This window comes from Bradyrhizobium guangzhouense (assembly GCF_004114955.1).
Lineage (GTDB): Bacteria > Pseudomonadota > Alphaproteobacteria > Rhizobiales > Xanthobacteraceae > Bradyrhizobium > Bradyrhizobium guangzhouense.
In genome coordinates, this window is record NZ_CP030053.1 from 679,952 (window position 1) to 1,131,781 (window position 451,830).

Sequence of the window (451,830 nt, forward strand, 5' to 3'; positions counted from 1 at the left end):
TGCGCCCAAGGAAGGTGCGAAGGCCGGCGCGCTGGCGGAGACCCAGAAGCAGGTCGCCGCGCTGGCCGAGATCGCGCCGGCCAAGCCGCAGCCTTCGGTTGCGGACACAGGCCCCCGCTTCGATGTCGCCCGCGTCGACGATCTTGGCGAGGCCGCGGTGATCGCGGGCCAGGCCGCACCGGGTGCCAAGGTCGAGCTGCTGCGCGACGGCCAGCCGCTCGACAGCGTGGTGGCCGATGCGTCCGGCCAGTTCGTGATGACCCCGCCAAAGCTTCCCGCCGGCAGCTATGAGCTGGCGCTGCGCGCTCACGCGCCCGACGGCACCGTCACGCAATCCAGCCGCACCATGCCGGTGACGGTCACCGAGGCCGCACCGCCGCCGGCGCGTGTCGCTCTGGCCGCGAAGCCCGAGGCAAAGCCGCAAGACACGAAACCTCAGGCAAAACCTGATGACAAGCCGGAGGTCGTCGCCTCACTGCCGGCGCCGCATCTGGCTTCGACGCCGGAGCGGTCGGCGGGTCGGCCGCGCATGATGGGCACGGCGAAACCGAAGTCGATGGCGAGGGTGCCGGCCGCATCGGCGATTGTCGCAGCGGTCTCGCCGGCGGACGTGCTCAACACCGTAACGGCGGAGACCGGAGGCAGCCGGGTGATTTCCCGCGGCGACAGCCTCTGGGCCTTGAGCCGTCTCGCCTACGGCGACGGCGCCCGCTATGCGGTGATCTTCAATGCCAACCGCGAAAAGATCCGCAATCCGAACCTGATCTATCCCGGCCAGACCGTCGTGGTGCCGCAAAAGGCGCAGTGAGGCGGTTCTTCGCCTCTCCCGCTTGCGGGAGAGGCCGACACGCCCCGGGCGATGCGAAGCATCGTCCCGCGCGTGGCGGGTGAGGGTTCTTTCCCCTTGGGGATTGTCCCGTTGCGGAGACACCCCCACCCCAGCCTTCCCCCGCAAGCGGGAGAGGGAGCCAAGTGCCGATGCCGCCGCATCTCCATCCGCGACGCTTCGACCGTCTCGCCCCGGAACATTTGGTTCCCCGGCGCGTCTTCTCCCTAAGACGCGATGCGTGCTTGGGAGGTCAACGCAGTGGTCAGCTCGATGGTCATGTCGAGATCGCGCTTGCGACTGGCGCTGGCCGGCGCGGTCTTCGCGTTTCTGACAGTGCTGTTGCCTGATACGGCCAATGCGCAGTTCGGATTGCGCGGCGGTCCGCTCGGCATCGCCCGCTTCGCCGTCGGCCACGTCATCGGCCTGTCGCGGCTGCGCCATTCGCGCATGGCGGTGCGCGGCAGCCGCTATCGCTCGGCTGCGATGAGCGCGCAGGATCCCAGGGGCGGCGAGCGCGGGCAGGCTGCAAATCCTTACGTGATGCGCGCGGCCATCACGGCGCAGGCTGCGCTGTCGGGCTGGCACGGCGGCCGCCGTCCACAGGGTTGGTGGCGTCATCCTGATGGCAGCTATGGCTGGATCGGCCCGGTGTTCTGGCCGTTCGCGCATGACGATCTCACCACGGCAATCATCTTTGGCGATACGACCAGCCTCTCGCTCTATGGCTATGGCGATATCTATGCCGCGATCTTCGCACCCTATGCGGCGCCGGAGCTCGCGGCCTACACCGTGCCGCGAGGCCGCCGCGCGCGACGAGTCCCGACCGTCGAGGCCGTCTGCGACAGCAGCGACACCGGCGGCCTGCCTGTCGAGCGCATCGCGAGCGCCGTACAGCCGAACGAGATGCAGCGCACAGCGCTCGACGATCTCGCAGCCGCCTGGACTGCAGCGCGCGACACCATCCGCGCCGCCTGCCCGGCGCAGCCACCGATCACCGCGGCCGAACGCCTCGGCGTGATGCAGGCCCGGCTGGATGCGATGATCAAGGCCACGGACGCGCTGGCAGCGCCCCTGAATAAATTCGTTGGCCTCCTCGACGACGGCCAGAAGGCAAAGCTCGAATCGCTCGCCGACGAACGCCGTGCTGCGCTTGCATCAAGCCAGCACCGGGATGCGCAGGCGGCCCAGGCGCCGCAGGCATCCAAAGCCTGCGATCCCAATTACGATCCCCGCTATGACGTGCAGGCCCAGCGCCAGTACCAGCAGCTCGTGCAGCAGCAATGGCCCGCCGCCGACATCGTGTCCACCTTGAAGCTCGACGACACCGGCAGCGCCCGGCTCGACGTGCTCCAGGACACCACGCTGCGCACCATGCAGACGCTGAGCGCCTGCCCGATGAAGGCCGAAGCAACACCAGAGGCCCGCCTCGCCGCCGTGAAGCTGCGGCTGCAGACGATGCAGCAGGCGGTGGGAGGCGTCGCCGACGCCCTCGACGATTTCGAATTCGATCTCAGCGACGAGCAGAAGGCGGGGTTCGAGTCGATGGGGCCGAAGCGGGGGATGTGAGCGGGGCGGGCTGCGTGAGAGCCTCGTTGTTGACCACACACTCCGCTGTCATCGCCCGGCCTTGACCGGGCGATCCAGGACTCCGAGACAGCAGTGATTGAATCGAGAAGCCCCGGCGTACTGGATGCCCCGGTCGAGCCGGGGCATGACACATGGGCGCGCGCGAAGGCAAGGCAAACACCACAGGCCATCTCCCATCCGAACTCCGCCTCGTCGTTGAGGCCTGGGTTAGTCACGGTGAGCAGCGATGTGGCTCGTGAAAGAGATGTGGGAATGATGCGACGACCCTCGCCGTCGTCCTGGCGAAAGCCAGGACCCATTACCCCAGGGGGTAGTTTGGCGAAGGTTGGTCGTTCGGGACTAAGACTGCCCGCTTGCGATAGATTCCGCGGTATGGGTCCTGGCTTTCGCCGGGACGACTCGGGGAGAGAGTTTGCTCCCCTCGCGGATTGAAGATGGACTCACATCCTCCTTCGCGCCGCCGACGCATCCACCACATTCGCCACCTCCTCGCGCCACGACAAAATCTCCATCGCCAGCACGGGATGATTGAACCCCTTGAGCTGGAGATCATCGAGCGCGCGCGCCTCGACCCATTGCTCGACCATGCCGTAGACGCGGCGGCTCACCACGATCTGGTTGGGCTTGGCCTCGGCGCACAGGCGGGAGGCGAGGTTGGTGACGCTGCCGATCGCGGCGTATTCCAGCCGCTGCTCGAAGCCGACCTGGCCGAGCGTGGCATAGCCGAGCGCGATGCCGATGCCGAAGCCCAGGCTATGCCCGCGGTTGCGCCAGCGCTCGGTCAAGGGGCCGATGGTGTCGCGCATCTCCACCGCCATCTTCACGGCGCGCGCGGTGTGGTCCTCGAACTGGATCGGCGCGTTGAACAGGATCATCACGCCGTCGCCGGCATATTTGTCCAGCGTGCCCTCGTACTTGAAGATCAGCTTGCCGAGCGCGGCGTGATATTCGCGCAGCACGTTCATCGCCTCTTCCGGCTCGGTCGCTTCCGTGAACGCGGTGAAGCCGCGGAGGTCGCAGAACACCACGGTCACCTCGCGGCGCTGGCTGGTCAGCAGCCCCTCCGGGCTGTCGGACGACGCGATCAGCTGCGCCACCTGAGGCGCCAGGAAACGCTCGAGCTTGCGGATGCGTTCGATCTCGTCGAGCTGGGTCGCGACGCGCTCTTCCAGCGACTTGTTCCAGTTCTTCAGCTGCTCGGTCTGCTCGCGCAGCTTGTCGGCCTGGGCGCGCACGGTCTCGTTGGCGGTCTCCAGCGCGTGGCTCTTGTGGTCCACTTCAGTGAAGAGGCGCGCATTGCGCATCGCCAGCACCGCCTGGTTGGCGAAGGTGCGCATCAGGCCGGTGAGGCTGCCTTCGAATTCGCCGCTTGAACGGCGCAGCACCACCAGCGCGCCGAGCGTGCCTTGCTGGTCGACCAGCGGTACCACCAGAACGGAGTGGAAGCCGGCGGCGACCGCGACGTCGCGCAGCGGCTGCTCGGCAGCATGCGCGAGATCGGCAATCGCGATCGGCTCACAACTCGCGGCGGCATTGCTCAGGATGTTCTCGCCTTCGTCGATGCTGACATGGTCGCCGGTGGCCGATTTGTCGATGCCGTCGGCCTCGACCAGGTTGAAGCGGCGGGCTTCGGCCTCATAGCCGTAGATCAGCACCGCATCGGCATGGCTGATTTCCAGCGCGCGCGCCGCGATCGTCGGCAGCACGGCGTTGAGGTCGAGCGAGGACGAGACCGCGCGCCCGACCTCTTCCAGCACCTTCAGCTCGTTGATCGACTGCGCGAGGTCGCGGGTGCGCGCCTCGACCTTGGTCTCGAGATCCGTGTAGGTCTCCTGCAGCTGGCCGGCCATGCGGTTGAACTGGCCCGCGAGATCTTCCAGCTCGTCGGAGGTGTGCACATCGATGCGGTGGCTGAAATCGCCCTCGCCGAGCTTGTGGGCGCCGTCGCGCAGCGCCGTGATCGGAATGATCATGCGGCGCGCCAGTAGCGTGCCGGCGAGGATCGCGACCAAGAGCCCCATGCCGATCAACAGCGCGATGCGCACGAGCTGGTCGCGGATCGGCATCAAGGCCTGCGTGGTCGGCTGCTCGAACAGCACGCTCCAGCCGAGCTTCGGCACGGTGCTCGCGGCCGTCAGCACCGCACGGCCGTTGAAGTCGGTGCCTGATGTATCGCTCTCGCGGCCGGGCGCGATCGCGGCTGCGACCTGCGGCAGTTTCGACAGATCCGTGCCGACCTCCGGTCCCTTCGACGATGTCGCCAGCACGCGGCCGTGTGCATCGACCACGTAGGCGAAGGCGGCCTTGCCGACCTGGTTGTCCGACAGGTACTCGGAGAGGAAGCCGAGATCGACCTCGGCCACGGTGACGCCGGCATTGAAACCGGAATGCGCCACCGAGATCGACATCATCGGCCTGCCATCGGCGAAACTGGCCGGCGAGTAGCTCACCCCGCGCGCCACCGTGTCGGTGAAGCGCATGTCGCGGGAGAGGTCGGCATTGCCGCCCGTCGTGGTCGACTGGCGCGAGACGCGCAGCACCTCGCGGCCCTCGCCGTTGAGCTGGTAAAGCTGGGTGACGACCGCGACCTGATGCAGCAGCTGGGCATAGCCGGTGCGACGTTTCTCGAGCGTGTCCTGGCTGGCCGCCGTGACCCAGCTGATCTGGCGCTCGAGCTCGGAAATCGACTGTTCCATGCGACGGGCGACGGCCTGCGCCTTGTCCTCGAGCCCGTCCGTCAGCTGTGTCCTGGTGGCGCGATAGGAGATCCAGGTCTCCATCGCGCCGTTGACCGCGAGCACGAACACGACGAGGCCGACGAGGGAGACGACGTACTTGGCGAACAGGCCCTCGCGCAGAACCCAGGTCTTGTCTTTCGCTCCCGCCATCCGGATCCTCTCGCGCCGCGACCGACCCCGGCGCTAAGGGCCGTACGGGCCCCATGGTCCTTCTACCACAATTTGGGTGTTTGGACCGGCAAGGGGCGAGGAACGGTCCCGCGTGGTTACCCATCGGGGAACGCCGGGACGGCCGCCAATCACCGATTGAACAACTGCCGCATCACGTCGTTCATCGGCTGGCTGTCCTGCTCTGCCTGAGGCGGATCCTGGGTCGGCGGGGCGGGCGAAGCCTGTGGCGCCGGTGTGCTCGGGCTGCCTGGCAGGCTGCGGCTTCGGCCGGTGCCGTTTCCGGCGCCACTCGAGAGCCCCTGCTGGATCAGATTGCCGATCGCCTCGCCCAGCTGACCGCCGAGCAGATTGTTCTGCCCCTGTCCTTGCCCCGGCTGCTGTGTTTGCGGGTTGGAATTGCCGGCCGCGTTGCCGCCGCCCGGCACAGTGCCGCCGAGACCAAAGCTGTTCAGGATGTTGCCGAGCCCGGCGCCGTCGGGGCCGAACAGGCCCTTGCCCATCTCGCGCAGCTTGGCATAGGCGGCTTCAGGATTGTCGAGCACACCGGCCATGTCGGGATAGATCTTCGGCTGCGACCACGGGCCCGTGATCATCACGGGAATGCCGAAACCGACCGGTTCGGAGGTGCGGCCCTGACCTTCCGTCGTCATCACCAGCTTCGGCTCGACGCGGAAGCCCATCATCTTGGTGTCGAGCGCGATGGTGCCGGCGCCGGTGACGCGCACCAGGGGGCCGATCAGATTGAGATCGGTCGTCACCGCCTGGCCCTTGTCGATACGGAACGAGGCGGAGAGCTGCGACAGATCCGTGCTCTGCTCCTGGCCGGAGCTTTGGTTGTCTTGCCTGTTGTCTTGCCAGCCCGTCAGCGTGCCCGAGGTCAGCGAGCGGATCATCTGCGCGACATTGATGCCGCGGATGGCGCCGTCCTGGAAATTGACGAAGGCGGTGCCTTGCATGTTCGCCATCATCGCGCGCTGGCTGGTGCCCGCGCTGCGCAGCGCGAGCTTGGCCTGCAGCTTGCCGTCGATCCGGTCGAATTCGGCAAGGCCCTGGAGCAGCGGCAGCGCGCGCACGCCGACGAGGTCGGAATGCATCGCAAAGCTCGGCGCGCCGCTGGTGGCATCGAGGATCACTTCGCCCGAGACCTGGCCGCCATAGGCGCCGAGATTGGCCGTGCCGGCCTTCAGGATGCCGCCGGCGAGCTTTGCATCGAGTGCCAGCGGTGCAAGACGGGCGTCACCGATGACGGCTTCATTGGCCGAGATCCTGATCTGCGCATCGACATAGTTGAGGCCGGATACGTCGATCGGCGCATCGCTCCAGGGCTGTCCGGCCGCGCCGTCAGGCGATTTCGCCAGCGGAATCGCGAGCCGCTGGAAATCGAGATCGAGCTTCACCAGCGGCTTGCTCGCGGTATCGACCGAGGCCCAGCCGTTGAAGGCGCCATCGCCGAGCGTGCCGTTGACGCCGTTGATCATGACCACTGCGCCGCTCAGTCGTAGCTCCGCATGGCCGGCGAGCTGCGACTTCAGCACGTCGGGCATGTCGACGGCGAAATCCACCGGGACGGTCTGCCGCTCGATCGGCGGCGCCGGGGCGACCGCCTTGATGTCGAACTTGGTCGGATGTTCGCCAACGCGCGCGGTGCCGGCGATATTGACCTTGCGGTCCCGGCCGGCGACGACGTCCGCATTGATCGCGCTGATGCGCCCTTCGACGCGATCGCGTGCGCGCGAGAATGCGACTTCGCCATTGGTGATCTTGACGCGGTCGATGGTCGCGCCGCCCATGTCGAGCGCGAGCGGTTTTGGCGACGCGTCCGCATTGGGCAGGCGCTCGCGCAGCAGCGGCTGGTACAGCACCGGGTGGCTGACGCTGATCTCGCTGATCTCAGGATGACCCGACCACACGCTTGCCAGCGACATGTCGGCCTGCACGGTGTCGATCGTCACGCGTGTCACGCCGCTGCGGTCTTTCGGATCGGCAAGCGTGAGGTCGTTCAGCGTGACGTTCAGCGTCGGCCACAGGCTGATCTTCGTGGTTCCGTCGATCGACAGGCGGTATCCGGTCGCCTGCTCGACCCGCGAGGCGATCGTCGCGGTCAAAAAGCCCGAGGGAACCCCGATCACCAGCAGGAGAACGATCACGATGATGATCGCGGCCACCGCCGCGCCGGCGAATTTCACTGCTCTCATGTCGACTTTCCAACGACGGACGGGCGGCGTCGCATCAGGCGGATGACCCGTCCTTTGCGCCTGAGTTTATCCCGGGACGGGAAGCCGCTCCAAGCGACTAAAAATAATCGCGGGGTGCTGCAAAGTTATGTGACTTATGACACACTTCTCCGGCGCGGTTTTACGCGATTCTGACGTTCATGCTTCCAAGCGATTTGCCCCGGACATTGACGAGTAAATTCACAAGGACGTTGAAATGAGCAAGCAGGCCGAATTTGCGGTCATTCTGAAAATGAATGCCATGTTCGCCGATCTCGGCGCGGACGAACTGCAGCGTTTGTCCAACCTCTGCCATACCCAGCACCTGGCGAATGGTGAGGTGCTGTTCCAGAAGGGCGACCCGGGCGACGCATTGTTCGGCGTGCGCCGCGGCCAGGTCCGCATCGAAACCGGTGCTTCCGACGGCAGCCGGTTGACCTTGAATTTCATGGGCCCGGGCGATCTGTTCGGCGAGGTCGCGGTGCTGGACGGCCAGAGCCGCACTGCGGATGCGACCGCGGGCGAGACAAGCGAACTGTTCGTGCTGCGGCGCGAGGATTTCCTTGCCTTCCTCGAGCGCGAGCCGAAGGTCGCGATCAAGATCATCGCCCTCTTGTGCCAGCGGATCCGCTGGCAGAGCGAGCGCATGGAAGAATCGATGCTGCAGCCGTTGCCGGTGCGGCTGGCGCGCCGGCTCTGCGCGCTGGCCGCCGATTTCGGCTCCGAGGTGCACATCTCGCAGGAGCAGCTCGGCGTCTTCGTCGGTGCCGCCCGCGAGAGCGTCAACCGCCAGCTTCAGGCCTGGCGCAAGGAAGCGATCCTGGATCTCCAGCGCGGGCGCATCCTGCTGCGGAACATGACCAAGCTGACGGCGATCGCGCGGAACGAGTAGGGTCGGAGCGACGCCGCTCCTCGCTGGAGTCGCGGCTACTCCGCGGCCGGATGCACAACGCTCTTCGGCATCGGCGGCGCTTCCGCCTCGGCGGCATCGTGATGGTCGCCCGTCTCCGCGTCCGCGCTGTGCACGATCAGCCGCTTGCCGAACCGCCAGATCAGCGCGCCGATATCGTCCATCACCATGAACATCGCGGGCACGAACACCAGCGACAGGATGGTCGAGAAGATCAGGCCGCCGATCACCGCGAGCGCCATCGGCGAGCGGAACTCGCCGCCGGCGCCGACCGCGAGCGCGCTCGGCATCATGCCGGCCGCCATCGCGATCGTGGTCATCACGATCGGGCGGGCGCGCTTCATGCCGGCGTCGATCATCGCCTCGTCGCGCGGCTTGCCGGCGTGAATGGATTCGATGGCGAATTCCACCAGCATGATCGCGTTCTTGGTGACGATACCCATCAGCATCAGGATGCCGATCCAGACCGGCGTCGTGAGCTGCTTGCCGGTGACGAGCAGCGCTGCGATCGCGCCACCGATCGAGAGCGGCAGCGAGAACAGGATGGTGATCGGCTGCAGGAACGTGCCGAACAGCAGCACCAGCACCGCATAGACCATCATCAGACCGGCCGTGATCGCCGTGGCAAAGCCGTCGGAGAGCTCGTTGAGGCTTTCGGCGTCGCCCGAGGGGGAGACCTTCACGCCCTTCGGCAGGCTCTTCATGACGGGCAGTTCGTAGATCTTCTTGGTGGCATCGCCGAGCGCCGCGGAGCCGACGAGATCGGCGGCGACGGTGGCCTGCCGCTCGCGATCGTAACGGTTGATGCTGGTCGGGCCCTGGTCGAGCTTGACATCGGCGATGACGGCGAGCGGCACGCCGCCCTTCTCGCCGTGCTCGCCGAGCGGCACGCGCAGCTGCTCGAGCGTCTTGAGATTGCCGCGGGCGGCATCCTCGAGCTGCACCCGGATCGGCACCAGGCGGTCGCCGACGTCGAACTTGGCGAGAGCAGGACCGACGTCGCCGATGGTCGCGACACGGATGGTCTGCGACAGGCTTTCGGTCGAGACGCCGAGCCGCGCGGCGAGATCGGCACGCGGCTCGATGCGGAGCTCGGGACGTTCCAGCGAAGTTTCGGAGATGACGTCGGAGATGGTCGGAATTCGTTTCATCTGCGTCGCGAGCTCGCTGGCGACGTTGTTGACGATGTTGGGGTCGACCCCGGTCACGACCAGCGAGATCGCGCGCAGGCCGTTCTCGTCCAGGAACCAGAAGCGGATGTCAGGAACGTTCTCCAGCTCCTGGCTGATCGAGAATTCGAGCTCGCGCTGGGTGATCTTGCGGTCGTTCTTGGGCGTGTAATTGATGATCAGCGAGGCGCGCCGGACCTCCTGCGTGCCCGGTGGAACGCGACCGCCGTCGACGAAGATGCTCTTCACCTCGGGCCGCTGGCGCAGGCGCGCGACGATGTCCTCGGTGACCTTTTCGGTATAGGCGAGCTGCGTGCCCGGAGGCAGCTCCAGGGCCAGCAGCGAGCGGGCGCTGTCCTGCGCCGGCAGGAAGCCCTGCGGCAGCAGCGTGATGCTCCAGATCGAGGCCGCGAAGATGCCGAAGCCGATCAGCACGGTGATGAAATAATGCTTCACCGACCACGAGACCAGGCTGTGATAGGTCCGCAGGATGCGGCCCGGCGGCGGCTCTTCATGCGCATGATGCTTGAGGAAGTAGGCGGCCAGCATCGGCGTGACGAAGCGTGCCGCGAGCAGCGAGAAGAACACCTGCACCGAGACGGTGATGCCGAACTGCTTGAAGAACTGCCCGGCGATACCGGACATGAAGCTCGCGGGCGCGAAGATCGCGATGATGGTCAGCGAGATCGCGATCACGGCGAGGCCGATCTCGTCGGCGGCTTCCAGCGCGGCACGATAGGGCGATTTGCCCATGTTCATGTGCCGTACGATGTTCTCGATCTCGACGATTGCGTCGTCGACCAGGATACCCGTCGACAGCGTGATGGCGAGGAAGCTGACGAGGTTGAGCGAGAAGCCGAGGATGTCCATCGCCCAGAACGCCGGGAAGATCGACAGCGGCAGCGAGACCGCCGCAATGATGGTGGCACGTAAATCGCGCAGGAACAGCAGCACGATGACGACGGCGAGGATGGCGCCCTCGAACAGGGTCGAGATCGCCGCTTCGTAATTGCCGTTGGTGTATTCGACCGAGGTGTCGATCAGCTTGAGGTCGACGTCGGGATAGGCGGCCTTGAGCGCATCGATGCGCTTCTGCACGGCCTCGGCGACCTTGACGTCGCTGGCGCCCTTGGAGCGCTTGATGCCGAGCGCGACCACCGGCTCGCCGTTGAAGCGGGCGAAGGTGCGGCGATCCGCGATGGTGTCGGTCACGGTGCCGAGGTCGTCGAGACGGACCTCGCCGCCGCCGAACAGCGGGACCATGGTGCCGGCGAGGTCGCTGAGCGTCTTGGCGCCGGCGAGCGTCCGGATCGCCTGGTCGTTCTTGCCGATCTCGGCGCGGCCGCCGGCGACGTCGACATTGGTGCCGCGCAGGCTCTGGCTGACATTGACGGCCGTCAGGCCCATCGCCTGCAGGCGATCGGGATCGAGCGAGACCAGGATCTCGCGCTCGACACCACCGATGCGCTCGACCTGGGCGACGCCGCGCACGCCTTGCAGCGCGCGCTTGACCACGTCGTCGACGAAATAGGAAAGCTGCTCCGGCGTCTTGCCGGGCGAGATGGCGGCGTAGGTCACGATCGGCAGGCCGATCACGTCGACGCGCTGGATCAGCGGCTCGGTGACGTTCTGCGGCAGGTTCGAGCGCACGCGCGTCACCGCGTCCTTGACGTCGTTGAGTGCGCGATCGGTGTTGGTCTCCAGCGCGAACTGGATGGTGGTGACCGACACGCCGTCGGTGATCGAGGAGGTGATGTGCCTGACACCCTCGACGCCGGAAACGGCGTCTTCAACCGTCTTGGTGACCTGGGATTCGAGCTCCGCAGGTGCGGCGCCGAATTGCGAGACGGCGACCGAGATCACAGGAATGTCGGCCGACGGCAGCCTTGTGATGGCGAGCTTGGTGAAGGAGGTCCAGCCGAGGATCAACAGGATGATCGAGAAGACCACCGACGGCAGCGGATTGCGGATCGACCATGCCGAGATATTGAGAGCCATTAGCGTACCCGCGTGCGATCGAGTTCATCGGCGAACATGGTCTTGATCTGGTCGCCGTCATGCAGCGAGGAGCCGGCGTCGGCGACGACGATCTCGCCGACCTCGACCCCTTCGAGGATTTCCGTCTGGCTGTCGGACGTCAGCCCGACGCGCACCCTTCGCGTTTCGACGACATTGCCTTTGACCACCTGCACGGTGAGATGGTCGATCGCGGTCTTGGGAACCGCAACACCGCAGCTTCGCTTGGCGTCGATGGAGGCGCGGGCAAACACGCCGACCTTCAGGGAGGGATTGTTGGTCACGCTGATGCGGACGCGTCCGAGCTGCGTGGCGCGGTCGATCTCGGGCGAGACCAGGCGGACCCGGCCGATCAGATCGGCGGCGTCGTCCCGGCTGATCCGCACCGTCGCGCCGGGGCTGAGCTTGGGCATGTGCACGGCAGGGACCTGCGCATCCAGCTCGATCTCGTTGTTGACGGCGATGCGGAACATCGGTCCCGCCTGCGGTGAGGCCGGAGCGCCGACGATGGTGCGCACTTCCGTGATCAGACCCGGCGCGGGTGCCTTCAGCGAGATCGGACCCTGAGATCCCGGCCGTTGCGGCTGACCGGGGATCTGCGGCGGCGCCGTCAGCCGCGCCAGCTCCTGATTGTCGGTGACGACGGTACCCTCGGTGACGAAGACGTCGGTGACCTTCGATCCTTCCTGGTCGGCCATGACCACGGCCTCGCGCCGCGGCACGAAGAAGCCGGTCACCCGCACGAGGTCGGAGAAGCAGGCATTGGTCGACTTCGTCACGATGACGAGCGCCTCGCCCGGCGTTTCCTTGGCTTCAGGGCGGTGCCGATGCTCGAACCAGTAATAGCCGACGCCGAGCACGAGGATGAACGCCACGGTTCCCGCAGGCTTGAGATATTCGGAGATGTTCATCGCCGGATCATCCTGGCCAGGCTCGGGGTTATCTGGAACGAATCCCTGAAACGAAGCGGCGTCCCGCAGGGCTGCGGGACGCGCGCTGGGACCAATAGTCTACACCACATCAGGACTTGTCACTTCAACGGATTCACGTCGGGGTCACTTCGATGCGGTGGTCTTGTTTTCCATGTTGACGACCTGCACGCGGCGGTTCACCTCGGCCATCGGCTGGCTCGGATCCTTCAGCTTGCTCTTGCCATAGCCGACGGTGACGAGGTCGGCCGCGGCGATGCTGTACTTCTCGACGAGATAGCGCTTGATCGAATCCGCGCGGCGTTCCGAAAGGTCCTGATTGTAGCTCTCGCCGCCAGCGGCGTCGGTGTGGCCGGCGACCACGAAGGTCGAACCCTTCAGATCGGGGCTGGTCAGCGCGCGGCCGAGCGCCTGCACCGACGGCAGCGACTTGGCGCTGATATCGGCCGAGTTGTAGTCGAAGGTGATTTCGAGATCGATATTCGGCTTGTCCTTGGCGGCGGTCGCGATCTCCTCGCGCTCGGTCGTGGAGAGCGAGCGGGTGGCGCGGCCGCGGACGGATTGGATCAACTTGGTTTCCGCCGCGTTCGGCACCGGATCCGCCTGCGGGCCGATCGAAAGGCCGCGGGTCAGGGGCTTTTTCGGCGGCGGCGCCAGGGCGCGGACGATCTCGTCCTCGGTGACGTTCTTGCTGTTGCCGTCATCGCCGGCAAAGGCGGGCGGGAGTGTCAGCGACAGGGCGGCGCCGACGGCGACGATGGAGAGCAATGCGGTCAGTCCCTTTGCAGCCAATCTCATGGTCAGTCCCTCCTGGGCGAGCCCGCGCGGTTCCAAAATTCTGGCAATAGCCCCATGGCAGGGCCTCCGGCATCTATTCAGTCAGTCTTGCAGTTAGTCTTTGGCCGGGCGCCCCGGGTTCGAGGCGCCGTCGGCCTGAAATCAAAAAAATATCAACGCACTCCGTAACTTGCGAATTCCTGCACGATGTTCGGATCCATCGCCTTGGCATTGGCGATGTCGAGCGAGCCTTCCTGGGCCGAGCCGTTGCGCTGCTTGGCCACGCCGCGGCCGTAGAGCGAGGAAGTCAGGCGCGGGTTGATCCTCAAGGCGGCGTCGAAATCGGCGATGGCGTTCTTCACCGCTCCGGATTTGAGGTTCACCAGCCCGCGGCTATCCAGCGCATCGACGAAATTCGGCCGCAGCCGCAGCGCCTCGTTGCAATCCTTCAGCGCGCCCTGGAGGTCGCCGACCACGGTCCGGGTCCAGCAGCGATTGTTCAGGGCCTCGACGTCCTTCGAATTGATCCGCAGCGTGTCGTCGAAATCCTTGATGGCGAGGGTGTAGGCGCCCTTGCTGGCATAGACCTGGCCGCGCCGGTACAGCGCGTTCACGTCGTCAGGATTGGCGGCGATCTTGGCCGTCAAGCCCTTGATGGTGGGATCCTCAGCCAGCGCGGCCGCGCTTGGCCCGCCATCGGCGTTCGGCGCCGGGGCGGTGTCGACCGGTTTGACCGGCGGGGGCGGCGGAGGCAGCGCGGCCTCGACCTGCGGCTTCGGCGACGGCGGCGGTGACGGAGGTGCGGGCGGCGCCGGCGGATTGTTCGAAGCCACCGGTGCGGGCGGCGGAGCAGGTGGCGCGGGCGGAGCCGGAGGCGGGTTGTTGGCGACAGGAGCCGGCGGCGGTGCGGGGGGGGCCGGCGGCGGTGTCGTTGCCGTCGGGCGCGAGCCGCTCGCGCCCGGAATGAACGAGAAATCCTCCGCAAGCGAGGACGAGATCCACGGCACCTGCTCGCCGCGGGAGGCGCGGGTGACGCCCATCTTGGTGCGGTTCAGCGTTTCCTCCGCCATCAGGTCGGGGACGCGGATTTCCTTGAGCAGCTCCTGGACGAACAGGCTGTGGTCGCCGCCGGCATCCGACACGACAGACGCCAGTGCGGCCGAATACATCACGAGCGTGCCGTTCGGCGCGATGACAGGCGTCAGGCCCGCCGAAAAGCTGCGGAATCGGCGCTCGAACGGATTGCGCCGGGAGGCGTCGATCAGCGCGATCTTGACGCCGGCGCCGCGGGTGTTGAGCTCGCCCAGGATAGCCTCGATGCTGAACCCGTCGCGGCGCACGTCGGACTCGGTCCAGATCTGCGCATCGACCGGGATCATGTAGCTCTGGCGCGCCGACTGGATACCGAACCCGCTATAGAACAACAGCGCCACCGAGCCCGGCTTGATCTTGCCATAGAGCTTGTCGAACGCGCGCCGCATCGCATCGCCGGTCAAGTTCTCGCCGACCTCGACCGTAAAGCCATCGCGCTTGAGTTCGTCGGCGACATCACGGGCGTCGTTGATCGGCTCCTTCAGCGGACTGTCGGCATCGGGATATTTGGCATTGCCGATCACCAGCGCGAAGCGATCGCCGGCCGCATGCGACGGAGCGGTCGGAACGAACAAGACAAGCAAAGGCAGAAGAAAAAGGAAGCGAGTTTTCATAATCAGCGCGGTCCAGCCAAAAAGGCGCCGTTCCAGCTTGCGCCGCGGCGACCTTAACTTACGCAAAGTGCATTATCAAACCGGCGAGAGGGGGCGTCAACCGCTTGGAGATTCGGCACTATCGCGACATTTGACCGCGACGGAGAGGCCGGTTGCGAGGGGAATGGAGGGGCGGTCACGGCTTCACTCGACGAGGGTCTCGTTCAGGGTTCCAGCGGCCATGTTAGGCCGGCACTCGCGACGAAAATGTGATTGGTCTCACATTGCCATCGGGTTCGCTGCGACCCGCGAGGTTTGACCTTTGCGGCCGGCGATGGCTTGGTGCGCCAAGGTCCACTCAAAAAATCAAAAGCCGGCATCAGAGCCATGAGCAAGCCAGAGGGAAACGCCCACGAAATCTACGCCCTGCGCTATGCGACGATGTCGCCGCGCACGCCCAGCATGAATTTTCTTGCGCCCGACCCGCATGACAGCGCGGCGCAGGATCTCGACTATTTCGTTTGGCTGATCCGCGGCCAGGGCCGCGATATCCTGGTCGATACCGGCTTCAATGCCGAGGAGGCCGGTTTGCGCGCGCGAAAACTGACGCTCAATCCGGTGGATGCGCTGGAGCGCTTCGGCGTCGCCGCGTCGAGCATTCGCGACATCATCGTGACACATCTGCACTACGACCACGCCGGCAATCTCGATCGCTTCCCACACGCGCGCTTCCATCTCCAGGAGCGCGAGATGGCCTACGCCACGGGCCGTTGCATGTGCAACGGACTGCTGCGTCATCCGTTCTCGGTCGAGCACGTCACCCAGATGGTGCGCCATGTCTATGGCGAGCGCGTCACCTTCCATTCCGGCGACGGCGAGGTCGCGCCGGGCGTCTCCGTGCACCGCGTCGGCGGCCATTCAGACGGCTTGCAGGTCGTCAAGGTCGAGACCGCGCGCGGGCCTGTCGTGCTGGCCTCCGATGCCGCGCATTACTACGCCAATCTGCAGCGCAGGAGCCCATTCCCGATCGTCTACAATGTCGGCGACATGGCGGTCGGCTGGGAGACGATCGAACGCCTTGCCGGCCATCCCGATCGCTACATTCCCGGCCACGATCCCGTCGTGACGGAGATCTATCCACGTGCGAGCGACAAGGTCGACGCCTGGGCGCTGCATCTGCCACCGTCGCGGTCGTTTGCGAAATAGGACTTGTCATTCCGGGGCGCGCGCAGCGCGAGCCCGGAATCCATTGATCGACGTAACCGGTGGCGCGATGGATTCCGGGCTCGCCGCTTCGCGGCGCCCCGGAATGACAGAGGCGTTAATAAGCCTGCTTCGCATCGGCTTCTTCGCTGGTCTGGATCAGATCGAGGCTCTCCTCGATCTTGCCGAGCAGGGCCGAGAGCTGCTTGCGCTCCTGCGCAGAAAGGCACGCCAAAATCTCGTCTTCTCGCCGCAGCAATTGCGGGAACAGCTCCTCATAAAGCGCGCGGCCCTTCTTTGTCAGCTGCAGGCGGAATTCGCGGCGGTCGGCTTCGTTCTCGACCCGCTCGATGAGGCCGCCTTGTAACAGCGCGGTCACCGCGCGGCTGATCGTCGATTTATGCGTGCGGGTGCATTGCGAGATGAACTGCGCGCTGCAGGCATCGTTCCGGAAGCCAAGCGTTGCGATCACCCGCCAGGCCGGGATGTCGAGGCCGTGACGTTCCTGATATTCCACTGCGAGTGCGGAGCTGACTTCCGCCGCGAGCCGGTTGAGGCGGAACGGCACGAACTTGAACAGATCGAGCCGTGATCTCGGCCGTGGCGAAGCCTCGCCGGCTTCCCTCGTCTTCAGCGCGATGTCGCTTGATGTCCTTGCCAAGGAAACGCTCCGAATTCCAGTTGACGGCCGGCCGGCTCCGGTCCAAAATAGTTGCACGTGAGACTATCTAGCAGATCAGTGCTCTCCTGACCAGAGCCGAGGTTAGTGTATGGCTCCTGCCAATACGCATCAGGCCAAAACCCAGTTCGGCTATCGCCGCAGCCCCGACCAGGATCGTCCCGGCCAAAGTCCGGCCGAGCACCCCGTCGTGGTTGTCGGCGCGGGCCCGGTCGGGTTGTCGCTCGCCATCGATCTGGCCCAGCGCGGCCAGCGCGTCGTTCTGCTTGATGATGCCGACCGCATCGGCGAGGGCTCGCGCGCGATCTGCTTCTCGAAGCGCTCGCTGGAATATTGGGACCGGCTCGGCGTCGCCGACCGCATGGTCGACAAGGGCGTGGTGTGGAGCGTCGGCCGCATCTTTCACGGCGAATCCCAGCTCTATCAGTTCAATCTGCTGCCGGAGGACGGTCACAAGCGGCCGGCCTTCATCAACCTCCAGCAATATTACGCCGAGGCCTATCTGGTCGATCGCATCAGCGATCTGCCCGGGATCGACCTGCGCTGGCGCAACAAGGTGACGGCGCTCGAGCAGCGTAATGATTCCGCGCTGTTGACGATCGAGACCCCCGAGGGGACCTATCGCCTGCACGCGCAATATGTCGTCGCCTGCGACGGCGCGCGCTCCTCGCTGCGACAGATGGTCGGTGCGGAGTTTGGCGGGCAGGTGTTCGAGGACCAGTTCCTGATCGCCGACGTCAAGATGTCAGCGGAATTCCCGACCGAGCGCTGGTTCTGGTTCGATCCGCCGTTCCACGCGGGACGGTCGGCGCTGCTACACAAGCAGCCCGATGATGTCTGGCGCATCGATCTGCAGCTCAATCGCTACGCCGATCCTACAGTCGAGAAGAAGCCCGAGAATGTGCGTCCGCGAATCGCGCGCATGCTCGGCCACGACAAGTTCGAGTTCGAGTGGATCTCGCTCTACAAATTCCAGTGCCGGCGGATGGATCGCTTCATCCATGGTCGCGTGATCTTTGCCGGCGATTCCGCGCATCAGGTTTCACCCTTCGGCGCGCGTGGCGCGAACTCGGGGCTCGAAGATGCCGAGAACCTCTCCTGGAAGCTCGACCGTGTATTGCGCGGGACCTCGCCCGCGAGCCTGCTCGAGAGCTACCATGTCGAGCGCAGCCTGGCGGCCGACGAGAACATCCGCGAATCCACCCGCTCGACCGACTTCATGGCGCCGAACTCGCATCAGGAGGCGCGGTTGCGACAGGCGGTGCTGTCGCTCGCCAAGGAGACCGAGTTCGGCAAGCGCATGGTCAATGGCGGCCGGCTTTCGGTGCCGTGCAGCTATGATTCGCCGCTGTCATCGCGCGATGCTGATGCCTGGCGCGGCGGACCATCGCCGGGCTGTTCCATGCTCGATGCGCCCATGGCGACCCGCGCGGGCGAGCAGGCCTATCTGACGGATGTGTTCCGCACGGGTGGAACGGACTTCACCCTGCTCTCGTTTGGCAATGGCGCAGCGATCGATACGCCAGATGGCCTGAAGCATATCAGGATCAGCGGCGAAGGCGGACTGGCCGATTCCCAGGGCCTTGTTGCGAAGCGCTATGACGCCGAGCCAGGCTCTGCCTATTTGCTCAGGCCGGATGGTTATGTTGCCGCGCGGTTCCGTCATCCGACGCGCGCTGGCGTTGCCGCCGCGCTGTCGCAGGCCGCCGGTCTGAATTGAGGTTTCGCATGGCATTGTCCACCAGCTCGAACTTCGCGCGGCCCGATGACGCCTTTCGCGCCATCGTCGAGGCGCATCGCGGTCTCACCGAGGAGCAGAGCGCGGATTTCGACGCGGCGCTGGTGTTGATCCTCGCCAACCATATCGGCGACATCGACGTGCTGCGGGAGGCGCTCGTGCTGGCGAAACGCCGCATGATCGACGGCCAGCAGCAACAACAGCAACAACAATAGCCGAAAACTTGAAGCAAAAGACGTAAGGATGAATTGATGGCGAAGAATTTCGCATCCACCGGCGATCTCTCCGAGAAGACAATCACCTTCTCCGAGATCGGCTCCGATCTCTATGCCTTCACCGCCGAGGGCGACCCGAACACGGCTGTCATCGTCGGCGACGATGGCTGCCTGGTGTTCGACGCGCAGGCAACGCCGGCGATGGCGAACAAGGTGATCGAACGCGTGCGCAAGGTGACGGACAAGCCGATCAAATATGTCGTGCTGTCGCACTATCACGCCGTCCGCGTGCTGGGCGCCTCCGCCTACAAGGCGCAGGGCATCGTCGCCTCGCAGGAGACTTACCGGCTGATCGAGGAGCGCGGCAAGCAGGATTGGGATTCCGAGTACGGCCGTTTCCCGCGCCTGTTCCAGGATGCGCAAAGCATTCCCGGCCTGACCTGGCCGACGCTGACCTTCGAAGGCGAGATGTCGATCTATCTCGGCAAACGCGAGGTGCGGCTGATGCAGTTAGGGGCCGGCCATACCTCCGGCGACATCGTAGCCTGGGTACCGGACGCCGAGGTGATGTTCTCGGGCGACCTCATCGAATACCACTCGGCCTGCTATTGCGGCGATGCGCATTTGCGCGAATGGCCGCTGACGCTGAACGAGATCCGCAACTTCAATCCCAAGGCGATCGCGCCGGGCCGCGGCGATGCGCTGAAGGGCGCCAGCACCGTGCGCGAAGCCATCGCGATGACGCGCGACTTCGTCACCTCGCTCTACGGCGCCGCCGAAATCTCGGTCGCCAAGGGCCGCACGCTGAAGGAATCGATGGCGGCGACGCGCGAGGTCATGGATCCGAAATTCTCGAGCTTCGCCATCTACGAGCACTGCCTGCCGTTCAACGTCTCGCGCGCCTATGACGAGGCGTCGGGGATCGATGACCCCGTGATCTGGACCGACAAGCGCGACCAGGAGATGTGGGCGGCCTTGCAAGGAGGAGGAGCGTCATGAACATCAATACCTCGCCTGATCAGATCATCCGCAGCTCGGCGCAGGTGACGCCAGGCTACATGTCCGGGTTCGGCAATAGCTTCGAGACCGAGGCACTGCCGGGCGCACTGCCGATTGGGCGCAACTCGCCGCAGCGCTGCGCCTACGGCCTCTATGCCGAGCAGCTCTCGGGCTCTCCCTTCACCGCGCCGCGCGGCACCAATGAGCGCTCCTGGCTCTATCGCATCCGCCCCTCGGTGAAGCATTCCGGTCGCTTCGAGAAGGTCGATGGCGGCCTGTGGCGCTCGGCGCCGTGCCATGAATACGATCTGCCGATTGCACAGTTGCGCTGGGACCCGACGCCGCTGCCGCAGGAGGAGGTCACCTTCCTTCAGGGCGTGCAGACCATGACGACGGCCGGCGACGTCAATACGCAGGCCGGCATGGCCGCTCATGTCTACCTCATCACCAAATCGATGGTGGACCAGCACTTCTATAATGCCGACGGCGAGCTGATGTTCGTGCTGCAGCAGGGGGTCTTGCGCATCGTCACCGAGTTCGGCCGCATCGATGCCGAGCCCGGTGAGATCGTGGTGATCCCGCGCGGCGTCAAATTCCGCGTCGAGATCCCGAACGGGCCGGCGCGCGGCTATCTCTGCGAGAACTACGGCGGCGCCTTCACGCTGCCGGAGCGTGGGCCGATCGGTGCCAATTGTCTCGCCAATGCGCGCGATTTTCTCACGCCGGTCGCGAACTACGAAGATAAGGACACGCCGACCGAGCTTTACGTGAAATGGGGCGGGTCGCTGTTCAAGACCACGCTGCCGCATTCGCCCATCGACGTCGTCGCCTGGCATGGCAATTACGCGCCGTACAAATACGACCTGCGCACCTTCTCTCCCGTAGGCGCCATCGGCTTCGATCATCCCGATCCCTCGATCTTCACGGTGCTGACCTCGCCGTCGGAGACGGCAGGCACCGCGAACATCGACTTCGTGATCTTCCCGGAGCGCTGGATGGTGGCCGACAACACCTTCCGTCCGCCCTGGTATCACATGAACATCATGAGCGAGTTCATGGGCCTGATCTACGGCGTCTACGACGCCAAGCCGCAGGGCTTCGTTCCGGGCGGCATGTCGCTTCACAACTGCATGCTGCCGCATGGCCCCGACCGCGACGCCTTCGAGCACGCCAGCAACGGCGAGCTGAAGCCGGTGAAGCTCACCGGCACCATGGCCTTCATGTTCGAGACCCGCTATCCGCAGCGCGTCACCGCGCATGCCGCGAATGCGTCGACGCTGCAGGACGATTACGCCGATTGCTGGAAGGGATTGGAGAAGCGGTTCGATCCGAACCGGCCGTGACTCTCTTCCCCTCTCCCCTTGTGGGAGAGGGTGGCTCGTCGCGCAGCGACGAGACGGGTGAGGGGTTCTCTCCGCGAGGACTCCTCTTACGATTAAGTGCGCGGATAGAACCCCTCATCCGGCGCTTCGCGCCACCTTCTCCCACAGGGGGAGAAGGGAGAAGGAATCGAGCCGAAAGTGACAATCCACCCCAACGACCCCAGCCTCCGCTCCTTCATCGACGTCGATCCCGCCTCCGACTTCCCGATCCAGAACCTGCCCTATGGTGTGTTCTCGACCGCGGCGAACCCGACGCCGCGGGTGGGCGTCGCGATCGGAAACTACGTCCTCGATCTCTGGGAGCTCGAGCAGGATTCGCGGCTCGGTGTCGGACCGCTGGGCGTATTCTCCGGGCCCTCGCTCAATCCCTTCATGGCCCTGGGACCAAAAGTCTGGACGACGACCCGGGCACGGATCAGCGAGCTGTTGCGATCAGATCATCCGGAGCTGCGCGACAACGAGGAGCTGCGCAGCCAAGCGCTGGTGCCGATGCGCGAGGCGAGGCTGCATCTGCCGTTCGCGGTGTCCGGCTATACCGATTTCTATTCCTCGAAAGAGCACGCCACCAATGTCGGCGTGATGTTCCGGGGCAAGGACAATGCGCTGCAGCCGAACTGGCTGTACATGCCGATCGCCTATAACGGACGCGCATCCACCGTCGTGGTGTCAGGCACCAAGGTGAAGCGGCCGCGCGGGCAGCTGAAGCCGCCGAACGTGGACGTGCCGAGCTTCTCGCCGTGCAAGCGGCTCGATTTCGAGCTGGAGATGGGTGTGGTCATCGGCCAACCCTCAGCTATGAGCGGCATGCTCACCGAAGCCCAGGCCGAAGAGATGATCTTCGGCTTCGTGCTGCTCAACGACTGGAGCGCGCGCGATATCCAGCAATGGGAATACGTGCCGCTCGGGCCGTTCCTGGCCAAGGCGTTCGCGACCTCGATCAGCCCGTGGGTGGTGACGCGCGAGGCGCTGGAGCCGTTCCGCCTGAACGGGCCGGCGCAGGAGCCGGCGCCGCTCGATTATCTCAAGCAGGCCAAGCCTCAAAACTACGATATCGCGCTCGACGTCTCCTTGCGCGCGGGCGGCGCCAACGCGCCCGCCGGCATCAGCCGGACCAATTTCAAATACATGTACTGGTCCTCGGTGCAGCAATTGATGCACCACGCTTCCTCGGGCTGCGCCATGAATGTCGGCGATCTCCTCGGCAGCGGCACCATCTCCGGCCCGGAGAAGAACCAGCGTGGAAGTTTGCTGGAGATCAGCTGGAACGGCACCGAGCCGGTGGAATTACCCGGCGGCGCCAGGCGTACGTTCCTCGAAGACGGCGACAGCCTCGTGATGCGCGGCTGGTGCCAGGGCAACGGCTATCGCATCGGCTTCGGCGAGGTCGAGGGCACGATACTGGCGGCGGAGTGATACAGTTGCTCGCCGAGAGTCGAATAAATCAATGCGCTCCTTAATTTAGGAGCAAGCCTAATCTTCAAAACAGACGACTACCACCGAGGTGGAGGTGCCTTAATACCACAGCGGGCTTTGAGCAACCCGTTGCCCGCGAGTCGATCGCGGCGCAACATAACCCATTAAAACTAATTACTTTTCGCCTAGGACTTGACCGCTAATATCGAGCATGGAACCTTCCAAACAACTTTTAATTGCCGCCGCTCGCGCTGGTTTAACCGCGCGAAGCAGTTCTTAACACAATAATACTCACAAGCGGATTTACAATTGTGCCAAAGCAACACTCTCAGAAAAAAGTTAACAAGCAGAAAAAAGTTAACAGGGCGAAGAATGGTGTTTTAGGCGGCTCTTCACGTGAAGCGAGGAGTTGCATTAGTTGGTTGCACATTTCCGATTGGCATCAAGGCCTTCCTGATTTTGATCGCAGCGTTTTGCTGCAAGGGATGCTGGAAGACATTCGCGCGAGAAGTAGCTTCGACCCTGAACTCTCGGACATCGACCTTGTAGTCTTTAGCGGCGACGTAGCTTTCTCCGGAAAGACCACCGAATACACGGTCGCCAAGACGACCCTGATAGATCCTATTCGAAAGCTTGTTGGCGAGCGAGCAAGATTCGTTTTTGCGCCGGGAAACCATGATCTGGAGCGCGACAAGGTTTCCGAAATTCCGCCCGATTGGGAAAAGCTTTTGTCGTCCAGGGCGCCGGAGCGTCAGAAGCAGCTCGGAGATCTGCTCTACGATAAGAAAAAATCTCCAATGATGCTCTCGCCGTTTCAGAACTTCTACCGCTTCTCCAAGGAGAATGGCTGGCCGTATCCCGATGGTGACTTGGTGCATTCGTTTATTCTGGAGCGGGGGACGAGCAAACTAGGTATCGCGACCGTCAATACGGCGGTTTGCTGCGGACGCCACGCTATTCGTGCTAAGGGCGAAGCTGCCGATCATCCTTACTGGGATTACGGAACGCTTGCCATAACCGAAAGACAACTCCGCGATGCTATCCTTCGACTGAGGCACGCTGACTTCAAGATACTCGTAATGCACCATCCTTTGAGTTGGGTGCACGAAGACGAACAAGCTGTTCTTGAGCAGCTGATCTCATCCAACTTCGATCTGGTTCTTTACGGACATGAGCATTTGCCGAGGTTCAGTTCAGTCTCCGGAAATTTTGGCGATATCAAATTTGTTCCAGCCGGATCAGCGTACGCAGGCAGATCGCCGATCAATCCACGGTACACAAATGCGTTCAATTTCGGTCTCCTGAATTGCGCTACTGGCGAGGGTGCTATCCATCATAGACGGTGGATGGAGGAGCGTGATTGTTGGGCGATGGACGATAGATACTGGCCCGATGGAGTCGCGCGTTTTCTGATTCAAAAGAAGCTGCTATCCCAGAACTCCAAGTACATCTTCCACGCCTTGCGTCGGTTCAAGCCATTTCATTCAAAGCGTGCAGGAAGGAAAGCAGAGATAACACTCAAGCACCGGTCTCTGAGCCTGCCAGAGGGAGATTTTATCGACGCTACCGTACGCTATAAGATTGAGCTTCATCCGGGACCTGCGGAACTTTTCGAATTTAGGACGACCACCAACACGCGGATCGAAAATCATCCTTCAAAGGATATTCGCGACCGGGCGTTCTCGGTTATCAAAATGTCGCCGAAGCCAAAAACGCAGAAACGAGATAAAACCCGAAACAATCGAATTGCGGGGACGTCCCAAATTTCGCCGCTGACCACGGTCGTAGAGTATCAGTATCGGATGTTGGAGATGGACAATGGCGTTTGGTATTTCGCGCTCGGCCGTTTCATAGATCAAGTCAAGATATTTATCGAGAAAGCCGAGGGCTTTGAGTACGAGTTTCAGCCAATTGGCGGTTTTCCCGATTTGCAGCCCGGGCCCGATGGGCTTCTAAGTTTCGAGACCATCGAAAGCGAAGGCGGCCATCTGCCTGGTCAGGGGTATATGGTGCAGTGGTATCCCGCGACGGGGAAGACGAAATAGAAGCAGCAGTTTCTGCAGCCCTGCTCGCTTGGGTCCGCCAAATGGCGCACCTACCGCCTCTCCGGCGGCACGTCGCGCACCCGCGCGCAATGCGCGGCGACATCCTCCAGGCTGTACTTCAGATGCACCCGCTTGTCGGACGGCGCCTGCTTAGCTGTGCACACGCCCGGCCGCCATTCCTGCGTCGGACGGATCGGGCGCGGCGCGAAGCCGCCGCCGCAATTCGGGCAGACGTTGGACAATCTCGTCTCGACGCAATCCGCGCAGAACGTGCATTCATAGGAGCAGATCCGCGCATCCGTCGCATCAGGCGGCAGGTCGCGGTCGCAATATTCGCAGTTCGGTCGAAGCTGGAGGGCCATGGTCGAATCTCCGAAAGCCGGCCGGGATGATCGCAGATCACGCATGCAGCGCGAATGGCGTAGTTCCCTCGATTTCAGCCAGCCTTCAAATCCTTCAGCGGCAGCTTCGAGCTCTCCTTGAGACGGTCGAGTACGATCGAGGAACGCACATGCGCCACGCTCTGGTGCGGCATCAGGACGTCGTTGACGAGATGGGACAAACCTTTGAGGTCGCGCAGCACGGCTTTGAGCACGTAGTCGGCGTCGCCCGTGAGCGAATAAGCCTCCTGGATCTCGTCGATGCGGTTGACCAGCGCGCGGAAGCGCTTTGAGTTGTCCGGCGAGTGGGTCGCAAGCCCGACCTGGATGAAGGCGATCACGCCGAAGCCGAGCGCCTCGCTGGAGAGGTCGGCGTGATAGCCCGCGATCACCTTCTCCTCCTCCAGCCGCATCCGCCGCCGCGAGCATTGCGAGGCCGAGAGACCTGCCAGCTCGGCGAGCTCCTGGTTGGTGAGGCGGCCGTCATCCTGGAGCGCGCCGAGGATCTTGAGGTCGAAGGCATCCACCGCAATCATGCGTCTTTTGTCCATTTCGTGCACAGATCGTGCATAGGATAGCGAAAACACGTCCCGTTTGCACGCCCATTGCGCGCCCCATGAAGGATAGTTCTCCCCAGCAGCAATTTGGGAGAACCGCCAATGGGTCCGTTTCCGCACGATGCACCGCCGGCCACTGTGAGCGCCGACAATCCGATGGGCACCGACGGGTTCGAGTTCGTCGAATATGCGCATCCCGATCCGCAAGAGCTGCACGATCTGTTCAAGCTGATGGGCTATGCGCCGGTCGCGCGCCACAAGACCAAGAGGATCACGGTCTATCGCCAGGGCGACATCAACTATCTCGTCAACGAGGAGCCCGGCACCCACGGCACTGCGTTCGTCGCCGCGCACGGCCCCTGCGCGCCGTCGATGGCGTTCCGCGTGGTCGATGCGAAAGCCGCCTACGACCGCGCGCTCGCGCTGGGCGCCGAGCCGGCCGGCGTGACATCGGCGCAGAAGGCGCTGGATGTGCCTGCGATCAAGGGCATCGGCGGCAGCCTGCTTTATTTCGTCGATCGCTACGGCGCCAAGGGCTCGGCCTATGATGCCGAGTTCGAATGGTCAGGGGCGCGCGATCCGCGGCCGGTCGGCGCCGGCCTGTTCTATCTCGATCACCTCACCCACAACGTCCATCGCGGCCGCATGGATGTCTGGACCGGCTTTTACGAGAAGCTGTTCAACTTCCGCCAGATCCGTTTCTTCGACATCGAAGGCCGTGCTTCCGGCCTGTTTTCGCGCGCGCTGACCAGCCCGGACGGCAAGATCCGGATTCCGATCAACGAGGACGCCGGCGATTCCGGCCAGATCGAAGAATATCTGAAGACCTATCGCGGCGAAGGCATCCAGCACATCGCCTGCGGCTGCCGCGAGATCCACGGCACGATCGAAAGCCTGCGCGCGGCCGGCCTGCCTTTCATGCCGTCGCCGCCCGCGACCTATTTCGAGAAGGTCGATGCGCGCCTGCCCAAGCACGGCGAGGACGTCGCACGGCTGCAGAAGAACGGCATCCTGATCGACGGCGAAGGCGTCGTCGACGGCGGCCAGACCAAGGTGCTGCTGCAGATCTTCTCGGCCAACGCGATCGGCCCGATCTTCTTCGAGTTCATCCAGCGCAAGGGCGACGACGGCTTCGGCGAGGGCAATTTCAAGGCCCTGTTCGAATCGATCGAGGAAGATCAGATCCGCCGCGGCGTGTTGAAGGTGGAGACGGCAGCGTAGGGACGCGGCCGTTCTCGGGTACGCTGCCGCATCAAACACAGTCGTCGTCCTGGCCTTCGCCAGGACGACGACGGAGTGTCATGTGACAGCGGAGGTCTTGCAGCGCCCTTAACGCCCCGCCCACGCCCTCGTCACCGCCCCGATCTCCGCCACCTCCGGCTCGCGCACCGTGGACCGGGTGCGTGAGAACCTTGGCGCCGGCGCCGGCTGCTTCACGCCGTGGCGCTCGATGAAGACGTTGCGGGCGACCATGTGCGGATGCGCGGTCGCTTCCGACATCGTCAGCACGGGCGCGAAGCAGATGTCGGTGCCTTCCATGATTTTGCACCAGTCCTCGCGCGTCTTGCTCTTGAACACGGCCTTCAGCTTCTCTTTCAGCGCGGGCCACGCCTTGGGGTCCATCTGCGCGTCGAAGTCTGCATCGGTCAGGCCCGCATGCTCGCGCAGCAGGGCGTAGAACTGCGGCTCGATCGAGCCGATCGAGACGAAGTGGCCGCAGGCGCATTCATAGACGCCGTAGAAATGGGCGCCGCCATCGAGGAAATTCCGGTTGCGGCCCTCGGTCCAGCGCCCCAGCGTCTTCATGTCGAAGAAGAACGACATCAGCGAGGCCGCGCCATCGCACATCGCGGCATCGACCACCTGGCCCTTGCCGGACTTCGAGGCTTCCAAGAGCGCTGCGAGCACGCCGACGACGAGGTAGAGCGCGCCGCCGCCGAAATCACCGACCAGGTTGAGCGGCGGCACCGGCGCTTCGTTCGTGCCGATCGCGGCGAGCGCGCCGGTGATCGAGATGTAGTTGATGTCGTGGCCGGCGGCGTTCGCCAGCGGGCCTTCCTGGCCCCAGCCGGTCATGCGGCCGTAGACGAGCTTTGGATTGCGCGCGAGCACGACGTCGGGGCCGAGCCCGAGCCGCTCCATCACGCCGGGCCTGAAGCCTTCGACCAGTGCGTCGGCGCCGGCGAGCAGGTCGAGCACCTGCGCGATCGCGGCCTTGTCCTTGAGGTCGAGCTCGATCAGCTTGCGGCCTCGTCCCGCCACCGACTTCATGCTCTTCTTCGCGCCGACACGGTCGAGCGTGACGACTTCGGCGCCCATGTCGGCCAGCAGCATGCAGGCGAACGGGCCGGGTCCGATGCCGGCGAATTCGACGATGCGGAAGCCCGCGAGCGGGCCGGAGGCGCGGACGGAGGAGTCTTCTGATCTTGCTTGGGCCGGTTGATCGAGCACGTTGTTGTTTCCTCGGGTCGCGTGCGCGGGCCTGATGTCAGGCCGTCGCGGTTCGACTTTCCTCTCGGGGGACGAGTTAATTGGCTGATTAACTCTTCTCGCCTTCATGCCGGCGAGGCAAGCGCTTTTCACGCATGGGCGCATCAAAAAAGCGGCGCGCATTGCTGCGCGCCGCGGAAGATTTGCGTTCAGTCGCTAGAACTGGATTGTCAGCCCGCGGCAGTCACCGCGCGCTGCGCCATCACCTTGACGAGGTTGGCGCGGTACTCCGCCGTGCCATGGATGTCGGCCAATAGTCCGCTCGCGGGAATGCTGACGTTGTCCAGCGCCGACGGTGACCAGTTTGCCTTCAGCGCGGCCTCGATCGCACCAACCCGCATCACGCCGCTCTGCGAGGCGCCGGTCGCGGCGACGCGGACCTCGCCCGATTTCGTCTGCGCGACGAAGACGGCGGTGAGAGCGAAGCGCGAGGCCGGGTGCCGCATCTTGGCATAGCCCGCTTTGGCCGGAACCGGGAACGAGACGGCGGTGATGATCTCGCCGTCCTCGAGCGCCGTCGCGAACAGGCCCTTGAAGTAGTCCTCCGCCGCGATCGACCGCTTGTTGGTCTTCACGGTTGCGCCGAGCGCGAGCAGCGCGGCCGGATAGTCGGCGGCGGGATCGTTGTTGGCGATCGAGCCGCCGATCGTGCCGCGATAGCGCACGGCGGGGTCGCCGATCAGCGAGGCCAGATAGGCGAGCGCGGGGATCGCCTTCTTCGCGGCATCGCTGGTCGCCACGTCGTAATGCGGCGTGGCGGCCTTGATGGTCAGGGTGTCGCCGGCGGCCTCGACGCCGATCAATTCCTTGATCTTGGCGACGTCGATGACATCGGAGGGCCCTGCGAGCCGTTGCTTCATCACCGGCAGCAGCGTCTGGCCGCCGGCAAGGAATTTCGCCTCGCTGCTCTTGCCGAACAGGCTGGCGGCCTCGTCCACCGAGGAAGCGCGATGATAGGTTGTCTGGTACATCTTCGTTCCTCCCTCTTAAGCCGCGTGGATCGTGCGCCACACCCGGTCAGGGGTCGCGGGCATTTCCAGATTGTTCTTGCCGATCGCATCCGTGATCGCGTTGATCACGGCCGCGGAGGCGCCGATCGCGCCGGCCTCACCGCAACCCTTGATGCCCAAGGGATTGCCCGGGCACAGCGTCGTGGTGTGGGAGAGGTTGAACGAGGGCACATCGTCGGCGCGCGGCATGGCGTAGTCCATGAACGAGGCCGTGACCGGCTGGCCGTTGGCATCGTAGATGGCATGCTCGAGCAATGCCTGCCCGATGCCTTGAACGAGGCCGCCATGGACCTGGCCCTCGACGATCATCGGATTGATCAGCCGGCCGAAATCGTCGGCCGCGACGAAGTTGACGAAGGAGGTCTTGCCGGTGCCGGCATCGACCTCGAGCTCGCAGATATAGGTGCCGGCCGGGAAGGTGAAGTTGGAGGGGTCGTAGAAGGCGCTTTCCTTCAGGCCCGGCTCCATCCCGTCAGGCAGATTGTGTGCGGTGTAGGCCGCGAGCGCGACCATCGGCAGCGCGATCGCCTTGTCGGTGCCCGTCACCTTGAACTCGCCGTTCTCGATGACGATGTCGGCCTCCGAGGCCTCCAGCGCATGCGCGGCGATCTTCTTGGCCTTCGTCTCGACCTTCTCGACCGCTTTGAGGATGGCGGTGAGACCGACGGCCGCGGAGCGCGAGCCGTAGGTGCCCATGCCGAACTGCACCTTGTCGGTGTCGCCATGGACGATCGAGACCTGGCTGATGGGAATGCCGAGGCGATCCGAAATGAGCTGGGCGAACACCGTCTCATGGCCCTGGCCGTGGCTGTGCGAACCGGTCAAGACCTCGATGGTGCCGACCGGGTTGACGCGCACTTCCGCCGATTCCCACAGGCCGACGCCGGCGCCAAGGCTGCCGACCGCCTTCGACGGCGCGATGCCGCAGGCCTCGATGTAGCAGGACACGCCGATGCCGCGCAGCTTGCCGTTAGCCTTCGCCTGCGCCTTGCGCGCGGGGAAGCCGGCATAGTCGATCGCCTTCATCGCGGCGTCGAGTGAGGCGTTGAAGTCGCCGGTGTCATAGGCCATGATCACGGGCGTCTGGTGCGGGAACTGGGTGATGAAGTTGTTCCGGCGCAGCTGGGCCGGATCGACCTTGAGCTGCCGCGCCGCGGTCTCCATCATCCGCTCGACCAGATAGCTTGCCTCGGGACGGCCCGCGCCGCGATAGGCGTCGACCGGCGTGGTGTTGGTGTAGACGCCGATCACCTCGGCGTGGATCTGCGGGATGTTGTACTGGCCCGACAGCAGCGTCGCGTAGAGATAGGTCGGCACAGCCGACGAGAACAGCGACATGTAGGCGCCGAAATTGGCGTAGGTCTTCACCTTCAAGCCGGTGATCTTGTTGTTGGCGTCGAACGCCATCTCGGCATGGGTGACGTGGTCGCGGCCATGCGCGTCGGTGAGGAAGGCCTCGGTGCGGTCGCTGGTCCATTTCACCGGGCGGCCGGTCTTCTTGGAGGCCCAGAGCGCCACCATCTCTTCCGGGTAGATGTAGATCTTGGAGCCGAAGCCGCCGCCGACGTCGGGCGCGATGACGCGCAGCTTGTGCTCGGGCGCGATGTTGTAGAACGCGGACAGCACGAGCCGGGCGACATGCGGGTTCTGCGACGTCGTGTAGAGCGTGTAATGCTCCTCCGCCGTGTCGTAGCTGGCGACCGCCGAGCGTGGTTCCATCGGGTTCGGCGCCAGCCGGTTGTTGGTGAGATCCATCTTCACCACATTCGCGGCCTTGGCGAAGGCCGCATCCGTCGCGGCCTCGTCGCCGATCACCCAATCATAGACCTGGTTGCCGGGGGCCTCGGGATGAAGCTGCGGTGCGCCGGCCTTGATCGCGGAATGGACATCGGCGACGACAGGGAGTTCCTCATAATCGACGACCACAGCTTCCGCCGCGTCGCGCGCCAGGTTCTTGCTGTCGGCGATCACGACCGCGACGGCCTGACCGACGAAGCGCACCGTCTCCGGCGCCATCGCCGGCCATGCGCCCATCTTCATCGGGCTGCCGTCTTTCGAGGTGATGGCCCAGCCGCAGATGAGGTTGCCGACCTTGTCGTCGACGAGCTCTTGTCCGGTGAGAACGGCAACCACGCCCGGCAGCTTCAGCGCCGCGGATGAATCGATCTTCTTCACCTTGGCGTGTGCATGCGGGCTGCGGATGAAATGGGCATAGGTCATGCCCAGCAATTTGATGTCGTCGACGTACCGGCCTTTGCCGGTGATGAAACGCTTGTCTTCCTTGCGCACGACGCGCGCGCCGATGCCTTCAACACCCATGTCTGGTCCTCCCGACCGGAATTGCTGTGCCTGCGCTTTCCATCGAAAGCTGCAGTGGTGATCGTTCGTTCGAGGCGGGCCTTACTCGGCCGCCTGCGAGACCTTCATGCGTCCGGCCGCATCCAGCACGGCTTTGACGATGTTATGGTAGCCGGTGCAGCGGCAGATATTGCCTTCGAGCTCGTGACGGACCGTGGCCTCGTCGAGCTGGCCGCCATGACGGTGCACGATGTCGATCGCCGACATGATCATGCCCGGCGTGCAATAGCCGCACTGCAGGCCGTGATTGTCGCGGAAGGCGGCCTGCATCGGGTGCAGCTCGTCGCCCTTGGCGATACCTTCGATGGTGGTGACGTTGGCGCCGTCGGCCTGGCCGGCCAGCATGGTGCAGGATTTCACGGCCTTGCCGTCCATGTGCACGACGCAGGCGCCGCACTGGCTGGTGTCGCACCCGACATGGGTCCCGGTGAGGTTGAGGTGATCCCGCAAGAGATGGACCAGCAGCGTGCGGTCCTCGACGTCGACGGCAACGGCCTTGCCGTTCACCGTCAGTTTGACTGTAGACACGTGATACCTCCCGAATGTTTGTCGTTATTCCAATTAGAGACAGCGCGAACGGAACTTTGCAACTGGGATTTTAGTCACTGCGCGTCATCGAAAGGTCATTGTGACCGTCGTCGCAGCCGCGCGATTCGGTCACGATGTTCCGCGCCACCGCCAGGATGTGGCGTGGCCGTGCAAGAAGCTTTCGAGAACGATGGTTGCGTCGTCGGTGGCTGCCGTGCTCACCGCATCGCGCGAAGCACGCCTTGGACATCGGGCTCCTCGCGCGTCGTTTCTCCCTTTGCTGCCTTGTTCGTTGCGCGAATAGGAGCACGCGCCCATGCCGTTGTAACCGCGATCTTGGTAGTAGGCATTCGCGGTCTAAGTCATTGATTTTGTTAGCTGCGATGCAGCGAACCGTCGCCGGCTTGGGGGGCGTGGAACGGCCGTCGGCGTCGCAACGCTCGAACGTCATTCCGGGCCCGAGCGGAGCGAGGGAGCCCGGAATCCATCGAGCGGCAGAGCCGGTGGATGAATGGATTCCGGGTTCGCGACTTTGTCGCGCCCCGGAATGACAGTCTCTCGCGTGAGTGAGACATCAGACGCAGCCCTAGTACTTCCTGGCGATTGATCGCGCACGCGCGCACCCCTAGTCGAGCCGGACAAGCAAACAGCAAAGGGTGGAAGCGATGCAGATGAACGACAGTCAGCGGATCCCGGCGTCGAAAGCCGATGTGTGGGCCGCGCTCAACGATCCCGACATCCTCAGGCGCTGCATTCCCGGCTGCCAATCGCTCGAGATGGCGTCGCCGACGGAGATGGTCGCGACCGTGGTGCTGAAGGTCGGGCCGGTGAAGGCGACGTTCAGCGGCAAGGTGACGCTGACGGATATCGATGCGCCCAACGGCTACCGCATCATCGGCGAAGGCGCCGGCGGTGTCGCGGGCTTTGCCAAGGGCGGCGCGAAGGTCAGGCTGGAAGAAGAATCGCCTGGGGTCACCATCCTTCACTACGAGGCCGAGGCGCAGATCGGCGGCAAGCTCGCGCAGCTCGGCTCACGGCTGATCGATTCGACGTCGCGCAAGCTCGCCGCGAATTTCTTCGAAAGTTTTGCATCCGTGGTAGCGCCATCATCGTGATCGATGTGCGTGGTACCGTCTCACTTGCTCCGCCTCTCCCGCTTGCGGGAGAGGCCGACACGCTCGCAGAGCGTGGCGGGTGAGGGTTCTCTCCTCTTGAGGACTGTCCCGTTGCGGAGACACCCTCTCCCCAACCCTCTCCCGCAAGCGGGAGAGGGAGCGCACTGCCGATGTCGCCGCATCGTGCAATCATATGCGATAGCCCTGAGCGGTTGGGTCCTAGAACTTTCAAAAAACCGAACGTCCATTTCAGGCTTTAAAACAAGGGCAAGACACCAGCTTCGACAACGAGATGCGCGGCGAAACTCGCCAATGATTTGCACTACTACCTTCCGCCCATACTAAGCGCGATCAGGCGATGTTGTAATTCCGGTCGATGGTTCGCAGACGAACTGCGCATCACGAGCGCCCAACGTGGTGCACACAACAACATCGGAGGGAATACATGACCTTTGGAACAAGGGCCTTCTTGGCCGGCATTTCGATGATTGCGATGCTGGCCGCCGCGACACCAGGCGTTCGCGCCAACGACTCCCTGATCAAGGCGCAATCCGATTCCAACCAGTGGGCCGTTGCCGGTCACGATTACGGCAACACGCGCTTCAGTCCACTCAAGCAGATCAACACCGAGAACGCCGGCAAGCTGACTCTCGCCTATTCGTTCTCGCTCGCCTCGCTCCGTTCGAACGAATCCTCGCCGATCGTGATCGGCGACACGCTCTACGTCTCGACCTCCTGGGGTCCGAAATACGTCTACGCACTCGAGGCCGCGACCGGCAAGCGCAAGTGGACCTACGAGCCGGAAATTCCGGATGACGTGCTGCAATATGCGTGCTGCGACGTCAACAATCGCGGCGTGTCCTATGCCGACGGCAAGATCTTCGTCGGCCGTCTCGACGGCAAGCTGACGGCGCTGGATGCGGCGACCGGCAAGGCGCTGTGGACGACGAAGGTCGTCGATTACAAGCAGGGCTCGGTCATCACCTCGCCGCCGCTCGTCGTGCGCGACAAGGTCATCACCGGCTTCGGCGGTGGCGAATATGGCGTGCGTGGTTCGCTGCAGGCTTTCGATATCAATACCGGCAAGCAGCTCTGGCAGACCTTCACCGTTCCCTCGCCGGACGAGCCCGGCGGCGACAGCTGGAAAGGCGACTCCGCCCAGCACGGTGGCGGCGCGGCCTGGCTGGTCGGCTCCTACGATGCGAAGACCGACACCGTCTATTGGGGCACCAGCAATCCGGGTCCGTGGAACACCGGCGTCCGCTCGACCGGCGACGGCAATTTCGGCAAGCTGACCAACCTCTACACCGCCTCGACGCTCGCGCTCGATCCCAACACCGGCAAGATCAAGTGGCACATCCAGACCACACCCGCCGACGCCTGGGACTATGACGGCGTCAACGAAGCCGTTCTTGCCGATCTCAAGATCGGCGGCAACACGGTGCCGGCGCTGATGAAGGCGGATCGCAACGGCTACTTCTTCGTCGCCAATCGCGAGACCGGCAAGGTGCTCTCGGCGGAGAAATACGTGTTCTCCAACTGGGCCAAGAAGTGGGACGTCAACACCATGCGCGCGGACGAGGATCCGGACAAGCGTCCGGGCCCGAACCATCCCGCCAAGGACATCTGCCCGAACCTGATTGGCGGCAAGAACTGGCAGCCGATGTCGTTCAACCCCGAGACCGGCCTCGTCTACATCCCGTCCAACAATGTCTGCATGGACTGGTCGGTCGGCGATGTCTCCTACAAGCGCGGGGTGTTCTATCTCGGCGCCGAATTCCCGACCAAGGAAGGCCCCGGCGGATTCCTCGGCGAACTCATGGCCTGGGATCCGGTCGCTCAGAAGAAGGTCTGGTCGATCAAGGAAGACCTGCCGTTCAATGGCGGCACGCTGACCACCGGCGGCGGCTTGGTGTTCGCAGGCAACCTTCACGGCGATTTCCGCGCCATCGATGCCAAGAACGGCAAGGTGCTCTGGAGCCGGAATCTCGGCTCCGGCATCGGCGCCGGGCCGGTGACCTATGAGGTCGGCGGCAAGCAGTATGTCGCCATCGTCGTCGGTCGTACGGCCTCGATACCTGCGTTCCTGGGCGACATTGGCAAGAAGATGACGGCCGCTGCGCCCGAGGGCGGTTCTCTCTTCGTGTTCTCCGTCCAGTGACCACTGGCGCGCGTATCCTCGAGGTGACGGGATACGCGCGCGCCTTTTCCAGACGATCGTTGCGGCTCGGCTGATGGCGTGTGCCGCAACGACCGGTCCAACAATTCCCAACTGCGGGAGATGAGGATGCGTCCGATACATCTTGGAAGTGGCAAGAAGCGGAACCATAGCATTGCCGGGCTCGCCGCATGGGCCGCCGCGTCCGCGATGATCGCACCTGCTATCATGGCTCACGCCGACGAGGTGCAGCCGCTTCGTCTCTGCGCCGATCCGACCAATCTTCCGTTCTCCAGCGATAGTCCGTCGCAGCCGGGCTTCTATGTCGAGATCGGGCAAGCGCTGGCGCAGGCGCTCGGCCGGCCGGTCGCCTATGATTGGTACAAATCCTATTTCGGCAAGCGCACCGTGCGCGTGACGTTGCTCGGCAAGCAATGCGACGCCATGATCGGGCTGCCGCGGTCCGAGGACTTCATGGGGCCGGCCGTGATCTTCTCCCGTTCGTTCGCGAAGGAAGGCTATGCCCTCGTGGCCGCGAAGGGGCAGGCCCTCGGCGGCATCGACGGCCTCAGGGGCAAGCGGGTCGCGGTGCAGTACGCCAGCACGCCGCAAAACCTGCTCGCGAGCCGCGACGACGTTCAGATGGTGACCGTGCTGTCACCGGAAGAAGGCATGCAGGCGCTGGACCAGGGCAAGGCTGACGTCGCCTTCATTTGGGCGCCGGTTGCCGGCTGGCTGAACAAGACCAGCTACAACGCCCGCTACCAGATCCAGCTCACCGAGGGCGAAGGGCTGTCATGGGACGCAGCCATCGGCTTTGCGAAGACGTCCACCGAGCTTCGTGATCGCGTCGATGCCGTCTTGCCGCAGCTTCAACGGACGATTGGCGAGCTCGCGGTCAAATACGGCTTGCCGGGCGGCGAGCCGGTCCGCTTCGGCGCGAGCCGGGGGGTGCCCGCGGGAACGACGACGGGCATGGGAAGCGGAGCCCAGACCGGAATTCACGTCACCGAGATCGCCAATGTCGCCGCGACCGAGATCAAGGGCGACGCGACGGCGCCCGCCGCCGAGGCCGTCGGTGCGGGCAAGGAAATCTTCAATGGAACTTGCGCGCATTGTCACGGTCCCGACGCGATCCAGAGCGAGCGCAAGATCGACCTGCGGCTACTGCGTCACCGCTACGGCGAGGACATGCGCCAGACATTCTGGACGACCGTGCATGAAGGACGGCCGAGCAAGGGCATGCCGTCCTGGAAAGAGGTCTTCACCGACGACCAGTTCGACAGCATCTATTCCTTCCTGCTGACGGTCCAGACCGAATCCAATGACTGAACGACCTTGACCAAACGCGATCGGGAGGATGTGCTAGCTTCCGTCCGGCATCATCTTGCCGGGCGGGTGCCGCATCGATGTGTCGCTTCCGCTGTCGCGGCGGATGCCTGTGCGGCGCGATCCTGGGAAGGCGCCATGACCAGCTTCCTGATCATCGACGATCATCCGCTGTTTCGCGAAGCGCTCGGCAATGCCGTGCGGCTGGCCTTGCCGGAGGCGCAAATCTTCGAGGCGATGTCGATCGAGGACGCGCTGCATATCCTGCTCGCCGAGCAGGGCATCGACCTCGCTCTGCTCGATCTGTCGCTGCCGGATGCGACCGGCTTCTCCGGCTTCCTGCGTTTGCGCGAGGCCTATCCGCGTCTGCCCGTCGCCATCGTGTCGAGCGAGGAGGATCAGCACATCGTTCGCGAGGCGCTGGCGCTGGGAGCCGCCGGCTATCTGCCGAAGTCGACCTCGAAGCGTGAGCTCGCGCAATCGATCGAGGGTGTACTCAGCGGATCGGTGTCGGTGCCGAAGGATTTCGTCGCGGCGCCGCGGCTGCGCCGGGCCGATGCCAGCAAGGCGCTCGAGGTCAAGCTGCGCGAGCTCACGCCGCAGCAGCTTCGCGTGCTTGATCTCTTGCGTCGCGGCTTCCCGAACCGGCAGATCGCGCAAGAGCTTGCGCTCGCCGAATCCACGGTGAAGGCACATATCACCGAGATCCTGCGCAAGCTCGGCCTGTTCAGCCGCAACAAGGCCGTGATCGAGATCGGCAAGATGGACCTGCCCGATCCCAGGGGGCGCCCTCAGGCGCGGGTCGATCGCGGGAAGCCGCAATGACGGCCGGCCTCGTTTTTGACTTGGGTCAAGCCGGTCCGGCCCGGCTGGGACACTCTGACTTGAAGCAATTCAACATCCATTCCGGTCACATCCCGGGCGAGGTTTCCGGCAAGACCTTCACCAAGACCTTCACGGTGGCTTACGCGCGATGCGATTTCTGATTGTCGAAGATCATCCGTTGTTTCGCGAGGCGCTCGAAGGCGCGCTCCAGATGGTGGCGCCGACGGCCGAGATCCTTCAGGCGATTTCGATCGACGGCGCGATCGAGCAGGCCGGAGCGACATCGGAGCTCGATCTCATCCTGCTCGATCTGTCGATGCCGGGCACGACGGGTCTTTCAGGCATCATCCGCATCCGCAAGTCGTTTCCCAGGATTCCGGTCGTCATCGTATCGGGACATCAGGATCCGCAGATCATTGCCGGCGCCCTGTCGCTCGGCGTGGCCGGCTACATCCTCAAATCGGCGTCCAAGCAGGATCTGGCGCAGTCGATCGGCGAGGTGCTGCGCGGCTCGATCTGCGTGCCCGCCGCCTACCGCGCGCCCGTCCGCCCGCAGCGCAGCTCCGGCCCGGCGCAGGATCTGATCAAGCGCCTGCATGAGCTGACGCCGCAGCAATTGCGCGTGCTCGAAATGCTCAAACGCGGCCTGCAGAACAAGCAGATCGCCTTTGAGCTGAAGATCTCGGAGACCACGGTGAAAGTCCACGTCTCCGACATCCTGCGCAAGCTCAACGTGGTCAGTCGCACCAAGGCCATCGTCGAAATGGCCAGGATCGATTTCGCGACCCTGGCGGCCGAGGCCAGCACGACGCGCGAGCGAGTCCGGTCGGATCAGCCGTGACGCGATCCTCTTCCGTCTCGTCGCGTCGGCCGGGTCTCCATTCGGTCAATGATCTTGATTGGAAGTCAGGGCGCTGGAAGAATGTAATATATTACCGCTACTGTGCATGGGGTTGTTTTTGACATTTGCCCTGGCCGGCACGCCCTAGCTCAGCAGGAACGACAGCAGTGCCCGCATCTCGGCGGGCTTGATCGGCTTCTTCAGCACCTCGAGCCCATGCAGGCTCGCTTCCTTGGCGGCCTTCTCGGAGTAGTCGGCCGTGATGATCATCGCCGGTGTGTCGAGCTTCAGATGCGCCCGGACGTCGGCGATGGCCGACAGGCCGCTCTCGCCGTGGTCGAGGTGGAGATCGGCGATCACTGCGTCCGGCGCGCCGCCGAGCTCGCTGAGGCGCAGCAAGGCGTCCGCGCCGGACCGCGTGGTGGCGACGTCGCAACCCCAGCCTTCGAGCAGGGCAGCCATCGCTTCCGAGCCCGACGGATCGTTTTCGATGAGAAGGATCTTGGCGCCTTCGAGCCCGCCATATTGCCGTTCCGCGAACTTGGTGGCATGGGCCTCGTCGATGACCTCGGTGCGTTCGGCTCCTTCCATCTCGACCGTGAAGGTCGAGCCCTGGCCGATCTGCGATGACAGGCCCACCTCGTGCCCGAGCACGGTTGCGAAACGGCGCACGATGGACAGGCCGAGCCCGAACCCGGCCTGATCGGTCGCGCTGGCATCGCCGCGCTGGAATTCGCGGAAGATCGCCTCCTGCTGCGCCTGCGGAATTCCAGGCCCGGTGTCCGAAACCTCGACATAGACCCTGTTGGCGCAATGCCCGCAGTCCATGGTGACACCGCCAACCCGGGTATAGCGGATCGCGTTCGCGATCAGGTTCTGCAGGATCCGCCGCAGCATCATCGCATCCGAGGCGACCGCGAGGTCCGTCGTGCAGATCTGCAAAGCCAGGCGCTGCCGCGCGGCGATCGGCTCGAATTCGTTGCGCAGCTGCTCGAACAGCGGCGCCAGCGCCAGCGGCCGCACGTCGGGCTTGAGTGCGCCGGCATCGAGCTTGGCGATCTCGAGCAGAGAGCGCAGCAGGTCTTCCAGCGTCAGCAGGGAGCGGTCGACCTGATCGATCAGCAGGCCGGCATCCTGCGATGCCACCATCTCCGTCAGCGCCGACAAGGTCAGGCGCGCCGCGTTCAGCGGCTGCAGCAGATCGTGGGTGACCGAAATCAGCACCGAGGATTTCAGCGAGCTCGCCGCCTCCGCCTGCTGCTTGGCGCGATACAGGCCTTCATTGGCACGTTCGATCGAATGCAATGCCTCACGCAGCTGGTGGGTCCGGTCGCGAACCTTGTGGTCGAGCGCAATGGCGGTTTCGAACAATGAAAAGGCGTTGAGCTGCTGGTCCATCGAGCGCTCGACGCGCGACATCAGCGCGGCATTGATCTTCTTCAGCTTCGCGGTCTCGCGCCGCAGCTGCTCGACCGTCGCGGGATCCTGCCACGCCTCGGTCACGCCTGCCGCCTGCCGATGGCGACGCCCGTGAATGTCTGGTTCACGTGCATCGAGCCGAACTGTTCACCATAGGTGTGGAAACCGACGACCCGGTTCTGTCGATACAGCTCGGACATGTCGCGGGCGAGCTGGTGCTGCTCGGCATCCAGCCGGCGGAGCAGGCACTCGAAGCCGATATAAAGAGACACCTCGCCGATCTGATCCTGCATTTGCGCGAAGACGTCCTGCGTCGAGCCGACGAGACTGCGCGAGGTGGCGGCGGTGAGCACCATGCCCTCGTCGATGGCGCAAAAGAAATGCAGCGAACCGTCGGGCTCGACCCGCTGGATCGACCGCGCGTAATAGGAACCGCCGACACGCACCAGTACCGGGTGGGACGCAAAGGAGAAAGGGTCGAGCTTGGCGTCGGCCATGATGCCGACCATGCGGGAATATTCCTCCGCGGCGGGCTCCGCGTTCAGCTCCTTCACCGTGCGGCTCTCGATGTCGGCTTCAGTGACCACCATCTTCTGCGGCATCGGCTCGAAATTGTCGCACTTGAAGACCTTGAAGGGCAGCGACGTGTTGAGAAGGATCAGGAGGGCGGCGTTCGTATAGGCGTTGCCTTCGAAGAACACCCACGTCCTCTCGAAGCGCAACCCGTCGCCCGCCGACCCTCCGACGATCGGGATGTCGTCGAGCGAGGCGTAGATGGCGGACATCACCGCCTCTTCCCGGCGGCAGAGCCCGTCGATCAGGACCAGGCCGAACGAATTGCCCCGGTCGACCTGTGGGGTCACGCGCAGCAGCTCGTGGCACAGCTCCCCGCCGATCCGCCGTCCGTCCTCGACCCGGAAGCTGTCGAGATTGAGGATCGGCCGGACCACTGCGGTAAAATCAGCCCGGCTGAATGCCAGCGCCACCACGCTGTTCTCGTCCCAGCCGTCGGGTGCGAGTTCACCGGCGGTCGTGCAGCCGCAGACAGGCGTCGTGTCGAAGTGCCGGCTGATCTCGGCGATGAAATGGTGGGGGTCGTAGTGAGGTGAGACGAAGACCAGGATCAGGGCCAAATCGTCCGGCGGCAGCTGCGCCGCAAGCTCGGTGACAGCTCCGTCGACGGTCGCAGCCTTCGATTTCGCAACGGCAACGCCGGATGCGTCGCCAAACCGAAAGTCGGCTTGCCCCACTCCGTTTCTCCCTCGAGGCTCACCTCGGTCTCGCGCCGAATGCCTGACAAGTGTCCAGACAGTAAGGTCTTTTCCGCCCTGCCGCAACTCGGCGACCGGACGCTGCGGGGCATCGGTCGGGCCGAAGGCAATCAGCCTCGCCGCCCCGCCGAATTTACCGCCCTTTATCGTTTCTGCCCTAGTTTTGCGCATCGGGTCTGGGGGCGGGGCGCCTCCGGATCGCGGTTGAATAGACGAAATGGGGGTTGGAATGTCCGGGCGTACCGCGTCGCCGTCGAAGCGCAGCATATTTCCCACCCTCCGGTTCCGCGCCAAGATCATCCTCGGCTTTGCCGCCGTGCTGGTGATCTCTGCCGGAAGCATGGCATTCGCCTATTTCGGCTTCGAGCGGGTTTCGTCCGGCGTCGGCTCCTATCGGAGCAGCGTCTCGGAGGCCGATCTCGCCCGCAACATCGACCGCGAGCTGCTCGGCTACCGCTCGGCCGTCAAATATTTCGTCGTCACCGGCAAGGAGGACGACGCCAAGGCGGCGCTGGACGCCGAAGCCAGCCTGAAGAACGCCATCGACCAGGCCGTCAAGAGCGCCAAGTCGCCGGCACGGCAGGACAGCCTCGACAAGCTCGCCAAGGAATTCTCGAATTTTTCCGCAACCTTCGCCAAGGTCCTGCAGGCCAAGCGCGACAGCGCGCTGCTGGTGCAGAACCAGCTCACGCGCCAGGCCAATCTGCTGAAATACAAGCTTGATGATATCGGCAACAACGCCCCAGATTCCGAGGCGCAGGCGATCGAATTCGGCACCAAGCAGGTCAACGCCCAGTTTCAGACTGCGAGCGCCGCGGCGACCAATTTCGTCCTGACGTCCGACCAGTCGATCGCAAACAGCGCATTGGCGCGGCTGAAATTCGTCGAGAACTCGCTCGGCGCGGTCTATTCCATGGACGATACGGTCGTCGCAGGCCTGAAGGATGCCAAGACCATCCTCGTCGCCTATCGCGAAGCGCTGGCGAAGCTGATCGCCAACGCCAAGCTGGTCGACGATCTCGTCACCGAGATGAGCGGCTCGGCCGGTGCGATCTTGCGTGGCGCCTCGGCGATGAAGGCGGATCTGGTCGCCGAACAGCAGCGGCTGGATTCGGAATCGGAAGCGACCATCGGCAAGACCGAGCAACTGGTGTTGATGCTGGCCGTCGGCGGCACGCTGTTGGGTGCGGTCCTTGCCTTCCTGCTCGGCACCGGCATCTCGCGGCCGATGATCGCGATGTGCAAGGCGATGCGTGAGCTCGCCTCGGGCAATTTCGACGTCGTGTTGCCCGGCCTCGGGCGCAAGGACGAGATCGGCGAGATGGCCAGTGCCGTCGAGGAGTTCAAGGTCCAGGCCGTGGCCAAAGCCGAGCGCGATGCGGCGGCCAGCGAAGCCCAGAACAGGGAGCAGGCGGCAAGCCGCCGCGCCGAGCTGATCCGCTTTGCCGATGATTTCGAGAGCGCCGTGGGCGCAATCGTATCCAATGTTTCGGCCTCTGCCGTGCAGCTTGAATCGTCGGCGTCCACACTGACGCGTACCGCCGAGACCACGCAGACCTTGTCGAGCCAGGTCGCCGGCGTCTCCGAACAGGCCTCGAGCAACATGCAGTCGGTCGCGACCGCGACGGAAGAGCTGTCGGCCTCGGTCGAGGAGATCGGCCGCCAGGTCCGCGATTCCAGCCGCATTGCCGAGGCCGCCGTGGTCCAGGCCAAGGAAACGGATGGCCGGATCGGCAAGCTCTCGCACGCGGCTCAGCAGATCGGCGAGGTGGTCAAGCTGATCACCGCGATTGCCGAGCAGACCAATCTGCTCGCGCTGAATGCCACCATCGAGGCGGCGCGTGCCGGTGAAGCCGGCCGCGGCTTTGCGGTGGTCGCAAGCGAGGTGAAGTCGCTGGCGAGCCAGACCGCCAAGGCGACCGACGAAATTTCGTCGCACATCGCGGGCATGCAGGGCGCGACCGCCGAGTCGGTCGCCGCGATCAAGGAGATCGGTGCGACCATCGGCAAGATCTCGTCGATCTCGACCTCGATCGCCAGCGCGGTGGAAGAGCAGGGCGCCGCGACCCAGGAGATCGCCCGCAGCGTCCAGAACGTCGCGCAGGGCACCCAGACAGCCGCGACCGATATCGGCCAGGTCAACCGCGGCGCGGCGGAAACCGGCTCGGCCTCCGAGGAGGTGCTGAATTCGGCGAAGACGCTGTCGTCCGAAAGCACCCGCCTCCGCGCCGAGCTCGACCGCTTCATGGCGAACATCCGGGCGGCGTAAGGCGCCGCCCCGCGACACCTCACCGCAAGTTGCGGTGTGGCAAATTTACCGCGGCTTATCCTTTGCCATTTACCGTGCACGTGAGTCGGGGAGCGGGCTGCTGCCGGGCTGCGCCTGTTTTTTCCGCGAATGGAATGGGGTGGGGGAATGTCCGTGAAGTCGAAGCCGAGCTCTTTGAGGCTCTTCACCTTGCGTTTTCGTGCAAAAATCATCCTCGGCTTCGTGGCGGTGCTGGCCATCCTCGCCGTCAGCATGGCGTTCGCCTATTTCGGTTTCGAGCGAATTGCGGGGGCCGTCGCGTCCTACCGGACCAGCGTGGCGGAAGCAAACCTGGCACGGACCATCGATCGCGAGTTGATCAGCTATCAGGGGCTGACCAGGGCTTACACGCTGACCGGTGCGGCGGATGACGAAACCGCGGCCAAGGCGGCGGAAGAGAATCTGAAGGCGGCGATCGCCAAGTCGATGTCCGCGACGTCCGGCGCGGCACGCCGCGAGGAGATCGGCAAGCTCGAGGCCGAGTTCCAGCGCTTCACAAAGGTCTTCGGCGAGATCATCACGCTGACCCGCGCCAACAACAAGATCGCTGCCGATGAGCTGAACGCTGTCGGCAACAAGATCCGCTTCAAATTCGACGATCTCGCCGATACCGCAGCGCTTGCCGGGCTCGCGTCGGTGCAGACAACGGCCAAGGACATCACCTCGCAATATCTTGCGGTGTCCACATCGGTCGGCGCCTTCGTTGCCAAGCCGGATCCGAAGACCGCCGACGGGGTCGTCGCCCGCATCAAATTCTTGGAAACACTGCTGGTCTCGATCTACGCCAACGACCAGAAGATTACCGACCGTGTCACCGAGATCGGCAATCTCTTGAAGCAATACCGCGCCTCCTTCGCAAAGCTGTCGGAGAACGTGAAGGTCATCGTCAAGTCGAATGCCGAGATGACCAAAACGGCGGCTTCCATCCTCAAGCTCTCCGGCGAATTGCGGTCGGACCTGTCGGCCGATCAGCAGCGCATCGAGGCGGGCGCGAATACGGCGATCGGGGAAACCGAGCAGCTGATGCTGATGCTGGCGCTAGGCGGTCTCGCCATCGGTGCCGCGCTGGCGCTGATGCTCGGCAATGGCATCTCGCGGCCGATGATCGCGATGTGCAAGGCGATGCGTGAGCTCGCCTCGGGCAATTTCGACGTCGTGTTGCCCGGCCTCGGGCGCAAGGACGAGATCGGCGAGATGGCCAGTGCCGTCGAGGAGTTCAAGGTCCAGGCCGTGGCCAAAGCCGAGCGCGATGCGGCGGCCAGCGAATCCCAGAACAGGGAGCAGGCGGCAAGCCGCCGCGCCGAGCTGATCCGCTTTGCCGATGATTTCGAGAGCGCCGTGGGCGCAATCGTATCCAATGTTTCGGCCTCTGCCGTGCAGCTCGAATCGTCGGCGTCCACACTGACGCGTACCGCCGAGACCACGCAGACCTTGTCGAGCCAGGTCGCCGGCGTCTCCGAACAGGCCTCGAGCAACATGCAGTCGGTCGCGACCGCGACGGAAGAGCTGTCGGCCTCGGTCGAGGAGATCGGCCGCCAGGTCCGCGATTCCAGCCGCATTGCCGAGGCTGCCGTGGTCCAGGCCAAGGAGACCGACGGCCGGATCGGCAAGCTCTCGCACGCGGCTCAGCAGATCGGCGAGGTGGTCAAGCTGATCACCGCGATTGCCGAGCAGACCAATCTTCTGGCGCTGAATGCGACCATTGAGGCGGCGCGTGCCGGTGAAGCCGGCCGCGGCTTTGCGGTGGTCGCAAGCGAGGTGAAGTCGCTGGCGAGCCAGACCGCCAAGGCGACCGACGAAATTTCGTCGCACATCGCGGGCATGCAGGGCGCGACCGCCGAGTCGGTCGCCGCGATCAAGGAGATCGGTGCGACCATCGGCAAGATCTCGTCGATCTCGACCTCGATTGCCAGCGCGGTGGAAGAGCAGGGCGCCGCGACCCAGGAGATCGCCCGCAGCGTCCAGAACGTCGCGCAGGGCACCGAGACAGCCGCAACCGATATCGGCCAGGTCAACCGCGGCGCGGCCGAAACCGGCTCGGCCTCCGAGGAGGTGCTGAATTCGGCGAAGACGCTGTCGTCCGAAAGCACCCGCCTCCGCGCCGAGCTCGACCGCTTCATGGCGAATATCAGGGCGGCGTAACTTCGCTGCATCTGAAGTCCGCGCCGTGACATCACCCTCCGCTGTCGTCCCGGACAAGCGCGCCTCAAGCGCGCGCCGATCCGGGACCCATAACCACCGAACTTCGCTGTTACACGAGCTGGCAACTCCGAGTCTTCGCAAAACGATTGCTGCGGAGTATGGGTCCCCGATCGGCGCTTCACTCCCGACAACGCCGCGCGTCGTCGGAATTTGCGCTTGTCCGGGACGACAGCGAAGTAAGTGGCGCGGCTACAGGCTCATTCCTTCCCGAACGCCCGCTTCAGCTCCACCTTCGCTTTTTCCAATCGCTCACGCTGTGTCCTTGGTAAGGTCTTGCCGGCGCGGTTGATGTAGAACGTCAGCATCGACAGCGCGGAGCGATAGGCGCCGGTCTTGCGGCGCGTGCTGTGTTCGGCCGAGCGCTTCAGCGAGGCTGCGATCTTCTTCGGGCTTGTGAGCTTGAACACACCGCGCTTCAGATCGAGCGCGTCGCTCTCCTTCGTCACGCGCTGCGACCAGCGCTTGGGCGCGGCGTGCTTTGTGCTCTTAAGGGGGCCGCTGCGCCTCGCGCTGGTTTTCTTCCGTGCTGCTGGTTTGCGCGAATGTGTCGTCTTTCTGACATGAGCCATGCATCAACTCCTTGCGGCTGCAGCGGAAACGGCCGGCATTCGCCGACGTTCCTAAGGGAACCGGCAGATGCCGCAGACGTTGTCGCAGGTGGCCGGGCCGAATGCCGCACCCCCAGACCCAGCAATGTCATGGAATTGCAGCAGAGCGCAGCGCTGAATGATGGATCCGTAGTCTCGAGGGCGGCCGCAACCGATCGCATCATCGAGACCAGCATTCCCGCGCGGCTCGATGCCCTACCCTGGAGCAGCTTCCACACCCGCGTGGTGCTGGCGCTGGGCATCACCTGGATTCTCGACGGCCTCGAGGTGACGCTCGCAGGCGCGCTGTCGGGGGCGCTGAAACAGAGCCCGACGCTGCGCTTCTCCAATCTCGATCTCGGAATCGCGAATTCTGCTTATCTTGCCGGCGCCGTGCTCGGCGCGCTCGGGTTTGGCTGGCTGACCGATCGCATCGGCCGCAAGAAGCTGTTCTTCATTACGCTTGCCCTTTATCTCTCCGCGACGGCCGCGACCGCGCTGTCGTGGAATGTCGCAAGCTACGCGCTGTTCCGCTTCCTCACTGGCGCCGGCATCGGCGGCGAATACACTGCGATCAACTCGACCATCCAGGAGCTGGTGCCTGCGCGCTATCGCGGCTGGACGGATCTGGTCATCAACGGCAGCTTCTGGATCGGCGCGGCGATGGGCGCAGTCGCGGCCATCGTGCTGCTCGATCCCGCGGTGATTGGTCCCGATCTCGGCTGGCGTCTTGCCTATCTCATTGGCGCCACCATCGGCCTCGTCGTGCTGTTGATGCGGATGTGGATCCCGGAAAGCCCGCGCTGGCTGATGATCCATGGCCGCCCCGAGCAGGCGCACGAGATCGTCGACGGCATCGAGCGCTCGGTGATCGGTCATGATCAGAAGGCGAGCCGCGAGAGTTTCCCCAAGATGCGGCTGAAGATGCGCGATCACACCCCGATCAGCGAAGTCGCGCAGACCCTGTTCGGCACTTATCGCCAGCGCGCGCTGGTTGGCCTGACGCTGATGGTCGCGCAGGCCTTCTTCTACAATGCGATCTTCTTCACTTTCGCGCTGGTGCTGACGGATTTCTATGGCATCAGCGCCGATCACGTCGGCTGGTACCTGCTGCCGTTCGCGGCCGGCAATTTCCTCGGCCCGCTCTTGCTCGGTCGTCTGTTCGACACGCTCGGCCGCCGCACCATGATCATGTTCACCTATGGTATCTCGGGCGTGCTGCTGGCGGTGTCGGGCTATCTGTTCTCGACCGGCGCGTTGAGTGCGCAGGGGCAGACCATCGCCTGGATGGTGATCTTCTTCTTTGCGTCGCCCGCGGCGAGCGCAGCCTATCTCACCGTCAGCGAGACTTTCCCGCTGGAAGTCCGCGCACTGGCGATTGCGGTGTTCTATGCGGTGGGCACTGGCATCGGCGGTGTGATCGGTCCTGCGCTGTTCGGCGCGCTGATCGATACGGGGTCACGCAACAGCGTGTTCGCCGGCTATTTGCTGGGGGCCGTCCTGATGATCGCGGCTGCGATCGTGGCGTGGCGCTACGCAATCTCGGCGGAGCGCAAATCGCTCGAACAAATCGCGCGGCCGCTCGCTTCCATGGAGTAGACTGATGAAACCGGAACTTGCCGAACTGGACCAGAAGCCTCCCATGCCTGACGAAGAAGCGCCCGACGCCGTGCCCGTGCCGCATGCGCTCGTCCCGCATCTTGACGAGACCGCGATTCTGCTCGACATCGACGGCACGCTGCTCGATCTGATGCCGACACCGCGCGAAGTGTGGGTGCCTCCGGGCCTGTCCGAGACGCTGAATCGCCTGACGGAGCGCACCTCAGGCGCGCTGGCCATGGTCAGCGGCCGCTCGCTCAACGACATCGACCTGATCTTCGCTCCCGACGTGTTTCGCGCCGTTGCCGGTCACGGTGCGGAGATGCGGCTGTCGGTGGACAACGAGGCCGACGACGTGCACGCGCCGCCGATGGACAAGGAGTTGAAGCGGCGGCTGGCCGCGATTGCAAAGCTCAGCCCCGGTATTCTGCTCGAGGACAAGGGCTATTCGCTGGCGCTGCATTATCGCCTCGCGCCGCATGCGGAGAAGGCGATCTATGAAGCCGTCTCGCTGATCCGCGCCGATCTGCCCAATGCGCCGATCGAGGTGTTGCCCGGCAAGTTCGTCTGCGAAATCAAGCATTCCGGTTTCACCAAGGCGACCGGTGTGCGCGAGCTGATGAAGCATGAGCCATTTAGGGGACGCCGCCCGATCTTCATCGGCGACGACGTCACCGATGAAACCGTGTTCGCGATCATGCCCGACATGAACGGGCTTTCCTTCTCGGTCGGCCGCCGCGCCATCGGTGTCAACGGTCACTTCGATGCGCCGAACGAGGTGCGTGCGTTCCTCGCGCGGTTGCTCGACGACACGAGGTTGGAATAAGGCGCGGTCATCGCACGGCCATATTGTCACGCGCGCAGTTCCCCTGCGCGCGCTCGTCCGGCTGCGCGGAATCGGTCTTTCCCGAGTGAAATCTCCGGGTTCCCTCGAAGGAAACAGGTTCCAACGCGCATGCCTGACTTTGGTTTCATTTCGTAGAAATGATGACAGGAACCATATTGATGAACGGCAGTTAAACGGGGTGGAATGAACAGGAGGGGACGACCTGTGAACTTAGTTGTCGTTTCAAATCGAGTTGCGCGCGGCAAGCCCAACGAGCCCATGACGGGCGGCCTCGCAGCGGCACTGCTTCCCGTTGTCGAGCATTCGGGCGCCATCTGGGTCGGCTCCTCCGGCCGCGTGCGTGATGGCCACCAGAAGGAGCCGTTCGCCGAGATCGAGGCGCTGGGGTCAGGCGCGATAGCGACGCTGGACCTGCCGGCCGCGCATTATGGCGGATATTACGAAGGCTTTGCCAACTCGGCATTGTGGCCGGCGCTGCATTCGCGCAGCGATCTGATCCGCGTCTCGCGCGATGACTATCTCAGCTATCGCGAGGTCAACGCCTTCATGGCGCGGGCCCTGATGCGCTTCCGCAAAAACAAGACCGCGTTCTGGGTGCAGGACTATCATTTCCTCGCGCTCGGCGCGGAGCTGCGCGATCTCGGCGTCGATGATCCCGTCGGCTTCTTCCTGCACACGCCGTGGCCGGTCGCTGCGGTGATGCAGGGCGTGCCCAATCATCGTGAGCTGATCACGGCGATGCTGGCCTACGACCTGCTCGGTTTCCAGACCGAGAGTGATTGCCAGAATTTTCTCGGCTATGCCGGCGGCGAGCTCGGCCTCATCATCGAGGACGGCGTCGTGCTCTCGCAGCACGGCCGCACGCGCTGCGAGGTGTTTCCGATCGGCATCGATGCGGAGAAGTTCGCGGCCTACGCCGCGAAGTCGGCTTCGCATCCCGACGTTTCGCGCCTGCGCCGCAGCCTCAACGGCGAGCGGCTGGCGATCGGCGTCGACCGGCTCGACTATTCCAAGGGGCTCGTCAACCGCATCAGCGCGTTCGATCGGCTCTGGACGGAGCAGCCGCAGTTTGCGCGGAGCATCTCGCTGCTGCAGATCGCCAATCCGTCGCGCGGCGGAATCGAGGCCTATGGCAATCTCCAGAGCGAGGTCGCCCGCCTCGTCACCGACGTCAACGGTCGCCACGGCGAGGTCGACTGGACGCCGATCCGCTATCTCAACAAGGGCTTTAGCCAGGCCGTGCTCGCCGGCCTCTACCGCACCGCGCAGGTCGGCGTGGTGACTCCGCTTCATGACGGTATGAACCTCGTCGCCAAGGAATACGTCGCCGCGCAGAACCCGGCCGATCCCGGCGTGCTGGTGCTGTCGAAATTCGCCGGCGCCGCCGACGAGCTCGACACCGCGTTGCTGGTCAACCCGCATGACATCGACGGCATGGCGCGCGCGATCGCAGTCGCCGCTGCGATGCCGCTCACGGAGCGCAAGATGCGCTGGGATGCGATGATGAAGAAATTGCGCGGCCACACCATCCAGCAATGGTCGTCGGATTTCGTTGCCGAGCTGGAGAAGTGCCGCACCGAGAAGGTCGCAGCCGCCCCGCTCGCGGCACAACCGCCACAAGCGCTCCGTTGGCTGAAATCGGCGATCTCAGGTGTGCGGTTGATCTAGGAGAGCTCGATGGATCTCCCCTCTCACGAGGGGAGACCGGGTCTCAATAGCAGTACGACACCCCATCCAGGATCGCACATTGTCGCTTGTTCGGCGCATTCGGATCATCCATCGGCACTACGCCCTTGCCCTGGCCGACGAAAACACCGGGGCCGACATGCACTGAGCTCTTGTTGCCGACGATCACGCTCTGGTGCGGCGTCGAACTGGAGCGGGTCCCGTCCGGCCAGAGGATGGTATCGCCAGAAAGCACACCGCGCCGCCCGTCGTCGCAGGTCACATCGACGCCCTGCCTGCTGCAAGCCTGCGCCTTGGCGGGTACGGTCAAGGCGGCGGCAAGGGCCGAAATCAGGCCGAGTATGGCGATGGTTTTGCGGATGGTCATGGGGTCCCTGGTCGTGTTTGGCGGCTTCAAGTGAATCGTCGCACCAAACCCGCACCTGGTTCAGCCTAACGAAGGTTCCAGCCGATCGTGTGGACGATATATTCTCTTTTAGAAACAATATGTTGCGGAAAATTCGCCCGATTGCCCCGCGATCTCTTGCAAAATCATCGGCGCCCCTTCAAGAGAGGGCGCTCCGGAGAGATGGCCGAGTGGCTTAAGGCGCACGCTTGGAAAGCGTGTGTGCGGGAAACCGTACCGTGGGTTCGAATCCCACTCTCTCCGCCATTTGCGCAATTCGCACGCCGCTTTGCGCCACGCCTTGCACCGCCCTCCAAGTCCGTCTTCGGCTCGCGCGCACTTGCGGCGACAGGCCTCAACGGACTTCGGTTCGAAGGACCTGGTGCAACAAAGGCGGTGTGCGGGGCGATCCCGGCATCGACGAGATTACGCTTCCCGGGACCTTCTACCGCTGCTCGGTGGCGATGCGCAGACCCAAAGCAATCAGGACGACTCCGGTTGCGCCCTCCACAAGGCACCGCATGGCGGGACGTTGAAGTGCATTCCGCACCTTGTGGATGGCTGCGGCATAAAATGCGAGCCAGAGGAAGGTCATGACTGCAAAGACAATTCCAAGAGCGAGCAGTGTCGCAAAGGTCGAGCCGCCCATCGGTGCAAACTGGGGGAGCAGGCTGGTGAAGAAAACAGCCATCTTGGGATTGCCGAGATCGCTGATGAGCCCCTGCCTGAAAGCGATCCAAGGACGTACGCGGCCATGGGGTTCGTTTTCGACCGCAATGCCCGAACCTTGTTCCGGCGGCCAAATGGCTTCGTACAACGCGCAGATGCCCAGATAGATAAGATAAGCGGCCCCCAAATACTTGATCGTGAGAAACAGTGGTGCCGAGGCCACCAGAAGAGTAGCGAGGCCGACGCTGGTCGCCAGGGCCCAGACTGTCTGTCCAATTGCTATGCCGGCCGCCGTGCAAATCCCGCCCATCCGCCCGGCCAAAAGGGTGCTGCGGATCGTCGTGGCCGTATCGGGCCCCGGCGTGACGATGACGATGATCGACGTCCCGATGAATGCGAGAAAAGTTAGCATGCTCCGCTGCTCCTCCACATTGCCGGCGACTATGATACACACTGCTGAGGTTTTCGGTCCGGCTCGGCGATATGTTTTTGCCTGCTATGCCAGACAATCTTCAATCCGGATTGGCAGATTGCGAATGCGCTTGCCGATGGCATCATAGACAGCGTTGGCAATCGCCGCCTGGATCCCTGCCGTGCCCAGCATGCCGATGCCCTTCACGCCACCAGGAAGGTGCGGATCATCCTCCTCGATCATCGCGATGTCGAATTCGGGCATGTCGGCATGGACAGGGACGAGGTAGTCCGCAAAGGACTTGCCCAGGATGCAGCCCGTGGTCCGATCGGTGACCGTCTGCTCGTGCAGCGCCATGCCGATGCCGCCGATAAGTCCGCCGATATATTGGCTCCGGGCGAGCAACGGATTGACGATCCGCCCGGCGGCGAAGGCGGCGCATACGCGCCGCACTCGCACCTCTCCAAGGCCGGTGTCGACGCCCACTTCGACAAATATCGCGCCATATCCCATGCCGGTGGCCGCAAGGTTCTGGTGGTCGGTCGCGGGGCTTTCACCCTCCGCTTCGAGACCGTCCGGCGCCGCTCGTGCAAGCACGTCGACCAGCCTTTCGCCTGCGTTGCTTGAGCGACTGCCGATCATTTCGTCTCTGAATTCGAGATCGTCAGTCGGCTTGCCGCTGAGGGGCGAAGTCGCCTTCGCAACAGCGGCGCGCACCAATGCCGCGCGCAATTTCGATGTGGCCGCCTCGACCGCGGGGAATATGCTTGCCGTAACCTGCGAGCCGCCCGAAAAAGGACCATCGGGCAACGAGGTGTCGCCGAGCTCGACGGTCACTTTTTCCATGGAAATACCGAGCGCATCGGCCGCAATCTGGGCGAGCGCTGTGTAGGTGCCAGACCCCATGTCCTGAGTGCCGCACTGGACCAGAAGCGACCCGTCACGGCTCAGAGACACACGGGCACGGCACGCCTGGCGGATCGCCGGATAGAGCGTCGTTGCCATGCCCAAGCCGATCTTCCAGCGATCGAGCTGAGTTGCCGATTGACGGTGACGATGTGCCCAGCCAAACCGCTCCGCACCGACGCGATAGCATTCGAGAAGGCTGTTACTGCTCCAGGGCCGACCGGACTCCTGATCGTGATCGGCAAAATTGCGTACACGCAGTTCCAGTGGATCGATGCCGGTTAGCTCCGCCGCCTCGTCCATCGCCGATTCCAGCGCAAACGTCCCCGGCGCCGTCCCGGGAGCGCGCATCGGGACCGGCTGGGGTTCGTTGGTGCGGACAAGCCGGTGATGCGTGCTCACATTGGGGCAGGCGTACAGGAATCGGGTGTAGACTGCGGTCGAGTCCGAAAACTCCGCATGGCTGGAGGTTTGGGCGACAACATCATGCTCGATCGCCGTCAGACGGCCATCGACGAAACCGAGGGCGAGATCCTGTGCTGTCTCTTGCCGCCGCCCAACAAGGGTGAACATCTGGGCGCGGGAGAGTTCGAGACGCACCGGACGGCCCGCTTTTCGCGATGCCAGCATGGCCCAGAGCATCCACGGCCACCAGAGTTGCCCTTTGCACCCGAACCCGCCTCCCAGAAAACGCGCCAGCACGCGAATGTCGGCGGCTTGCATGTCAAACGCCTGGGCAATAACCGCCCGTGTGCCGAAGACAGCTTGGGTCGACGTATGAACGACGGCTTTGCCATTCTCCCACCAGCACACCACGGCGTGCGGTTCCAGCGGATGATGGTTGTTGACGGCCGTGACGTAGTGGTTCCGGACGACATGCTCGGCATCGTCCAGCGCTTTGGAGGAATCGCCGCGCCGGCTCGCGGCCGGGAAACGCCCGACGGTCGCAGGCGAATAGGCCGAGCTCAAGGCCTGATCCATCTGCGTCAACGCGGGCTTCGCCGTGATCGAGACCTGAACTGCGCGCGCCGCTTCACGGGCTTGCGCCAATGTGTCGGCCGCGACCAGCGCTACGGGCTGCCCGTGAAAATGGACGGCTGTCTCCCGGATCAAGGCGTTTGCCGCCGACGGCTTGAGGGACGCAGCATCCGTGTGCGTGACGATTGCTGCAAATCCCGGAAGCGCTGCAGCCCGCGACGCGTCGAGGCCCTGCAATTCCCCGCTGGCGACTGACGATTCGATCAGCGCCGCATGCAGCATGCCTTCGGGGATGATCTCGCCTTCATAACGGGCTTGGCCAGTGACTTTGAGCATGCCTTCGTAGCGCTCGAACGATGCAGCATTCACGATTGGCCTCCAACCGTTTGCAGGGTGCGAATGACGGCGTTGCGCAACAAGGGGATTTTGAACGCGTTGTTTTCCAAGGGGCTGGCGCCTTCAATCGCCAGTTCGGCGGCAGCGACGAATGCCTGCTGCGTCGGCACACGACCGACCAGCGCCGCTTCACTCGGGCGCAGTCGCCAGGGCAAGGGCGCAACCCCGCCCGCCGCAAGCCTTACCTCGGCGATGACGCCATCCTCGATCCGCAGAGCGGCGGCGACGGAGACGACCGCGAATTCGAACGAGGCACGATCGCGTATCTTCAGATAGGTTGATCGGGTCGCGAACCGTGACGCGTCACGGACATGTATGGCGGTGATCATATCGCCGGCGGCGAGCGACGAATCGGGCGCGGTGGTCGCGCCCGGAAGCGGATAGAGATCCTCTAGCGCAAGGCGCCGTTCCCCTGTGGCACTCGCGACCACGATTTCCGCATCGAGCGCTGCGAGCGCCACGGCGAGATCGGAGGCATGCGTCGCGACGCATCCTGCACTGCCGCCGAACAGCGCCGCTTGACGGTTCTCGCCGTGCCGGGCGCCACACCCGGAGCCGGGATCGTGCTTGTTGCAGGCCAATCCGCGGTCGCGAAAATAGGGACAGCGTGTCCGCTGCAGCAGGTTGCCGCCGATCGTCGCCTGATTCCTGATCTGTCCGCTCGCGCTGGCAAGGATGGCCGCGCAAATCAGCGGGTGGCGAGCAGTCACGTCCGGATGAGCCGCAACCTCGCTCAGTCGCGCGAGTGCACCCAGAACCAGGGTGCTGTCGTCGACGAAGATATCGGCGAGGGGCAGGCGGGAGATGTCGATCACATCCCGCGGCGCCGCCAGCCCCGCTTTCCAGAGCTGCAGCAGGTCAGTGCCGCCAGCCAGATAGGTTGCGCCGGGCCTCACGCACGCCGCAACGGCATCGCCGATTTCGGTGGCGCGGATGTAATGGAAGGAGGGGCCGCTCATAGTCCTGCGACCTCGGCAATGGCTGCGACGATGTTGGGATACGCTCCGCAGCGGCACAGATTGCCGCTCATTCCCTCACGGATGTCATCAATCGACTGCGGGCTTTCCGACAGCAAGGCAATGCCGGACAGAATTTGACCCGGCGTGCAATAGCCGCACTGAAGTGCATCGTGGCGAATGAAGGCGGCTTGCAGCGGATGCAGGCGATCGGCGGTTCCGACGCCTTCGATCGTCGTCACGACTGCGCCGCCGAAGGACGCGGCGAGCGCGAGGCACGATGCGATGTGGCGACCGGCAACGAGAACCGTGCAGGCGCCGCAGCCGCCCATATCGCATCCCTTCTTGGTGCCGGTCAGTCCCAGCTCATCCCGGATCACATCAAGAAGGCTCGCCGTTGGAGCGATCTCGAGGTCATGACGCATACCGTTGATAGTGATTGAAAGCGCGATGCGCTGTTGGGGGATCGGATCGTTCGCCTGTATTGGGCTGCTCATGAATGGCCCTCTCTGGGATGTCTGCCGGGACTATGGCACACTCACGGAGGCCTGGAAGGCATGGTATTATCCTGGGATTGGGCGATCCCAGCCGCGCTCACGCGACGGATCTACTCGCCGCCTATACGTTGTGGCAGGCGAGTGCTCGATCGTCCACCGACCGAAGTTCGGGAACGTCGACCTGGCAGCGATGGCTGGCCAGCGGGCAACGCGGCGCGTAGGCGCAGCCGCTCGGCCGCTTGAAGAGGCTTGGCGGTTCACCGGTTTCGATCGCGCCGAGAATTCGCTTGGACGGGTCCGGCTTCGGAATGGCCGCCACCAGCGATCGCGTATAGGGGTGGCGCGGATCATCGAGAACTGTCCGCGTTGCGGCCTGCTCCACGATCCGGCCCATATACATCACCGCAACACGATTGCTGATTTGTCCGATGACGCCGAGGTCGTGGGAGATGAACAGCATCGACAGTCCCAGCTGCTCCCGCAGGTCCATCATCAGGTTGAGTACCTGGGCCTGCACGGACACATCGAGGGCCGAGACCGGCTCGTCGGCAATCACGATGGATGGTGAGGGAAGAATTGTTCGTGCGATGCCGGCCCGTTGCCTCTGCCCGCCGCTCAGTTCGTACGGATAGCGGGTGGCAAAAGACGGATCCAAGCCGACAGCCGTCAGCGCGTTGGCGATCGCGGCGCTGCGCTCGGCACGACTGGTGAAGAAACCGTTGATATCGCCAGCCTCCGCGACGGAGTCTCCGATCGCGCGCCGCGGGTTGAGCGATGCATAGGGATCCTGGAAAACCATCCGGATGTTCAGGCGCGTGTCGCGAAGGCCGGCGCCGGTCACGTCCCGTCCCTTGAAGCTGATGCTGCCGCCGTCGGGCCGGACCAGCCCCACGATGGACCGGCCCACCGTGGTCTTGCCACAGCCTGACTCGCCGACGATTCCGAGCACCTCACTCTCCGCCAGCGACAGCGACACGCCATCCACCGCCCGCACCTGATATTTTCGGCCGGCCCGCCTGACCTTGAAGGAGACCTTCAGGTCCTTGATGTCGAGGACAGCGTTTCCGTTCATCGCGGTGCCCCATCGTTCAAGGGGAAAGCGCAGAGCACCTCATGTCCTCGAGAAATCTCCGCGCGCGGTGGGGCCGCCGTGCGGCACGGTTCGCGTACCGCCGCGCATCGCGAGGCAAAGACGCAACCAGCACGGACCGTGCCGGGCGCCGGCGGCTGGCCCGCTATGGTTGGCAGGCGACGCGCGCCGGAATTCCGCGACGGCATGCAGTCCATCAATCCGCGCGTGTAATGGTGACGCGGCCTGCCGAACAACGCCTCGACGCCCGCAGTCTCCACGATCCGGCCCGCATACATGACCGAAACGCGATCTGCGAGCTGCGCGATCACCCCCATGTCGTGGGTGATGAACAACATCGCCATGTCCAAGCGGTTGCACAGCTCGCGCAGCAGACCGAGAACCTGGACCTGGATGGTGACATCCAGTGCCGTGGTCGGCTCATCGGCAATCAGGACCTGAGGCCTGCAGGCCAGCGCGATCGCGATCATGATCCGCTGGCGCTGGCCGCCGGACAGTTGATGCGGGTACGCGGCCAGCTGCATTGCGGGATCCGGCATGCGCACCAGCTCGAGCAGCTCGCGGGCCCGGGCCATCGCCGGCGGGCCGGAAACGCGGTCATGAACCCGCACGGCTTCGGCGATCTGGTCGCCGATCCGACGAACCGGGTTCAGCGAGGTCATCGGCTCCTGAAAGATCATGGCCATACGGCCATGGCCCGCTTCGACGCGCTGCCAGGGCTGCAGCTGCGTCACGTCGCTGCCCTCCAGCAGGACCCGGCCGGCCCGGATCTGCGGGCCGGGCTGCGGCAGCAATCCCATCACCGCAAGCGAGGTCATGCTCTTGCCGCAGCCGGATTCACCGACGAGGCCGAGGATTTCGCCCTTGCCGAGTTCGAAGGACACCCCGGCGACGATGTCGACCGGTGCAGTCGCCGGCCCCAATGACACGGTAAGGTCTCGAACGGACAGCACGATCTAGCCCTTCTCGCCAAGGAGCTGACGGAACCGGGGATCGAGACGATCGCGCAGTGCATCGCCGACCAGGTTGAGCGAAAATGCAGTCGCCACGATCATCATGCCCGGAAAAAACAGCAGCCACGGCGCGCGGGTGATGAAGGTGCGCGATTCCGCCAGCATGTTGCCCCAGCTGGGAATCTCCGGCGGAGCGCCCAGGCCGAGGAAATCGAGCGATGCCGCGCCAAGCTGCGCGAACGCGAAGACGAAGCTGGCCTGCACAAGAAGCGGTGAGACCAGGTTCGGCAAGATATGCTTGCCGATGAGCCAGGCCGTTCCGGCGCCCATGCTGCGGGACGCCTCGACATAGGTCTCCGTGCGCAGGCGCAGCGTCAGACCGTAAACGATCCGCGTCGTCGTTGTCATGTAGCCGAGCCCGATCGCCAGAATGGCATTCACGACGCTCGGACCGAGGACCACGATCAGCCCAAGTGCGAGCAGCAGGCTCGGGAACGCCATGAGCACATCGACCATGCGCATCAGCACGTGACCGAGCCGAGGGAACAGGGCGGACAGCACGCCGATCGGAACGCCTGTCGCGAGCGCGAACATGACCACGCCCGAGCCGATCAGCAGCGCCATGCGCGCCGACTGGATGGCGCGCGACAAGGTGTCCCGGCCAAATTGGTCGGTCCCGAACCAATGAAGCGCGTTTGGAGGTGTCAGACGGATCGACGGATCGATAGCGGAGGGATCGTAAGGTGCGAGCCAGGGCGCGAAAATCGCGGCGAGCAAGGTCCCCAGGAGGATGGCGAGCCCCATCAGTGCGATCGGGCGCGCGATGAACGGCTTCAGCCAAAAGATCGCGCCGGCACGGCTCATTGGAGTTCGACCCTGGGGTCGAGCAGGCGATAACTCAGATCGACGATCAGGTTGATCAGGAGATACACGACGACGATGACCAGAATGACGCCCTGGATCACCGGATAGTCCCGGCGGAGGATCGACTGAACGACGAGTCGTCCGATACCCGGCAGGGCGAACACGGTTTCGGTCACCACGGCTTCGGACAGCAGCGCCGCGAACGTGAAGCCGAATGCCGAGACCACCGTGAGGAGCGCGTTGCGCAGAATGTGCCGGCTCACGACCTGCCAGGGCCGAATGCCCTTGGCGCGTGCCGTGCGCACGTAGTCCTCGCGGGAGACGTCAAGCATGCTGGCACGCGTCAGCCGCAGGATCAACGCCGCATTCGGCGCAGCCAGCGCGAGGCTCGGGAGGACGAGATAGCGGAGATTGACGATGCCGCCTTCGAAGATCGATGGATAGCCGGAACTCGGAAACCAGCCGAGCCAGGCGGCAAAGATCAGGATCAAATAGAGCCCGACCCAGAATGTGGGAATCGAGGCCATCAGCATCGCCGCGCCTGATAGTCCCTGGTCGAGCCAGGTGCCATGCCGGACCGCCGCGATCATGCCGATCGGCACGCCGATGAGCGTAACCCAGACCATCGTCATGGTGGCGAGCAAGACGCTGGTCTCGGCACCATCGGCAATGACCGACAGCACCGGCGCCTGGAAGAAGATCGACCGTCCGAGGTTGCCCTCGGTCACGTGGCCGATCCAGGTCAGATATTGTAGGATGATCGGTTGATCCAGACCGAGCTGGTGCCGCAGAGCGTCAATCTGATCGGGGGTCGCGGTGTCACCGAGCAGAACATAGATGGGATCGCCAGGAATGACGTGGATGAAGGCAAAGATAATGACGGACGCCGCCAGAAGCGTCACCGCCGTCGTTGCCGCCCGCTTGAGTGAGTAAGACCACATGCGATTGCGCGGCCGATCAGCGGCGGTGACGCGCGCCGGCGCTGGACGTTCGTGCTAGTCTCATTGCCCGTCCTTACTTCGTCGACACATTCCAGAACGCGGGACCATTCGGGTTCAGTCCCTTCAGCTTCGGGGAAGCGATGTCATAGGTGTAGGCATCCCCCACCTTCATGACCGGAACCTGGTCGTAGATCAGCGCTTGGATCTTGTCCCATGTCGACTTGCGTGCGGCCGGATCGGTCGACTTGATCAATTCGGCCCGAAGCGAGCTGATCTCGGGGCTGTCCCACCATCCGGGATAGCTCGCATTCAGGAACGTCAGGAGCAGCGGATCGGGCGAGAACGAATGGTGGGTGACAAAGATGTCCCACTGTTCCGGCTGACCCCGCATCTTCAGAAGCGTCGCCCAATCGACGACCATCATCTGAACATTGATCCCGGCGTCGGCCAGTTGGCGTGTGAAGACAGCGGCTTCATCATAGTGCGCCTGATAATTTGTCGAGACCAGGAGGCGGATCGGAGTCCCCGTGTAGTCAGCCTCCTTGGCGAGCTCCTTGGCCTTCTTTGGATCGTGGGGGCTGTAGCTGGACACACCTTCTGCCGAGTACCAGGGCGTGCCCTTGGGAAAGATCGATCCCTCGGCATTCCACAGCTCCTTGGAGCCGAAGGCGACGCGCAGGGCCTGCGGCTTGTCCAACGCGGTCTGGATGGCACGGCGGAGCTTGTAATTGTCCTTCAGGATCCCCTGCTTCGAATTCATGAAGAAGAGGCCGAAGATCGGCGCGTTCGTACGCTGCACCTGGACCGATGGATCCTTGCTCAGGGATTCGTAGAGATCACCGGAGATCATTTCCGCATAGTCGTAGTCTCCGGCCTGCACGCCGCTCACGCGGGTGCCGACATCAGGCACCGGAATGAACCGGATCTTGTCGAAGATGGCGACGCGGGCGCCGGCGAAGCCGTCGCCCTTTTCCTTCACCGGCTTGTAGCCATCGAATTTCTCCACCTCGACATAGCGGTTCGGCCGCCACTCGACGAATTTGTAGGGACCGGTGCCGATATAGTCCTTCTGCTCGATCGGCTTGTTGCCTGCGTTGGCGGCGATCTCTTCCGGATAGATGGCAAGGCCACCGTTGACGTCCGCAATGAGAGTTTTCCAGGCGCCGTTGGGCGCCGATAGTTTCAGCGTGACCTCGTACTTTCCAGTTGCCTCGACCGAATTGGCTGCGGCCATCAGGAGCTTGCCGCGCGCGCCGACATTGCCCCATCGCGTCATCGAAGCGACCACATCCTTGGCGGTCATCTCCTTGCCGTTGTGGAAGAGCACACCCTCGCGGAGCTTGATGACGACGGTCTTGCCGCCGTCTTCCTCGCGATCGCTCTCGGCCAGCAGTGGGCGTGGCGTATAGGTCGAGTCCAGCGCATACAGTGTTTCGAAGATGTGGCGGCCGATGACCGATGCGACGTCGGCTGTCGTCAGCATGACGTCGAGTGGCGGCGGTTCGCCGATGGTGGCTTCGCGAAGCAGGGTGGCCGCACTGGCCTGCGCGTTCAGAAACAAAGCGGTGGCGATCCCAACGGCACCACGCATCAAGACACTGAGGTCGCATCTCATGATCGCCCCTCCCACCGTGTTTCCGCCGCCTGCCTTGACATGCAGGGATACTCTTCCGGTGTTGACCCGGCGGCGCGTTATCGTTGTTTGAAAGTTACATACAGATTATGCTAAGTTTCAAGCAGAAAATTGCCATGGATTGCTCACCTGCCGGGATACGATCCGGTCGAAGCTGAAGGTTTCTTACGAAGATCCCTCGGCCGGGACGCAGGTGGATTTGACCTGAGGAAGGGCGCGCATGCCGCGTGCGAAGCGAATTCAAACGGCAAAAGCCGCCGGGACAGCGGTCTCGACGCCATTGCGGCGCGACGCTTTCGTGGCCGGCGACATCGTCTCAGTCATCAGACAAAGTGCTCCTGGTCTCAGTCCCTCGGAGCAGCGTGTGGCCATGGCGCTGCTGGCCGATGTCGAGTTTGCCATTCACGCGAGCAATGCGGAGCTGGCGCGCAGGGCGCGCGTCAGTGAACCGACGGTGACCAGGTTTAGTCGCTCCGTCGGCTGTCGCGGCGTCCGCGACCTCAAGGTGAGGCTGGCTCAAGCCATGGCGGTTGGGCGGATCTACCTTGAACTGCCCCCGCATGTCGGCACGGATCTGGCGCGCCCGGCGCTCTGGCGGTCGGTGTTCCAGGAAATTCGTCGCGCAATCGCTGCCGCCGAGGAGGGACTCCGGAGGGAGGATATCGAGCGGGCTGCTGAAGCCATCTCACGCTGTTCGAAACTTGCCGCGTTCGGCGTGGGCGGCGGCTCGACCCTTGCGGCGATGGAGGTGCAAAATCGCTTCTTTCGTCTCGGGATCGCCGTCTCGCACACCTCCGACCCGATCTTGATGCGCATGATTGCCGCGACCTTCGGCCGGGGCGATGTCGTGGTCGCCATCTCGACCACCGGTATGGCGAACGAGGTGATCGAGGCCGCCGGTATCGCCAAGCAATATGGCGCCCTGGTTGTTGCGATTACCAGGCCGCAAAGCAGGCTGGCATCGCTCGCCGATATTGCGCTCGGCGTGCACGTGCCCGAAGCGCCCGATGCGCTCAAGCCGACCGCATCGCGCTATGCCCTTCTTGCGGCCATCGATCTGCTCGCCGCGTCGACGGCCTATTGCAAGCCGCTCGAAGCCCAGACACGGATGCGTCGGATCAAATACGAGTTGCTGAAGGGGACCGAGGGGAACTCAAATGGACCGCTCGGCGACTGAACCGTCGGGCATGCGGCATGAGATATGGCAAGCATGTTCCCGCGGCCGGTGAAATTCGCTACTGGCGGCCGTTAAGCGTCGGCAACGGCATCGCGGTGAGCTCTGGTCGAAGCCGTTCCATCGATCACCGGAGGGCTTACGCGCTCCGCCACGCTTCCATGAAGTCCAGCGTCAGTTTCGCTCCCCTGCCGTCCGACCTGATTGAGGGGCCTGTTCGTTCAGAAATGTCTCCAGGATGCGGCTGACGAACTGATTGCCTTCAGGGGTAAAATGCGCGCCGTATTCCGCGCCGTAGGCAGCTGCTCCGTCCAGGGGCACGAATGGAATGCGTCGCTGCTGCAAATAGGCTTCGAGCTGATCGTCCTTGTGCTGCAGGGCGACGAGCAGCCTGCCGCCGTTGCTAGTGACGAAATCGTTGATCGCGCCCATCAGTCTGTCGGTGGGATCGGGGACGAAGAGCTGAGGCGCATGGAGTTCGACATAGGCAAACGAGGCGAGGCGGGCCAGCCACACATGGCGCGGCAGCCATTCATCGCGGATCATCAGTTTTAGCGATTTCGGGACCGGCTGCCCCCTGGCAATCAGCGACCCATCGGTCGCTATCTCGAAATAGGGCTTGCGATAGCCGCCGTATCGGACATTGGTTCCATTATCCAAGCGGTCGTTGTCGGTGCAGAACAGCAGCACGACAATGGCGGGCTTGATTGTCGGCCAGAGCCGCTTCAGCCAGAGCAGCTCTTGATCCGTCCCGTATCCGGAGACGCCTGCGTTGACGATCGAAAAGCGCGGGAGCCGTTCCCTCAGCAGATCCGTGAAGCGTTCATTGGCCTCGGCATCGACACCCCACACGAACGAGTCGCCGAGAAACAGGATGGCGGGCCTGCCGTCGGGGCGGTATTCGATGTCGCGCAGTCCGAGGCTGTTGTGGCTGGCGTGGATCGTTCGTGCGGTCGTGACGACGGCTTCTGAATTGGGGACCGGAATCCAGCCGAGTTCGGCATCGTAGTCGTAGGACAGCGAGCGCTCGCTCGCGTCCTGGCGCAGCACACGAAAGTCGGCAAGCCGTAGCGCGGCTTCCACGGCGAGCAGCGACAAGAGGATGGTGAAGAGCGTCGACCCAAGAGATTTGAGATTCAAGGCGGCTCCGTCGCGTGAAATAAACTCCGAGAATATTGATCACATTGGCGACGATTTGCACCCGTCATGAATTGGCGCTTTGCGCTCGCCGTGCCGCGCCTCCTTTAAACGATGCTCGTCGCCGGAGGTCAAAGCCTGGCGGCTTTCGCATTATTGTGCTGCAACAAAAAGCGAGCCGCAGCTTAAATCCGCTACTCCATTGCCTTGAGTTCTAATGCCTTGAACGGATAAGCTGGCGGCGCCTAATGTCAGGCGAAGGGCTTTGGCCAGACGGTGCGCGGAGGGGGCCGATGCAGTTTCTGGAACCATCCGGCGACGAAATCGTCGTCGGACCGAGCGATCGCAATTTCGGCTTCACGATGGCGTCAGTGTTTGCGCTGATTGGTCTCGTCGGTCTCTACAAGCATTCGTCTCACGCGCCGCTCTGGCTTTGTGCCGCGCTCGCTTTCGCCGGCCTGACGTTCTGGCGGCCGCAAGCATTGGGACCTGCCAACAGGGCCTGGCTGAAGCTCGGTCTCTTGATGTATCGCGTCGTCAACCCGGTCATCATGGCGATCCTGTTCTTCGCCGTCATCCTGCCGATCGGATGGATCATGCGATTGTCCGGCAAGGATTTTCTTCGGCTCGCGCGCGATCGCGCATTGCCGACCTATTGGCTTGCCCGTTCCGACCCAAGAGACATTTCCGAATCGATGCGCCAGCAATTTTAGGCACAGCACATGTCATTCCTGCGGGAGTTGTTCGCGTTCATTCGAGCCCGCCGCAAATTCTGGCTCATTCCGATTTTGGCGGTGATGCTGGTTCTGGGCGGGCTGTTGATCGTCACCAAGGGATCGGCGCTGGCGCCGTTCATCTATACGCTTTTCTGAGTGGCCGAGATGCGCATCCTGGGGATCTCGGCTTTCTACCATGACAGTGCGGCGGCACTTGTGGTCGACGGCAAGATCGTGGCGGCGGCGCAGGAAGAGCGCTTCACGCGCAGGAAGCACGATCCCGGCTTTCCCGCGTCCGCAATCCGTTACTGCCTTGCGGAAGCCGGTATTGGCGCAAGCGCGCTCGATCATGTCGTGTTCTACGAAAAGCCATTTCTCAAATTCGAGCGCCTGCTCGAGACTTATCTCGCCTTTGCGCCGCGTGGCTTTCGGTCGTTCCGGACGGCCATTCCGATCTGGCTCAAGGAAAAGCTTTTCCAGAAGAGCGTGCTCCGCAATCATCTGCGTGCGATCGATGACGCAGTCGATTGGGAGGCAAGGCTTCTGTTCGCCGATCATCATCAAAGCCACGCCGCCTCGGCGTTCTTCGCCTCTCCATTCACGGAATCCGCGATCCTCACGCTCGATGGCGTCGGCGAGTGGACGACGACGTCGGCCGGCTTTGGCCGCGACAACGCGCTCGATTTGCGGCGCGAGATCAACTTCCCGCATTCGATCGGGCTGCTTTATTCCGCTTTCACCTACTACACCGGCTTCAAGGTCAATTCCGGCGAGTACAAGGTGATGGGGCTCGCCCCCTATGGCGAGCCGAAATATGCGAAGCTGATCCTCGAGCATCTCGTCGATCTCAAGGATGACGGCAGCTTCCGGCTCGATCTCGGCTATTTCGACTATTGCACCGGTCTCACCATGACCAATAGCCGTTTCGACGACCTGTTCGGCGGCAAGCCGCGCGATCCATCGGAGCTGCTGGAGCAGCGTCACATGGATCTGGCGGCGTCGGTCCAGCACGTGACCGAGGAGATCGTGCTGCGTCTCACGCGCAGCCTGGCGCGCGAGGGCCTGTCGAAAAACCTTTGTCTTGCCGGTGGCGTCGCGCTGAACTGCGTGGCGAACGGCAAGATCCTGCGTGATGGACAATTCGAGAAGATCTGGGTCCAGCCGGCCGCAGGCGATGCCGGAGGCGCGGTCGGGGCCGCGCTGGCGGCGTACCATCAATTTGCAGGAAAACCCCGGACTCCTACCGCGGGCGACGCCATGGCGGGGAGCTATCTCGGGCCGGCCTTCGCGCCATCGGAGATCGAAAGTCGGCTGCGGGCGGCCGGTGCCGTGTTCACGGCGCTCGATGATGACGCCATCATCAGCCACACCGTCGAGGCCCTGATCGCGGAGAAGGCGGTCGGATGGTTCCAGGGGCGAATGGAGTTCGGTCCACGCGCGTTGGGGGGGCGCTCGATTCTCGGTGACCCCCGGTCCCCCACCATGCAGAGCTCGCTCAATCTGCGCGTCAAGTTTCGCGAAAGCTTCCGCCCGTTCGCGCCGGCGGTGCTCCGAGAGGATGTCGCCGACTGGTTCGCGCTCGATGAGGACAGCCCTTATATGCTGCTTGTCGCGGACGTTTTGGGGAAGCGGCGGTTGCCGGCCGATCCGCGCAAAGAGATGTTGTTCGGCATCGAGCGCCTCAATATCGCGCGATCGGAAATCCCGGCCGTGACCCACGTCGACTATTCGGCGCGCGTCCAGACCGTTCATGCCGACACCAACAAGCGGTTTCATGACCTGCTCACGGCCTTCAAGGCCGCGACGGGGTGTCCGGTGCTGGTCAACACCAGCTTCAACGTGCGCGGCGAGCCGATCGTGTGCACGCCGGAAGACGCCTTCCGCTGCTTCATGGGCAGCGACATCGAGGTCTTGGTGATCGGCAACTGCTTTCTGAGGAAGGAAGACCAGTCGCCCGCGCTGAAGCTCGACTACAAGAACCGCTTCGAGCTCGACTGATGGACAGGGACGACGAAGCCGTTCGTGGGGGCCCAAAGCTTCGCCGCGCGCTCCATTCGCTCGTCGTATTTTTGATCGTGACGGCCGCAACGCTGGCGGTCTTGGAGACCGTGCTCCGGATCGCCGATTTTCGCGAGCTGCGGGACGGCGTCAGCGAGCGTTCGCTGAGTTACGCTTATGATGCCGAGCTCGGATGGGCCCCCGTTCCCGGATCGACCTCCGTCGTGACCAACGCACGCACGATCCACGCCAGCCACAACAGCCTTGGATTGCGCGATGAAGAGTTCATACCAGATGCACGTCCTACCATCATGTTCCTCGGTGATTCCTTCGTCTGGGGTCTCGATGTCGAGGCAGGCGAGCGCTTCAGTGAGCTGTTGAAGCCGCGCATGACGGACTACAAAATACTGGCAGCGGGTGTGTCGGGTTACGGCACCGACCAGGAATTTCTGCTGCTGCAGCGATTGTGGCCGAAGGTGAAGCCGGCGATCGTCGTCCTGATCTTCTGCACCAACAACGATCGCGAGGATAACAGCACCAACATCCGGTACGAGGGCTATCACAAGCCGTACTTCACGACAGCGGCAGACGGAGTGCTGGTGTTGCAGGGACAGCCCGTTCCCACCTCGCGCCTGCAGACCATCAGGGAAAATTGGTGGGTCAATCATGTCTGGCTGCTGCGGCTTGCGAACGCCGTCTACCTGAAGCTCATGTATCCGAAGGTGCAGGTGCCGGACCCGACTGAGCGCTTGATCGACAAGATCAAGGAGTTCGTCGAGACCAACGGCGCCCGGTTCCTGGTTGGCTTGCAAGCCACGGACGAGAGCCTCGTTCGCCATCTGCAGGCCACGCATGTTCCATTCGTGACATTCGACGGTGCCGATGCCTATCCCGGCGCAGCAAGTGGTGCTCACTGGACGCCGGAGGGGCACAAGTTCGTCGCGGAGAAGCTTTACGGCCTGTTGTCGGCGAACGGTGTGGTCGGGTCCGCCTCGCCGACACCGGACGCGCAGCGCAAGTGAGTCCCGGGCCTAGCCGCGTCCAGTCACGCGCCATCTCCCGTCTCCCGCGCGCTTCAGCACGGGATCGCTTACCTGGATCTGCTCCGCCAGGAATTCGATGAAAGCGCCTACGCGCGCGGCTGCCGCCGCCAATGCGCCATGCAGAAACGTCGCTGTACAGGTTCGGCTGCCGTCCGTAACCTCCGCGCCGCACATTTGGGGAGATGCGACGTGGCGAAGAAGACGGTTACCAAGAAGAAAAGTGTTTCGAAGAAGGGTGCGAAGACCGCGAGCAAGAAGGCCACCACCCGCAAGGAGGCTGCCGCAAAGCCGGCAAAGAAGGTGGCCAAGAAGGCTGCGTCCCGTCGCCCCAAGGGGCCGGCTTGGCAATGGTCCGCGGTCGAGACCGCCGCCGCGATCCGCACCGGCGCGATCTCCGCGGTGGAAGCCGTCGAGGCGCATCTGCAGCGGATGCACACGGTCAATCCCAGGCTGAATGCGGTCGTCGTCGATCTTGGAGAGGAGGCGCTGAAGGCGGCGCATGCGGCGGACAAACAGCGCGCCAAAGGTGGCGAGCTCGGTCTTCTGCACGGCGTGCCCGTGACCATCAAGGAGAACGTCGACTACGAGGGCCGGCCCAATTTCAATGGCGTCCCCGCCAACAGGAATCTCGTTGCGCCATCGGATTCGCCTGTTGTCCGCAACTTGAAAAAGGCTGGCGCGATCGTCATCGGGCTCACCAACACGCCGGAATTCTCCTTCCGCGGCTTTACCGATAATCCGTTGCACGGATTGACGCTCAATCCGTGGAATCCCGATATTACCTGCGGTGGCTCCTCGGGCGGCGCGGGATCGGCTGTCGCGGCCGGCATCGGCACCATCGCACATGGCAATGATATCGGCGGCTCACTGCGCTGGCCGGCGCATTGCAATGGCGTCGCCACCATCAAGCCGACGCAGGGGCGCATCCCCGCCTTCAACGCGAGTGCCACCGCAGAGCGGCCGATGCTGGCGCATCTGATGTCGGCGCAGGGGCCGCTCGCACGCCATGTCGCCGACGTCCGTCTTGCACTGGAAGCGATGAGCCAGCGCGATCCGCGCGACCCCTGGTGGGTGCCAGCGCCGCTGGCCGGACCGAAGCCGAAGGGACCGATCAAGGTCGCGTTGGCGAAAATTCCTGACGACATGAAGGTTGATCCGTCGGTCAGCGCGGCGCTGCGGCAGGCTGCCGATCATCTGGAGCGTTCCGGCTACCGCGTCAGCGAGGTCGAGGTGCCCGACATCAACGGCGTCTGGCAGACCTGGTGCGACATCATCACCAACGAGACGGTGGTGATGCAAGAGGCCGGCATGCTGAAAGTCACCTCAGAGGATTTCCACAAGGCCTGGAACGGCATGAAGACGAAGGCCAAAGCGCTCGATCTCCCCGCCTGGATGCGCGCCACCGCCGCGCGCAGCGGCCATATCCGCGCGTGGCAGCTGTTCTTCGAGGAATATCCCGTGGTGCTGGCGCCGACCACGGTGCAGCCGACGCCGGGCCCGCGCGACGACACTATCAGCGCCGAGCGCGTGCAGGAGATCTTCTGGGGCGAGATTCGCTTCATCTCCGCCATCAATGTGCTGGGCCTGCCCGGCGCCGTGGTTCCAGTGACCGTGCATGACGGCAAGCCGATCGGCGTGCAGCTCATCGCCGGCCGCTACCGCGAGGATCTCGCGCTCGACGCCGCCGCCGCGATCGAGAAGCGCGCGGGCGTGCTGACCCACCGGCTCTGGGAAATGATGGCGTAGGGCGATACGACTGGTTCTCCCTCTGCTTGTGCGAGGGAGAACCACAAGTAAGACCGGGTTAATCCAAATTGACTCAAATTTTAGCCAATTCACCAACAACCATTAGGGTTACTTCCTCGATCTCTAAGCGAATTATTGTCCGCTTTACCACCCGCCTCTAACAGAGGGACGGCGGACAACGCACATGCCTCCGACAGGCCAATAAGTGCGGCCCGCGCCACGCGGAGGTGGTACGATGCGCAACGAGACGATCGCTATTCACGCCGGCTATGAGCCCGAAGCCACCACGCACGCGGTCGCCGTGCCGATCTACCAGACCGCGGCTTACGCCTTTGACAGCGCCGATCATGGCGCCGCGCTCTTCAATCTCGAGGCCGAAGGTTTCCGCTACAGCCGCATCGCCAATCCGACCAGCGCCGTGCTGGAGAAGCGCATCGCCCAGCTCGAAGGCGGGGTTGGCGCGCTCGCGGTTGCGACCGGCCAGGCGGCGCTGCATTTCGCTTTCGTCAACGTCGCCGACCACGGCGGCAACATCGTTTCGGTGCCGCAGCTCTACGGCACCACCCACACGCTGCTTTCGCACATCCTGCCGCGGCAGGGCATCACCGGCCGTTTCGCCGAGAGCGACGAGCCCGAGGCGATCGCAAGGCTGATCGACGAGAACACCCGCGCCGTGTTCGCCGAGACCATCGGCAATCCTGCCGGCAATGTCTGCGACATCGAGGCCCTCGCAAAAATCGCGCATGCCCATGGTGTGCCGCTGATCGTCGACAACACCGTCGCAACGCCGATCCTGCTCAAGCCGTTCGACTACGGCGCCGACATCGCCGTGCATTCGCTGACCAAGTTTCTGGGTGGCCACGGCACCACGCTTGGCGGTGCCATTGTCGATTCCGGAAATTTCCCCTGGGCCGAGCATGCCGACCGCTTCCCGGCCTACAACAAGCCGGACGCTTCCTATCACGGCCTCGTCTATGCGGAGCGTTTCGGCAGGACCGCCTATATCGAGCGTGCGCGCAGCGTCTATCAGCGCACCATGGGTTCGGTGCTGTCGCCGTTCAACGCCTTCCTCCTGCTCCAGGGCATCGAGACCGTGGCGCTGCGTATGGAGCGCCATTGCGAGAACGCCCGCAAGGTTGCCGAATTCCTGCGCAACGACCCGCGTGTCGCCTGGGTCAATTACACCGGCTTCCCGGACAGCCCGTATTATCCGCTGGTCCAGAAATATCTCGACGGCAACGCCTCGTCCCTGTTCACCTTCGGCATCAAGGGCGGCATGGAAGCCGGCAAGGCCTTCTATGACGCGCTGAAGCTGATCACGCGTCTCGTCAACATCGGTGATGCCAAGTCGCTGGCCTGCCATCCGGCCTCGACCACGCACCGGCAGATGTCGCCGGAGCAGCAGCGTACAGCCGGCGTCCTGCCGGAAACGATCCGCCTCTCGATCGGCATCGAGCACGCCTCGGACATCATCGATGATATCGATCAGGCGCTGGAAAAGGCCTGTCCGGCCGCGCGTCTTCAGGCCGCGGAGTAGGCAGTCGGACCGATGAGCGTCTTGATCGCCAGGGATCAAGGTATCGCAAGCCCCGCGCTGGTTCCGGCCGAGGGCGACCTCGCACGCGATCATACAGGCCCCGAGCTCACCATCGGGTTGATCAACAACATGCCGGATACGGCGCTGAAGGCGACCGAGCGGCAGTTCATGAACTTGCTCCAGGCCGCCGCTGGACCGCGCCGCATCCGCTTCCATTGCTTCTCATTGCCTTCGGTGAATCGTTCCCCGGAGGCAAAGTGGCATGTCGAGAGCGAATATTCCGACCTGGCGGATCTCAAGCACCAGAAATTCGATGGCCTGATCGTGACAGGCGCCGAGCCGGTCGCGCCCGAGCTCGACCAGGAACCGTACTGGCGTGATCTCACCGAACTGATCGACTGGGCCAAGGTCAATACGCGCTCGACGATCTGGTCGTGCCTGGCTGCGCATGCGGCGGTACTGCATCTTGATCATATCGAACGGCAGCGCCTGTCGGCCAAATGTCATGGCATCTTCGACTGTGAGGCCGTGACCGACGATCCGCTGACGCGCGATGCGCCGGCACCGCTGAAGATCTCGCATTCGCGCCTGAATGAAGTGACCGAGCGGGATCTCGCCCACGCCGGCTATCAGGTGCTGACCCGGTCGGCTCAGGCTGGCGTCGACGTCTTCATCAGGCAGTATGCCAGCCGCTTCGTGTTCTTCCAGGGCCACCCCGAATATGACGCGCTGTCGCTCCAGCGCGAATATCTGCGTGATATCGGTCGTTATCTCGCACGTGAGCGAGAGGCCTATCCCGCGCTCCCGGTGAGCTATTTTGACGCGGCGACCGAAGAGAAACTCGCTCGCTTCGAAAAGCGCGTGAAGCACCAGCGCCATCCCGCGCTGACCAACGAGCTGCCAGCGCTGACCTTGCGCGCCGATATCGCGGCCGGGAGCGCCGCGGCGGCGCTATTTCGCAATTGGCTGCAATATCTCGGTGCGGAGGCGGATGCTCCGCTGTCCGCGCGTTAACCCCTGGGCTTTGGTTCCGCATTAGGATTACCCAAGCGTTAAGCTTGCCTGATACCACGCGCAAATGTTTCAGTACGGAAACACAAACTCACAGGGAATGCTGTCGTGCTGTCGGTCCTCAACGGACGCTTGAGCAATCGGCTGGCCCGGCATTTTCGCGCCGCGCCGCACCGTTTGCCGGCGCATGCGCCGATGGTGAGCTTCACCTTCGATGACGCGCCCGATAGCGCCGCTGGCGAGGGCGCTGCGCTGCTGGAATCGCATGATGGGCGCGGCACGTTCTATATTGCCGGCAGCCTGATCAATCAGCCCGACGATCATTGGCATGGCCTGTCGAACGATGCGATCGTGCGGCTGCACCAGGCTGGTCACGAGATCGGCTGTCATACCTTCTCGCATCTGCGCGCAGTGGATCTTGATGAGAGCGCGATGGCGCGAGAGATCGAGCGGAACCGCAATCATTTTCGCGACATCGATAGCTCGATCCGGCTCGAGAATTTTGCCTATCCGTACGGCCTCGCCTCGGTCTGGCGCAAGCCGCAGCTTGCCAGGGTCTTCCGCTCTGCGCGCGGCATCCTTCCCGGCGTCAACAGCGACGTGATCGATCTGCAGTTCCTGCGCGCTTCTCCGCTGGTCAATTGCGAGATCGATACGAATGGTGTCGATCGCTATTTCGACGAGGCGGTCGCAAGCGGCGGCTGGCTGATTTTCTACAGCCATGACGTTGTCGATGCGCCGAGCCCTTACGGCTGCACACCGGCCCTGCTGCGCCACGCGCTGGAGGCGGCGGAAAGGCGCGGCATGCCGATCGTGACGGTTGCCGAGGCCTTGCGCAGGATCGGGGCGTAAGTGTTCTCTTCCTTCTCCCCTTGTGGGAGAAGGTGGCGCGAAGCGCTGGATGAGGGGTATGTCTCCGCAAGACAATCCCTCATCGATTTCCGCGGACAGAAACCCCTCACCCGTCTCGCCGCTGCGCGGCGATCCACCCTCTTCTCCCACAAGGGGAGAGGGGAAGACAGTGCCTCCGCGCCGCAAACAGTCTTGCCATGCCCACGTGGTCATGCGACTGGCGTTGTGACGAATCTCGCAAAGCCCGACGCGCCCATGTCCGTCCCTTCTACCGCTCCACTGCCAGCGCCGGCCGATGGCCGCGATGCGCTGTCTGTGCTGCATTCCGTGTTCGGCCTGCCGGGTTTTCGCGGGGCGCAGGGCGAGATCGTCAGGCACGTGACTGACGGCGGCAATTGCCTGGTGCTGATGCCGACCGGCGGCGGAAAATCGTTGTGCTATCAATTGCCGTCGCTGTTGCGCGAGGGCTGCGGCATCGTGGTCTCGCCACTGATCGCGCTGATGCGTGACCAGGTCGCCGGCCTGATCGAGGCCGGCGTCAACGCCGCCGCGCTGAACTCGTCGCTGTCGTTCCAGGAGGCCTCCGAGATCGAGCGCCGCCTGATCGCGGGTGACCTTGATCTGCTCTACGTCGCGCCGGAACGGCTGGTGACGCCGCGCTGCCTGGCGATGCTGGCGCAGGCCAAGGTGGCGCTGTTCGCGATCGACGAGGCGCATTGCGTCTCACAATGGGGGCACGATTTCCGGCCCGAATATGTCGGCCTCTCCGTTATCGCCGAGCGCTTTCCAGATGTGCCGCGCATCGCGCTGACTGCGACCGCAGATGAGCTGACGCGGAAGGAAATCGTCCAGCGCCTCCAGCTGACCGACAGCCCGCAGTTCGTCTCCAGCTTCGACCGGCCCAACATCCGCTACGAGATCGTCGACAAGCGCAACGCGGTGTCGCAGCTGAAGGATTTCATCCGGGAACGGCATGCCGGCGACGCGGGCGTGGTCTATTGCCTGTCCCGCAATCGGGTCGAGGAGGTCGCCGCAGCTCTCGACGAGGCCGGCATCGCCGCGCTGCCCTATCACGCCGGTCTCGACAGCAGTGTGCGATCGCGCAACCAGGATCGTTTCCTCAACGAGGACGGCATCGTCATCGTAGCGACCATTGCGTTCGGCATGGGCATCGACAAGCCCGACGTGCGCTTCGTCGCCCATCTCGACCTGCCCAAGAGCATCGAGGCCTATTACCAGGAAACCGGGCGTGCCGGGCGCGACGGCAAGCCGTCGGCGGCCTGGATGGCCTATGGCCTCTCCGACATCGTGCAGCAGCGCCGGATGATCGACGAGTCCAGCGGCTCCGACGATTTCAAGCGCGTGTCGATCGGCAAGCTGGACGCGCTGGTCGGCCTCGCCGAGACCGCGCAGTGCCGGCGCAGACGGCTGCTCGCCTATTTCGGCGAGGAGGTCGGCGCCGAGGTCTGCGGCAATTGCGACAATTGCCTGATGCCGCCGAAGATGCGCGATGGCAAGGTGCTGGCGCAAAAACTTCTGTCCTGCGTCTATCGCACTGGGCAGCGTTTCGGCGCGATGCACCTGATCGACGTGCTGATCGGGCGCCTGACCGACAAGGTGACGCAGTTCGGCCACGACAAGCTGTCGGTGTTCGGCATCGGGCGCGAGCTCAACGAGAAGCAATGGCGTACCGTGTTGCGGCAGCTGGTGGCGATGGGGCATTTGCAGGCCGACAGCGAAGCCTTTGGCGCGATGAAGCTGACGGAGACTGCGCGGGGCGTGCTGCGTGGCGAGACCGAAGTGTGGCTGCGCGAGGAAGCAGCTGGCACGCGCGTCCGCGCCAGCCGTGCCAAGTCGCGCCGCGGCGAACTTGCGCCCGCAGCGAACACGCCGCAGGGCGATGTCGATCCCGAATTGCGCGCGCGACTACGGTCCTGGCGCTCGGATGTGGCGCGCGAGCGCGGCGTGCCCGCCTATGTCGTGCTGCACGATGCCACCATTGACGGCATCGTACGGGCCTGGCCGACGACGCTCGACGAGCTGCGCAATGTCCCAGGGATCGGCGACAAGAAGCTCGAGCATTATGGCGAGGAGCTGTTGCAGATCGTCAGGACGCGGTAGGGGCGCGAAGCCCATCTCCCTCCACACGTCATCCCGGACAAGCGCGCCCAAAGCGCGCGCAGATCCGGGATCCATAACCACAGGGCGACGTTGTTACGGCACGCTGGCAACCACGAGTTTTCGCAAACGATTGCTGCGGCGTATGGGTCCCGGTCTGCGCTACGCTTGCCCGGGACGACACAGGTGTATGAGGCGAGAGCTGGGCTACCCTAGCCGTTCCGGAACGCGTATCCGTAGCCATTCAGCGCAGGCGCGCCGCCGAGATGGGCGTAGAGGACCTTCGCGCCCTTCTCGAAATAGCCTTTCTTGGTCAGGTCGATCAGGCCCTGCATCGATTTGCCTTCGTAGACAGGGTCGGTGATCATCGCTTCGAGCCGTGCGGTGAGACGGATCGCCTCCTTGGTCTCTTCCGACGGCACGCCATAGGCTGGATAGGCATAGTCCTCGATCAGCACGACGTCGTCTGCAACGACGTCCTTGCCGAGCTCGACGAGCTTCGCCGTGTTCTGGGCGATCGAGAGCACCTGCGCCTTGGTCTGATCGGGGGTGAACGACCCATCGATGCCGATCACCTTTCGCGCCCGGCCGTCGTCGGCGAAGCCGACCAGCATGCCGGCATGAGTCGAGCCGGTGACGGTGCAGACGATGATGTAGTCGAACTTGAAGCCGAGCTCTTTTTCCTGCTTACGCACTTCCTCAGCGAAGCCGACATAGCCGAGGCCGCCGAATTTGTGCACGGACGCACCGGCGGGAATCGCGTAGGGCTTGCCGCCCGCAGCCTTGACGTCCTCGACGGCCTGCTCCCAGCTCTTGCGGATGCCGATGTCGAAGCCGTCATCCACCAGGCGCACGTCGGCGCCCATGATGCGCGAGAGCATGATGTTGCCGACGCGGTCATAGACGGCGTCCTCATGCGGCACCCAGGCTTCCTGCACCAGGCGGCACTTCATGCCGATCTTGGCCGCGACGGCGGCGATCATGCGGGTGTGGTTCGACTGCACGCCGCCGATCGAGACCAGCGTATCGGCATTCGAGGCGATCGCATCGGGAATGATGTATTCGAGCTTGCGCAGCTTGTTGCCGCCATAAGCGAGACCGGAATTGCAGTCCTCGCGCTTGGCGTAGATCTCGACATTGCCGCCGAGATGTTTCGACAGCCGCTCCAGCTTCTCGATCGGGGTCGGGCCGAAGGTGAGCGGATAGCGCGCAAATTTGTCCAGGTTCATTTGATCGTCCCTGATGGCGTTGTGTCTGGGATGTGACTAGCACTGCAATGCAAAAAGGTGCTTTCGAATATTGCACTTCTATTGCACCAGACATTGCGTATTTTGCGCTGGTTGCTATGATTTCTTCCAAGTTTCTGTCATTATCCGGAAGTTTCTTCCATGTCGGCCCGGCTTGATCGTATCGACCTCAAGATGTTGAGATTGCTGCAGAATAACGGGCGGCTCAGCAACGCCGAGCTGGCTGAAACAGTCGCGATCAGCCCTGCCACCTGCCATCGCCGGACCCAGCGCCTATTCGAGGATGGGTTTATCGCCACGGTTCGCGCCATGGTGGCGCCGAAGAAGGTGGCGAAGGGCACGCTGGTGATGGTCGGCGTCGTGCTCGACCGCTCGACCCCGGAGAGCTTTGCCAGCTTCGAGCAGGCGATCGCCAAGCTCAAATTCGTGCTCGACTGCCACCTCGTCGCCGGCGATTTCGACTACTTCCTCAAGATCCGCGTCGGCGACATGGAGGATTTCAACCGCATCCATGGCGAGCAACTGATCGCACTGCCCGGTGTCCGCCAGACCCGCACCTTCTTCGTCATGAAGGAAGTGGTCGACAACGCGCCGCTGGAGTTTTGAGCCATCGCGTTTTCAAGCGACGCCTCGGGTTCGCGTCATGAAAACGCGTCAAACAATAATCCAGAGCTATTGATGTGCGATGCGCATCATGAGAGATTCATCTGATGCCTCCGCTTCCCTTTCGCCAGCATGATCCCATGGCGCCGGCCTACCGGCGCGGCTGGGTGGACGAGGCGGTCGCTGCGATCGAGGCCGATCAGTGCCGCACGGCCGACACTCATCTGATCCGTCTGATCGTGCCGGCGCTGTCAGGCATCGACCTCTATCTGAAGGACGAGTCCACGCATCCGACCGGCAGCCTGAAGCACCGGCTGGCGCGCTCGCTGTTCCTCTACGCGCTCTGCAACGGTCATATCCGCGAAGGCACGCCCGTGGTGGAGGCGTCGTCGGGCTCGACTGCGGTGTCGGAAGCCTATTTCGCAGAGATGATCGGCGTACCCTTCTATGCCGTGATGCCTCGCACGACCTCGGCCGAGAAGATCGCTGCGATCGAGCATTATGGCGGCAATTGCCATCTGATCGACGATGGCCGCACGCTCTATGCGGAAGCTGCCGCACTCGCGACCCGGTTGAACGGCCACTACATGGACCAGTTCACCTTCGCCGAGCGCGCCACCGACTGGCGCGGCAACAACAACATCGCTGAATCGATCTTCACGCAGTTGAAGGGCGAGCCGCGCCCGCTGCCCGACTGGATTGTGATGGGGGCAGGCACCGGCGGCACATCGGCCACCATCGGCCGCTATCTGCGCTACCGCCAATATCCGACGCGGCTCTGCGTCGCCGATGTCGAACATTCCGCCTTCTTCGATTGCTTCCGCGCGCAGGATCGCTCGCGTGTCTGCGAACGCCCCTCGCTGATCGAAGGCGTCGGCCGCCCGCGCTGCGAGCCGTCCTTCGTGCCCGGTGTGGTCGATCGCATGATGAAGATCCCGGATGCGGCGAGCATCGCCGCGATGAACGTGCTATCGCGCCGGCTGCGCCGCGCGGTCGGCGGCTCCACGGGTACCAACTTCCTGGCGCTGTGCCGGCTCGCCTCGGAGATGCGTAAGGCAGGCCAGACAGGATCACTGGTGACACTGATCTGTGATTCCGGCGAGCGCTATCGGCAGACCTATTACGAACCTTCCTGGCTCTCCGCGCGCGGTCTCGACCCGGCACCGTTTGAGGCGGCCCTGTCGTCGTTCCTCGAGACCGCGCAGCCACTGGCGCTCGAGGTCGACGACGTCGTCAATCCGCAGAATGCATGACGCCCTAAAGGCGTCTTCCGGTTCGGCGAGCACGGCGCCGCGGAACTGTCCTGTCTTGTCGGGGTCTATTGCATTGTCTCGGTGACGCTGAACACCTTCGACGTGCCGCTGCCGGAGTAGATCGGCTGCGAACGATCACTCCGCGGCCTTGCTTGCAGGCCGCGGAGGCGCGAAGGCGATGCAGCGGTTTCGGCCTTCGTTCTTGGCCTGGTAGAGCGCCTGATCGGCCGCGCCCATCAGCGCGTCGATGCCGGACATGCTGACGGTGGCCTCGGCAATGCCGATGCTGACGGTGACCCCGAACTGCGCCTGATGCGCTTTCAACCGGATCGCCATCGCGCGTTTGCGGATTCGCTCGGCGACGAGCCTGGCGCGTGACAGGCTGGTCTCGGGCAGCAGAACCGCGAACTCCTCGCCGCCGATGCGGCCGACGAGATCGGACTTGCGCTTGCCCTCGTTGCATGCGGCGGCAACGGCCTTGATCGCCTCGTCACCGACCGCATGACCGTAGCGGTCGTTGACCGACTTGAAATGATCGATGTCGAGCATCAGGACCGAGACCGAGCGGTAGTAGCGCTGGAAGCGACTCCACTCCGCATCGAGCGCCCCCAGGAAATGCCGGCGATTGTACAGGCTCGTCAGCGGATCGGTGGTCGCCAGCCGCTCCAGCATGGCGGCTTTGTTGGTGAGATCGGTGATATCGACATAGGTCAGCATCCGGCCGCCATTCGACATCGTGGTGCAATGAGCCCTGATCCGCCGCCCATCGGGCGTTTGAAGGTCGCGCACGTGATCGCCGGCTATGACCTCGGCAACGCGCTTGCCCGGGAATTTAGCCAGCTCGCTCGCCGCCAGGTCGGGTGCGCTCGCGCGCTGCACGCGGCTCACCAGCGCAGCATAGGCCGGGCGTCTGGCGGCCTCCTCTTCGCTCACCTCCCAGAACCGGCGCATGCGCAGATTCATGAAGCTCGCGTTCAAGTCGGAATCGAGCAGGAGCACGCCGTCCTGAACATTCTCCAGGGCATCCCGCAGCAGCTTCAGCTCGTCCGAGGAACGGACGATGTCGGTAACAGGCGTATACGTCAGCATGCGTCCGCCGTCCGGCAAGGGCGTGCATTGGACGCGCACGACATCGCCGTTGGTTCGGCGCACGTCGATCGGCGTCGGATCGCCCGCCTCGATCACGCGGACGCGCTCGATCACGTGGGCCTCGAGGGCGGGGTCCGGCACCTCGTAGGCTCCGATGTCGCGCCCGTGATGAAGCAGCGTGAGAATGGATGGATTGCTGTCGGCAACCTGGTCAGGCAGATGCCACATCTCGCGAAACGACCGGTTGATGAGGCGCGCCCTGAGATCGGCATCGAGCAGCACGATTCCGGTCGGCACGTGATCGAGGGCCGCACGCAGCGCCAGCATTTGGGCGCGCATCAACGCGTCGGACGAGCGATCCCGTTCCTCGCCCGTCGCCTGCTCGCTGCCTGGCTGTTCGAAGGCAACCCCGACCTGACGGTCCGACCGCCAGATCACGCGGCAGGCGAGAGTCTCGCGCCCGGCAAGCCTGAGCTGGAACCGTTCGGGAACGCCGAGACCGCTCTCCATTTCGAGCGTCGCGGCCTCTTCGGACAGCCGGCGCACGACGCAGTCGATCGACGACTGGCCGAAATTGAAGAAGATTTTCCCAGCAAGGAACGTCCGTTCCGTGACCAAGCGGGACATCCGTAGCCTCCAGTGCGAACACGCCAAGCGAAAAGCCGCCTCAGTGTCGCGCAAGGTTACTTGCGGCAATGTAACGCGCTCGACGTTTTTGGATGAGGATTAACGTGGGGTTGACGCGGTGTTTACAAAAAAATCCACCGCGGCCCGCGGTCAGTTGCGCACGGCGTAAAGCGGTGTGCGCAGGGTCACCTGATAGGACGGTTTCGGCATCCACGCGATCTGCGCCGTGATGCCGAACAGGCGGTTGTCATTGTCGTCCATGCGGTCGAGGTCGAGCCGCAGGATCGGCTGGGTGAAGGCATCAGCCAGAGGCCGGCCCGCGAGTTGGGCGCCGCCGAACGACTGCACGCCGAGGCGACCGATGAACTTCCAGTTGCTCGGCCATTGGTAATAGCCGCCGGCATAGAGGATCGTGTTCGGCTTGATGCGGGCGAACTGGCTGGCGATGTCGGTGTTGGTGTATTGCACGCCGGCGAGCCAGCCCCGCGTCTCGTCCTCGTCCAGCGCGTAGTCGAATTCCAGGACATGGTTGAACGAATTCGTCATGCCCTGTTCGTTCGGCACCGACTGCGTGAGGGTGGATTGCAGCGTGATGGTCGGGATCTTGCCGCCGTTCTGCTGGTAGAGATCGGCCTGCACGCCGATATTCCAGCTGGTGATGTCGAAGGACGACCAGCCGCCGCCGATATCGGTCGATGAGCCGGAGACGCCGCCATAGAGGGAAACGCGATCGCTGACATCCACGGTCAGCGGCAGGTCGACGGCGATCGATTTCGCGGCCGGTAAGCCGTTCGGCAGTGTCACGCCACGTAGCGCCGCCAGCGCCTCGAACGCGGCTGAGAGTGAGGTGTTGCCGAAGCCAAGTCCGAGCGTGCCCGCCGGGATCGTCGCATAGGTCGTGCGGAGATCGAGATAGATGTTGGGTATCGCTGGCTTTGCCCGTGCGTCCTCATCCTCCGCGTCGGTGGCACGGGCGGCGCCGGCCGACGTGGCCAGACACAACAATCCGATCGTAGCAGCCCGCAAAGCCCAACGATGCGATGGATCGTGATGTGACACGTGACAATCCGGCGCGTGGTGATCTGAGCAAGAAATTGTCGTTAGATGGAGCCTGATCGCCCGTGTGGTCAAGCGCTATCGCAAGCGATAACCGGTTTGGATGCACGCGGTGACCTTGCCGTGATCGCACTGACACATTCGCCGGCCGGAGTGCAGGCTCGTGCTCGACGCGAGAGCGTGCCCTGCGTGCCTATTTCTCGACCGCGCGCCTGACCTGCTCCCCGATCTGCGACAGCACGAGCTGCGCCTGCGGCAGGATCGCGCCCATGGCGTGGAAATTGTGGACCATGCCGTCGTGGCAGACGTGCTCGACTACGACGCCCGCGGCGAGCAGCTTGCGCGCATAGGCATTGCCCTCGTCGCGCATCGGGTCGAACTCGGCGGTGTGGATGATCGTGGTCGGCAGGCCTGCGAGACGCGTCGCGCGCAGCGGCGAGATGCGGGGATCGGCCGCATCCAGCCCCTCGGGCAGATAATCGGACAGATCGGCCTCGATGGTGGCGCGGTCGATCAGATGACCTTCCGCGAACGCTTCACGCGAGGGGGAAACCGCCTCGAAATCCAGCACCGGGCAGACCAGGCATTGTGCGGCGATGGAGAGGCCGGCGCTCTGTACCGCCTCCTGGCATACGATCGCCGCCAACGTGGCGCCGGCGGAATCGCCGCCGACCACCAGCCGCTCGGCATCGATGCCGAGCGAGGAGGCTTCGCGCGCTACCCATTCGGTAGCCGCGATCGCGTCGTCGACGGCAGCGGGATATTTGTGCTCGGGGGCGAGGCGATAGTCGACCGACACGAGACGGCAGCCGGTCGCATGCGCCAGCGCCGCCGCGATGCGGTCATGCGTCGCAATGCTGCCGGCGACGAGCCCGCCGCCATGAAAGAAGACGAAGCCAGGCGCGGAGGGCCCGGCAGACGCTGGCGAATACAGCCGATAGGGCAGCTCTCCGCCGGGGCCGGGCAGCATGCCGTCGGAGGCGATCACATCGGGCGCGTCGGCCCGCGCAAACTGCATCAGCTTGGCCAGCGATTGTCGCCGCACCTCGACGCTCGGCCGGCTCCGCGCCTGGGGCGCGGCTGCGGCCATCATGGTCAACAAGCGCTTCGCGAGTGGATCGAGCGGCATGGGAAACTCCGTGACATCCAGGCATTATAGCCGGTTTGGTCGCGCTATTGTCTCGATCTCGGTTCGGGGCAAGAGTTGATGCTTCACCGCAGCAAATCGTTTAGAAATTAGGACAATAGTGCCCGGATATTTTCGAGGGGAGGCTTGCCATGGCCGAGATCAAGAAGCCGATCGACTATTCGCCGAGCTGGACCTTCTTCGAAGGCAAATGGCACGAGGGCAATGTGCCGATCATGGGGCCGCGTACGCATGGCGCCTGGCTCGGCTCGGTGGTGTTCGACGGTGCGCGTGCCTTCGAAGGCGTCGCGCCCGATCTCGACCGTCACATGGCCCGTGCCAATCAATCCGCGATCAATTTCGGCCTGAAACCTGTGGTCGATGCCGACACCTGGTTGGCGCTCGCGAGCGAAGGCATCGCGCGCTTCGCACCGAATGCCGAGCTCTATATCCGTCCGATGTACTGGGCGCAGAATGGCGCCGGTGGCGGCGTGCTGTTCGATCCCGAGACCACCAATTGGTGCCTGTGCATCTACGAGGCGCCGATGCCAAAGCCGACGGGCAATGCGATCACGCTGTCGCCGTTCCGCAGGCCTACCGCCGAATGCGCGCCGGTCGACGCAAAGGCCGCCTGCCTCTATCCGAACAATTCGCGCGCCCTTGCCGAAGCCGCCTCGCGCGGCTTCCAGAACGCGCTGATGCTCGACCTGCTCGGCAACGTCGCCGAGTTCGGCAATTCCAACGTGTTCATGGCCAAGGACGGTGTTGTCTTCACGCCGGCGCCGAACGGCACCTTCCTCAATGGGATCACGCGCCAGCGCGTGATCAGCCTGCTCCGCGCCGACGGCGTCACGGTGGTCGAGAAGACGCTGCGCTATCAGGATTTCCTCGCCGCCGACGAGATTTTCTCGACCGGCAATTTTGCCAAGGTCGCGCCCGTGATTCGTATCGACGAGCGCGAGCTGCAGCCGGGTCCGTTCTACACCAAGGCGCGCAAGCTCTACTGGGACTTTGCCCATGCGGTGAAGCTGGCGGCGTAGGCGCGCCCGCCAAGGACTCCGCTGTCATCGTCCGACTTGATCGGACGATCCCGTATTCCAGAGACGGTTGTGATTGAATCGATGGGCCGCGGCGTATTGGATGCCCCGGTCAAGCCAGGTCAGGCCGGGGCATGACACCTGTGTCTAACGGCTTCTTTTGAACCGGCTGAACTGAAACGCCTGTGTCGACTGCCACGGCGTGTGATGCGTCTCGCTCCGCGTCTCGACCAGCTCGAAGTCGGGCCCGAGCTCGCTTGAAAGGCTTGCGCTGTCGTGCCGTTGCACCGGCAGGCCGCTGCATTTCTCCGGGCCGTCAGGCGCGAACGTCGCGATGATCACGTGTCCGCCCGGCACAATCGCCGACCGCAGATGCTCGACATAGGCCGCCCGGTCATGTGGATCGGTCAGGAAGTGAAACGCGGCGCGATCATGCCAGACGTCATAGCCCTTCACCGGCCGCCATGTGGTGGCGTCGGCGACGATCCAGTCGATTTTCGAGGCGGCCGTACCGATTCGCTTCTTGGCCGCATCGAGCGCATTGGCCGACAGATCCAGCACCGCGAGATTGCGATATCCGTCCTGCAGCAGCGCATCGACCAAGCGCGATGCGCCGCCGCCGACGTCGATGATGGCTGCGTTTTGATCGGGACTGGCCGCCCGGACCATCTCGAGCGAGATCGCCGGATTGTCCTGAAACCAGCTGACCTCGGCCTCGTCCTTGGTGGCGTAGACGTTCTGCCAGTGCGCCGTGCGGTCGGACATGGCGGCTCCCTCAGCGTCGTGCCATGCGGCCGCGGCAGAGCGAAGGAGAGACTATTCGTCCTTCTTCGACATCCGCTCGAGGCGCTCCTGCATGTCCTTCATCTGCTGGCGCAGGTCGTCGATGTTGGTGTCCGTCGCCGCCGGGGCGTTGGCATCGGGCTCCGGCTCCGGGGCTGTCGGGCGCCCCGTGGAGGGGGCGAATGGCTTGAACATCGAGAAGGTCTGCTGGAACAGCTCCATGTTGCGGCGGACCTGCTCTTCCAGTGGCGCGAAGGGCGTGCCGGACAGCGTGTTGGCGATCTGCTTGCGGAACTTTTCCTGCTCCTGGGTCAACGTCGCGATCGACTGCTCCAGATATTTCGGCACCACCATTTGCATGCTGTCGCCGTAGAAGCGGATCAGCTGGCGCAGGAAGGTGGTCGGCAGGAGGTTCTGGCCGGCCTTGTTCTCCTGCTCGAAGATGATCTGGGCGAGCACGGAGCGGGTGATGTCGTCGCCAGTTTTGGCGTCGTAGACCAGGAAATCTTCGCCGTCCTTGACCATGGCAGCGAGGTCTTCGAGCGTCACGTAGGTGCTCGTTCCGGTGTTGTAGAGCCGGCGGTTCGCGTATTTCTTGATCGTGGTGGGTTGGTCTGATTTCGCCATGGGCTCTCACTTGCAAGCGCGGAGAACAGGAACCTGCAGGGCTATGCCGCAGGGCGGGAAGAGTACGCAACGCAACAAAATAAGCATTTTCAAAGGGCTCACGCTACCGTTTTGTGCGGCACGGTTAATCGCGGAGCAAAATCTTGCTTGCGAAAGCGCCAAGAACGCTATTTTGAATGCGCTGCGGCATGAATTCGGTCGCCGGCCGATTGACATGCCTCAACGACGTTAACAGGATGGCTCACGAGACTGGCGAACGCTTTTCCAGCCCCGCCGCCCCCTCTACACAGAACCTCAAGCCTCAGGAGATGCCCATGTCAGACGATGTCGTCATCGTCAGCGCCGCCCGCACCCCGGTCGGAAGCTTCAACGGAGCCTTCGCGACCCTTCCCGCACACGACCTCGGCGCCGTCGCCATCAAGGCCGCGCTGGAGCGCGGCGGCATCGAGCCCGGTCGGGTCTCGGAAGTCATCATGGGCCAGATCCTGACCGCTGCCCAAGGCCAGAACCCTGCCCGCCAAGCCTCGATCGGTGCCGGTATTCCGGTGGAGAGCCCGGCCTGGGGTGTGAACCAGCTTTGCGGCTCGGGCCTGCGTACCGTCGCGCTCGGCTATCAGGCGCTGCTCAACGGCGATTCCGAGATCGTGGTCGCCGGCGGCCAGGAGTCCATGAGCATGGCTCCGCACGCCCAGTACCTGCGCGGCGGCGTCAAGATGGGCGCGGTCGAGTTCGTCGATACCATGATCAAGGACGGTTTGTGGGATGCCTTCAACGGCTACCACATGGGCAACACCGCCGAGAACGTCGCGCGGCAGTGGCAGATCACCCGTGCCCAGCAGGACGAGTTCGCGGTCGCCTCGCAGCAGAAGGCCGAAGCTGCGCAGAAGGCCGGCAAGTTCAACGACGAGATCGTCCCTGTCACCATCAAGACCCGCAAGGGCGACGTGGTCGTCAGCGCCGACGAATACCCGCGCCATGGCGCTACGATCGATGCGATGGCCAAGCTCAAGCCCGCCTTCGAGAAGGACGGCACGGTTACCGCAGGCTCGGCCTCCGGCATCAATGACGGCGCCGCCGCCGTGGTGCTGATGACCGCCAAGCAGGCCGCGAAGGAAGGCAAGAAGCCGCTCGCGCGCATCGTGTCCTGGGCGCAGGCCGGCGTCGATCCGAAGATCATGGGCTCTGGCCCGATCCCGGCTTCGCGCGCCGCGCTGAAGAAGGCCGGTTGGAGCGTCGGCGATCTCGATTTGATCGAGGCCAACGAGGCCTTCGCGGCGCAAGCCTGCGCCGTCAACAAGGACCTTGGTTGGGACACCTCCAAGGTCAACGTCAACGGCGGTGCGATCGCGATCGGCCATCCGGTCGGCGCGTCCGGCGCGCGCGTGCTGGTGACGCTGTTGCACGAAATGCAGAAGCGTGATTCGAAGAAGGGTCTTGCCACGCTGTGCATCGGCGGCGGCATGGGTATCGCGATGTGTCTCGCGCGCGACTAAAGCTGACATCTGACTGACGGGTGCGCTGCACACGTCAGTGAGTGCGTTGCACGCGATTAAAAAGGCAGCGGTTGCAAATCAAATATTCTTCGCAACCGCGCAAGCCTCGACTAAATACAAACGCCCGGCTCAACGCCGGGCGTTTTGTTCTTGATGTCCGTCAAACCAACCGCATAATCCATCGTTAAAAAGCGATCACCAGAAACGTCCGAAGAGTCCAAGGGAAGGAATACGATATGGCACGAGTTGCATTGGTGACGGGTGGTACGCGCGGCATCGGAGCTGCGATCAGCAAGGCGCTGAAAGCGGCGGGCTACAAGGTCGCGGCGAGCTACGCCGGCAATGATGCTGCGGCGGAGAAGTTCAAGGCCGAGACCGGTATTGCCGTCTACAAATGGGACGTCAGCAATTTCGATGCCTGCGCCGAAGGCGTGAAGAAGGTCGAGGCCGATCTCGGCCCGGTCGAGGTGCTGGTCAATAATGCCGGTATCACCCGCGATACGGCCTTCCACAAGATGACCCTCGAGCAGTGGAACGCCGTCATCAACACCAATCTCGGCTCGCTGTTCAACATGACGCGGCAGGTGATCGAGGGCATGCGTTCGCGCAAGTTCGGCCGCATCATCTCGATCTCGTCGATCAACGGCCAGAAGGGCCAGTTCGGCCAGGTCAACTATTCCGCGGCGAAGGCCGGCGACATCGGCTTCACCAAGGCGCTCGCGCTCGAGAACGCCAAGGGCGGCATTACCGTCAACGCGATCTGCCCCGGCTACATCAACACCGAAATGGTGCAGGCCGTGCCGAAGGAGGTCCTGGAGAAGAGCGTGATCCCGCAGATTCCGGTCGCTCGCCTCGGCGAGCCCGAGGAGATCGCGCGCGCGGTCGTGTTCCTTGCTGCCGACGAAGCCGGTTTCATCACGGGCTCGACGATGACCATCAATGGCGGTCAGTATCAGGCCTGACGGGACATCAAGCCTGTAGCGCTGAGCGAGACAAGGCGATAGTGAAGACGCAAATGCCCGGCCTCGTGCCGGGCATAAGCGTCCTCAGAGCCTTTTGATCGATGACCCCGCGCGCTGCCACACTGATCGGATTGACCGCCATCCTGATGTGGTCGCTGCTGTCAGTGATGACGGTGGCGACCGGCAAAATCCCGGCGTTCCAGCTCGCCGCCATGACGTTCGCAATTGGTGGCCTCGTCGGGCTGTTCACCTGGATCGGCCGCGGTGACGCCGCGAAGAGCCTGCGTCAGCCGCTGGTCGTGTGGATCGTCGGCGTCGGTGGCCTGTTCGGTTATCACGCGCTGTATTTCCTCGCCCTGCGCTTCGCGCCGCCGGCCGAAGCCGGCCTTCTCAATTACATGTGGCCGCTGCTGATCGTGCTGTTCTCGTCCTTCCTGCCGGGCGAGCGGCTCGCCATGCATCACGTCATCGGCGCGGTGCTCGGCCTCATCGGCACGGTGTTGCTGTTTGCCGGCAATACGTCGGGCTTCGCGCCGGGCGCGGTGCCCGGCTTGATTGCGGCCTTCATCGCCGCCTTCGTCTGGGCGACCTATTCGGTGCTGTCGCGGCGATTGAAGGCAGTGCCGACCGATGCGGTCGCCGGCTTCTGCCTCGCCACATCGCTGCTCGCAGTGCTGATGCATGGTCTGCTCGAAACCACGGTTTGGCCCGAGACCATTTTGCAGTGGTTCGCGGTGATCGGGCTCGGCATCGGCCCGGTTGGTGCGGCTTTCTACGCGTGGGACATCGGTATGAAGCGCGGTGACATCCGCGTGCTCGGCGCCGCGTCTTACGCGACGCCGCTGCTGTCGACCGGATTCCTCATCGCTGCCGGCTTCGCAAAGGCCAGCGCCAACATCGCAGTCGCCGCCATCCTGATCGCCGGCGGTGGCCTAATCGCAGCGAAGGACATGGTGCTTCGGAAGCGGTGATGGCTGGCTAGGGCTCCCAGCCCTTCGGCGCGAGCTCGAACTTTGCGAACTCGAACGCCGGCGCGACGGTGCAACCGACCAGCGTCCATTCGCCTGTGGTCTCCGCCATCTGCCAGGCGTGCGCCGGCACGATCGCCTGCGGCCGCTCGCCCCTCACGAGATCGGTGCCGAGCCGCACCTCATGCTGCGAGCAGCCCTCATGGGCGATGCGAAGCGTCAAGGGGCTGCCGGAATAATAGTGCCAGGTCTCGACCGCATCGATCCGGTGCCAGTGCGAGCGCTCGCCGCGCGCGAGCAGGAAGTAGATCAGGGTCGAGCGCGACCGGCCGTTGGCGTCGGTGGTCTGGTCGCGAAAGGTCTCGCGGTAATGGCCGCCCTCGGGATGCGGGCGGAGTTCGAGGCGCGCGATGATCTCGGCTGCGGTCGGCATCGATCCCCGTCAGGATTTAGTCTTCAGGACGTGTGCTTCGGGACTTGGGCTTCAGGACTTGTTCTTGCGCTCGCGCAGCTCCCCGAACACTGCGGCGGCATCCGCGCCCTTCATGTGTAGCCTGGCTGCGACCGACGGTTCATCGGCTCGCAGGAACACGTTTGCTCGCTTCTCATCACCAAGCAGTGAGGGAATCGTCGGCTTGTTCTCCGCCCGCAGCCTCGCAACCTCCGTCGCCCGCGCCTGGAGCGCCGCATTGTCGGGCTCCACCGTGAGCGCGAATTTGACATTCGACGCCGTGTATTCGTGACCGCAATAGAGCTTGAAATCGTCGGGCAGAGCACGCAGCTTCAACAGCGAGTCCCACATCATCGGATAGTTGCCCTCGAATACGCGGCCGCAGCCGATCGAGAACAGCGTGTCGGCGGCGAACAGCGTCTTCTCGGTGTCGAACACGTAGGAGATGTGGTCGAGCGTATGGCCGGGCGTCTCCAGCACGCGCCCCAGCAGCTTGCCGACCTTGACCACGTCGCCATTGGCGACGCGCAGATCGACGTTTGCGATCTTCGTCGTCTTGTCATGCGGCGCGACGACGCGGCAATTGTATTTCTGCTTGAGCTCGGCCACCCCGCCGACGTGATCGCCATGATGGTGGGTGATCAGGATGTCGGTGAGCTGCCAGCCCTCGCGCTCCAGCGCCTTGATGATGGGGCCGGCTTCGGGGGCGTCGATCGACGCGGTTGCCTTGGTCTCCACATCGTGGATCAGATAACCGAAATTGTCGTTTAAACAGTTGAAAGTACGAATTTCGGCGGCCATGACATCTCCATCGCGCTCAGCCCCGCCAGACAAATATGGCGTTAACGTTGCGCAGGCAATGCAATATTCCGCGCGCAGCGGCCACCTCGTGCATGTTACATTGCCGTCATGACCATCGACGTCGTCGACCTCAGAGAATTCTATTCCCGCCGCCTCGGCATCGTGGCGCGACAGATGATCAATCGCGGCATCAGGGAACGCTGGCCGGGCGCGGAGGGCCAGCGCGTGCTCGGCATCGGCTATCCGACGCCCTATCTCGGGCTGTTCCGCGAGGACGCGGAGCGCTGCATCGCCTTCATGCCGGCAGCACAGGGCGTGTTGAAATGGCCGACGGGGCGGCCCGCGCTGGCCGCACTGGTCGACGAGTTCTCGCTGCCGCTCCCGGACGCCGCGGTGGACCGCATCCTGCTGGTCCATGCGCTGGAGATGTCGGATGATCCGGCCGCGCTGCTGCGCGAGGTCTGGCGCGTGCTGTCGCCCTCCGGACGCGTCATTGCGGTGATTCCGAACCGGCGCGGGGTCTGGACGCGCAGCGACAACACGCCGTTCGGCCACGGCCGTCCTTATTCACGCTCGCAGATCACGGACCTCTTGCGCCAGACCTGGTTCACGCCAACAGGCTGGGGCGAGGCGCTGTTCATGCCGCCTTATGCCGGCCGCTGGGTGCTGAAATCGGCGCAGATGTGGGAGCGCGCCGGAGCGGCGCTGTCGCTGCCGTTCGCCGGCGTCCACATCGTCGAGGCGACCAAGCAGGTCTATCGCGCGATCCCGGCCAAACGCGAACGTGCCAGGCTGATTCCCTCGTTGGCGAAGCCGGTGCTGGTGCCGTCCTCGACCACGATGAGGCGGGGCTAAAAGCAAATCGTCCCGGCGAGGCCGGGACGATCGCAATCCATCAAGGTCGCAGGTCGGGCTTACTCGCCCGGGGCAAGATCGTCGCTGGTTGCGGCCGGAGCTGCCTCGCGCTCGGGACGCGGGCCGTTATGCGGCCGCCGCCGCCGCCGCGGATAACGCTCGCCACCGCCGCCATTGCCACCTTCGAAGCCGCCCGGCGCACCGTTGGTCTGCGGCTGCGCACCGGTGATGAAGGACGGCAGGCGATCGACGCTGCCGGCGTCGGCGACGACAGGCTGCGGCTGGTTCGGAGGCTGCGGCTGCTGATGATATTGCGGCTGCGGACGATGCTCGCGCTCGCGATGTTCGCGCGGCTGCTGATCGCGCTGATAGGGCTGCTGGTTCTCGCGATTGTCGCGCGGCTGGTAGTCACGCTGGTGATCGCGCTGGCCGTCGCGGTCGCGCATGAAGGGCTGCTGCTGCGGCGGCTGCGGAACGAAGCCGGGTTCCTGGCCGAAGGCCGAGAAATTCTCGCCGTCGTCCTCGCCGTCATCGCTGCTGGTGCTGATGGGCTCGTCGCCGCGCGGCTGCTGGTTCTGGCGGAACTGCTCCTGGGCCGCCGCGATCAGGCGGAAATAATGCTCGGCGTGCTGGTAGTAGTTCTCGGCGGCAACCGGGTCGCCCGAGGAACGCGCGTCACGTGCAAGCTGAAGATATTTTTCGGCGATGTGGGAGGCGGTGCCGCGGATCTTGATGTCGGGGCCGTTCGATTCGTAGACCCGGGTCATCGGGTTCTGGCCACGTCGGTTGTTGTTATTGTTGTTATTGTTGCGGTTGCGCATCCGCTGCTTGTTCTGACCGTTTCTCATGTCCTGCCTTTAATTCCAGCCCTAAAGGTTGCACGCATTACTGATTGCTAGGAGTGACCTGCCGACAGCGGTTCACAGGCCTCGCGCGCACCGCGCGCAAGGGCGGCTTGAACCCTGCCAATGTTCGTCGACCGTCGCGTTCAACAAAGACGCGTTCCCCACCCGCCAGCATTCTTTGCCAGCGAACCCATTCATATCGCCTGCCGAAACAAGCCCAGCTTTGTTGCGTAAGTCTTCAAGCGCAATATCAGGCTTTCGTTCACGTTGCGGTCGGAGAGCAGCGCAGCTCCAATGGCCATCGCGCTCAACAGGACCTGCGGCTTGGAACCTATAATCAGTAAAGCTCTCGCCCGAGAGCCCGGCTTTCGCCCGTAGGTCTACGGGGCCGGCACCGATGTGTTGACCGGAACGTAGTCGTTCCCACGGGATATTCCAAGAGGTTTTTTCGAGCCCAATCCGGCTTTTATGGGGGCATTTTTCGGGCCGAGACGGCCCTTGGAATGCCCCCCAGGTCTGCCTTAGGGGGCCTGTCGATCGATAACGCGGCGGCTGCCATCAAGGTTTCAATATTCCCGGCCTGGCCCTGGCCCGCCTCGACGATCAGGGCTCCGCCGGGGATGAGCAGGCCGGCGGCCTGGGGAATCAGGGCGCGGTAGGCATCGTATCCGTCATTGCCGCCATCCAGCGCCAGATGCGGATCGTGCTCGCGGACCTCGATGCCCAATTTCGGAATCTCCCCTGCGGGAATATAGGGCGGGTTCGACACGATCAGATCGAACGGGCCGCGAAGGGCCGCTGCGTAGGAGCAGGCGACGAAGTGGGCGCGATCGGCAAGGCCCAGGGCGGCGGCATTGCCTCTGGCGGTATGAAGCGCGGTCAGGCTGAGATCGGTGCCGACACCGAAGGCATCGGGAATCTCGTGCAGCAGCGCAAGCAGGATCGCGCCGGATCCGGTGCCGATATCGGCAATGCGCGGCGGATGGGAGGCGCCGTGCTCGCGAAAATGCTCGAGGGCACGCTCGACCACCGTCTCGGTATCAGGGCGGGGGACCAGGGTCGCTTCCGACAAACGAAACGGCAGGCCCCAAAATTCCCTGGTGCCGAGAATGCGGGCGACCGGCTCATGTGCGAGCCTTCGCTGCGCGTAGCCCTCGAGCCGCGCAGCCTCCTCTGGCGTGAGCTGTCGGTCCGCCTGCCTGATCAGGCCAGTCAGATCGAGTCCCAGCGCCCCACCGACGAGCAGGCGTGCATCGAGGGACGGCTCCTCGATGCCGGCTGCTTGCAGCAGCATCGAGAGCGCGCGCCGGGCGCTCTCGATGCTCTGTCCGGAATCGAAGCCTGTCGCCAAGGGAACCATCCTGCCTGGCATCGTGGATAGATCGGCTGCCTCGCTTGCGTCAACGGAAAGGAGCGCGTTTGATCGCACCGCGCAGCGAGGGAGGGACATCCATGACCGCCTATGACGATCAGAATGTCTTTGCGAAGGTCCTGCGCGGCGAGATTCCCTGCTTCGAGGTGTTCAGGGACGAGCGCAGCCTCGCCTTCCTGGACATCATGCCGCGCTCGCCCGGGCATGCGCTGGTCATCCCAAGGGCGCCGGCGCGCGGCATTCTCGACATCACCGACGACGATCTCGCCGCGGTTATCAGGACCGCCAGGCGGATCGCCGTTGCCGCGATGAAGGCGTTCGACGCCGAGGGCATCATCCTGCAGCAATTCAGCGAGCCGGCCAGCGGGCAGGTGGTGTTTCACCTGCACATGCACGTGATGCCGGTCAGGGCCGGCGTCGAGCTGCTGCCGGCACAGACCCGCAAGGAAGACATGGCCGTGCTCGCCGATCACGCCAAGCGGTTGATCGCGGCGCTTGCGAGTTAAACGCCGAGATAGCGCTGGAGCAGCTCGGGCTGGGCCTTGAGCTCCTGCGCCGGCCCCTCATGCACGATGTGGCCGTTGTTGATGATGTAGATCCTGCTCGCCAGCGCCAGTGTCGCCGCCAGGTTCTGCTCGACCAGCACGATGGTCTGGCCGGCGGCCGCGAGCTCGCGGCAAGCCTTGACGAGGTCGTGGACGATGACCGGCGCCAGTCCCTCGAACGGCTCGTCCAGCAGCACAATCTTGGGATCGCGCACCAGCGCGCGGGCGATCGCCAGCATCTGCTGTTCGCCGCCGGAGAGCTCGGTGCCGCGGTTGCTGCGCCGCTCCTTCAGCCGCGGAAACATCTCGTAGATGCGGCCGAGCGGCCAGCGCTTTGGCGCCGTGATGCCGGCAAGGAGGATGTTCTCCTCCACCGACAGGCTGCCGAAGATGCGGCGCTCCTCGTGCACGAGCTGCATGCCGGCTTGCGCGATCTTGTGGCTCCGGCGGCCGGCGATGTCGATGCCGTCGAACTTCACGCTGCCGCTGCGCGGGGGCACCACGCCCATCAGGCTCTTCAGTGTCGTGCTCTTGCCGGCGCCGTTGCGGCCGAGCAGCGCCACCACCTCGTGACGTTCGACATGCATGGCGACGTCGAACAGGATGTGCGAGTCCCCGTAATAGCTGTTCAGGCCATGGACCTCGATCAGGCTCATGCGGCGATCTCTCCGTGCACGCCGCCGAGATAGGCTTCCTGCACCGCGGCGTTGGTCTTGATTTCCTCGGGCGTACCGGAGACCAGCACGCGGCCCTCCTGCAGCACCGTCACGCGCTCGACGAGCTCGAACAGCGAATCCATGTCGTGATCGATGATGATCATGGTTCGGCCGCGCGCGATCGATTTGAGCAGCTTGACGGTCTCGATCCGCTCGCGCGGGCTCATGCCGGCGAGCGGCTCGTCAAGCAGCAGGAGGCGCGGGGACGTCGCGAGCGCGAGCCCGATCTCCAGCCGGCGCTTCTCGCCATAGGCAAGCTCGGATACGGGCGTGTCGGCGCGGCGGGTCAGGTTGACGAGCGCGAGCGTGTGCTCCACCTGCTCCGTCAGACCCTTGACGCCGGCAAGCGTACGGAACAGGTCGAGCCGGAATTTCCCGCGCAGCTCCGCGAGGGCTGCGATCGTCAGGTTCTGCCGCACGGTCAGCCCAGTGAAGAGCTGATTGACCTGGTAGCTCTTGGTGAGCCCGAGCTGGCAGACGTCCGTGACCTTCAGTCCCGTGATGTCGCGGCCCTCGAACACGATCTGCCCCGACGTCGGTGCGATCTCGCAGGTCAGCATCTTGAAGAAGGTCGATTTGCCCGCGCCATTGGGACCGATGATGCCGCGCAGTTCTCCCTGGTCGACGCTGAAGTCGATATCGCTGTTGGCGACGAGGCCGCCATAGCGCTTGGTGAGCCCGGTGGCTTTCAGGATCGGGCCGGAATAGGCGGGATGTTCGACCTCCTTGGCCTGCATCGGGGCAGGTGGAGCTTGTAGCGGCGTCTCGACTTCAACCTCCTCCGTCTCCGCGGCTTTCCGGGCGCGCTTGCCGGAGACGAGGCCGTAGAGATCGACCAGGCCGCCGACGATGCCGCCGCGCAGGAAGCAGACCAGCAGCACGAACACGACGCCGAGCACGAGCTTCCAGGCCGCTCCCAAGCCCAGCGCGGACTGCAGGAAATCCTGAAGGAACAGCCAGACGGTTGCGCCGACCAGCGGACCGAACAACGTGCCCCTTCCGCCGATGGCAGTCTGCATCACGAGCTGGCCGGACGTATCGAACGTGAAAGCGTCCGGCGGCATGAAGGCCTGGAGCACGCCGAGCAGGCCGCCGGCGAAGCCTGCGTAAGCGGCTGCGATCACGAAGGCGGTCAGCTTGTAGCCGTGGATGTTGTGACCGACGGCGGTGGCACGCAGCGGATTGTCCCTGATGGCGCTGAAGATGGCGCCGACCGGCGAGCGCACGATTTTGAGCGCGATGACGACGCCGATGAAATAGCACAGCGCGATGAACTGATAGAGCGACCAGCCATTGGTGAAATGGATGGTGGTGAAGCCGAGATTGAAGCTCGGCGTCGGCACGCCCGGCAGGCCGTTCTCGCCGCCGGTGAAATCCGAGAGCGGATTGAACTCGACGAAGAAGAACACTTCCGCGATCGCCACCGTGATCATGGCGAAGTAGATGCCGGTGCGGCGCAGCGCGATCAGGCCGATCAGGTAGCCGGTCGCCGCCGCCGCGATCATGCCGATGATCAGCGCGCCCAGCACGTTGCTGAAGCCGGCGCGGGTCAGCAGGTAAGCAGCGACGAAGCCGCCGGTGCCGTAGAAGGCGGACTGGCCGAACGACAACAGGCCGGTGAAGCCGAACAGGATGTCGAAGCCGAGGCCGAACAGGCCCCAGACCAGGATGCGGTTCACCGTGTTCGGCGCGAAGCCGAGATGAGGCAGCACGAAGGGAGCCACGATCAGGCCGATGGCCGTCAGCGTCTCGATCAGGAACGGGCGTTGCTTGAGCATCAGCGGATCACTTACTCACGGCCCTGCACGCCGAGCAGGCCATGCGGTCGCACCACGAGCACGAGCGTCATCGCCGCAAACAGCATCACATAGGCATAGCCGGGGTTGAACATGGAGGTGACGCTGATGATCTCGCCGGCGATCAGGCCGCCGAGAATCGCGCCGGGGAACGAGCCGACGCCGCCGATCACCACCACCACGAAGGTCTGGACCAGGATGTCGTCGCCGATGCCCGGGGTCAGCGACACCACCGGCGCATTGACGATGCCGGCAAAGCCGGCGGCCATGGCTCCGATGCCGAACACGATCATGAAGACGCGGTAGACGTTGATGCCGAGCGAATCGACCATCACCGAATCCTCGATGCCGGCGCGCACGATCATGCCGAGGCGGGTGCGGTAGAGCACGATGAACAGCGCGCCAAGGGCGACCGCGACGATGCCGACCACGGCGAGGCGGTAGGTCGGATAGAACATGAAGCCGAGATTGGTGATGCCCTGGAACAGCGCCGGCGGCGGTACGATCTGCGACTGGCTCGAAAAGATCAGGCGCACGAGCTCGACGAAGCAGATGCCGAGTCCGAACGTCACCAGCAGCTGATCCTCGTGCGGGCGGTGATAGAAGTGCCTGATAATGACCCGTTCCATCGCCACGCCGAGCAGCATCACGAACAGCGAGCCGGCGATGACGGCGAGGATGAAGGATTCCGTGTACTGGTAGGTAACGAAGCCGGCATAGCCGCCGATCATGAACATCGCGCCATGCGCGAGGTTGAGCACGCCGAGCGTGCCGTAGATGATGGTCAGGCCGGAGCTGATCAGCGCGAGCAGGGCACCGAGCGCCAGTCCGTTGAAAAGCTGCGAAACGAGATTGGGCCAACTGATCATGCAACAATCGCTGTCGTGACGCGCACGGGGCGTGCGTCAAAAAAGGTGACGCCGCAGGTCCAGAGGTTGGCCTGCGGCGTCACAGGGGTTAGCTCGGGATCAGGTGTAGTCGCCGAGATGGCAACCGAAGGCGTCGGGCTTCTGCATCAGGCCTTCGCCCGGGACGATCTCGACGACGTCGTACCAGTCTTCCTTGTTCTTCATGTCTTTCTGCTGCTTGCCCTTGACGATGATGACGGGGCGGACGCACTGGTGATCCTCGGGGCGGTAATGCACGTCGCCAACGAGCGAGGGGATGGTCTCCCCCTTCTCGTAGGTCTTGATCACATCGGGCGGATTGAAGCTGCCGGCTTCCTCGCACATCCGGGCCCAATGCGCGAAGCTGACATAGGCGTTCTCGGCGCCCCATTCCGGCTTGTAGCCGTACTTCTTCTCGAAGGCCTCGTTGAACATCTTGGCCAGCGGGAACTTGTCTTCGATCGTCCACCAATAATCAGTCGCGGCGTAGACGCCCTGCATCAGGCCGCCGGTGTCGCGTGCGATGAACGGCACCTGGTAGGGCACCACCAGCTTCATCTTGTCGAGCACGCCGAATTGCTTGGCCTGCTGGGTCGACAGCACCGCGTCGTGGCCCCAGTTGACGTTGATGAGCACGTCGGCACCGGAATTGGCGACGTTCAGCAGATAGGACGAATAGTCGGGTGCACCGAGCGGGGCAACCTGGTTGGTGACGGTTGTCCAGCCGGCCGTCGCAAGGAAGTCCTGCATCGACTTGGTGACGGTGTGGCCGTAGGTGTAGTCGGGCGTCAGATACGCGGCCTTCTTGCCCTTGCCGAACTCGCGCACCATCACCGGGCCGATCGCGGCCGCGGCGGTCTGGCCGAAGAAGTTCTGGCGGACGCCGTAGCGCACGCAATCCTTGCCGGTGGTGTCGTTCGAGCCGGAGATGCCGCAGACGAACAGCACGTGCTCGCGCTGGGCGAGCTTGTTCAGCGCGACCGCCACGGCGCTCGAGGTGCCCCCGGTGATCATGATCGCCTTGTTCTCGCTGATGAAGCGCTGCTGCGCCTGCACCGCTTCGTTGGGCTTTGCCGCGGAATCCGCGACGCCGAATTTGAGTTCCTTGCCGAGCACGCCCTTGCTGGTCTTCGGCGAGATCTTCTTGATCAGCTCATGGCCTTCATTGATGTGCTCGATCGCGAGCTGGTAGCCCTTGAGCTCGTCCTCGCCCTGCACGGCATAGGTTCCGGTGCGCGGCACCGAGATGCCGATGAAGGCGGTGGAACCCGACACGCCCGCGGGATAGGAGCCGATCGCCGGCTTGTCGTCGGCGAAGGCCGGCATCGTCGGCAGCATCGAGCCGCCGATGAGGCCCGCCGTGGTTTGGAGCAGGCCGCGGCGCGAAAGGTGGCGGCGGATGAGATCGTCAGTCATGGTCGTTTCCTCCGAACATCGTTCTTGTTTGCAGACAAAACACGACTTGTCCGGCAGCAAGCGGGCCCCGAAGGCCTGCTTGCGCCGGGCACGTCACATCCGCGTGTAGCTCTTGCACGTAAGCATTGCTTGTGAAGGCCTTCTGTCAATTTCGCCTTTGGTCGAACGACGAAAATTATGTCGTGAAAACATATCGGATAACGATATATATTAGTCTTTGTGAGTACGGGGCGGTCGGGTTCGGCGAGAACAATGGCGCGGCAGACGACAGTGGCGGATAGCCGGAAACGACAATCCTGGCCTCAGGAGACGGAGCGGCAGGAGGTTGCGTGGCCCTCCAGCGAGGGCGGCGATGCCGCTCGCCTGTCCGAGCCGCGCAATCGCGCGGCCGCCGAGCGAGGGCCGGCGGTCGGCGCCGGTGAGGCGAAGCGCGCGCCGGCGCCGCTGAAGCGACTGAGCGTGCGGGCCCAGAACGTCCTGAAGGAACTCGCGGTCGAGCTCACCGGCGAGCAGCCGCCGAAGGGCAATTGGTCGCCCTCGCGCGAGCTCTTGCGTGCGCTGACGGCGGAGCGCCTTGCGACCGCTCGCAACTGCGGACCGCACACCATACGGGAGATCGTCGATTGGGCGCAGGGCTGCGGCGTCACCATCAAGCCGGTGATCCCGGCAGGCGGCTCGCTGTCGCAGATGTGGGCGGATCTGATTGCCAATGCGTCGGCGGGCGGCCTGACCGCCGCGGAGATCGCGGGCGCGCTGCAGCGCTCGATCCGGCGCAAGAGCGTCCGCATCCCGATCGCATTTCAGGTCATACTGGTCAAAATCCTGCTGTCCAGCTTCGAATAAACCACCGGATAGCTGTGCATCGGTATTACCGCGCGGTTGGTCGGGCGGCGGCCGCTTGCTACTTTAGGCTAAGTCTCCCGCGACGCCGGGCGGCATGGTCGAGGCGGGCATGGTTCCAGCGAGGAAGGCGCAGCGCTCCAAGGTGACGACGTCTGCCCGACGGGGCGGCACGATGCGTGATTCCGATTACGCAGCATTGGCGCATTTTCGCTACCAGATCCGGAGCTTCCTGGCATTCAGCGAGGCGGGCTCCGCCGGACAGGGACTGACGCCGACGCAGCACCAGGCCCTGCTCGGCATCAAGGGCTTTGTCCGCCCAGGCCCGGCAACTGTCGGCGATGTCGCGAAGTTTCTGCTGATCAGACATCACTCGGCCGTCGAGTTGATCAATCGCCTCGAAAAACAGGGGCTGGTCAGCCGCGTCGCTGATCCCGAGGATGCCAGGCGCGTGCATCTCAAGCTGACGAAGAAAGGTGAGCAGAAGCTTCAGGCGCTCTCGCGCCAGAATATCGAGGAGCTCCGCCGCGCCGCGAGCCCGGCGCTGAGCCGTCTGTTGAAATCGTTCGGAGAGCCCGGCGAGGCCTGAGCGCCGCGCGGCCTGTCAGGCCGCCGCGCCCTGTGCGGCGAGCTGCGCGGCCTGGTGCTCGGTGGTCAGCGCATCGGTCAATTCGCCGAGTGCTTCGCCCGCGATCACCTGCGGCAGCTTGTAGAGCGTCAGGTTGATGCGATGGTCGGTGACGCGGCCTTGCGGGAAATTATAGGTGCGGATGCGCTCGGAGCGGTCGCCCGAACCGACCTTTTCCTTGCGCTCGGCCGAGCGCGCGGCGTCGACGCGCTGCCGCTCGGCATCGTAGATGCGCGAGCGCAGGATGTTCATGGCCGAGGCGCGGTTCTTATGCTGCGAGCGGCTGTCCTGCATCATCACCACGATGCCGGTCGGGATGTGGGTGATGCGGATCGCCGATTCGGTCTTGTTGACGTGCTGGCCGCCGGCGCCCTGTGCGCGCATGGTCTCGATGCGCAGATCCTCGTTCTTGATCTCGACGTCGACATCCTCGACCTCGGGCAGCACGGCAACGGTTGCCGCCGAGGTATGGATGCGGCCCTGCGTCTCGGTGTCGGGCACACGCTGCACTCGATGCACGCCGGATTCGAATTTCAGCTTGGAGAACGCGCCGCGGCCCTGCACCTCCGCGATGATTTCTTTGTAGCCGCCGACGGTGCCCTCGCTGGCCGAGATCACCTCGACCTTCCAGCCCTGCAAGCTCGCGAAGCGCTCGTACATCCGGAACAGGTCGCCGGCGAACAGCGAGGCCTCGTCGCCACCCGTGCCGGCACGGATTTCCAGCACCACGTTGCGATCGTCCATGGCGTCCTTGGGCAGCAGGGCGATGCGGATCTTCTGGACCAGATCCTCGATCTTCGGATTGAGCTCGTCGCGCTCGGCTTCCGCCATGCTGCGCATCTCGGCATCGGTTGCGGGGTCGGCAATCAGCGCCTCGGTGTCGGCGAGCTCCTTCACGGCAGACCGATAGGTCTTCACCGCCTCGATCAGCGGCGTGATCTCGGCGAGTTCGCGCGTGACCTGCACATAGCGCTCGGAGGAGAGCTGTCCCAGCGATTCAGCTTCGAGCGATGCGTGATGCGCGAGCAGGACGTCCAGTTTGGCTTCGGGGAGTGACGACATGGGTTCAGTCTCAAATGGCGGAGGGAGGCGAGGCGGCGAGGACGGGCGACAGGCCCGCTACAACGCCAGGCCTTCGGCCTCGGCAAATTCCGTCAGCTTCTGCCGGATCGAGACGCTGCCGGTCGGCGCATCCAGCAGGGGCCCGAGCATCGCTGCGGCCTTCTTGACGTCGAGGTCGATCACCATCGCCTTGACCGGGCCGAGCGCGGTCGCCGACAGCGACAGCGAGCGGTAGCCCATCGCCAGCAGCGCCAGCGCGCCGATCGGCTTCGAGGCCATCTCGCCGCAGAGCGACAGCGATTTCTTCGCGGCCTGCGATTTTTGCGCGATGTCGCGCAGCGCGCGCAGGATCGGCGTCGACATGGTGTCGAACCGCTCGGAGACCTTGGCATTGCCGCGGTCGACCGCGAACAGGAACTGGAACAGATCGTTGGAGCCGACCGAGATGAAGTCGACCTTCCTCAGGAGCTCGTCGAGCTGATAGAGCAGCGCCGGTACCTCGACCATGGTGCCGATGTCGATACGCTCCGGCAAGGTGTGGCCATGCTGGCGTAAGTATGTCAGCTCGCGCTCGACCAGCGCTTTCGCGGCGTCGAACTCGGCGACCTCCGAGATCATCGGGAACATGATGCGCAGCGCGCGGCCGCCACCGGCGCGGAGCAACGCGCGGATCTGGCCGCGCAAGAGGCCCGGACGATCCAGCCCGAGCCGGATCGCGCGCCAGCCGAGCGCGGGATTCTCCTCGATCACCGTCTCCATATACGGCAGCGCCTTGTCGCCGCCGATGTCGAGGGTGCGGAAGGTGACGGGCTTGGAGCCCGCAGCATCCAGCACGGCGCGGTAGAGAGCGAGCTGGTCGCTGGTGCGCGGCAGGCTCTGGCCGACCATGAATTGCAGCTCGGTGCGGAACAGGCCGATGCCGGCGCTGCCGGTGTCGTCGATATGCGGCAGGTCGATGGCGAGACCGGCGTTGATCAGGAGCTCGACCCTCTCACCGTCCTTGGTGACGCAGGGCCGGTCGCGCAGCGCCAGATATTGCGCCTGGCGGCGGGCGCGGAAGCGCACCCGTTCGGCATAGGCTGCTTCGATCTCCTGCGACGGGCGCACATAGATCGCGCCCGAAGTGCCATCGACGATGATGGCATCGCCTGGATCTGCGATGCCGGGCGCGTTCGGCACCTCGCCGACCGCGGGAATACCGAGCGCGCGGGCCACGATCGAGACGTGAGAGTTCGCGGTGCCTTCCTCCAGCACGATCCCGCGCAGGCGTTTGCGGTCGTAGTCGAGCAGCGCCGCCGGTCCCATCGCACGTGCGATGACGATGGCATTGTCGGGCATCTGCTCGCGCGAGGGCGCGTGGTCCTGGCCGACCAGCTGCCGCATCAGGCGGTAGCCGAGATCCTCCAGATCGTGCAGCCGGTCGCGCAAATAGGGATCGGTCACGCGCAGCATGCGGGCGCGGGTGTCGGACTGGACGCGCTCGACGGCGGCTTCCGCGGTGAGGCCGGTGGCGACCGCCTCGTGCAGCTTGTGCGACCAGCCCTGGTCGTTGGCGAACATGCGGTAGGCTTCCAGCACGTCGCGATGCTCGCCGCCCTCGGCGACATCGCCGCGCTCGAGCATGCGGTCGAGATCCGAGCGCAGCTTGGCGAGCGCGGTGTCGAGCCGCTTGATTTCCTTCGGCAGGTCCTCGGCGATGTAGTCCTTGATGACGACGCGCGGCTCGTGCAGCACGACATGGCCGAGCGCGATGCCTTCGGAGAGAATTGCTCCGGCCTTCTGCGTCGAATGGCGTGCGGCCGGCTCCAGGCCGGGCTGGGCCAGCGCGGACAATTCGCCCGAGGCGATCAGTTCCGCCAGCACCATGGCGGTGGTCTGCAGCGCCTCGAGCTCCTCCTCGACATAGGTACGCTTGGCGCGATTCTGCACCACCAGCACGCCGAGCGTGTTGCCGGCGCGCAGGATCGGCACGCCAAGGAAGGAGTGATAGATCTCTTCGCCGGTCTCCGGGCGAAACGAGAAGGCCGGGTGGCTCTGCGCGTCGTTGAGATTGAGCGGCGTCGCCTCGCTGGCGACGAGGCCGACCAGGCCCTCATGGGCGCTGAGCACGGTATGGTGCACGGCCTCGCGGTTGAGGCCCTCGGTAGCATAAAGCTCGAGCGTGTTGTCGATGCGCAGCACATAGACCGAGCACACCTCGGCCACCATGTTGGCGGCGATCAGCACCACGATCTTGTCCAGCCGCTCCTGGGCCGAGACCTGCTCCGCCATGGTTTCGCGGAGCCGTCTCAACAAGACGCGGGGACCTCCCGACGCGCTCCGCATGAACCGTCAATCTCCTTCGTCTGCCCGGCCCGGCGATATTGGCCGGCGGCTGGCCTAAAATTCCAGAAAAACAATCAAATTGTCTGTCCGGCGCAGGCGCAAACGCAAACCTTCCTGAGATTAGTGCTTGCGCCGAATCAGCGCCGCCTGAACTGGGACACAGTTTGCGGCAGCCCACCCTGTTCGCCGTATAGCGAATTGAGGCTTGTTTTGCCAAGCAAAACGCCTGCCAAACGCGAAGGTGTGTACACCTTCGCGTTTGCTGCGACCGCTAAGAGAAAATTAGCCTAAGGCATGGTCCGGAAACGTGCGAAGCGGCTTCCGGAAAGACGTGCTCAAACAGCAATCTGACGCACGACGGGTCGCGTTTCAGGCCTGATCGAGGCCGTAGAGCGTGTGCAGCGTACGCACCGCGAGCTCGGTATAGGCGGCGTCGATCAAAACCGAGAATTTGATCTCGGAGGTTGTAATGGCCCGGATGTTGATATTCCGCCCTGCGAGCGCCGAAAAAGCCTGGGCGGCAACGCCGGCGTGGCTGCGCATACCGCTGCCGATCACCGAGATCTTGGCGACATCGGTCGCGGTATCCAGCCGTGCATACCCGATCGTCGCCTTGGACGCGGTGATCGTGTCCTTGGCCCTGACGTAGTCGGCGGCGGGCACCGTGAAGGTCAGGTCGGTGGTCTTGCCGTCCTCGGACACGTTCTGGACGATCATGTCGACGTTGATATTGGCGTCCGCGAGCGGGCCGAAGATCGAGGCTGCAACGCCGGGCTTGTCCTGGATCTGACGCACCGAGATCTGGGCCTCGTCCTTCGAGAAGGCGATACCGGTAACGACGTGATTTTCCATGATCTCCTCCTCGCCGCAGATCAGCGTGCCGGGCGGCTGGTTGGCGTGCGGATCGATATCCTCGGGCTTGTCGAAGCTCGATCGGACGAAGATCGGCATGTTGTGGACCATGCCGAGTTCCACCGAGCGCACCTGGAGCACCTTCGCGCCCTGGGAAGCCAGTTCCAGCATGTCTTCGAACGCGATCTTGTCGAGCCGCTTGGCCTTCGGCACGATTCGCGGGTCGGTGGTGTAGACGCCATCGACGTCGGTGTAGATGTCGCAGCGGTCGGCCTTGACGGCGGCGGCGACGGCCACCGCCGAGGTGTCGGAGCCGCCGCGGCCAAGGGTGGTGATGCGGTTGGTCTTGGGATCAATGCCCTGGAAGCCGGCGATGACAGCGACCTCCTTGCGTTCCTTGAAACGGGAGATGATCTCGCTGCCGTCGATGTCCTCGATCCGGGCCGAGGCATGGGCGTCGCTGGTCTTGATCGGGATCTGCCAGCCCTGCCAGGAGCGGGCCTGGATCCCCATGCTCTGGAGCACGATGGCCAGCAGGCCCGAAGTGACCTGTTCGCCGGACGCGACGACGGCGTCGTATTCGCGCGCGTCGTGCATCGGCGAGGCCTCGGTGCACCAAGCCACCAGCTCGTTGGTCTTGCCCGACATCGCCGAGACGACCACGGCCACTTCATGGCCGGCGTCGACCTCACGCTTCACATGGCGTGCGACGTTTCGGATACGTTCGATGTTGGCGACGGACGTGCCGCCGAATTTCATCACGAGACGGCTCATGACGACGCGTGCATTCCCTCTTGAGGATCAGTATGGTGACCCGCGCCGGACGGATGCCCTGGGGATACCGACCGCGCGTATACAGAGGGGCGGGGCCGGGGGCAAGCGGGTTCCTCAAGCTGGTTTCTGGGGGCCCAATCCGGGCAATGGGTTGTCGAGGTCATGGCGCGCTATATTGACGAAATCCTGCAACCGGGCGAGCGGGTGCTGTATTCGACCAATGCGCACTGGATCTACTATTTCCCGGCCATCCTGGCCTGGATCGTGGCGATCGTCCTGTTCGCGGTCTCCCGCCGGAGCGATATCTACAGCATCATGATCCTCTGCCTGTTCGGCTCCGGCCTGGTGGCGCTTGCTGCCCTGTACTGGACACTGAGGGGCTGGTTCCACCGCCTCACCACCGAGACCGACGTCACCAACCTCAGGGTTGTGCATAAAGTCGGCTTCATCAAGCGCCGCACCTTTGAAATGGCGCTGGATAAGGTCGAGAGTGTCGACGTGAACCAGACTATCCTTGGCCGAATTCTCAACTATGGCGACGTGACCATCAACGGCGTCGGCGAAGGTCGTGAGACGATCAAGACCATCGCCTCTCCGCTCGCCTTCCGTAGTTCGATCACCACGCGGTAGGACCGCGCGTAATCATGAGCATGCAGCAAGATAGTTCCGCAACTGCCACCGTGCCGCCGGGCTCGACCGTCGACGCCGCCGAGATCGCGAAATTCTCGAAACTCTCGGCCGAGTGGTGGGACCCCAAGGGCAAGATGGCGCCGCTGCACCGGATCAATCCGCTGCGGCTCGGCTATATCCGCGACGCCGCCTGCCGCAAGTTCGAGCGCAACGTACGTAGCCTCAGCTGTCTCGGGGGCTTGCGCGTGCTCGACATCGGCTGCGGCGCCGGCCTCTTGTGCGAGCCGCTGTCGCGGCTCGGCGCACAGGTCATCGGCGTCGATCCGTCGGCCAGCAACATTGCCGCTGCGAAGCTGCATGCCGACAAGAGCCATTTGTCGATCGACTACCGCTGCACCACGGTGGAGGAGATCGACCCGCGCGAGCGCTTCGACATCGTGCTGGCGATGGAGGTGGTCGAGCACGTCGTCGACGTCGGCGTCTTCCTCAAGCGCTGCGCCTCGATGCTGAAGCCGAACGGGCTGATGGTGGTCTCCACCCTCAATCGCAATTGGAAGAGCTTTGCGCTCGCCATCGTCGGCGCCGAATACGTGCTGCGCTGGCTGCCGCGCGGCACCCATGAATGGAACAAGTTCGTCACCCCCGATGAGCTGACCAAGCACCTCCTCGACAACCGCCTCGTCATCACCGAGCAGACCGGCGTCGTCTACTCCCCCTTCGCCGACAAATGGACGCTCTCGTCCGACATGGACGTGAACTACATGGTGGTGGCGGAAGGAATGGTGTGAGGGGGCTGTGAGCTCGTTCAGGGCTCCGCTGCATCGCCACCAAAGGCGTCGTCCTGGCAAAAGCCAGGACCCATTGCCCCAAGACCAAGTTAGGCGAAGACTAGCCCACGGGTCTTCGCAAAACCTCTCCTTGGGGTAATGGGCCCTGGATCTGCGCTTCGCTTGTCCAGGACGACGACGGAGTTTGTCGCGAGAGCATCGCTCCTATGACGGGAGCGTGATTGACCTGTTGCCGTGTCGTCGGCAGGTTGCAGCGACACTCTCCTGGTCGCTGCCACTCACCCCATGTTCACCATCACCAGCCTCTGGATTCCCTTCACGGTCATCGCTGCGCTCGGCCAGGTCGCGCGTAATGCGATGCAGCGGTCGCTGACGAAGCCGCTGGGGACATGGGGCGCGACCAATATCCGCTTCCTGTTCGGCTTCCCGTTCTCGCTGCTGTTTCTCGGCGCGGTGCTGATTACGACCGGCGATCATATCGGCATGCCGCCATCGACGTTCTGGCCGTGGCTGCTGCTCGGCGCGCTCAGCCAGATCGTCGCCACCGGACTGATGCTGCTCGCGATGAACGACCGCTCCTTCGTGGTGACGACGGCCTATCTGAAGACCGAAGCGATCCAGACCGCGATCTTCGGCTTCGTTTTTCTCGGCGATCACCTGACCTGGCTGAAGGTGCTGGCGATCGTGATCGCAACCGTCGGCGTCGTCATCACCGCGCTGCGTCCGGGCGGCGAAAAGAGTTTTGCGGAGATGAAGCCGACCATCACGGGGCTCGTAGCTGCCGCTGCGTTCGCGCTCTCAGCGGTCGGCTTCCGCGGCGCGATCATCACCGTGCCGAACGTCTCGTTCGTGACGGCGTCGTCCTTCACGCTGGTGTTCGGCCTGTTCGTGCAGACGCTGATCCTGACGATCTATCTGCTCTGGCGCGCGCCAAAGATACTCCAGTCGATCCTGGGGCTGTGGCGGCCGTCGCTGCTTGCGGGTTTCATGGGCGCCTTCGCCTCGCAATTCTGGTTCCTGGCGTTCGCGCTGACGGCCGCGGCCAATGTCCGCACGCTCGCCTTGGTCGAAGTGCTGTTCGCGCAAGCCGTTGCGTACTACTCTTTCAAGCAGCCGATCGCGCCACGCGAGATCTTTGGCATCGTGCTGATCGTGATTGGCGTCGCGCTGCTGGTGGGCTTCTGACGCGCTTCGCGCATCAGTTCCGGTCTTCCGGCAATGTCGGCAGCGGCGAGACCTCGATGCCTTCATCGATCAGCGACTTTGCCTCGTCCGGCGACGCCTCGCCGTAGATCGGGCGGTGCTCCTTGTCGCCGTAATGCATCGCGCGGGCTTCGTTCGCAAACCGCTCGCCGACATTGTCGGCATTCTTGACGATGTGGTCGCGCAGCTCTTTCAGCTTGGCGCGCAGCTCGCGCTCCTGCGCCATCATCAGCGAGGTCGGTCCTGACGGCGCAGCCTCGGGTGCGGTGGTCGTAGCAGGTTCCGCCGGCGGCGCCGCGCGGCCTTTCTTGCCGACGATGCGCGGCGCCATGATCGCCTTGTCGACCTTGGCCGAGCCGCAGATCGGACAGGTCACCAGCTTGCGCTTCACCTGCGAATCGTAGGCCGAAGAGCTCTGGAACCAGCTCTCGAACTCATGCTTGCGGTCGCAATGCAGCGCGTAGCGGATCATGCCGATCCCCGCACCAGATGCAGATGATCCGGCCCGGCTTTCGGATCGGAGACGCCGAAGCGTCGGCCGTGCTGGAGTGACGGGATTGCGCGGCGCGCGGTCTCGACCTTGGCCGGGTCGATCTTGGCCATGATGATGCCGGGCTCGACATCGCCTTCGGCGAGGATCTCGCCCCACGGGTCGATGATCAGCGAATGGCCGTAGGTCTCGCGCTTGTTCTCATGGGTGCCTGCCTGAGCTGCCGCGAAGATGAAGCAGCCGGTCTCGATCGCGCGCGCGCGCAGCAGGATATGCCAGTGCGCCTCGCCGGTCTTGCGGGTGAAGGCCGACGGCACGGTGATGAAGGAGGCGCCGCTTTCCGCGAGTGCGCGGTAGAGCGCGGGAAAACGCACGTCGTAGCAGATCGTCAAGCCGACCCGGCCCCAGGGCAGGTCGGAGATCACGGCGGTCTCGCCCGGCTGGTAGTTGGCGGATTCCCGATAGCTCTCGCCGTCCGGCAGCTCGATGTCGAACATGTGGATCTTGTCGTAGCTCGCGAGCACGCTGCCCTCGGGCCCGATCAGGAAGGATCGGTTGACGGCCTTCTCCGGAGAAAAGCGCAGCGCCAGCGAGCCGACATGGATGTGGATCTTCAGCTCTGCCGCGAGCGCGCGATACGCCTTCAACGAGGCGTCCTCCTCCTCGCTCTGCAGATGCTCGAACAGCGCCTTGCGGTTCAGCTGCATCATGTTGCTGACTTCGGGCGTCTGCACGTAGTCGGCGCCGTTGGCCGCCGCCTGCCGGATCAGCCTGGTTGCCTGTGCAAGGCTCGGCTCCGGCATCAATCCGGTGCGCATCTGCACCATGGCGGCGGTAAAGGTCCTGTCCTCACTCATGAGACCGCCTTGACGCTTTCGAGCAGGTCGTCGAGCTTGCCCTCGCGGTCGAGCGCGTAGAGGTCGTCGCAACCGCCGATATGAGTTCCGCCGATCCAGATCTGCGGGAAGGTCGCGCCCTCGCCGGCGCGGTCGTACATCTCTTCGCGCCAGGCCGGATTCTCGGCGACGTCGAATTCCGTGAAGGTCGCCTTCTTGCGGGTCAAAAGCGACCTGGCAGCGGAACAATAGCCGCACCCGGGCCTGGTATAGATCTCGACAGCAGCGGTCATGGTATCAAGCGCTCTCATGTCATGAATTTGTTGAATTATATGGGGGTTTACCTGATCTCGACAACCCGGGCAAAGACCAGCACGTCGACCTGGGCGGCCTTGGCGCGCAGCAAGGCGCGCGCGCAGGCATCCAGGGTCGCGCCCGACGTCAGGACATCGTCGACCAGGATGATGCGCCGGCCCTGGACCTCGGATTGACGGTCGGGGGATACCTGAAATGCGCCCTGCACATTGGTAGCCCGCTGGGTCCGTGACAGGCCGATCTGCTGTTCGGTGGCCCGCACCCGGCGCAGCACCTCCGCTCTCACCTTCACGCCGCTCTGCCGGGCGATGATCTGCGCCAGCGCGCCTGATTGGTTGTAGCGCCGGCGCCATGCCCGCCGCCAATGCAGGGGCACCGGCACCAGCATGTCGGCGCCGTTAAGCAGTTCGCCACCCGCGCGCGCCATCCAGCGACCCATGGCGGGCGCGAGATCGGTGCGATCCTGGTATTTCAGCGCATGCACCAGCGTGCGCGCGACATCGTCATAGCGCACCGCCGCGCGCGCCCGCATGTAAGCCGGGGGGCTCGCGATCGCCTCCATCGACAGCATGTCGGGGCCGGGATCGTAGACGAAGGGAATGCCGAGGCGCGGACAGTAGGGCCGCTCGATGAAGGACAGCCGCGACCAGCATGCCGCGCAGACGCCCTCGCCATCGACCGGTTCCCGGCAGGACACGCACAGCGTCGGCAGTGCAATGTCGAGCGCGAGCTTCGCCACCCGCGACACGACGTGGCGGCCGGCCGTCCACGCGGCACGGAAGGGTGCGGCGATGGAACGGGCAGGGGCGGCGTCAGCTTCCATGAAGGGAGGCTAGCGTTCTGTTTGTCAGGTCTCAAGCCGCCCTCTCGTGCCCCGGACGCAGCGGAGCGTCACTGCGTGCCGCACCGCGTCCGGGACACGAGAGAGTTTGCAATGCCCTGCATGATCGGCGTAACCAGCGGCATGGCTCAGACCCCGCAGACCCCGCCCGCCCTGTTCGATCGCGCCCTGCTGCACGCGCGGCAGCGGCGTGCGCAGGCGCAAGGTGCCGAGAACTTCCTGCTGGACCGGGTCGCCGAGGACATGTTTGACCGGCTCGCCGCAGTGATGCGCGAGTTTCACGCCCCGGTCGATCTCTGGACACCCGGTGAGGGGCTCGCGGCGCTGCGCGCGCGCCTGCCGTCGCTGCAGCGGATCGCGCTTGATGAAACTGGCGCGGAGACATTGCCCTTGGCGCCTGATCGCCTCGATCTGGTCGTGTCCGCGCTGGCGCTCCAATTCGTCAACGATCTCCCGGGCGTGTTCGCGCAGCTTCGCCGTGCGCTGAAGCCGGACGGGCTGCTGCTGGCGGCCATGATCGGCGGCGACAGCCTGACCGAGCTGCGCCAGGCCTTTGCCGCGGCAGAGGCCGAATGCGAAGGTGGCGTGTCGCCGCGCGTCGCGCCGTTCGCTGATTTGCGCGACATCGGCGCGCTGTTGCAGCGGGCGGGCTTTGCGCTGCCGGTCACCGACGTCGATCGCGTCGTGGTGCGCTATGGCAACGCGTTCGCGCTGATGCAGGATCTCCGCCGCATGGGCGCGACCAATGTGCTGATCGAGCGGCGCCGCGCGCCGAGCCGGCGCGCGACGCTGCTACGGATGGCCGAGATCTATGCCGAGCGTTTTGCCGATGCCGACGGCCGCATCCGTGCGACCTTCGACATCATCTGGCTGTCCGGCTGGGCGCCGCATGCGAGCCAGCAGCAGCCGCTGAAGCCGGGTTCGGCGAAAGCAAGCCTGGCGGAAGCGGTGAAGAAGGCTGGGAAAGAATGAGTTTGTCCCGGACGCGCTGCAGCGTTCTTACGCTGCTGCCCAGAGCCGGGACTTCACATCAGCAAATCAATCAAATGCGGGATCAGCGGGATGTCCGCCGGCGGCATCGGATAGTCGCGCAGCTTGTTGGCGCGAACCCAGGCGAGGGTCTGACCTTCGCGCGGCGTGATCACGCCTTCCCAGCGCCGACAGATGTAGAGCGGCATCAACAGATGAAACGTCTCGTAACCGTAGCTGGCAAAGGTCAGCGGGGCCAGGCACGGCTCGGCGACGCTGATGCCAAGCTCCTCATGGAGCTCGCGAATCAGGCTCTGCTCGGGCCGTTCGCCGGGTTCACACTTGCCGCCGGGAAATTCCCACAAGCCGGCCAGTGTCTTGCCCTCCGGGCGCTGCGCGATCAGGACGCGCTTGTCGGCGTCGACGAGCGCGCAGGCCACCACCAGTGTCAGCTTCAGATCGGCCATGTTCCTTAAGACCGGTAATCCCCGTTGATCGCGACATATTCCTTGGTGAGGTCGCAGGTCAGCACCCGGTCGCGGCCCTTGCCGAGGCCAAGCTGCACCTTGATCGCGATCTCCGGCGCCTTCATCGCTTCCGACACCTGCGCCTCGTCGTAGGAGGGATCGCGCGCACCGCTCTTGGCGACGCGGATGCCGTTGAAGGAGATCGACAGCTTATCACGATCGGCCGGCTCGCCGGCCTTGCCGACCGCCATCACCACGCGGCCCCAATTGGCGTCCTCGCCGGCGATCGCGGTCTTCACCAGCGGTGAGTTGGCGATCGACATCGCGATCTTGCGTGCGGACGCCTTGGTCTTGGCGCCCTCGACCGTGATCTCGACCAGCTTGCGGGCGCCCTCGCCGTCGCGGGCGACCTGCTCGGACAGATTGGCGAGGATCTGATTGAAGGCTTTCACGAAGGCCTTCAGGCGCGGATCGCTGGCGCGGCTGATCTTTGGCGCGCCGTGCTCGGCAGCCGCACCGGTCGCGAATGCCAGCAGCGTGTCCGAGGTCGAGGTGTCGCCGTCGATCGTCACCGCGTTGAACGTGTCCTCGACGCCGGCCTTGAGCAGCGCCTGGAGCGCGGCGGGTGCGATCGGGGCGTCGGTGAAGATGAAGGACAGCATCGTCGCCATGTCGGGGGCGATCATGCCGGCGCCCTTGGCCATGCCGTTGATGGTGACCTTGGCCTTGCCGAGCTTCACCGTCGCGGTCGCGACCTTGGGGAAAGTGTCGGTGGTCATGATCGCCTTGGCCGCGGCGAGGTAATCGCCGGGTTCCGCCGACACGGCGAGGCGGCCAAGCACGCCGTCGAACTTGGTCGCGTCCAGCGGCTCGCCGATCACGCCGGTCGAGGCGAGAAAAATCTCGCTCTCGCTGCAGCCGACGGCCTTGGCCGCGATCCTGGCGGTCATCGCGGTGGAGGCGCGGCCGGTCTTGCCGGTGAAGGCGTTGGCGTTGCCGGAATTGACGACCAGCGCGCGCGCCTTGCCGCCCTTCAGCTTGGCGCGGCACCATTCGACCGGCGCGGAGGGGCACTTCGACCTGGTGAAGACGCCGGCGACCGCGGTGCCCTTGTCCATGATGGCGAGCAGCACGTCGGTGCGGTTCTTGTAGCGGATGCCGGCCTCGGCCGTCGCAAGACGGACGCCCGCGATCACGGGCATCTCGGGGACATTCTTGGGGGCGAGGGGAGAGACGGAGGAGGACATCGCAGGGGCGCCTTGGTGAGGTCTGGATATGCAGATGCCCGGCCCCTCTTTGCGGGGCCGGGCATCAGGTAGGCTTAGATACTCTTGGCGTCACCGAAGTGACAGCGAATTCTCACTTCTTGGCGGGGGGCGCCATCTTGCTGTCGGCCGGCTTGGCATCGGCCGGCTTGGCATCCTTGGCCGCATCGGCAGGCTTGGCATCCTTGGAGGCGTCGGCCGCCGGCTGGTCCAGCCGCTCGACCTTGGCTTCGGCGCGGAGCTTGGCCACGTAGTCGGCCTGGGCCTTGCGGGTGACGTACTGCTCGATCTGGGGCTTGACCTGGTCGAACTCCGGCGCCTTGCGGTTGCGCTTTTCCTCGACCTTGATGATGTGCCAGCCGAATTGCGACTTCACGGGGTCGGAGATCTTGCCCGGCTCGAGCGAGAACGCGACGGCCGAGAATTCCGGCACCATCTGTTCCTTGGTGAAGAAGCCGAGGTCGCCGCCGTCGGCCGAGCCCGGATCCTTGGACTTCTTCTTGGCGAGCTCGGCGAAATCGGCGCCCTTGTCGAGCTCGGCCTTCACCGCCTTGGCCTCGTCCTCGGTCTCGACCAGGATGTGGCGGGCGCGCACTTCCTGCTCGCCGGTGATCTGCTTGGAAGCCTCCTCATAGACCTTCTTCATGGCATCGTCAGTGGTCGCCGCCTTGCCTTCCTGGGCCAGCAGGCTGTCCATCAGCAGGCGGTTGCGGGCGAACGCCATCCGCTTCTTGAAGTCGTCGCCGTCGGCGACTTTCTTGTCCTCGGCGGCCTTGGCCACGATCTTCATGTCGATCAGGAACGACAGGACGTTCTCGTCCTTGGTCGCCGGATCCATCTGGGCGAGGCTCGGTCCGAGCTCTTCCTCGGCCATGGTGACGTCGCTCTTCTTGATTTCAGCGCCATTGACCTTTGCCAGGACCGGATCGTCGGCCGCCCGGAGCGGGCCCGCGAACGCCAGGGTCAGCACCAAGCAGGCTGCCAGGCCCAGGCCTCCAGCGAGGGCGGACGCATGGCGGAAACGCAGGCCGGTGGTTACCGGGAACGAGGTGGTCATGGAAAATCCTTTTGTTGAAGCAGGGGGCTGCTCGAGCGGGGCGGACACTCGCCCAATTCAGGGGGGCTTGGCAACGCGAAAAGTCTGTCAAAATGATGAATTAGCTGCAATGCGCCCGCCGTTGACAAGGCCCTGACCGGGCCATATCTCTGCGCGGTCGCGACCATGGCGATACCGTTTATTTTGCTGCGTTTTTGGCCGTTGAACCCAGACTAGCCCAATTCCCACCCATATGGCGGATGAACCCCCCGCAGTCCGGGCTCTGGCGCCAAAAGGCGTCACGGTGAGTTGATAGGCCGGAGGGTGACGACTTCTTGGCTGCAACGCGGTTAATTCGCGAACACAGGAACTAGGCATGATCGGCGCGCTCGCCCGCAAGTTTTTCGGCTCCGCCAACGACCGGCGGGTGAAGGGATATCAGTCCCGCATCAACGCGATCAACGCGCTGGAGCCCGAGCTCGTCAAACTCTCCGACGAGGCGCTCAAGGCCCGCACCGCCGAGTTCAAGCAGCAGCTCGCCGAGGGCAAGACGCTGGACGACCTCCTGGTGCCCGCCTTCGCCACCGTGCGCGAGGCTGCCAAGCGCACGCTCGGCCAGCGCCATTTCGACGTCCAGCTGATCGGCGGCATGGTGCTGCACGAGGGCGACATCGCCGAGATGAAGACCGGTGAAGGCAAGACGCTGGTCGCAACGCTCGCCGTCTACCTCAACGCGCTCGCCGGCAAGGGCGTCCATGTCGTCACCGTCAACGACTACCTCGCCCGCCGCGACTCCGGCTGGATGGGTCAGATCTACGGCTTCCTCGGCATGACCACGGGCGTGATCGTCCATGGCCTGGACGATGCCGAGCGCAAGGCCGCCTATGCCTGCGACATCACCTACGGCACCAACAACGAATACGGCTTCGACTATCTGCGCGACAACATGAAGTACCGGCTCGAGGACATGGTCCAGCGGCCGCACTTCTTCGCCATCGTCGACGAAGTCGACTCCATCCTGATCGACGAAGCGCGCACGCCGCTGATCATCTCCGGCCCGCTCGACGACCGCTCGGACTTCTACAACACCATCGACGGCTTCCTGCCCAAGCTCGACAAGACCGATTACGAGGTTGACGAGAAGCAGCGCACCGTGACGCTGACCGAAGGCGGCATGGAGAAGATCGAGACGCTGCTGCGCGATGCCGGCCAGCTCAAGGGCGAGTCGCTTTACGACGTCGAGAACGTCTCCGTCGTGCACCACATCAACCAGGCGCTGCGCGCCCACACGCTGTTCACCCGCGACAAGGACTACATCGTTCGCGACGACGAGGTCGTCATCATCGACGAGTTCACCGGCCGCATGATGCCGGGCCGGCGCTATTCGGAAGGCCTGCACCAGGCGCTGGAAGCCAAGGAGCATGTCCAGGTTCAGCCCGAGAACCAGACGCTGGCCTCGATCACTTTCCAGAACTACTTCCGCATGTACGAAAAGCTCGCGGGCATGACCGGTACGGCCGCCACCGAAGCGGACGAACTGTTCGACATCTACAAGCTCGAGGTCGTGGAAATCCCGACCAACCTCGCCATCGCGCGCCTCGACGAGGACGACGAGGTCTACCGGACCCAGAAGGAAAAATACCAGGCCATCCTCGCCGAGATCGAGCGGGCCAACTCGCGCCTGCAGCCGGTGCTGGTCGGCACCGCCTCGATCGAGAAATCGGAAGTGCTGGCCGAGTTCCTGAAGCAGAACGGCTACAAGCAGATCGACTTCGGCAAGGAGAACGCGCTCGACAAGCTCTACGCCGCGGCCCGCGCCGGCAAGCCGGCGAAGCTGTTCGCGGTGCTGAACGCGCGCTTCCACGAGCAGGAAGCCTATATCGTCGCGGAAGCCGGCGTGCCCGGTGCGATCACGATCGCAACCAACATGGCCGGCCGCGGCACCGACATCAAGCTCGGCGGCTCGCTCGAGATGCGTCTCAGCCAGGAGACTGCCGGCATCGAGGACGAGGCCGAGAAGGCGAAGAAGGTCGAGCAGATCAAGGCCGACATCGCGCATTTCCGCGACATCGTGCTCAAGGCCGAGGAGACCGTCGAGGTCGAGCCCGCCAAGGGTAGCAAGCCCGCCAAGACCGTGAAGAAGCCGGGCGGCCTCTACATCATCGGCTCCGAGCGGCACGAATCCCGCCGCATCGACAACCAGCTGCGCGGTCGTTCCGGCCGTCAGGGCGACCCGGGCCGGTCGAAATTCTTCCTGTCGCTGGAAGACGATCTGATGCGCATCTTCGGTTCGGACCGGCTCGACAGCATGCTGCAGCGTCTCGGCCTGCAAGAGGGCGAGGCGATCATCCATCCCTGGATCAACAAGGCGCTGGAGAAGGCGCAGCAGAAGGTCGAGGCCCGCAACTTCGACATCCGCAAGAATCTGCTCAAGTTCGACAACGTCCAGAACGACCAGCGCAAGGTGATCTTCGACCAGCGCGTCGACCTCATGAAGGACGACAGCGTCGCGGAGACCGTCTCCGACATGCGCCACGCCTTCATCGAGGATCTCGTCGCCAAGCACGTGCCCGAGCATGCCTATGCCGAGCAATGGGACGTCGCCGGCCTCAAGGACGAATTGAAGCGGGTGCTCGATCTCGACCTGCCGGTCGACGAATGGGCCAAGGAAGAGGGCATCGCCGACGAGGAGCTGCTCAACCGCATCGAGACCAAGGCCGACGAGCATATGGCGGCCAAGGTGGGGCAATGGGGTCCCGACGTGATGCGTTACGTCGAGAAGACCATCCTGCTGCAGACGCTCGACCATCTCTGGCGCGAGCATCTGATCATGCTCGACCATTTGCGCCAGGTCATCGGCCTGCGCGGCTACGGCCAGCGCGATCCGCTGCAGGAGTACAAGACCGAGGCCTTCAACCTCTTCCAGGAGATGAGCTCGCACTTGCGCGAGGCGGTCACCGCGCAGCTGATGCGCGTCGAGATCGTGCCGCCGGAGCAGGAAGCTCCTGTGCTGCCGCAGATGGAAGCGCACAAGCTCAATCCGGATACCGGCGAAGACGAAATGGCCCTCGCCAGCGTCACCCTCGCCCCGCAGGCCACCGACGCCGCGCTGCGCGACCCGAAGAACCCTGCCAGCTGGGGCAAGGTCGGCCGCAACGAGGACTGCCCCTGCGGCTCCGGCAAGAAGTTCAAGCACTGCCACGGCCGGTATGCGTAAGGCTAGGTGATGCTGTCATGCCCCGCGAAGGCGGGGCATCCAGTACGCCGCGGCCTCTCGGCTCAATCACATCAGTCTCTGGAATACTGGATCGCCCGATTAAATCGGGCGATGACAGTTGTGCGTATCGTGTGCAGCTATTTCCGCGTCGTCGCCGGGACGACAGTCTTTGGTTTGGCTGGCTGCATCGCAACCCTCGTGCGAAAGCGCCAGACTCAATTCGAGCTGTCGATCAAGCTCTCCAGCAGTCGCTTCAATTCGCTCGTCGACTTGTCGCCGTAGCTCTCCAGGATGTGCTCCTCCTGGTCCACTGCGAGCGAGTTGAGCTTCTTGCACAGCACCTTGCCGCGGTCGGAGATGAACATCAGCACCTTGCGGCGATCGTTGGGGTCCTGGACGCGATAGACCAGCGTGTCGGAGACCATGCGGTCGATCATCTTGGTCAGCGTCGGATGGTTGAGCAGCACCGCGTCCGCAAGCTCGCCCATCGAATGGCCGTCGCCGTCCGACAGCACTTTCAGGATGCGCCACTGCTCGACGGGAACTCCCTCCTTGCTCAAGCGCAGTTCCAGCTGCCGGTTGATCTCCCGGTTGGCTTGCGCGAGCAGGTAGGCGAGGTGTTCGGTGATGGGAGCGTTCGATTTTGCCACGGCTAAGACTTCGTCTTGACCCAAATGAGTGAATGTCTTGCAATCAATGCTGCATCTATATGCACTTCAATTGTTGAATATTCAATATTTTCAAAATAGGATCATTGCCCAACAAAAGGGCGGATGCCGCGGCCGCCTGCTCAATGTGCTTTCAGGTCTGGTGCCAGACAGGAGTTGGCGTGCGCGCGACGGTAAACTTCCCGGCTCATGGCGGTCCGGCGTTGCCGCCGTCTCTGCTGTTCAGGAATCTGTCGTCATCGGCGGCCGACGGCGCGCTGTCGCCGCGTGATCACACCCTCTTCAAGCGGCGCGGCACGAACAGGCTGCGTGTCGGCGGCTTCATCTGCTGTACCGGATCGCCCGGGGTCTGGGGGCCCTGCGCCACCAACTCCGCGCAGCTCGCCGTTGCCGAGATCAACAAGCGCGGCGGCATCCTCGGCCGCGAGGTCGAGTTTTCCGTCTACGACGCCGGCGGTCCGCTGGACGAGGTGCTGAACCGCGCCGAGCAGGCGATCGCCTTCGACGAGCTCGATCTCATCGTCGGCCTGCACACCAGCGCGGTCCGCGTCGCCCTGCGCGACATCACGACGCGACATCGCATCCCCTACATCTACACGCCGGTCTACGAAGGTGGCGAGCGCACGCCGGGGGTGATGGCGATCGGCGAGACGCCGCGCTGGCAGAGCCGGCCGTCGATCCACTGGCTCGCCGACGTCAAGAAGGCCAAACGCTGGTACCTGATCGGCAGCGATTACGTCTGGCCCTGGCAGTCGCACCGCGCGGTGAAGAACTACATCAAGGAGACCGGTGGTCGCGTCGTCGGCGAGGAATTCGTCCCGCTCGGCGAGGACAATCACGAGCCGCACCTGGCGCGCATCCGCGCTGCGCGGCCCGACGTGGTGCTGATCTCGCTGATCGGCACCGACAGCAGCGCCTTCAACCGCGCCTTCGGCGAATGCGGCCTGGGGGCCACCACGCTGCGGCTGGCCGGCGCCATGGACGACACCGTGCTGCTCGGCATCGGCGCCGACAACAGCGAGAACATGTTTTGCGCCTCCGGCTATTTCACCGGCACCGGCGCGCGCGCCAATGACGATTTCCAGAGCCGCTATCGCGCGATGTTCGGACCGAATGCGCCGCCGATCGGTTCGGTCGGACAGTCGGGTTATGAAGGCATGCGCTTCCTGGAAGCGGTCGCCAACAAGGCCGGCTCATTGGCGATGGGGCCGATGCTCAAAGCCGGCCGCAACATCGTCTACAGCGGCGCACGGGGGACGGTCACCGTTCGCGATGGGCGCGCGCGGATGCCGATGCATCTGGCCGAGGCCGATGGTCTCGATTTCAAGCTGATCAAGCCGATCTGACTCGCGCGCGACAATTCGCGGGGCGCTTCAGCGCAAAATAATACTTGAAAAGGAAAATATTTCCGTTTTGAATGTTTCGGCGGGGCCGATGGTGCGTCGCGCCGGGGCGGCCACGCCCATCTTCGTTTCAAGAAAGTTCAGGAGAGCGCCGTGACAGTTGTCCTTCCCACGCCAGCCCAGCTTCGCAGCGTCGCCGAGCAGTGCGGCCTGTCGCTGACCGACGATGACGTCGCCTCGTTCCGTGGCCTGATGCAGGGCTCGATCGAGGCCTACAATCTCGTCGCCGCGATGCCCGACGAGGTGCCCGAGGTGAAATACCCGCGCACGCCGGGCCACCGGCCTTCGGCGGAGGAGAACCCTCGCAATGCCTGGTATCGCAAATCGACAGTGAAGGGTGCGGCCAGCGGCAAGCTCAAGGGCAAGACCGTTGCCTTGAAGGACAACATCATGCTGGCCGGCGTTCCCATGACCAACGGCTCGTCGACCCTGGAAGGCTATGTGCCCGATTTCGATGCCACCATCGTCACGCGCATGCTGGACGCCGGCGCCGAGATCAAGGGCAAGGTGCATTGCGAGCACTTCTGCCTGTCCGGCGGCAGCCACACCGGCTCCTATGGGCCGGTGCATAACCCGCACAAGATGGGTTACTCGGCCGGCGGCTCGTCGTCGGGGTCGGGCGTCGTGGTTGCGCTCGGCGAGGTCGACATGGCGATCGGCGGCGATCAGGGCGGCTCGATCCGCATGCCGTCCTCGTTCTGCGGCATCTACGGCATGAAGCCGACCTGGGGCCTGGTGCCTTACACCGGCATCATGCCGATCGAGATCTACGTCGATCATACCGGCCCGATGACCGCGACGGTCGCCGACAACGCGCTGCTGCTCGAAGTGCTCGCCGGCGACGACGGCTACGACCCGCGCATCAAGGCGCCGAAGGTCGAGGAATACACCAAGGCGCTCGGCCAGGGCGTCAAGGGCATGAAGATCGGGATCGTCAAGGAAGGCTTCGAGCAGCCGGGCGCGGAGGCTGCGGTGAACGAAAGCGTTCGCGAGGCGGCGAAACGCTTCAAGGATCTCGGCGCCAGCGTGGAGACGGTGTCGATCCCGATGCATCTCCTGGGCGGCGCGATCTGGACTCCCATCGGCACCGAAGGCCTGACCCAGACCATGATGTTCGGTGACGGCTATGGCCTCAGCCGCGGCGACCTCTATTCGACCTCGCTGATGGATTTTCATCGTGGCTGGCGCCGCCAGGCCGATTCGCTGTCCGAGACCACCAAGCTGTTCATGATGCTCGGCACCTACATCAACAACACCTTCGGCCCACGCTTCTACGGCAAGGCGCTCAACATCTCGCGGCGGCTCACCGCGGCCTACGACAAGGCCTTCAGCGATTACGATCTGCTGCTGATGCCGACCACGCCGATGAAGGCAACCAAGCTGCCGGAGCCCAATGCCAGCCGCGAGGACTACGTCGCCCGCGCGCTGGAGATGATCTCCAACACCGCGCCGTTCGACATCACCCACCATCCCGCGATGTCGCTGCCTTGCGGCATGGTCGACGGCTTGCCCGCCGGCCTGATGCTGGTCGGCCGCATGTTCGAGGAATCCACCATCTACCGCGCCGCCCATGCCTTCGAGCAGGTCGGTGACTGGAAGAAGATGTGAGCGGGAAATTCATGCAGACGGACGGGACTGCAAAGCATGGCTAACGCGTTCGTCGCGGCGTTCGAAATCCTGAGCTTCGGCGCGATCATCGTTCTGATCGTGCTGGGCCTCGGGATCATCGCCAGCATGATGGGCATCTTCAACTTCGCGCAGGGCGAGTTCGTCCTGCTCGGGGCCTACATCACCTATCTCGCCTATGCCAAGGGCCTGCCGATCTGGGCCGGCATGGTCGCTGCGCCCTTTCTGGTCGGCGCGCTCGGCTTCGTGCTGGAGGCGCTGATCATCCGCCGCTTCTACGCAGCGCCGATCGTCGCCATGCTCGGCACTTACGCGCTGGGACTGATCATTCGCGAATCCGTCCGCGGCCTGATCGGCGGCTTCTACCTCACCGTGCCCGAGCCGATCGGCGGCTCGATCGACATCGGCACCATGCACATTTCGGCCTGGCGCTTCACCATCATCGTCATCACGCTCCTGGTGATGGCCGGCTGCTATCTCTTGCTGTCGCGCACCAGCTTCGGTCTGCGCATGCGGGCCACGCTGGAGAATCCGTCGCTGGCGCGGGCCTCGGGCATTTCCACGCCACTGATGTACGGGGCCACGTTTGCGTTCGGGTCGGCGCTGGCCGGCCTTGCCGGCGCGCTGATCGTGCCGGTGTTCAGCCTCTATGCCGATCTCGGTATCCGCTTCCTGATCCAGGGCTTCGTCGCCGTCATGGTCGGCGGTGTCGGCTCCTTCATCGGCCCGGTCGCCGGTGCCGGCGTCATCGGCACGCTCAGCGCCGCGCTGCCGTGGATCATGGCGCCCGTGGTCGCCGATGTCCTCGTCTTCGTTCTCGCCATTGCCTTCATCAAATTCCGCCCGCAGGGCCTCATCGCTGGAAAAGGGGTTTAGTCATATGTTCGACCGTCAACTTTCGCGCCGCCGCTTCCTGTCCAATTTCGCTTTCGCCTCCGGCGCGGTCGCGACCGGCGTGGGCAGCTGGGTGATCCCCGCGCCCTGGGCCAACGCGGCGGAAGCCCCGATCAAGGTCGGCATCGCGACCGACCTTACCGGCCCGATCGCCTATGCCGGCAACGCCGATGCCAACGTCGCCAAGATGGTGATCAAGGACATCAACGCCGCAGGCGGCCTGCTCGGCCGTCCGCTCGAGCTCTACATCGAGGACACCGCGTCGAATGAATCCGTCGCGGTCGGCAACGTCCGAAAGCTGATCCAGCGCGACAAGGTCGACATGGTGCTGGGCGGCATCACCTCGTCGATGCGCAATGCGATCAAGGACCCGATCGTGGTGCGCGGCAAGACGCTCTACATCTATCCGCAGCTGTATGAGGGCAAGGAGTGCACGCCCTATCTGTTCTGCACGGGGCCGACGCCGGCCCAGCAATGCGACGAGTTCATCCCCTGGCTGATCAAGAATGGCGGCAAGAAGTTCGCGCTGCCCAGCGCGAACTATGTCTGGCCGCATACGCTCAACGTCTACGCCCGCAAGGTGATCGAATCGAACGGCGGCGAGGTCGTGTTCGAGGAATACTATCCGCTGGACCAGATCGACTTCTCCTCGACCGTCAACCGCATCGTCTCCAACAAGGTCGACGTCGTCTTCAACACCGTCATCCCGCCCGGCGTCGGCCCGTTCTTCAAGCAGCTTTATGAAGCCGGCTTCCTCAAGAACGGCGGTCGTCTTGCTTGCGTCTACTATGATGAGAACACCCTCAACATCAACCAGGCCAACGAGATCGAGGGCCTCGCGAGTTGCCTCGACTATTTCAAGGTGCTGACCAAGGAGGACCCGTTCGACGCCAAGATCCAGGCGGCCTACGAGAAGGATTTTCCGGGCAACTTCCTGTTTGCCGCGGGCAGCGCGGCGACCGGCACCTATCGTGGCCTCAAGCTGTGGGAAGCGGCGGTGAAGGAGGCCGGCAAGATCGATCGCGAATCGGTCGCTGCCGCGCTCGACCACGCCAAGATTGCCGAAGGTCCGGGCGGGCCGGCCGAGATGGTGCCGGGCAAGCGGCACTGCAAGATGAAGATGTACACCGCGGTTGCCAAGGGCGGGAATTACGAGATCGTCGGACGCAGCGACGGCCTCGTCGATCCCAAGGAGTGCTAGACGGTCTTCACCTCTCCCCGACGGGGAGAGGTGCAGTGTCCGCCACAAGGTGCTTTAACTCGAAATGCTGAAATCGATGGGTGCAGTGAAACAGGCGATCCCCGCCGAGATCGGCGGGGAGACGGACGTCGCAATGACTGAACGCGTAGCGACGGCCCAGGCTGTCGCCGGTCGAAAAGTCCTGCCGATCGTGGAGGGCGTGGTGCTGGTCGCCGCGCTGCTCGCGCCGCTGGTGCTCCAGGACTATCTCACGGTGTTTGCAACGCGCGTGATCATCCTTGCGCTGTTCGCGCTGTCGTTCGACCTGGTGTGGGGCTACGCCGGCATCATGAGCTTCGGCCAGGCGCTGTTCTTCGGCTCGGCCGGCTATGGCGTCGCGCTGCTCGCGCGCGACCTCGACATCACCAACATCTTCCTGGTGCTCCCTGCGGGCACATTGATTGGCCTCACCTTCGCGCTGCTGCTCGGTGGCTTCCTGTTGCTGGGCCGGCATCCCTCCAGCGTGATCTTCGTGTCGCTGGGCACGCTCACCGGCTCCTATGCCGCCGATCGTCTCGCGCGCGGCTGGTATTATCTCGGCGGCCAGAACGGCATTCCCTCGATCGCGCCGATGACGCTGGGCGGTTACGAATTCTCGGAAGGGCCGGCGTTCTATTATCTCGTGCTCGGTATCCTCGTCGTCGTCTATCTGCTCTGCCGCTTCCTGGTGCGCTCGCAGTTCGGCCTGGCGCTCGCAGGGCTCCGCGAGAACGAGCAGCGCATCGCCTTCTTCGGCTACAAGGCGCAGCACCTGAAAGCGATCATCTTCGCGATCGGTGGCGCCATCGCAGGCCTCGCCGGCAGCCTCTACGCCTTCCACGAGGGCTTCGTCTGGCCCAACATGGTCGGCGTCGTCGTCTCGACGCAGGTCGTGCTTTACGTGCTGTTCGGCGGCTCCGGCACGCTGATCGGCGCCGTCATCGGCACCGTCATCGTCGAGGGTGTCAGCTTCTGGCTGTCGGACAATTACCGGGACATCTGGCCGATCATTCTCGGATTGTTGCTGCTGCTGGTGATCCTGTTCCGGCCGCTCGGCCTGATCAGCTTCGTCCTCGGCGAGCGCGAGCGGGTCGGCAGCTTCGGCGCCAAATCCGGGGAGAAGCGCAATGCCGCTCCTTGAAGCCGCGGGCATCTCGAAAATATTCGGCAAGCTCACTGCGCTCGACGGCGCCGCGCTCACCGTCGGCGAGAACGAGTTTCACGGCCTGATCGGCCCGAACGGCTCCGGCAAGAGCACGCTGATGAAGTGCATCGCCGGCGCCGAGGTGCCGACGCAGGGCAAGGTGAGCTTCGTCAACACCGACATCACCGCGTTCACGCCGACCGAGCGGGCGCGGGCCGGCATGAGCCTGAAATTCCAGATCACGTCGGTGCTGCCGTCGTTGACGCTGTACGACAACGTCCTGCTCGCGCTGCAGGCGCAATCCTCGCTGCTCGATCTCGTGTTCTCGCGCACGAGGAACGCGCTGCACGATCAGGTCATGACCATGCTGACCCAGTTTCGCTTGGCGGACCGCGCCTTCGATGCGGCGGCCGCGCTGTCGCATGGCCAGCAGCAATGGCTGGAGATCGCGATGGCGCTCGCCGGCAAGCCGAAGCTGTTGCTGCTCGACGAGCCGACCGGCGGCATGAGCCTGGAGGAGCGCCGCGTCACCGGCGAATTGCTGCAGCCGATCAAGCAGCATTGCTCGCTCGTCATCGTCGAGCACGACCTCGATTTCATCCGCGACATCTGTGATCGTCTGACCGTGCTCGACCAGGGCAAGGTGCTGGCATCAGGCACCGTGCCCGAGATCCAGGCCAACACATCCGTCCAGGAGATTTATCTGCGCCGTGCCTGAATTTTTGGACATCAAGCATCTCGACGCCGGCTATGGCCGCAGCCAGGTCCTGTTCGACGTCAACCTCGGCATTCCCTGGCGCGGCGGCGTCGCCGTGCTCGGGCGCAATGGTGCCGGCAAGACCACGCTGATGAAGACCATCGTCGGCGAGCTGCCGGCATGGAAGGGCGAGGTCGGCTTCGACGGCCGCGACATCAGCCGCCGCCGGCCGGAGGAGCGCGTTCGCGCCGGCATCGGCTACGTGCCGCAGGAGCATTCGGTGTTCGCGCGCTTGTCGGTGCGCGACAATCTCGCGGTCGGCTCGCTCTTCAACAAGGATGCCACCGCGGTCGACCGGGTGCTGGCCATCTTCCCGAAGCTCGGCCAGCGCCTGGATCAGCCCGCCGGCACGCTCTCCGGCGGCGAGCGCAAGATGCTCGCGATCGGCCGCGCCATGCTGGGTGACCCCAAACTGCTGCTGCTGGACGAGCCGACCGAAGGCGTCTGGATCGGCGTGATCGAAGAGATCACCGAGCGCCTGATCGAGCTCGCCAAGACCATCGCGGTCATCATCGTCGAGCAGCACCTCGACCTCGCGCTGCGCGTCGCCGACTACGCCTACGTGCTGGATCGCGGAAGAGTCGCGCTGCAAGGCGCGGCCGGCGAGGTGAGGGGCAATCCGGAGCTGATGCGGTACCTGGCGCCGTAGGAAGCGGCGAGGCTTGCCGCTCTTGCCCAGAACTCAACTGTCATGCCCCGGCTTGACCGGGGCGTCCAGTACGTCGCGGCCTATCGGTTCAACAACTGCTGTCTCTGGAATACTGGATCGCCCGATCAAGTCGGGCGATGACAGCGGAGTGCGTTTCGAGAGCGAACGCTCGCCTACTTCAGCGCGCCAAAGCGGCTGTCGAACGAGTTCGCCGACACGACCGGCGCGGCGCCGGCCATTTGGCCGCTGTCGCCGCCGCCATCAGCCACCGACGGCTTCAGTGCGGGACGTGTTGCGGCGACCCTGGTCTCCGCGGGCTTGGCCGGCTCGGCCGGCTTGGCGGCAACGGTCGGCTTGTCCTTCGCGGGTTCGCGATGGACGAAGTGGGTCACCGCGGCCTTCAGCTTGGAGGCCGTGCTCGGCGCTGCGGGCGCGGGAGCCGGCGCCACGGATGCGGTTGCTTGCGGCGGCGTGGTCGCCGTGGTGTCGGCGGCGCTGAAGCCCATCTTGCGGCCGAGATTGGAGAAGAAGCCGCCGGACTTCTCAGGCGCAGCGACTGAAGCGACGCGGGTGCTGGTCGCGGGCGCGCCGACGGCGACGACCGGCTCGTCCTGCGGGGCAGAGGCGACCGGCTCGAGATTCGGCTTCGGCGGGTTGACGGTGCCGGGGATGGTGCCCGGCGCCTTCGACATCGCCAGCATCTGCAGCGTGTTGCCTTCGGCGCCTTCCGACAGGCCGGTCGAGCCTTCCGGAATCTTTGCCGCGAAGATCTTGTTCATGCCGCCATCGATGCCGGTGTTCATGCGCGCGACCGGAATGTTCTTGGCGACGAGCTTGTTGTACTCGGCCTCGTCGCGCTGCTCCTTGTCGCGCACGGCGCTGGCGATGTCCTCGGGGATCACATAGGCCGGGCACTTCGCGGAGGCATCGAACACGGGATCGCGCTTGGCATCGGGCGCCTTGGCCGCGTCGAACACGTACTTCTTCTCGCAGAAGTCGACCTTCGGCTCCTGCCGCGTCACCTCGAAATGATCATAGCCTTCCTTGATCATCCGCCAGAACGGCATGTTCGGGTTGTTGCGGTGCTTGGCCATGTTCACCGGCGTCATCCGGAAAGGATAGGCCTGGAACTGGAACGCCTTCTGGCCGCCGAAGAAAGACTCGCGTCCGAGCGAATAGATCTCGGCGATCTGTTCGTCGGTCATCGCGTAGCAGCCGCGCGAAGAACAATCGCCATGCACCATCAGCTGCGAGCCGGTGCGGCCGAGAGCGCGGTCGAACGCGTTGGGGAAGCCGGTGTTGAACGAGAGGTAATAGGCCGACTGCGGATTCATCTGGCTCGGATTGATCGAGTAGAATCCTTCCGGCGCCTGGCGGTCGCCCTCGCGCACCTTCGGGCCGAGATCGCCCGACCAACGGCAGATCGGATAGGTCTTGAGCAGCGCGAACTGGCCTGATCGGGTCTGCTTCCAGATCTCGAGCTCGGCTTCCTGCTTGAACAGGCGGATCAGGATCGGCGAATTCAGATCCATGTCCTTCTCGCCCATCGCGGCGACGAGCTTTGGCGAGACCGGCTGGTTGGCCTTGGCGTTGGTCGCCAGCGACACCTGATCGGTATCGCAGCCGGCGAGCACAATGCTGGCGGCAAGCGCAACCGAAACCAAGAGCGCGCGAGCAAGCGAACGAGAATTCAAGATGGACCCCACGACGTGCCGGGCGGAAGCGCGAACCCCTGATGTCGGAGCATGGCCTGACCGGACAGCCCGGCAGTTTCAGACCAAGCCCCAGCAGCGCTTATGCCCTGAAGCCATTGATTAAAATTCTAACCTCCGCCCCCTGAGGTCGCAACCCGACCTGACATCACGAGCCCGTTGGCGCGGCGGCGTGGTCAACAGAGACTTAAACTCTGCCGGAACTTGGACTTTGCAGCGAAACCGCTACTGATATCGCTGATTTGGGCAAAAAAAGGGTTAATGCAGGGTTACCGGGCGCTCCGGAGGAGGACTCTCGTGCCCCGGACGCGGCGCAGCGCGGAGCGTCACCGTCGTGCGTCGAAGACGCGCGTAAACGCGCTTATGGCGCCGCACCGCGTCCGGGACACGAGAATCCGTCCGAATCAGCCCAGTTTCCGACCGATATCGAGGAATTTCTGCCGTCGCTGCTTGCGGATGGCCTCGCCGTCCATGCCGCGGAGCTCGTCAAAGGCCTTGGCGATGGCATCCCCGGTCGTGGCAATCATGGCGGCGGGGTCGCGATGGGCGCCGCCGACCGGCTCCTTCAGAATGCTGTCGATCACCCCGAAGCGCAGCATGTCCTGGGCGGTGATCTTCATGTTGTTGGCGGCTTCCTGCGCCTTGGAGCCGTCGCGCCACAGGATGGAGGAGGCGGCCTCCGGCGAGATCACGCTGTAGATCGCGTGCTCCAGCATCAGGACCTTGTTGGCGGTGGTGATGGCGATGGCGCCGCCCGACATGCCCTCGCCGGTGATGATGGCGACGTTCGGCACGGTCAGTGCCATGCAGGCATCGGTCGAGCGTGCGATGGCTTCGGCTTGTCCCCGCTCCTCGGCGCCGATGCCGGGATAGGCGCCGGCGGAATCGGCCAGCGACAGCACCGGCAGGCCGAACCGCTCGGCCATCTCCATCAGCCGCACGCATTTGCGATAGCCCTCGGGTCGCGCCATGCCGAAATTGTGCTTGATGCGGCTCTCGGTGGAATCGCCCTTTTCCTGGCCCATCACGCAGATCGCCTCGCCGCGGAAGCGGCCGAAGCCCGCGACCAGCGCCTCGTCCTCGCCGAACTTGCGGTCGCCGGCGAGCGGGGTGAATTCGGTGATCAGGCCCTTGATGAAGTCGTTGAAATGCGGCCGCTGCGGATGCCGGGCGACCAGCGTCTTCTGCCAGGGCGTCAGGTTTTGATAGAGGTCGGCCAGCGCCTGCGCCGCCTTGTCTTCGATCCGGCCGATCTCCTCGGCAATGTCGGTGCCTGAGGCAGCGAGCGTGCGCAATTCATCGACCTTGGAGTCGAGCTCGGCGACGGGCTTTTCGAAGTCGAGATAGCTGCGCATCTGGTCTGGCATCGTTTCAATATAGGGAGATAGGACGACGAGGCGAAGCGAGGTTGGCCTCAAGTAAAGAAGTGTAGCTTCTTCAAGGGTTTGACCTGTGCCCTGCCTGGAGGGCGCCAAATCAACGACAAGGCCACGGCTCTTTCTGCGGAGATGTGGCCGAAGTCAAGGCGGTTTCGGTTGCAGTCCCGAGCCGGATCTCGTGTCCCGAACGCGCTGCAGCGCTTCTATAGCGCTGCTGCGCAGCAGCATGGGCCCCGGCTCAGCAGCGCACCGTTTCGCGCTACGCCGCGTCCGGGGCACCAGACCCTTCTACTTCTCCGCCAGCGGGTGCAGGTCGCGCACCAGGCTCTTCAGCCGCTCCTCGACCACATGGGTGTAGATCTGGGTGGTCGAGATGTCGGTATGGCCGAGCAGGGTCTGCACGATGCGCAAATCGGCGCCGTTGTGCAGGAGGTGGCTGGCGAAGGCGTGCCGCAGCACGTGCGGGGAGACCAGCCGCGCCTGCAGCCCCGAGGCGACCGCGAGCTCCTTGAGGTCACGGGCAAAATGCTGCCGCGTCAGATGCCCGCTCTCGCCGAACGAGGGAAACAGCCATTTCGAGGCGGCGAGGTTGCCCTTCTTCTCCGTCTTCGCGGCTTCCGTCGCGGCGAGATAATCCGCCATCGCCTGCCGCGAGGCCTCGTTGAGCGGCACCAGCCGTTCCTTGTCGCCCTTGCCGCGCACCACGATCATGCGGGCGTCACGCTTGGCGGCCGAGCGCGGCAGCGACACCAGCTCGGAGACGCGCAGGCCCGTGGCGTAGAGCACCTCGAGCAGGCAATAGAGCCGCAAGGCCCGCAGCCGCTGCGAGGGCGAGGCGTCCGCTGCCTCGCTCAGCTCCTTGGCGCGGCGGAGCATGCGGTCGACGTCCGAGATCGACAGCACCTTCGGCAGGCCGCGGCCGCGCTTGGGGCCGGACAGGATCGCCGCGGGGTCCTCAGTTCGGATGCGCTCGTTCAGCAGGAAGCGGAACAGATGCCGCATCGCCGACAGCCGTCGCGCGACGCTGGACGATTTGAAGCCGCGCGCATCGAGGTCGCCGAGATAATCGCGCAAATTCTGCGTTTCGGCGTCGGTGAAGCTGTGGCCGATTCGGGTCAGAAACTCGGAGAAATCGGTGAGGTCGCGCCTGTAGGCATCAAGCGTGTTCGGCCCCGCGCCCTGTTCCGCCGCGAGCATGTCGAGGAACAGGCCGGTGAGCTTGGCGTCGGAGGGCTTGGCTGATGCTTTGCGCATGCCCTTCAGGCTAGCTCCTATTTCTTGAGAAACTTATCCGGCGGGATCGTCACCGTCATTTCTCGCGGCTTCGGATTGACGAAGTTGGCCAGCGCGAACACCGCGCCATAGACGATGCCGGCGATCACGGCGACGACCGTCAGGAAGCGGAACAGGCTGGGCATCGGGCAAGGTCTCGATACAGGTCTTGAACGGGCAAATTAACCAATGAAATCATCCAACATGTTCGCCGTTTCGTGGCAAGAGTCCTCTGGCGAGGGCCCCGAGGGGGTCGTATAGGTTGGCCAGGATGCCGCCTTTGGCGGCAGTTTGAGCGAGATCCTGTCGAGCGAAAGAATGTCCGACGCCGAGATGCCAGCACAAGCGAGCCCTGAGGCCGACATCCTGTCGGCGCTGGGGACGCGTTCGATCGTGCTGGTCGGCATGATGGGGGTGGGCAAATCGACCATCGGTCGCCGCCTGGCGGCGCGGCTCAAGCTGACTTTTGTCGATGCCGACACCGAGATCGAGGCGGCGGCCGGCATGACCATACCGGAGATTTTCGAGCGCCATGGCGAACCGCATTTCCGCGACGGTGAGACCCGCGTGATCGCGCGCCTGCTCGAGGGCGGTCCGGTGGTGCTGGCGACCGGCGGCGGCGCTTTCATGCGCGAGGAGACCCGCAATCGCATCGCGGCCAAGGCGATCTCGATCTGGCTCAGGGCGGACCCTGACGTCATCATGCGGCGGGTGCGCCGCCGTGCGGATCGCCCGCTGCTGCAGACCGCCGACCCCGAGGGAACCGTGACGCGCCTGCTCACCGAGCGCGAGCCTGTTTATGGCAAGGCCGACCTCACCATCGCCTCGCGCGACGTGCCGCATGACAAGATCGTCGAGGAATGCATCGAGACGCTGCATGCGTATCTCTGTAGTCCACCACCAGCCGATGTCGCGAGTGCCGTTCGATGACTGCCCCTCTGAAACATTCTGATCCCGTGAACGTCGACGTCGCGCTCGGCGACCGCGCCTATGACATCGTCATCGGCCGCGGCGTGCTGTCCTCGCTCGGGATGCGCGTGGCCGCGTTGCGCCCCGGTGTGCGCACCGCTGTTGTCACCGACCGCACCGTTGCAAAATACTGGCTCGAGCCGACCGAAGCCTCACTTGCGGCCGCCGGCATTCCGACCTCGCGCGTCGTCGTCGAGGAAGGCGAAATATCCAAGACCTATGCCGGCCTCGAAAAGGTCAGCGAAGCCTTGATCGCCGCAAAGATCGAGCGCAACGATCTCGTCATCGCGCTCGGCGGCGGCGTGGTCGGCGATCTCGCCGGCTTTGCCGCCGCGATCCTGCGCCGCGGCGTCGATTTCGTGCAGGTGCCGACCTCACTGCTGGCACAAGTCGATTCCTCCGTCGGCGGCAAGACCGGCATCAATTCCCCGCAGGGCAAGAATTTGCTCGGCGCTTTCCACCAGCCGGTGCTTGTCATTGCCGACACCGCCGTGCTCGACACGCTGTCGCCGCGGCAATTCCGCGCCGGCTATGCCGAAGTCGCCAAATACGGCGTGCTCGGGGATGAAGCCTTCTTCACCTGGCTGGAGAAGAACCACGCCGATATCTTCAAGGGCGGCTCCGCCCGCGAGCATGCGATCGCGACCTCCTGCCGGGCCAAGGCCGGCGTCGTCTCGCGTGACGAGCGCGAGACCGGCGAGCGCGCGCTGCTCAATCTCGGCCACACCTTCGGTCACGCGCTGGAAGCCGCGACCGGTTTTTCGGATCGCCTGTTCCACGGCGAGGGTGTTGCCATCGGCATGACGCTGGCGGCGCAGTTTTCCGCGAAGCTCGGCATGATCGGCGAGCTTGAAGCGGCTCGCGTCGAGCGCCACCTGATCGAGGCCGGCCTTCCGACGCGCCTGCAGGACATCGCCGGCTTCGCGCAGGAGGGCCTCGCGGACGCCGACGCGCTGATGGCGCTGATGGCGCAGGACAAGAAGGTCAAGCGCGGCAAGCTCACCTTCATCCTGCTGGAGGCCGTGGGACGCGCCGTCATTGCCAAGGACGTCGAACCGACCCCGGTGCGCGACTTCCTGCGAGAGAAGCTTGCGCAAAAGGCTTGATGCGCGGCTGAACGTCTGTTTGAGAGTCTCATGGATTGGCTCGGCTTCACCATCGTCATCATCTGCCTGCTGGTCTCGGGCTTCTTTGCCGCGAGCGAGACCGCGCTGACCGGTGCCTCGCGCGCCAGCATGCTGCGGCTGTCCAAGCAGGGTAATCGCGACGCCGACGTGGTCTCGCAGCTGCTCGACATGCGCGAGCGCCTGATCGGCGCACTGCTGCTCGGCAACAACATCGCCAATATCACTGCCTCGGCGCTCGCAACCTCCATCTTCACGGCGTGGTTCGGCGATGTCGGCGTGCTCTACGCCACCGGCGTGATGACGGCGCTGGTCGTGATCTTCGCCGAAGTGCTGCCCAAGACCATCGCGATCAACGCGCCCGACCGCATGGCGCTCGCGGTCGCGCGCCCGATGCGGCTGACGATGTATGTGCTCGGGCCGCTGCTGCGCGTGGTGGAAGTCATCGTCCGCATGTTGATGCGCGGCTTCGGCCTTGCCGGCGAGCACCAGGCGATCCTCTCGCCGACCGAGCGCCTGCGCGGCGCGGTCGATCTGCTGCATCACGAGGGCAAGGTCGAGAAGCAGGACCGCGACATGCTGGGCGGCTTGTTGGATTTGCGCGAGCTTCAGGTCTCCGACGTCATGATCCATCGCACCGAGATGATGATGATCAACGCCGATCTGCCGCCGGAGGAGCTGGTGCGCGAGGTGCTGGCTACCGAATACACCCGCATTCCGCTCTGGCGCGAGAAGCCGGAAAACATCATCGGCGTGCTCCACGCCAAGGATCTGCTGCGCGCGATCCGCGCTTCCGACGGCGACACCTCCCGCATCGACGTCTCCACCATCGCGCTGCCGCCCTGGTTCGTGCCGGAGATGCGTCCCGTCTCCGAGCAGTTGAAGGCATTCCGTCGTCGAAAAACCCATTTCGCGCTGGTCGTCGACGAGTATGGCGAAGTTGAAGGCCTGGTGACGCTGGAAGACATTCTGGAAGAGATCGTCGGCGACATCTCGGACGAGCACGACGTCGTCGTCGCCGGCGTGCGCGCCCAGCCTGACGGCTCCGTCGTGGTCGACGGCTCAGTGCCGATCCGTGACCTCAACCGCGCCATGGACTGGCGCCTGCCTGATGAAGAGGCAACCACGGTCGCCGGCCTCGTCATTCACGAGGCGCGATCGATCCCCGATCGCGGCCAGAGCTTTACCTTCCACGGCTTCCGCTTTCGCGTCCTCCGCCGCGAACGCAACCGCATCACCGCGCTCCGTATTTCACCGGTCCCCCGCGAGGCCGAGCTGGAAGAGGCGAAGCCGAGACGGGCGGGGACGTCGTTTTAGCCATGCAATCGGTGTCATCGCCCGCGAAGGCGGGCGATCCAGTATCCCAGAGGCCAACGTTGGAGAGCTTGCTCTCACCGCATCCGCCGCGGAGTACTGGATGCCCCGCCCCCGTGCGCCATTGCGCACTAGGCGGGGCATGACAGCGGAATTCTACGTCCCGCCTTCCCCCGGCGCCTGCGCGTGGATCGCCAGCGCGTGCACGCTGCCGGAAAGTTCCGCGGCCAGCGCCGCATTTATCATGCGGTGACGGTCGACCCGGCTCTTCCCTTTGAAGGCTCCAGACACGATATAGACGCGGAAGTGCGTCTCGCCGCTCGGCCGATGGCCGGCATGGCCCTCATGCAAATGTGACTCGTCGACGACCTGCAGGCTTTCCGGCGTGAAAGCTTCCTGCAACTTGTTGCTGATAGTGTCTTTCATAACCATGAGCGTCATTAAATCGTGCAGTCGCACTCCGTCAATTGCGTAGGCCGCCTTCGGCGGCCGTACTTCAAGAGACGCCGAAGTGAAACTTCGGCTACCGTGAGTATCTAATTGCAATGTCAAGACTTGAAGGTTTTTGCATTGCGTAGTCAAAGTCAGCCATGCCGATCGATTCATCAAAGTTCTTCGACTCCATCCGCGTGAAGCCGCGGGGCAAGCAGGCCGAGGTGAAGCCGCGCGACACCGTGGTCGGTTGCGAATGGGCCGGGTGTCAGAACAAGGGCGCGCACCGCGCGCCGAAGGGCCGTGATAACCAGCGCGAATACTGGCATTTCTGCCTGGACCACGTCCGCGAGTACAACCAGAACTACAATTTCTTCTCCGGCATGAATGCCGACGCGGTCGCGCGCTATCAGAAGGATGCGCTGACCGGCCATCGCCCGACGTGGAAGATGGGCGCCAATGGCGGCAAGAAGGGCGCGGAAGCCGAAATCGATATGGCGTCCGATCCTTTCAGCATGTTCAGTGAAATCAACGGCCGCGCCAGCTGGCGCATGGGTCCGGAGGCCGAGCCCAAGGCCGAAACGCGCAAGGTCATGAACGCCGAGCGCAAGGCGCTGCAGGTGATGGGTCTTGGCCCGAATTCCACGCTCGCGGACGTCAAGAGCAAGTACAAGGCGTTGGTCAAGCAGCACCATCCTGACGCCAATGGTGGCGACCGCTCCACCGAGGATCGCCTGATCGAGATCATCAAGGCGTATAATTATTTAAAGACGGTGGTGCGGGAGGCCTGAGCCTCAGGCCAAACTCTTGGTGTCGTCCCGGACAAGCGAAAGCGCAGATCCGGAACCCATACGCCGCAGCAATAGTTTGGCGAATATAGGCAATGACCATCTCACGCAAAAACTGCGGCTGCGGCGTATGGGTCCCGGCCTTCGCCGGGACGACTGTGGAGTGTGGAGCACTGGCCCGTAGCCCGGATGGAGCGCAAGCGTAATCCGGGTCTTTCTCGCACAACGACGGCTTTCCCGGATTACGCTCCGCTCCATCCGGGCTATTTCATCACGCCTCCGGCATCGCCCCCACATAGGACGAGCTCGGCCGGATCAACCGCCCGGTCCGCTGCTGCTCGCGCGCATGCGCGGTCCAGCCGGCGCTGCGCGCCACTGCGAAGATCGGCGTGAAGGCCTGCCGCGGGATCGCCAGCGCATCGAGCAGGATCGCGGTGAAGAACTCGACATTGGTCTCCAGCGGCCGCTCCGGATTCTTCTTGCGCAGCGCGGCGCGGATATAGGCCTCGACCTCGCCGGCAAACGGCAAATCGGTGCCGTTGGAGGCGAGCGCCTCGACCGCAATCTTGAGCACATCGGCGCGCGGATCGCGCACGCGATAGACGCGGTGACCAAAGCCCATCATCCGCTCGCCGCGCGCGAGCGCCGCATCGACCCAGGGCTGGATTCTCTCGCGCGTGCCGATCGCGTCCAGCATTTCCAGCACCGGCTCCGGCGCGCCGCCATGCAGCGGACCGGTCAGCGCGCAATAACCGGCCGTGACGGCCGCGAACAGATCGGCTTGCGTCGAGGCGACCACGCGCGCGGTAAAGGTCGAGGCGTTCATACCGTGGTCGCTCGCCGTGACGAGATAAGCATCGAGCGCGGTGACCTCGCGAGCGGCGGGCGTGCGTCCATGCAGCATGCGCAGCGTATCGGCGGCGTGGCTCATGGTCGGATCGGGCGCGACCGGGTCGAGCCCCTTCGCGCGCCGGACCAGCGCGCCCGCGATCACCGGGAACGCGCCGACGATGGTCGCCTCGTGCTCGAGCCCGTGCTCGGCGCGCAAGCCGGCGACGGCCGCGCGAAAGCCGTCGATGATGCCCATGCCGCGCGTCGACGGCAGCAGTTCGTCCAGTCGCGCGAAGGCACGCTCGCGGCCCGCACTCAGGCTCGCCCGCACATTGGCTTCCGTGAGGGTGGTCTTGCTGGCGCCGTTCCAGAGCCGGGCGGTGACGCCCTCAAAGCTCGAGACGGCGGCAAGCCGTCCGACATGCTCGCCGGCGATGATCAGCTCGCCGCGCTCGCCGTCGACATGGCTCAGCACGGTTTCAGCCGCGGGGACGCCGTCCAGCCCGATCTGGCTTTTGGTGAGGTGGATGTTCATGGCCCAAAGCTCCCTTTTTGCACTGCACTCGGGAAGAATTGGGCCTCTCGACAGATTGATCAATCTTGATTACATAAATCAACATGAATAATTCCGAAGAGCTCTACCTCTCGGCCCGGGAGGCCGCGGCCGAGCTCGCGATCTCGCCGGCGACCCTCTACGCCTATGTCAGCCGCGGCCTGATCCGCTCCGAGCCGACGCCGGATTCGCGCAAGAACCGCTATCGGGCCGAGGACGTCCGCGCGCTGAAGGAGCGTCGGGTGCCGTCGCCGGAGCCGCGTGGCCTGCGCAGCTTCGATGCCGACCTGCCTGTCATGGACACTGAGATCTCGACCATCACCGAGGAGGGCGCGATCTATCGCGGTGTGAACTGCATCGATCTCGCCGAGAACGATACGCTGGAGCATACCGCAACGCTGCTTTGGGACGTCTCCGACGTCGATCCCTTCGCTCCTGACAATCAGCCAAAGATCTCCGACGAGATGCGCGCGATCGCGGAAGCTGCGCGCCGCGCGGCGCCGATCGACCGCGCCATCGCCGTGCTCGCGCTGGCGACCGGCGCCGATTCCCGTGCCTTCACCCGTGCACCCGATGGTCGCGCGCTGGTCGGTGCGCGCATCGTCCGGCTCCTTGTTGCGACGATGCTCAATGCCGAGCCGTCATCCGAGCCGCTGCATCAGCAGATCGCGCGCGCCTGGGCAGCCGACAACAAGCACGCGCCTGATTTGATCCGCCGCGCGCTGGTGCTGCTCGCCGACCACGAATTGAATGCCTCGACCTTCACCGCGCGCTGCGCGGCTTCGACCGGGCTCAATCTCTATGATGCCGTGATCGCCGGCCTCGCCGCGCTGAAAGGCCCGAAGCACGGCGGCGCCGGCGTGCTGGCCTCGCAGCTCGTCAAGACGCTGGTCGATCGCGACGTCGAGCCGATGGTGCGCGAGCGCGTCGCGCTCGGCGAGCGCTTTCCGGGCTTCGGCCATGGCGTTTACAAGCGCGGCGATCCCCGCGCGCAATCGCTGCTGAATGCCTTGGCGCGCGCCGGCGCCCCACGCAAATTCACGAAAGAGGTGCCGGAGCGGATCGCGGAGGCGACCGGCGAGTTCGTCAACATCGATTACGTGCTCGCCGTGCTCGTCCACGCGCTGCGGCTGCCCGCAGGCAGCGAGCTCGCGCTGTTCGCCATGGCCCGCAGCGTCGGCTGGATCGCCCATGCCAGCGAGCAATTGCAGTTCGGCAAGCTGATCAGGCCGCGGGCGAGATATGTGGGGCCGGCGCCGGGGAGAAGGGCAGGGGCTGCTGGTTAGCACAGCTCTTTCCTCCGTCGTCCTGGCGAAGGCCAGGACCCATACCGCGGAATCTATCGATCGCGGACGGTAGCCGCACCGAACGATGAATCTTCGCTAAACTGATCCCGGGGGTAATGGGTCCTGGCCTTCGCCAGGACGACTCGCGGAGGGAGCTACCCCCGCGGCTTCGCTTCCGCGACCGCGCCGCCGTTGCGCCGGCGATAAATCCACGCCGTCACACCCACCACGATCGCCACCGCCACCACCGTCAAAATCCACATGTGCTTGAACGGATGCCCCTCGTGCGGCGCGCCGAAATATTGGTGAAATGCCGACACCGCCAGCACGCCCGGCAGCACATGGGCGAGCGCCCAGACCAGGATCGCCGGGATGTTGACGGCGTAAAACCGCGCCGGCGGCATATCCAGCGCACCGGCGGTCACGGGCACGAAAGCGCGGATCGGCGGTACGAAGCGGGCGAAGAACACGGCCCAGGTGCCGAAGCGGTGGAAGAAGGTTTCGCTCTCCTCGACCACGCGCGGGTAATTGGTCAGCGGCCAGGTGTTGAGGATCTTGCGCTGCTGCCGGTGCCCGAGCCAGTAGGCCGAGCCGTCACCGATCACGGCGCCGATGGCGGCCGCGAGCAGCACCCATTGCAGCTTCAAATCGCCGCCTGGAACCAGAGCGCTCAGCGCCAGAATGATGGTCGAGCCGGGAATCACCGAGCCCACCACCGGGACCGCTTCGAGCAGCGCTGCCAGGAACAGGGTCAGGTAGGCCAGCCACGCATGGACTGAAACGAACGAGATCAGCGGATCAAGGAAGGACGTCACGAGGTCTCTGTGGCAGGCTGGAGCGATTGGGTTCAGACGCTTACATAAATGGGGCTGGCCGGTGAAAGTGCCATTCGCCTGGCATTCCCTTGCTATTCCCTTGCCGTTCCCTTGCCATTCCTTTGGGCAGGGCACGTGTCCGGCGCGAAATTTGGGCGAGATTTGCAGGGCAGCCTTCCAAAAATCGCGTTCCTTGCCTATCTAAATGAAAAGACAACGGAACTTTGATTGCGGGGCGGGCTTCTGCCGGCACGTTGTCTCTGATAGGTTCGCAGTCGCACCCAGCCGCAGCCAACGTGCAAATAAACTGGTCTCGGGACCGCCCGGGGCCTCGGAGGATTGATGACGACCGCCGCCATGTCCAAAGTTGAGGAAGTTTCCGGTTTGCCCGACATGAAGGTGTCGGTGCGCCAGGTGTTCGGGATCGACAGCGATCTCGAGGTGCCTGCTTATTCCGAAGTCGATCCTCACGTTCCTGAAGTCGATTCCGACTACCGCTTCGACCGCGCCACCACGCTTGCCATTCTCGCCGGCTTCGCTCGCAACCGCCGCGTGATGGTCACCGGCTATCACGGCACCGGCAAATCCACCCATATCGAGCAGGTCGCCGCGCGCCTGAACTGGCCCTGCGTGCGCGTCAACCTCGACAGCCACATCAGCCGCATCGACCTCGTCGGCAAGGATTCCATCGTGGTCCGCGATGGCAAGCAGGTCACCGAATTCCGCGACGGCATTTTGCCCTGGGCGCTGCAGAACAACGTCGCGCTGGTGTTCGACGAATACGACGCCGGCCGCCCGGACGTGATGTTCGTGATCCAGCGCGTGCTGGAAGTCTCCGGCCGCCTGACGCTCCTCGACCAGAACAAGGTGATCAAGCCGCATCCGGCCTTCCGCCTGTTCGCGACCGCCAACACGGTCGGCCTCGGCGACACCTCGGGCCTCTATCACGGCACCCAGCAGATCAACCAGGGCCAGATGGACCGCTGGTCGATCGTCACCACGCTGAACTATCTCAGCCACGACGAGGAAGTGGAGATCGTGCTGGCGAAGGCCAAGCATTATCGCACCCAGGAAGGCCGCGATATCGTCAACAAGATGGTGCGTCTCGCCGATCTCACCCGGAACGCCTTCGCCAATGGCGATCTGTCGACGGTGATGAGCCCGCGCACGGTGATCACCTGGGCCGAGAATGCCGATATTTTCGGCGACATCGGCTTTGCGTTCCGCGTCACCTTCCTCAACAAGTGCGACGAGCTCGAGCGTCCCCTGGTCGCCGAGTTCTATCAGCGCTGCTTCAATGCCGAGCTGCCGGAATCGGCGGTGAACGTGGCGCTCAGCTGAGGTTGAGATGTCGTCCCGGCGAAAGCCGGGACCCATACCGCGAGGTTTCTCGACGAAACGACGCCGATAGTTTTCCTGACCCAACGACGGCCGGTGGTTATGGGTCCCGGCCTTCGCCGGGACGACAGATAGGGTCAAATGACCACCTCCAACTCCAAATTCCGCAATACGAAGGAAGCGCCGACCGAGCCGTTCAAGCGCTCGGTGGCGTCCTGCCTGAAGGCGATCGCGAAGTCGCCCGAGCTCGACGTCTCCTTCGCCGCCGAGCGCCCGGGCCTCGCACCTGGCAAAGCGCGGCTGCCCGAGCCGGCGCGAAAGATGACCAAGCGCGATGCTGCGATCGTGCGCGGTCACGCCGATTCCATTGCGCTCAAGATCGCCTGTCACGACGCAAAGCTGCATCGCAAGCTGATGCCCGGCAATCCGCAGGCGCGCGGTGTGTTCGAGGCGGTGGAGCAGGCCCGCGTCGAGGCGATCGGCGCGCGCCGCATGGCGGGCGTTGCCAAGAATCTCACCGCGATGCTCGACGACCATTTCCATCGCGGCAAGTTCGACGAGATCACCGATCGCGCCGACGCGCCGCTCGCCGACGCGCTGGCGATGCTGGTGCGCGAGCGCCTCACGGGCCTCGCGCCGCCCGCGGCCGCCAAGAAGATGGTCGATCTCTGGCGGCCCATTCTCGAAGACAAGATCGGCAAGCGGCTCGACCGGCTCGACGGCGTGGTCGAGGACCAGACCAAGTTCGGCGATGCCGTGCATGACCTGCTGACCGCGCTGGAACTCGGCGACGAGCGTAGCGCCGACAGCGAGGACAATGACGACAACGACGAGAACCAGGACGGCGACAACGATCAGTCCGGCGCCGAAGGCTCGCCCGATTCCGACGCCGCGCAGGAGATGAGCGCCGACCAGGCGCAGGCTTCATCCGAGGAGATGAGCGAGAGCGCGATGGAAAGCGCGCAGGCCTCGACCTCTGACACGTTTGACGATGGCGAGCTCGGCGACGACGAGACGCCGGGCGAGGCGACGCGTCCCAACCAGCACGGCAAGAACGAGCCGCGCGGGCCGGAATATCACGCCTTCGCGCCGAAATTCGACGAGGTCATCGCCGCCGAGGATCTCTGCGACCATGACGAGCTGGAGCGCCTGCGCGCCTATCTCGACAAGCAGCTCGCGCATCTGCAGGGCATCGTCGCGCGCCTGGCCAACCGGCTGCAGCGCCGATTGATGGCGCAGCAGAACCGCGCCTGGGAGTTCGACCTCGAAGAGGGCATCCTCGATCCCGCGCGCCTGTCGCGCGTCGTCACCGATCCCTATCACCCGCTCTCCTTCATGCACGAGAAGGAGGCGACGTTCCGCGACACCGTGGTGACGCTGCTGCTCGACAATTCCGGCTCGATGCGCGGACGCCCGATCACGGTGGCGGCGACCTGCGCCGACATTCTCGCGCGCACGCTGGAGCGTTGCGGCGTCAAGGTCGAGATTTTGGGCTTCACCACGCGCGCCTGGAAGGGCGGGCAATCGCGTGAGGCGTGGCTGGCCGCCGGCAAGCCGGCCAATCCCGGCCGCCTCAACGATCTCCGCCACATCATCTACAAATCCGCCGACGCCCCCTGGCGCCGGGCGCGAAAAAATCTCGGCCTGATGATGCGCGAGGGGCTGTTGAAGGAGAACATCGATGGCGAGGCGCTCGACTGGGCGCATAAGCGCCTGCTTGGCCGCCCCGAGCAGCGCAAGATCCTGATGATGATCTCGGACGGCGCGCCGGTCGACGATTCCACGCTGTCGGTCAATCCCGGCAACTATCTCGAGCGGCATCTGCGCCACATCATCGAGGAGATCGAAACCCGCTCGCCGGTCGAGCTGATCGCGATCGGCATCGGCCATGACGTGACGCGCTATTACCGCCGCGCGGTGACGATCGTGGATGCCGAGGAGCTCGGCGGCGCCATCACCGAAAAGCTCGCCGAACTCTTCAGCGAGACCAACACCGCGCCGTCACAGCCGGCCGGTCGCCCGCGACGCAAATTGCATTCGTGAGCAGCTATCAATCCCGCCGCAGCTTTCTCGGCCACGCGGCGGCGGGATTTTCCACTCTCGCTTTGCCCCGGCTCGCCCAGGCGCAGGCCGCGCCCAGACCGGCGCAGCCCGAGCACGCCGTCGACGCGCCCGTCAGCATCGAGGTCAACGCGCGGCCGATTCCGTACTTCGAGCCGCGCGACCGCTCGCGCGTGCGGTTCGGGCGGTTGGCTTATCGCAGCGGGCTGGTGCTGACCTCGCCGCATCGCGGTTTCGGCGGCCTGTCCGGATTCCGCTTCCTCGACGACAAGGGCGAGCGCTTCCTCGCGCTGTCGGATCAAGGCACCTGGTTCACCGGCGCCATCCGCTATGAGGGCGGCAGGATGGCCGGGCTCGACGACGTCGAGGCGGCGCCGATGCTCAACGCCGAGGGGCGGCCGATCACGGAGAAGCGGCTCTGGTACGACACCGAGTCGCTCGCGCGCGACGGCTCGCTGGTTTACGTCGGGCTCGAACGCGTCAACCAGATCATGCGCTTCGACTTCGCCAAGGGCGGCACGCGCGCCCACGGCGAGGTGATCGCCTCGCCGGCGGCGATCCGCAAGCTGCCGGTCAACAAGGGGCTGGAGGCGATGGTGTTCGTGCCGAAAGGCCAACCTTTGGCGGGCACGCTTGTAGCGTTCTCCGAGCGCGGGCTGGATGCCGACGGCAATCTGGTCGCCTTCCTGATCGGCGGTCCGTCGCCCGGCCAGTTCGCCGTGCGCCGCACCGAGAAATTCGACATCAGCGACGCCGTGCTGCTGGCCTCCGGCGAGGTCCTGATTCTTGAACGCAAATTCTCCTGGTTCACCGGCATCGACATCCGCATCCGCGCCATCCCCCTGAGATCGATCGCACCTGGCGCGCTGGTCGACGGCGATGAGCTGTTTCGCGCCGATCTCGGCCACGAGGTCGACAACATGGAGGGCATCGATGCCCACGTCACGGCCGAAGGCGAAACCGTGCTGACCATGGTGTCGGACGATAATTTCTCCATGCTCCAGCGCACGCTGCTGCTGCAATTCACGCTGGTGGAGTAGATTGAACGTCGGCTGCCCCTTCGCCGACACACAATCATGCTCCACCGCCGCGCCGTCCTCGCCCTTCTTCTCGCCTTCGCCATATCGCCGGCCTTCGCCACGGCCGAGCATCAATACGGCAAGGGCGAATACGCCATCATCCTCGGCGGCAAGGCGCCGAACGGAAAGCTCTCGGTTGCCGCCCATGGCGGCGGCGAATCCGGCAGCGACGGTTTTCGCGTTTACCTGATGGCGGAGCCGGCGCATCGCAAGCTGACGACGCTCGACGACATCAACGACGACAACATCCTCGACACCGCGCCGGATGCCTTCCACGCGACGTGGTCGGCGGATTCGCGCTTCCTCGCGGTGTCGTTCCGCAGCGAGCGGCATATCGTCACGCTGAACATCTACGCCGTCGATGGCGCCCGCGCGAAGCCGCTCGATGGCCCCGACCTGTTCCGCGACGTCACCGGCCGCAGCGCAGGCGGCGACAACGACCTCGACATGCGCACCTCGGTGCCGGATTTCACCTGGGCGGCCCCGCGCCGCTTCCATCTCACTGACTATCGCGTCTTCGTCGCCGACGACACCGCGCTCGCCGACAAGCTCGGCACCCTCGGCAAGGCGAGCAAGCGCGATGGCGGCGGCAACACGATCCAGTTCTCCGCCGAGGCCGATGGCGAGATCCTGCCCGACGGCAAGATTCGCATGGGCAAGCCGCGGCCGGGGAAGTTCGAGGATTTGCCGTAGGAGGCGAGGGGCCCAGGTCGCCCCCAACCTCTCCTGTCGTCCCGGGGCGCGCAGCGAGCCCGGGACCCATACTCCGCAGCGAGAGTCTTGCGAAGATTCGGAGTGACCAACCTTCGCCAAACCCGGTCCTGTGGTGATGGATCCGGGGCTCACGCTTCGCGTGCCCCCGGGATAACAGCGGGGTTCTCCGGCCCATCCCCCGCAATGCATGGCCCCGCCATTCGCCATGCTGTCCGCGCATCTCGCAATTCGCTGGCCGGCCACTAAACTTCATGCAATCGCTTCCTTCCCTCTGTCCCCGGATCCCCCGCATGAGCGCCCTGTTTTCCCCGATCAAGCTGCGCGGCCTGACCCTGAAGAACCGCGTCGTGGTCTCGCCGATGTGCCAATATTCGGCCGAGGACGGCGTTCCCACCGACTGGCATTTCACCCACATCAACAATCTCGCGCTGTCGGGGGCTGCGATGTTCTGCATCGAGGCCACCCATGTCGAGGCGATCGGCCGCATCACGCCGGGCTGCCTCGGCCTCTACAGCGATGCCTCCGAAGCCGCGCTGAAGCAGATCCTCGCCTCGGTGCGCAAGCATTCGTCGACCGCAATCGCGATGCAGCTCGCCCATGCCGGCCGCAAGGCCTCCAGCGCGAAGCCCTGGGACGGCGGCCAGCTCATCCCGTTGAGTGAAGGCGGCTGGCAGACGGTGGCGCCATCGGCGATCCCGCACAAGGAAGGCGAGGCCGCGCCGCTTGCGCTGGATAGCGCCGGCTTGAAGCGCATCCGCGAGGCCTTCGTCGACAGCGCCAAGCGCGCGGCGCGCATCGGCATCGATGCGATCGAGCTGCACGGCGCACACGGCTATCTCATGCATCAATTCCTGTCGCCGATCTCCAACAAACGCACCGACGACTATGGCGGCAGCCTGGAAAATCGCATGCGCTTCCCGCTCGAAATCTACGACGCCGTGCGCGCCGTGTTCCCGCACGACAAGCCGGTGGGCATGCGGGTGTCGTCGACCGACTGGGTCGAGGGCGGCTGGGACCTGGCGCAGACCATCGAATTCGCGAGAGCGTTGAAGGCGCGCGGCGTCGACTGGATCGATGCCTCCTCCGGCGGCGTCTCGCCCTTGCAGAAGATCACGCTCGGCCCCGGCTATCAGGTGCAGTTTGCAGAGGCCATCAAGCGCGAGACGGGATTGCCCACCATCGCCGTCGGCCTGATCACCGAGCCGAAACACGCCGAGGAGATCGTGGCGAGCGGCAAGGCCGACATGGTCGCGCTCGCCCGCGGCATGCTGTACGACCCCCGCTGGGGCTGGCACGCCGCCGCCGAACTCGGCGGCGAAGTCGAAGCGCCCCCGCAATACTGGCGCTCGCAGCCGTCGACGCAGAAGGCGCTGTTCGGCAAGACCACGTTCGGGGCAAGGTGAGCTTGGGGCGCGCGCAGCGTCACGCTCCCTCACGCATCCGTAACTCCCCTTAGCTTCCACCGCCCGCCAAACTGGCCTAACCTCCCGAGATCATCACGGAGGTCCGCCATGCGGTTTCGTGTTCGCAAGACTGCCCATGTGTTCGAGCGATTGGGTCTCGCGATGGCTGGCGCTGCGTGCGGGCTGTTCGTCGGCGCCTATGTCGGATCGGCGATCCCGGCGCTCACCACGCAGGGCTTCCTGCTGCTGATGATGCTGCTCGGTGTCGTCGGCTTCTATCTCGGCATCGACACGCCGCAGCTGCCCTTCGACGACGCCCACAGCCACATCGACGCCGCCGAGCTCTTGAGCTCCGCCGGCACGCTCTGCGCCACGCTCACCGCGCTCGTCTCCGTCGCCGTCATCGTGCTCCGCCTCGAGCCGCACGCCGCGTTGCACTGGCTCGTGCTGGTGGGGTGGATCGGCGGCGTCGCCATGCAGATCATCGCAGGGGCGAAGGCGCGGATGCGGAAGGTGTGAGGGGGCGGTGAGGGCGGGCAGCGCGCGCCTCAACCTTCGCCAGGACGACGGCTGAATATTTGGTGGCAGCTTCGCCGACCATAACACCCCTCAAAACACCACGCCCACCCGCGTGCCGCGCTTCCAGGCGATGCGGCAGCGCTTCTTGGTGTTGACGTGCAGCAGCTCGAATCTGTCGGGGATCTTCACCTGCCCGCCGAGATCGACGCAGGCCCCTCCCGGCGAATAGTCGATCAGCGTGCACGGAATCACCGGCGCGCGCGGGTCGGTGATGATCTTGGCCTGGCGGGACACCAGGCCTGCGGGCTTCACGCGTGCAAACTTTCGCGGATATTGTGGCACGTGTCCTCCTGCTCCGCTGTTCTTGCGGAGGTCTCGGGACCAATGATGCCGGCGATGTGATGCGATCACGCTAAGGCGCGTCAGAGAATTTTAATGAAAAGTAGCGGCGATTGGAGATGGTGGAGGTAGCGGGGTGCACAACCTCCCTCGCCTGGAGGGCCGGCAATCGCGTATGGCGTGCTTTGATGCTGCGGCATTGACGGTTGGCTCCCTCCCCCGCTTGCGGGGGAGGGTTGGGGAGAGGGTGTCTCCGCGGCGGGACAATCCCCAAGAGGAAAAAGCCCTCACCCGCCGCGCTCTGCGAGCGCGTCGGCCTCTCCCGCAAGCGGGAGAGGCGAAGCAAGATCCACCCCCGGCGGCACCGGCATCGGCACCGTGACATACTGCTTCGGCAAATTCACCGGCCGGTAGTCCGGCTCCACGTCCATCCGCTTCAACACGCTCTCATGCACATGCGCGCCCTCGGGAATCAGGCGCGGCTCGCCGTCGGGGATGTAGAAGCCGAGAAATTCCTTCCGCTCCGGCCACTCCCGGTACTTCGCGCTTTTCGGAATGAACTCCAGCAGCCACCACGCCCCCGTCAGCGAATGGTGCAGCTGGTCCGCCTTGTCGTCGGCGTAGCCGGGCGGCACGTATCGGAACGGCGAGTTCTTGCGCTGGATGCCCCAGGCGAGCTGGTTCACAGTGCGCGGATTGAAGTTCAGCCCCGCCTTCGCCGCCTCCTCGATCATCCAGATCAGCGGATATTTCGATTCGCCGCTCTCGGCTTCCGGATAGCCGCCGCCGACGTCGCTATGCACGCCGGCGAACCACACCTGCAGAATGTCCTGCGGCACCTTCTTCTCGTCTCGCACGTAGCGGTTGCTCCAGAAGTCCTGCGGCTCCTCGTATTTGTTGAGGCGGAACATGCGCCGCCGCTCGTCGATCGCGATCGCCTGGCGGAAGATGGCGACGCTGGGGTTGACCCGCGTGAAGGCGAGCTCCTCCATGCTGAACACGAAGAAGAAATTCTCCCGCCGCGGCACGATCACGCTCGCCACCGTGTCCCACACGCCGATGAAGTGGATCGTCGCCCAGCGCGTCGAGGTGATGCGCGCGAACTGTGCCGCGAGGTCGAACGCGTCCTTCGGCAGCGGCCCCTGCTCGTCGACGGCGACGTCCTTGAGGTCCTCGACGATGTTGCCGCGCCCGGTGTCGGAAAACTGCTTGTAGGCGACCATGCCCGAGCCCGCGAGGTTCTTCTGCTCCGGCGAGATCAGCCCGATCTTGTGGATCAGCCCCGCCAGCACCCGCACCGTGTAGGCCCCGCGCGAAAAGCCGAACAGGAAGATCTTGTCGCCGGCCGCGTAATGCTCGACCAGGAAGCAATAGGCGTTGAGCACGTTGTCATCGAGCCCGTAGCCGGTGGCGAGCCCCAGCACCAGATTGACGTCGGCCTTGATCTGATGCCACGTCGACGGCTCCGTCACCGTGCCGACCCCGGGATCGTAAAACACCACCTGCCGCGGCTGCGTCTTGTCGGTCTTGCGCAGGCAGCGATAGAGCTTCAGGACGTTGGAGATGTTCTCCGAGATCTCGTTGCCGGTGCCGTCACAGCAGATGACGAGGTTTTTCGGCTCGGGTTTGCCTGCGTGATCCACGGGATGCGCCTCCGGGTGATGCTACCGGGGCGAGTATAGCGGAAATGCGCGGCGCCGAGGAGACGGGATCGTCGGATGTGCGCTCGGCCGGGCCACAAACTCCGCCGTCGTCCTGGCGAAGGCCAGGACCCATACAGCGTGATTCATCCGTATCGATTGGTGCGAATCCCGAACGACCGGTCTTCGCCAAATTCGTCCCTGTGGTTATGGGTCCTGGCCTTCGCCAGGACGACGGAAGAGGACTTGCATCGGTCTTCGCTGAAGTCTCACGGGCGAGGCGAAAACCCCTACTTCTTCTTCCCCGGCCCGAAATCCGGCTGCCAGGCGACGTCCTTCCGGCTCGGCGCCGCGGCGATCACCTTGGCTTTTTCCTTCTTCGGCTTCTTGGTTTCGCGGTTGCCGCGTTGCTGTCCCTTGGCCATGGCATCAAGCTCCTTTGCGGGTTTCAGTTCGTCCAGTTCGTCCGATTGCAGCACGCGGCCGCGCGGCGTGCAGACACGCACGTCCATGAAGCCGTCGCGCAGCAGCTTGCGCGCCAGCCGCAGCGCCACGGTGGCGTTGCTGCGGCCGTGATTGGCGCTGCCGTATTCGCCGGTCGCCCAGATCAGATAGGGCACGCGCACGGGCCTAGCCATGAAACAGCGCCGCTATGCCGACGAGAAGCAACAGGAACAAGGGAACGACGACGGGCGGAACGATCCATTCCGAGGCGCGAAAAGGCGGCATCGCATGCTCCTGCGCGGACACGCGGAAGGCGTGCCCTGGCGACTGAATTCCCGGCGGGAGCGCACGTGACCCTCAGTCACCGGTCGATGCCGTAGCGTAAGATGCGGTGATGCATGCAAGCCTACGCCTCCCCACCACCAATAGCGAGGACTAAAACACCACGCGTGCAGCCAGCGCCGGCCGATGGGTGCTTCACCTCTCCCACTCCGTCATTGCGAGCGAAGGGAAGCAATCCAGACTGCCAGCCGCGGAAAGACTCTGGATTGCTTCGCTTCGCTCGCAATGACGCGGAGAGGAGAGAGGTGACACAATGACGATAGCGCTGGCTATTGCCGCGCGACAAGCGCATGGTCGTGGTCACCGGCGTCGGTTTGGGGCCGCTCTCGCAGCAAGGCAGGCGTGCATGACCATCCGTTCGCGGCGGGAAACCGTCACGTTCAAGCATCCGTTCCACATCCGCGGCATCGAGCGCATGCTGCCGGCGGGTGTTTATCAGGTGATCGCCGACGAGGAGACGATCGAGAGCGAGACCTTCTCGGCCTGGCGCCGCGTCGGCACGTCGATCATCGTGCCGGCGGAAAGCCCTGCCGGCACCATGGAGATGCTGTCGATCCGCGCGCTCGATCTTGCCGAGGCGCAACGCGTCGATGCGAGCATCGCCAATGACTGATCATCCGGTCGATCTCGACAAGCATCGCGGCATGGCCGCGCAGAAGGCCACGGACCTCCGCCGCGTGCTGGCCGAGGTCGAGAACAATGTCCGGCAATTGCGCGAGCGCGAGGCCGATCTCGAACACCGCCTGATGACCGTGCCATCAGCCTCCTGGCCCGAGGCCGCCGTGAAGGCGCGCTACCTCCTCAACCTCTATGCCGCCAGCCTCCCAGCCGAGGACACCCGCCACCGCGCTCTGGTCGCCGCGCTGCTCGACGATTTCGTGAGACTGGGCGCGGACGTTTGAGGCGCGCCGCGGGCGCGATGCGGCGATGCTTTGAGCGCTGAAAGCAGGCGTGCCCAAAAATAGTGTGCGCGAAAACAGGTGCGCACTTTTGAAACATCTGCACGAATTGAAGATAGGTGTGCGCCCGGAATACAGGCGTCGTCCTGGCGAAGGCCAGGACCCATAACCACCAAAGCGAGTTGTTATGCAGGCTTGTGCCACAGCGTGCTTGAACAACAGATGACCGGGGTAATGGGTCCTGGCCTTCGCCAGGACGACGGCAAGCAATCATCGCGCCGCAAAGCAACCGCAACAGGAGTCTCCCATGCCCCTCACCAGCGGCCGTTTCATCGGCCACGAGCAGGACCGCGGCATCATCCAGTTCTCCATGCACGACGGCGCGAAGGAAATCCCCTGCGCCATCTCGACCTCCGCCATGGACGATCTCGAACGCGGCCCGAAAGTCGCCACCGAGCACCGCGAAGCCCAGTTCACCCGCCTCCGCGACCGCATCGAAACCCGCGCCGCCAGCAAATACCGCGCCTGCGAATTCGAGGGCACCCCGCCGGGGATCGTGCTGCGGAGCATTGATTTTCGGGGGTAGGGGAGCGCGAGCTTCTTGTCTCGGCGTCCGATCAAACGCGAACTACCGCCGCTCGGTCGTGTCCGGCTTGTGCAGGCAGCGAGAGAGCTTCAGGACGTTGGAGATGTTCTCCGAAATCTCGTTGCCGGTGCCGTCGCAGCAGATGACGAGGTTTTTGGGTCGGGTTTGGGTGCGTGCTTCATGATGGCCCCTCCGGGTGATGCTATCGGGCGACTATAGCTACAGGGACTCGGCATTGTCGTGAGTAGTAGACACTGCGACGCTGGTGATCGGTGGGGTGACCAAAGGCAGGATGGTCTAGATCTTCAACTGCCGAAGTTTCGTGCTCTTTATTGGTAGCTCGTACATCGCGCCACCCTGAACCGTCGCTGGAACTGTCTGGATTACGGGCCAGAGCGCCAGCAGCCGCTCCATCTGTTTAATCACGGGTGCTTTGTAGAGGCCCTGGGAGAGAAACAGGCCGATCAGATTGGAATTGCGGAACGCGTGATACTCTGCGCGATTTCTTGTAATCCGTCGATCGCCTGAGATAACGACCCACAGCCCTTCCTTGCTCAGGTTCGAAATCCAATCGATATCACTAATGTTGCGCGGGAATTTCTCTGCGAGGTAGGTGATTTCGTGCTCGCCTTTGAATAATTCGCGAAGGGCTCGTGCCATCGCCGGAGACATGTTGTGGTCAAAAAACAGCTTCACGCAGCGAGGGATTTTTCAAACCTGACGGCGTCCCGAACCGCGGAAGGAGAGACGTCGTACAGTTTGCTCACACGCTCCACTGAGCCCTCAGCCTTAACGGCATCTGCCAAGGTTATGGTCGGCACGCCATAATTATTTGTAATCGGCTGTCCGAAGGCACGGCTCGGATCGATGACGATGCTCTGCTTGCCTTCGAATGGTCGCCAGCGCGTGACGATGTCTTGAGATATATCGAGGTCTTTAAAGGTGCGGTCTATCACCTTCTTGATTACGTATTGGTGGCTCTTGAGGTCGAGCACCTCGTCTTCGCCGGTCCTGCGCAGACTCTCTAGGAAGATGGTACGGCCGTCAGTTCGGAAGCGGCGAGTTGAAAACGGATGATCGTCTCCAGCCAATCCGCGGGCATACTCTAGGCAGTTGCGAACGGTCAGTATCGATAGGCCTGCGTCAAGAAAGCTTTTGATAACGCGCAATTCGATTAGATCCCGAAAGCCTAGCTCCATGTGATGATCGTAGGGCGGGAGTTGAGGCTTCCAAAGCGGCGGCATGTCTACCGTCTTGTCGCCTTGCGTGAAGCGATATCCGCCCAACCAGCGCCGAATGTTGAGTGGCGCAATTTTAAGCAGCCGCGCGGCTTCGGGGACAGTGTAAAAACCGATCCCCAACAGTGTCTCGTCTTTCCGGGTCGCGCTTTGGAGCATGATTGAACCATAACGCGGACAATGCGTCTCGGCTACATCGAGGTTCAAAGGCGAGCGTAGGCAAGCAATGCGTAGAAAACAGAACGGCCGGATCTTTCGATCCGGCCGCAACGCAAAACTCAACTGGCTAAGCCTACGCCACGCGACGCAACCTAGCCCCCGCCCTATTCCGAAAAGATCTTAGCTGGCCTTCTTGGCCGGCGCGTCGCCGACCTTCTTCTGGATGGCGCGCTTCAGCTCGAGTGCGCGCGGCGACAGGGCGTCGGCGCTGGCCTTGAGCAGGAAGGCGTCGAGGCCGCCATTGTGGTCGACGCTCTTCACCGCGTTGGTGGAGACGCGCAGGCGCACGTTGCGCTCCAGGGCTTCGCTGATGAAGGTCACGTTGACCAGGTTCGGCAGGAAGCGGCGCTTGGTCTTGATGTTGGAGTGGCTGACCTTGTGGCCGACGAGGGGGCCCTTGGCCGTCAGTTCGCAGCGGCGAGACATGGCAAAAATCCTTACGTTCGAACCCCCAATGATTGCGGCCGCCATTCGGGGCGCCACGGGGGCAAATTCTGTGTCCTTGAGGGAGCGGGCGGACGTATAGGGGGTGAGGGGCGGGTAGTCAAGGATTTGGGGGACAGATCGTGCCCCCCAACAGGTGTCATCGCCCGGCTTGACCGGGCGATCCAGTATCCCAGAGGCCGGGGTTTGAGAGTTCGGCCTCACCACATCCGCCGCAGCGTACTGGATACCCCGCCTTCGCGGGGTATGACGGTGGAATGGGCGGGGAGGGTGCCCCACGAAAGGTGTCATCGTCCGCGAAAGGTGTCATCGCCCGGCTTGACCGGGCGATCCAGTATCCCAGAGGCCGGGGTTTGAGAGTTCGCTTTTGCCAGATCCGCCGCAGCGTACTGGATACCCCGCCTTCGCGGGGTATGACAGCGGAATGGGCGGGGAGGGTGCCCCACGAAAGGTGTCATCGTCCGGGAAGGCAGGTGTCATCGCCCGGCTTGACCGGGCGATCCAGTATCCCAGAGGCCGGCGTTTGAGAGCTCGTGCTCACCAGATCCGCCGCGGCGTACTGGATACCCCGCCTTCGCGGGGTATGACAGCGGAATGGGCGGGGAGAGTGCCCCACGAAAGGTGTCATCGCCCGCGAAGGCAGGTGTCATCGCCCGGCTTGACCGGGCGATCCAGTATCCCAGAGGCCTGCGTTTGAGAACTGGCTCTCACCAGACCGGCCGCGGCGTACTGGATGCCCCGGTCAAGCCGGGGCATGACAGCGGAGCGGTTGGGAAAGGTGTTCGAGTGCGGCCCGCGCCACCGGCCAATCACCAAAACGGCAATGTTTAAAACCCCTTACCATCACATAAAGGGCGTAATCGCCGCCGAAGAGTCCAGTGAGTTCCTTAAACTGGCTGCCCGGATGCATTGCCTGGCGCAGTAACTGGCTTAAGTAACAACCACTCGCTGTTCCGATTGGACCCGTTCGTGCACACGCCTTCCCTGATTTCGCCCCGGCGGCGCGCTGCCGGCAGGCTGGCCCTGGCCGCTGGTGCCGGGCTGGTTTTGGCGTGGGCGGTGGATCCCGCGGCGGCGCAGGGCAAGCTCGAGGCGCAATATGAGGCGAGCTTATCGGGCATTCCGGTCGGCCGCGGCGCCTGGAACATCGATATCCAGGACGACGTGTTCTCGGCGGCGGCCTCCGGCGGCACCACCGGCATCCTGAAATCCTTCGCGGGCGGGTCCGGCACCGGCGCCTCGCAGGGGCGCATCGTCAATGGCGCGCTGGTCGCCTCGGCCTACCAGGCCTCCACCACCACCTCGAAGAAGACCGAGGAGATCCACATCACCCTGGACAAGGGTAATGTGAAGGAGTTCGGCATCATTCCGGAGCCGCCGGTCGACCCCGATCGTATCGTCGTCACCGACGCGCATCGCCGCGGCGTGTTCGATCCGATGACGGCCTCGCTGGTGCGGGTGCCAGGCACCGGCGATCCCGTGTCGCCGGAGGCCTGCCACGGATCGGCGCCGATCTTCGACGGCCGCATGCGCTACGAGCTCAAGCTCGATTTCAAGCGCATGGAGACGGTGAAGGCCGAGAAGGGCTATCACGGCCCCGTCGTGGTCTGCGCGCTCTATTTCGTGCCCATCGCCGGCTACATCCCCGACCGCCCGGTGATCAAATATCTCGCCGCCCAGCGCAACATCGAGATCGCGCTCGCGCCCGTCGCGGGCACCAGGGTGCTGGTTCCGTTCTGGCTGAAGGTGCCGACGCCCCTGGGGCCGGCGATGCTGGAAGCCACCAGCTTCATCACCACAGCCCAGCCGCCAAGGGTGGCGAAGACGCAGTAACTCTCTCCGTCATTCCGGGGCGCGCCCCTTGGCGCGAACCCGGAATCCATTGGGCCGCGGCGACTGTCTCACGACGGATTCCGGGCTCGTCGCTTGCGCTCCGCCCCGGAATGACGGGTGGAGACCTGCCTCTCACGATATCAACGACTTACCTACTGTGCATGGGGTTGTTTTGGCGACATGCCTCGGAGGCCCACCATTGTCCGTGAATCCATTTGACTCCTTGCCGATTCTGATTCGACTCCGCGCCATCCCCAACTTAAGGATTTCAGCCATCAAATCGTCGCTTGTGCGGCACCCCAAAACTCCATCTAGTGCACACGCAAAACGAGTCCCACGACACCTTGCGTGAACGTATCGGGACTCCGAGGGGAGTCAGCGATTCGGCCGCGATTCGTTCTAGAGTCGTTCCGAAGCTTAAAGGATGAGGAAAAAGCGTCGCAAAGTGAGACAGTTGCGCGAGGTTTGGGGGAGCTGCTCCTACTCACTCGGTGTCATCGCCCGGCTTGACCGGGCGATCCAGTACGCCGAGGCGGCTATGGTTGAGCGGACGGGCCGCGGCGTACTGGATGCCCCGGTCAAGCCGGGGCATGACAGTCGTATGCCTGGCCACGTGCAGCGTTCGGAGACATAGCCGACACCTCAGCACCCCACCGCCCCATCAAGCCCTGACATTCGCCCCATCAGCCATTACCTAATCAGCTAGACATGGCCTTTCCTCCCTCCTCCTTCGCTTCCGAGCGCGTGGCGTCCGATCGAGTTCCTGGCGCTGGCGTCACTGCGGTGCTCGGGCCGACCAACACCGGCAAGACCCATCTCGCCATCGAACGGATGCTCGCGCATTCCTCGGGGCTGATCGGCCTGCCGCTGCGCCTCTTGGCGCGCGAGGTCTATAACAAGATCGTCGCCCGGGTCGGCCCCGAGGCCGTGGCGCTGGTGACGGGCGAGGAGAAGATCAAGCCGAAATCGCCGCGCTATTGGGTCTCGACCGTCGAGGCGATGCCGCGCGATCTGGACGTCTCCTTCCTCGCCGTCGACGAGATCCAGATCGCCTCCGATCTCGAGCGCGGCCACGTCTTCACCGACCGCATCCTCAACCGCCGCGGCCGCGACGAGACGCTGCTGCTGGGCGCTGCGACCATGCGCCCGATCATCGAGCGGCTGTTGCCCGGCGTCTCCATGATCACGCGGCCGCGCCTGTCGCAGCTGGAATTCGCCGGCGACCGCAAGATCACGCGCCAGCCGCGCCGCACCGCCATCGTCGCCTTCTCCGCCGACGAGGTCTACGCCATCGCCGAGCTGATCAAGCGCCAGCACGGCGGCGCCGCCGTCGTGCTGGGCTCGCTCTCGCCGCGCACGCGCAATGCGCAGGTCGAGATGTTCCAGAACGGCGACGTCGATTATCTCGTCGCCACCGATGCCGTCGGCATGGGCCTCAATCTCGACGTCGACCACGTCGCCTTCGCCTCCGACCGCAAGTTCGACGGCTTTCAGTTCCGAAGGCTCACCCCGGCCGAGTTCGCGCAAGTCGCCGGCCGGGCCGGCCGTGCCACGCGCAACGGCACGTTTGGGACGACGGGGCGCTGCGGCCCGTTCGAGCCCGAGCTGGTGAACGCGCTGCAGAACCACATCGTCGATCCCGTGAAGATGCTGCAATGGCGCAATTCGAAGCTGGATTTCTCCTCGCTCGGCGCGCTGCAGGTTTCGCTGAACCTCGCCCCCGGCCACGAGACGCTGACGCGGGCGCCGATCGCCGAGGACATGCGCGTGCTCGACCACGCCGCCCGCGACGTCGAGGTGCGCGATATCGCGCATGGCAAGGCCGCCGTGGAGCGGCTCTGGGAGGCCTGCCAGGTCCCGGATTACCGGAAACTGTCGCCGGCCGCCCATGCCGAGCTGGTGACGACGCTCTACGGCTTCCTGATGCAGAAGGGCTGCATCCCCGATTCCTGGTTCGCGGCCCAGATCGACCAGGCCGACCGCATCGACGGCGACATCGACACGCTGTCGGCCCGGATCGCACAGATCCGCACCTGGACCTTCGTCGCCAACCGCCCGGACTGGCTGAAAGACCCCGAACGCTGGCAGGGGACCGCGCGGGAGGTCGAAAATAAATTATCGGATGCGCTCCATGAACGCTTGACTGAGCGTTTCGTTGATCGCCGGACCAGTGTATTGATGCGCCGCCTGCGGGAGAACACGAGCTTGAATACGGAAATCGGCAAGACCGGCGAAGTTATCGTCGAAGGCCATGTCATCGGCCGCCTCGATGGCTTCACCTTTGCACCGGATGCGGCGGAAGCCGGCTCCGATGCGAAAGCCTTGCAGGCTGCCGCGCAAGCGGTGCTCGCCGGCGAGATCAATACGCGCGCCGAAAAACTCGGCAACGCGCCGGACGACCAGTTCGTGCTGACCTCCGACGGCACCATCCGCTGGACCGGCGATGCGGTGGCGCGCCTCGTCGCCGCCGAAGAGGCGCTGCATCCGCGCATCCGCATCATCTCCGACGAACGCCTGACCGGTGGCCCTCGCGAAAAGGTGCAGGCGCGGCTCGAGCTCTGGCTCAAGACGCATATCGAAAAGCTGCTCGGGCCGATGTTCGAGCTGTCGAAGGCCGAGGACGTCACCGGCATTGCCCGCGGCATCGCCTACCAGCTCGTCGAGGCGCTTGGCGTGCTCGAGCGTCCCAAGATCGCCAATGAGCTGAAGGATCTCGATCAGCCTTCGCGCGCGACCTTGCGCAAATACGGCGTCCGCTTCGGCGCCTATCACATCTATTTCCCCGGCATTTTGAAGCCCGCCGCGCGTGCGCTCGCTGCGCTGTTGTGGGCGTTGAAGCAGGACAATGTCGATCTGTCGGCGCTGTCGGGCGCGCAGCATCTGGCGTCCTCGGGACGCACCTCGTTCCCGGTCGACAAGAGCTTGCCGCGCGATGCCTATCGCGTGCTCGGCTACAAGCAGGCCGGCGAGCGTGCCGTCCGCGTCGACATCCTGGAGCGCCTTGCGGACCTGATCCGTCCGGCGCTGGCTTGGCGCGAGAATTCGCCGGGCGAAAAGCCTGCCGGCGCGTTCGATGGCCGCAGCTTCGTGGTGACGCAGGCGATGACTTCGCTCACCGGCTCCGCCGGCGAGGATTTCGCCTCGGTGCTGCGCGCGCTTGGCTATCGCATGGAAAAGCGCGCGCCGCTGCCGCCGAAGCCTGCCGCGCCTGTTGCCGCGGAGACGCCGGTTGCCGAGGCCTCCACCGAGGCGCCTGCGACCGAAGAGGCGGCTGCTGCGCCCGCGGATGCCGCGATCGAAGCCGTCACCGTCGAAGACGCCCCCGGCATGGAGCAGCATGACGAGGGAGCGCAGGAAGAGCCCACGCTCGACGCTTCGCCCGAAGCGCCCGTCACACCCGAAGATGCCCCTGGCATCGCCCCGCCGGCGGAAGAGGCTGCAGCACCTGCCGAGGCTGCCGCAGAAGCCGCTCCCGCCGAGACCGCGGCCACGGAAGCTGCCGCATCTCCCGATGCTGCTGCGCCTGTCGAGGCAGCGCCTGCTGAAGCTTCCGCTGCACCGGCCGAGCCCGAGCTCGTCGAAGTCTGGCGTCCCGGCGGTCGTCACGAGGACCGCAAGCCGCGTCACGAGCGTCATCGCCATCAGCGTCACCACAATCAGCGACCGCAGGCTGGTGCTGAAGCTGGTGCCGCGCCCGCTGAGGGCGAGGTCGCGCAGTCGGCCGATGGCGAGAAGCGTAACGAGCGACATCGCCACGGTGGTCATCGTCGCGACGGCGGCAGGGATTTCCGCAAGCCGCGCGAGGGTGGTGCCGATGGCGCGCCGCGCCAGGAAGGGCGCGACGACAGGAACCGCCGCTTCGAAGGCAAGGACCGCGACAACAAGGACCGGGATCGCAATCGCGACAACAAGAAGTTCGGCGGCGATCGTGACAAGGGCCGCGACAACAGGGGCCGCGACCGCGACAAGGGCCGCGACCGCCGCGATCGCGAATCCGGTCCGTCGCTCCGTCCCTACGCCTCGAGCGCCGCCCCGCGTGAGCGCGATCGTCCGGCCGATCCGAACTCGCCTTTCGCCAAGCTCGCCGCGCTGAAGGAGCAGCTCTCGGGGCGCAAGGAGTAATCCCACGACCACCGAGCGGCAGCGCCTCGACAAATGGCTGTGGCACGCGCGGGTGGTGAAGGCGCGGACCTCGGCGGCTGAGCTCGTCGTAACGGGCCACGTCCGCATCAACGGCACGCGCGAGAAATCGCCGGGCCATGCGATCAAGATCGGCGACGTCGTCACCGTCGCGCTCGATCGCACTGTGCGCGTGCTCAAGGTGACCGGCTTCAACGAACGCCGCGGCGACGCCGCCTCGGCGCGCGCGCTTTACGAGGAGCTCGGCGACGCAAAGCGCAATTAATTGCGCTTGGTATTCATTTCTTGGTCGATCAACCACACAAAGCCGTCATGATCGGGCTTTCCCGACCTTGCAGCGCGGAGCCATCCGCGCTACGCAAGCCGCGACTTTTAAGAGAGCTTTTCGGAGCGTTGGATGACTTACGTCGTCACTGAAAACTGCATCAAGTGCAAGTACACCGACTGCGTCGAGGTCTGCCCCGTCGATTGTTTCTACGAGGGCGAGAACATGCTGGTCATCCATCCTGACGAATGCATCGATTGCGGCGTGTGCGAGCCGGAATGTCCGGCGGACGCCATCAAGCCGGACACCGAGCCGGGCCTGGAAAAGTGGCTTGAGGTGAACTCGGAATACGCCAAGAGCTGGCCGAATATCACCCAGAAGAAAGAATCGCCTGCCGACGCCGAGGAGTTCGACGGGCAGGCGGGCAAGTTCGAGAAATATTTTTCTAAGAACCCTGGCTCCGGAGACTAAAATCCGGCGCAAACTTAACCCTAATACCTTCGTCAGCGCCGAAAACCAGCCCTCAAGACCCCTAAATCATTGATTTTTGCGGGAAATGTGCTATATTGGGCACATTAAGCTGAACCCCCGTCAGCCCAGTTGGCCCCGTTGGGTTCCCGTGAAACCAAATGTCGAAACAGGGGCGTGGCAGTTTCCGCGCGCAGGCTGTGTCACAGAAAACGCGTAAAAAGAGTACTTCAGCGAGGGCTTCCCATAAGGAGGCCAAAAAAGTCGCCGCGGCCAGCCGTAGCGCATCAAAGGGTCGGACCGCGACTAAGGCGCCGGCTGCAAAGTCCTCGAAGAAAAGAAGCGCAATGCCTAACAAGACTGCCAAACCGGCCGCGAAAGCGACCGTTGCCAAGCCTGCTGCTGCCAAGGCTCCCGCTGCCAAGGCTCCCGCTGCCAAGCCCGTCGCTCCGAAGGCTCCCGTTGCTGCCGCCCCTGCCAAGGCCCCCGTTGCCGCTGCCAAGCCGGCCGTGAAGGCCGCCGCACCTGCGCCGAAGGTCGAGGAAAAGAAGGTCGTGACCCAGCGTCAGGGCTTCAAGGCCAATGAATTCGTCGTCTATCCCGCTCACGGCGTCGGCCAGATCCTGGCCATCGAGGAGCAGGAGATCGCCGGCGCGAAGCTCGAGCTGTTCGTCATCAACTTCATCAAGGACAAGATGACGCTGCGCGTTCCGACCGCCAAGGTCGCCAATGTCGGCATGCGCAAGCTGTCCGAGCCGGCGCTGGTGAAGAAAGCGCTGGAGACCCTCAAGGGCCGCGCCCGCGTCAAGCGCACCATGTGGTCGCGTCGCGCTCAGGAATACGAAGCGAAGATCAACTCGGGCGACATCGTCGCGATCGCGGAAGTCGTGCGCGACCTCTATCGCTCCGAGTCGCAGCCCGAGCAGTCCTACAGCGAACGCCAGCTCTATGAAGCGGCGCTCGATCGTCTGTCCCGCGAGATCGCGGTGGTGCAGCACTCGACCGAGACCGAAGCGGTCAAGGAAATCGAGGCCCAGCTCGCCAAGAGCCCGCGCCGCACCAATGCCAAGGCGGAAGCCGCCGACGGCGAAGGCGAGACGGATGCCGAGGGCGATACCGACGATACCGATGGCGACGACACCACCGTCGCCGACGAGGCCGCGTAAGCGCTTCGCGGCGTCGTTCGCAAGCAATCAAAAGCCCGGCCGTTTGGCCGGGCTTTTTGTTTGGATACGTGTTCGAACGGCGGCCAAGCCTCGCCTTGGTCAAGCGCGCGGCTGGGTCCAGATCGCGATCGGCCGCTCGAGCCCGCGAATCGCTTGGGGATCGCGGGCGATCAGCGAGCCAAATGTCTCGGCCGTGCCACCGAGCTCCAGCTTGGCGCGACTGACGAGATCATTGCTTGCGACCAGCGCGCAGTCGAGCGTGCGGGTCAGCCCTTCCAGTCGGCTCGCCGCATTGACGGTCGCACCGATCACGGCAAATTCCAGGCAGGTGTGCCCGATATCGCCGAGCACCACCGGTCCGTAATGCAGGCCGAAGCTGACGCGCATCGGCGATTCGCCGGATGCCCTTCGCCGTGCATTCCAGCCGTCCGCTGCCGCAATCATGGCCTGGGCACAGCGCAGCGCGTTGCTGGCGTCGCGCGCGCCCGCGAAGGGCGTGCCGAATGTCGCCATCAATCCATCGCCCAGATATTTGTCCAGCGTGCCGTCGTGACGGAATACCTCCTGCTCCATCAATCCGTGGAATTCGCGAAGCGTCCGCACCACTTCGTCCGGAGAGCGCACATCGGCAAAGGCCGTGAAGCCGACGATGTCCACGAACAGCACCGCGATGTCCTGCGTGCGCACCTGCTTCAATGGCTCGTCGTGCTTCGATAGTTCCGTGACGACATTGGGCGAGAAGTAGCGCGCTAGGTTGCCGCGCTCTCGCTCCACCGCGGCGTGTCGAATCAACAAGTCATTGCTGCGGCGAACCGCGAGCGCCAGTGTTACGGCCACGATCAGGAAGACGACGATTTCCTGGATGCGGAGGCCGAATCCGATCGCAGTGGGCGAGATCAGCGCGAGGAGCCTGTGATCGCTACCCACCGCCTCTGCAATGCGCGCGGTCAGTGCGGGATCGCGATCAGGTTGCCACCATACCCAGGCTACGCCGATCGCCCAGAGCGCTGCCGTCCAGGTTCCGACCGCAATCACGGTTCGCCAGGAATAGGCCAGCGTGGCGCCCGCAAGCAGCACGAAGAAGTAGATGAAGTTGCCGAAATGGTATTGCATCGCCACCGGCCAGCGCGTGGTGCCGAACGGGTTCGGGACGACGATGACGAAAGTGAGAAGCGCCAGGTCGCAGAACAAAAGTGCCAGCTCCGACCGCGACACGCCGACCCGCCCGACCCTGACCTGGGCCCAGCCGATCAGTGCGAACAGGCCAAGCAGCACCACGTAATAGAGCTGGTCCCATGCCGGGTTGATGGCAAGCAGCAGGCAGGCGATGACGGCCAGCGCGACATAGCGCGCCCGCACGGCCAGTTGCAGGCCCTCCTTCTTGCCGGCTTCGAGGGCTGCCTGCGCAAACTGAACGGTTTCGGTATCACGCTGGCTGCGCGTCCGCGACAGCGCGGCAGACGAGCCGAGGCGCTCGACGAGCATTGTCACAGGGCGGTCTCCTCGCTTGGGCCGTTGCAGCACGGCGGCGGCCGTCAGCCGCCGCATCGGGCAGTTTAGTGAGGCATGGTCGCGAGGTCATCAGCTCGGGTGAGTGTTTTCCTCGCCGCGCGGCTCACTTCACCGGCCGCTTCTCGAGCTTCCGTGCCAGGGTGCGTCGGTGCATCCCCAGTCGCCTCGCCGCTTCCGAAATATTGAAATCGGTCTCGATCAGCGTCTGGTGGATGCGTTCCCATTCCAGCGTCTTGATCGAGGTCGGCCGGACATCCAGCGCGACCTCGGCGTTGCCCTCGGCCTTGGTGAAGGCGGCTTCGATGTCGTCGGTGTTGGAGGGCTTTGCGAGATAGTGGCAGGCTCCTAACTTGATGGCCTCGACCGCGGTCGAAATGCTGGCGAAGCCCGTCAGCACCACGATCAGCATCTCCTCATCGTGGGTATGCAGCAGCTCGACGCACGCTAGCCCAGAGGCGCCGCCGAGCTTGAGGTCGACCACGGCGTAGCCGAACGATCGGTCCTCCAGAACCTTCCTGACATCCTCGATGGAAGCAGCGAGCACGACCTCATAGCCACGGCGTTCGAACGAGCGCTTCAGCGTGCGCGCAAAGCCTTCGTCGTCCTCGACGACGATGAGCGAACGGTCAGGCGTCAAAGCTGCCTCCGATCGCGAGCGTGGCGAGCGGCAGCGTCAGGCGGACCGTGGCGCCGCGTTTCCTGTGATTCTCCGCCGTTACGCTGCCCCCTAGCTTGCGCACCACGTTCACCACCAGGAACAGACCGAGCCCGCCTCCGGCGCGGCCCTTGCTCGATTGATAGGGTTTTCCGAGCTGCGCCAGCATTTCCGCTGCGAAGCCCGGGCCGCGGTCGCTGATCGAGAGCACCAGATTGTCACCCTCGCGTTCGGCGACCAACTCCACCCACTCGCGCGAGACTTCGTAGGCATTGTCGAGGACGTTGAAGATCACCTGCTTCAGCGCGATGTCGGAGACGATCGCGACGTCCTCGCCGAATGTGTTGATGAAATAGAGCGTCCGCGCCGAGCGGGCGTCGCGCCATTCCTCGACCAGCGCAGTGACGAAGGCGGTCACGGTCGTCGGCGAGGATCCTTCGCCGCGCGCCTCGCCGGCCGACACCAGAATGCCCGTCACGATGCTTTTGCAGCGCTGCAGCGAAGTCTCCATCTCCGTGAGGTCTTCGGCAAGCTCTTGATCCGCGGCGAGGTCCGGCATGCGGCGCCAGTCGCTGAGGATGACGGAGAGCGAGGCGAGCGGCGTGCCTAGCTCATGTGCGGCGCCGGAGGCCAGCAGGCCCATGCGGACGATGTGGTCCTGCTCGGCCGCATGCTGGCGCAGCGCCGCTAGGTGCGCGTCGCGCTGGCGCAAATTCCTGTTGATGCGGGTGACGAACACGACCAGCAACACGGCATTGAGGACGAAGCCCAGCAACATGCCGGCCACGGTGAGCGTATAGGTCTCGCTCAGCGGGTTTGGCGGCAGGTCCAGCGGCCGGTAGGCCATGGTCAGCCAGACGAAGCTTGCGCAGCTCAGTGCCACCAGCGACCAGGTCGAGCGGGCGTCGAGCAGCACCGCGCCGAGGGTGACCTGGAGCAGAAACAGCGAAGTGAAGGGATTGGTCGCGCCGCCGCTGAGATAGAGCTGTGCAGTCAGCGCCGCGACGTCCAGCATCAGCGCGACCAGCAGCTCATTGTTGGTGATCGCGGCGCGATGGCGTACCCAGACCAGGCTCGAGACGTTGAGCAGCACCAGCGCGCCGATCACCGCGCCCATGCGGGTCAAGGGCAGGGGGATGCCGAGCCAGAAATGCACGCCTCCAATGGTCACGATCTGGCCGACCACAGCGGTCCAGCGCAGCTGGATCAGCAGCGCCATGTTCTTGCGGTTGGTCTCGTCGTCGGTGGGGGCAGCGCCGACCAGCTCGCTGCGCGCGTCCGCCTGCGATTGCAGCGTGACAGCTAGCTCGCCAAAATTAGTCCCGTCGTCAGGTCGGTTCGACGATCGTTCCAGCATCTGATCCCGTCCTGCGGGCGGAGGCGTCTGGGCCGCCGGCCGGTTCGTGGACGAAGCGTTGGCGGCGGAACAGCCCGCCGCGAAATGTGACGAAAAGTCTGCCGGCCAGCATGAAAGCCAGGGCAAACCACGTCAGCGCGTAGATCAGGTGGTTATTGGGAAAGCGGATCACGGTCAATCCGCCGATGGGAGCGCCAGCGGATCGTGATCCGGCGTCGGCATCGATGAAAAAGGGCGCCACGTTCCGGAGATCGCGGGCCGCCGCGATCGCAGCGACATCCCGCGAATACCAGCGGTTGTGCTGGGGCAAATTGTCCCTGAGGAATCCGCCTTTTGGCTCGGTGACGCGCAAAAGTCCGCTGACCGCGACCTCTCCGGTCGGATTGCCGTCTCGGCGTGTCGATGGGTCGCGCCGCTCCGACGGCACGAAGCCGCGATTGATCAGGACAGTCGTGCCGTCGCCGCGCTCAAGCGGCGTCAGCACCCAATAGCCGGGGCCTTCCTCGGTGACCGCCTGAACGAGGGTCTCGCGGTCATGCAGGAACCGGCCGTGGACGCTGACATGCCGGTATTCGTCGCTTGCGGCCGTGATCGCCGGCCACGACGCCCGCGATGGGATGGGCTGCGCCGGGGCATGAACGCGCCGCTCGACCCGGTCGATCAGCGCCAGCTTCCAGGTGCGGCGCTCGACCTGCCAGACGCCGAGAGCCATCAGAGCAACGAAAGCGACAAGCGAGACAACCGTGAGCCACAGGCGCGGACGCGCAGCCCTTGCGGGGCTGCGCGGTTCGTTGTCCATAGGTCTCACGGGATCGCTCACTTCATGCCCGTCATCTCGTGCATCGGCATCATGTTGCTGTTGAGGTGGTTCATCACCCACAGCGAACCGGACAGTGCGATCACCACCATCACGATGGTGAAGATCAGCGCCATCATGCTCCAGCCGTTCTCGGACTTGGGGCTCATGTGCAGGAAGTAGATCATATGCACGACGATCTGCACGACCGCAAAAGCCATGATGACCAGCGCGGTGACCTGCTTGCTCGGCAACGTGCCGCTCATCACCAGCCAGAACGGGATCGCGGTCAGCACCACCGAGAGCACGAAGCCGAGCATGTAGCCCGAGAACGTGCTGTGGGCGTGGCCGTCGTCGTGGTGATGGCCATCCGCGTGGGCGGCGTGGGTATCGGTGCTCATCGCAGAACTCCCAGGAGGTAGACGAAGGTGAAGACGCCGATCCAGACCACGTCGAGGAAGTGCCAGAACATCGACAGGCACATCAGGCGGCGGCGGTTGGCCTCGATCAGGCCGAAGCGCCAGACCTGCACCATCAAGGTCACCAGCCAGATCAGGCCGCAGGAGACGTGCAGCCCGTGGGTGCCGACCAGAGTGAAGAAGGCCGACAGGAAGGCGCTGCGCTGCGGCGTGGCGCCTTCATGGATCATGTGGGCGAACTCGGTGAGCTCGATACCGATGAAGGCGGCGCCGAACAGGCCGGTGATCAGGAGCCACATCTGCGTCTGCGCGATCTTGTTCTGCTGCATCGTCAGCATGGCAAAGCCGTAGGTGATCGACGACAGCAGCAGCATCGAGGTGTTCACCGCGACCAGGTTGAGGTCGAACAGGTCCTTCGGCGCCGGCCCGGCGGCGTAGTTGGCGCCGAGCACGCCGAAGGCGGCGAACAGCATCGCGAAGATGAGACAGTCGCTCATCAGGTAGATCCAGAAGCCGAGCGAGGTGCTGTAGCCTTCCGGATGTGGATGTTCGTCGGCGAGATAGAACACCGGTTCGCCGGTTTGGGCGGGATTGACAGCGACAGTCATTTACTTGGCTCCGGCGAGCAGTTTGGTGCGCGAGTCCTCGGTCCGGATGACGTCGTCAGCCGGAATGTCGAAGTCGCGGTGATAGTTGAAGGTGTGACCGATCCCGACGGCGAGCATCGCTATGAAGCTCGCAGCCGCCAGCCACCAGATGTACCAGATCAGACCAAAACCCATCGCGGTCGCGAAGCCGGCGAGGATGATGCCGGTGCCGGTGCTGCGGGGCATGTGGATCGACTTGAATCCCACGAGCGGACGCTGATAGCCGCGCTTCTTCATGTCCCACCAGGCGTCATTGTCGTGGACGACGGGAGTGAAGGCGAAGTTGTAGTCCGGCGGGGGTGAGGAGGTTGCCCATTCCAGCGTGCGGGCGTCCCAGGGATCGCCGGTGACGTCCTTGAGCTGCTCGCGCTTGAGGAAGGAGACCGCGAACTGCATCAGCATCGAGAGGATGCCGAGGAAGACGAGGACTGCGCCGATCGCGGCGATGACGAACCAGATCTGAAGCGAGGGATCGTCGAACACGCGCAGGCGCCGGGTCACGCCCATCAGGCCGAGCACGTAGAGCGGCATGAAGGCCATGTAGAAGCCGGTGACCCAGAACCAGAACGACATCTTGCCCCAGAACGGATCGAGCCTGAAGCCGAACGCCTTCGGGAACCAGTAGTTGATGCCGGCGAACGCGCCGAACACCACGCCGCCGATGATCACGTTGTGGAAGTGCGCGATCAGGAACAGGCTGTTGTGCAGGACGAAGTCGGCCGGCGGCACCGCGAGCAGCACGCCGGTCATGCCGCCGATCACGAAGGTCAGCATGAAGGCGATCGTCCACATCATCGGCAGCTCGTAGCGGATGCGGCCGCGATACATCGTGAACAGCCAGTTGAACATCTTCGCGCCCGTCGGGATCGAGATGATCATCGTGGTGATGCCGAAGAACGAGTTGACGCTGGCGCCCGAGCCCATCGTGAAGAAGTGGTGCAGCCACACCAGGTACGACAGGATGGTGATGACGACGGTGGCGTAGACCATCGAGGTGTAGCCGAACAGCCGCTTGCCGGAGAAGGTCGAGGTGACTTCCGAGAAGATGCCGAAGGCCGGAAGAACCAGGATGTAGACTTCGGGATGGCCCCAGATCCAGATCAGGTTCACGTACATCATCGGGCTGCCGCCGAAATCGTTCGTGAAGAAATTGGTGCCGACGTAACGGTCGAGCGAGAGCAGCGCGAGCACGACGGTCAGGACCGGGAAGGAGGCGACGATCAGGATGTTGGTGCAGAGCGAGGTCCAGGTGAACACCGGCATCCGCATCATGGTCATGCCAGGGCAGCGCAGCTTGACGATGGTGCAGATCAGGTTGATGCCGGATAGCGTGGTTCCGACGCCCGCGACCTGCAGCGCCCAGATGTAATAGTCGACGCCGACATCAGGACTGTAGCCGATGTTGGACAGCGGCGGATAAGCCAGCCAGCCGGTACGGGCGAATTCGCCGATGAACAGCGAGGCCATCACCAGCACCGCGCCGCCGACCGTCATCCAGAAGCTGAAATTGTTCAGGAACGGGAACGACACGTCGCGGGCGCCGATCTGCAGCGGCACGACATAGTTCATCAGGCCCGTCACCAGCGGCATGGCCACGAAGAAGATCATGATCACGCCGTGGGCGGTGAAGACCTGGTCGTAGTGATGGGCGGGCAGGAAACCTTCCGAGCCGTTGAATGCCATCGCCTGTTGCGCGCGCATCATCAGCGCGTCGGCGAAGCCGCGCAGCAGCATCACGATGCCGAGCATCATGTACATGATGCCGATGCGCTTGTGGTCGACGGTGGTGAACCACTCGCGCCACAGATAGCCCCAGAGGCGGAAATAGGTGACGCCGGCGAACAGCGTGATACCGCCGAGCGCGACCATGATGAAGGTGCCGACGAGGATAGGTTCGTGCAGCGGCAGCGAATCGATGCCGAGACGGCCGAAGATGAGCTTGAGAAGATCAGGAGACATGCTGGCTGGATCTCTTTAGGAGTCGGATTTCGGACGTTGTCCGAGGAAGAAGAACGAGGACTTCAGCGGCGTGAACGTCGGCCGCCTCAGGCCGGCGCCGACCAGCGGCGCGGTATCGAGCGGTGCCTTGATCGCGGCGGTGGTCTGGCCTTGCGGGGCCTCCGGCGTGCAGGTGCCGGCGACGAAGACAGGCTCGGGACCGAGCACGGTGCCGCGGCGGGCGTACTTGTCGTAGGAGAGCGGCAGGGTGTTGTTCAGGCCCTCATGGCCGTTACCGCCCTTGGCGTCGATCGCCATCATCTCGCTCTGGCACATCTTGCCGGTCTCGACGCACATGTTGAGGATCAGGCGGTAGAGATCGGCATCGACGGTGCCCCAGCGGCGCACCGGCTCGTTTTCGCTCGGTTTCTCGAGCTGGAGATATTCGGCGCGGCCGAGTGAGCCGCCGGACGATTTGGCCTGCGCGATCCAGGCGTCAAAACCCTTGTCGTCGAGGCCGTGGAAGTTGAAGTGCATGCCGGAGAAGCCGGCGCCGCTGTAGTTCGCCGAAAAGCCCCTGTAAGTCCCGGCGTGGTTGATCACGGCGTGGAGCGATGTCTCCATGCCCGGCATCGCATAGATCTGTCCGGCGAGCGCGGGAATGTAGAACGAGTTCATCACCGAGGACGCGGTGATGTGGAAGTTGATCGGGCGATCAACCGGCGCAGCGAGCTCGTTGACGGTGGCGATACCGTAGTCGGGATAGATAAAGAGCCACTTCCAGTCGAGTGCGACGACGTCGACGTCGAGCGGTGCCCTGGACTGGTCCACGGCGCGCTCGGCATGGATGCGGCCGATGTTGCGATAGGGGTCGAGCAGATGCGTGCCCATCCAGGTCAGCGCGCCCAGGCAGACGATGATGAGCAGCGGCGCCGACCAGATCACCAGCTCGAGCTTGGTCGAGTGATCCCAATCCGGCTCGTAGCGGGCGGACGTGTTGGACTGGCGGTAGCGCCAGGCGAACAGCACCGTCAGCGCCATCACGGGGACGACGATCAGGAGCATCAGGACGGTGGAGATGATGACGAGGTCGCGCTGCTGCGCCGCGATATCGCCGGCCGGCGCCAGCACGACGTAGTTGCAGCCGCTGAGCGCGGCTGCCAGGGGTAGCAGCGCCAGGATCTTGAAACGGGACACGGGCCGAGCCTTATGAGAATGAGTTTCCTTTGCGGGGCCAATGGGTAGCTGCGGCGCAACAATCCGGACATTGGACAATTTGTCCAATGTTGCACTGCGGGATGTTGGGTCAAACAGGACCAGAGTGCCTGGCGTCCCGCCGGGCGGTCGGCTTTGGTTTTCAGGACGTTAAGGGCGCACGCATGGCGACGGCACAGACCCCCGCAATGGCGGATATCCACTCGGGCGAGCACGGCCACGACCAGGCCAGTCCCGGCGAGATCGCCATCGGCGTCATCATCGGCCGCACCTCGGAATTCTTCGACTTCTTCGTCTACGCTATCGCCTCGGTAATCGTGTTTCCGCGCCTGGTGTTCCCGTTCACGAGCGAGCTGACCGGCACCCTCTATTCCTTCATGATCTTCGCGCTGGCCTTCGTCGCCCGGCCGATCGGGACCGTCATTTTCATGACGGTCGACCGCGAGTACGGCAAGACGGCCAAGCTCGTCTCGGCACTGTTCCTGCTCGGCACCGCCACCGTGGCGCTGGCGTTCCTGCCCGGCTACTCCGAGATCGGCGTTGCCGCGATCTGGCTGCTGGCGCTGGCGCGTCTCGCGCAGGGTCTCGCCTGGGGCGGCGCGTGGGACGGCATGGCCTCGCTGCTGGCGCTGAACGCGCCGGCCTCGCAGCGCGGCTGGTACGCGATGGTGCCGCAGCTCGGTGCGCCGCTCGGGCTGATCGTGGCGAGCGCGCTGTTCGCCTATTTCGCCGGCAACCTCTCGGCCGACGATTTCTTCGACTGGGGCTGGCGCTATCCGTTCTTCGTCGCCTTCGCCATCAACGTCGTGGCGCTGTTCGCGCGCCTTCGCATGGTGACCACGGAGGAATATGCTTCGCTGTTCGAGACCCGCGAATTGCAGCCCTCGCGGATCTCGGACACGGTTGCCCGCGAAGGCCACAACATCATGCTCGGCGCTTTCGCGCCGCTGGCAAGCTTTGCGCTGTTTCACATGGTCACGGTGTTCCCGCTGTCCTGGGTGTTCCTGTTCACCCGCGAAAGCCCGGTGCGCTTTTTGATCATCGAGATCGTCGCCGCCGTGTTCGGCGTCGCCGCGATCGTGGTGTCCGGCATCATCGCCGACCGGGTCGGCCGCAAATCGCTGCTGATGGGATCGGCGATCGCGATCGCGATCTATAGCGGCTTTGCCCCGCAGCTGCTCGATGCCGGTGCGTTCGGCGAGACCATCTACATGGTGATCGGTTTCATCCTGCTCGGCCTTTCCTTCGGCCAGTCCTCGGGCGCGATCGCCTCGAACTTCAAGCAGATGTATCGCTACACGGCCTCCGCCCTGACCTCCGACATGGCCTGGCTGTTCGGCGCCGGCTTCGCGCCGCTGGTCGCGTTGCTGCTCGCCACCAATCTCGGCGTCATCGCCTCGGGTGCCTACCTGCTGTCAGGCGCGTTCTGGACCCTGCTCGCGCTCTGGCTCAGCGGCCAGCGCGAAGCCGGTGACATGGATGCGGGCGAATCGTCGAACTGACGGGAATAAAATTGGGGCCGAACGATCCTGTTTGCTGCCGCAAACAGGAGCTCACATGAACGTTCGATCCATTTCCGTCCTCCCGCGAAACACGACAAGCCTGGTTCTCGCGACAATCGCGATCGCGCTGTGCGCGGCCGGCCCCGCCGGCGCGACCGGCGATGCCGCGCGCGGCCAGACGCTCTACAAGGGCTGCGCAGACTGCCACTCGATCAATGAGAACGGCGTCGGTCCGATGCACAAGGGTGTGGTCGGGCGCAAGGCGGGCAGCGTCGCCGGCTACGATTATTCGCCGGACCTGAAGAACTCCGGGATCGTCTGGACCGAGGAAAATCTCGATAAGTGGCTGACCGGGCCGCAAGCCATGGTGCCGGAAACCAAGATGTTCTTCGACGTGCCGGACGCGCAGGATCGCGCCGATATCATTGCGTATCTGAAGGAGAAGGCGAAGTAGCGCCTCAGTCCGTCACGATCTTCACGCGGTCACGCACCTTCACCTGTGCGGTGCGGTCGAGCCCGTTCAGCACGCGAAAACGTTCGGCGGGATGATCGACGCCCGCCATGCGATGGGACAGCGATTCCACGGTGTCGCCGGGCTGCACGGTGATCACCTTGATGCGCAGCGGACGTGCGGCCTGGATCTCTTCGAGCGTCAGGCGGCGGAATGAATTGACGGTCTCGCGCGCATTGCGCTCGCTCTCGGTCGACTTCTGCCGCGTGGCGAAGATGAAGCGGTAGACGTCGCTGCCGAAGCGCAGCGCGTAGACCTTGAACTGCCACTGGTCGCCCTTGGCGGTGGCGGAGGCGGCCGGGAAACCATTGATGGTGAGGTCCTCGGTAGAGGCCTTCTCGACGCCTTCCATCCAGCCGGAATTCAGATAGTCGCCGAGCGATTGCTCGGCCGGCACGCGCACGACGTCGAAACGCATCGCCTGCGAGCCGCCGTCGCGCACGCCGATCACCGCCTGCGCGGTGTTGTCGAGCGTAAAATTATCGGGCGCCTGGAAGGTGAAGCCGAGCTTCGGGTGCAGGAATCTGCGGCCGCGGACAAAGCCCTCGCTGGGGTCCTCGCCATAGACGAGGTTGTCGATTGCGGCGAGATAGCTCTCGCGGTCGCGCTCGGCGCCTTCGGGCGCTGCATATTGCCGCGCAATGGTCTGCGCATTCTGCACCCGTTCGGGCGTCGCCGGATGCGACGATGTGAAATCCTGCGCGCGCGGATCCAGCGAGCTCTTGCCGGCCTTGAGCTCGGCATTTCGCTCCATTGCCGAGAGGAAGCGGGCGGCCCCGTAGGGATCGAAATGAGCCTTGGCGGAGATGCCGACGCCGATGCCGTCAGCCTCGAATTCCTGGTTGCGCGAAAAGCTCGCCATGGTGAGCTTGGTCTTGGCGAGCGCGAGCGCGGTCAGATCGGGGTCGTTGCTCATGTCCGTGACGACACGGGTGACGATCGCGGCCTGGCGTGCCTGGTCCTCGCGCATCGCGGCGTGCTTGGACAGCACATGCGCCATCTCGTGGCTGAGCACGGAGGACAATTCGGAGGTATCGCTGGCCAGCGCGAGCAGGCCGCGGGTCACATAGAGCTGGCCGTTCGGCAGTGCGAAAGCGTTCACCGCGCCGGAATTGAGGATGGTAACCTTGTAGCCCTGATCAGGGCGATCGGAGGCGGCAACGAGGCGGTCGACAGTCTTGCTGACCAGTGATTCGAGCTTGGGGTCGTCGTAATTGCCGCCATAGCTCGCCAGGATACGCTCGTGTTCCTTTTCGGTGGCGGGGGTCTGCGCCACGGCCGGCTTGGGCTTGGGCATCGCCACGGTTGCCGGGGTCGCTGCAGTCTGGAAACGGCCCATATCGCCGCAACCGGCGAGCCCCGTGCCCAGCAACAGGCAAAGCACCGCCGGCGCAGCCCGAAGGCGGCGCGCTTCGCCCGTTTTGTGCTGTTCTAGCACCCCATTCACGTCGCTTAACCTGTGCCTGGCCCTATTTTAAGGCCTTACCCCTGTCGGCTCGCTTGCGCCCAGCAACTCGACCTGTCCCGCGAGACGCGCGTCGATACGCGGCCCCGTCGTCCCCTCAACCCAGCCCCGGATACGAATACGTCTATTTTCCAGTGACTTAAGGGTCATTCCGGCGCTCTCGAACGCCGGCAGATTGCGCTTTGAAATAGTCACCGCAAAGCCGTGTGTCCAGTTCCGTCCGAAGTTGAGGTAGGTCATTGCCCCAGCTTGACGGACCGACAGGACTTTACCCTCGACCACCATAAAGCGCCCGATCCCGGCCAAAATATCGTCCGGACTTTCCGCGTTTTTTATGGCCGACGGGTCAGCCCAACTGCCCTTTTTTTGGCGTCGCGCTGCGGCCTCCGACGCCATCAGAGCCGCCGCACAATCCTTGTCGGTGATTTCGGCCGAGACGAGGGCGTCGCCCTGGGCGAGGAGCATCGATTGAACCGAGATGTCGCTCTCGCCGATGAATACCAGCGCACCCTGGCGGCCGTAGCGGTCGGGTGTGTCGTCGGTGCCGCGCAGGATGACGTCGCGGCCGACCAGCAGCGATGTCAGCGCCTGCTGCGTCGTCGCTGTCGCCTCGATGCCGGAGAGACGGACTTCGCGGCCGTCATCGAGGCGCACGCTGCGTGCGTCGGTGATGGCGGCGACACGGCCTTCGCCCTGGGACTCGAACTGGCACGGCGTCGCGTTCGCCGTGTGACCTGCGCAGAGAAGAAGTGCGACGATGAGGTGAAGCCGCTGCGTCATATGACCCGGAGAGGTTGCGTTGTGCGTCGACCATAACTCAAATGCGGCTGGCGGCGAATTCGGCGTGTAGTACTCCGTCGTTGCCTCATACTCCGTCATTGCGAGCGCAGCGAAGCAATCCAGCGTCTTTCCGCGGATGCATCTCTGGATTGCTTCGCTGCGCTCGCAATGACGTGGAGATAGTTATCTATATGTCGCCATTCCGCTTTGCGGAAAACATGCGCGGCAATCGTGCTCTCGTGACGCCCCTCACGCTTGCTGCGCTCTCGCGCATGCGGCATGATTGCGGGAATAGCAAGATCAAGCCGCCATTCAGAGCAAGGCGATCAAGGGAGGTTGTTTTCAATGAAGCCTATTTTGTCCGGTATTTTTGCCGCCGCGTTCGCCCTCAGCGCGAGTGCCGCGCAGGCTCAGGACAAGCCTCCCCTCAAGATCGGCGGCATCCTCGACATGTCGAGCCTCTATGCCGACATCACCGGCCCCGGCAGCGAGACCGCGGCCAAGATGGCGGTGGAAGATTTCGGCGGCGAGGTGCTCGGACGCAAGATCGAAGTGCTGGCGGCTGACCATCAGAACAAGGCCGACCTCTCCGCCAACATCGCGCGCGACATGCTCGACAATCAGGGCGTCGAGATGATCTACGACGTCGCGGCCTCCGCGACCGCGCTTGCTGCCGGTGAGATCGCAAAGGCGCGGGGCAAGATCATCATCTTCAACGGACCGGGCTCGATCCGTCTCAGCAACGAGGCTTGCGGCCCGTACACCATCCACTACGTGTTCGACACCTACGGCCAAGCCAACGTCACCGGCCTTGCCGCCGTGAAGTCGGGCCTCGACACCTGGTTCTTCCTCACCGCCGATTACGCCTTCGGCCAGGATCTGGAGAAGGACACCAGCGCCGTCGTCACCAAGACCGGCGGCAAGGTGCTGGGAAGCGTGCGCCACCCGCTCAACACGTCCGATTTCTCCTCGTTCCTGCTTCAGGCGCAGGCCTCGAAGGCGAAGGTGATCGGGCTCGCCAATGCCGGCGGAGACACCGTCAATGCCATCAAGCAGGCGGCCGAGTTCGGCATCATGAAAGGCGGCCAGAAGGTCTCGCCGCTGCTGGCCTTCGTCACGGACATCGACTCGATCGGGCTTGAGACCGCGCAGGGCCTGCTGCTGGCCGAAGCCTTCTACTGGGACATGAACGACGAGACGCGCGCTTTCTCGAAGCGCTTTCAGGAACGCGTCAAGCGGCCGCCGACCTCGGCACAGGCCGGCGTCTATTCCTCCGTCATGCACTATCTGAAGGCGGTGAAGACGGCCGGCACGACAGATGCGGCCGCAGTCATGAAGGTGATGAAGGAGACGCCGATCAACGACTTCTTTGCGAAGAACGGCAAGATTCGCGAGGACGGTCGTATGGTGCACGACATGTACCTGTTCGAGGTCAAGAAGCCGTCGGAATCGAAAGGCCGCTGGGACGATTACAAGCTGCTCGCCACCGTGCCGGGGAGCGAAGCGTTCCAGTCGCTCGAGCAGTCGCGTTGCCCGCTGGTGAAGAAGTGACGCGAAGGGTCATCCCGGGGCTCGCGTAGCGAGAGCCCGGGATCCATCGGGCGGCAGTGACGGTTGATGAATGGATTCCGGGCTCGCGACTTCGTCGCGCCCCGGAATGACAAAACAACCAACAACAAGGGAGACGTCCCATGAACGACATGGTCCTGCAGAAGCTCGAAGGCGGGCTGCTCACCATCACCATGAACCGGCCCGAGCGGAAGAACGCGCTCAACCCCGAGATGGTCGCGGGCCTGGTCGAGGCGGCGCGGCGTGCGGCTGATGATCCGGAGGTGCGCGCGGTGCTGTTCAAGGGCGCTGGCGGCTCCTTCTGCGTCGGCGGCGATGTCAAGTCGATGGCGGCGGGCCGCGCGCCGCTGCCGTTCGAGGTGAAAATGGCAAACCTTCGCCGCGGCATGGAGGTCTCGCGGATCCTGCACCAGATGCCGAAGCCGGTGGTGGCGCAGCTCGACGGTGCCGCGGCCGGCGCCGGTCTGTCGATGGCGCTGTCGTGCGATCTGCGGGTTGCCTCCGAATCCTGCAAGATCACGACCGCCTTCGCCAAGGTCGGCTTCTCCGGCGATTATGGCGGCACGTATTTCCTGACCCAGTTGCTCGGCAGCGCGCGGGCGCGCGAGCTCTATCTGACATCGCCCGTGCTGACCGCCAGGGAAGCGCATGCGATCGGCATGGTGACCAGGGTCGTGCCCGACGCCGAGATCGACGCCGCCGCGCACGAACTCGCGATGTCGCTGGCGCAGGGACCGTCGATCGCGCTCGGCTTCATCAAGCGCAATATCAACAATGCAGAGCATCTGCCGCTGGAAGATTGCTTCGACGGCGAGGCGATCCACCACACCCGCTGCAGCGACACCGAGGATCACAAGGAGGCCGCGAAGGCTTTCGTCGAAAAGCGCAAGCCGGCTTTCAGGGGCGCATGACCATGGCGCCCTATATGCGGCTGCGGCAGATTTGTCTGGTCGCGCCGCAGCTCGCGCCTGTGATCTCGGACATCGCCGAGATCATGGGCCTCTCCGTCTGCTACCGCGACGGCAATGTCGCCAAATACGGCCTGGAGAACGCGCTGCTCCCGGTCGACACGATCATGCTCGAGGTGGTTGCCCCGTTCAAGGACGGCACCACGGCCGGTCGCTTCATCGACAAGACCGGCGGCCGCGGCGGCTACATGGCGATCTTCTGCTGCAACGATCCCGACGAGCGCGGCCGCAACGCCAATGCGATGGGCGTGCGCACCGCCAACGTCATCGACCACGCGCCGTATCACGGCGTCCAGCTCCACCCCCGCGACTGCCGCGCCGCCTTCATCGAGTTCAACCACACCGAGGGCAGCGACGATATCCTTGGCGCGTATCCGCCGGCGGGCCCGGACTGGCAGAAGTTCGTCCGCAAGGATGTGACGCAGGCGTTGACGGCGGTGGAGATGCAGGGCCCGCACCCGCAGGAGCTGGCGGCGCATTGGGGGAAGATCATCGGGGTTGCGGCGAGCGGTGATGCCGAGTTGAAGCTGCCGAATGCGACCTTCCGCTTCGTGAAGGGCGCGAGCGAGATCATGAGCGCGCTGGAGTTTCGGGTGGTTGATGTTGCGAGCGTGTTGCATACGGCGAAGGCGAGGGGCCTTGCGGTTGCCGGGAATGAGTTCCTGCTGGGCGGCGTGACGTTTCGTGTTGGTGCGTGAGCTGTTGCTTAAATCCCGCTGTCGTCCCGGACAAGCGAAGCGCACATCCGGAACCCATACGTCGCAACATTGGTTTTGCGAAGACTTGGAGTTGCCCGTTCGCGCCGCAACTTCTCCTGGGCTTATAGGTCCCGGCCTTCGCCGGGACGACAGTGAGGTTGTGGCGACGCGAGAGTGATACGGCGAAGCGCCGCCGCGTTACCGCCCCCTAAAATTCGCCACGCGCCGCTCTTCCGTGGCTTTCACGCCTTCCTTGAAATCCTCTGTCGCGCGCAGGCGGGTCTGCTCGGCGAGCTCGTGATTGGTTGCGGCCATCACGCGATCGGCGAGGCCTGCGCGCATCGTGGCGCGCGTGGAGAGCAGGCCGAGCGGGGAGCATTCGGCGATCTCGCCGGCGAGCTTCATTGCGGCTGCCTTGACCTGGTCCTGCGGCACCAGCTCGTTGGCGAGGCCCCATTTGTACGCCTCTTCGCCGGTGACGCGGCGGCTGGTGTAGAACATCAGCTCGGCGTTGTTCTTGCCGATGAGCTCAGGCAGCGTTGTCGTCAGGCCGAAGCCGGGATGGAAACCGAGCTTGGTGAAGTTCGCCGAGAAGCGCGCTTCGGGGCAGGTGACGCGGAAGTCCGCCGACACGGCAAGCCCGAGGCCGCCGCCGATGGCCGCGCCCTGCACAGCGGCGACGATCGGCTTCTTGGCGCGGAAGATGCGCACGGCCTGGATATAGAGGTGGTTGATCGGGCCGAGACTGTCGGCCGGATCGCCCTTGGCCTTTTTCTCGGCCTCCTGCGCTTCCTGCGCCTGCCGCGCGGGATCGCCGAAATTGGCGCCGGCGCAGAAGGCCTTGCCTTGCGCGGAGAGAACGGACGCGCGGATCTCGATGTCGCGGTCGAACTCATCGAGCGCATCGGCGATCTGGTTGATCAGGGAGATGTCGAAGAAGTTCAGCGGCGGCCGGCGAATCTCGATGCTGCCGACGTGCCCGACTTTCTCGACGCCGATATCTTTGTAGGTGGTCATGATGTCCTCGAAGGTTTTAGCGCAGGCCCAAGCCGCGCGCGATGATGCCGCGCAGCACTTCGGTGGTGCCGCCCTGGATGGTGAGTTTCGGTGCGGTCTTGATGGCGAAGTCGAGCTGCCGCTCCAGCGTCTCACGATTGGTCGCGGTTTCCTCGACGAAGGCCGCGAGATCGCGCACGCGGTGCGGAAGCTGCTGCTCCCAGACCGTGCCGATGTCCTTGACGATGGAGGCTTCCACCACCGGCTCCTTGCCGGCCTGCAGCATGCCCGCGACCGACACCGACATGCGCCGCATGGTGTGGAGCTGCGCGACCAGACGGCCAATGCCCTCGGCGCTGCGCGTATCCGGATCGGGACCGACCGCGCGGACCAGCTCGGTCAGCACATAATAGGTCTCCAGGAAGCGCTCCGGACCCGAACGCTCATAGGCGAGCTCCGACGTCGCCTGCTTCCAGGCGCCGTCGACTTCGCCGAGCACGTGATCGTCGGGCACGAAGAAGTCGGTGAACACCACCTCGTTGAACTCGTACTGGCCGGTGATCTGGCCGATCGGATTCACCTTGATGCCCGGCTGCTTCATCTTGACCAAAAATTGCGTCAGGCCGTGACGACGGTTTTCCTTGGTCGGCGGCGAGGTGCGGAAGATCGCGATCATGTAGTCGGCGATATGCGCCGATGAGGTCCAGATCTTGGTGCCGTTGATGAGATAGCCGCCGTCGGTCTTGGTCGCGCGCGTCTTCGCCGCGAACAGGTCCGAGCCGGAATTCGGCTCGCTCATGCCGATCGCAAAGCAGATCTCGCCGCGGCAGATGCGCGGCAGGATGTCCATCTTGATATGCTCAGGCGCGTATTTCAGCAGCACCGGCCCGCTCTGGCGATCGGCGACGAAGAAGCGCCGCGTCGGCGCATTGGCGACACGCATTTCTTCCGTCACCACGTAACGCTCGAGGAAGGAGCGCTCCTGGCCGCCATATTTCTTCGGCCAGGTCATGCCGAGCCAACCCCTCGCGCCGACCTTGCGGGAAAATTCCGGCACGTCGGTGTCTTCGCGGTTGGGCTTGTGCGGATCGAAGGTTCCGGCGGCGATTTCTTCGGCGAGGAAGGCGCGTACTTCCTTGCGCAACTGCTCGCATTTCTCGGGCAGGCGGATCGGATCGAAACGAAGAGCTGCGGTCATGTGTTTCGTCTCCCAATCAGCGCGAAGCCACGAGCGGCCACAATTCGTCGGCGCCACGGCTCGCGACCAGCTTGCCGAGCTCGACCGCCCAGTAGCTCTCCGAGCCGAAATCGTCGCGCCAGGCCAGCGCCCGCAGCGAGTAGCGATGCAGGATGTGCTCGATGGTGAAGCCGATCGCGCCGTGAACCTGGTGCGCGATGCCACCGCCCTTTTCCGCAGCCTCTGCGCAGCGGATCTTCGCCGCGGCGGCTTCGAGATAGACCGCGTCGTCGAAGCTCTTCGCGTTGGCGATGGCATCGGCGGCGGATGTCGCGGCGGCAAGTGCCGCGGCGGATTCGCCGGCGAGGCGGGCGAGATTGTGCTGCACCGCCTGGAATTTCGAGATCTTCTTCTCGAAGGCGACGCGCTCGTTGGAATAGCGCACGGAGATGTCGAGCATCGATTCCAGCGCGCCCGCAATCTGCAGGCTGCGTGCGACGCCGCCCATCAGCATCATTGCGGTCTGGTCAAGGCCCTTTGGCGCGGCCTTGATGGTGACAGGCTGGACCTTGTCGAGCGTCACGGTGTCGCTGTGGTCGTAGCCGACATTGAGGCCGGATTCGGTCCGCGCCTTGCTCGCATCGACCAGCGCAATCGAAACGCCGTCCCTGGCGTGCGCCAGCAGTGCAAAATGCTTCGCCGCTTTCGCAAAGGGCACGCCGCGGCAGCGGCCGGAGAGGGCGCCATCGGCATCGACAGTGATGCGATCCCTTGGCGAAGCCGGCAGCACCGTCATCTCGCCTTCGGGCGAGGCGATCCTTGCCTGCGCGAGCAGCCAGCCTGCGAGCATTGTTTCGGCCAGGGGAACCGCGACCGCGAAGCGGCCGGCGGCGTTCAGCAAGGCAAAGCCGTCGGCAAGGCTCGCGCCGGAGCCGCCGAGATCGTCAGGCACCCACGACAAGGGCAAGCCGGCTTCGCTGAGCGCCCGCCACAGCGGCGCCTGCCACGAACCCTTCTTGTCGTTGTTGATGGTTTGCGGATCGGCGAGATCGGCGAAGATTTTTTCCGCGGTCTCGACGACGATATTGTCACTCTCCGCCACAGCGTTCCCCGTGTTTTGCCATTGGCGCGTCCTGCCCAAGGCGGCGGCGCGCCATCTCTTCTTGCGCCCGATGATCTGAAAAAGCCATGGCCCTGACAAGCGTTGATCGCAGGCCCTTCTGCGGCTCCGGCATGGGGCAAGAAACAGCCTGAGCACGGCCTGGACTAATTCCGCTTAGCGGAGTTTGCTCGATTTGCAGGGCGCCGCAAACTCGCTAAACAAGGCGCCACATTCAACATGGGGAAGGAAATCCGGATGGCCAAGGACAGTTTGTGCGCAATCGTGACGGGGTCCGCATCCGGCCTTGGTGCCGCGACCGCGGAAATTCTCGCAGCGACCGGGGCGCGGCTCGTCATCAACTATTCGTCGAGCAAGACCGAGGCCGAGGCCACCGCAGAACTCTGCCGCAAGGCGGGTGCGGCTGAAGTGCTGGTTGCGCAGGGCGACGTCTCGAAGGATGACGATTGCCGCAGGATCGTCGCGGCCGCGAGCGGCTGGGGCAAGCTCGACATCCTGGTCAACAATGCCGGCACCACCAAGCATGTCGCCCACGGCAATCTCGACGGATTGTCGGCGGAGGATTTCCAGCGGCTCTACGGCGTCAACACCATCGGTCCGTTCCAGATGGTGCGCGCGGCGCGCAGCCTGCTCGAAGCCGGCGCGAACGCGTCGGGGCGCCCATCGGCCGTGGTCAACATTTCTTCCGTCGCCGGCATCAGCGGCGTCGGCTCGTCGATTGCGTATGCCGCAAGCAAGGGCGCGCTCAACACCATGACGCTGTCGCTCTCGCGCGCGCTGGCGCCCTTGATCCGCGTCAACACGGTTTGCCCCGGCTACATCGACACGCCCTGGTTCACCAAGGGCCGCGGCGAGGAACAGGCAAAGCAGGTGCGCGACAGCGTGGTCGCGAAGGTGCCGCTGAAGGTCGCCTCTTCAGCCGACGACATCGCGCAGCTCGTCTGCTTCCTGGCAATGCCGGCCTCCAGCAACATGACCGGCGAGGTCGTGCGCATGGACGCGGGGATGCATTTGGTTACGTGAGCTCGTCATTGCGAGCGGAGCGAAGCAATCCAGAAAACGTCCGCGGGGACAGTCTGGATTGCTTCGTCGCAAGGGCTCCTCGCAATGACGGTGGAGGTAGTTGGGCCTCCTCACGCAACGGACTGCGCATCACCCCTTGATCACGCCGCTCGCGACCAGCCGGTGCCAGATGAACAGCACCACCACCGCGCCGATCGTGGCCATGATGAAGCCCGCGCCCTGATCCGGGCCGTAATGGCCGATGGCCTGGCCAATGAAGGTCGCCAGAAACGCGCCGACGATGCCGAGGATGGTGGTGAGGATGAAGCCGCTCGGATTGTTCGGTCCCGGTGCCAGAAAACGCGCGATGAGGCCGGCGATGAAGCCGACGATGATGATCCACAACAGGCCGCCCATGCTCATGTCAGTGCTCCCCTTGCCTCGAAAATGCAGATCAGAGTCGATTAAATTCGTCCCGAGAGCTCGTTCTCGGTCGGCAGCCGTCCGTCCGGCGTCAAATGATCGACCACCTGCGGCAGGTACTGGCTGAGGCCGGAGAGCAGCTCGTCACGCGACAGGCCGCTTTGCGCCGACAGGCTCTGGATCTGGTCAGCACCGAGCGCATTGGCGAGATCGCCGGGTGCGATCGCCTTGTTCTCGCCCTTGCCGACCCAACTATTTGCGGTCTCGCCATGGCCGCCCTGCTGCAGCTGGTTGAGGAGGTCGCCGAGGCCGCCGCTGAGCACGGAGCCCGCCGCGCCGCCCGCGAGCAGGCCGCCGAGGCCGCCCTTGAGGACGTCACCGAGACCGCCACCGCCGCCAAGCGCACCGCCAAGACCACCACCAGGCCCCGCATTCGCGGGCGGCGGCACGGGGGCCGGCGCCGATTGCGGCGCGGCGTTCGGCTGGCCTGCGGTCATATGCTTGAATGCCTTCCAGGCGAGCAGGCCGAGGATCGCCATGGTCATCGGCGACATGCCGCTGGAGGATGATTGGGAGCTCGGCGTGCTCGGGCCGCGGGGACCGTTCTGCATGCCGTTGAGGACGTCGAGTAGACCCATGGTGCTCTCCTTTGGCGTTCTCGTACAGCGAGCTTTCGCCGCTGACAGCGCCCCCGGGGCGAAAACATATGGGGCTCTCATGACGGTTACAAGGCAGATGCGCCATGCCCGCGATGGGCAGCCGGCCTCGCCTGTGCTTGCCGGCTCTGCTATCGAAAACCGGTCATTCAGGGAGCAAGCCGGGTGGTGACGGGTCGACCGATCGTGGTGGCGGGCGCGGGCGCCATCGGCTGTTTTGTCGGCGGGCGGCTGGCGGCCGCCGATCGCCGGGTGGCATTGCTGGTGCGGCCGCGGGTGAAGACCGAGATCGAGCGGTTCGGCCTGAAGCTGACGGATTTCGACGGCGCCGAGACAAAGCTGGGTGCGGGCCAACTGGCGTTGTCGGAGGATCCTGCGATCTTCCACAGCGCCGGCATCGTGCTCGTCACGGTCAAGAGCGCCGACACGGCTGATGTCGCGGACCAGATCGCACAGCACGCGCCGCAGGATGCCGTGATCGTGTCGTTGCAGAATGGCGTCGGCAATGTCTCCGTGTTGCAGCAGCGGCTCGGCGGCCGCCGCGTGCTCGCCGGCATGGTGCCGTTCAATGTGGTCGCGATGGGCGAGGGGCGTTTCCACCGCTCGAGCTCCGGCGACATTCATCTCGGCGAGGACGCGGACAATACGGCCGCGGCGCTCTCGGTGCCCGGCCTCACCATCCGCGCGAGCCGCGACATCACGGGCGTGCAATGGGGCAAGCTGATCATCAATCTGAACAACGCGCTGAGCGCGCTGTCCGACATGCCGCTCGCGGCCCAACTGGCAAGCCGCGACTGGCGCCGGCTGTTCGCCGACCAGATGGCTGAAGGCCTCGCCGTGCTCAAGGCCGCCGGCATCACGCCGGCCTCGGCGACACCGATTCCGCCGAACTGGATGCCGACCCTGCTGCGATTGCCCGACATGATCTTCAACGCGATCCTCGGGCGCACGATGAAGATCGATCCGGAGGCGCGGTCCTCGATGTGGCAGGATCTGAAGCAGGGCCGCAAGACCGAGATCGACTATCTCCAGGGCGCGGTCATCGCGCTCGCCGGGAAAAACAACGTCGATGTGCCGCTGATGCGCCGCATTGCTGCGCTGATCAAGGAGGCGGAAACCTCGGGCGAGGGCCCGCCGCGACTCTCGCCGCAGCAGATTCGCGGTGTGGTTTGACTGCAATGGAGGAACCGATGAGGTGTTGTCTTATGATCGGGCTTGCGCTGGTCGCACTCTGCGGCGCATCGACGCTCGCTTGCGCAAGGCCCCCGACTGTCATGAACTCTCCTGGCTATGACGCGCGCTTGCAGGAGAGCCACAAAGCGCTCGAGAATTCGCAGTCAACGACAACACCCACGAATGCCCCAGCCGCAACACCGAAGCGCAGCAAGAAGAAGCACGGCCATTGAAGCGACGCCCCTCCGTTGTCGTCCCGGACAAGCGTAAGCGCAGATCTACCGTGTTGGGTGTCAAGGGTCGATCGAACGTAGAGGATGCGGCATCGGGTTCGGTCGTCAAGGCGGCTGCGCCCCGCCTTTCGGCGGTGGCCTTCGGCCAGCCTTGACGACCTGCACGCGATGCCGCGAGCGGCTGCCGTGATCGACGCCTCAGCGTGCTGCGGCTGCAGCGGGAGCCTTTGCGATCGCGTCCCGCAACTGAGCGTTCAGCCGCACCAGCATCTTGCGCATCACGGCGACCATAATCACCTTGCCAGGCTTGCCCCGTGCCCGCAGCCGGCTACAGAACTCCTTGATCTGCGGATCGAACCGCATTGCCGTGCGCGCCGGGTTGAACAAGACCACCTTGATTGACGTGCGCCCAGGCGCCAGTCCGCGGCGCTTGCGTATGCTCCCGCTCTCGTGAACGCGGGGAGCCAAGCCGCCAAGCGATGTAATCTCCTTGCAGCCGAGCCCGCCAAGTTCGGGAAGCAGCGCCAGCAGACCGCGTGCGGTCTGTTCGGCAACGCCGATCTGGTGACACAGAACCTCTTCTTTGAAGGCCAGATCCGGGTGTTCGTCCTCGTGCCGGGCAAGCTCGACAGCAATTGCTGCGAGGGCCTTATCCAGATGAACGATCACATCCTCGATCGAGCTGCGGACCGCGTCCAGTGGCGCGGTTGCTAGGCGGCAGGCCTCCGCATGCCGCATGGCCTTGAGCTGCCGCTGTCGCGCCATCAGGCAATCCAGCGTGACATCTTCCCGACGGCCCAGGCGCAGCTCACCCAAGCGATCGCGCCCATAATCTCGCAGCAACCGCGCGTCAATCCGGTCCGTTTTGGCCTTGATGCCCCGTACCTGGCGGAAGGCTTTGACCCGCTGCGAGTGAACGACAGCCCACGGGATCATCTTGTCCGCCAACGCGGCTTCCAGGTTCCGTTCCCAGCCACCGGTGCGCTCGAACACCACAATATCCTCAGCAGGATCGAACTGCTCAATTAGAGCGGCGATCGAGGCTGCATCATTGCCATGCCGCCGCACTCGCTCGCAGCCTTCCACTGCCACGTCCAGCCAGGATTTGCCGACATCAATTCCAATTACATGCTTGCCGCTCATACCGACCTCCCTCATCTTAGTCGGGTCCGGAGCGAGCACTGGATTGCAAACGGGCGATGAGCCCTCTCTACCGTTCGTGCCCGGACCCAGAAACGCCGGCGGGCCTCCAGATCTGCACGATCGTGACGATCTTCCGGGACCACGAGGTCCCGCCGGCGTCTGACCTTCCATCAGGAAGGCGTCAACAACATGCAATCCGGGACCCATAGCCACAGGAAGACGTTTGGCGAAGACTCGTAGTTGGCAGCTCCATCCATAACCACTCCCTGTGGTTATGGATCCTGGATCTGCGCTCCGCTTCGCTCGCTTGTCCGGGATGACGGCGGAGTGTGTGAGCGCTGTCTCAGCCCTTCTTCGCCGGCTTGCTCGGTGTCGGGTTGAACAGCTTCTTCAACTCGCTCAAGCCCTCCGACAGCCGCGGCCATTCGCAGGAGAACGAGCCCCTGGTGCAGGGCGCGCCCTTCTGTCGCAACACTTTCGGCCGTTCGACCGGAACGGGCACGCGCTCGGCCTCGGTTCGCAGCGTGACCTGCTGAAGTTGCTGCGCCTGCTGTTCCTGCTGCTCGCGCTGCTGCCGCGCTATCGCCTGGGCAGCTTCATTGCTACGGCGCTGATCGGCGAGATAGGCGGTGTAGGACTCGTCGATCTTCTTCTGCTCCTCCGGCGTCGGGTTGGGACCTGCGATGTCGAAGCTGCGATCCTGGAGGAAGTCGTAATAGGTGTAGCCGCCGCCCGCCTTGCGTCGGCCCGCGAACTTTGCGTTGCAGTCGGCAAGTGCTGCGGTCTTTTCGGCCTTGTTTGCCGATTTTTCGGCAGCGTCAGCGCATTCCTCGAAATCGACAGGCGCGCGCTTCCACCATTGCGCGTGGGCATGCGGCAACATCAGCAGAAATAATCCTGCTGCGGCAACGACAAACGCCGCCGCGCGACGCGATGCAACTACGTCCGACATTCTACGAGAGCATTCCTTGCAAAACTCAACCCAAACTGAGTCGTGGCCGATTTTTGCCCCTTTCTCGCCGGCTTGTCACCCATGGAACCCGGGAATTTCATGGCCGGGCTGCTGACATTTTTCGCTTGACGTGGCTCGGGAGTGACAGCCGCGCCGCACATGAAGCAATTCGAATTTTATCGGTTTGATACGACAAGGAAATCTCTTCGTCGTGAGAGCGCCGATCCGGGCGTCTGGAAGGCAGATGCTTGAAGGGTTGGCTCCGGCTGTTACACTTTGTTTTGCGACGCGCTTCGTTCTGAGGCGACGCCAAGAACACTGGAAACGCCCGATGCTGCTGCCTCTGTCCGATGTGCCGCGCTGGTATGCGCAACGCAAACCCGAGGGCACGGTCGCCGTCCAGCATGGGCAGGACAGGTTGACATGGGACCAGCTCGAGCGCGGAGCCAACAAGCGCGCGCGGGCGTTTGCGGCCAAGGGCGTCAAGCCTGGCGATTTTGTCGCGATCGGGTTGCCAAACGGCAATTCATTTTTCGAGACCACGTTTGCCGTGTGGAAATGCGGGGCAACGCCGACCTCGCTGTCATGGCGGCTGCCGCGCGGCGAAGCCGCAGCCGTGCTCGACATCCTGAAGCCGGCGCTGGTGGTCGGCGGCGAGACCGACTGGAACGCGGCGAACCGGCTGCCCGCGGATTTCGTGCCGGAAGGTTTTTCCGACGAGCAGATCGACCCGCCCGTGGCGCGCTATTGGAAGGCCATGACTTCAGGCGGCTCGACCGGCCGCCCAAAGGTGATTCTCGATCACCACCCTGCGGTCATCGACATCGCTCTGCCTCTGCCGCTCAATATCCCGTCCAACGCATCCTTGCTCAATCCCGGTCCGCTCTACCACAATGCGCCATTCATCCTGTCGCACTATGCGCTGTTCGGCGGCGGCAAGCTCACGGGCCTCGTCAAGTTCGACGCCGAGGAGACGCTCCGTCTGATCGAACGCGAGCGCGTGCAATGGGTCAATTTCGTGCCGACCATGATGCACCGGATCTGGGCGCTGCCGGAGAGCGTGCGCAATGCCTATGATGTGTCGAGCCTTCAGACCGTGTTTCACATGGCGGCTCCGATGCCGCCCTGGCTGAAGGAGAACTGGATCGCCTGGCTCGGGCCTGACAGGGTCTGGGAGCTCTATGGCGGCACCGAGCGGCAGGGCTCCTGCATCATATCAGGCACCGAGTGGCTGACGCACAAGGGCTCGGTCGGCAAGATCGGCGAGATGGCCAAGCTCCGTATCATCGGCGAGGACGGCAACGACGTCGCGCCGGGCGAGACCGGCGAGATCTACTTCCTCAACAATGACGGCAAGGATGCCACCTATCACTATCTCGGCGCCGAGCCGAAGCGTCGCGCCGACGGCTGGGAGTCGCTCGGCGATATCGGCAGGCTGGACGCTGAAGGCTATCTCTATCTCGGCGACCGTCTCGCCGACATGGTGCTGCGTGGCGGCGCCAACATCTATCCGGCCGAGGTCGAGGCCGCAGTGTCCGAGTGTCCGGGCGTGCGCTCCTGCGTGGTGGTGGGATTGCCCGATGCGGAATTCGGCCAGCGCGTGCACGCCATCATCGAGCTGGAGGCCAATGCCGATGGCCAGGCCGTCGCGGACGGCATGGGTGATTTCCTGAAAGACCGGCTCAGCCGCTACAAGCATCCGGAGAGTTTCGAGATCGTCGGCACGCCGCCGCGCGATGATTCCGGAAAGGTCCGTCGCACCTTGTTGCGCGACGAGCGCGCGGCTTGGATCAAGGAAGGCCGCGCTTTCCGCATCGTGCCGGCGAAGGCGCGCTCGCACGCCGAATAGGATCACGGAAGGACCAAACTCCATGGCGATTACGATCGCAGCGAACGGCGTGCCGAAACCGCCGGCTGATGTCATCGAGGGTTTCAGGAATGCACCGACCTCGATCATTTCCGACAATCTCAGCCGGTTGCCGGGCGCGGTCGGGCTCAAGCCCTATCATCGCAGCGGCAAGCTGGTGGGCGCGGCCTTCACGGTGCGCACCCGGCCCGGCGACAATCGCGCCATCCACCGCGCGCTCGAGCTGGTCGGCCCCGGCGATGTGATCGTGGTCGGCGACGAGGACGGGGTTGTGTCGTTTCCCGCCGCCGGCGCCGTGGCGCTGCTGGAGGCCGTCCGTGTCCAGATCAGGCGCGAGGAGGAGACCCTGACGGCGTCCGCGAGGGCCGCTACCAGGGGGCTTATGGGAAGTCCTGAGCGGCCGCTTGTTGCCCAAGCGAAGGGCTTCCGATATGGCCCTCGCTTTGATATGTACAGCCCCAGGCAACCTGCCTCATCGGCAGGTTCCGCGGTCCCGTAGCTCAGCCGGATAGAGCGGCGGTTTCCTAAACCGTAGGTCGCATGTTCGAGTCATGCCGGGATCGCCATTACGGCTTCAGGACGCCGGTCACAAAGCGTGAAGCTGCCTCGCGAACGTTTCCTCGATTGAGGATGGTGTGCACGGCCGCATCGACGAGCCGTACCAACCGTGCGGGTCGATTTCATAAATCCGATTCATGGTGAGGCACCCGCCATACGCGGCAGCGCCGCCGGTCTGCGGAGCTCTCCGCGCAATTTGCATGCCAGGCGTAAAAATTGCTACAGGCCGTGAGGAGCCTTCCCGGCCGACATGATTGAGCCTGACCGCGAATCCGGAGATGACGATGCCTTTCGATTTGATTCTGCGCGGCGGGCGGGTCGTCGACCCCTCGCAGAAGCTCGATGCCGTGACGGATGTCGCGTTTTCGGGTGGCAAGGTCGCCGCGGTCGGCTCCGCCCTCAAGGCGGATCCGGCAACCCAAGTGCGCGATGTCTCCCAGTTCATCGTGACGCCGGGGCTGATCGATCTCCACACCCATGTCTATTGGGGTGGCACCTCGCTCGGCATCGATGCCGAGGAGTTCTGCCGCAAGTCCGGCGTCACCACCTCGGTCGACACCGGCAGCGCCGGCCCCGGCAATTTCGCCGGCTTCCGCAAGCATGTGATCGAGCCGAGCCAGGTCCGCATTCTCGCCTATCTGCATGTCTCCCACGCCGGCATTTTCGGTTTCTCGCAGCGGATCATGGTCGGCGAGAGCGAGGAATTGCGGCTGATGAACCCGATCGAGGCGGCCAAGGTGGCGGATGCCAACCGCGACGTCATCGTCGGCATCAAGGTACGCGTCGGGCTGCACTCTTCGGGCACCTCGGGCGCCGTGCCGCTCGACATCGCACTCCAGGTTGCCGATGAGGTCGGCATGCCCCTGATGGCCCATATCGACCATCCGCCGCCGACCTATGAAGAGGTGCTCGCCCGCCTTCGCCCCGGCGACGTGCTCACCCATGCCTTCCGGCCCTTCCCGAACTCGCCGGCGACCGCGCAGGGCACGGTGAAGAAGGCGGTGCTGGACGCGCGCGAACGCGGCGTGCTGTTCGACATCGGCCACGGCAAGGGCTCGTTCGCGTTCAAGACCGCGCGCGCCATGCTCGCCAACGGCTTCTATCCCGACACCATCTCCTCGGACATCCATCAGCTCTGCATCGACGGCCCGGCCTTCGATCAGGTGACGACCATGTCGAAATTTTTGTGCATGGGCATGCCGCTGTCGGACGTGATCAAGGCCTCGACCGAAAATGCCGCGATGGCGCTGCGGCGCCCCGAACTCGGCAGCCTCAAGCCCGGCAGTGTCGGCGATGCCACGCTTGTCACGGTGAGGGACGGCCAGTTCGACTATGAGGACGTCGTCGGCGAGCACCTCGTCGGTGCCAAGAAGATCGTCTCCGAAGGCGTCGTCATCGGCGGCCGCTGGTGGCATCCGAACTGAGCGCCAGCGAGTACGTGCCCATGGGACTGGCGCGCGCGCTAGAGTTCCTTAGAGCGACCGCGCGATCAAGAGTTTCATGATCTCGTTGGTACCGCCATAGATCTTCTGGATGCGGGAATCGATGAAGATGCGGGAGATCGGATATTCCTGCATGTAGCCGTAGCCACCGAACAGCTGGAGGCATTCGTCGGCGGTCTGCACCTGTTTGTCCGAACACCAATATTTCGCCATCGACGCGGTGATGGTGTCGAGATCCTTCGCGACCAGGCGCTCGATGCACCAGTCGACGAAGACGCGCGCGATCATCGCCTCGGTCTTGCGCTCGGCCAGCGTGAAGGCGGTGTTCTGGAAATCCATCAACGGCTTGCCGAACGCCGTCCGCTCCTTGGTGTAATCGACGGTGAGCTTGACCGCGCGCTCCATCGCGGCGACGGCGCCGACCGCGAGCGCGAGGCGCTCCTGCGGCAGCTGCTGCATTAGCTGGACAAAGCCCTGGCCTTCCTCCTTGCCGAGCAGGTTCTCCGGCGGCACGGTGACATTGTCGAAGAACAGTTCCGACGTGTCGGAGGCGTGCAGGCCGATCTTGTCGAGGTTGCGTCCGCGCTTGTAGCCATCGGCACCATCGGTCTCGACCACGATCAGTGAGATGCCCTTCGCGCCCGCTTCGCCGGTGCGCGCGACCACGATGACGAGGTCGGCGGCCTGGCCGTTGGTGATAAAAGTCTTCTGGCCGTTGATCACGTAGGAATTGCCCTGCTTCTTCGCGGTGGTCTTGACCGCTTGCAAGTCCGAGCCGGTGCCTGGCTCGGTCATGGCGATGGCGCCGACCATCTCGCCTGACGCCATTTTCGGCAGCCAGCGCTTCTTCTGCTCCTCCGAGCCGTAATTGAGGATGTAATGGGCGACGATGGCGCTGTGCACGGAGACGCCGGTCGTCAGCTCCGGCACCGTGGTTTCGAGATCCTCGAGCACGGCGGCGTCATAGGCGAAGGTCGCGCCCAGCCCGCCATATTCCTCCGGCACGCTCGCCAGCAATGCGCCCATCTCGCCGAGCCCGCGCCAGGCGAAGCGGTCGACCATCTTCTGCTCGCGCCATTTTTCGGCGTGCGGCGCCAGATCCTTGGCGAGATATTTCCGGAACTGGTCGCGGAAGACGTCGAGCTCTTCGGTCATCCAGGAGGAACGGTAGGACATGGTCACCCTCGGTTGATGCGGCTTGCCGGTTTGGTAGGCTAGCGAGCCGCCGCAATTATTGTGTTTTCAGGCTGCGCCGGTGACGCTACCAAGGCGGCCTTAGCAGCGTCTGTCGGGGTGGTTGATTGTGGCTGTCAAAACGCAAGAGCTCAAGCTCGACATCGAACGCATCGGCCCGGTCTCCGCGATCCTGATGCAGCCGGCCAATGCGCGCGCCTGCTACGTGCTGGCGCATGGCGCGGGGACCGACATGCGGCATGCTTCGATGGACAAGATTGCGCTAGGCCTCTCGGAGCGCGGCATCGCGACGTTCCGCTTCAATTTTCCCTACATGGAAAACAAGCAGGGCCGTCCCGATCAGCCGGCGGTCGCGCATGCCACGATCCGTGCCGCGGTCGAGGAGGGTGCGCGGCTCTGTCCGGGATTGAAGCTGATCGCGGGCGGTAAGTCGTTCGGCGGGCGAATGACGTCGCAGGCGGAAGCGAAGGCTCCTCTCCCGAATGTGAAGGGGCTCGCCTTTCTCGGCTTTCCCCTGCACGCAGACAAAAAGCCGTCAATAGAGCGCGCCGAGCATCTTGCCCGCGTCGAGATCCCGATGTTGTTCCTGCAAGGGACGCGAGACGGGCTCGCCGATCTCGGCCTCTTGAAGCCCGTGCTGGCGAAGCTCGGGACGAGGGCGATGCTGCATGAGATCGAAGGCGCCGATCATTCCTTCGCGGTGCTGAAGAAGTCCGGCCGCACCAACGATGAGGCGCTTGCAGAAGTCCTCGACACGCTCGCGACCTGGATTGATCAACTCGCCTGAAGCACGAGCATGATCCGGCGTGCAGCGGTTTTCCGAGAAGATCATGCTCCAGGAGATAACGCGAAACGCACGCGCTTCACGCGGAGTAGAGCCCCTTGTCGCGCGCCTTCTGAATCGCGAGCGCGGCGATCAGATCGAGCGTCGGCGTCGACAGGCCGGCGGTGCGCGCGAAGGCGGCGGGCGCCCTCACCAGCACGTCGATTTCCATGGCGCGGCCGAGCTCGTAATCCTGCAGCAGCGACGGCTTGTGATTGGGGGCGGGCCCACTCCGCGTCGCGCGCTTGACCTCGGGGATGAAGTGCTGCGCGATGTCGTTGGCCTCGTTCAGCATCCGCGGAATGACCTCCGTGAAGGCGGGGTCGTCGCGGACACCGCGCGCCGTCTGGCCCGTCAGCAGGCACAAAACCGAAAGGGACATGTTGGTCAGCAGCTTTGACCAGATCGCCTCGCGAATCTCGGCCACCGGCGGCGATTCCAGCCGCGCATCGTTGAAGACGCCACGGAGCTTTGTGATCCGCTCGCAATTGCGGTCGTCGCATTCGCCGATCAGGAGGCGGTTACGGTCCGGCGTCAGATTCTGCACCACGCCAGGCGCCGTCACCTCGTTGGAGGAGAAGATGACGCCGCCGATGATTCGCTCCTTCGGGATGCAGGCGCGCAGGCGCCCGCCCGGATCGAGGAAGGAAATGTCCGGCGGCGTCGGGTGCCGCGGCGGCAGGCCGATACCGTACCACCAGGGAATGCCGTTCTGCGCGAACACGATGGCGGTGTCGTCCTGGAGCAGCGGCTTGATGCTGGAGACCAGCCCGGTCAATGCGGTGGCCTTCAGCGTCGAGATCACCACATCCTGGGGGCCGAGCTGGGCCGCATCGCCCGAGGCGTTCACCTTGGCCGAAACCTCGGAATCACCGACACGCAACTTCAGGCCATTGGCGCGGACCGCCTCCAGATGCGCGCCCCTCATGACGCACGAGACCTCGTGGCCGGCGCGGGCGAGCCTGACCGCGAGATGGCTGCCGACGGCGCCCGCGCCGAAAATGCAGATGCGCATATGATGTCCCGTCCCTGATATTTGGTCGTCGCCCGGCGCCAGCATGACACAAGCCGCCATGCGATGGGCGCGGCCGGCCTACGCTGGAAAGATATGGATCGGGATGCGTTGCCTCGGCCATAGTGCGCGCCATCAGAATGAGTGGAGGATCGTCGATGACTGCCAGCCCCGTCCTGTGGACCCTCGACGAGCGCGGGGTTGCGACCGTCACGTTGAACCGTCCGGAAGTGAACAACGCCTATGACGGCGCGCTGATATCAGGCGTGCTCGCGGCCATGGACGATCTCGGCAAGAAGACAAATCTTCGGGTCGTCGTGCTCAAGGGCAACGGCAAGCATTTCCAGGCCGGCGCCGATCTCAAATGGATCAACGGCGTGCGGCCGCAATCGCCTGAGGCCAACCAAGCCGCCTCGCGAGCGACGTTCGAGGCCGTGCAGCGACTCAACACGCTGCCGATCCCGACCGTGGCTCTGGTGCAAGGCGGCTGCTTCGGCGGCGGCACCGGCGTGATCGCGGCCTGCGATATCGTGATCGCCGCCGACAACGCCCTGTTCTCCATCACCGAGGTGCGCTGGGGCCTGACCGCCGCGATCATCATTCCCCAGCTCTGCGATGCCGTTGGCGTGCGGCAAGTCCGTCGTTACGCGCTCACTGGCGAACGTTTTGGCGCCGAGGACGCCCGCCGCATTGGCCTCGTTCATGAGGTGGTGCCGCTTGCCGATCTCGAAGCCGCGGGCAGCAAGGTGGTCGAGCAACTGCTTGCCAACGGACCGGAGGCGCTGGCCGAGACCAAGCGCCTGGCGCTGGAAAGCTCGTTCGGTGGAATGGCGGTGGACGATGCCGCCTATGCACGGCTGGTCCAGCTGCATTCGCTCAAGCGCCAGAGCGCGGAGGCGGCGGAGGGGCTGGCCTCGTTCGCCGAAAAGCGGGCGGCGAAGTGGGGAGGCGGAAAAGGCTGAGTTGCGCTCCACGCGGGCTACGGCAGCGCAATTCACAGCGACGGAGCGAGTGAGGTTTTCAGCAACGTCAGCAGCGCCTGCACCGCCGCAGCGTTGCGTCGCCGCTCGGGAATCGCGGCTTTCACCCATAATTCCGGAATCGGAAAGTCACGCAGCACCGGCTTCAGCGTGCCGTCGCGCAAGGCGTCCGCGACGAGATAATGCGACATCAGTGCGATGCCGTTGCCGGCGATCGCGCTGCGCGCCAGCACATGTCCCTCATTGGACGAAAGCAGCGGGCTGACCTGGATGGTGATGCGGCCACGCGGCCCGTCAAAGACCCATTCGGGGCCTGTTGGCATGAAGCTGAGGCAGCGATGCTCGACGAGATCGCGCGGATGCTTGGGCGTGCCGTGCTTCTTCAAATATGCCGGCGAGGCACAGAGCAATCGTTTCAACGGCACCAGCGGCTCGTCGACCACGCCGCCGAAGGAATGCGGGAAGGCGCCGATCGCGATGTCAAAGCCTTCGCTGACCGGATCGACCGGACGGTCGATCAGCACGATCTCGAGCTTCAGTCGCGGGTTCTGGGTCTGGAACGCACTGAAGGCATCGGCGAGCCGCGCTACCGTCATCGAGGTCGGCGCCTTGATGCGGAGGTGATCGACGAGATCGTGGCCCTTCTCGCCCATGCGCGAGAGCAGGTCGGACGCGTCGGCGACGACGCCGCGGGCGCGATGCACGTAGCGCTGGCCGGCTTCGGTCAGCCGCAATTGCCGGGTCGAGCGGTGGAACAGCGGCGTGCCGATCCGCGCCTCGAGCTGCGTGACGCGTTTGGCCACCACTGAGGTCGAGATATTGAGCTTGCGCGCGGCGGCGGAAAATCCGGCTGTATCAGCGGTGGCGAGGAAGGCCTGAAGGTTTACCAGGATGTCCATGTCAACCTTTCGCGATTCGAGAAAGCTGATCGCATATTTTGGTGGATTGTAGCCCTCCGCGCGTTAATTCATAGTCGCCCTCAAGCAAAGGATTTCGGGAAGGACGCGCCATGCGGGCCACGACGATCAATGAACCGGCACGGCAGGTGCCGCTCTACGGCGAATACGAGGTCGTCGTGCTCGGCGGCGGCCCGGCCGGCATCGTCGCTGCGGCCTCTGCCGCGCGCGCCGGGCGCAAGACGCTGCTGATCGAGCGCTACGGCTTTCTCGGCGGCATGGGCACCGCGGCCGGCGTCACCAATTTCTGTGGCCTGCATGGCAATGTCTACGGCGAAGCCGTCCGATTGGTGCAGGGCATGGCGTCCGATCTGCTGGCGCGGATCGACCATCTCAACGGCCTCAACGCACCGCACCTGATCCTCGGCAAGGTCTTTGCCCAGGCCTATGACACCGCAGCCTACAAGATTGCGGCGGACGAGCTGCTCGCGAACCACAAGGTGCACATTCTCTTCCATGCCCTCGGCGCCGGCGTCGTCATGGGCGCCGACCGCCGCATCGACGCGCTGATGGTCGAGACCAAGGCCGGCCGGCAGGCGGTGCGCGCTGAGATCTTCATCGATTGCTCTGGCGACGGGGATCTCGCGGTCTGGGCGGGTGCGCCCTTCGAGATCGGCGACGAGCACGGTCATCCCTTGTATCCATCGATGATGCTTCGCCTCAACGGCATTGACCCCGCAAGGGCGGGCGATGCCTGGCGCACCATCCCGCAGTTGATGGAAGCGGCGACCGCCGCCGGCACCCACAAATTCCCGCGGAAAAGCGCGATCGTGCGGCCGCAGAAATCCGGCATCGAATGGCGGGTGAATTTCACGCAAGTGGCGCGCGAAGACGGCCATGCCATCAACGGCGTCGAGCCCGACGATCTCACCCGCGGCGAGATCGAGGGCCGCAAGCAGGCGCTTGCGGCGTTCGAGTTCCTGCGTACCGTGCCAGGCTTTGAAAAGTCCTACATCGTCGACCTGCCGCCGCAGCTCGGCATCCGCGAGACCCGCCGCATCAAGGGCGGCTACCAGCTCAGCGGCCAGGACGTGCTCGGCTGCGCCTCGTTCGAGGACTCCATCGGCGTCAATGGCTGGCCGATCGAGGCTCATGTGCCGGGTGACGTCGTCTTCACTTTCCCGCCGATCCCGGAATCGCGCGGCTACAACGAATTGCCGTATCGCATGCTGGTGCCTGAGGGCGTAGACAATCTGCTCGTAGCCGGTCGCTGTGCCTCCATGACCCATGAGGGCCAGTCGGCGGCGCGTGTGTCCGGCGCCTGCTTCGTGATGGGCGAGGCCGCCGGTTCCGCGGCCGCGCTGGCACTGTCCGGAAACCGGATCCCGCGTGACATACCGGTTGAAAAATTGCAGGAAACGTTGAAACAACAAGGCGCCTTCATCGGGCGGGATCAACCCGTGCCAAAGGGCCTGTAACGGACTGCAAAAAGAGAATTATTGGAGGAAGCGGATGATCGGGATTGCGCGGATCGCGGCACTTAGCCTTTTGGCTATGATGGCGGTGGGCACGGCCAGGGCCGAGGATGCGCTGAAGGCCAAGGTCGGCGTGCTCCGCCTGTCCTCCTCCGCGCCCGTCTTCATCGCCCAGGACAAGGGCTATTTCCGCGAGGCTGGCCTCGATATCGAGCTGAAATTCTTCGATGCGGCACAGCCGATCGCGGTCGCAACCGCCTCGGGCGACGTCGATTTCGGCGTCACGGCCTTCACGGCGGGCCTCTACAATCTCGCCGGCAAGGGCGTCCTGAAAGTGATCGGCGGCATGAGCCGCGAGAAGGCCGGCTATCCCCTGATCGGCTATTTCGCCAGCAACAACGCCTACGCTGCCGGCCTCAAGACGCCGAAGGACCTCGCGGGCAAGCGCATCGCGATGACCCAGGTCGGCTCATCCTTCCATTATTCGCTCGGCCTGCTCGCCGACAAATACGGCTTCAAGCTGTCTGACGTGAAGATCGTGCCGCTGCAATCGCTGTCGAACGCGGCGGCGGCGCTGAAGGGCGAGACCGTCGACGCGGCGCTGCTGCCGATCTCGACGGCGCGAAAGCTGATGGACGACGGCGGCGCGAAGTTCTTGGGCTGGGTCGGCGACGAGACGCCGTGGCAGCTGGGGGCCGTATTCGCCTCGCCGAAGACGCTGGCCAACAAGGCGCTGGTGACGAAATTTCTCGGTGTCCTCGCCAAAGCCGATCGCGAATATCACGACGTGATCCTGGCTTCGATGAAGGACGGCAAAGCTCCGATCAACGACAAGACCAAGCCGCTGCTGGAAATCATCGCCAAATACACCAATCTGCCGGTCGATCAGGTGGTCGGCAATTGCGCCTATATCGACCCCGACGGCAAGCTCGACGTGAAGAACGTCGACAACCAGATCAAATGGCTCCAGGAGCAGGGCTTTGCCGACAAGGGCTATGATGCGGATACGATCATCGCCAAGGACTATGTGAAGGCGGATTGATCGATGCGGGCTTCCTTCCATCTCCGTCATCCTGAGGTGCTCGACTTGCGGCTTACCGCCGGGACGACACTGAGGACGTAACATGGACCTGATCGCCAACCACATCTCCCACCGCTTCGGCGATCTCGCCGTGCTCGACGATGTCTCCTTCACGGTGAGTTCAGGCGAGGTGGTGGCGATCGTGGGTCCTTCGGGCTGCGGCAAGAGCACGCTGCTCTCGATCCTCGGCGGGCTGCTGCAGCCGACCTCGGGCGCCCCCGAATTGCGCGGCGCGCCACCGGCCAACAGCCTCAATCCGCTCACCTTCGTGTTCCAGGACTTTGCGCTGCTGCCCTGGGCCAATGTGGAGGAGAACGTCGAATTCCCGTTGCTGCATACCCAGCTCTCGGCCGCGCAGCGCCGCGCGCTGGTCGAGGATGCCTTGCGTCGCACGGGGCTCATCGATTTTCGCAAGACCTATCCGAAGCAGCTCTCCGGCGGCATGCGCCAGCGCGTCGGCATTTCGCGCGCGCTCGCGGTGAAGCCGGCCATTCTCCTCATGGACGAGCCATTGTCGGCGCTGGATTCGCAGACGCGCGAACTCTTGATGGAGGATTTCGTCCGCCTGCTCGCCGATGGCGGGATGGGCGCGGTCTACGTCACCCATAATCTCGAAGAGGCCGCGCGGCTTGCCGATCGCATTGTCGTGCTGTCGCGCCGTCCCGGGCGAATTCGCGAGGTGGTGGCGGTGCCGATGACACGCACCGAGCGCGGCGATATCGCTGCGCGTGAACAGCTGCTGGCGCTTCAAAACCGGATCTGGTCGCTGATCCGCAACGAGGCGATCGATGCCGAGCGCGAGGTCCAGCATGCTTGATCGTGCGACGGACACGTCAACCAATGAAACGACGCGGCGCGTGCGCTTCCGCGGTGCGGGTTTCGTGCCTGCTTCCAGCCGGTTTGGCGGCTGGATCGCGCTCGCGCTGGTCATCGCGATCTGGCAGGCAGCCGGCAATGCCAAGCTCGTCAATCCGCTATTCCTGCCGGCACCCTCGGCCATCGTGCGCGCGATCTACGAACTCGCGATATCGGGCGCGCTCTGGCAGCATCTCTCGGCTTCGCTGCTGCGCATCGGTGTCGGCTGGCTGCTGGGAACGGCGGCCGGTGTCGTGGTCGGCTTCGCCATCGGCCTGTCGCGCCTGGCGCGCAGCATCGGCATCACCTTCATCTCGGCGCTGTTCCCGATTCCCAAGATCGCCCTGCTGCCGCTACTCATCCTCTGGCTCGGCATCGGCGAAGAGCCGAAGATCGCGACCATTGCGCTGGGCGTGTTCTTCTCCACCGCGATCTCGGTCTATAGCGGCGTCGACGCCGTGCCGCGCAACCTCATCCGCATGGCGCAGAGCTTCAACGTTCCCTTCGTCACCATCGTGCGCAAGGTGGTCTGGCCGGGTGCATTGCCCGCCATCCTCGCCGGCTTCCGCATCACGGCGTCGGTAGCGCTGCTGCTGGTCGTCAGCGCCGAGATGATCGGCGCGCAATATGGCATCGGCGCCTTCGTGCTCCAGGCCGGCAATCTGATGCAGACGGATCAACTGCTCGCGGGCGTGGTAATCCTGTCGGTGTTCGGGCTTGTGGTGGGGAAGGTGATCAATCTTCTCGAAATCAGGCTGCTGCACTGGCGGTAGCCGCAGTCATCGCTGCGGTAGGGTGGATTAGCGAAGCGTAATCCACCACGTTTGTCTCCGCGGAGATCAAAGAGGGGGTGGATTATGCCTTCGGCTAATCCACCCCAAGAGAACCTCACGCGTTGCCGCGATCTTCCCTGAACAGATCCAGCTTCTGCTGCACCGGCCGGTCCGAGAAGCTGAACAGCACGGCATCCTCATCCGTCTCGTGCGTCACCCATTGCCAGCTCGGCACCACGAACAGATCGCGCGGGCCCCATTCGAACACGGCATCGCCGATGCGGCTGCGACCCTTGCCTTCGATCGGACAGAACACCGTCGCATCCGTCGCGCGATAACGCGCGGTCTTGAAACCCTTCGGCAGCAGCTGGATGAAGGTGCCGATGGTCGGCATCGCGAAATCGCCGGTCTCGGGGTTGCTGAACTTCAGCTTCAGCCCGTGGCACGCGTCCCATTCCTGGCTGGTCCTGGCTTTCTCCAGCGCGTCGCGTGTGTAGGCATAGGGATAGCTGAAGATCGGCGAGGTCTTCGATGACCGCTTCACATCGACCGGCAACAGATTATGGCCGTAGCGCGCAAAGCTGTCGCCGGCGGGTTTTGTGATCTTCTGCTGGTCTTCCTTCGATCCCTCTGCAAAGGAGCAGTCGAAGAATTGCACCAGGGGGATGTCGAGCCCGTCGAGCCAGAACATCGGCTCGTCGGTTTCGTTGGAGTGATCGTGCCAGGTCATCGACGGCGTGATGATGAAATCCCCTCGCTCCATTGCGGTGCGCTCGCCATCGACGGCGGTGTGGGCGCCCTTGCCTTCGAGCACGAAGCGCAGCGCCGACTGGCTGTGCCGGTGGGCGGGCGCGACGTCGCCGGGCACCACCATCTGCACGCCGGCATAAAGCGAGGTCGTGATTTTCGATTGGCCGCGCAGGCCGGGGTTCTCCAGCACCAGCACGCGGCGCTCGGCTTCCTTGGCCGTGATCAGCTTGCCGGCCTCCGTCATGTAGTCGCGGATGACATCGAATTTCCAGAGGTGCGGCCGGCAGGCGCTTTTCGGCTCCGGCGTGATCAGATCGCTCATCACGGTCCACAGCGCGGTGAGATTCTCGCCGTCGATCTTCTTGTAGAACGCCTCGCGTTCCGGCGTCTTGGTCACGGCTTCCATGGCGGGCTCCCGTTCGTTTGTTGATTGACAGTATACTTACAGTCTAGGTAGCGTCAACTTGACGAACGACATGCAAGGTCGTTGTCATTCCGGAGCGCGCCGCAAGGCGCGAGCCCCGGAATGACAAAAGCAGGGAGGGTTTTGATGAAGCTGCATGGCTATTTTCGCTCCAGCGCGGCCTATCGCGTCCGGATCGCGCTGAATCTCAAGGGCCTCGGTGCCGAGCACCTGCCGCATCACCTGCGCAAGGGCGAGCAATGCGCGCCCGCCTATCTCGCCATCAATCCGCAGGGCCTCGTACCTGCGTTGGAGAACGATACCGGCGCGGTACTGACCCAATCGGTCGCAATCATCGAATGGCTCGATGAGACGCATCCCAATCCGCCGCTGCTGCCGAAGGATGCGCTGCAGCGCGCCAAGGTGCGAGCGTTCGCGCTGGCGATCGCCTGCGACACCCATCCGGTGCAAAATTTGAAGGTGCTGGCGCGGTTGCGCGAGTTGGGCCTGGCGGAGGAGAAGGTCCAGGACTGGGCCGCCTGGGTCAATCGCGAGGGGCTGTCGGCCTGCGAAGCGCTGATCAAGGACGAGCCGGGGCCATTTTGCTTTGGCGCGGTCCCGACGCTTGCCGATCTCTGCCTGGTGCCGCAGCTTGCCAACGCGCGCCGCTTCGGCGTCGATGTCTCTGCCTATCCGCGCCTGCTCAAGGCCGAGGCAGCCGCCAGGGGGCTGCCGGCCTTCGCCAACGCCGCACCGGAGAAGCAGCCCGATGCCGAGTAAGCCTTCTCCTCCGATCACGATGGACGCGGTCTATGCCGCGCCGGGCTATCTGTTCCGACGCATGCAGCAGATCGCCGTCTCGATCTTCATGGAGGAGTGCAAGGCGTTCGACCTCACGCCGGTGCAATATGCGGCGCTGATCGCGATCCACACCCATCCCGGCATCGATGCGACGCGGCTGTCGGCGGTGATCGCCTTCGACCGCTCCACGCTCGGCAGCGTGATCGAGCGTCTGCAAGCCAAGGACTTCGTCGAGCGCAAGCCGGCGCCGGAGGACAAGCGCATCAAGCTGCTCTATCTGACCAAGCCGGGCGCCGCGATCCTGCGCGAGATCACCCCCGCGGTCGAACGCGCCCAGGCGCGGATGCTGGAGCCGCTCAAGCCCACCGAGCGCAAGGCGCTGATGGGGCTGATGTCGCAGCTCGTCGATCTCAACAACGAGGCCTCGCGCGTGCCGCTCCGCGCCGAGGATGCGCTGGAGCATCTGGGCAAGGCGGGGTGAAATTCTCCGCCGTCATTCCGCGCGAAAGCGGGGAATCCAGTACGCGGCGGCCTCTCGGCTCAATCACGACTGCCTCTGGAATACTGGATCGCCCGCTTTCGCGGGCGACGACACCGAGAGGTGGCGACGCGATCGGCCTCACATCCTGAGCAACGCCTGCCGATCGATCTTCCCGGTGCCGGTCTTCGGCAGCTCGTCGATGAAGATCACCTCGCGCGGATATTTGTACGGGAGCAGCTTGCCCTTGACGTAATCCTGCAGGCGCCGCGTCGTTGCGCTCTGGTCGGTCGCGCGGTTGTTCATCACCACCACCGCCTTCAGCGTCATGCGGCGATCCGGCAGCTCGGCCGCGAACACGGCGCATTCGCGGATGTCGGGATGGTCGGCGAGGCACAACTCGACCTCGAGCGGGTAAACCCACTGGCCGGAGATCTTGATGAGATCATCGGCGCGGCCGCGGAAGAAGTGGAAGCCGTCGCTGTCGCGGACGAAGCGATCGCCGGTGTAGATCCAGCCACCCTCCCGGATGGTCTCGGCGGATTTGTCCGGCCTGTTCCAGTACAGCGGCGTGTTGGAATCGCCGCGCACCCACAAGATGCCCTCCTCGTTGTCGCCGACGTCGCGCCCCTCCTTGTCGCGCAACGCTACCTCGTAGCCGGGGACGCGCAAGCCGGCCGCGCCGAGCTTTTTCCGTGAGGGGTGGTTGGAGAGATAGATGTGCAGCGCCTCGGTCGAGCCGAGACCTTCCACGATTTCGAGCCCGGTGAGAGACTTCCAGCCGTTGAAAACTTCGGCCGAGAGCACTTCCGCGGCCGAGAGCGACATGCGCAGGGACGAGAAATCTGTCCCGGCTGCGCCCTCGGCCTTGGTCAGCGAGGTGAAGAGCGTCGGCAGGCCGAAGAAGACGGTCGGCTTGTACTGCTCGATCGCCGCAAAGATCGTCGCCGGTCTCGGCTGGCCCGGCAGCAGCAGGGTCACGGCGCCTGAAGAGAACGGGAAAGTGACGGAATTGCCAAAGCCATAGGCGAAGAAGATCTTCGGCACCGAGAAGCAGATGTCGTCAGGCGTCAGCTTCAGGATGTTTTGCGCGAAGGCGCGCTCGCTATAGGCCATGTCGTGCTGAAGATGCACGATGCCCTTGGGCCGGCCGGTGGAGCCGGAGGAGTACATCCAGAACGCCATCTCGTTGCGATGGGTCCGGGCTTCCGCCAGCTCCGGCGGATGTTGCAACAGCCAATCCGCAGCTTCCATCGTCTGCGGCGCAGCGTGATCACCGACCGCGCCATTGACGACGATCAGCGTACGCAGCTTCGTGTCCTTGCAGGCCTCGGCATTGAAGCGTGCGCAGAACTCGGCGTCAGCCACCGCGACAGCCGCGCCGGAATCGGCGAGATAGAATTGCAGGAGGTCCGGCGGCGTCAGCGTGTTGATCAGCAGCGGCACAAAGCCGGCGCGCACGGCGCCGAAAAAGGCGGCCGGATAGGCCGGCGTATCCTCCAGGAATAGCAGCACGCGATCGCCGCGCGTCAGGCCGAGCGAGGCAAAGCCGTTGCCCCAACGGCAAGCCTCCGCGCAAAGCTCGGCATAGGTCCGCGCGCCCGCCGGGCCAATCAGCGCGAGCTTGTCACCGCGGCCCTTGGCGAGATTGTCGAACAGCACGCGGCTGGCATTGTATTGTTGCGGAACGGCGAAGCCGATCTCGCGGGCGCCTGCGCTGTCCGCGGGCACCTGGTCGTGGATCGCGTTGGTCATGCCGTCGCCTCGTCCGCCGCGTCTCCGGCGCTCTTCTCGGCCTCGTAGCGGGCCATGAAGGCCGGCGACATCGCGCGCAGTCGCGAATCGTCGATGCGGCCGGAGCGCGTGATGTAGCTATAGGCGAAGTCCATCAGGCCGAGCTGCATGTGCTGGGCAAAATGCTCGTACCAGAACGCCGAGGTGCGCGCGGCATTGACGAGCTTCTGCACCACGGGTTTTCGCGCAGCCTGGTAGCGATGCAGCGCGGTCGACAGATGCGCGTCCGATTCCAGCGCCTTGACCAGCGCGATGGCGTCCTCGATCGCGAGCCGCGTGCCCGAGCCGATCGAGAAATGCGCCGAGTGCAGCGCGTCCCCAATCAGCACCATGTTCTTGAACGACCAGTGCTCGTTCCAGACCCAGGGGAAATTGCGCCACACCGATTTGTTGGAGACCAGGCAGTGGCCGCCGAGCGTGTCGGCAAACACCTCCTCGCAGACGCCCTTGGACTGCTCGACGTCCTTATAGGCGAAGCCGTAGGCTTGCCAGGTCGCGTGATCGCACTCGACCAGGAAGGTGCTCATATTAGGCGAATAGCGGTAATGGTGCGCGTTGAAAGCGCCGCGGTCGGTCTTCACGAAGGTCTGCGACAGCGTGTCGAAGCGCTTCGAGGTGCCGTACCAGACGAACTTGTTGGAGGAGTAGGACAGCGACGTGCCGAAATCGCCCTCATAGGCGCGGCGCACCAGCGAATTCAGGCCATCGGCCGCGACGATCAGATCGTAACCGCTCAGCTGGTCGATCGCCTGGATCTGGGTGTCGAAGCGCGGGGTAACGCCGGCATCGAGCGCACGTTGCTGCAGGAATTGCAGGAGCTCCAGCCGGCCAATCGAGGAGAAGCCGACGCCGTCGATGGCGACGCTGTCGCCGCTATGGTTCAGCGTGATGTTCTCCCAGCTCTCCATATGCGGCGCGATCGCATCGACCGTTTCGGGGTCGTCGGCGCGCAAGAATTCGAGGGCCTGGTCGGAGAACACGACGCCAAAGCCCCAGGTCGCGTCGGCCGGGTTCTGTTCGAACAGGTCGACTTGATCCTCGGGGTGACGCTTCTTCCAGAGATAGGCGAAGTAGAGCCCGCCGGGCCCCCCGCCAATCACGGCGATCCGCAAATCCTGCCTCCCTAATTGACAGTATACTCACTATCTCAGGGTAGACTAATGGGCTCCGGTCTCCCACGCCAGCGGATTTTTTGGCAAGGCGAGGTGCGCCGCAGCACGGCCATGGGCACCCGCGTCGCGCGTGCCCAAATCCGTCAATTGCGAATCATAGCCAAACCGCGCCGGATTGACCACCCGGGCGTCAGACGCAGCGCTTCACGTAGACCCCGTTCACCAGCACTCTCGTACAGCGAACCACCGGAACCGGGTGGCGAACCACGACCGCACCGTTCGGTCCGGCGCAGCCGGCGCGGTAGACGCCGCGCGCGCACACCACCGCGTTGGCGTCGGAGGACACGAACGTCATCGTCGCCGCGAAGGCGACCAACGCGGCTGCAATCAGCAGAAATGCACGCATGTGGGTTCTCCCGGTCTTGTCGTGATTGAAATCTGATATCGGCAAGGATTGGTCGCGAGAGGCGCGCGGAAATTTACGCGCGCCGCCCAAGATCGATGACGCCGCGAGCCGCGCCGCTTATCGCGCAGCGAATGGTGCAAGCACCTCCTTGCAGGCCGGCGACAGCGACGCCGCATTGCTGGCGATGCATTGCACGATGCGGCCGCCACCCGGCGCGACGCCGGCACAGAGCGAACGGATGTCCGCGCCGCATGCCGAGCGCACGATGAACAGCTCTTCGCGCGGCCGCAGCGGGCGCAGAACGATCACGGCGGGCGCGGCCGCCGGTGCTGCTCCGGCAGCGGGAGCGGCGCCGGTTGCCGGCGCTGACGTCGCCGCTGCGCCGCCGCCACCGGCCGCAGCGGTCACCGCCTTCGCGCAAGCCGCCGAAACCTTGGCCTTGTTCTTCTCGAGGCATTCCAGCGCGGGAGCGCCGCCCGGCGGCACGCTGGCGCAAACCTTGGGATAGTCGGCGCGGCATGCGCTCTTGACCGCAGCGACCTGGGCGCTGCCGGGTTGCTTGGCTGCGGCAGCCTTCGGTGCAGCTTCGGCGGCCGGCTTCGCCGCGGGTTGAGGCGCCGGCGCAGCTTCGGTCTTTGCTGGTTCAGGCTTGGCAGGCTCAGACTTGGCAGGCTCGGATTTGGCAGGCTCGGATTTGGCGGGCTCAGCTTCAGTCTTGGGTGCCGCCGCCGGCTCCACGGCGCGAACAGCCGTCTGGCATCCCGCCGACAGGCTCGACATATGACCCTGCAAACATTGATACGCTTCGACGCCGCCAGGCGTCACGCTCGCGCAATGCGTCATGAAGTCCGAGCGGCATGCGGAACGAATGGCGCTCTTCTGCGCTTCGGTCGGCGCCTGCGCGAATGCGCTTGTTGCGGTTGCGAAGAGTGCTGCGGCGAGCAACGCGTGACGCGTCGATGCATGTTTCAACGTGTTGAACATTTGAGTGAATTCCTGCCCTGTCGGTGACGCCGACGATTTTCTAAATGTAATGCAAATGCAATCGTCGCGAGTGATGCCTCGCGAGCGGTATCTTGGCCGCTTTGGCCACTACCGCAAGTAGATAATGCCCGCGGAATTGCGACGTAACTACGTCATCAGAGCTTGACCATGCGCTTGCCGCGGTTCTCGCCGGCGAGCAGTCCGATCAGCGCCTTCGGCGTGTTCTGCAATCCGTCGATGATGTCTTCCTGCACCTTCAGCCTGCCGGATTTCACCCAGGCCTGGAGATCTGCGAGCGCGCGCTGGCTCTCCTTCATGTAGTCCATCACGATGAAGCCCTGCATCACAAGACGCTTCACCACGATCAGGCCGGGCACGCCGCGCGGGCCGTGTGCCGACGGCGCACCGTCATATTGCGAGATCGCGCCGCAGCAGGCGATGCGGCCGTAATTGTTCATCTGCGGCAGGCAGGCTTCCAGAATGTCGCCGCCGACATTGTCGAAATAGACGTCGATGCCTTTGGGAGCTGCCGCGCGCAGCGCCTTGAACACCGCGCCGTCCTTGTAGTCGACGGCGGCATCGAAGCCGAGCTCTGACGTCAGCCATCGGCACTTGTCGGCGCCGCCGGCGATGCCGACGACGCGGCATCCCTTGATCTTGGCGATCTGTCCGACGATCGAGCCGACCGAGCCCGCGGCCGCGGAGACCACGACCGTCTCGCCCTCCCTGGGCTTGCCGACCTCGAGCAGTCCGAAATAGGCGGTGAGGCCGGCAATGCCGAACACGCTGAGCAGATGCGTCATCGGCTCGAGCTTCGGCATTTTCGTCAATTGCCTTGCAGGCACTGCTGCAAACTCCTGCCATCCGGTGTCGCCGAACACGATGTCGCCGGGCGCAAGCTCGGGCGCTTTCGAACTGACCACCTCGGCGATGCCGCCGCCGGCCATCACGCTGTTGGCTTCGACCGCCGAACGATAAGTCGCGCCATGCATCCAGGCGCGGTTGGCGGCGTCGAGCGAGATGTAACGCACGCGCAGCAGGGCCTCGCCGTCCTTTGGTTCCGGCACTGTGCCATCGACCATCTTGAAGTGCTCGGGGCCGAGCTTTCCGCTCGGCTTTTCCACCAGAAGAATTTGGCGATTGACGCTTCCGGTCATGGCGTTCCCTCTCTGATTGTTTGATGTTTATTGAAGCACTTGCCGCAAACAAAACGTGCAAGCCGCATTCGTTGTGCGCTGCATGAAGGCTAGATCGCCGCGTGCAGTTTCGCAACGGGAACATCCGGCTCGAGCGACCGCACGCAAAGCGTGTTGCGTCGCTGTCATATCTGCGACATCATCAAGCGGCCGGTTGTGTGGGGGTCTTTCAATGTCGAACAGGTTTACACAATACATTCTGGCCGCGATGGTGCTCGGCATCGTCATGGGCTCCGCGATCTACAATTTCCTGCCCGACACGCGGGGCGACTGGGCCTCCTCCATCAACCTCGTCGCCGTGATCTTCCTGCGCCTGATCAAGATGATCATCGCGCCGCTGGTGTTCGCGACCCTGGTCGGCGGCATCGCCCACATGGGGTCGGGCTCGAAGCTCGGGCGCATCTTCGCCAAGACCATGGGCTGGTTCATCAGCGCGTCCTTCGTCTCGCTGATGCTCGGCCTCGTGATGGTCAATCTGCTTCAGCCCGGCTCGAATTTCCCCGGCACGCTGCCAGACAAGGCGCAGTCGACCGGCCTGCCGGTCTCGGCCTTCTCGATCGAGAAGTTCCTGACCCATCTGATCCCGACCTCGATTGCGGACGCGATGGCGCAGAACGAGATCCTCCAGATCGTGATTTTCGCCGTGTTCTTCTCGGTGGCGATGGGCGCATTGCCGGAGCGATCCAAGCAGATCCTGTCGCTGATCGACGATCTCGGCCACATCATGCTGAAGGTGACGAGCTATGTGATGATGTTCGCGCCGTTCGCGGTCTGGGCGGCCATCACCGCCACCGTTGCCAAGAACGGCCTGCTGGTGCTCTGGAAGCTCATCGTGTTCATGGGCGGCTTCTATCTCTCGCTGTTCATCCTCTGGGGCATCCTGGTGATGGTCGGCTTCATCGTCATCGGGCCGCGCTACAGCCATCTGCTGCGGCTGATCCGCGAGCCCTTGATGATCGCGTTCTCCACCGCGAGCTCGGAAGCGGCCTACCCGAAGACGCTCGAAGGGCTCAACCGCTTCGGCGCTTCGTCACGGATATCGAGCTTCGTGCTGCCGCTCGGCTATTCCTTCAACCTCGACGGCACGATGATGTACTGCACTTTCGCGAGCATCTTCATCGCGCAGAGCTACCACATCGACATGCCGCTCGGCACGCAGCTCGCGATGCTGGCGACGTTGATGATCACCTCGAAGGGCGTCGCCGGCGTGCCGCGCGCCTCCCTCGTCGTGATCGCCTCGACGCTGTCGCAGTTCAACATTCCCGAGGCGGGCCTGCTCATGATCATGGGCATCGACACTTTCCTCGACATGGGCCGCAGCGCCACCAACGTGATCGGCAACACGCTGGCGACCTCGGTCGTGGCGAAGTGGGAAGGCGAGCTCGGGCCCGAGCATGCGATGGGGCCGGGCGACGTCGTGCCCGAGGACATGGTGCCGGGCGAAGTGCCCGCGATGGCCGGTCATTGACGGGAGTGCGTCATGCGCCCTTTGACGGCGATTTCGAGCGGCCTGTTGCTGGCAGCGTGTCTGCTGGCAACGGGTGCCTCCGCCCAGAGCAGTGGCGGCGAAGGGCTTAGCCCGACGCTATCGGCCATCAAGAACGCGCACACCGTGCGGCTCGGCTATCGCGAGAGCTCGCCGCCGTTCTCCTTCCTCGACCCGTCGGGCCGGCCGATCGGCTACAGCCTCGAACTGTGCGAGGCCATCGTCGAGGAGATCGGCGTCGAGGTCGACGACCCCGATCTGAAGATCGCCTACGTCAAGGTCACTTCCGACGACCGCATTGACGCCATTCTCCAGAACAAGATCGATCTGGAATGCGGCTCGACCACCGCCAATTCCGAGCGCGGCAGGCGTGTCGCCTTCTCGCCGCTGATGTTCGTTGCCGGCACCAAGCTGATGGTGCCGAAGGCCTCCAGCGTCCAGCAGCTGACGGACCTGAAGGGCAAGACCATCGTGGTGACGAAAGGCACCACCAACGAGCAGGCGATCCAGGCGGCGGACAAGAAGCTTTCGCTGGACCTGAACATCGTCGTCGGCGCCGACCATGAGCAGTCGTACCAGATGCTGGTCGACGGCAAGGCCGACGCGTTCGCGACCGACGACATTCTGCTCTCGGGCCTGATCGTCCGCCACAAGTCGCAGGACAAGTTCCGCGTGACCGGCGATTACCTGTCCTATGATCCCTACGGCATCATGTTCCGCAAGGGCGAGCCGCAACTGGCGGCCGTGGTCGAGCGCACCTTCCGCAAGCTCGGCTCCAACCACGATCTCGTGCCGCTCTACAACAAATGGTTCATCGCGCGCATGCCGACCGGCGAGAAAATGAACGTGCCGATCTCGCTGCAGCTGGAGGAAGCCTTCAAGGCGATGGACGATTCCGCCAGCGCGAACAATTAGCTCTTACTTCCTTCTCCCCTTGTGGGAGAAGGTGGCGCGAAGCGCCGGATGAGGGGTATCTATCCACGCGTTAGATTTACGTTGAGGAGAGAGACCCTCACCCGTCTCACCGCGCCCGCGGCTACTAACTCCGCCCAAACACCCGATCCAGCGCCGCATCATACGTCGCCTGCACCAGCTTCGGATGCAGCTTTGCCAGCGCCTCCATCATCACGCCCGAATTGATTTCCAGCACGCGCCAGGCGCCATCCACGCGCACCACGTCGATCGACGCAAAAGTAATGCCGATGGCGCGCGCCGCATCGACAGCGAGCTTCACGCAAGCCGTGCGCACCCCACCTTCCTCCAGCAACACCGGCTTTGCGCCAGCATCGAGATTGTGTCGCCAATCGTTGCCGCGCTGCTTGCTGTAGACGATGAGGGGCGCATCATCGAGCAGGATGACACGGACCTCCTCCTCGATCGCGACGTAAGGCGAGATCACGAGCCCGGTGCTCATCGAAAAGACCTCGCCCACCGCGTGATCGAGCTCTGCGGCTGTCGTCACCTTGAACACCGAGCGCCCCGATGTCCCTTCATTCGGCTTCAGCACCACGCCCTGCGGATCGGCGCGAAGTAGCTCGAGCATGGCCTCTCGCCAGGCGGGACCGACAACCTTCCCGCCCAGTTTCGGGTTGAGGAAGAGGTGATGGGGAATGCAAGGCACGCCGGCGAGCGACAGCGCTTCTGATGTCGCCGATTTGTCGTTGGCGAGACGATGCGCAATCGCGCTGTTGAGGCCGATGTCGTAGCCGAAGGCGAAGCGACGCATCTCGCCGCGGCGCATCGCGATCAGCCAGCCGCCGGCGCGAACGTCCACGTCGATGCCATGGCGCGCGCCATAGCCTCTGATCGCCTGGACGAAGATTCGCTCGCTGGTCGCCATGTCCTGATCGTTCCGGGCGCCAAAAGCCGCAAAAATGCGGGAAATCGCGCCAAAGCAGGGTGAAAGTCAGAGCTATTCTTAATGAAATTCTCGCGAGCGCGATGGAAATTAAGTGCTGCTTTGGCGCCCGAACGGGAAAAGAAATTGCCGGATGTGCGCGCCGGACAGCAGATCCGTTAATGATGTGACCATTTCCGCCGCAAATGCCGGTTTGACCGGCATCAATTGCATCCGGAACGAGGTTGATTATTGGTCTCAATGGCGTAGATCACACACTCGAAATCCTCCGCCATGGCAATGGTGTCCGCCCCGTTTTCAGGGCCGGGCAACGCTTTTGCCCGAAAACCGCAAGACATTCGGAATATCGAAAATCATGAGCGCGTTTTACCGAGAGAAGGTTCTTTCCGTCCAGCATTGGACCGACACACTGTTCAGCTTCCGCGCCACGCGCGACACCGGCTTCCGCTTCCAGAACGGCCAGTTCGCGATGATCGGCCTCGAAGTCGACGGCCGTCCGCTGCTGCGCGCCTACAGCATGGCCAGCGCCAATCACGAGGAAGAGCTCGAGTTCTTCTCGATCAAGGTGCAGGACGGTCCGCTGACCTCACGTCTGCAGAAGATCAAGGAAGGCGACACCATCCTGGTCGGCCGCAAGGCGACCGGCACGCTGATCACCGACAACCTCATCCCCGGCAAGCGGCTGATGCTGCTCTCGACCGGCACCGGCCTTGCGCCCTTCGCTAGCCTGATCAAGGACCCCGAGGTCTACGAGCAGTTCGAGAGCATCGTGCTGGTGCACGGCTGTCGCCAGGTCTCCGAGCTCGCCTATGGCGAGAAGCTGGTCGCGAATTTGCGCGAGGACGAGCTGTTCGGCGAGCTGCTCGCCGACAAGCTGATCTATTATCCGACCGTGACCCGCGAGCCGTTCAAGAACCGCGGCCGCATCACCGACCTCATCAACTCCGAGCAGATCTTCAACGACATCGGCCAAGGCCCCCTCAACATCGAGACCGACCGCATCATGATGTGCGGCAGCCCGGCGATGCTGGAAGAGCTGAAGGCGATGTTCGAAAGCCGCGACTTCGTCGAGGGAAGCGGCAACAAGCCCGGCCATTTCGTGATCGAGAAGGCCTTCGTCGAGCGCTGAATGGCGCTCGCTCTCGCGGCGCCGTCTCGGTGTCGTCCTGGCGAAAGCCGGGACCCATAGCCACCGAGTCCAATTTGGCGAAGACTGGCCGTTGTCAGTCTTCGCACAACCTCGTTTAGGGGTAATGGGTCCTGGCTTTCGCCAGGACGACGGCGGTGGGCACAGCCTCTTCCGCGGCGAGCGATCCTCATCCCCGCTACTGCTGCAGTGCAGCAGGCCTGACCTCTCGGTGGATTGATTTATCCCAGCCGAATTCGCTAGCCTGAAACAAGCGCTGCGTCATATCCGTATGACAGGTGCGGGCGTATCGTACCGCCTGATGCTGGCGAGAGGGTGGGAATCGTGGCCGACAACAACAAGACGCAGGAATCGCCCAAACGTTTGCCGTTGGCGGAAGAAGGGATCATGGAGACCCTCCTGCTGCCGTTCTCGCCGCGCTTCATCATTCTGACGATCTGCGCGGTCGTCACCGCGCTCCTGATCGGCATCGCCATCGCGGACCGCAGGATCTTCGACATCCTGCTGGTCCCGATCTGCATCTTCGGTGCGCTGACGCTGCTCGGCGTCCGCGATCTCATGCAGAAGAGTCACGCGGTGCTGCGCAACTATCCGATCTCGGCGCATATCCGTTTCCTCCTGGAGGAAATTCGCCCGGAGATGCGGCAGTACTTCTTCGAGAGCGAGAAGGACGGCATGCCGTTCTCGCGCGACACGCGCGCAGTGGTCTATCAGCGCGCCAAGATGCAGCTCGACAAGCGTCCGTTCGGCACCCAGGAGGACGTCTACCGCGAGGGCTATGAGTGGATGCATCACTCGGTGGCGCCGAAGGCGCATGCCGAGGAGAAGTTTCGCGTCACCATCGGCGGGCCGGACTGCGCAAAGCCCTATTCGGCCTCGGTGTTCAACATCTCGGCCATGAGCTTTGGCGCGCTGAGCCCCAATGCCGTGCGCGCGCTCAATGCCGGCGCCAGGAAAGGCGGCTTCGCCCACGACACCGGGGAGGGCGGCTTCAGCCCCTATCACGCCGAGATGGGTGGTGATGTCATCTGGGAGATAGGTTCCGGCTATTTCGGCTGCCGCCATCTCGACGGCACCTTCGATCCGGAGGCATTCGCGCGCGTTGCGAGCCAGGACCAGATCAAGATGGTCGAGCTCAAGATCAGCCAGGGTGCCAAGCCCGGCCATGGCGGCGTGCTGCCGGCGGCGAAAGTCTCGGAAGAAATCTCCAAGATCCGCGGCGTCGCGATGGGCGAGGATTGCATCTCGCCGGCCTCGCATCGCGCTTTCTCGACCCCCACGGGCATGATGCAGTTCATCGCCGAGATGCGACGGCTCTCGGGCGGCAAGCCTGCCGGCTTCAAGCTCTGCATCGGCCATCCCTGGGAATTCCTGGCGATCTGCAAGGCGATGCTGGAGACCGGCATCTACCCTGACTTCATCGTGGTCGACGGCAATGAAGGCGGCACCGGCGCGGCGCCGCTCGAATTCATGGACCATCTGGGCATGCCGATGCGCGAGGGCGTCAATTTCGTTCACAACGCTCTGGTCGGCATCAATGCGCGCGACCGCATCCGGCTCGGCGCCTCCGGCAAGATCGCAACCGCCTTCGACATGGCACGCGCCATGGCGATCGGCGCCGACTGGTGCAATTCGGCGCGCGGCTTCATGTTCTCGCTCGGCTGCATCCAGTCGCTGAGCTGCCACACCGACCGCTGCCCGACCGGCGTCGCCACCCAGGACCCGACCCGGGCGCGCGCGCTCTACGTGCCGCTCAAGATCGACCGCGTACACAATTATCACCACGCCACGCTGCACTCGCTGACCGAGCTGATCGCCGCGGCCGGTCTCGAACATCCGCAGGAGCTGCGCCCGATCCATTTCAGTCAGCGGACCTCGACGACCAAGGTGCAATCCTTCGCGCAGCTCTATCCGGCGCTGCGTCCGGGCGAGTTGCTCGAAGGCACCGAGGATCCCCGGTTCCGCGATGCCTGGCGGATGGCCCAGGCGGCGTCGTTCCAGCCGGTGCTGTGAGGCTCCCGCCTGACGGCACGATAGCGCCACGTCCGCGGCGGCCAAATTGGTCGGCATCAGGGTTGCATTTTAACCCTTGTGTCAGCTTCGGGTGTAAAATGTCGTCATGGACGAAGAGCGCCGCAGCAAGGCCAGGCACCGCGTATTGAAGGCCGGAACCATCGAGTTCGGCGGCGGCGCGATCGACTGCACCGTCCGCAATTTCTCCGACACCGGCGCCGCCCTCGACGTCACCAGCCCGGTCGGCATTCCCGAGCACTTCACCTTGAACATCAAGGCCGAGGGTGTGCACCTGCCCTGCACCGTGGTGTGGCGCAAGGAGAAGCGGATCGGGGTGCGGTTCGGGTGAGGTGGGCGTTTGGTGAGAGCGCGAACCACGAACTCCGCCGTCGTCCCGGACAAGCGAAGCGCAATCCGGGACCCATACGCCGCAGCATGAGTCTGGCGAAGATTGATCGTTACGCGGTACGGCGACCTGCGCACTCTCGATAGATCGCGCGGTATGGGTCCCGGCCTTCGCCGGGACGACGGCGGGGGTTGGCGCGGCGATTTGCGCTCTCACTCACTGCCGGCTGCTACCCCGTCTCCACCTCACCCCGCCGGCTCGCCAGAATTTTGTCGATCCGCCGGCCGTCGAGATCGACCACCTCGATATGCCAGCCGGCGAAGTCGAAGGCGTCGCCGACATTGGGCAGCACGGTGAATTGCTGCAGCACCAGGCCGGCAACGGTGTTGTAGCGGTGGTGCGGCGGCAGCTCGACGCTCAACAGCTCGCCGAACTCGTCGACCGGCATCCAGCCCGAGACGAGCAGCGAGCCATCCGCACGCCTGACATAGGCCGGTTCCGGCGGGCCTTCCTCCGAGTGAAACGCCCCGACGATCGATTCGAGAATGTCGGCCGCGGTCACCACGCCTTCGAACGCGCCGTATTCGTCATGGACGAGGCCGATATGCACGGGCGCGGCCTTCAGGATCGCGAGCACGTCGCGCGCGTCCGCGGACGCCGGAATGATCGGCGTCTCGCGGACCAGCGCGCGCAGATCGGGCGTTCGCTCGCGCATATAGGCGATGAGCAGATCCTTGGCCTGGAGCACGCCGATCGGCTTGTCGCGATCGCCGTCGCAGACCGGAAAGCGCGAATGCGGGCTCTTGGCGATCAGCGCCTGGATCACGTCCTGATCATCGTTCAGGTCGACCTCGTCGACCTCCGTGCGCGGCGTCATCACCGCGCCGACGGGGCGGTCGCCGAGCCGCATCACGCCCGCGATCATTTCCTTCTCGCCGGGCTCGAGTACGCCGGCGCTTTCGGCCTCGTTGACGAGATGATGGATCTCGTCCTCCGACACTTTCTCTTCGGCCTTGCCACCGCGACCGAGCAGCGTGAGGATCAGCTTGCCGGAGACGTCGAGCAGAAACACCAGCGGCAGCGAGACCCGCGCCAGCACATGCATCGCCGGCGCAACCTTGACCGCGATGCTTTCAGGATCGCGCAGCGCCACCTGCTTCGGCACCAGCTCGCCGACGATCAGCGTCGCATAGGTGATGATGGTGACGACGATGCCGACACCGACGATGTCGGCGATGCCCGAGGACAGGCCGAGCTCGACCAGCCATTGCGTCAGCCGCTGCCCCAGCGTCGCGCCCGAGAAGGCGCCGGAGAGCACTCCGACCAGCGTGATGCCGATCTGCACGGTCGAAAGAAACTTTCCGGGATCGGCAGCCAATGTCAGCGCGCGCTCGGCCCCGCGCACGCCCTTGGCCGCCAGCAGCGACAGCCGCGCCGGGCGCGATGAGACCACGGCCAGTTCCGACATGGAGAGCAGGCCGTTGATGACGATCAGGACGACGACGATGATGAGTTCGACGGACAACATTGTGCGCAAGGACGAGGGACGATGAGCCCGGCGGACGCCGGACCAAGCCCCTTATATATGAAAGCGATGCGCGCTTTGCCCGGTTCCGACCAAATTGTCGCAGGTCAAGTTCAGCTGCTTTCGCCGGGGTTTTCGAGGCTGAACGTGTCCGATTGCTCGTCATAGGCGAACAGCTCGGCATAGCGGCCCCACGAGACGATCGTCTTCAACGTGTCCTCGGCGTCTTCCTCGGACATGTAGTCCTCCAATTCATTCCGGAAACGAGCGACGGGCGCGGTGTGGGACGTGCGTTCATCGAGCACACGCTTGATCAGGGCCATCACTGGAACAAAGGTGAGTGCATGCTCGGCAAAAAGTTTCTTGCGGGCGTCGGTTTCAAGATTGGCAAACCGGTTGCCGGCATCCGATAGCACGAGATCGCCTTCACTCAACTGGGCGAACCGCAGCAATTGAAGGGACTCGCCGAAGTGGATGATCTCGCCCGCTTCCAGTTGGAGACTGCCGGCAAGCACAGGCAGGTCGGCGTGGCCGTTGTACGGCGGCCCGGACAACGTCTCGATCAGGCCTGAAAGGACGTTCGATGAAACATGGTGCAGAACCATGCCGATGCCGGTGCCCGGAATGCCCTCGATCGAAGCGGGCCTGGCCTCGGGACGCTGGGTCATGCGGGCATAGATGCTGTCGACCAATTGCCGGAAGACCGGATCCAGCCGATTGCGCGGATGCGGCAGATCGACTTTGATCTCTGCGGCGACCCGTCCCGGGTTCGACGAGAACACCAGAATGCGATCACACATCAGGACCGCTTCCTCGATATTGTGCGTGACCATCAATACCGACTTGATCGGCAATCGACCCTCGATCCAGAGATCGATCAGGTCGGTACGCAGCGTTTCCGCCGTGAGCACGTCGAGCGCCGAAAACGGTTCGTCCATCAGCAGCAGGTCCGGATGCACGACCAGCGCGCGGGCAAAGCCGACGCGCTGGCGCATGCCGCCCGACAATTCCTTGGGAAAGGCCGACTCGAATCCGTCGAGGCCGATCAGGTCGATCGCCGCGAGCGCGCGCTTGCGGCGCTCGGTCGCGTCGACGCCGAGCGCCTCCAGTCCGAGCTCGACGTTTTGCAGCACCGTCAGCCAGGGGAACAGCGCGAACGACTGAAACACCATGGCGACGCCGTTCGGCGGTCCCGCGATGATCTCGCCCCGGCAGGTCGCCTGTCCCGTCGACGGGGCGACGAGACCGGCGATGATCCGCAGCAGCGTCGATTTGCCGGAGCCGGAGCGGCCCAGCAAGCCGACGATCTCGCCGGAGCGGATCGTCAGATCGACCTTCTCCAGCACCAGCAGCTCCTCGCCGCTGCCCTTCGGAAAGGAGCGGCAGACACCACGGATATCGATGAGCGCAGGGGGATGATCGAGCATGATGGTCTCCTCGTCAGCCAAGCCGCAGGCGGCGTTCGCCGAAGGCGTAGAGCGGTCGCCAAACCAGGCGATTGAACAGCGTCACCAGAATGCACATCGTGGCGATCCCGAGAACGACACGCCTGAAATCGCCCGCTTCGGTCGCGGATGCAATATAGGCGCCGAGCCCGGTCGCGTTCAGATGCGTGTCGCCCCAGCTGGCCACTTCGGCGACGATCGACGCATTCCAGGAGCCGCCGGACGCGGTGATCGCGCCGGTGACGTAATAAGGAAAGATGCCGGGCAGGATCACCTTGAACCACCAGCGCCATCCGCCGAGATGAAGGCTGCTCGCGGCCTCGCGCAGATCGCTCGGAAAGGCGCTGGCGCCGGCGATGACGTTGAACAGGATGTACCATTGCGTGCCCAGGATCATCAGCGGGCTCAGCCAGACGTTCGGATTGAGCTTGAAGCTCACGATGGCGACGACGAAGACCGGAAAGGCGAGGTTGGCGGGGAACGCAGCGAGAAACTGCGCCAGCGGCTGGATGCGCTCGGCCAGCTTGGGACGCAAGCCGATCCAGACGCCGATCGGTACCCAGACCAGGGTCGCCAGGCTGATCAGGACGATGACGCGCAGCAGCGTAATCAACCCGTCGCGGATCACGACCAGCGCATCGCTCAAGCCCAGACTTGCCGACAGATAGCGATAGGTCAGCCAGGCGGCGTAGGCCGTGCCGGCGAGGATGACGGCCAGCCAGAGTCCGTCGATCAATCGAGAAGGTTGGCCCTTGCTCTTCGTTGCTTCCCTTAGCCTGGGCAACGAGATGCGCAAATTCGAAACGACGCGATTGATCGCGGAGAAGGGCAGCGTCACCGCACGCAGGGCGCGGGTTCGCCGAAACAGGTCCAGCATCCATGAGGTGGGTGGCTCGCCGGACGCGGTCTGCTCGAAGCGGAATTTGTCGGCCCAGGCAATGATGGGCCGGAACAGCAGTTGATCATAGGCGATGATGACGAGCAGCATGGCGAGGATCGCGTAGAAGATCGCCGGCAAATCGCGCTGCTGGATCGCCAGCGCGACATAGGATCCGACACCCGGCAGGGTCACCGTGGTGTTGCCGACGGTGATCGCTTCCGAGGCGACCACGAAGAACCAGCCGCCCGACATCGACATCATCGCGTTCCAGATCAGTCCCGGCATCGCGAAGGGCACGTCGAGGCGCCAGAAGCGCTGCCACTCCGAGAGATGAAAGCTCTGCGTCGCCTCTTCCAGGTCCTTCGGCACGTTTCGCATCGACTGGTACATGCTGAACGTCATGTTCCAGGCCTGGCTCGTGAAGATCGCGAACACCGAGGCGAGCTCGGCACCGAGCACCTGGCTCGGAAACAGATTCATGAAGAAGACGACCGTGAAGGTCAGAAAGCCCAGGATCGGCACCGACTGGAGGATGTCCAGCACCGGGATCATGACCATCTCTGCACGTCGGCTCTTGGCGGCAATCGCGGCGTAGATGAAGGTGAAGATCGTCGAGCAAACGATCGCGAGCAGCATCCGCAACACGGTGCGCAGCGCATAGAGCGGCAGGTTTGCCGGATCGAGCGAGACCGGGGTGCGCTCCAGCTCGGACAAGGGCGCGACGGTCTGCTCGCCGCCATAGACGATCAGCACCATGGCCCCGATCACGAGGATCAGGGCGACGATATCCCAGACATTGGGGCGTAGCGCCCGGCCGATCGCGGCCGTGCGGATATCTCTTGGCTTCATGGGCCCGCCTTCTGGGCAACAATTCTGGTCTTAGAACTCGGCGTGCAGTCGGCCCGAGAAGATCGAGACCGGTCCACGATCGGCGTTATAGGCCGGGTTTGTGATCAATTGATAGTCGCCGGTCAGCGTCACCCCTTTGATCACCGAATAAGCGTAATACGCTTCGAGGATGCGTTCGGTCCGATAGTTGAGCTGGCCGTCGCCGATCAGGAGGCCCGTGCCGCCAGCTGCGAGGAAGTCGCGATGCGCTGATGACAGGGCGTTGATGGCACCGCCGATGCCGACCGTGTCGTCAGGACGTCCCCAGTGGCTGCCCTTGATCGACAGGCCGCCCGACAGGCTTCGGTCGATGTCGGTGAAGGACAGGATCTGGTTCTGGCCGTCATTCCAGCTCGCCCGCGCGAACAGTCCGACGTCGTTGACGATCTGCTGCTCGAGATTGACATAGAAGCCGTATTTGAGCCGGGTGCGCTGATCGGCTGTGGTGATGGTATTGATATCCAGCGCCGGATTGGCCGCAGCCAGATCCACGACCTCGCGGTAGTTTGCGGTGTTGCCGCTGTTGGCGAACACGCCGATACGCAATTTGCCGGGCTGCTCGAGCAGCGTATGGCGCTCCTCGAACTCGACCACCGAGCCGCCGGTCTTGAAGGTCAGCAAATCGCTGTTCGGCGCCGACGGCACCTGGAACAAGCCGGCGCGGATCGCCCAGTCCTTGCGATTGAGCTCGACCACGCCGCCGCGCGTGTAGCCGGGCAGGTCGGCGGGGAAGTCGTAGGCCGCCGACGACCACATCGCCCAGTTCATGAAGTCGGCGCGCGGGTCTTTTGCGTAGGAGTTGCCGTCGAAGAAATCGCCGACGGCGAAGCGGCCGACGATCAGCGTGACGCGGTCGACATCGTGCTTGCCGGCCAGTTGGTTCGGTCCGTCCTCGACCGCTTCCTGCTCGCCGCCGAGCCCGAAGGTCTGCTTGAGGTAGTAGCGCTGCGCGCGGATCTTCGGGAATGGCGCGCCCGCCTTCTGCGCTTCGCCGTTGGAGAAGCCGGCAAGGCCGAGCGTGCCGTTGAGGCCAAAGCCCTGCGCGAGCTCTGGATCGAAATAGATTTCTCCGCCGTCCCACAGCCGCGCGCCCAGGAACGCCGTCGTGGTCCATGTCGCCTGGAACTGGCCGCGGCCGGGCAGGCTCTGCGGGCTCGCATAGGGCGAATGGATCGGTCCATAGCCTTGCGGCAGCAAAGTCGTCTGCGCGTGGACGTTCCAGTCGTCGGACTCAGGCAGCTTGGGCTTGCCGACCGCCGGCATCCACGGCGTGTCGCCGAACTGGTAGTTCAGGCCAAGCTTGAACAGATGGATACGCGGATCGACGTTGACGCTGCCGAGGCCAAAGCCGCTGAGGTCGTAGCTCTTGCGGGAGAGGTCGACATACTCGTATTCGGCCTTCGCGGTCCAATTGCCGCTGACGGCGTATTCGAGACCGAGGCCCGCCGTCCATCCGGCCTGATAGTGACCGACAGGGAAGAGCGGCGTGACGCCGTCCGTGTCGTTGACGTTGATGTGCGTGTGGCCCCAGGCGACACCACCGGTGACGTAGGGCATGAAGCGGTCGAAGGCATAACCGACGCGGCCGCGCACGGTGCCGACGTAGTCGATTGTGGTGTTGAACGGTGCCGGTGAGCGCGCCAGTGCAGGACCGTCAGTCGGCGCCGTGAAGGTCGAATCGGCCTCGATGCCGAGCACCACGCCATTGGCGAGTTGCCTGTTATAGCCGAGCTGATAGCCGCCGCTGAAACCTGTTGCGCTGTGAGGCAGCAGCGCGCCCTGCTCGGGCAGGGGATTGGTGCCGGGACCGAAGCCCGCATCGCCGTAACCAACGTGGCCGCCGACATAGAAGCCGGTCCAGTCGTAGACGGTCTTCGCGGCGCGCGCCTTCAGCGGCAGGTCGGCGGCAAGGCCGGCAGCCGGCAGCACGAGCACACCCGAGGCGAGCGCCGCGGCTGTCCGCAAATACCGGCAACGATGACTTCTCAACGTCAAAACGCACGCCCCCAAAGACGCGAATGTAACCTCGCCGCCGCGACATCCCTGCCGAATCGCGGCGGTCCTGTCATCAGGGTCTTGGCTGGTCACGCGATCGAACGAGATGAATTCGTTTCGACGCGATTTCATCCCCGCCCCGCATTCGTTCGGACCTTATTGCTAATAATTCGCAATAGCAACTCGGCCAGAATGTCGCAGAGATGGTTCGCATCCTTATGTGACGGTATTGCAACGAATTCCCGGCCCCGAAAAAGGATGACCCGCCCGGGGGGACAACCGGGCGGGTCGGGGCACGACACGGGGTGGATGAGGCGCCCGTGTCGGACGCGGGATCCACTTAGATCGGCCTCAACATTCAGTAGCAGGTGCGAACGCTGCCGACGTACTGCCCGAAGGCGTTGTAGCGGGGGGACCAGCCGCAGCGGTGATAGTCGTAATAATAGGGCTGGTTGCTGGCGGCGATCGCGGTGCCGACGATGGCGGCGGTGGCGATGCCGGCTCCGACGCCCCAGCCCCAGCCGAGCGGCTTGGCCTGAGCAGTCGAGGTCGTGGACGCAATGCCAGCGGTGACGGTGAGGGCTGCGAGAGCGACAGCGGCAATCTTGGTCTTGATCGACATGTGAAACTCCATCCGGGTTGAGGCGGTCCGTTGTGGTCCGCGTGCCCAATTGGACGGAGACTTGCCGGATCAGGTTCGAAGGCGCTTCAGGCAGCTCGCGAATCCCGCTCTTTCCGAAGCAATTCCAACAAGATGTCGGCTACCCAAGAGGGCCCTTGGCGAGCCTGCTCACGTCGAAGTTATCGACTTCAGCCAGCAGCTCGCAAAACGCGCGCGCGCCCTGGTCGAGCAGTTGATCGCCCTTTGCTGCCACCGCCAGCGTCGCGTTACCGACGGCGCCGCTCGCGTTGAGATCCTGTGCCTGCCAGGCAAAGGGTGCGGGCCGCTGTGTCGAGAGCCAGCGATATTGTTGCTCCATCGCGATACTGCTCGCGGGAAAATCCGCGATCGCGTCAGTGCGCACCTGGTCCGGATAGCGCGCCAGCATGATCGAGGTCTCGATTGCGCCACCGTGAATGCCGTGGCGCACTTCGTCTGATGGGAACAGCTTTTCCGCAGCAGACAGCCGCGACCACGACGTCGTCACCACGAACAGTTTCTGATGCGCGCGAAGGTCCTGCGCCACCAGCATCATCGCTGCGCTGTTGCCGCCATGGCTGGTGATGATGACGAGCTTCTTGACGCCGCGTCGCGCGATGTCCTCGCCGATACCTGTCCAGCGCTTCAGCGCCACCTCGGTCGGCAGCGTCTGCGTGCCCGGATAATCGATATGCTCGGTGGAAATGCCGACCGGTTCGACGGGCAGGAACGTCACCGGAAGCGCCGCGGGCATCAGCTCGCGCAGGCGTGCCAGATAGGCCTCGGCGATCAGCACGTCGGTCTCGTATGGCAGATGCGGGCCGTGCTGCTCGGTCGCCGCCAGGGGCAGCACCGCGATCCAGCGCGCGGTGTCCGCGAGAGCAGCATCGGCCCAGCGGATTTCGTTCCATTCGCGGGAAGGCGTCATCAAGGTTTCTTTGCCCGAATTTGTCACGTAGTTTGGGGTTATCAGGGGACGCGGGCCCGACCGGTTCGCGTCCCCTGATATGTTGCGGTTTTATCGCGTTGTTGTCACATCGGCCAGAAGCGATCCACGGAGTGCATTCATGAGCCCCCCTCATCTGCGGCGAGCGTTAACGGCGGGCTTGCTGGCCTCTCTCGTGTCGATCCTGCCGGCGCGCAGCGAGACCCTGGACAAGGTCACCTTCGGCACCAATTGGGTCGCCGAGGCCGAGCATGGCGGCTTCTTCCAGGCCGTTGCCGACGGCACCTACAAGAAGTACGGCCTCGACGTCAGCATCGTGCCGGGCGGGCCGAACGAGAACAACCGGATGCTGCTGATCGCCGGCAAGATCGATTTCTTCATGGCCGCGAACACGCTGATGTCGTTCGACGCGGTCGCCAACAACGTTCCCGTGGTAACGATCGCCGCGATGTTCCAGAAGGACCCGCAGGTGCTGCTGTCGCAGCCCGATGCGAAGGTCACCAAGCTGGAGGACCTCAAGCCGCTGACGCTGTTCGTCTCCAAGGAGGGCATGAGCAGCTATTTCCAGTGGCTCAAGTCCGAATATGGTTTCAGCGAGAAGAACGTCCGGCCCTATAATTTCAACCCGCAGCCCTTCATCGCCAATCCCAAGAGCGCGATGCAGGGCTATGTCACCTCCGAGCCCTTCGCGGTCGAGAAGGCCGCCGGCTTCAAGCCCAACGTCATCCTGCTCGCCGATGCCGGCTTCAACACCTATTCGACGCTGATCGAGACCCGCCGCGACATTGTCGAAAAGAAGCCGGACCTGGTGCAGCGCTTCGTCGATGCCTCGATCGTCGGCTGGTACAATTACATCTACGGCGACAATTCCGCCGGCAATGCCATGATCAAGAAGCTCAATCCTGAAATGACCGACGACCTGCTCGCCTATTCCGTCGCCAAGATGAAGCAATACGGCATCGTCGATTCCGGCGACAGCCTCAAGGCCGGTATCGGCGCGATGAGCGACGAGCGTTACACGTCCTTCTTCAACAAGATGGTGAAGGCGGGCGTCGTGAGGAGCGATCTCGACTTCCGCAAGTCCTACACGTTGCGCTTCGTCAACAAGGGCGTCGGCGTCGAGCTGCGCCCGGCTAAGCCGTAACGCATGCGATCGAATCCGACAATGCCGATGGCGGGGTTCACCTCTCCCGAAGGGAGAGGTCGCATCGCATCCTTGGATGCGATGCGGGTGAGGGCTTACGCTCTCTCGCGGGACCTGCGTCCCCTCACCCGGCGCTACGCGCCGACCTCTCCCCGATGGGGAGAGGTGACGTGCCCCGCAACGATCAGCGAACGATGGTAGAGAGCAAACCTTCGTCCACGGTCGAGGCCAGCCTGACGGCGCTCGCCGTCAGCCTGCGCGGCGTGACGAAGGTTTACGACAACGGCGTCATGGCGCTCGGTCCGCTCGACCTCGCGGTGCGCAGGGGCGAGTTCATCTCGCTGCTCGGCCCCTCCGGTTGCGGCAAGTCGACGGCGCTGCGGCTGATTGCGGGGCTCAGCACGGCGTCATCAGGCACGGTGCGGGTGTCGCGCCACGAAGGTGAGCTGCAGCCGGGTCATGGCATCGGCTTCGTGTTCCAGGAGCCGACCCTGATGCCCTGGACCAGCGTGCGCGAGAACGTGCGGCTGCCGCTGAAGCTTGGCGGCATCGCGAAGGCCGAAGGGCGGGCCCGCGCCGACGCAGCGCTGGCGAGCGTTGGGCTTGCCGACTTCGCCGACGCGTTTCCGCGCGAATTGTCCGGCGGCATGAAGATGCGGGTGTCGCTCGCCCGGGCGCTCGTCACCGATCCGGATATCCTGCTCATGGACGAGCCGTTCGCGGCGCTCGACGAGATCACGCGCTTCCGCCTCAACAACGACCTGCTCGCATTGTGGCGCGGCCTCGGCAAGACCGTCATCTTCGTCACCCATTCGGTGTTCGAATCCGTCTATCTGTCGCAGCGCGTCGTTGTCATGACGGCGCGGCCCGGCCGCATCCAGGCCGATATCCGCATCGAGGCCGTCGAGCCGCGCGGCGAGGAGTTTCGCACCTCGGCGGCGTACTCGGATTATTGCCGGCGCGTCTCGGCCGCGCTCGCGCCGTCCTATTCAGGGCAGTCGACACTATGAACGCGCAAGCCCCGGTCCCCGCAAAGCCATCAGGCGCACAAAGCGCGGTGCGCCTCGTGCTGCCCGTCATCGTGTTGGCGGCCGGCCTCGCCGTCTGGGAGCTCGTGGTCCGCATCCGGGAGATTCCGCCCTATGTGCTGCCGGCGCCGTCGGCGATTGTCCTGACGCTGATCAAGGACCGGGCCGTGTTGTCGCAATCGCTCGCCACCACGCTGCTGACGACGCTTGAGGGGTTCATCGCCGCAAGCATCGGCGGCATCGCGCTGGCGCTGTTGTTCAACCAGTCGAAATGGGTGGAATATTCGCTGTTCCCCTATGCGATCGTGCTGCAGGTGACGCCTGTCATCGCAATCGCACCGCTGCTGCTGATCTATCTGGAGCAGCAGACCGCCGTGGTCGTCTGCGCCTTCATCGTCGCGTTCTTCCCGGTGCTGTCCAACACCACGCTCGGGCTCAATTCGGTCGACCGCAACCTCGCCGGCCTGTTCCAGCTGTATGGCGCTTCGCCGCCACAGACCCTGCGCTTCCTGAAGCTGCCCGCGGCGCTGCCCTATATTCTGGGCGGCCTGCGCATCGCCGGCGGCCTGTCGCTGATCGGCGCCGTCGTGGCCGAGATCGCCGCGGGAACGGCGGGCGCCGGCTCGGGCCTCGCCTATAGGATCGCGGAATCCGGCTATCGCCTGAACATACCCCGCATGTTCGCAGCGCTGTTGTTGTTGTCGCTGGCCGGGATTGTCATCTATGGGGTGCTGGCGCTAATTTCCCACCTCGTTTTACGGCGCTGGCATGAGAGCGCGCTTGGAAAGGAAACCTGATGTCTACCGGTTCGATTTCGTCCGACAAGATCGACCTTCTGATCTATGGGCCGGCGCGGCCGATCCTCGAGAACGGGTTTTCCGATCATTTTGTCGTGCACAAGGCCGAGACACACGGTGACCTCGAGCGATTGACGCCGGCGATCCGCGACAAGATCCGCGGCGTCGCCGTGACCTATCACACCGTCCGCGCCGACCGGGATTCGCTGTCGCAGCTGCCCAAGATCGAGATGGTGGCGAGCTTCGGCGTCGGCTACGACCATATCGACGCCAAATACGCGGCCGAGCACAATATCATCGTCACCAACACGCCCGACGTGCTGACCGAGGAGGTCGCCGACGTCGCGATGGGCCTTCTGATCTCCACCGTCCGCGAATTCATCAAGGCCGATCGCTATGTGCGTTCGGGCCTCTGGCAGACGCAGAACTATCCGCTCAGTGTCGGCTCGCTCCGCGACCGCAAGGTCGGCATCGTCGGCATGGGCCGGATCGGTCAGGCCATTGCGCGCCGGCTCGATGCCTCGCTGGTGCCGGTGGTCTATCACTCGCGCAATCCGTCCAAGGACGTCACCTACAAGCACTATCCTGATCTGATCGAGATGGCGAAAGCCGTGGACACGCTCGTCGTGATCGTGCCCGGCGGCGCCTCGACCAACAAGATGATCAATGCCGAGGTGTTCAAGGCGCTCGGCCCGCGTGGCGTGCTGGTCAACGTCGCGCGGGGTTCCGTCGTCGACGAGCAGGCGCTGGTCCAGGCGCTGAAATCAGGCACCATCCTCGCCGCCGGCCTCGACGTGTTCGCGGCCGAGCCGAACGTGCCAGATGAACTCAAGGCCATGCAGAACGTCGTGCTGCTGCCGCATATCGGTTCGGCCTCGGTGGTGACGCGCAACGCCATGGACCAGCTGGTGGTCGACAACCTCAAGTCATGGTTCTCCGGCAAGCCGCCGCTGACGCCGGTGGCCGAAACCCCGTTCAAGGGACGCTGATGCAAATTCTCAGGGCGGTTGCATTCGCCGTCGCGGCCCTTTTGGCCGCGATCGGCATTGCGCATGCGCAGGATGCGACGACCCTGAAGAAGGAGATGGTCGGGCAGTGGGAGCTCTCGACCACCGAACGCAGCAAGACCTGCGTCGTCACGATGAAGGGCGATGCCGCCGCGCAAGGCTTCAAGCTCGAGCTCGAGCCGGCCTGCAAGAGCGCGCTGCCCTTTACCAAGGACATCGTCGCCTGGAACATCAAGGGCCTCGACATCGTCCGTCTGCAGGACGCATCGGGCGAATCCGTGATCGACTTCACCGAGGTCGAGGCCGGCATCTTCGAGGGCCTCCGGCAAGGTGAGGGCGTCTATATCCTGCAAGACCTCGCGGCCGCCCGCTCGATGGCGAAATCGATGGACCAGATGATCGGCGACTGGGCGATGGTCCGGAGCAATGGCCAGCCGATCTGCGGCTTGACACTGACCAACACCGAGGCCGACCAGGACAATTTCCAGGTCTTCCTCAAGCCGAAATGCGATGCGGCCATTGCGCAGTTCAACCCGACGCAATGGCGGCTCGAGCGCGGCCAGATCATCCTGATGTCGAAATCCGGCGAGGTCTGGCAGTTCGAGGCCGACGACAATGCGCAATGGCGGCGGGTTCCCGATACGGCCGACCCCTTGATCCTGCTGCGCCAATAGGCGCCCGTTCGTTGACTTTTCTGCCCTGCAGTTTGTCCCGTGCCCGATTTTTTCTGAGGTCATGTCGATCCGGCCCCGGCTGGATCGTCATCTGGGTAGCGAGCTGATCGCGCGGCCGAACCGGCCGCGTCTCGCCTTATCAGGAGTGTTGCATGCGGTTCATGTACATCGTCACCTCCAGTCAGCCGATGAAAGGCCCGAGCCCTGCGCTGATGGAGGCCATGCAGAAAATATCCGAGCGGGAAATCAAGGCCGGCCGGATGATCGACAATGGCGGGCTGATGCCACTTGCGACTGGCGCGCGCGTGCGCATCGTCGACGGCGAGCTCAGCGTGATCGACGGTCCCTTCATCGAGGCCAAGGAAGTGGTCGGCGGCTACGCCATTTTCGAGCTGCGCGACAAGGCGGAGGCCCTGGCCATGGCCAAGGAGTTCATGCAGCTACACCTCGATCACATGCCGGGCTGGGACGGGACCTGCGAATTGCGGGCGTTCGCCACCCCGGGCGTGGACGGGGCCTGCGAGGTCGATGCCAGATCGGCCGTAGCCGCTCACGCCTGATGGCCATCTGCGCGCCTCCCGGTCGGCGGCGATGACGGCCGCCGACATCGATCAAGCCGTCCGTGCCACTGTCCACGCCACCTGGCGTGTGGTGCAGCCGCGGCTGATCGCGACGCTGTCGCGGATGCTGCGCGACGTGCCGCTCGCGGAGGAGCTGACCCAGGATGCGCTGGTGGCGGCGCTGGAAGCGTGGCCCGCCACCGGCATCCCTGACAATCCCGGCGCCTGGCTGATGACATCGGCGCGGCGCCGGGCGCTCGATCATCTGCGTCGCGGCAGGTTGCTGAGCGTCAAGCACGACATGCTGGCGCGGGAGATGTTGCAGGAGCAGGAGATCGTGCCCGATTTCGATGCCGCGCTCGACGACGACATCGGCGATGAATTGCTGCGGCTGATCTTCACCGCCTGTCATCCGATCCTGTCGCGCGAGGCGCGCGCGGCGCTGGCGCTGCGCATGATCTGCGGGCTGACCACGTCCGAGATCGCGCGCGCCTATCTCGTGCCCGAAGCCACCATCTCCCAGCGCATCGTTCGCGCCAAGCGGACGCTGTCGAATTCCGGTCTCGCCTACGAGACGCCATCAGGCGAGGCTTTGTCGGAACGCCTCGCTTCGGTGCTCGAAGTCGTCTATTTGATCTTCAACGAGGGCTACCTCGCGGCGCGCGGCGAGGAATGGCTGCGTCCGCAGCTCTGCGACGAGGCGCTGCGCATGGGGCGCGTGCTCGCCGGTCTCGCCCCGGACGAGCCCGAGGTGCACGGCCTCGTCGCCCTGATGGATTTGAATGCCTCGCGGGCCGGTGCGCGCACCGACACGAACGGCGATCCCGTTCTGCTGATGGACCAGGATCGCACGCTCTGGGACTGGTTGCAGATCCGCCGCGGCCTGCGTTCGCTCGCGCGCGCCGGCGAGCTTGGCGGTGCCGATGGATTCTACGCACTCCAGGCGGCGATTGCGGCGTGCCACGCCAGAGCGGAGACTGCTGCAGCGACAAACTGGCGGCACATCGCGCAGCTTTACGCCGAGCTGGCGCAGCTGGTGCGCTCGCCGGTCATCGAGCTCAACCGCGCGGTCGCGGTCGGCATGGCCGAGGGACCGCAAGCCGGCCTCGACGTGCTGGACGCGGTCGCCTGCGCGCCGGCGCTGGCGACCTATCATCATCTGCCGGCGGTTCGCGGCGATCTGCTGCAAAAGCTCGGACGGCTCGCAGAAGCGCGGCAGGCTTTCGAAGCCGCCGCGCATCTTGCGACCAACGGACGCGAGCGTGGGCTGATGCAGCGCCGCGCCGCCGCCCTCGACGCCCGGAAGATCTAGCTCGTCACCTTGGGTGGCGGCGCGGTGCCCTGGGCCCATTTCTCCAGTTTGCCGAGCACGCCCCAGGCGGTGAGCGCGAGTGAGATCGGGAGCGCGAATTGGCTCAGGCCCGGAACCGCACTCGCGATCGTTCCCAATAGCCCGGCAAGACCTCCCGCATTGGGGCTAGCGGTCACCGCGGAGAGCAGCGCGGTGATGAGCGAGCCGCCGATGCCGAGCGCGGTCTTCTTGCCGTCGAGCATCTTGCCGATGGTCTCGCCAAGCGCACCGTTGACCTGGCCGAGCACGGGCTTGCTGTCTTTGCTGAGAAGTGTGCCGAGCAGGTCGACGATCGGCTTCAGCTGATCGGCAGGTCCAAGTCCAGGTCCTGCAACGGGAGCGCCCAATGGGGTTGGTCCAGTCGCTGGTGCCGCGTTGTTGGCGAGAGCCAAAAGCCGCTCGAGCAGGCTGATCGGATCGTTGGCCACTGTCGTTGTCGCTCCGGATATTACGGTTCCTGACGTCGTCCCTCCCTGGCTTGCGGCTCCGCCTTGCAGCAATTGCGCGAGGCTCTCCAGGCGCGACAGGATCTGGGACAGATCGAGGGTGGGCGTCTGCACCGGTTGTATCCCTGCGCGCGTGATGGCTGCGATCGTGGTCCCGTCGAGCACGCCGGTATCCTGCAGGCCGTTCTGCTGCTGAAACTGCGAGACCGCCGCCTTGGTCTTGGGTCCGCTGATGCCGTCTTCGACCAGCGGCGGCCGGGTGCCGAGCTTGTTGAGGGCCTGCTGCATCAGCAGGACCGATGACGCCACGTCCTCGTCGGGTTCGGAACGCGGGACAATGGATGGGCTGCCGTCGAAATCGATCGAGGAATCCTGCGACATCATCGCGTGCAGGATGACCGCGGTGCCCAGCTGGGTATCGACATAGTTCGGATCGAATACATGGTCGGCCACGAATTTGCCGGCCCTCGCCTCGGTCGGCCCGTAAAGGGTCGAGCCGCCATAGAGATAGGGCGAGTTGACGCCCCTGGCGTGATAGCCGAGGCCGTTGAAGCATTCCAGCCGGTACAGGGTGCGCGCGATGCACCAGTCCTGCGCACCGACGAAGTTCTGGATCCTCAGCGCATCCACGGCGCCTTCGACGAACGAGGCGAACGGGCCGCGTCCTTTCGGAACGAGAGATGTCACGCGATGCAGCGCCTCGCCGTTGCCGAGATAGGTGTCGAAATCGAAATTGGATTCGCGATAGTGGCAGAGCGCGACGAAGCACCAGGGCACGCCTGTGAGCCGCTCGACTTGTTGGTAGGTCGCCTTGCCGTTGATGGCCTTGCGGGCCGTTGCGTTGGCCTCCGCCAGGCGTGTGGGCCGGATCTGGAGATTGGCCCAGTTGTTCTCATACCCGCTCTTCAGGCTTTCGTATGACACCATTTCCTGCTCCCGCGAATTGATGAAATATCGGTTCGTTGTGCAAATCAGGCGTGAGCGGCATGCGGCCGTCGGCGGGCAAGCGCTCTGGGCGTGGTTCGGCAAATCTGGCATTCCGTCGCCGGAGTGCGTGTGAAATGGCTTACAGGTGCGGCGCGAAAGATTGCGGTCAAAGGACGCGACATCGGACCGACGCGCTTGCTGACGTCGCGGCGCGTCATCCTGTCGGATGGCCGGCTTGTTGAGCGATTCCGTTTATGCAACCATGCGGAGAGTAAAGCTTCGCCGGGATGCTTCGATGTTCAGAGCCGCAGTCATTGTCGTTCTCGCGCTTGCGTTGTCCGCCTGCGATGTCGTGGCCGTCGTGAAGGACGGCATGCGCCAAGCCGCGGCGGTCGAAGGCGATCTCGAGCAGTCGACCGGCGTCAAGCCGCAGGTCGGCTTCAACTGGCACAATGGCCGCCTCACCTCGGTGACCGTCCTGTTTCCGAAACCGTATGCGGCGAAACCGCTGGGTGACCTCGCGGGCCTGGTGCGCGCGGCGGTGACCAGGGAATTCAAGCAGACGCCGGACGCGATCGTGCTCTCCTTCACCCTGGACAAGGAATCCTCGATCTGAGCCGGAGCAATGGTAACCCGATCTTCGACGATGGGCGTCGCGGCAGGCGGACGCTTTGGCGCAAGGGGCAGGGCGCGCCTGGCTTCAAACAATTAGTCTGGCCCGCGATGGTCCCAGCCGTTATGACTGGCCGCATCAGATGGAGGATTCGGGATGCTTCGACGCCTTGGAATTGCAGCGTGCTTCTCAGTTGCTTTTGTCGTCCCGCTGCATGACGCGGTGGCGCAGGACGCCGTCGGCGGCGCCATCCTCGGCGGCGTGGGCGGAGCGATTGTGGGCGGCGCGCTTGGCGGCGGCCGCGGCGCAGCCATCGGTGCCGTCGTCGGCGCCGGCACGGGAGCTGCCATCGCCGCCGAAGGCGAGCGCCGCCGCTCCGGCTATTATGCCTATCAGCGCGGCTGCTACATGCAGCGCCGGGACGGCCGTTACGTTCCGGTCGATCCGCGTTACTGCTACTGAACCGAACGAGCGCCGGCGTCGTCTCGCACGCGCCGGTGCTGCCTTGTCTGATCGTTGTCTCCAGGCCGCGCTGGCGCGGCTGACGGCGTCGCCGAGCTCGGCATTGGTGCAGGCGTTACCGCCGATGCCCCACAGCCTGTCCATCGCATAGACCATGCTGACGAAAATCCGCTCCCGGCGGATGCGGTTCTTCCGTCGCCTTATGCGGCTTTGGTCGTTTCCTTGCGGTGAGATCACGATCGTTATATAACGATCGTGATCTTAAGATCGCGCCGCCTGCCGCGGGACCGCTCTCCAGGCCTGCTCAGAGACCGATCAATCCAAGCGAGGAGTGCGAGATATGCGCCTGTCGAACTATCTGTTCTTCACGACCCAGTGCGAACCGGCGCTTGCCTTCTACGCGGCCTGCGGTCTCGGCAGCGTCACCGAGATCATGCGCCACGGCGAGTCCGGCATGCCGCTTCGGAATCCGGCGATGCGCGGCAAGATCATGCACGCCAAGTTCGAAGGCCCGGGCGTCTGCTTCTATGCCTCGGACAACGACGACGCCGAACCCATGCGCGGCTCCGCCCATCTCCTCGTCATGGATGACCAGAAGGCAACCACCGACTTGTTCACACGTCTCGCCGACGGCGGCACGGTCACCACGCCGCTCGGTATCCAGCCCTGGGGCGACTATTACGGCAAGCTCACCGATCGCTTCGGCGTGCAATGGATGCTGAATTGCACGTTGACGCGTCTGTAGCGCGAAGGCTCGGCCACCGGCCGGCGCGCAAGATCAGCTACGTCCCGCCGGCGCTTCAGGCATCATCTGGCGCAGCGGCTCCGGCGAGATCGAGCGTCGGCAACATCCGGAAAGACCTATAATTTCACGCGGTCGGAATGGACGAACTACAGAAATGGAGCTTGACGTTCGACAGGCTCGATCTGCGCGGCAAGGATCGCGAAGGCCGCGACGTTTCGGTGGACGGTGAGCCCGGCGGATAGTGAGACCGTCGCGGTCCCGCACCGCGACTCAAATCAACCGCATCCCCTTCAGGCTCGCATGCCCGTTCTTGCCGACGATGATGTGGTCGTGCACCGAAATCCCCAGTGGCTTGGCGATTTCGATGATCGCCTTGGTCATCTGGATGTCGGCCTGCGAGGGCGAGGGATCGCCCGAGGGATGGTTGTGCACCAGGATCAGCGCGGTCGCCGACAGCTCCAGCGCGCGCTTGATCACCTCGCGCGGATAAACAGGGGTGTGGTCGACGGTGCCGGTCTGCTGGACCTCGTCGGCGATGAGCTGGTTGCGCTTGTCGAGGAAGAGCAGGCGAAACTGCTCCTTGTCGGCGAAGGCCATGCTGGTGCGGCAATAGGCGATCACCTCGTTCCAGGATGACAGCGCGTTGCGGCTGTTGACCTCGCCCTTGGCGACCCGGTGCGCCGCTGCCGCGATCAGCTTGAGCTGGTTGATCGCCGCTTCGCCGACGCCGTCGACCTCGCGCAGCCGCGCCATCGGGGCATGCACGACCTCGGCGAACGAGCCGAACGTTTTGATCAAGGTCTTCGCCAGCGGCTTGGTGTCGCGCCGCGGCAGCGCCGGAAACAGCGCCATCTCCAACAGTTCATAGTCGCTGAGCGCATCCGCGCCCACGCTGTAAAAGCGCTCGCGCAGCCGCTCACGATGGCCGAGATAGTGCGGCGTGTCCTCCGGCTTGCTCTTGTCGGTGTCGGTCTTGGCGGGCATTGCCCGCCAGCATTGCCGCGGATGATCGCTTTTGCAACCGTCAATTGCGGCGGTTTCGGTGGCTTGATGTCAATCCCAGCACGCGCTCCGCAAAAAATTCCGCCTTCGCCGTTTCCAGCGACCAGTCCCGTTCGTCTTGATGGCTGTGGGCTCGCCTGACCCGCCATCCCGGCGAGCAGGCCGAGCTCTTGATGGAGACTACCGATGTGGCCGTTTCGAAGTCTTTCACGCCGCACAGTTCTTGCGCGGAGTGCCGTTGCGACCCTTGCCGTGGCCGCGCCGGCCTTGAGCCGGCCTGCGAAATCAGAAGCCGATGAACGCAGAGCCCGTCTCGATCGGGTGATCGATCGCGCCATCGCCGCGCGGCGCATCGTCGGCAGCGTCGTGTTGGTGATGCAGGATGGCGACATCGTCTATCGCCGTGCCGCTGGTTTTGCGGATCGTGAGGCCGCCTCGCCGATGCGCGAGGACGCCATGTTCCGCCTTGCCTCGCTGTCGAAGCCGATCGTCTCGGTCGCCGCGATGGCTCTGGTCGAGCGCGGCGGGCTGGATCCGCAGGACCCCGTCACCAAATGGCTGCCGGATTTCCGGCCGCAGACCGCGGATGGAAAAATCCCCGAAATCACCATCCATCATCTGCTCACTCATACATCAGGGCTTTCCTACGGATTTCTCCAGCCGCCCGACAGTCCCTATCAGCGTGCGGGAATCTCCGACGGCCTCGACCGGTCGGACATCACGCTCGACGAGGAGATCCGCCGTATCGCCGCCGCGCCGCTGCTCTACCAGCCGGGCACGCGATGGGGCTATTCGCTCGCAACCGACGTGCTCGGCGCCGTCATCGCCAAGGCGGCCGGCGAGCCCTTGCCTGACGCTGTTCGCCGTTTCGTCACGACGCCGCTTGCGATGCGCGATACGACCTTCTTCGTCGAGGACGGCGCGCGGCTCGCGGTGCCCTATGTCGACGGCAAGCCGGAGCCGGCGCGGATGGCGGACCCGCAGCTTGTGCCGTTCCGGGGCCCCGGGATCATTCATGCGTCGCCGTCGCGCGCGCTCGATCGTCAGGCCTTTCCGTCCGGCGGCGCCGGCCTCGTCAGCACGGCCGGCGATTACGCCCGCCTTGCCGAGGCGATCCGCCTCGGCGGCGCGGCGGTCCTGAAAGCGTCGACGGTGCAGCGGATGACGACCAGCCAGATCGGCGATCTGACGCCGTCGGGACTTCCCGCCTGGGGTTTTGGCTACGGCGCCTTTGTCCTGAAGGACAGCGCGCTGGCGAAATCGCCACAGGGGGCGGGAACCTGGACCTTCAATTGCGCCTACGGCCAGAGCTTTTTCGTCGATCCCGTCGAGCGGCTGACCGTCGTCGCCTTCACCAATACCGGCCTCGAGGGCGGCTTCGGTGCCTTTCCGATTGAAATTCGTGACGCGGTCTATGGGCGGAGCAGCTGAGCGAAAAAAATTGCCGACCGACCGTTTCCTTTTCACGGCCCCGTTCGTCTCAGCCTTGTGACACCCGCCTCGCGTCCAGCACAGTCTTCGAAGGAAAACCTCGATGCCAGAGATCAAACCCACGCCATCGCGACGAGCCATCGTTGCCACCAGCCTTGGTGCCGGTGCCTTGCTCGCCGCCCGGATCGTCCCGTCCCACAGCCAGACCAGGAGCTCGAACATGGAAGCCACCATCCGCACCGGCAGCGACATCACCACCCTCGTCAACGTCTTCACGGTCGAGCCTGATAAGCAGCAGAAACTGGTCCAGCTCCTGAAAGAGGGCACCGAGAACTTCTTCAGCAAGCAGCCCGGCTTCATCTCGTCCAGCGTCCACGCCGGCAAGGAGGGCGGCCGGGCCATCAACTACTCGCAATGGAAAAGCGCTGGCGACATCGAGAATTTCCGCAAAGATCCGAAATTCATGCCTTACATCCAGCGCCTCGCTGCGATCGCCAAGGCCGAGACGATCCTGTGCGAGGTCGTCGAGGTCAACCATGCCTGACTTCTGGCGTGTGGCGCCTCGCCTCTGTTTGACGTATTTCGCTTGTTTGTGACGGGAGGCTCGGTTTGGCAGACGATGTGACGAGCAATGGCGCGGGGGCGGTCAGACAGACCGCCCTTCAGGCTCTCGAACGCCTCGCGGTGGAGATGCGGCCGCAGCTGCATCGTTACTGTGCGCGCATGACGGGCTCCGTCATCGACGGCGAGGACGTGCTTCAGGACGCGCTGCTCAAGGCTTTCGAGGCCGCACCGCGAACCGGGCCGCTGGACAATCCGGAAGGCTGGCTGTTCCGCATCGCCCACAACGCGACGCTGGATTTCCTGCGCCGGCGCGCCCGCTACAACGCTGCTCACGCCGATGAAGATCTGGACATGATCCCCGCTTTGACCAGCCCCGTGACCGAACGCGAGAGCGTCACCGCGAGCCTCGGCACCTTCATGCGCCTGCCGGTGGCGCAGCGCAGCGCGGTGATCCTGCGCGACGTGCTCGGCTATTCCGTCGACGAGGTCTGCAGCATCATGTGCGGCAGCGTGCCGGCGACCAAGGGCGCGCTGCAACGCGGCCGCGTCCGCCTGCGCGAGCTCGCGGCGGAGCCCGACGACGTCAGGCCTCCCGAACTCGAGACCGCCGAACGCGCCCGCCTGATGCACTATGTCGAGCGCTTCAACGCCCGCGATTTCGAGTCGCTGCGCGACATGCTGGCCGACGACGTGCGGCTGGAGATGGTCAACCGGACGCGCCGGGCCGGCCGCCGCGATGTCAGCGAGTATTTCGGGCGCTATGCCGAGACCAGCCCCTGGCATTGCGTCCCGGGCTTCGTCGACCGGCGCCCCGCGATCATCATGTTCGATCCGCAGGATCCGTCAGGCCCGCCGCGCTACTTCGTCCTGCTCGACTGGGACAATGGCAGCATCGTCAACATCAGGGATTTTCTGTTCGCGCACTACGCGATCGAAGGCGCCGAATTGTTCACGCTGGACTGATGAGTCGGGTGGACGCAGCTCAGCCGATCTGCTTCTCGCCGTGCCGCTCCGACAGCGTGAAGATCTCGACGCCTGACGCGGTGACGCCGACCGAGTGCTCGAACTGCGCCGACAGCGAGCGGTCGCGGGTCACCGCGGTCCAGCCGTCGGACAGGATCTTCACATGCGGCTTGCCGAGATTGATCATCGGCTCGATGGTGAAGAACATGCCGGGCTTGAGCTGCACGCCCTCGCCGGGCCGGCCGATATGGATGATGTTCGGCTCGTCGTGGAACATGCGTCCCAGGCCATGGCCGCAGAAATCGCGCACCACGCTCATGCCCTGCGGCTCGACGAAACTCTGGATGGCGTGGCCGATGTCGCCGGTGGTGGCGCCGGGCTTCACCGCGGCGATGCCGCGCATCATCGCTTCATAGGTTACCTCGATCAGCCGCTCGGCCTTGCGCGCGATCGGGCCGACCGCATACATCCGGCTGGAATCGCCGTACCAGCCGTCGACGATGAAGGTGACGTCGATGTTGACGATGTCGCCCTCCTTCAGCGGCCGGTCGCCGGGCATGCCGTGGCAGACCACGTGGTTGAGCGAGGTGCAGGTCGAATAGCGATAGCCGCGATACATCAGCGTCGCCGGATAGGCGCCGTGGCTGAAGGCGAACTCGCGGACGAACTCGTCGATGCGATCGGTCGGCACGCCCGGGCCGACGATGTCGGTGAGCTCGTCGAGGCACTTCGCCACCAGAGCACCCGCCTTGCGCATGCCGGCAAAGGCGGCCGGACCATGCAGCTTGATCTGTCCGGTCTTGCGCAGGGAGGTATCGGTGGCTTCGACGTAGCTCATGCGGGCGCTATCTTCTGGAATACGGCGGAAGGGCTTGATTTGAGGCCCTAATTTAATGATTGCGGGCTTTCATGCAAGTTGTGCCTAGCCGCCATGCGCCCGAAAGCGGCTCAATTCGGGACTTCTACGGTGGTTTCGACCGGCAGCGCCCCGCCGCGGACGCGGATTTCGCGGACGGGGTAGGGAACCCGGATGCCCTCGCGCTTGAAGGCGTCCCACAGCGCCAGCATCACGTCGCTCTTGACGGCGTCCATGCCGTCGGGGTCCGCAAGCCAGAGCGTCAGCGAGAACTTCATGCCGGCCTCGGCGAACTCGGTCAGCAGGCAGTTCGGCGGCTTGCCCTTTTGCGCGCGAGGATGGGCGGAGGCGGTCTCGATCGCGAGCTTGCAGACCAGCTTGGGGTCGGCGTCGTAATTGGTGCCGAAGGTGATCTTCACCAGCGTGTTCTTGTCGGTATAGGTCCAGTTGACGACCTTCTGCGTCACCAGATCCTCGTTCGGCACCAGGAATTCGCGGCCGTCGCCGGCGGCCACCGAAATATAGCGCGTCTTCATCGCGCTGATGCGGCCGGTATTGTCGCCGATGGTGACGAGGTCGCCCGGCTTCACCGATTTGTCGGCGAGCAGGATGATGCCGGAGATGAAGTTGGCGACGATCTTCTGCAGGCCGATACCGATACCAACGCCGACCGCGCCGGAGAACACCGCAAGCGCCGAGAGGTCGATGCCGACCGTGCCGAGCGCGATCACGATCGCGACCGCAAGCAGCCCGATGCGGATGATCTTGATCAGCAGCACCTGGACCGACGGCGTCAGATCGGTCGTCGAGTTGATCTTGCTCTCGGCGAAATTGCTGGCGATGTTGGTGAGCCAGAGCGCGAGGATCAGCAGCGCGCCGGCCTTGAGCAGCAGCAGCGGCGTCAGCCTGAGACCGCCGAGCACGATGGCGTAGGAATCGAGCAGGTCCACCGTGCTGTCGAGCTGGCCGAGGATGGACAGCGCGGCGACGAACCAGGCCGCGACCGACACCAGCCTGACGAAGAAGGCGTTGCGCAGCACCGAGGTCAGGAGCCGGATCGCGAGCCAGGCGAGCCCGAGCTTGGCGGCGACCATCAGCAGATAGCTGCGGCTCGGCCAGGTCGCGTGATACATCACCACGCGCGAGATGATCACCAGCAGCGTGAAGACCGCCGTCGAGGCGCTCGCGACCATCACGCGGGCGAAGTGCCGGAGCGGCAGCGGCCAGCGATTCGCCACCGAGTTCATGTCGACGCGGTTGTGAACGCCGGCGTCCGCCGCATAGGCGATCCCGGCCGCCGCCAGGATCAGCCCGAATTGCAGGTAGAACCAGGGCGAGGAGATCTCCGCTCCGACGCTGCGCGCAGTCGTCTGCACGAACTCCATGAGGTCTTTGAGGTCCATGTCCATCTGACGGTCTCGGGGAAGCGGTCGGGCGGGTTTGATTCGAAGGCGCCGCAGAATCCCATAAAGGCTGCAGCCGGGCCATCGATACACCGTGAAATGAAGCGCGTTAAGGCCGCAAAATACGGGCAGATTGCCGCGAGTGGGAGAAAATGGGTTGGCGCCGAAGTGTGGCGACGATAAGGATGCAATTCCAGCGATTTGTACCCGGAAGGTGGATGGCTTCCCTCGACTCGTTCAGCATCGCCATTCTGCTCGGCGCCGTCCTCGTCATGGCCGGCATCCTGTCGAGTCTGCTCGCGCTGCGCTTCGGTGCGCCGCTGCTGCTGGTCTTCCTCGCGATCGGCATGCTGGCGGGCGATGCGGGCCCCGGCCAGCTCCAGTTCAACGATGTCGGCACCACCTATCTGGTCGGGTCGGTGGCGCTGGCGCTGATCCTGTTCGACGGCGGGTTGAAGACGCGCTTTGCCAGCATCCGCACGGTGCTCGCACCCTCCGTGGTGCTCGCCACCGTCGGCGTGCTCCTGACCGCGCTGATCACGGCGCCGTTCGCGAAATACGCGCTCGACCTCAACTGGACCGAGTCGCTGCTGGTCGGCGCGGTGGTGGCCTCGACCGACGCGGCCGCGGTGTTCCTCTTGGTGCACACCCAGGGCCTGCGCCTGCGCCCGCGCGTCGGCGCGACGCTGGAAGCGGAATCCGGCACCAACGATCCCTTCGCGATCTTCCTCACCTTGATGCTGGTCGAATACATCTCGCTGGGCTCGAGCACGCCAGGCCATGTGGTGATGGAGTTTGTCCAGGAGGCGTTGCTCGGCGCCGTCGTCGGCGTCATCGGTGGCCGCCTCGTCGTCATCGGGCTCAACAAGGTCGCGCTGCCGCAGGGCCTGCACGCCCCGTTCGTGACCACGGCTGCGCTGGTGATCTTCGGCGGCTCGCAGATCATGCACGCCTCGGGATTCCTGGCGGTCTATCTCGCCGGCATCATCATCGGCAACCGCCCGACGCGCGCGCATAATTCGGTGGTGGCGTTCCTGGATGCCGCGACCTGGCTGGCGCAGATCGTGATGTTCGTGCTGCTGGGCCTGTTGGTGTCGCCGAGCCGCCTCGGCTCCAGCGTGTGGCCTGCGATCGGCGTCGCCTTCGTGCTGATGCTGGTGGCGCGGCCGATCGCGGTGTTCGTGTGCCTGGCGCCCTTCCGCTTCAACTGGCGCGAAAAGATCTTCATCGCCTGGACGGGCCTGCGCGGCGCGGTCGCGATCTTCCTGGCCTCGATCCCGATGCTGGTCGGCCTGTCCAAGGCCTATCTCTATTTCGACGTCGCCTTCGTCGTCGTCATCATCTCGCTGCTGCTGCAGGGCTGGACGCTGGCGCCGGCCGCGCGCAAGCTGCATGTGGCGCTGCCCCGCGCCGAGCGTGGACCCCGCCGCATCGAGCTGGATCTGCCCGGCCAGCTCGAGCAGCAGCTGGTCGGCTATCCGGTGCGGCCGAAGAGCCTGTATTTCCGCCGTGGCCTGATCCCGTCCTGGTCGAAGCCGACGCTGGTGATCCGCAACGAGAACATCCTGACGCCGGTGGAAGCCGAGCCGGTCGCGCCCGGCGACTACATCTACCTGCTGGCGCCGCCGGAGAAAGCCGAGGCGCTCGACCGCTTCTTCGTCGACATGCAGCCGAGCACGGCGCCCGATCCGCATCTGCTCGGCGACTTCATGGTGTCGGGCGAGCACACGCTCGCCGAGCTCGCCGGGATCTACGGCGTCAAGGTCAGCGAGGACGAAGGCAAGCTCACGCTCGCCGATTATTTCGACGTCCATCTCGACCGCGCGCCGAAGGAAGGTGCCGAGCTGCCGCTCGACGAGATCGTGCTGGTCGCACGCAGCATCTCCGGCGGCCGCGTCAACGTCGTCGGCCTCCGCCTGCCGGAAGACGACGAAACGCCGGCGCCGCTGACGCGCTCGCAGGCACTGAGGAACAAGCTCGCGGAGATATGGACGTCGGTGGCGGGGGTTTAGTCTCTCTCCGTCATTCCTGGGCGCGCAGCGCGAACCCGGAATCCATTTCTCCGCCGAACTAGTAGCGCGATGGATTCCGGGCTCGTGACTTTGTCACGCCCCGGAATGACAAGGATCCCGCCACCAAATCGCCGCAACCGCCGATGATTTGCGCGGCTTCGTGACTCCTGGTTCCGGAACGTCTCGTGGCGTCGTCCGTTCTAGCCGCGTAACGGTCAACGCATCTGACAGGAGCAACCCATGCGTAAACTCATCCTGCCCGCCATCGTCGCGATCGGCCTCGGCTCCGCGGCGCCGGCGCTGGCCTATGACAGCGGCGATCAGCTCTCGATGCAGGCCGCGCTCGACGTCGCCGCCGACATCGGCGTCATGACCATTTCGCAAACCGAGTTTGCCGGCGACGAATGGCAGATCGAGGGCCGCGACGGCAGCGGTCGCTGGATGGAAGTCGACGTCGATGCGCGAACGGGAGACGTCCGCAACGTCGATCGCGGCTGGTAGTCTCCTCCCTGTCATTGCCCGCGAAAGCGGGCAATCCAGTATTCCAGAGACGGTTGTGATTCAACTGAGAGGCCGCGGCGTACTGGATGCCCCGCCTTCGCGGGGCATGACGGCGGTGTTGAGGCGGGCTACTAGGTCAGCACCTTGACCCCGCCGAACGACGTCACGCGGCCCTGCCTCAGCATCACGATCTGCGTCGCGAGCTGGCGCAGTTCGGCGGCGTCGTGGCTGACATAGACCATGGGCACATTGGCCTCGTCCCGCAGCCGCACCAGATAGGGCAGGATCTCGAGCTTGCGGGCCTCGTCGAGCGCGCCGAGCGGCTCGTCGAGCAGCAGCAGACGCGGCTTCGACAACAACGCGCGGCCGAGCGCGACGCGCTGGCGCTCGCCGCCCGACAGCTTCCCCGGACGGCGATCGAGCAGTGCGCCGATGTCGAGCAGTTCGACGACGCGCGCGCGCTGGGCGGCATCGGGCGCGAGGCGGTTCATCCGCCTTCCGTAATCGAGATTCTGCGCGACGTCGAGATGCGGAAACAGCCGCGCGTCCTGAAAGACGTAGCCGATGCGGCGGCGCCATGTCGGCACATGAATGCCGGCCGCGATGTCATCGACAACATCGCCGTCGATGACGATGGTGCCGCGGTCGGGCCGCAACAGCCCGGCGATCATGTTGATCAGCGAGCTCTTGCCGGCACCGGACGCGCCGAACAGGCCGGTGACGCGGCCTTCGCTGGTGAAGGTCGCGTGCAGCGAAAACTCGCCAAGCTGCTTTTCGACGTCGACGCGCAGCATGGTCAATTCCCGTGCAGGCGCGCGGTGGCGCGGCGGGCAAACCATTCGGCGCCGATCAGCGCGCCGAGCGCGAGCACGATCGAGACGATGACGAGCCGGCCTGCCGCCGCGTCGCCATCGGGCGTCTGGATCAGCGAATAGATCGCGGACGAGATCGTCTGGGTCTCGCCGGGAATGTTGGAGACGAAGGTGATGGTGGCGCCGAACTCGCCGATCGCCTTGGCAAAGCCGAGCACCATGCCGGCGAGCACGCCGGGCAGCGCCAGCGGCAGCGTCACCGTGAAGAACACCTTGAAAGGCGCGGCGCCAAGCGTCTCGGCAGCCTGCTCGAGCTTGTGGTCGATCGCCTCGATCGACAGCCGCATCGGCCGCACCAGCAGCGGAAACGACATCACGCCACAGGCGAGTGCCGCGCCAGTCCAGCGGAAGGCGAAGACGATGCCGAGATGATCGGCGAGGAAGCCGCCGACGAGGCCGCGGCGGCCGAACGTGAGCAGCAGCAGGTAGCCGGTGACGACAGGCGGCAGTACCAGCGGCAGATGCACGATCGCATCGAGCACCGACTTGCCCCAGAAATCCCTGCGGGCAAGCAGCCACGCCAGCGCAATGCCGAACGGCGTTGCCACCAGCGTCGCGATGATGGCGACCCTGAGCGAAAGCAGGATCGCCGTCCATTCAGCGGGAGAGATGTCGAGCATCAAGTCGTAAGAATCAGGTCGTCGGGCTGATCAGGAATTTGAAACCGTACTTTTCCAGAATGGTCTTGGCCGCCGACGTACGCAGGAAGGCGAGATAGTCGTTGGTCTCGCCCTTCGCCGTCGTGGTCGCCGCCACCGGATAGATGATGGCCGGATGCGAATCCGCCGGGAAGGTGCCGACGATCTTCACGCCGGGCTCGACCTTGGCGTCGGTGGAATAGACGATGCCGAGATTGGCCTCGCCGCGCGCCACCAGCGTCAGCGCGGCGCGCACGCTCTCGGCCATGGCGAATTTCGGCTCGGCGGCCTGCCAGGCCCCCAACTTCTCCAGCGCCGCCTTGGCATATTTGCCCACCGGCACCGACTTGACGTCGCCGGTCGCGATCCTGCCGTCGCCGGCGAGTTTTGCGAGGTCGAAGCCTTGCGCGATGGTGACGTTGTTGATCTCTGAATCCTTCGGCGCGATCAGCACGATGCTGTTGCCGAGCAGGTTGACTCTGGAAGCTTCGTTGATGGTCTTCTTGCTGGAAGCATAGTCCATCCAGTCGGTGTCGGCGGAGACGAACACGTCGGCCGGCGCACCCTGCTCGATCTGCTTTGCCAGCACGGAGCTTGCGGCATAGCTGACGCTGAACTTGATTCCGGTCTTGGCGGTGTAGGCGGCATCGACCTCATCGAGCGCGTTCTTCATCGAGGCGGCGGCGAACACCGTGATGGTCTTGTCCTCGGCGCTGGCAGGCGAGAGGCTCGCGAGCATGAGCAAGGCAGTGAAAAGTCCGGCGATACGATACATGAGTGGCGCTCCGTGCGAGCCCGCGCGCGCAAAAGCACGCGCAGTTCTGGCGTTGGGTGGTTGGATCGCGACGGGCGGAAGCGCTGTTCCACGGGCCCCCGCGACGGCTTACGGCCGGCAGGGAGATCGCAGGCGCGAGGATAGCAGGCCGGCGCCGCAGGTCAAAGCCAGACCCGCTTATTGGGCCGGCAGGATCGAAATCGACAGCGAATTGTCCTTGGCGCCGCTGATCTGGAGCACGAACGGCTTGTCCGACAGCTCGTATTTCATGGTCTTGCGGATGCCGTCGCAATCGGTCGCGCCGCTGAAGGCCACGGGTTTGAGGAAATGCCCGTCCTGGACCAGGTCGACCCAGGCGCCCGAGGACAGGCTGATGGTGTAGAGCCCGGCCTTCGCCGCCTTGATGCTGGTGAAGCCGGCAAAGGTGCCGTCCTTCGGCGCGCGCTCGGGCGGCGAGGGCAATCTTGCCTCCTGCGGCCTGACCAGCCCCAGCGTGATGGCCGAGGACGGGATGGCGGCCTGCTCGGCTCCCGAGGCGAGCCTGGCACGGTCGGGCGCGGTCAGCGCGACGCGGTCGCGCTCGATCGGCCATTTGAACTTGTCGCAGCCGCTGGGCTCCTCCGCGGCAAGAGCGGAGGTCGCGCTGATCGAGAGCACGGCAAGCAGGGTGAGGACGCGCATGTCAAATCTCATCATTGGCACGCCGGGCGCGCGGCTTGCAGTCAGGTTTTGTCAGAGGGCGGGATGCGCATCCCGAAAATGCCGCGGGCTTACGGCCGCGCCGGCAGGGCGGATGTTAGCGCATTTGGGAGGAATCGACCAACCAACGAGTTCGTCATCCCGGGCTCGCTTCGCGCCGCGGGACGACAGCGGTGGGTAAGGCGCCAGCCCGGCCTACCACACGCCCTACGGCTTCGCATCGGCTGCGTGCAGCACGGCTTTGCAGGCCGCCGGCATCTGCGCCAGCGTCATCGGCGGCTTCGGCTTCGGCGGCTCCGGCGGCGGCTTGGGATGCAGCACGCCTTCGCTGAACCAAAAAGCGAAGTCCGAGGGCTTGCAGCCCTCGTCCTCGGATTGCGACGGCTGGCCCTTGCAGTCGCTGGCGCCCGCCGGGCAGCGCATGCGAATGTGGAAGTGATAGTCGTGGCCCCACCACGGCCGGATCTTCGACAGCCAGGAGCGATCGCCCTTGGCCTCGCGGCACAGCGCCTTCTTGATCGCGGGATTGACGAAGATGCGCTGCACCGCCGGCTCCCGCGCCGCATCGCGCAGCACCAGCACGTGGCCAGGGGTGAACACTTTCGGATCGATGTCGAGGCGATCCTCGCGCACCATCATCACCGCGGACATCTCCTCGCGCTCCTCGCGCGAGAGCCGGTGGTCCGGCATCGGCGTCAACCAGATGTCGGCGTCGAGCCCGATCTGATGGCTGGCATGGCCTGATAAGGCCGGTCCACCGCGCGGCTGGCCGATGTCGCCGACCAGAATGCCCGGCCAACCCGCATCCTTGTGAGCCTTGGCAGAAAGGCGCTTGATCAGCGCGATCATGTCGGGATGGCCCCAATTGCGGTTGCGCGACAGCCGCATCACCTGCCAGGTATCGCCGTTGAGCGGCATCTGCTGGGCGCCGCCGATGCAGCCCTTCACATAGGAGCCGATGACATGCGCCGGCCCGGTCGAGGGCAGCAGTTTTCGCGCGAACAGCTCCTTGGCACCGATCTTGGGATCATCAGGATTGGCCAGCGGCGGCAGCGGCTTCGGGTCCACGCTGCCCTTGTCCTGGGCCAGCGCGCCGTTGGCGGCCAGGAATGTCATCACAAGCAGGAGAGGGGCAATGCGGCAGGGACTCATGCTGACACTCTTATATCTCATCGCGGAGCCAATGCCGCACGCGGCGAGGCGTCCAACACGACATTTAATTTTCCAGCCGGATCATCCCAAAGTCGCATGCCGGGCCGTTCTTTAACGGCGCGATAACGCTATCCTGCATTGACCAAAATTCGTGCGCGGAGCGAGATGCGCTTGCGTCCTGCATGCAAGCGGCGTCTGTTCCGGAATTGATTCATGGAGACTGCGCGTTTTTGCGTCTCCTCTCTCGCCGATCGCAACCCGGAAGCAGGTTCGACGCGTCTGACGACGCTTCCCGCGCCTCGCAAACAGGCAAAACGGTCCGGCGCTCGGCCGCGCCGCACGTGCCGCCGCCGGCCAAGATTACTTTTCTTTCAGACACTTGGAGCAAGACTTGCGGCCGCTGGGCGCGGCTAGGACGTGTGAAGTTGAGTTTGGGGTCCAAAAAAACAAAAAAGCGAAAGCAGGGCGTGATCGCGGGGCGACGTCAGCGCAAGCCGCGCTTTGCGCGCGCGCCGCATCCACCCGCCGAACGCGATCAGCTCGTGCAAAGCCGCGCGGAAGCTGAAGCCGCCATCGCGGAAGCCCGCAGGTCGCATGAGCGGCTGCGTCAGGCCGTCGATCTCTTGCCGCAAGGCATCGTCATCCTCGATCCCGAAGGCCGCTACGTTCTCTGGAACAAGCAATACGCCGAGATCTACAGCAAGACCGCCGATCTGTTCAGGGAAGGCGCGCGGCTGGAAGACACGCTGCGCGTCGGCGTGGCCCGCGGCGACTATCCGGAAGCGGCCGGTCACGAGGACGAATGGATCGCCGCGCGGCTGAAGAAGCTCTACGAGCCCGGCAAGCGCCACGAGCAGACACTGTCCGATGGCCGCGTCATCCTGATCGAGGAGCGCCGCACCGATGACGGCGGCGTCGTGGGCCTGCGCGTCGACATCACCGAACTGAAGCAGCGCGAAGCCTCGTTCCGTCTGCTGTTCGACGGCAATCCCGTGCCGATGATCGTCTGCGCGCTGGACGACGAGCGCATCCTCGGCGTCAACGACGCCGCGATCGCCCATTACGGCTACAGCCGCGCTGAGTTCGAGAAGCTGAAGATCCGCTCGCTTCAGGCCTTCGACAGCGAGCCACCCTGGACCATCGATCGGTCCAGCGAGGAGCAGGCCGCGCGCACCTGGAAGCACGTCAAGGCCGACGGCGCGCTGATCGACCTTGCGATCTATTCCCGCGAACTGACCTATGCCGACCGGCCCGCGGTGCTGCTCGCGCTGATGGACATCACCGAGCGCAAGCGCGCCGAGGCGCGGCTCGCCTTCATGGCCCAGCATGACGGTCTGACCGGCCTGCCGAACCGCAATCTGTTGCGCCAGACCATCGACGAGATGCTGCTGCATACCCGCCGCAGCTCGGAGAAGGTCGCGGTGCTGATGCTCGGGCTCGACAATTTCAAGTCGGTCAACGACACGCTGGGGCACGCGGTCGGCGACAAGCTGCTGCGCGGCGTCGCCAAGCGGCTGCGCTCGACCTTGCGCGAGGAAGATGCGCTGGCGCGGCTCAATTCCGACGAGTTCGCGATCGTGCAGAACGGGTTGACGCGGCCCGAGGATGCGGTGGGCCTCGCCAAGCGCCTGCTCGAGGCCATCGCCGATCCCTATCTGCTCGACGGCCATTCCGTGGTGATCGGCGCCTCCATCGGCATCGCGATGGCGCCTGCTGACGGCGATGAGTCCGAAAAGCTGCTCAAGAGTGCCGGCATGGCGCTGTCGCGCGCCAAGCTGGTTGCGCGCGGCAGCTTCGCCTTCTTCGAGGCCGCGTTGGACGCCAAGGCGCAAAGCCGCCGCAAGATCGAGGTCGAGCTGCGCGACGCGATCCAGAACGACGTGCTGCGCCCCTATTATCAGCCGCTGATCGACCTCCAGAGCGGCCGCATCACCGGCTTCGAGGCGCTGGTGCGCTGGCCGCATGCCGAGCGCGGCATGGTCTCGCCAGCCGAGTTCATTCCGGTCGCGGAAGAGACGGGGCTGATCAATCCGCTCGGCGGCCTGATGCTGCGCCGCGCCTGCCTCGATGCCGCGACCTGGCCGGACGACGTCCGCGTCGCCGTCAACCTGTCGCCGCTGCAGTTCCGCAGCGGCAATCTGCTCTCGATGGTGACCGACGCGCTGAAGCATTCCGGCCTGCCGCCGCGCCGGCTCGAGCTCGAGATCACCGAGACGCTGCTGCTGGAGAAGAGCGCGCAGGTGCTGGCGACGCTGCATGCGCTGCGCGCGCTCGGCGTACGCATCTCGATGGACGATTTCGGCACCGGCTATTCCAGCCTCAGCTATTTGCGCAGCTTCCCGTTCGACAAGATCAAGATCGACCAGTCCTTCGTGCGCGGTCTCGCCGCCAACCGCGAGGCGCAGGCGATCATCCGCTCCATCGTCAGCCTCGGCAAAGGCCTGGGGGTCATCATCACCGCCGAGGGTGTCGAGACCGAAGCGGAGCTGAGCTGCCTCCGCGCCGAAGGCTGCGACGAAGGTCAGGGCTTTCTGTTCAGCAAGGCGCGTCCGAATGCCGAGATCATCAGCCTCTTGGCGGCGCAGCGCGGCATCGACGCCGTGGACGACGAGGACTCCGCGCTGGTGGCCTAGCGCTTGAGATTCTGTCCTGGTTGACCGGACACCGTCGTGACATAAGCATCGATGGGATCGTCATAGCCCTTGAGCGTGAGGTTGCGCCGCTCGGCGGACATGTTGGCCGGCGCACCATCCCAGACCGCGGCACTGATGACCGCTTCGCCGCCCTTGGCCGTGGCGACCAGCCGCGCGCAGAAGTTCATGGGATCGCCAAGCGCGGCAAATTGATAATTGCCGTCCTCGACGCCGATGGAGCCGACGAAGGTCCGGCCCGCGTGCACGCCGATGCCGATGGAGAGCCATGGGCCCGCGGGATCGCTATGTCCGGTGGCGCGGAGTAGCGCAAGGGCGGCCTTGATCGCGTGCCGACGATAGTCGCTGCCGGAGAAGCCCGGGAGGTAGATTCCGATCACTTCATCGCCGACCATCTTGTCGACGACGGCATCCGTCCTGGTGAACACACCAGTTGCGATCCGGAAGAAGCGCTGCATCAGCGCGGCGAAGGCGGCCGGGCCGAGGCGCGCGGCAAGCTGGGTCGATCCGCGCACATCGGCATAGAGCATGGCGATGTCGATCTCGGCGCCGCCGCGCTCTTTCGCCAGCACCGCCTCGCATTGCTCGCAAAAGTGCGGATTGCGCCGCCAGGGCCGGAAGCCGGCCAGGCGCAACGCCGGCGCGGTGAATCCGTCGAAACCCACGCAGCAGAGCCGGCAGCGATCGCTGGCGGTGGGTGACAACGCGCGCATCACCTTGCGGCCACGGCGCAGCGCAGGGTGCTGGCCGGACAGCATCTGTTGCCAGAACAGGTTACGATCCTGACCGTCCGCGGGCTCCGACATCTAACTTCCGGATGGCTGGTGTGAAGTTAGTGTTCGCCATCGTAGTGCAGCTATCGCGAGCCAGCAATGCGCCTTGTTTTCCGGCGCAGCCGGGTCGCTGCGCCGGTGGTCTGACGTTCGAGAGGTTCGCTTCTAGTAGCCGGAGTAGGGGCCGGAGGGCGCGCAATAGTCGCCACCGTAGCCATAACCATATCCGCCGCCATAGCCGTAATACGGCTCGGAGCTGTAGGCGGGATAGCCGCCGCCATAGGTCCCGCCGTAGTAGCCACGGTAGCCGCCGTAATAGGCGCTCGCGATTCCAGCCCCGACGACGGCACCTGCGACACCATAGCCGAGGCGACGGTACCCATTACCACGATAGCCGTAGCCACGATAGCCGTAGCCGCGATAGGCGAGGCCACCCCGATAGCCGTAGCCGCCGCGATAGCCCCATCCGACGCCGCGATAGCCATAGCCGCCGCGGTAGCCATAGCCCCAGCGCACGTCTGTGGTGGCAGGATCGACCATCGATTTCATCGCCGCCACGGATGTCGGCATCGGGCCCGCATGGGCCCCGGTGACGAGCAGAGCAGCGGCAGCAGCGAGAACGGCAGTACGCAGAGAACTCGAGGACCTCATGATCATCTCCGTGCTGTGCGGCAGCGCTTCTGCGCGGCCATCGACAGTCTATTCGGAGGAAACCCGGCTGGGGAGGGTTTGATTTAAATCAAGCAGATCATGATCGCGGACGGCCTACGCCGCGCGCAGCCCCGCCAGGAACGTGTCCACGCTCTTCATCAGCGCCGAAGCATGCTGGCCGAGCTCGCCCGAGGCCACCATCACGTCGCCGGCGAGCGCCCGCGACTGATCGGCCGCCTGGCTTGCGCCGGCGACGTTGGCCGAGACTTCCGTCGTGCCGGTGGAGGCCTGCTGCACGCTGCGGGCGATCTCCCGCGTCGCCGAGCCCTGCTCCTCGACCGCGGCGGCGATCGTGGTGGCGATGCCGCTGATCTCGCGGATGGTGCCGCTGATATCGGAGATCGCGGTGACGCAGTTGCCGGTCGCGGCCTGGATCGCGTTGACTTGGGCTGCGATCTCGTCGGTCGCCTTGGCGGTCTGGCTCGCCAGCTCCTTCACTTCGGAGGCGACCACCGCAAAGCCGCGGCCGGCCTCGCCGGCGCGGGCCGCTTCGATGGTGGCATTCAGTGCCAGGAGATTGGTCTGGCTCGCGATCTCGCTGATCAGGCGGAGCACGTCGCCGATGCGCTCGGCGGAGGCCGCAAGGCTCGTGACCATTTCCGTCGTCTCGGTGGCCTTGACCACCGCGCCGCTCGCGACCTGGCTGGAATGGGTGACCTGGCGGCCGATCTCGGTGACGGAGGAGGCAAGCTCCTCGGTCGCAGCCGCGACCGCGTTGACGCTGGTCGAGGCTTCTTCCGACGCCGTCGCTGCGGCCGAGGCGCGCTGCGAGGTGCCGTTGACGCTGGAGGTGATCTCGCCGGCGACATTCTGCATGCCTTCGGTCGCCTTGGCGACGGCGGCAACCACGCCCTTGACGTCGGCCTCGAAGCGCTCGGCCATCTGGCGTTGCAGCGCCTGTTTCTCGATCGCGGCCCTGGCCTTGTCGGCCTCCTGCGCCTCGCGCAGCGAGCCAGCCTCGAGCATGCTCTGGCGGAACATTTCGACCGCCTTGGCCATGGTGCCGAGTTCGTCCGGCCGCTCGCTGCCGGGAATGGTGACGCTGGTGTCGCCGCTCGACAGTCGGTTCATCACGCCCGTGATCGCCGTGAGTGGTCGCGACAGGCCGCGCCCGAGCAGGAATGCCAGCAGGATGGCGACGGCGAGAATCGCGATCGTGCCGAGGATCAGATTGCGCTCGGACGCCGCGAAGGCAGCCTCATACTCGGTCGTGTCCTTGATGATTTCGAGCACGCCGACCGGCTGCCCGGCATAGTTCTTGATCGGCCCGACATAGACCTCGACCGGGTGGCCGTCGAGCTCGGCCTCGCGCAGCAGCGGCGCGCCTGAAATCACGGCCTTCAGCTCGTCCGGCTTGGCGACGGCGTTCTCGCCGAAGGTCGACGACAGCTTGTTCAGCGAGGCGCCATCGACGGAATAGACCGCCAGGTCGATGCCAAAACGCTTCCTGGCGCGGTCGACGAATTCCTTGCCGAAGGCGGCGCCGATATCGACATTGGCGAGGTTCTTGCCGTCGCGCACGATCGGCGTCATGCCGAAGATGCCGAGCGCCTCGCGGCCCGGCTCGACGCCGACGATCTGCCGGCCGGTCTTGAGCGCCTCGACCACCGTAGCGCGGCGCCCGGAGACGTCGTCGCCGAAAGCCTTGGGGGAGTGGACGCGATAGAACGAGACCGCGGGCGGAAGCTGGAAGGTGATCAGCGGAATGCCCTGGGCCTTCAGCGCCTTGTTGGCGTCACCGAGCAGGCCGCCGAGCGCGTCGCGGTCGCCCTTGACGATGGCGTCGCCGACCGGCGGCAGCGCCGCGATCACGGCGGAGACGGCGAGAGCGGAACGTCCCTCATAGTCGATGGCTGCGATCACGCTCTCATATTGCAGCTTGAGCTGCTGATCGAGCGCCATTCGCGTCAGCGCCCGCTGCTGGGTGATCGAGAAGCCGGAAAGGATGGCGCAGGCCACCGCAACGGTCAGGGCGATGGTGAGAATCAGGCGGGCCGCAATCGACTTGAGTTTCAGCATCGAGAATTCCCGGCATTCCAAGACATTGATTGTTGGTTTTGCCGAACGGTCGCAGAAATTGCTTAACAACAAGGGTGTCGTGCCTCCGTCTTTCAACGGAGGCGCTAGCATGCTTTTGCATGACTCGTCGCAATGAGCGCACGAGAGGGCCGGTTGCCGAATCGTGACACGAGACAAAGCGCCGCAGCTTCGCCGTTCGCGCGATCAACGTCCTTCGGCGAGGATCATCTTACCGACATCTTCAAAATGCGTGTCCCGCGCCTGGATCTGCTGGGTGATGGCGTGCATGTCACGAAACCGTCGCTCGAACGGATTGCTGCGGAAGACCGCGGTGGCGCCGGCCATGCGATAGGCAATGTCGACCACGTCGGCCGATTGCTGGATGGTCCAGGTCGCGGCGAGCCTGACGGCGCTGCGATGCGCCGGGGTGAAGACGCCGGATGCCGACAGGTCGCGCCACATCGCATGCGCCGTCCCGTAGAGATAGGCGCGCGCGGCGCGCAAGTCGCCCTCGGTGCGGCCGATCAGGCCCTGGACCGCCTGGTTGTCGCGCATCGCGCTCGCCGCCAATGACTGGTGCTTGGCGCGCGCCAGCGCGATCGCCGCATCCAGCGTCGCGCGCGCGAGGCCGAGCGAGACCGCGGCAAAGCCGAGACTGTAGGTCGAGCCGGTCGGAAGCCGGTAGAGCGGGCCCGGCTCGCGCAAGGCTTCCGGCACATCGCGAAGCGCGGCGAAGCGGTCGGGGATGAAGAGGTCATTCACCTCGTAGGAATTGGTGCCGGTGCCGGCGAGGCCGATCGCCTGCCAGACGTCGTGCATCACGGCACGCGTCAGCGGAAACAGCAGCGTGCGCAGCTCCGGCGACCCATCGGCAGTTTTCCGAGGCGTGCCGTCGGCATTGACGATGCGGACATGCGCGCCGAGCCAGCTCGCCTGCGGCGAGCCCGAGGCAAAGTCCCACCGCCCCGTGACGCGGTAGCCGCCCTCGACCGCGCGCGCCTCATGCGCCACCGCCCCCCAGGCCAGGATGCCCGGCGCGGTGTTGAAGATCTCGTGCGCGCTTTCGTGGTCGAGCGCGGCCGCGATCATCGCACAGACGCTGTTTTGGCCGAGGCACCAGGCCGTGGACGCATCGGCCTTCGCGATCTCCTCCAGCATCTCCATGAAGATCTCGGGCGGCGCTTCCGATCCGCCGAGGCTTTGCGGCAGCAGCGCGCGGTAAAGCCCGTTCCCGATCAGCGCATCCACGACACCAGGCGTCAGCCGCCGCGTGCGCTCGATCTCGTTGGCCGCATCGGCAATCAGCGGCGCGACGGCCCGCGCCCGGGCAACGAGATCAACTCCGGCAGTTCCATCCATATCGGCGTTTCCTCGCCCCTTCTTGTGTGAGCGGTGAAACGCGATGGTGGTCTATTTGGTGGAGACGATCAAGGTCACATCCAAAATCCGCAGCCTCTCGTCGCCCGGATGGATCGTGCGATCCATCGTCGCTTGGCTTGTCGCGCGATCGGGATAAATGCTACGTTTTGTAGCATAGAAGGGTCCCAAGGGCGCGTCATGAAGCAGCCAATCCGCCGCAATGCGGTGCCGCCCGAGCTGGGGCTCGAGGACGCGCCGATGAGCGATATCATCGAGGCCCTGGCCGGCGGGCGCGTCACCGCGACGGCGCTGACAAAAACCTATCTCGCGCGCATCGCGGCCTATGATCGCGGCGGGCCGGCGCTGAATTCCGTCCGTGCGCTCAATCCTGAGGCGCTCGCGATTGCAGGCAAGCTCGACGGCATCAGGCCGTCGGCGAAGCGGCCGCTCGCCGGCGTCCCGATCCTGGTGAAGGACAACATCGCGACATCCGACCGGCAGCCGACGACGGCGGGCTCGCTGGCGCTGGAGGGCGCGCGTGCGAGGCGCGATGCCACGGTCATCAAGCTGCTGCGCAAGGCCGGCGCGGTGATCCTCGGCAAGGCGAACCTGACCGAGTTCGCCAACTTCATCGCGTTCGAGATGCCCTCGGGCTATTCCTCGCTCGGCGGCCAGGTGAAGAACCCTTACGCGCCGGCGCTGATGGCTGATCACGATGTCCCGGTCGTGACTCCCGGGGGCTCGAGCGCGGGGTCGGCGGTCGCCGTGGCGGCAGGATTGTGCGCGGCCTCGATCGGCACCGAAACATCGGGCTCGCTGCTGTATCCCGCCAGCCAAAACGGGCTGGTTACGGTCAAGCCGACCGTCGGCCTGATCAGCCGTGCCGGCATCATCCCGATCGCGCATAGCCAGGATACCGCGGGACCGATGACGCGCACCGTGCGCGATTCGGCGCTGCTCCTGAACGTGCTCGCGGCCAAGGATCCGCGCGATCCCGCCACGGCGCGGCAGCGACGGCCAGCCGATTACACCGCCGGCCTCGCGCGTGATGCGATGAAGGGCGCGCGCATCGGCGTGCCGAGCGACCCGGCCGACCCGCTGAACGACCGCTATTACGGCAAGCTGCAACCCGGATGGGTCAAGGTGATGACCGAGGCGATCAAGGTAATGGAGGATCTCGGTGCCGTCATCGTGCGCGCGAACATGCCGACATCAGGCTGGATCGGCGGGCCGGGCACCGGCATGCCTGTGCTCAATCGCAATCCGCTGAGCAGCAACAGGGGCAATCCGACGGGCGCGCCGATCGTGTTCGTCTACGAGCTGAAGTACGGTCTCAACCGCTATTTGACGGATTGGGCGAGCAATACCGACATCAAGACCATGGCCGACATCATTGCCTTCAACGCGGCTAACCCGAAGAAGGCGATGCGCTTCGGTCAGGACCTGTTTCTTGCTGCCGACCTCACCAAAGGCGATTTAAGCGAGCGCGAGTACAAATCGGCGCGTGCGATGGATTTGCTCTCCGCCAGGACGCGCGGCATGGACGCCTATATGAACCAGCACAAGCTCGACGCTGTGCTGTTCCCCGGCAGCAGCGGCTGCGTGATCTCGGCAAAGGCTGGCTATCCGAGCGTCCTGGTGCCCGCCGGCTTCGTCTCCGGTGCCGACGGCAAGGAGACGCCAGACTATCCGCTCGGCATCAGCTTCGCGGGCCGCGCCTGGAGCGAGCACAAGTTGTTGCGGCTCGCCTACGCCTATGAGCAGGCCTCGCAGATGCGCAAGCCGCCACCCGGATTGCCGGCGCCGATCTCGCCAGCTTCACCGCTGCGCTTCAGGCCGTGAATTGACCGCTCATCAGACCTGCGCCCTCGCTTGCACCTCCGGGCTGCTCTGCCCGAGGCGCGGCTCGGTGCCTGCCAGCAGCCGCTGAATGTTGGCGCGATGGCGAACGATCACGTAGAGGCTGCCTGCAATCACCAACAGCCGATAGGGCAGCGGGTGCGGTAGACTGCAGACGAGGATGATGGCCGTCACCGCTGCGAGCATCGAGCTCAGCGAAACAATCCTGAACATCGCCAGCACGATGCCGAAGACCGCCGCTATCCCCAGTCCCACGGGCCACGACATCGCCAGCGCCACGCCGAGCCCGGTCGCCGCGGATTTGCCGCCGGTGAAATTCAGCCAGATCGAGCGGCCATGGCCCAGCAACGCGGCGATGCCGGCGAGGCTCACCCCCCATGGCGCCCAGGCTTGCAGATCGGCCGCGGTCGGTGCGCTCGGAGACAGCACGCCATATAGCCAGGGACAGAACCAGCGGCCCACAAGGATCGCAGCCACGCCCTTCAGCACATCGATGACGAGCACTGCCAGCGCGGGCCATTTGCCGAGGGTCCGCAGCACATTCGTGGCGCCGGTCGATCTGGAGCCGTGCTCTCTGATATCGATACCCCCAAGCAGTTGTCCGGCCAGATAGCCGGTGGGAATCGAGCCCAGCAGATAGGCGATCACCAATCCGGCAGCGCTCGCGATCCAGAAAGCCATAGAGATGTGTCCAATGTCCGCGAATGCACTCTAGCGCGGACGTCGTGAGATCGCCATCGTCCCTCTGTTCGTGCAGCGTCTGCCTGAAATGAAGGCTCTTCCCGAGCCTGCAACGCCGCAAAACGGTCACACATCGAACGGCATCCTTGCGATGTCGTCGTGGGGAATGGTGGGGCCTGACATGCGGACATGGACCAGCGTCGTTGCAGCCGTGTGTACCGTGATCTTCAGCCCCGTCAGAGCCGAGCCTGCATCCAGCTGCGGCCTTCCGCAGGAAATCCACGACGGATGGACGATGTCTGCGCCGGAGAAGCAGGGGCTGAACGCGGCGCTGCTGTGTGCGATGGATGAGGGCATCCGCGGCGGCAAGCTCGCCAATGTCGACGACATCGTCGTCATCAGGCACGGCGTGCTCGTCTACGAGAGCTACTATGACTATCCGCATCAGCTCAATTACGACGCGACCACGCGGCACAACGGCTATTCCATGACCAAGAGCGTGGTCTCGCTGCTGGTCGGCATCGCCATGGATCGCGGCCTGATCAAGGACCTGGACGCGCCGATCGCGTCGTACCTCCCTGATTATGCGGGCCTGCGCGCATGGGACAAGGATCGCATCACGCTGCGGCATCTGCTGACGATGTCGGCGGGATTAAGCGCCGAGAGGGCTCCCGCCGTGTCCTTCCAGTACAACAATGCCGAAACCGAGCTGATCGGCACCATCCTGAAGAAGCTCACCGGAAAAGGCGTCGACGTGCTCGCTCAGGAGAATATCTTCGCGCCGCTCGGGATCGAGGATGTCGCGTGGTACAAAAACCCGGTGAGCGGTCTTCCGACCTCGTCGAGCGGATTGAGCCTGCGGCCGCGCGACTGGGCGAAGATCGGCCAACTCGTGCTCAACCGCGGGGTCTGGGACGGCAAGCAGATCGTTTCGGCCTCCTGGATCGAGCGATCGACGGCCGAACACATCACGACGGACAAGGCCGCGTTCGGCTATGGCTATCAATGGTGGATAGGGCATTCGCCGGACAAGGACAGCACCATTCAATGGGCCGCTGCGCTCGGCTTCAATTCCCAGAAGACCATCATCATCCCCGCGCTCGACATGGTCGTCGTCTTCAACGCAGGACGGGAATCCAGGAACATGGTCGCGCCCGAGCTGGACCTGCTGGATCGCTATATCCTGCCGGCGACCTCGCGGGATTGATGGGGTCGCGGCGGCCGGAAGGCGAACATCGGAGCGTCTGCCGCCCCGGTAAACTCCGGTCGCCCCATCCGCATTGAACCTGTCCGCCCTCCAGGCGCACCAAAACCACTGAAGCCCCTGATGTCAGTGGTGAGGAACGCGCGATGAAGGCCCTGAAAGCATCGATTTGTGTTGTCGTCACCGCGCTCGCGCTGAGCTTGTCGCCGGGCACGCCGTCTCATGCAAGCGAGGACGAGGCGGGCACGCTCACCCGGCAGATGAAGGAGCTCTATCGGGCCGGCAAATACACCGAAGCGCTGCCGCTCGCCCAGAAGGCGCTGGCCCTTCGCGAGCAGGAATTCGGGCCCGACGACGCCATGGTCGCGATGCCCCTGAATGACCTCGGCACGATCCACTACAATCTCGGCCAATATCCGGTTGCCGAGCTGCTGTACAAGCGCGCATTGGCGATCAGGGAGAGGACGCTCGGCCCGGAGTCGACGGAAGTTGCAACCGTCCTGAACAATCTGGGCGAGCTCTACCGCGTCGAAGCGCATTATGCGGACGCAGAGCCGCTGCTGAAACGGTCGATTGCCATTCGCCAGAAGGCGCTCGGGGCCAACGATCCCTCCATCGTGATGGCCATGAGCAACCTCGCTGCGGTCTACAGCAGCCAGGGGCGCTACGACCGGTCGGAGCCGTTGTTCAAGCGTGGCCTTGCCATTCTCCAGAAGGCGAACGGCCCCGACGATCCCGAGGCCACCGTCCTGATGAGCAATCTCGCCGATGCCTATATCCACGGGCATCGCTACGCCGATGCCGAGCGGCTGCTCAAGCGCGCGATGGCGGTGACCGAGAAGGCGTATGGACCCGATCATCCCGACATCGCCCAGGCGCAGAACAATCTGGCGACGCTCTATGCGCGGCAGGGGCGCAACAATGATGCCGAGCGGCTGTACAAGCAGTCGGTCGCGACGTTCGAGAAGACGCTCGGTCCCGACCATCCTGACCTCGTCGATATCCTGGATAACCTCGCCGCGTTCTACAAGGACCAGGGCCGCTATGCCGATGCCCAGCAGTTGTTCAAACGGTCGGCAGCGATTCGCGCGAAGGCACGGCCGATCTGAACCGGCCGGCGAGGCCAGCCGAGCTGCCTTTCCAGTGAGGCTCATCGCGGATCGCGTTGAAAGATTGCCATGACGACGCCTGCAAGACTGCTCGGACTTGTCGCCCTGCTGCCCTGGCTCGGATTGTCTGCCGCAACGGCGGCCGGGGGTCCGTCAAAGGATATCCTGAGTGGCGCATGGAGGCTCGACATGGACCGCGACGAGCGACCATGGCTTACTTTTTACGACACCAGCCGCAAGACGGTGTTTCGCTTCGGCTGCGGGACGCATTACGAGCTCGATGCGGTCTATCCCGGCGAGGCGCCGAAGCAGGATCACACCGGGGCCACGATCACGATCGGCAACGGCAAGACGCAGATAGATTTTGCCGGCTTCACCTACGCCGCCCCCGAAAATTTTCCGCCTGACACCTCGTGGTTCAACCAGGCGGATCTCGGCCACCCCGAGCTCACTGATGACATCTGGCGCGCGCTGGAAGACCAATTCCTGGATCTTCTGGCCTCCGGGCAGCCGCTGACGGTCTCTGCCGAGGGCAAGAGCTATAGTCTGCCGCCGACCCACGCGTCGCGCTGGCGGGCACGCTTCAAGAAGGTCTGCTGACGCGCCGGCCGCAAGCAGGCTGTCCTTCGTGGCGATATTTATTTCGAACTTTTTTATCGCATTGACGGCTCGGCCGTGTCGGCATGGAGGGGTCTCGACCGTCCTCGGGTGGACATATCGCCGAAGTGCAGTCGACAAATCCTGCGCACGGGCCGCGATGGCGTCGCCACGAGCCGTCAAATATCGAACTGGAGCCATTCCCCCATGAGAATTACCGTCGAAACCAGCGTCGCCGCCCCGATCGATCAGGTCTGGCGTGCCTACACGACGCCTGCCGACATCGTGCAGTGGAACGCCGCGTCGGACGACTGGCATACGACCAAGGCGACGGTCGATTTGCGCGAAGGCGGCGACTTTTCGTCCCGCATGGAGGCCAAGGACGGCAGCATGGGTTTCGACTTCGCCGGCACCTACACGAAGATCCTCGAGCACAAGCGGATCGAATATGCGTTCGGCGATCGCAAGGCCGAAGTGGATTTCGTGCCAGGCCCCAAAGCCGTCATCGTCCGCGTCGCCTTCGATGGCGAAACGACCCATTCGGTCGAGCAGCAGCAAGCCGGCTGGCAGGCGATCCTCGACAGCTTTGCACGATATGTCGAGGCGAAGCAGCAGGCGTCGTAAGGCGCCAAGACAGTTAAGGCCAAGGACAGTCAAGGCCAAGACAGTAAAGACAGGAAAGAGGCTGCCGGGCACGGCTCGGCAGCCTCTTTCGTGTTGGGATCACAAGGTCGGGATCACAAGGCAGACAGGTCAGCGACGGGTGGGATCGTTGCTCCTGCCGGGATGAGGATTCTGGGGTCCGCCGGCACTGCTGCTTGCACCTGCATTGCTGCTGCCACTGGCGCCAGCGCCCATGCCGGTCGTGCCGCTGCTCGATCCGGTGCCTGCCGCGGAGCCGGCTGCGCCGGTCCCTACGCCGGCGCCGCCTGTTCCGGCACCTGCACCTGCACCTGCGCCGGCACCCGCTCCGCCGGCGCCGCCGCCCGCCTGCGCGTGGGCGAAACCGATCGACGCTCCGGCAAGCAACGCACACATGGTCAGCGAGAAAATCGTCTTTCGCATCGTTCAACTCCGTTTGACGTTGTGCGGGTCAACCGAAGCCCCACGTGGACGTTCCTATGCGGACGTTCCTGAACCGATGGTGATCCCAAGTGATAGGTGAGGAACGATGTCGTGCACTTCAGGATTGACGCTTGCCCTTTTCGGGAACAATTCGTAAGCCATGTGCAGCCGACCGGCGACCTTTGGCAGGCTCCAGCATTTTGCGGCGCGGTTGGCTGACATGATGGAGGATCTCATGCGAATCGCCATTCTGGTTGTTGTCATGGTGGCGGGGCTTTCGTCCGCAGCGCGCGCTGAGCGTGACTATCCCTGGTGCGTCATGGGCGGAGAGCTCGGCTATTCCGGCGACTGCATGTACGAGACGCGAGAGCAGTGCCTGGCCTCGGCCTCCGGACGATGGAACCTCTATTGCGATATCAACCCGCGCGTGAGGTACAGGCAACCAGCTCCGCCTCCGCCTCCGCGCCGGACGCAAAGGTCGCAGTAACGCCTGGCTGGCATTCAGCGGCGGCGACATCCGCTGCGGCAAGCAGGATCTGCAAATCCCCGGAGTTTCATGATGCGCGCGCTTCCCTTTCTCCTCCTGGCCCTGATCGCAATGTCTGCGCCCACGCCAGCCTCGGCTCAACGGTTCAACGGCAATTACCCGGTGTGCCTCCAGAGATGGGAGTGGGGCGGCGCCACTTATATTTCCTGCCAGTTTAGTTCGTGGGAGGAGTGCAGGGCGACCGCTGCGGGCCTTCCCGCCATGTGCTTGCTGAACCCTTATGTGCAGCAACGGCCGCCTGAGCCGGTCCGCGCTCCGCGCCGATAGGCGCGATTCCGGCGGCAAGCGCTTCGGTCCCATCAGCACCCGCGACAGATGCCGCTGATCTTGCGATCGATGATCGCATCCTCCTGATCGAGGATGTCCTGCGGTCCCATCGTCGTTGCGGGAACGTCTGATAGGTGCGGTTGGCGGTGGCCGACCGGTGCCGTCCAAGGTCTGGTGGTCGTTTCCTTGCCGATCGCCGACGGGTGGAAGGATTGCGCCGACACGGTGCCCATCGTCGATAGCAGCGCGAGCGCAACCAGCAGCTTCGAGGTGATCATGAACGCCTCCGAATGGCTTACGCGCGGGATGCGCGGTTCTGACATCAGGATTTGCGTCGAGCGGCCGTTATTCCTGACCTAGCGGAGGCGTGATGTCGCGGCCCGGCAAGCGCAACTCCATCTCCGTCATCCCTGCGCGTCGCGATGGCGCACGCCGTCGCCCTCGTCTACGATCCGGATCGTCCATCTCGAAAGGCACTGACATGCAAACCATTGGGTTGATCGGCGGCATGAGCTGGGAGAGCACCGCGCTCTACTACAAGCTCATCAACGAGCGCGTCCGCGATCGCAAGGGCAAGCTGCATTCGGCGCCGCTGCTGATGTATTCCTACGACTTCCAGGGCATCAAGGAGATGCAATATGCCGGCCGCTGGGCGGAGGCGGCGGCGAGCCTGGCGGAGGTGGCCAAGCTGCTCGAAAACGCCGGCGCCCGCGCCATCGTGCTGTGCACGAACACGATGCACAAGCTCGCGCCCGGGATCACGGCGAGCGTGAGCATTCCCTTCATCCACATCGGCGACGCCACCGCGCAGCGCATCCGGGCCAGGGGATATCGCCGGGTCGGGCTGCTCGGCACGAAGTTCACGATGGAGGAGGATTTCTACATCGATCGCCTGAAAGCGCATGATCTCGACGTCCTGATTCCCTCCGCCGACGAGCGCGCGGAGGTGAACCGCATCATCTACGACGAGCTGTGCCTCGGAATCGTCGCCGATGCCTCGCGCCGCCGCTATCAGGACGTGATGGCCGCGCTGGTCGCGCGCGGCGCGGACTGCATCATCCTCGGCTGCACCGAGATCACGATGCTGGTCGGTGCTGCCGATACGTCGGTCGAGACGTTCGACACGACAGCGATTCACGCCGAGACGGCGGCCGATTTCGCAATCGGGTGAGGCAGGCCCCGAGGGGTTTGAGCAGTGCTTCGTGGAGATGGGCCCAGGGGCAGCTTGGCCTGTGATGTCGCCAGTTGGCCCGACCTTCGCTTGGAGAGCCGCAACGTCTGCTTTCGGGAGACGGCCGACCAAGGTGACGCCCCCTGCTATGGGCAGCTTGTGACCCAACTCCGACATTCACGATACTTGTGGCCGGGGGCGCTGTCTGCTTCAGTGGAAGGTACTCAGGGAATGGTTGGCCGGCTTCCCAAATGTCGCTTTTGCCCCGGCGAACATTGCCCCGTAGGGAACTTTGGCTTTAGGCTTGGCGGACAAGCGTCCGAGTGAGGGTGAAGTCATGGGCGGGGAGATAGTCAGCGGCTTCCTGGAGGGAGGCGGCGAGATGGGCGCTTTGACGAGGGAGTTTGACTGGTCAAAGACGTCGCTCGGCCCGCCGGAAACGTGGCCGCAAAGTCTTCGGGTTACCGTGCGGCTCGTCCTCACTTCGCGCCACCCCATGTTCATTTGGTGGGGTACGGAACTCATCCAATTCTATAACGATGCTTACCGCGAGACGATGGGTCCCGAGCGGCATCCAAGCGCTTTAGGCGCGCGGGGCCGCGAGTGTTGGGATGAGATATGGGACATCATCGGTCCTCAGATCGAGTACGTCATGGCAGGTAAGGGGGCGACCTGGCATGAGGACCAACTCGTACCGGTAACGCGTCACGGTCGTCGTGAAGATGTCTGGTGGACTTATAGCTTTGGTCCAATCGATCTCGAAGACAAAATCGGCGGTGTGCTTGTCGTCTGCAGGGATGTCACCTCCGAGCACATGGCAAGGGAAGCGCTGAACCTCATCAACGAAGAGCTGAAGCATCGCGTCAAGAACACTCTTGCAGTGCTTAGTGCCGTGGCCAGCCAGACATTTCGCGACGCCTCGAGCAAAGCCGATCTCGAAAAGTATCAAGAACGACTTGGCGCGTTCGGACGTGCGCACGACCTGCTTACAGCAGCAAATTGGGCTGCCGCGCCCCTTCGAGACGTAGTCGGCGCCGCGCTGAGCCCTTATAGAACGGGCGAAGGACGGATTGCGGTTTCGGGTCCTTCGCTTGTTGTCAAATCGAGACAGGCTCTCGCTCTCTCCTTGGCAATCCACGAGCTTGCGACCAATGCCTTGAAGTACGGCGCGCTGAGTGTCACGAGCGGCCGCGTGTCGGTCACATGGACATCAGAACAGGATTCGGGTGCGCCAAAGTTCGTTTTCGTCTGGCAGGAGTTTGGGGGCCCACCTGTGTCGGAGCCAGCCGGTGTGGGCTTCGGTTCGCGCCTTATTTCCAGGGTATTGAAAGACGATTTCAGAGGCTCGGTTGAAGTGTCGTATGGATCAACCGGACTGATTTGCTGCCTGACTGCCCCCCTCGAAAATCTAGGAAGTTCTTCGGAAGAGCGGTGAAGGCTCTCTTGCTTAGCCATTGTCTCGCCAAAAGTTAAAGGGCGCTCTCGGGTCCACCGATATTGACACCGTACTTCCGGCTCTGGCCCGTAGCCGCCTCGTCATGATTGCCGTTGCGTCTGCTCTTGGTGGTAGACGGGAAAAGGAGCAGGGCTAAGCTCCACAGCAGCTATTGAAACGAACGTTTTCCGGGCGTGAACATTGTTCCTTCTACTTGGAACGATGTCTCTTCAGAGTAGTTTTCGGTCATCACAGCCCGGACCGTGGCTTTTACCTGTGATGAGAACGCTTCGATTGCGCTCCCGCCCCGAGCAGGAAGGAGGCGCGATGCCACGATTTCAATTTAATGTCTATGACGGCAACGACAGCCTCGACACCGAAGGAACCGATTTGCCGGATTTGCGAACCGCGCAAATAGAAGCCATTGCGATGGCAGGTGGCATCTTGCGTGAACGCGCTCGCTTTATACGGCTCGATGATGATTGGCGCATGGAAGTAACGGACGATACCGGCTTGATCCTCTTCCGGCTTGACTTCCAGATCGTCGGCTCAGCGGCAATATCTGGCCAGAAGAAGTAAGGCCGTCTCAGTTGGCGGCCTCTTCATATAATAGCCACGTCGGCTTGTGGCCCACAGCGTCGAACGTGACGCTCACTTTACCGTCGGCTGTTTTGGAAAGACCGGACGTGGCTGCGGGCATATCAAATCGACGCTCATGACCCAGAACGGAAGTGCGATCTCCTGTAACGAGCCGATGCAGTCAGATTGTATTCCGGTCTAACCAGACGCCAACGCTTGGCCTACGGCGTAGAGCGAGCAGTCCTTCCAAGCCGCTACGCACAAGCGCATGGCCTCTGCCTTGGCCCCCTCGGTCGTTCGTTGAGCCGAGGTAACCGATGAACAATGACCCTCACGGTTCCACGCAAATGCCTTTACCTCCGTGCGGGCACCTACGTAGTATTCGAAGTAACTTGAGCACGCCGCATTAAGCGGTGTCGGCGCTGGAATGGGAGCCATTGGAGCGACTTCAGCGACCATCGAGGTCGGCAGGTGCAACCCGTTCAGAAACGTTTCAACGGAAGGCCACCATAATTCGGCGGGCCCCATCACGACCATTGGATGGCCATCGACACCAAAAGGTGGGAGGACTTTCAATTGTCCGGGAGCGCCGGAAGCGACGTAGGCCTCAAACATGCGTCTCCCCAAAGCCGCCGGAATGTAGTGGTCGTTCTCCGAATTGATCCAAAGCGCAGGCACCTTTGCAGAACGGCCAAAAATACCGGCGTCCTCTACAATATTGTTCGGACTACAAACCAAGTCGGGACCGGCCGACCCGTGACCGCCTGCGAAATTCAGGATGCCGACAACGCCGGCGGGATTGGTGGCAGCGGCAGCGGTCACCGCAAAACCTCCCGTCGAATGGCCTACCAGCAAAACCCGATCCGGGTCCGCCCAAACCTCACCACGGAGCGTAGCAACCGCCCCAGTCACGTCCTCGGCCGCTATTTGTCCGACAGCAAGATAATCCCGATTGTTGCACGTTCCTGAAAGAGTTTCGGCGAATTGCCCTTCTGAACGACCAAATCCGCGACGCATGATCGACACTGCGGCGTAGCCATGCTGTGCAAACGCTATGGCGGCATTGATAAGATCAGTCGGCGATTGTTGAGCCATCGCAGATCGAAGCATTTGACCAGTGGCACGCACCGTGCCGTGGACCAACAGGGCAAGTGGAAAACGTCCCGACCGATCAGGACGGATGACCATCGCCTCGAGACGGACCCTGCTTCCATCAGCAAGGGCAACAGGCAGCATTAGGTTTTCATGAACAAAGCCCGGTAGGACACTGTCGGCCTCGGCTGGCGATGCCAAAAGCGCGAGCAGCGCGAGCAGCGCGATCGCGCGAAACGGCCGCCCCATTGCCCTCTCCCAAATTAGAAGCCTTGGTCCGAACGACACGCTGAGATTGTAGGGGGGCCGGATAGATGTGACAAGGATTTGCGTAGCATCACTTCCGCCACTGGCCCATAGCCGACGAAGATCGGTCTCCGTTGCCGTCGCACGAGGTCATGAAGGGAAGTCGGCCGGCTGCACGTCGATGCGATCGGCGTGCAGCGACCAGTCTGCAATCTCACGAAGCTCGCAGAACTGCCGTTGAGCCAGCGACGCCGCCTCGGTTGCATCGCGTGCATCGACATCAACGGTACGCTGGCACACTTCACAGGATTTCCCCTGGTCGCCGATGACGTTCTTGAGGAAACGGACGGTAAAGTGGGCCATCTCTAGCTCGTTTCGTTGTGCTTGCGTGCCGGTCTGCGTCAATAGACGAAGGCGGGAGTTTGCAGCAGGTGGTCATTCACCGCCACCACGCCGGGGATCGCTTCGGCGGCGACGCGAATGGCCGTGCGTTCCGCGAGCGTCGGCGCGAAGCCCCAGATATCGATCACGCCATTCTGCACGGTCGCATTCAGATTGAACGTATGGGCCCAGGGTTGCTTCCTGACCTCCTCGAAGAATCTCTTTCGGATGGCTGAATCGGGCAGCGATATCTCGAGCTTCGGTCTGCCGCTCGCGATCGCCTGGAGCAGGTTGGCCCGGCTGACGATTCCGACGAGCTGGCCTTCCCCGTTGACGATCGGAACGCGCTTGATCTGACGCTCTTCGAGAAGCATGGCGATCTCGTGCAGGGGCGTCTCGGGCGCAGCGGTCGCCACATCCTGCGTCATGATGTCCTGCACCATGGTCGCGTGCGACTTGACGTAATCGGTCGCAAGTTGGGCATCGCCGGTCAACAGGCGCAACCACCAGGAGGACGAGCGTTCGGTTCCGCTCTCGACCCTGTGCAGCAAATCGCCTTCACTGACGATGCCCAAAACCTTGTTGTCGGCATCGACGACCGGGACGGCGCTGATCCGACGCTCCAGCAGCCTTTGTGCGACCTGGCGGACGGTTGCGGTCGGTTCAACCGTAACCACCGGTGATACCATCACGTCTCGCGCTTGCATGGCAGACCTCCCGATCGCCTCTCACCTCGAACAATCCTGCCTGATCGGGAATGGCGCGGTTTGATCGGGATCAAGCAGCGCAGGCCGCCCGGCGATAGAAATTGAACATGTCCCGAAAGGAGGTCGAAAATGACCACGATCCCACATCGTGCAGTCGTGTTCGTTGGCGACGGACGGAAGGCGCTGTTCCTGCGCAATGAGGGCGACGCGCAAGTCCCGAACCTGAAGGTAGAGACGGTGTTCGAGAGGGAGAATCCGCCCGCACATTCCCAAGGCAGCGATCGACCCGGCCGGGTCAGCAAGGGCCCGCATTCGGCTCAGCGGAGCGCGGTCGAAATGACCGATTGGCACGAGCTCGAGGAGGAGCGCTTTGCGAGGCAGGTCGCGGCCGCCGTGGAGCAGCTCCTTCGCAGTGAGCAGGCGACCGCCCTCATTGTCGTGGCGCCACCCCGCACGCTGGCGGAGCTTCGCGCGGCCTTCCATGACGACGTGAGGCGTCGGATCATCGCCGAGCTCGACAAGGACCTCACGAAGCACCCGGTGGGCGACATCGAAAAGCATCTGCGGGACGCGGCATGAGGCTATTTCGTTCGGTTGGCCTCCGAGCTCGGCGCCGACCTCATTGTCACCGGCGGTTATGGACACGGCCGGTTGGGGGAATGGATCTTTGGAGGCATGACACAAACCCTGCTGCAACAGGCTCCGGTCTGCCTGCTGATGTCGCATTGAGAACCGGCACGACAGGAGAAGGCAAGATGGACAAAGACAATCGGGCGGCGCAAGAGAACGCGGCCGAGCGAAAGGCAGAAAAGCCCGCACACAATCGCGATGATCAGGCGATCGCAACCGGGCAGCACGATCGCACGATCAAGCAGGCCCTCGAGGACGACGAGGTGCGTGAAGTGCTGAAGCTACACAAGCGGGGCAAGCGACCGTAGCTGCGGAGCCGTTCAAGCGGGCAGATGGCCGCTGGAGCGAGAGCCCGCGTCCACGCGTGGTCGCCGGCTGCACCGCTGCCATGATGGCACCATACCCCTGTTTTGCCCGACGGAACAAGCAAAATTCGCAAAAATCGAAAAAGCCCAGCGCCGTCAGGGCGCCGGCTACTGTGCATGGGGTTGTTTTCGAGATTTGCGTTCGTCCGGGGTCCGAGAAGCCCGGGCCGGACCGTGAGCGGCCTCAGCTGTCGACCTTCAGCGCGGCAATGAAAGCTTCCTGCGGGATGTCGACCTTGCCGAACTGCCGCATCTTCTTCTTGCCTTCCTTCTGCTTCTCCAGAAGCTTGCGCTTGCGCGTGATGTCGCCGCCGTAGCACTTCGCGGTGACGTCCTTGCGCAGCGCGCGCACCGTCTCGCGCGCGATCACCTTGCCGCCGATCGCCGCCTGGATCGGGATCTGGAACATGTGCGGCGGGATCAGCTCCTTCATCTTCTCGACCATGGCGCGGCCGCGCCCCTCGGCGCGGGTTCGGTGCACCAGCATGGAGAGCGCGTCGACCGGCTCGGCATTGACCAGGATCTGCATCTTGACGAGGTCGGCCGGCTTGTAGTCGGTGAGATGATAGTCGAACGAGGCGTAGCCCTTGGAGACCGACTTCAGGCGGTCGTAGAAGTCGAACACGACCTCGTTGAGCGGCAAATCGTATTTCACCATGGCGCGGGCGCCGACATAGGTCAGCTCCTTCTGCGAGCCGCGGCGGTCCTGGCACAGCTTCAGCACGCTGCCGAGATATTCGTCGGGGGTGAGGATCGTCGCCTCGATCCAGGGCTCCTGGATCTCCTCGATCTTCACGACGTCGGGCATGTCGACGGGATTGTGGATCTCGAGCTCGGTGCCGTCGGTGAGCTTCATCTTGTAGATGACGCTCGGCGCGGTCGCGATCAAATTGAGGTCGAACTCGCGCGACAGCCGCTCCTGGATGATCTCGAGGTGCAGCAGGCCGAGGAAGCCGCAGCGGAAGCCGAAGCCGAGCGCGGCCGAGGTTTCCATCTCGAAGGAGAAGCTGGCGTCGTTCAGCCGCAGCTTCCCCATCGCGGCGCGCAGCGTCTCGAAGTCGTCGGCGTCGACCGGGAACAGGCCGCAGAACACCACGGGGATCGCCGGCTTGAAGCCCGGCAGCATCTCGGTGACGGGCTTGCGGTCGTCGGTGATGGTGTCGCCGACGCGGGTGTCCGCGACTTCCTTGATCGCGGCGGTGATGAAGCCGATCTCGCCGGGGCCGAGCTCGTCGACCTGCTGCATCTTCGGCGTGAAGAAGCCGACGCGCTCGACGTCGTAAGCCGCGCCCGTGCCCATCATGCGAACACGCTGGCCCTTCTTCATGACGCCGTCGACGACGCGGATCAGCACGACGACGCCGAGATAGACATCGTACCAGCTGTCGACCAGCAGCGCCTTGAGCGTCGCATCGCGATCGCCCTTCGGCGGCGGCAGGCGGGTGACGATGGCTTCCAGCACATCGGGAATGCCGAGGCCGGTCTTGGCCGAGATCATCACCGCATCCGACGCATCGATGCCGATGACGTCCTCGATCTGCTGCTTGACCTTCTCGGGCTCGGCCGCAGGCAGGTCGACCTTGTTCAGGACCGGAACGATCTCGTGATTGTTGTCGAGCGCCTGGTAGACGTTGGCGAGCGTCTGCGCTTCGACGCCCTGGCTGGCGTCGACCACCAGCAGGGAACCTTCGCACGCCGCCAGCGAGCGCGACACCTCATAGGCGAAGTCGACATGGCCGGGCGTGTCCATCAGGTTGAACACGTAATCCTTGCCGTCCTTGGCGTGGTAGGCGAGGCGCACCGTCTGCGCCTTGATGGTGATGCCGCGCTCGCGCTCGATGTCCATGGAATCGAGCACCTGCTCCTTGCCCGCCATTTCGCGGTCGGAGAGGCCGCCGGTCATCTGGATCAGGCGGTCGGCCAGCGTCGATTTGCCATGGTCGATATGGGCGACGATGGAGAAATTGCGGATGTTGGAAATGGGGACGGTCGTCATGGGCGCGGGATACCACTCACATCCCCGTGCGGCAACCATATTGCTGTATTTTCAGGGCCTTTCTTCACGCCAAGCTGATTCCACGATGGTCCAAAACGCGCTACGCAACGGCCATGTCCACCACCTCGATCCCCTCCGCCCGAACGCGCGTAAAACCCCGGGTCAGCTTTGACCGTTTCCGGGCCTGGCTGGTTGCCTACGCGACCGACCCCTCGGCCCGGCTCTGGCTTGTGATCCAGCTCGCCATCCTGCATGCGGTGATCTGGACCCTCATCCTGATCAATCTCAAGGCCGCGCAGGACGTTCACATGGACGTCGCAGAAGCCTGGGGCTGGGGCCAGAAATTCCTGTGGGGCTATGGCAAGCATCCGCCGCTGTCGGGCTGGGTCGCGGGGCTCTGGTTCTGGGTTTTTCCAGCGGCGGACTGGGCGACCTATGCGCTGGCGATGGCGACCGTGAGTATCGGCATGGTGATCTGCTGGCTCGTCGCGATGCGCGTGGTCGATCCGCGTCGCGCGTTCCTGGTCGTGGTGATGGTCGCGCTCTATCCGATCTTCAATTTCAAGGGCTTCAAGTACAACCCCGATCTGCTTCAGCTCGTGACCCTGCCGCTCGTCGTGCTCGCTTATCTCAACGCGTTCGAGAAGCGGAGTTGGCTATCCGGCATCTGGCTGGGGCTCGCCGGCGCGTTGGCGCTGATGACCAAATACTGGGTGCTGACCATGATCGGCGCCATCGGCCTTGCCGCGCTGATCCACCCGGAGCGGCTAAAATTCCTGCTGTCGCCGGCGCCCTGGGTCGCAATCGCGACGATGGTGGTGGCGATGATCCCGCACATCGTCTGGCTGGCGGATTCGCATTTCGTGCCGCTGACCTATGCCGGCGATACCTATAGTCTCGAGGATGCCGGCCAGGTGCGGCAGCTCGTGCTCGGTTACGTCCTGCACAATGCCGGGCTGCTGGCTGTTCCCGTCGCGCTTGCCGCGCTCGCGATGGCACTGGTGCCGCCGTGGCGGACCCTGCTGTTGCGCGCACCCTCGCGCATTGTCTCGCGCGCCTGGGCGCGCGGCGGCAATCCCGGCGTCAACCTGTCCCAGGCGCGCAACGTCTGGATCATCCAGATCATCGTCGCGGCCGGACCGCCGCTCGGCGCGCTCGCCTTCAGCATCTATATCAAGACCGATTGGGGCATCTCGCTGTTCTTCCTGGTGCCGCTCGCGCTGGTCGCGATTCCGACGCTGCGGGTGCAGAGCGCCGTGCTGTTCAACATCGTGGCGATCTGGCTCGTGCTCAGTGTTGCGACGCTCTTTGCTTCGCCCTGGATCGCTGCGCACGAGATGGCCGCGAACAAGGACAACGCGGCGACCTATGGCGCGCGCTCCGAGCTCGCGCGCGAGCTGACGCAAGCCTGGCATTCGCGCTTCGCCTCGCGCTGGGCGATCGTCGCCGGCACGATGGAGTCGATCCAGCCGATGGTGTTCTACAGCCCCGACCATCCGGTCGCATTCATCCCGAACGAGGCCTGGAGCTCCGGGCTGACGACGCTCGACGAGGTCAAGAAGGACGGCTTCATCGGCGTGTTCGATCCGACCGACGGCCGCCTGCCGGCGTTCGAGAAATGGGTGTCGGAGATCGCGCCGAATGCCGAGCGGATGGTGATGACCACGCGCCGCTTCACCCATGGCAAGGCGGGTCCGGCGATGACGTGGAACATCTACATCGCGCCGCCGGCGAAGTGACCGAGGGTCTAAACGCCTTCCTCGTTGAACTTGCTTTCAACGAGCTCGGTGATCGCTGCAATCGCGGCTTCGGCATCGGAGCCGGCTGCCGCGACCGTGATGGTCGTCCCGGGTCCGGCCGCGAGCATCATCAGGCCCATGATCGAGGTGCCGCCGACGGTCTCGCCGCCGCGCGTCACCCACACCTGCGCGTTGAAACGCTCGACCGCCTGGACGAATTTCGCCGAGGCGCGGGCATGAAGGCCGCGCTTGTTGATGATCAGGAGCTCTTTGGAGATCGCGCCTGCGGGCACGCCAGCCCCGGCTTGTGGCGCGTCGTCGCTCATTTGCCGGCGAGCACGCGGCTGGCGATGGTGACGTATTTGCGGCCGGCTTCCTGAGCCATCGCGATCGCGTCCGGCAGCGGGCGCTCCTCGCGCACCTTGGCGAGCTTCACCAGCATGGGAAGGTTGATGCCCGCGAGCACTTCGACCTTGGGCCGGCTCATGCAGGAAATCGCGAGATTCGACGGCGTGCCGCCGAACATGTCGGTGAGGATCGCAACACCGTCGCCTGAATCGACGCGGTTAACCGCTTCGATGATGTCACTTCGGCACAGATCGGAATCATCTTCAGCGCCGATCGTAATCGCTTCGATTTGCTTTTGTGGACCCATCACGTGCTCAAGCGCTGCCTTGAATTCGTCGGCAAGGCGCCCGTGGGTCACAAGTACTAGACCAATCATCGGAAAACTCCCGCGGGCGCTTTTGGTGCGCCGCACGAACGCGCCACTTTGACCATCCAGAGCCCCCGCGCAAGAGGGGATGTTGCGTATCTCCCTGAATCTAGACGGATGGATGAGGGGAGCTGCGCCGGTCTACTCGGTCGCGAGTGTGGGGTTCATATGGTTACCATTTCCCTTCAAACAATCGCCTCAGGCGTTAGGCGAAGGTTAACTCTTGGTAGTGGTCAAGGCCGCGACAACCAAAGGGAGGGGCGAATAGCCGCGGCCGACAGGGATTCGCGGTATTTCGACACCGAAAACCCTGGTTTTCAGCGATTCCGGCGGCGGCAGGCGTTCGGCGTCCTCAGCGTCGAGATCGACCACGAGGCCGACCGTCGCACGCTCCACGAAGTCGCAGCTACGAATACCCAACCCCCGAATCTCGATCAGGCCGGCGAGGACAGGGACGGGACGCACCTCAATTTCGTCGCCGACTGTCGCCAGATGGACACGGTCGTCGCCGACCAGGACGGCGCCCTCGACCAGTCCCGTGCGGCCCGCCATGATCAAATCGAAGGCAAGGCGCGATTTGCCGGCGCCCGAGGGCCCGCGGATCAACACCGCCAGGGGCCCGACCTTGACCGCGGAGGCGTGAACGCTCGGCCCGCCTTCGTTCAAGCGGCCTTGGCTCATAGCGCCGGCAGCCTCACCACGAAGCGTGCGCCGGCAACCGTCGGCGTTCCGTCTTCGTCGGCGGGGCCGGCGCGGTTCTCGGCCCAGATCCGTCCGCCATGGGCGTCGACGATCTGCTTGGAGATCGAGAGGCCGAGGCCGGAGTTCTGGCCGAAGCCCTGATGCGGCCGGTCGGTATAGAAGCGCTCGAAGATGCGCTCCAGCGCGTCGTCGCGGATGCCGGGACCGTCGTCGTCGACCACGATCTCGATCTCGCCGCGGATCCGGCGGCAGGTCAGGCGCACCTTGCTGCCGGCTTCCGAGAAGGACTGCGCATTGGAGAGCAGGTTGGAAACCACCTGCCCGAGCCGCGAATCATGGCCGGTCACCGAGAACGTGTCGGTCGGGCTGCGACCCTCGAAGCGGGCCTCGACGGCGACGTCGTGGCCGAGCTTGGTTTCATTGGCGACCGCGACCAGCGTGCCGAGCAGCCGCTTGAGATCGACCGGGACCGCATCCTGCCGCTGCAATTCGGCATCGAGCCGGCTGGCGTCGGAGATGTCGGAGATCAGCCGGTCGAGCCGCTTGACGTCGTGCTCGATCACTTCGAGCAGGCGGGCGCGGCTGTTCTCGTTGCGCGCCAGGGGCATCGTCTCGACCGCGGAGCGCAGCGAGGTCAGCGGGTTCTTCAGCTCATGGGCGACGTCGGCGGCGAACATTTCGATCGCCTCGATCCGCTTGTAGAGCGCGTTGGTCATGTCGCGCAGCGCGCCGGAGAGGTGGCCGATCTCGTCGCGGCGACGCGTGAAGTCGGGAATCTCGACGCGGGTCTTGATGCGGCGGCGGACGCGTTCGGCGCTGTCCGCGAGCCGGCGCACCGGGCCCGCGATCGTGCTCGCCAGCAGCAGCGACAGCATGATCATGACCGCAGCCGCGACGCCGCCGACCTTGAGGATCGCGAGGCGCTCGGCCGTGACCATCTGGTCGATTTCGTCGCCCTGGGTCGACAGCATCAGCGCGCCATGAATAGCGCGCGAGCGCAGCACCGGAACGGCAACCGAGACGATCACCTCGCCGCGCGAGTTGACCCGCACCATCGAGCGCTTCTGGCCCTGGAGCGCATCGGCGACTTCGGCATAGCCGTTGCCGTTTTCGCGCCCGAGTTCGCGATAGAGCGGCAGGTCGCCGCGGTTCAGCCAGGTGCGCACCGCGGCCATGCCGCGTTCGACCAGGCCCGGCTTGTCCGACAGCGGCGGCAGCGGAATGCCCCTCACAATATCGAGATCGCGGCTATCGAGCAGCACGGTCCCATTCGGGTCGAAAATCCGCGCGCGGGTCTTGGTTGGCGAGATCAGCGTGCTTAGCACCGGCGCCACGCGCTCGGGATTGATCGGAAAATCCAGCGAATCATCCACTCCGCCGTAGCTCTCGCCCAGTTTCAGGTCGAGCAGCCGCTCGGGATCGACAGTGATCGCGTTGGTCTGCACCGTTGCGGATGCGCCGATGGCGCCGGCGATGATCTCGGCCTGCACCAGGAGGCTCTGCGCGCGCGCGTCGATCAGGCCGGCACGGAACTGCGACAGATACAGGATGCTTGCGACCAGTGCGACGAGGCCGGCAAGGTTGAGCGAGACGATGCGGCGGGTCAGGCTCGAGAACGACAGTGCAAAGAAGAACTGTCCGGCGCGCTTGAGCCAGTTCAGCGGCCCCCAGCCTTTCGCAACCGGCTTGTCCTCATGGTCCGATGCGCCGCGGGACGCAATGTCCTCGGCGTTCGAACTCGGATCAGGCTGCGTTCGGTCAAGCAATGCTTACGCCCGCGTTAGGACTGCTCGTTTGCGACGGTCCCCGCATCCTAGAGCATGCCCGGTTCTGAGGGAATCAGAACCGGTGCAGCCCTCAATCGTCGTGAAGGCGCCTGGCGCCTCAGGCTTCCTTGAAGCGGTAGCCGACGCCGTAGAGCGTCTCGATCATCTCGAAATCGTTGTCGACCACCTTGAACTTCTTGCGCAGCCGCTTGATGTGGCTGTCGATGGTGCGGTCGTCGACATAGACCTGGTCGTCATAGGCGGCGTCCATCAGCGCGTTGCGGCTCTTGACCACGCCGGGCCGTGTCGCCAGCGCCTGGAGGATCAGGAATTCGGTGACCGTCAGCGTGACCGGCTCGTTCTTCCAGGTGCAGGTATGCCGTTCCGGATCCATACGGAGCAGACCGCGGTCGAGCGCCTTGGCGTCGTTCTCCTTCGGCGCGACGGTCGGATCCTTCGGCGCAGAGCGGCGCAGCACTGCCTTGACGCGTTCGACCAGGAGGCGCTGCGAGAATGGTTTGCGGATGAAATCGTCCGCACCCATCTTGAGGCCGAACAGCTCGTCGATCTCCTCGTCCTTGGAGGTCAGGAAGATCACCGGCAGGTCGGACTTCTGCCGCAGGCGACGCAGCGTCTCCATGCCGTCCATGCGGGGCATCTTGATGTCGAGGATGGCGAGATCAGGCTGGGTGGTGCGAAAACCGTCGAGCGCGGAGGCGCCGTCGGTGTAGGTCATGATGCGATAGCCTTCGGCTTCCAGCGCGATCGAGACGGATGTGAGAATGTTGCGGTCGTCGTCGACCAAAGCGATTGTGGGCATGAGCCTCTGCTTTCTGCTTTCCGTTTGGGTCGTGGCTTAAACGGCGAGCAATCCACTGATGCGCCGCATACATGGGTGCCGAATTGGCATTCGAACCTTGTCACCGAGCAATGCAAGCTGGGCTGAAGTGTGACCAAGTTCCACGAAACACGGCGGAATCGCCGCATATCGACCCATAACCGGGCTCGGGTTTACCCGAAAAAAGGCCCGCCTTGCAACCACCTGAGCGGAGAAAGCCCATGCAACCGACCCCCGATTTTGTTCCCCAAAAGCTCGCCAAATCGCTGCTCAGGCGCTCGCGGCAGGGTGCGCTCGCAACCCTCATGGCTGGCAGCGGCGATCCCTATTGTTCCCTGGTTAATCTGGCCAGCCACCCCGACGGATCGCCGATCCTGCTGATCTCCCGATTGGCGGTCCACACCAAGAATATCCTCAGCGACAACAGGGTGTCCTTGATGCTGGACGAGCGCGCCCCGGGCGATCCGCTGGAGGGCGCCCGGATCATGCTGTCGGGCCGGGCGGAGCATGCCGAGGGGGAGAAGGCTTTGCTCCAGCGGCGGTATCTCAATGCCCATCCGTCGGCGGAAGCCTATGTCTCATTTGAGGATTTTTCGTTCTTCCGGATCATCCCTTCAGGAGCCCATCTGGTCGCCGGTTTCGGCCGGATCGTCGATCTCAAGCCGGAGCAACTCCTTACGGATCTCGCTGGAGCCGAGGACCTGCTGGCGGCGGAGGAGGGCGCTGTCGAGCACATGAATGCCGATCACGGTGAGGCCATGGGCCTTTATGCAACGAAGCTGCTGGGCGCGGCCGCGGGCGACTGGCGGTGCACTGGCTGCGACCCTGAAGGCCTCGACATGCAGAACGGCCAGACAGCGCTGCGGCTCGATTTTCCGGAGCGGGTCACCGATGGTCCGGCGCTGCGCAAGATGCTGGTCCGTCTGGCGGATGAAGCGCGCGCCAAGGTGGACCGAAAAACGGACTAGCTGCGGCACATTGAACGTCGCCTCCCATCGCTGCGACCCAAGATCGTGATCGGTCCGAGGTTGGCAGCGAGGGTTCATGGTAAGTCGTCGTTTGGCATTGGTCGCGGGCCTCGCGCTGGCGATCAGCACTTCCCTTGCCACGTCCAGCCTCGCCCAGACGGGAGGCCTTGCCGCGCAGAGCGCGCGCATCAATGCACTGAGAACCGCCGGCAAATATTCCGAAGCGCTGCCGCTGGCTCAGGCCATGGTGGCCGGGCTCGAGAAGACCAGCAACAACCGTGATCTCGCCGCCGCACTCAACAATCTCGCGCAAATCTACGCCGACCAGGGACACGACGACCAGGCCGAGCCGATCTACAAGCGCGCCATCGCGCTGATGGAGAAGGGGGCCGGTCTCGACAGCGTCGAGATTGCGCCGGTGCTGAACAATCTCGCCGCGCTCGATCAGCGACAGGGCCGCTTCGCGGATGCCGAGCCGCTGTTCAAGCGGGCGCTGGCCATTCGCGAGAAGGCGCTGTCGCGCGAGCATCCCGATGTCGGCCAGTCCCTCAACAATCTCGCCACGCTCTATGTGAAGCAGGACCGCTTTGCGGAGGCCGAGCCACTATTCCAGCGCGCACTCGCGATCTTTCAGAAGGTCGGAGGTCCCGAACACCCCGCGGTCGCGACGCTCCTGAACAACATCGGCCAGCTTGATCGCGACCTCGGCCGAGATGCAGAGGCCGAGGCCCCGATCAAGCGCTCGCTCGCGATCCGCGAAAAGGTGTTGGGAGCGGACCACCCCGACGTCGCGCGCTCGCTCAACAATCTCGCCGGACTCTACGAACATCAGCAGCGCTTTGCGGAAGCCGAGCCGCTGTATCGTCGCGCGCTCGCCATCCGCGAACGTGCGCTCGGGCCCGATCATCCCGATGTCGCGACATCGACCAGCAATCTCGCTTATTTCCTCTATGTATCCGATCGGATTGCGGACGCGCTGCCGCTCGCGGAAAAGACACTTGGCGGTGATCGCGCGCAGCTGCGTGTGGTGCTGCCGATCCTTTTTGCGGCACGCCAGCAATCCCTGCTGCCCGACGACAAGGCGCTGGACGAGGCGCTCGCCGCCATCCAGCGTGGCACGCAATCGTCCGCCGCCTCGGCCGTGAACAAGCTCGCGGTCAGGCTCGCTGCAGGTACCGATCGGCTCGCCGAGCTGGTGCGCAGGGACCAGGATCTCGCGGCTGAATCCGACGCGCTCGACAAGGCGATCATCGCGGCCGTGTCGAAGTCATCGGTGCAACGCGACGTCATCTCCGAGCAGCGCAGTCGTGCGCGGATCGCGGCGATCGCAAGCGAGCGCACGGCGTTGCAGAAGACGCTCGCCGTCGAGTTTCCTGACTACGCCTCGCTCTCCAACCCTCTGCCGCTGACGGTCAAGGACGTGCAGCCGCTGCTGTCGGCCGATGAGGCGATGGTGCTCTATTCCGTCGTCGACAAGCGCAGCTATGTCATCGCCATCACGCACGAGCGCGCGGACTGGAAAGAGATCCCGCTTGGTGCAGACGCGCTGACGCAGAAAGTGACCGCGTTCCGCAGAGGTCTCGATGTCGGCAAGGCCCGCGATGGCTCCGGCAAGTCGGGCTTGTTCGACCTTGCTCTCGCCAACGAGCTCTATGTCACGCTGCTCGGTCCCGTGGAGGGCTTGATCAAGGACAAGCGCAGTCTGCTCACGGTGCCATCGGGCGCCCTGACCGCGCTGCCGTTTCACCTGCTCGTCACGGAGACACCGCAGGCTGCGATTCCGGACACGCTTGAGGGCTATCGCAGCGCCGCTTGGCTGCTGCGGCGACAGGCCGTCTCGGTGCTGCCGTCGGTCGTCAGCTTGAAGTCGCTGCGGGCCTTCGCGCGCAGGGACCAGGGTATCAAGCCGATGACGGGATTCGGTGATCCCGTTTTCAATCCAGCCGAGGGCGGCCCTTCCGACCGGCGCGCGGCAGGCGGGAAAGTCGCCGCGCGCAACATCGCGACATCGGCCTATACCGATTTCTGGCGTGGCGCCGGCGTCGATCGCGCGCGGCTCGCGCAGGCACTGCCGCAGCTTCCCGACACGGCCGACGAATTGAATGCCGTAGCGAAAGACGTCGGCGCGACTGATGCCGACATCCACCTCGGCCGCGATGCCAGCGAGACGACGCTCAAGCGTGCACCGCTTGCCCAATACGGCATCATCTATTTTGCGACCCACGGCCTCGTTGCCGGCGACATCAAAGGTGTGGGCGAACCGTCGCTTGCGCTCTCGATACCCGATCAGCCGTCCGAGCTCGACGACGGTCTGCTCACGGCGAGCGAGGTTGCACAGCTCAAACTCAATGCGGATTGGGTCGTGCTGTCGGCCTGCAACACGATCGCCGGCGACAAGCCCGGTGCCGAGGCGCTGTCCGGGTTGGCGCGCGCCTTCTTCTATGCCGGCGCACGCGCGCTGCTGGTTTCGCATTGGGCCGTGGATTCGGAAGCTGCCACGCGCTTGACCACTTCGACTTTCGATCTGCTCAAAAACGAACCGGGAATCGGCAGAGCCGAAGCCCTTCGGCGCGCGATGTTAACGTATGTCGATGATATCTCGTCGCCCCGCAATGCGTATCCCGCGATGTGGGGGCCGTTCGCGCTGATTGGCGAAGGCGCGGTACGATAAGACGGCGCGCATTGTGCGTCGCAAAATACTGGACAACGTTGAAAGAGGCATTTGGTTGCGCGATCATTGATGATTTTCAATGCGCGCGTTCGGAGCTGACATGCGCGACCTTTGGCGCAGTCCTTGAATAAACCAAATCCTGCGGGATCAGCTTGGCAACGTCAGCGTTCATCAGTATTAGGTCATCCAGCCGAGGCCGACCGGCCTGTAATTCACGGTGACCGCGATGGCGCCAAAGCTTGGTCGCGCCAGATGTCGCGGGTTCTAGGAGGATTTTTCGTGCAAGAGACGGGCGTGCGCAACGGTGCCTTCGGCGCCGACAAATTCGGCTTAAAGAATCTCAAGCAGGTTCACTGGAACCTCGGCGCGCCGCAGCTCTATCAATACTCGCTCTCCGCGGGCGAGGCGGTGCTGTCCGCCGACGGTGCACTCTGCGCAGATACCGGCGAGTTCACCGGTCGCAGCCCAAAGGACAAGTTCACGGTCCGTGACGCCGCCACCGACAAGAAGATGTGGTGGGCCGGCAATCAGTCGATCACTGCGGAGCAGTTCGAGACGCTTTATCAGGATTTCCTCAAGCACGCGGAAGGCAAGAGCCTGTTCGCGCAGGACCTCTATGGCGGCGCCGATCCGTCTTATCGCATCAAGACGCGCGTCTTCACCGAGCTTGCCTGGCACTCGCTGTTCATCCGCACGCTGCTGATCCGCCCAGAGGCGATCGAGCTGTCGACCTTCACGCCCGAGCTGACGATCATCGACATGCCGAGCTTCCGCGCTGATCCCAAGCGCCATGGCTGCAGGTCCGAGAACGTCGTCGCGATCGACTTCGCCCGCAAGATCGTCCTGATCGGCGGCTCTTACTATGCCGGCGAGATGAAGAAGTCGGTCTTCACCACGCTGAACTATTACCTTCCCGAGCGCGGCGTGATGCCGATGCACTGCTCGGCGAACGTTGGCGCCAAGGGCGACACCGCGATCTTCTTCGGGCTGTCGGGGACCGGCAAAACCACGCTCTCGGCCGATCCGAATCGCACGCTGATCGGCGACGACGAGCACGGCTGGGGCCCGAACGGCGTCTTCAATTTCGAAGGCGGTTGCTATGCCAAATGCATCAAGCTCTCGAAGGAGGCCGAGCCCGAGATTCATGCGGCGTCGACCCGCTTCGGCGCGGTGCTGGAGAACTGCGTGCTCGACGAAGACACGCGCGTCGTCGATTTCGACGATGGCTCCAAGACCGAGAATACGCGTTCCGCCTATCCGCTCGACTTCATCCCGAATGCTTCGCGCACCGGCCGTGCGCCGCAGCCGAAAAACGTGGTGATGCTCGCCGCGGACGCTTTCGGCGTGCTGCCGCCGATTGCAAAGCTCTCGCCGGCACAGGCGATGTATCACTTCCTCTCCGGCTACACCGCCAAGGTCGCGGGCACGGAGCGCGGCCTCGGCAACGAGCCGCAGCCGGAATTCTCGACCTGTTTCGGCTCGCCCTTCCTGCCGCTCGATCCCTCCGTCTACGGCAACATGCTGCGTGATCTGATCGCCCAGCACAATGTCGACTGCTGGCTGGTCAACACCGGCTGGACCGGCGGCAAGTACGGCACCGGTTCGCGCATGCCGATCAAGGTGACGCGCGCGCTGCTGACTGCCGCGCTCGACGGCAGCTTGCGCAACGTCGAGTTCCGCACCGACAAATATTTCGGCTTCGCGGTCCCGACCGCGCTGCCGGGCGTGCCCAGCGAGATCCTCAACCCGGTCAACACCTGGAAGGACAAGGACGAGTTCGACAAGACCGCCCGTGCGCTGGTCGGCATGTTCCAGAAGAACTTCGCCAAGTTCGAAGCGCAGGTGGATGCAGAAGTGCGTGCGGCGGCTCCGGATGTGAAGCTGGCTGCGGAGTAAGCGCGCTCTATCTTCAATGCAAAAGGGCGGCCGCGAGGCCGCCCTTTTTGTTCGCTGCGCTCGCAATGACGGAGTCCGCGGAAGCAGCCTACGCCTTGAAATACGCAATCTGCGTCGTGGTCGCGAGCAGCCGTCCGTTCGGCGACCACAGCTCGGCGTTCTGGTCGGCGTAGCTCTTGTGCATGATTTTCGAGTCGGCCGTCGCCAGCACGCGCGTGATGTCCTCCGCCGCGAGCTCTTCACTGTCGGTGTGGAAATACGTCGTCAGCGACACCGTGCCGAACGGCACCAGCTCGCGCCTCGCATGGAAGATACGGCCGAAGAAGGCGTCCGACATCGACATCAGCGACAGCATGTCGAGCTTGCGCGGCTCGCGATCGCCGATCCAGATTTTCGAGAAGGTGCTGGCGAGCTCGGCCTGCGGCGGCCCGAGCCGCATCTCGCCCTCGACGAAGCGGAATTCATACTGGTTGGCCCAGGATGCCTGAATCCTGGGAAATGGCAGCGTCTGCTCGAACGGCTTTGCATCGGGATATTGCGCCACCCTGTGCTCCCAGGACGGCCGGCGCTCGGCGAACACGGCAGTGGCGAGAGTGGCGACCTCGCCGCCGGCCTGCGACAGTTCGACGCTCCAGTGCTGGCTGGAGCGGTTGGCCTTCACCAGGCGGATGTCGAGATCGAACGGACCCTTGGCGATCGGTGCGCAATAATTGACGGTCAGCGCCAGCGGATCGCCTGCGGCTTGCGGATGCTCGATCAGCGCGCGCAGGATGGTCGCGGCCGTTGCGCCGCCGAATGGGCCGACGAAGGCCCAGTAATCGTCGCTGGTGTGCCCCTGCCAACTCGAGTCACCCGCGGTGATGCGGGTGGCGTCGTCGAAGGGGTGCGGGAGCTTGGCGTGCATTGTTGTTTCCATCCGTCGTTCCGGGGCGATGCGAAGCATCGAACCCGGAATCTCGAGATTCCGGGTTCGGCTCTGCGAGCCGCCCCGGAATGACGGTCGTCATACCACAGTCATTGCCCAGCCGTGCAATGACCTCGCAGATAAACCCTGCTTCCACGCTGCGGAAATATCAGCCGGTTGCGTCGCGCCGATCTTCGGCCGCCTGGAATGGCGGCGTGATCGGGTTGACCGGCACGTTCCAGATCTCCTCGGCATATTCGCGGATGGTGCGGTCGGACGAGAACCACGCCATGCGTGCGACGTTGAGGATCGAGGCTCTCGTCCAGGCGGGCGAGACCAGCCAGCGCGCATCGACCGCGCGCTGCGCCTCATAATAGGAATCGAAATCGGCGCTGACCATGTAATGGTCGAGATAGCGCAGCGCATGCGCGATCGATTCGAAGCGGCCGGGATCACCGGGCGAGAACTCGCCGGCGCCGATCGCGTTGATGGCGCGCTGCAGCTTCGGCGAATTGCGAATTACGTCGGAGGCATCGAGGCCCTGCTTGCGGCGGATCATGACATCACCGGCTTCCATGCCGAAGATCGCGATGTTCTCCACGCCGACCTGGTCGCGGATCTCGATATTGGCGCCGTCAAGCGTGCCGATGGTGATGGCGCCGTTGAGCGCCAGCTTCATGTTGCCGGTGCCGGAAGCTTCCATGCCGGCGGTCGAGATCTGCTCGGACAGGTCGGCCGCGGGAATGATCACTTCTGCGAGGCTGACATTGTAGTCCGGCAGGAAGACGACCTTCAGCTTGCCGCCGATGGCGGGATCATTGTTGACGATTTCGGCGACGTCGTTGATCAGCTTGATGATCAGTTTTGCGTAGCGGTAGCTCGCCGCCGCCTTGCCCGCGAAGATCTTGACCCGCGGCACCCAATTGCCGTCGGGATCGTCCTTGATCGACTGGTACAGCGCGACCGTCTCGATGATGTTGAGGAGCTGGCGCTTGTATTCGTGGATGCGCTTGATCTGCACGTCGAACAAAGCGGTCGGGTCCACCTTGATGCCGAGCCGCTCGCCGATCAGGCGGGCCAGCGCCGTCTTGTTGTGCAGCTTGACGCCGCGGAATTTCTTCTGGAATTCGGCGTCGCTGGCGCGCGCCTCGATCAGCGACAGCTGGGTCGGATCGTCGAGAACCGCCTCGCCGCAGGTCTCGCGCAAGAGGTCGGTGAGCTTCGGGTTCGCCAGCATCAGCCAGCGGCGGAAGGTGATGCCGTTGGTCTTGTTGGTGATGCGGCCGGGATAGAGATGGTTGAGATCGTGAAATACGGTCTCGCGCATCAGGTCCGAATGCATCGCCGAGACGCCGTTGATGCGGTGCGAGCCGACGAAGGCGAGCTGGCCCATGCGGACACGGCGGCCGCTCTTCTCGTCGATCAGCGAGACCGAGGCACGGAAATCGATGTCGCCGGGCGCGCGGGCTTCGGCGAGCGCCAGGTGCTGCACGTTGATGCGGTAGATGATCTCGAGATGGCGCGGCAGCAGCCGCTCGAACAGCTCGACCGGCCAGGTCTCCAGCGCTTCGGGCAGCAACGTGTGATTGGTGTAGGACAGCGTCGCGACGGTGATCTTCCAGGCCTCGTCCCAACGGAAATTATGGAGGTCGACGAGGATGCGCATCAGCTCGGTGACGGCAAGGCTCGGATGCGTGTCGTTGAGCTGCACCGCGACCTTGGACGACAGGCTGCGCAGCTGGCCATCCGAGGCGAGGTGCCGCTTGATCAGGTCCTGCAGCGAGGCCGAGACGAAGAAGTATTCCTGGCGCAGCCGCAGCTCGCGGCCCGCCGGGCTTTCGTCGTTCGGATAGAGGAATTTGCAGATCGCTTCGGCGCGCGATTGCTCGGCGCTGGCGCTGACATAGTCGCCCATGTTGAAGGCATCGAGCTTGAGCGGATCGGGCGAACGCGCCGACCATAGCCGCAGCGCGTTGACGTGCTGGCCGCGCCAGCCGACGATCGGCGTGTCATATGCAATGGCTTGCACTGTCTCACCCGGGTGCCAGATCGCGCGATCGCGGCCCTTGTCGTCGACATGCTCGACGCCGCCGCCGAAATTGACGTCGTAGATCACTTCCGGCCGCTGCAGTTCCCAGGGATTGCCGAAGCCGAGCCATTCATCCGGATATTCCTGCTGCCAGCCCTGATTGATGATCTGGCGGAACAGGCCGTAATCGTAGCGGATGCCGTAGCCGATCGCGGGAATCGACAGCGTCGCCATGCTCTCCATGAAGCAGGCGGCGAGACGGCCGAGGCCGCCGTTGCCGAGCGCCGCATCCGGCTCGCATTTGCGCAGCTCGGGCAGCGACACCCCGAGATCGCCGAGCGCGACCTCGAAGATCTTCAAGAGCCCCATGTTGTTGAGCGCGTCGGTGAAGAGGCGGCCGATCAGGAATTCGAGCGAGAGATAATACACGCGCTTGCGGCCCGCATCGTAGCTGCGCTTCTCGGCAGAGAGCCAGCGATGCACGATGCGGTCGCGCAGCGCCAGCGCCGCGGCCTGGTACCAGTCGTGCCTGGTCGCCATGCCCGCGTCCTTGCCGATGGCAAGGCGCAGCTTCGCCAGGATCGCACCCTTGATCTCCGCCAGCGCGAGCTCGTCGATGGGCTGACCGGGGGCGGGGAAATTTGGCTGGAACGATTGATCTTGCAAGGCCGTCACTTCCTGGTCGACAGAAACACCACTAAACCCTACGCAACTTGCCGATTTGCCGGAACCATGACTGGCGCGGCAGTGCACTGCGCTGGCGTAAAATTATGCAAGGAACGGGCCGCTTTGGGAACCCGGTCCAGCACGGAGAAACGCCGATTTGGTGCTAGAGTGGGCGCAGATTCAGCCATCACTGTGGAGGAGACGCCCCATGAGACTGCTGATGCGACTGCTGATCGAAATCGCCGCTGCGGCGCTTCTCGTCATCTGCATCGCCGGTTCGAGCGCCGCCTTTGCCGCCGGCAAGCGTAGCGCCGACGGCCTCAGCTGCGGCTTCTCCCTCCCGCAGAACGCCACGCCAGCGCAGCGCTGCGCCGCCATCAAGCGCCAATGCGGCGGCAAGTTTTACGCAAGCGCGTGCGGGGACAAGTTGATGTCGGCGGCGAATTGAGGCGAGGCGGCGCAACACCGCTCGTGTCGTCCCGGCGAAGGCCGGGACCCATAACCACCGCTGTCACAGAAGATGCGAGAGATCGAGCCAATCCGGATTTTCCTGCTCGATCAGGCGAATCTTCCAATCACGCTGCCATTCCTTCAGCGCTTTCTCGCGAGCGATCGCTTCGGACGGCGATGCGTAAGTCTCGACGTAGACCAGCCGTGTCACGCCGTACTTCTTTACGAACTTCGAACCGCGTCCAGAGCGATGCAAAGTAAGCCGATTGCCAAGGTCGTTGCAGACACCGATGTATAGCGTGCCATAGCGTCGGCTCGCGAGGATGTAGACGTAGTAGGCGGCTGGTGCATTCATTGCTGGGCACTCATTTCCGAAAACGTCCGGCAGCGGTGGTTATGGGTCCCGGCCTTCGCCGGGACGACATTGTGAACCCATCAGAACAAATTAAGAACACTTTAGCAAGTCTTTGATATATCATTGTGATTCGGCGCATTGCCGACACAATATCTAGGGTCTGACTTCAGTCGCGAGGACTACATGTCCACCATTGCCTTCGATCAATTTGCCCTCACCCGGATCGCCGATTTCGCGCGGTCGCTGTCGCGGCTGCATCAGGCGGCGCGGCGCCATGCTGTCGACGACGACCAGTTCGACCGCGAGTTCAACACGGTGTGCCAGTCGATCTGGGGTTACACCATCGACGACATCAGCGATGATCTGTTCGCGCCCGAGGACCATCATTTCCTCGACACCTTGGACGAAGCGCATGCGCGCATCTTCGCGGCCGAGCAGGGCTATGACCTCGTCGGCGAGGCCGGCATGCTGACCGATTGGTGGGGCTTCTGCTGGATGATCCTGGCCGAGAAGCGCGGATTGCTCACCGCCGAAAACCGCGCGGCTGCGCGCGCGGCGATCGAGGAGAAATATCTGGCCGCGCCGAATGTGATCGGGGTGATTATCGGGCGATAGCGCGGCAACCTCCGTCATTGCGAGGAGCTCTTGCGACGAAGCAATCCAGACTGCCTCCGCAGAGGCATTTCTGGATTGCTTCGCTACGCTCGCAATGACGACTTGGCTACACGCCGGGTCTAATCCAAGCCCGCACGCTTTGCGGACTTCGCCGTGGCCTTCGGCACGGCCGTCACGTCAGGCAGCGTCTCGCGCACGATCTCGGCGGCCGGGGCATCGGCCGCCACCGTCTCTGCGCGCACCGGGGCCACCTTCATCTCGCCCAGCCGGGCGCGGACTTGTGCGGTGAGGCCGGGATAGGACGCAACGGGGGTGAACTCCGCGGTCTGCTCCTGGCCGAGGCGGACGCCGGTATAGGCGACGAGCCCGTCGCTGGTGGCGATGACGTCGCCGGCCTTCAGCGAACCATCGAGCGTCAGGTCGACCGGTGCGAGCCCGGCCGGCTCGCGGCCGTTGCAGGTGCAGTCCGCGCGCAGCGCCTTGCGGTAGGCGAACGCATTCTCGCTGTCGGCGTAGCGCTCGCCGGCCTGACTATAGGCGCCGTCGATCGAGGATCCGAAAAACACCTTTGTCGCACTGGCGGGGCAGAAGGCCTGACACATCTGCGCCGGCGAAGCGAGGCCGCGCATCAGCGGAAAATATTTGCCGTCGCAGCTGCGCACGCAGAACGCCGGGCCGGAGCCGCCGGCTGCCGCCGTGCGGGTCGGCGGCACATATTGGGGCTGGCCCTGGTTCTGCTGACTGGCGAAGGGATCGACGAAAGAGCTCGCCTGCGGCGGCACATCGCGCTGGGGGCGCTGCTGCTGCAGACCGCCGAAGAAGAAGTCGAACAGGCCTTCGGCTGAAACCGGGGCCGGGGCCGCAAGCAGCGGGCTTGCGAGAGTGGCGGCCACAAGCATCGCGCGACGCCGCCGGCGCGCATGGGACACGATGGTACGCAACGCTTACTCCACCCGACGCTATTGAACCGGCCGGGACCGTCAGGTCTCAGCACATGATTCACCATAAAGCGGGATGGTAAATGAGCGGTTGAAGGGGGCGCCGCGCGCCCTTACGCCTTCAAGAATTCCGACGCCTTGTACAGCGAGCGGAACGGCAGGCCGGCCGCGCCGAACGTGTCGGTGGCACCTTCCTCGCGGTCGACCATGGTCAGCACCAGCACGACTTCGGCGCCGGTCTCGCGCACGGATTCCACGGCCTTCATGGCCGAGCTGCCCGTCGTGGTGACGTCCTCGACGATGACGACGCGCTTGCCGGCGAGCGTCTCGCCCTTGGGCAAGCCCTCGATCGCGAGCCTGGCGCCATGCTCCTTCGGCTTCTTGCGCACGAAGAAGGCCGCGATCGGATGCCCCTTGATCCAGGAGATCTGCGCCAGCGCACCGGCGAGCGGCACCGCGCCCATCTCGAGTCCGCCGATGAAATCGAGATTGTCGTCCTTCAGCGTCTCGTAAGTCAGTTCGGCGAGCAGCGTCGCGCCCTCGGGATCGAGCATGGTCGGCTTGAGGTTGAAATAGAAATCGCTCTTGCGGCCCGACGCGAGCGTCACCTCGCCGCGCCCGAAGGAGCGGCGGCGGATGATTTCGAACAGGCGGGCGCGGGAGGCAGATTTCGACACGGCGGTCCCTCGAAAGGCGTTTTGAGAGGTGGCGGAATTTATCCGCGACCGCCGCGACATTCCAGTGGGGGTGTCCACCGTCAACAGGGATCGGCCATTCCGCTCCGCCGGTTGTGGGGCTGCAACCTTCTGGAGTAGGTGGATGCCCGAAAGGCCAAGCAAGAAACTGGGCGAGGAAATAGGCAAATGACCATCGAGCTGCACACCTGGAACACGCCGAACGGCCGCAAAATCTCGGTTGCGCTGGAGGAAATGGGACTGCCCTACAAGGTGGTTCCGGTGAACATCACCAAGGGCGAGCAGATGGCGCCCGGGTTCCTCAAACTGTCCCCGAACAACAAGATCCCCGCGATCCTCGACCCCGAGGGGCCCGACGGCAAACCGGTCGGCGTCTTCGAATCCGGCGCCATCCTGCTCTATCTCGGCGAAAAGACCGGCAAATTCCTGCCGAAATCGCTGGGCGAGCGCATTCCGGTCTACGAATGGCTGATGTGGCAGATGGGCGGCTTTGGCCCGATGCCCGGCCAGGTGCACCATTTCATTGCGCTGGAGAACGAGCAGGACCGCGCCTACGGGCTCAAGCGCTACATGGCCGAGACCCGCCGGCTCTACGGCGTGCTCGATCGCCGCCTGGAGGGCCGCGAGTTCGTCGCCGGCGACCTCTCGGTCGCCGATTTCGCCATTCTCGGCTGGGCCTGGCGCCATCCCCGCCACAAGGTGGATCTGGCCGACTTCCCCAACGTCAAGCGCTGGTACGAGGCGCTGATGGCCCGCCCGGCCGTGAAGCGGGGTATGGACGCGAAGCTGGATTGATCGGGGAAGGTGTCATCGCCCGCGAAAGCGGGCGATCCAGTACGCCGCGGCAGCTCGATTCTGGCCGCGCTGCCTCGGATTGCTGGATGCCCCGCCTTCGCGGGGCATGACAGCCTTCCTCACACCTTCTTCGCTTCCACCGCCATCCGCACCGCAAGTCCCGCCAGTACGGTGCCCATCAGCCAGCGCTGCACCAGCATCCAACTCGGCCGGCTGGCCAGGAACAGCGCGATCGATCCGGCCGCGAGCGCGATCATCGCATTGACGCTGACGCTGATTACGATCTGGATCGCGCCCAGAACCACCGACTGCATCAGCACGCTGCCGGCCATGGGATCGATGAACTGCGGCAGCAGTGCGAGATACAGCATCGCGATCTTCGGATTGAGCAGATTGGTGACGAGCCCCATCGTGAACAATTTGGGCGGGCCGTCGATCGCGAGCTTCCTGACCTGGAACGGCGAGCGGCCGCCCGGCTTCACCGCCTGCCAGGCCAGCCAGAGCATGTAGCCGGCGCCGGCAAAGCGCAGCGCGTCGTAGGCGAAGGGAATTGCGAGCAGCAGTGCCGTGATGCCGAACGCCGCACACAGCATGTAGAACACAAAACCCAGCGCGACGCCGCCGAGCGAGACGATGCCGGCCGCCGGCCCCTGCGTGATCGAACGCGAGATCAGATAGATCATGTTCGGCCCCGGCGTAAGCACGAGACCGAGACAGACGAGGGCGAAGCCGAGCAGGGCGGAGGTGTGGGGCATGGGTGAACCGGTGCGGGAGATGCGCTGGTTCTAATAGGCGGGGAACGGCGGGACCATCGCGCAATTGCACGGAGGACAATTCAGTTTGATCTTACGCGCCCGCTTGCACCGTGCGGATAAACGCTGCAAAGCGCTCCATTGCCGAACGTAACGGCTCCGCGAGGGCCGGATCGGCGGCGATGCCATGTTCGTCCCAGGCGCCGCCCAGCAGCGGCAGTGTCACGCAGGCCTCCGTGGCGAGCCGTGCCGACATCGTCTCCAGCGTCAGCGTCAGGGCGGCCAGCGCGTGCGTTGCGCGCGGCGACGTGTTGATCAGCGCGACGGGCTTGTCAGGGAATTCATGGCTCCCCACCAGCCAGTCGAGCGCGTTCTTCAAGACGCCCGCGACGCCACGGGCATATTCGGGGCTCGAGATCAGGAGCCCGTCGACGCCACCGATCAGCTCCCGCATCGCGCGGACAGGCGCGGGTACATCATCGCCATCGAGATCCGGATTGAAGAAAGGCAGGCCGGCGATTCCCTCGAACGGGATGATCTCGACACCGGCAGGTGCGAGCCGTGCCGCTGCGCGCAGGACTGCGGTATTGCTCGAACCGGCGCGCAGGCTTCCGGAGATGGCTGCGATCTTCATCGGAAAGCCGTCAGTGCGCCTCGTCCCAGTTCTTCGCCGCGCGCGCGTCGACATGCAGCGGCACCGACAGCAGCACCGCCGGGAACGGCGCATCCTGCATCACGTGCTGGACGACAGGAAGCGTTTTCTCGACTTCCGCGTCCGGCACCTCGAAGATCAGTTCGTCATGCACCTGGAGCAGCATCTGCGCCGAGAGCTTCTTCGCGGCGAGCGCATCCTCGACGCGCGTCATGGCGCGGCGAATGATGTCGGCGGCGGTACCCTGAAGCCGCGCGTTGATCGCGGCGCGCTCGTTGAAGGCGCGCACCGAGGCATTGGACGCCTTGATGTCGGGGTAGTGGCACTTGCGGCCGAACAGCGTGGTGACATAGCCGTGGCTTCGGCAGAAGTCGCGCGTCTCGTCCATATAGGCGCGAATGCCGGGGAAGCGCTCGAAGTACTTCTTGATGTAGGCGGAGGCTTCCTCGCGGGCGATGCCGAGCTGGTTGGCGAGGCCGAACGCGGAGATGCCGTAGATGATGCCGAAATTGATCGCCTTGGCGCGGCGGCGGATCTCGCTCGGCATGCCCTTGATCGGCACGCCGAACATTTCCGACGCCGTCATCGCGTGAATGTCGAGGCCATCCTTGAAGGCCTGCTTCAGTACGGGAATGTCCGCGATCTCCGCCAGCAGGCGCAATTCGATCTGCGAATAGTCGGCCGAGACCAGCTTGTGGCCCGGCGTCGCGATGAAGGCGCGGCGAATTTTACGGCCGTCCTCGGTACGAACAGGGATGTTCTGAAGATTCGGCTCGTTCGACGACAACCGGCCGGTCGTGGTCGCGGCCAGCGCGTAGGTCGTGTGCACGCGATGGGTCTGCGGATTGACGTATTCAGGCAGCGCGTCGGTGTAAGTCGATTTCAGTTTTGAAACCTGCCTCCATTCCAGAATCTTTCGCGGAAAGTCGTGGCCCTGCTCGGCGAGTTCGTCGAGCACCTGCGCCGTCGTCGACCACGCGCCGGTCTTGGTCTTGGTGCCGCCAGGCAGTCCCATCTTGCCGAACAGGATGTCGCCGATCTGCTTGGGGCTGCCGACATTGACGGGCTCGCCGGCGATCTGCTGGATCTCGGCCTCGACGCGCGCGGCGGTCTGGGCGAAGTCGCCGGAGAGACGCGACAGCACCTGACGGTCGATCGAGATGCCGCGCCGCTCCATGCGCGCGAGCACCGAGACCAGCGGCCGCTCCAGCGTTTCGTAGACCGTGGTCATGTGCTCGGCGACGAGGCGCGGCTTCAGCACGCGCCAGACGCGCAAGGCGATGTCGGCGCCTTCGGCCGACAGCGGCGCGGCCTTGTCGATCGGCACCTGATCGAAGGTGATCTTGCCCTTGCCGCTGCCGAGCAGCTCGCTCTCCTTCAGCATGGCGTGGCCGAACCAGCGCTCCGACAGCGAGTCCAGCTCATGCGAGCCGCGGCCCGCGTCGAGCACGTAAGAGATCAACTTGGCATCGTCGGTATTGCGCAAGGTGATGCCGTGCTGCGCCAGCATCACCGCGGCGAATTTGACGTCGAAGCCGATCTTGAGAATGCCCGATGATTCCAGCACCGGCCGCAGCGCCTCGATGGCGTCGGCGTGCTTGACCTGATCCGGCGCAAGGCCGGCGTCGAACAGGCCGGCGCCGCCGCCGGACTGCTTGTGGGCCAGCGGCACATAGCAGGCCTCGTTCGGTGCCAGCGCCAGCGCGACGCCGCAGAGATCGGCCTGCATCGGATCGATGGAGTTGGCCTTGATCTCGATCGCGACATGGCCGGCATCATGGATGCGTGCGATGAAGCTGTTGAGCTCCCCCAGCGTCTTGATGGTCTGGTACTTGGCCAGGTCGACCGGAAGCTTGCGCAAGGCCTCCTCGCGCGCCGCGGCGAGGGAGATTGGCGCGCCCTTGAGGCTCGCCGATTTGTCGCTCTTGTCGCCACCCCTCGCGACCGCCGCAGGGGCCGCGAACAGATCGCCGGAAGCCTCCGACGATTTCACCTTTGCTCCGTCGCCGCCTCTCGCCCCGCTGCTGTTCGCCGCATCGGCATCGACATTGGAAGGATCGATCTGCGAATAGTCGGCGACGCGGCGGGTCAGCGTGGAAAATTCCATCGCCTTCAGGAACGCGATCAATTTTCGCGCGTCGGGCTCGTGGACGGCCAGATCGTCCAGCGGCACTTCCAGATCGACCTTGTCGTCGAGCAGCACGAGCTGGCGCGAGATGCGCGCCTTCTCGGCATTCTCGATCAGGGCTTCGCGGCGCTTCGGCTGCTTGATCTCGGTGGCGCGGAACAGGAGCTGTTCGAGGTCGCCATATTCGACGATCAGCTGCGCCGCTGTCTTGATGCCGATGCCAGGGACACCGGGCACGTTGTCGGTGGAATCGCCGGCCAGCGCCTGCACCTCGACCACCTTCTCGGGCGGCACGCCGAACTTCTCGATCACTTCAGGAATGCCGATGCGGCGATCCTTCATGGTATCGTACATCGTGATCTTGTCGTTCACGAGCTGCATCAGGTCCTTGTCGGAGGACACGATGGTCGTGGTGGCGCCGCGTTCGCTGGCCTGCCGGGCATAGGTCGCGATGAGGTCGTCGGCCTCGAAGCCGCCCTGTTCCAGGCAGGGCAGGTCGAAGGCGCGCACGGCCTCGCGAATCAGCGCGAATTGCGGAATGAGATCGTCAGGGGCCGGCGGGCGGTGCGCCTTGTACTCGGGATAGATCTTGTTGCGGAAGGTGACTTCCGACTTGTCGAACACGATCGCCAGATGCGTCGGCCGGTTGTCGGCCGGCATGTCACGCAAAAGCTTCCACAGCATGTTGCAGAAGCCGAGCACGGCATTGACCTGCAAGCCGTCGGATTTGCGGTTCAGCGGCGGTAGCGCGTGATAGGCCCGAAAGATGTAGCCGGAACCGTCGACCAGGAAGATGTGATCGCCTTTTCCAGCCGCCTTGGCTGCGACCGGTTTGGCAGCAGCTGTCGCCGCAGCGGGCTTGGCATCGGCTTTGGCGGAGGTCTTCGGGGATGTGTTTTGAGAGCTCTTGGGCATGGCGGCAATGTATGAATATTTGCGGCAAAAGACAGCCTCGGCGGATCGCTATTTTGCCGACTCGCACAGCAAATCATGGCCTCAGGCCAGGCAGTCCTCGATGAAACCTGCAACAGCGCGTATCGTGGGCGTGCGGCGCAGGTCGCGATGGACAACCAGCCAGACCTCGCGCCCGACGGGGCGGCCGCCGATATCGTGACGTTCCAGCAAGGAATCGGCCTCGCCGAGGAATTTCGGCAGGGCGGCCAGCCCCATTCCCGTCCTCGCGGCCGCTGCCTGGTTCTCCAGATCGTTGGTGCGAAGCACGATCTCGCGCGAGGCCGCGAAGCGCATCAGCCATCGCTGCTGAGGCGCTTCGTCCATGCTGGAATCGTAGGCGACGAACGCGAAGGCATGCGGTGGCGTGGTCTTCAAATAGTCCGGCGAGCCATAGAGGGCGAACTCGAAATAGCCGATCTTGCGTGCAATCAGCCCCGGCTCCGTCGGACGCGACAGCCGGAGCGCCAGATCGGCTTCGCGACGGTTGAGCGAGGCCGTGCGCTTCTCGCCGATCAGCTTGATCCTGACGCCGGGATGCTGTTGCCGCAGTCGGATCAGTTTTGGCGCGATCAAAATGTTCGCCAGCGACGGCGGCGCGCTGATCGTGATGTCGCCGCCGATCCCGGATTTCGAGGCTTGCACGGCGCGCTCCACCGCGAAGGCCGTGTCCGTCATCGGAGTTCCGATCTTGGCGATATGCTTGCCGTCCTCGGTGAGCTCATAGCTGCGTGGTCTGCGGTCGACGAGCTTGAGCGACAAGGATGCTTCCAGCGCGGCGACGCGGCGGGCCACGGTGACGTGGTCGACGTCGAGGCTCCTTGCCGCGGCGGACAGGGTGCCCTCGCGCGCCAGCGCCAGGAAATGCTGCAGGTCGGTCCAGTCCATATGTGCGATTTCTCACATCAAGCTATCGATCTTGAGCAGTTTCGCAGATTTCCGCATCATTCCATAGTCCTTCCGTCATCGACAGGAGGATCCGATATGGCCGTGATCGTGAGATTGAAGCGCCCCGGCGGCGTAGAGCAACTCGAGCTGGCGAGCACCGACCTGCCGCCGCCAGGCCGCGGCGAAATCCGGTTGCAGCAGACCGCAATCGGCGTGAATTCCATCGACATCTATCAGCGCATGGGTCTCTACGCGCTTCCGCCGGAGCGGATTCCGGGCGTCGAGGCGGTGGGCGTGATTGCGGCGCTGGGCGCGGAGGTGACCGGCCTCGCGGTGGGCGACCGCATCGCCTATGCGGGAGCACCGGTCGGCGCCTATGCGTCCGAGCGCAATTTGCCTGGATGGCGCTGCGTGAAGCTTCCCGCGGGCATTCCGGACGAGGCGGTCGCAGCAGTGTTCGTCAAGGGCATTACGGCCGACATGTTGCTCAATCGTGTTTTCCCGGTTGGCGGCGGCACGACGATTCTCGTCCATAGCGCTGCAGGAGGGCTCGGACAGCTTCTGACGCGCTGGGCCAGCGTCACAGGAGCGACCGTGATCGGGACCGTCGGATCACCCGATAAGGCCGAGATCGCCCGCGCTGCCGGTGCGGCTCATGTGATCATTGGGCGGGATGCCGATTTTGCCGCGGCCATCGCCGATCTCACCGCCGGGCGCGGCGTCGATGTCGCCTATGACGGCGTCGGCGGGACCACGTTGCAGAAGACGCTCGGCTGCGTGCGGCCCTTCGGCGTCGTGGCCAGCATTGGCCAGTCGGCCGGACCGATCCCGTCGGTCGATGTTCACGATCTCGGGCCACGGCGCAGCCTGATGTTGGCACGGCCGAGCGTGATGGCCCACATGAACGATGCCGATGCTTACCGCCGTTCTGCCGAGCGGGTGCTTGCCGCGATGAGCGATGGCGTGCTGCAGGTCAGCGGCACTGCCTACAGCTTGGGGGACGCGGCGCGGGCTCAGGCCGACCTCGAGGCCGGGCGCACGACGGGCGCTCTGTATCTGCGCCCCTGAAGCGGTCTATTCCGCCGCCTGCAACACCGGCCCGGACTTCTTCGGCGCGATCCAGAATGCGTCGGGCCGTTCGAACAGGAAGTCGGCGTGGATCAGCAAGGCGCCCCGCCAGATCGCCAGCGATCCGAGCACGCCGACGATGGTCACGATCAGCGACATCGCACCGATATCGGAAATGATGCCCGTGTGCAGCAGCAGCGTTCGCGTCGCCGCCATCGGCAGGAAGAAGGCGAGATAGATCATGATCGAATGCTCGCCGCAGAAGCGCAGGAAGTTGCACCATCCGGCGCGCGCCAGCAGCGTGCCTGATGTGATGATCGCGCACGCACCGGTGAAGCCGAGCAGGAGCGAGACGATCTTCCACTCGCTGGCGCCTGAGGCGACGAGGCCGGCATTGACCAGCGCCCAGGTCGCGAGCGCCGCGAGCGCGCGCGTCGGGTGGCTTCGCGCGCGCTCCGACAGCGCGAACACGTAAGGCGCGAACAGATAGCCGGAATAGAAGTAGACGAAGCGCGCGCAGAACTCGTCGATCGCGGTCCAGCCGGTCGTGATGCGGGCCGTCTCCAGCGCGGCCGCGATCAACCAGATCGCGAGCGGCGGCATCCTGCGTGTCAGTTTTGTGACGACGAAGAAGACCGGCAGCAGATAGATGAACCAGAGCGTGCCGAACGGCTCGATGAAGGATTCCAGATACAGCAGGCCGACGTCGCGCCAGCCGGTTTCGGCCGCGAAGGCAGGCGCCTTGAAGCCGAACTGGATTGTCACCCAGACGACATAAAAATAGGCGAAATGCACCACCTTGCGATCGAGATAGGTTCGCCAGTCCCGGTCGATCACCAGGGGCAGGAACAGACCAGATATCAGGAAGAAATCCGGCATTCGGAATGGCTTTGCGAAGGCCACGAGCAGATGCATGAACCCCGGTTCACCGGCGGCGAGCTCGACCCCCAGCACCGAATGCATCATCACGACCATCACGATGCAGATGCCCTTGGCGTAGTCGACCCAGTCGACACGCGCGGCGGCCGGGGTCTTGGGTCCCCCGCTCGCGGCTGATGTGCCTGATGGTGCCATGGTGTCCCTTTTCGAGGCGCGTTCCGCCCTGATCTGTGCGGGCGTGGGGCAGTGTGCCGCCTTGTGGCTTAGGATTTCTTTACCCGTACAATTCGCATGCCGGTTTTCGCGCCCGGACGGTTTCCTTCTGCCGGGAAAATGCTAAACCGCCCCGTATCCGGGGTTTCGTTAACCAAGCCAGAGCAGGGATTTTCATGCGAATCGCGATGATCGGAACGGGCTATGTCGGACTGGTGTCTGGAGCCTGCTTTGCGGATTTCGGTCACGACGTCACCTGTGTCGACAAGGACGAGAAGAAGATCGCGGCGCTGCATCGCGGCGAGATCCCGATTTACGAGCCGGGCCTGGACGAACTGGTCGCCAATAACGTCAGGGCCAAGCGGCTTAGCTTCACCACTGATCTGTCCAAACCGGTTGCGGATGCCGACGCCGTGTTCATCGCGGTCGGTACGCCGTCGCGCCGCGGCGACGGCCACGCCGATCTCTCCTATGTCTACGCTGCCGCGAAGGAGATCGCGCAGTCGCTCTCCGGCTTCACCGTGGTGGTGACGAAGTCGACGGTGCCTGTCGGCACCGGTGACGAGGTCGAGCGCATCATTCGCGAGACCAATCCGTCGGCCGACGTTGTCGTCGCATCGAATCCGGAGTTCCTGCGCGAGGGCGCCGCGATCCGCGATTTCAAATTCCCCGACCGCGTCGTGGTCGGCACCTCCGACGAGCGCGGCCGCAAGGTGATGGGCGACATTTATCGCCCGCTGTCGCTGAACCAGGCGCCGCTGATGTTCACCGCGCGTCGCACCGCCGAGATGATCAAATATGCCGCGAACGCCTTCCTCGCGACCAAGATCACCTTCATCAACGAGATCGCGGATCTCTCCGAAAAGGTTGGCGCCAACGTGCAGGAGGTCGCGCGCGGCATTGGCTTGGACAACCGCATCGGCACCAAATTTCTGCACGCCGGTCCCGGCTTCGGCGGCTCCTGCTTCCCGAAGGACACCAAGGCGCTGATCAAGATCGCGCAGGACTACGACGTCAACCTGCGCATCGTTGAATCCGTGCTCGCGGTCAACGAGAACCGCAAGCGCGCGATGGCACGCAAAGTGAGCCAGGCGCTCGGCGGCTCCTTGCGTGGCAAGACCATCGCGGTGCTCGGCCTGACTTTCAAGCCCGACACCGACGACATGCGCGATGCGCCGTCGATCCCGCTCGTCACGGGTCTGCTCGACATGGGCGCGAAGGTGAAGGCCTTCGATCCTGTCGGCATGGAGCAGGCCAAGGGCGAGCTGCCCGGCATCACCTATTGCGAGGATGCCTATTCCTGCGCGCAAGGTGCCGATGCGATCGTCGTCGTCACCGAATGGACCCAGTTCCGCGGCCTCGATCTCGATCGTCTGAAGGCGACCATGGCCCAGCCCGTCGTGATCGACCTCCGCAACATCTTCCGCCCCGAGGACATGGCTGCCGCCGGCTTCACCTATGAAAGCGTCGGCCGCCCGCCCGTGCAGGGCTGATAGCGGCACACGATTGTCATACCCCGCGAAGGCGGGGTATCCAGTACGCTGGGATCTTCGGAATGGCCGGGATCCGATATGACTGGATCGTCCGCCCCAACGCGCAATTGCGCACGCGGCGGGCGATGACGGACCGACACTTTGCCCCGCACTTTCGACACACCCCTCCCGATCGATGCCGTGCTCGACGATTTGTCGCGCACGCTCGATCAGCACAACGCAGCCGTGCTGGTCGCGCCGCCCGGCGCCGGCAAGACCACGCGCGTGCCGCTGGCGCTGCTCGATGCGCCCTGGGCCAAAGGCAAAAAGATCATCGTGCTGGAGCCACGCCGCATCGCCGCGCGCGCCAGCGCCGACCGCATGGCCAAGTCGCTCGGCGAGCGGGCTGGCGAGACCGTGGGCTATCGCGTCCGCTTCGGCTCGAAGATCTCGCGTGCGACGCGCATCGAGGTCGTGACCGAGGGCATCTTCACCCGTCAGATTCTCGACGATCCCGAATTGTCAGGCGTGGCCGCCATCCTGTTCGACGAATTCCATGAGCGCTCGCTCGATGCCGATTTGGGCCTGGCGCTGGCGCGCGATGCGCAACTGGGCTTGCGCGAAGACCTGCGCATCCTGGTGATGTCGGCGACGCTCGACGGCGCGCGCGTCGCAAGGCTGCTCGGCGAAGCACCCGTCGTCGAAAGCGAGGGCCGCGCGTTTCCTGTCGAGACGCGCTATCTCGGCCGCAAGGCGGATGCACCGATCGAGCGGCAGATGGCGGATGCGATTGCCTCCGCGCTCCGTGCCGACGGTGGCTCGGTGCTCGCCTTCCTGCCGGGCGCCGCCGAGATCCGTCGCACCCAGAATTTTCTGGCCGAGCGAGTGCAGGACGCCAGCATCGAGATCGTGCCGCTGTTCGGCGCGCTCGATGCCGCGGTGCAGGATCGTGCCATTTCTCCGGCAGCCAAAGGCATGCGCAAGGTCGTGCTCGCGACCTCGATCGCGGAGACCTCGCTCACCATCGAAGGCGTGCGCATCGTCGTCGATTCCGGTCTTGCCCGCGTGCCGCGCTATGAACCCGACATCGGCCTGACGCGACTGGAGACCGTGCGCGCCGCGCGTGCCGCAGTCGACCAGCGCCGCGGCCGCGCCGGCCGCACCGAGCCGGGCGTCTGCTACAGGCTGTGGGACGAGCCGCAGACGGCGTCGCTGGCGCCCTATACGCAGCCGGAAATTCTCAGCGCCGATCTCTCTTCGCTGGTGCTTGATCTTGCGCAATGGGGCGTCGCCGATCCGGCAGCGCTGTCGTTCCTCGACCCGCCGCCGCAGCCGGCGTGGAAGGAAGCCAAGAGTCTGCTCACCGAGCTCAACGCGCTCGATGGCGACGGGCGCATCACCGCCGAGGGCAAGAGCCTGCGCGCGCTCGCGCTGCCGCCGCGGCTGGCTCGCATGATCGTGGATTCCCATCGCGCGGGGTGCGGCGAGGAAGCGGCCGAGATCGCGGCCATCCTCACCGAGCGCGGGCTCGGCGGTGACAGCGCCGATCTCGAGCACCGGCGCGACCAGTTCCGCCGCGACCGTTCGCCGCGGGCGGCGAGCGCGCGCGATCTGGCGCGACGCTGGGCGTCGCGGGTCGCGGCATCCGAGAAGCCGGATCAGCAGGAGGATCTCTCGACCGGCCTGATGCTCGCCTACGCCTTCCCGGACCGTGTCGCGCGCAATCGCGGCAATGGCAGTTTCGTGCTCGCCAACGGCCGCGGCGCCGCAGTGGAGCAGACCTCGTCGCTGGCCCGCGCGCCCTACATCGCGATCGGCGAGATGACCGGCACGGCCGCGAGCGGTCGCATCCTGCTCGCCGCGCCAATCACTGAGGCTGACATCGAGCTGCACTTTGCCGAGCACATCGAGAGCGTCGACGAGATCTCCTTCGACCGCGGCGCGATGGCGCTGCGCGCGCGGCGCAAGCGCGTGCTGCATGCGATCACACTTTCTGAAGCGACGCTTTCGGTGTCGCCCTCGGAACACACCGCGCGCATTTTTGCCGACGGTCTGATCGCCGCCGGCCTCGACCGGTTGCCCTGGTCCAAGGCCGCCAAACAATGGCGCGACCGCGTGATGTTCCTGCGCAAGGCCGAGGGCGATAGCTGGCCCGACCTGTCGGACGACGGGCTGATCGCGCGGCGCGACGATTTTCTGGTGCCTGTTCTCTACGACAAGATCGCGCTGAAGGACATTTCCGCCGGTGATCTCTCCGATGCGCTGATGGCGCTGTTGCCGTGGGAGATGCGCGCCCGGCTCGATCGCGAAGCGCCGACCCATTTCGAGGCGCCCACGGGAAGCGTGCTGGCGATCGACTACGAGGCCGAGCAGGGGCCGACCATCGCCGTGCGACTGCAGGAATTGTTCGGCCTCAACACCCATCCGTCGATCGCCGCCGGCAAGGTGCCGCTGGTGCTCGAGCTGCTGTCGCCGGCGCAGCGTCCGGTGCAGGTGACGCGCGATCTCCCCGGCTTTTGGCGCGGCAGCTACGCGGCCGTCCGCTCCGACCTGCGCGGCCGCTACCCGCGCCACCCCTGGCCGGACGATCCGGCAACCGCGCTGCCGACCCGTCGGGCGAAGCCGCGCGGGACGTGACGTCGTATTAACCGTCCGCTCATCCTTTTCGTCAAAATAACACCGGCTCTGCTGCGACCCTGCTCGCGGAGGAGCCTGCCGCGTGGTGAAATCGAGCGTTCGGCTCGGAAGTGGTGTGATGCGTAACATTATGATCTTCGCGGCCGTGATGATCGGTCTCGGTACATTCATGGCGCAGATGGCGGACAGGATGAGCTCCGCGTCCGCGACATCGGCGCCGCATGCGACGGTCGCGATTGCGACCACTGCGCCATCAGGCAGCCGCAGCCTCAACATCCCCCGCGACATCCGTGGTCATTTCCAGACGGAGGGCCGCATCGACGGCCAGCGCATCGGTTTCATGGTCGACACCGGCGCCTCCGTGGTGGCGCTGAACGAGACCTCCGCCGCCCGCTTCGGCCTGCGTCCCTCGCGCAGCGAGTACAGCGCCACGGTCACCACCGCAAACGGCACCATCAAGGCCGCGCGCACCCGCATTGCAATGCTTGACGTCGGCGGTCTCGTCGTGCGCGACGTCGACGCCATGGTGCTGCCGGACGCTGCGCTGTCCGAGAACCTGCTCGGCCTCTCCTTCCTGTCCCGCCTGAAGCGCTTCGAGTACGCCAACGGCCAGATGGTGCTGGAGCAATAGAAGAGGGCGCATTTCAGCCCAATGATTTTTAAACGGTCCTGGGCAAGCGCGCGGCCGGTAACGTTTTTCCGTTACCAAACTGCCGCAATTATCGGCCATAAGCCTTCATTCCCGCCTTCCGCTGCGCCCTGGCTTTCGCTAAGGCTGCATCAAGTCCCGCCATTTTCACGAGACCGCCTCAATGTTCCCCAAGCCGAAATCCGTGCTTTTGCCCAACACCTACGCCTTCGAATCCGAGCCGATGGTGAAGCCCACGGGTTTTCGCGAATACGACGCGCGGTGGTTGTTCCAGAAGGAAATCAACCTGATGGGGGTGCAGGCGCTCGGCATGGGGCTCGGCGCGCTGATCGCCGAGCTCGGCGTCGCCAAGGAGATCGTCACCGGGCACGACTTCCGCGGCTATTCGGCCTCGATCAAATATGCGCTGATCTCCGGCCTGATGGCCGCAGGCTGCAAGGTGCACGACATCGGCCTTGCGGTGACGCCGATGGCCTATTTCGCGCAGTTCGATCTCGACGTGCCCGCTGTCGCCATGGTCACGGCCTCGCACAACGACAATGGCTGGACCGGCGTGAAGATGGGCGCCAACCGTCCGCTGACCTTCGGCCCCGACGAGATGACGCGGCTGAAGGAGATCGTGCTGGGCGCCGAGTTCAAGAACAAGGCCGGCGGCGCCTACCAGTTCCACGAGAACTACCCGGCGCGCTACATCGCCGACCTCACCAACCGTCCGAAGCTCAAGCGCAAGCTCAAGGTGGTCGCGGCCTGCGGCAACGGCACGGCCGGTGCGTTCGCGCCGCAGGTGCTGGAGGCGATCGGCTGCGAGGTGATCCCGCTCGACACCGAGCTCGACCACACCTTCCCGAAATACAATCCGAACCCCGAGGACATGGAGATGCTGCACGCGATCCGCGACGCGGTGCTGCATCACAAGGCCGATGTCGGCCTCGGCTTCGACGGTGACGGCGACCGCTGCGGTGTCGTCGACAACACTGGCGAGGAGATATTTGCCGACAAGGTCGGCGTGATGCTGGCGCGCGACATGTCGGCGATCCACAAGGATGCGCAGTTCATCGTCGACGTGAAGTCGACCGGCCTCTTCATCACCGATCCCGTCCTGCAGAAGCAGGGCGCCAGGACCGCCTATTGGAAGACCGGCCATTCCTACATGAAGCGCCGCAGCTTTGAGACCGGCGCGCTCGCGGGCTTCGAGAAATCGGGCCACTTTTTCTTCAACAAGCCGTATGGACGCGGCTATGACGACGGCCTCGTCTCGGCGATCGCCATCTGCGACATGCTCGATCGCGCGCCCGGCAAGTCGATGGCGGATCTCAAGGACGCGCTGCCGAAGACCTGGTCGTCGCCGACCATGTCGCCGCACTGCGCAGACGAAGTGAAGTACGGCGTCATCGACGCCGTGGTGAAGCATTTCGAAGGCCTTCAGGCCAAGGGCGCCAAGATCGGCGGCCAGTCGATCCGCGATCTGGTCACCGTCAACGGCGTGCGCGTCACGGTCGAGGACGGCAGCTGGGGCCTCGTGCGCGCCTCCTCCAACAAGCCGGAGCTCGTGGTCGTTGTCGAGAGCCCGGTCTCCGAGCAGCGCATGCACGACATGTTCGAGATGGTGAACAGCGTGCTGCGTAACCATCCCGAGGTCGGCGAGTACAATCAGAAGATCTGATCTGGCTGCCGCGGTGCACCTGCGCCCGCCGCATTCACCGCTGTCATCACCCGCGAAAGCGGGTGATCCAGTATTCCAGAGAAGCTGGTGAGCTACGGAGACGCAGCGGCGTACTGGATCGCCCGGTCAAGCCGGCGATGACGGCATCCGTGCGCGGCCCCCTACGCCGTTCGCAGCGACCCTAGGAACCCATCGACCTCGGCCTTCAGACGCTCGGACTGCGAAGACAGCCCCGCTGCGGCTTGGTGCATCTTCAAGGCGGCGGCGCCGGCCTCGTCGGAAGCCTTGCTGACGCTTGTGATATTGTCGTTCACCTCGCGGGTGCCGGAGGCGGCCTGTTGCAGGCTGCCGGCGATCTCGCGGGTCGCTTGACCCTGCTGATCGACCGCGGTCGAGATCTGGCCGGAGATTTCATCGATCTCGGCGATGGTCGCGCCGATTGCTTGAATGGCGTTGACGGCATCGCCGGTGGCGCTCTGGATGGTCTGCACCTGCGCCGAGATTTCTTCGGTCGCCCGTGCAGTCTGGTTCGCCAGCGCCTTCACTTCGCTCGCGACGACCGCAAAACCTTTGCCGTGCTCACCGGCGCGCGCGGCCTCGATGGTCGCGTTCAAAGCCAGGAGATTGGTCTGGCTGGCGATGCTCTGGATCAGCGTGACGACCTCGCCGATCTTCTGCGTGCCGCTGGCAAGCCCCTCGACCACCTGATTGGTGCGGCGGGCTTCATCTGCTGCACGGGTTGCGATCTCGGCGGAGCGGGCGACCTGTTGCGTGATGCTGGTAACCGACGCGGTGAGTTCCTCGGTCGCCGCGGCAACCGTCTCGACATTGCTGGAGGCGCGGTTCGAGGCTGCTGCGGCGGCTGAGGTCTGACGCGCAGTGTCGGTGCTGTTGTTGCTCATCGCGGATGAGAGCTGCTGCACCTCGCCCGCGGCAATCGCGACGGCCTCGACGATGCCGCCGATGCTGCGTTCGAAATTGCCGGCGAGCCTCTGCTTGGCGGCCTCGCGGTCGTCCTTGGCGCGCTGTTCGACATCGTGGCGCTCGCTGTTGGCCCGCGCTTCGGCGGCCATCGCGGCCTGCGCTTCAGCCGTCTTCACCGCCGTGGTCTCGAACAGCTGCTGGAGCGTGTGCGCCAGCGCGATCAGCACGCCCGCCTCGATCAGCAGGATCACCGCGTGCAACACGACGCGACCGAAATCCGAGCCGCCGGGATAGATCGCCGCGGGCAGCAGGAAGTTCAGCGCGATGTGATGCAGCGCGACCGCGACCGTCGCGGCGACGATCGGCCGATAGTCGCAATAGGCGACCGTGCAGGCGAGCGCCGCGAAGAAATACATATGCATGTCGATCTGCCAGGGATGTCCCTCGAACTGCCAGGTGAACATCGACACGCCGCTCATCAATGCGACGGCAAACACGAGACGCGTGGACAGCCCGTTGCCGGACATGGTCCAGGACAGCGTCCCGGCGAGCGCGAAAATCGCCATGAAGATGGCGGGGATCAGCCAGGCCTTGCCGAGCGCAAGCCCGATTATCATGCTGATCGGCACGTGCAGCCAAAGCATCGCGACGAGAATCTTGCTGGTGGTTTGCCGCAGCGATTCAAGTCCGTCGTTCTCGACAACCATTTCATCCTCTCCAGGATTGCGTGCCAAATGGCTACACGCCACAAGGCTATCCGCCAAAACACGCTGAGACCGCTTGCGCGTCCATCACGAACCAAGCGCCGGCATCATGCAGGCGGGTCAGTCCGTCATGGTCATCCGGGCGGACGACGAGGAGAGTGGGAAGGGCGGTTGCCCTCACGATCGACGCTTGCGCCGCTCCCGTAGCCTGAAAAACCTGCTGCGTGCTCCACCAGGGTGGAAACGCAACCGCGACAACAGTCGCGCCCGGACGAACCTGTAAGGTGAGGATGGCCAATGCGATCCAGCCTGCGACCAGCAATGCAGTCGCATTCGCCCAGGCAGGCCACCGCCGGGACGGAATCGCCGTTCTCCCCTCCATGCCATAAAGATAGGCGAACGGGACTAACTCTCGGTAAACGACGGCTTACCGAGGTACCGGATCGGGGTGTGGCGCGAGATCGACCTTAAGCCGCCACCACAGCCGGGATCGGCAGCGCCGTCACCGACTTGATCTTCTCCATCGCGAATCGTGAGGTGACGTTCTTGAGCGGCACGGCGCTGATCAGCTTCTTGTAGAAGATGTCATAGGCCTGCATGTCCGCGACCACGACGCGCAGCATGTAATCGACGTCGCCGGCCATGCGGTAGAATTCCATCACCTCGGGCATTGCGCTGACGGCTTCGGCGAACTTCTTCAGCCAGGCGTCGGAATGATCGGAGCTCTCCACCGACACGAACACGGAGATGCCGAGCCCGATCTTGTTCTGGTCGACCAGCGCGACCCGCTTCAGGATCACTCCGTCGGCCTCCAGGCGCTGGATGCGCTTCCAGCAGGGGGTGGAGGACAGGCCGACACGGTCGCCGATTTCGGCAACGGACAGGGAGGCGTCCTCCTGGAGCACCATCAGGATCTTGCGGTCGATAGCGTCGAGACGGCGGCTGGTCTCGGGGATCTGGACAGCGGCATCGGTCATTTGAAGAACTTTGTTCCAATTCAGGGGCCGATTTCCCTGATATAGAGAAAATCCTTCTATAGCAAGTCCATAATCTCAGCCTGCGCGCGGGGCGGCTCCAACCAAGTTCTGCAAAAAGGCTTCAACTTCAATGCGTTGCGGCGCTGCCAGGCCGCCGCCATGGCGGGTGCATTTCAGCGCCGCAGCGGCCGCAGCGAATCGCAGCGCCTCCCGCACGTCGCCGCCCTCGGCGACGCGAAGCGTGAAGGCGCCATGGAAGACGTCGCCGGCGCCGAGCGTGTCCACGGCATCGACCGTAAAGGCCGGCGTCTCCTCCAGCCGGCCGACATCGTTCAGCCAGATCGTTCCCTCAGGGCCGCGCGTGGCGGCGAGGAAGGCGGGCGACAGCTTGGCCAGGCGCTTCAAAGCCTCGCCGTCGTCTTCGATGCCAGCGGTCTCCTGCGCCTGCTCGCTGGCAAACAGCAGATGCGAAGCAGCGGTAAGCAAGCCGTCCTTCAGCTCCATCGCACGATCGACGCCGACGATGACAGGAATGCCGCGCCGGCGCGCCTCGGTGCAGAGATCGATGCAGAAGGCGCCGCAGCGGCTCTCGACGAGCACTGCCTGGCAACCCGCGAGCAATTCGTCGGCATCAGGCAGCCGGACCGTCCACAGGGCGGGATCGCGGTAGATTGTCAGCGTGCGTTCGCCAGACGCGTCGATGATGATCGCCGAGACGGGCGTGGCTGCGCCGGGGATGCGCACGATGTGGCTGATATCAATGCCTTCATCGGCCATCCGCTCGAGAATGAAGCCGCTCGACGTCTCCTGCGCATCGCCCATCGGGCCCGCAAACGCGACGCGGCCGCCGAGCCGCGCCATCGCGATCGCGGCATTGAGCGCGTTGCCGCCGCAGATTTCGGCAAGATGCGTGGCGTTCGCCTTGCTGCCGCGCGCGGGCACAGACTCCACGCGGAAGGTGAGGTCGCGCACGGGAATGCCGATGCACAGGATGCGCGGCGCGATCGCAGGGTGCGCCATCGGCCGCCTCAGCTCCTGTCGTGCACCCAGCGGCCGAGCAGATGATGGGCGATCGCAAATGGATGCGGTCCGGCCAACCCGTCCGGATGCGTCCGTTTCAGCATCAGCGCCGCTTCCTCGCGCGTGAACCAGCGCGCGTCCTCCAGCTCGGAGTGATCGACCACGATGTCCTCGCTCACGGCCCGCGCGCTGCAGCCGATCATCAGGGACGACGGATAGGGCCAGGGCTGGGTCATGTAATACTGCACGTCGGTACAACGAATGCCCGACTCCTCCAGGATCTCGCGGCGGACCGCGTCCTCGATGGTCTCGGCGGCCTCGACGAAGCCGGCTAGGCACGAAAACATGCCTGGTGGAAACTGCTTCTGGCGGCCGAGCAGGCACTTGTCGCCCGAGGCGACGTGCATGATCACGACCGGGTCGGTGCGCGGAAAATGCTCGGCCTTGCACGCCGGGCAGTCGCGCTTCCAGCCGCCTTCCTTCATCGCGCTGCGGGTGCCGCAATTGGCGCAATAGCCGTGGCGCTGGTGCCAGCCGACCATCGACTTCGCCATCGCGATCGCCGACAGCTCGTCGGGCGGGATCGCGCCCTGCATCGCCATGCCGCGCAGCTCGGTGACGGTGTAGTCCTCGCGGCCGATCAGTTTCTCGGCGGCCGCCTGCGCCAGGCCCATGCCGAAGACCGCCGCGCCGTCGCGCAAGCCCAGAAAGATCGTGCCGGGATTGGCGCCGCATTTCAGCGCCTCGTCGATCGAGAGCAGCGCGCGCACCTTGTCGCCCTCGCGCTTCACCAGCAGCGAGTCTCGGTAGACGACATAGGCGCGCGACGACGATTTCTGCTCCATCGCGAACAGCTTTTCGTCGTCACGGCGCAGATGCGCGGCGCGATCGAGAATGTTGGTGACGAAGGCCGGTTGCCCCAGCGGAAACGAGTCGAATGCTGACATTTCTTGTTCTTTCAACCCAACCAGATTTTCTTGCGGAGCGCGCTGATGAAATTCTGCACCTCGGTCGCGTCATGCGCCAAGGGCTTCATCACGCCCCACACCGGGCGCGGCCAGGCGGCGTCACTGGTGCGGCGTGCGATGATGTGAACATGAAGCTGCGGCACGAGATTGCCGAGCGCCGCGACATTGAGCTTGTCGCATTTGGTGATCTCCTTCAGCGCGCGCGAGACGCGGGAGATCTCCGTCATCAGCTGTGCCTGCTGCACTTCGTCGAGATCGATGATCTCGACCGCGTCGGCGCGCCGCGGCACCAGCAGCAGCCAGGGATAATGCGCGTCCTTGATGACCAGCACCTTCGACAGCGGCAGATCGCCGATGTCGATGGTGTCCTCTTTCAGGCGGGAGTGCAGCGACCAGGCGGGTTCGGGCATGGAGGTTTCCGGATGGCCCGGTGGGGCGGGCGTGTTGGGCCGACCATACGATAGGGAGTTGGCGAGGGGAAGGATCGGGCTCCGCAGGGGCCTCATGCTCTATCGTCGTCCCGGCGAAGGCCGGGACCCATACTCCGCAGCAGATGTGATTGCACGAGATTGGAATTTGCGATCATCGCCAAATGCAATCTCGTGGCTATGGGTCCCGGCCTTCGCCGGGACGACGAGGAGAGACCTTACGCCTCCGCCAGCACCCGGGCATTGGCGCGAATCGAGGCTTCGCTCACGCGGATGCCGAGACCCGGCCCATCGGGCACGACGACGTGACCAGCACGGTTGACCACGCGCTCTTCCAGCACGTCCTCGGTCAACACGTGATGCGGCATGTAGAACTCGCAGCCGAGCGAGATGCCCGGTGTTGCCGCGATAAGCTGTGTCCCGGCGGCAAGACCGATGCCGCCTTCCCATAGCGTGCCGCCATAGCCGGGCAGGCCGGCGATGTCGGCAATCGCCATGATCGCCTGCGCCTCGAACAGGCCGCCGGCTTTCATCAGCTTGATGGAGACGGCATCGGCCGCCTCGCGGCGCACCACCTCCATCATGTCGCGGCGGTCGAAGCAGCTTTCATCGGCAAGCACGGGCGTTTCCAGCGCCGCGGTGAGCTGCGCCATGACGTCGAGGAACTTGCGCGGCACCGGCTGCTCGATGAAGGTCGGCGCGAACGTCTCGACATTGCGCAGGATCTTGATCGCGCCGAACGGCACCAAGGCCTGGTTGTAGTCGACGCGCAGATCGACCTTGTCGCCGAATTCCTTCCGGATCGCTTCGAGATGATCAAGGTCTTCGCGATGCGGCTTCACGCCGGTCTTGACCTTGTAGATGACATTGCCATCTGGAACCATCGTTCGCATCCGCTCGAGATCGGCGGCAAAGTCGGGATCGGCGATCGAAAACGAAAGAGGAATCGTGTCGCGGACGCGGCCGCCGAGCAGATCGGCAACGGACAGGCCCGAGGATTTGCCGACGATGTCGAGCAGCGCCATCTCGATTGCGACTTTTGCTTCCGCGTGGCCGACCAGGGCGCGGTCGAGCTCGGCCATCAGCGCGCGGATGCGGCGCACGGATTTGCCGAGCAGGATCGGCCGCAGATAGATATCGAGCGCGGCGAACGCAGCTTCCGGCGTTCCCGTGAACACCTCCCACGGTGCCGCCTCGCCCCAGCCGACCACGCCGTCGCTGGACGTCAGCTCGACCAGCACGCGCTTCACCGTGCCCTTGACGTTGCCGACGCCCTGCAGGCGCGCCATCTTGATCGGGCTTTCGATCAGGAACAGGCGGAGACGCTGGATGGTCGCTTCGGTCATGTCAGGCCTCCATTGACGTGCCAGACCTGGCCGGTGACATAGGATGCTTTCGGGGATGCCAGGAAGGCGATGATCTCGGCGACCTCCTCCGGCCGCCCGCGGCGTTGCATCGGAATCAGCGCTTCGGTTGCCGCGATCTGCTCGGGCGACAGCCGGCTCTCGCTGGGCTTGTCCTTGACGATCAGGCCCGGGGCCACGGCGTTGACGGTGATGCCGTCCGTCGCGAGCTCGACCGCGGTCAGCCGCACCAGCGCTTCGAGCGCGGAGCGGCTTGCGGCCGTGGCTGCGAACGGCGCGAATTCGGGCCGGATCGCGTGCGCGACAAAGGACGATACCGCGACGATCCGCGCATCTTTCGCGGCCCGCAACAGCGGCAGTGCGGCTTCGACCATTCGGGTGAACGCCAGCGCCGATTCGTCCATCGCCTGCCGGAAATGATCCGCGGGCGTGCCGATCGCGCTGCCGCGGCGGGCGTGGCCGCCGACGAGAACCAGTCCGTCGAGCCGGCCGAAGGCGGCATGCGTGGCGGCGATGGCATCGGTCACGGCTGCGTCCACGGCGAGATCGCCAAGACATTTGGCGACCACCGCGCCCTTTGCCTCGGCTTCCGCCGCGGTGGCATCGAGGCCCGCGGCGTTGGAGCGCGTGTGCAGCAGCAGCCCGGTGCCGGGGCCTGCGAGCAGCTCTGCGGTGGCGCGGCCGATGCCGCTGGCGGCGCCGGTGACGAGATAGACGCGATTGATCCCAGGCATCACGAGGTCGCGTTCGCCGGCGGCAGCGCGCCGGTGCGATGGAAATGGCTGAGGAAGGCGCGCGTCGCGGCTTCCCGGGGATTGTCGATCACCTGCCGCGCGGGTCCTTCCTCGACCACGATTCCGTCGCGCATGAAGATGAGGCGGTCGGCGACCTCGCGGGCAAACGCGATCTCGTGGGTCACGATCACCATGGTCATGCCTTCGGAGGCCAGCTGCTGGATCACGCTCAGCACCTCGCCGACGAGCTCCGGATCGAGCGCCGAGGTCGCCTCGTCGAACAGCATCACATCAGGCTCCATCGCCAGCGCGCGTGCGATCGCGACGCGCTGCTTCTGGCCGCCGGAGAGCGTTGCCGGATATTGGTCCGCCTTCTCCGCAAGACCGACCTTGGCAAGCTGCGCCCGCGCGAGCTTCTCGGCGTCGGCTTTGGCCATGCGCCGCACCGTGACCGGTCCCTCCATCACGTTCTGCAGCGTCGTCATGTGCGGGAACAGGTTGAAGTGCTGGAACACCATGCCCGTGGTGGCGCGGAATTTTGCGAGTGTCTTCACATCTGGGAGCTTCGTGCCCTCACCGAATGAAAAGCTGATATCGCCGACGCGCACGCTGCCGCCATCGGGCACGACCAGCAGGTTGATGCAGCGGAGCAGCGTGGATTTGCCCGAGCCGGACGGACCGATCAGCGCCACGACACCGCCCTTGGCGACGTCGAGATTGATGTTCTTCAAAACCTCGTTGCTGCCAAAGCTCTTGCGCAGGCCGCGGATCTCGATTTTCGAAACGGTCTTGGATGTCTCGCTCATTCGCCAACCGCCAGTCGCTTCTCGCCGCGGCGGACGATGATGGTGAGCGGGATCAGGATCGCCGCATAGGCGACCGCAACCGCAGTATAGGTCTCGAGCGGCCGGTAGCTGTCATGAGCGGCGACCTGGCTCTGATAGACCAGATCGGGCACTGCCAGCACCGAGACCAGCGAGGTGTTCTTGAACTGGATGATGGACTGGTTCATCAGCGCCGGGATCATGCGCTTGATCGCCTGCGGCAGCACGATGCGTCGCATGCTCTGGCCGGGCGTCATGCCGAGCGCCGCGCCGGCTTCCGACTGGCCCTTGTCGATCGAGATGATGCCGCCGCGGATGATTTCCGAATAGAACGAGCCGCCATAGAGCGACAGCGCCAGCGCCGAGGCGGTGATCGGCGTCATCTCGACACCGGCCAGGATCGGCAGCGCATAATAGAACCAGATCAGCTGCACCAGGATCGGCGTGCAGCGGAAGGCCTCGATGAAGGTCAGGGCGAGGAGCCGCACCGGCTTGAAGCGTGACAGGCTGCCGAACGCACCGAGCAGGCCGAAGGCGAGGCCCAGCAACACGATCACCACGGTGAAGCCGACGGTGACGCCAAGCCCGTCGAGAAAGAGCCAGCGATAGCTCCAGAGGATGCCGAAGTCCCACTGATACATGCGTGTTCTTACTCGTCGTGGGTATCGTCATTCCGGGGCGCCCGAAGGGCGAACCCGGAATCTCGAGATTCCGGGTTCGATGCTGCGCATCGCCCCGGAATGACAGTGGGAAAGCTTACAGCGAAACGCCCGGCGGAATGTCCGCCTCCGTCACGCCCACCAGTTCCATGTTGGTGATGATGGCGTTGCGGATGAAGCCGAGGCCCTTGTTGAAGTCGATCCAGGTGTTGACGTAGTCGCGCCAGGTCTTGTCGTTCTCGCGGCGGAAGCCGGCATTCGACGTGGTCGCGAAGATCGGGGTCGGCAGCACGAACTGGCCGAGCGAAGGGTTCTTCTTCAGCACGGTCAGCGACAGCATGGTGATCAGGCACTGCGCGTCGACGCGGCCGGTCTGCAGCGCGGCGGTGGCATCGTCGGCGGTCTTCAGCCGCGAGATCTGCGCCTTCGGCGTCAGGCGGCTGACGACCTGGTCGTGCGAGGAGCCCTGGTCGACCGCGATCTTGATGTCGGGCGAGTTCAGCTCGGCCCAGCTCTTCGGCTTGAAGTCCTTCTTGCAGAGAATGCCGAAGGCGTTGTTGAAAACAGGGATCGAGAAGTCGATCACCAGCGCGCGCTTCGGCGTCGGGTTCAGGCCGAAGAAGATGTCGATCTTGTTGGATTGGAGATCCAGCACCGAATTGCCCCAGGTGGTCTCGGTGATCTCGAGCTCGGCCTCCATGTCGTCGGCCAGGGCCTTGGCGATGTCGATGTAGAAGCCCTTCCATTGACCGCTGGAGAGGTCCTTCATGTAATAGGGCGCGCCGCCGCCGACTGCGCCGATCCGCATCTTCTTGGTGCGGCGGATGCGGGCGAAGGTCGATTCGTTGGGATCGGCCGCCTGGGCTGCGGCCGGAGAGGCCAGCGCGCCGGCGGCTGCCGCGCCGATGGCGCCAAGTCCGGCACCAAGTCCGACAATCGATGCAACATCACGACGTGTAACCATTGGGATCAATCGCTTTTCTGGTTAGGTGGAGTTCCGGCAGCGTTCTTACCAAGGCGGCCTTGGTAGCGAAAGCACAGCCTATCGGCTGGGCAGGTCAGGAATTGCCCGGATGCTGGGCAAGATCAAGTGGGCCAATGTGATACCCGCTTGCTTTCCCGCTCCTTTGGCCCCAAATAGGGATCGGGAGATTGGCGGTGGACGAGCCACTCGCCAACCGGGTCAGGTCCGGAAGGAAGCAGCCCTAACGAGGTCCGGATCGGGTCGCTCGTCAGTCTCCTACCTGTTTTTTCGAGCGAATTGCGCTGGCGGGTCTCCCGCTGGCGCGCTCCTGTCCGCAAAAGCCAGCCGAGAGACATTCCATTGCGGATTGACCGATGACCGACGCTGGCGCCCCTCCACCTCCTGATAGCGCCGGCCCGGCCGGCAACGCGCCTTACCGGGTGCTGGCGCGGAAATACCGCCCCTCGAGCTTCGACGATCTGATCGGCCAGGAGGCCGTGGTCCGCACGGTCTCCAACGCGTTCGAGACCGGGCGGATTCCGCAGGCCTGGATCCTCACCGGCGTCCGCGGCGTCGGCAAGACCACCACCGCGCGCATTCTTGCCCGTGCACTCAACTACGAGATGCCGGATGGCTCGGTGAAGGGCCCGACCATCCACATGCCGACCCTTGGCGTGCATTGCCAGGCGATCATGGAAAGCCGGCACATGGACGTGCTGGAGATGGACGCGGCCTCGCACACCGGCGTCGATGACGTCCGCCAGATCAACGACAGCGTGCGCTATGCGCCGGCCAGCGCCCGCTACAAGGTCTACATCATCGACGAAGTCCACATGCTGTCGACGGCGGCGTTCAACGCCTTCCTGAAGACGCTGGAGGAGCCGCCGGAGCACGCCAAATTCGTGTTCGCGACGACCGAGATCCGCAAGGTCCCGGTCACGGTGCTGTCGCGCTGCCAGCGCTTTGACCTGCGCCGCGTCGAGGCCGACGTGCTGATGAAGCACCTCGCCAACATCGCCGCGAAGGAGAGCGTCGAGATCGAGCCCGAGGCGCTCGGCATCATCGCGCGCGCGGCGGAAGGCTCGGTGCGCGATTCGCTGTCGCTGCTCGATCAGGCGATTGCGCATGCGGCGGGGCAGGTGAAGGCCGATGCCGTCAGGCAGATGCTGGGCCTCGCCGATCGCACCCGAGTCATCGATCTGTTCGAATCGCTGGCGCGCGGCGACATCGCGGCCGCGTTCAAGGAGTTCCGCGATCAGTACGATGTCGGCGCCGATCCGATCGTCGTGCTGTCTGATCTGGCCGAATTCGTCAATTTCGTCACCCGCGTGAAGATCGTGCCCGTTACGGCCGACAACGTCGCTTATGGCGAGACCGAGCGCGTGCGTGCGCGCGATTTCGCCTCGAAGATCTCGATGCGCGTGCTGTCGCGGATGTGGCAGATGCTGCTCAAGGGCATCACCGAGGTGCAGGGCGCGACGCGTCCCGCCGCGGCCGCCGAAATGGTGCTGGTGCGCATCGCCTATGTCGCCGACCTGCCGACGCCGGACGAAGCGATCCGGATGCTGGAGCAGAACGGCGGCGGCTCGCCGGTCGTGGGCGGCGGCGCTGGAGCGCGTGGGAACGCGCCGTCCGCACCGATGGCCTCTGCCGTATCCGCGACCTCCGCGGCGCCGGTTCGCATGCCGACCTCGTCGCCGACTGCATTCGGTGGCGGCGCCCGGCCGCAGATGGCGGCGCCAGCACCGGATCCGCAAGGCGCGGCGCCCCAGTTGCGCATCACGAGCTTCATGCAGCTCGTCGCGCTTGCCAGTCAGAAGCGCGACGTCATGACCAAGGCCGCGCTCGAAGGCGACATGCGCCTTGTTCGGTTCGAGGAAGGCCGGCTCGAAATCGCGCTCGAGCCGAACGCCTCCAAGACCATGATCACCGAGCTCGCGAAAAAGTTCGAGATGTGGACCGGCCGGCGCTGGACCATCATCGTTTCCAACGAGCAGGGCCAGGCGACGCTGCGCTCGATGAACCAGGCCGCCAAGCAGGAACATGCCCGCACCGCCGAGGCCGATCCGCGCGTGCAGGAGGTGCTGTCGCGCTTCCCCGGTGCGAAGGTCGTCGAGGTCCGCAGGCTTGCCCCCGAGACGCCGGAATCCAATGGTAACGCCGACTACGGCTCTGACGATCCGCCCGACGGTTCCGACGCCGACGACGATCTCTAGAGCATGATCCGGAAATGTGTGTCGCGGTTTTCCGACGGGATCATGCTCAAACAAAATGCTAAAGCGCGTTTAACCGCGCTTCTTTCCAAGGACGAAAACCCATGGCTGATTTTCTCGGCATGATGAAGCAGGCGGCCCAGCTGCAATCCAAGATGCAGGAGATGCAGGAGCAACTCGGCAATGTGGAGGTCGAGGGCATCTCCGGTGGCGGTCTCGTCGCCGTGCGCATGACTGCGAAGATGGACGTCAAGGGCGTCAAGATCGATCCCTCGCTGATGAAGCCGGAAGAGCGCGAGGTGCTGGAAGACCTGCTCGTCACCGCGCTCGGTGATGCCCGCCGCAAGGCCGAGACCGCGATGCAGGAGAAGATGCAGTCGCTCACGGGCGGGCTCGGCCTGCCGCCGGGGCTGTTCGGCCAGTAACATGGGCGCGGTTGCAGGTCCCGAAATCGAGCGGCTGGTCCAGCTTCTCGCGCGGCTGCCGGGTTTGGGCCCGCGCTCCGCGCGGCGCGCGGCGCTGCATCTGATCAAGAAGCGCGAAGCGCTGATGATGCCGTTGTCGTCGGCCTTGCAGGTCGCGCTGGACAAGGTCCAGGTCTGCAAGACCTGCGGCAACATCGACACGCAAAATCCCTGCACGGTCTGCACCGATCCGAAGCGCGATCCCGCCATCATCGTCGTCGTCGCGGATGTCGCCGATCTCTGGGCGCTGGAGCGGGCCAACGCGACGCAAGGCCGCTATCACGTGCTGGGCGCGACCCTGTCGCCGCTCGACGGCGTCGGCCCGCAGGACCTCACCATCGACGCGCTGGTCGCGCGCGCGCACGCGGCCGAGGTGCACGAGATCATTCTTGCGCTGAATGCGACGGTCGACGGCCAGACCACGGCGCATTACATCACCGACCTGCTTCAGGACGCCAACGTCAAGGTCACCCGGCTGGCCCATGGTGTGCCCGTCGGCGGCGAGCTTGATTATCTCGATGAGGGCACGCTATCGGCTGCCATGCGACAGCGGACCCTGTTCTAGCCACAGACCCCACGGAACGGACGACATGACGAAACGATTCGCCACACGATCGGCTTTGGCCGCGACGATGCTGCTGCTGGTGACGCCGGCCATCGCCGCCGCCCAGGAGGACGATGGGGCGCCGCCGCCGTCGAAGCCCGGCAAGCCGATCAGCGCCGGCGAAGTGCTGTCGGGCGAGCTCAACGCCATGAAGATCCGCGACGTCAAGAACGCCGGCAAGCGGGTTGCGATGTACCAGATCACCTCCGAGCCGCGCCGCCTGCCGGCGCCGAACGGGCTGTGCGATCTCGAGACCGGACCTGAGACGTTCCAGCTCGTCACCTCCAGCGACGCGCAGGCCTCGCAGCTGAAGTCGTTCGTCGGCAAGGAGATCTCGGTCAAGGTCGACGAGATCGCCTGCGCCAGCGATCCCGGCCAGATGAGCGAGGCCGTGGTGACGAAGTGGAGTTTGGTGAAGAAGTAAGGGGGGAGCGCGACGCTTTCGCGGCGTTTTCGGTGTCATCGCCCGCGAAGGCGGGCGATCCAGTACGCCGCGGCCTCGCGGACAATCACGACTGCCTCGGAGTACTGGATGCCCCGCCTTCGCGGGGCATGACAGCCGGGCCTTAAACCCGCACCGGCCCCAACGCCTCGAAATGCCCGCGCTTCTGTAACCAGGTCAGCAGCACCAGGCTCGGAATTGCCACCAGAACGCAGATCACGAAGAACAGCGCCCAGCCGGTGCTGTCGGCCACGAAGCCGGCCCCTGACGACAGATAGGTCCGCCCCACCGCGGCGAGCGCGGTGAGCAGCGCATATTGCGTCGCCGTGTGCAGCGGGTTCTGGCACAGCGCGGAGAGATAGGCGACGAAGATCACGGTGCCGACGGCGCTGGTGAAATTCTCGGCGCAGATGGCGAGCGCCAGCGCCCATTGATTGGTGCCGACCACGGCGAGCCAGGAGAAGGTCAAATTGGCCAGCGCCTGCGCCACGCCGCCGATCCACAGCGATGTCGCCAGCGAATAGCGCCGCGCAACAAAACCGCCGGCAAAGCCGCCGATCAGCGTCGCGGCAAGGCCGACGCCCTTCACGATCGCAGCATAGTCGTTGCGGGTGAAGCCGAGGTCGATCACGAACGGCGCCGTCATGGTGCCGGAGAACGCGTCGGTGAACTTGAACAGCACCACGAAGGCGAGCGCCGCGATCGCATCCTTGCGCGACAGGAATTCCGAGAAGGCGCCGATCGCCGCGTGCAGCACGCGCGTGAATGCGGTCTCTTCGTGCGTTGCAGCTTCGGCCCTTTCCGATTGCTCGGGCTCGGTCGCGGCGAGCGCCGTGATCGTTCCGATCAGCACCATCGCCGCCATCACCACATAGCCCCACATCCAGGCGGAGGTGCGGGTGATGCCGGTGCTCTCGAAGCCGGAGACGATGAACAGCGCGCCCGCGGTCGAGACCAGCATGCCGATGCGGTAGGCCGCGACGTAAGCCGCCATGCCGGCCGCCTGCTCGCTCTCGGGCAGGCTCTCGACGCGGAAGGCGTCGACCACGATGTCCTGCGTCGACGACGTCGCCGCCACCAGGAGCGCGCCGAGCGCGACGTAGAACGGCGAGCGCGCCGGATCGGTCATCGCCAGCAGCAGGATCGCGACGATCAGCAGCAGCTGCGAAAACAGCAGCCAGCCGCGCCGTCGCCCGAAGGCGCGCGTGAACAGCGGCACATGCAGCGCATCCACCAGCGGCGCCCACAGGAATTTCAGCGTGTAGGGCGTTCCGACCAGCGCAAACAGCCCGATGGTCTTGAGGTCGACGCCGGCTTCGCGCATCCACACCAGCAGCGTCGAGCCCGACAGCGCCAGCGGCAGGCCGGAGGAGAAGCCGAGGAACAGCACGATCAGCACCCGCGGTTGCAGGTACACGGCGAGGCTGTCGCGCCAGGAGGTCGGAGCGGCATCAGAGCCGGCGGGCGAAGTCACGTCGGGTGCGGTCATGGGGAGGTGTTAGCAGATTCTGGGCGTCACAAGTGAGCTGTCGTCGCCCGGCTTGACCGGGCGACCCAGTATTCCAGAGGCCGCAATTATGGAGGACCTGCAATCTCAGCATAAAGATCGTTCCAATCAGGATTGTCTTTCTCGATCAGCGCGATCTTCCAGTCGCGCTTCCACTTCTTCAGCCGCTTCTCCCGTTTGATCGCGTTTTCGGGGTCATTAAATTGCTCGAAATAGACGAGCTTCACGACGCCATATTCTTTCGTGAAGCTCTCGACCAACTGCAATTTGTGTTCAGCCACGCGGCGGATGAGATCATTCGTCACGCCAATGTAGAGCGTGCCGCCGATCTTGCTGGCGAGAATGTAGACGTAGTAGGAGCGTGCGCCCATCTTCCGTCTCTGGGATACTGGATCGCCCGGTCAAGCCGGGCGACGACACCGATATTGGAGCAGCAGATTATTGCATCGCGGGCAGAATCTACTCCCCCGCCTGGAGCTTCCTCGGAAACAGCTCGCCCGCACCGGTCGCTACCAGCCTTGGGCCCTCGGGCGCGTCCGTCTTGCTGAAATCCAGCTCCTCGATCCTGCCGGCGCGCTTCTCGATCTTGTCGGCGGAGATCAGGATCTGGCGGACGTCCTCGTTGGCGTCGGCAAAGTGCTTCTGCAATTTCAGCACGCGGTCGCGCAGACGGCCCAGATCGTCACCGAGCTTGATCACTTCGGTCTGGATCTGGTCGGCGGCATCGCGCATGCGCGCGTCCTTCATGATCTGCTGCATCACCTGGATGGCGAGCATCAGGAGCGAGGGCGACACCAGCACGACGCGGGCGCGATAGGCCTTCTGGATCACGTCGTCGAAGCCGTCATGGATCTCGGCGTAGACCGATTCCGACGGCACGAACATCAGCGCCATCTCCTGGGTCTCGCCGGTGACGAGATATTTTTCCGCGATGTCGCTGACATGCTTCATCACGTCGCCGCGCAGCCGTTGCGTGGCGAGGCGCTTCTCCTCGTCGGTGCGGGCATCGTGCAGCGCGGTCATCGCCTCCAGCGGGAATTTCGCGTCGATGCAGAGCGGGCGCTGGTCGGGCAGGAAGACCACGCAGTCGGGCCGTTTTCCGGTCGAGAGCGTGAACTGGAATTCGTAGGAACCCTTCGGCAGGCCGTCCTGGACGATCGCCTCCATCCGCGCCTGGCCGAAGGCCCCGCGCGACTGCTTGTTGGCGAGCACGTCGCGCAAGGTCGTGACCTGGGTGGTGAGGTCGGTGAGGTTCTTGTGCGCGCTGTCGATGATGCCGAGGCGCTCGTGCAGCGCGCGCAGGCTCTCCATGGTGTTGCGGGTCGAATGTTCCATGGACTGGCCGACCCGGTGGGTCACCGAATCCAGCCGCTCGTTGACCGCCCGCGCCATCTCGGCCTGGCGGCCGGCCAGCGTCTGGGTCATGGCATCGACCCGGCCGGAAGCTTCGCTCTGCGCATGCAGCACCTGGGCGAGGCGCTCTTCCAGCTCGTCGGCCCGGATCGCACTCGCCATCGCGAGTTCCGCGCCGCGCCGCCCCGAGCGCGCGATCACGACGGCAATCACGACGAGCAGGATAAGGACGAGGGCGCCGAAGCCGATCAGCGCATCGATTCCGCGCACCGGCCAGTCGCCCAGCATGATAATGATCTCGTTCATGTTGCCCTTCTAGCCGATTCGCAGGCCTGAGCGAACGAAGAGAGAACGATGGGGCTAACGGCCCCCTCATTTTTATGGTTAACGAAAGCTGAAGTTTTATGGTTAGCAGAACGTTAACGCGTTCCCGGCCGCATTGACCCGATGTCGCGCGCGGCTTAAATCGCCCGCCATGGCCCTCAGAGAAATCATCATCCTGCCCGACAAGCAGTTGCGTCTGGTCTCCAAGCCGATCGAGAAGGTCACGCCGGAGATCCGCAAGCTTGCCGACGACATGTTCGAAACCATGTACGACGCGCCCGGCATTGGCCTCGCAGCGATCCAGATCGCGCAGCCGCTGCGGCTGATCACCATGGACCTCGCCAAGCCCAACCAGGACGGCGAGACCAAGCCGGAGCCGCGCGTCTTCATCAATCCGGAGATCGTCGCCTCGTCCGAGGAGCTGTCCGTCTACGAGGAAGGCTGCCTTTCGATCCCCGAATATTACGAGGAGGTCGAACGCCCGGCGAAGGTGCGCGTGCGCTTCACCGATCTCGACGGCAAGGTGCACGAGGAGGATGCCGAAGGCCTCTACGCCACCTGCATCCAGCACGAGATCGACCATCTCAACGGCGTGTTGTTCGTCGACTATCTGTCGAAGCTCAAGCGCGACCGCGTCATCAAGAAGTTCGAGAAAGCCGCCAAGCGCGCGGAGTAAGGCCCTCCGTCGTTCCGGGGCGATGCGCAGCATCGAACCCGGAACCTCGAGATTCCGGGTTCGGTTGTTCGAGCCGCCCCGGAATGACCGTCAGTGGATTGCGTCGTTCGCAGGTTTTTCTCATGCCCCTCCGCCTGATCTTCATGGGCACGCCCGATTTCTCCGTGCCGACGCTGCTCGAGCTGGTCGCGCATGGTCACGAGATCGTGGCCGTCTACACCCGCGCGCCGAAGCCGGGCGGGCGGCGTGGCCTGCAATTGCAGCCAACGCCGGTTGAAGAGGCCGCGCGAAAACTCGGCGTGCCCGTGCTGACGCCGAAGACGTTGAAAACGCCGGAAGCGCTGGATGAGTTTCGCGCATTCGATGCCGATGCCGCCGTCGTCGTCGCCTATGGCATGATCCTGCCGCAGGCGATCCTCGATGCGCCGAAGCTCGGCTGCTACAATTTGCATGCCTCCCTGCTGCCGCGCTGGCGCGGCGCGGCGCCCATCAACCGCGCGATCATGGCGGGTGATGCCGAGAGCGGCGTGATGGTGATGAAGATGGATGTCGGCCTGGACACCGGCGACGTCGCCATGGCCGAGCGGCTACCGATCACCGACAACATGACCGCGGTCGACCTGCACGATCGCCTCTCCCGCCTCGGCGCCGATTTGATGGTGCGCGCGATGGCCGCGCTCGACCGCGGCGGGCTCCAGCTCAGGAAGCAGAGCGAGGACGGCGTCACCTACGCGGCCAAGATCGACAAGGCCGAGGCGCGGATCGACTGGAGCAAGCCCGCGCATGCGGTGCTGCGCCATATCCACGGCCTGTCGCCGTTCCCCGGCGCCTGGGCCGAGTTCGAGAACGCGCGCGTGAAAATCCTGCGCTGCGAGCTTGCGAGGGGCTCGGGTGCGCCGGGCGCGGTGCTCGACGAGCAGCTCACCATCGCCTGCGGCGAGGGCGCAATTCGCATCCTCGAGCTTCAGCGCGAGGGCAAGGGCCGAATGCAGGCCGCGGACTTCCTGCGCGGCGTGCCCGTGAGGGCCGGCGCCAAATTCAACTGACGCTGTCATACCCCGCGAAGGCGGGGTATCCAGTACGCCGAGGCTTCTCGGTCGAACGGATAGGCTGCGGAGTACTGGATCGCCTGCTCAAGGCGGGCGATGACAGCGAAACTGGAAAAGATGCCCCGCTACAAGCTCACCATCGAATATGACGGCGCGCCGTTCTTCGGCTGGCAGATCCAGGACACGCTGCCTTCGGTGCAGGGCGCGCTGGAAGCGGCGGTGAAGGCGATGACCGGCGTCGATTTGCGCGTGCATGGGGCCGGCCGCACCGATGCCGGCGTGCACGCGCGCGGCCAGGTGGCGCATGTCGATGTCGAGAAGCAGTTTCCGCCCGGCCGTTTCCGCGACGGGTTGAACGCGCATCTGCGTCCGCATCCGATCGCGGTGCTCGAGGCCGAAATCGTCCCTGACACGTTCGAGGCACGCTTTTCGGCCATCAAGCGCCACTACCGCTACCGCGTCATCAACACCCGCGCCAATCTCGCGCTCGACGTCGGCCACGCCTGGCGCGTGCCGCGCCGGCTCGACAGCGACGCGATGCATGCGGCCGCCCAGCGCCTGCTCGGCAAGCACGATTTCACGACGTTTCGCGATACCGAGTGCCAGGCGAAATCGCCGGAGAAGACGCTCGACCAGCTCGACGTCACGCGCGACGGTCGCGAGATCATCATCGTCACCTCGGCGCGTTCGTTCCTGCACAGCCAGGTGCGTTCGATGGTGGGTTCGCTGGTCTGGGTCGGCGAAGGCCGCTGGACCGCGGACGATCTCTCCGCAGCGCTCGCCGCCCGCAACCGCGCGGCGTGCGGCATCGTCGCGCCGCCGGAGGGGCTGTATCTGATGAAGGTGGATTATTGAGGCGCTCGCCGCTGTCATGCCCGGCTTGACCGGGGCATCCAGTACGCTGAGGCCTCTCGATTCCATCACTGCCGTCTCGGAGTACTGGATCGCCCGATCAAGTCGGGCGATGACAGCGGAGCAAGAGCGAGGCGACAACGAGCTACCCAAAATACCGCGTCAGTATCCCGCGATAGACCTGCGTCAGCTTCTCCAGATCCACCACCGGCACGCGCTCATTCACCTGGTGCATGGTCTGGCCGACCAGTCCGAACTCGATCACCGGGCAATAGCTCGAGATGAAGCGCGCGTCCGACGTGCCGCCTGATGTCGACAGCTCCGGCTTGCGGCCCGTCACTTCCTCGATGGCGGAGACGGCGAGATCGGTGAACGGACCGGGCTTGGTGACGAACACGTTGGAGTTCGACGGCTCCCAGACGATGCGGGCCTTGATGCGGTTGCCACAGGCTTTGGCGAGACGCGTCTCGACCAGTTCGCGCAAGGATGCCTGTGTATGATTGTCGTTGTAGCGGATGTTGAACCGGGCGCGGGCCTCGCCGGGGATGACGTTGAAAGCCTTGTTGCCGACGTCGACCGAGACGAATTCGAGATTGGAGGCCTGGAACTGCGCGCTGCCATGGTCGAGCGGCTCGTCCGAGATCGCAACGATCAGGCGCGAGATGTCAGGTACCGGATTGGAGGCGCGGTGCGGATAGGCGACATGGCCCTGCACGCCGTCGACGACGAGCGTGCCGGACTGCGAGCCCCGGCGCCCGACCTTGATGGTGTCGCCGAGCGTCTCGACATTGGAGGGCTCGCCCAGCACGCAATGATCGAATTTCTCGCCGCGCTCGGCGGCCCATTTCAACAGCTTGATGGTGCCGTTGATGGAGACGTCTTCCTCGTCGCCGGTGATCAGGAACGAGATCGACCCTTTACCATCCGTACGCGCCTTGCCGCCGTTCGCGGCGAGATGCTCCAGCACGGCTGCGACCGAGCAGGCGATGCCGCCCTTCATGTCGACCGCGCCGCGGCCGTGCAGGAAACCGTCCTTGACCTCGCCGGAGAACGCGCCGACGCTCCAGGCGCTCTCGTCGCCTGCTGGCACCACGTCGGTGTGGCCGGCGAAGGTAATGTGCGGGCCTTCGGTGCCGATCCGCGCATAGAGATTGTCGACGTCGGCGGTGCCGTCCTCGCTGAAGGTCACGCGGTGGCAGGTGAAACCGGCTGCATCAAGCGCTTTCTCGAGCACGCCGAGCGCGCCGGCGTCTTCAGGAGTGACTGAGGGGCAGCGGATGAGGTCGCGGGCAATGGAGAGAGCATCGGTCATGCCTCCGGCTTAACACGCCATCGCGGCGGCGGGCCAGCCTTCTGCGGGGACATTTCGAGCTCCCCCTGCTGATCCCAACCCGGCTTACCTGCAGGCGAGACGTAGAGCGGATCGGCGCCGAAGCGGTTGGTCTTTCTCGAGCCGCGGAAGAACAGCAGTTCAATCCCGCCCCAGGTCGCGAGCACGAACGAGATCAGGGCCAGCATGAAGCCGAGGTAGTCGTTGCCGATCCGGTCCATGAACTGGTTGATGAGCCCGGGGAGGACGAAAAAGGGCAGCGCCCACCAGGCGCTCTTGTCGCGGTCATGCAACCGCTTGACGGACGTTGCGGCGAACACCCATGCGAACAGAGGTGTGCCGATCAGCTTGGCCAGGGCCAGCGGAAGGTCGGCGCGCGACAGCGTGCGATAGGTGTCCGGATCGACGGCCTTGAAGATGTCGTTGACCGAAAAACCGAACGAGCGGGCGCCGAGCGCCACCACGATCGCGGCCATGAAGATCATCCAGCAAACGATGATGAGCCCGGCCAGCCAATATTTGGCGCGGTTGATGCGGCCGTCGAAGCCGAAGAGATACCAGGTCCAGTCCATGCGAAAGGCTCCGGGCGGTGATGCCGTCCAGAGATTGGTCGCGATGGAGGGGGAGGGGGTTCGATGAGGCTATCCGTCCCGTCACTCCCGCGCGAAGACTTCGCCGTTGCGCGGGAAGTGACGGTGAGGGATCGAGCTCAATCCCGCAGCAGCTCGTTGATGCTGGTCTTCGACCGCGTGCGCTCGTCGACGCGCTTGACGATCACGGCGCAGGCAGTGCTGGGACCGATCTGGCCGTTCTTCATCGGCTTGCCGGGCAGGGCGCCGGGCACCACGACCGAATACTCCGGCACCTCGCCCATGAAGATCTCGCCGGTCTCGCGATCGACGATCTTGGTGGAGGCGCCCAGGAACACGCCCATCGACAACACCGCGCCCTTACGCACGATCACGCCCTCGGCGACCTCGCTGCGCGCGCCGATGAAGCAATCGTCCTCGATGATCACGGGCTCGGCCTGCAGCGGCTCGAGCACGCCGCCGATGCCGGCGCCGCCGGAGATGTGCACGCGCTTGCCGATCTGCGCGCAGGAGCCGACGGTGGCCCAGGTGTCGACCATGGTGCTCTCATCGACGTAAGCGCCGAGATTGACGAAGGACGGCATCAGCACGACGTTCTTGGCGATGAAGGCCGAGCGGCGGACGACGGCGCCCGGCACCGCGCGAAAACCGGCATCGCGAAAACGGTTCGGGCCCCAGCCTTCGAATTTCGAGGGCACCTTGTCCCACCAATTGGCCTGGCCCGGGCCGCCGGGAATGACGTCCATGTCGTTGAGGCGGAAGGACAGCAGCACGGCCTTCTTCAGCCACTGGTTGACCTTCCACTTGCCATCGGCCCCGCGCTCGGCAACGCGCGCCTCGCCCTTGTCCAGGGTTTCCAGTGCCTGGTTCACGGCGTCGCGGACTTCACCCTTGGTCGAGGTCGAGATGCCGTCACGCGCCTCGAAGGCGCTGTTGATGGTGGATTCCAGGGCGGACAGGGACATCGGGATTTCCTCTTGGGACGGGGAATTTTGACGGATTGGGGCGCTTTTTCGGGATTTGGGCCAGGAGAGTCAAGCTTGGTTCGCTGTCATCACCCGCGAAAGCGGGTGGTCCAGTACGCCGCGGCCGTCGTGATGAATCGAGATGGCGGTGATGACTGGATACCCCGCCTTCGCGGGGTATAACGGCTACTTTGGGTGGGGCAGCTTGCGCAAAAACCCCGCCAGGTCATCCGTGACGTGGTCGACATGGGCCGCATCGCGGCCCTCCAGTTCCCAATCCTCGCGCACAACGTCCTTAGTGCCGTCAGGCACCACCAGCACCGTGGTCATGCCGAGCTGGTGCGGGACGGTGAGGTTGCGGGCGAGGTCCTCGAACATGGCCGATCTGGTCGGATCGACCGCGTGCAGATCGAGGAATTTCTGGTAGGTCTGCGCCGCGGGCTTGGGCTCGAACTCGGCGGCGATGATGTCGAACACGCCGTCGAAATGCGTGACGAGGCCGAGCCGCGCCAGCACCGCATCGACATGGTCGACCGAGCCGTTGGTCAGAATCAGTTTTCGCCCCGACAGCCTTGCGATCGCCGCGCCGAGCGCCGGATTCGGCTCCAGCGGTGAGTGGTCGATCTTGTGCACGTAAGCGAGATAATCGTCGGCGCGCACGCCGTGCAGGGTCATCATGCCGCGCATGGTGGTGCCGAAGCGCCGGTAATAATCCTTCTGGATGCTGCGCGCTTCCTGCGGGCCGACATTCAGCCAGTTGCAGACGAACTCGCCGATTCTAGCGTCGACCTGCTGCCACAGATTGACGTGATGCGGGTAGAGCGTGTTGTCGAGGTCGAACACCCAGGTATCGACGTGGGAGAAGGCGCGGGGTTGGGTCATTGCAGCTCTCTCAACTCGTCGTGCTGGCGAAAGCGGAGACATTACATTCCATCACGGCACCGCAAACCGCAGCGTCTTGCCGCCACTGCTCATATCGACCGCGCCGAATCCCGTCGTCGCAAATCCGCGTGCGCCGCAATCGGTCTGCTCAACGGTTTCGAACTTGGTCTCGCGGGTGCATAGCTGCTTGTCGCCGCCCCAGTTCAGCGGCTTGTCCTTCAGCTTGATGGCGCGGTTGTCGCTATCGACCGCTTCCGCGAAGCTGAAGATCTGCTTGGGCTGCCCTGATACGTCGGGGTGCAGGCAGGTCTTGGGATCGATGCGGTACCAGCCGCGGCTGGTCACGGACTTGCCGTCATCGGTCGCGACCGCTGCCATCACCTTGTGCGGCGTGTCGTTGCACCAGGTGAGGCCACTGGTGGACGGCGTTTGCGCCGCATCGACCATGGTCTTGAAGAAGTTTGGCGAGGAGACCACGTCCGGCGACAGCCCGCGGCTCTTCAGGAACGCAGCGAGCGCGGCCTGCGTCTTCGGCCCGTCGACGCCGTCGATCGCGCCGATGTCGTAGCCTGCGATCACCAGGAGGCGCTGGATGCCGGCAAGCCGCGCCTGCTCGTCGTCATATTCGGAATCCTCGGCGAGATAGGCGACGAGATTGCCATCGTCGGCCTGCGTTGGCGTCACTTGCGTGAACGCCGCCTGCGTCTGGCCGGCACGGCATTGCCGCGCAGCGGCGATGACGAAATTGTCCTGCGCCACGCACAGCATGTCGTTGCCGTTCTGCGGGATCGGCGAGGCGCCATAGACGCCGAGCGCGCGGGCGTTGAGCAGGATGCGGTCGGCGGTGAGCGTGCCCTGCACCACCACGCGGCAGGTGGCGGGATCGATCCTGAACCAGCCGCGCGTCGCGGTCGCCGCCTTGTCGTCAATGCCGATCGCGGCCTCGACCACATAGGACATCCGGTTGCAGATCTTGAGGTCCGCAAAGGCCGGCGCGGAGGAGAAGAACAACGAGACGGCAGCCGCCGGCAGCGTCATCAGGAAGCGGGTGAACGGGGAGCGCTGGCGCAGCGTCAGTCCCGTCATTCCGGGGCGATGCGAAGCATCGAACCCGGAATCTCGAGATTCCGGGTTCGCCGTTCGGGCGCCCCGGAATGACTGCTCCAATTCGTTCCTCACTTGTGGATCAGCGTTCCCGTGCCCTGGTTGGTGAAGAGCTCCAGCAGCACCGCGTGCTGCATCTTGCCGTCGATGATGACGACGCCCTCGACGCCCTGCTCGAGCGCGTAGATGCAGGTCTCGACCTTCGGGATCATGCCGCCGGAAATGGTGCCGTCGGCGATCAGTTTCCGGGCATCTTTCACCGAGAGCTGCGGGATCAGCTTCTTCGACTTGTCGAGCACGCCCGGCACGTCGGTGAGCAGCAACAGGCGTTTTGCCTTGAGCGCGCCGGCGACAGCGCCCGCAAAGGTGTCGGCGTTGACATTCAGCGTCTGGCCGTCCTTGGAGGTCGCGAGCGGCGCCAGCACCGGGATCAGCTCGTAGCCGATCAACTGGTTGAGCAGCGTCAGGTCGACCTTCTCGGGGTCGCCGACGAAGCCGAGATCGATTGCCTTCTCGATGTTCGAGCCCGGATCGATGATGGTGCGCGTCGTCTTCGACGCCTTCACCATGTTGCCGTCCTTGCCGGAGAGGCCCACGGCCTTGCCGCCGGCCTCGTTGATGTAACCGACGATCTGCTTGTTGACGGAGCCGGCGAGCACCATCTCGACGATCTCGATGGTCGCGGCGTCCGTGATGCGCAGGCCGGCAGCGAATTCCGACTGGATGCCGAGGCGCTTGAGCATGGTCGCGATCTGCGGGCCGCCGCCGTGCACCACGACCGGATTGATCGCGGTCTGCTCGAGCAGCACGATGTCGCGGGCAAAATTCTTCGCGGTCTCCTCGTCGCCCATGGCGTGGCCGCCATATTTGATGACGATGGTTTCTTCGTCGTACTGCTGCATGTGCGGCAGCGCTTCGGACAGGATGCGGGCCTGGTCGAGCGGAGAGATTTCGGTCATGAGGCGGATCTCGCTGGCGGGACTAACGCGGCCAGCGTTCTATCTGATTGGCGGGCGAGGCGCAAAGTGGGACTGGCATGCCGCCGCTACGGGCTGCGCGCAGGCACCACGGCTGCCAGCGTCACCACCAGCCAGCTCAAAATCATCAGCGTTCCACCCGATGGTGCGGCCATCGGAAACAGCGCGTGCCCCGCAAATTGCCGCAAAGTGAGATCGCCCGCGAACAGCGCAGCGCCGGTCACGAAGCCGAACGCGGCGATCAGGCCAATTCCACCGTGCAGAAGGCCGCGCGTGAGCAAAGCTATCACCGCCAATATGGCAGTTGCATGAAACAGCAGCAGGGCGCTGGCGGAGGCGAGCCGGCTGGCATCCGCGCCGTGGGCGGCGGCGGCGGCCAGTGCGACGCCGGCGGCGCCCATCAGGCCGGCAAGGGCGATCAGCAGGCGGGGCATCACTTGGTCCGCTCTTCCAGCAGTTTCGCCATGGCAGCTCGCAATTCAGCCATGCCGGTCGATGAGCGCGAGGAGGTCGCGATCACGTTCGGGAACGCGGCCGGATGCTTTGCCAATGCGGCTTCGGTCTCGGCAATGCAGGATGCGAGCTCGGACGCTTTCACCTGGTCGGCCTTGGTCAGCACGACCTGGTAGCTGACGGCGGAGCGGTCGAGTGTCTTGAGGACTTCGAGATCGACATCCTTCAAGCCGTGCCGCGCGTCGATCAGCACATAGACGCGCGCGAGCGAGGCGCGGCCCAGCAGGAAGGTGTGGATCAGCTCGGTCCAGGATGCGACCTGGCTCTTCGGCGCCTTGGCATAGCCATAGCCGGGCATGTCGACGAGGCGCAGGTCGCTCTTGCCCGGGACCTCGAAGAAGATCAGCTCCTGGGTGCGGCCCGGCGTATGCGAGGTGCGCGCCAGCGCGTTGCGCCCCGTCAGCGCGTTGATCAGGCTCGACTTGCCGACATTGGAACGGCCGGCAAAGGCGATCTCCAGTCCTGCCATCGGCGGCAGCGTCTGGATCGAGGGCGAGGCCCAGATGAACTGCCAGTCGCGCGCGAACAGCTTTCGCCCGGCCTCGATCAGCTTCGCATCTTTGTCGTCGGTCATGCGAAGGCTCTTTGCTTTGCCGTCATTCCGGGGCGATGCGAAGCATCGAACCCGGAATCTCGAGATTCCGGGCCTGGTGCTTCGCACCATCCCGGAATGACAGAGGGGAACGGCTACGTCGCCTTCCGCGCGAACGTTGCCTTGAGATTATCGAACAACTCCACCTTCACGCCGTTGCGGCGCATGATGAAGCTCTGCTGGAGCACCGAGAGCGTGTTGTTCCAGGCCCAGTAGATCACGAGGCCCGCCGGGAAGCCCGCCAGCATGAAGGTGAAGATCAGCGGCATCCAGTTGAAGATGATCTGCTGCGTCGGATCCGGCGGCGTCGGGTTCAGCTTCATCTGGAACCACATCGTGATGCCCATGATGAGCGGCCAGATGCCGAGATGCAGATAGTGCCCGAACATGGGAAGCGCGGTGGGGTCGTAGTTCAGCAGGCCGAACAGCGTGAAGATATTGGTCGGATCCGGCGACGACAGGTCCTTGATCCAGCCGAAGAAGTGCGCGTGACGCATTTCGATGGTGACGAACAGCACCTTGTACAGCGAGAAGAACACCGGGATCTGGATCACCACGGGAAGACAGCCGGCGACCGGATTGATCTTCTCCTTGCGGTAGATCTCCATCATCTCCTGCTGCTGCTTCACCTTGTCGTCGGGATAGCGCTCTTTCAGCGCCTGAAGCTGCGGCTGGATCGACTTCATCTTCGCCATCGAGGCGTAGGATTTGTTCGCCAGCGGGAAGAACAGCAGCTTCACGATCACGGTCACGAGCAGGATCGAGATGCCGAAATTGCCGAAGAAGCGATAGAAGAAGTCGAGGCCGAGGAACATCGGCTTGGTGATGAAGTAGAACCAGCCCCAATCGATCAGCAGGTCGAAATGGTTCAGCCCGAGCGCCTTGTTGTAGCCGCCGAGCCCTGCGAACGGGAACACGCCGACGACGCCGGCTTCCTTGGCGCCGGCGAACAGCCGCGCATTTGCGGTCGCGGTGCCGCCGATCGCGACGGTGACGGGGTCGAGCAGATAGTCGGTCTGGTAGGTGTGGACGTTGCCGTTGAGGTTCGAGGAGAACCGCGCCTGAAGCTGCGCGCTGGTGTCGGGGAGCAGCGCCGAGGCCCAATACTTGTCGGTCATGCCGAGCCAGCCATTGGTGGCCTTGAAGCTCACCGACTTGGCTTCGTCGATCTTCTTGTAGGCATATTCCTGCAGGCCATCGAGATAGCCGATCAGGCCCTCATGCAGGATGTAGTAGCCGGAAACCTGCGGCGTGCCGTGGCGCGAGATCAGCGCGAACGGATACAGCGTGACGGGTGCATTGCCGACATTGCTCACGTCGTCCTTGATCGAGAAGAGATAATGGTCGTCGACCGAGATGGTGCGGCGGAAGGTGAGACCCTCGCCATTGTCCCACTTCAGCACCACGGGCGTGGTCGGGGTCAGGCTGCCGCTGCCGTCCTGCTGCCAGAGGGTCTGGGCATCGGGCATCTTCGACGTCACGCCCGTCGCCGCCACCCAGCCGAACTCGGCGTAATAGGGCTCTGCCGTGCCGGAGGGCGAATAGAGGATGATCGGCGGCGATTTCGGGTCGACGGTCTCGCGGAATTGCAGCAGCGCGAGGTCGTCGATGCGGCCGCCCTTGAGCGAGATGCTGCCGGCGAGGCGCGGGGTGTCGATCTTCACGCGCGGGCTCGATGCGATCGCGGTGTCGCGGGCAACGACCGGCTGGGCCTGCTGGTTCGCGCCCGGCGCAGTGGTGGGCGTCGTCGCGGTCCCGGCCTGCGGCGTGGCGCCCGGCGTCGCGGTGGCCGTCGGCTGCGGATTGGCCTTCTGCAGCTCGGCTTGCGCCTGCTGCTGGGCGCGCTGCTTCTCCATCGCCGGCACGTTGTAGAAATACTGCCAGGCGATCAGCACCAGGCCGGACAGAATGACGGCGAGGATGGTATTGCGATTGTCGGTCATCACTGGGGTCTCGTCATCAATCCGGTTTGCGGCTGGCGGCGGGGCCAGGCCTTGGATTCGGCTTTGGCCCGCGTCCCCCGACCTGTCCCTTGGCCGTATGCCGCGCGGGCTTCGTGAACGCTATGCGCAGATCGTCGAGCATGGTCGTGAAGTCGCGCGAGAGCGCGTCCCTGCGGCCGACCAGCACGTAATCATGATGGGGTTGCATCGATACCGGATCGAGCCGCTTCACCAATTCGCGAAGCCGGCGCCGGATGCGATTGCGTTCGGGGGCGTTGCCGTTCTTTTTGGTAACGGTGAAGCCAATCCTGACAGGACCGAGGTCGTCGCGAAGACGGCTTTGCAGGACGAACGCGGGACTGTTCACCCGCGCGCCATTGGCAACGGCGAGGAAATCCGCTCGCTGCCTCAGCCGATCCATAATGAAATCCCGGAAAAAGGGGGTCCGGCTCAGGCGCTCAGACGCTTGCGGCCGCGGGCGCGGCGGGCGGCGAGAACCTTGCGGCCGCCGGCAGTGGCGAGACGAGCACGGAAACCGTGACGGCGCTTGCGCACCAGTTTGCTGGGTTGATAAGTCCGCTTCACGGGTTTTTCTCCGCTGACCGGGCAATTTGCCTGTAGAATTGATGATAAAGTCCGGAAGATGCGGCTCAAAACGGGCCGTTTCCGGCCCCAGAAGAGCCGCTCCCGGTATCGCACCGGGTCATCGCGGACAATTTGCGCGGCTTATAAGGGAGCGTCTTGTTTTCGTCAACGCCGCAGGATCGCACAGTTCCGGTGAATATCGCTGTTTCCTTGGGGTTTTTAACCCTTGAGGTGGCGAATGGCGATATCAGTGCCTACATCCCACCTCGGCAGATTAGCGATCTGTAATTTGACCACCCCAGGGGCGGGTCGCATCTTCCATTCAAGCGAAGCTTTCAGAAGGCCAGCAGGGGCGAATTTCGTGGCAGCGACGGACCTTCAGCAGCCGACGCCGGATCTGGACCAAGATCTGGATCGGCCAGAGGACCAGCCGGATCAGCCGGTGACGCGGTCCCGTGGCCCGGGCGGGCTTGGACTATCCGGCAAGCTTCTGCTGCTGACCGTCCCCCTGGTGATGATCGCGGCCGTGCTGCTTTATGTCCCCGCGATCGCCAACTTCTGGGTCAACCGCCTCAACGACCGTGTTGCCGCCGCCAATACCGCGGCGCTGGTGCTCGACGCGGCGCCGCTCGGCATGGTGCCGGATTCGCTGTCGCGGGAGATCCTCAAAAGCATCAATGCGCGCGCGGTCGCGATCAAGATGGGCCAGCAGCGCCGCCTGCTTGCCAGCGACAATCTGCCGTCCGCGATCGAGCATGACGTCGATATGCGCGACATGACGGTGTGGGAGGCGATCACCGGCTCGTTCCAGATGATGCTGGAGACCGGCAACCAGCCGATCCGCATCGTCGGTCCCAGTGTCGGCAACGCCCAGTTCGTCGAGATCGTCACCGACGAGCAGCCCTTGCGGCAGTCGATGTACCGCTTCTCCCGCAACGTCGTGGTGGTCGCGCTGATCATCGGTATCCTGACCGCGGGTCTGGTCTATCTCGCCCTGCATTATCTCTTCGTGCGGCCGATGCGGCGGCTGACCGCGAGCCTGGTCGGCTTCCACGAGAATCCCGAAAGCTCGGCGCGGATCATCGTGCCGAGCCAGCGCAGCGACGAGATCGGCGTCGCCGAGCGCGAATTGTCCGACATGCAGCGCGACCTGATGTCGATGCTGCATCAGAAGAGCCGGCTTGCGGCGCTCGGCCTCGCCGTCTCCAAGATCAATCACGACCTTCGCAATCTGCTGGCCTCGGCGCAGCTCTTGTCGGATCAGCTCGCCAGCGTGCCGGATCCGCGGGTGCAGCGTTTCGCACCGAAGCTCGTGCGTTCGCTCGAGCGTGCCATCGCCTTCTGCCAGTCGACGCTGTCCTACGGCCGTGCCCAGGAGGCCGCGCCCGATCGCCGGATGATGCTGATCGAGCCTGTCGTGCTGGAGGTGCGGGAGACCGCGGGTCTCGCCAACGACGTTTCGATCGCCTGGGTCGCCGCGATCGAGCGCGGCCTTTCGGTCGACGCCGATCCCGACCAGTTGTTCCGTGTGCTGCTCAATCTCGTGCGCAACGCCGCGCAAGCCTTGGAGAGCCATGCCTCCGGCGACGGCGGCCCGCAGCAGATCCGGATCACCGGCAAACGCGAGGGCGCGGTCGCCATTCTGGAGGTATCCGACACCGGCCCCGGCGTGCCCCAGAAGACCCGGGAGCACCTGTTCGAGGCGTTCCAGACCTCCGGCCGTCCCGGCGGCAGCGGGCTGGGTCTCGCCATCGCGGCCGAACTGGTCCGGGCCCATGGCGGCGACATCCATCTGGTCGAAGGCACCATCGGCGCCACCTTCCGGATCGTCATCCCCGACCGCCCCGTGGAACTCCTCTCCATCCGCAACGAACGGCAGCGGGCGTAAGTCGGCCAGCGACCAAGTTCTTCTGTCATTCCGGGATGGCCCGAAGGGCCAGGCCCGGAATCCATAGGGCGGCGGAGTCGATGGAGGAATGGATTCCGGGCTCGCGACTTCGTCGCGCCCCGGAATGACGACCTGAGATACGCAAATGCCCCAAAATACCGCCGACGCAGACCTTGCCAACGCCGGCAAGAGCGGTTAGTCAGAGCGCTCTTTCGCACCCCTTCGGCGCTGTCCGGAGGCTGCCTGCGGGCTTAGGTCCGCACTCCTTGCGAAAAACGCGCCCGTAGCTCAGCTGGATAGAGCATCAGACTACGAATCTGAGGGTCGGACGTTCGAATCGTTCCGGGCGCGCCATTTCGACCTGCGCTACGCCGCCAGGCCCCGCTTCTCGTCCCCGATCAGATGGACCCGGTTGCGGCCGGCGGCCTTGGCGTCATAGAGCGCGATGTCGGCTTCCGCGAACAGTTCGGCGATCGGCCGGCGGTGCGGGCGGCCGATCAGGGCGGCTCCGATCGAGGCGCCGACTTCGAGGCGAAGACCGTTCCAGAACAGCGGGCGGCTCAGCATCATGACGGTCTTCTGCAGCACGCGTGCGATCCGCGCAGGGTCGACAGGGGCGCGCAGGATGATCGCGAATTCGTCGCCGCCGAGCCGGCCGACCAGGCCGGCATTGTGGAAGGCCCGCCGCAAACGCTGCGCGACCTCGCACAGGCACGCGTCTCCGGCCAGATGGCCGAATTTATCGTTGAGCAGCTTGAAGCCGTCGAGGTCGATCAGCACCAGCGCCGAGGCGTATCCGTGATTCAGGTTGTCGTTGACCACCTCGCGATAGCGGGCCTGGAAAACCGAACGATTGGCGAGCCCGGTCAGCGGATCGGTTTCGGCTTGCTGCCGCAGGCTCTCGATCGCCTGGCGGTCGGAGGTGACGTCCTGCTTGCAGCCGAAGATCCGCACCGGCCGTTCGCCCTCCCGCACCGCGTTGATCGAGAGGCGCATCCAGCGCTTCTCGCCGCGCCAGGTCCTGATCTCGGCATCGAGCGTGACAGGCAAGCCGCTCCGGATCACCTCGGCGCGCGCGAGCTCCATGTGGCGCCTGGATTCGTCGATATAGAGGTCGACGATATCAGCGCGCCGCAGCGGGTTGCGCTCGGGATAGCCGAAGATGTCGTAGACGCCTTGGGTCCAGCTCAGGCGCTCGGTTTCGAGGACGCATTCCCACGCGCCGATGCGTGCGGCATTCAGGGCCTGATCATAGAGTCGTACGCGAACCCCGTCCGGCAAGGTCGCATGGTCTTCTGTCATCGACGATCCGGCAGCATGTCGCGATTTTGCCCAAGAGCTTAAAAGAGTGCTTAAAGGCTAGGGCTGCTGCGTTAACGAATTCTGTACGTCCATGCGAGCAGGCGCAGGGAACCACGAGCGTTCGCCGCCGGGCCGGCCTCAAGCTCGGAATGTGGCGGCCTGTGCCCGCAATTCGTCCCGGACGCGATCAAGCACGCTTTCATAATCACGCGTCTCGGTCTGGCGGAACAGCCGCACGCTCGGATACCAAGGGCTGTCCCTGCGATCGAGCAGCCAGCGGTAGTCGGGCGTCCATGGCAGCAGGATCCAGGTCGGACGGCCGAGCGCGCCGGCAAGATGGGCGACGCTGGTGTCGACGGTGATCACGAGATCGAGGCAGCTGATCAAGGCGGCGGTTTCAGTGAAGTCGGTGAGATCGGCGGTCAGGTCGATGATGTCGCGTCTCTCACGCAGCACCGCCGCATCGTGCGGGCGCGGTGCCTTTTGCAGGCTGATGAAGCTGGCATCGACGTCGAGGATGCGGGACAGCGTTCGCAGCGGAATCGAGCGCGTCTCGTCGTTCACATGCGAGGGATCGCCGGACCAGACCAGGCCGACCCGGAGCCTGGTGTGAGGACCGAGCCTGCTGTCCCAGGCCTGAATGCGGCCCGCTGGAGGAGATGGCAGATAGGGTCCCGACGGGATGGTGTCGAGACGGGTCTTGAACGCGAGCGGAAGGCTGGAGATCGGGCAATGCAGATCGAAATCAGGCAGTGCGCCCATCGCCGACATCGGCACGCAGCGAGATGCGCCCGCGAGATCAGACATCAGCCGATGCAGCGGGTCCTGGACGGCCAGGAGAACACGCGCACCGCGCGCGGCAAGCAGGGGGACGTAGCGGGCGAAGTGAATGGTGTCGCCCAATCCCTCGTCCGCGGCGATCAGGATGGTCCTGCCGTCGACGCTCTCGCCACCAAGCCACATCGGTTGCGGAAACCGCGGATATTTTGACGACGGCAGCTGCGACCGGGTCTGGTGCCCGAGCCAGCCGGCTTCGAAATTGCCGGTCAGAAGATGGGCCAGCGACACGTTCCACGCGGTCACTTCGTTGCTCAGCCCGAGCGACATCATGCGATCGGATAGCGCGAACAGCTCGTCGAAACGATGAAGGTGAAACAGCGCGACAAGCTTGTTGTCGAAGGCATCGGCAAAGCGCGGCTGAAGCGCGATGGCCTTTTCGAACCAGGCCAGCGCCTCTTCGTTCCGGCGCAGACGCCTGAGCGCAAGACCGAGATGGTTGCAGATGTCGGCATTGCCGGGATCGAGCCGGTGCGCCCGCGCGCCTTCGGTGGCGGCCTCCTCGTACCGCTTCAGGCCATAGAGAACCCAGGCGCGCATCCGCAGTGTCGGGGCATGGTCGGGGGATAGCCTCTCGCTCTCATCAAGGCGCGCAAGTGCCTCCTCGTTGCGCCCGAGCCTGTGGAGCAGAATCCCGCTTTGGTGCCACAAGCCGGCATCATCGCGCCGAAGCTGGATCGCCTTGTCGAGCACGTTCAGTGCCTCGTCGCAGCGTCCATGCTGCTGCAGCACGGTTGCGAAGCTCGCGAGATATTCCGGCTTGGGTGCACGCCGGATGGCGCGGACGATCCACTCCAGCGCGTCGTTGTATTGCCTGAACTCGAGATGCAGCAGTCCCATGAGATGCTGGGCGTCGGTGTGCTCAGCATCGATCGTGAGGGCCTGCTCGGTGCAGGCACGCGCATCGAGATGCCGTCCGTCTCTGAGATGCGCAAGGCCCGCTTCGCAGAAGGCGGCCGCTGTGCTCATTGCTGCTCGGTCCCGTTAATGGCGAATGGCCGCCAGCGTGGCGGCAGCCGACGATTCGACCTCAGCAGCGAAGGATTGCGTGGGGCTTGCGGCCGCTCCTGCTACCGGCAGGATCTATGTGCTATCGTCGGCAACGTGTCGACATCGCGATCAACGGCGTGGCGTTGATGAACGGTTGGCATGCGGACGGTTGTGACGTTCCGGCGCTACACGACCTCGACGGTCGCCGCCTCGAATTGGGTGCCGGCGCCACGATGGCGGGCGAGCTCCTCGCCTGACAGCTCCGTGACGGCGTTTTGCGCGGTGCCATCGAGCATCGCGTGGACGCGCTGGCTTGAAGCCTTCAGCATCGCCGGATCGAGCTTGCCGGCATCGACGCCGTTGATGATCGACTGGGCGAGGAAGCGGGCGCGTTCGGTGTCGGTCAAATGCGAGCAGATCATCAGCATGTCGTTGCCGGCAGCCATGAAGCGCGCGACGGCGTCGGGCGCATCTAACCGGCCCGCCATCGCGCGCATGCCGACATCGTCGGACACGATCACGCCGTCGAACTTCATCGCCTCGCGCAACAATCCTTGCGTGATCGGGCGTGACAGCGTCACGGGATCGTTCGGGTCGAGCTTCCTGTACAGGATGTGCGACGTCATCATCATCCCGATGCCGCCGGCGATCGCCGCGGCAAACGGCTTGAGCTCGCGCGCCTTGATCTGCTCGAGGTCGAGATCGAGCACCGGCAATTCGTGATGCGAATCGACCTGCGTGTCGCCATGACCCGGGAAGTGCTTGCCGCAGGCCCGCACGCCCTGGCGCTCCATCGCCCTGGCGAAGGGTAGCATCGATTTGATGACATCATCGGCCGTGCGGCCGAAGGCGCGCTCGCCGATGACAGGGTTGGCGGGGTTGGAGTGAATGTCCAGCACCGGCGCGAAATTGAGGTTACAGCCGAGCGAGGCGAGCTCGGCGCCCATGGCGTCGCCGACCTGCTCGGCCGTCGAAGCCCATCGCGCCGCATAGGCGAAGCGTGTGATCGGCGGCGGCGTGCGGCACACGCGGCCGCCCTCGTGATCGATGGCAATGAACTGCTTGTCGCGCTGCGAGGCATCGCGGATCGCGGCGATCAGGTCGCGGTGAACCGACAGCCAGTCCCGATAAGGCAGGTCGTGGCGGAAATTGCTCTTGTAGAGGATGACGCCGGCGGGCCGGAGATCCCGCAGCAGCGCACGGTCGCGATCGTCGAGAACGCTGGTCGGCCTCAAGCCAATGAAGAAATGGTCGCCGACCGTTGCAAGAAGGGAATCGCTCATCCGCCGGGCCGCCACTGATTGTCAGGGTTGATTGAGATGGAGCTGGACGCAACGCGAATTCTTAAGCTCCGGAGCGAGCCAGCGCGCGGCCCGCATCGTGGCAATATTTCAAAGTTCCTCAACGGAATCAATATTCAAATCGCTGACGCCTCAGCGGCGCCCGTAGCCATGGTAACGGCATCAGGCCGCCGAGAGCCGCACCCGGAACCTGCTGCCGGTCGCCTCGGCATAGCGCAAAAGAGTCTTTGTGCTCGGCAGCGTTTGTCCGCTTTCAAGCCGGGCAATCGTGGACTGGCTGGTACCCATTCGCGCAGCCAACTCGGACTGCGAGAATCCGGCCCGCAAGCGCGCCTTCAGCAATTCGGCAGCGATCTCGAATTCCGGGGCGAGTGCGTCATACTCGGCCTTGACCTTCGGGTTGGCCAGGAGACGAGCCTTGAGCTTGTCGAATGGAATTGTCATGTGACTCTCTTTTCAATTGCGCACGATTGCGCAGGACAAGGTCAGTGGTTATTCGAACTCCATCGTCACGTGATCTCATTTGCTCTCCGTAGGGCGAGTTCGATCTCCGCGCGTGGGGTCCTTTGCGTCTTCTTCACAAACGCGCGCACGACGACAACTCTCCGACCGATCGCGGTGACGTAGAGGGCACGGGCAATTCCGTCGCGCCCTGTCAGTCGTAGCTCCCAAAGCTTCCCTTCAAGGTGCTTGACGTGCGGTTCGCCCAAGCCTTCCAGGCCGGTCGAGGCAATGCGCTCCGCAAGCCGCAGAAAGCGCGCCTGCATGTCGGCCGGCAGGGCAGCTATCTCCGCGACAACGGTTTCGTTGAGGATTTCAACTCGCCAGTGCACAATTCGGTATATATCTCATTTTTGAGATATAGGCAAGATACGAGACTCGTGTGGTGCGGCCGGCGCATCCGCGCCGGTCACGCCGCAGCCAGCTGCGGCTGCTTCGGCCGCCGGCCGATCAGCAGCGACAGCACGGCGGCGACGATGCCGGTTGCGCCGGCGATCATGAAGGCTTGCAGATAATCGCCCTGCGACGAGCGCATGAAGCCGGCGAAGAACGCGGCGCAGGCCGCGCCGAGCTGATGGCCGGCGACGACCCAGCCGAAGATCAGCGGCGCGTTCTTGTCGCCGAAGGCCTCGTTGGCGATGCGGACCGTCGGCGGCACGGTCGCGATCCAGTCGAGGCCGTAGAACACGGCGAACACCGACAGGCTGACCAAGGAGAAGTCCGAGTAGGGCAGGTAGATCAGCGACAGCCCGCGCAGGCCGTAATAGAAGAACAACAGCTTGCGCGGATCGAAGCGGTCGGTGAGCCAGCCCGACAGCGTGGTGCCGAACAGGTCGAAGAAGCCCATCAGCGCCAACAGGCTTGCGGCCTGCACCTCGAAGATGCCGTGGTCGCCGCAGAACGCGATCAGATGCGTGCCGACCAGGCCGTTGGTGGTGAAGCCGCAGATGAAGAAGGTCGCGAACAGGAACCAGAAGGTCTGCGTTTTCGCTGCGCGCACGAGGTTGCCGATCGCCGCGACGAACGGATTGCCGATCGCGGGCGCCGCGGGCTGATCGTCATGCGTGCTGCCATAGGAGCGCAGGCCGATCGCAGCCGGCCGCTCCGGCACCAGGAAATACACCAGCGGGATCAGCGCCGCGCAGCAGGCGGCGACCGTCAGCACCACGGGCTTCCAGCCGCCCCATTCGACAAGCGATGCGAGGCCGGGCATGAAGATCAGCGTGCCGGTGGCGGTGCTCGCCGTCAGAAGTCCCATGACGAGGCCGCGATTGGTGGTGAACCAGCGATTGACGATGGTGGCGCCGAGCACGTTGGCGACGGCGCCCGAGCCGATGCCGGAGAGCAGCCCCCAGCTCATGAACAATTGCCACGGCGCGGTCATGAAATAGCTGATGGCCGTCGAGACCGACATCAGCATGAGCGCGCCCAGCACGGTGCGGCGGATGCCGAAGCGCTGCATGACCGCCGCGGCGAAGGGACCGGCGAGGCCGTAAAGGAAAATGCCGACCGCGGCCGAGGACGAGATCACGCTGACGTCCCAGCCGAAGGCTTTCTGCAGCGGCAGCATCAGCACGCCCGGCGTCGCGCGCAGGCCGGCCGAGGCCAGCAGCGCCAGGAAGATCACGGCAACGACGACGAAGGCGTAGTTTGGGCCGAACGGCCGCCGGGAAACGGCGGAGGATCGAGCGGAGGCAGGTTGAACGGGGGATGGGGGCATGTTACTTACCGGTACGTATTGGGATGCAATATTAGTACGTACCGGTCAGTAACATTGTCAAGCCTGTTGGCAAGCCTGTCCTGGAGGCATCGGAGCCTGATGACGAAGAAAGCCGAAAAAGCCGCTGACGCCCCGCTCCGCGCCGCCGACCGCATCCGCGCCTCCGCCAGCGAGCTGTTTTATCGCGAGGGCATCCGCGCCGTCGGCGTCGACGAGGTGGTGGACCGCGCCGGCGTGACAAAACCGAGCCTCTACCGCAGCTTCGCCTCCAAGGACGAACTCGCCGCCGCGTATTTGCGCGACTACGATCTGAACTTCTGGGAAAACTTCGAGCGTCCCGGCGGCAAGACCTACGGCAATGCGCGCGACCATGTGCTCGCCTATATCGGCCAGCTTGCGCCGCGCGCGGTGGCCAAGGGTTATCGCGGCTGCGGCCTCAGCAATGCCGCGGTGGAGTATCCCGCGCGCGACAATCCGGCGCGGCAAGTCGCCGAAGCGCACAAGAAAGTATTCCGCAAGCGCCTGCGCGAGCTCGCCGCGCAAATGGGCGCGCGGCAGCCGAACGTGCTCGGCGATGCGCTGCTGCTCCTGATCGAAGGCATCTACGTCACCGGCCAGCAATCCGAAGACGGGCCCGCGCAGTCGGCGCTCGCGGCGGCGAAGCTGCTGATCGATGCGAGCGTGAAGGCGGGGTGAGAGGGCTTCACGAGCTCACGTGAAATTCGGGCACTCAGATTCTCGAACAGGGCCACGGCCGCAGGAACTTCCAGTTTTTCCCGACGTTAGACCGGCGGCGCGCACAGGCGGCCGGCCCGCGAGACGAAGAACTTTGCCAACGCAGCATTTTCCCCGGAGGTGATCGATCTCATGACCATCGCCCTGGACGCCGCGGTCGCGACGCTGCCGGAGCCCGTGCATTCCTCGCATGTCAATGCGCTCGCCGAATCCATCCTCCGCACCGCAGGCGCCGGCGAACGCGACATGGGGAATTTGCAGCGGATCGCCTTGTTGGAGTTGCAGCTGGCGAGGCCCAACTGAAGAGGCCGACATGAAGACGTTTGCCGGGATCGTCGTTGGCCGGCGGTCACGCGATCGCGGAGCCCTTGTCCCGAGTGATGTGGTGGATTACCGCCACCCCAGCGCCGGCGCCACATGCTTCAGGATCGCCTCGATCGCATGTGCGCAATAGTCCACCCCAAGCTGGTTGGGAATCGTCAGCAGCAGGGTGTCCGCCTCGGCGATCGCCTCATCCTGCCGGAGCTGCTCGATCAGCATCTCCGGCTCCGCGGCATAGGAGCGGCCGAAGATCGCCCGCGTCTGCGGGTCGATGAAGCCGATCTGGTCCTCGCCGCCGCGCTCGCGGCCGAAATAAGCGCGGTCGCGATCGTCCATCAGCGCGAAGATGCTGCGGCTGACCGAGACGCGGGGCTCTCTGGTGTGGCCCGCCTCTTTCCACGCGGCGCGATAGGCGCGGATCTGGGCGGCCTGCTGCACGTGAAAGGCTTCGCCGGTCTCGTCGTTCTTCAGCGTCGAGCTCTGCAGGTTCATGCCGAGCTTTGCGGCCCACACCGCTGTGGCGTTCGAGCCGGCGCCCCACCAGATGCGATCGCGCAAGCCCGCTGAATGCGGCTCGAGGCGCAACAGCCCCGGCGGGTTCGGAAACATCGGCTGCGGATTGGGCTCGGCGAACCCCTGGCCGCGCAACAGGTCGAGGAAGACTTCCGCGTGGCGCCGACCCATGTCGGCATCGCTCTGGCCCTCGGCCGGGCGGTACCCAAAATAACGCCAGCCATCGATCACCTGCTCGGGCGAGCCGCGGCTGATGCCGAGCTGAAGCCGCCCGCCCGCGATCAGATCGGCGCTGCCTGCGTCCTCCACCATGTAGAGCGGGTTCTCGTAGCGCATGTCGATCACGGCCGTGCCGATCTCGATCTTCTTCGTTTTCGCGCCGACGGCTGCGAGCAGCGGAAAGGGCGACGCCAGCTGCCGCGCGAAATGGTGGACGCGATAATAGGCGCCGTCGAGGCCAAGCTGTTCGGCCGCGACCGCAAGCTCGATCGATTGCAGCAGCGTATCGCCGGCCGAGCGCGTCTGCGATTGCGACGAGGGTGTCCAGTGTCCGAAGGACAGAAATCCGATCTTTTTCATGGGCCTCATTTAATGCTGGCTGGGGCTGCGTCAACCGGCTGCGCCGGGACGCCCGCGCATGCGCCGCGCCAGCGCGCGCATCTGGGTGATGAAAACCTCGACGGCCGGGCTGAGCGTTCGCGCCTTCAGCGTGACGAGAACGACCGGCAGCGGCCTTCCGAGCACCACCGGTAGCGCGACCAGCGACCATCGCTTCGCATTGTAGCGTACCAGCGATTCCGGGACCGACGAGAGATAGCGCCCGGTCGCCAGCAATTGCATGCGCAGCTGCATCGAATAGGTCGTCACGGTCCGGGACGGCGGAGGCAGGCCCTGCGCGGTGAAAGCGGTGTGGACGAGCTCGCGCACCGCCGTACTCGGCGGCGCCAGGATCCAGGATTCGGCGACGAGATCCGCAAGCGCGAGCTTGCGCCGGCCGGCCAGAGGATGGTTCGTGCCGGCGCCCGCCACGATTGCCTCTTCGTACAGCGTCTCGACCGCAAGGTCATCGTCCTCGATCGGCCCGCCGATGCGCCCGAGCATCAGATCGACTTTGCGATCATGCAGTTCGCGAAACTCCATCGCGGCCGTATTGGCGTCGATCACATGTACGACGAGCTTGGGATAGCGAATCGCGAGCTCGGCGGTGACGGCCGCAAGCAGGCCGCCGGAGATGAAGGATTCCGATGCGCCGACCCAGATCTCGCCGGTGCCGGGATCGGACATGAACTCGATGTCGCGCACGCCCTGGCGCAAGGCATCGAACGCTTCGGTGCCGCGCAGAAGCATTGCTTCGCCGAATGCGGTCGGCGAAACGCCGCGCGGCCCGCGATCGAGCAAGCGCACGCCGAGCGCGGCTTCGAGATCGGCAATGGCTTGCGAGATCGCCGGCTGTGTGAGGCCAAGCTGCGTGGCGGCCTTGGCCATGCTGCCGAATTTCACCACGGACGACAGCACGTGCAGATCTCGCAGCCGTATCCGGCGTCCAATCCGCGCATCCCAGTCGGCCAGCTTCTTTGCCATTAGCCTAGCTTATATCCATATTCGTGATTTGGCCATTCTGCTTATAGCTTCTCCACGTCATGGTCGCGGCGTCCACGGCCACCATTCACCAGGAGACCCCATGACCCTCACCAGGACACTGACATCGAGCCTCGCCGCGCTGGCGGGATTGGGCGCTGCCGCGGTCCACGGACTTCACGCCGAGGGCAACGCGCCCGCCTATGTGATCAACGAAATCAGTGTGAGCGATCCGGCCGGCTTCGCCTCCTACGCGACGCAGGAAGGCGCCCTGATCGACAAATTCGGCGGCCGCTTTCTCTCCCGCGGCGGCAAGACCGCCGTGGTCGCAGGAGAGTTGCCGAAGCGCGTCACGATCTACGTCTTCGACAGCCTCGAACGGGCGCAAGCCTGGCGCGATGCGCCCGAGCAGAAGCAACTCGTGGCGATCCGCGACAAGGCGTCGAGCTTCCGCTCGTTCATCGTCGAGGGGTGCGGCGCCTGCAAGCCGCCGACCGGTTGAGCGGCAGAGCGCGCGGTGTGCCCTGGCTTTCTTGCGACGTCATTGAGATCGAACATGCAACGCTTCGCACCACCTGAACCAACGCAGCTCGCCGGCGAGAGCCGGCAGCTGCTCGCGCAAGTCAAGCTGGAGCTCGGGTCGGAGCCGATCATGATGCGGCTCCTGTCGCATTCTCCCGCGGCTTTGCGCGGCTTTCTCGCGCTGCGCCAGTCGCTGACGCAAGCGTCTCTGCCGCTGGCGTTGCGCGAACGGATTGCCATTGCGGTCGCGGCGGCGAACGAGTGCCATTGTTGCGCGGCCAATCATCGGCATTTCGGACAGCGCGCGGGGATTCCCGAGTGCGAACTGGACGCCGCGGCAGCCGCGACATCGGACGATCCCGGGGCGGCCGCCGCGCTACGGTTCACGCGCGCCCTGGTCCAGTCGCGCGGTCACGTCGACGATGCCGAGCTGGCGAGCATGCGCGCCGCGGGCTTCGATGAGGCTGCAATCATCGAGGTCGTTGCGGTGGTGTCGGCGAACATGTTCGCAAACTTCGTGAACAATCTTGCGCAATCGATTCCGGACCATTTCGCAGCGAACTGAGGCTCGCAGCTGTGCTCGTATGCCCGGCGTCAACCGCCGCCGCCAGCGGTTTGGGTATGCGGCGACGGTAGCACGAATTGTCCGGCGCGCTCGACCAGGAGATCCAGAAACGTCCGTGCGCGCAGCGACATCCACTGCGTTTCCGGATAGACCGCGTGCAATGGCAGCGCGGCGATGCTGTAATCGGGCAGCACATGCTCGAGCTCGCCGCTGCGAAGACCCTCCGCGGCATTCCACTCGGGCAAAATGGCGATGCCGAGATGCTGCATCGCCGCCGCCTGCATCGCATCGGCATCGTCGACGTGAATGGGGCCGTTGATCCCTGCGACGTGGCGGCCGTGCTCGGATTCGAAGGCCCATTGCTGCGCCGGCGACATCCTGGAATAGACGATGCACTGGTGCGAGGCGAGATCGTCGGGCGTTCGCGGCAGCGGCCGGCCGTGCAGATAGGTCGGCGTCGCGACCAGATAACGCTGCACGGTGCCGAGCCTGCGCGCGATCAATGTGCTCGCCTCCAGGTTTCCGATCCGCAGCGCCAGCTCGATGCCCTCTTCCACCAGGTTCACCAGCCGCTCGCTGAAGCGGATGTCGACCCGCACCTCCGGATAGTTCCGCACATATTCGGCGACGACGGGCATCATGTAGCGCCGCCCGAACGAGGAGGGCACGCCGATGCGCAGCGTGCCGGTGGGGCGCGGCGCCGCGTGCTCGACACTCGACCGCGCCATGTCGAAGCTGTCGAGGATCTGCCGCGCGAGATCGTAGATGCGGTGCGCCTCCGCGGTCGGCTTCAGCGTACGGGTCGTCCGTGAGAACAGCTGCGTGCCGAACTCGCTCTCCAACATCGCGATGCGCTTGCTGATCGCGGGCTGGCCGATGCCGAGCTCCTTGGCGGCCGCCGAGAAGCTGCCGCCCTCGAGGGTGCGCACGAAAGCGCGCAGGCAATCGATCCGGTCCATAATTCATTCCGATCTGGAATAAATTATATCCCATATATTCCGTAGCGGGCAATACGGCGGGCCGGTAGGCTTCCCCAAAACGAGCAATCACAGGGGAGAAGACGACGTGACACGCCATATCGGAATTGTCGGCGCCGGCATCGCCGGCCTGCATCTCGCGCTCTATCTGCAAAAGCACGGCGTCGACGCCACTGTCATCACCGACCGCCCGCCGGAGGAGTATCGCGACCTCAGGCTGCTCAACACCGTCGCGCATCACCACGTGACGCTCGCGCGCGAGGACTATCTCGGCGTCAATCACTGGACCGATCCGAAGGACCATTATTACTACCACGATCACGTCTTCAATTTCCCGCAGCCGCTGAGCTTCCGCGGCGACTTCTCGAAAGCGAGCCGCGCCGTCGATTACCGGCTCTATCTTCCCGCCCTGATGCAGGACTTCATGACGCGCGGCGGCAAGATCGAATACCGCCGCATCGAGGAGCGCGACATCGCCCCGCTGGTGGCGCGCTTCGACCTGCTCGTCGTCTCCACGGGCAAGGGGCCGCTCGGCCAGCTCTTCACTTACCGTCCGGAGCACTCGCCCTATCAGCAGCCGCAACGGCGTCTGTGCGTCGGGCTCTACACCGGCGTGCGGCAGCCAGATCCCATGAACGTCACGCTGTCGGTGTCGCCAGGCCATGGCGAGATGATCGTGATCCCGACCGTCACCTTCGGCGGCATCGCCAACGCGCTGTTGATGGAGAACGTGCCCGGCGGCGACATGGAGGAGCTGGCGACGCTCAGCTACGACGACAATCCGAAGCACTTTTTGAAGGTGTTGCTGGGCAAGCTGGAGAAGCATCATCCCACCACCTACGACCGCATCGACACCCTCAGGTTCGATCTGGCGCAGCCGCAGGATCTCCTGCAAGGCGGCGTGGTCCCGACCGTGCGCAACACGATGGTTGCGTTCGACGACGGCAAGTGTGCGATCGCGCTTGGCGACGTCCACGCCATCGTCGATCCCATGATGGGCCAGGGCGCCAACGTCGCCTCCTACGCGGCTTTCGTGCTCGGCGAGGAGATCGTCAATGCCGACGTACTCGATGCGCGCCTCTGCGAGACAATCGATTTGAAGCGGCAGGACCGCGTGCTGGCGGCCTCGCGCTGGACCAACGTCATGTTGCAGCCGCCGACGGAAGCGCTGGGCATGCTGATCGGCGCGATGAGCCAGAACCCGGCGCTCGCCAACGAGTTCACCGAGAACTTCAATTATCCGGATCGGCAGTGGGATCGCATCTCGACACCGCAGCGCATCCGGGCCTGGATCGAACGCATGTCCGCGCCATCAGAGCCCGTCAGGGCAATCGCGTGACGCCAGATGCGGGCGAAGAGTGAAATGCAACGCGCCAATCCCGCATCGTTCCGCGAAGCCGCATCGCGCTTTGTAACCGGCGTCACGGTGCTGACGGCGCTGGACGAGCACGGCCGCGTCTGCGGCATGACCGCGAACAGCTTCGTCACGGTCAGCCTGTCGCCGCCGACCGTGCTGGTCGCGGTCATGCCCGGCCGCATGCACCGCGCGATCTCGGCCACGGGACGCTATTGCGTCAATGTCCTGCCGGACCACGGCCGCGACCTGTCGCGCCATTTCGCCAGCCAGCCCAACGGAGGCGCAGCTCCAGATTACGACATCGTCGACGGCCTGCCGCGCCTGCAGGGCTGCATCGCCTGGTTCGCCTGCGAAGTTATCAGCCACGTCGATGTCAGCGACCACACGCTGATCATCGCCGAAGTATCGAGCTGCGACCACCGCGACACCACGCCGCTGGTGTTCTTTTCCAGCCGGTATCATCGCGGGGCGGGGGCGCTGGTGGAGAGGTGAGGGGCGGGCAATCGCAATGAGAGAATGTTTCGCTGCGGCGCATCGCCCGCCGCTGGTGGGCCCTCAGGACGAGGGCGAGGGACGAGGCCGCCAACCGAGGCGACCTCTCCGTTGTTTTCATACCTGCCCACAAACCAGGGTAGCGCCGCCCATGATCAATCCTGCTTCGATGCCAGCTGTGACGGCATGCCACCATGCCGTCTCACAGTTTCTAAGTCCGCCGCTCACGGCATCCAGCTCCACAGTCGTCAATTCACACGGTGTGATTTCGCCCGTATTGCCGATTTCATCTTTCCAGGTATCCATCTTTATCTCCTCTGGGTGCGGGCCGTCTGGGCGACCCCTCGTTATGATCCAATATGCGTCGAGCAATAATAGCTGCCTGGGGTCTCCCCGATCCCTTTCGCTAGCCCGATCTGGAACCAGGCCCACGCTTCCGTCTGATTGTTGCGAAGCCCACCGCTGACGCTATCGAGGTCTTCGGCCGTCAGTTCGGGCTCGCTGATTTCGAGTTGCTGTCCTTCCATGTCCGCCTCCTGTTGAATTTGGAGGGGCCATTCCCTCCCAATCTGTAGTTGCGCAGGATATGCGATCAGGTCTTGCTCGCAGTGATGTTCATCACACTTCAAAGATCGGCCAGTCTTGATTTTAACGAGATGCGACGACGGCGCTGCCAAATGGGGCTGGGGACCATTGCCCATTGTCCCGGCACCTCGGCAAGTCCGGCATATCGCCCGTGCGTCGAGAAATCCTGGGCGCACGCGTCGCCAAAGGTGGCGGCCTTTCGGATGCGATCCTCAACTCAAATACAAACACGCGGGTAATGGCTGCGATTGAACAGCCACGGATGCCCGGGCCATACCCGCTCGATCATCATGATTGGGCCGCCACTCCCATGCGATTTGCACCGTCGAAGACGGATGGACGTATCAAGAAATGACGCGCTGTCGGAGACCCAGTCGCGTGCGTGAGGCTACTCACAGTCGGACCAATGGAATTCGCGATAAGCATGCCGCACATCTCAACAGGAGGCTCACGATGTCGACGAACGCCAAGACTGAATCCACGCCGCTGCGCGATGACGAAATGGCCGCCGTCTCTGGCGGACGATGCCCGATCACGAATGGCGACGACCCGCGTTTTCAGCTGACCATGCAAGTCATGCAATACACGTATCGGCAGGCGACCTACTTCGGCAACGGAACCTGCCCGTAAGCAAGGGCGCGAAAACCCAAGCTGTCGCGCTCGGCCCCCGTTCTGGTCCGCTTCCGACAACGGACATTGCAAGACCCCGCCGGGATGTCTCGAACGGGACAAAACCGGTCGGGACGCTTAGTCAATCTACCAGCAACCATAAGGAAGCAGACACGAGCGGTTCCATCTAAGCAAGAATGGATTGCTTCTCCATCTCTGGGTAGTCTCGGCTGAATTTGGGAAGCGGAAAGCATGGTGCCAGCAGACTACGTCTTTGGCTTCGCTATCGCGTTTGTCGTCGGCTTAAACCTGTATCTTGGCCCGCGTATCGCAAGCGAGCGTGTCGCCATGCAATGGGGTCCCGACGGCGAGCCGACTTGGTACGCCCCAAAATGGCTTGCAATGTGGGGGATGATTGCCTTCATGGGGGCCGTCCGGCTCTTCATTTGGGCGGCTTCAACCTATGCGCCGCGGCATGTGCACGGTGCTGAATTGGGAATAGTCATTTTCTCGTTGATCGCCGCCGGTTCTCACCTGTTTGTCCTGATGAAGGCGAGAGCCACTCTCTGAAAATTTTCTAAAGTCCGCTCCGGATCGAGCAGTGAAAGGTTGAGCTGATCATTATGGGCACATTCTACAGCGACGGTCAGATACAGGAAGCGATTGCGGCCTTGGAGGGCTACTCTCCGGGTATTTGGGAAGCCATGAAGAAGATGGCTTTCATCACGGACCCGCAGAGTGAGGAAGAAAGGTTAGCAAAAGCGGCCATCTCACGTGCGCTGATTGTTGTTTTGCCCGAGGTCTCCTTCGTCGCTCAGGCCGAAGACAAATTCGAGGCCGAGAACCGTCTGATCATAGACGTGGGCAATGCTCTCAGAGGCGCAATCGATGCAGCTGGGTCCCAGCGCAACTGAATGTCCGCTTGGTTCAATCGCGCCGTTTTGGCCCGGTTTAAGTCAGGTCCGGTCTACGCCTGACGGCCGACATATCCTCGGCCGTGGGATACGGTAGTGATGGGCCATGAGCGGAAATCCTGGGCCGCTGATTTTCCGGGTATTCGGTACCCGAAAAAGGTGAGCGATTATCCCCTCACCTCTGTGGGCCCCGGGAAACCAATTGCCCACCCCTCATAACCCATCGGATCGCCCGGGTATTGGCGATGTTGTCCAAAGGATTGTTCGTGAGCAGGACGAGATCAGCGAATCTTCCTGGCTGGATTAGGCCGACATCGTTTGAGCGCAACGCCCTCGAGGCGTTTTCGCCCGTCATCTTCAACACCACGGATGGCGACAGACCTGCTGCCACCAGCAACTCAAACTCCTGATGAAGGCTCTCGCCTGGAATAATCCAGGGGTTGGTCAAATCGGTCCCGGTCGTCAGCAACACGCCCGCATCTCGCATCATGAGCACGAGAGTCTGTAACTTGGGGTAGGCTGCGTTCCAGCGGCGGTAATCTTGCTCAGACCAGTCGTCGGTCGAGGTGATATTCCTGCATTGGGTCCAGTCGTGGTAGAGCGCGGGCACGATCTTTGCGAAGCGATTATTAGCGTAGCGACCGCCATGAGGCGCGGCGAATTTCGTGTCGTAGGCGATCAATGTGAGATCAACCGAGATGCCTCTTTTGGCAACCTCGGCGACCATGCTTTTCACCTCGACTGACGAAAGATCTAGCAATTCGAGCCAATCGATCCGCGCGAGAAAAGAACCTGCGTTGTAGCCTTGGGCTAGCTCCAAGTAGCGCTTCCGGTTTTCCGGAGTCAGTGTTTTGGGGGACCAGTCGACGGTATGCGCCAGATGGTCGATACCGAGTTGAGCCGCTTCGAGCCACGAGGTGCGGCCCAAATGGCCAATCACGGGAATTCCATGGCGGTGCGCCTCGTCGATGACGGTTCCAACCGCTTGAGGCGATAGGCGAGCGTAGACTTTGAAATAGTCGGGTCGGTATGGCATCGCATCGCGTACGATGTTCCGCAGCTGTTGATCGGTCAGCTTCGCGTCATTGATCAGCTCGGCCGATGCGAACGCCCGCGGGCCGCGGACTGCGCCGGCGTTGAGGTCGTCACGCAGCCGCAGCCCTTCAATTGTCGGGGTTGCCGGGCTGCGCACCGTCGTTATCCCGAAGTCGAGGAGTGTGGACAACTGCTGCTCAGAAACGGCTCGGTCGAAATGTTGTGTTGCCGAGTCGTCGGCAGCGCACCTCGGCTGCATAAGGTGCGCATGCATGTCGATAAATCCAGGTACGAGGTAGCCATCTTGGCCATCTATGATGGTCGTATCCGCCGGGGCTGGCCCATTCTCCGGCAGAACTTGAGCGATCCGTTGACCCTCGATTAAGACGCGGCCCTTTGCGACCGGACCGCCGCGGCCGTCCAGAATATTGACGTGATCAATAAGAATACGCGCCGACGGTGCTTGTCCAAACGCTGCATCCGGCTGCACGACCGCTACAAATGCGGCCGACATGATGGAGAGACTCAGGCCTGGTAGTGAACAGCGAAGTTTGATTTTCGTTAGACGGAGCATGCGCGTAAAGACCGAGGATTGGCTGGATAGGCCGTGGACGCTGAGTTAACAGCGATAAGCGCAGCTCTCAAGTGGCAGGCAAAGTCGGCTTCGGGTCAAACTGAGACCTCGGATCGGCGCTCGGTCGCGTCCGGTCCGCTCTCAACACCAGACATCCAATTGGCGGACAGGGATGGCAGAGATGGGCCACAAACGGACTCATAAAGCGCAACGTCCTGGGCTCACTCGATCACCTCGTCGGCGCGGGCGAGCAGAGCCGGAGGGACCGTGAGACCCAGGGCGCTCGCCGTCTTGAGATTGATGATCAGCTCAAATTTGACGGGTTGTTGGACCGGAAGATCACCCGGCTCCGCGCCTTTTAGGATTCTATCGACATAGGTTGCTGCACGTCGGTAGAGGTCGGGCCAGTCGGAGCTGTAGCGGATCAATCCATTTCCGAGCGCCTGCACGTTTGCATAGAGGTCCGGTAGGCGGTACTTGCCGGCGAGGCCAGTGATACGCTCGTGGTTGGCCGAAAGCATGATGTCCGGCAGAGCGATCATGGCGCCTCTCGGCCTTTTTGCAAAGGCGTCAACCTCTGCTTCGATTTCCGCGGCGCTTTTCACGTGCGCGATGGTCAACTGTATTTCGAGCAATGGCGCCGCGTCTTGCATCGTTTTTACGTGTGTCCGCCAAGTTGGGTTTGGGCCGGCGAGGACCAGAACGTTCGTCGTGCGCGGCGCAATTTCCTTGAGCAGTTCTAGCCATTTTCCGGCGATCGAGAATTCATATGCGGCAAAGCCGGTTATGTTTGCTCCAGGATGTGGGAGACTTTGCACAAGGCCCTCCTGAACGGGGTCGGCAACGTGCACGAAAACAATCGGAATTCTCTCAGTTAGATCGCGCAAGACAGTTGTCGCCTGCGTACCACCACTGACAATCACTTCAGGATTGAGATCAACCAGACTGGCAGCGTCGGCTCTCAGTTTGTCAGGGTCTGGTCTGGCCCAGCGAAAATCAGACTGGATATTCTTGCCTTCGATCCAGCCGAGGGCACTGAGGCCCTCTCGAAGCGCACGTGCGTAGGCTTCTTGGACGGGACTAGTCACTACGAAGGCTCCAATCCGCCGCGTACGCTGTTGAGCCTCCGTACAAACCGGCGTCATAGCTGCCAAGCCACCTAGACCTAGGATGAATTCGCGTCGCTGCACAACTACTCCTCCAGAGCCAACCTTTACACGCTATCATGTTGCTGAGCGCGGATGCACAGTCTGTCGCAGCAAATTAGCCGCTCGAAGTTCGGCAATGGGTCAAAGGCTACCCTCAGCAGCCAGCATGCCCTTGGTCGGGTCACCTCTCGGAAGCCGACATCGCTGCGCTCTGGGTTGAGGTCAGCCACGGGCCGGAAGCGGACCTCGCAGATCATTCGGCGTTTGATGGCGTCACCCGAACTGCGCGACCACGGCCGACCACAGACGCCAGATTTCGGGGGACTTTTCATCGACGGCGGTCTGCACCATGACCAGCTTGGAGGGCGGATCAACGAGGATGCGCTGCCCGAGGTAACCCAAGAGTGCGAATTGCCGTCTGCTACCGGGAAACAGGTAGACCTGATAGCCGTAGCCGAACCCTCCCTCGGCCTTTGCCAGATACGTCTCGGCGGCGCGCACTGTGGTCGCATCAATCATCCACTGTGCAGGTATGATCTGTTTGCTCTCCCACGCTCCGTCGTGGGCCAGCAGACGGGCGAGTCGGGCGTAGTCGCGCAGTACCGCATTGAAGAACCCGTGGGCTACCTCACCGCCTTCCGCATCAACCAGCCATTTGGCATCCGCTTCCGTGCCGATCGGCTGCCAGACTTTTTCCTGGAGATAGCCGCACATTGATTGACCGGTCGCGTAACGCAGCACGAGACCAAGCACATCCGTCTCGATACTGGCGTAATGGAATCGCGTCCCCGGCGGTGCGATCCGTTGATTGAATTGCGCGATGCTGGCAACGGTGCCTTTTTGGGAAAACCAGTGCTTGCGCACCATGTCGCCCCACAGGCGATCGAGGTCGTCTCCGCTGCCTTTCGCCTCGTCGTTCTCTTCACCGAACTTCACGCCAGACGACATGTGCAACAGCGCACGGATCGGCGTTGCACCGTACTCCGTGCCTTTCAAGCCCGGAACATAGGTCTCCACAGCATCATCGATCGACTTGATCGCGCCTTCCGCGGTCGCGATCCCTATCAGCATGCCGGTGATCGATTTTGCCATCGATTGCGATATCAGCCGGTCTCGATCGGTGCGGCCGTACTGATAGCGCTCGACCAGAATCTCGTCGTCCTTGGCGATCAACAGGCCCGTCACCGGATTGCGCGCCAGGTAATCCGCAAGCGAAGCGCGGTTTCCCTTGTACTGGTAGTCAATATCCGCAGGCGTTCGCTTGAACGGCCAGGCCGTGGCCGCGCGATTGACGTGACGCGTCGGGAATATCTCATCGTAATGACTGAATGCGCCGACGCGGTATTTTGGCGCCGGATTGCCGGGCTGGTAGATCCGCCACCGGTCCTTGATTGGGTAGTTCTCTGCCGCTCCGTAAAGTTCGGCGTCCGGGCCATCAGCGAAAAAGGACGGATCACCACCGATTTCGGCAGCCCAGCTCCATTTCGCCGTTGCCCCAACGCAAGTTGCCGCAAGTCCGGTCAGGACAGAGCGTCGCGAGAATGCTTTCCCGGCGCCGGCAATGGACTTTGGAGGACTTGTCATCGCTCACACCCTTCCAATCCCGCCGCCGAGTGTACGCGATTTCGCGCCGAGCGACCAAGCATCGGATGTCCGCTTCGGATCAAAATGAGAAGAAACCGGCACGCGCCAATCAAGTCGGCTCGGCTCCACTAAGCGGACTTCAACGAAGCGTACCGCCAATTCGCGCATGGGCCACGAATGGACTCACGCAGCACAACAACACGGGTCTATTCGATCACGTCGTCAGCGCGGGCGAGCAGAGTCGGCGGCAGTCGCAGACCGAGGTGCTTTGCTGCTTGTTGGTTGACGATCAGCTCAAATTCGGTTGGCACTTGAACCGGCAGCTCGGCTGGATTGGCGCCTCGCAAGATCTGGTCGATGTATGTGGCAGCGCCGACATATATCGTCTTCATGTCGATGCCGTAGGATATCAGGCCGCCCGCTTCAACGAAGTCACGAAGCGGATATATCGCCGGAAGACCGCACTGTCCGATCAGCGCCGTTAGATGACCTCTTTGAATCCAGGTAAAGGCGTCCGGCAGGAAAATCAGCCCACTATTGGGCTTCTCCTTCAGAGAGACAATCAACCGCTCGATGCTGGAACTGTCACCGCTGGGTGCCTCCACCGACACGATCCCAGCGACATTCGCAGCCTCATCGATCGATTTGCGAAATGCAGCAGCATTATTTCCAGGTTCGGGATTGTATATGAGACCCACCTGTTGGATGTCTGGTGCAACCTCCTTCAGAATGGAAACCCATTTGCCCCCGAGCGACGGCACGAATGGCGTAAAGCCGGTCACGTTGCGGCCCGGTCTGGGAAAGCTGTCGACGTAGTGTCTGCCGACCGGATCGCTGACCATTGCAAAGACGGTCGGAATCGTCGAGCCTTCCAGTTGAAGTGCCGCCATCGAGGTGTTGGTTATGGCATACAGCACATCTGGCCTTAGAGCGATCAGCTCGCGGGCATAGCGATGCGCCAGATCGGTATCCCCGTTGTACATCCGGTATTCGATCTTGAGATTTTGGCCGAGCGTCCAGCCCCGCCGTTTGAGCGTTTCTTCCAGAAGCAGCGGTGCGGGCCCGGGCGCGTCCAAAGCGAGCACACCGATTCGATGAACTTGGGCTTCAGCTTTGGATATTGCCATCGTGCCTAAACCGGCAATGGCGCCAACGGCTCTCAGGAAATCGCGTCGCCTCATTCGAATGCTCCGCCAAGCCTTGACGGGGATTTGATCATAACGGGCACAACTCGGCCAGTGGACTCAACGGCCCAAAGGGCAGCTTTGGGTCGACCTGAGAAGACCCCAGTTCGAGCAAATCTGCTCAGCCGATCCCGACTTCGCGCCCCGGAGGCGCTCCATCTCCTTGAGCGCAGCCTCGTCCTCGTGTGCTGACCTGATCGGGTTGATTTCACTCGCCGCCATGTCGAACGTCTCTTAAGCGTTGTCACGGGGAATGCGGCCCGTCACCCGTTTGCCGTTGGATCTGGCGAGCAGATGCGTGTCGAGCTGTCACGCGAGCGGGCGCCGGCCACACAGCGCGATCATGCCATCCTACGCCTGTTTTGCCCGACGCCTCAAGCATTTTTCGGTTTTGCGGAATTCTTTGCGCGGGCGGCCGGTTCAGGCGGGATGATGGCGCGACTCGACCTCGTTGCGCTTCAAGTCCTTGATTTCGCCATCGCCGGCTACTGTGCATGGGGTTGTTTTCGACTTTTTGCTTCAAGGGTGCAAAACTATCGGTCCGAGCCCGACCGGTCCGGCGCTCGCCTTTTCATCAGTCCATTTTCAGGAGACGCACCATGCAGGTTTACAATGTGGTGAAGTTCAGGGTGAAGCAGGGTGAGGAAGCCGCCTTCCTCGATGCGCACCGGAACGGCAAGGCGAAATGGCCGGGCCTCGAACATGGCGTCATCATCAAGACCGGCGAGCAGAGCTTCTGCCTGATCGGCACCTGGGCTAGCCAGGACGCGATGGTCGCGGCACGGTCCGCGATGATCAAGACGCTCGACAGTTTCAGGTCGGTGCTCGAGGACCAGGGCCAAGGGCGCGGCGTCACGGACGCCGTGTCGGGGGCGGTGGTGCTCGATCTCTAGAGCATGATCCGGAAAAGTGTGAAGCGGTTTTCGGAAAAGATCATGCTCAAACAAAGAACCAAAGCGCGATGACGATTCAACCCAATCTCATCGCGCTTTAGCGCGCGGGAGTGCGCTACTTCATCAGCCGTATGCCCTTGGTCGTGAACTTCTGCGTCTTGCCGCCTGGTCGAACGGGGCGCCGGGTGCCGGCGGCCTTGCCGGTGCCGGGCGGCTGGTGCGCGGGGACGAGCTGGTGGGGCTGCGAGCCGATCAGGTCGCGGCGGCCCATCTCGATCAGGGCCTCGCGCAGCACCGGCCAATTGTCGGGGTCGTGATAGCGCAGGAACGCCTTGTGCAGGCGGCGCTGGCGCAGGCCCTTGATCGCCTCGACCTTGTCGCTGCCGCCGTGGCGCACGCCGCGCAAAGGGTTGACGCCGGTGTGGTACATCGCGGTGGCGGTCGCCATCGGCGAGGGCAGAAAGGTCTGCACTTGATCCGCGCGATAGCGGTTCTTCTTCAGCCACAGCGCGAGGTTCATCATGTCCTCGTCGGTCGTGCCCGGATGCGCCGCGATGAAATAGGGGATCAGGTAATATTTCTTGCCGGCGCGCTCGGCCGCTTCGTCGAACATCCGCTTGAACTTGTCGTAGGCGCCGATGCCCGGCTTCATCATCTTGTCGAGCGGGCCGCGCTCGGTATGTTCAGGCGCGATCTTGAGGTAGCCGCCGACGTGATGGGTGACGAGCTCCCTGATGTATTCGGGGCTCTCGACCGCGAGGTCGTAGCGCACGCCCGAGGCGACCATCACCTTCTTGATGCCCTTGGTCTCGCGCACCTTGCGATAGAGGCGGATGAGATCGTCATGCGAGGTGTTGAGGTTCGGGCAGATCTCGGGGAAGACGCAGGACGGCCGGCGGCATGCGGCCTCGACCTTCGGGTCCTTGCAGGCCATCCGGTACATGTTGGCGGTGGGGCCGCCGATGTCGGAGATCACGCCGGTGAAGCCCGGCGTCTTGTCGCGGATCTTCTCGATCTCGCGCAGGATCGAGCCCTCCGAGCGGTTCTGGATGATGCGGCCCTCGTGCTCGGTGATCGAGCAGAAGGTGCAGCCGCCAAAGCAGCCGCGCATGATCGTCACCGAGAACTTGATCATGTCCCACGCGGGGATCTTGGCCTCGCCATAGGACGGATGCGGCGCGCGCGCGTAAGGCAGATCGTAGACCGCGTCCATCTCCTCAGAGGTCAGCGGGATCGGCGGCGGGTTGAGCCAGAGGTCGCGGTCGCCGTGACGCTGCACCAGCGGCCGCGCATTGCCGGGATTGCTTTCCCGATGCAGCACGCGCGAGGCGCGGGCGTAGGCTTCCTTGTCCTGCTCGACCTGCTCCAGCGCCGGCAGGCGGATCACGGTCGCGCCCTTCTGGCGCGTGGCGCCTTCGTCGGCGGAATCGAGATCGTCGGCGTGCAGCTCGGCATAGTCTTCGGGCACGCGGCGGAACAGCGCGACGCCCCTGATGTCGTCGAGCTCGCGCGGCGCTTGCCCGGCAGCGAGACGGTGCGCGACCTCGACGACGGCGCGCTCGGCATTGCCGTAGAGCAGGAGGTCGGCCTTGGCGTCGGCCAGCACCGAGCGGCGCACCTTGTCCGACCAGTAATCGTAATGCGCGATCCGGCGCAGCGAGGCCTCGATGCCGCCGAGCACGACAGGCACATCCTTGAACGCCTCGCGGCAGCGCTGGGCGTACACGATGGTGCAGCGGTCCGGCCGCTTGCCGCCTTCGCCGCCGGCCGTGTAGGCGTCGTCGCTGCGGATGCGGCGGTCCGCGGTGTAGCGGTTCACCATGGAATCCATGTTGCCGCCGGTGACGCCGAAGAACACCTTTGGCTTGCCCAACGCCTTGAACGGCTCGGCCGAGTGCCAGTCGGGCTGGGCAATGATGCCGACGCGGAAACCCTGTGCTTCCAGCAGCCGGCCGATGATCGCCATGCCGAAGCTCGGATGGTCGACATAGGCGTCCCCGGTCACCAGCACGATGTCGCATTCATCCCAGCCGAGGACGTCCATCTCGGCGCGGCTCATGGGGAGGAACGGCGCCGGCTTGCGCGGGCGTGCCTGTGCCATCAGGGGCTTGTCGGCGGTGATGATCTGGGTGTCCATGGCGCCAAGGCATAGGACTCCGGACGTGGGAATACAACCGACGGGAGCGTGAAAGATGCCGGTTCCGTCCTCGCTCGGGGGCGTTAACCGTCCGCGAAGCGACGGCAGGGCGGAGCGCGGCCGTTGTGGCCGGCTCGGTTCATTTGCAGGAACGATCCGGCTGCGCGCACATTCTGATTCAAGGGATCGTGGCGAGCCCGGCTTGCGCGCGCCCGTCCCCAGGATCTGCCTCGATATTCGCCTCGGGCGATGGGGGAACTGTGAGTACAGTCATAGAGAATTTGCTGTCGCGGAAGCAGAAGCTCGTCGAACAGCTCGAGAAGGCGCCGTCGGTCGAGGACCGCGACAAGATTGAGCACCAGCTCGAACAGATCAATACGGCGCTGGATTTTCTCGACAGGCCGGGACCGAGGGGCGGGGAATAGCCGCTCAATTCGCCGCCGGCGTCTCCACCCTCAAGGCTTTGGCGTAGACCACGCCGGAATTGGTGATATGCGTGGTCATCGCCGCTTCGAACGCCGCAAACTCGCCGCGCGCGAACAGATCGAGCAGCTTGCGATGCTCGTCGAATGACGAGCGGGTGCGCACGTCGATCGGAGAGGTCAGGTTGGTGCGCAGCGCCGCCACGCGGCCCGAGACCAGCTGGTAGGATTCGGCGAGATAGCGATTGCCGCAATGGGCGAACAGGCCTTCGTGAAAAGCAGCATCGGCGCGGCCATAGGCAATGTTGTCGCGCGCTTCGACCGCCGGCTCCATCGCCGCGATCGCCTCGCTCAGCGTCGCGATGGCCCCGTCGCGATCGTGACGAAAGGCGAGCTCGGCGGCCTTGGGCTCGAGCGCGATGCGGAAGGTGCAGAGCGCGGTAATGTCCTCGGCGCTCGGTGTGAACACGAAACTGCCGACCTGCGGCCGGATCACCACCAGCCCCTGCGCCTGCAGCTGACCCATCGCTTCCCGCACCGGCGTGCGGCTGACGCCGAAGGAGTTCGCCACCATCTCCTCCGAGATCGCGGCACCGAGCGCGAACTCGCCGTCGATGATGGCCTGCCGCAGCCGCAGCATCACCCGCTGCGACAGCGATTTCGGCGCATCGAGCTTCAGCGAGCGCATCGGTCCCTCAGATGACCTTGCCGGGGTTGAGCAGATGATCGGGGTCGAGTGCGGCCTTCAGCGTCCGCATCAAGGCGATCTCCGCTTCGCTCCGGGCATGTCCCAGCCACTTCTTCTTCAGCGTGCCGATGCCGTGCTCGGCCGAGACGCTGCCGCCCATGTCGCGCACGAGGCTATAGATGATCGTGTCCATCTCCTCCTTGGGCTGCTGCTCGACGGGAAGGCCCGTGACCCAGGAGACGAGGTGCAGATTGCCATCGCCGATATGGCCGTAATAGACGCTCTCGCAGCCCTTGATGCCGTCAGCGAGCGCCGCCTTGCAGCGCGTGGCGAATTCGTCCATCCGCGCCACGGCAAGGCCGATATCGTAGGAGATATGTGGGCCCAGCACCTGGCCGAATTCGGCGCAGATGTCGCGCACGCGCCAGAACGCCTGCGTCTGCGCCAGCGATTGCGCGACCGCCGCATCGACCAGCAGACCGCGCTCCATCAACTCTTCGAGCCAGGCCTGGAAGCGCGGCGCATCGACGCTCTCGTCGGTGCCCTGCGCTTCGACCAGCACATAGAGCCCCTGGCCGGCAGCGACCGGCGCCTTGACGCCGGCGCGGCTCGTGATCACGTCCCAATAGTCCGGCCACATCACCTCGAACGCCGACAGCAACGGGCCGAGGCCGCTGCGGGCGCCATCGAGCAGCGCGACGACAGCGGCATAGTCCTTGAGCGCGCAAAGCGCGGCCATGGTCGAGCGCGGCTTCGGAAACAGTTTCAGCACCACGCGGGTGATGATGCCGAGCGTGCCTTCCGAGCCGATGAAGAGATGCTTCAGATCGTAGCCGGCGTTGTTCTTCATCAGCTTGTTGAGGCTGGTGATGATGGTGCCGTCGGGCAGCACAACTTCGAGGCCGAGCACCAGCTCGCGCGTCATGCCGTAGCGGATCACGCGGTTGCCGCCGGCGTTGGTCGAGAGATTGCCGCCGATGGCGCAGGACCCGCGCGAGCCGAGATCGAGCGGAAAGAACAAGCCGGCCTCGTCGGCAGCCTTCTGAATCGTCTCGAGCGGCGTGCCTGATTTGACCGTCATCGTCATCGAGGCGCGATCGATCTCCTCGATACCACTCATGCGCTCCAGCGAGATCGCGACCCAGCCCGCGTCGGGCGCGGCGCCGCGGCAGAGCCCGGTCAATCCGCCCTGCGGCACGAAAGGCAGGCGCGCCTGCCGGCAGGTCGCAATCGCATCGGCAACGCCCTGCGCATCGAGCGGACGGATCACCGCGAGCGGCGTTTGCGGCAGGCTCGCGCTCCAGTCGTTGCAATTGCGTGCTGGCACGTCGTTGCCGGTCAGCACGGCGGCCGCGCCGAGCTTGTCGCGCAAGGCGGCGAGCCATGGCTCGGGAAAACCGACAGGGGTCACCATATTCATGCGAGACCTCCCTCTAATTTTGGCTGCGCCTCATGCGTGCGGCGGCGGCGGAAAGGGTTTGCGCTTATCTTGTATGTAAGGTACAAGATGGAAAGTAAAGCAAAAAAGGTGCCGATGGCCTCCGAAGATCGTTAGCGATCAGGAGCTTATCTGGAAGCCGCAACATCGGGTGGTGCTATGACGGAGGCAATTCGTGGGTTCTGGGTGGCGTCGGCGACGCCGCTGGCGACGGACGGCAGTGTGGATTCCGTCAAGCTCGCCGCTCATGCCAAGCAGCTGTTCGGCAAGGACGTGGACGGCGTCGTGCTGTTCGGCACCACCGGCGAAGGCACCTCCTTCAATGTCACCGAACGCATCGCGACCCTCGAGGCCGTGCTCAAGGCGGGCGTGCCGGCGGAGCGCATCGGCATCGGCGGCGGCTTCCCCGCCATCAGCGACAGCATCGCGCTGACGCGCGCCGCGCTCGGCCTTGGCCTGCGCCACGTTCTGATCCTGCCGCCCTACTTCGATCGCAGCGTCACGGCCGCCGGCATCGAGGATGCGTTCGCGGCGATCATCGACCGTGTCGCCGACGATCGCCTGCGCGCCTATCTCTATCACATCCCGCAGATCTCGGGCGTGGCGATCCCGACGAGCGTCGCCGCGAGCTTGCGCAAGCGCTACGACAAAATGGTTGCGGGCCTGAAGGACTCCAGCGGCGACTTCAAGCAATTCCAGGCATTCCGTGCGGCGGCACCCGAGCTTGCCATCACCGTCGGCAACGAAACCGACATCGCACGCGCGATCGCCGGCGGCGGCGCCGGCACCATTTGCGGCATGGCCAATATCGCGCCGGAGCTGGTCAAGGCGATGATCGACGGCAAGGACGTCGAGGCGCGCATGCAGGCCGCGGTCGATATCGTGGTGAAGTCGCCGTCTTTCCTGACGACGCTGAAGGCCATCCTTGCCGCGCAGACCGGCGATTCCGGCTGGCTCCGCGTGCGTCCGCCGCTTCGCGCATTGTCCGATGGCGCCGCGCTCAAGGCGAAGCTCGACGAGCTGACCAGCCCTGCGATCGCCTAAGCGCGCGCTTCATCGCTGTGGTCATCCACGGCGCGCGCCGACATGGCGCGGGCCGCGACCAGCGCCGCCGCAAAGCCGGCCGCTGCCCCCACGCCGAGTGCCCAGCGCGGGCCGAAATGATCCGCCACCCATCCGACGACAGGTGCGCCGATCGGCGTGCCGCCAAGCGCGACGCCGAGGCGCAGCGCCATCACCCGCCCCCTCATCCGCGGTTCGGTGGACAGCTGCATCATGGCGTTCGAGGTATTGGTGACCGTCAGCGCCGCGACGCCGATCAGGACCAGCGTGCCGGCGAACAGCCAGTAGTTCGGCGCTAGCGCTGCCAGCGTACATCCGGCGCCAAAAGTTGCGGCCCCCATCAGCAACGAGATGAACCGCGGCCGGGCGCGCCCTGCGGCCAATAACGCGCCCGAGATCGTGCCGATAGCCATCGTCGACGACAACAGCCCAAATCCGCGCGCATCGGTGTGGAAGACGCTGACCGCCATGGTCGAGATGAATATCGGGAAGTTCAGCCCGAACGTGCCGATCAGGAACAGCATGACCATGATCGCCCTGAGATCGCTGCGTGACCACACATAGCGAAACCCTTCCGTCATGCCGCCCGGCGCCCGGTGCGCCCGTGCATTCGGACGAAGCTCCGAGGTGCGCAGCAGTGTGAGCGAGCAGAGCACTGCCATGAAGGATGCAGCGTTGAGCAGGAAGGCCCAGCCGGTGCCGATCGAGGCGATGACGATGCCCGCGATCGCGGGCCCGACCATCCGCGCGGCATTGAAGGAGGTCGAGTTCAGCGCGATGGCGTTGGAGAGCTCGCCGTCGCCGACGAGCTCGGCCACGAAGGTCTGGCGCACCGGAGCATCGAAGGCCGCGGCGCAGCCGAACAGGAAGGCGAACACATAGACGTGCCAGAGCTGCACGAGGCCGGTGACCGTGAGAACGCCGAGCACCAGCGCCAGCAGTCCCATCGTCGCCTGGGTCGCGACCAGAAGTCGCCGCTGGTTGAAATGGTCGGCGGCAAATCCCGTCCACGGCATCAGCAGGAGCTGGGGCCCGAACTGGAGCGCCATTACGATGCCGACGGCCTGCGCATTGTGTCGTGTCAGCTCGGTGAGAACGAGCCAGTCCTGCGCGGCGCGCTGCATCCAGGTCCCGGTGTTGGACACCAGTGCTCCCGCAGCCCAAACGCGGTAATTGTAGTTCCGCAGTGAGCGAAATGTCCCCGCGCCCGGCACGCTTACGCACCCGTGGGCGTATTGCCGCCGTGGAATTGGCCAAACCGCCGCGCGAGGAAAAGGCTCAGGAACAATATGCCGAGCCCGAGCGCGACGACATCGGCCGTATCAAGCAGGGCGAACTCTCCGACGCGGCAGACGAGGAGGTATCCGACGATCATATTGAAGAAGCCCCAAAGTACGTTCACCGTCGACGAAGACAGACCTTCGCCCCTCGGCGTCGCGAACGGGGTCTGGAACGGTTCGCCGCGCAGGCCGCTGACGAGATGCGGAATGGCGTTCGCCAGAAATGCACCGCCCCAAAAATAGGAAACGAGATGAAGCCAGTTCATTTCTGCGCGCTCCGTACGGCCAATGAGGCGATGATTGCCTGCATTATCATGTGATCGTGCCTGCTGTTAGAACGATTCAACACCAGAGCTATTCAAGTCGCGGCGATGTTCTCTTCATCCGCAGTCGCTGCTAGATGCGCCAGCGTCAATGCCATGACTTGGAAGTGAATCACGTCCATCCGGTCATTCTGGGTCGGACCAACCTGTTGGGTTCGACCGCGCATGGTCGATCTTCCTACGTGGAGAGAGTGAGGGCTTTGCCAGGGCTCAACTCACACTCCCAACGGGTCCTGGCACGGTGATGCGGATCCGGTCGTGGCCAAAGGGCTCCATGCTCGAAAGCGAGCGCGACGAATTCCGCATCGACCGCAGGCTGCGGCCGTCACGCCAGCGAGCAGCGCTCGGCGATGATGCCGCCAATCGCGCGGGCAAACGGCAGGTTGCAACCCTCGGCAACACCAAGGGCTAGCTCGACGGCGTTAAGCTGCGGCAGGTCCACCAGATCGCTCGCGTGCCGCAGCGATTTGCGCATCCCGAGCTTGATCGGAAGGGCCGCATAGCCGAGGCCGGCTTTGACGGCGCCGACCAGCGCGGAAAGGCTGCGCGCCTCGCAGGCGATGCTCCATTCCCGCCCGGCCAGGCGCAGGCTGCGCAGCGCTTCGCCGCGATAGGCGCAGCCGTCCGCGAAAGCCACCAGTGGAACGGTATCGCTGGACCGGTTTGACGCCAGTCCCTTTCCAAACCATGCCATCGGTTCGAACGCGACCGCGGCGTCCGCTGCGTTCGACGGCGCGCGCTTGTAGAACGCGAGATCGAGCCGCCCATGATCGACGTCCTCTGCGAGCCGGGCCGACACATCGGTGCGCACCGATAGCTGCGCCTTGGGGAAGCGCGAACGGATCTCGCCGAAAGCCGACGCGAAATCGCGTTCGAGAAAATCGGCGGGCATGCCGAGCCTGATCGGCGAGTCCAATGCCGGCCGGCGCATGGCGGTGACCGCGCGCTCATTGAGCGCGATCATCTCCCGCGCATGCGCGATAAGTTCTGCACCCTTCACGGTCGGTCCGAGCATCCGGCCGCGGGCCCGCTCCAGCAGGGGGGTGGCCGACCACGGCTTCGAGCCGGGCGATCTGCAGGCTGATCGCGGATTGCGATCGTCCCAGCCGCTCCGCCGCGCGCGAAAAACTTTTGAGCTCGACGATGGCGAGCAGCGCGCGCAGCGTATCGAGATCGAGGGTCGTCGGCATGGAAGGCTCCCGCGCTGCGGACAATCGGAATGAGATTTATCAATCAAGCCATTGCGGAAATCAATTTCTCCCGTGAGGCCCGCTCGCGCTATCAGGCATGCGCACCGGTCGTAACCGAACGCGCGGGAGAAACATATGCAACGCCGCACTGTCCTGAAGGGTCTGGGTCTGACCGCTACCGCCGCCATCGCGAACACGCCGGCATTTGCGCAAGGCGCGGGAAGTGCTGCGAGCGCGGCGCCATCGCCCTGGCCTTCACCGCAATTGGCGACCGGCAACCGGCTCGGCTATTGCCGTGTCGGTAACGGTCCCACGGTGTGCGTGGTGCTACACGAATGGCTTGGCGATCACGTCAATTGGGAGCCGGTGCTGCCTTATCTCGATCCGGCGCGCTACACCATCGTGTTCATGGATCTCAGGGGTTACGGCTGGTCGCGCGGCATGAGCGGCAGCTACACGCTGGATGAGGCCGCTGCCGACGTGCTGCGCACCGCCGATGAACTCGCCATCACCCGTTTCCATCTTGTCGGTCACTCGATGTCTGGCCTGGTGGCGCAGAAAATTGCGCTTCAGGCGGGGGGCAGGCCCCAGAGCGTGACGCTGTTCTCGCCGGTGCCACCGACCGGCTTCCGCGCCGACGAGGCGGCGATGAAGGCGCTCAATGCCGTCATTGACGAGGACGAAGCGGCCGGGCGCGCGATCACCGCCCGCACATCCAGCCGCTACGGCGCCGGCTGGCTGCGCCGCAAGCTCACCATCGCGCGCTTGGCCTCGACGATCGAGGCCAAGCGCGGCTATCTCATCATGTTCACCTCCTCCACCATATCAGGCGAAACGCATGGACTGTCTGCGCCGATGCATGTCGTGACGGGCGCACTGGATATTCCGTTCTATCGTGGCGAGCCGCTGCGGAATGCCTTCGCGCTGGCCTATCCCCGCGTGACCTTCGAGACCATCGACGACGCCGGCCATTATTCCATGCTGGAAACCCCGGTGCGGGTCGCCAGCATCATCGAGAAGCAGCTCGCGGGCTAGCAGCCGCCATCTGAAGGAGCGGCTGGCTAAGGAGGACTAGCCAAGCCCGCCGCAATCGTTCAAAAGCCCATGGCCTGTCCTCTCAGGGTCCATGCCATGAAGCTTTCGACCGTCACACCCGCCGATATCCGCCGCGCGCTGCTGCTGCGCGAGGAGATTGCGTTGCTCGATCTCAGGTTCGAGGCGGCCTTCGCCACTGGCCATCCGCTGTTTGCCGCCAACATGGCCGTGGATCGGATCGCAATCGAGGCCGCGGTGCGGCTGCCGCGCAAGGACGTGCCAATCGTGATCTATGACGATGGCGAGGGGCTGGTCGCTTCAGGCGCGGAACGATTTGCCGCGCTCGGCTACAGCAATGTTCGCGCGCTCGATGGTGGCCTGAAAGCCTGGCGTGCGGCGGGCTATGAACTGTTCGAGGACGTCAATTCCTATTCAAAGGCGTTTGGCGAGCTGGTCGAGGCGCGCCGTCATACGCCCTCGTTCAGCGCCGACGAGGTGGCAAAACTGATCGCAGACAAGGCCAATATCGCCATCCTCGACGTTCGTCGCTTCGACGAATATGCGACCATGAACATTCCGGGCTCGGTCAGCGTGCCCGGCGCGGAGCTGGTGCTGCGCGCCGGCCAGGCCGCGCCCGATCCCGAGACCACCATCATCGTCAATTGCGCCGGCCGCACCCGCTCGATCATCGGCACCCAATCGCTGATCAATGCCGGCGTGCCCAACAAGGTGCGGGCGCTGCGCAACGGCACGATCGGCTGGACGCTGGCGCGGCACACGCTCAATCACGGCGCCGACAGGCGCGGCGCGATCGGCTCGTTCGAAGGCGGCGCAGCCAATGCCCGCGACGTCGCCTACCGCGCCGGTGTCCGCCACGTCAGTGCGAACGAGATGGCGGCACTGGTCGCAACGGCCGATCGGACGCTCTATCGCTTCGACGTGCGCGACGCCGAGGATTATGCCGCCGGTCATCTCCCGGGCTTTCGCCACTATCCCGGCGGCCAGCTCGTGCAGGAGACCGACATGGCAGCACCCGTGCGCGGCGCGCGCATCGTGCTGACCGACGACAAAGGCGTACGCGCCGATATGACGGCATCCTGGCTCGCGCAGATGGGCTGGGAAGTCTATGTGCTCGAAGGCGGCTATGACGGCACGCTGGAGGCCAGCCCGCCGCTGGTGCTGCCGAAGCCCGATCCGGCGCATCGCTACCGCCGGCCCTATGAGGGCACTGAGGTTGCGGAGAAGGCCATGCAGGCCTATCTCGACTGGGAATATGGCCTCGTCGAGCAGCTCCGCCGTGACGGCACGCACGGGTTCTACGTGATCTGAGGCAGCCACAGTGGATTGCCTCTGCGGCTTTCGGCAAATTTTCTCCGTCGTCCTGGACAAGCGAGCGCTGATCCAGGACCGATTACCACAGGCTCCGCTTTGGCGAAGGCTGGCGGTTACGAGCTCGGGCCACAACTGTTCCCTGGGGTAATGGGTCCTGGCTTTCGCCAGGACGACGTCGAAGCGTGCGGTCAGGTCGCTCTCCCGCCCGCGCCACCTTCTCCCCGTAACCAAACCCTATTGTGCTCGGCCTCGTCTGCGGTCTAAGAGCTGCGGCAAAGCCGTCATTTCAGGAGATTCCATGCCAGCCCCAGGCCAAAGCCCTGAGCGGAGCGCGAAGGCGCTGCTGCTTGAAGGTGTCAACGACAGCGCCGTGGATCTGTTCAAGGGCGCGGGCTTCACCAATGTCGAGCGTCTGACCAAGGCGCTGGACGGCGAGGCGCTGCGCCAGGCGCTCAAGGGCGTGTCGCTGCTCGGCATCCGCTCCCGCACCCAGATCACCGATGAAGTGCTGGAAGCCGCCGACGGGCTGCTTGCGGTCGGCTGCTTCAGCGTCGGCACCAATCAGGTCGATCTGCTTGCGGCGCGCAAGCGTGGCATTCCGGTGTTCAATGCGCCGTTCTCCAACACCCGCAGCGTTGCCGAGCTCGTGATCGGCGAGATCGTGATGCTGCTGCGGCAGATTTTTCCGCGCTCCGTCTCGGCCCATGGCGGCGGTTGGGACAAATCCGCGGCCGGCAGCCGCGAAGTGCGAGGTCGCACGCTCGGCATCATCGGCTATGGCAATATCGGCTCGCAGCTCTCGACCCTCGCCGAAGCCATGGGCATGCGGGTGATCTATTACGATCGCACCGACAAGCTCCGCCACGGCAACACCGAGCCGGTGGAGAAGCTGGAAGAGCTGCTGGCGCAGAGCGACGTGGTCAGCCTGCACGTGCCGGAGACGCCGGAGACCGCGGGCATGATCGGCGAGAAGGAGCTGCGGGCGATGAAGCCGGGATCGTTCCTGATCAACAACAGCCGCGGTACGGTGGTCGATCTCGATGCGCTCGCGGACGCGTTGCGCGATGGCCGCATTGCGGGTGCCGCCATCGACGTGTTTCCGGTCGAGCCGTCCTCGAATTCGGAGCGCTTCAAGAGCCCGGTGCAAGGCCTCAACAACGTGATCCTCACGCCGCATATCGGCGGCTCGACCGAGGAGGCGCAGGAGCGCATCGGCGGTGAGGTCGCGCGCAAGCTGGTCGACTATTTCATCACCGGATCGACCATGGGCGCGGTGAATTTCCCGGAAGTGCAGTTGCATCTGCGCCCCTCCGGTGCGCGCTTCAGCCATGTCCATCGCAACGTGCCGGGCATGCTGCGCCGGCTCAACGAGGTCTTCCTCCAGCGCGACATCAACATCGCCGCGCAATATCTGGAGACCGCCGGCGACCTCGGCTATGTCGTGCTCGATGCCGATCTCGGCGGCCGGGATTCCGGCGAGCTGCTGGCGCAGATTCGCGCACTCGAAGGCACAATCGGCGCGCGGCTGGTGTTTGAGCACTAGCTCGCCGTCACGTTCCGGTTGCATTGTCAGGCCTAAGCTCTCTAAACTGTACCATCTTCGGCGAGTTCCAATCACGTCGAATTTGAGCTTCAGTTGCGTGAGTGTCCGCCATGGAACGCGACGCCGTACTGATTGATCTCGCACTTCAAGGCGGCGGTTCGCACGGCGCTTTCTCCTGGGGCGTGCTCGACCGCCTGCTGGAGGAAAAGTGGCTCACCATCGCCGCGATTTCCGGCACGTCGGCCGGCGCGATGAATGCGGCGGTGCTGGCCGATGGCTGGACCGCCGGCGGCGCCGAGGGCGCGCGCGAGGCGCTGGAACGATATTGGCGCCGTGTCTCGAAGGCTGCCGCCTTCAGCCCGCTGCAGCGCTCGCCGCTCGACCGGCTGATGGGGCGGTGGACGCTCGATACCTCGCCCTTCTACATCTTCACCGATTTGATGTCGCGGGTGCTGTCGCCCTACGATCTCAATCCGACCGGCTACAATCCGCTGCGCGCGGTGCTGGCGGAGAGCGTCGATTTCGAACGCCTCGCGCGCTCGCCGATCCAGCTCTTCATCACCGCGACGCGCGTGCGCACCGGGCGTGGACGAATCTTCCGCAACGCCGAGATCACGGCCGACGTGCTGCTCGCCTCGGCCTGCCTGCCGACCATGTTTCGCGCCATCGAGATCGACGGTGAGCCCTACTGGGACGGCGGCTTCGCCGGCAATCCGACCATCACGCCGCTGGTTCGCGAGAGCGATGCGCACGACACGATCCTCATCCAGATCAATCCGACCGAGCGGCCGGAGGAGCCACGCACAGCCGCCGAGATTCTCAACCGCGTCAACGAAATCTCCTTCAACTCGCCGCTGATGAAGGAGCTGCGCATGATCGCGCTGCTCCGGCAGGCGGCCGATCCCGGCAGCGGCGAGGGTGCGCGCTGGGCGAAAATGCGCACGCACCGGGTCAAGAGCGACATGCTGGCGAAGTTCGGGGCGTCGTCGAAGCTCAATGCGGAATGGGAGTTCGTTTCGATGCTGCGCGCCGAGGGGCGGCTGGCCGCGGATGTATTTCTCCGCGAGCACGGCGCCGATGTCGGCCGGCAATCGACCGCCGATCTCGATGTTCTCCTGGCGGAGTGCTGAGGCATGGGTCTTCTCGGCCTGCTCGTCGGGCTCGGACTGCTGGTGCTGTTCGCGTTTCGCGGCTGGAGCGTGCTTCTGCTCGCGCCCGTCGCGGCGCTCGTGGCCGCGTTGTTCGGCGGCGAGCCGCTGCTGGCGAATCTCACCCAGGTCTTCATGACCAATGCAGCGGCATTCTTGGCGCAGTTCTTTCCGATCTTCCTGCTCGGCGCCGTGTTCGGCAAGCTGATGGACGACAGCGACGCGGTGACGTCTGTGGCGGCCTTCATGGCAAAGCGTCTCGGCGAGCGCCGCGTGATCCTGGCCGTGGTGCTGGCCGGCGCCGCGGTGACTTATGGTGGTGTCAGTCTCTTCGTCGCGTTCTTCGTCATCGTGCCGATGGCCCGCTCGCTGTTTCGCGCGGCTGAAATTCCGCGCCGTCTGATTCCGGCCGCGATCGTGCTGGGGACGTCGACCTTCACCATGTCGGCCTTGCCCGGAACGCCGTCGATCCAGAATGCGATCCCGATGCCGTTCTTCGGCACAACGCCCTTTGCCGCGCCGGGCCTCGGCATCGTCGCTTCCCTCGTCATGCTCGGCACAGGATTGTGGTGGCTGCATCGCGCGGAAGCCAAGGCGAGGGGCGCCGGGGAAGGCTATGGTGACGAGGTCGAGGATGCGGCCGAGCGAGCCGCGTTCGACGAGTTCGTGCGCGAACGCGCGACCACGGCGCGGGAGTTCGATCCAGCGGAGCTGCAACATGGTCATCGCAGCGATCAGCCTTCGCCGGTGCTGAACGCCATCCTGCCGTTGATCGTGGTCGTCGCAGTCAATCTCCTGATGTCGCTTGTGATACTGCCTCGGCTCGATGTCAGCTACCTTGCCGAGCAGCGCTTTGGCGGGACGTCGCTCGCCGCCGTTGCGGGCGTATGGTCGGTCGCCGTGGCGCTGACCGCCGCCATTGTCGCGACCATCGTGCTGAACTGGTCCCGCCTGCCGGCTTTGAGGCTGACCATGGACGCTGGAGCCAACGCCTCGGTGCTACCCGCTTTCAGCGTCGCGAGCCTGGTCGGGTTCGGCGCGGTCGTTGCCGCACTGCCGGCGTTCACGACGGTGCGCGACTGGGTGCTTGCGATCGAAGGTGGCCCGCTGGTCTCGCTGGCGGTCGCGACCAACATCCTGGCCGCGCTGACCGGCTCTGCGTCAGGCGGGCTGACCATTGCTCTCGATGCGCTCGGGGACACTTATGTCGATCTCGCGGCACGAACCGGCATCGACCTTGCCCTGATGCATCGCGTCGCGGTGATCGGCTCGGGAACGCTCGACATTCTGCCGCACAATGGCGCGGTGGTGAGCTTGCTCGCGATCTGCGGGCTGACGCACCGCGACAGCTATTTCGACATCGTGATGGTCGGCATCGTAACGTCGCTGCTGGCGCTGGTGGCCGTGATCGCCCTCGGCAGCGCAGTTGGATCGTTCTGAGGCGATTGACGCAGCCGCGAAGGTTGACACCGCCAGCCTACCCCGCCGCCATCGCCTGTGCGCCGCCAAGCAATCGCGCGTTGAGCCGGCCGCCGGAGAAGAGCATGTCGTCGAGCGCCTCGTCGATATCGGCTGAGTTCACCGAGTTGCCGCCATCGCGCGCCAGGCTGGCCTGGGCAAGCCGCCGCATCAGTTCCTTGATGAACGCGCAGCTCGTGCCTTCGCTGCGGTGGGCGGCCTCGGTGACGACTGCATCGCTCAGCGGCAATCCCTTGCCGTAGAGCCGGACCAGCTTGCCGCGGCCGGCTTCGTCGGGGAGCGGCACTTCGATGGCCTGATCGATCCGGCCCGGTCGGCCAGCGAGGGCGCCTTCGAGTTGCTGAGGCCGATTGGTCGTCAGCACGAACAGGATGTCAGCGTCCTGTTTCAAACCGTCCATCTCGTTGAGGAGCCGGTTGAGCAGCGGTTCTTCGCAGCCGTTCATGTTCTCGCGCTGGCGCGCGATGAGGTCGACGTCTTCGATGACAACCATGGCCGGTTGCAGCAGGCGAGCGAGATTCATATAGGCGCCGAGCAGGCCGATCTGCTCAGCCGTGATGATCAGCGTCGTATGCCCGGGCAGGTCGGTCGCAAGATAGCGGATGGTGTGAGTCTTGCCTGTGCCGGGTGGACCGTAGAGCAAGATACCCTTTCGGGTCGATTGGCCAAGGCGGCGTAGAAGGTCTCGCGTACCCACGAAGTTCAGAACGTTGCGATCAAGTAGCCGTAGCGTCTGTTCGGGCAGGATCACTTCATCGCGACTGACGGAAGGAAGACGGTGCACCGTGATCCCGCGGGAGCGTCCGCGATAGTCGGAATCGGCATCGAGAGAGAGGATTTTGCCGCGATAGGTGCGTGCGGCCTGCACGGCATCTACATAAAAGGAAGCGACCGTCAAGCCTGACGGCCGCTCAAATTGCAATCGATGATGTGCGAGCTCTTAGTGCGCCCCACCTCCGCCGGCTGCCTTCACCCGGCGCGTCAGCAGCACCGCGATCGCGGCCAGCACCAGCACCACGCCGATTACGGCAAAGGTGTCGGAGAAACCCATCACCAGCGCCTGGCGCTTGACCGTCTTGCCGAGCGCGATGATGGCCTGCTCGCGGGCGGCGTTGAGGTCGGGCACGCCGTGGGCGATGAAGTAATCCGTCATCTGCGCGATGCGGGTGCGGACTTCCTCGCGGCCAAGCGTCACGGAGTGGCCGATGATGTTGGAGTGGAACTGCTCGCGCTTGGTGACGATGGTCGCCAGCACCGCGGTGCCGATGGCGCCGCCGAGGTTGCGCATCATGTTGGAGATGCCGGAGGCGGCGGGCGCATCCTGCGGCGCGACGCTGCCGAGGCTGAGCGCCGACAACGGCGCCAGCGTCAGGGCCTGGCCCACGGCGCGCACGACGTTGGGGATGAAGAACTGATCGCCGGAATAGTCGATCGACATCATTATGTTCATGAACGAGCTGGCGGCGAACAGCAGCAGGCCGACGGCCGCGATGTAGCGGGTGTCGAAACGCTGCATCAGTTTCGGCACCAGGGGAATCAGCAGGAGCTGCGGCAGGCCAGTCCAGGCCAGCACATTGCCGATCTGCTCGGCATTGTAGCCCTGCACCTGGCCGAGATAGGCCGGCAGCAGATAGACTGAGCCGAACAGCGCGAAGCCGAGGAACACCGCGGCAATCGTGCCGACGCCGAAATTCCACTGCGTCAGCAGGCGCAGGCGGAGCAGCGGCTTCGCGACCACCAGCTCGATCGTGATGAACAGCGATAGGCTGATCGCGGCGATGACCGCGAGGCGCACGATGAAGGGCGAGCCGAACCAGTCGTTCTTGTTGCCTTCCTCCAGCACGGCCTGCAGTGACGCGAGGCCGATCGCCATGGTGGCGATGCCGAACCAGTCGCCTTCGCGCAGCAATCCGAGATTCAGGGGCGCACGCTCCAGGGTGAGGAACAGGATCGTCACCATGACCGCGGTCGGCAGCACGTTGACGAAGAAGATGGTCTGCCAGCCGAAATTCTCGGTGAGGGAGCCGCCGATGGTGGGGCCGATCGCGGGTGCGAACGTCACCGCCAGCGAAAACATGGCAAGGCCGATCGGCTGCTGGCCCTTCGGCAGCTTGGTGAACACGAGCGTGAAGGCCATCGGGATCAGCACGCCGCCGAAGAAGCCCTGAAAGCCGCGCATCGCGATCATCGAGGGAAGGTCGTGCGTGAACGCACAGGCGACCGAGAACGCCGCAAACAGCGAAGCAAAGCTCAGCATGATGTTGCGGAACGAGAACACGCGCGACAGATAGTCGGTCAGCGGAATCACGATGATCTCGCCGATCAAGTACGACGTCGAGATCCAGGACCCGTTGTCGACGCCGGTGCCGATGCCGCCCTCGATGTTGAGCAGCGAGGCGTTGGTGATCTGGATGTTCAGGATCGCCATGAAGGCGCCGATCATCGCGGCGAAGACAGCGATCCAGATCGTGGCACTGGCCTTGTTGGGATCGGCAACGACGCGATCAGGCGTCGCGGCCGGCATTGTGGGCGCTGGCGTCGAGATTGCGAGGCTGTTTGACATGGCACGACCCTCCGGAAACAAGCTTGGCTCTGGACTTCGTTGAGGGCGTCGTTGCCGCTTGCGCGGTCGGCGCTGAACGGGTTGCGATCGTCGGGATCACGGACATGCCGGGCCGCAGCTCGATCGCAGGCTGCGTTTCGGCATCCAGCGCGATCTTCACGGGGATGCGCTGCACGATCTTGGTGAAGTTGCCGGTGGCGTTGTCAGGCGGCAATAGGGCGAACTCCTGGCCGCTGGCCGGCGCGATGGAATCGACGTGACCGTGCACCACGTGGCCCGGGAACGTGTCGACCTCGATCTCGACCTGCTGACCGGCACGAACGTGGGTCAGCTGGGTCTCCTTGAAATTGGCGACGACATAGGCGCCCGCGGTGGGCACGATCGACATCAGCTGCGTGCCGGCTTGCACGAACTGGCCGACGCGGAGCGTGCGGTTGCCGATGACGCCGTCGATCGGCGCGACGATCGTGGTGTAGCCGAGATTGAGCTCGGCCTGATGCTGAAGCGCAGCGGCGCGGACGGCCGCGGCGTTGGCCTGCGCGATCTCGGCCTTGAGCAGCTCGACTTGCTTGAGAGCGGAGGCAAGATTAGCGGTGTCGCGCTGGATCGCGGCCTCGGCACCGGCGTTGCGCGATTGCGCCTGCTGCGCGTTCTGCACGCTGCCGTAACCGGTGGCGGCGAGATCGGTGTAGCGCTTGTTCTCCTGCTGCGCAAAAGTCTTTGCGGCGGTGTCGACATCGACGGTCGCCCTGGCCGCGGCGATCACCGCATCCTGAACGTCGAGCTGCGCCTGCTTGCTGGTGATCGTCGCATTGGCTGCAGCGACATCGGCCTTGGCCTGGTCGAGCGCGACACGGAAGTCACGGTCGTCGATCCGGGCGAGCACCTGCCCGGCTTTCACATGCTCGTTATCGCCGACCAGAACGCGGTCGAGATAACCGCTGACCTTCGGCGCAATGGTGGTGTTGTCGGCCTTCACATAGGCGTCGTCGGTGGAGACCAAGAAGCGGCCGACGGTCCAGTAATCGTAGCCGTACCAGCTGGCGCCGGCGAGGGCGGCGACAGCGACACCCGCGAGCAAGAGCTTGCGAAAGCTCAGTTTTTGACGAGCCGCGACCTTCTGCGTGACAGGCAAAACACCTTCCGGCGCTGACGTTGGAACCGCGGCGGCATCGGACTTGGTCGGGTTGGTGTGGACGGTCATGGCCGCCTCCCTGAATTAGGAAACTTGACGATTTCCAAAATAGGACTAGCTTTGGGACTGTCAATGGAATGACAGACATCATTTAAAAACATGGCTCAGGCAAAACCGTCATCAGAGTGTCGTCCGCGCGGGCGGCCGCCGGTGCGCAGCGACGAGGAGACGAAACGGATCGTCATCGAGGCCGCGCGGCACGCCTTCGCCGTCGATGGCTACGCGGCAACCAGCACCGAAGAGTTGGCGCGCGGCGCCGGCATCTCCACCAAGACCCTCTACCGGCTGTTTCCGGGCAAGGCAGCACTGTTCGAAGCGATGTGCGCTGACAGGCTCGAGCGGTTGCTCTCCGACGTCAATCTTCAGGCCAACAACCAGGCCGACATCGAAACCAGCCTGGCCGCCGTGCTGGTTGCCTGTGCCGATCTCGCGCTCGATCCGGAGGTCGTGGCGCTGCAACGCATGGTGCTGCAGCAATCGGCGACATTCCCCGATCTTGCCGCAAATTTTTACCGGGATGGCATCGCCCGCACCGCCTCAGCTCTCGCTGGCTGGCTCCGCGATCAGGTCAAGAAGAAGCGCCTCGCGCTCGATGATGTCGATCAGGCCGCGGGCATGATGATCGGCATGATGGTGTCGGCGCCGCAGCGCGCTGCGATCTACGCCAGCGTGACGCTGCCCTCGCGCAAGGAGATCGAGCGGCGGGCGCAGGCATGTGCCGCAATTCTGCTCGACGGCTGCCGCGGGGCGTCGCGCTAGCGACGGCAGGCTTTGACAACTCGCCGTCATCCGACTATATGTTTCGCATGCGAAGTAAATTGCCCGAGGCCAAACATCACCGGCTGATCTACCTCCTGAGCGTCGCGCAACGGCGATTGCAGCGCTGGATGGCGGCGCAGCCGCAAAACGCGGTGACGCCGGCACAGGCAGGGCTGTTGTTCATCCTCGGCAAGCAGGACGGCGTCCTGATGGGCGAGGCGGGCGCGGCGCTTGATCTCGGTCCGGCCGGTATTTCGGGCCTGGTCGATCGCAGCGCCGCGGCAAAGCTGATTGAGCGGCGCGCTGATCGCGAGGACGGCCGCGCCTGGCGGGTGTGGCTGACGCCGAAGGGCCGCACCGCGCTGGCGCAAGCGAAAGCCGATACGTCCGCGATCAATGCCGCGCTGACGGAAGGATTTACCAGCGCCGAGATCGATACCGTCGCGCGCTGGCTGACCAGCATTCAGGACAAGTTTCCAAGAGACATCACAAGAGATCCAGAGGAATAAGAGGAGATAGTGATGACCGAGCATGTGCGCGTCGAAAACAACAATGGAATCCTCACGCTCACGTTGGCGCGTCCCGACAAGAAGAACGCGCTGACGGACGCGATGTACGGCAAGCTCGCCGACACCATCGAAGCCGCCGAGTCCGACCCGTCCGTGCGTGTGCTGCTGATCCGCGGCGAGGGCGACATGTTTACAGCGGGCAATGACGTCGGCGAATTCGCCGCAGTCGCGTCAGGCAAGTCCGAGGGAAGCCGCAATGTCGGACGCTTCATCCAGTCGCTGGCGCGCTGCACGCGGCCGCTGGTCGCAGCCGTGCAGGGCCGTGCCGTCGGCGTCGGCACCACGATGCTCCTGCATTGCGATCTGGTCGTGCTTGCAGAGAATACGCAGTTGTCGACGCCCTTCGTCAGCCTCGCGCTGGTGCCGGAAGCCGCCTCCAGCCTCCTGATGCCGGCGCGGATCGGCTATGCCCGCGCCTATGAGATGTTTGCACTGGGCGAGACCGTGCCGGCCAAGGCGGCACTGGAGTGGGGCCTCGTCAACCGTGTGGTGCCGCTCGACAAGCTCGATGCCGAGGCGCTTGCGCTCGCCCAGCGTCTGGCCCGGCAGCCGGCAGGCGCGCTCATCGCGACCAAGAAGCTGATGCGCAACGGCGAGGCACTGGTCGGGCAAATGCAGGCCGAGGGCGAGCAGTTCGCCAAGCGCCTGCGCACAGCCGAGGCGCGCGAGGCATTCACTGCATTTGCCGAGCGCCGGCCGCCCGACTTCGCGAAGGTTTCGTGACGTCCGAATCTTGCTTATGGACTTGGCAAATCGCGAACGGTCAGCATTTGACTAAAACCTTAACTGAACATTGGCATGTCGCGGTGCAAGGTGGCCTCTCCTGGAAGTAGGCCCCTTGTGACCCATGGCAATGTTTAAGAAATCGGTAAGCTCGCTCCTCCTGACCTTGATGGCCCTGCTGGCCGCCGGCGCGCTCGCCTCTACGGCGATCCAGATGGTGGGGGCCTTCGGCCGCTACAACGACAGTCTCGAGACGGCGCGGCTTGCCGCCGCCGACAAGGCGATCTTCCACGGCGTATTGTCCCTGCGCAACAACAGAGGCGATGCTCAGAGCGCGATCCTCGGCGACGATGATCCGCGCGCAAAGCTCGCGGAGGCCGAGAAGGCGGAGCAGGGTGGCTATGATGGCATCAGCGCCGCGCTCGCCACGATCGACTTTGCCCGCCGCGACGAACTGGCGGACAAGCTGAAGCAGGGCTGGGGCGTGGCAGCGCCGCAATTCCAGCTGTTCTATGATGAAGCCAAGCGTCCCCGTGCCGAGCGCAGGATCGATCGCACCAATTCCTGGTACGATGCCGTCACCAAGGTGATCGACACGGCCAACCTCGCCTCCACCGCGGTCTCGAACCGTGCCTGGATGAACGATCCCTTCATCGCCCGCATGATCCAGGTTCGCCGCCTCGCCTGGCAGGTGCGCGACCGCTATGGCATCCATTGCTCGGTGCTCCGTTCGAACGTCAACAGCAGCAAGCCGCTCGACGACACCCAGAAGCGCTCGCTGGCGCAATGGGACGGCACCATTGCCTCCGGCTGGGCCGGTATGACCGAGTTGCTGGCCGCAGCCGATGTTCCGGCAGAATTGGTTAGCGCAGCGAAGGATGCGCAGGCCAAGACCGACGGCGTTCTCAAGCAAATCGGCGATCTCACCAAGAATTTTGACGGCAGCGGCAAGCCGGCGATGGCGGCGGCGGATTGGAATTCGCTGTGCCAGTCGCCGTTCCCGCTCATTGTCGGTGTCGCAACCAAGGCGCTCGACCAGTCGATCGCGCGAGCCGAGACCGTTCAGGCCAAGGCGCTGACCAATCTCATCGTGCAGTCGCTCGCCTTCTTGCTGGCGCTCGCCGTGACGCTGGCCGGTGTTTATGTCGTGCGCAACCGCCTGATGCGTCCGGTGCGCGCGATTCTCGACGCGATCGCCCGCATCAGCGCGCGCGACTATGCGACGCCGGTTCCGCAATCCCGCTATCCCGATGAGTTCGGTACCATGGCCGCCGCGCTCGAAAGCCTGCGCGAGAGCGCGGCCACCGCGGAACGTCTCGGTCAGGAACGCGAATCCCAGCAGGCGTTGCAGCTTGCCCGCTCCGGTACTGTCGACGAGGCGTGTCGCAGCTTCGACGACACCGTCCAGGCGGTGATCCAGAGCGTCGCGGCGTCGGCCAAGGAGCTCGATGCCACCGCGACCGACGTCCGCACGCTGGTGTCGGAATCCAGCAGCCAGACGGCTGCGGTGTCGTCTGCCGCCGAGCAAGCCACCAACAATCTCGAAAGCATCGCGGCCGCGACCGAGGAGCTCTCGGCCTCCGTCGGCGAAATCTCCGCGCAGGTGCAGTCCAGCGCACGCGATGCGCGCGAAGCGGTGTCGCAGGTCGAGCAGACCAATGCCACCGTCGAAATCCTCGACCAGACCGCGGGCCGCATCGGCGAAGTCGTGAAGATGATCCACGCCATTGCCGGCCAGACCAATCTGCTCGCCTTGAACGCCACCATCGAGGCCGCCCGCGCCGGAGAAGCCGGTCGCGGCTTTGCGGTGGTTGCCGGCGAGGTCAAGAGCCTTGCATCGCAGACCGCGACCGCGACGGAAGAAATCTCGCGCCAGGTCGAGGAAATTCAGGGCGCGACCGGCCAGGCGGTCGCCGCCATCCGCGCGATCGGGGGCGCCATCAGCGGCATCGACGAGAAGATGACGGCCATTGCCGCCGCGGTCGAACAGCAGCGCGCGGCGACCACCGAGATCTCGCGCAACTTCCAGCATGCCGCCCAGGGCACCCGCGAGGTCACCGACACCATCGGCAGCGTGGCCCAGCTCAACCAGGAGACCGGCAATGCCGGCACGGTGCTGTTCCAGTCCGTGACCAAGATGTCGGCCGATGCTGATCGCCTCCGCGTCGCGGTCGAAGGCTTCCTGGGCGCCGTAAAGTCCGCTTAAGGCTCCATTCCCGGTTTAACGGAACGCGCGGATCGGCATTGCCGCGCTCGCCCGCGCCCTGTAAATGGTAGCGGTACCAAGCTCTAATGACGGGACTACAGGGAGATATCTTCGATGCCGGTCACCCCACACAAGGCCCAGCGCCCCTATCGCGGCGTGTTTCCGGTCGCGCCCACCATCTTCGACGAACGCGGCGAGCTCGATCTCGAGGGCCAGCGCCGCTGCATCGATTTCATGATCGATGCCGGCTCGAACGGCATTTGCATCCTCGCCAATTTCTCCGAGCAGTTCGTGCTGACCGATGCCGAGCGCGAGGCCGTGATGTTTGCGGTGCTCGAGCATGTCGCCGGCCGCGTACCCGTCATCGTCACCACCACCCATTTCAGCTCGGCCGTGTGCGCAGCGCGCAGCAAGCAGGCAGAGGCCGCAGGGGCTGCCATGGTGATGGTGATGCCGCCCTATCACGGCGCCACCTTCCGCGTGCCTGAAAAAGGCATCGTCGAATTCTTCAAGGTGCTCTCGGGTGCGATCGACATCCCGATCATGATCCAGGATGCGCCGGTCGCGGGCACGCCGCTGTCGGTCGAGCTGCTGGCGCGCCTGGCGCGCGAACTTTCCAACGTCCGCTATTTCAAGATCGAGGTAGCAGGCGCAGCCTCAAAACTCCGCAGCTTGATCGAGGCCGGCGGCAAGGACATCGAGGGCCCCTGGGATGGCGAGGAGGCGATCACGCTGATGGCCGATCTCGACGCGGGTGCGACCGGTGCGATGACCGGCGGCGGCTATCCCGACGGTATCAGGCAGATCATCGATCCCTATTTTGCGGGCGATCGGGAGAAGGCGAAGGCCGCCTATGAGCGCTGGCTGCCGTTGATCAATTACGAGAACCGCCAATGCGGCCTGATCGCCTGCAAGGCGATGATGCAGGCTGGCGGCGTGATCAAGTCGGACGCGGTGCGCCATCCTCTGCAACCGCTGCATCCGGCGACGCGTGCCGGGCTGCTGGAACTCGCCAAGGAGCGCGACGCGCTGGCGCTGCGGTGGGGCAAGTAGGGCCACACGGCTACTAGCATCGCTGTCGGCCAAAACCTCCGCCGTCGTCCCGGACAAGCGCGCGGCGATCCGGGACGACACCGAGGGTGTTTCGTGAGCGTTGGCTAACTCACCAGCCTCCACTCGCCGATGATGCGGAAGCGCGCCTTGGCATCATCCTGCTTGAACAGCGCGATGCGATCGATCGCAAGCGTGTCCAACCGCAGCCCCGCAAACCTTGCCCGCAGCATCTCCAGGATTGGCCCACGCCGCTCCGCATCCAGCCGTCCCGTCAGCGTCATGTGGAAGCGAAATTCTTCCATCACGTAAGGGTAGCCCCAGCGGTCGAGATACTCGCGCTGCCGCTCACTGAGCTTTTCGGGCTTGCGTCGCGCACGATCGTCCGCCGTCAGGGCGGGGCGGAAGCAATCGAAATCGCGGACGCAATCGGCAGCGAGCTGTTGAAGCGTGTCGACCGGCTCGGCCGGAACGACGGCGATGAAACCGCTGATGGAATCGACGATTGGGCGGATGAGCGGGATCGGGCGCGCCTTGGCGGCAAATGTCGCGCAGGCCGCTGCGAGCTCGGCCTCGGCCTTGCCTGAGACCAGCGCCATCGGCGCCTTGAGCGTGCCGTGAAAGCCGTATTTGCGGGGATCGGCGGTGACGTCGCGCCAGTCGGCGGCGACGCGGAGGGCGTCGCCGTGAAAGGGCAGCTCGTCACCGGTGTAAGCATCATAGCCGAGCAGCTCGGCGCCGAAGCGGGTGAGCGCGTGGTCGGCGCCGGCGGCAAAATAGATCGCGTAGCGGGGAAAATCTGTCATCAGCAAAGCATAGCCAATTTATGCAGCAACGACAGTCTCGCGCGGTGTCGCCGCGATGCCGGCCAGCCGCGTCGCATCGGTAAGATGCACGAGCTTGCCGGCCGCAATGACAGCGACCAGCCGCGGCCGCAGCGGCGTGCTGTCGTCGACGAGCAGAATGTCGGCGCGACGGCCTTGAGCGAGCGTGCCGCGATCGGTCAGCCCGGTGGCCTGTGCCGGTGCCGACGAGATCAGCTTCCACGCCTCGGTCAGCGGCAGCACGCCATCGGCGGCAAGCCGGAATGCGGCGTGCAGCGGCGCCGGATAATAATAGTCCGAGGCCAGCACCGAGCAGAGCCCCTTTGCGATCATGTCCGACGCCCTGGTCCAACCGGTGTGGCTGCCGCCGCGCACGACATTCGGAGCGCCGTAGACGATGGCATCGCCATGATCGGCTGCCTCGCGCGCCGTCTCCTCGTTGACCGGAAACTCGGCGAGCCTCACGCCCATGCCGCGAAAATCCCGACGCATTGCCGGCGTCTCATCGTCATGCGACAGCATCCGCACCTCAGCCGCGCGAGCCGCTGCTGCGAGCCGGGTGATCGAGGCCGGAACATCGGCCGCGCGCGAAACGATATGCGCGACGAGCTTGTCGAAATCCTCGCTGGACAGGCCGGTGCGCTCCACCATGCGGTTGCGCTTGCGCGGATTGGAGATGTCGGCAACGACCCCGTCCATATGGTCGTTGAAGGCGAACAGGTCGACGCGGCCTTCGGCCAGCCACTGACTGATCTCGTCCTCGGCATCGAGATTGAAGGTTTCGTGCCGCAAATGGAAACGGGTGTCGGCAGCGAAGTGCGGGCGCTGCCGCTCGATCGCCTCGAGCAAGCGCCGTGCGTTGTCGGCGCTGCGCAGGCCCGGCTCCCACGACCAGGTCGTGGCGTGGAACACCGTGGTGATACCGTTGCTGATGACCTGGCGGTCGGTGTCCTCGAGCGCGAGGTCGATCGGGAAATCGACGCCGGCGCGCGGCATCATCTGCCGCTCGAAGGCGTCGCCATGCAGGTCGACGATTCCAGGCAGCACCAGCAGGTTGCGCGCATCGATCGCAAGCCGCGCGCGGCCGCGTGTCGCATCGATCTGCGCAATGTCGGTTCCGGATAGGGCGAGCGATGTTTCGGCAAGCGCGGAGCCAATCAGGGTCCGGCCACCCTCGATGAAAATGTCTGTCACGCGACCGCGCTTCGTTTGCTGGAGGAGGAACTTGCCCTTGCTTCGTATGCCGACAGGAAATCTTCAATTGCGAGCGTGCGGAAATCGGGCAGCGCGCACCGCAATTTGTCGTGATCCCAGTCCCACCATGCCAGCCTGGCCAGCCGTCCGGCAACCTCCTCCGAGAACCTGCGACGCACGATACGCGCCGGATTGCCGGCGACGATGGTATAGGCCGGCACGTCCCTGGTGACGATGGCGCCGGCCGCGATCACCGCCCCGGTGCCGATATTGCGGCCGGGCAGCACGATCGCGCCATGGCCGATCCAGACGTCATGGCCGATGTGGACGTGATGCTGGCGCCGCCAGTCGAAGAAATCGGTGTCGTCGCTTTCGCCAGGAAAGTAAGCGCTGGACCGGTAGGTGAAATGCGCCTGCGTGGCGCGATGCATCGGATGATTGCCGGGATTGATGCGCGTCATCGCCGCGATCGAGCAGAATTTTCCGATGGTCGTGTAGGTGATCTGCGCGTCATTGACGACATAGGAGTAATCCCCCATCGCGACTTCATGCAGGATGGTGCGGGCGCCGACCTCGGTATAGGCGCCGAGCCTGACCTCATGCAGCTTCGCCGAAGGATCGATGGTCGGCTCGACCGATAGCACTTTGGCCATGTTGCATCCGGGCGTTTGAGGGCGGGCGCATCTCTTCGGGTGGCTTGATGACGATGTCATGACGACGCGATGACAGGGGATGATGTGTGTAGGATCGCCGCACCGCGTTGTGCATGTCACACAAGTGTCAACCGCCGAGGATAGCGGTGGGCTCGAGCTATTCTGGAGCCCTGCATGCTGGTGGTTGAAGGTCTGACGTGCCGCTTCGGCGCAAAAGCCGCGGTGGACGACGCTTCGTTTCAAATCTCCCCCGGCGGCTTCGTCGGTGTGATCGGGCGCTCCGGCGCCGGCAAGTCGACGCTGCTGCGGACCATCAATCGTCTGGTGACGCCGACGCAGGGCCGCATCCTGTTCGATGGCCTCGACGTCACCGCGCTGCGCGGCAAGGAATTGCGGCAGTGGCGGGCGCGATCGGCGATGATCTTCCAGCAATTCAACCTGGTCGGCCGCCTCGACGTGCTGACCAATGTGCTGATGGGGCGCCTTGCCACCATGCCGGCCTGGCGCTCGCTCTCGCAGATCTGGCCCGAGCAGGACAAGGCGCTGGCGATGTCGGCGCTGGAACAGTTTGATATCGCGGCGCTCGCCGCCCAACGCGCCGATCAGCTTTCCGGCGGGCAGCAGCAGCGCGTCGCGATCGCGCGGGCGCTGGTGCAGCAGCCCGACATCATCCTCGCCGACGAGCCGATCGCCTCGCTCGATCCGCGCAACACCAAGATCGTCATGGATGCGCTGCTGCGCATCAACAAGCATTTCGGCATCACCGTGCTCTGCAACCTGCATTCGCTCGATCTGGCGCGCAGCTATTGCGATCGCCTGATCGGCATGGCGCAGGGACGGGTGGTGTTCGACGGCGCGCCGTCCGCGCTGACCGATCTTGTCGCGCGTGAGCTCTACGATCTCGAAGCCGCCGACGTCATGGGTGGCATGCCTGCGCCGGCGCCCGAGGGCGTTCCGGCACTCGGAACGGCTGCGGCGGCCTGAGCGGCTCCGCATCGTCACTTTCGCTTCAACCGACCTCAACCTGGGAAGAGGGCTAACATGATCACTCGCAGACTCATTCTTGCCGGCGCCGCCGCGCTGACCTTTGCCGGATCCGCTTCCGCCGAAGACTGGAAGACGAAATATCCGGAGATCACCTTCGCCGTGGTCCCGGCGGAGAACGCTTCGGGTGTCACTGAGCGCTGGACGCCGTTCGCCAACTATCTCTCGAAGGAGCTCGGCGTGAAGGTGACGCTGCGCGTGGCCAATGACTACGCCGCCGTCATCGAGGGCCAGCGCGCCGGCAACATCCAGGTCGCCTATTACGGTCCGGCGTCGTTCTCGCGCGCCCGGCTCACCGGCGTGAAGACCGATGCGTTTGCGATCGACGTCAATTCCGACGGCTCGAAGGGCTACTATTCGGTGTTCTATGTCCTGGCGAAGTCGCCCTACCAGAAGATCGAGGACCTCAAGGGCAAGAATCTCGGCCTGGTCGATCCGAATTCGACGTCGGGCAACAACATGCCCCGCTACAAGCTGAACCAGCTCGCCATCGATCCCGATTCCTTCTTCTCGAAGGTGGTGTTCACCGGAAGCCACGAGAACGCCGTGCTGGCGCTGGCCCAGGGCACGGTGGACGTCGCCGCCAACTGGTGGAACGCGGACGACGATTCGAACCTCACCCGCATGCTCAACAAGGGCATGGTGAAGTCGTCCGACGGTACGCCGATGAAGAAGGAAGATTTCCGCATCATCGTGAAGTCGGATCTGATCATCAACTCGCCCTATGCCTATCTCAGCGATTTGCCTGACGACATGAAGGCGGCGATCAAGCAGGCGTTCATGGACGCGGCAAAGAAGGACCCAGAGGCCTACAACAAGCTCTCCGACGGCAAGAACAAGCCTTGGGAGCCGATCACGAACCAGGACTACGACAAGACCATCGAGCTGATCAAGTTCGTCGACAATCTGCGTAAGAAGGCGTCCTGAGCTCGTCGGGACGACGTACTGGAGCCGGGTCGACGGACCCGGCTCTTTTCTTGATGGATCTGTCGTGATGGATCTGTGCCTTCGATGACGATTGCGGTTTCGCTCCTTCCCGACCAGCAGCTCGCCGTCCTGAACGCCGCATATCGCAGGGCGGTCGCGCGCAAGCGCTTGCGCTTGCTGGCGAGCCTCGCCGTCTTCGTTGCCGCGCTGATCGTGGCTTCGATCGGTGCCGAAGTGAATTTGCGCACCTTCTTCACCTATCTCGGCAATTTCGTCAGCTATTTCGATCGAATCCTCACCCTCGACAGCGGTCAGCGGGTCTGGACCGACTTTCGAGAGTGGTTCTGGGGGCTGCACAATTGGCTCAAGCTGCTCGGCGAGACGCTGCTGATCTCCTATGTCGGCACGCTGATCGGTGCGGTGCTCGCGTTCGTGCTCAATTTCTTCGCGGCTGAGAACACCGCGCCTTCGTCCTGGCTGCGCTTCACCGTCCGGCGGCTGCTGGAATTCGCCCGCACTGTGCCCGGCATCGTGTTCGCGCTGATCTTCGTGATGGCCTTCGGCCTCGGTCCGGTGGCGGGCGTGCTCGCGATCGCGATCCACTCCACCGGCGCGCTCGGCAAGCAGTTTTCCGAGATCGTCGAGAATGCCGACATGAAGCCGGTCGAGGGCATCCGCTCCACCGGCGCGAGTTGGATCTCCTGCATGCGCTTTGCGATCCTGCCGCAGGTCTCGGCCAGCTATGTCAGCTACGCGCTGCTGCGCTTCGAGATCAACGTGCGCGAGGCCTCGGTGATGGGCTTTGTCGGCGCCGGAGGGATCGGGCAGGAGTTCATTGTCGCGATCCGAAAATTCTACTACTCCGACGTCAGCGCGATCCTCGTGACCATCATCATCACCGTCTTCCTGATCGACATCACCACCGGCTGGGTGCGCGCCCGGCTGTTCGGCAGGGAGGCGCGGACTTGAGTAAGCCGCAGGACGTGAACACCGCGGAACTTCGCGCGCGCTACCCTGACGTCTTCGACCGCCCGGCGTCGTCGCGCCTGGCGACGCCCGCGATGCTCGCGGCGGCGCTTGCGATTTTCGTGTTCGGCCTGGTCGATCTCGACTTCTCGCCGTCGCGTTTTATCGCTGGGCTGAGCCAGCTCGGCTGGATCAGTATGATGATGATGCCGCCCGATCCCGGCTCGTCGCTGCCGCTCTATCTGCAGGCACTGGGAGAGACGCTGTCGATCGCGCTGCTCGGCACCACGCTCGCCGCCCTGCTGGCGCTGCCGGTCAGCCTGCTGGCAGCCCGCAATATCGTGCCTCACATCGTCCGCTTCCCGGTGCGGCGGTTCCTCGATTCGATCCGCGGCGTCGATACGCTGATCTGGGCGCTGGTCTGGATCAACGTCGTAGGGCTCGGTCCGTTCGCCGGCGTGCTCGCGATTGCCGTGTCGGATTTCGGCGCATTCGGAAAACTGTTCTCGGAGGCGATCGAGGGCGCGGACCAGAAGCAGGTCGAAGGCATTCGCGCCTCGGGCGGCAGCGCGCTGCACGAGATCCGCTTCGGCCTGATGCCGCAGGTGTTGCCCGTCATCGCCGGTCAGGTGCTCTATTTCATCGAATCGAACACGCGCTCGGCCACCATCATCGGCATCGTCGGCGCCGGCGGCATCGGTCTCCAGCTCGCCGAGCAAATCCGCGTGCTGGAATGGCAGAAGGTGTCGTTCCTGATCCTGATGATCCTGGTCGCCGTCGCCGCGATCGATTTCATCTCGGGCAAGCTGCGGTTTGCGATCATTGGCAAGCGGGCGGTGGCATGAGGTTTCTTTCTTCCCTTCTCCCCTTGTGGGAGAAGGTGGCGCGAAGCGCCGGATGAGGGGTATGTCTCCGCGAAGTCAAATTGGACTCGTGGAGGCATACCCCTCGCCCGTCTCGCCGCTTCGGCGAGCCACCCTCTCCCACAAGGGGTCCCACAAGGGGAGAGGGAAAGAGTCTACGGCTCCACCAAAAACTCCACCCTTTCCGCCGCAAAGCGCGAATGCTTCGTCACCAGCGGCCTGCCCTCGAGATCGAGGTCCGTCGCATCGACCACCAGGATCGGCCGCCCGAGCGGCAGGTCGAGCCTTGCGGCGTCGGTCGCATCGACGATGCCGGCGGTGATCCGGGTGGCACCGCGGCGATAGTCGCGGATCCCGTAATGCTCGAGCATTTTCGTCATGGACCGCGTGGCTGAAAACACCGTGCCGGCGCCCGGAAACCGCTCTGCCGACAGCCAGGTGGTGGAGACGCAGATCGGCGTGCGATCGGCGAGGCGGATCGCCTCGATCCGCACCAGCGGCGCACCGGTCTTCAATCCCAATTCCCGTGCAAGCTCGCGGGTTGCGACATCGTCTGACGCCTCGATCAACCGGCCATGCGGCTCGCGGCCTTCGGCGCCGACGATCTCCGAAAAGCGTGTGCGCGAGCGCAACGGATAAGCGAGCTTCTGCGCCTCGACATAGGTTCCGCTGCCGCGCTCGGCGCGCACGATGCCGCGCTCGGCAAGGGCTGCGAGCGCCCGCCGCACGGTATGCCTGTTGACGCGATAGGTTTCGGCGATCTCCATCTCGCCCGGCAATTTGTCGCCGGCGGCAAAACGGCCGTCCGCGATGCCGCGCTCGATGCCGTCGGCAACGAGGCGCCACAGCGCGACGCCTGAAGAGGCGGTGTCCTGCATACTCATGTCGGCGGCCAGCCTAGCCCGGAAATCACACGTTTGTCACGAAACAGTCATGGCGTTTCCGTATCAAGTTGTCTAGTATCATAGACAACTTGAATTCGGCAAGTTTTGTCGAAACGGTCGGTGGATTCAGTGACCCAGCACATCACGCAGCAAGCCCAGCGCCAGGCCGCCATGGCCGTGCTGGCGCACGCGGAGGCGGGCGAGATCGCCGCCCGTCTCCGCACGATCTCCTTGCCCGGCCATCAGGATTTGCGTGAACCGGAGAACGGTCTGGTGATGCTGCGCGGCCGGGTCGGCGGCGACGGCGCGCCGTTCAATCTGGGTGAGGCGACCGTGTCGCGCGCCGCGGTGCGGCTTGCCAGCGGCGAGATCGGCTTCGGCTACACGCTCGGGCGCGACAGTGAGAAGGCGCGGCTGATCGCCCTGTGCGACGCATTGGTGCAATCGCGCGATTTCAGCGTGGCGGTCCAGCGCGACGTAATCGCACCGTTGCGCGAGCAGCTTATGGTCAGACGCAAGCAGCAGGCCGAAGAGACGGCTGCGACGAAGGTTGATTTCTACACCATGGTGCGCGGTGAAGGGTGAGGCCATGACAACGATTGCGGAATTGCCGCCGGGGTTCGCCGACAAGGTGTTGTCGGCGCAATCGACCTTTCGCTCGGTCATGGACGCGATGGCGCGGCCCGGCACGGTCCAGCGCATCGTGCCGATGGCTGGAACGGCAGGACCCATGATGCGCGGCACCGCCGCGATCGCGCTGACGCTGTTCGATCACGACACGCCGCTTTGGCTCGATGCGCGCATGGCCGAGAGCGCAGACGTCCTGAAGTGGCTCAAATTCCACACCGGTGCGCCGGTGATTCAGGATTCCTCGATTGCGGCCTTCGCGCTGATCAGCGACGGCATGTTGCTGCCCAATCTCGAGCGCTTTGCGCTCGGCACCAACGAATATCCTGACCGTTCGACCACCGTGATCATTCAGGTCGAGAGCCTGGATTCAGGGCGAAACTTTGAACTCCGCGGGCCCGGCATCGACGGCGTCGCGACGCTTGCAGCTTCGTTCAAGCCCTTCGATCTGTTCGAGCAGCTGCGTTTCAACGAGACGCTGTTTCCGCGCGGCATCGACCTGGTTCTGGTGGCCGATGATGCCGTGGTCGCGATCCCGCGCACCACGCGCGTCATGAGCAAGGGAGGCTAGAGGCATGTATGTCGCAGTCAAAGGCGGCGAACGCGCCATCGAGAACGCCCATCGCCTGCTCGCCAACGCCAGGCGCGGCGACCAGAGCGTTGCGGAAGTCTCGCTCGACCAGATCTCGGAACAGCTTGGGCTCGCCGTCGACCGCGTCATGAGCGAAGGCTCGCTCTATGACCGCGAGCTCGCGGCGCTCGCGATCAAGCAGGCGCGCGGCGATCTGATCGAGGCGATCTTTCTGGTTCGCGCCTTCCGCGCCACCCTGCCGCGCTTCGGCGCCAGCGAGCCTGTTAACACCGGCGCGATGCGGGTGCAGCGGCGGGTGTCGTCGACCTTCAAGGACATTCCCGGCGGCCAGATCCTCGGGCCGACCTTCGACTATACCCACCGTCTGCTCGATCCCTCGCTCACCCAGGGTTTCGTGCCGGACGCACCGGCCGTGGCCGAAGCGTCCACGGCGCCAACGCCGCGCGTGACCGACATTCTCGGCCGCGACGGGCTGATCGAATCATCGCCGCAGGCGGACGACGGCGCCGTCGTCGGCGATCTCACGCGGGAGCCGCTGAACTTTCCGGCGGACCGCGACCTGCGCCTGCAAAATCTCGCCCGCGGCGACGAAGGCTTCCTGCTGGCGATGGGCTACTCCACGCAACGCGGCTATGGCCGCAACCATCCCTTCGCCGGCGAGATCCGCTTCGGCGAGGTCGAGGTGGAATTCGCCGCCGAAGACGTCGGTTTCGCCGTGCCGCTCGGTTCGATCGAGCTCACGGAGTGCCAGATGGTCAACCAGTTCAAGGGATCGGCGACGGAAGCGCCGTGCTTCACGCGCGGCTATGGTCTTGCCTTTGGCCAGAGCGAGCGCAAGACCATGTCGATGGCGCTGGTGGATCGTGCTTTGCGTGCCCGCGAGCTCGGTGAAGAGGCCCTGGCCCCGGCGCAAGATGAAGAATTCGTGTTGTCGCATTCGGATAACGTCCAGGCGACCGGCTTCGTCGAGCATCTGAAGCTGCCGCATTATGTCGACTTCCAGTCCGAGCTCGGTCTGTTGCGCAAGCTGCGCAAGGAATTTGCCGAAGCTTCGCCTGAAGCCAGCGCCCCCGATGCCATAAAGGAGGCCGCGGAATGAACGCGCCCACCTACAACTTCGCCTATCTCGACGAGCAGACCAAGCGGATGATCCGCCGCGCGATCCTGAAAGCGATCGCGATCCCCGGCTATCAGGTGCCGTTCGCCAGCCGCGAAATGCCGATGCCCTACGGCTGGGGCACCGGCGGCGTGCAGGTGACGGCCGCGATCCTCGGCCCTAGGGACGTGCTGAAAGTGATCGACCAGGGGTCTGACGACACCACCAACGCGATCTCGATCCGCAAGTTCTTTGCCAAGACCGCCGGCGTTGCGACCACGACGTCGACCGACGAGGCCACCGTGATTCAGACCCGCCACCGCATTCCTGAAGCATCGCTCCACCAAAGCCAGGTGCTGGTCTATCAGGTGCCGATCCCGGAGCCGCTGCGCTTCCTCGAACCGCGCGAGACCGAGACGCGGCGTATGCATGCGCTCGCCGAATACGGGTTGATGCATGTGAAGCTCTATGAGGACATCGCCCGCTTCGGTCACATCGCGACCGCCTACGCCTATCCGGTGAAGGTCAACGCCCGCTACGTGATGGACCCGTCACCGACGCCGAAATTTGACAATCCCAAGATGGACAATTGCCCGGCGCTGCAATTGTTCGGCGCCGGCCGCGAGAAGCGGATCTATGCGATCCCGCCCTATACGCAGGTGGTGTCGCTCGATTTCGAGGATCATCCGTTCGAGCCCTACCGTTTCAACGCGCCCTGCGCGCTCTGTGCGGCCGAAAATTCCTATCTCGACGAGATCGTCACCGACGACGAGGGCAGCCGCATGTTCGTCTGCTCGGACACTGACTATTGCGAGGGACGTCAGGCCGCCGGCCATCACGGTGCCCTGAGTGCTGCGCCCTACAAGGACAAGGCGGAGGGAGGAGCCAATGGCTGAGCAGGATCTTCTGGAAACCGATCAGCCGCTGCTGATCGCTGACGGCCTCAGCAAGTCCTACGGCCGCATCGTGGCCTGCCGTGACGTGTCCTTCTCGCTCTATCCCGGCGAGGTGCTGGCGATCGTCGGTGAATCCGGCTCCGGCAAGTCGACGCTGTTGCAGATGCTGTCGGGCCAGCTCGCCGCCAGCGGCGGGCAGGTGTCCTACCGCATGCGCGATGGTGTCACCCGCGATCTTGCCGCGCTCGGCGAGGCCGAGCGGCGCCTGCTGTTCCGCACCGACTGGGGCTTCGTGCACCAGGATCCGGCACAGGGGCTGCGCATGGCGGTCTCGGCCGGCGCCAATGTCGGAGAGCGGTTGATGGCCGTGGGCTGGAACCATTACGGCCGGATTCGCGAGTCCGCTTCCGACTGGCTGACGCGGGTCGAGATCGACGTCGCGCGCATCGACGATGCGCCGCGCACCTATTCCGGCGGCATGCGCCAGCGCCTGCAAATCGCGCGTAACCTCGTCACAGGCCCGCGGCTGGTGTTCATGGACGAGCCGACCGGCGGACTTGATGTGTCGGTTCAGGCCCGCCTGCTCGACCTCTTGCGTAATCTCGTCGCTGAATTGCATCTCGCAGTCGTCATCGTGACCCACGATCTCGCGGTCGCGCGCCTCCTCTCGCATCGCGTGATGGTGATGAAAGGCGGCCGCGTCATCGAGACAGGTCTCACCGACCAGGTGCTGGACGATCCGCGCGAGCCCTATACCCAGCTCCTCGTCTCCTCGATTCTGCCGCCATGAACTTTGCAACATGAGCCTGCCAATGACCGCCATGATCGACATCGCCGACGCCAGCAAGACCTTTACGATGCACCTGCAAGGCGGCATCGAACTGCCGGTCGTACGGGGCGTGACCTTTCAGGTCCAGCCGGGCGAGTGCGTCGTGCTATCGGGGCCGTCAGGCGCCGGCAAATCGTCGATCCTGAAGATGATCTTTGGCAATTACCGCTGTGACTCCGGCCGCATCGGCATCCGCCACCGCGGCACGCTGATCGACCTCGCCACCGCCGAGCCGCGGCAGGTCCTCAATGTACGCCGAGCGACCATCGGCTATGTCAGCCAGTTTTTGCGGGCGGTACCGCGCGTTGCCACCATTGACGTCGTCGCCGAACCTCTGATCGCTGGCGGCATGACCCGCGCAGATGCGCAGGCGCGCGCCGGCGAGCTGCTGCATCGCCTCAACATCCCCGAGCGGCTCTGGCAGCTTCCGCCTGCGACCTTCTCCGGCGGCGAGCAGCAGCGCGTCAACATCGCGCGCGGCTTCATCTCGGACCTGCCGATCCTGCTGCTGGACGAGCCGACCGCGTCGCTCGACGCCGCCAACCGCGCCGTGGTGGTCGAACTGGTCGCCGAGAAGAAACGCCAGGGCGTTGCCATGGTCGCGATTGTCCATGACGATGAAATCCGCCATTTGATTGCCGACCGCATCGTCGACGTCACCAGCTTTGCCGCCGCGGCTTGAAGGACATTGAAATGAAGCCGAAGGATACCGTCATCGCCAACGCCAGGATCGTGCTGGCTGACCGGGTGATCGAACAGGGCTGGCTCGGGCTTGCGGATGGACGCATTGCCGAGATCGGGGAGGGCAGGGCGCCGACCGGGGCCGAGGATGCCGGCGGCGATCTCCTCATGCCCGGCCTGATCGAGCTGCACACCGACCATCTCGAAGCGCACTATGTGCCGCGCCCAAAGGTGTTCTGGAATCCGGTCGCTGCCGTCATCTCCTATGACGGCCAGCTCGCCACTTCGGGCATCACCACCGTGTTCGATTCGCTCCGGGTCTGGCGCGAGGACGGCGCCGAGGAGGTCGATGGCCGCGCCGGCGTGCTTGCCGCCGCCATCACCACCGCGCGCGATTCGAACCTGCTGCGCGCCGATCACTTCCTGCACCTGCGCTGCGAAATCCCGATGCCGAGCGTCGTCGAGGAAGCCAAGGAGCTGATCGACCGTCCCGACGTCAAGCTGATGTCGCTCATGGACCACACTCCCGGCCAGCGCCAGTTCCGCGATGAGGTCAAGCTGCGCGACTATTACCGTGGCAAGGGCGGCGGCATGACCGATGCCCAGCTCGACGAGCTGTTTGCGAGGCGTTTCGATTACCAGAAGAAGTATGCCGCGGCCAACATGCGCGAGATCGTGGCGCTGGCGCATCAGTACAGGATTCCGCTGGCGAGCCATGACGACACCACCGAGGAGAACGTTGTGGACGCCATCCGTGACGGCGTGGCGGTGGCGGAGTTCCCGACCACGATCGAGGCCGCACGCGGCCTGCATCAGGCCGGCATCGACATCCTGATGGGCGCGCCCAACGTGGTGCGCGGCGGCTCGCATTCCGGCAACATCGCCGCGGTCGATCTCGCCCGCGAAGGTCTGCTCGATATCCTCTCGTCGGACTACATCCCGTCGAGCCTCTTGATGGGCGCGCTACAACTGCCCGAGCATGCGCCCTCGATCAGCCTGCCGGCGGCCGTTCGCACCGTGACCAAGGCGCCGGCCGATGCGGTCGGCCTCACCGATCGCGGCGAGATCGCAATCGGCAAGCGGGCCGATCTGATCCGCGTGCATGTCGCCGGCAGCGTTCCCGTGGTGCGCAGCGTCTGGCGCGAAGGGGGCCGCGTCGCATGAGCGAGGTCGCGACCATGGCGCAGGACAAGGCGGGTGCGATTGGTCCCGGCCGGCTCGTGCTCGTGGTCGGGCCGAGCGGTGCCGGCAAGGATACGCTACTGCGGCTGGCGCAGGCGGCGTGCGCCGGCGATCGCGACATCGTCTTTCCGCGCCGCGTCGTGACGCGTGCATCCTCCGCCGACGAGGACAACATCGCGGTGAGCCCGGATGAATTCGCCCGCGCCCGCGAGCACGGCGATTTCGCCGTGCATTGGGATGCGCATGGACATTCCTACGCGCTGCCGCGCGAGATCAACGACGATATCCGTGCCGGGCGCGTCGTCGTCGTCAACGTCTCGCGCACCGTGATTTCCGCCTTGCGCCAGGCCTATGCCAACGTCGTCGTGGTCGCCATCACGGCGCCGCCGGACGTGCTGGCGCAGCGACTCGCCGCGCGGGCGCGGAACAGCGACGGCAATATCGGTGACCGGCTCGCGCGCAGCGTCGACGACGCAGCGGCCAATGCCGATGTCACCATCCTCAACGCCGGCAGCGCGGAGTATCACAGCCGTCAGCTCCTGCGCGTGATCAGGAATGAAGACTGGCAGTAGAGCGTTTTCGAGCGAAGTGGCCTCCGGTTCGCGTGACGAAAACGCGTCAAAACGAGAATCTGTAGCCGGCAAAACGAGGAGACTGGAATGTCGGTGATCGAAACGGTCGAACAGCTGGAAGCCATCTACGGCGCCACCAACGACGCCTCGACCGTCAAGGTGGCGGACCACGTCACCCCGCTCTACCGCATCTTCATCGAGAAGGCGCCCTTTGCGGCGCTCGCCACCATCGGGCCTGAGGGCATTGATTGCTCGCCGCGCGGCGATCTGCCCGGCTTCGTCCGCATCCACGATCCCAAGACGCTGATGCTGCCGGATCGCCGCGGCAACAACCGGGTCGACTCCTTGCGCAACATCGTGCGTGACCCCCGCGTGTCGCTGATGTTCCTGATCCCCGGCTCCGGCAACGCGGTCCGCGCCAACGGCCGGGCGCATCTCTCCGTCGATCCCGAGCTGCTGGCGTCGTTCAAGGTCGAAGGCAAGGCGCCCCGCAGTGTCATGGTGATGAATGTGGACGAGATCTACTTTCAATGCGCCCGCGCCATCGTCCGCGCCGACCTCTGGAATCCCGACAAGCGCATCGACCCGAAGACTTTGCCGACGCCGGGGCAGATTCTCGCCGAGATGAGCCAGAACAAGGTCGGCGGCGCCGAGTATGACCGCATCTGGCCGGAGCGCGCTGCGGCGACCATGTGGTGAGCTGCCTCTTCTTCCCCTCTCCCCTTGCGGGAGAAGGAAATATCGCGCGTGTCGCTAATGCGAGACCTCTTTAGTTAAACGCCATCCCGCCGCTCAACGCGATCGTCTGCCCGGTCATATACGCATTGTCCACCAGCAGCATCACGGCTTTCGCCACCTCGTCCGCGGTGCCGAAGCGGCCGAGCGGGATGCGGCTGATGAGTTGCGGCTGGCCGCTCATCATGTCGGTCTCGATCAGCGACGGCGCCACGGCGTTGACGGTGATGCCTTCCTTCACCAGCCGCGCGGCATAGCCCCGTGTGAGGCCCTCCATGCCGGCCTTGGAGGCATTGTAGTGCGGGCCGATCGAACCGGCGCCTCGGGCCGCGCCCGAGGAGACGTTGACGATGCGGCCCCACTTCCGCGCGCGCATCGCCGGCAGCACCGCCTGGGTGCAGAGGAAGGCGGATTTCAGATTGACCAGGATGGTGCGGTCGAAATCGTCCTCGGTGAGATCGTCGACACCGCGGGTGATGGCGATGCCGGCATTGTTGACGAGGATGTCGATGGGCCCGAGCCCGGCCGTGACGCGCTCCACCATATCGGCCACGGCGTCCCGCTGAGAGACGTCTGCGGCGGCGACGATCGCGCGTCCGCCCTGCTCGCCGAGCTCGCCCGCCAGCTTCTCGGCCTGGCTGATCCTCTCGCGGCAGTTGATCGCCACCGCAGCGCCTGCGGCGGCGAGGGCGCGACAGACCGCGGCGCCAATGCCGCGCGAGCCGCCCGTGACAAGCGCTACGCGCCCTTTCAGGTCGTCCGCCATGTTTTGATCTCCCGCTCTTCTGCTTTGTGATCGAGCGAAGCGTATCACGGAGGGTCGCGGGGCGGTGTTGAACTCATCGCGAGACGAAGTCGCCTGCGGCAACGCGCTGGCGCGTCGATTGATCCTTATCAGCCCTTCAATGCGGCGAGCAATTCATCGGGGCGCTCGGCCATGATCATGTGGCCGGCGCCCGGCACCACGACGGTCTTGGCGTGCGGGATCGCCGCCGCAAGCGCCTTGCCGGCCTTTGCGGGGGTCATCATGTCCCGCTCGCCGAGGATCAGGGTCGTCGGCACCTTGACGCTCGCGGCCGCGGCAAACGCGTTTGCGTAAGCATTGCAGGCCGACAAATCCCTGAACAGCACGCCCGGCTCGCAAGCTTGCAGCACGGCCTGTGCGCCACCATGCATCCACAGGCCGGGCGCGAGGCTGCCGCCGAGCTCGGCCTTGAAGCCGAGGCCCCAGATCGAGACCATGTCGTTGGCATCCTGCGAATTGGCTTCGGCGGCCTTCAGCAGATCCGGCCCGACCGTCATGGTCGCCGCCGTACCGATCAGGCTCAGCGCCGAGACCTTGTCGGGGTGGCGCGCCGCTGTCTCCAGCGAGATCAGTGATCCCATGGAATGGCCGATCAGATGCGCCTTGGTCGCGCCCGCCGCGCCGAGCAGCGCCGCAGTCCAATCCGCCATCTCCGCGATGCTTTCCAGCGACGGACCGGCCGAGCGGCCGTGGCCGGGCAGGTCAGGCGCCAGCACGCCGAAGCCGTGATGGGCGAACCAGCGGGTATGCAGCGCCCAGGTCGAATGATCGAAGCCGGCGCCATGAAGGAAGACGACCGTTGGCAGGGATTTGTCGAATTCGCGGCCGCCGGTTGCGGCAAATACCTCGGCGCCATCAACGGAAAGCTTCATGGTGTCAGACCTTCTGCGAGATGCGCAGCGCCTGCGCGAGATCGTCAATGATGTCGCTGGCCGTCTCGATGCCGACCGACAGCCGCACCAGCTCCTCGCCGATGCCGGCAGCCTTGAGCTGCTCGGCGTCCATCTGCTGATGCGTGGTCGAAGCCGGATGGATCACCAGCGTCTTGGCGTCGCCGACATTGGCGAGATGGCTGATCATGCGCAGCTGCTCGATGAACTTGCGGCCCGCGGGCCGGCCGCCCTTGATGCCGAAGGAGATGATCGAGCCGGCGCCTCGCGGCAGCAGCGTCTTGGCGAGCTGATAGTCGGGATGGTTCTCCAGCGACGGATGCAGCACCCAGTCGACCGCCTTGTTGGACTTCAACGCCTCCAGCACCAGATGCGTGTTCTGCATGTGGCGGTCCATGCGCACGCCAAGCGTCTCCACGCCCTGGAGCAGCTGGAACGCGTTGGTCGGCGACAGGCAGGCGCCAAAATCGCGCAGGCCTTCGGTGCGCGCGCGCATGATGAAGGCCGCGGTGCCGAACTGCTCGTCGAAGACGATGCCGTGATAGCCGCCATAGGGCTCGGTCAGCACGCCGAATCTCCCGGAGGCGCGCCAGTCGAAGCGGCCGCCATCGACGATGGCGCCGCCGATCGCGATGCCATGGCCGCCGATCCATTTGGTCGCCGAATGCATCACGATGTCGGCGCCGAGCTCGATCGGCCGGCTGAGATAGGGCGTCGCAAAGGTGTTGTCGATCAGCAGTGGAATCCTTGCCTCATGCGCGATTGCCGCGACCTTGGGAATGTCGAGCACTTCCAGCCCGGGATTGCCGATGGTCTCGCCGATCACCAGCTTCGTGTTCGGCTTGATCGCCTTCCGGAACGCATCGTGATCGCGCGGCTTCACGAAAGTTGTGGTGATGCCGAAGCGCGGCAGCGTGTGCGCCAGCAGGTTGATGGTGCCGCCATAGAGCGAGCTCGACGCCACGATGTGGTCGCCGGCATTGAGCAGCGTCGCGATGGCCAGATGCAGCGCGGCCATGCCGCTCGCGGTGCAGATCGCACCGACGCCGCCTTCCAGCGCCGCAAGCCGTTCCTCCAGCACGCCGGTGGTCGGATTGGAGATGCGCGTGTAGATGTGGCCGGTGCGCTCCAGATTGAACAGTGCCGCGGCGTGATCGGAATCCTGGAATACGTAGGACGTGGTCTGATAGATCGGCACCGCCCGGGCGCCGGTCGCGGGATCCGGATGCTGGCCCGCATGCAGGCTCAGGGTCTCGAAGGCGGGCGGTTTTGGCGCGGGCATGGGCGGCCTCGTTAATTCCTCGGTCAGTTTCCGGAGATTTGCCACAGATCGAGGTCATGCGTCAGCCGTTGACAGCTTGATTTTGTGTGTTTTTGCCTGGCGTTCGCCACACCCGTGACGGGACGTAACTGAGTTCTTAACGAATTGCCGCTACTTTTCGCATTCTCGCCAATGTGATCGCCTGCTGCCTCAGTCCCGATGGCACGGCTCCCAGCAACATCGAAGAGGCAGAATGCCGGCTCTGAAGGACCTGTTTTCGCTGCGCTCGATCGGCGCCAAGCTCGCCCTCATGACGCTGGTCGGCGCGGTCTGCATGGCGCTGGTGGCTTCCACCGTGCTGTGGATCGCGCGCAACCAGCTCGTCACCGAGCGAGTCGAGAAGGCGCATGCCGCTGTCGATATCGTTTGGAACCTCGCCGACGGCTATTACAAGGCCTACAAGGCCGGCCAGATGACCGAGGAGGAGGCCAAGAAGCGCTTCCTCGAAGCCAACAATTACGTCTGGTACGAAGACCACGGCAACTACGCCTATATCTACGACTACGAGACCGGCCTTTGCGTCTCCAACCCCGGCATCCCGCAATTTGTCGGTAAGGACATGCGTCCGAACAAGGATGCCAATGGCATGCTGTTCGCGGTGGCGCTGATGGACATCGCCAGGAAGGGCCAGGGCACGCTGCGCTATTCGTTCCGCCGCAGCGGCGCGGATGCGACGCCGCTCGACAAGGTCGCCTTCACCCGCGGCTTCGCGCCGTGGAACCTGATGATCGGTTCGGCCGAATACATGTCCGAGGTCGACAGCTCGTTTTGGTCGATGGTGCAGACCGCCTCCGTCGTGATCGCCGTCCTGATGCTGATCTCGATCATGATCGCCTGGGCCGTCGGCCGCAGCGTGGTCAAGCCGCTCACCGGCCTGAAGGAGCGCATGGCCTCGCTCAGCGCCGGCCAGCTCGATGCGCCGGTCGCTCATGCCGACCGCCGCGACGAGATCGGCGAGATGGCGCGCACCGTGCAGGTGTTCCGCGACGCCATGATCGAGACCGATCGTCTGCGCGAGGAGCAGGCCGTCACCGAGCAGCGCCAGGGCGAGGCGCGCAAGGTGGACATGAACCGTCTCGCCGATCAGTTCGAGCGCGAGGTCGGCGAGATCATCGAGCTGGTCTCGGTTGCCGCCGGTCAGCTCGAGCAATCGTCGACGACGCTGTCCAAGACGGCCGACACCGTGGCGCAGGTCTCGAACCGCGCCTCCACGGCGTCGGGCGAGGCCTCGGCGAACGTACATTCGGTCGCCGCCGCCAGCGAGGAGCTTGCCTCCTCCATCGGCGAGATCTCCCGGCAGGTCGAGACCTCGGCGCGGATCGCGGGCGAGGCCGTCAGTCAGGCGCAGAAGACCGACAGCCGCATCAGCGAGCTGTCGCAGGCGGCAAGCCGCATCGGCGACGTCGTCGATCTGATCCAGACCATCGCCGGCCAGACCAACCTTCTGGCGCTGAACGCGACCATCGAGGCCGCGCGCGCGGGCGAGGCCGGCCGCGGCTTCGCGGTCGTCGCCTCCGAAGTGAAGTCGCTGGCGGAACAGACCGCGAAAGCGACCGACGAGATCAGCCAGCAGATCACCGACATCCAGTCGGCGACGCGCGATTCGGTCGCGGCGATCAAGGAGATCGGGGCGACCATCGGCAAGATCTCGGAGATCTCGTCGGCAATCTCGACCTCAGTCGAGCAACAAGGCTCCGCCACGCAGGAGATCTCCCGCAATGTGCAGCGTGCTGCCGAAGGCACCTCTCAGGTCGAGACCAGCATAGCCGACGTGCAGCGCGGCGCCTCCGAGACCGGCGGCGCCTCCGCCCAGGTGCAGTCGGCCGCGCAGTCGCTCGCCGGCGAAAGCGCCCGCCTCAAGCGCGGCGTCGCCAGCTTCATGAGCTCGATCAGGGCGGCGTAGACTCACCTCTCCCCAACGGGGAGAGGTCGGATTGCTTTGGCGCGCAATTGCGCGCCTGAGCAATCCGGGTGAGGGGCCGCAGCGGCCGGTGAGACCAGAATCCCTCACCCGGACCGCATCTTCGATGCGATCCGACCTCTCCCTTCGGGAGAGGTGACCTCATCCCGACGCGATTTTGTCGTGATCTAACGACCGATCGGTTCCACCCGCCCCGCCAGCCGGTCCCGCACCTCTGCGGCGATCTCGAATGAGCGCAGCCGGGCGGCGTGGTCATAGATCTGGCCAGTGGTCATCAGCTCGTCCGCCGCAGTGTCCGCGATCAGCGCCTTTAGTTTCTCCTCGACCACCGCGGGCGAGCCGACCGCGGAAATCGCCAGCGACTGCGCGACGCCGGCCTTCTCGGCCGGCGACCACAGTGCGTCCATGTCGTCGACCGGCGGCGGCAACTGGCCGGGCGTGCCGCGACGCAAATTGATGAATTGCTGCTGCAGCGAGGTGAACAGGCGCTGCGCCTCGGCATCGCTGTCGGCGGCGAACACGTTGACGGCGACCATGGCATGGGGCTTTTCCAACTGCGCCGACGGCTCGAATCGAGCACGGTATTCGCGCAGTGCCGGCATCAGCATCTGCGGCGCGAAATGCGAGGCAAACGCAAAGGGCAGGCCCAGCATGGCCGCAAGCTGGGCGCCGAACATGCTGGAGCCGAGAATCCACAGCGGCACCTTCGTCCCCATGCCGGGCACGGCGCGGATCGCCTGGTTCGGCTTGATATCGCCAAGCAGCGCCTGCAATTCCAGCACGTCATGCGGAAAATTCTCGGCCGCCGTCGCCAGGTCGCGCCGCATCGCACGCGCGGTGAGCTGGTCGGTGCCCGGCGCGCGGCCGAGTCCGAGATCGATCCGGCCGGGATAGAGCGACTCCAGGGTGCCGAACTGCTCGGCGATCACAAGCGGCGAATGGTTCGGCAGCATCACGCCGCCGGACCCGACGCGGATCGTCTTGGTGCCGCCTGCGACGTGGGCGATCACCACCGATGTCGCCGCACTCGCAATGCCTATCATGTTGTGATGCTCGGCGAGCCAGAATCGCCTGAAGCCCCATCGTTCCGCATGCTGGGCCAGATCGAGCGAATTGCGGAATGCCTGTGCGGCGTCGGAGCCCTGTTTGATGGGCGCGAGGTCGAGCACGGAGAAGGGGATCATGGGACGTACCGGTGAAGGGCTGCGCGTCGTTTGAGTTCACATGTAGTGTTGGCGCCTCGGATGGGTAGAGCCCGTGCGAAGCTCGCGCCGTCCTGCGTCCTGCTTGTCGCAAGTGGTCGCGAAGCGTATCCTCGCCCGATGACGGCCGGTTCCCCCGATCTAAAAGCGTTCCTGCTCGCGACGCCGTTCTTCGGCGGTCTGTCGGATACCAGTCTTGACCTTCTGATCTCGATGCTGGTCGAGCGCCAGTTCGAGGCCGGCGCGGCAATTGTCGCCGAAGGCGAGCCGGGACGCTCGATGTTCATCGTCAAGTCCGGCCGCCTTGCGGTGAGCAAGCAGGCGAATGCGGGGGGCGTCATCCCGCTGTCCGCATTGGAGCCGGGCGATTTCTTCGGCGAGATGACGCTGATCGAGATGCAGAACCGTTCCGCCACGGTGGTCGCGGAGAGCGAGACCGCTCTCTACGAGCTGACAGCGCAAAAACTCTATGCCTGCTACAAGGCCGACATCCACGCCTATGTGATCGTCCTGCAAAACATCAATCGCGAGCTGTGCCGGCGGCTAAGGCGCGCCGACAATCGCATCACGGGACATCAGGCGGGGGACTGACGCAGGTGTGTAGGACGGGTATCGCTTCCGCCTTCGCTCTTCGAACTACTGCGGATTAATCGCTCTGCCCATCCTACAAAAGCTCGCTGATACGGCTACAGCAACGCCAATGAGTGCAGCGAGTTTCTATGAAGGCCGAAGGCAACCAGGCCGGAGAGAAGCAACGCAGTCCCAGTCACGATCAGGCAAAACGCAAACACTATCGGAAGCCCCCGGTTCGTCTTGAATGGCCGGGACGATAATAGATAAAATTTTACCGACAATCGAAAGGAAGAATTAACCTTACCTGCGCGGCCGAACAGGTCGGAATCTTCGGTGCACCGTGCGCGCCGCTCCGACCCGTCGGGCAAAACACCCGCCTCCCGCCAAACCCCGTCAACCCCCTGCCGCAAAAACATTCCACTTTACCGAAATTCGGTTTTGCGGCATTGTCTCGCCATCCCGGCCCGATGGAGAGGGGCGATCGTACGTCGTCACGAACGTGGGTTGGGGATGCGGTGGACGCGGCAGCGCCGGCGCGGATGTGAGGGCAGGGCGGGCAGAGGATTGAGCCGAACCCCGTGAGCCCGGCACAAGCCGTGTCGTACGAACGGCGCCTATGCGTACGGCAAAACCGTGTGGTCCTGGCCGTCGTCGCTACGGCCGAGCACTTGCGGAGGCGATACTGGCGTCAACCGGCGCGGTGTCGGTGAATTCCGTGAGGCGACGGTGACAACGAGAATTCGTCGCCGGGGAGAGCACGTCATAAGCCGTCCAACCATCGCGCAGGGAAGGCAGAGTATTCGGCGTCACCTGTATGCTGCTGTGCGGTTTCCTTGCGCTACATTTTCGCGCAGCGGACCGCGGGTGCCCGTCGGCACCCGGTCTTCCCTGCGCCCTCTTCGGAAGAGGAGGGCGAAACAGGCGGGCAAAACTCGGGCGTTTGATGCCGCGAGAGCGCTGATCCGCGCGTGATTGCTCTCGGCGTCGTCAACCGTTCAACGTGATCGCAATCCAATTTCGTGGTGTGTACGTCTGTGCGAGTGCAGCCAATGTCTATCGTCTGTGCCAATCGCCTTTGCGAGTTCGTCTTATCCGAGCTGGCACGATGGAAAGCTAGCCTAATGGCCGGAATTCGACATCCTGGAAGATTTTGACGCTGCCATCGAGATATCGGGATAGTTCCGACCTCAAGCGATTTTCCGTGACGTCACCACTTGTCTTGACGATCACAACCGTAGGCTGGGCGAAGGATGGCTTCAGGCGGATGTTCGCTACCGCAACACCCTTCATGCGGGAGAGGAAATCTTCCCGAGCGGCCGTGTTTGGGAATTTCAGAATCACGTCATTCTCCCAAACCTTACCTTACCTTCTTCATTCGCCACCAGCAAGTAAGCAATACTTATGCCAAATCAAGTGGTTGAGCGCAGCTTAATCGCAGTCTCCACAGCAGCTTCGCAATCAAGAAGGCCATGCCCAACACAGGTTTTACCCTCTGGGAGTAAAGAACAGGTGTCCCGGATTCCGTCAGCAATCTGTGACGGAGTCAGGGTGGGGCAGGCCGACAGCATCAAAGCCGCCGCCCCCGCTACTTGGGGGCATGCGCCGGATGTGCCCCACCAACCCATCTTCCGGTAGACTGTTCCCCAGGGGACCTCGCCATAGGTGGGCGCGACGCAATCGGGTTTGGAGGTTTGCTTGGCCCATTCTCCCGGGCCGCGGCTCGATCCAACGTGAGGCGTAGCGGGATCGCGATTGGTCAGTGCTCTGTTGACCGTCCCAACGCTCACGATGTCATCGTGAGAATTGGGACCCCAAATGGTGTTTGGCCCGCACGCATAGGGATCGTGTTTGCACACGTCATGGTGATTGTTGCCCGCGGCGAAGCAAACGAAGATGCCATTATTTACCGCGGCAAGGACACTTCCCATGTAAGGATGGTCTTCCGGTAGGATCGCCAGGCTGTCGCACACATAAAGGCCGTACGAGTTTGAAACGACGAGTGGACCCGCGATGTTGCCTTCAATACGGGCGCGAAGCAGCTCGTCGTAGATGTCGGCGAGATCGGTTGTCTTCAACGTGCTACGCGCTGCAAGAATCGTTGCACCCGGCGCGACACCGTCATAACGGCCTCCGGCCGCCCGCGAGCCGGCGGCTATCGCCGCGCACATCGACCCGTGGCCGGCAGGATCACTCCAATGCTGACCAAGATATTCGGAATCAAGATCGATGGGGGATCGTTGTCCAGGCAGAAACTCGAGGCGCGCGCCTGCAACTCCGGTATCCACGATTGCGATCGTAACGCCCTCGCCCTTCGTATGCTGCCAGGCTCGGGGGGCTCCGATCTGTTCAACGACGTCGCGAAGCGAATAGCCGTCGATCGTATCAGGATCGGGCGCTTGCATCCACCGGTCGGCCTGGTCGAGATCGTCGTAAGCTTCATCGTCGCCTGGAAGCACGCGAAACTGAACGTCTTCGAAGATCGTCGCTCCCGTTGCCTCGAGCCTGGCCCGCATCTCGTCCGTTGCGGGGGTATGCAGCACGTTCGGCTGAGCATAGAGGAACTTGGGCCGCGCGCCCTCGACCGTCTGCAGCGCTATGGTCTGTAGCCCGTCGATCTTCTGTTCGTCCGTCTCAAATCGCACAAATATCTTGTCCAAGAAAGACTCCTCAATCAAAGGTTGAAGAGTGCGCTTGCTCTTGAAGACTGTCAACGTATCGCGCGACGAACCCATTCTTGGGCGCCAGCAGCAGGGGGCTAAAATTGTTATCCGGAAGATGAGAAATGGTGCTGCCAGACAGGATTGAACTGTCGACCTCTCCATTACCAATGGAGTGCTCTACCACTGAGCTACGGCAGCATGTGCTGGGATCAGAATCGGCCGCCCGAGGGGCCTACCAAGCGGGCCGATATCTGCCACAGGCCTCCCCGCTGCGCAAGCTTGCAGGACCTGTCCGAACGAGAAAATCGGGGCGATATCGGGGATATTACGGCTATTTCCGCTCGAAACGACCGAACTTCGGCTGATTTCGGTTCCGATCCCCGCCAACTGGCCAGTTGGCCGGTGCGGCGGATTCGGCCCATTTTGGATTTTGCACGATCGGGACATCAAGGCCTCTTGAGCTGCCGCATTCTCCGGGCATGTTATCGCCTCGAGCTGGATGGACCCGTGATGGCCGACGAGATCAACAGGAACGCAAGACAAGACCGCACATCGCGCGACGACCGCCTCAAATCGGCGCTGCGGGAGAATCTGAAGCGGCGCAAGGCGCAGGCGCGCGAACGCGCCGCAAGCGCCGACCCCTCGCAAGATGACGATCGGTCCCTAGATGAGGGGACCGCTGGCGAGACCTGAGCTTGGACGCGAGCGGCTGGATATTTTTTGGAGTGCATGCAGTGACCACGGGGCAGGACGAATCACAAACAGCCGATCACGACGCGCAGATGGCGCGCTTCACCCGCCCCGAGCAGACGTTTCCGACGCTGACGTCCGCCGAGATCGAACGTCTCAGGCATTTCGGCGAGCTTCGCGCCTATGAGGATGGCGAGCTGCTGTTCGAGACCGGAAAGCCGGGTCCGGGCATGTTTGTCGTGCTTGAGGGCCATGTCGCCATCACCCAGCGCGATGGTCTTGGCAATATCACCCCCTTGATCGACCAGGGTCCCGGCCAATTTCTGGCCGAGCTCGGCCAGCTGTCCGGCCGCCCGGCGTTGGTCGATGGCCGCGCCGAAGGCGACGTCAAGACGCTGCTGCTGCCGCCGGAGCGCCTACGCGCGCTGCTGGTCGCCGAGGCCGAGCTCGGCGAGCGCATCATGCGTGCGCTGATCCTGCGCCGGGTCAATCTGCTCCAGGCCGGCGTCGGCGGCATCGTGCTGATCGGTCCCTCGCATTCGGCTGGCGTGGTGCGCCTGCAAAGTTTCCTCACCCGCAACGGCCAGCCGCATCATCTGCTCGATCCCGACAGGGATCGCGACGCCGCCGAGGTGATCGCGCGCTATTCGCCGAAGCCCGAGGACTGGCCGCTGGTGGTTGCCGCCAGCGGCGAGGTGCTGCGCAATCCCGGCGAGACCGAGCTTGCGCGCGCGATCGGCATGATCGGCGGCCCGCGCAATGATCGCATCTACGACGTCGCGATCGTCGGCTGCGGCCCGGCCGGGCTTGCGACCGCCGTGTACGCGGCGTCCGAAGGTCTATCGGTCGCGGTGCTCGATATCAGAGCCTTTGGCGGCCAGGCCGGCGCCAGCGCGCGCATCGAAAACTATCTGGGCTTTCCGACCGGCATTTCCGGCCTGGCGCTCACGGCGCGCGCCTTCAACCAGGCGCAAAAGTTCGGCGCCGATATCATGATTCCCGTCACGGTGAAGTCGCTCGATTGCACGCGCAAGGACGGGGCGTTTTCCGTCGCGCTCGACGGCAGCGATCCCTTGCGCTCGCGTTCGGTGGTGGTTGCGTCAGGCGCGCGCTATCGCCGGCCCGATATCGCCAACCTCGACAAGTTCGAGGGCCGCGGCGTCTGGTACTGGGCGTCTCCGGTCGAGGCGAAGCTGTGTGCCGGCGAGGAGGTGGCGCTGGTCGGTGCCGGAAACTCCGCGGGACAGGCGGCGGTGTTCCTGTCGGGCCATGCCAGGAAGGTCTTGATGATCATCCGCGGCGGCGGCCTGGGCGCCAGCATGTCGCGCTATCTGATCGAGCGCATCGAGGCGACGCCGAACATCGAGTTGCTGTTCAACACCGAGATCACGGCGCTCGAGGGCGACGAGGCCTCGCTGCTGCGGCGGATCCGCTGGAAGAGCCGGCTGTCTGACGACGAGGATTCCGCCGACATCAAGAATCTGTTCTTGTTCGTCGGCGCCGATCCCGCCACCGGATGGCTCGACGGCTGTGGCGTGACGCTCGATCGCGGGGGGTTCGTCGTCACGGGCGCGCAGTCCGAGCTGAACCAGGGCAAGCTGGTGGCGCCGCTCGAGACCTCCGTCCCCGGCGTCTACGCCGTCGGCGATGTCCGCTCCGGCTCGGTCAAGCGCGTCGGCGGCGCCATCGGTGAAGGCGCGCAGGTCGTGGCTTCCCTGCACGGCTATCTCGGCGACGCCGCAAAACCGGCGCTTTAGTCAAGGATATGACAAGCAGACGGCAAGTCGAATGAGGCTTGCCATCTTGCCGTGTCCCACAGACACTCGCCGCATCGCGCGACCAGTTCGCGTGGAAGAACAAATGTTCAACGGGAGGACTCAAATGGCCGAACTCGTCGTGCTCTACAAGACGCCCAAGGACGCTGCCGCTTTCGACAAGCATTATGCCGAAACCCACATTCCGCTCGCCAAGAAACTTCCCGGCCTGAAGAAATACGCCGTCAGCACCGGCGCAGTCGGATCGCCCGCAGGTCCCTCAGGCATTCACCTCGTTGCCATCCTCACCTTCGATAGCGTGGGTGACATCCAGAAAGCCTTCGGCAGCGAAGCCGGCAAGGCGGCCGCCGGCGACGTGCCGAAATTTGCCAGCGGCGGTGCCGACCTGTTGATCTTCGACACCAAGGAAGTGTGAAACTCTTGATCTCGTAGCCCGGATCGAGCGGAGCGCAATCCGGGACACTATTGCCTCAGGCGCGAGAACCCCGGATTTCGCTGCGCTCCATCCGGGCTACTGACAGCGTTGCAAGAAATTCAGCCATGCGTTTGTCGATTCGCACGATGACGCATGGCTGCACGCGCATATGTGACGTCAGCGCAGGTGGCAATCCGATGAGGAGCATAATATCAATCTCCTGGTCTCAATGCAGAGAATAGGAGAGATGTCATGGTTCTCGGGATGAGCCTGCAAGCCTTCACACTGGTCCATGTCATCATCAGCCTGATCGCCATCGCAGCGGGCCTGATCGTGATGTTCGGCCTGCTCGGCTCGAAGCCGATGCCGGGCCTCACTGCGATCTTCCTGCTGTTCACGATTCTCACCAACGCAACGGGCTTTTTGTTTCCGTTCAAGGAGCTCTTGCCCTCCTACATCATCGCCGGCATCTCGCTGGTGCTGCTCGCGATCGCCTGCATCGCGCTCTATGGCATGAAGCTCAAAGGCGCCTGGCGGCCGATCTACATCGTGACTGCGATGATCTCGCTCTACTTCAACGTCTTCGTGCTGATCATTCAGTCGTTCCTGAAGATCCCGGCGCTCGCCGCGCTCGCGCCGGCCGTGCCGCCGGCGCCGCCGTCCGGCCCGGTGTTCGCGGTGGTGCAGGGCATCGTGCTGGTGTTCTTCGTGGTCGTGACCATCGGCGCCTGGCGCCGCTACAGGCCGATGGCATTTGCCTGATCGCCCGATTCTGACCACCTCGCGCGGTGCGCGGCATCGACCTCGGATCATCGTGCAACCATCTTCGGGATGCAGGCTCGCGGGCCGCGAGCCCCGAAACGATTCTCAAAGGAGCACTTCATGCCCACCATCACCACCAAAGACGGTGTCGAGATTTTCTACAAGGATTGGGGCTCGGGCCAGCCGATCGTGTTCAGCCATGGCTGGCCGCTGTCATCGGACGACTGGGACGCGCAGATGATGTTCTTCGTCACCCGCGGCTATCGCGTCGTCGCCCATGACCGCCGCGGCCATGGCCGCTCGGCGCAGGTCTCCGACGGCCACGACATGGATCATTACGCCGACGATCTCGCGGCACTGACCGCGCATCTCGATCTCAAGAACGCCATCCATGTCGGCCATTCCACCGGCGGCGGCGAGGTCGTGCATTACATCGCCCGCCACGGCGAGGCGCGCGTCGCGAAGGCCGCGATCCTGTCCGCGGTGCCGCCGCTGATGGTGAAGACCGAGGCCAATCCCGGCGGTCTGCCGAAGAGCGTGTTCGACGGTCTCCAGGCCGCACTCGCCGCCAGCCGCACGCAATTCTACCGCGACCTCCCCTCCGGTCCGTTCTACGGTTACAACCGCCCCGGCGCAAAACCGTCGGAAGCGGTGATCCAGAACTGGTGGCGCCAGGGCATGATGGGCGGCGCGAAGGCGCATTACGACGGCATCGTCGCGTTCTCGCAGACCGACTTCACCGAGGATCTCAAGAAGATCAATGTTCCCGTGCTGGTGATGCATGGCGACGACGACCAGATCGTGCCCTACGCCGATTCCGCGCCGCTGTCGGCCAAGCTGCTCAAGAACGGCACGCTGAAGACCTACAAGGGTTTTCCGCACGGCATGCCGACCACGGAAGCCGAGACCATCAACGCGGACCTGCTGGCGTTCTTCAAGAGCTGAGCGGTTCGCTCTGACCCTGTCCCCCCTTGTGGGACAGGGGACCGGCGGCAGGGCGAATGCGTGTGATCATTTTCGGCGCGACCGGATATGGAGGATATCAATAGCGTCTAGCGCGCGAGCTGGATAATTTGAGCGGAAATTTCGGCGATCCTGCGCGTTGAAGCGGGATCAACCCCTCGAGGAGAAGTGTCGGTGATGTCTCCCCAGCTCAAACTGATCGCGCTCGATGCCGACGATCTCGCCGTGATCTCGGCCCATGTGCAGGATGCCCGGGTGCAGCCGTCCGACATCATCTGGCGGCAGGGTGAGAAGCGCCTGGTGGTCGGCATGAGCCGGCTGGACTGGGAGCAGACACTCGCCGGCGAGACCACGCCGCGCCGGCTGGTGTCGGCGCTTCGTTTCGACCGCGTGCTCGCCTGCAAGTCGCGCAACATCGACCTGGCCGCACCGGACAAGATCCTGGACCTCGTCGGCATCGAGTTTCACCCGCAGGACGGCCGCAACGAGGAGCCCGGCGGTAGCGCATTGCTGCTGTTCGCCCAGGGCGGCGCCATCCGCCTCGACGTCGAATGCCTGGAGTGCGAGCTGACCGATCTCGGGGCGGACGAACTGGGAACGGGAGTGGCAATAGAGGGGGAGGGGTGAGGCGGCCGGTATACCAGGGGAAGCAGCCCAGGCTGTTTGCTGGGCCTCCCAAGGGTGGACCAAGGGTCGACCAAGGGTTGACGCAGCTTCCCCGCCGCGCCATTGAGCAGGGGGCCGGTGAGCCGGACCGCGCGCCGTAAAACCAGCAGAAGCCAAGCCAAAATGCCCGTTCGTCTCGACCGCAGCAGCGCCGATTTCGACCAGCGATTCGCGGCCTTCCTCGCCGCCAAGCGCGAGATCTCGGCCGACGTCGAGGCCACCGTGCGCACCATCGTCGACGATGTGGCGAGGCGCGGTGATGCCGCCCTGCTCGAGGCCACGGCCAAGTTCGACCGGCTGACGCTGGATGCATCCGGCCTTCGCGTCTCGGCGGCCGAGGTCGAGACCGCGACAAGGGCCTGCGATGCCGCGACGCTGGACGCGCTCAAGCTCGCGCGCGACCGCATCGAGACTTATCACCGCCGCCAGCTGCCGAAGGACGAGCGCTTCACCGATCCGCTCGGCGTCGAGCTCGGCTGGCGTTACACCGCGATCGAATCCGCCGGCCTCTACGTCCCCGGCGGCACGGCCGCCTATCCGTCTTCGGTGCTGATGAATGCGGTGCCGGCCAAGGTTGCGGGCGTGTCACGCCTCGTGATGGTGGTGCCCTCGCCGGACGGCAAGCTCAATCCGCTGGTGCTGGCGGCCGCCTCGCTCGGTGGTGTCACCGAAATCTACCGCGTCGGCGGTGCGCAGGCCGTCGCCGCGCTCGCTCACGGCACCGCGACGATCGCGCCTGTCGCCAAGATCGTCGGCCCCGGCAATGCCTATGTCGCCGCTGCCAAGCGGCTGGTGTTCGGCAAGGTCGGCATCGACATGATCGCCGGCCCCTCCGAGGTGCTGGTGATTGCCGACGACACCGGCAATGCCGACTGGATCGCCGCCGATCTGCTGGCGCAGGCCGAGCACGATGCCAGCGCGCAATCGATCCTGATCACCGATTCCGCGCGTCTCGCCGCCGACGTCCAGAAAGCGGTCGAAGCGCAGTTGAAGACGCTGCCGCGCGCCGCGATTGCCGGCAAGTCATGGGCCGATTTTGGCGCCGTCATCATGGTGAAAAATCTCGCCGAAGCCGTTCCGCTCGCGGACGCGATCGCTGCCGAGCATCTCGAGATCATGACCAGCGATCCCGAGGCGCTTGCCGCAAAGATCCGTAACGCCGGCGCCGTGTTTCTCGGGGCGCATACGCCGGAGGCGATCGGCGACTATGTCGGCGGCTCCAACCACGTGCTGCCGACGGCGCGCTCGGCGCGGTTCTCCTCGGGGCTCGGGGTCGCCGATTTCATGAAGCGGACCTCGATCCTGAAATGCGGCCCGGACCAGCTGCGTGCGCTGGGACCGGCCGCGATGACGCTCGGACAAGCGGAGGGGCTGGATGCCCATTCGCGCTCGATTGGATTGCGCCTCAATCTGTCATGACAAAGCCGCCCGAACAGGACGACTCGACCAATCGTATCGTCGCGGTAACCCTCGACGAGGACTCGATCGGCCGTTCCGGGCCCGACATCGAGCACGAGCGCGCGATCGCGATCTACGATCTCATCGAGCAGAACCTGTTCGCGCCTGATGGCGCGGATGGCAAGGGCCCGTTCACGCTGCATATCGGCATCAGCGGCAACCGGCTGATGTTCGACATCCGCCGCGAGGACGGTACGCCCGTGGTCGCGCATCTGCTGTCGCTGACGCCGTTCCGCAGGATCGTGAAGGACTATTTCATGATCTGCGACAGCTACTACCAGGCGATCCGGACCGCGACCCCTGATAAAATCGAGGCTATCGACATGGGCCGCCGCGGCATCCATGACGAGGGATCGCGCACGCTGCAGGAGCGACTGAAGGGCAAGGTGCGGGTCGATTTCGAGACCTCGCGCCGGCTGTTCACGCTCATCACCGTCCTGCACTGGAAGGGCTAGGGCATGGCCCGGAAAAGTGTGCAGCGGTTTTCCGACAAGGCCATGCCCTCTACCAAAAGGGCCTAAGTGCGATGGCGGGTCCGCCACGCGCACGCGATCCGCAATCGGTGCTGTTTGCCTGCGCGATGAACAGCGTGCGCTCGCCGATGGCCGCGAGCCTGCTCCAGCACATGTTTCCGCAAGGCCTCTACGTGAAGTCTGCCGGCGCGAGAAAAGGCGAGCTCGATCCGTTCGCGGTATCCGTGATGGCCGAGCTCGGCCAGGATATCTCCAGCCACAAGCCGCAGACCTTCGAGGAGCTGGAGGATTGGGAGGGGCTCAATTTCGACCTCATCATCACGCTGTCGCCGGAGGCGCATCACAAGGCGCTGGAGCTGACCCGCACGCTCGCCGCCGATGTCGAATACTGGCCGACGCAGGATCCGACCACGATGGAGGGCAGCCGCGACCAGAAGCTCGCGGCCTACCGCGAGGTCTGCGACCAGCTCCTGATGCGGATCCGGCGACGGTTCGCGAAAGTAGGTGCTGCGAGCGGCTAGCTGCCGTAACACCCGCGTCACAGACTAAGGGCACACGCATGTCGGAAACCTCGAATCAGCAAAGTCCGGGTTCCCGGGTTGTGAAATCAGCCCCCTTCCGATAGGTTCCGCGCGCAATTCACCCCCTGCCAAATCTCCCAAAAATCACCTGATGCTCGGCCGCCCCAAATTCGTACTTGCCTCCGGTTCGCCGCGGCGCCTGTCGCTGCTCAACCAGGCCGGCATCGACCCGGATGCGCTCCGGCCGGCCGATGTCGACGAGACGCCGCGGCGGGGCGAGCTGCCGCGCGCCTGCGCCAATCGCCTGGCAAGGGCCAAGGCCGATGCGGCGCTCAAATCCGTGCAGCTCGACGACGAGCTGCGCGGCGCCTTCATCCTGTCCGCCGACACCGTGGTGGCGGTCGGCCGCCGCATCCTGCCCAAGGCCAATCTGGTGGACGAAGCCGCGCAGTGCCTGCGGCTGCTGTCGGGCCGCAACCACCGCGTCTACACCGCGATCTGCCTGGTGACGCCGCGCGAGGCGTTCCGCCAGCGCCTGGTCGAGACCCGCGTCCGCTTCAAGCGCCTCTCGGAGGATGACATCCAGGCCTATATCGGCTCAGGCGAGTGGCGCGGCAAAGCCGGCGGCTATGCCGTGCAGGGCATCGCCGGCTCCTTCGTGGTGAAGATGGTGGGCTCCTACAGCAACGTGGTTGGCCTGCCGCTCTATGAGACCACGACGCTGCTCGGCGGCGAGGGCTTCCCGATCCGCTTCGGCTGGCTCAACGCCACCGCGGTCTGACAAGAACTCGAAAACAACCCCATGCACAGTAGGATCGGCCCGCGGGGATCATGCGCGGCGGCCTGAAAATCCTGTTTGCCGCCGGGCCCTTGAATGCCCCGACCTCGTGTACAGGTATCCCGACGATGGACGACCAAATCAAAAAGCCCGCCGGGCCCCTCAAAACCTGCCCGATCTGCGGCAAGCCGCAGGCGCAGGCCACCCGTCCGTTCTGTTCCTCGCGCTGCCGCGACGTCGATCTGAACCGCTGGCTGAAAGGCTCCTACGTTATCCCCGGCCGGGACGACGACGGGGACGACATAGAATAGTAAATAATATCAATGCCTTATAAGGACGGTTGGCCTGCTTTGGCGAGCCCGCCCCACCTTGTACACAGCCGCGCTGCGCCCCGCGAAGCGTGGGTGGACAGGCCGCTCCGAGCCCACTATAAACCGCCCGCTCGATGGGCTTTGGCCCCTCTCTTGGAGCACGCCCAGGTAGCTCAGTTGGTAGAGCATGCGACTGAAAATCGCAGTGTCGGTGGTTCGATTCCGCCCCTGGGCACCATCCAGCTGCCGTAGCCAACAAACCATCCGCACGAACGCACGTCCCGGCGTAGCCCGAAGGGCGAAGCCAGATGGTTCGATTCCGCCCCTGGGCACCAAAACTCCGCTTTTCTTGCCCTGCAGCGGGATGTTGAGCGTCGTGGGGCTCGCCAATTCCCATATGGTCAAATCCAGGCCCGCAACCACACTTCGAGCAATAGCGCGACCAATGAGCGCCCCATTACGACGGCAAATTGCGTAGCCTTCGTTTCTTTGGCCGGCCGGAACGATATAGACCTCGCACGTCCTGCTGTTGAAACAGCTCACCGCACACGTCACGCAGCCATTGGCTTGCCGCGTCGTGATGGAAGCGGGCATGCCAGTATTGCTTCACTGTAAACCCGGTGATCGCCAGCGGGCATTCGAGCACGCGCAGTCCATAATAGTGGGCGAGCGTTTCGCCAATGTGCCTTGGAAGGGTGGCGATCAGGTCGGTCGTCCCGACGATTGCGGGTAACCCCAGGAAGCCCGGCAGCTCGAGCGCGACATCGAGGACGATCTGCTGCGCCTTCAGCGCGTCGGCGAGCAACTGATGTCCGGTGCCGGAGCGAATGAGGACGTGCGCCTCACGCCCGAAATCCTTCAGCGTGATGCGGTCGCCGATCCGAACATGTTTTGCGTTCGCCAGGCAGACCCAATCCTGCGGAAAGAGTGCCTGTTGGAAGTGTCCAGCGTCGAGGTCCGAGATGTAGCCGAGCGCCAGATCGGCCTCGCCAGACTGCAGCATTCGCGGGGTATCGCCGCCGATCTGCGCCGCTTCGATGCGGATGCCTGGCGCAACGCGGCGAACGTGGGCGAGGATGGCCGGAAGCAGCGTGATGTGGCTCGCATCCGTCATGCAGATGACGAAGCGGCGCTTTGCAGTCTCCGGATCGAACTCTGGGCGAAGCTCGGCCAGACGTCGCAGCATCTCCAACGCCTGCCGGGCCGTGCCGATGAGAGCCTCGGCCCGCGGCGTCGGCAGCATTCCTTCCGCCGACCGGATGAAGAGCGGATCGTCCAACTCCCTTCGCAGGCGCGCCAGCCAGATCGAAATGGTCGGCTGGCTTTGACCGAGCCTCTCGGCTGCCTTGGTGACGCTGCCCGTGGAGAACAACGCGTCAAACAGCCGGAGCAGGCGCGGCTCCAGCAGGTTCGTCTCGGAGAGGTCCCGGTGCTTCATTGCAATCTGCAATAATGGATATAAAGATCATAGCATATCCAAATACAGGGTGGATTGCTACCACGCCTCCGACGCCCAAAAAGGCGCGGGAGAAACGTGCGGATGAGGATCTGCTTTATCGGAGCGGGAGCCTTGGGCTCGACCATCGGCGGCACGCTGGCGCGCGGCGGTGCCGAGGTCTGGCTGGTCGATCCGTTTCGAGCTCATGTCGAAGCGATCAATGCCGGTGGTCTACGGATGCTCGAAGGTGGTGCCGAGACCGTCGTGAAGGTCTCTGCCTGCACCTCCGCGGACCAGGTCGGCAATGTGGCGGACCTCGTCATTGTCCTCGTCAAATCCTACCACACGCGGGATGCGATCCGGGCGGCGGCGCCGATCATCGGACCGCAGACGGTCGTGATGTCGCTGCAAAACGGCCTTGGCCACGAAGACATCCTTTCGGAGGTAGTCGGTCGTGACAGGGTCATGGCAGGCAAGACCTATGTTGGCGGCGTGATGCTCGGACCCGGTCATGTTCGCTCCGGGGTCGTCGGCAAGGAAACCATCATCGGCGAGCTCGATGGACGCTTGACGGAGCGTGCATGGCGGATTTCCGAGACGTTCAATCGTGCTGGCGTTCTCACGCTGCTGAGCGACAACATCCTGGGCACGATGTGGGACAAGCTCTTCATCAACGTTGCCGGCGGCGGAATCACCGCCGTTACCGGCCTGACTTATGGCGGTCTCTATTCGCTGCCGATCCTGGAAGATTGCGCGCTGGCGGCAATCTCGGAAGGCATCGCGGTGGCGCAAGCTGCCGGCGTGAAGATTTCGATTGCCGATCCGCGCCTTGCCTGGACGATGGCGTCTGCCGGACTGCCGCCCGAGTTCAAGACGTCGATGTTGCAGAGCTTGCAGTCCGGCAATCCGACAGAGGTCGATTACATTCACGGCTCCGTCGTGCGTTGGGGCGCCAAGCTCAACGTGCCGACCCCCGTCAACGCGACCCTCGTCGCGTTGGTCAAAGGGCTCGAATACGCCCGCGGCGATTATCCGGGAAAGGCCTGAGACGATGTCGTTGCCCCGCGCTTATGTCGAACACGTCGCGATCCGCGTGCCGGATGTCGATCGTCACGTCGGCTTCTTTCGTGAGGTGCTCGGTCTTGCCATTCGCGACGAGCAGCCCGCCGAAGGTGCGCGCCCGCGTCAGGTATGGGTGCTCGGAAGCGTGCAACTCATCGAGGATTCGCATTTCGTCGGACCGGAGGGACGCCTCGCCCATCTCGGCATCATGGTCGACGACTACGAAGGCGTCCTCGCCCGCGCCGCCGCCTGGGGCGCCAAGGCGCTGCCTGCGGGGCCGAACTGGCTCGAGCTGCCGGGCGGCCTCAACGTCGAAATCCTGCCAGCGAGCGCAGGCGCCGTGGAAGCCGCCCTGGCGATCAATCCCCGTGCCTAGAGAAAGACGCGACATGACCGACGAACGCTACTGGGACGATGCCAAGGTCGGTGACGAATGCGTCACCCCCGCAGTGACGGTCACGGAAGCGATGGTGAATGCCTATGCCGAACTGACGGGTGATTTTACGCCCGTTCACGTCGACGAGGAATACGCCAAGACCACTCCCTTCGGCACGCGCGTCGCGCACGGGCTGTTTGGACTGTCGCTGGCCGACGGTTTGAAGACCCGCGCCGACTATCGCTTCCTTCCGGGAATGTCGCTGGGCTGGTCGTGGGATTTCAAGCTGCCGATCAAGCTCGGCGACACCGTGCATGTGAAGTTCCGCGTCGGCTCGATGCGCACGACGAAGCGTGACGGGTGGGGCATCGTGGTGCTGCCCTCGGAGCTGATCAATCAGCGCGGCGAAGTGGTGCAGCTCGGCGAGCACCGGCTGATGATTCCGATGCGCCCGAAGACCAACGCGGCAGGAGAGCAGGCATGACTGCACAGGATCTGCCGCTCAAAGGCATTCGCGTCATCGACTACAGCCATTTCCTGGCAGGCCCATTCATGGGCCGTTGTCTCGCCGCGATGGGCGCGGAAGTCATCAAGGTGGAGCGTCCGAAAGCCGGCGATGCGGGCCGCGCCCACGGCTATTTCAAGGGCGGACAATCCGGCTACTTCCTGCAGCAGAACATGGGAAAGCAGGGCCTGTGTATCGATCTGCGCGACAAGCGTGGCCTCGACCTGATGATGAAGCTGGTCGACACAGCCGACGTATTCATCGAGAACTACCGTCCCGGCGCGCTCGAGCGCCTCGGGCTCGGTTACAAGGCGCTGTCGGCGCGGAATCCCAAACTGATCTACTGCTCGGTCTCCGCCTATGGCCATACCGGTCCCTATGCCGATCGTCCGGGTTTTGGCCTGATCGCGGAGGCGATGTCGGGCGCGCTGGCGCAACTGGGCAATCCCGGCGAAGCGCCGCCGCTGCTGCGGATGCCCTTGGCCGATATGTATACCGGCATTCATGGCGTTGCGGCCATCAATGCGGCTCTCGTTGGCCGCGGATCGTCCGGGCGCGGCCAGCATGTCGATCTGGCGCTGTACGATTGCATGGTCTCGATGCACGACTATGCGGTGCAGCGCTACTTCCTCTCCGGCGGTACCGACCTGCCGAAGCAGACCGGCAGCGGTCAGCCGGACTCGACCGTCTACGGCATCTTTCCGGCCAAGGACGGCAATCTTGTCATCGCTGCGCAAGTCGATGATGCGTGGCGCCGACTGGCGAGCCTGATCGGTGGCAACGCGTTGTCATCCGACGAACGCTTTGCCACGCCGGCCGTGCGCAACGCTCACTATGCCGAAGCGATGGAGATCGTGCGCAACTGGACGCTGTCGCAGCCATCACGGGATGCCTGTCTTGCAGCGCTGGAGGAGGCGGGTGTGCCGTCCGCTCCCGTGCAAAGCATCGAAGAGGTCGTAAAGGATCCGCAGGTTAAGGCGCGCGGCATGCTGGTCGAACAGGAGCATCCGGTCCTCGGCAAGGTGACGCTGCCGAACCTGCCGTTCCGCTTCTCCGATTGCGATACCACCGTGCAAACCCCAGCGCCGCTGCTCGGCCAGGACAATCGCCGCATTGCAGAGTCGCTGGGACTTTCGGCCGAGCTCGTCGAGGCGATGGTGCGCGACGGCGTCCTCTACAACGAAGCCGCGGTGCGGGAGTGAGCCATGAGCGATCGTTATGCGGTGATCGGCAATCCGATCGGCTTCAGCAAATCACCCCTCATCCATGGCACTTTCGCCAGAATGACAGGAGAGGACGTCTTCTATGAGGCGATCGAGGCCCCACTCGGTGGCTTCGACGCACGAGTTGACCAATTCCGGACGGAGGGTGCCAAGGGGCTCAACATCACCGCGCCGTTCAAGCTCGACGCCTTCGCCTATGCAAATGAGCTTTCCGAGCGCGCCGACCGAGCTGGCGCCGTAAACTGCCTGAAGTTCCAGGGCGATCGGATCATTGGCGAGAATTTCGACGGGATCGGCCTGGTGCGTGACATCACCGTCAATCTCGGCGTCAAAATGGCCGGACGTCGCGTCCTGATGCTCGGTGCCGGCGGCGCGGCGCGTGGCGCGCTGCTGCCGCTCCTGCGCCAGGAGCCGTCCGAGCTGGTTCTCGTCAACCGAACGCTGTCGAAAGCGGTCGCATTGGCCGAAGAGTTTGCCGGCTGTGGCCCGCTGATCGTCAGTGGCTACGCTGAGCTCGCCGACCTCGCCGAAGGCTACGACGTCGTGGTCAACGCAACCTCGGCCAGCCTGCGCGGTGAGATGCCGCCGCTTCCAGGCAATGTCTTCCGCGGTGCGGAGCTGGCGTACGAACTCGCCTACGGCAAGGGATTAACTCCCTTTCTGCAAGCGGCCCGCGCCGAAGGCGTAGCCAAGCTCGCCGACGGCGTCGGCATGCTGGTCGAGCAGGCGGCGGAAGCTTTTGCCTGGTGGCGCGGCGTTCGACCGAGCACGGCTCAGGTCATCGCCGAACTGACCATCCCCCTGAGCTGACGAGTGATGCCGGGCATGCATTCCAAACCCAGCTTCCTCGTCGGTCTGATCGGCAGCGGCATCGCTGCGTCCCGCACCCCGCCCATGCACGAAGCGGCGGCTGACGCAGCGGGCATCCGGTATCTCTACAAGAAAATCGATCTGACTGAGTTGAAGCTTGGTGCCGAAGCGCTCCCGGACCTGCTCACGGCGGCAAAGCGGATGGGCTTTGACGGGCTGAACATCACCCACCCCTGCAAGCAGGCGATCCTTCCACTGCTGGATGAGCTTTCGCCTGACGCAGAGGCGCTTGGTGCGGTGAACACAGTTGTCATCAGGAATGGCCGAATGACCGGCCACAACACCGACTGGTTCGGCTTCGCCGAGAATTTTCGCCGCAACATGCAGGGTGCGCCGCTCGGCCGCGTGGTCCAATTCGGCGCGGGCGGAGCGGGCGCGGCGGTTGCGTTCGCGCTGCTGAAGCTTGGCGTGCAGGAGCTGATCATCATCGACGTGGATTTGGCCAAGGCGCAAAGCGTGGTCGATGGATTGTCCTCTCGATTCGAAAAGGGGCGCATAAAAGTCGGCCAGGATGTCGTCACGGTCGCGGCTGCGGCAGACGGAATTGTCAACGCGACGCCGATCGGCATGGACAAATATCCGGGCACGCCGCTGCCGACGGCCTTGCTGCGTCCCGATCTGTGGGTCGCCGAGATCGTCTATTTCCCGCTCGAAACCGCGCTGCTGCGTGCGGCGCGTGCCCTCGGTTGCCGCACCGTCGATGGCGGAGGCATGGCGATCTTTCAGGGCACCGAAGCATTTCGCCTGTTCACGGGCATCTCACCTGATCCGGACGTCTTCATCGCCACTTTTGCCTCCCTGGGAGGGTGACGTCAGGCCGATGGGCGAGCGGCACGCACAACGCCCGAGGGGAAACGCAAGATGGGCTACACGCTCGATTTCTCGGTCGTTTGGCATGCCATGCCCGCGCTGCTGTGGGGATGCGTGGGTACGTTGGGCCTGGCGCTGGCCGGCATGACGCTCGCGATGGCGATCGGTGTCGCCGGCGTCGCGGCACGCGATTCGAGGGCGGCATGGTTACGGGCTCTCGTCATCGGCTTCGTCGAGCTCGTGCGCAATACACCCTTCCTGGTGCAGATCTTCTTTCTGTTCTTCGCCCTGCCGCTCGTCGGATTGAAGCTCAATCCGACCGCCACCGCCATTATCGCGCTCGGTGTCAATGGCGGCGCCTACGCCATCGAGATCATCCGTGGCGGGGTGCAATCCATTCACAAGGGACAGGTGGAAGCGGGCTACGCGCTCGGCCTGCACAAAGGACAGGTATTCCGGTTCATCGTGCTCAAGCCCGCGCTTCGCGCGATCTATCCCTCGCTCACCGGTCAGTTCATCATGCTGACGCTGACCTCGTCGATTTGTTCGGCCGTGTCGGCCTACGAATTGACGTCGGTTGCTCAGCGCATCGAAAGCGACACATTCCGTAGCTTCGAGGTCTATTTCTCCGTCACCTTCCTCTATCTCGCGATTTCCTGGCTGCTGATGCTGGGCTTTGCGGTCATATCTCACCGCTTCTTCTCATATCCGACACGCTGAGGGGGGCGATCATGACACCGCATTTTGGCCTTCCCGAGTTCGGTTTCCTGCTGCGCGGGCTGCAATGGACCGTGCTGCTGACGCTGGTTGCATTCGCAGGCGGCTGCACGGCGGGGCTCGCCGTCGCATTGCTGCGCACCTGTGGTCACAAGGGCGTGGAATGGATCACCCGCATCTACATCGGGATTTTCCAGGGCACGCCGCTGCTGCTGCAGCTTTTCGTGGTGTATTACGGATTGGCGCTCACCGGGCTGAAGCTCGATGCCTTCGTGGCGGTGGCGATCGGCTTCACGGTGAATGCCTCCGCCTTTCTCGGCGAGATCTGGCGCGGCGCGATCCAGGCCGTGCCGCGCGGGCAGACCGAGGCGGCGATGGCGCTTGGACTGCACTATTCGTCGCGCATGCGCGACATCGTGCTGCCGCAGGCAATTCGCATCTCGCTGCCCGCGACCATCGGCTATCTCGTGCAGCTCATCAAGGGCACGTCGCTCGCCGCCATCGTCGGCTTCATCGAACTCGCTCGCGCCGGTCAAATCGTATCGAACCAAACCTTCCAGCCGTTGCTCGTCTTCGGCGTGGTCGGCGCGATGTATTTCATCCTCTGCTGGCCACTGTCGTGGTGGGGCAGTCGGATGGAGGCCAGGCTTGCCCTGGCCAGTCAAAGGTAGGAACGGCGCACCTATCCAATCACAAACAGCCATCACCAGGAGGAGATACTCATGTTGTTTTCACCCAATCGTCGCCAGTTCGGGGTCGTGTTAACGGCGTTGGCGGCCATCGCCATCGCAGGCAAATCGCAGGCCGGCACGTTGGACGACGTGAAGAAAAAGGGCGTCGTCGTCATCGGCATTCAGGGCGACAATCCTCCCTGGGGTTATGTCGACAGCTCGGGAAAGCAGGATGGCATCGATGCCGACATGGGGCGTGCCTTCGCCGACTATCTCGGCGTGAAGGCCGAGTTCGTTCCGCTGGCGGTGGCCAATCGTATTCCGGCGCTGACCACAGGTCGCGTGGACATTCTGTTCGCGACCATGGCCATGCTGCCCGAGCGCGCGAAGGCGGTGCAGTATTCCAAGCCCTACGTTGCCAATGAGATTACGCTGGTTGCAGCCCAGGCAACGCCGATCACCAGCAATGCCGATATGGGCAAGTACGTCATCGGCGTTCCCCGGTCCTCCACGCAAGACACCCAGGTCACCAACAGCGCTCCGTCAGGTACCGAAATCCGCCGGTTTGATGATGATGCGGCCACGATCCAGGCGCTGCTCTCGGGTCAGGTGCAGGCCGTCGGCGCCAACAGCTTCTACCCGCAGCGTCTGAATGCCGCAAAGCCCGAACTTGGGTTCGAGCCCAAGCTTCACTTCATGGCTCTGTACAACGGCGCCTGCACGCGCCTCGGAGAGAAGGAGTGGAACGAGACGGCCAACAAGTTCATCGACCAGATCAAGTCGAATGGCAAGCTGGCCGGCTTCTACGCCAAATGGATGAAGGCCCCCGTGCCCATCTTCCCGGACTCGGTCCCCGGCGTTCCCTTCACCGTTCAGTAGCCACTGGCGAGCGGCCGACGCGCCATCCGCGTAGGCCGCCCTCCGATAGCGGAGCCGAATCCATGCAGGACAATATCCTGATCGAAATGAAGGGCGTGCAGAAGTGGTACGGCGGGTACCAGGCGCTCCGCGACGTCGATCTCACCGTTCGCAAGGGCGAGAAGATCGTGCTCTGCGGTCCGTCCGGATCGGGCAAATCGACGCTGATCCGCTGTATCAACCGCCTCGAGGCGATCCAGCAGGGCAGCATCGTGGTGAACGGTCATCGGTTGGACGACAGCATCAAAGCAATTGATGTGGTACGTCAGGACGTCGGCATGGTCTTTCAGAGCTTCAACCTTTTTCCGCATATGACGGTCTTGCAGAACTGCATGCTCGCGCCCATTCGCGCGCGCCGCATCGGCAAGGCCGAGGCGGAAGCGATCGCGCGAAAATACCTCGAGCGCGTGCGCATCGGAGATCAGGCCGAGAAGTATCCGGCTCAGCTTTCGGGCGGCCAGCAGCAGCGCGTCGCGATCGCGCGAGCGCTCTGCATGCAGCCCAAGGTCATGCTGTTTGATGAGCCGACCTCTGCCCTTGATCCTGAAATGGTGAAGGAGGTGCTCGATACGATGATCGGCCTCGCCAACGACGGCATGACCATGATTTGCGTCACCCACGAGATGGGCTTTGCCCGCCAGGTCGCTGATCGCGTCATCTTCATGGCCGAAGGGCAGATCATCGAAGAAGGCGCGCCCGACGCTTTCTTCCGCAATCCCCAACACGCCCGCACCAGGCAGTTCCTTGGCGAAATCCTCGCCCATCACTGAACGGAGTTCTCTTATGAGTCGCCTTGTTTACGTCCTCAACGGCCCAAATCTCAATTTGCTCGGCAAACGCCAGCCCCACATCTATGGCCACGAGACGCTTGCGGACGTGGAGCGGGATTGTAGGGCGTTGGCCGGGGAACTCGGGCTGGAGATTCGCTTTCACCAGTCGAACAGGGAATACGAGCTGATCGATTGGATCCACGAGGCGCGCGAGACAGCTGCGGGGATCGTGATGAATCCCGCGGCCTTCACCCATACGTCAGTCGCCATCCTGGACGCTCTGAACACGTTCGAGGGGACGGTGATCGAGGTACACATTTCCAATGTGCACAAGCGCGAGGAATTCCGCCACCACTCGTTTGTCTCCAAACGGGCTGATGGAGTCATCGCGGGCTTCGGTACGCAAGGTTATCTGCTCGGCTTGCGTCGCGTGGCCAAACTGCTTGACGAGAAGAAGGGATAGCATCGCATGAGCGCACCTGTCCGGCTGTCAGTGATGGGAGCGGGCCTCATCGGCAAGCGACACATCGAGCACATTCTCGCGCGGCCGGAGGCGATGCTGTCGTCGATCGTCGATCCCATGCCGGCGGCTCGGGAGTTGGCGGCGTCGCTGAAGGTGGACTGGTATCCCTCCTTTCAGGACATGCTCTCCGGAAATCGGCCTGAGGGGATTGTCGTTGCCACCCCCAACCAGATGCACGTGGCCAACGGGATGGATTGCATCGCAGCGCGCATCCCGGCGCTGATCGAGAAGCCGCTCGCGGATGACCTCGCCGCTGCGCAGGGGCTGGTCGAGGCCTCGGAACGGGCGGGTGTGCCGTTGCTCACCGGTCATCATCGCCGCCACAACCCGATGATCCAGCGAGCCAAGGCAGAGATCGACAGCGGCCGGCTCGGCCAGATCGTGTCGGTGCATGGCATGTTCTGGCTGATCAAGCCGGACGATTATTTTGATGTGGCCTGGCGCCGCGAAAAAGGAGCGGGGCCAGTTTTCCTGAATCTGATCCACGATGTCGACCTGCTGCGGTACCTGTGCGGGGATATCGTCGCAGTACAGGCTGCCCAATCCAATCGGCTGCGGGGCAACGCGGTTGAAGAGACAGCGGTCATCATCCTGCACTTCGCCTCGGGCGCGCTGGGAACGGTCAATGTCTCCGACACCATCCAGTCGCCTTGGAGCTGGGAATTCACGGCCGGCGAGAACCCGGCTTACAGTCACACGCCGGAGGCCTGTTACCAGATCGGCGGCACCAGAGCATCGCTCGCAATTCCGCAACTGGATCTATGGCATCACCCAAGCAAGGCCAGTTGGTGGGCGCCGATCGAGCGTGAGCGGCTGAGCTACGAGAAGGAAGACCCGCTCGGCCTGCAGATCGCAAATTTCTGCGGCGTCATCCGCCGCACGGCCGAGCCTGTGGTGAGCGGGCGCGAAGGCCTCGAAACGCTCAGAGTGATTGATGCGGTCAAGCGCGCAGGGGAAACCGGAGCTCTCGTGTCGATTTGAGAACGGAAGTATGTTCTACGGCTCGCTGGTTGGGCTGTTCTGAACGTGCGAATTCTGCGAATGTCATCATGCCACAAGGCTGAGGAAAAGCGGCGGTTCACCCTGTCGGTGGTTGCGTATGTTTCCTTCCTGGACGCCGTTTTCATACCAAGCAGAACCGCGAACCATTGGCGTCAGCATGCAGTTGCTGATCTGGACAGAAACGGACGGTTAGCGCCGGGCGCGTCGCGCGTCAGTCGAAATGCCGCCGACGACGGAGCAGATCGCTGCGCCGATCATGATTTTTAGGAGACATGCGCGGCCATCCTGGCGCGAGGCTTCGGTTGCAAGCGTCTATTTGATGCGCGCCACGCGATTGGGTCCTCAGGGACGCCGGACGGCCGTGCGAAAGCCGCAGGCGTGCTTTGGGCGGCCTATTGGCCGGGTTGGGAGCTTGGCAAATAATTGTATAACGATATCAATTGTATAATGGTTTGCTTCGCTGCTTCACAAGCCGCGCTTGGCCCGACCACTCTCTTCCCCGCATCGCAGGTTTGCTACCGGACGCCCGTCCGATTATCCTCCAGGTTGCAGCGTCTGCATCTGAGTTGCCGCGCGGCGCTCCGACGGCGACAATCCGCCGGCAGATGCAACATCTACTGCAACCTCTTTGTATAACGTCTTGGGTTTCGCCGGTGGGAATCGCGGACAGCATGGAAGCCACCGCACTTGACCTCGGCCTGCGCGGCGCAGTTGCCGGTCTCTTCCTGATGATCATGGTCGTGACCTTGGGGCGTGTTCGCCCGCTGGATACGATCAAATGGCTCAGCGTCGCCATGGCCGCCTCCGGCGCGCTCTACGCGATCGTGACGGCACCGCTCGTGCCCAAGGCCTCGGTCTGGTGGGTCATGCCGCTCCTGGGCGCCAATCCGGTGCTGGTCTGGTTGTGGGCGCGCGCGGGCTTCGACGACGATTTCGTGGTTCGGCGCTGGCATGGCCTGCTGTGGCTGGCCGTCGTCGGCGTCTGGTTCTCGGTGATCTTCACATGGACGACATGGCCTGACTTCGCCAAGGCGGGCGTTCGATCGATGTCGATCCTGGGGATCATCCTGTCGCTCTCCGCAGCCGTGCAGACGCTCAGGACCTGGAAGACCGACCTTGTCGCCGGCCGGCGTCGGCTTCGGCTCGCGATCCTGATTCTGGCGCTACTCATTGTGGTCTTGCTGTCCGTCCCGGACGTGACGTCGATCTCGGCCAAGAGCGTCGGCTTGTCAGGCAGCCTGGCCACCTCAGCCGCTCTGCTGGCAATCGCCGCACTGGCCGGATGGAGCCTGTTCCACCCCCCGCCGGCTATTTCCGCGGCCGTCGCGAGGACCGCTGCAACTGGATCCGAAAATGCAGATCGTGCGACGCCGATCAGGGCGGCCGATCGCGGTCGCGATGCCACAGCATCGTTGCTGCTGCGTCGGCTCGACATCCTGATGACGGTCGAACGGGTCTATCGGCAGGAAGGCCTCACCATCGGCGCCCTCGCGGCCAAGCTCGACGTGCCGGAATACAGGCTCCGGCAGGCCATCAACGAGGGCCTCGGCTATCGCAACTTCAATGCCTTTCTCAACCGTTATCGCATCGGGGAAGCCAAGGCGGCGTTGTCCGATCCCGGTCAACGGGACGTCGCGGTGCTGACCATCGCCATGGACGCCGGTTTCCAGTCGATCGGTCCGTTCAATCGCGCGTTCAAGGCCGAGATCGGCCTGACGCCGACGGAATTCCGTCGTGACGCACTTGCCCGGTCGGCGGCCATGGCATCGAAAAATTTGGCATTGGAAAACGACGAAGAACTTCAGAATCGGCCAATCCCGTTGAAAATCGGCTAGCCGAATTCTGTAACGGGCGAGAGAGAGCTCGCCGGAGCAGGCAAGCTGTGGAGATGGATGACAGGACGCGATCGCTCCGCTCTCTCATGATCGAACGGTCCCCACCGGCCGGGTCTTCGTCGCGGCCGCGACGATGGCTGCTTCCGGCCGTCGGGAGCTTGATCGCCCTGATCGTCGCGGGAAGCGGCGTGGTGCTCTGGCTCGGTAGCCCAATGCTGCCGGCGCAGGCACCCGCCGTCGCGGAGCCGTCTCCCCAAATTGCCCAGTCCGACAGTACGGTTCAGAAGAGCGTGGCGCCTGCGCCTGGGAGCACGGGCAGCCTGATCGCGTCCGGCTACGTCGTGGCGCGCCGCAAGGCCACCATCGCGGCCGAGGTCACCGGCAAGGTTGTCGACCTCTTGGTCGACGAGGGCATGGTGGTGCAGGCCGGCCAGGTTCTCGCCAGGCTCGACGATGTCCTGGCCGACAAGGATTACGCGCTGGCGCAGGCGCGCGCCGAGGCCTCCGAAGCGGCCGTGGCCGCAATTGCCGCTGACCTCGCCGACGCCGAGCGAATCCTCAATCGAACCCAGACGCTGTCGGGGAAGAACTATGCCACCGAGGCCGATCTGACCAAGGCGCAGGCGAGAGCCGGCGTGCTGCGGGCCCAGCTCCACCAGGCGGAAGCCCAACTCGCGGCGGCGCGACTCGAGGCCCAGCGCTACGGCGAGGTGCTCGGCAAGCACCGGATCCGCGCGCCGTTCGCCGGCGTCGTGGTCGATCGCAGCGCGCAACCGGGCGAGATGATCTCGCCGCTGTCCGCCGGCGGCGGCTTCACCCGCACCGGCATCTGCACCATTGTCGACATGGACTCGATCGAGATCGAGGTTGACGTCAACGAGGCCTCGATCGGCCGCTTGCATGCCGGCACCCGCGTCGAAGCGGTTCTCGATGCCTATCCGGACTGGCGCATCCCGGGCGCCGTCATCGCCATCGTGCCGACCGCCAATCGCGAGAAGGCGACCGTCAAGGTTCGCGTCGGCATGGACGTGAAAGACGCGCGCATTCTGCCCGACATGGCGATCAAGGTGACCTTCCTGGACGACGGCGCGCCCACCACGGCGCGATCCGATTCCCCTTAAAGCACATGCGGGAGCAAGACCCATGACGTCGCCGACGGACCCGATGATCGACATCGTCGATCTGTGCAAGCGTTTCACCAAGGGGAAGGAGACGATCACCATCTTCGATGGTCTCAACCTTGCCATCCCGAGCGGCGATTTCGTCGCCGTGATGGGACCGTCGGGGTCCGGCAAGACCACGCTGCTCAACCTGCTCGGCGGCATCGACCGGTGCGACGCAGGTGCGATCGAGGTCGCCGGTGAACGCCTTGATCGCCTGTCCGAGGGCGAATTGTCGCGCTGGCGCGCATCCCATATCGGCTTCATCTTCCAGTTCTACAATCTGATGCCGATGCTGACCGCGGCGCAGAACGTCGAATTGCCGCTGCTGCTGACGCGGCTCGGCCGCAAGGAGCGGCGGCAGCGGGTCGAGACGGCGCTCGGCGTGGTCGGGCTCGCAGATCGGGTCAAGCACTACCCCAAGGAAATGTCGGGCGGGCAGCAGCAGCGCGTCGCCATCGCGCGCGCCATCGTCTCCGATCCGGCGCTGCTGCTATGCGACGAGCCGACCGGAGATCTCGATCGCACCACCGCCGACGAGGTGCTGTCGATCCTGCAGGTGCTCAACCGCGACCTCGGCAAGACCATCGTGATGGTGACCCACGATCCGGCGGCGGCGCAATACGCCAAGCGATCGCTGCATCTCGACAAGGGCCACTTCATCGAGAAGGAGCTCGCGGCATGAACGATTTCGTCCTGATCCGCAAGAATCTGTTCCGCCGCAAATTGCGGGCTATCCTGATGATGGTCTCGATCCTGATCGCGTTTGCGATCTTCGGCGTGCTGGCGAGCTTCGAGCGCGCCTTCAACGCCGGGCAGGACCGCGCCACGCCCGATCGCCTGGTGGTGCTCAACAAGATCAACTTCACCCAGCCCTTGCCGATCTCCTACTACAATCGCGTCGCCGCCATCGACGGCGTCGCCCAGATCACCCATTTCAGCTGGTTCGGAGGCTATTACCAAGAGCCGAGGAACTTCATCGCTGCCTTCGCGGTCGATCCCGAGCACTGGATGAATCTGCGCGACAGCGACTTCGTGTTCTCCCCCGAGGCGCGCGCGGCCTTCATCCGCGAGCGCACCGGCGTTCTGGTCGGGGCGCGCCTGATGGAGAAGTGGGGCTGGAAGGTCGGTGATCATATTCCGATCTCCAGCAGCATCTGGTCCCAGAAGAACGGCTCGCACGCCTGGGACTTCATCATCGTCGGCAGCTTCACCGCCCGCATACCGCAGGCCGACACCAACGTCATGCTGATGGGCTACGACTATTTCAACGAGACCCGCTCGTTCGGCAAGGATTTGATCAGCTGGCTGGCGCTGCGCACCACGTCCGTGGCCGCGAACGAGCGCGTGATCGATACCATCGACGGGATGTTCGCCAATTCGCCCTGGGAGACGACGACCGACAGCGAGAAGGCCTTCAGCAAGGCGTTCGCCGCCCAGCTCGGTAACGTCGCGCTGATCGTCGAGCTGGTGGTCGGAGCGGCCTTCCTGACGATCCTGATGATCGTGGGCAACACCATGGTGATGACGGTGCGCGAGCGCACGAGCGAAATCGGCGTGCTGAAGACGCTGGGCTTTTCCGGTGGCCGCATCCTGCGCATGGTGCTCGGCGAATCGATCCTGCTGGCGCTGCTCGGCGGCCTGCCCGGCCTCGGCGTCGCGCTTCTCATGATCACGCGGGTGCGGGACAGCCTGATGAGCTTCGTACCGACGCTGTCGCTCTACCCTGACATCGCAGCGGCGGCGGTGGGATTGATGGTCGTGTTCGGCATCATCACGGGCCTGGTGCCGGCGCTCAACGCGATGCGCCTCAATATCGTCACCGCGCTCGGACGGAGCTGACCCGATGCGCTCGATCATCCTGCAGACCCTCGCGGTCACCGCCATCAATCTCAAGAGCCTGCCGCAGCGGCTGTGGCTGTCGCTGGCGACCGTGATCACGGTCGGCCTCGTCGTCACGGTCCTCCTGGCGTTCCTCTCCATGGCCAACGGCTTCCGTCGCACCATCGCGGATTCCGGTGCGGAGGATATCGCCGTCGTGTTGCGCAGCGGCGCGGTTTCGGAGATCAACAGCGTGGTGCTGCGCGACCAGGCCCGCCTGATCGAGGACGGTCCCGGCATCGCCAGGGGACCCGACGGAAAACCGCAGACCTCGGGCGAACTCTACCTGACCGTCAACGGCATCAAGCGCAGCACCGGGACCAAGGCGAGCCTGCCGCTCCGCGGCCTCGGCCCGCAGGGGCCGGGCTTGCGTCGCGGCGTCGTCATCACCGCGGGCCGGATGTTCAATTCGGGCAGCAACGAGATCATCGTCGGCAGGGCGCTGGGCAAGGAATTCGAGGGCTTTGAGCTCGGCCAGACGGTGACTTTCAACAACACGCGATGGACGGTGGTCGGGATCTTCGCCGCCGCCGGCAGCGTGTTCGAATCGGAGATCTGGGCCGATCTGCCGGTGTTGCAGAGCCTGTTCAAGCGCACCGGCGCCGTCCAGACCGTGCGGGCGCGGCTGACCAGTCCGGCGGCGCTCGAGACGTTGCGCGCCTACAGCGACAACGATCCGCGCCTCAAGCTCGATGTGATGTCCGAGGCCGCCTATTTCGCGCAGCAGGCGTCGAACACGTCGGACCTGATCCAGAAGCTCGGCTGGCCGCTGGCGATCGCGATGGCGTTCGGCTCGCTCGCCGGCGCGCTCAACACGATGTACTCCTCGGTCGCGGCCCGGGCGACCGAGATCGCGACCTTGCGCGCCATCGGGTTCGGCGGCTTTTCGGCGTTCGTCGGCACGCTTGTGGAGTCGCTGATCCTGGCTGCGATCGGCGGCGTGATCGGCGCCGCAGCCACCTATCTGGTCTTTGACGGCTTCACCGCCTCGACCATGGGCGCAAGCTTCAGCCAGGTGGTGTTCAACTTCCAGCTCAGCCCGCGCCTGATCGGCCAGGGCCTGCTGCTCGCGCTCGCCGTCGGTCTGTTCGGCGGAGTTTTTCCGGCATTGCGCGCGGCGCGCATGCCGATCGTCGCGGGGCTGTATGGGTGACTCTGACGACTTAGACCAGCTTCTTCCTCTGCCCCAAATACCGCAGCGCCAGCTTGATGAAATTGTGCACGACCATCGAGGTCTCGTCCTCCCTGAACACCAGGAACACGTCGGCAGCGGGCGGTGAGGGGCGGATGGGGCGAAAGGCGATATCGGCTGTGGTGAAACGCGCGATCGACTGCGGCACCAGCGCGACGCCGAAGCCGGCGGCGATCAGGCTCGGGATCGACTGCGCGTCGACGACCTGCTGGGACACTTTTGGCAAAAAGCCGGCATCGACGCAGCAGCTCTGCACATAGCGTGCGAAATCGGAGCTGTCGGGGTCGAGGACGACGTGATCTTCCGACGCCAATTCGCTGAGCGCGACGCGCTTGCGTTTGGCCAGATGGTGCGTGCGCGGCACGGCGAGAACGACCTCTTCGCGCCATGCCAGCTTGCTGGTCAGCTCGCGCTCGGCGGGAACGCCGCGGATCAGCGAGATGTTGGTGGTGCGGTTGAGCAGGGCCGCGATCTGTCGTGCCGGGGCCTGCTCGTGCACGGTCATCTTCACCAAGGGCGCGACCTGCCGGTAGGCCGCGAGCAGCTCGGCGAGACGGCCGCGCAGGATGGAGCCGGTCGCACCGAGATCCAGCGTTCCGACCAGGCCGGCGCCGATCGAGCGCACCTCGTCTTCCGCCGACTTGACCTGTTGCAGGATGGCGCGGCCGCGCAGCAGCATCGCTTCGCCGGCCTGCGTCAGCTCCACCTTGCGGCTGGTCCGGTAGAGCAACTGGGTGCCGAGCTCGGCCTCGAGGGCCTGGACATGCTGGCTGAGCGGCGGCTGCGACAGGTTCAGCCGCCGCGCCGCGAGGGTGAAGCTGCGCTCTTCGGCCACCGCGATGAAATATCTCACCTGGCGAAGATCCATAGCGAAACCCTCTTGATCGTGTCGTTCTATATATTGGACTTGATGTCGCACCTGGTCAACGAATGACCGATGCAGCCGTCGTCCGCCCTGCAAAGCGGCCAATGGCCCTGCACGCAGCGGCGTCGCGACGCCGCCAACGACAAGAATGGCGAAAGGCTCGAGCCGCCGACCAAGCCAGCCAGACACAAGTCCCGCAAGCGAGGAAAGCCATGCTCAAAACTTTCATGCCCAACATCTTCAAGTCACTCTTCTTCCAGGTCGTCGTCGCGCTCGCGCTCGGCATCGCGCTCGGGATGGCCTATCCCGATACGGCCTTGCAGATGAAGCCGCTCGGTGACGGCTTCATCAAGCTGATCAAGATGCTGGTGCCCGTCATCGTGTTCTGCGTCGTGGTGCAGGGCATTTCGGCGGCCGGAGACCTTTCGAAGGTGGGAAGGGTCGGCATCCGCTCGCTGCTCTATTTCGAGATCGTCACTACCATCGCCTTGGTGTTCGGCATCGCGCTCGCCTATTACTTCAAGCCCGGCGCCGGAATGAACATCGATCCCTCGACGCTCGATGCCAAGGCCCTCAGCGGCTTCAGCCAGACCGCGGCCCAGGTCGCCGGCGGCGGCGTCTCCGAATTCCTGATGAAGCTGATCCCCTCGACCATCGTCGGCGCGTTCTCTTCCGGCGATGTCCTGCAGGTCCTGATCGTCTCGATCATGTTCGGCTGCGCCGTGTCATTGTGCGGCGAGCGCGCAAGGCCGGTCGTCGATTTCATCGAGCGCGTCAACGAGATCATCTTCAAGATGATGAACTTCGTCGTCCGCCTCGCCCCGATCGGCGTGTTCGGTGCGATCGCGTTCACCGTCGGCAAGTACGGCATCGGTTCGCTCAAGCAGCTCGGCGGCCTCGTCGGGCTGTTTTATCTGGCAGTCGTTCTGTTCGTGGTGGTCGTGCTCGGATCGATCATGCGTCTATCAGGCTTCAGCCTGTTCAAGCTGCTGGCTTACTTGCGCGAAGAGCTGATGATCGTGCTCGGCACCGCCGCCGGCGACAGCGTGCTGCCGCAGACCATGCGCAAGCTCGAGCTGCTCGGTATCAAGCGCTCGACCGTCGGCCTCGTCATCCCGACCGGCTATTCGTTCAACCTCGATGCGTTCTCGATCTATCTGACACTGGCGGCGGTCTTCATCGCGCAGGCGACCAATACGCCGCTGGCCCTGGGCGACCTGCTGGCCATCCTCGGCGTCGCGCTGCTCACCTCCAAGGGCGCACATGGCGTTCCGGGCTCGGCGATCGTCGTCCTCGCCGCGACATTGTCGGCCATTCCGGCGATCCCGGCGATCGGCCTGGTGCTGATCCTGTCGGTGGACTGGTTCATCGGCATCGCTCGCGCGCTCGGCAATTATGTCGGCAACTGCGTTGCGACGGTCGTCGTCGCCGCATGGGAAGGCGACCTCGATCGCGCCAAGGCGCATCGCATCCTGAACGGCGAGATCGATCCCTCGCGCGAGACCTTGCAGGCCGAGCCTGCAGGCGCGGCGGCTCCCGTCGCTGGGCTGCAAACGCTCTGAGCGCGGAAACAGAGGTGGACGATGGCGACACTTTCGATTGAACCGCTGACGAAGCAAGCCTTCGCGCCGTTCGGCGAGGTCATCGAATCGGACGGGGCGATCCCCCTGTCGATCAACCAGGGCTTTGCGAGGCGCTTCAACGACCTCGCCAATATCGATGTCGCCGCCGAAGGCGGACAGACCAATATCAGCTGGTTTGTCGCCTCCCTGCGTCCGGCGCCGATCGCAATCCGCCTGATTGAGCGCCATCCGCTGGGAAGCCAGTTGTTCATGCCGCTCGATGGTGCGGACTGGCTGGTCGTCGTCTGCTCCGACCCGCGCGATGCCGCGAGCTACCGGGCATTCGCGGCGACGGGGCAGCAAGGCGTGAACTATGCCCGCAATTGCTGGCATCACCCGCTGCTGGTGCTCGAGGACGCAAGTTCGTTCCTCGTCGTCGACCGCAAGGGCGACGGCAACAACCTCGAAGAATATTGGCTGGACGAGACCATGCAGCTCGCTCTGATGCCTGACCACCACGAGGCCTGACGATGTCATCGCGAACCTATCACGTCCCGCAGGGCGGCCTGCCGCCGCAGACGGATCTCCTCAGCGGCCGCGCCGTCTTCACGACCGCCTACGCCGTGATTCCGAACAGCGTGCAACGCGATATCGTCGTCAGCCACCTGCCGCACTGGGACAACACGCGCGTCTGGGTGCTGGCGCGGCCGCTCTCGGGCTTCGCCGAGACGTTCTCCCATTACCTGATGGACATCGGGCCGAATGGAGGTAGCGAAATCCCCGAGCCCGACAAGGACGCCGAAGGTGCGCTGTTCGTCGCGGGCGGACAGGTCACGCTCAAGCTCGCAGGCAAGGACAGAGAGCTGAAGGCCGGCGGCTTCGCCTATGTGCCGCCCGGTTGCGGCTGGAGCCTGCGCAATCGCGGCCCGAGCCCGGCCCAGCTGCACTGGATCCGCAAGCTGTACCAGCGCGTGCCCGGTTTGGCCGCCCCAGAGCCGATCGTGACCAGTGAGGATTCGATCGCGCCGGTCGCGATGCCCGATACCGACGGGCGGTGGGCCACCACGCGCTTCATCGATCCCTCGGACATGCGTCATGACATGCACATCAACATCGTCACGTTCGAGCCGGGGGCGACGATCCCCTTCACCGAGACGCACGTGATGGAGCACGGGCTGTACGTGCTCGAAGGCAAGGCGGTTTACCGTCTCAATCGCGATTGGGTGGAAGTGGAGGCCGGCGACTATATGTGGCTGCGCGCGTTCTGCCCGCAGGCCTGCTACGCAGGCGGTCCCGGCCGGTTCCGCTATCTCCTGTACAAGGACGTCAACCGACACATGAATCTGCGGCAGGGCGCGCCGCTGATCTGACGTCGCGTGCCGGCGGCTCTCGCCCGCGCTCATGCAACCCGTTTCTGGCACTCCGCTTGCTCAGTCCTTACCAAAGCGCGGTCTCAGCAGCGAGGCCGTTTCAGGTTGAGGCAAGTGATGCAGGAAGTGTCCCGTTCTGGTGCGGCTGGAGAACTCCAGCTCGATGCGTTGATCGCCGATTTGTGGTGGCGGGTTCGGCTGCTCAACACCGACATTCTGGAGGAAGAGGCCAGGGTCGGGGTGTTCGACGCGCAGCAGCCGGCCTATCCGCCGCTCGCGGCGAACCTTCGCGTGCGGCGCGACAATCTGGTCGCGACGATCGGCATGCTCGAACAGCGCGCGGCATCGGCGCGCGAAGCGGCCTGAGGCACGCGAGGCGCGGCCTGAGGCACGCGAGGCGGCCTGAGAGCCGGCCTCGCTGCCCCCTACCGCCCCGCCTTAGCAAGGTTTGCCAAGCTCGCCGCGAGCTCATCGCTCCGGAACGGCTTTGTCAGCCGCGACAAATCCGGTGTGATGCCCTCGTTGTTGGCGTAGCCTGAGACGACGAGGATCTGGAGCTCGGGGTACTGGTTGCGTAGCGCGAGGCCGAGATCCGTTCCGCTCATGCCCGGCATCAGGTGATCGGTGATCAGCAGGTTCGGCCGCAGGCCGTCCTTGACGCGCTGGAGTGCGTCCTCCGCGGAGCTTGCTTCGACGACCCAGTAGCCAAGCTCGCGCAGCATCTCGGCGGTGCTCATGCGCACCAGCGGTTCGTCATCCACCAGCAGTGCCGTGCCGGTTGGCAACGGTCGTAGATTTGCTCGCGGGACGGCGTCGATCGCGCCCGCGGCCGCGTGGCTGACCGGCAGCCACAGTTCGACCGTCGTGCCTGCCCCCACAGTGCTCTTGATCGTCAGTGCCCCGCCGAGCTGTGAGGCAAGACCATGGACCATCGAGAGCCCGAGACCGGTGCCTTGTCCGATGCCCTTGGTCGAAAAGAACGGCTCGACGGCGTGAGCCAGAGTCTCCTCGTCCATGCCGATGCCGGTATCCGCAACCGAAATGCAGACATAGGTGCCCGGCGCGAGGTCGGACTCATGTGCGCGCTCGATCGTTCGGGCCTTGGCCGAAATGCGCAGCTTGCCGCCACCGGGCATGGCATCGCGGGCATTCACGCTGAGGTTCAGGATCGCCATCTCGATCTGGTTGGGATCGGCCATGGCTTCGGGCATCCCTTCCGGCGTGTCCACCGTCACCTGGATCTGCGGTCCGGTCGTGCTCGAGATCAACTCGCCCATGTCGGCGACGAGCCGGCCGATATCGACCGGAACGGCCTGAAGCGGTTGCCGGCGCGCGAAAGCAAGCAGGCGCTGCACCAGCGTCTTGGCGCGCTCGGCCGCCTGCGCGGCGCCGGCGATCAGGCGATGCTCGCGCTCGCCACCGATGCCCTTGCGCTGGAACATGTCGAGCAGGCCGACGATCGGCGTCAGCAGATTGTTGAAATCATGTGCGACGCCGCCGGTGAGCTGGCCCATCGCTTCCATCTTCTGGGCCTGACGCAGCGCTTCCTCGGCCTGCGCCAGCCGCGCCTGCTCTTCGAGCCGATCCGTCACGTCGATCCCGGTCAGGAACGCGCCGATCCGCGTGCCGTCGGGCGCGCGCAGTGTCTCGAACTTCATCTCGTAGACGCGGCGGTCGAAATTGATATCGCCGAACTCTTCGATATTGGTGAAGGCCTCGCCTGCCAGCGCGCGGCTCCAGATGGCCGTTGCCGCTGCGAGATGCTCGGGCCGGTCGGCCAGGAATTCGTGCAGGGAATCGCCGACCCTCGGCCGCTTGCCGTAAATGCGCTGATAGGCGTCGGCGCAGGACGCGTTGATGGCGAGCCAGCGATAATCGAGATCGAGCGCCTGGATCTGCCCGTCGGTGGTCTCCACGATGGTGGCGAGCAGATGGCGCTCCGCGGTGCGCTCGGCAACGCGCTGCTCGAGCGTCGCGTTCAGCTCCCTGTAACGCGCTTCGCTGGCCCGCAACTGCGTCTCGCCGAGAACGCGCTCGGTCGTCTCGGAGACGATGCAGAGCACGCCGCCGACCGAACCGTCATCGTCAACGACAGCCGAGTAGGACACATCCCAATAACTCGTCTCGCCATAGCCATGGCGCTCGACGTAGAAGGGACGATCCTTTGCCGCGAAGGTCTTTCTCGTCTGGCGCACGCCCGACAGCAGCGGCTCGAGATCGTCCCACAACTCGCCCCAATTCTCGATCGCGGGCCGGCCGAGCGCCCGGGGATGATTGGCGCCGATGCCCGGCGCATAGGCGTCGTTGTAAAGCGCGACGTATTGGGGCCCCCAGAACAGGACGATCTGGGCCTGCGCGGCCAGCAGCATGCTGACCGTCGTCTTCAGGGCCTGGGACCATTGGTTGGGAGGGCCGAGCGGCGAGCCCGACCAGTCGAGGGCGCGCATCATCGCGCCCAGCTCGCCTCCGTCGGAGGGAAAGCCCAGATCAGTCGACTGCCGAACAGTTGTCTCCGACAGCACCGGACCCCCTCGCGACGCGTGACCTGGGCATCCCTGCCCATTCGAGCCCGGATTTCGAGGACTCGCACTCAAGGTCCCACAACGCGCGGGGCAGCCTTCCGGTTCCATGGCAGGTGTTTCGCGCCGCCCTTGTGCTATTGCTGCTGTGCGCAACGACGCGAGGTCTTTCATGCTCCCCATTCCCGCCGACATCTTCACCGAGCCCGAGGACGTCTCGCCCGACAGCCTTGCCAATCTCGGCCCGCTGCGCCGGCTCGCCGGCACCTGGCAGGCCGACAAGGGCATCGACATCAATCCGAAGGCGGACGGACCGGAGCGGCGCACGTTCATCGAGCACATCAGGATGGACCCGATCGATCCGCAGGCCAACGGGCCGCAATTATTCTACGGGCTGCGCTATCACATTCACATCAACACGCCCGAGGAAGACACCACCTTCCACGATCAGGTCGGCTACTGGCTGTGGGAGGCCGCGACCGGGCTGATCATGCAGACGCTGGCGATCCCGCGCGGGCAGGTGCTGCTCGCCTCGGGGCAGGCCAAGCCGGACGACAAGAAAATCTCCGTGATCGCGAAGCGCGGCGACACGACTTACGGGATCTGCTCGACCGAGTTCCTGGAACAGGCCTTCCGCACCGACTCTTATCGCTGCGACATCACCTTCAACGACGACGGCAGCTGGAGCTATCAGATCCAGACCGCGTTGTTCGTCCGCGGCGCTCCGTTCAATCATCACGACAGCAATACGCTTCGGCTGGTCGCGCCGCCCAAACTCAATCCGCTCGCGATGATCGTGAACGATCGCGAGAAGGGCAACAAGCCGGCCTGAGACGCCGACGCGGAGATCTTGCATGAAGCCCTACGTCATCTGCCTGATGCATTCGAGCCTTGATGGCCGCACCCATCCCAGCCGCTGGCGTCCGAAAGGCGCCGGCACCGACTGGTTCGAAAAAATCCACGACCAGCTCGGCGGCGATGCCTGGGTGATCGGCCGCGTCACCGGCTCGGAGTTTGCCAAAGGCAGGCCTTATCCCGAGACGTCGGGAGAGAAATTCCCGCGCGAAAACTGGTTCGCCCGGCGCGATGCCAAGACCTACGGCGTCGTGCTCGACGCGCATGGCAAGATCGGCTGGGGTCGCGCCGATATCGGCGGCGATCCCATCGTCGTGGTGCTGACCGAGAGCGTGCCGGATTCGCATCTGGCGGGGCTGCGCGGTGAGGGCATATCCTACATTTTTGCCGGCAAGACCGAGATCGACCTCGCACTGACGGTCGAGATCCTCAATCGCGAGCTTGGCGTCAAACGCCTGCTTGTCGAGGGCGGCGGTGTTGCCAATGGCGCATTCCTGCGCGCCGGCCTGATCGACGAATTCAATTTGATCCTCAGCCCCGCGATCGACGGCGCCAGGGGCGCGCCCTTCGTGTTCGACTCGACCGAGCAGGATCACGACAAGCGCGCGCCGCTCGCCGCGATGACGCTGGAGAGCATGCGGGATCTCGGTGGCGGCGTCCTGTTGCTGCGCTATCTGATCCAGAACGATTCTGCGCGCCAATAACAGTATGCCTGATAGGTCCGAGCACATCGTCATTGTCGGCGCAGGGGCGGCAGGGCTGATGGCGGCCCGCCAGCTCGCGCGCGCCGGCAGGCGGGTCACGATCCTGGAGGCGCGCGAACGCTGCGGCGGACGCATTCATCCGCTGCCGGCGTCGGAGTTCGGCTATGCCGCCGACGGCGGCGCGGAGTTCGTTCATGGCGAGGCGCCGATCACGCGCGACCTGGCGCGTGAGGCGGGGCTGACAGTGCGCACGATCGGCGGCGCGCAATGGAGCTTTGACGGCACGATATTCTCGCGAGAGAATCCGCGCGAGCCCTATGACGAGCAGCTTCATGCCGCCGTGAAGGATCTGGCGGACGATCTCACCGTTGCCGATTTTCTGCGCCAGCATTTTGCCGGGCCGGAGCACGCGCGGCTGCGGCATGCGGTCGAACGCATGGTCGAGGGCTATGATGCGGCCGATCCCGCGCGCGCCTCGACGCTGGCGCTGCGCGACGAATGGATGAATGACGGACATGCGATGCAGGCGCGCCTCGACGGCGGCTATGGCGGCCTGATCGATTTTCTTCTCGCCGAGTGCCGCAAGTCCGGCGTTGTCATTCACCTCGGCGCTGTCGTCACCGCAATCGAGGACAGCGGGGGCAAGGTCATTGTCCGTTGTGCAGGCGGTGAGCTGCAAGACTGCGATCGCGTGATCCTCACCGTGCCGCTGCCGCTGTTGCGCGAGATCGCGCTGCCCGCGGCCGCACGCGAGACCGCGGCAGCGGCACGCGACATCGGCTTCGGCGGCGTCATCAAGATCCTGCTGCGGTTCACGCGGCCATGGTGGCGCGAGCGGCGCAAAGAGCTTGCCGACATGCTCTTCCTGCTGTCGGACGAGACCATTCCCGTATGGTGGACGCGTCATCCGGATCGGCATCCGGTGCTGACGGGATGGTTCGGCGGTCCGCGAACCGCGGGGTTGGCGCATCTCGATCAGAAAGGGCTGATCGATGCCGGCCTCGCTTCGCTCGCCGCCATTTTCGGCATTCCGCGCGAGGAGATTGCGCAGGATCTCGTGGCGGCGGCAGCGGCGAACTGGGCGAATGATCCCTTTGCCCGCGGCGCCTATTCCTGGGCTACGCCACGGACGCGGGCGGCGCAACAGATCCTGGCGCGCGCCGATGGCTCGATCTTGTTTTCCGGCGAAGCGGTTTATCGTGGTCGCGACATGGGAACGGTCGAGGCTGCGCTGGCGAGCGGCCTGGAAACGGCAGGGGTCATTTTGCGGGGATGAGCAAGAAGGCCCGCATCTCTGCGGGCCTTTCGTCTCACCAGCGGCTGCCGCCGAAGCTGAACGTCACGCCCGGACCGCGGTCGCCATAGTAGCCGTAGGGTCCGCCGCCGTAATAGCCGTGGTGCCGGGGGTAATAGCCATAGCTACGGTAATGCGACCGATAATAGCCGTGATGGTGAGGACGCCAGTGGTGATGGCGATGACCGTGTCTGTGCTGCGAGCTGAGGTCGGTCGATTGGCCAGCTTGCGGCTTGGCCTTTCCGCCGGCCGCCGCGTTGGCTGCCGGCGCGGTGAGCGCAGCAGCGCCGAGAGCCATCGCGACAAAGAGATATTTCATGTCATCACTCCAGTTGAGATATCGAGTGACAACAGATGGGATCTACCCGCGTTCCGGCGAGAGCGAGCGTCGAAACGACGCACGCGATCGACGCGACAATCGGGCTGAGATTTATTGTCGCAACGCTGCGAGCGAGGCGATCACTTCGCCTGCCGTCACGATGCGGGCAAATTCGCGGTTCAGATTCGACAGCGTCATTGTGTGAATGTTCTCGGCCGAATGCGTCTCGCCATCGGGGCCGACGCGGTCGAATGTCCAGGTGGCGTCGCGCACGAGCTGTGCATCGAAGCCGAGATTGCCGGCCATGCGCGTCGTCGTCTCCACGCAATGATTGGTGGTGGCACCGCAGATCACGAGCGTTGCGATGTTACTTGCGCGCAGGCGCGTCTCGAGGTCGGTGCCAATGAAGGCGCTGTTGACGCGCTTGACGATGACAGGCTCGCCGCCCTGCTCGCGCGCCTCGTCCTTGACGGCGTAGCCGGTGCGCTCGGGGCGAAACGTCGAGTTCGGCTTGGTGCCTTCGTGGCGGATATGGAAGATCGGCGCGCCGCTTGCCCGGAACGCGGCGAGCAGGTCAACGATGCGCGCCGCCGCATCCGGATTGTTGCGCCGCTGGCCCGCGGCCTCCCATTCGTCGAATGCGCGCTGGACGTCGACGACGATGAGGGCGGGGAGGGGATGAGGCATGGCGACGGATCTTTCGCACATCGAGTTGAATCGAATATGCGAGATGAGGGGGGAAACGTGCAATGCCGATCTTCCCTCGTTTCGGGACACCTCTCGTGCCCCGGACGCAGCGCAGCGTCTCTTCGACGGTGCGCTGCAGAGCCGGGGCCCATGTTTCAGCGAGGCCCGTTTGCAGGATGGTCCCGGCTCTGCGGAGCAGCGCTGCGCGCTGCACCGCGTCCGGGACATGGGAGTGGCTATCCGGGCTAATGTCTCTCTCATGGATGCGGCTCGCGAGCCTTCACTTCGATTTGAAACACGCCATCTGCTGCACTTGATCCAGCGCAACTTTGCTCACCGCGATCAGATGCAATGTCGCGCCGATCAATCGGACTGCAATCGAGGCAAGGCATGAAGGCGTATTTCATCGGCGGCGGCATCGGATCGCTCGCAGGCGCGGCGTTCCTGATTCGCGACGCGCAATTGTCGGGGCGCGACATCATGATCTACGAGGCGCAGCCGCTGCTCGGCGGCAGCCTCGATGGCGCCCTGCTGGCGAACGGCGCCTATTCGCTGCGCGGCGGCCGCATGCTCACCACCGACCATTATGAATGCACCTGGGACCTGCTGTCGGACATTCCCTCGCTCGAGCGCCCGGGCCACAGCGTGCGCGACGAAACCGTGGCGTTCAACGAGGAGAACCCGGCGCATTCCCGCGCGCGGCTGGTCGACCACAACCGCTTCAAGATCGACGTCTCGCATATGGGCTTCACCGCTCGCGACCGGCTCGAACTGTTGCGCCTCACCGAGACCTCGGAGGAGGCGCTCGGGAGCAGTCGCATCACCGACTGGCTGTCTCCGGGATTCTTCGAATCGAATTTCTGGTACATGTGGCAGACCACCTTTGCGTTCCAGCCCTGGCACAGTGCGGTCGAGCTGAAGCGCTATCTGCATCGCTTCATGAACGAATTCCCGCGCATCGAGACGCTCGCCGGCGTCAAGCGCACGGTCTACAACCAGTATGACGCGATCGTGCGGCCGCTCGAGGACTGGCTGAAGCGGCAGGGCGTGCAATTCGTTCGGGGGACGCGCGTGACCGACATGGCCTTCGAGCAAGCGGGCGAGAAGCTGCGGGTTCGCCAGCTCGTGCTCGACCGGGATGGCCGCACCGCCAATGTCCGTCTCGAGGACGGGGATCTCGTGTTCTTCCAGAACGGCTCGATGACGGACGCTTCCAGCCTCGGCACCATGACCGAGCCCGCGCCGTGCTTGACCAAGGACCACAGCCAGGGCTGGGCGCTCTGGGAGACGATCGCAAAAGGACGTCCCGAGTTCGGCAATCCCCAGGCGTTCAACACCTCGATCCCCGAATCCTATTGGCTGTCCTTCACTGGAACTTGCCGCGATCCGCGCTTCTTCAACCAGATGGAAGCCTTCTCCGGCAACAGGGCCGGCACCGGCGGGCTGGTGACCTTCAAGGATTCCAACTGGCTGATGTCGGTCGTGCTCTACCATCAGCCGCATTTCCTCGGTCAGCCCAAGGACGTCCAGCTGTTCTGGGGCTATGCGCTGCATCCCGATCGCATCGGCAATTTCGTTGCCAAGCCGATGTCGGATTGCTGTGGCGCCGACATCCTGAAAGAGCTCTGCGGTCATCTGAATTTCGACCGTGCCGTATTCGAGGACGCGATCTGCATTCCCTGCCGCATGCCCTACATCACCAGCATGTTCATGCCGCGGCTTGCGACCGATCGGCCGGTGCCGGTGCCAAAGAATTCGGTGAACCTCGCTTTCGTCAGCCAGTTCGTCGAGATTCCCGACGATGTCGTCTTTACCGTCGAGTATTCGGTGCGTGCGGCGCAGATGGCGGTCTATCAATTGATGAAGATCGACCGCCCGATTCCAGCCGTGACCCGGCACGACAAGTCGCTCGCCGTGATCTTCGCGACGCTGGAGAAGGCGTTCTCCTGATCGGGATTACTTGAACGGATCCTGGATCGACGGCGACGACTGCCTGATGCGCCGCACGCTCACCGGCTTGCCGTCGGAGACGAACAGCAGTTCGTATGTCCGGCCCTCGCTGTCGGTCGCAGAGCAGGTGACGTCGTTGACCTTCCTGGCCGCGAAATTGCCGGTCTGGCGGCAGGTGCCGATCGAGGTCTGCGCGACCGGGACCGGCAGGCCGTCGACCTTCGGCCGGTTCTTGGAGTTGAGCAGCATGCGATCGATCGGCAATTCGTAGGAATTGTCGTCGGCCCGCTTGCCGTTCTCGCCGGAGAACGACACGACGTGGTTCTCGTCGCTGGGATCGTCGACGGCAACGGCGAAATTGACCCGGCCCTTGTCATCGTGAGCGAAGGCCACGGTCTTGCAGGCAAAGGGACGGCCGGCGACCTTCAGCGTCTTGCAGTGGCCGGACATCAGCGCCAGCATGTCGACGAGGGAATTTTGCTGGGCTGGCGGATTGTTCACCGGGATCGCGGTGGAAGACTCGGCAAGACAAGGGCTTGCGAGAGAGACGAGAATAGCAGCCAGGACCAGTCGGGGCAGGCGCATCGTCAGGCTCATGTGCCAGGGGGCGACAGACGGGCGAGAGCTCCGCCCACCAACCATCGAATCGCAAATTGGTTGCGATCCGGTTTGCCCGGCCAAATGTTCGATAAAGCCCGTCTGGAATACCACCGCGCCACCCATCGGCGATTCGCCCCCGATCGCCCCAATCCGTTCTGGCGGGCACTTGCCGCCAAGCCGATGTTTTTTTCGTGGCGGGGAGGGGAGCAGGCGTCAGGCGGCTTGCATCATGGTCCGGGCAAAGGCCGGGTAAGTCTCGGCCAGCTCGTCGAAAATCCGCCCCCGCAGCAGCGCCAGCGTGGCAGCATCCGGCCGCTTCGTTTCGCGCACCACCTCGGGCTCCCGGTAGGCAAAGCCGGTGTTCTCCCTGATATCGGCGGGGGTGAAGGGCGGGTGCACGGAGCGAAGGGCGAAGCCGCCCGCCTCGCGGTCGAAATCGAACAGCGCCATGTTGGTCAGGAGCGCGTAGGGGCCGCCTCGGCGGGGTACCTCCGGCGTGATCGCGCGGGCGCTGACAAAATCGACCTTGGGCACGAACACCCGCGGGGAATGCTCCTCGCGAAACAGGATCACGCGGGGGATGAGATGATAGAGATAGGCCGAGCCGAACGAGCCGGGCCAGCGCACATTGCTGGTGGGATAGTCGCCGGTGCCGACCAGGTTGATGTTGCCCTGGCCGTCGATCTGGCCGCCGCCGAGGAAGAAGGCATCGACGCGGCCCTGGGCCGCACAGTCGAACAGCTCGATGCCGCCATTGGTGAAGAAATTGTGCGCCTGCGATCCCAGGATCGAGATGCGCACCGGCGGCTTGCCGTCACGTTCGTTGCGGGCGCGCAGCAGCATGGCGCCGGCCGCGGGGATCGGCGACGACGCGCCGACCGCGACGTGGCTGATACCGTCGAGCAGATCGGCAATGGTGGCGATCAGGATCTCGCGCCGTTCTCGATCGGCCGACATCAGGCGACCTGCTTGCGATGGGTCAGGAACGTCGAGAGGTAAGCGCGAAAGCCGTCCTCACTGCGCGCCATCGCCGCGTAGCGCGCGATCTCGGCCTCGTCGGCGGGGTATTCATCCCACAGCGCCAGCGGCCAGGCGCCGCGCGCGGCGACCGCGATGGTGTCGACATAGAGCGAGGGCAGCACACCGGCCGCGGAGTCTTCGCTGTCGAGCAGATTGCGGTCGACGATGCGCTCCACGGTGACCAGCGTGCGCTTCGACGCATAAGCGAGGTCCGCGAGCTCGCGATGGCGGCCGATGCGGACATTGCCGGCGCGGTCGGCCTCGGGCGCGTGAAACAGCGCGACATCAGGCGAGATCGCGGGCACCACGACGACCTTGCGCGCCTCGCCGACAGGACTGTCGATCACCTGCCAGTCCGGCCGCACGTCGAGCAGGTCGCTGCCGATGATGCCGGCGATCGGCATGAACGGCACGCCTTTCTGCGCGGCAAGCAGGCCGGCATAGATCGCGGGGCAGGTGGAGTCGCGCATCGTGAAGGCGCCGCTCTTGATGCCGGCCGTGAAGCGCGGCGCGCCACCGGCCTCGCCCAGCGACACCGCGCTGGTTTCCAGCGAGGCAACGCAGCCTGCGCCGATCAGGAGATCGGCCTGGAGGCCCGAGATCGGCACGCAGATCAGCTTGAGGTCACGAATGCCGGCCTCGAGCAGCGCTGCGGTCGCCGCCATTGCCACGCCCGAACCGTCGACGGGGATTGCCAGCGACTGCCCGGGTGCAACGCGTGCAGCCAGCACCTCCAGCGCAACGATCTCGGTCATGGCGTCCTCCGGTCTGTTGCCTCTATCCTGCCTCAAGCCATCGCCGCCTGCCAGCGCGTATCGCGCAAGGAGGGGCGGCGGTGGAGGCGGGCATCGAGGAGCTTGCGGGCGCGGGGCAGCTCGCCGCTGCGCATCAGCGCGACGAGGAACGTGTCCTCGATCAGCTCGCGCTGGGCATGGCTGCCGCCGATGCGCACGACGTCGGCGAGCACGGGCGCGAGCTCGCGCACGCACGTGGTGTAGTCTTCATCCGCAAAAGCCGCCAGCGCGCGGCAGATCGCCGGCACCACAGGGCCGGCCGGCAGCTTGCCGTCCGCCAGGCGCTGCTCGATCACGGCAAGGCGCGCGGCCAGCGCCTGCCGATTTTGTGTCGCGGCGGCGAACAACGCCATGTGGACGTCGGCGAAGGGGAGGCTCGATTTCGGGAAGAGCTTTTGCGCGGCGGCATCGGCCTCGGCCCAGAGCGCCTTCGGTACGGTATGGCCGTAGGCCGACAGGCGCCACAGCAGCGAAGCGCCGTCGGTGACGACGTTGAGCGGCGGCGCCTGCGTAGCAGAGGGCTGCAGCACGTCGGCGTAGATTTGCAGAGCGCGCGGCGCATCGCCGCGCTCGAGCGCGCCGAGGGCCTGGTGCCAGAGGATATGGCCGTGCAGGATGCCCGCGCGGTCGTAGGTCGGTATCCACGCCTCGACGAGACGGTCGGCGTCCTCGATCGAGCCGTCCTCGAACATCGCATGCAGCACGGCGTGCGCGGCGTGGGCGTTGGCCCGGCGCAGGTCAAAGCCGCGCTCGGTCACAGCACGGCCGCGCGCGACATCACCATTCTCCGTCATCGCCCAGCCCGCCATGGTGAGGAACCACCAGTCCTCGCCATAATAATGGGCGACGCGCTCGCACAGTTCGTGCCGGGCGCGGTCGTGATCGGCCATGCCGGAAAAGGCGAACAGGCCGAACGCGCCGAGCGGCAGCGACAGCACCACCGCATCGCGCGGCCAGCTCTCGATATGCCCAGACATGGCCGCGATCGCGTCTGGCCCGCGGCCCTCGATCGCGAGCGCCAGCGTCTCGACATGCGAACGCTCGCGCTCAGAGCCGCGGATGGCGACGAGCTCGCGCGCCAAGGCCGCCTTGCTCCGGGCGAGATCGCCCTGCTGGTAGAACGCATGCACGCGGGCGCGCGCGATGTGGGCGAGCGCGAAATCCGGATCGGCCGCAATCGCGCGCTCCAGCGCTTCCGCCGTGCCGGTCCACCCCGCGAGCATGAGATCGACGCCTTCGCGATAGGCCGATGCCGCCTGATCGGAGGCGGTGGAGAGCGGCAGTCCGTAGCGGTCTTCAAGCGGCATCGTCGTCTCCCGCTCTCACGCCGTTCGCGCGCGACGTCCCTCGATCGGATAGGCCGGGTCATTGTAGCCCGGCGTCGACGGATGGCCCGTCACCACCAGCCGGTCGATCAGCGCTTCGTCCTCGGCGGTGAAGCGATAGTCGAGCGCGCTGATGTAGCCGTCCCATTGCTCTTCGGTGCGCGGACCTGCGACGATCGACGAAACGAAGGCGGAATTGAGCACCCAGGCCACCGCGAACTGGCCGGCGGTGATGCCGTTCTTCTCGGCGTGCGTCTTGATCTCCTGCGCCAGTTGCAAGGACTCCGGGCGCCACTCCGTCTGCATCATCCTGGTGTCGTTGCGGCCGGCGCGCGTGTCCTTGTCGGGCGCTGCGTCGGGCTTGTACTTGCCGGTGAGCACGCCGCGGGCGAGCGGGCTATAGGGCACGATGCCGAGACCGTAATAGGAGCAGGCCGGAAAATGCTCGACCTCGGGCATGCGGTTCATGGCGTTGTAATAAGGCTGGCTGACCACGGGACGGTCGATGCCGAGCCGGTCGCAGATGTTGCAGATCTCGGCGACGCGCCAGGCGCGGTAGTTGGAGACGCCGAAATAGCGGATCTTGCCTGAACGGATCAGGTCGCCCATCGCGCGCACCGTCTCCTCCAGCGGAGTCGCATGGTCTTCCTTGTGCAGATAGTAGATGTCGATGTGGTCGGTGCCGAGCCGCTTCAGGCTCTCCTCGGCCGCCTGCAGCACCCAGCGCCGCGACAGGCCGACGCGATTGGGATCGTCGCCCATGGGGTTGGCAAGCTTGGTCGCGAGCACCCAGGCATGCCTGGTGTTGCCGATCGCGCGTCCCACCACCTCCTCGGAGCCGCCTTTCGAATAGGCGTCCGCGGTGTCGATGAAGTTGATGCCGGCGTCATGCGCTTTCGCGATGATGCGTGTTGAGGTCGCCTCGTCCGTCGGCCCGCCGAACATCATGGTGCCCAGGCAGATCGGCGACACTTTCAGGCCGGAGCGGCCGAGTTGGCGGTATTGCATGGGAAGTTTCCTCGAGGCTATTGTTGGGCCACCATAGCTAGCCACATTCGTCATTGCGAGCGCAGCGAAGCAATCCAGAACTGCATCCGCGAAAAGACTCTGGATTGCTTCGCTTTGCTCGCAATGACGCGGAAACAGCGGAGACAGCCCCACCGCCGGCCTACCCCGGCCCCTTCAATATCTTGAACACGCCATTGGCCATCACCACGCAGCGGTCATCCACGGTCACCTCGGTGCTCATGAAGATCAGGCTGCGGGTCGAGCGCACCACGCGGGGGCGGGAGATCAGGATGTCGCCGATCTGGCCGGCTTCGACGAAATGGGTGTCGAGCTGAACCGTTGCCATGTATTCCTTGCCGGAGACGTAACGGGCGGTCATGCCGCAGGTGCGGTCCGCGAAGGTCATCATCACGCCGCCCTGGACCATGCCGCGGCGGTTGTGGTGTTTGTCTTCGGTGGCGAGCGCGAACTCATATCGGCCGTCGACCTTGCGCTCCCACAGGGGGCCGACGAGGTGCATGAAGCCCGTGGTCTCCAGGATGGTCCAACCGTCTGATTTGAGCTTTGCTGCGGCCTTGCTCGTCATCGCTCTGTCCATCCCTGTAACGCTTGATCTCGCCTCGTTTCATCGAGCGCGGTCCTGGTGTAGTCAAGCATCATGAGAGCTTTCAGCGATGCCACCAGACGGAATATCGCAGAAGCCTGCGCGTCCTTCGCGCGGCTGCCCGATGCGGCCGAGCCGCTAGCGCTGAAGCGCGCTGCGGTGGTGCTGGCGTTGACCGCATCCAGTGACGGCGACGACACCGCGTTCCTGCTGACGAGGCGCGCATCGAGTTTGCGCTCGCACCGCGGTCAATGGGCGCTGCCGGGTGGACGCTGCGATGCCGGCGAGACCCCGGTCGAGGCGGCGCTGCGCGAGCTCGACGAAGAGCTTGCACTCGAGCTGTCACCCGATGCCGTGCTCGGCCTGCTCGACGATCACCCGACGCGCTCCGGCTATCTGATCACGCCCGTCGTGGTTTGGGCTGCCGAGAGCGCCGCGATCGTACCGAACCCGGATGAGGTCGCCTCCGTTCACCGCATCGCGCTCGACACGATCGAGCGCGACGACGCCTTCGACTTCACCGCGATCCCCGAAAGCAGCCGCCGCGTGATTCGTTTCCATCACCAGATGAGCCTGATCCACGCGCCGACGGCGGCGCTGATCTACCAGTTCCGCGAGGTGCTGGCGGGGCGGCAGACCCGCGTCACCGACCTGGAACAGCCTGTATTCGCCTGGAAATGATGGTAAACGGCGCGTTAACGTGACGGTTACCGGATGCCTGCTAAGAGGGCAGCATGCATCATCCGATTCGAACACATCTGGCGCTGGTTCCACTCGCGCTCGTCCTGCTCGTCCCCGCCGCGCACGGCGGTGGGGCCGACGCCCTGCCATCGACCGTTCGAAATGCCAATGCCCAGTTGCTGTCGCAGTTTTTCGGGCAAGGCGGCGCCTCGCCGGCCGTGCTCGAATATCGCCGCAAGCTCGCCGAGTATCAGGCAATCAGGGGCGCTTTTGACCAGGAGGCCAGTGCCTATTGGAGCCAGGTCTCGGAGAAGCGAAAGGGGCGTAACGCCAAGCGGCGCAGCGGGCAGCAGATCACGCTTGACGATTACGTTCTGGAGCAGCCGCCTGTCTATACCGGTCCGAAGCGCCCGGTGAATCCGGAGCCGGAGGAAACGCCGCAGCGTCCGCCGCGCAAGCCGCTCCCGGTCGCCTCCGATCTGCTGCGCGCCGCGCAGGATCTCTATCAATTCACGCCGCAGCGGCCGACGAGCGAGGTCGAGTTCAAGCGCGCCTATGCGCGCTACGCGCTCGCCTCGGGGCTGACGCGGGAGCAGGCGGTGCGGGTCTACTCGTTCGAGACCGGCGGCACCGGCAATTACGACGTGCAGGCCGGCATCGAGCACGGCGGCAAGCGCGCGATCTCGACCGCGATGGGCTACAACCAGCTGCTCACCACCAACAGCGTCGAGCTCCTGGCCGAGCAGGGCCACGAGTTGATCCGTGCGCTGTCGGACAAGGTGGCGCGCAGCTCGGGGCCGGCGCGCCAGGCGCTCGAGCACAAGCTCACCGTTCTCAAGAAGATGGTGGCGCATGCGAAGTCGGTGCCGGACACCTGGTCGGAGCATGAGAAGATCGGCGACAGCGCGCAGGGTTGGGCCATGCATGCCATGGTGCTGGACGTCGACATCGGGCCGATGCTGCAAACCCACAAGCTGTTGACCTCGGTGCTGTTCGCCCGCGCCAAGGGCTACACCCGTCCGCTCACCGCCGCCGAGCTCGAGATGATGAATCTCACCGGCGACGGCACCGGCCTCGACATGGTGACGATGCCGCAGGCGATGCGCGAGCAGGTGCCGACCTCGAACTTCTTCCAGCGCAGCGGCTACGAGCGCAACCCGGTCGCGATCCGCCACAACACGGTGGCGAAGCTGCTCGCGGTCACGGACGATCGGATGGACTCCAACAGCAGCAAACCCGGGGCAAGGGAGCTGGCGTCGGTGTTTTGAGCCACCGGGCCTGCCGCATTCTGTCATGCCCCGGCTTGAGCGGGGCATCCAGTACGCCGCGGCTTCTCGGCTCTATTACGAACGTCTCTGGAATACTGGATCACCCGCTTTTCGCGGGTGATGACACCGAGAGTGAGGCGACGCCGTCGCCCGCCACTTCAGCCCCTACTGATCCGGCCCGAACTTGAACCGGCCGTCGCCTTCCAGATATTGCCCGCTGCGCATGTAGAGCTGGCCGTTCTGGCCGATGAAGAACAGCGTGCCCTTCGGCACTTTCTTGGCGCCCTTCAACAGCTCGCCGGCATTGCTGGTGCCCATCTTGTAGGAGAAGGTCTTGCCTTCCTTGTCATAGGCATAGCCGGTGTCCGGCTTGAGCTCCCACGGCGTTGCCGCGGTTTGCGCGAGAGCGGGGGCGGCGAACGCGCCCAGCACGGCTGCGATTGCAAATGTCTTGATTGAAAATGCCATCATCCATCCTCCCCATTGTCGGGGTGCCCATTTGAACAAATCACGAACGATGCCTCCGGGTCAATCCGCGACGACGTCGCAGCGCATCACGTCTTGACCAGCAGTTTGTGATTTTCCCTTCGTCCCCTCGCGACTATGTTCCGCTTTCGGTCTAGAACGCAACACGACAAAGATATTGGTGGGGATGATTCGAATGCGTCACGTCATGAAATTTTGCTGGATTGCCTTGATCTCGCTGACGGCGCTTGCGCCGGCGGCCCGGGCCGATGACTTCCAGCTCAGTCACAACCAGCGGATTTCGTGCAGCCGTGGCCTTGCCCCGGGCAAGCTCAACACCGCGACCTGCAAGTCCTACACCTATCTCTTCAACACCAGGACCTCGGAATATTTCCGCTGCCAGGTCTCGCTGGCGCTGACCCGCGACAACAAGGAGGTCATCAACGTCCAGACCGACGGCGGCTGCACCAAGAGGCCGCGCATCTTCGAGACCGACGGTCACTATGATTTCGACGCGACCGAGACCGAGCCGCCGAACACCAACTCGTTCTTCGGCCCCGGCGGTTACTCGATCTGGGCGGCCGACATGACCGCGCAGAAGGTCCGCGGCTGCATCACCATCTCCTCGGGCCTCGGCTCCGACATCTCCAAGTGCCTGGACATGACGTTCCAGTGATTGCCATTGACGGGTTGCCACCGACGGCCTGCCGGTCACGGCAAGGCGCGCTACAAGAATAACAATCCGGGAGAACGCGCGATGGACCGGCTCAAGGGCAAGGTTGCGATGGTGGTGGGCGCCGGCTCGATCGGGCCCGGCTGGGGCAACGGCAAGGCGACCGCGGTGACCTTTGCGCGCGAGGGCGCGCAGGTGTTTTGCGTCGATCGCAACGGTGCGGCCGCCGCGGAGACCGCCAAGATCATCACCGGCGAGGGCGGCAAGGCGACCGCCTTCACGGCCGATGTCTCGCGGCCTGCCGAGATCGAGGCGATGGTTGCCGCATGCCTGAAGGCCTATGGCCGCATCGACGTGCTCGACAACAATGTCGGCATTGCCGAGATGGGCAGCGTGGTCGAGGTGACCGAGGAGAGCTGGGACCGCGTCTTCAGCGTCAATCTCAAGAGCGCCTATTTCGCCATGAAGCACGTCATTCCCGTCATGGCGAAGCAGGGCGGCGGTTCGATCATCAACATCTCCTCGATCGCCTCGATCCGCCACATGGGCATCTCCTATGTCACCTACGGCACCTCGAAGGCCGCGATGAACCAGATGACGCGCACCACCGCGATCGAGTTCGCGAAGCATCATGTCCGTGTCAACGCGATCCTGCCCGGCCTGATGAAGACGCCGATGGTGGAGCATTCCGCCGGGCTCGCCGACAGCTACGCCAAGGGCGATGTCGAGGCGATGTGGCGCGCCCGCGATGCCCAGGTGCCGATGGGCCACATGGGCGACGCGTTCGACGTTGCCAACGCCGCGCTGTTCCTGGCGTCCGACGAGTCGAAATATGTGACGGGCATCGAGCTCGTGGTCGACGGCGGGATCACCTGCAAGGCGGGGGCTTAGCCTCAACCTCCGCCGTCGTCCCGGAGCGCGCATAGCGCGAGCCCGGGACCCATAACCACGGGCAGCGGTTTGACGCTCAGCCGGTAACTCCGAGCCTTCGCAAAACTATTGCTGGGGCGTATGGGTCCCGGATCGGCGCTCCGCCCTGGACAACGCTACGCGTTGCCAAGAGCTGCGGTTGTCCGGGACGACAGTAGAGTTTGCCGCGCGATCGCGCCTCATCCCCCGGCGCTCAGCTCCGCACGATCCAGCTCTTCCTCCAGCCGGTGAAACGCATCGTCGCCGATCACTTCGCTGGAACGCAGATCGAAAATCGACTTGCGCGCGGCCTCGATGGCGCGGCGGCGCAGGGGATCGGCCGGCAGCTCGCCGTTGGGGATGCCGCCATGCGGATCGTCATCGGCCTGCATCAGAATGGCCCGGTATTCGAGCCTGAGGATTTCAGCCTCTTCCGATGGATCGTCCTCGATCTCATCGAGCGCCGCGCGATAGGCGATGGCGCGGGCGCGGGCCACTTCGATGCCGACGGGGTCGTCGTCCCTGAGGCCGAAAGCCAGGATCAGCGGCCGCAGCGTCAGGCCCTGGATCACCAGCGAGCCCAGCACCACCGCGAAGGCGATGAAGACGATGAAGTCGCGATAGGGGAAGTTTTCCGGCAGTGCGAAGGCGGTGGCGAGCGTGACGAGGCCGCGCATGCCGCACCAGGCGATGATGAGGCCGCCCTTGGGCGAAGCGACCTGCTTCGGATCCTTGGGGTGATAGATCCCGTGCGCGATCAACAGGCGCAACGTGGTGCGATAGAACGTGATCCAGAACAGCCGGACCAGGATGACCGTCGCCAGGATCCAGGCCGCGGCCACGCAATATTCCCAGCGCACGTCTGTATCCAGCTTCGTCCAGATCGGCCGCATCTGCATGCCGATCAGCATGAAGGCGAGCACGTTGAGGACGAACACCGTCGTCTCCCACACCGCGTAGGACGGCACCCGCAGCCGCGCCGGTATGCGCGCCGGCGCCGACTGCGCGATGGTGATGGCATAGACCACGATGGTCAGGATGCCAGAGAGACCGAGGTGCTCGGCTCCGATCCAGATCAGGAAGGTGGTGGCGAACTGCACGATGATCGCGCTCGGCACCTCTCTCACCCGCTCCATGATCGGCGGGATGATGCGCCCCGCGGCAAGGCCGGCCAGCACGCTGCCGACCAGCCCGAGCGCGATCGTCGGCGCGACCTCGCTCCATTTCAGGTGCTCCATGACGACAGCGCCGACAGCGATGCGATAAATCAAGAGCGCGCTCGCGTCGTTCAGCAGGCTCTCGCCCTCGAGAACCTTGACCATGCGATAGGGCAGCTTCACCTGGCTCAGGATCGCGACCGCGGCTGCGGCATCCGGCGGCGCCACGATGGCGCCGAGCGCCACGGCGGCGGCCCAGGGCATGTCGGGAAATAGCCGGTGCGCGACATAGGCGACGCCAGCCGTGGTCAGGCCGACTGCGGCCACGACAAGGGTCGAGACCGGAACCCAATTGTTGCGCAGGTCGCGCAGCGACGTATCGAAGGCCGCATCCAGCAGCACCGGTGCGACAAAAAGGGCCAATGCCAGGCCCGGGTCGAGCGTCCAGGATGGGCTGTCAGGCACGAAGGCGATCAGCGCGCCGCCGATGGCGAGAAAGGTCGGGTAGGGGACCTTGATCCGCCGCGCCAGCGCCGATAAGGCAACGGCGCCGAGCAGAAGCGCGATGATCCATTCGAATGTCGACACGACGATCCCTTAAAACCGATGTGAGCGGCGCCACAAGCTAGCACCAATCCGGCCGTATGATGGATCATGCGGCCTCAAGGCAAGACTTTCCAATTGCAATGAGCATGCGTTTTCACAAACTCATCCGGATGTCGGCAACCCTCGTGCTTTCAGCGGTCTTGCCCGGTGCGGTCCATGCCGCAACCGGCGGCGAGCCGGCCAATGTCGCGCAAGTGGACGTCGCGGCGTGCCTCAGTGCTGCCGCTGCTGATGACATGGATAAGGCAGGCCCGGCCTGCGCCGACGTCATCGACAACGAGAAGACGGCAAAGCCGGATTTGGTCAAGGCGCTGGTCGCGCGCGGCGCGCTTCTTGCGCGGCATGACCAGATCGACCGCGCCATCGCCGACGACAGCCGCGCCCTGCTGCTCGATCCGACGCTCGCCGACGTCTTCAACGCGCGTGGCGAGCTCTGGCTGAAGAAGGACGACAAGCCCAAGGCGGTGCAGGATTTCGGCGCAGCGCTGCGGATCGATCCGAACCACGAAAAGGCCAAGGCCAACCACAAGGCCATGGCGCGCGAGCTCGAGCGGATCGGCGCGCAGATGGCCGTCGCCGGCAAGCCGAGCTTCAATTGCGCCGGCGCGCGTCGCCCGGTCGAGAAGGCGATTTGTGCCAATCGCGAGCTCGCCGATCTCGACCGCGAGGTTTATGCCGCCAATGCCCGTGTGCTGCGCGAGGCGCGCAGCGACGGCGAGGCGAAGCAACTCCGGCGCGCGCAGGACGACTTCATCGCCCGGCGCAACGCCGCCTTTGGCCGGCCGGGATACGATCTGAAGAAGGCGATGCAGGACCGGCTGCAGAAGCTGAACGGGGTGGACGGGTATTGAGGTTGTTCGCCTCTCCCCGCGCGGAGCGAGGGAGCGCGGGCGCCGGCGCGTTCCTAACAGCCTCATTTTGAACCCATTCTCTCCCCGCCGCGACAACGGGAAAACCTGGTGTCACGGAGTTATTGCCATGTGCGGCTCGCGTTCTTCCGCGCAATTGTCCAGAACCTCCCTGCGGACCTTCCTTCTCGGGGCTGCGATCAGCCTCGCCATGGCCGCTCCGGCATCGGCCGCCGATTGCGTGATGGGCAGCAAGGCCCCTCCAGCCGACATCCTCTCCGCGTGCAGCGCCATCATCGACCAGACCTCGAATCCGAATTCCGACCGCATCGCGGCGCTGCTGGTGCGGGCCGACGCCAATGCGCGGACTTCGGGCGGCCTCACGCAGGCGCTGCGGGACATCGACCGCGCCATCGCGCTCGACGGCAAGAACGCGAGCGCCTGGCGGCTGCGCGGCAATCTGTTGCGGGAGGCAGGCGGTGATCTCAACCGTGCCACGTCCGATCTCAGCAAGGCGATCGAGCTCGATCCGAAAGATGCCGAAGCCCATGAGCAGCGCGGCGTCGCCTACACCAACCAGCACCGTTACGACCGCGCGATCGCCGATTACGACCAGGCCATCGAGCTGAAGCCGGATTATGCGCAAGCCTGGTCCGACCGCGGCGCGACCTATTATCTCAATGGCGACAACGACAAAGCTGTCGCCGACCTCAGCGAGGCGCTGCGGCTCGATCCCAACCGGGCGCGCAGCTACACCAATCGCAGTGCGGCCTACCAGAAGCTCGGCCAGCTCGACAAGTCGGTCGCCGACGACAACGAGGCGATCAGGATCGATCCGAAAGTGCCTGAGTATTACGACAATCGCGGGCTCACCTATGCCGCGATGAAAGACTACGACAAGGCGATCGCCGACTACGATCAGGCGCTGCGGCTGGCGCCGCGGGCGAACTTCTTCACCAACCGCGGCGATTCCCATCAGTACAAGGGCGAGTTCGGTGCGGCGCTCAGCGATTACGAGGCCGCGCTGAAGCTCGATCCCGATTTCGCGAAGACCTACAACAACCGCGCCGTGCTCTATTCCAAGATGGGCGAGCGCAAGAAGGCGCTGGCCGATTACGAGACCGCGCTGCGGCTCGATCCCGGCAACACCAACGCCGCAGACGGCCGCCGCACCATGATGGCGGAGATCGCCAGATTCGGCGCCGAGGCGCCGAGCCCGCTGGCCGCGAATTCCGGCAACGGCCCGTCGTTCGATTGCAGCTATGCCAAGCGCGAGGTGGAGAAGGTGATCTGCGTCGATCCGCAATTGGGCGCGCTCGACCGCCAGCTCGCCGAGGCCTATGAGCGCGTGCTGAAATCGATGAACCGGCGCGCGGCTGCCGGCTTACGCAAATCCCAGCACGAGTTCCTCGCCACCCGCGACGCCAGCTTCCGCCGCCCCGGCTACGATCTGAAGAAGGTCATGCAGGACCGGTTGCAGCGGCTGAACGCGATGCAGGGCTAAGTTCGCGTCTCCGCCGTAAGAACGAGGAGAGGGAGGTCATACACCTCCCTTTTCAGCTTGAACCGCGGCCCGTTCCCGGGAAAATACCCTCCAAACAAGGTCGGCACTTGATCCCTGTCATGGCGGGACTGACGTCCTGGCGTCAGGTCAAGACGAGGCCAATAAACGGAACGGGAGCGCCGGGAATGAATGTCCAGGGAAAAAGTCTCTATCACGAGGTCCATGCGCGCTCGCTGGCCGACCCTGTCAGCTTTTGGGCCGAGGCGGCGAAGGAGATCGACTGGATCGAGCCGCCGAAAAACATCTTTGATGCCTCGCAGGGCGTCTACGGCCGCTGGTTTACCGGCGGTATCGTCAACACCTGCTACAACGCGCTCGACCGCCATGTCGAACGCGGCCGTGCCGATCAGGTCGCGCTGATCCATGATTCGCCGCTGACCGACACGGTCACCAAATTCACTTACGCCGAGCTGCTGGCCGAGGTGCAGGTGCTCGGCGCGATCATGCAGGATTTTGGCGTCGCCAAGGGCGACCGCGTCATCCTCTATATGCCGATGGTGCCGGAGGCCGTGGTCGCGATGCTCGCCTGCGCGCGCATCGGCGCCGTGCACTCCGTGGTGTTCGGCGGCTTTGCCGCCAAGGAGCTCGCGACCCGCATCGACGATGCGCAGCCAAAGCTCATTCTCTCGGCAAGCTGCGGCATCGAGCCCGGCCGAATCGTGCAGTACAAGCCGCTGCTCGACGAGGCGATCAAGCTGGCGTCCGCGAAGCCGAAGGCCTGCATCGTGCTGCAGCGTCCGCAGTTGACCTGCGACCTCACGCCGAAGCGCGACTATGATTGGGCGAGCCTGCGCCGCAAGGCGATGAACGACGGCAAGAAGGCGCCTTGTGTGCCGGTTGCCGCAACCGATCCGCTCTACATCCTCTACACCTCGGGCACGACAGGCATTCCCAAGGGCGTCGTGCGCGACAATGGCGGGCATCTCGTCGCCGTGAAATGGTCGATGTTCAACCTCTATGGCGTCAAGCCGGGCGAGGTCTGGTGGTGCGGCTCCGACATCGGCTGGGTGGTCGGCCACAGTTACATCGTCTACGGCCCGCTGCTGCACGGCGCGACCTCGATCATGTATGAGGGCAAGCCGGTCGGCACGCCCGATGCCGGCGCGTTCTGGCGCGTCATCAGCGAGCACAAGGCCGTGGCGCTGTTCACCGCACCGACCGCGTTCCGTGCCATCCGCAAAGAGGATCCGGACGGCAAGTTCATCCGGCAATATGATCTGTCGAAATTCCGCACGCTGTTCCTCGCCGGCGAGCGCGCCGATCCGCCGACGGTGGAATGGGCTGAGCAGCAGCTCAAGGTGCCTGTCATCGACCATTGGTGGCAGACCGAGACCGGCTGGTGCATCGCCGGCAATCCGGTCGGCCTCGGCCAATTGCCGGTGAAGCACGGTTCGCCGACGGTGCCGATGCCGGGGTACCAGGTCGATGTGGTGGATGAGGCGGCGAAACCGGTGCCCGCGAACACCATGGGCTCGATCGTGATCAAGCTGCCGATGCCGCCCGGCTGCCTGCCGACGCTGTGGAATCAGGATGAACGCTTCAGGGAAGCCTATCTCACCGAATTCCCCGGCTATTACAAAACCTCGGATGCCGGCTACAAGGATGAGGACGGTTACGTCTTCGTCATGGGACGCACCGACGACATCATCAATGTTGCCGGCCACCGCCTTTCCACCGGCGGCATGGAGGAGATCCTGGCTTCGCATCCCGATGTCGCCGAATGCGCCGTGCTCGGCGTCAAGGATGCGATCAAGGGCGAGGTGCCCTGCGGCTTCCTGGTGCTGAAGGCCGGCGTGAAGCGCTCTCCTGGCGAGATCGAGAAGGAGATTATCGCGCTGGTGCGCGACAAGCTCGGCCCGGTCGCCGCCTTCAAGCTCGCCATCACCGTCGGTCGCCTGCCCAAGACGCGCTCGGGCAAGATTTTGCGTGGCACCATCAAGAAGATCGCCGACGGCGAGGCCTGGACCATGCCGGCGACGATCGAGGACCCCAAGGTGCTGGACGAGATCGGAGCGGCATTGAAGGGGCGGGTGTGACGCGAAGCGTCACGCGAGCGAGAGGCGGCGCCGTGCCTCCGATTTCAACTGTCATCACCCGCTTTCGCGGAGAATGACAGCACGCGTGGAAGGGCGTCCAGGACCTTACAATCTCCTCATTCCGCGCTAAACAGGGCCGGCCAACAGGGGACCGCCCAACAGGGGACCGCCTATGTCATTCGCCACCGCGCCGCGGCTGCTCATTGCCGTGGGCCTCGCCGTCGCTCTCTCCGCCTGCGCTGGGCGTTACCAGACGCCGACAGCAATGGGCGGTGACGACGACGATGCGGTGTGCCAGGGCCGCGGCCTCGCGGTCGGCTCGCCGGAATATGTGGCCTGCCGCAAGGACCGCGACGTCCAGCGCAGTGCGGCGCTCGCCCGTTCCGATCGTCGCCAGCGCGATCTCGGCGAATACATGTTGAACCATCCGGACCGGCCGTAACTCTCCGCGTCGTCCGCGATGTGGTGATGGAGGCACGGTATCTCTCCAGCGTCGTCCTGGCGAAAGCCAGGACCCATACCGCGTGATCTATCGATTGCGGGTGGGCTGAGTACCGGATGATGAGTCTGCGTCAAATTGCTCCATGGGGTCATGGGTCCTGGCTTTCGCCAGGACGACTCCGGAAAAATCAAACAAAAACGCGG

Annotated in this window: 428 protein-coding genes, 5 tRNA genes, 1 other RNA gene and 5 pseudogenes (1 of these 439 running past the window's edge); 232 read left to right on the top strand and 207 right to left on the bottom strand. The window is 64.3% G+C overall.

Translation table 11 applies throughout. The features are described 5' to 3' along the window. Nucleotides 1-808: the 3' portion of a LysM peptidoglycan-binding domain-containing protein gene (locus XH91_RS03330; RefSeq protein ID WP_128949262.1), read on the top strand. Its footprint begins 365 nt before the window's first position; the window shows 808 of its 1,173 coding nt (coding positions 366-1,173); its start codon lies beyond the left edge, outside the window; the stop codon is at nt 806-808. 297 nt (nt 809-1,105) lie between these two features. Further along, nucleotides 1,106-2,395 carry a Spy/CpxP family protein refolding chaperone gene (locus XH91_RS03335; protein WP_128954706.1) on the top strand — a complete coding sequence of 430 codons (1,290 nt, stop codon included), beginning with the start codon at nt 1,106-1,108 and terminating at the stop codon, nt 2,393-2,395. 461 nt (nt 2,396-2,856) lie between these two features. Here XH91_RS03335 and XH91_RS03345 read toward each other — a convergent pair whose 3' ends face one another. After that, entirely contained in the window at nt 2,857-5,304 is a 2,448-nt protein-coding gene (locus XH91_RS03345; protein ID WP_128949263.1) for an adenylate/guanylate cyclase domain-containing protein, read from the bottom strand. 149 nt (nt 5,305-5,453) lie between these two features. Further along, nucleotides 5,454-7,520: an AsmA family protein gene (locus XH91_RS03350; RefSeq protein WP_128949264.1), complete on the bottom strand. Its 2,067-nt coding sequence runs from the start codon at nt 7,518-7,520 to the stop codon at nt 5,454-5,456. 235 nt (nt 7,521-7,755) lie between these two features. Between XH91_RS03350 and XH91_RS03355 the strand changes: the two genes are divergently transcribed. Continuing rightward, entirely contained in the window at nt 7,756-8,430 is a 675-nt protein-coding gene (locus XH91_RS03355) for a Crp/Fnr family transcriptional regulator (RefSeq protein ID WP_128949265.1), read from the top strand. A 35-nt stretch (nt 8,431-8,465) separates the two neighbouring features. On the opposite strand, the gene XH91_RS03360 is transcribed toward XH91_RS03355, so the two are convergent. The 4 genes from XH91_RS03360 to XH91_RS03375 form a co-directional block, all read right to left on the bottom strand. Further along, entirely contained in the window at nt 8,466-11,615 is a 3,150-nt protein-coding gene (locus XH91_RS03360) for an efflux RND transporter permease subunit (protein WP_128949266.1), read from the bottom strand. Next, complete coding sequence (locus tag XH91_RS03365; protein WP_128949267.1) at nt 11,615-12,544, bottom strand: efflux RND transporter periplasmic adaptor subunit; 930 nt, start codon at nt 12,542-12,544, stop codon at nt 11,615-11,617. Before XH91_RS03365 ends, XH91_RS03360 begins: the two co-directional genes overlap by 1 nt. 144 nt (nt 12,545-12,688) lie before the next feature. Next, on the bottom strand, nt 12,689-13,360 hold the full coding sequence (locus XH91_RS03370) for an OmpA family protein (RefSeq protein WP_164934256.1): 672 nt from the start codon (nt 13,358-13,360) through the stop codon (nt 12,689-12,691). Nucleotides 13,361-13,512: 152 nt separating this feature from the next. Further along, on the bottom strand, nt 13,513-15,045 hold the full coding sequence (locus tag XH91_RS03375; RefSeq protein ID WP_128949269.1) for a caspase family protein: 1,533 nt from the start codon (nt 15,043-15,045) through the stop codon (nt 13,513-13,515). A 366-nt stretch (nt 15,046-15,411) separates the two neighbouring features. On the opposite strand from XH91_RS03375, the gene XH91_RS03380 reads away from it, so the two are divergent. Then, nucleotides 15,412-16,230: an N-acyl homoserine lactonase family protein gene (locus XH91_RS03380; RefSeq protein WP_128949270.1), complete on the top strand. Its 819-nt coding sequence runs from the start codon at nt 15,412-15,414 to the stop codon at nt 16,228-16,230. A 115-nt stretch (nt 16,231-16,345) separates the two neighbouring features. Here the strand turns inward: XH91_RS03380 and XH91_RS03390 are convergent, their stop codons facing one another. Continuing rightward, entirely contained in the window at nt 16,346-16,888 is a 543-nt protein-coding gene (locus tag XH91_RS03390) for a MarR family winged helix-turn-helix transcriptional regulator (RefSeq protein WP_128949272.1), read from the bottom strand. Nucleotides 16,889-16,997: 109 nt separating this feature from the next. Here XH91_RS03390 and XH91_RS03395 point away from each other — a divergent pair, with 109 nt between their 5' ends. From XH91_RS03395 to XH91_RS03420, 6 genes are all read left to right on the top strand, one after another. After that, a complete protein-coding gene (locus XH91_RS03395; protein WP_128949273.1) occupies nt 16,998-18,626 on the top strand; it encodes an FAD-dependent oxidoreductase in 1,629 nt (542 codons plus the stop codon). 8 nt (nt 18,627-18,634) lie between these two features. Next, complete coding sequence (locus XH91_RS03400) at nt 18,635-18,859, top strand: DUF2783 domain-containing protein (protein WP_128949274.1); 225 nt, start codon at nt 18,635-18,637, stop codon at nt 18,857-18,859. A gap of 36 nt (nt 18,860-18,895) precedes the next feature. After that, on the top strand, nt 18,896-19,858 hold the full coding sequence (locus XH91_RS03405; RefSeq protein ID WP_128949275.1) for an MBL fold metallo-hydrolase: 963 nt from the start codon (nt 18,896-18,898) through the stop codon (nt 19,856-19,858). Beyond that, nucleotides 19,855-21,201: a homogentisate 1,2-dioxygenase gene (hmgA, locus tag XH91_RS03410; protein WP_164933892.1), complete on the top strand. Its 1,347-nt coding sequence runs from the start codon at nt 19,855-19,857 to the stop codon at nt 21,199-21,201. Before XH91_RS03405 ends, hmgA begins: the two co-directional genes overlap by 4 nt. 177 nt (nt 21,202-21,378) lie before the next feature. Beyond that, on the top strand, nt 21,379-22,653 hold the full coding sequence (gene fahA / locus XH91_RS03415) for a fumarylacetoacetase (protein WP_164933891.1): 1,275 nt from the start codon (nt 21,379-21,381) through the stop codon (nt 22,651-22,653). A 311-nt stretch (nt 22,654-22,964) separates the two neighbouring features. Beyond that, entirely contained in the window at nt 22,965-24,698 is a 1,734-nt protein-coding gene (locus tag XH91_RS03420) for a metallophosphoesterase family protein (protein WP_164933890.1), read from the top strand. A 50-nt stretch (nt 24,699-24,748) separates the two neighbouring features. Here XH91_RS03420 and XH91_RS03425 read toward each other — a convergent pair whose 3' ends face one another. Both XH91_RS03425 and XH91_RS03430 read right to left on the bottom strand, forming a co-directional pair. Then, entirely contained in the window at nt 24,749-25,060 is a 312-nt protein-coding gene (locus XH91_RS03425) for a DUF1272 domain-containing protein (protein WP_128949278.1), read from the bottom strand. A 74-nt stretch (nt 25,061-25,134) separates the two neighbouring features. Then, entirely contained in the window at nt 25,135-25,614 is a 480-nt protein-coding gene (locus XH91_RS03430) for an Lrp/AsnC family transcriptional regulator (RefSeq protein WP_164933889.1), read from the bottom strand. Between the two features lie 123 nt (nt 25,615-25,737). Here XH91_RS03430 and hppD point away from each other — a divergent pair, with 123 nt between their 5' ends. Next, the gene (gene hppD / locus XH91_RS03435; protein ID WP_128949280.1) at nt 25,738-26,856 is read left to right on the top strand and encodes a 4-hydroxyphenylpyruvate dioxygenase; all 1,119 of its coding nucleotides are present in this window, start codon (nt 25,738-25,740) and stop codon (nt 26,854-26,856) included. 108 nt (nt 26,857-26,964) lie between these two features. On the opposite strand, the gene XH91_RS03440 is transcribed toward hppD, so the two are convergent. The 4 genes from XH91_RS03440 to XH91_RS03455 all read right to left on the bottom strand — a co-directional run bounded on the left by XH91_RS03440 (nt 26,965) and on the right by XH91_RS03455 (nt 32,021). Then, nucleotides 26,965-28,086 carry a CaiB/BaiF CoA transferase family protein gene (locus XH91_RS03440; RefSeq protein WP_128949281.1) on the bottom strand — a complete coding sequence of 374 codons (1,122 nt, stop codon included), beginning with the start codon at nt 28,084-28,086 and terminating at the stop codon, nt 26,965-26,967. A 209-nt stretch (nt 28,087-28,295) separates the two neighbouring features. Continuing rightward, nucleotides 28,296-29,096, bottom strand: a complete 801-nt coding sequence (locus XH91_RS03445; protein WP_128949282.1) for an FAD binding domain-containing protein — start codon at nt 29,094-29,096, stop codon at nt 28,296-28,298. A 15-nt stretch (nt 29,097-29,111) separates the two neighbouring features. Beyond that, entirely contained in the window at nt 29,112-31,454 is a 2,343-nt protein-coding gene (locus XH91_RS03450) for a xanthine dehydrogenase family protein molybdopterin-binding subunit (protein ID WP_128949283.1), read from the bottom strand. An 81-nt stretch (nt 31,455-31,535) separates the two neighbouring features. Further along, nucleotides 31,536-32,021, bottom strand: a complete 486-nt coding sequence (locus tag XH91_RS03455; RefSeq protein ID WP_128949284.1) for a (2Fe-2S)-binding protein — start codon at nt 32,019-32,021, stop codon at nt 31,536-31,538. Nucleotides 32,022-32,686: 665 nt separating this feature from the next. Here XH91_RS03455 and XH91_RS03460 point away from each other — a divergent pair. From XH91_RS03460 to XH91_RS03480, 6 genes are all read left to right on the top strand, one after another. Then, a complete protein-coding gene (locus XH91_RS03460; protein WP_128949285.1) occupies nt 32,687-33,136 on the top strand; it encodes an SRPBCC family protein in 450 nt (149 codons plus the stop codon). Nucleotides 33,137-33,581: 445 nt separating this feature from the next. Continuing rightward, nucleotides 33,582-35,297 carry a PQQ-dependent methanol/ethanol family dehydrogenase gene (locus XH91_RS03465; protein WP_128949286.1) on the top strand — a complete coding sequence of 572 codons (1,716 nt, stop codon included), beginning with the start codon at nt 33,582-33,584 and terminating at the stop codon, nt 35,295-35,297. A gap of 120 nt (nt 35,298-35,417) precedes the next feature. Then, nucleotides 35,418-36,626 (top strand): c-type cytochrome, encoded by a 1,209-nt coding sequence (locus XH91_RS03470; RefSeq protein WP_164933888.1) that lies wholly within the window; start codon nt 35,418-35,420, stop codon nt 36,624-36,626. Between the two features lie 135 nt (nt 36,627-36,761). Next, nucleotides 36,762-37,448 carry a response regulator gene (locus tag XH91_RS03475; protein WP_128949287.1) on the top strand — a complete coding sequence of 229 codons (687 nt, stop codon included), beginning with the start codon at nt 36,762-36,764 and terminating at the stop codon, nt 37,446-37,448. Beyond that, nucleotides 37,445-37,609: a hypothetical protein gene (locus XH91_RS38675; protein ID WP_164933887.1), complete on the top strand. Its 165-nt coding sequence runs from the start codon at nt 37,445-37,447 to the stop codon at nt 37,607-37,609. Before XH91_RS03475 ends, XH91_RS38675 begins: the two co-directional genes overlap by 4 nt. Then, nucleotides 37,597-38,289: a response regulator gene (locus tag XH91_RS03480; protein WP_128949288.1), complete on the top strand. Its 693-nt coding sequence runs from the start codon at nt 37,597-37,599 to the stop codon at nt 38,287-38,289. Before XH91_RS38675 ends, XH91_RS03480 begins: the two co-directional genes overlap by 13 nt. Before the next feature lie 144 nt (nt 38,290-38,433). On the opposite strand, the gene XH91_RS03485 is transcribed toward XH91_RS03480, so the two are convergent. Together XH91_RS03485 and XH91_RS03490 are read right to left on the bottom strand one after the other, a co-directional pair. Next, entirely contained in the window at nt 38,434-39,792 is a 1,359-nt protein-coding gene (locus tag XH91_RS03485; RefSeq protein ID WP_128949289.1) for a hybrid sensor histidine kinase/response regulator, read from the bottom strand. Continuing rightward, entirely contained in the window at nt 39,789-40,958 is a 1,170-nt protein-coding gene (locus XH91_RS03490; RefSeq protein WP_128954708.1) for an FIST N-terminal domain-containing protein, read from the bottom strand. The genes XH91_RS03485 and XH91_RS03490 overlap by 4 nt, the downstream gene beginning before the upstream one ends. Before the next feature lie 250 nt (nt 40,959-41,208). On the opposite strand from XH91_RS03490, the gene XH91_RS03495 reads away from it, so the two are divergent. Both XH91_RS03495 and XH91_RS03500 read left to right on the top strand, forming a co-directional pair. Then, entirely contained in the window at nt 41,209-43,248 is a 2,040-nt protein-coding gene (locus XH91_RS03495) for a methyl-accepting chemotaxis protein (RefSeq protein ID WP_128949290.1), read from the top strand. A gap of 147 nt (nt 43,249-43,395) precedes the next feature. Further along, nucleotides 43,396-45,429, top strand: coding sequence for a methyl-accepting chemotaxis protein (locus XH91_RS03500; RefSeq protein ID WP_128949291.1), 2,034 nt, complete (start codon nt 43,396-43,398; stop codon nt 45,427-45,429). A 257-nt stretch (nt 45,430-45,686) separates the two neighbouring features. Here the strand turns inward: XH91_RS03500 and XH91_RS03505 are convergent, their stop codons facing one another. Beyond that, entirely contained in the window at nt 45,687-46,058 is a 372-nt protein-coding gene (locus XH91_RS03505; protein ID WP_128949292.1) for a DUF3175 domain-containing protein, read from the bottom strand. A gap of 129 nt (nt 46,059-46,187) precedes the next feature. Between XH91_RS03505 and XH91_RS03510 the strand changes: the two genes are divergently transcribed. From XH91_RS03510 to XH91_RS03520, 3 genes are all read left to right on the top strand, one after another. After that, on the top strand, nt 46,188-47,675 hold the full coding sequence (locus XH91_RS03510; protein ID WP_128949293.1) for an MFS transporter: 1,488 nt from the start codon (nt 46,188-46,190) through the stop codon (nt 47,673-47,675). Nucleotides 47,676-47,679: 4 nt separating this feature from the next. Further along, entirely contained in the window at nt 47,680-48,501 is an 822-nt protein-coding gene (otsB, locus tag XH91_RS03515) for a trehalose-phosphatase (RefSeq protein WP_128949294.1), read from the top strand. Between the two features lie 225 nt (nt 48,502-48,726). Next, entirely contained in the window at nt 48,727-50,190 is a 1,464-nt protein-coding gene (locus XH91_RS03520; RefSeq protein ID WP_164933886.1) for a trehalose-6-phosphate synthase, read from the top strand. Nucleotides 50,191-50,233: 43 nt separating this feature from the next. Here the strand turns inward: XH91_RS03520 and XH91_RS03525 are convergent, their stop codons facing one another. Then, nucleotides 50,234-50,575 (bottom strand): hypothetical protein, encoded by a 342-nt coding sequence (locus XH91_RS03525; RefSeq protein ID WP_128949296.1) that lies wholly within the window; start codon nt 50,573-50,575, stop codon nt 50,234-50,236. Between the two features lie 195 nt (nt 50,576-50,770). On the opposite strand from XH91_RS03525, the gene XH91_RS03530 reads away from it, so the two are divergent. Continuing rightward, nucleotides 50,771-50,860: transfer RNA gene (locus XH91_RS03530), tRNA-Ser, on the top strand. 178 nt (nt 50,861-51,038) lie between these two features. Here the strand turns inward: XH91_RS03530 and XH91_RS03535 are convergent. From XH91_RS03535 to XH91_RS03575, 9 genes are all read right to left on the bottom strand, one after another. Beyond that, nucleotides 51,039-51,674 (bottom strand): LysE family translocator, encoded by a 636-nt coding sequence (locus tag XH91_RS03535; protein ID WP_128949297.1) that lies wholly within the window; start codon nt 51,672-51,674, stop codon nt 51,039-51,041. A gap of 84 nt (nt 51,675-51,758) precedes the next feature. After that, nucleotides 51,759-53,927 (bottom strand): xanthine dehydrogenase family protein molybdopterin-binding subunit, encoded by a 2,169-nt coding sequence (locus tag XH91_RS03540; protein ID WP_128949298.1) that lies wholly within the window; start codon nt 53,925-53,927, stop codon nt 51,759-51,761. Continuing rightward, nucleotides 53,924-54,913, bottom strand: a complete 990-nt coding sequence (locus tag XH91_RS03545; protein ID WP_128949299.1) for an FAD binding domain-containing protein — start codon at nt 54,911-54,913, stop codon at nt 53,924-53,926. Before XH91_RS03545 ends, XH91_RS03540 begins: the two co-directional genes overlap by 4 nt. Beyond that, complete coding sequence (locus XH91_RS03550) at nt 54,910-55,407, bottom strand: (2Fe-2S)-binding protein (protein WP_128949300.1); 498 nt, start codon at nt 55,405-55,407, stop codon at nt 54,910-54,912. The genes XH91_RS03545 and XH91_RS03550 overlap by 4 nt, the downstream gene beginning before the upstream one ends. Before the next feature lie 121 nt (nt 55,408-55,528). Then, the gene (locus XH91_RS03555; protein WP_128949301.1) at nt 55,529-56,479 is read right to left on the bottom strand and encodes an ABC transporter ATP-binding protein; all 951 of its coding nucleotides are present in this window, start codon (nt 56,477-56,479) and stop codon (nt 55,529-55,531) included. Beyond that, nucleotides 56,476-57,450, bottom strand: a complete 975-nt coding sequence (locus tag XH91_RS03560) for an ABC transporter ATP-binding protein (RefSeq protein WP_128949302.1) — start codon at nt 57,448-57,450, stop codon at nt 56,476-56,478. The genes XH91_RS03555 and XH91_RS03560 overlap by 4 nt, the downstream gene beginning before the upstream one ends. A gap of 3 nt (nt 57,451-57,453) precedes the next feature. Beyond that, complete coding sequence (locus XH91_RS03565; protein WP_128949303.1) at nt 57,454-58,314, bottom strand: ABC transporter permease; 861 nt, start codon at nt 58,312-58,314, stop codon at nt 57,454-57,456. Beyond that, nucleotides 58,311-59,255, bottom strand: coding sequence for an ABC transporter permease (locus tag XH91_RS03570; RefSeq protein WP_128949304.1), 945 nt, complete (start codon nt 59,253-59,255; stop codon nt 58,311-58,313). Before XH91_RS03570 ends, XH91_RS03565 begins: the two co-directional genes overlap by 4 nt. A 73-nt stretch (nt 59,256-59,328) precedes the next feature. Beyond that, nucleotides 59,329-60,870: an ABC transporter substrate-binding protein gene (locus tag XH91_RS03575; protein WP_164933885.1), complete on the bottom strand. Its 1,542-nt coding sequence runs from the start codon at nt 60,868-60,870 to the stop codon at nt 59,329-59,331. A 388-nt stretch (nt 60,871-61,258) separates the two neighbouring features. On the opposite strand from XH91_RS03575, the gene XH91_RS03580 reads away from it, so the two are divergent. Next, nucleotides 61,259-62,065: a MurR/RpiR family transcriptional regulator gene (locus XH91_RS03580; RefSeq protein ID WP_245477273.1), complete on the top strand. Its 807-nt coding sequence runs from the start codon at nt 61,259-61,261 to the stop codon at nt 62,063-62,065. Nucleotides 62,066-62,236: 171 nt separating this feature from the next. On the opposite strand, the gene XH91_RS03585 is transcribed toward XH91_RS03580, so the two are convergent. Then, nucleotides 62,237-63,160, bottom strand: a complete 924-nt coding sequence (locus tag XH91_RS03585; protein WP_164933884.1) for an SGNH/GDSL hydrolase family protein — start codon at nt 63,158-63,160, stop codon at nt 62,237-62,239. Nucleotides 63,161-63,492: 332 nt separating this feature from the next. On the opposite strand from XH91_RS03585, the gene XH91_RS03590 reads away from it, so the two are divergent. The 9 genes from XH91_RS03590 to recQ all read left to right on the top strand — a co-directional run bounded on the left by XH91_RS03590 (nt 63,493) and on the right by recQ (nt 74,223). Next, nucleotides 63,493-63,912: an SxtJ family membrane protein gene (locus XH91_RS03590; RefSeq protein ID WP_128949308.1), complete on the top strand. Its 420-nt coding sequence runs from the start codon at nt 63,493-63,495 to the stop codon at nt 63,910-63,912. A gap of 9 nt (nt 63,913-63,921) precedes the next feature. Next, nucleotides 63,922-64,071, top strand: a complete 150-nt coding sequence (locus XH91_RS38680) for a DUF5989 family protein (RefSeq protein WP_164933883.1) — start codon at nt 63,922-63,924, stop codon at nt 64,069-64,071. A gap of 9 nt (nt 64,072-64,080) precedes the next feature. Further along, nucleotides 64,081-65,913, top strand: coding sequence for a carbamoyltransferase family protein (locus XH91_RS03595; RefSeq protein ID WP_128949309.1), 1,833 nt, complete (start codon nt 64,081-64,083; stop codon nt 65,911-65,913). Continuing rightward, nucleotides 65,913-66,935 carry an SGNH/GDSL hydrolase family protein gene (locus XH91_RS03600; protein ID WP_128949310.1) on the top strand — a complete coding sequence of 341 codons (1,023 nt, stop codon included), beginning with the start codon at nt 65,913-65,915 and terminating at the stop codon, nt 66,933-66,935. Before XH91_RS03595 ends, XH91_RS03600 begins: the two co-directional genes overlap by 1 nt. A 210-nt stretch (nt 66,936-67,145) precedes the next feature. After that, complete coding sequence (locus XH91_RS03610; RefSeq protein ID WP_128949311.1) at nt 67,146-68,702, top strand: amidase family protein; 1,557 nt, start codon at nt 67,146-67,148, stop codon at nt 68,700-68,702. 235 nt (nt 68,703-68,937) lie between these two features. Then, nucleotides 68,938-70,239, top strand: coding sequence for an O-acetylhomoserine aminocarboxypropyltransferase/cysteine synthase family protein (locus XH91_RS03615; protein ID WP_128949312.1), 1,302 nt, complete (start codon nt 68,938-68,940; stop codon nt 70,237-70,239). 12 nt (nt 70,240-70,251) lie between these two features. Further along, the gene (metA, locus tag XH91_RS03620) at nt 70,252-71,253 is read left to right on the top strand and encodes a homoserine O-succinyltransferase MetA (protein WP_128949313.1); all 1,002 of its coding nucleotides are present in this window, start codon (nt 70,252-70,254) and stop codon (nt 71,251-71,253) included. Between the two features lie 105 nt (nt 71,254-71,358). Further along, a complete protein-coding gene (locus XH91_RS03625; protein WP_164933882.1) occupies nt 71,359-72,102 on the top strand; it encodes a polysaccharide deacetylase family protein in 744 nt (247 codons plus the stop codon). A 255-nt stretch (nt 72,103-72,357) separates the two neighbouring features. Continuing rightward, nucleotides 72,358-74,223, top strand: a complete 1,866-nt coding sequence (recQ, locus tag XH91_RS03630; protein ID WP_128949315.1) for a DNA helicase RecQ — start codon at nt 72,358-72,360, stop codon at nt 74,221-74,223. A 209-nt stretch (nt 74,224-74,432) separates the two neighbouring features. On the opposite strand, the gene XH91_RS03635 is transcribed toward recQ, so the two are convergent. Next, nucleotides 74,433-75,449, bottom strand: a complete 1,017-nt coding sequence (locus XH91_RS03635; RefSeq protein ID WP_128949316.1) for a 1-aminocyclopropane-1-carboxylate deaminase — start codon at nt 75,447-75,449, stop codon at nt 74,433-74,435. Nucleotides 75,450-75,608: 159 nt separating this feature from the next. On the opposite strand from XH91_RS03635, the gene XH91_RS03640 reads away from it, so the two are divergent. The 3 genes and pseudogenes from XH91_RS03640 to XH91_RS39330 form a co-directional block, all read left to right on the top strand. Further along, the gene (locus XH91_RS03640; RefSeq protein ID WP_128949317.1) at nt 75,609-76,073 is read left to right on the top strand and encodes an Lrp/AsnC family transcriptional regulator; all 465 of its coding nucleotides are present in this window, start codon (nt 75,609-75,611) and stop codon (nt 76,071-76,073) included. Between the two features lie 104 nt (nt 76,074-76,177). Then, a complete protein-coding gene (locus XH91_RS03645; protein ID WP_128949318.1) occupies nt 76,178-77,323 on the top strand; it encodes a PLP-dependent cysteine synthase family protein in 1,146 nt (381 codons plus the stop codon). A 12-nt stretch (nt 77,324-77,335) separates the two neighbouring features. Beyond that, nucleotides 77,336-77,443 (top strand): annotated as a pseudogene (locus XH91_RS39330) (carboxymuconolactone decarboxylase family protein); the annotation flags it as partial. A gap of 15 nt (nt 77,444-77,458) precedes the next feature. Here the strand turns inward: XH91_RS39330 and XH91_RS03655 are convergent. The 3 genes from XH91_RS03655 to XH91_RS03665 form a co-directional block, all read right to left on the bottom strand. Beyond that, nucleotides 77,459-79,039 (bottom strand): sensor domain-containing diguanylate cyclase, encoded by a 1,581-nt coding sequence (locus tag XH91_RS03655; protein WP_128949319.1) that lies wholly within the window; start codon nt 79,037-79,039, stop codon nt 77,459-77,461. 150 nt (nt 79,040-79,189) lie between these two features. Continuing rightward, a complete protein-coding gene (locus XH91_RS03660) occupies nt 79,190-80,065 on the bottom strand; it encodes a hypothetical protein (RefSeq protein WP_128954709.1) in 876 nt (291 codons plus the stop codon). Nucleotides 80,066-80,288: 223 nt separating this feature from the next. Next, a complete protein-coding gene (locus tag XH91_RS03665; RefSeq protein WP_128949320.1) occupies nt 80,289-81,224 on the bottom strand; it encodes an alpha/beta hydrolase in 936 nt (311 codons plus the stop codon). 149 nt (nt 81,225-81,373) lie between these two features. On the opposite strand from XH91_RS03665, the gene XH91_RS03670 reads away from it, so the two are divergent. Next, complete coding sequence (locus XH91_RS03670) at nt 81,374-82,261, top strand: branched-chain amino acid aminotransferase (RefSeq protein ID WP_128949321.1); 888 nt, start codon at nt 81,374-81,376, stop codon at nt 82,259-82,261. Between the two features lie 144 nt (nt 82,262-82,405). Here the strand turns inward: XH91_RS03670 and XH91_RS03675 are convergent, their stop codons facing one another. Together XH91_RS03675 and phaR are read right to left on the bottom strand one after the other, a co-directional pair. After that, a complete protein-coding gene (locus XH91_RS03675) occupies nt 82,406-83,023 on the bottom strand; it encodes a class I SAM-dependent methyltransferase (RefSeq protein ID WP_128949322.1) in 618 nt (205 codons plus the stop codon). 51 nt (nt 83,024-83,074) lie between these two features. Then, nucleotides 83,075-83,668, bottom strand: a complete 594-nt coding sequence (gene phaR, locus XH91_RS03680; protein WP_128949323.1) for a polyhydroxyalkanoate synthesis repressor PhaR — start codon at nt 83,666-83,668, stop codon at nt 83,075-83,077. Nucleotides 83,669-83,982: 314 nt separating this feature from the next. On the opposite strand from phaR, the gene XH91_RS03685 reads away from it, so the two are divergent. The 3 genes from XH91_RS03685 (at nt 83,983) to yddG (ending at nt 87,094) form a co-directional block, all read left to right on the top strand. Then, nucleotides 83,983-85,161, top strand: coding sequence for an acetyl-CoA C-acetyltransferase (locus XH91_RS03685; protein WP_128949324.1), 1,179 nt, complete (start codon nt 83,983-83,985; stop codon nt 85,159-85,161). Nucleotides 85,162-85,397: 236 nt separating this feature from the next. Continuing rightward, nucleotides 85,398-86,123 (top strand): acetoacetyl-CoA reductase, encoded by a 726-nt coding sequence (gene phbB / locus XH91_RS03690; protein ID WP_128949325.1) that lies wholly within the window; start codon nt 85,398-85,400, stop codon nt 86,121-86,123. A 101-nt stretch (nt 86,124-86,224) separates the two neighbouring features. Beyond that, on the top strand, nt 86,225-87,094 hold the full coding sequence (yddG, locus tag XH91_RS03695) for an aromatic amino acid exporter YddG (RefSeq protein ID WP_128949326.1): 870 nt from the start codon (nt 86,225-86,227) through the stop codon (nt 87,092-87,094). 7 nt (nt 87,095-87,101) lie between these two features. On the opposite strand, the gene XH91_RS03700 is transcribed toward yddG, so the two are convergent. After that, entirely contained in the window at nt 87,102-87,524 is a 423-nt protein-coding gene (locus XH91_RS03700; protein WP_128949327.1) for a cupin domain-containing protein, read from the bottom strand. Nucleotides 87,525-87,575: 51 nt separating this feature from the next. Further along, nucleotides 87,576-88,343 carry a hydroxyacylglutathione hydrolase gene (gene gloB / locus XH91_RS03705; RefSeq protein WP_128949328.1) on the bottom strand — a complete coding sequence of 256 codons (768 nt, stop codon included), beginning with the start codon at nt 88,341-88,343 and terminating at the stop codon, nt 87,576-87,578. Between the two features lie 108 nt (nt 88,344-88,451). On the opposite strand from gloB, the gene XH91_RS03710 reads away from it, so the two are divergent. Beyond that, nucleotides 88,452-89,198 (top strand): methyltransferase domain-containing protein, encoded by a 747-nt coding sequence (locus XH91_RS03710; protein ID WP_128949329.1) that lies wholly within the window; start codon nt 88,452-88,454, stop codon nt 89,196-89,198. Between the two features lie 59 nt (nt 89,199-89,257). Here XH91_RS03710 and XH91_RS03715 read toward each other — a convergent pair whose 3' ends face one another. Continuing rightward, nucleotides 89,258-90,046, bottom strand: coding sequence for a DUF4167 domain-containing protein (locus XH91_RS03715; RefSeq protein WP_128949330.1), 789 nt, complete (start codon nt 90,044-90,046; stop codon nt 89,258-89,260). A gap of 463 nt (nt 90,047-90,509) precedes the next feature. Next, a complete protein-coding gene (gene prmC, locus XH91_RS03720) occupies nt 90,510-91,403 on the bottom strand; it encodes a peptide chain release factor N(5)-glutamine methyltransferase (protein ID WP_128949331.1) in 894 nt (297 codons plus the stop codon). A 92-nt stretch (nt 91,404-91,495) separates the two neighbouring features. On the opposite strand from prmC, the gene XH91_RS03725 reads away from it, so the two are divergent. Further along, the gene (locus XH91_RS03725; protein ID WP_128949332.1) at nt 91,496-91,921 is read left to right on the top strand and encodes an HIT domain-containing protein; all 426 of its coding nucleotides are present in this window, start codon (nt 91,496-91,498) and stop codon (nt 91,919-91,921) included. On the opposite strand, the gene XH91_RS03730 is transcribed toward XH91_RS03725, so the two are convergent. The 4 genes from XH91_RS03730 to XH91_RS03745 all read right to left on the bottom strand — a co-directional run bounded on the left by XH91_RS03730 (nt 91,918) and on the right by XH91_RS03745 (nt 96,775). Next, nucleotides 91,918-92,616 carry an ABC transporter ATP-binding protein gene (locus XH91_RS03730; protein WP_128949333.1) on the bottom strand — a complete coding sequence of 233 codons (699 nt, stop codon included), beginning with the start codon at nt 92,614-92,616 and terminating at the stop codon, nt 91,918-91,920. The genes XH91_RS03725 and XH91_RS03730 overlap by 4 nt on opposite strands. Next, nucleotides 92,613-94,454 (bottom strand): branched-chain amino acid ABC transporter ATP-binding protein/permease, encoded by a 1,842-nt coding sequence (locus XH91_RS03735; RefSeq protein ID WP_128949334.1) that lies wholly within the window; start codon nt 94,452-94,454, stop codon nt 92,613-92,615. The genes XH91_RS03730 and XH91_RS03735 overlap by 4 nt, the downstream gene beginning before the upstream one ends. Nucleotides 94,455-94,465: 11 nt before the next feature. Next, nucleotides 94,466-95,341 carry a branched-chain amino acid ABC transporter permease gene (locus XH91_RS03740; protein WP_128949335.1) on the bottom strand — a complete coding sequence of 292 codons (876 nt, stop codon included), beginning with the start codon at nt 95,339-95,341 and terminating at the stop codon, nt 94,466-94,468. A gap of 99 nt (nt 95,342-95,440) precedes the next feature. Continuing rightward, nucleotides 95,441-96,775: a substrate-binding protein gene (locus tag XH91_RS03745; RefSeq protein ID WP_128949336.1), complete on the bottom strand. Its 1,335-nt coding sequence runs from the start codon at nt 96,773-96,775 to the stop codon at nt 95,441-95,443. A gap of 252 nt (nt 96,776-97,027) precedes the next feature. Between XH91_RS03745 and XH91_RS03750 the strand changes: the two genes are divergently transcribed. Continuing rightward, entirely contained in the window at nt 97,028-97,618 is a 591-nt protein-coding gene (locus XH91_RS03750) for a hypothetical protein (RefSeq protein ID WP_206733512.1), read from the top strand. A gap of 109 nt (nt 97,619-97,727) precedes the next feature. After that, on the top strand, nt 97,728-98,204 hold the full coding sequence (locus XH91_RS03755) for a MarR family transcriptional regulator (RefSeq protein WP_128949337.1): 477 nt from the start codon (nt 97,728-97,730) through the stop codon (nt 98,202-98,204). A gap of 15 nt (nt 98,205-98,219) precedes the next feature. Here the strand turns inward: XH91_RS03755 and prfA are convergent, their stop codons facing one another. The 3 genes from prfA to XH91_RS03770 all read right to left on the bottom strand — a co-directional run bounded on the left by prfA (nt 98,220) and on the right by XH91_RS03770 (nt 103,256). After that, nucleotides 98,220-99,305, bottom strand: coding sequence for a peptide chain release factor 1 (gene prfA / locus XH91_RS03760; protein WP_128949338.1), 1,086 nt, complete (start codon nt 99,303-99,305; stop codon nt 98,220-98,222). A 57-nt stretch (nt 99,306-99,362) separates the two neighbouring features. Then, the gene (gene ptsP / locus XH91_RS03765) at nt 99,363-101,630 is read right to left on the bottom strand and encodes a phosphoenolpyruvate--protein phosphotransferase (protein ID WP_128949339.1); all 2,268 of its coding nucleotides are present in this window, start codon (nt 101,628-101,630) and stop codon (nt 99,363-99,365) included. 369 nt (nt 101,631-101,999) lie between these two features. Next, nucleotides 102,000-103,256: an aspartate kinase gene (locus XH91_RS03770; RefSeq protein WP_128949340.1), complete on the bottom strand. Its 1,257-nt coding sequence runs from the start codon at nt 103,254-103,256 to the stop codon at nt 102,000-102,002. A 162-nt stretch (nt 103,257-103,418) separates the two neighbouring features. On the opposite strand from XH91_RS03770, the gene XH91_RS03775 reads away from it, so the two are divergent. The 3 genes from XH91_RS03775 (at nt 103,419) to XH91_RS03785 (ending at nt 105,859) form a co-directional block, all read left to right on the top strand. Beyond that, a complete protein-coding gene (locus tag XH91_RS03775) occupies nt 103,419-103,886 on the top strand; it encodes a PH domain-containing protein (protein WP_128949341.1) in 468 nt (155 codons plus the stop codon). A 14-nt stretch (nt 103,887-103,900) separates the two neighbouring features. Then, complete coding sequence (gene ubiG / locus XH91_RS03780) at nt 103,901-104,674, top strand: bifunctional 2-polyprenyl-6-hydroxyphenol methylase/3-demethylubiquinol 3-O-methyltransferase UbiG (protein WP_164933880.1); 774 nt, start codon at nt 103,901-103,903, stop codon at nt 104,672-104,674. Between the two features lie 285 nt (nt 104,675-104,959). Next, the gene (locus XH91_RS03785; RefSeq protein ID WP_128949342.1) at nt 104,960-105,859 is read left to right on the top strand and encodes an EamA family transporter; all 900 of its coding nucleotides are present in this window, start codon (nt 104,960-104,962) and stop codon (nt 105,857-105,859) included. A gap of 13 nt (nt 105,860-105,872) precedes the next feature. Here the strand turns inward: XH91_RS03785 and XH91_RS03790 are convergent, their stop codons facing one another. Genes XH91_RS03790 through XH91_RS03805 form a run of 4 tightly spaced genes read right to left on the bottom strand, consistent with a single transcriptional unit; the run spans nt 105,873 to nt 108,341 of the window. Further along, nucleotides 105,873-106,349 (bottom strand): DUF1178 family protein, encoded by a 477-nt coding sequence (locus XH91_RS03790; protein WP_128949343.1) that lies wholly within the window; start codon nt 106,347-106,349, stop codon nt 105,873-105,875. Beyond that, nucleotides 106,346-107,224: a carbon-nitrogen hydrolase family protein gene (locus tag XH91_RS03795; protein WP_128949344.1), complete on the bottom strand. Its 879-nt coding sequence runs from the start codon at nt 107,222-107,224 to the stop codon at nt 106,346-106,348. The genes XH91_RS03790 and XH91_RS03795 overlap by 4 nt, the downstream gene beginning before the upstream one ends. Next, entirely contained in the window at nt 107,221-107,496 is a 276-nt protein-coding gene (gene grxC, locus XH91_RS03800; RefSeq protein WP_128949345.1) for a glutaredoxin 3, read from the bottom strand. The genes XH91_RS03795 and grxC overlap by 4 nt, the downstream gene beginning before the upstream one ends. Before the next feature lie 47 nt (nt 107,497-107,543). After that, the gene (locus XH91_RS03805; protein ID WP_128949346.1) at nt 107,544-108,341 is read right to left on the bottom strand and encodes a ComF family protein; all 798 of its coding nucleotides are present in this window, start codon (nt 108,339-108,341) and stop codon (nt 107,544-107,546) included. 120 nt (nt 108,342-108,461) lie between these two features. On the opposite strand from XH91_RS03805, the gene XH91_RS03810 reads away from it, so the two are divergent. Next, nucleotides 108,462-109,331 (top strand): methyltransferase domain-containing protein, encoded by an 870-nt coding sequence (locus tag XH91_RS03810; protein WP_206733179.1) that lies wholly within the window; start codon nt 108,462-108,464, stop codon nt 109,329-109,331. Nucleotides 109,332-109,384: 53 nt separating this feature from the next. Here the strand turns inward: XH91_RS03810 and XH91_RS03815 are convergent, their stop codons facing one another. The 3 genes from XH91_RS03815 to XH91_RS03825 all read right to left on the bottom strand — a co-directional run bounded on the left by XH91_RS03815 (nt 109,385) and on the right by XH91_RS03825 (nt 112,117). Further along, nucleotides 109,385-109,795: a (deoxy)nucleoside triphosphate pyrophosphohydrolase gene (locus XH91_RS03815; RefSeq protein WP_128949348.1), complete on the bottom strand. Its 411-nt coding sequence runs from the start codon at nt 109,793-109,795 to the stop codon at nt 109,385-109,387. A gap of 5 nt (nt 109,796-109,800) precedes the next feature. Further along, entirely contained in the window at nt 109,801-111,042 is a 1,242-nt protein-coding gene (gene argJ, locus XH91_RS03820) for a bifunctional glutamate N-acetyltransferase/amino-acid acetyltransferase ArgJ (RefSeq protein WP_128949349.1), read from the bottom strand. Nucleotides 111,043-111,154: 112 nt separating this feature from the next. Next, nucleotides 111,155-112,117, bottom strand: a complete 963-nt coding sequence (locus XH91_RS03825; RefSeq protein ID WP_164933879.1) for a peptidylprolyl isomerase — start codon at nt 112,115-112,117, stop codon at nt 111,155-111,157. Nucleotides 112,118-112,472: 355 nt separating this feature from the next. On the opposite strand from XH91_RS03825, the gene secA reads away from it, so the two are divergent. Next, entirely contained in the window at nt 112,473-115,313 is a 2,841-nt protein-coding gene (secA, locus tag XH91_RS03830; protein WP_128949351.1) for a preprotein translocase subunit SecA, read from the top strand. Nucleotides 115,314-115,528: 215 nt separating this feature from the next. Here secA and XH91_RS03835 read toward each other — a convergent pair whose 3' ends face one another. Beyond that, entirely contained in the window at nt 115,529-115,963 is a 435-nt protein-coding gene (locus tag XH91_RS03835; protein ID WP_057747431.1) for a MarR family winged helix-turn-helix transcriptional regulator, read from the bottom strand. Nucleotides 115,964-116,142: 179 nt separating this feature from the next. On the opposite strand from XH91_RS03835, the gene XH91_RS03840 reads away from it, so the two are divergent. From XH91_RS03840 to XH91_RS03870, 7 genes are all read left to right on the top strand, one after another. Then, nucleotides 116,143-117,327 (top strand): substrate-binding domain-containing protein, encoded by a 1,185-nt coding sequence (locus XH91_RS03840; protein ID WP_164933878.1) that lies wholly within the window; start codon nt 116,143-116,145, stop codon nt 117,325-117,327. A gap of 150 nt (nt 117,328-117,477) precedes the next feature. Then, nucleotides 117,478-118,992, top strand: coding sequence for an amidase (locus XH91_RS03845; RefSeq protein WP_128949352.1), 1,515 nt, complete (start codon nt 117,478-117,480; stop codon nt 118,990-118,992). 36 nt (nt 118,993-119,028) lie between these two features. Then, nucleotides 119,029-119,886 (top strand): branched-chain amino acid ABC transporter permease, encoded by an 858-nt coding sequence (locus XH91_RS03850; protein WP_128949353.1) that lies wholly within the window; start codon nt 119,029-119,031, stop codon nt 119,884-119,886. 4 nt (nt 119,887-119,890) lie between these two features. Then, entirely contained in the window at nt 119,891-121,105 is a 1,215-nt protein-coding gene (locus XH91_RS03855) for a substrate-binding protein (protein WP_128949354.1), read from the top strand. A 64-nt stretch (nt 121,106-121,169) separates the two neighbouring features. Continuing rightward, nucleotides 121,170-122,264, top strand: coding sequence for a branched-chain amino acid ABC transporter permease (locus tag XH91_RS03860; RefSeq protein ID WP_128949355.1), 1,095 nt, complete (start codon nt 121,170-121,172; stop codon nt 122,262-122,264). Continuing rightward, nucleotides 122,251-122,985 (top strand): ABC transporter ATP-binding protein, encoded by a 735-nt coding sequence (locus tag XH91_RS03865; protein ID WP_128949356.1) that lies wholly within the window; start codon nt 122,251-122,253, stop codon nt 122,983-122,985. Before XH91_RS03860 ends, XH91_RS03865 begins: the two co-directional genes overlap by 14 nt. Next, complete coding sequence (locus XH91_RS03870) at nt 122,978-123,673, top strand: branched-chain amino acid ABC transporter ATP-binding protein (protein ID WP_128949357.1); 696 nt, start codon at nt 122,978-122,980, stop codon at nt 123,671-123,673. Before XH91_RS03865 ends, XH91_RS03870 begins: the two co-directional genes overlap by 8 nt. Nucleotides 123,674-123,846: 173 nt before the next feature. On the opposite strand, the gene XH91_RS03875 is transcribed toward XH91_RS03870, so the two are convergent. The 4 genes from XH91_RS03875 to XH91_RS03890 all read right to left on the bottom strand — a co-directional run bounded on the left by XH91_RS03875 (nt 123,847) and on the right by XH91_RS03890 (nt 128,182). Next, a complete protein-coding gene (locus XH91_RS03875; RefSeq protein ID WP_164933877.1) occupies nt 123,847-125,367 on the bottom strand; it encodes a L,D-transpeptidase family protein in 1,521 nt (506 codons plus the stop codon). A 422-nt stretch (nt 125,368-125,789) separates the two neighbouring features. Then, on the bottom strand, nt 125,790-126,752 hold the full coding sequence (locus XH91_RS03880) for an acetyl-CoA carboxylase carboxyltransferase subunit alpha (protein ID WP_128949359.1): 963 nt from the start codon (nt 126,750-126,752) through the stop codon (nt 125,790-125,792). Nucleotides 126,753-127,052: 300 nt separating this feature from the next. Then, the gene (gene xerD / locus XH91_RS03885) at nt 127,053-128,018 is read right to left on the bottom strand and encodes a site-specific tyrosine recombinase XerD (RefSeq protein WP_128949360.1); all 966 of its coding nucleotides are present in this window, start codon (nt 128,016-128,018) and stop codon (nt 127,053-127,055) included. A 17-nt stretch (nt 128,019-128,035) separates the two neighbouring features. Further along, on the bottom strand, nt 128,036-128,182 hold the full coding sequence (locus tag XH91_RS03890; protein ID WP_057747440.1) for a hypothetical protein: 147 nt from the start codon (nt 128,180-128,182) through the stop codon (nt 128,036-128,038). A gap of 172 nt (nt 128,183-128,354) precedes the next feature. Between XH91_RS03890 and XH91_RS03895 the strand changes: the two genes are divergently transcribed. Genes XH91_RS03895 through XH91_RS03905 form a run of 3 tightly spaced genes read left to right on the top strand, consistent with a single transcriptional unit; the run spans nt 128,355 to nt 131,446 of the window. Further along, a complete protein-coding gene (locus XH91_RS03895; RefSeq protein ID WP_128949361.1) occupies nt 128,355-128,966 on the top strand; it encodes a shikimate kinase in 612 nt (203 codons plus the stop codon). Next, nucleotides 128,963-130,111, top strand: coding sequence for a 3-dehydroquinate synthase (gene aroB / locus XH91_RS03900; RefSeq protein ID WP_128949362.1), 1,149 nt, complete (start codon nt 128,963-128,965; stop codon nt 130,109-130,111). The genes XH91_RS03895 and aroB overlap by 4 nt, the downstream gene beginning before the upstream one ends. Nucleotides 130,112-130,141: 30 nt before the next feature. After that, nucleotides 130,142-131,446 carry an HlyC/CorC family transporter gene (locus XH91_RS03905; protein WP_128949363.1) on the top strand — a complete coding sequence of 435 codons (1,305 nt, stop codon included), beginning with the start codon at nt 130,142-130,144 and terminating at the stop codon, nt 131,444-131,446. A gap of 153 nt (nt 131,447-131,599) precedes the next feature. Here the strand turns inward: XH91_RS03905 and XH91_RS03910 are convergent, their stop codons facing one another. Further along, a complete protein-coding gene (locus XH91_RS03910; protein WP_206733516.1) occupies nt 131,600-131,884 on the bottom strand; it encodes a BolA family protein in 285 nt (94 codons plus the stop codon). Nucleotides 131,885-132,033: 149 nt separating this feature from the next. On the opposite strand from XH91_RS03910, the gene XH91_RS03915 reads away from it, so the two are divergent. Further along, nucleotides 132,034-132,666: a J domain-containing protein gene (locus tag XH91_RS03915; RefSeq protein WP_128949364.1), complete on the top strand. Its 633-nt coding sequence runs from the start codon at nt 132,034-132,036 to the stop codon at nt 132,664-132,666. 268 nt (nt 132,667-132,934) lie between these two features. Here the strand turns inward: XH91_RS03915 and XH91_RS03920 are convergent, their stop codons facing one another. Further along, nucleotides 132,935-134,029 carry a citrate synthase/methylcitrate synthase gene (locus tag XH91_RS03920; RefSeq protein ID WP_128949365.1) on the bottom strand — a complete coding sequence of 365 codons (1,095 nt, stop codon included), beginning with the start codon at nt 134,027-134,029 and terminating at the stop codon, nt 132,935-132,937. Nucleotides 134,030-134,112: 83 nt separating this feature from the next. Here XH91_RS03920 and XH91_RS03925 point away from each other — a divergent pair, with 83 nt between their 5' ends. Next, entirely contained in the window at nt 134,113-135,333 is a 1,221-nt protein-coding gene (locus tag XH91_RS03925) for a citrate synthase family protein (protein ID WP_128949366.1), read from the top strand. A 155-nt stretch (nt 135,334-135,488) separates the two neighbouring features. Here the strand turns inward: XH91_RS03925 and XH91_RS03935 are convergent, their stop codons facing one another. After that, on the bottom strand, nt 135,489-136,148 hold the full coding sequence (locus XH91_RS03935) for a DedA family protein (RefSeq protein WP_128949367.1): 660 nt from the start codon (nt 136,146-136,148) through the stop codon (nt 135,489-135,491). A 342-nt stretch (nt 136,149-136,490) separates the two neighbouring features. On the opposite strand from XH91_RS03935, the gene cobS reads away from it, so the two are divergent. From cobS to XH91_RS03965, 6 genes are all read left to right on the top strand, one after another. Continuing rightward, on the top strand, nt 136,491-137,489 hold the full coding sequence (gene cobS / locus XH91_RS03940) for a cobaltochelatase subunit CobS (protein ID WP_128949368.1): 999 nt from the start codon (nt 136,491-136,493) through the stop codon (nt 137,487-137,489). 138 nt (nt 137,490-137,627) lie between these two features. Continuing rightward, on the top strand, nt 137,628-139,529 hold the full coding sequence (cobT, locus tag XH91_RS03945) for a cobaltochelatase subunit CobT (RefSeq protein ID WP_128949369.1): 1,902 nt from the start codon (nt 137,628-137,630) through the stop codon (nt 139,527-139,529). Beyond that, nucleotides 139,526-140,587: an esterase-like activity of phytase family protein gene (locus XH91_RS03950; RefSeq protein ID WP_128949370.1), complete on the top strand. Its 1,062-nt coding sequence runs from the start codon at nt 139,526-139,528 to the stop codon at nt 140,585-140,587. Before cobT ends, XH91_RS03950 begins: the two co-directional genes overlap by 4 nt. Nucleotides 140,588-140,623: 36 nt before the next feature. Beyond that, entirely contained in the window at nt 140,624-141,319 is a 696-nt protein-coding gene (locus tag XH91_RS03955; protein ID WP_128949371.1) for a hypothetical protein, read from the top strand. Nucleotides 141,320-141,630: 311 nt separating this feature from the next. Next, nucleotides 141,631-142,743 (top strand): NADH:flavin oxidoreductase/NADH oxidase, encoded by a 1,113-nt coding sequence (locus tag XH91_RS03960; protein WP_128949372.1) that lies wholly within the window; start codon nt 141,631-141,633, stop codon nt 142,741-142,743. Between the two features lie 108 nt (nt 142,744-142,851). Then, the gene (locus XH91_RS03965; RefSeq protein WP_128949373.1) at nt 142,852-143,262 is read left to right on the top strand and encodes a hypothetical protein; all 411 of its coding nucleotides are present in this window, start codon (nt 142,852-142,854) and stop codon (nt 143,260-143,262) included. Nucleotides 143,263-143,352: 90 nt separating this feature from the next. Here the strand turns inward: XH91_RS03965 and XH91_RS03970 are convergent, their stop codons facing one another. The 3 genes from XH91_RS03970 to XH91_RS03980 form a co-directional block, all read right to left on the bottom strand. Continuing rightward, a complete protein-coding gene (locus XH91_RS03970) occupies nt 143,353-143,604 on the bottom strand; it encodes a PilZ domain-containing protein (RefSeq protein ID WP_128949374.1) in 252 nt (83 codons plus the stop codon). A gap of 284 nt (nt 143,605-143,888) precedes the next feature. After that, nucleotides 143,889-145,244 (bottom strand): T6SS phospholipase effector Tle1-like catalytic domain-containing protein, encoded by a 1,356-nt coding sequence (locus XH91_RS03975; protein WP_128949375.1) that lies wholly within the window; start codon nt 145,242-145,244, stop codon nt 143,889-143,891. 287 nt (nt 145,245-145,531) lie between these two features. Beyond that, on the bottom strand, nt 145,532-145,879 hold the full coding sequence (locus XH91_RS03980) for a hypothetical protein (protein ID WP_128949376.1): 348 nt from the start codon (nt 145,877-145,879) through the stop codon (nt 145,532-145,534). Between the two features lie 494 nt (nt 145,880-146,373). Between XH91_RS03980 and XH91_RS03985 the strand changes: the two genes are divergently transcribed. The 3 genes from XH91_RS03985 to XH91_RS03995 all read left to right on the top strand — a co-directional run bounded on the left by XH91_RS03985 (nt 146,374) and on the right by XH91_RS03995 (nt 147,512). After that, nucleotides 146,374-146,640 carry a hypothetical protein gene (locus XH91_RS03985; protein ID WP_128949377.1) on the top strand — a complete coding sequence of 89 codons (267 nt, stop codon included), beginning with the start codon at nt 146,374-146,376 and terminating at the stop codon, nt 146,638-146,640. Further along, a complete protein-coding gene (locus XH91_RS03990; protein WP_128949378.1) occupies nt 146,633-146,929 on the top strand; it encodes a hypothetical protein in 297 nt (98 codons plus the stop codon). Before XH91_RS03985 ends, XH91_RS03990 begins: the two co-directional genes overlap by 8 nt. A gap of 304 nt (nt 146,930-147,233) precedes the next feature. Then, nucleotides 147,234-147,512: a DUF1488 family protein gene (locus tag XH91_RS03995; RefSeq protein WP_128949379.1), complete on the top strand. Its 279-nt coding sequence runs from the start codon at nt 147,234-147,236 to the stop codon at nt 147,510-147,512. 54 nt (nt 147,513-147,566) lie between these two features. On the opposite strand, the pseudogene XH91_RS04000 reads toward XH91_RS03995, so the two are convergent. The 4 genes and pseudogenes from XH91_RS04000 to rpmB form a co-directional block, all read right to left on the bottom strand. Further along, nucleotides 147,567-147,713, bottom strand: a pseudogene (locus tag XH91_RS04000) (phospholipase effector Tle1 domain-containing protein); the annotation flags it as partial. Nucleotides 147,714-147,809: 96 nt separating this feature from the next. Continuing rightward, nucleotides 147,810-148,208, bottom strand: a complete 399-nt coding sequence (locus XH91_RS04005; RefSeq protein ID WP_128949380.1) for a PIN-like domain-containing protein — start codon at nt 148,206-148,208, stop codon at nt 147,810-147,812. Beyond that, nucleotides 148,205-148,873, bottom strand: coding sequence for a DUF433 domain-containing protein (locus XH91_RS04010; protein ID WP_245470865.1), 669 nt, complete (start codon nt 148,871-148,873; stop codon nt 148,205-148,207). Before XH91_RS04010 ends, XH91_RS04005 begins: the two co-directional genes overlap by 4 nt. A 216-nt stretch (nt 148,874-149,089) precedes the next feature. Next, nucleotides 149,090-149,395: a 50S ribosomal protein L28 gene (gene rpmB / locus XH91_RS04015; protein ID WP_128949381.1), complete on the bottom strand. Its 306-nt coding sequence runs from the start codon at nt 149,393-149,395 to the stop codon at nt 149,090-149,092. A gap of 1,041 nt (nt 149,396-150,436) precedes the next feature. Between rpmB and XH91_RS04020 the strand changes: the two genes are divergently transcribed. The 5 genes from XH91_RS04020 (at nt 150,437) to XH91_RS04045 (ending at nt 157,285) form a co-directional block, all read left to right on the top strand. Continuing rightward, a complete protein-coding gene (locus tag XH91_RS04020) occupies nt 150,437-151,246 on the top strand; it encodes a DUF3108 domain-containing protein (RefSeq protein WP_128954715.1) in 810 nt (269 codons plus the stop codon). A 708-nt stretch (nt 151,247-151,954) separates the two neighbouring features. Next, a complete protein-coding gene (locus tag XH91_RS04030) occupies nt 151,955-155,368 on the top strand; it encodes a helicase-related protein (RefSeq protein ID WP_128949383.1) in 3,414 nt (1,137 codons plus the stop codon). Nucleotides 155,369-155,420: 52 nt separating this feature from the next. After that, nucleotides 155,421-155,651 carry a S4 domain-containing protein gene (locus XH91_RS04035; protein WP_245470866.1) on the top strand — a complete coding sequence of 77 codons (231 nt, stop codon included), beginning with the start codon at nt 155,421-155,423 and terminating at the stop codon, nt 155,649-155,651. Nucleotides 155,652-155,783: 132 nt separating this feature from the next. After that, complete coding sequence (gene fdxA / locus XH91_RS04040; protein ID WP_128949385.1) at nt 155,784-156,122, top strand: ferredoxin FdxA; 339 nt, start codon at nt 155,784-155,786, stop codon at nt 156,120-156,122. Between the two features lie 344 nt (nt 156,123-156,466). Continuing rightward, nucleotides 156,467-157,285: a CarD family transcriptional regulator gene (locus XH91_RS04045; protein ID WP_128949386.1), complete on the top strand. Its 819-nt coding sequence runs from the start codon at nt 156,467-156,469 to the stop codon at nt 157,283-157,285. Nucleotides 157,286-157,384: 99 nt separating this feature from the next. On the opposite strand, the gene XH91_RS04050 is transcribed toward XH91_RS04045, so the two are convergent. The 8 genes from XH91_RS04050 to cyoA form a co-directional block, all read right to left on the bottom strand. After that, nucleotides 157,385-158,770 (bottom strand): adenylate/guanylate cyclase domain-containing protein, encoded by a 1,386-nt coding sequence (locus tag XH91_RS04050; protein ID WP_245477379.1) that lies wholly within the window; start codon nt 158,768-158,770, stop codon nt 157,385-157,387. 130 nt (nt 158,771-158,900) lie between these two features. After that, nucleotides 158,901-159,434 (bottom strand): response regulator transcription factor, encoded by a 534-nt coding sequence (locus tag XH91_RS04055; protein ID WP_092233395.1) that lies wholly within the window; start codon nt 159,432-159,434, stop codon nt 158,901-158,903. Continuing rightward, nucleotides 159,424-160,809, bottom strand: a complete 1,386-nt coding sequence (locus XH91_RS04060; RefSeq protein ID WP_128949388.1) for an ATP-binding protein — start codon at nt 160,807-160,809, stop codon at nt 159,424-159,426. The genes XH91_RS04055 and XH91_RS04060 overlap by 11 nt, the downstream gene beginning before the upstream one ends. Continuing rightward, nucleotides 160,781-161,608 carry an SURF1 family protein gene (locus XH91_RS04065; protein WP_128949389.1) on the bottom strand — a complete coding sequence of 276 codons (828 nt, stop codon included), beginning with the start codon at nt 161,606-161,608 and terminating at the stop codon, nt 160,781-160,783. Before XH91_RS04065 ends, XH91_RS04060 begins: the two co-directional genes overlap by 29 nt. A gap of 17 nt (nt 161,609-161,625) precedes the next feature. Then, entirely contained in the window at nt 161,626-162,006 is a 381-nt protein-coding gene (gene cyoD, locus XH91_RS04070) for a cytochrome o ubiquinol oxidase subunit IV (protein ID WP_128949390.1), read from the bottom strand. Then, the gene (gene cyoC, locus XH91_RS04075; RefSeq protein ID WP_128949391.1) at nt 162,003-162,632 is read right to left on the bottom strand and encodes a cytochrome o ubiquinol oxidase subunit III; all 630 of its coding nucleotides are present in this window, start codon (nt 162,630-162,632) and stop codon (nt 162,003-162,005) included. The genes cyoD and cyoC overlap by 4 nt, the downstream gene beginning before the upstream one ends. Further along, nucleotides 162,633-164,630: a cytochrome o ubiquinol oxidase subunit I gene (cyoB, locus tag XH91_RS04080; protein WP_128949392.1), complete on the bottom strand. Its 1,998-nt coding sequence runs from the start codon at nt 164,628-164,630 to the stop codon at nt 162,633-162,635. A 15-nt stretch (nt 164,631-164,645) separates the two neighbouring features. Continuing rightward, a complete protein-coding gene (cyoA, locus tag XH91_RS04085; protein ID WP_128949393.1) occupies nt 164,646-165,806 on the bottom strand; it encodes a ubiquinol oxidase subunit II in 1,161 nt (386 codons plus the stop codon). 182 nt (nt 165,807-165,988) lie between these two features. Between cyoA and XH91_RS04090 the strand changes: the two genes are divergently transcribed. Continuing rightward, nucleotides 165,989-167,326 carry an MFS transporter gene (locus tag XH91_RS04090; RefSeq protein ID WP_128949394.1) on the top strand — a complete coding sequence of 446 codons (1,338 nt, stop codon included), beginning with the start codon at nt 165,989-165,991 and terminating at the stop codon, nt 167,324-167,326. A gap of 55 nt (nt 167,327-167,381) precedes the next feature. Then, entirely contained in the window at nt 167,382-167,780 is a 399-nt protein-coding gene (locus tag XH91_RS04095; protein WP_128949395.1) for a c-type cytochrome, read from the top strand. A 4-nt stretch (nt 167,781-167,784) separates the two neighbouring features. On the opposite strand, the gene XH91_RS04100 is transcribed toward XH91_RS04095, so the two are convergent. Both XH91_RS04100 and XH91_RS04105 read right to left on the bottom strand, forming a co-directional pair. Continuing rightward, nucleotides 167,785-169,284, bottom strand: coding sequence for a M48 family metalloprotease (locus XH91_RS04100; RefSeq protein ID WP_488230402.1), 1,500 nt, complete (start codon nt 169,282-169,284; stop codon nt 167,785-167,787). A 27-nt stretch (nt 169,285-169,311) separates the two neighbouring features. Further along, nucleotides 169,312-170,082: a thermonuclease family protein gene (locus XH91_RS04105; RefSeq protein ID WP_164933893.1), complete on the bottom strand. Its 771-nt coding sequence runs from the start codon at nt 170,080-170,082 to the stop codon at nt 169,312-169,314. Nucleotides 170,083-170,427: 345 nt separating this feature from the next. On the opposite strand from XH91_RS04105, the gene XH91_RS04110 reads away from it, so the two are divergent. The 3 genes from XH91_RS04110 to XH91_RS04120 all read left to right on the top strand — a co-directional run bounded on the left by XH91_RS04110 (nt 170,428) and on the right by XH91_RS04120 (nt 173,317). After that, nucleotides 170,428-171,633: an ABC transporter substrate-binding protein gene (locus XH91_RS04110; RefSeq protein WP_128949397.1), complete on the top strand. Its 1,206-nt coding sequence runs from the start codon at nt 170,428-170,430 to the stop codon at nt 171,631-171,633. Between the two features lie 140 nt (nt 171,634-171,773). Then, nucleotides 171,774-172,562 carry an enoyl-CoA hydratase gene (locus XH91_RS04115; protein ID WP_128949398.1) on the top strand — a complete coding sequence of 263 codons (789 nt, stop codon included), beginning with the start codon at nt 171,774-171,776 and terminating at the stop codon, nt 172,560-172,562. Between the two features lie 2 nt (nt 172,563-172,564). After that, a complete protein-coding gene (locus XH91_RS04120) occupies nt 172,565-173,317 on the top strand; it encodes a VOC family protein (protein WP_164933875.1) in 753 nt (250 codons plus the stop codon). A gap of 198 nt (nt 173,318-173,515) precedes the next feature. Here the strand turns inward: XH91_RS04120 and XH91_RS04125 are convergent, their stop codons facing one another. From XH91_RS04125 to XH91_RS04135, 3 genes are read right to left on the bottom strand one after another with little or no spacing between them, the layout of a single operon-like run. Beyond that, nucleotides 173,516-174,334 (bottom strand): enoyl-CoA hydratase/isomerase family protein, encoded by an 819-nt coding sequence (locus tag XH91_RS04125; protein ID WP_128949400.1) that lies wholly within the window; start codon nt 174,332-174,334, stop codon nt 173,516-173,518. 16 nt (nt 174,335-174,350) lie between these two features. Beyond that, a complete protein-coding gene (locus tag XH91_RS04130; protein ID WP_128949401.1) occupies nt 174,351-175,511 on the bottom strand; it encodes an acyl-CoA dehydrogenase family protein in 1,161 nt (386 codons plus the stop codon). A gap of 16 nt (nt 175,512-175,527) precedes the next feature. After that, a complete protein-coding gene (locus XH91_RS04135; RefSeq protein WP_128949402.1) occupies nt 175,528-176,592 on the bottom strand; it encodes an acyl-CoA dehydrogenase family protein in 1,065 nt (354 codons plus the stop codon). A 255-nt stretch (nt 176,593-176,847) separates the two neighbouring features. Here XH91_RS04135 and XH91_RS04140 point away from each other — a divergent pair, with 255 nt between their 5' ends. Continuing rightward, nucleotides 176,848-177,633 (top strand): SDR family NAD(P)-dependent oxidoreductase, encoded by a 786-nt coding sequence (locus XH91_RS04140; protein WP_128949403.1) that lies wholly within the window; start codon nt 176,848-176,850, stop codon nt 177,631-177,633. A gap of 129 nt (nt 177,634-177,762) precedes the next feature. On the opposite strand, the gene XH91_RS04145 is transcribed toward XH91_RS04140, so the two are convergent. After that, on the bottom strand, nt 177,763-178,035 hold the full coding sequence (locus XH91_RS04145; RefSeq protein WP_206733196.1) for a GlsB/YeaQ/YmgE family stress response membrane protein: 273 nt from the start codon (nt 178,033-178,035) through the stop codon (nt 177,763-177,765). A 41-nt stretch (nt 178,036-178,076) separates the two neighbouring features. Continuing rightward, on the bottom strand, nt 178,077-178,673 hold the full coding sequence (locus tag XH91_RS04150) for a YidB family protein (RefSeq protein WP_128949404.1): 597 nt from the start codon (nt 178,671-178,673) through the stop codon (nt 178,077-178,079). 183 nt (nt 178,674-178,856) lie between these two features. On the opposite strand from XH91_RS04150, the gene XH91_RS04155 reads away from it, so the two are divergent. Next, nucleotides 178,857-179,864: a 2-dehydropantoate 2-reductase gene (locus XH91_RS04155; RefSeq protein WP_128949405.1), complete on the top strand. Its 1,008-nt coding sequence runs from the start codon at nt 178,857-178,859 to the stop codon at nt 179,862-179,864. A 431-nt stretch (nt 179,865-180,295) separates the two neighbouring features. On the opposite strand, the gene XH91_RS04165 is transcribed toward XH91_RS04155, so the two are convergent. Both XH91_RS04165 and XH91_RS04170 read right to left on the bottom strand, forming a co-directional pair. Further along, nucleotides 180,296-181,240 carry an IS110 family transposase gene (locus tag XH91_RS04165; protein WP_164938244.1) on the bottom strand — a complete coding sequence of 315 codons (945 nt, stop codon included), beginning with the start codon at nt 181,238-181,240 and terminating at the stop codon, nt 180,296-180,298. A gap of 343 nt (nt 181,241-181,583) precedes the next feature. Beyond that, nucleotides 181,584-182,192 (bottom strand): hypothetical protein, encoded by a 609-nt coding sequence (locus XH91_RS04170; protein WP_128949408.1) that lies wholly within the window; start codon nt 182,190-182,192, stop codon nt 181,584-181,586. Between the two features lie 331 nt (nt 182,193-182,523). Between XH91_RS04170 and XH91_RS04175 the strand changes: the two genes are divergently transcribed. The 4 genes and pseudogenes from XH91_RS04175 (at nt 182,524) to XH91_RS04190 (ending at nt 186,041) form a co-directional block, all read left to right on the top strand. Continuing rightward, on the top strand, nt 182,524-184,041 hold the full coding sequence (locus XH91_RS04175) for an AMP-binding protein (RefSeq protein WP_128949409.1): 1,518 nt from the start codon (nt 182,524-182,526) through the stop codon (nt 184,039-184,041). Nucleotides 184,042-184,063: 22 nt separating this feature from the next. Beyond that, nucleotides 184,064-184,455: pseudogene (locus XH91_RS04180) on the top strand (RraA family protein). A 93-nt stretch (nt 184,456-184,548) separates the two neighbouring features. After that, nucleotides 184,549-184,625, top strand: a tRNA-Arg gene (locus XH91_RS04185). A 276-nt stretch (nt 184,626-184,901) separates the two neighbouring features. After that, a complete protein-coding gene (locus XH91_RS04190; protein ID WP_128949410.1) occupies nt 184,902-186,041 on the top strand; it encodes an amidohydrolase/deacetylase family metallohydrolase in 1,140 nt (379 codons plus the stop codon). 48 nt (nt 186,042-186,089) lie between these two features. On the opposite strand, the gene XH91_RS04195 is transcribed toward XH91_RS04190, so the two are convergent. Beyond that, nucleotides 186,090-187,235, bottom strand: coding sequence for an acyl-CoA dehydrogenase family protein (locus XH91_RS04195; protein ID WP_128949411.1), 1,146 nt, complete (start codon nt 187,233-187,235; stop codon nt 186,090-186,092). A gap of 127 nt (nt 187,236-187,362) precedes the next feature. Here XH91_RS04195 and XH91_RS04200 point away from each other — a divergent pair, with 127 nt between their 5' ends. Further along, entirely contained in the window at nt 187,363-188,040 is a 678-nt protein-coding gene (locus tag XH91_RS04200; protein ID WP_128949412.1) for an alpha/beta hydrolase family protein, read from the top strand. 76 nt (nt 188,041-188,116) lie between these two features. Here the strand turns inward: XH91_RS04200 and XH91_RS04205 are convergent, their stop codons facing one another. Beyond that, nucleotides 188,117-189,091, bottom strand: a complete 975-nt coding sequence (locus tag XH91_RS04205) for a ketopantoate reductase family protein (protein ID WP_128949413.1) — start codon at nt 189,089-189,091, stop codon at nt 188,117-188,119. Between the two features lie 155 nt (nt 189,092-189,246). On the opposite strand from XH91_RS04205, the gene XH91_RS04210 reads away from it, so the two are divergent. Next, complete coding sequence (locus tag XH91_RS04210) at nt 189,247-190,050, top strand: enoyl-CoA hydratase-related protein (RefSeq protein ID WP_128949414.1); 804 nt, start codon at nt 189,247-189,249, stop codon at nt 190,048-190,050. Between the two features lie 32 nt (nt 190,051-190,082). Here the strand turns inward: XH91_RS04210 and XH91_RS04215 are convergent, their stop codons facing one another. Further along, complete coding sequence (locus tag XH91_RS04215) at nt 190,083-190,967, bottom strand: LysR family transcriptional regulator (protein ID WP_128949415.1); 885 nt, start codon at nt 190,965-190,967, stop codon at nt 190,083-190,085. Between the two features lie 110 nt (nt 190,968-191,077). Between XH91_RS04215 and XH91_RS04220 the strand changes: the two genes are divergently transcribed. The 4 genes from XH91_RS04220 to XH91_RS04235 all read left to right on the top strand — a co-directional run bounded on the left by XH91_RS04220 (nt 191,078) and on the right by XH91_RS04235 (nt 195,148). Continuing rightward, nucleotides 191,078-192,442, top strand: a complete 1,365-nt coding sequence (locus XH91_RS04220) for an FAD-dependent oxidoreductase (RefSeq protein ID WP_128949416.1) — start codon at nt 191,078-191,080, stop codon at nt 192,440-192,442. Between the two features lie 34 nt (nt 192,443-192,476). After that, the gene (locus tag XH91_RS04225; RefSeq protein ID WP_128949417.1) at nt 192,477-193,481 is read left to right on the top strand and encodes an ABC transporter substrate-binding protein; all 1,005 of its coding nucleotides are present in this window, start codon (nt 192,477-192,479) and stop codon (nt 193,479-193,481) included. 82 nt (nt 193,482-193,563) lie between these two features. Beyond that, a complete protein-coding gene (locus tag XH91_RS04230) occupies nt 193,564-194,337 on the top strand; it encodes an ABC transporter ATP-binding protein (protein WP_128949418.1) in 774 nt (257 codons plus the stop codon). Beyond that, nucleotides 194,330-195,148, top strand: coding sequence for an ABC transporter permease (locus tag XH91_RS04235; protein WP_164933874.1), 819 nt, complete (start codon nt 194,330-194,332; stop codon nt 195,146-195,148). The genes XH91_RS04230 and XH91_RS04235 overlap by 8 nt, the downstream gene beginning before the upstream one ends. Nucleotides 195,149-195,263: 115 nt before the next feature. Here XH91_RS04235 and gtdA read toward each other — a convergent pair whose 3' ends face one another. Next, on the bottom strand, nt 195,264-196,304 hold the full coding sequence (gtdA, locus tag XH91_RS04240; RefSeq protein ID WP_128949420.1) for a gentisate 1,2-dioxygenase: 1,041 nt from the start codon (nt 196,302-196,304) through the stop codon (nt 195,264-195,266). 144 nt (nt 196,305-196,448) lie between these two features. Between gtdA and maiA the strand changes: the two genes are divergently transcribed. Together maiA and XH91_RS04250 are read left to right on the top strand one after the other, a co-directional pair. Beyond that, a complete protein-coding gene (maiA, locus tag XH91_RS04245) occupies nt 196,449-197,081 on the top strand; it encodes a maleylacetoacetate isomerase (RefSeq protein WP_128949421.1) in 633 nt (210 codons plus the stop codon). After that, a complete protein-coding gene (locus tag XH91_RS04250; RefSeq protein WP_128949422.1) occupies nt 197,071-197,583 on the top strand; it encodes a MarR family winged helix-turn-helix transcriptional regulator in 513 nt (170 codons plus the stop codon). The genes maiA and XH91_RS04250 overlap by 11 nt, the downstream gene beginning before the upstream one ends. 138 nt (nt 197,584-197,721) lie before the next feature. On the opposite strand, the gene XH91_RS04255 is transcribed toward XH91_RS04250, so the two are convergent. The 5 genes from XH91_RS04255 to XH91_RS04275 form a co-directional block, all read right to left on the bottom strand. Beyond that, nucleotides 197,722-199,335 carry a benzoate-CoA ligase family protein gene (locus tag XH91_RS04255; RefSeq protein ID WP_128949423.1) on the bottom strand — a complete coding sequence of 538 codons (1,614 nt, stop codon included), beginning with the start codon at nt 199,333-199,335 and terminating at the stop codon, nt 197,722-197,724. Beyond that, on the bottom strand, nt 199,332-200,486 hold the full coding sequence (locus XH91_RS04260) for an FAD-dependent monooxygenase (RefSeq protein WP_164933873.1): 1,155 nt from the start codon (nt 200,484-200,486) through the stop codon (nt 199,332-199,334). Before XH91_RS04260 ends, XH91_RS04255 begins: the two co-directional genes overlap by 4 nt. 190 nt (nt 200,487-200,676) lie before the next feature. Further along, nucleotides 200,677-200,892, bottom strand: coding sequence for a hypothetical protein (locus XH91_RS04265; protein WP_128949424.1), 216 nt, complete (start codon nt 200,890-200,892; stop codon nt 200,677-200,679). 117 nt (nt 200,893-201,009) lie between these two features. Next, nucleotides 201,010-201,876: a cysteine rich repeat-containing protein gene (locus XH91_RS04270; RefSeq protein WP_128949425.1), complete on the bottom strand. Its 867-nt coding sequence runs from the start codon at nt 201,874-201,876 to the stop codon at nt 201,010-201,012. Nucleotides 201,877-202,031: 155 nt separating this feature from the next. Further along, complete coding sequence (locus XH91_RS04275) at nt 202,032-203,033, bottom strand: NADP-dependent oxidoreductase (RefSeq protein ID WP_128949426.1); 1,002 nt, start codon at nt 203,031-203,033, stop codon at nt 202,032-202,034. Nucleotides 203,034-203,244: 211 nt separating this feature from the next. Here XH91_RS04275 and XH91_RS04280 point away from each other — a divergent pair, with 211 nt between their 5' ends. Continuing rightward, on the top strand, nt 203,245-204,540 hold the full coding sequence (locus XH91_RS04280; RefSeq protein WP_128949427.1) for a dicarboxylate/amino acid:cation symporter: 1,296 nt from the start codon (nt 203,245-203,247) through the stop codon (nt 204,538-204,540). Between the two features lie 12 nt (nt 204,541-204,552). Then, entirely contained in the window at nt 204,553-205,473 is a 921-nt protein-coding gene (locus tag XH91_RS04285) for an amino acid ABC transporter substrate-binding protein (protein WP_128949428.1), read from the top strand. Between the two features lie 124 nt (nt 205,474-205,597). Here XH91_RS04285 and XH91_RS04290 read toward each other — a convergent pair whose 3' ends face one another. Continuing rightward, complete coding sequence (locus XH91_RS04290) at nt 205,598-206,398, bottom strand: ATP-grasp domain-containing protein (protein ID WP_128949429.1); 801 nt, start codon at nt 206,396-206,398, stop codon at nt 205,598-205,600. A gap of 373 nt (nt 206,399-206,771) precedes the next feature. Here XH91_RS04290 and XH91_RS04295 point away from each other — a divergent pair, with 373 nt between their 5' ends. From XH91_RS04295 to XH91_RS04305, 3 genes are all read left to right on the top strand, one after another. After that, nucleotides 206,772-207,545, top strand: coding sequence for a ferredoxin--NADP reductase (locus XH91_RS04295; RefSeq protein ID WP_128949430.1), 774 nt, complete (start codon nt 206,772-206,774; stop codon nt 207,543-207,545). Nucleotides 207,546-207,887: 342 nt separating this feature from the next. After that, the gene (locus tag XH91_RS04300; protein ID WP_430644586.1) at nt 207,888-209,576 is read left to right on the top strand and encodes an FMN-binding glutamate synthase family protein; all 1,689 of its coding nucleotides are present in this window, start codon (nt 207,888-207,890) and stop codon (nt 209,574-209,576) included. A gap of 106 nt (nt 209,577-209,682) precedes the next feature. Next, nucleotides 209,683-209,925 (top strand): PilZ domain-containing protein, encoded by a 243-nt coding sequence (locus XH91_RS04305; RefSeq protein WP_128949431.1) that lies wholly within the window; start codon nt 209,683-209,685, stop codon nt 209,923-209,925. A 226-nt stretch (nt 209,926-210,151) separates the two neighbouring features. Here XH91_RS04305 and XH91_RS04310 read toward each other — a convergent pair whose 3' ends face one another. The 6 genes from XH91_RS04310 to XH91_RS04335 form a co-directional block, all read right to left on the bottom strand. Next, a complete protein-coding gene (locus tag XH91_RS04310; protein ID WP_128949432.1) occupies nt 210,152-211,450 on the bottom strand; it encodes a hemolysin family protein in 1,299 nt (432 codons plus the stop codon). Nucleotides 211,451-211,560: 110 nt separating this feature from the next. Continuing rightward, the gene (locus tag XH91_RS04315) at nt 211,561-212,874 is read right to left on the bottom strand and encodes an ABC transporter ATP-binding protein (protein ID WP_128949433.1); all 1,314 of its coding nucleotides are present in this window, start codon (nt 212,872-212,874) and stop codon (nt 211,561-211,563) included. A gap of 13 nt (nt 212,875-212,887) precedes the next feature. Next, nucleotides 212,888-214,621 carry an ABC transporter permease gene (locus XH91_RS04320; protein WP_128949434.1) on the bottom strand — a complete coding sequence of 578 codons (1,734 nt, stop codon included), beginning with the start codon at nt 214,619-214,621 and terminating at the stop codon, nt 212,888-212,890. A 30-nt stretch (nt 214,622-214,651) separates the two neighbouring features. Further along, nucleotides 214,652-216,625 (bottom strand): carbohydrate porin, encoded by a 1,974-nt coding sequence (locus XH91_RS04325; protein ID WP_245470867.1) that lies wholly within the window; start codon nt 216,623-216,625, stop codon nt 214,652-214,654. A gap of 388 nt (nt 216,626-217,013) precedes the next feature. Then, nucleotides 217,014-217,277, bottom strand: a complete 264-nt coding sequence (locus tag XH91_RS04330) for a hypothetical protein (RefSeq protein ID WP_164934113.1) — start codon at nt 217,275-217,277, stop codon at nt 217,014-217,016. 139 nt (nt 217,278-217,416) lie between these two features. Then, complete coding sequence (locus XH91_RS04335; protein WP_128949437.1) at nt 217,417-218,223, bottom strand: creatininase family protein; 807 nt, start codon at nt 218,221-218,223, stop codon at nt 217,417-217,419. Between the two features lie 139 nt (nt 218,224-218,362). Here XH91_RS04335 and XH91_RS04340 point away from each other — a divergent pair, with 139 nt between their 5' ends. From XH91_RS04340 to XH91_RS04370, 7 genes are all read left to right on the top strand, one after another. Continuing rightward, nucleotides 218,363-219,385 carry an ABC transporter substrate-binding protein gene (locus XH91_RS04340; RefSeq protein ID WP_128949438.1) on the top strand — a complete coding sequence of 341 codons (1,023 nt, stop codon included), beginning with the start codon at nt 218,363-218,365 and terminating at the stop codon, nt 219,383-219,385. A gap of 194 nt (nt 219,386-219,579) precedes the next feature. Continuing rightward, the gene (locus tag XH91_RS04345; RefSeq protein ID WP_128954720.1) at nt 219,580-220,395 is read left to right on the top strand and encodes an ABC transporter ATP-binding protein; all 816 of its coding nucleotides are present in this window, start codon (nt 219,580-219,582) and stop codon (nt 220,393-220,395) included. Beyond that, on the top strand, nt 220,392-221,210 hold the full coding sequence (locus XH91_RS04350; RefSeq protein ID WP_128949439.1) for an ABC transporter permease: 819 nt from the start codon (nt 220,392-220,394) through the stop codon (nt 221,208-221,210). Before XH91_RS04345 ends, XH91_RS04350 begins: the two co-directional genes overlap by 4 nt. Continuing rightward, entirely contained in the window at nt 221,210-222,199 is a 990-nt protein-coding gene (locus tag XH91_RS04355) for a 2-hydroxyacid dehydrogenase (protein WP_128949440.1), read from the top strand. The genes XH91_RS04350 and XH91_RS04355 overlap by 1 nt, the downstream gene beginning before the upstream one ends. Next, nucleotides 222,199-222,891 (top strand): AprI/Inh family metalloprotease inhibitor, encoded by a 693-nt coding sequence (locus XH91_RS04360; RefSeq protein ID WP_128949441.1) that lies wholly within the window; start codon nt 222,199-222,201, stop codon nt 222,889-222,891. The genes XH91_RS04355 and XH91_RS04360 overlap by 1 nt, the downstream gene beginning before the upstream one ends. A gap of 152 nt (nt 222,892-223,043) precedes the next feature. Beyond that, nucleotides 223,044-223,451: a YciI family protein gene (locus XH91_RS04365; protein ID WP_128949442.1), complete on the top strand. Its 408-nt coding sequence runs from the start codon at nt 223,044-223,046 to the stop codon at nt 223,449-223,451. A gap of 31 nt (nt 223,452-223,482) precedes the next feature. Next, the gene (locus XH91_RS04370) at nt 223,483-224,763 is read left to right on the top strand and encodes an RNA polymerase sigma factor (RefSeq protein ID WP_128949443.1); all 1,281 of its coding nucleotides are present in this window, start codon (nt 223,483-223,485) and stop codon (nt 224,761-224,763) included. Here the strand turns inward: XH91_RS04370 and XH91_RS04375 are convergent. Continuing rightward, nucleotides 224,760-226,175 (bottom strand): peptidoglycan-binding protein, encoded by a 1,416-nt coding sequence (locus XH91_RS04375; RefSeq protein WP_128949444.1) that lies wholly within the window; start codon nt 226,173-226,175, stop codon nt 224,760-224,762. The two genes, XH91_RS04370 and XH91_RS04375, sit on opposite strands and share 4 nt — an antisense overlap. Nucleotides 226,176-226,470: 295 nt before the next feature. Between XH91_RS04375 and XH91_RS04380 the strand changes: the two genes are divergently transcribed. The 3 genes from XH91_RS04380 (at nt 226,471) to XH91_RS04390 (ending at nt 227,995) form a co-directional block, all read left to right on the top strand. Next, entirely contained in the window at nt 226,471-226,791 is a 321-nt protein-coding gene (locus XH91_RS04380) for a hypothetical protein (protein WP_128949445.1), read from the top strand. Between the two features lie 153 nt (nt 226,792-226,944). Further along, nucleotides 226,945-227,250: a YMGG-like glycine zipper-containing protein gene (locus XH91_RS04385; protein WP_128949446.1), complete on the top strand. Its 306-nt coding sequence runs from the start codon at nt 226,945-226,947 to the stop codon at nt 227,248-227,250. A gap of 340 nt (nt 227,251-227,590) precedes the next feature. Continuing rightward, nucleotides 227,591-227,995, top strand: a complete 405-nt coding sequence (locus XH91_RS04390; protein ID WP_128949447.1) for a VOC family protein — start codon at nt 227,591-227,593, stop codon at nt 227,993-227,995. A 270-nt stretch (nt 227,996-228,265) separates the two neighbouring features. Here the strand turns inward: XH91_RS04390 and radC are convergent, their stop codons facing one another. After that, nucleotides 228,266-228,979, bottom strand: coding sequence for a RadC family protein (radC, locus tag XH91_RS04395; protein ID WP_128949448.1), 714 nt, complete (start codon nt 228,977-228,979; stop codon nt 228,266-228,268). Nucleotides 228,980-229,318: 339 nt separating this feature from the next. Here radC and XH91_RS04400 point away from each other — a divergent pair, with 339 nt between their 5' ends. From XH91_RS04400 to XH91_RS04410, 3 genes are all read left to right on the top strand, one after another. Continuing rightward, entirely contained in the window at nt 229,319-230,428 is a 1,110-nt protein-coding gene (locus XH91_RS04400) for a serine hydrolase domain-containing protein (RefSeq protein WP_245477275.1), read from the top strand. A gap of 103 nt (nt 230,429-230,531) precedes the next feature. Next, nucleotides 230,532-230,972, top strand: a complete 441-nt coding sequence (locus XH91_RS04405) for an antibiotic biosynthesis monooxygenase family protein (protein ID WP_128949450.1) — start codon at nt 230,532-230,534, stop codon at nt 230,970-230,972. A 65-nt stretch (nt 230,973-231,037) separates the two neighbouring features. Next, entirely contained in the window at nt 231,038-231,955 is a 918-nt protein-coding gene (locus XH91_RS04410) for a sigma-70 family RNA polymerase sigma factor (protein WP_283813043.1), read from the top strand. A gap of 19 nt (nt 231,956-231,974) precedes the next feature. Here the strand turns inward: XH91_RS04410 and map are convergent, their stop codons facing one another. Then, the gene (gene map, locus XH91_RS04415; RefSeq protein ID WP_128949451.1) at nt 231,975-232,793 is read right to left on the bottom strand and encodes a type I methionyl aminopeptidase; all 819 of its coding nucleotides are present in this window, start codon (nt 232,791-232,793) and stop codon (nt 231,975-231,977) included. A gap of 110 nt (nt 232,794-232,903) precedes the next feature. Then, complete coding sequence (locus tag XH91_RS04420; protein WP_128949452.1) at nt 232,904-234,220, bottom strand: mechanosensitive ion channel family protein; 1,317 nt, start codon at nt 234,218-234,220, stop codon at nt 232,904-232,906. A gap of 212 nt (nt 234,221-234,432) precedes the next feature. Between XH91_RS04420 and XH91_RS04425 the strand changes: the two genes are divergently transcribed. Together XH91_RS04425 and XH91_RS04430 are read left to right on the top strand one after the other, a co-directional pair. Then, a complete protein-coding gene (locus tag XH91_RS04425) occupies nt 234,433-236,226 on the top strand; it encodes a potassium/proton antiporter (protein WP_128949453.1) in 1,794 nt (597 codons plus the stop codon). A 240-nt stretch (nt 236,227-236,466) separates the two neighbouring features. Next, a complete protein-coding gene (locus XH91_RS04430) occupies nt 236,467-236,727 on the top strand; it encodes a PepSY domain-containing protein (protein ID WP_128949454.1) in 261 nt (86 codons plus the stop codon). A 131-nt stretch (nt 236,728-236,858) separates the two neighbouring features. Here XH91_RS04430 and modC read toward each other — a convergent pair whose 3' ends face one another. The 5 genes from modC to mepA all read right to left on the bottom strand — a co-directional run bounded on the left by modC (nt 236,859) and on the right by mepA (nt 240,863). Beyond that, nucleotides 236,859-237,521, bottom strand: a complete 663-nt coding sequence (gene modC, locus XH91_RS04440; protein WP_128949455.1) for a molybdenum ABC transporter ATP-binding protein — start codon at nt 237,519-237,521, stop codon at nt 236,859-236,861. 2 nt (nt 237,522-237,523) lie between these two features. Next, a complete protein-coding gene (gene modB, locus XH91_RS04445) occupies nt 237,524-238,219 on the bottom strand; it encodes a molybdate ABC transporter permease subunit (RefSeq protein ID WP_128949456.1) in 696 nt (231 codons plus the stop codon). 13 nt (nt 238,220-238,232) lie between these two features. Next, nucleotides 238,233-239,012: a molybdate ABC transporter substrate-binding protein gene (gene modA / locus XH91_RS04450; protein WP_128949457.1), complete on the bottom strand. Its 780-nt coding sequence runs from the start codon at nt 239,010-239,012 to the stop codon at nt 238,233-238,235. 177 nt (nt 239,013-239,189) lie between these two features. Next, entirely contained in the window at nt 239,190-239,693 is a 504-nt protein-coding gene (locus tag XH91_RS04455) for a hypothetical protein (RefSeq protein WP_164934112.1), read from the bottom strand. Nucleotides 239,694-239,918: 225 nt separating this feature from the next. Next, nucleotides 239,919-240,863, bottom strand: a complete 945-nt coding sequence (gene mepA, locus XH91_RS04460; protein ID WP_128949458.1) for a penicillin-insensitive murein endopeptidase — start codon at nt 240,861-240,863, stop codon at nt 239,919-239,921. Nucleotides 240,864-241,330: 467 nt separating this feature from the next. On the opposite strand from mepA, the gene XH91_RS04465 reads away from it, so the two are divergent. After that, nucleotides 241,331-243,496, top strand: coding sequence for a putative bifunctional diguanylate cyclase/phosphodiesterase (locus tag XH91_RS04465; RefSeq protein WP_128949459.1), 2,166 nt, complete (start codon nt 241,331-241,333; stop codon nt 243,494-243,496). Here the strand turns inward: XH91_RS04465 and XH91_RS04470 are convergent. The 4 genes from XH91_RS04470 to XH91_RS04485 form a co-directional block, all read right to left on the bottom strand. Continuing rightward, on the bottom strand, nt 243,493-244,320 hold the full coding sequence (locus tag XH91_RS04470) for an adenylate/guanylate cyclase domain-containing protein (protein WP_128949460.1): 828 nt from the start codon (nt 244,318-244,320) through the stop codon (nt 243,493-243,495). The two genes, XH91_RS04465 and XH91_RS04470, sit on opposite strands and share 4 nt — an antisense overlap. Before the next feature lie 132 nt (nt 244,321-244,452). Then, entirely contained in the window at nt 244,453-244,938 is a 486-nt protein-coding gene (locus tag XH91_RS04475) for a hypothetical protein (protein ID WP_128949461.1), read from the bottom strand. 114 nt (nt 244,939-245,052) lie between these two features. Next, complete coding sequence (locus XH91_RS04480; protein ID WP_128949462.1) at nt 245,053-247,017, bottom strand: methyl-accepting chemotaxis protein; 1,965 nt, start codon at nt 247,015-247,017, stop codon at nt 245,053-245,055. A gap of 204 nt (nt 247,018-247,221) precedes the next feature. Then, entirely contained in the window at nt 247,222-248,376 is a 1,155-nt protein-coding gene (locus XH91_RS04485) for an acyl-CoA dehydrogenase family protein (protein ID WP_128949463.1), read from the bottom strand. A 198-nt stretch (nt 248,377-248,574) separates the two neighbouring features. Between XH91_RS04485 and XH91_RS04490 the strand changes: the two genes are divergently transcribed. Further along, entirely contained in the window at nt 248,575-250,218 is a 1,644-nt protein-coding gene (locus tag XH91_RS04490; RefSeq protein WP_128949464.1) for an amidase family protein, read from the top strand. 12 nt (nt 250,219-250,230) lie between these two features. Here XH91_RS04490 and plsY read toward each other — a convergent pair whose 3' ends face one another. Continuing rightward, on the bottom strand, nt 250,231-250,917 hold the full coding sequence (gene plsY, locus XH91_RS04495; RefSeq protein ID WP_128949465.1) for a glycerol-3-phosphate 1-O-acyltransferase PlsY: 687 nt from the start codon (nt 250,915-250,917) through the stop codon (nt 250,231-250,233). A 181-nt stretch (nt 250,918-251,098) separates the two neighbouring features. Here plsY and XH91_RS04500 point away from each other — a divergent pair, with 181 nt between their 5' ends. From XH91_RS04500 to XH91_RS04515, 4 genes are all read left to right on the top strand, one after another. Beyond that, complete coding sequence (locus tag XH91_RS04500) at nt 251,099-252,124, top strand: serine hydrolase domain-containing protein (RefSeq protein ID WP_164938245.1); 1,026 nt, start codon at nt 251,099-251,101, stop codon at nt 252,122-252,124. 143 nt (nt 252,125-252,267) lie between these two features. Continuing rightward, nucleotides 252,268-253,230 carry a tetratricopeptide repeat-containing protein gene (locus XH91_RS04505; protein ID WP_128949467.1) on the top strand — a complete coding sequence of 321 codons (963 nt, stop codon included), beginning with the start codon at nt 252,268-252,270 and terminating at the stop codon, nt 253,228-253,230. Nucleotides 253,231-253,299: 69 nt separating this feature from the next. Next, the gene (locus XH91_RS04510) at nt 253,300-253,830 is read left to right on the top strand and encodes a hypothetical protein (RefSeq protein ID WP_128949468.1); all 531 of its coding nucleotides are present in this window, start codon (nt 253,300-253,302) and stop codon (nt 253,828-253,830) included. Nucleotides 253,831-254,034: 204 nt separating this feature from the next. Further along, a complete protein-coding gene (locus XH91_RS04515) occupies nt 254,035-254,451 on the top strand; it encodes an SRPBCC family protein (protein ID WP_128949469.1) in 417 nt (138 codons plus the stop codon). A gap of 129 nt (nt 254,452-254,580) precedes the next feature. On the opposite strand, the gene XH91_RS38685 is transcribed toward XH91_RS04515, so the two are convergent. Beyond that, nucleotides 254,581-254,892: a hypothetical protein gene (locus XH91_RS38685; RefSeq protein ID WP_164934110.1), complete on the bottom strand. Its 312-nt coding sequence runs from the start codon at nt 254,890-254,892 to the stop codon at nt 254,581-254,583. Between the two features lie 262 nt (nt 254,893-255,154). On the opposite strand from XH91_RS38685, the gene XH91_RS04525 reads away from it, so the two are divergent. Beyond that, on the top strand, nt 255,155-255,379 hold the full coding sequence (locus tag XH91_RS04525; RefSeq protein ID WP_245470910.1) for a DUF3551 domain-containing protein: 225 nt from the start codon (nt 255,155-255,157) through the stop codon (nt 255,377-255,379). Between the two features lie 111 nt (nt 255,380-255,490). Next, the gene (locus XH91_RS04530; RefSeq protein ID WP_245470909.1) at nt 255,491-255,706 is read left to right on the top strand and encodes a DUF3551 domain-containing protein; all 216 of its coding nucleotides are present in this window, start codon (nt 255,491-255,493) and stop codon (nt 255,704-255,706) included. A gap of 32 nt (nt 255,707-255,738) precedes the next feature. On the opposite strand, the gene XH91_RS04535 is transcribed toward XH91_RS04530, so the two are convergent. Next, the gene (locus XH91_RS04535) at nt 255,739-255,984 is read right to left on the bottom strand and encodes a hypothetical protein (RefSeq protein WP_128949472.1); all 246 of its coding nucleotides are present in this window, start codon (nt 255,982-255,984) and stop codon (nt 255,739-255,741) included. Nucleotides 255,985-256,187: 203 nt separating this feature from the next. Here XH91_RS04535 and XH91_RS04540 point away from each other — a divergent pair, with 203 nt between their 5' ends. The 3 genes from XH91_RS04540 (at nt 256,188) to XH91_RS04550 (ending at nt 258,891) form a co-directional block, all read left to right on the top strand. Further along, entirely contained in the window at nt 256,188-256,877 is a 690-nt protein-coding gene (locus tag XH91_RS04540; protein WP_128949473.1) for an aspartate/glutamate racemase family protein, read from the top strand. Nucleotides 256,878-257,181: 304 nt separating this feature from the next. After that, nucleotides 257,182-258,312, top strand: a complete 1,131-nt coding sequence (locus tag XH91_RS04545; protein ID WP_245477276.1) for a sensor histidine kinase — start codon at nt 257,182-257,184, stop codon at nt 258,310-258,312. A 327-nt stretch (nt 258,313-258,639) separates the two neighbouring features. Beyond that, nucleotides 258,640-258,891 (top strand): DUF6894 family protein, encoded by a 252-nt coding sequence (locus XH91_RS04550; protein ID WP_128949474.1) that lies wholly within the window; start codon nt 258,640-258,642, stop codon nt 258,889-258,891. A 198-nt stretch (nt 258,892-259,089) separates the two neighbouring features. Here XH91_RS04550 and XH91_RS04555 read toward each other — a convergent pair whose 3' ends face one another. The 3 genes from XH91_RS04555 to XH91_RS04565 form a co-directional block, all read right to left on the bottom strand. Next, nucleotides 259,090-260,232: an alpha/beta hydrolase family protein gene (locus XH91_RS04555; protein ID WP_128949475.1), complete on the bottom strand. Its 1,143-nt coding sequence runs from the start codon at nt 260,230-260,232 to the stop codon at nt 259,090-259,092. A 147-nt stretch (nt 260,233-260,379) separates the two neighbouring features. Further along, nucleotides 260,380-260,592 (bottom strand): hypothetical protein, encoded by a 213-nt coding sequence (locus XH91_RS04560; RefSeq protein ID WP_128949476.1) that lies wholly within the window; start codon nt 260,590-260,592, stop codon nt 260,380-260,382. Between the two features lie 38 nt (nt 260,593-260,630). After that, nucleotides 260,631-261,317 carry a CBS domain-containing protein gene (locus XH91_RS04565; RefSeq protein ID WP_128949477.1) on the bottom strand — a complete coding sequence of 229 codons (687 nt, stop codon included), beginning with the start codon at nt 261,315-261,317 and terminating at the stop codon, nt 260,631-260,633. Nucleotides 261,318-261,446: 129 nt separating this feature from the next. Here XH91_RS04565 and XH91_RS04570 point away from each other — a divergent pair, with 129 nt between their 5' ends. From XH91_RS04570 to XH91_RS04580, 3 genes and pseudogenes are all read left to right on the top strand, one after another. Next, on the top strand, nt 261,447-261,896 hold the full coding sequence (locus tag XH91_RS04570) for a baeRF12 domain-containing protein (RefSeq protein WP_128949478.1): 450 nt from the start codon (nt 261,447-261,449) through the stop codon (nt 261,894-261,896). A gap of 24 nt (nt 261,897-261,920) precedes the next feature. Next, nucleotides 261,921-262,046, top strand: a pseudogene (locus XH91_RS04575) (universal stress protein); the annotation flags it as partial. A gap of 26 nt (nt 262,047-262,072) precedes the next feature. Then, complete coding sequence (locus XH91_RS04580) at nt 262,073-262,255, top strand: hypothetical protein (protein ID WP_128949479.1); 183 nt, start codon at nt 262,073-262,075, stop codon at nt 262,253-262,255. Nucleotides 262,256-262,496: 241 nt separating this feature from the next. On the opposite strand, the gene lepA is transcribed toward XH91_RS04580, so the two are convergent. Further along, nucleotides 262,497-264,308, bottom strand: coding sequence for a translation elongation factor 4 (gene lepA, locus XH91_RS04585; RefSeq protein WP_128949480.1), 1,812 nt, complete (start codon nt 264,306-264,308; stop codon nt 262,497-262,499). 113 nt (nt 264,309-264,421) lie between these two features. Here lepA and XH91_RS04590 point away from each other — a divergent pair, with 113 nt between their 5' ends. Continuing rightward, nucleotides 264,422-266,047 (top strand): glycosyltransferase family 39 protein, encoded by a 1,626-nt coding sequence (locus XH91_RS04590; protein WP_128949481.1) that lies wholly within the window; start codon nt 264,422-264,424, stop codon nt 266,045-266,047. Between the two features lie 8 nt (nt 266,048-266,055). Here XH91_RS04590 and XH91_RS04595 read toward each other — a convergent pair whose 3' ends face one another. The 5 genes and pseudogenes from XH91_RS04595 to XH91_RS04615 all read right to left on the bottom strand — a co-directional run bounded on the left by XH91_RS04595 (nt 266,056) and on the right by XH91_RS04615 (nt 270,050). Further along, nucleotides 266,056-266,373 (bottom strand): HPr family phosphocarrier protein, encoded by a 318-nt coding sequence (locus XH91_RS04595; RefSeq protein WP_128949482.1) that lies wholly within the window; start codon nt 266,371-266,373, stop codon nt 266,056-266,058. Then, on the bottom strand, nt 266,370-266,771 hold the full coding sequence (locus tag XH91_RS04600; RefSeq protein WP_007597752.1) for a PTS sugar transporter subunit IIA: 402 nt from the start codon (nt 266,769-266,771) through the stop codon (nt 266,370-266,372). Before XH91_RS04600 ends, XH91_RS04595 begins: the two co-directional genes overlap by 4 nt. A 189-nt stretch (nt 266,772-266,960) precedes the next feature. Next, a pseudogene (locus tag XH91_RS04605) lies at nt 266,961-267,428 on the bottom strand (HPr kinase/phosphorylase). 11 nt (nt 267,429-267,439) lie between these two features. Then, a complete protein-coding gene (locus XH91_RS04610; protein ID WP_164934108.1) occupies nt 267,440-269,230 on the bottom strand; it encodes a sensor histidine kinase in 1,791 nt (596 codons plus the stop codon). 118 nt (nt 269,231-269,348) lie between these two features. Further along, nucleotides 269,349-270,050 (bottom strand): response regulator transcription factor, encoded by a 702-nt coding sequence (locus tag XH91_RS04615; RefSeq protein WP_027535781.1) that lies wholly within the window; start codon nt 270,048-270,050, stop codon nt 269,349-269,351. Between the two features lie 239 nt (nt 270,051-270,289). Between XH91_RS04615 and XH91_RS04620 the strand changes: the two genes are divergently transcribed. From XH91_RS04620 to XH91_RS04630, 3 genes are all read left to right on the top strand, one after another. Then, complete coding sequence (locus XH91_RS04620) at nt 270,290-271,036, top strand: HugZ family pyridoxamine 5'-phosphate oxidase (protein WP_128949484.1); 747 nt, start codon at nt 270,290-270,292, stop codon at nt 271,034-271,036. Nucleotides 271,037-271,112: 76 nt separating this feature from the next. Beyond that, a complete protein-coding gene (locus tag XH91_RS04625; protein ID WP_128949485.1) occupies nt 271,113-273,707 on the top strand; it encodes a CHAT domain-containing tetratricopeptide repeat protein in 2,595 nt (864 codons plus the stop codon). A gap of 279 nt (nt 273,708-273,986) precedes the next feature. Continuing rightward, on the top strand, nt 273,987-275,603 hold the full coding sequence (locus tag XH91_RS04630) for a phosphoenolpyruvate carboxykinase (RefSeq protein WP_128949486.1): 1,617 nt from the start codon (nt 273,987-273,989) through the stop codon (nt 275,601-275,603). Nucleotides 275,604-275,691: 88 nt separating this feature from the next. On the opposite strand, the gene XH91_RS04635 is transcribed toward XH91_RS04630, so the two are convergent. After that, on the bottom strand, nt 275,692-276,507 hold the full coding sequence (locus XH91_RS04635; protein ID WP_128949487.1) for an acyl-CoA thioesterase: 816 nt from the start codon (nt 276,505-276,507) through the stop codon (nt 275,692-275,694). Between the two features lie 169 nt (nt 276,508-276,676). Next, on the bottom strand, nt 276,677-279,202 hold the full coding sequence (locus XH91_RS04645) for a glycogen/starch/alpha-glucan phosphorylase (RefSeq protein WP_164934107.1): 2,526 nt from the start codon (nt 279,200-279,202) through the stop codon (nt 276,677-276,679). A 220-nt stretch (nt 279,203-279,422) separates the two neighbouring features. Here XH91_RS04645 and XH91_RS04650 point away from each other — a divergent pair, with 220 nt between their 5' ends. Continuing rightward, nucleotides 279,423-279,650, top strand: coding sequence for a hypothetical protein (locus XH91_RS04650; protein ID WP_245470805.1), 228 nt, complete (start codon nt 279,423-279,425; stop codon nt 279,648-279,650). Nucleotides 279,651-279,713: 63 nt separating this feature from the next. Here the strand turns inward: XH91_RS04650 and XH91_RS04655 are convergent, their stop codons facing one another. Then, complete coding sequence (locus XH91_RS04655; protein ID WP_128949490.1) at nt 279,714-280,007, bottom strand: GIY-YIG nuclease family protein; 294 nt, start codon at nt 280,005-280,007, stop codon at nt 279,714-279,716. Between the two features lie 183 nt (nt 280,008-280,190). Between XH91_RS04655 and XH91_RS04660 the strand changes: the two genes are divergently transcribed. Continuing rightward, nucleotides 280,191-280,622 (top strand): hypothetical protein, encoded by a 432-nt coding sequence (locus tag XH91_RS04660; RefSeq protein ID WP_128949491.1) that lies wholly within the window; start codon nt 280,191-280,193, stop codon nt 280,620-280,622. Nucleotides 280,623-280,741: 119 nt separating this feature from the next. Here XH91_RS04660 and XH91_RS04665 read toward each other — a convergent pair whose 3' ends face one another. Together XH91_RS04665 and pyrE are read right to left on the bottom strand one after the other, a co-directional pair. Next, on the bottom strand, nt 280,742-281,521 hold the full coding sequence (locus XH91_RS04665) for a DUF2865 domain-containing protein (RefSeq protein WP_164934114.1): 780 nt from the start codon (nt 281,519-281,521) through the stop codon (nt 280,742-280,744). A gap of 152 nt (nt 281,522-281,673) precedes the next feature. Then, nucleotides 281,674-282,237, bottom strand: a complete 564-nt coding sequence (pyrE, locus tag XH91_RS04670) for an orotate phosphoribosyltransferase (protein WP_128949492.1) — start codon at nt 282,235-282,237, stop codon at nt 281,674-281,676. A 186-nt stretch (nt 282,238-282,423) separates the two neighbouring features. Here pyrE and XH91_RS04675 point away from each other — a divergent pair, with 186 nt between their 5' ends. Continuing rightward, a complete protein-coding gene (locus XH91_RS04675; RefSeq protein ID WP_128949493.1) occupies nt 282,424-283,050 on the top strand; it encodes a glutathione S-transferase family protein in 627 nt (208 codons plus the stop codon). A 119-nt stretch (nt 283,051-283,169) separates the two neighbouring features. On the opposite strand, the gene XH91_RS04680 is transcribed toward XH91_RS04675, so the two are convergent. The 4 genes from XH91_RS04680 to XH91_RS04695 all read right to left on the bottom strand — a co-directional run bounded on the left by XH91_RS04680 (nt 283,170) and on the right by XH91_RS04695 (nt 288,421). After that, the gene (locus tag XH91_RS04680) at nt 283,170-283,805 is read right to left on the bottom strand and encodes a LysE family translocator (protein WP_128949494.1); all 636 of its coding nucleotides are present in this window, start codon (nt 283,803-283,805) and stop codon (nt 283,170-283,172) included. Nucleotides 283,806-283,896: 91 nt separating this feature from the next. After that, complete coding sequence (locus tag XH91_RS04685) at nt 283,897-284,436, bottom strand: NADPH-dependent FMN reductase (RefSeq protein WP_128949495.1); 540 nt, start codon at nt 284,434-284,436, stop codon at nt 283,897-283,899. Between the two features lie 10 nt (nt 284,437-284,446). Next, complete coding sequence (polA, locus tag XH91_RS04690; protein ID WP_128949496.1) at nt 284,447-287,497, bottom strand: DNA polymerase I; 3,051 nt, start codon at nt 287,495-287,497, stop codon at nt 284,447-284,449. Between the two features lie 81 nt (nt 287,498-287,578). Further along, nucleotides 287,579-288,421, bottom strand: coding sequence for a LysR family transcriptional regulator (locus XH91_RS04695; RefSeq protein WP_128949497.1), 843 nt, complete (start codon nt 288,419-288,421; stop codon nt 287,579-287,581). Nucleotides 288,422-288,517: 96 nt separating this feature from the next. Here XH91_RS04695 and XH91_RS04700 point away from each other — a divergent pair, with 96 nt between their 5' ends. Further along, nucleotides 288,518-289,489 (top strand): quinone oxidoreductase family protein, encoded by a 972-nt coding sequence (locus XH91_RS04700; RefSeq protein WP_128949498.1) that lies wholly within the window; start codon nt 288,518-288,520, stop codon nt 289,487-289,489. A gap of 6 nt (nt 289,490-289,495) precedes the next feature. Here XH91_RS04700 and XH91_RS04705 read toward each other — a convergent pair whose 3' ends face one another. Next, nucleotides 289,496-290,563, bottom strand: a complete 1,068-nt coding sequence (locus XH91_RS04705; RefSeq protein ID WP_128949499.1) for an acyltransferase family protein — start codon at nt 290,561-290,563, stop codon at nt 289,496-289,498. A gap of 194 nt (nt 290,564-290,757) precedes the next feature. Here XH91_RS04705 and XH91_RS04710 point away from each other — a divergent pair, with 194 nt between their 5' ends. The 4 genes from XH91_RS04710 to XH91_RS04725 all read left to right on the top strand — a co-directional run bounded on the left by XH91_RS04710 (nt 290,758) and on the right by XH91_RS04725 (nt 297,002). Further along, nucleotides 290,758-292,074 (top strand): UDP-glucose dehydrogenase family protein, encoded by a 1,317-nt coding sequence (locus tag XH91_RS04710; RefSeq protein WP_128949500.1) that lies wholly within the window; start codon nt 290,758-290,760, stop codon nt 292,072-292,074. 141 nt (nt 292,075-292,215) lie between these two features. Beyond that, the gene (gene hrpB / locus XH91_RS04715) at nt 292,216-294,690 is read left to right on the top strand and encodes an ATP-dependent helicase HrpB (protein WP_164934106.1); all 2,475 of its coding nucleotides are present in this window, start codon (nt 292,216-292,218) and stop codon (nt 294,688-294,690) included. A gap of 118 nt (nt 294,691-294,808) precedes the next feature. Next, a complete protein-coding gene (locus XH91_RS04720; RefSeq protein WP_164934105.1) occupies nt 294,809-295,321 on the top strand; it encodes a TIGR02281 family clan AA aspartic protease in 513 nt (170 codons plus the stop codon). A 181-nt stretch (nt 295,322-295,502) separates the two neighbouring features. Further along, complete coding sequence (locus XH91_RS04725; RefSeq protein WP_128949502.1) at nt 295,503-297,002, top strand: phosphomannomutase/phosphoglucomutase; 1,500 nt, start codon at nt 295,503-295,505, stop codon at nt 297,000-297,002. A gap of 161 nt (nt 297,003-297,163) precedes the next feature. Here the strand turns inward: XH91_RS04725 and XH91_RS04730 are convergent, their stop codons facing one another. The 10 genes from XH91_RS04730 to XH91_RS04780 all read right to left on the bottom strand — a co-directional run bounded on the left by XH91_RS04730 (nt 297,164) and on the right by XH91_RS04780 (nt 306,568). After that, nucleotides 297,164-298,633 (bottom strand): methyl-accepting chemotaxis protein, encoded by a 1,470-nt coding sequence (locus XH91_RS04730; protein ID WP_128949503.1) that lies wholly within the window; start codon nt 298,631-298,633, stop codon nt 297,164-297,166. Between the two features lie 464 nt (nt 298,634-299,097). Next, complete coding sequence (locus XH91_RS04740; protein WP_018643457.1) at nt 299,098-299,607, bottom strand: Lrp/AsnC family transcriptional regulator; 510 nt, start codon at nt 299,605-299,607, stop codon at nt 299,098-299,100. Nucleotides 299,608-299,682: 75 nt separating this feature from the next. Then, nucleotides 299,683-300,627: a sugar kinase gene (locus XH91_RS04745; protein ID WP_128949505.1), complete on the bottom strand. Its 945-nt coding sequence runs from the start codon at nt 300,625-300,627 to the stop codon at nt 299,683-299,685. A gap of 8 nt (nt 300,628-300,635) precedes the next feature. Further along, nucleotides 300,636-301,574: an NAD(+) diphosphatase gene (nudC, locus tag XH91_RS04750; protein ID WP_128949506.1), complete on the bottom strand. Its 939-nt coding sequence runs from the start codon at nt 301,572-301,574 to the stop codon at nt 300,636-300,638. An 11-nt stretch (nt 301,575-301,585) separates the two neighbouring features. Further along, complete coding sequence (locus XH91_RS04755) at nt 301,586-302,005, bottom strand: HIT domain-containing protein (protein WP_128949507.1); 420 nt, start codon at nt 302,003-302,005, stop codon at nt 301,586-301,588. Nucleotides 302,006-302,241: 236 nt separating this feature from the next. Beyond that, nucleotides 302,242-303,369, bottom strand: a complete 1,128-nt coding sequence (locus XH91_RS04760) for a muconate cycloisomerase family protein (RefSeq protein WP_128949508.1) — start codon at nt 303,367-303,369, stop codon at nt 302,242-302,244. After that, nucleotides 303,366-304,121 carry an SDR family NAD(P)-dependent oxidoreductase gene (locus XH91_RS04765; RefSeq protein WP_128949509.1) on the bottom strand — a complete coding sequence of 252 codons (756 nt, stop codon included), beginning with the start codon at nt 304,119-304,121 and terminating at the stop codon, nt 303,366-303,368. Before XH91_RS04765 ends, XH91_RS04760 begins: the two co-directional genes overlap by 4 nt. Then, nucleotides 304,121-304,927: an amino acid ABC transporter ATP-binding protein gene (locus XH91_RS04770; RefSeq protein ID WP_128949510.1), complete on the bottom strand. Its 807-nt coding sequence runs from the start codon at nt 304,925-304,927 to the stop codon at nt 304,121-304,123. The genes XH91_RS04765 and XH91_RS04770 overlap by 1 nt, the downstream gene beginning before the upstream one ends. Further along, entirely contained in the window at nt 304,924-305,586 is a 663-nt protein-coding gene (locus tag XH91_RS04775) for an amino acid ABC transporter permease (RefSeq protein WP_128949511.1), read from the bottom strand. The genes XH91_RS04770 and XH91_RS04775 overlap by 4 nt, the downstream gene beginning before the upstream one ends. A gap of 115 nt (nt 305,587-305,701) precedes the next feature. Continuing rightward, on the bottom strand, nt 305,702-306,568 hold the full coding sequence (locus XH91_RS04780) for a transporter substrate-binding domain-containing protein (protein ID WP_128949512.1): 867 nt from the start codon (nt 306,566-306,568) through the stop codon (nt 305,702-305,704). 183 nt (nt 306,569-306,751) lie between these two features. On the opposite strand from XH91_RS04780, the gene ffs reads away from it, so the two are divergent. From ffs to XH91_RS04805, 5 genes are all read left to right on the top strand, one after another. Then, nucleotides 306,752-306,848, top strand: an RNA gene (gene ffs, locus XH91_RS04785) — signal recognition particle sRNA small type. A gap of 94 nt (nt 306,849-306,942) precedes the next feature. Next, on the top strand, nt 306,943-308,784 hold the full coding sequence (locus tag XH91_RS04790) for a DNA polymerase III subunit gamma/tau (RefSeq protein ID WP_128949513.1): 1,842 nt from the start codon (nt 306,943-306,945) through the stop codon (nt 308,782-308,784). Between the two features lie 101 nt (nt 308,785-308,885). Further along, complete coding sequence (locus XH91_RS04795) at nt 308,886-309,206, top strand: YbaB/EbfC family nucleoid-associated protein (RefSeq protein ID WP_128949514.1); 321 nt, start codon at nt 308,886-308,888, stop codon at nt 309,204-309,206. 1 nt (nt 309,207) lies between these two features. Beyond that, complete coding sequence (gene recR / locus XH91_RS04800) at nt 309,208-309,810, top strand: recombination mediator RecR (RefSeq protein WP_027561562.1); 603 nt, start codon at nt 309,208-309,210, stop codon at nt 309,808-309,810. Between the two features lie 25 nt (nt 309,811-309,835). Further along, complete coding sequence (locus XH91_RS04805; RefSeq protein ID WP_128949515.1) at nt 309,836-310,273, top strand: hypothetical protein; 438 nt, start codon at nt 309,836-309,838, stop codon at nt 310,271-310,273. Between the two features lie 142 nt (nt 310,274-310,415). Here the strand turns inward: XH91_RS04805 and XH91_RS04810 are convergent, their stop codons facing one another. The 3 genes from XH91_RS04810 to XH91_RS04820 form a co-directional block, all read right to left on the bottom strand. Then, nucleotides 310,416-311,780, bottom strand: a complete 1,365-nt coding sequence (locus XH91_RS04810; RefSeq protein WP_128949516.1) for an AmpG family muropeptide MFS transporter — start codon at nt 311,778-311,780, stop codon at nt 310,416-310,418. 86 nt (nt 311,781-311,866) lie between these two features. Next, complete coding sequence (locus tag XH91_RS04815) at nt 311,867-312,169, bottom strand: GIY-YIG nuclease family protein (protein ID WP_128949517.1); 303 nt, start codon at nt 312,167-312,169, stop codon at nt 311,867-311,869. A gap of 88 nt (nt 312,170-312,257) precedes the next feature. Further along, nucleotides 312,258-313,457 (bottom strand): DNA recombination protein RmuC, encoded by a 1,200-nt coding sequence (locus XH91_RS04820; protein WP_128949518.1) that lies wholly within the window; start codon nt 313,455-313,457, stop codon nt 312,258-312,260. Between the two features lie 169 nt (nt 313,458-313,626). Between XH91_RS04820 and def the strand changes: the two genes are divergently transcribed. The 3 genes from def to truA all read left to right on the top strand — a co-directional run bounded on the left by def (nt 313,627) and on the right by truA (nt 316,055). After that, nucleotides 313,627-314,151, top strand: coding sequence for a peptide deformylase (gene def, locus XH91_RS04825; RefSeq protein ID WP_128949519.1), 525 nt, complete (start codon nt 313,627-313,629; stop codon nt 314,149-314,151). 122 nt (nt 314,152-314,273) lie between these two features. After that, the gene (gene fmt, locus XH91_RS04830) at nt 314,274-315,197 is read left to right on the top strand and encodes a methionyl-tRNA formyltransferase (protein WP_128949520.1); all 924 of its coding nucleotides are present in this window, start codon (nt 314,274-314,276) and stop codon (nt 315,195-315,197) included. Nucleotides 315,198-315,317: 120 nt separating this feature from the next. Beyond that, on the top strand, nt 315,318-316,055 hold the full coding sequence (truA, locus tag XH91_RS04835) for a tRNA pseudouridine(38-40) synthase TruA (RefSeq protein ID WP_164934287.1): 738 nt from the start codon (nt 315,318-315,320) through the stop codon (nt 316,053-316,055). A gap of 142 nt (nt 316,056-316,197) precedes the next feature. On the opposite strand, the gene dapE is transcribed toward truA, so the two are convergent. From dapE to rpmH, 11 genes are all read right to left on the bottom strand, one after another. Beyond that, the gene (dapE, locus tag XH91_RS04840; protein WP_128949522.1) at nt 316,198-317,364 is read right to left on the bottom strand and encodes a succinyl-diaminopimelate desuccinylase; all 1,167 of its coding nucleotides are present in this window, start codon (nt 317,362-317,364) and stop codon (nt 316,198-316,200) included. After that, on the bottom strand, nt 317,361-317,954 hold the full coding sequence (locus XH91_RS04845; RefSeq protein ID WP_128949523.1) for a DUF805 domain-containing protein: 594 nt from the start codon (nt 317,952-317,954) through the stop codon (nt 317,361-317,363). The genes dapE and XH91_RS04845 overlap by 4 nt, the downstream gene beginning before the upstream one ends. Before the next feature lie 137 nt (nt 317,955-318,091). Then, on the bottom strand, nt 318,092-318,937 hold the full coding sequence (dapD, locus tag XH91_RS04850; RefSeq protein WP_128949524.1) for a 2,3,4,5-tetrahydropyridine-2,6-dicarboxylate N-succinyltransferase: 846 nt from the start codon (nt 318,935-318,937) through the stop codon (nt 318,092-318,094). Between the two features lie 186 nt (nt 318,938-319,123). Next, nucleotides 319,124-319,819 (bottom strand): pyrimidine 5'-nucleotidase, encoded by a 696-nt coding sequence (locus XH91_RS04855; protein WP_128949525.1) that lies wholly within the window; start codon nt 319,817-319,819, stop codon nt 319,124-319,126. Between the two features lie 51 nt (nt 319,820-319,870). Beyond that, on the bottom strand, nt 319,871-320,857 hold the full coding sequence (locus tag XH91_RS04860) for a DUF1036 domain-containing protein (protein ID WP_128954727.1): 987 nt from the start codon (nt 320,855-320,857) through the stop codon (nt 319,871-319,873). A gap of 137 nt (nt 320,858-320,994) precedes the next feature. After that, complete coding sequence (gene argB / locus XH91_RS04865; RefSeq protein ID WP_128949526.1) at nt 320,995-321,882, bottom strand: acetylglutamate kinase; 888 nt, start codon at nt 321,880-321,882, stop codon at nt 320,995-320,997. An 86-nt stretch (nt 321,883-321,968) separates the two neighbouring features. Continuing rightward, nucleotides 321,969-322,334: a DUF423 domain-containing protein gene (locus tag XH91_RS04870; RefSeq protein ID WP_128949527.1), complete on the bottom strand. Its 366-nt coding sequence runs from the start codon at nt 322,332-322,334 to the stop codon at nt 321,969-321,971. After that, nucleotides 322,334-322,987, bottom strand: a complete 654-nt coding sequence (yihA, locus tag XH91_RS04875; RefSeq protein ID WP_128949528.1) for a ribosome biogenesis GTP-binding protein YihA/YsxC — start codon at nt 322,985-322,987, stop codon at nt 322,334-322,336. Before yihA ends, XH91_RS04870 begins: the two co-directional genes overlap by 1 nt. Nucleotides 322,988-323,100: 113 nt before the next feature. Further along, complete coding sequence (gene yidC, locus XH91_RS04885; RefSeq protein WP_164934286.1) at nt 323,101-324,948, bottom strand: membrane protein insertase YidC; 1,848 nt, start codon at nt 324,946-324,948, stop codon at nt 323,101-323,103. Nucleotides 324,949-324,964: 16 nt separating this feature from the next. Next, nucleotides 324,965-325,369, bottom strand: coding sequence for a ribonuclease P protein component (rnpA, locus tag XH91_RS04890; RefSeq protein WP_128949530.1), 405 nt, complete (start codon nt 325,367-325,369; stop codon nt 324,965-324,967). A 29-nt stretch (nt 325,370-325,398) separates the two neighbouring features. Then, nucleotides 325,399-325,533, bottom strand: coding sequence for a 50S ribosomal protein L34 (rpmH, locus tag XH91_RS04895; RefSeq protein ID WP_008542748.1), 135 nt, complete (start codon nt 325,531-325,533; stop codon nt 325,399-325,401). A 361-nt stretch (nt 325,534-325,894) separates the two neighbouring features. Between rpmH and XH91_RS04900 the strand changes: the two genes are divergently transcribed. Further along, nucleotides 325,895-327,421, top strand: coding sequence for a sensor histidine kinase (locus XH91_RS04900; RefSeq protein ID WP_245477277.1), 1,527 nt, complete (start codon nt 325,895-325,897; stop codon nt 327,419-327,421). Between the two features lie 277 nt (nt 327,422-327,698). Next, a tRNA-Arg gene (locus tag XH91_RS04905) sits at nt 327,699-327,775 on the top strand. A gap of 12 nt (nt 327,776-327,787) precedes the next feature. Here XH91_RS04905 and XH91_RS04910 read toward each other — a convergent pair. From XH91_RS04910 to XH91_RS04935, 6 genes are all read right to left on the bottom strand, one after another. Beyond that, on the bottom strand, nt 327,788-328,723 hold the full coding sequence (locus XH91_RS04910) for a sensor domain-containing diguanylate cyclase (protein WP_128949531.1): 936 nt from the start codon (nt 328,721-328,723) through the stop codon (nt 327,788-327,790). A 138-nt stretch (nt 328,724-328,861) separates the two neighbouring features. Beyond that, entirely contained in the window at nt 328,862-330,529 is a 1,668-nt protein-coding gene (locus XH91_RS04915) for a tetratricopeptide repeat protein (protein ID WP_128949532.1), read from the bottom strand. Nucleotides 330,530-330,735: 206 nt separating this feature from the next. Then, nucleotides 330,736-331,833 (bottom strand): glycoside hydrolase family 3 N-terminal domain-containing protein, encoded by a 1,098-nt coding sequence (locus tag XH91_RS04920; protein WP_128949533.1) that lies wholly within the window; start codon nt 331,831-331,833, stop codon nt 330,736-330,738. A gap of 180 nt (nt 331,834-332,013) precedes the next feature. Continuing rightward, a complete protein-coding gene (locus XH91_RS04925) occupies nt 332,014-332,295 on the bottom strand; it encodes a helix-turn-helix domain-containing protein (RefSeq protein ID WP_128949534.1) in 282 nt (93 codons plus the stop codon). A gap of 65 nt (nt 332,296-332,360) precedes the next feature. Next, the gene (locus XH91_RS04930; protein WP_128949535.1) at nt 332,361-332,684 is read right to left on the bottom strand and encodes a type II toxin-antitoxin system RelE/ParE family toxin; all 324 of its coding nucleotides are present in this window, start codon (nt 332,682-332,684) and stop codon (nt 332,361-332,363) included. A gap of 77 nt (nt 332,685-332,761) precedes the next feature. Continuing rightward, on the bottom strand, nt 332,762-334,072 hold the full coding sequence (locus XH91_RS04935; RefSeq protein WP_128949536.1) for an MFS transporter: 1,311 nt from the start codon (nt 334,070-334,072) through the stop codon (nt 332,762-332,764). Nucleotides 334,073-334,171: 99 nt separating this feature from the next. On the opposite strand from XH91_RS04935, the gene XH91_RS04940 reads away from it, so the two are divergent. Further along, nucleotides 334,172-334,768, top strand: a complete 597-nt coding sequence (locus XH91_RS04940; RefSeq protein WP_128949537.1) for a TetR/AcrR family transcriptional regulator — start codon at nt 334,172-334,174, stop codon at nt 334,766-334,768. A 171-nt stretch (nt 334,769-334,939) separates the two neighbouring features. Beyond that, nucleotides 334,940-335,110: a hypothetical protein gene (locus tag XH91_RS38690; protein WP_164934285.1), complete on the top strand. Its 171-nt coding sequence runs from the start codon at nt 334,940-334,942 to the stop codon at nt 335,108-335,110. A gap of 87 nt (nt 335,111-335,197) precedes the next feature. On the opposite strand, the gene XH91_RS04945 is transcribed toward XH91_RS38690, so the two are convergent. Both XH91_RS04945 and XH91_RS04950 read right to left on the bottom strand, forming a co-directional pair. Next, nucleotides 335,198-336,220 carry an LLM class flavin-dependent oxidoreductase gene (locus XH91_RS04945; RefSeq protein WP_128949538.1) on the bottom strand — a complete coding sequence of 341 codons (1,023 nt, stop codon included), beginning with the start codon at nt 336,218-336,220 and terminating at the stop codon, nt 335,198-335,200. 30 nt (nt 336,221-336,250) lie between these two features. Further along, nucleotides 336,251-337,222 carry a LysR family transcriptional regulator gene (locus tag XH91_RS04950; protein WP_128949539.1) on the bottom strand — a complete coding sequence of 324 codons (972 nt, stop codon included), beginning with the start codon at nt 337,220-337,222 and terminating at the stop codon, nt 336,251-336,253. Between the two features lie 100 nt (nt 337,223-337,322). Between XH91_RS04950 and XH91_RS38695 the strand changes: the two genes are divergently transcribed. Both XH91_RS38695 and XH91_RS04960 read left to right on the top strand, forming a co-directional pair. After that, complete coding sequence (locus XH91_RS38695; protein ID WP_164934284.1) at nt 337,323-337,721, top strand: DUF1330 domain-containing protein; 399 nt, start codon at nt 337,323-337,325, stop codon at nt 337,719-337,721. 54 nt (nt 337,722-337,775) lie between these two features. After that, on the top strand, nt 337,776-338,306 hold the full coding sequence (locus XH91_RS04960; RefSeq protein ID WP_128949541.1) for a carboxymuconolactone decarboxylase family protein: 531 nt from the start codon (nt 337,776-337,778) through the stop codon (nt 338,304-338,306). 29 nt (nt 338,307-338,335) lie between these two features. On the opposite strand, the gene XH91_RS04965 is transcribed toward XH91_RS04960, so the two are convergent. After that, a complete protein-coding gene (locus XH91_RS04965; RefSeq protein ID WP_128949542.1) occupies nt 338,336-339,265 on the bottom strand; it encodes a LysR family transcriptional regulator in 930 nt (309 codons plus the stop codon). A gap of 106 nt (nt 339,266-339,371) precedes the next feature. On the opposite strand from XH91_RS04965, the gene styA reads away from it, so the two are divergent. Together styA and styB are read left to right on the top strand one after the other, a co-directional pair. Then, a complete protein-coding gene (styA, locus tag XH91_RS04970; RefSeq protein WP_128949543.1) occupies nt 339,372-340,622 on the top strand; it encodes a styrene monooxygenase subunit StyA in 1,251 nt (416 codons plus the stop codon). 24 nt (nt 340,623-340,646) lie between these two features. Continuing rightward, on the top strand, nt 340,647-341,132 hold the full coding sequence (gene styB / locus XH91_RS04975) for a styrene monooxygenase NADH-dependent flavin reductase subunit StyB (RefSeq protein WP_128949544.1): 486 nt from the start codon (nt 340,647-340,649) through the stop codon (nt 341,130-341,132). Between the two features lie 117 nt (nt 341,133-341,249). On the opposite strand, the gene XH91_RS04980 is transcribed toward styB, so the two are convergent. Together XH91_RS04980 and XH91_RS04985 are read right to left on the bottom strand one after the other, a co-directional pair. Beyond that, the gene (locus tag XH91_RS04980) at nt 341,250-341,438 is read right to left on the bottom strand and encodes a hypothetical protein (RefSeq protein ID WP_128949545.1); all 189 of its coding nucleotides are present in this window, start codon (nt 341,436-341,438) and stop codon (nt 341,250-341,252) included. Nucleotides 341,439-341,479: 41 nt separating this feature from the next. Next, nucleotides 341,480-341,659 (bottom strand): hypothetical protein, encoded by a 180-nt coding sequence (locus XH91_RS04985; RefSeq protein ID WP_128949546.1) that lies wholly within the window; start codon nt 341,657-341,659, stop codon nt 341,480-341,482. Between the two features lie 511 nt (nt 341,660-342,170). On the opposite strand from XH91_RS04985, the gene XH91_RS38700 reads away from it, so the two are divergent. From XH91_RS38700 to XH91_RS04995, 3 genes are all read left to right on the top strand, one after another. After that, nucleotides 342,171-342,347, top strand: a complete 177-nt coding sequence (locus XH91_RS38700; RefSeq protein ID WP_164934283.1) for a hypothetical protein — start codon at nt 342,171-342,173, stop codon at nt 342,345-342,347. Nucleotides 342,348-342,578: 231 nt separating this feature from the next. After that, nucleotides 342,579-342,896, top strand: coding sequence for a DUF1648 domain-containing protein (locus tag XH91_RS04990; protein WP_128949547.1), 318 nt, complete (start codon nt 342,579-342,581; stop codon nt 342,894-342,896). A 53-nt stretch (nt 342,897-342,949) separates the two neighbouring features. After that, a complete protein-coding gene (locus tag XH91_RS04995) occupies nt 342,950-343,240 on the top strand; it encodes a hypothetical protein (protein WP_128949548.1) in 291 nt (96 codons plus the stop codon). 175 nt (nt 343,241-343,415) lie between these two features. On the opposite strand, the gene XH91_RS05000 is transcribed toward XH91_RS04995, so the two are convergent. The 4 genes from XH91_RS05000 to XH91_RS05015 all read right to left on the bottom strand — a co-directional run bounded on the left by XH91_RS05000 (nt 343,416) and on the right by XH91_RS05015 (nt 348,762). Continuing rightward, on the bottom strand, nt 343,416-344,789 hold the full coding sequence (locus XH91_RS05000; RefSeq protein ID WP_164934282.1) for an amidohydrolase family protein: 1,374 nt from the start codon (nt 344,787-344,789) through the stop codon (nt 343,416-343,418). 281 nt (nt 344,790-345,070) lie between these two features. Beyond that, nucleotides 345,071-345,937, bottom strand: coding sequence for an ABC transporter substrate-binding protein (locus XH91_RS05005; RefSeq protein WP_164938246.1), 867 nt, complete (start codon nt 345,935-345,937; stop codon nt 345,071-345,073). 333 nt (nt 345,938-346,270) lie between these two features. Beyond that, nucleotides 346,271-347,581, bottom strand: coding sequence for a serine hydrolase domain-containing protein (locus tag XH91_RS05010; protein WP_128949551.1), 1,311 nt, complete (start codon nt 347,579-347,581; stop codon nt 346,271-346,273). Between the two features lie 206 nt (nt 347,582-347,787). Beyond that, complete coding sequence (locus XH91_RS05015) at nt 347,788-348,762, bottom strand: ABC transporter substrate-binding protein (RefSeq protein ID WP_128949552.1); 975 nt, start codon at nt 348,760-348,762, stop codon at nt 347,788-347,790. Between the two features lie 602 nt (nt 348,763-349,364). Here XH91_RS05015 and XH91_RS05020 point away from each other — a divergent pair. Further along, the gene (locus XH91_RS05020) at nt 349,365-349,658 is read left to right on the top strand and encodes a DUF718 domain-containing protein (RefSeq protein ID WP_128949553.1); all 294 of its coding nucleotides are present in this window, start codon (nt 349,365-349,367) and stop codon (nt 349,656-349,658) included. Nucleotides 349,659-349,773: 115 nt separating this feature from the next. Here XH91_RS05020 and XH91_RS05025 read toward each other — a convergent pair whose 3' ends face one another. Then, a complete protein-coding gene (locus tag XH91_RS05025) occupies nt 349,774-351,795 on the bottom strand; it encodes a YgiQ family radical SAM protein (RefSeq protein WP_128949554.1) in 2,022 nt (673 codons plus the stop codon). 260 nt (nt 351,796-352,055) lie between these two features. Here XH91_RS05025 and XH91_RS38705 point away from each other — a divergent pair, with 260 nt between their 5' ends. Beyond that, the gene (locus XH91_RS38705) at nt 352,056-352,220 is read left to right on the top strand and encodes a hypothetical protein (protein WP_164935583.1); all 165 of its coding nucleotides are present in this window, start codon (nt 352,056-352,058) and stop codon (nt 352,218-352,220) included. A gap of 4 nt (nt 352,221-352,224) precedes the next feature. Here XH91_RS38705 and XH91_RS05030 read toward each other — a convergent pair whose 3' ends face one another. Next, nucleotides 352,225-352,905 (bottom strand): GntR family transcriptional regulator, encoded by a 681-nt coding sequence (locus XH91_RS05030; protein WP_128949555.1) that lies wholly within the window; start codon nt 352,903-352,905, stop codon nt 352,225-352,227. Nucleotides 352,906-352,912: 7 nt separating this feature from the next. Beyond that, on the bottom strand, nt 352,913-354,325 hold the full coding sequence (locus tag XH91_RS05035) for an FAD-binding oxidoreductase (protein ID WP_128949556.1): 1,413 nt from the start codon (nt 354,323-354,325) through the stop codon (nt 352,913-352,915). 177 nt (nt 354,326-354,502) lie between these two features. Between XH91_RS05035 and XH91_RS05040 the strand changes: the two genes are divergently transcribed. Further along, nucleotides 354,503-355,387 (top strand): dihydrodipicolinate synthase family protein, encoded by an 885-nt coding sequence (locus XH91_RS05040; RefSeq protein ID WP_128949557.1) that lies wholly within the window; start codon nt 354,503-354,505, stop codon nt 355,385-355,387. Here the strand turns inward: XH91_RS05040 and XH91_RS05045 are convergent. From XH91_RS05045 to XH91_RS05060, 4 genes are all read right to left on the bottom strand, one after another. Next, nucleotides 355,384-356,619, bottom strand: coding sequence for an MFS transporter (locus XH91_RS05045; RefSeq protein ID WP_206736852.1), 1,236 nt, complete (start codon nt 356,617-356,619; stop codon nt 355,384-355,386). The two genes, XH91_RS05040 and XH91_RS05045, sit on opposite strands and share 4 nt — an antisense overlap. A gap of 2 nt (nt 356,620-356,621) precedes the next feature. After that, nucleotides 356,622-356,951, bottom strand: coding sequence for a hypothetical protein (locus tag XH91_RS05050; RefSeq protein ID WP_128949559.1), 330 nt, complete (start codon nt 356,949-356,951; stop codon nt 356,622-356,624). Between the two features lie 382 nt (nt 356,952-357,333). After that, nucleotides 357,334-357,972: a LysR substrate-binding domain-containing protein gene (locus tag XH91_RS05055; protein WP_164938247.1), complete on the bottom strand. Its 639-nt coding sequence runs from the start codon at nt 357,970-357,972 to the stop codon at nt 357,334-357,336. Further along, entirely contained in the window at nt 357,956-358,198 is a 243-nt protein-coding gene (locus tag XH91_RS05060; protein ID WP_128949561.1) for a helix-turn-helix domain-containing protein, read from the bottom strand. The genes XH91_RS05055 and XH91_RS05060 overlap by 17 nt, the downstream gene beginning before the upstream one ends. 135 nt (nt 358,199-358,333) lie before the next feature. Here XH91_RS05060 and XH91_RS05065 point away from each other — a divergent pair, with 135 nt between their 5' ends. The 5 genes from XH91_RS05065 (at nt 358,334) to XH91_RS05085 (ending at nt 364,696) form a co-directional block, all read left to right on the top strand. Further along, on the top strand, nt 358,334-359,233 hold the full coding sequence (locus tag XH91_RS05065) for an alpha/beta fold hydrolase (protein WP_128949562.1): 900 nt from the start codon (nt 358,334-358,336) through the stop codon (nt 359,231-359,233). A 96-nt stretch (nt 359,234-359,329) separates the two neighbouring features. Then, nucleotides 359,330-360,562 (top strand): rhodanese-like domain-containing protein, encoded by a 1,233-nt coding sequence (locus XH91_RS05070; RefSeq protein ID WP_164938248.1) that lies wholly within the window; start codon nt 359,330-359,332, stop codon nt 360,560-360,562. Nucleotides 360,563-360,863: 301 nt separating this feature from the next. After that, complete coding sequence (gene serA, locus XH91_RS05075; RefSeq protein WP_128949564.1) at nt 360,864-362,108, top strand: phosphoglycerate dehydrogenase; 1,245 nt, start codon at nt 360,864-360,866, stop codon at nt 362,106-362,108. 110 nt (nt 362,109-362,218) lie between these two features. Beyond that, nucleotides 362,219-363,238: a patatin-like phospholipase family protein gene (locus XH91_RS05080; RefSeq protein WP_164938249.1), complete on the top strand. Its 1,020-nt coding sequence runs from the start codon at nt 362,219-362,221 to the stop codon at nt 363,236-363,238. Nucleotides 363,239-363,241: 3 nt separating this feature from the next. Then, complete coding sequence (locus tag XH91_RS05085) at nt 363,242-364,696, top strand: GntP family permease (protein ID WP_128949566.1); 1,455 nt, start codon at nt 363,242-363,244, stop codon at nt 364,694-364,696. Nucleotides 364,697-364,733: 37 nt separating this feature from the next. Here XH91_RS05085 and XH91_RS05090 read toward each other — a convergent pair whose 3' ends face one another. Genes XH91_RS05090 through XH91_RS05100 form a run of 3 tightly spaced genes read right to left on the bottom strand, consistent with a single transcriptional unit; the run spans nt 364,734 to nt 368,502 of the window. Continuing rightward, the gene (locus XH91_RS05090; RefSeq protein ID WP_245477278.1) at nt 364,734-365,633 is read right to left on the bottom strand and encodes an AAA family ATPase; all 900 of its coding nucleotides are present in this window, start codon (nt 365,631-365,633) and stop codon (nt 364,734-364,736) included. A gap of 42 nt (nt 365,634-365,675) precedes the next feature. Next, nucleotides 365,676-367,298, bottom strand: coding sequence for an MDR family MFS transporter (locus tag XH91_RS05095; protein WP_206736853.1), 1,623 nt, complete (start codon nt 367,296-367,298; stop codon nt 365,676-365,678). Beyond that, a complete protein-coding gene (locus XH91_RS05100) occupies nt 367,240-368,502 on the bottom strand; it encodes an HlyD family secretion protein (RefSeq protein ID WP_128949567.1) in 1,263 nt (420 codons plus the stop codon). The genes XH91_RS05095 and XH91_RS05100 overlap by 59 nt, the downstream gene beginning before the upstream one ends. A gap of 141 nt (nt 368,503-368,643) precedes the next feature. Between XH91_RS05100 and XH91_RS05105 the strand changes: the two genes are divergently transcribed. The 5 genes from XH91_RS05105 to XH91_RS05125 all read left to right on the top strand — a co-directional run bounded on the left by XH91_RS05105 (nt 368,644) and on the right by XH91_RS05125 (nt 373,803). Continuing rightward, nucleotides 368,644-369,252, top strand: coding sequence for a TetR/AcrR family transcriptional regulator (locus XH91_RS05105; RefSeq protein ID WP_245470802.1), 609 nt, complete (start codon nt 368,644-368,646; stop codon nt 369,250-369,252). A 47-nt stretch (nt 369,253-369,299) separates the two neighbouring features. Further along, complete coding sequence (locus XH91_RS05110) at nt 369,300-369,761, top strand: MarR family winged helix-turn-helix transcriptional regulator (RefSeq protein WP_128949569.1); 462 nt, start codon at nt 369,300-369,302, stop codon at nt 369,759-369,761. 12 nt (nt 369,762-369,773) lie between these two features. Beyond that, on the top strand, nt 369,774-370,544 hold the full coding sequence (locus tag XH91_RS05115) for an enoyl-CoA hydratase (RefSeq protein ID WP_128949570.1): 771 nt from the start codon (nt 369,774-369,776) through the stop codon (nt 370,542-370,544). 124 nt (nt 370,545-370,668) lie between these two features. After that, nucleotides 370,669-372,750 (top strand): methyl-accepting chemotaxis protein, encoded by a 2,082-nt coding sequence (locus XH91_RS05120; protein ID WP_128949571.1) that lies wholly within the window; start codon nt 370,669-370,671, stop codon nt 372,748-372,750. Nucleotides 372,751-372,864: 114 nt separating this feature from the next. Then, nucleotides 372,865-373,803 carry a dihydrodipicolinate synthase family protein gene (locus XH91_RS05125; RefSeq protein WP_128949572.1) on the top strand — a complete coding sequence of 313 codons (939 nt, stop codon included), beginning with the start codon at nt 372,865-372,867 and terminating at the stop codon, nt 373,801-373,803. Between the two features lie 104 nt (nt 373,804-373,907). On the opposite strand, the gene XH91_RS05130 is transcribed toward XH91_RS05125, so the two are convergent. Genes XH91_RS05130 through XH91_RS05140 form a run of 3 tightly spaced genes read right to left on the bottom strand, consistent with a single transcriptional unit; the run spans nt 373,908 to nt 376,471 of the window. After that, nucleotides 373,908-374,606: a DUF1045 domain-containing protein gene (locus XH91_RS05130; protein ID WP_128949573.1), complete on the bottom strand. Its 699-nt coding sequence runs from the start codon at nt 374,604-374,606 to the stop codon at nt 373,908-373,910. 18 nt (nt 374,607-374,624) lie between these two features. Next, a complete protein-coding gene (locus XH91_RS05135) occupies nt 374,625-375,818 on the bottom strand; it encodes an alpha-D-ribose 1-methylphosphonate 5-triphosphate diphosphatase (protein WP_128949574.1) in 1,194 nt (397 codons plus the stop codon). Further along, a complete protein-coding gene (locus tag XH91_RS05140) occupies nt 375,815-376,471 on the bottom strand; it encodes an LbetaH domain-containing protein (protein ID WP_128949575.1) in 657 nt (218 codons plus the stop codon). Before XH91_RS05140 ends, XH91_RS05135 begins: the two co-directional genes overlap by 4 nt. A 174-nt stretch (nt 376,472-376,645) precedes the next feature. Between XH91_RS05140 and phnC the strand changes: the two genes are divergently transcribed. The 4 genes from phnC to phnE (XH91_RS05160) all read left to right on the top strand — a co-directional run bounded on the left by phnC (nt 376,646) and on the right by phnE (XH91_RS05160) (nt 380,253). Further along, entirely contained in the window at nt 376,646-377,455 is an 810-nt protein-coding gene (gene phnC / locus XH91_RS05145) for a phosphonate ABC transporter ATP-binding protein (protein ID WP_128949576.1), read from the top strand. 57 nt (nt 377,456-377,512) lie between these two features. Then, nucleotides 377,513-378,442 (top strand): phosphonate ABC transporter substrate-binding protein, encoded by a 930-nt coding sequence (phnD, locus tag XH91_RS05150; RefSeq protein WP_128949577.1) that lies wholly within the window; start codon nt 377,513-377,515, stop codon nt 378,440-378,442. Nucleotides 378,443-378,526: 84 nt separating this feature from the next. Further along, on the top strand, nt 378,527-379,411 hold the full coding sequence (phnE, locus tag XH91_RS05155) for a phosphonate ABC transporter, permease protein PhnE (protein ID WP_128949578.1): 885 nt from the start codon (nt 378,527-378,529) through the stop codon (nt 379,409-379,411). Beyond that, on the top strand, nt 379,369-380,253 hold the full coding sequence (gene phnE, locus XH91_RS05160) for a phosphonate ABC transporter, permease protein PhnE (RefSeq protein WP_430648551.1): 885 nt from the start codon (nt 379,369-379,371) through the stop codon (nt 380,251-380,253). Before phnE (XH91_RS05155) ends, phnE (XH91_RS05160) begins: the two co-directional genes overlap by 43 nt. Before the next feature lie 173 nt (nt 380,254-380,426). Here phnE (XH91_RS05160) and phnF read toward each other — a convergent pair whose 3' ends face one another. Then, the gene (gene phnF / locus XH91_RS05165; RefSeq protein WP_128949580.1) at nt 380,427-381,155 is read right to left on the bottom strand and encodes a phosphonate metabolism transcriptional regulator PhnF; all 729 of its coding nucleotides are present in this window, start codon (nt 381,153-381,155) and stop codon (nt 380,427-380,429) included. Between the two features lie 120 nt (nt 381,156-381,275). On the opposite strand from phnF, the gene phnG reads away from it, so the two are divergent. The 9 genes from phnG to XH91_RS05210 all read left to right on the top strand — a co-directional run bounded on the left by phnG (nt 381,276) and on the right by XH91_RS05210 (nt 388,329). Beyond that, complete coding sequence (gene phnG / locus XH91_RS05170; protein WP_128949581.1) at nt 381,276-381,740, top strand: phosphonate C-P lyase system protein PhnG; 465 nt, start codon at nt 381,276-381,278, stop codon at nt 381,738-381,740. Nucleotides 381,741-381,744: 4 nt separating this feature from the next. Further along, nucleotides 381,745-382,353, top strand: coding sequence for a phosphonate C-P lyase system protein PhnH (phnH, locus tag XH91_RS05175; RefSeq protein ID WP_164933636.1), 609 nt, complete (start codon nt 381,745-381,747; stop codon nt 382,351-382,353). Nucleotides 382,354-382,357: 4 nt separating this feature from the next. Continuing rightward, a complete protein-coding gene (locus XH91_RS05180; protein ID WP_128949582.1) occupies nt 382,358-383,473 on the top strand; it encodes a carbon-phosphorus lyase complex subunit in 1,116 nt (371 codons plus the stop codon). Next, entirely contained in the window at nt 383,470-384,366 is an 897-nt protein-coding gene (locus XH91_RS05185) for an alpha-D-ribose 1-methylphosphonate 5-phosphate C-P-lyase PhnJ (RefSeq protein ID WP_128949583.1), read from the top strand. Before XH91_RS05180 ends, XH91_RS05185 begins: the two co-directional genes overlap by 4 nt. Then, entirely contained in the window at nt 384,359-385,156 is a 798-nt protein-coding gene (gene phnK, locus XH91_RS05190) for a phosphonate C-P lyase system protein PhnK (RefSeq protein WP_128949584.1), read from the top strand. Before XH91_RS05185 ends, phnK begins: the two co-directional genes overlap by 8 nt. A gap of 22 nt (nt 385,157-385,178) precedes the next feature. Continuing rightward, entirely contained in the window at nt 385,179-385,877 is a 699-nt protein-coding gene (phnL, locus tag XH91_RS05195; protein WP_164933635.1) for a phosphonate C-P lyase system protein PhnL, read from the top strand. 11 nt (nt 385,878-385,888) lie between these two features. After that, nucleotides 385,889-387,040, top strand: coding sequence for an alpha-D-ribose 1-methylphosphonate 5-triphosphate diphosphatase (locus tag XH91_RS05200; protein ID WP_164935580.1), 1,152 nt, complete (start codon nt 385,889-385,891; stop codon nt 387,038-387,040). Beyond that, nucleotides 387,037-387,630 (top strand): phosphonate metabolism protein/1,5-bisphosphokinase (PRPP-forming) PhnN, encoded by a 594-nt coding sequence (gene phnN, locus XH91_RS05205; RefSeq protein WP_128949586.1) that lies wholly within the window; start codon nt 387,037-387,039, stop codon nt 387,628-387,630. Before XH91_RS05200 ends, phnN begins: the two co-directional genes overlap by 4 nt. Before the next feature lie 87 nt (nt 387,631-387,717). Continuing rightward, entirely contained in the window at nt 387,718-388,329 is a 612-nt protein-coding gene (locus tag XH91_RS05210) for a pyridoxamine 5'-phosphate oxidase family protein (RefSeq protein ID WP_128949587.1), read from the top strand. Between the two features lie 70 nt (nt 388,330-388,399). Here XH91_RS05210 and XH91_RS05215 read toward each other — a convergent pair whose 3' ends face one another. From XH91_RS05215 to XH91_RS05225, 3 genes are all read right to left on the bottom strand, one after another. Further along, nucleotides 388,400-389,131 carry an SDR family NAD(P)-dependent oxidoreductase gene (locus tag XH91_RS05215; RefSeq protein ID WP_128949588.1) on the bottom strand — a complete coding sequence of 244 codons (732 nt, stop codon included), beginning with the start codon at nt 389,129-389,131 and terminating at the stop codon, nt 388,400-388,402. A gap of 128 nt (nt 389,132-389,259) precedes the next feature. Further along, nucleotides 389,260-390,042 carry an alpha/beta fold hydrolase gene (locus XH91_RS05220; RefSeq protein WP_128949589.1) on the bottom strand — a complete coding sequence of 261 codons (783 nt, stop codon included), beginning with the start codon at nt 390,040-390,042 and terminating at the stop codon, nt 389,260-389,262. A gap of 4 nt (nt 390,043-390,046) precedes the next feature. Further along, nucleotides 390,047-391,342 carry an O-acetylhomoserine aminocarboxypropyltransferase gene (locus XH91_RS05225; protein ID WP_128949590.1) on the bottom strand — a complete coding sequence of 432 codons (1,296 nt, stop codon included), beginning with the start codon at nt 391,340-391,342 and terminating at the stop codon, nt 390,047-390,049. A gap of 232 nt (nt 391,343-391,574) precedes the next feature. Here XH91_RS05225 and XH91_RS05230 point away from each other — a divergent pair, with 232 nt between their 5' ends. Continuing rightward, complete coding sequence (locus XH91_RS05230) at nt 391,575-393,284, top strand: methyl-accepting chemotaxis protein (RefSeq protein WP_128949591.1); 1,710 nt, start codon at nt 391,575-391,577, stop codon at nt 393,282-393,284. 185 nt (nt 393,285-393,469) lie between these two features. Here the strand turns inward: XH91_RS05230 and XH91_RS05235 are convergent, their stop codons facing one another. Then, entirely contained in the window at nt 393,470-394,486 is a 1,017-nt protein-coding gene (locus XH91_RS05235; protein ID WP_128949592.1) for an LLM class flavin-dependent oxidoreductase, read from the bottom strand. Nucleotides 394,487-394,624: 138 nt separating this feature from the next. Here XH91_RS05235 and XH91_RS05240 point away from each other — a divergent pair, with 138 nt between their 5' ends. Then, nucleotides 394,625-395,095: a Crp/Fnr family transcriptional regulator gene (locus XH91_RS05240; RefSeq protein ID WP_128949593.1), complete on the top strand. Its 471-nt coding sequence runs from the start codon at nt 394,625-394,627 to the stop codon at nt 395,093-395,095. A 1,095-nt stretch (nt 395,096-396,190) separates the two neighbouring features. Here XH91_RS05240 and XH91_RS05250 read toward each other — a convergent pair. The 3 genes from XH91_RS05250 to XH91_RS05260 form a co-directional block, all read right to left on the bottom strand. Continuing rightward, nucleotides 396,191-396,418, bottom strand: a complete 228-nt coding sequence (locus XH91_RS05250) for a hypothetical protein (RefSeq protein WP_128949594.1) — start codon at nt 396,416-396,418, stop codon at nt 396,191-396,193. A 68-nt stretch (nt 396,419-396,486) separates the two neighbouring features. After that, nucleotides 396,487-397,809, bottom strand: a complete 1,323-nt coding sequence (locus XH91_RS05255; RefSeq protein WP_164938250.1) for a S8 family peptidase — start codon at nt 397,807-397,809, stop codon at nt 396,487-396,489. Between the two features lie 51 nt (nt 397,810-397,860). Continuing rightward, nucleotides 397,861-397,935 (bottom strand) — tRNA-Thr (locus XH91_RS05260). Nucleotides 397,936-398,247: 312 nt separating this feature from the next. Here XH91_RS05260 and XH91_RS05265 point away from each other — a divergent pair. The 12 genes from XH91_RS05265 (at nt 398,248) to XH91_RS05320 (ending at nt 406,787) form a co-directional block, all read left to right on the top strand. Next, on the top strand, nt 398,248-398,430 hold the full coding sequence (locus XH91_RS05265) for a hypothetical protein (protein WP_128949595.1): 183 nt from the start codon (nt 398,248-398,250) through the stop codon (nt 398,428-398,430). An 89-nt stretch (nt 398,431-398,519) separates the two neighbouring features. Next, nucleotides 398,520-400,184, top strand: a complete 1,665-nt coding sequence (locus tag XH91_RS05270) for an FAD-dependent oxidoreductase (RefSeq protein WP_128954733.1) — start codon at nt 398,520-398,522, stop codon at nt 400,182-400,184. Between the two features lie 124 nt (nt 400,185-400,308). Beyond that, a complete protein-coding gene (locus tag XH91_RS05275) occupies nt 400,309-400,617 on the top strand; it encodes an EthD family reductase (RefSeq protein ID WP_100175035.1) in 309 nt (102 codons plus the stop codon). 252 nt (nt 400,618-400,869) lie between these two features. Beyond that, nucleotides 400,870-401,379 carry a hypothetical protein gene (locus XH91_RS05280; protein WP_128949596.1) on the top strand — a complete coding sequence of 170 codons (510 nt, stop codon included), beginning with the start codon at nt 400,870-400,872 and terminating at the stop codon, nt 401,377-401,379. A gap of 120 nt (nt 401,380-401,499) precedes the next feature. Then, a complete protein-coding gene (locus XH91_RS05285; protein WP_128949597.1) occupies nt 401,500-402,324 on the top strand; it encodes an alpha/beta fold hydrolase in 825 nt (274 codons plus the stop codon). A 195-nt stretch (nt 402,325-402,519) separates the two neighbouring features. After that, entirely contained in the window at nt 402,520-402,969 is a 450-nt protein-coding gene (locus XH91_RS05290) for a DUF2948 family protein (RefSeq protein WP_164938321.1), read from the top strand. Nucleotides 402,970-403,131: 162 nt separating this feature from the next. Further along, nucleotides 403,132-404,427, top strand: coding sequence for a histidinol dehydrogenase (gene hisD, locus XH91_RS05295; protein WP_128949599.1), 1,296 nt, complete (start codon nt 403,132-403,134; stop codon nt 404,425-404,427). Beyond that, nucleotides 404,424-404,921 (top strand): UPF0262 family protein, encoded by a 498-nt coding sequence (locus tag XH91_RS05300; protein WP_128949600.1) that lies wholly within the window; start codon nt 404,424-404,426, stop codon nt 404,919-404,921. Before hisD ends, XH91_RS05300 begins: the two co-directional genes overlap by 4 nt. 71 nt (nt 404,922-404,992) lie before the next feature. Continuing rightward, nucleotides 404,993-405,460, top strand: coding sequence for an arsenate-mycothiol transferase ArsC (locus tag XH91_RS05305; protein WP_128949601.1), 468 nt, complete (start codon nt 404,993-404,995; stop codon nt 405,458-405,460). Nucleotides 405,461-405,611: 151 nt separating this feature from the next. Further along, the gene (locus XH91_RS05310) at nt 405,612-406,241 is read left to right on the top strand and encodes a Maf-like protein (protein ID WP_027530337.1); all 630 of its coding nucleotides are present in this window, start codon (nt 405,612-405,614) and stop codon (nt 406,239-406,241) included. Between the two features lie 125 nt (nt 406,242-406,366). Next, on the top strand, nt 406,367-406,549 hold the full coding sequence (yacG, locus tag XH91_RS05315; RefSeq protein ID WP_128954734.1) for a DNA gyrase inhibitor YacG: 183 nt from the start codon (nt 406,367-406,369) through the stop codon (nt 406,547-406,549). A 162-nt stretch (nt 406,550-406,711) separates the two neighbouring features. After that, nucleotides 406,712-406,787: transfer RNA gene (locus XH91_RS05320), tRNA-Phe, on the top strand. Nucleotides 406,788-407,006: 219 nt separating this feature from the next. On the opposite strand, the gene XH91_RS05325 is transcribed toward XH91_RS05320, so the two are convergent. After that, complete coding sequence (locus XH91_RS05325) at nt 407,007-407,987, bottom strand: LysR family transcriptional regulator (RefSeq protein WP_128949602.1); 981 nt, start codon at nt 407,985-407,987, stop codon at nt 407,007-407,009. A 102-nt stretch (nt 407,988-408,089) separates the two neighbouring features. Between XH91_RS05325 and XH91_RS05330 the strand changes: the two genes are divergently transcribed. From XH91_RS05330 to XH91_RS05410, 17 genes are all read left to right on the top strand, one after another. Beyond that, nucleotides 408,090-409,034: a ketopantoate reductase family protein gene (locus tag XH91_RS05330; RefSeq protein ID WP_128949603.1), complete on the top strand. Its 945-nt coding sequence runs from the start codon at nt 408,090-408,092 to the stop codon at nt 409,032-409,034. Between the two features lie 4 nt (nt 409,035-409,038). Beyond that, nucleotides 409,039-409,425 (top strand): VOC family protein, encoded by a 387-nt coding sequence (locus XH91_RS05335; protein WP_128949604.1) that lies wholly within the window; start codon nt 409,039-409,041, stop codon nt 409,423-409,425. 13 nt (nt 409,426-409,438) lie between these two features. Next, on the top strand, nt 409,439-409,909 hold the full coding sequence (locus tag XH91_RS05340; RefSeq protein ID WP_128949605.1) for a MaoC family dehydratase: 471 nt from the start codon (nt 409,439-409,441) through the stop codon (nt 409,907-409,909). Then, nucleotides 409,906-411,132, top strand: coding sequence for a CaiB/BaiF CoA transferase family protein (locus tag XH91_RS05345; protein ID WP_128949606.1), 1,227 nt, complete (start codon nt 409,906-409,908; stop codon nt 411,130-411,132). Before XH91_RS05340 ends, XH91_RS05345 begins: the two co-directional genes overlap by 4 nt. Before the next feature lie 3 nt (nt 411,133-411,135). After that, complete coding sequence (gene aroE / locus XH91_RS05350) at nt 411,136-411,963, top strand: shikimate dehydrogenase (protein ID WP_128949607.1); 828 nt, start codon at nt 411,136-411,138, stop codon at nt 411,961-411,963. Nucleotides 411,964-411,978: 15 nt separating this feature from the next. Beyond that, entirely contained in the window at nt 411,979-412,833 is an 855-nt protein-coding gene (locus XH91_RS05355; RefSeq protein ID WP_128949608.1) for a shikimate dehydrogenase, read from the top strand. Nucleotides 412,834-412,884: 51 nt separating this feature from the next. Further along, complete coding sequence (locus tag XH91_RS05360) at nt 412,885-413,553, top strand: amino acid ABC transporter permease (protein WP_128949609.1); 669 nt, start codon at nt 412,885-412,887, stop codon at nt 413,551-413,553. Between the two features lie 11 nt (nt 413,554-413,564). Next, complete coding sequence (locus tag XH91_RS05365) at nt 413,565-414,221, top strand: amino acid ABC transporter permease (protein ID WP_084805020.1); 657 nt, start codon at nt 413,565-413,567, stop codon at nt 414,219-414,221. Between the two features lie 51 nt (nt 414,222-414,272). Then, entirely contained in the window at nt 414,273-415,100 is an 828-nt protein-coding gene (locus tag XH91_RS05370) for a transporter substrate-binding domain-containing protein (protein WP_128949610.1), read from the top strand. Nucleotides 415,101-415,162: 62 nt separating this feature from the next. Continuing rightward, nucleotides 415,163-415,909, top strand: coding sequence for an amino acid ABC transporter ATP-binding protein (locus tag XH91_RS05375; RefSeq protein WP_128949611.1), 747 nt, complete (start codon nt 415,163-415,165; stop codon nt 415,907-415,909). A 13-nt stretch (nt 415,910-415,922) separates the two neighbouring features. Next, the gene (gene aroQ / locus XH91_RS05380) at nt 415,923-416,372 is read left to right on the top strand and encodes a type II 3-dehydroquinate dehydratase (protein WP_128949612.1); all 450 of its coding nucleotides are present in this window, start codon (nt 415,923-415,925) and stop codon (nt 416,370-416,372) included. Nucleotides 416,373-416,378: 6 nt separating this feature from the next. Next, nucleotides 416,379-417,413: a Gfo/Idh/MocA family protein gene (locus XH91_RS05385; RefSeq protein WP_128949613.1), complete on the top strand. Its 1,035-nt coding sequence runs from the start codon at nt 416,379-416,381 to the stop codon at nt 417,411-417,413. Nucleotides 417,414-418,105: 692 nt separating this feature from the next. Then, nucleotides 418,106-419,269 carry a helix-turn-helix domain-containing protein gene (locus tag XH91_RS05390; protein WP_128954735.1) on the top strand — a complete coding sequence of 388 codons (1,164 nt, stop codon included), beginning with the start codon at nt 418,106-418,108 and terminating at the stop codon, nt 419,267-419,269. 158 nt (nt 419,270-419,427) lie between these two features. After that, the gene (locus XH91_RS05395) at nt 419,428-420,390 is read left to right on the top strand and encodes an efflux RND transporter periplasmic adaptor subunit (RefSeq protein WP_206736854.1); all 963 of its coding nucleotides are present in this window, start codon (nt 419,428-419,430) and stop codon (nt 420,388-420,390) included. A gap of 22 nt (nt 420,391-420,412) precedes the next feature. Further along, complete coding sequence (locus XH91_RS05400; RefSeq protein WP_128949615.1) at nt 420,413-421,114, top strand: ABC transporter ATP-binding protein; 702 nt, start codon at nt 420,413-420,415, stop codon at nt 421,112-421,114. Then, the gene (locus tag XH91_RS05405; RefSeq protein ID WP_128949616.1) at nt 421,111-422,271 is read left to right on the top strand and encodes an ABC transporter permease; all 1,161 of its coding nucleotides are present in this window, start codon (nt 421,111-421,113) and stop codon (nt 422,269-422,271) included. Before XH91_RS05400 ends, XH91_RS05405 begins: the two co-directional genes overlap by 4 nt. A 4-nt stretch (nt 422,272-422,275) precedes the next feature. Next, on the top strand, nt 422,276-423,463 hold the full coding sequence (locus tag XH91_RS05410) for an ABC transporter permease (protein WP_128949617.1): 1,188 nt from the start codon (nt 422,276-422,278) through the stop codon (nt 423,461-423,463). A gap of 10 nt (nt 423,464-423,473) precedes the next feature. Here XH91_RS05410 and XH91_RS05415 read toward each other — a convergent pair whose 3' ends face one another. Next, entirely contained in the window at nt 423,474-424,370 is an 897-nt protein-coding gene (locus XH91_RS05415) for a LysR substrate-binding domain-containing protein (protein ID WP_128949618.1), read from the bottom strand. Nucleotides 424,371-424,594: 224 nt separating this feature from the next. Between XH91_RS05415 and dctA the strand changes: the two genes are divergently transcribed. The 4 genes from dctA to XH91_RS05435 all read left to right on the top strand — a co-directional run bounded on the left by dctA (nt 424,595) and on the right by XH91_RS05435 (nt 427,665). Further along, nucleotides 424,595-425,929, top strand: coding sequence for a C4-dicarboxylate transporter DctA (gene dctA / locus XH91_RS05420; protein WP_128954736.1), 1,335 nt, complete (start codon nt 424,595-424,597; stop codon nt 425,927-425,929). 21 nt (nt 425,930-425,950) lie between these two features. Continuing rightward, a complete protein-coding gene (locus XH91_RS05425) occupies nt 425,951-426,457 on the top strand; it encodes an ureidoglycolate lyase (protein WP_128949619.1) in 507 nt (168 codons plus the stop codon). A gap of 2 nt (nt 426,458-426,459) precedes the next feature. Continuing rightward, nucleotides 426,460-427,299, top strand: coding sequence for a bifunctional allantoicase/(S)-ureidoglycine aminohydrolase (locus XH91_RS05430; protein WP_128949620.1), 840 nt, complete (start codon nt 426,460-426,462; stop codon nt 427,297-427,299). 117 nt (nt 427,300-427,416) lie between these two features. Next, nucleotides 427,417-427,665: a hypothetical protein gene (locus XH91_RS05435; protein WP_128949621.1), complete on the top strand. Its 249-nt coding sequence runs from the start codon at nt 427,417-427,419 to the stop codon at nt 427,663-427,665. 59 nt (nt 427,666-427,724) lie between these two features. On the opposite strand, the gene XH91_RS05440 is transcribed toward XH91_RS05435, so the two are convergent. Beyond that, nucleotides 427,725-429,749 carry a hybrid sensor histidine kinase/response regulator gene (locus XH91_RS05440; protein WP_245477280.1) on the bottom strand — a complete coding sequence of 675 codons (2,025 nt, stop codon included), beginning with the start codon at nt 429,747-429,749 and terminating at the stop codon, nt 427,725-427,727. Nucleotides 429,750-429,990: 241 nt separating this feature from the next. Between XH91_RS05440 and XH91_RS05445 the strand changes: the two genes are divergently transcribed. Genes XH91_RS05445 through XH91_RS05455 form a run of 3 tightly spaced genes read left to right on the top strand, consistent with a single transcriptional unit; the run spans nt 429,991 to nt 432,653 of the window. Next, nucleotides 429,991-430,650 (top strand): FABP family protein, encoded by a 660-nt coding sequence (locus XH91_RS05445; RefSeq protein WP_128949622.1) that lies wholly within the window; start codon nt 429,991-429,993, stop codon nt 430,648-430,650. A 22-nt stretch (nt 430,651-430,672) separates the two neighbouring features. After that, nucleotides 430,673-431,377 carry a RibD family protein gene (locus tag XH91_RS05450; RefSeq protein WP_128949623.1) on the top strand — a complete coding sequence of 235 codons (705 nt, stop codon included), beginning with the start codon at nt 430,673-430,675 and terminating at the stop codon, nt 431,375-431,377. A 4-nt stretch (nt 431,378-431,381) separates the two neighbouring features. Beyond that, nucleotides 431,382-432,653 carry a flavin monoamine oxidase family protein gene (locus tag XH91_RS05455; RefSeq protein WP_128949624.1) on the top strand — a complete coding sequence of 424 codons (1,272 nt, stop codon included), beginning with the start codon at nt 431,382-431,384 and terminating at the stop codon, nt 432,651-432,653. A gap of 34 nt (nt 432,654-432,687) precedes the next feature. Here the strand turns inward: XH91_RS05455 and XH91_RS05460 are convergent, their stop codons facing one another. Both XH91_RS05460 and XH91_RS05465 read right to left on the bottom strand, forming a co-directional pair. Further along, the gene (locus tag XH91_RS05460; protein ID WP_128949625.1) at nt 432,688-432,990 is read right to left on the bottom strand and encodes a hypothetical protein; all 303 of its coding nucleotides are present in this window, start codon (nt 432,988-432,990) and stop codon (nt 432,688-432,690) included. A 111-nt stretch (nt 432,991-433,101) separates the two neighbouring features. Next, nucleotides 433,102-433,677 (bottom strand): cysteine hydrolase family protein, encoded by a 576-nt coding sequence (locus XH91_RS05465; RefSeq protein ID WP_128949626.1) that lies wholly within the window; start codon nt 433,675-433,677, stop codon nt 433,102-433,104. Nucleotides 433,678-434,067: 390 nt separating this feature from the next. Here XH91_RS05465 and XH91_RS05475 point away from each other — a divergent pair, with 390 nt between their 5' ends. Continuing rightward, the gene (locus tag XH91_RS05475) at nt 434,068-435,627 is read left to right on the top strand and encodes an oleate hydratase (RefSeq protein WP_128949627.1); all 1,560 of its coding nucleotides are present in this window, start codon (nt 434,068-434,070) and stop codon (nt 435,625-435,627) included. 6 nt (nt 435,628-435,633) lie between these two features. Here the strand turns inward: XH91_RS05475 and XH91_RS05480 are convergent, their stop codons facing one another. From XH91_RS05480 to XH91_RS05505, 6 genes are all read right to left on the bottom strand, one after another. Then, the gene (locus tag XH91_RS05480) at nt 435,634-436,212 is read right to left on the bottom strand and encodes a hypothetical protein (RefSeq protein WP_128949628.1); all 579 of its coding nucleotides are present in this window, start codon (nt 436,210-436,212) and stop codon (nt 435,634-435,636) included. 228 nt (nt 436,213-436,440) lie between these two features. Continuing rightward, the gene (locus XH91_RS05485; protein WP_128949629.1) at nt 436,441-437,184 is read right to left on the bottom strand and encodes a CoA-transferase; all 744 of its coding nucleotides are present in this window, start codon (nt 437,182-437,184) and stop codon (nt 436,441-436,443) included. Then, nucleotides 437,184-438,002, bottom strand: a complete 819-nt coding sequence (locus XH91_RS05490; protein WP_128949630.1) for a CoA transferase subunit A — start codon at nt 438,000-438,002, stop codon at nt 437,184-437,186. Before XH91_RS05490 ends, XH91_RS05485 begins: the two co-directional genes overlap by 1 nt. Before the next feature lie 32 nt (nt 438,003-438,034). Continuing rightward, entirely contained in the window at nt 438,035-439,348 is a 1,314-nt protein-coding gene (locus tag XH91_RS05495; RefSeq protein WP_128949631.1) for a tetratricopeptide repeat protein, read from the bottom strand. Between the two features lie 15 nt (nt 439,349-439,363). Beyond that, on the bottom strand, nt 439,364-440,374 hold the full coding sequence (locus XH91_RS05500; protein ID WP_128949632.1) for an aldo/keto reductase: 1,011 nt from the start codon (nt 440,372-440,374) through the stop codon (nt 439,364-439,366). 160 nt (nt 440,375-440,534) lie between these two features. Further along, nucleotides 440,535-440,960: a PaaI family thioesterase gene (locus XH91_RS05505; protein ID WP_164933631.1), complete on the bottom strand. Its 426-nt coding sequence runs from the start codon at nt 440,958-440,960 to the stop codon at nt 440,535-440,537. A gap of 69 nt (nt 440,961-441,029) precedes the next feature. On the opposite strand from XH91_RS05505, the gene XH91_RS05510 reads away from it, so the two are divergent. Further along, nucleotides 441,030-441,659, top strand: a complete 630-nt coding sequence (locus XH91_RS05510; RefSeq protein WP_128949634.1) for an NUDIX hydrolase — start codon at nt 441,030-441,032, stop codon at nt 441,657-441,659. A 53-nt stretch (nt 441,660-441,712) separates the two neighbouring features. After that, entirely contained in the window at nt 441,713-442,927 is a 1,215-nt protein-coding gene (locus tag XH91_RS05515; protein WP_128949635.1) for a hypothetical protein, read from the top strand. 165 nt (nt 442,928-443,092) lie between these two features. Here XH91_RS05515 and XH91_RS05520 read toward each other — a convergent pair whose 3' ends face one another. Continuing rightward, nucleotides 443,093-443,395 (bottom strand): hypothetical protein, encoded by a 303-nt coding sequence (locus XH91_RS05520; protein ID WP_128954738.1) that lies wholly within the window; start codon nt 443,393-443,395, stop codon nt 443,093-443,095. A 193-nt stretch (nt 443,396-443,588) separates the two neighbouring features. Here XH91_RS05520 and XH91_RS05525 point away from each other — a divergent pair, with 193 nt between their 5' ends. Both XH91_RS05525 and XH91_RS05530 read left to right on the top strand, forming a co-directional pair. Further along, the gene (locus XH91_RS05525) at nt 443,589-444,068 is read left to right on the top strand and encodes a hypothetical protein (RefSeq protein ID WP_128949636.1); all 480 of its coding nucleotides are present in this window, start codon (nt 443,589-443,591) and stop codon (nt 444,066-444,068) included. A gap of 81 nt (nt 444,069-444,149) precedes the next feature. Then, on the top strand, nt 444,150-444,956 hold the full coding sequence (locus tag XH91_RS05530) for an SDR family NAD(P)-dependent oxidoreductase (RefSeq protein WP_128949637.1): 807 nt from the start codon (nt 444,150-444,152) through the stop codon (nt 444,954-444,956). A 218-nt stretch (nt 444,957-445,174) separates the two neighbouring features. Here XH91_RS05530 and XH91_RS05535 read toward each other — a convergent pair whose 3' ends face one another. Then, nucleotides 445,175-446,719, bottom strand: a complete 1,545-nt coding sequence (locus tag XH91_RS05535; protein WP_128949638.1) for a cation:proton antiporter — start codon at nt 446,717-446,719, stop codon at nt 445,175-445,177. A 104-nt stretch (nt 446,720-446,823) separates the two neighbouring features. Here XH91_RS05535 and XH91_RS05540 point away from each other — a divergent pair, with 104 nt between their 5' ends. The 4 genes from XH91_RS05540 (at nt 446,824) to XH91_RS05555 (ending at nt 451,627) form a co-directional block, all read left to right on the top strand. After that, a complete protein-coding gene (locus XH91_RS05540) occupies nt 446,824-447,588 on the top strand; it encodes a hypothetical protein (protein ID WP_164933629.1) in 765 nt (254 codons plus the stop codon). A 127-nt stretch (nt 447,589-447,715) separates the two neighbouring features. Beyond that, a complete protein-coding gene (locus XH91_RS05545) occupies nt 447,716-449,089 on the top strand; it encodes a tetratricopeptide repeat protein (protein WP_128949640.1) in 1,374 nt (457 codons plus the stop codon). A gap of 185 nt (nt 449,090-449,274) precedes the next feature. Continuing rightward, complete coding sequence (locus XH91_RS05550) at nt 449,275-451,185, top strand: propionyl-CoA synthetase (protein WP_128949641.1); 1,911 nt, start codon at nt 449,275-449,277, stop codon at nt 451,183-451,185. A gap of 172 nt (nt 451,186-451,357) precedes the next feature. Beyond that, the gene (locus tag XH91_RS05555; RefSeq protein ID WP_128949642.1) at nt 451,358-451,627 is read left to right on the top strand and encodes a hypothetical protein; all 270 of its coding nucleotides are present in this window, start codon (nt 451,358-451,360) and stop codon (nt 451,625-451,627) included. The last annotated feature ends 203 nt before the right edge of the window (nt 451,628-451,830 follow it).

Excerpts from the sequence above, each read along its gene's own strand:
- XH91_RS03655 (WP_128949319.1), bottom strand. The coding sequence starts at position 79,039 with ATGTCCCGCTTGGTCACGGAACGGACGTTCCTTGCTGGGAAAATCTTC.
- XH91_RS04475 (WP_128949461.1), bottom strand. The coding sequence starts at position 244,938 with ATGAGGTCCTCGAGTTCTCTGCGTACTGCCGTTCTCGCTGCTGCCGCT.
- XH91_RS04110 (WP_128949397.1), top strand. The coding sequence starts at position 170,428 with ATGAAGCCTATTTTGTCCGGTATTTTTGCCGCCGCGTTCGCCCTCAGC.
- XH91_RS03400 (WP_128949274.1), top strand. The coding sequence starts at position 18,635 with ATGGCATTGTCCACCAGCTCGAACTTCGCGCGGCCCGATGACGCCTTT.
- XH91_RS05385 (WP_128949613.1), top strand. The coding sequence starts at position 416,379 with ATGAGCGCACCTGTCCGGCTGTCAGTGATGGGAGCGGGCCTCATCGGC.
- XH91_RS03470 (WP_164933888.1), top strand. The coding sequence starts at position 35,418 with ATGAGGATGCGTCCGATACATCTTGGAAGTGGCAAGAAGCGGAACCAT.
- XH91_RS03465 (WP_128949286.1), top strand. The coding sequence starts at position 33,582 with ATGACCTTTGGAACAAGGGCCTTCTTGGCCGGCATTTCGATGATTGCG.
- XH91_RS05360 (WP_128949609.1), top strand. The coding sequence starts at position 412,885 with ATGGGCTACACGCTCGATTTCTCGGTCGTTTGGCATGCCATGCCCGCG.
- XH91_RS05240 (WP_128949593.1), top strand. The coding sequence starts at position 394,625 with ATGACGGCCGGTTCCCCCGATCTAAAAGCGTTCCTGCTCGCGACGCCG.
- XH91_RS05345 (WP_128949606.1), top strand. The coding sequence starts at position 409,906 with ATGACTGCACAGGATCTGCCGCTCAAAGGCATTCGCGTCATCGACTAC.
- XH91_RS04765 (WP_128949509.1), bottom strand. The coding sequence starts at position 304,121 with ATGCCTGGGATCAATCGCGTCTATCTCGTCACCGGCGCCGCCAGCGGC.
- XH91_RS03360 (WP_128949266.1), bottom strand. The coding sequence starts at position 11,615 with ATGGCTCTCAATATCTCGGCATGGTCGATCCGCAATCCGCTGCCGTCG.
- dctA (WP_128954736.1), top strand. The coding sequence starts at position 424,595 with ATGCCCAACATCTTCAAGTCACTCTTCTTCCAGGTCGTCGTCGCGCTC.
- XH91_RS05065 (WP_128949562.1), top strand. The coding sequence starts at position 358,334 with ATGCAACGCCGCACTGTCCTGAAGGGTCTGGGTCTGACCGCTACCGCC.
- phnD (WP_128949577.1), top strand. The coding sequence starts at position 377,513 with ATGATCACTCGCAGACTCATTCTTGCCGGCGCCGCCGCGCTGACCTTT.
- XH91_RS04740 (WP_018643457.1), bottom strand. The coding sequence starts at position 299,607 with ATGACCGATGCCGCTGTCCAGATCCCCGAGACCAGCCGCCGTCTCGAC.
- XH91_RS04580 (WP_128949479.1), top strand. The coding sequence starts at position 262,073 with ATGGACAAAGACAATCGGGCGGCGCAAGAGAACGCGGCCGAGCGAAAG.
- phaR (WP_128949323.1), bottom strand. The coding sequence starts at position 83,668 with ATGGCGAAATCAGACCAACCCACCACGATCAAGAAATACGCGAACCGC.
- XH91_RS04150 (WP_128949404.1), bottom strand. The coding sequence starts at position 178,673 with ATGGGTCTACTCGACGTCCTCAACGGCATGCAGAACGGTCCCCGCGGC.
- XH91_RS05225 (WP_128949590.1), bottom strand. The coding sequence starts at position 391,342 with ATGCCCGCGCCAAAACCGCCCGCCTTCGAGACCCTGAGCCTGCATGCG.
- XH91_RS03685 (WP_128949324.1), top strand. The coding sequence starts at position 83,983 with ATGTCAGACGATGTCGTCATCGTCAGCGCCGCCCGCACCCCGGTCGGA.
- ubiG (WP_164933880.1), top strand. The coding sequence starts at position 103,901 with ATGAGCATGCAGCAAGATAGTTCCGCAACTGCCACCGTGCCGCCGGGC.
- phnC (WP_128949576.1), top strand. The coding sequence starts at position 376,646 with ATGCTGGTGGTTGAAGGTCTGACGTGCCGCTTCGGCGCAAAAGCCGCG.
- modB (WP_128949456.1), bottom strand. The coding sequence starts at position 238,219 with ATGCTCGACATCTCTCCCGCTGAATGGACGGCGATCCTGCTTTCGCTC.
- cobS (WP_128949368.1), top strand. The coding sequence starts at position 136,491 with ATGACGACCGCCGCCATGTCCAAAGTTGAGGAAGTTTCCGGTTTGCCC.
- XH91_RS03375 (WP_128949269.1), bottom strand. The coding sequence starts at position 15,045 with ATGAAAACTCGCTTCCTTTTTCTTCTGCCTTTGCTTGTCTTGTTCGTT.
- cyoD (WP_128949390.1), bottom strand. The coding sequence starts at position 162,006 with ATGAGCACCGATACCCACGCCGCCCACGCGGATGGCCATCACCACGAC.
- XH91_RS05430 (WP_128949620.1), top strand. The coding sequence starts at position 426,460 with ATGTCATCGCGAACCTATCACGTCCCGCAGGGCGGCCTGCCGCCGCAG.
- XH91_RS03365 (WP_128949267.1), bottom strand. The coding sequence starts at position 12,544 with ATGAACATCTCCGAATATCTCAAGCCTGCGGGAACCGTGGCGTTCATC.
- XH91_RS05490 (WP_128949630.1), bottom strand. The coding sequence starts at position 438,002 with ATGACCGAGATCGTTGCGCTGGAGGTGCTGGCTGCACGCGTTGCACCC.
- XH91_RS03985 (WP_128949377.1), top strand. The coding sequence starts at position 146,374 with ATGACCATCCGTTCGCGGCGGGAAACCGTCACGTTCAAGCATCCGTTC.
- XH91_RS04060 (WP_128949388.1), bottom strand. The coding sequence starts at position 160,809 with ATGCTGGAACGATCGTCGAACCGACCTGACGACGGGACTAATTTTGGC.
- maiA (WP_128949421.1), top strand. The coding sequence starts at position 196,449 with ATGAAGCTGCATGGCTATTTTCGCTCCAGCGCGGCCTATCGCGTCCGG.
- XH91_RS03615 (WP_128949312.1), top strand. The coding sequence starts at position 68,938 with ATGCGCAACGAGACGATCGCTATTCACGCCGGCTATGAGCCCGAAGCC.
- XH91_RS03555 (WP_128949301.1), bottom strand. The coding sequence starts at position 56,479 with ATGAACGGAAACGCTGTCCTCGACATCAAGGACCTGAAGGTCTCCTTC.
- prmC (WP_128949331.1), bottom strand. The coding sequence starts at position 91,403 with ATGGTTCCCTTGGCGACAGGCTTCGATTCCGGACAGAGCATCGAGAGC.
- XH91_RS05480 (WP_128949628.1), bottom strand. The coding sequence starts at position 436,212 with ATGCGCCTGCCCCGACTGGTCCTGGCTGCTATTCTCGTCTCTCTCGCA.
- XH91_RS04220 (WP_128949416.1), top strand. The coding sequence starts at position 191,078 with ATGCGGGCCACGACGATCAATGAACCGGCACGGCAGGTGCCGCTCTAC.
- XH91_RS03445 (WP_128949282.1), bottom strand. The coding sequence starts at position 29,096 with ATGTACCAGACAACCTATCATCGCGCTTCCTCGGTGGACGAGGCCGCC.
- XH91_RS03775 (WP_128949341.1), top strand. The coding sequence starts at position 103,419 with ATGGCGCGCTATATTGACGAAATCCTGCAACCGGGCGAGCGGGTGCTG.
- XH91_RS05525 (WP_128949636.1), top strand. The coding sequence starts at position 443,589 with ATGCGTCACGTCATGAAATTTTGCTGGATTGCCTTGATCTCGCTGACG.
- XH91_RS04130 (WP_128949401.1), bottom strand. The coding sequence starts at position 175,511 with ATGACCGCAGCTCTTCGTTTCGATCCGATCCGCCTGCCCGAGAAATGC.
- XH91_RS04625 (WP_128949485.1), top strand. The coding sequence starts at position 271,113 with ATGGTAAGTCGTCGTTTGGCATTGGTCGCGGGCCTCGCGCTGGCGATC.
- XH91_RS05520 (WP_128954738.1), bottom strand. The coding sequence starts at position 443,395 with ATGGCATTTTCAATCAAGACATTTGCAATCGCAGCCGTGCTGGGCGCG.
- XH91_RS05040 (WP_128949557.1), top strand. The coding sequence starts at position 354,503 with ATGACGGAGGCAATTCGTGGGTTCTGGGTGGCGTCGGCGACGCCGCTG.
- XH91_RS05455 (WP_128949624.1), top strand. The coding sequence starts at position 431,382 with ATGCCTGATAGGTCCGAGCACATCGTCATTGTCGGCGCAGGGGCGGCA.
- XH91_RS04590 (WP_128949481.1), top strand. The coding sequence starts at position 264,422 with ATGTCCACCACCTCGATCCCCTCCGCCCGAACGCGCGTAAAACCCCGG.
- XH91_RS04430 (WP_128949454.1), top strand. The coding sequence starts at position 236,467 with ATGCGTAAACTCATCCTGCCCGCCATCGTCGCGATCGGCCTCGGCTCC.
- XH91_RS05035 (WP_128949556.1), bottom strand. The coding sequence starts at position 354,325 with ATGAATATGGTGACCCCTGTCGGTTTTCCCGAGCCATGGCTCGCCGCC.
- XH91_RS03350 (WP_128949264.1), bottom strand. The coding sequence starts at position 7,520 with ATGAGAGCAGTGAAATTCGCCGGCGCGGCGGTGGCCGCGATCATCATC.
- XH91_RS04205 (WP_128949413.1), bottom strand. The coding sequence starts at position 189,091 with ATGCGCATCTGCATTTTCGGCGCGGGCGCCGTCGGCAGCCATCTCGCG.
- XH91_RS05120 (WP_128949571.1), top strand. The coding sequence starts at position 370,669 with ATGGCAATGTTTAAGAAATCGGTAAGCTCGCTCCTCCTGACCTTGATG.
- XH91_RS05495 (WP_128949631.1), bottom strand. The coding sequence starts at position 439,348 with ATGCCGCTTGAAGACCGCTACGGACTGCCGCTCTCCACCGCCTCCGAT.
- XH91_RS05355 (WP_128949608.1), top strand. The coding sequence starts at position 411,979 with ATGCATTCCAAACCCAGCTTCCTCGTCGGTCTGATCGGCAGCGGCATC.
- XH91_RS05300 (WP_128949600.1), top strand. The coding sequence starts at position 404,424 with ATGACAAAGCCGCCCGAACAGGACGACTCGACCAATCGTATCGTCGCG.
- XH91_RS03815 (WP_128949348.1), bottom strand. The coding sequence starts at position 109,795 with ATGGCCGATCTGAAGCTGACACTGGTGGTGGCCTGCGCGCTCGTCGAC.
- XH91_RS03430 (WP_164933889.1), bottom strand. The coding sequence starts at position 25,614 with ATGATTGCGGTGGATGCCTTCGACCTCAAGATCCTCGGCGCGCTCCAG.
- XH91_RS05050 (WP_128949559.1), bottom strand. The coding sequence starts at position 356,951 with ATGAACTGGCTTCATCTCGTTTCCTATTTTTGGGGCGGTGCATTTCTG.
- XH91_RS04355 (WP_128949440.1), top strand. The coding sequence starts at position 221,210 with ATGTCTACCGGTTCGATTTCGTCCGACAAGATCGACCTTCTGATCTAT.
- XH91_RS05370 (WP_128949610.1), top strand. The coding sequence starts at position 414,273 with ATGTTGTTTTCACCCAATCGTCGCCAGTTCGGGGTCGTGTTAACGGCG.
- XH91_RS04725 (WP_128949502.1), top strand. The coding sequence starts at position 295,503 with ATGTTCCCCAAGCCGAAATCCGTGCTTTTGCCCAACACCTACGCCTTC.
- phnH (WP_164933636.1), top strand. The coding sequence starts at position 381,745 with ATGACAACGATTGCGGAATTGCCGCCGGGGTTCGCCGACAAGGTGTTG.
- XH91_RS04815 (WP_128949517.1), bottom strand. The coding sequence starts at position 312,169 with ATGGGCGCACGCTCCTACTACGTCTACATTCTCGCCAGCAAGATCGGC.
- phnN (WP_128949586.1), top strand. The coding sequence starts at position 387,037 with ATGAGCGAGGTCGCGACCATGGCGCAGGACAAGGCGGGTGCGATTGGT.
- serA (WP_128949564.1), top strand. The coding sequence starts at position 360,864 with ATGCCAGCCCCAGGCCAAAGCCCTGAGCGGAGCGCGAAGGCGCTGCTG.
- XH91_RS03425 (WP_128949278.1), bottom strand. The coding sequence starts at position 25,060 with ATGGCCCTCCAGCTTCGACCGAACTGCGAATATTGCGACCGCGACCTG.
- XH91_RS03755 (WP_128949337.1), top strand. The coding sequence starts at position 97,728 with ATGGTTCCAGCGAGGAAGGCGCAGCGCTCCAAGGTGACGACGTCTGCC.
- XH91_RS04045 (WP_128949386.1), top strand. The coding sequence starts at position 156,467 with ATGCCTAACAAGACTGCCAAACCGGCCGCGAAAGCGACCGTTGCCAAG.
- XH91_RS03600 (WP_128949310.1), top strand. The coding sequence starts at position 65,913 with ATGGACAGGGACGACGAAGCCGTTCGTGGGGGCCCAAAGCTTCGCCGC.
- XH91_RS04340 (WP_128949438.1), top strand. The coding sequence starts at position 218,363 with ATGAGCCCCCCTCATCTGCGGCGAGCGTTAACGGCGGGCTTGCTGGCC.
- XH91_RS05085 (WP_128949566.1), top strand. The coding sequence starts at position 363,242 with ATGGGTCTTCTCGGCCTGCTCGTCGGGCTCGGACTGCTGGTGCTGTTC.
- XH91_RS04665 (WP_164934114.1), bottom strand. The coding sequence starts at position 281,521 with ATGCTTGTGGCCGCCACTCTCGCAAGCCCGCTGCTTGCGGCCCCGGCC.
- XH91_RS05310 (WP_027530337.1), top strand. The coding sequence starts at position 405,612 with ATGCTCGGCCGCCCCAAATTCGTACTTGCCTCCGGTTCGCCGCGGCGC.
- XH91_RS04485 (WP_128949463.1), bottom strand. The coding sequence starts at position 248,376 with ATGGATGGAACTGCCGGAGTTGATCTCGTTGCCCGGGCGCGGGCCGTC.
- XH91_RS04230 (WP_128949418.1), top strand. The coding sequence starts at position 193,564 with ATGGACCTGATCGCCAACCACATCTCCCACCGCTTCGGCGATCTCGCC.
- XH91_RS04780 (WP_128949512.1), bottom strand. The coding sequence starts at position 306,568 with ATGGTTACACGTCGTGATGTTGCATCGATTGTCGGACTTGGTGCCGGA.
- XH91_RS04855 (WP_128949525.1), bottom strand. The coding sequence starts at position 319,819 with ATGACCCAACCCCGCGCCTTCTCCCACGTCGATACCTGGGTGTTCGAC.
- XH91_RS05475 (WP_128949627.1), top strand. The coding sequence starts at position 434,068 with ATGAAGGCGTATTTCATCGGCGGCGGCATCGGATCGCTCGCAGGCGCG.
- XH91_RS03980 (WP_128949376.1), bottom strand. The coding sequence starts at position 145,879 with ATGGCTAGGCCCGTGCGCGTGCCCTATCTGATCTGGGCGACCGGCGAA.
- yddG (WP_128949326.1), top strand. The coding sequence starts at position 86,225 with ATGACCCCGCGCGCTGCCACACTGATCGGATTGACCGCCATCCTGATG.
- XH91_RS03505 (WP_128949292.1), bottom strand. The coding sequence starts at position 46,058 with ATGGCTCATGTCAGAAAGACGACACATTCGCGCAAACCAGCAGCACGG.
- XH91_RS04030 (WP_128949383.1), top strand. The coding sequence starts at position 151,955 with ATGGCCTTTCCTCCCTCCTCCTTCGCTTCCGAGCGCGTGGCGTCCGAT.
- XH91_RS05140 (WP_128949575.1), bottom strand. The coding sequence starts at position 376,471 with ATGGCCAAAGTGCTATCGGTCGAGCCGACCATCGATCCTTCGGCGAAG.
- xerD (WP_128949360.1), bottom strand. The coding sequence starts at position 128,018 with ATGCGCAAAGCATCAGCCAAGCCCTCCGACGCCAAGCTCACCGGCCTG.
- XH91_RS04710 (WP_128949500.1), top strand. The coding sequence starts at position 290,758 with ATGCGAATCGCGATGATCGGAACGGGCTATGTCGGACTGGTGTCTGGA.
- XH91_RS05325 (WP_128949602.1), bottom strand. The coding sequence starts at position 407,987 with ATGAAGCACCGGGACCTCTCCGAGACGAACCTGCTGGAGCCGCGCCTG.
- XH91_RS04695 (WP_128949497.1), bottom strand. The coding sequence starts at position 288,421 with ATGGACTGGACCGACCTGCAGCATTTCCTGGCGCTGGCGCGCGAGGGC.
- XH91_RS04140 (WP_128949403.1), top strand. The coding sequence starts at position 176,848 with ATGGCCAAGGACAGTTTGTGCGCAATCGTGACGGGGTCCGCATCCGGC.
- XH91_RS05365 (WP_084805020.1), top strand. The coding sequence starts at position 413,565 with ATGACACCGCATTTTGGCCTTCCCGAGTTCGGTTTCCTGCTGCGCGGG.
- phnL (WP_164933635.1), top strand. The coding sequence starts at position 385,179 with ATGACCGCCATGATCGACATCGCCGACGCCAGCAAGACCTTTACGATG.
- XH91_RS04050 (WP_245477379.1), bottom strand. The coding sequence starts at position 158,770 with ATGCTCGTCGAGCGCCTCGGCTCGTCTGCCGCGCTGTCGCGGACGCGC.
- XH91_RS04870 (WP_128949527.1), bottom strand. The coding sequence starts at position 322,334 with ATGCCCCGCCTGCTGATCGCCCTTGCCGGCCTGATGGGCGCCGCCGGC.
- XH91_RS04620 (WP_128949484.1), top strand. The coding sequence starts at position 270,290 with ATGCAACCGACCCCCGATTTTGTTCCCCAAAAGCTCGCCAAATCGCTG.
- XH91_RS04845 (WP_128949523.1), bottom strand. The coding sequence starts at position 317,954 with ATGGACTGGACCTGGTATCTCTTCGGCTTCGACGGCCGCATCAACCGC.
- hppD (WP_128949280.1), top strand. The coding sequence starts at position 25,738 with ATGGGTCCGTTTCCGCACGATGCACCGCCGGCCACTGTGAGCGCCGAC.
- XH91_RS04420 (WP_128949452.1), bottom strand. The coding sequence starts at position 234,220 with ATGGACATGGACCTCAAAGACCTCATGGAGTTCGTGCAGACGACTGCG.
- XH91_RS03865 (WP_128949356.1), top strand. The coding sequence starts at position 122,251 with ATGCCGCTCCTTGAAGCCGCGGGCATCTCGAAAATATTCGGCAAGCTC.
- fmt (WP_128949520.1), top strand. The coding sequence starts at position 314,274 with ATGCCCCTCCGCCTGATCTTCATGGGCACGCCCGATTTCTCCGTGCCG.
- XH91_RS04570 (WP_128949478.1), top strand. The coding sequence starts at position 261,447 with ATGACCACGATCCCACATCGTGCAGTCGTGTTCGTTGGCGACGGACGG.
- gloB (WP_128949328.1), bottom strand. The coding sequence starts at position 88,343 with ATGGCCGCCGAAATTCGTACTTTCAACTGTTTAAACGACAATTTCGGT.
- XH91_RS04995 (WP_128949548.1), top strand. The coding sequence starts at position 342,950 with ATGGGCACATTCTACAGCGACGGTCAGATACAGGAAGCGATTGCGGCC.
- modA (WP_128949457.1), bottom strand. The coding sequence starts at position 239,012 with ATGTATCGTATCGCCGGACTTTTCACTGCCTTGCTCATGCTCGCGAGC.
- plsY (WP_128949465.1), bottom strand. The coding sequence starts at position 250,917 with ATGGCTTTCTGGATCGCGAGCGCTGCCGGATTGGTGATCGCCTATCTG.
- XH91_RS05460 (WP_128949625.1), bottom strand. The coding sequence starts at position 432,990 with ATGAAATATCTCTTTGTCGCGATGGCTCTCGGCGCTGCTGCGCTCACC.
- XH91_RS03855 (WP_128949354.1), top strand. The coding sequence starts at position 119,891 with ATGTTCGACCGTCAACTTTCGCGCCGCCGCTTCCTGTCCAATTTCGCT.
- XH91_RS03915 (WP_128949364.1), top strand. The coding sequence starts at position 132,034 with ATGCCGATCGATTCATCAAAGTTCTTCGACTCCATCCGCGTGAAGCCG.
- aroE (WP_128949607.1), top strand. The coding sequence starts at position 411,136 with ATGAGCGATCGTTATGCGGTGATCGGCAATCCGATCGGCTTCAGCAAA.
- XH91_RS05290 (WP_164938321.1), top strand. The coding sequence starts at position 402,520 with ATGTCTCCCCAGCTCAAACTGATCGCGCTCGATGCCGACGATCTCGCC.
- XH91_RS03670 (WP_128949321.1), top strand. The coding sequence starts at position 81,374 with ATGGCCGAGATCAAGAAGCCGATCGACTATTCGCCGAGCTGGACCTTC.
- phnK (WP_128949584.1), top strand. The coding sequence starts at position 384,359 with ATGGCTGAGCAGGATCTTCTGGAAACCGATCAGCCGCTGCTGATCGCT.
- XH91_RS05015 (WP_128949552.1), bottom strand. The coding sequence starts at position 348,762 with ATGAGGCGACGCGATTTCCTGAGAGCCGTTGGCGCCATTGCCGGTTTA.
- XH91_RS04655 (WP_128949490.1), bottom strand. The coding sequence starts at position 280,007 with ATGAATGCACCAGCCGCCTACTACGTCTACATCCTCGCGAGCCGACGC.
- XH91_RS04210 (WP_128949414.1), top strand. The coding sequence starts at position 189,247 with ATGACTGCCAGCCCCGTCCTGTGGACCCTCGACGAGCGCGGGGTTGCG.
- XH91_RS04290 (WP_128949429.1), bottom strand. The coding sequence starts at position 206,398 with ATGGCGACCAGCGAGCGAATCTTCGTCCAGGCGATCAGAGGCTATGGC.
- XH91_RS03510 (WP_128949293.1), top strand. The coding sequence starts at position 46,188 with ATGGAATTGCAGCAGAGCGCAGCGCTGAATGATGGATCCGTAGTCTCG.
- XH91_RS04550 (WP_128949474.1), top strand. The coding sequence starts at position 258,640 with ATGCCACGATTTCAATTTAATGTCTATGACGGCAACGACAGCCTCGAC.
- XH91_RS04540 (WP_128949473.1), top strand. The coding sequence starts at position 256,188 with ATGCAAACCATTGGGTTGATCGGCGGCATGAGCTGGGAGAGCACCGCG.
- XH91_RS04985 (WP_128949546.1), bottom strand. The coding sequence starts at position 341,659 with ATGGAAGGACAGCAACTCGAAATCAGCGAGCCCGAACTGACGGCCGAA.
- XH91_RS04925 (WP_128949534.1), bottom strand. The coding sequence starts at position 332,295 with ATGACAATTCCATTCGACAAGCTCAAGGCTCGTCTCCTGGCCAACCCG.
- XH91_RS05000 (WP_164934282.1), bottom strand. The coding sequence starts at position 344,789 with ATGTCGGCCGCATTTGTAGCGGTCGTGCAGCCGGATGCAGCGTTTGGA.
- XH91_RS03545 (WP_128949299.1), bottom strand. The coding sequence starts at position 54,913 with ATGAGCGGCCCCTCCTTCCATTACATCCGCGCCACCGAAATCGGCGAT.
- XH91_RS04615 (WP_027535781.1), bottom strand. The coding sequence starts at position 270,050 with ATGCCCACAATCGCTTTGGTCGACGACGACCGCAACATTCTCACATCC.
- XH91_RS04965 (WP_128949542.1), bottom strand. The coding sequence starts at position 339,265 with ATGGACCGGATCGATTGCCTGCGCGCTTTCGTGCGCACCCTCGAGGGC.
- XH91_RS05465 (WP_128949626.1), bottom strand. The coding sequence starts at position 433,677 with ATGCCTCATCCCCTCCCCGCCCTCATCGTCGTCGACGTCCAGCGCGCA.
- XH91_RS05030 (WP_128949555.1), bottom strand. The coding sequence starts at position 352,905 with ATGCGCTCGCTGAAGCTCGATGCGCCGAAATCGCTGTCGCAGCGGGTG.
- XH91_RS03740 (WP_128949335.1), bottom strand. The coding sequence starts at position 95,341 with ATGATCAGTTGGCCCAATCTCGTTTCGCAGCTTTTCAACGGACTGGCG.
- XH91_RS05400 (WP_128949615.1), top strand. The coding sequence starts at position 420,413 with ATGACGTCGCCGACGGACCCGATGATCGACATCGTCGATCTGTGCAAG.
- XH91_RS04950 (WP_128949539.1), bottom strand. The coding sequence starts at position 337,222 with ATGGCAAAGAAGCTGGCCGACTGGGATGCGCGGATTGGACGCCGGATA.
- XH91_RS04505 (WP_128949467.1), top strand. The coding sequence starts at position 252,268 with ATGAAGGCCCTGAAAGCATCGATTTGTGTTGTCGTCACCGCGCTCGCG.
- XH91_RS03595 (WP_128949309.1), top strand. The coding sequence starts at position 64,081 with ATGCGCATCCTGGGGATCTCGGCTTTCTACCATGACAGTGCGGCGGCA.
- XH91_RS04250 (WP_128949422.1), top strand. The coding sequence starts at position 197,071 with ATGCCGAGTAAGCCTTCTCCTCCGATCACGATGGACGCGGTCTATGCC.
- XH91_RS04795 (WP_128949514.1), top strand. The coding sequence starts at position 308,886 with ATGGCTGATTTTCTCGGCATGATGAAGCAGGCGGCCCAGCTGCAATCC.
- yihA (WP_128949528.1), bottom strand. The coding sequence starts at position 322,987 with ATGACCGACGACAAAGATGCGAAGCTGATCGAGGCCGGGCGAAAGCTG.
- radC (WP_128949448.1), bottom strand. The coding sequence starts at position 228,979 with ATGCCCGCCAAGACCGACACCGACAAGAGCAAGCCGGAGGACACGCCG.
- XH91_RS38685 (WP_164934110.1), bottom strand. The coding sequence starts at position 254,892 with ATGCGAAAGACGATTTTCTCGCTGACCATGTGTGCGTTGCTTGCCGGA.
- XH91_RS03570 (WP_128949304.1), bottom strand. The coding sequence starts at position 59,255 with ATGTGGTCTTACTCACTCAAGCGGGCGGCAACGACGGCGGTGACGCTT.
- XH91_RS05115 (WP_128949570.1), top strand. The coding sequence starts at position 369,774 with ATGACCGAGCATGTGCGCGTCGAAAACAACAATGGAATCCTCACGCTC.
- hisD (WP_128949599.1), top strand. The coding sequence starts at position 403,132 with ATGCCCGTTCGTCTCGACCGCAGCAGCGCCGATTTCGACCAGCGATTC.
- XH91_RS03785 (WP_128949342.1), top strand. The coding sequence starts at position 104,960 with ATGTTCACCATCACCAGCCTCTGGATTCCCTTCACGGTCATCGCTGCG.
- XH91_RS04285 (WP_128949428.1), top strand. The coding sequence starts at position 204,553 with ATGCGCCCTTTGACGGCGATTTCGAGCGGCCTGTTGCTGGCAGCGTGT.
- XH91_RS03565 (WP_128949303.1), bottom strand. The coding sequence starts at position 58,314 with ATGAGCCGTGCCGGCGCGATCTTTTGGCTGAAGCCGTTCATCGCGCGC.
- XH91_RS04405 (WP_128949450.1), top strand. The coding sequence starts at position 230,532 with ATGCCAGAGATCAAACCCACGCCATCGCGACGAGCCATCGTTGCCACC.
- XH91_RS38680 (WP_164933883.1), top strand. The coding sequence starts at position 63,922 with ATGTCATTCCTGCGGGAGTTGTTCGCGTTCATTCGAGCCCGCCGCAAA.
- XH91_RS05530 (WP_128949637.1), top strand. The coding sequence starts at position 444,150 with ATGGACCGGCTCAAGGGCAAGGTTGCGATGGTGGTGGGCGCCGGCTCG.
- XH91_RS03880 (WP_128949359.1), bottom strand. The coding sequence starts at position 126,752 with ATGCCAGACCAGATGCGCAGCTATCTCGACTTCGAAAAGCCCGTCGCC.
- cyoC (WP_128949391.1), bottom strand. The coding sequence starts at position 162,632 with ATGACTGTCGCTGTCAATCCCGCCCAAACCGGCGAACCGGTGTTCTAT.
- XH91_RS03460 (WP_128949285.1), top strand. The coding sequence starts at position 32,687 with ATGCAGATGAACGACAGTCAGCGGATCCCGGCGTCGAAAGCCGATGTG.
- XH91_RS04255 (WP_128949423.1), bottom strand. The coding sequence starts at position 199,335 with ATGACCAACGCGATCCACGACCAGGTGCCCGCGGACAGCGCAGGCGCC.
- XH91_RS03860 (WP_128949355.1), top strand. The coding sequence starts at position 121,170 with ATGCTGAAATCGATGGGTGCAGTGAAACAGGCGATCCCCGCCGAGATC.
- XH91_RS04115 (WP_128949398.1), top strand. The coding sequence starts at position 171,774 with ATGAACGACATGGTCCTGCAGAAGCTCGAAGGCGGGCTGCTCACCATC.
- XH91_RS05080 (WP_164938249.1), top strand. The coding sequence starts at position 362,219 with ATGGAACGCGACGCCGTACTGATTGATCTCGCACTTCAAGGCGGCGGT.
- XH91_RS04755 (WP_128949507.1), bottom strand. The coding sequence starts at position 302,005 with ATGCCCGAACCCGCCTGGTCGCTGCACTCCCGCCTGAAAGAGGACACC.
- XH91_RS05285 (WP_128949597.1), top strand. The coding sequence starts at position 401,500 with ATGCCCACCATCACCACCAAAGACGGTGTCGAGATTTTCTACAAGGAT.
- XH91_RS03525 (WP_128949296.1), bottom strand. The coding sequence starts at position 50,575 with ATGACCATCCGCAAAACCATCGCCATACTCGGCCTGATTTCGGCCCTT.
- XH91_RS04560 (WP_128949476.1), bottom strand. The coding sequence starts at position 260,592 with ATGGCCCACTTTACCGTCCGTTTCCTCAAGAACGTCATCGGCGACCAG.
- XH91_RS05020 (WP_128949553.1), top strand. The coding sequence starts at position 349,365 with ATGCAGGTTTACAATGTGGTGAAGTTCAGGGTGAAGCAGGGTGAGGAA.
- XH91_RS04275 (WP_128949426.1), bottom strand. The coding sequence starts at position 203,033 with ATGACCGGAAGCGTCAATCGCCAAATTCTTCTGGTGGAAAAGCCGAGC.
- XH91_RS04170 (WP_128949408.1), bottom strand. The coding sequence starts at position 182,192 with ATGTCGGACGTAGTTGCATCGCGTCGCGCGGCGGCGTTTGTCGTTGCC.
- XH91_RS04095 (WP_128949395.1), top strand. The coding sequence starts at position 167,382 with ATGAACGTTCGATCCATTTCCGTCCTCCCGCGAAACACGACAAGCCTG.
- XH91_RS05275 (WP_100175035.1), top strand. The coding sequence starts at position 400,309 with ATGGCCGAACTCGTCGTGCTCTACAAGACGCCCAAGGACGCTGCCGCT.
- XH91_RS04685 (WP_128949495.1), bottom strand. The coding sequence starts at position 284,436 with ATGAAGATCGCAGCCATCTCCGGAAGCCTGCGCGCCGGTTCGAGCAAT.
- XH91_RS04480 (WP_128949462.1), bottom strand. The coding sequence starts at position 247,017 with ATGCTGAAACTCAAGTCGATTGCGGCCCGCCTGATTCTCACCATCGCC.
- XH91_RS04385 (WP_128949446.1), top strand. The coding sequence starts at position 226,945 with ATGCTTCGACGCCTTGGAATTGCAGCGTGCTTCTCAGTTGCTTTTGTC.
- def (WP_128949519.1), top strand. The coding sequence starts at position 313,627 with ATGGCCCTCAGAGAAATCATCATCCTGCCCGACAAGCAGTTGCGTCTG.
- XH91_RS05540 (WP_164933629.1), top strand. The coding sequence starts at position 446,824 with ATGCGTTTTCACAAACTCATCCGGATGTCGGCAACCCTCGTGCTTTCA.
- XH91_RS04490 (WP_128949464.1), top strand. The coding sequence starts at position 248,575 with ATGAAGCAGCCAATCCGCCGCAATGCGGTGCCGCCCGAGCTGGGGCTC.
- XH91_RS04360 (WP_128949441.1), top strand. The coding sequence starts at position 222,199 with ATGCAAATTCTCAGGGCGGTTGCATTCGCCGTCGCGGCCCTTTTGGCC.
- XH91_RS03965 (WP_128949373.1), top strand. The coding sequence starts at position 142,852 with ATGCGGTTTCGTGTTCGCAAGACTGCCCATGTGTTCGAGCGATTGGGT.
- XH91_RS04775 (WP_128949511.1), bottom strand. The coding sequence starts at position 305,586 with ATGTATCAGTGGGACTTCGGCATCCTCTGGAGCTATCGCTGGCTCTTT.
- dapE (WP_128949522.1), bottom strand. The coding sequence starts at position 317,364 with ATGACCGATGCTCTCTCCATTGCCCGCGACCTCATCCGCTGCCCCTCA.
- rpmB (WP_128949381.1), bottom strand. The coding sequence starts at position 149,395 with ATGTCTCGCCGCTGCGAACTGACGGCCAAGGGCCCCCTCGTCGGCCAC.
- nudC (WP_128949506.1), bottom strand. The coding sequence starts at position 301,574 with ATGTCAGCATTCGACTCGTTTCCGCTGGGGCAACCGGCCTTCGTCACC.
- XH91_RS05110 (WP_128949569.1), top strand. The coding sequence starts at position 369,300 with ATGCGAAGTAAATTGCCCGAGGCCAAACATCACCGGCTGATCTACCTC.
- XH91_RS05200 (WP_164935580.1), top strand. The coding sequence starts at position 385,889 with ATGAAGCCGAAGGATACCGTCATCGCCAACGCCAGGATCGTGCTGGCT.
- XH91_RS04500 (WP_164938245.1), top strand. The coding sequence starts at position 251,099 with ATGCGGACATGGACCAGCGTCGTTGCAGCCGTGTGTACCGTGATCTTC.
- XH91_RS04565 (WP_128949477.1), bottom strand. The coding sequence starts at position 261,317 with ATGCAAGCGCGAGACGTGATGGTATCACCGGTGGTTACGGTTGAACCG.
- XH91_RS04090 (WP_128949394.1), top strand. The coding sequence starts at position 165,989 with ATGGCGACGGCACAGACCCCCGCAATGGCGGATATCCACTCGGGCGAG.
- XH91_RS04720 (WP_164934105.1), top strand. The coding sequence starts at position 294,809 with ATGCGTAACATTATGATCTTCGCGGCCGTGATGATCGGTCTCGGTACA.
- XH91_RS04940 (WP_128949537.1), top strand. The coding sequence starts at position 334,172 with ATGACGAAGAAAGCCGAAAAAGCCGCTGACGCCCCGCTCCGCGCCGCC.
- XH91_RS38695 (WP_164934284.1), top strand. The coding sequence starts at position 337,323 with ATGACCCTCACCAGGACACTGACATCGAGCCTCGCCGCGCTGGCGGGA.
- XH91_RS04310 (WP_128949432.1), bottom strand. The coding sequence starts at position 211,450 with ATGTTGTCCGTCGAACTCATCATCGTCGTCGTCCTGATCGTCATCAAC.
- styB (WP_128949544.1), top strand. The coding sequence starts at position 340,647 with ATGCAACGCGCCAATCCCGCATCGTTCCGCGAAGCCGCATCGCGCTTT.
- argB (WP_128949526.1), bottom strand. The coding sequence starts at position 321,882 with ATGACCGAAATCTCTCCGCTCGACCAGGCCCGCATCCTGTCCGAAGCG.
- XH91_RS04510 (WP_128949468.1), top strand. The coding sequence starts at position 253,300 with ATGACGACGCCTGCAAGACTGCTCGGACTTGTCGCCCTGCTGCCCTGG.
- XH91_RS04650 (WP_245470805.1), top strand. The coding sequence starts at position 279,423 with ATGCGACTGCTGATCGAAATCGCCGCTGCGGCGCTTCTCGTCATCTGC.
- phbB (WP_128949325.1), top strand. The coding sequence starts at position 85,398 with ATGGCACGAGTTGCATTGGTGACGGGTGGTACGCGCGGCATCGGAGCT.
- XH91_RS04525 (WP_245470910.1), top strand. The coding sequence starts at position 255,155 with ATGGTGGCGGGGCTTTCGTCCGCAGCGCGCGCTGAGCGTGACTATCCC.
- XH91_RS04680 (WP_128949494.1), bottom strand. The coding sequence starts at position 283,805 with ATGCCCCACACCTCCGCCCTGCTCGGCTTCGCCCTCGTCTGTCTCGGT.
- XH91_RS03345 (WP_128949263.1), bottom strand. The coding sequence starts at position 5,304 with ATGGCGGGAGCGAAAGACAAGACCTGGGTTCTGCGCGAGGGCCTGTTC.
- XH91_RS04145 (WP_206733196.1), bottom strand. The coding sequence starts at position 178,035 with ATGAGCATGGGCGGCCTGTTGTGGATCATCATCGTCGGCTTCATCGCC.
- XH91_RS04295 (WP_128949430.1), top strand. The coding sequence starts at position 206,772 with ATGAGCGCGTTTTACCGAGAGAAGGTTCTTTCCGTCCAGCATTGGACC.
- XH91_RS05515 (WP_128949635.1), top strand. The coding sequence starts at position 441,713 with ATGCATCATCCGATTCGAACACATCTGGCGCTGGTTCCACTCGCGCTC.
- XH91_RS04390 (WP_128949447.1), top strand. The coding sequence starts at position 227,591 with ATGCGCCTGTCGAACTATCTGTTCTTCACGACCCAGTGCGAACCGGCG.
- XH91_RS04425 (WP_128949453.1), top strand. The coding sequence starts at position 234,433 with ATGGCTTCCCTCGACTCGTTCAGCATCGCCATTCTGCTCGGCGCCGTC.
- XH91_RS04225 (WP_128949417.1), top strand. The coding sequence starts at position 192,477 with ATGATCGGGATTGCGCGGATCGCGGCACTTAGCCTTTTGGCTATGATG.
- XH91_RS03675 (WP_128949322.1), bottom strand. The coding sequence starts at position 83,023 with ATGTCCGACCGCACGGCGCACTGGCAGAACGTCTACGCCACCAAGGAC.
- XH91_RS04175 (WP_128949409.1), top strand. The coding sequence starts at position 182,524 with ATGCTGCTGCCTCTGTCCGATGTGCCGCGCTGGTATGCGCAACGCAAA.
- XH91_RS03725 (WP_128949332.1), top strand. The coding sequence starts at position 91,496 with ATGACCGCCTATGACGATCAGAATGTCTTTGCGAAGGTCCTGCGCGGC.
- XH91_RS04635 (WP_128949487.1), bottom strand. The coding sequence starts at position 276,507 with ATGCACGCCAAGCTCCCGCACCCCTTCGACGACGCCACCCGCATCACC.
- XH91_RS05445 (WP_128949622.1), top strand. The coding sequence starts at position 429,991 with ATGCTCCCCATTCCCGCCGACATCTTCACCGAGCCCGAGGACGTCTCG.
- XH91_RS03450 (WP_128949283.1), bottom strand. The coding sequence starts at position 31,454 with ATGGGTGTTGAAGGCATCGGCGCGCGCGTCGTGCGCAAGGAAGACAAG.
- XH91_RS05210 (WP_128949587.1), top strand. The coding sequence starts at position 387,718 with ATGTCGGTGATCGAAACGGTCGAACAGCTGGAAGCCATCTACGGCGCC.
- XH91_RS03715 (WP_128949330.1), bottom strand. The coding sequence starts at position 90,046 with ATGAGAAACGGTCAGAACAAGCAGCGGATGCGCAACCGCAACAATAAC.
- XH91_RS05055 (WP_164938247.1), bottom strand. The coding sequence starts at position 357,972 with ATGATCGCGCTCAATGAGCGCGCGGTCACCGCCATGCGCCGGCCGGCA.
- XH91_RS03550 (WP_128949300.1), bottom strand. The coding sequence starts at position 55,407 with ATGAGCAGCCCAATACAGGCGAACGATCCGATCCCCCAACAGCGCATC.
- XH91_RS05425 (WP_128949619.1), top strand. The coding sequence starts at position 425,951 with ATGGCGACACTTTCGATTGAACCGCTGACGAAGCAAGCCTTCGCGCCG.
- XH91_RS03395 (WP_128949273.1), top strand. The coding sequence starts at position 16,998 with ATGGCTCCTGCCAATACGCATCAGGCCAAAACCCAGTTCGGCTATCGC.
- XH91_RS05070 (WP_164938248.1), top strand. The coding sequence starts at position 359,330 with ATGAAGCTTTCGACCGTCACACCCGCCGATATCCGCCGCGCGCTGCTG.
- XH91_RS03910 (WP_206733516.1), bottom strand. The coding sequence starts at position 131,884 with ATGACGCTCATGGTTATGAAAGACACTATCAGCAACAAGTTGCAGGAA.
- XH91_RS04820 (WP_128949518.1), bottom strand. The coding sequence starts at position 313,457 with ATGAACGAGATCATTATCATGCTGGGCGACTGGCCGGTGCGCGGAATC.
- aroB (WP_128949362.1), top strand. The coding sequence starts at position 128,963 with ATGACTGCCCCTCTGAAACATTCTGATCCCGTGAACGTCGACGTCGCG.
- polA (WP_128949496.1), bottom strand. The coding sequence starts at position 287,497 with ATGCCCAAGAGCTCTCAAAACACATCCCCGAAGACCTCCGCCAAAGCC.
- XH91_RS03810 (WP_206733179.1), top strand. The coding sequence starts at position 108,462 with ATGATCGGCGTAACCAGCGGCATGGCTCAGACCCCGCAGACCCCGCCC.
- XH91_RS03890 (WP_057747440.1), bottom strand. The coding sequence starts at position 128,182 with ATGCCCAGCCTGTTCCGCTTCCTGACGGTCGTCGCCGTGATCGCCGGC.
- XH91_RS03355 (WP_128949265.1), top strand. The coding sequence starts at position 7,756 with ATGAGCAAGCAGGCCGAATTTGCGGTCATTCTGAAAATGAATGCCATG.
- XH91_RS38675 (WP_164933887.1), top strand. The coding sequence starts at position 37,445 with ATGACGGCCGGCCTCGTTTTTGACTTGGGTCAAGCCGGTCCGGCCCGG.
- XH91_RS05130 (WP_128949573.1), bottom strand. The coding sequence starts at position 374,606 with ATGACAGATTTTCCCCGCTACGCGATCTATTTTGCCGCCGGCGCCGAC.
- XH91_RS03665 (WP_128949320.1), bottom strand. The coding sequence starts at position 81,224 with ATGCCGCTCGATCCACTCGCGAAGCGCTTGTTGACCATGATGGCCGCA.
- XH91_RS05330 (WP_128949603.1), top strand. The coding sequence starts at position 408,090 with ATGAGGATCTGCTTTATCGGAGCGGGAGCCTTGGGCTCGACCATCGGC.
- XH91_RS04915 (WP_128949532.1), bottom strand. The coding sequence starts at position 330,529 with ATGAGCACAGCGGCCGCCTTCTGCGAAGCGGGCCTTGCGCATCTCAGA.
- XH91_RS04315 (WP_128949433.1), bottom strand. The coding sequence starts at position 212,874 with ATGCTCGATCATCCCCCTGCGCTCATCGATATCCGTGGTGTCTGCCGC.
- XH91_RS05125 (WP_128949572.1), top strand. The coding sequence starts at position 372,865 with ATGCCGGTCACCCCACACAAGGCCCAGCGCCCCTATCGCGGCGTGTTT.
- XH91_RS04375 (WP_128949444.1), bottom strand. The coding sequence starts at position 226,175 with ATGGTGTCATACGAAAGCCTGAAGAGCGGGTATGAGAACAACTGGGCC.
- XH91_RS05025 (WP_128949554.1), bottom strand. The coding sequence starts at position 351,795 with ATGGACACCCAGATCATCACCGCCGACAAGCCCCTGATGGCACAGGCA.
- XH91_RS04195 (WP_128949411.1), bottom strand. The coding sequence starts at position 187,235 with ATGTCCTACCGTTCCTCCTGGATGACCGAAGAGCTCGACGTCTTCCGC.
- XH91_RS03575 (WP_164933885.1), bottom strand. The coding sequence starts at position 60,870 with ATGAGATGCGACCTCAGTGTCTTGATGCGTGGTGCCGTTGGGATCGCC.
- XH91_RS03805 (WP_128949346.1), bottom strand. The coding sequence starts at position 108,341 with ATGGAAGCTGACGCCGCCCCTGCCCGTTCCATCGCCGCACCCTTCCGT.
- cyoB (WP_128949392.1), bottom strand. The coding sequence starts at position 164,630 with ATGTCTCCTGATCTTCTCAAGCTCATCTTCGGCCGTCTCGGCATCGAT.
- XH91_RS05335 (WP_128949604.1), top strand. The coding sequence starts at position 409,039 with ATGTCGTTGCCCCGCGCTTATGTCGAACACGTCGCGATCCGCGTGCCG.
- XH91_RS03850 (WP_128949353.1), top strand. The coding sequence starts at position 119,029 with ATGGCTAACGCGTTCGTCGCGGCGTTCGAAATCCTGAGCTTCGGCGCG.
- XH91_RS04125 (WP_128949400.1), bottom strand. The coding sequence starts at position 174,334 with ATGACCACCTACAAAGATATCGGCGTCGAGAAAGTCGGGCACGTCGGC.
- XH91_RS04730 (WP_128949503.1), bottom strand. The coding sequence starts at position 298,633 with ATGGTTGTCGAGAACGACGGACTTGAATCGCTGCGGCAAACCACCAGC.
- grxC (WP_128949345.1), bottom strand. The coding sequence starts at position 107,496 with ATGACCGCTGCTGTCGAGATCTATACCAGGCCCGGGTGCGGCTATTGT.
- metA (WP_128949313.1), top strand. The coding sequence starts at position 70,252 with ATGAGCGTCTTGATCGCCAGGGATCAAGGTATCGCAAGCCCCGCGCTG.
- XH91_RS04105 (WP_164933893.1), bottom strand. The coding sequence starts at position 170,082 with ATGACGCAGCGGCTTCACCTCATCGTCGCACTTCTTCTCTGCGCAGGT.
- XH91_RS04595 (WP_128949482.1), bottom strand. The coding sequence starts at position 266,373 with ATGAGCGACGACGCGCCACAAGCCGGGGCTGGCGTGCCCGCAGGCGCG.
- XH91_RS05440 (WP_245477280.1), bottom strand. The coding sequence starts at position 429,749 with ATGATGCGCGCCCTCGACTGGTCGGGCTCGCCGCTCGGCCCTCCCAAC.
- XH91_RS05185 (WP_128949583.1), top strand. The coding sequence starts at position 383,470 with ATGAACGCGCCCACCTACAACTTCGCCTATCTCGACGAGCAGACCAAG.
- XH91_RS04910 (WP_128949531.1), bottom strand. The coding sequence starts at position 328,723 with ATGACAGAAGACCATGCGACCTTGCCGGACGGGGTTCGCGTACGACTC.
- XH91_RS04165 (WP_164938244.1), bottom strand. The coding sequence starts at position 181,240 with ATGAGCGGCAAGCATGTAATTGGAATTGATGTCGGCAAATCCTGGCTG.
- XH91_RS04945 (WP_128949538.1), bottom strand. The coding sequence starts at position 336,220 with ATGAAAAAGATCGGATTTCTGTCCTTCGGACACTGGACACCCTCGTCG.
- XH91_RS05450 (WP_128949623.1), top strand. The coding sequence starts at position 430,673 with ATGAAGCCCTACGTCATCTGCCTGATGCATTCGAGCCTTGATGGCCGC.
- XH91_RS04805 (WP_128949515.1), top strand. The coding sequence starts at position 309,836 with ATGACGAAACGATTCGCCACACGATCGGCTTTGGCCGCGACGATGCTG.
- XH91_RS03735 (WP_128949334.1), bottom strand. The coding sequence starts at position 94,454 with ATGCTCAAGCAACGCCCGTTCCTGATCGAGACGCTGACGGCCATCGGC.
- XH91_RS04120 (WP_164933875.1), top strand. The coding sequence starts at position 172,565 with ATGGCGCCCTATATGCGGCTGCGGCAGATTTGTCTGGTCGCGCCGCAG.
- secA (WP_128949351.1), top strand. The coding sequence starts at position 112,473 with ATGATCGGCGCGCTCGCCCGCAAGTTTTTCGGCTCCGCCAACGACCGG.
- XH91_RS03580 (WP_245477273.1), top strand. The coding sequence starts at position 61,259 with ATGGCGCTGCTGGCCGATGTCGAGTTTGCCATTCACGCGAGCAATGCG.
- XH91_RS04700 (WP_128949498.1), top strand. The coding sequence starts at position 288,518 with ATGGCCGTGATCGTGAGATTGAAGCGCCCCGGCGGCGTAGAGCAACTC.
- XH91_RS04760 (WP_128949508.1), bottom strand. The coding sequence starts at position 303,369 with ATGACCGAAGCGACCATCCAGCGTCTCCGCCTGTTCCTGATCGAAAGC.
- XH91_RS05270 (WP_128954733.1), top strand. The coding sequence starts at position 398,520 with ATGGCGCGCTTCACCCGCCCCGAGCAGACGTTTCCGACGCTGACGTCC.
- gtdA (WP_128949420.1), bottom strand. The coding sequence starts at position 196,304 with ATGGAAGCCGTGACCAAGACGCCGGAACGCGAGGCGTTCTACAAGAAG.
- XH91_RS04265 (WP_128949424.1), bottom strand. The coding sequence starts at position 200,892 with ATGCGTGCATTTCTGCTGATTGCAGCCGCGTTGGTCGCCTTCGCGGCG.
- XH91_RS05060 (WP_128949561.1), bottom strand. The coding sequence starts at position 358,198 with ATGCCGACGACCCTCGATCTCGATACGCTGCGCGCGCTGCTCGCCATC.
- yidC (WP_164934286.1), bottom strand. The coding sequence starts at position 324,948 with ATGACCGACAATCGCAATACCATCCTCGCCGTCATTCTGTCCGGCCTG.
- XH91_RS05180 (WP_128949582.1), top strand. The coding sequence starts at position 382,358 with ATGTATGTCGCAGTCAAAGGCGGCGAACGCGCCATCGAGAACGCCCAT.
- XH91_RS04215 (WP_128949415.1), bottom strand. The coding sequence starts at position 190,967 with ATGGACATCCTGGTAAACCTTCAGGCCTTCCTCGCCACCGCTGATACA.
- XH91_RS04675 (WP_128949493.1), top strand. The coding sequence starts at position 282,424 with ATGACCATCGAGCTGCACACCTGGAACACGCCGAACGGCCGCAAAATC.
- hmgA (WP_164933892.1), top strand. The coding sequence starts at position 19,855 with ATGAACATCAATACCTCGCCTGATCAGATCATCCGCAGCTCGGCGCAG.
- XH91_RS05340 (WP_128949605.1), top strand. The coding sequence starts at position 409,439 with ATGACCGACGAACGCTACTGGGACGATGCCAAGGTCGGTGACGAATGC.
- XH91_RS05265 (WP_128949595.1), top strand. The coding sequence starts at position 398,248 with ATGGCCGACGAGATCAACAGGAACGCAAGACAAGACCGCACATCGCGC.
- map (WP_128949451.1), bottom strand. The coding sequence starts at position 232,793 with ATGAGCTACGTCGAAGCCACCGATACCTCCCTGCGCAAGACCGGACAG.
- XH91_RS04810 (WP_128949516.1), bottom strand. The coding sequence starts at position 311,780 with ATGACCGCACCCGACGTGACTTCGCCCGCCGGCTCTGATGCCGCTCCG.
- XH91_RS04960 (WP_128949541.1), top strand. The coding sequence starts at position 337,776 with ATGCAACGCTTCGCACCACCTGAACCAACGCAGCTCGCCGGCGAGAGC.
- XH91_RS03335 (WP_128954706.1), top strand. The coding sequence starts at position 1,106 with ATGTCGAGATCGCGCTTGCGACTGGCGCTGGCCGGCGCGGTCTTCGCG.
- cobT (WP_128949369.1), top strand. The coding sequence starts at position 137,628 with ATGACCACCTCCAACTCCAAATTCCGCAATACGAAGGAAGCGCCGACC.
- XH91_RS04980 (WP_128949545.1), bottom strand. The coding sequence starts at position 341,438 with ATGGATACCTGGAAAGATGAAATCGGCAATACGGGCGAAATCACACCG.
- XH91_RS05215 (WP_128949588.1), bottom strand. The coding sequence starts at position 389,131 with ATGGCGGACGACCTGAAAGGGCGCGTAGCGCTTGTCACGGGCGGCTCG.
- XH91_RS03380 (WP_128949270.1), top strand. The coding sequence starts at position 15,412 with ATGAGCAAGCCAGAGGGAAACGCCCACGAAATCTACGCCCTGCGCTAT.
- aroQ (WP_128949612.1), top strand. The coding sequence starts at position 415,923 with ATGAGTCGCCTTGTTTACGTCCTCAACGGCCCAAATCTCAATTTGCTC.
- XH91_RS04345 (WP_128954720.1), top strand. The coding sequence starts at position 219,580 with ATGGTAGAGAGCAAACCTTCGTCCACGGTCGAGGCCAGCCTGACGGCG.
- XH91_RS03920 (WP_128949365.1), bottom strand. The coding sequence starts at position 134,029 with ATGAACATCCACCTCACCAAAAGCCAGATCGGGCTGGACGGCGTCCCC.
- XH91_RS03905 (WP_128949363.1), top strand. The coding sequence starts at position 130,142 with ATGGATTGGCTCGGCTTCACCATCGTCATCATCTGCCTGCTGGTCTCG.
- XH91_RS03790 (WP_128949343.1), bottom strand. The coding sequence starts at position 106,349 with ATGATCCGCTACGCGCTGCATTGCGACCGCAAGCATGAGTTCGAGAGC.
- XH91_RS03960 (WP_128949372.1), top strand. The coding sequence starts at position 141,631 with ATGAGCGCCCTGTTTTCCCCGATCAAGCTGCGCGGCCTGACCCTGAAG.
- XH91_RS04530 (WP_245470909.1), top strand. The coding sequence starts at position 255,491 with ATGTCTGCGCCCACGCCAGCCTCGGCTCAACGGTTCAACGGCAATTAC.
- XH91_RS03495 (WP_128949290.1), top strand. The coding sequence starts at position 41,209 with ATGTCCGGGCGTACCGCGTCGCCGTCGAAGCGCAGCATATTTCCCACC.
- XH91_RS05100 (WP_128949567.1), bottom strand. The coding sequence starts at position 368,502 with ATGACCGTCCACACCAACCCGACCAAGTCCGATGCCGCCGCGGTTCCA.
- XH91_RS04335 (WP_128949437.1), bottom strand. The coding sequence starts at position 218,223 with ATGACGCCTTCCCGCGAATGGAACGAAATCCGCTGGGCCGATGCTGCT.
- XH91_RS03730 (WP_128949333.1), bottom strand. The coding sequence starts at position 92,616 with ATGAGCCTGATCGAGGTCCATGGCCTGAACAGCTATTACGGGGACTCG.
- XH91_RS05500 (WP_128949632.1), bottom strand. The coding sequence starts at position 440,374 with ATGCAATACCGCCAACTCGGCCGCTCCGGCCTGAAAGTGTCGCCGATC.
- XH91_RS05375 (WP_128949611.1), top strand. The coding sequence starts at position 415,163 with ATGCAGGACAATATCCTGATCGAAATGAAGGGCGTGCAGAAGTGGTAC.
- XH91_RS04600 (WP_007597752.1), bottom strand. The coding sequence starts at position 266,771 with ATGATTGGTCTAGTACTTGTGACCCACGGGCGCCTTGCCGACGAATTC.
- fdxA (WP_128949385.1), top strand. The coding sequence starts at position 155,784 with ATGACTTACGTCGTCACTGAAAACTGCATCAAGTGCAAGTACACCGAC.
- XH91_RS03370 (WP_164934256.1), bottom strand. The coding sequence starts at position 13,360 with ATGAGATTGGCTGCAAAGGGACTGACCGCATTGCTCTCCATCGTCGCC.
- XH91_RS04745 (WP_128949505.1), bottom strand. The coding sequence starts at position 300,627 with ATGGCGCACCCTGCGATCGCGCCGCGCATCCTGTGCATCGGCATTCCC.
- XH91_RS04235 (WP_164933874.1), top strand. The coding sequence starts at position 194,330 with ATGCTTGATCGTGCGACGGACACGTCAACCAATGAAACGACGCGGCGC.
- recR (WP_027561562.1), top strand. The coding sequence starts at position 309,208 with ATGGGCGCGGTTGCAGGTCCCGAAATCGAGCGGCTGGTCCAGCTTCTC.
- XH91_RS05545 (WP_128949640.1), top strand. The coding sequence starts at position 447,716 with ATGTGCGGCTCGCGTTCTTCCGCGCAATTGTCCAGAACCTCCCTGCGG.
- prfA (WP_128949338.1), bottom strand. The coding sequence starts at position 99,305 with ATGTCGTCACTCCCCGAAGCCAAACTGGACGTCCTGCTCGCGCATCAC.
- XH91_RS05280 (WP_128949596.1), top strand. The coding sequence starts at position 400,870 with ATGGTTCTCGGGATGAGCCTGCAAGCCTTCACACTGGTCCATGTCATC.
- XH91_RS03895 (WP_128949361.1), top strand. The coding sequence starts at position 128,355 with ATGTCCGACGCCGAGATGCCAGCACAAGCGAGCCCTGAGGCCGACATC.
- XH91_RS04990 (WP_128949547.1), top strand. The coding sequence starts at position 342,579 with ATGGTGCCAGCAGACTACGTCTTTGGCTTCGCTATCGCGTTTGTCGTC.
- XH91_RS03475 (WP_128949287.1), top strand. The coding sequence starts at position 36,762 with ATGACCAGCTTCCTGATCATCGACGATCATCCGCTGTTTCGCGAAGCG.
- XH91_RS38700 (WP_164934283.1), top strand. The coding sequence starts at position 342,171 with ATGTCGACGAACGCCAAGACTGAATCCACGCCGCTGCGCGATGACGAA.
- XH91_RS05505 (WP_164933631.1), bottom strand. The coding sequence starts at position 440,960 with ATGACGAGCAAGGCCGCAGCAAAGCTCAAATCAGACGGTTGGACCATC.
- XH91_RS05485 (WP_128949629.1), bottom strand. The coding sequence starts at position 437,184 with ATGTCGGCCGATCGAGAACGGCGCGAGATCCTGATCGCCACCATTGCC.
- XH91_RS03645 (WP_128949318.1), top strand. The coding sequence starts at position 76,178 with ATGCCTCCGCTTCCCTTTCGCCAGCATGATCCCATGGCGCCGGCCTAC.
- XH91_RS05230 (WP_128949591.1), top strand. The coding sequence starts at position 391,575 with ATGCCGGCTCTGAAGGACCTGTTTTCGCTGCGCTCGATCGGCGCCAAG.
- XH91_RS05550 (WP_128949641.1), top strand. The coding sequence starts at position 449,275 with ATGAATGTCCAGGGAAAAAGTCTCTATCACGAGGTCCATGCGCGCTCG.
- XH91_RS04860 (WP_128954727.1), bottom strand. The coding sequence starts at position 320,857 with ATGACGCTGCCGGCGGCTGCCGTCTCGTTGTTCTTCTCCTCCGCGCCG.
- XH91_RS05095 (WP_206736853.1), bottom strand. The coding sequence starts at position 367,298 with ATGTCAAACAGCCTCGCAATCTCGACGCCAGCGCCCACAATGCCGGCC.
- XH91_RS05435 (WP_128949621.1), top strand. The coding sequence starts at position 427,417 with ATGCAGGAAGTGTCCCGTTCTGGTGCGGCTGGAGAACTCCAGCTCGAT.
- XH91_RS03750 (WP_206733512.1), top strand. The coding sequence starts at position 97,028 with ATGGCGCGGCAGACGACAGTGGCGGATAGCCGGAAACGACAATCCTGG.
- XH91_RS04555 (WP_128949475.1), bottom strand. The coding sequence starts at position 260,232 with ATGGGGCGGCCGTTTCGCGCGATCGCGCTGCTCGCGCTGCTCGCGCTT.
- XH91_RS03710 (WP_128949329.1), top strand. The coding sequence starts at position 88,452 with ATGACCATCGACGTCGTCGACCTCAGAGAATTCTATTCCCGCCGCCTC.
- XH91_RS05255 (WP_164938250.1), bottom strand. The coding sequence starts at position 397,809 with ATGGGTTCGTCGCGCGATACGTTGACAGTCTTCAAGAGCAAGCGCACT.
- XH91_RS03770 (WP_128949340.1), bottom strand. The coding sequence starts at position 103,256 with ATGAGCCGTCTCGTGATGAAATTCGGCGGCACGTCCGTCGCCAACATC.
- XH91_RS03795 (WP_128949344.1), bottom strand. The coding sequence starts at position 107,224 with ATGAGTGAGGACAGGACCTTTACCGCCGCCATGGTGCAGATGCGCACC.
- XH91_RS05305 (WP_128949601.1), top strand. The coding sequence starts at position 404,993 with ATGGCGGGTCCGCCACGCGCACGCGATCCGCAATCGGTGCTGTTTGCC.
- yacG (WP_128954734.1), top strand. The coding sequence starts at position 406,367 with ATGGACGACCAAATCAAAAAGCCCGCCGGGCCCCTCAAAACCTGCCCG.
- XH91_RS04470 (WP_128949460.1), bottom strand. The coding sequence starts at position 244,320 with ATGTCGGAGCCCGCGGACGGTCAGGATCGTAACCTGTTCTGGCAACAG.
- XH91_RS03480 (WP_128949288.1), top strand. The coding sequence starts at position 37,597 with ATGCGATTTCTGATTGTCGAAGATCATCCGTTGTTTCGCGAGGCGCTC.
- XH91_RS04770 (WP_128949510.1), bottom strand. The coding sequence starts at position 304,927 with ATGAGCGAGACATCCAAGACCGTTTCGAAAATCGAGATCCGCGGCCTG.
- recQ (WP_128949315.1), top strand. The coding sequence starts at position 72,358 with ATGTCCGTCCCTTCTACCGCTCCACTGCCAGCGCCGGCCGATGGCCGC.
- truA (WP_164934287.1), top strand. The coding sequence starts at position 315,318 with ATGCCCCGCTACAAGCTCACCATCGAATATGACGGCGCGCCGTTCTTC.
- XH91_RS03995 (WP_128949379.1), top strand. The coding sequence starts at position 147,234 with ATGCCCCTCACCAGCGGCCGTTTCATCGGCCACGAGCAGGACCGCGGC.
- XH91_RS03590 (WP_128949308.1), top strand. The coding sequence starts at position 63,493 with ATGCAGTTTCTGGAACCATCCGGCGACGAAATCGTCGTCGGACCGAGC.
- lepA (WP_128949480.1), bottom strand. The coding sequence starts at position 264,308 with ATGACGACCGTCCCCATTTCCAACATCCGCAATTTCTCCATCGTCGCC.
- dapD (WP_128949524.1), bottom strand. The coding sequence starts at position 318,937 with ATGTCCCTGTCCGCCCTGGAATCCACCATCAACAGCGCCTTCGAGGCG.
- XH91_RS04380 (WP_128949445.1), top strand. The coding sequence starts at position 226,471 with ATGTTCAGAGCCGCAGTCATTGTCGTTCTCGCGCTTGCGTTGTCCGCC.
- XH91_RS04935 (WP_128949536.1), bottom strand. The coding sequence starts at position 334,072 with ATGCCCCCATCCCCCGTTCAACCTGCCTCCGCTCGATCCTCCGCCGTT.
- XH91_RS03955 (WP_128949371.1), top strand. The coding sequence starts at position 140,624 with ATGCTCCACCGCCGCGCCGTCCTCGCCCTTCTTCTCGCCTTCGCCATA.
- XH91_RS05220 (WP_128949589.1), bottom strand. The coding sequence starts at position 390,042 with ATGAAGCTTTCCGTTGATGGCGCCGAGGTATTTGCCGCAACCGGCGGC.
- XH91_RS04515 (WP_128949469.1), top strand. The coding sequence starts at position 254,035 with ATGAGAATTACCGTCGAAACCAGCGTCGCCGCCCCGATCGATCAGGTC.
- phnE (WP_128949578.1), top strand. The coding sequence starts at position 378,527 with ATGACGATTGCGGTTTCGCTCCTTCCCGACCAGCAGCTCGCCGTCCTG.
- XH91_RS03635 (WP_128949316.1), bottom strand. The coding sequence starts at position 75,449 with ATGAACCTGGACAAATTTGCGCGCTATCCGCTCACCTTCGGCCCGACC.
- XH91_RS04370 (WP_128949443.1), top strand. The coding sequence starts at position 223,483 with ATGACGGCCGCCGACATCGATCAAGCCGTCCGTGCCACTGTCCACGCC.
- XH91_RS38690 (WP_164934285.1), top strand. The coding sequence starts at position 334,940 with ATGACCATCGCCCTGGACGCCGCGGTCGCGACGCTGCCGGAGCCCGTG.
- rnpA (WP_128949530.1), bottom strand. The coding sequence starts at position 325,369 with ATGGATCGGCTGAGGCAGCGAGCGGATTTCCTCGCCGTTGCCAATGGC.
- XH91_RS05555 (WP_128949642.1), top strand. The coding sequence starts at position 451,358 with ATGTCATTCGCCACCGCGCCGCGGCTGCTCATTGCCGTGGGCCTCGCC.
- XH91_RS03700 (WP_128949327.1), bottom strand. The coding sequence starts at position 87,524 with ATGCCGACCGCAGCCGAGATCATCGCGCGCCTCGAACTCCGCCCGCAT.
- XH91_RS05235 (WP_128949592.1), bottom strand. The coding sequence starts at position 394,486 with ATGATCCCCTTCTCCGTGCTCGACCTCGCGCCCATCAAACAGGGCTCC.
- ptsP (WP_128949339.1), bottom strand. The coding sequence starts at position 101,630 with ATGCGGAGCGCGTCGGGAGGTCCCCGCGTCTTGTTGAGACGGCTCCGC.
- XH91_RS04350 (WP_128949439.1), top strand. The coding sequence starts at position 220,392 with ATGAACGCGCAAGCCCCGGTCCCCGCAAAGCCATCAGGCGCACAAAGC.
- XH91_RS04305 (WP_128949431.1), top strand. The coding sequence starts at position 209,683 with ATGGACGAAGAGCGCCGCAGCAAGGCCAGGCACCGCGTATTGAAGGCC.
- XH91_RS04535 (WP_128949472.1), bottom strand. The coding sequence starts at position 255,984 with ATGATCACCTCGAAGCTGCTGGTTGCGCTCGCGCTGCTATCGACGATG.
- XH91_RS03745 (WP_128949336.1), bottom strand. The coding sequence starts at position 96,775 with ATGACTGACGATCTCATCCGCCGCCACCTTTCGCGCCGCGGCCTGCTC.
- XH91_RS03640 (WP_128949317.1), top strand. The coding sequence starts at position 75,609 with ATGTCGGCCCGGCTTGATCGTATCGACCTCAAGATGTTGAGATTGCTG.
- XH91_RS03405 (WP_128949275.1), top strand. The coding sequence starts at position 18,896 with ATGGCGAAGAATTTCGCATCCACCGGCGATCTCTCCGAGAAGACAATC.
- XH91_RS04320 (WP_128949434.1), bottom strand. The coding sequence starts at position 214,621 with ATGAAGCCAAGAGATATCCGCACGGCCGCGATCGGCCGGGCGCTACGC.
- XH91_RS05410 (WP_128949617.1), top strand. The coding sequence starts at position 422,276 with ATGCGCTCGATCATCCTGCAGACCCTCGCGGTCACCGCCATCAATCTC.
- XH91_RS04065 (WP_128949389.1), bottom strand. The coding sequence starts at position 161,608 with ATGGACAACGAACCGCGCAGCCCCGCAAGGGCTGCGCGTCCGCGCCTG.
- XH91_RS03500 (WP_128949291.1), top strand. The coding sequence starts at position 43,396 with ATGTCCGTGAAGTCGAAGCCGAGCTCTTTGAGGCTCTTCACCTTGCGT.
- XH91_RS03925 (WP_128949366.1), top strand. The coding sequence starts at position 134,113 with ATGAATAATTCCGAAGAGCTCTACCTCTCGGCCCGGGAGGCCGCGGCC.
- XH91_RS04270 (WP_128949425.1), bottom strand. The coding sequence starts at position 201,876 with ATGTTCAACACGTTGAAACATGCATCGACGCGTCACGCGTTGCTCGCC.
- XH91_RS05010 (WP_128949551.1), bottom strand. The coding sequence starts at position 347,581 with ATGACAAGTCCTCCAAAGTCCATTGCCGGCGCCGGGAAAGCATTCTCG.
- XH91_RS04190 (WP_128949410.1), top strand. The coding sequence starts at position 184,902 with ATGCCTTTCGATTTGATTCTGCGCGGCGGGCGGGTCGTCGACCCCTCG.
- XH91_RS03825 (WP_164933879.1), bottom strand. The coding sequence starts at position 112,117 with ATGACCACCTCGTTCCCGGTAACCACCGGCCTGCGTTTCCGCCATGCG.
- XH91_RS04455 (WP_164934112.1), bottom strand. The coding sequence starts at position 239,693 with ATGCGCGTCCTCACCCTGCTTGCCGTGCTCTCGATCAGCGCGACCTCC.
- argJ (WP_128949349.1), bottom strand. The coding sequence starts at position 111,042 with ATGTCCTCCTCCGTCTCTCCCCTCGCCCCCAAGAATGTCCCCGAGATG.
- XH91_RS05405 (WP_128949616.1), top strand. The coding sequence starts at position 421,111 with ATGAACGATTTCGTCCTGATCCGCAAGAATCTGTTCCGCCGCAAATTG.
- XH91_RS04660 (WP_128949491.1), top strand. The coding sequence starts at position 280,191 with ATGTCCACCATTGCCTTCGATCAATTTGCCCTCACCCGGATCGCCGAT.
- XH91_RS04330 (WP_164934113.1), bottom strand. The coding sequence starts at position 217,277 with ATGTCGATCAAGACCAAGATTGCCGCTGTCGCTCTCGCAGCCCTCACC.
- XH91_RS04705 (WP_128949499.1), bottom strand. The coding sequence starts at position 290,563 with ATGGCACCATCAGGCACATCAGCCGCGAGCGGGGGACCCAAGACCCCG.
- phnF (WP_128949580.1), bottom strand. The coding sequence starts at position 381,155 with ATGAGTATGCAGGACACCGCCTCTTCAGGCGTCGCGCTGTGGCGCCTC.
- XH91_RS04920 (WP_128949533.1), bottom strand. The coding sequence starts at position 331,833 with ATGAGCGATTCCCTTCTTGCAACGGTCGGCGACCATTTCTTCATTGGC.
- otsB (WP_128949294.1), top strand. The coding sequence starts at position 47,680 with ATGAAACCGGAACTTGCCGAACTGGACCAGAAGCCTCCCATGCCTGAC.
- mepA (WP_128949458.1), bottom strand. The coding sequence starts at position 240,863 with ATGAGTCCCTGCCGCATTGCCCCTCTCCTGCTTGTGATGACATTCCTG.
- XH91_RS04790 (WP_128949513.1), top strand. The coding sequence starts at position 306,943 with ATGACCGACGCTGGCGCCCCTCCACCTCCTGATAGCGCCGGCCCGGCC.
- XH91_RS04365 (WP_128949442.1), top strand. The coding sequence starts at position 223,044 with ATGCGGTTCATGTACATCGTCACCTCCAGTCAGCCGATGAAAGGCCCG.
- modC (WP_128949455.1), bottom strand. The coding sequence starts at position 237,521 with ATGCTGCGCGTCGACGTCGAAAAGCAGCTTGGCGAGTTTTCGCTGCAC.
- XH91_RS03990 (WP_128949378.1), top strand. The coding sequence starts at position 146,633 with ATGACTGATCATCCGGTCGATCTCGACAAGCATCGCGGCATGGCCGCG.
- XH91_RS03535 (WP_128949297.1), bottom strand. The coding sequence starts at position 51,674 with ATGCTAACTTTTCTCGCATTCATCGGGACGTCGATCATCGTCATCGTC.
- XH91_RS05390 (WP_128954735.1), top strand. The coding sequence starts at position 418,106 with ATGGAAGCCACCGCACTTGACCTCGGCCTGCGCGGCGCAGTTGCCGGT.
- XH91_RS04280 (WP_128949427.1), top strand. The coding sequence starts at position 203,245 with ATGTCGAACAGGTTTACACAATACATTCTGGCCGCGATGGTGCTCGGC.
- XH91_RS05415 (WP_128949618.1), bottom strand. The coding sequence starts at position 424,370 with ATGGATCTTCGCCAGGTGAGATATTTCATCGCGGTGGCCGAAGAGCGC.